This window comes from Citrobacter sp. FDAARGOS_156 (assembly GCF_001559235.2).
GTDB classification, from domain to species: Bacteria; Pseudomonadota; Gammaproteobacteria; order Enterobacterales; family Enterobacteriaceae; genus Citrobacter; species Citrobacter youngae.
The window spans coordinates 1,786,680-2,248,052 of the sequence record NZ_CP014030.2; the positions used below are offsets into that span (position 1 = coordinate 1,786,680).

Below are 461,373 nucleotides of genomic sequence, written 5' to 3' on the forward strand. Positions count from 1 at the left end.
ACTTACAGTGATGATTTAAGCGAAACGGCGGGTCTCTGCAGGGAGATCGCCAAACCTCAGGGCGTCGGTCAATGCTTGCCGCTTCGCTTCCAGTTGAGATAGTTACATTGTGGTGTTAATTATAAGTAAAATTAAAATGAATGATTTGTATTAAATAATGATTACAGGACTTGCTAAACAAAAAACTGTGAGCTACCCAGCAATAGTGACTCTTTATCTGTCCATAATTTTGTCCCCCAGACTGGTTAAAAGATCGTGTAGATTTAAATAAATATCCTATCATTTGTAGTAACGGCAATTACTCATTGAAAAACATATCGTTAACATGGTGTTCACTAGTCACGCTAGCGATAAACACTATTAACATTTAAATTGAAAATTGATTTAAATCAATGTTTAAAACTTGGTAAACATCACCAAATGAGGTTAAATTGCTGCAGATCAAATTGGTCTGAAAGTGATAAATTAGCTATAAATTGATCACTATCGAAAAATGCAAATTTACCTCGATAAAAACCTGTTTATTGTAAGGATTTTACGGCGTAATATAATTGCGGGATCAATTTGAGTGTTTTATTAACATGTTTGTAACCTTTCATCATTGTCCTTTCTTCAAATGAGAAGAAAGAGCAGCGGGGGAAGGAAGCAAATAAATTTGTATTGGGGCATGCGTGTGACCCTTTCTAACGGGGTTCACTCTCGGAGTCTTCATGCGATGAGCAAGGAGTCATGATGTTAGATATAGTCGAACTGTCGCGCTTACAGTTTGCCTTGACCGCGATGTACCACTTCCTGTTTGTGCCACTGACGCTCGGTATGGCGTTCTTGTTGGCCATCATGGAAACGGTCTACGTCCTTTCCGGCAAACAGATTTATAAAGATATGACCAAGTTCTGGGGCAAGTTGTTTGGTATCAACTTCGCTCTGGGTGTGGCAACCGGTCTGACCATGGAGTTCCAGTTCGGGACTAACTGGTCTTACTATTCCCACTATGTAGGGGATATTTTCGGTGCGCCGCTGGCGATTGAAGGTTTGATGGCCTTCTTCCTCGAATCCACCTTTGTAGGTCTGTTCTTCTTCGGCTGGGACCGTTTGGGTAAAGTCCAGCATATGTGCGTCACCTGGCTGGTGGCCTTAGGTTCAAACCTGTCCGCACTGTGGATTCTGGTTGCGAACGGCTGGATGCAAAACCCAATCGCTGCGGATTTCAACTTTGAAACCATGCGTATGGAGATGCTGAGCTTCTCTGAACTGGTGCTCAACCCGGTAGCACAGGTGAAATTTGTTCACACTGTGGCATCTGGTTATGTTTGTGGCGCGATGTTCGTTCTGGGTATCAGCTCCTACTATATGCTGCGCGGCCGTGACTTCGCGTTTGCTAAACGTTCTTTTGCTATCGCTGCCAGCTTTGGTATGGCTGCCATTCTGTCTGTTATCGTTCTGGGTGATGAATCCGGTTACGAAATGGGCGACGTGCAGAAAACCAAACTTGCTGCTATTGAAGCCGAGTGGGAAACCCAACCTGCACCGGCATCCTTTACGCTGTTCGGTATTCCGGACCAGGATGCGCAGGAAAACCATTTTGCGATTCAAATTCCTTATGCCCTGGGCATCATCGCTACCCGCTCCGTTGATACACCGGTCATTGGTCTGAAAGATCTGATGGTGCAGCACGAAGAGCGTATCCGTAACGGGATGAAAGCGTATCAACTGCTGGAAGAACTGCGTGCAGGTTCTACCGATCAGGCTGTTCGCGACCAGTTCAACAGCATGAAGAAAGATCTGGGCTATGGTCTGCTGCTGAAACGCTACACGGACAACGTCACCGACGCGACCGAAGCGCAAATTCAGCAAGCCACGAAAGACTCTATCCCTCGTGTTGCACCGCTGTACTTCGCATTCCGTATTATGGTGGCGTGCGGCATCCTGATGCTGGCTATCATTGCTGTGTCCTTCTGGACCGTGATTCGTAATCGTATCGGCGAGAAAAAATGGCTGCTGCGCACCGCGCTGTATGCGATTCCGCTGCCGTGGATTGCTATTGAATCCGGTTGGTTTGTCGCAGAGTACGGTCGTCAACCGTGGGCGATTGGTGAAGTGTTACCAACAGCCGTAGCGAACTCTTCGCTGACCGCTGGCGACCTCATCTTCTCGATGCTGTTGATTTGCGGCCTGTATACCCTGTTCCTGGTGGCTGAACTGTATCTGATGTTCAAGTTCGCACGCCTTGGGCCGAGTAGCCTGAAAACCGGTCGTTATCACTACGAGCAGTCCACTGTGACTTCTCAGCCGGCACGCTAAGACAGGAGTCGTCAAATGATCGATTATGAAGTATTGCGTTTTATCTGGTGGCTGCTGGTTGGCATTCTGCTGATTGGTTTTGCGGTCACTGATGGCTTCGACATGGGGGTGGGCATGCTCACCCGTTTCCTCGGTCGTAATGATACCGAGCGTCGAATTATGATTAACTCCATCGCCCCGCACTGGGACGGTAACCAGGTTTGGCTCATCACCGCGGGTGGCGCACTGTTCGCTGCCTGGCCGATGGTGTATGCCGCTGCGTTCTCCGGTTTCTATGTGGCGATGATCCTGGTACTGGCGTCTTTGTTCTTCCGTCCGGTCGGTTTTGATTACCGCTCCAAGATCGAAGACATGCGCTGGCGCAACATGTGGGACTGGGGCATCTTCATCGGTAGCTTCGTGCCGCCGCTGGTTATCGGTGTTGCGTTTGGCAACCTGCTGCAAGGTGTTCCGTTCCACATGGATGAGTACATGCGCTTGTACTACACCGGTAACTTCTTCCAGTTGCTGAATCCGTTTGGTCTGCTGGCAGGGGTTGTGAGCGTAGGGATGATCATCACTCAGGGCGCAACCTATCTGCAGATGCGTACCGTAGGCGAACTACACCTGCGTGCACGTACCACCTCACAGGTTGCGGCGCTGGTGACTCTGGTTTGCTTCGCACTGGCCGGCGTTTGGGTTATTTACGGTATTGATGGTTATGTTGTGACTTCCGCACTGGATCACCACGCCGCCTCTAACCCGATGACCAAAGAAGTGGCGCGTGAAGCGGGCGCATGGATGGTGAACTTTAACAATGCACCTATTCTGTGGCTGGTTCCGGCGTTGGGCGTGGTTCTGCCGCTGCTGACTATTCTGACTTCCCGTATGGAGAAAGGGGCCTGGGCGTTCATCTTCTCCTCACTGACGTTAGCCTGCATCATCCTGACTGCCGGTATCGCGATGTTCCCGTTTGTGATGCCATCCAGCACCATGATGAATGCGAGTCTGACCATGTGGGATGCAACGTCCAGTCAGCTGACGCTGAATCTGATGACGTATGTAGCTTGTGTGTTCGTACCGATCATTCTGCTGTACACCGGCTGGTGTTACTGGAAGATGTTTGGTCGCATCACCAAAGAAGATATTGAAAGCAACACCCACTCTCTGTACTAAGTAAGGAGCTTAAAATGTGGTATTTCGCATGGATTTTGGGAACGCTTCTTGCCTGTGCATTTGGGATAATCACAGCGCTGGCGCTTGAGCACGTTGAATCAGGCAAGGCCGGACAAGAAGACAGTTGATGATCAACATTATCGCGATGGTATACAACGCGATGGACAAGCGCCCCTTGCGGGCGCTTTCCTTTGTGCTGGCAATCGTGTTGGCCGGCTGCATATTCTGGGATCCGTCACGTTTCGCGGCCAAAACCAGTACGCTTGAAATCTGGCATGGTTTTCTGCTGATGTGGGCGGTCTGCGCAGGCATCATTCACGGCGTTGGCTTTCGTCCTCGCGCCGTACACTGGCAGGGCATCTTCTGTCCGCTGATCGCAGATATCGTCCTCGTTGTTGGTCTGATTTTCTTCTTCTTTTGAATAAGAAACATCCTTAAATATTTATGGGCTTGCATAAGCCCATAATTTTTTACTCTCCGTTTACTTTCCCCCATTCCAAAGCACCATTCCCGCGCGTATAGTAGCGAAGTTTGAAAGCACTAACCTAATTGCATTACCGGGATGTAAAGTGAAGACAGCGCGATATACAACGACATTCTTGATGCATCGCGGCGGCAAGAACGCGAGTCACCAGGCGCTTACAACGTTAAGCGACCGGTGTGAGTGGGCGAAGCCAACAAAGAGGCAGTAAGAATGAATAAGTATATTTTTCGATGGCCGGTTCGTGTCTATTATGAAGACACCGATGCCGGTGGGGTGGTTTATCACGCCAGCTACGTCGCTTTTTATGAAAGAGCACGCACAGAGATGCTGCGTCATCATCACTTTAGTCAGCAGGTTCTGTTGGCCGAACGTGTAGCCTTTGTGGTGCGCAAGATGACCCTGGAGTATTTTGCGCCTGCCCGGCTTGACGATATGCTCGAAGTCCAAACTGAAATTACGTCAATGCGTGGCACCTCATTGGTTTTCACGCAACGCATTGTCAACGCAGAGAACGTCGTGCTGAATGAAGCCGAAGTTCTGATTGTTTGCGTTGATCCACTCAAAATGAAGCCTCGTGCGCTTCCCAAGTCTATTGTCGCGGAGTTTAAGCAGTGACTGACATGAATATCCTTGATTTGTTCCTGAAGGCAAGCCTTCTGGTTAAACTTATCATGTTGATTTTGATTGGTTTCTCAATCGCATCCTGGGCCATTATTATCCAGCGGACCCGTATTCTTAATGCTGCTTCACGTGAAGCCGAAGCATTTGAAGACAAGTTCTGGTCCGGCATTGAATTGTCGCGCCTGTACCAGGAAAGCCAGGGGCGTCGTGATAATTTGGCTGGCTCAGAACAAATTTTCTACAGCGGATTCAAAGAATTTGCGCGTCTGCATAGGGCGAATAGTCATGCGCCGGAAGCGGTCGTTGAGGGGGCATCCCGTGCGATGCGTATCTCGATGAACCGTGAACTGGAAACGCTGGAAACGCATATTCCATTCCTCGGTACTGTCGGCTCCATCAGCCCGTATATCGGTCTGTTTGGTACCGTTTGGGGGATCATGCACGCATTTATCGCGCTGGGCGCGGTAAAACAGGCGACGCTGCAAATGGTTGCACCGGGTATCGCGGAAGCGTTGATTGCAACGGCCATCGGCCTGTTTGCGGCAATCCCGGCGGTTATGGCTTACAACCGACTGAATCAGCGCGTGAACAAGCTGGAACTGAATTACGACAACTTTATGGAAGAGTTCACCGCGATTCTGCACCGCCAGGCGTTTACCGTTAGCGAGAGCAACAAGGGGTAAACCATGGCCAGAACGCGTGGACGAGGTCGTCGCGAACTTAAGTCTGAAATCAATATTGTACCGTTGCTCGACGTACTGCTGGTGCTGTTGCTGATCTTTATGGCAACCGCGCCGATCATTACGCAGAGTGTGGAAGTCGACCTGCCGGATGCGACCGAATCGCAAGCCGTCAGCAGTAACGACGAGCCACCGGTCATTATTGAAGTTTCCGGTGTTGGGCAATACAGCGTGGTGGTTGAAAAAGACAGGATGGATCAGCTGCCGCCGGAGCAGGTTATCGCGGAAGCGAAGAGCCGCCTGCAGACCAATCCGAAAACGGTATTTTTAATCGGTGGTGCGAAAGACGTGCCTTATGATGAAATAATTAAAGCGCTGAACTTGTTACACAGTGCAGGCGTTAAATCGGTTGGCTTGATGACGCAGCCAATCTGATGACTGCGTATTGCTGGCTTGAAAGATAGCGCGTAACAGGCGAACAGTTTTTTGGGAACCGAGAGTGTCAAAGGCAACCGAACAAAACGACAAGCTCAAAAGGGCGATAATTATTTCAGCGGTGCTGCATGTCATTTTATTTGCAGCGCTGATCTGGAGTTCGTTCGATGAGCACATTGATGCTTCAGCCGGCGGCGGTGGCGGTTCGTCCATCGACGCCGTTATGGTCGATCCTGGTGCTGTTGTTCAACAGTACGACAGGCAGCAGCAACAGCAGGCAAGTGCGAAACGTGCAGAAGAACAGCGTGAGAAACAGGCGCAGCAGCAGGCCGAGGAGCTTCGTGAGAAGCAGGCGGCAGAGCAAGAGCGTCTGAAACAGCTGGAAAAAGAACGTTTAGCGGCGCAGGAAAAAGTACGCGAGCAGGCGGAACAGCAGAAACAGGCTGAAGCCGCTGCGGCGAAAGCACAGGAGCAACAAAAGCAGGCTGAAGAGGCTGCGGCGAAGGCTGCTGCAGATGCGAAAGCTAAAGCAGATGCTCAGGCGAAACAAGCGGCAGATGCCGCGAAGAAAGCCGCTGCTGATGCCCAGAAGAAAGCTGAGGCGGAAGCTGCAAAAGCGGCTGCCGATGCTAAGAAGGTTGCCGAAGCACAAGCTGCTAAGGCAGCCGCGGACGCTGCGAAGAAAGCTCAAGCTGAAGCCGCTAAGCAAGCAGCAGCCGAGAAAGCTGCCGCTGAGAAAGCAGAAAAAGCCGCCGCCGCGAAAGCTGCCGCTGCTGAAAAGGCTGCCGCTGACAAGAAAGCTGCTGCTGAAAAAGCTGCAGCAGATAAAAAGGCTGCAGCCGAGAAAGCTGCTGCCGATAAGAAAGCTGCGGCAGATAAAGCCGCTGCTGCGAAAAAAGCCGCTGCCGAAAAAGCCGCTGCCGCTTCGGGTGTTGACGACTTATTAGGTGACTTAAGCTCCGGTAAGAATGCACCGAAATCGGGCGGTGGAGCGAAAGGAAACGGCCAACCGGCGAAAGATAGTGGTACAAGTGGTGCAAATGGCGGTGCATCTGGCGCTGATATCAGTGCTTACGCATCTCAAATTCGTAATGCGATTCAGAGTCGTCTGTATGGCGCCGATTTGTATGCGGGTAAATCCTGCGTATTACATATCAAGTTAGCGCCTGATGGTCTGCTACTGGATGTGACCGAAGAGGGCGGGGATCCGGCATTGTGCCAGGCTGCGCTGACGGCTGCGAAAACAGCCAGAATTCCTAAGCCGCCTAGCCAGGCTGTTTATGAAAAAGTAAAAGATGCCAAACTGGACTTTAAACTGTAATAACGACCCCTGAGGAATCGGGGGAAACAGTCTAAGGTTGAGACAGAGTTCTGGTAGTTTTGTGTATTTGAGTTTGTTAACATTCTGCTAAATTATCGTGGGCGTTCCGTCCAGATAAGGGAGATATGATGAAGCAGGCATTACGAGTAGCATTTGGTTTTCTGATGCTGTGGGCAGCAGTGCTGCATGCAGAAGTACGTATCGAGATCACCCAAGGGGTGGACTCGGCACGCCCGATTGGTGTTGTCCCGTTCCAGTGGGCAGGGCCGGGCGCCGCACCTGAAGATATCGGTGGTATCGTAGGTGCTGACCTGCGTAACAGCGGTAAATTTAACCCATTAGACCGTTCTCGCCTGCCGCAGCAGCCGGGGACTGCGGCTGAAGTTCAGCCTGCTGCATGGTCTGCCCTGGGTATTGATGCCGTAGTGGTTGGCCAGGTTACGCCAAACCCGGATGGTTCCTATAGCGTTGCATATCAACTGGTTGATACCGGTGGCGCACCAGGTACCGTACTGGCACAGAACACATATAAAGTGAACAAGCAGTGGCTGCGTTATGCGGGCCATACCGCAAGTGACGAAGTTTTTGAAAAACTGACTGGTATTAAGGGCGCATTCCGTACTCGTATCGCGTATGTTGTTCAGACGAACGGTGGTCAGTTCCCGTACGAATTACGTGTGTCTGACTACGATGGTTACAACCAGTTTGTCGTTCACCGCTCTCCGCAGCCGTTGATGTCTCCGGCGTGGTCTCCGGACGGTTCTAAACTGGCCTACGTTACCTTCGAAAGCGGTCGTTCAGCGCTGGTTATTCAGACGCTGTCCAACGGCGCAGTGCGTCAGGTTGCCTCGTTCCCGCGTCACAACGGTGCACCTGCGTTTTCTCCGGATGGCAGCAAACTGGCGTTTGCCCTGTCTAAAACCGGTAGCCTGAATCTGTACGTTATGGACATCGGTTCCGGTCAGATCCGTCAGGTCACTGATGGTCGTAGCAACAACACGGAACCTACCTGGTTCCCGGACAGCCAAAACCTGGCCTTTACGTCTGACCAGGCCGGTCGTCCGCAGGTGTATAAAGTTAACGTCAACGGCGGTGCTCCGCAGCGTATTACCTGGGAAGGTTCACAAAACCAGGATGCTGATGTCAGCAGCGACGGTAAGTTTATGGTAATGGTAAGCTCGGCTAATGGTCAGCAGCACATTGCCAAACAAGATCTGGTAGCGGGTGGCGTACAAGTTCTGTCGTCAACGTTCCTGGACGAAACGCCAAGTCTGGCACCTAACGGCACTATGGTAATCTACAGCTCTTCTCAGGGGATGGGATCCGTGCTGAATTTGGTTTCTACAGATGGGCGTTTCAAAGCGCGTCTTCCGGCAACTGATGGTCAGGTTAAATTCCCTGCCTGGTCGCCGTATCTGTGATAATAAATAATTGATTAATAAAGGAATCATTGAAATGCAACTGAACAAAGTGCTGAAAGGGCTGATGATTGCTCTGCCTGTTATGGCTATTGCGGCATGTTCTTCTAACAAGAACGCCAGCAATGACGGCAGCGAAGGCATGCTGGGTGCCGGCACTGGTATGGATGCAAACGGTAGCGGCAACATGTCCTCCGAAGAGCAAGCGCGTCTGCAGATGCAACAGCTGCAGCAGAACAACATCGTTTATTTCGATCTGGATAAGTACGATATCCGTTCTGACTTCGCTGCAATGCTGGATGCGCACGCTAACTTCCTGCGTAGCAACCCGTCTTACAAAGTCACCGTAGAAGGTCATGCGGACGAACGTGGTACGCCTGAGTACAACATCTCCCTGGGTGAACGTCGTGCTAACGCCGTTAAGATGTACCTGCAGGGTAAAGGCGTTTCTGCTGACCAGATCTCCATCGTTTCTTACGGTAAAGAAAAACCTGCAGTACTGGGTCATGACGAAGCGGCTTACGCCAAAAACCGTCGCGCCGTACTGGTTTACTAAGAGAATTGCATGAGCAGTAACTTCAGACATCACCTGTTGAGTCTGTCGTTACTGGTTGGCATAGCGGCCCCCTGGGCCGCTTTTGCTCAGGCGCCAATCAGTAGTGTCGGCTCTGGCTCGGTCGAAGACCGCGTCACTCAACTCGAGCGTATTTCTAACGCTCACAGTCAGCTTTTAACCCAACTCCAGCAACAACTCTCCGATAATCAGTCCGATATTGATGCCCTGCGTGGTCAAATTCAGGAAAGTCAGTATCAGCTGAATCAGGTTGTTGAACGCCAAAAACAGATATTGCTGCAGATGAATAATCTTGGCAGCGGTAGCGCGCCTGCGGCGCAATCTGCGGCTGGCGATCAGAGTGGGGCGGCAACCCCGGCACCCGATGCGGGTGCTGCAGCTTCGTCAGGCGCACCGGCGCAAACTGGCGATGCGAATACTGATTACAATGCGGCAATCGCCCTGGTGCAGGATAAATCCCGTCAGGATGATGCGATCGTTGCATTTCAGAACTTCATCAAAAAGTACCCGGATTCTACTTACCTGCCCAATGCGAATTACTGGCTTGGTCAGTTGAATTACAACAAGGGTAAAAAAGATGATGCAGCGTTCTATTTTGCATCCGTAGTTAAAAACTTCCCGAAATCACCGAAGGCTGCAGACGCGATGTACAAAGTCGGCGTCATCATGCAGGACAAGGGTGACACAGCAAAAGCGAAAGCGGTTTATCAGCAGGTTATCACTAAATACCCTGGTACTGATGGCGCGAAACAAGCGCAAAAACGCCTTGGCGCGATGTAATGCACACCATGCGACCAGAAATCGTGTTATTTCTGGTCGCGTCGTGTGATTCCTAAGCAGTTGAGTAATTTACATCGAAATTTTTGTTGCGCTAAAATCTGAAATCAGTAATATATGCCGCCGTTGCCAAGGGATATCAAACAAACCAAAAGCAGCGCAAAAGTGGGTCGTTAGCTCAGTTGGTAGAGCAGTTGACTTTTAATCAATTGGTCGCAGGTTCGAATCCTGCACGACCCACCAATCGCTAAGGTGGAACGCGATTGTAAAACGTGAAGGATAACGTTGCGTAAGCAACGGCCCGTAGGGCGAGACGAAGTCGAGTCATCCTGCACGACCCACCACTAACTCAGTTAGTAAGTAGTATCCAGCGTAGTATCGGGTGATTAGCTCAGCTGGGAGAGCACCTCCCTTACAAGGAGGGGGTCGGCGGTTCGATCCCGTCATCACCCACCACTCGGGGCGTTAGCTCAGTTGGTAGAGCAGTTGACTTTTAATCAATTGGTCGCAGGTTCGAATCCTGCACGCCCCACCACTATTTTGGTGGTTCCGAGTAAAAAATTTTCAGGCAACACCCAAATGGGGCGTTAGCTCAGTTGGTAGAGCAGTTGACTTTTAATCAATTGGTCGCAGGTTCGAATCCTGCACGCCCCACCAATATTGTGGTGGGTTCCTGAAAAGAGTAAAGCAGTAAACCCCATATGGGGGCGTTAGCTCAGTTGGTAGAGCAGTTGACTTTTAATCAATTGGTCGCAGGTTCGAATCCTGCACGCCCCACCAGTGTAAAAAGGCGCCCTAAAGGCGCCTTTTTGCTATGCGCAGGATTTTTGATTCGAACCTGCTTGCCGGATGTGTTTCGCTTATCAGCCCTACAGACGACACGACTCATGTAGGCCGGATAAGACGTCAGTCGCCATTCGGCATGCATCACACGCAATTCTTGTGACTTTTCTACACCAATCCGCTATCTTGTTTAGCATACAAAACAATTCTAACCGAATATGGCGTGCGTCACGCTTTTAATCGGTTATTTCGTTAAGCCAGTAAAACGAGAAAGCAAGATGAGCGTGATGTTTGATCCAGAAGCAGCAATTTCTCCGTTTCCGCCGAAGCCAGCGCTGCTGAGTGCGGATGAAAAGCAATTTTATCGAGAGAAAATTAAACGTCTGCTGAAAGAGCGTGATGCCGTCATGGTCGCGCACTATTACACCGACCCTGAAATTCAGCAGTTGGCCGAAGAGACCGGTGGCTGTATCTCAGATTCGCTGGAGATGGCGCGGTTTGGTGCAAAACATTCTGCCTCTACGCTGCTGGTTGCGGGCGTAAGGTTTATGGGAGAAACCGCCAAAATTCTCAGTCCGGAAAAGACTATCCTGATGCCGACCTTACAGGCGGAATGTTCATTAGATCTGGGCTGTCCGATTGATGCGTTCAGCGCATTTTGCGACGCGCATCCGGACCGCACCGTGGTGGTTTACGCCAATACCTCCGCTGCCGTTAAAGCGCGAGCGGACTGGGTTGTCACGTCCAGTATCGCGGTAGAACTTATTGAGCACCTTGATAGTTTAGGTGAAAAAATCATCTGGGCTCCGGACAGACATCTGGGCAACTACGTGCAAAAACAGACCGGTGCAGACGTTCTTTGTTGGCAGGGGGCCTGTATCGTCCACGACGAATTTAAAACTCAGGCTTTAACACGCATGAAGGGGCTTTACCCTGATGCTGCGGTGTTGGTGCACCCGGAGTCCCCTCAGTCTATCGTTGATATGGCCGATGCGGTTGGCTCAACCAGCCAGCTCATCACTGCAGCTAAATCGTTACCGCATAAGCAGCTGATTGTGGCGACTGACCGGGGCATTTTTTACAAAATGCAGCAGGCCGTTCCGGATAAAGAATTGCTTGAAGCGCCGACGGCTGGCGAGGGGGCAACCTGTCGCAGCTGTGCGCATTGTCCGTGGATGGCGATGAACGGCCTCAAGGCGATTGCTGAGGGCCTGGAACAAGGCGGAGCGGATCATGAGATACATGTTGATGCTGCGCTGCGAGAAGGGGCGTTGTTGCCGTTAAACCGCATGTTGGAATTTGCGGCTACACTTCGAGCTTAATTATTTATTTTTGCTCTGGGGGAAAAGATGGACTTTTTTAGCACACAGAACATCCTGGTACATATTCCGATTGGCGCTGGCGGTTACGATCTGTCGTGGATCGAAGCTGTGGGGACGATCGCCGGGTTGCTGTGTATTGGCCTGGCGAGCCTTGAGAAAATAAGCAATTACTTCTTCGGCCTGATAAACGTCACGCTGTTTGCGATTATCTTCTTTCAGATCCAGCTTTATGCCAGCCTGTTGCTGCAAGTCTTTTTCTTTGCCGCCAACATCTACGGCTGGTACGCCTGGTCCCGGCAAACCAGCCAGCATGAAGCGGAACTTAAAATTCGCTGGCTACCGTTACCAAAAGCGCTGGGCTGGCTGGCGGCCTGCGTGGTAGCGATCGGCCTGATGTCGGTCTATATCGATCCGGTGTTTGCGTTCCTGACTCGCATTGCGGTCAACATAATGCAGGCATTGGGGTTACAGGTTGCTGTGCCTGAACTGCAACCCGATGCGTTCCCGTTCTGGGATTCCTGCATGATGGTGCTATCGATTGTGGCGATGATCCTGATGACGCGCAAATACGTTGAAAACTGGCTGCTGTGGGTAATCATCAACGTAATCAGCGTGGTGATCTTTGCCCTGCAAGGGGTGTATGCCATGTCGCTGGAATACATGATCCTGACGGTTATCGCCCTCAACGGGAGCAGGATGTGGATTAACAGCGCGCGTGAACGAGGTTCCCACGCGCTGTCTCATTAATGGTGATGATGTGAATGGCCGGACACGCCCTGATACAGGTGGCAGTCCGGCCCATTGCATGGCTGATACTCCATCTGGATCGTCGCGTGTTCAATCTGGTAGTGATGGATAAGGAAATGCTGAATACGTTCCAGCAGGGCATCATGATCGTACGGCGGGATCACCTGCACATGCAGCGTCATGACCGGCTTTTCACCCACCATCCAGACGTGGACATGGTGCACATTGCGAACTTCGGGAATATCCCGGCTGAGATGTCGCTGTAGGGCGGCGATATCCAGCGCATGAGGTGCGCCCTCCAGCAATTCATTGACGCTATCTTTTAACAATCGCCAGGCACTGCGCAGCACCAGTACGGAAACCAGAATAGAGAGAATAGGATCCGCAGGGGTCCAGCCCGTCCAGATAATAATCAGCGCAGCGATGATCGCCCCGACCGAGCCGAGTAAATCCCCCATTACATGCAACGCTGCGGCGCGGACGTTGAGGTTTTTCTCTTCACTGCCGCGATGTAAAACCCAAAAAGCAAGCACATTGGCCAGTAAACCCGCGACAGCAATAACCATCATCATGCCGCCCGCCACGGGACGAGGTGTCTGGAAGCGCTCAATCGCCTCCCAGACGATTAAAATGGTGATAACGACCAATGCGATGGCATTAACGAATGCAGCCAGCGTCGTGAGCCTCAGCCAGCCGAAAGTGTGGCGTATTGTAGGCGGGCGACGGGAAAACTGGACGGCCAGCAGCGCGAAAAGCAGTGCTGCCGCATCCGTAAGCATATGCCCGGCGTCAGCCAGCAAGGCCAGCGAGCCGGAGAGTATCCCTCCCACCACTTCAACCAGCATGAACCCCGCTGTAATGCAGAAGGCGAACAGCAGTCGACGGGCGTTATTATCCTTTGGCTGGTCAGGGGAAGTATGAGTATGTGAGTGCGCCATTGTGCCATCCCTTTGTTATTCTCACCTTTACTGTATGACATCATACCGTTTTTGGGGGGATAAAATTAAAAAGGAGAGCTTCTATTCTCCCGTTATCAGCCACGTAAATATTGGGCATTGCCTTACAGTACAGTGGGTAAAAATCCACAATGTGCATCGATAGCCAGCACAGAATTTTGAAAATAATAATAAAATCCGCAATTACAGTTGGAATTTGCGGTTTGGATCTCATTATTCGCTACATTCTTGCGTTTTTTTGCGTAATCCCAGGATAACACGGTTCGTACTGTAAAACCCCGTTTACACTTTATGACTGAAGATATAGATTGGAGGGATTGCATTCATTTATATAAGTATGGCAACGCTGGAATAATCATGAATTATCAGAACGACGATTTACGCATCAAAGAGATCAACGAGTTATTACCGCCAGTCGCACTGCTGGAAAAATTCCCCGCTACTGAAAATGCCGCAAACACGGTGGCTCATGCCCGTAAGGCGATTCATAAAATTCTGAAAGGGAGCGACGATCGCCTGTTAGTGGTGATTGGGCCGTGCTCTATTCATGATCCGGCAGCCGCCAAAGAGTACGCCGCTCGCCTGCTGGCGCTGCGCGAAGAGTTAAAAGGCGAGCTTGAAATCGTCATGCGCGTCTATTTTGAAAAGCCGCGTACCACCGTCGGCTGGAAGGGGCTGATCAACGATCCGCACATGGACAACAGCTTCCAGATCAACGATGGGCTGCGCATTGCACGTAAATTGCTACTGGATATCAACGACAGCGGATTGCCGGCTGCGGGTGAATTCCTCGACATGATCACGCCGCAATACCTCGCCGACCTGATGAGTTGGGGCGCGATCGGGGCGCGTACCACTGAGTCCCAGGTACACCGCGAGCTGGCATCGGGTCTGTCTTGCCCGGTTGGTTTTAAAAACGGTACCGATGGCACGATCAAAGTCGCGATTGATGCAATCAACGCCGCAGGAGCGCCACACTGCTTCCTGTCCGTGACCAAATGGGGTCATTCGGCGATCGTGAATACCAGCGGTAATGGCGATTGCCATATTATTCTGCGCGGCGGCAAAGAGCCAAACTACAGCGCTCAGCACGTCGCAGACGTAAAAGAAGGTCTGATTAAAGCAGGACTCTCTGCGCAAGTGATGATCGACTTTAGCCATGCCAACTCCAGCAAGCAGTTCAAAAAGCAGATGGATGTTGCGAAAGACGTTTGTGGACAAGTCGCTGGCGGCGAAAAAGCGATTATTGGCGTGATGATCGAAAGCCATCTGGTCGAGGGTAATCAGAACCCGGATAGCGGTGAGCCGCTGACCTACGGCAAAAGCATTACTGATGCCTGCATTGGTTGGGAAGACACCGATGCAGTGCTGCGCCAGCTGGCGGATGCGGTCAACGCGCGTCGCGGTTAAAGTTATCTTCCTCCCTTATTAAAACCGGCGAATCAGGCCGGTTTTTTTAATTAATATTAATAAGTTCATTTTATTTATATACTCATTATATTTCTAAGGTGAATATAAATATATTCCTAATTTTATCATTCCTGTAATAAATATATTAAATTCAGGGTTATCATATTCCCAGGATTTAATATAAATATAAAGGGATGAATATGAATAAAAGCTTTAACATCGTCTGGAATACCGCGCGTAATATGTATGTCGTGGCTTCTGAATTTGCACAGGGTGACAGTCAGATAAAAAACCAAGCCAGGGCGGCAGGCATCGCCACGCTGCTGGGGTTACTCTCTGGTCCGGCGATGGCGGATTATACCCCGACTGTTGTGGCCGGTGAGTCCGTTAGTGGAGAGACCCTGAATGCCACAAATGACCATCAGATGGTCTACGGCAGCGCCTTCAATACGACGATAGAAGGCGGGCGGCAGTATGTCATGGACGGTGGACTGTCTCAGGATGCGCAGGTAACGGGAGGCACTCTCCAGATTCAGGAGAATGGCACCTCCGTGAATGCCGTGCTGAGCGGAAAAGGTAAACAGTTAGTCGAGGGTAGAGCAGAACACACTACCATCAATTCGGGAGCAAGAAACTATGTGTACGGAACCGCAGTGGATTCCGTCATCAATGCTGGCGGAACGGAACACGTTTTTGGGTTATCCAGCGGCGCGACCATCAATAACAAGGGTGTGCAGGAAGTCTATGGTATCGTTAAAAACACGACTGTAAATCAGGGGGGAGCGCTGGTACTTAGAACACACGAGGACGGCAGAGAAAGAGCCAGTTTCGCCAGCAACACTACCGTCAACAGCGGCGGCTCACTCTGGCTGGAATCAGATTATGCCATCCTTGAAGGTACTACCCTGATTAAAACCGGTGCCACCGTTAATGCCGTAACCGGTGTTATCACCAACAGTGGGATCCTGGATTATGACCTCGACGCGGGAGCCTCCCGTACCGAGAGCAACAGCATTCAGGGCATTGGGTCCCTGCAAAAAACCGGGCAGGGTACGTTGCTGCTTACCGGTAACAACACTTACGCTGGTGACACGCTTGTCGACGAAGGCACCCTCTGGCTCGCTGATTCTGCCGTTATCGGCGCCCCCACAGTATCTGGCTCATCTTCGCAGTTAATGGCCTACCTACCTTCCGGCTCTGTCAGCGTCGCTGCAGGGGCAACCCTCGGTGGTACCGGCGTTATCAATGATGATGTCTCGAATGCTGGCAACATCGCCATCAGTCAGAGCAATGAGACCGGTCACACCCTCACAATTAACGGCAATTACACCGGTAATAATGGCACGCTCTCCCTTAATACACAGCTGGGGGATGATGCCTCCCCGACGGATAAGCTCCTCATTTCCGGCGATACCGCAGGCACGACCACTGTCTTTGTTACTAATACTGGCGGGGACGGAGCCCTCACCACGCAGGGGATCGAGGTGATAGATGTCGGCGGTCAGTCTGACGGCGTCTTCACCCAGGGCAACCAGGTTCAGGTCGGATTGTATGAATACCGCTTGTATCAGGACGGTGGTGACTGGTATTTGCGCTCGCAGACCGTTACCCCGGTTAATCCTGACGATGGTGGCGATGTCACTCCGGTTAATCCGGATGACGGTGGCAATGCCGTCCCTGTGGACCCTCAGTATCGCGCTGATATCGGCGCCTATCTCGGCAACCAGTGGATGGCGCGTAATCTGCAAATGCAGACCCTTTATGACCGCGAAGGCAGCCAGTTACGTACCGATGACGGCAGTATGTGGATGCGCTTTAAAGCAGGTGATGCATCGTCACAGGCTGCAAACGGTCATGTGGATATTGACAACAACTATTCTCAGCTCCAGATTGGCGGCGATATACTGAGCTGGGATGATAGCGTGCAGAGCCTGAAAGCAGGGCTGATGGTGAGCTATATCAACGCCGATACGGACAGCACCGGTAACCGAGGGGCGGATGGGAGCCAGTTTTCTGCCAGTGGTAACGTAGCCGGTTACAATCTTGGGGCTTATGCCACCTGGTTTGCGGATGCGAAGGACCATAGCGGGCTGTATGTGGATAGCTGGTACCAGTACGGCCTCTACAATAACAGCGTAAATAACGGCGACGTGGGTTCAAAGGATTATGATTCGACAGCCAGCGCTGTTTCTCTGGAAACGGGCTATCGGTATGACATCGGACTTGAAAACCTGAACACTGTCAGCCTGACGCCACAGGCTCAGGTGACATGGCAACAATATAAAGCGGACGCGGTTGTGCAGAATGGAACGCGTATTGACGGACAAAACGGTGACAGCTGGACCACGCGCCTCGGACTGCGGGTAGATGGCAAGCTGCACAAGAATACCACATCGGTTATCCAGCCGTTTGCGGAGGTAAACTGGTTACACACCAGCGATGATGTTGCCGTTTCGTTTGATGGCGTGCAGGTGAAGCAGGATCTTCCGGCAGATCGCGCCGAGGTGAAAGTAGGTATTCAGGCGAATCTGAATAGCCAGTGGAGCATCACGGGTCAGGTTGCTGGGCAAAAGGGACGTAATGATTATGGCGATCTCAACGGTAGCCTGGACGTCCGTTACAGCTGGTAAAGTGGCATAAAAAACAGAGTAATCAGGCCTACAAGTAAGCTTGTAGGCCTGATGAAATTACTTCGCTTTACCCTGGTTGGCTACCGCTGCAGCTTTTGCTGCGATCTCGTCAGCGTTACCCAGATAGTAATGTTTGATCGGCTTGAAGTTTTCGTCGAACTCATACACCAGCGGTACACCGGTCGGGATGTTCAGTTCGAGGATCTCATCTTCGCCCATGTTATCCAGGTATTTCACCAGCGCACGCAGGGAGTTACCGTGAGCGGCAATAATGACGCGCTCACCGCTTTTCATGCGCGGCAGAATGGTTTCATTCCAGTAAGGGATAACGCGATCGATAGTCAGTGCCAGGCTTTCGGTGACCGGAAGTTCTTTGTCGGTTAGTTTGGCATAACGCGGATCGTGACCCGGATAGCGCTCGTCATCTTTAGTCAGTTCCGGTGGGGTGACCGCAAAGCCACGACGCCATTGCTTAACCTGCTCGTCACCGTATTTTTCAGCAGTTTCGGCTTTGTTCAGCCCCTGCAGTGCGCCGTAATGACGTTCGTTTAGTTTCCAGGATTTCTCAACCGGCAGCCAGGCCTGATCCAGTTCGTCCAGGACATTCCACAGGGTGTGGATGGCACGTTTCAGCACAGAGGTATAAGCAAAATCGAAGCTGTAGCCTTCCTCTTTCAGCAGTTTACCTGCCGCTTTTGCTTCGCCCACGCCTTTTTCAGACAGGTCAACATCATACCAACCGGTAAAGCGGTTTTCGTTGTTCCACTGACTTTCACCATGACGTACCAGAACCAGCTTAGTTATAGCCATACACTCACTCCTATAAATCATATTTAATGATAATAATTCTCATTATATTGCCGTAAAGTGTCAGCGGCAATGCTTACGCATAACCATAGCGAAAATAGCGGCACAGTGTAAGGTTCTTGTGAACTCAAGGTTGCGATTTTGTCTTTGAGTGGTGTGGTTTTGAGCGGATCTCGCGTGGGGATAAATGACGAGCCGGGTATCGGCTCGTCACGGTTAACTATCAGGCAGGAATAAACCGGTATTCCGTCACGCTGGCGTATTCTTCGCCCGGTCGCAGGAAGCAGTCTGGCTGCGGCCATTCCGGATGATTTGGGCTGTCAGGCAGAAACTCACTTTCCAGCGCCAGTCCTTGCCAGTCTTCGTAGGCGTCAGGCCCACGGGATGGCGTACCACCGAGGAAGTTACCGGAATAGAACTGCAATGCCGGGGCAGAGGTGTAGACCTCCATTTGCAGTTTTTCATCCTGGGACCAGACCATGGCGACCGGTTTGCGGGCATCGCCTTGCGTCTGTAACAAGAAAGCGTGATCGTAACCTTTCACCTTGCGCTGATCGTCATCGGTCAGAAACTCGCTGTCGATGCGTTTAGGTGCACGGAAATCGAACGAGGTGCCCGCCACGGGTTTCAGTCCGTCATGCGGGATACCCATTTCATCAACCGGCAGGTACGTATCGGCCAGAATCTGCAGCTTGTGCTGGCGGACATCCGTTTTGTCGCCGTCGAGGTTGAAATAAACGTGATTCGTCAGATTCACCGGACAGGGCTTATCCACTGTCGCACGGTAGGTAATCGAAATACGGTTATCATCGGTCAGGCGATATTGCGCGGTGGCGCAGAGGTGACCCGGAAAGCCCTGATCGCCATCGTCAGACGTTAAGGCGAACAGCACCTGACGGTCATTCTGATTGACTATCTGCCAGCGACGTTTGTCGAAACCGTCCGGCCCGCCGTGCAGCTGGTTGTCGCCCTGGCTTGGTATTAATTCAACTGTTTCGCCGGCAAAAGTATAGCGGCTGTTGGCGATACGGTTAGCGTAGCGGCCAATCGAGGCCCCCAAAAATGCGGCCTGTTGTGGGTATTGTTCCGGGCTGGCGCAACCGAGTAATGCTTCGCGCACGCTACCATCGCTGAGCGGAATACGGGCAGACAGCAGGGTTGCGCCCCAGTCCATCAGCGTGACCACCATCCCAGCGTCATTGCGCAGGGTGAGCAGGCGAAACGGCTGACCGTCCGGAGCCTGCACGGGGATTTCGTTTAACATTGTCCGGCTCCTTGTGAGGGTTTGCAGACGTAGAATGTTTCTTTGATACCGGTTTTTGCTTCGTACTGCCCGGCGACAGCCTGCTTCACGGCAGGCACCAAATCTTGTGGGATCAGCGCCACGATGCAGCCGCCGAAGCCGCCACCGGTCATGCGTACACCGCCTTTATCGCCGATGGTCGCTTTGACAATCTCTACCAGCGTATCAATTTGCGGCACGGTAATTTCAAAGTCATCGCGCATTGAAGCGTGAGATTCCGCCATCAGTTGGCCCATGCGTAGCAGATCGCCTTTTTCCAGCGCCTGTGCTGCTTCAACGGTACGCGCATTTTCTGTGATGACGTGGCGGACGCGTTTGGCGACAATCGGATCCAGCTCATGGGCGACGGCGTTAAACGCTTCAAGGCTGACATCACGCAGCGCTGGCTGCTGGAAGAAACGCGCGCCGGTTTCACACTGTTCGCGACGGGTGTTGTACTCACTGCCAACCAGCGTACGTTTAAAGTTACTGTTGATGATCACCACCGCCACACCTTCCGGCATGGAAACGGCTTTGGTGCCCAGCGTACGGCAATCGATCAGCAGCGCATGATCTTTCTTGCCCAGCGCGGAGATGAGCTGGTCCATAATGCCGCAGTTACAGCCGACAAACTGGTTTTCCGCTTCCTGGCCGTTCAGGGCGATCTGCGCGCCGTCGAGCGGCAGGTGATAGAGCTGCTGGAACACGGTGCCCACAGCCACTTCCAGCGAGGCGGAAGAGCTTAAGCCCGCGCCTTGCGGGACATTACCGCTGATCACCAGATCCGCGCCGCCAAAGGCATTACTGCGTTTTTGTAGATGCTTCACCACGCCACGCACGTAGTTCGACCATTGCTGGCTATCGTGGGCGATAATCGGCGCATCGAGGGAGAACTCATCAATCTGATTGTCGTAATCAGCGGCGATCACGCGAACTTTTCGATCGTTGCGCGGCGCACAACTGATGACGGTTTGATAGTCGATGGCGCAGGGCAGAACGAAGCCGTCGTTATAATCGGTGTGTTCGCCGATCAGGTTTACGCGACCCGGAGCCTGAATGGTATGGGTGGCAGGGTAGCCAAACGTTTCTGCAAACAGAGATTGTGTTTTTTCTTTCAGACTCATTATTTAAACTCCGGATTCGCGAAAATGGATGTCGCTGACCGCACGCAGTCGCTCAGCCGCTTGCTCTGCCGTCAGGTCGCGCTGGGTTTCAGCCAGCATTTCGTAACCAACCATAAACTTACGTACGGTCGCGGAACGCAGCAGCGGCGGGTAAAAGTGTGCGTGCAACTGCCAGTGACCATTCTCTTCGCCGTTAAACGGCGCGCCGTGCCAGCCCATAGAGTAGGGGAAAGAGCACTGGAACAGGTTGTCATAACGACTGGTCAGTTTTTTCAACGCCAGCGCCAGGTCAGCACGCTGTTCGTCGGTCAAATCAGTAATACGCAGGACATGCGCTTTCGGCAGCAGCAGCGTTTCGAACGGCCATGCAGCCCAGTAAGGGACAACCGCCAGCCAGTGCTCGGTTTCTACGACCGTACGGCTGCCGTCCGCCAGTTCGCGCTGGACGTAATCAACGAGCATTGGCGTGCCCTGTTCAGTGAAGTACGCTTTCTGTAGGCGATCTTCACGTTCGGCTTCGTTGGGCAGGAAACTGTTGGCCCAAATTTGTCCGTGGGGGTGCGGGTTCGAGCAGCCCATCGCCGCGCCTTTATTCTCAAATACCTGCACCCAGGGATAGGTTTTGCCTAACTCTGCGGTTTGTTCCTGCCACGTCTGTACAATTTCTGTTAGCGCAGGGACGCTGAGCTCTGGCAGCGTTTTACTGTGATCGGGCGAGAAGCAGATCACGCGGCTGGTACCGCGTGCGCTCTGGCAACGCATCAACGGATCGTGACTGTCCGGCGCGTCCGGGGTATCAGACATCAGCGCGGCAAAGTCATTAGTGAAGACATAGGTCCCGGTGTAATCCGGGTTTTTGTCACCGGTAACGCGCGTATTGCCCGCGCACAGGAAGCAGTCCGGATCATGCGCGGGCAGTACCTGCTTAGACGGAGTTTCCTGCGCCCCCTGCCAGGGGCGTTTGGCGCGATGCGGTGAAACGAGGATCCACTGCCCGGTGAGCGGGTTAAAACGGCGATGTGGATGATCGACAGGATTGAATTGCGTCATGATTGGTCCTTAATCCGAATATCCCTGTGGATGGCGTGATTGCCAGTGCCAGGTATCTTGTGCCATTTCATCCAGTGTACGCGTCACGCGCCAGTTAAGTTCGCGGTCTGCTTTGCTGGCATCGGCCCAGTAGGCAGGCAGATCGCCGTCGCGGCGCGGAGCAAAATGGTAGTTCACTGGCTTACCGCAGGCTTTGCTGAAGGCGTTGACCACATCCAGTACACTACTACCAACGCCAGCGCCAAGGTTGTAAATATGCACACCCTGTTTGCCCGCCAGTTTTTCCATTGCGACAACGTGCCCGTCGGCAAGATCCATTACGTGGATGTAATCGCGAACGCCGGTACCGTCTTCGGTCGGGTAGTCATTACCAAATATGGCCAGAGACTCACGGCGGCCCACGGCAACCTGCGCGATGTAAGGCATCAGATTGTTAGGGATGCCCTGCGGGTCTTCGCCCATGTCTCCTGACGGATGTGCGCCAACCGGATTGAAATAGCGTAACAACGCGATGCTCCACTCAGGTTGTGCTTTTTGCAGATCGGTCAGGATCTGTTCCACCATCAGCTTACTTTTGCCGTACGGACTTTGTGGTGTACCGGTCGGGAAGCTTTCAACGTAAGGAATTTGCGGCTGATCGCCATAGACTGTGGCGGAGGAGCTGAATATGAAGTTTTTCACGTTGGCGGCGCGCATCGCATTGACCAGACGCAGAGTGCCGTTGACGTTGTTGTCATAGTACTCCAGCGGTTTAGCAACGGATTCGCCGACGGCCTTCAGACCGGCAAAGTGGATGACCGTATCGATGGCATGATCGTGCAGGATTTCGGTGATCAGCGCTTCGTTACGGATATCACCTTCGACGAAGGTCGGATGTTTTCCACCTAAACGCTCAATAACGGGCAGTACGCTGCGCTTACTGTTGCAGAGGTTATCAAGGATCACGACGTCGTGGCCATTCTTAAGCAACTGCACACAAGTGTGGCTTCCAATGTAACCGCTACCACCTGTAACCAATACTCTCATAATTCGCTCCGTTATGCCTATATCATGTAATGAAGATAGCATAACAAAGTTGTGAAAAGTGTGACATGGAATAAATTAGTGGAATCGTTTACACGCTAACATTTTCACATATTGGTAGTGGTTATTTTATTTTAAATCATTACGTTAGGTTGTTATCTCAGCGTTTGTCTGAAAAAAAAGCAGAAAAAAGGGCGTGTTCAAACGCCCAGGCATGAAAATTAACGCAGTGATGTTTGTTGATAGGTGTAGATATCGCCTTCGGGCACAAACTCCAGTCGGTGAGTAATGCAGGCGGGTGCATCTTCAGCATGGTGAGAAACAAACAGCAGTTGGGTTTCACCTTCACCGATCAGAACATCAACGAAGCGGCGGATCAACTGGCGGTTTAGCGGGTCCAGGCCTTGCAAGGGTTCATCAAGGATCAATAGCGTAGGGTGTTTAACCAGCGCGCGCACAATCAGCGCCAGCCGCTGTTGTCCCCAGGAAAGGCTGTGGAAAGGGGCGTCTGCAGTGCGTTTATCCATTCCCAGAATATCCAGCCACTGTTGTACCAGCTTGTGTTGTCTGTCTGATACGGCCTGATAAATACCGATGGAATCGAAGTAGCCTGAGAGAATGACGTTACGCACCGTAGTGCTTACCCGGTAATCCAGATGCAGGCTGCTGCTGACGTAACCGATGTGTTTTTTGATATCCCAGATAGTTTCACCGCTACCCCGACGACGGCCAAACAGCGTCAAATCATTACTATAGCCCTGCGGATGATCGCCGGTGATTAAACTGAGCAGCGTTGATTTTCCCGCACCGTTTGGACCGACAATCTGCCAGTGTTCCCCTGGGTTTACCCGCCAGCTCAGATGATGAAGAATCGGGCGATCATTATAGGAAACGACCCCGTCGTTGAGCATAATCCGCGGTTCGTTCTCAGACAATATGCGACGTACGGAAGGCTCATCCGGTTCGGGCAGGGTAATACCATCAAGTCGTTCACTATGGGCAAGTTGGGCGATTAACGCTTGTTGCAGAAGACCCGTTTTTTCACCAGTTTCTGTCAATGTGCAATCGGCGAGTACGCCGGCAAACTGCACGAACTCGGGAATTTCATCGAAGCGGTTTAACACCAGCACTAACGTAAAACCGGCCTGATGTAACGCTGCGAGCAGCTCTGCCAACTGGCAACGTGAAGCCACATCCAGTCCGTCAAACGGTTCATCAAGGATCAGCAAATCGGGTTCAGACATCAGTGCCTGACAGAGCAGAGTTTTCCGCGTTTCGCCGGTGGAAAGGTATTTGAAACGTCTGCTGAGCAGTGAGGTAATACCAAACTGCTGTGCCAGGGCGGCACAGCGAGCAGGATCGCTGACCTCATCCTGAATAATTTCCGCAGTAGTACGCCCGGTATCGTCTTCGCCTGGGCTCAGAAGATCGGTGTTGTTACGCTGCCATTCGTCGCTGACCAGCTTTTGTAGTTGCTCAAAGGAGAGACGGGTTATACGCGTGAACTGGCTGTGGCGTTCGCCTTTTAGTAACGGTAATTCTCCGGCGAGCGCACGCGCCAGTGCGGATTTTCCGCTGCCGTTAGACCCCACAAACGCCCAGCTATCACCCGCGTTTAACGTCAACGAATTCAACTGAAGCGTTTTGGTATCACTCAGACGAAACGTGCCTTGCGAAATTTGCAACGATGACATTTTGTATCCCATTATCTGCAGCGATTAATAACAGGGATACGTGTTCTTCAGGCCGATGTCAATCACTCAGCACAGCGTTGCGATAATCACTCTGTCTGCGTTGAAATAGGCCGTGACATTCGCGCCTTCGTGCAGCGTCGCGGTATTTTCTGTCGGAATGGTCGCACACAGCGTCTGACCGTCTGGTAGCGTCATCAATACCTCGCACTGTTCCGAGCCGCGTTCGATATGGCTGATCGTGCCCTGCAGCTGGTTGTCGGCAGCCTGAGCGATAGCGTCATCCTGGGTAATTCCGACCCACGGCGCTTTCAACAGGATCAAGACTTCTTTGCCTTCATCAAGCCCCAGACGTTCACCGCTCTGCGCGGTAATCGCGACTTTCAGCCGGGTTGCGCCATCAGCCAGCAGGACGTCAACATGTTGCTGAACCTGGTCGTGGTCGCGCGCGGTTATTGTGCCAAACCACTGGTTACGAGCGCTGGTTTGCAGTGAAAAACGAGAGATGGCCGCCAGCAGACTATTAAGTGGAACCGCATCGTCATCGCTGAGGACATCGAAGGCTTTTTGCTGAATTTGCGCCAGCAGGTCGTACAACTGAATCAGGCGCTGGCCGTAGCGGGTTAACACTGCACCGCCGCCGCCTTTGCCTCCAGTGGCGCGCTCTACCAGCGTCTGCTCACTAAGCTGGTTCATTTCGTTAATCGCGTCCCAGGCGCTTTTATAACTGATACCTGCATCCTTCGCGCCCTGACTGATGGAGCCAGAAAGCGCAATGTGCTTAAGCAGAGAAATGCGGCGGGGATCGGCAAACAGTTTTTGCTGAAGTTTCAGTGTAAGTAGGATTTCGGCCTGCATAACAAGCTCCTGGCAAAAAAGGGTATTGTGACGGAAAACCGCGCCTGAGCAAAGCCGACCGCACAAAAGGGGAGTGCTTTTCTGTGTTATGTGGTTAGAATACAGCTAAGGACTATATCTGGAGTTGACCATGTTAGAGTTATTGAAAAGTCTGGTATTCGCCGTAATCATGGTACCTGTGGTAATGGCCATCATTCTGGGACTGATTTACGGACTGGGTGAAGTGTTCAACATTTTTTCCGGTATCGGTCAGAAAGACCAATCCAGACAGAACCATTGATTCCCCGAACGCCCGCTTAGCCGGGCGTTTTTTATTGTTCATTATCCAACTGCGTTAGTTCCTCAAGATCCTGCTTTCCCTGCCGATATTTTCTTTGTGTAACCTCTAATTGGTAGTAATAACCGCTGGGAAAATCCTGATTTACTCGTTATATTTGCGCCTACATAACGAAACTCAAAGGAGTTACAGATGGCACGTACATGGTTACGCTTGTTTGCAGGGGCAACACTTTCTCTTTCTGTTGCCGGACATGCACTGGCGGATGAAGGTAAAATCACAGTGTTTGCAGCGGCGTCGTTAACGAACGCGATGCAGGATATTGCCGCAGAATATAAAAAAGAGAAGAACGTTGATGTCGTTTCTTCTTTTGCTTCTTCTTCCACGCTGGCGCGCCAGATTGAAGCAGGCGCACCGGCAGATCTGTTTATTTCTGCCGATCAAAAGTGGATGGATTACGCGGTAGACAAAAAGTCTATCGATACCGCAACGCGCAAAACGCTGCTCGGTAACAGCCTGGTCGTTGTCGCGCCGAAAGCCAGTGCACAGAAAGACTTCACTATCGACAGCAAAACCAACTGGACCAGTTTGTTGAACGGTGGACGTCTGGCCGTTGGCGATCCGGAGCATGTTCCGGCGGGCATTTATGCCAAAGAGGCGCTGCAAAAACTGGGAGCATGGGATACCCTGGCACCGAAACTGGCTCCGGCTGAAGATGTTCGTGGCGCATTGGCGCTGGTTGAACGCAACGAAGCCCCGCTGGGCATTGTCTATGGTTCTGATGCCGTCGCCAGCAAAGGCGTAAAAGTTGTGGCGACCTTCCCGGAAGACTCACATAAAAAAGTGGAATACCCTATCGCGGTTGTTGATGGCCACTCCAACGCAACGGTCAGCGCGTTCTATGATTACCTGAAAGGACCGCAGGCTTCTGAAATCTTCAAACGTTATGGATTTACGACCAAGTAATGATACTGACCGATCCTGAATGGCAGGCCGTCTTACTGAGCCTGAAAGTTTCTTCCCTGGCCGTGTTGTTTAGCCTGCCGTTTGGGATCTTCTTTGCCTGGCTACTGGTACGCTGTAAGTTCCCGGGCAAAGCGTTGCTCGACAGCGTACTGCACTTGCCGCTGGTACTGCCACCGGTTGTGGTGGGGTACCTGTTGCTGGTGGCTATGGGGCGGCGCGGATTCATTGGCGAATGGCTGTATGACTGGTTTGGCATCACCTTTGCCTTTAGCTGGCGCGGTGCGGTACTGGCCGCGGCGGTGATGTCTTTTCCTCTTATGGTGCGGGCTATTCGTCTGGCGCTGGAAGGTGTTGACGTCAAGCTGGAGCAGGCGGCCCGCACTCTGGGAGCCGGGCGTTGGCGCGTATTCATGACCATTACCTTACCGCTGATGCTGCCCGGTATTATTGTCGGTACGGTGCTGGCGTTCGCGCGTTCACTCGGGGAGTTCGGCGCAACAATTACCTTTGTCTCCAATATTCCTGGCGAAACCCGCACTATCCCTTCGGCGATGTATACCTTGATCCAGACCCCCGGCGGCGAAAGCGCGGCGGCAAGGTTATGTATTATTTCTATTGTGTTAGCGCTGATTTCACTGCTGATCTCTGAATGGCTGGCGCGTATTAGCCGTGAACGGACGGGGCGATAACCATGCTGGAACTTAATTTCTCTCAGACGCTGGGAACGCATTGCCTGACGCTCAACGAAACGCTGCCAGCCAGCGGTATTACCGCTATTTTTGGTGTCTCTGGCGCGGGCAAAACGTCGCTGATTAATGCTATCAGTGGTCTGACCCAACCACAATCCGGGCGTATTGTGCTCAACGGTCGGGTACTGAATGACGTTGAAAACGGTATCTGCCTTACGCCTGAAAAACGCCGGGTGGGCTATGTTTTTCAGGATGCGCGTCTGTTCCCGCATTATAAAGTACGCGGCAATCTGCGTTACGGTATGGCGAAAAGCATGGCCGGACAGTTTGATAAGCTGGTGGCGCTGTTGGGTATTGAGCCTTTGCTCGACCGTCTACCCGGCGGCCTTTCTGGTGGTGAAAAGCAGCGTGTCGCCATCGGTCGGGCGCTGCTTACCGCGCCGGAGTTGTTGTTGCTTGATGAGCCGCTCGCCTCGCTGGACATTCCGCGTAAGCGCGAACTGCTGCCTTACCTGCAACGCCTGGCGCGTGAAATTAATATTCCGATGCTGTATGTCAGTCACTCGCTCGATGAAATTTTGCACCTGGCGGACAAAGTGATGGTGCTGGAAAACGGGCAGGTGAAAGCGTTTGGTTCGCTGGAGGACGTCTGGGGCAGCAGCGTGATGCACCCCTGGCTGCCGAAGGAACAGCAAAGCAGCATTCTGAAAGTCAGCGTACTGGAACATCATCCACACTATGCGATGACCGCGCTGGCGCTCGGCGATCAGCATCTGTGGGTCAATAAGCTGGATCAACCACTGCAAACCGCGCTGCGTATTCGTATTCAGGCATCAGATGTTTCACTGGTGCTCCAACCGCCGCAGCAAACCAGTATTCGTAACGTGCTGCGGGCGAAAGTCGCGCAGTGCTATGACGATAACGGTCAGGTGGAAGTACAGCTTGAGGTCGGCGGGAAAACGCTGTGGGCGAGAATTAGCCCATGGGCCAGGGATGAACTGGGTATCAAGCCTGGCCTGTGGCTGTATGCGCAAATTAAGAGCGTGTCGATTACTGCCTGATTACAACAGGTGGGAATAGATAAATTTCGCGATGCTGTCGGTGGTGTTGTCACCAATCACGATGTTGGCGCGGGCTTTGACTGCATCATCGGCATTGCCCATCGCCACGCCGGTACCTGCGGCTTCCAGCATACTGATATCGTTGAAGTTATCACCAAAGGCGATCACGTTTTCCATTGATCCGCCCTGGGCTTCAATCCACTGGGCAAGGCGTCGTCCTTTGCTGTTGCCTTTACGGGCCACGTCAACCTGATCATGCCAGGACCACTCACACTCCAGCCCCAGTTGCTGTTCAACATGTTTACCAAACTGCTGCAGCTTTGGAATATCTTCGTCAGTCAGGGCAAATTTCCACACGGCGTTGACGTCATGCGCCGCCTGCGCCAGTGAAGGTACCTGGGTGAAGGTCGGGCGCTGTTCCGGCGGCAGGGTTTGCGCCCAGTTAGCGGTACGCACCACATGCCCGGTTGGGCGCTCATACAGCATGGCTTCATCCACATACATCAGCCCGTGGATCTGATGTTCATTCAGCATATCGATCAGTTGCAACGCCTGGTTAACCGGGAGGGGATCGGATTCCAGCACCTTTTTCGCCTGATAATCATACAAGTAGGTACCGTTGCAGCAAATTGCAGGTGTATCCAGCGCCAGTGCCTGATAAAAAGGATGAATAGCAACGTGATGGCGACCCGTGACAATGATAAGTTGGTAGCCTGCTTCTCTGGCGCGCGAGAGCGCTTCGAGAGAGGAGGGCAGCAAGGTTTTTTTCGGGGTCAACAGGGTACCGTCTAAATCCAGGGCAATCACGCGTGCGGTCATAGGTTTTTCCAGATTAAGGTTGAGAATTTTGTCTGCTGGAATGGTACACCGAGACGGGAGCCGGACAAAATTCTGAGCCTTAATTAAGCATTCACCGTTAAAAGCGTCTACCTTAGGCGTGTGTCAGGCAATTGCAGCCACCTGCCAAAAGCAAAGGAGTTTTCATGAAGCAAACCGTTTATACCGCCAGCCCTGAAAGTCAGCAAATTCACGTCTGGAGCCTGAATCACGAGGGGTCTCTGACGCTGACGCAGGTGGTTGATGTGCCGGGTCAGGTACAGCCGATGGTCGTCAGCCCGGATAAGCGCTACCTCTATGTTGGCGTGCGCCCGGAGTTTCGCGTGCTGGCTTACCGTATTGCGCCTGATGACGGTGCGCTGACCTTCGCGGCAGAGTCTGCGCTGCCGGGGAGCCCGACGCATATTTCTACCGATCATCAGGGGCGTTTTGTGTTTGTTGGCTCTTATAACGCGGGCAGCGTGAGCGTTACCCGTCTGGATGATGGTCTGCCGGTAGAGCTGGTAGACGTGGTTGAAGGTCTGGACGGCTGCCACTCGGCCAACATCTCACCGGATAACCGTACCCTATGGGTTCCGGCGTTGAAACAGGATCGTATCTGCCTGTTCACCGTCAGCGATGATGGTCATCTGGTCGCGCAGGAGCCGGCGGAAGTGACTACCGTTGAAGGCGCAGGCCCGCGCCATATGGCATTCCATCCGAATCAGCAATATGCCTACTGCGTGAATGAGTTGAACAGCTCCGTTGACGTCTGGGAACTGAAAGATCCGTACGGCAAGATTGAGTGCGTACAGACGCTGGATATGATGCCTGCTGATTTCTCTGATACCCGCTGGGCGGCAGATATCCATATTACGCCAGATGGTCGTCATCTGTATGCCTGTGACCGTACCGCCAGCCTGATTACGGTGTTTAGCGTCTCAGAAGATGGGAGTGTGCTGACGAAAGAAGGCTTCCAGCCGACCGAAATCCAGCCGCGCGGTTTTAATATCGACCACAGTGGGAAATACCTGATCGCCGCCGGGCAAAAATCGCACCATATCGCGGTGTATGAGATTTCAGGCGAACAAGGCCTGTTGACGGAGAAAGGTCGCTACGCGGTAGGGCAAGGTCCGATGTGGGTGGTGATTAACGCGTACTAACAATAGCGACGCCCGTTAGCGGGCGTCGCTATCTGTAAGATTGATTGCGAATGCTTTTGCTGTTTCTGTCTGTTTGATCCCCTTCTATAGTCAGTTGTACTCGCGTTTCTGCTGACGGCCTGTACCTCTTTTTCTTCAGCGCTGAATACCAGCGCCTGCTTTCGAAAAAAATGCTTTTCTACCAAAAATTGGAGCATTTTTTATAATCTTTTAATGTGCTTTTATAGTATTAATAACCCCGCAGAGTTATTTTTACATTAATTTCGCGAATGTAATTATTATTTGTTTTTATAATATTAGCGGTGTTAATTATTAATTCTCTCAATGTGAAAAATATTTTCTTTCCTATATGGGGTATATATATGTCTGATTTAAGTTTCAGTGCTGCAAGTAGATCTATTTGTGATAAATTAGCAGATAAAAACATTGTAAAAAAAAGACCGCCAGTGGAGAGAAGGAGGCATCTTGCTGATAATCTCCAGTCAGTAAAACAGTCAGATAAAAAGATAAATGTATCTGATGGGATCTGCAAAATTAATAACTCCCATGAATTAGATAAAGCGAATGTCCATCACAAACATCATCATAAATCGATTCAGGTTCAACGTCATCAAAGTAACAAAGGAAAAATTGAACATGCAAAATTAGAAAATAAAACTAACAAAGAATTTATTAATGAAATTAAAAATAATAATGGAGTTATAAACACTCGTGGTAATCGCATTCTTCCGTTATACGCTGGATGCGAGGTACAAATGTCTGTTAATGGCCAAAATGTAATAGTTAAGCCCTCTTTTGATTCAATTGGTCAGGTTGAGTTTTGCATAGCTAAACGAGGCAAGGAAGACGTTATAGCCAGAACATTGACGAAAAAAGAGATTATCACTATTCTTTCAGAAGCAAAGTATAAAAAAGACACTTATACAGTAGATGTTAACGGAATTACATTCCCCTCTTCTCCAAAAGGTGAGAAGAAATTTATTCCATGGAACCATATTCTGGCTACTACCCCTGAAAAATCCACTAATGCCAATAAGTATGAGGGAACAATGGCTAAGGGTGGTGAGATTATTTTATTTATCGATGAGAGTCAGGGGGGGCGTGGAAATCTAGCGGAGGTAAAACAGGAAACGATAATACCACTCAATGATATTATTGGTCGGCGAACGCTGAATACCGATCGTGATTTCCCTACGAATATTGATAAATACAATAGATTTGACAGTAGAAATATGAATTCACTTTCTTTAAATGACATTGAAAATAGGTTAAACAAAAGAAAGGAAAGTGCTGATCATGCTGCCCATAACCTTCAGAAGGCCGAAAAAATGGCAGTCAAGGCTGAAGGTGCGGCTAAAAAGAGTGATGCTACTGACAAAGAAAAGGCCTATGCAATAAAGGCAAGAAAAGACGCAGATAAAGCCCAGAGTAAAAATGATGCCGCTCAAGCCGCTTTTCGCAGTGTACGGGAGGACATTATTACTATTTATTCTGAAACGGAAAGACAATACGGCTTGGATGCCGTAAGAACGCTACGAGATAGTATCGTTCATATACTGGCAGATAAAGATGTCAACAATATGGTCCATATTGATCGCAAAGGGAATATGAATGATGAAGCCAGGATGTATTTTTTAAACTCTGGATGGACAAATAATGAGGGTCGTTACATAGAAGGTGGTGTTGCCAAAAGGCATCTCATACCTTTATTGCACCCTGAGTTGACGTTCGTAAAAATTCGCTCGGAGGACAAAACAAGAGGATCTTTACGTAAACTTAGAAATTTGTATGGGCGGCATGCAAAGCATGCTTTGCAAGCGCTATCCACATCTGAGCAGGCTGAAATAACGGTTATTATTCAGTGCGTAAAGGATGGTGTGAGCCTCAGGCGTTTCTCGCCAACGATGTTACGTAAATATCTCCCCATTATTGAAGAAATAGCAAAAGATCGCAAAAATATACTTTCAATGGAAAATCAGAAAAATAAAATATTTACCACTAATGACCCTCTTGGACACAAGGCAGGTGAGGAATTATCTTCACTGCTGCGCATTATTAGAGAGAATAAAACAGATGTAGCCAAATGCGAAGATATGATAACCAATTGCCTTTTTAAGGTTGGTCCAGGAAATGAAAATGAAATTATAAATCACTATGCTGATTTATTAAGCCATAACCCATTGATTTTAGAAGTGGAAAAAACGCATTCATACGCAAAAGACCTCGAGCAAGTAAAACAGGAAATTAATGGCTTACTGTCTAATAAAATAAAGCTTGAGGCTGCCGGGAAGTCATCAATGCGTAAAGAGATAAAGGATATTCGGCATAAATTAAAAGAGTTATCCAGGAAAAGAGAGAGTTTAGAGATTGCCGTTAGTCATTGCAATAGAGGAAGTGAAGCTACTATCCGATTTATTGGCATAAATGAAAACGTTAATAATGTTAGTACTATTCGCAGCTATTTCGATAATTTATCTGTGTATCAAGGTAAAAAAATAAGAGATACTATGGTAAAACAATATCGCGAAAGTATCGGTCAGATGATAGCCCGTAGCAGCGCACAAGATAAAATGTTTTACTTTAGCTATTATATTGAGCTATTCAGCCTTATGTCCAAGGCTCGTCAGGACAAGATCAAATCTGGAACCGCTTCGGATAATGATAAATTCCTGGCTAAACTTTATTCCTATGAAGCTAAAAAAATGACCAGTCAGTTCAGTTATTATCTTTCGCATTTAGAAAAAGTAGGGATAAATAAACTGGAAAGTAATTTACGTCCTGTAACGCAGAATGCGTTAAACATGATAATACCAAAACGACCGGAAGAAATTAAAGAAAAATTTGTAGCGGTAAGGGGTCATGCTGAACAACCGAGTAGGCAAAAGAATGTGCTTTCAGCTATGCAGATTGCACAGGAACTGGCAATCCAAATAAAAACAGTGGTGAATTGGCTTAAAGAAGACAATATACCGAATGCTCTATCGATGACCCAGTCTTTGGCTGAACAATTAAACATGGTGGTAAATAACCTCGAAACGGGTGAGCAACGTCCACAGGATGTTGGGACAGAACCTGAGCGGGTGATTGCACAAGCCCGGGAACGGTTAGCACAAATTAACAATAGTGATAGTGGAAATAAATCAAAATTATTGAATTATGCTCAGACATTAGCAACGCAACTTAATGAATTGGTAGGGCAATTAAATACGCTGGTAAATAACCTCGAAACGGATGAGCAACGTCCACAGGATGTTGGGAAAGAATCTGAGCGGGTGATTGTACAAGCCCAGGAACGGTTAGCACAAATTAACAATAGTGATAGTGGAAATAAATCACAATTATTGAATCATGCTCAGACATTAGCAACGCAATTTAATGAATTGGTAGAGCAGTTAAAGAAATTAATGAGTGCAAATACGGCCCCAGAAGCCGCTTTTTTGCGTACCAGTGCAATCGCTAATCAGGATGAAAGCGGCCCTTCTTACGCCCGGTTGGATCACAAAGATGTGGCGTTACTTCGGGAATCTTATAGACACAGAAATAACGGTAAGGCGTACGAAAAACATTGGGAGAAAATTAAAAAAATTTATATTGATGCGGGCGCAAATAAAGGGTTGTATGATATTACAGCCAACGATACGGGACTGGGACTAAGCCTTGCTTATAAAAAAGAAGGTAAGGATGTCATTATTCAGTATGACCTGAATGGAGATATTCAGCCTGTGATTGATATGTCTACCTGGCGAGTTGTACCTTCAGAAAAAAACAAGGATGATCAATATAAATCCAATAACATATTGTTTGTTGAAAAAATGATTGATCATGCTACGAGAGCTATCATCACTCCAGATATAAAAGATGAAGTGACTATACAGGCTCTTAAATTCTATGTGAAAGGTGCTTTTGGCCAGGATATTAATATCCTGGATGTTAAAAACTTTAATGTTAATCCCAAAGCTATCAACATCATCATGCATAGTGATGGTTCGGCTCAACTGGTCACTAGAAAAAATGGAGTAAATGAAATACATAGAAAAGAAATTGATATTTTTAATGTTATTAGTCATGAGTTACATGTGAAAGGCGGTAAAAAACGAGAAATAGAACAAGGTTCTATTTCTTCAGAATTCATCAAAGATAAAGCAGAGGGTATGCTTTTTTCTCGAGATCTAGCAACTATTGTAAATCAAGTAGATGTCAGAAGGCCAATTGATGAAAACAGTTCTGAGTATAAGGAGTACTTAAACAAGAAGCAAAGTCTGGATGCCTTAAAAGAAAAAATAATAAACCTGGGGCATTTGAATAAAGTTATTTTGCGCATACCTGAAGGGACCGCCTTTCGCATGACTAAGGATGGTTTTTTGCAAACGGCTGTTATTAATGGCGATAATGCGATTGTTTCGAAAGTTTACAGCCATAGCGAAGGACGAATTGAAAATGGGGAGTATATTCCTCAGGTTATGGCTTCAGATTCTATATCCACTGGTGTAGCGCAAGATGCCGATTTACTCAATCTAATGTTGGATTTGGATGATACCCCTAATCCAAATGTACCGAAAAAGCAAGAGGCACCTGATCTGGATGCTATATTAAGGGAGTTGTCCGCAACACTGCCATCAACGGAAAGTTCTGCTAATAAATTGCAAACTGCTTCTAAAGTAGAAAAAAATATTAAGCCTGATATCGCATTAATGTCTTCAGATAAAGGTAATAATGAAAATAGTATCACTGATGTGGCTCAGGAGGCGGCGACTCAAAAAAATGAACGTGTAGTAGTAAGTGATCGAGATACTGTAAATATTGAATCTCAAAATAGAACTTTGACCTCAGCAGATACTGTTAACCAACCTCAGCAAGTTAAAGATGTTGTAGATATTACAAGTGAAATGTCAGATTTAAAGACGAAAATTCTCGATGCGATTGATTTCAAGAAATTCCATTCACAAATTGATGGCGAAATAGCTGTTTTAGCTCTTTATTCATATTTGGCAAGTCAAGGCATTCGTCTCCATGTTTTGAACGATGGACATGGTAATGGACTTCTTGGTCGTGTTAACTTTAACTCGGGATTTGTAAGTAGAGGATTAAATATTGGGTCAGAGTTGGAAACTAACAAGGATATTTACGTATTTTTAAAAAACGGACATTATGATGGCTTTAGCCCATCATCAATGAAACCTGTTCAGGTAAACGGTGATGGTAACTGTCTTTTTCATTCTGCGGCGGCGATGTTAAATCGAATTGCAATGAATGATGATGCTGCAATGAAGGGTGACGATCTCAATGCCATGACAAAAGTACATCTGGAAGACAATTTCGATAGGTTTGTTACGGCATTTTTTAATGCTCATGATGAAGTTGAAATTAAACAGATGCAGAATGGAGACCTTAAAACGCATTCTGAAAAACTGTTCAGTCTTGTGAAAGAATATAAAGAATCCAGAACAAAAACAAAAGAAACTGTCGCTGTACAGCCCGCAGATGATTTACCTCAAAGCAAGACTTCAGAACGCGGACTCAGCAGAAAAGAACTCAACCGCCTTTACAGCAACCGGGCAGTGTTGGTGCAATAAGTAGATAGGCATGTTCAGGGATGGCGGTAAGCCATCCCTTTTCGCTGTTACTGCTTCGGTTCTGCGACCACTTTGCTACCGATACCGCGGTTGTTGTATTCCCACATGCGGTTGAAGTTGGTGTCGTTCAGGTTGCGCTGAATTTCACCTTTGTCATCTTCCGCACCGGTGTTCCCGGCAAACGGACGTTTTGCGATAACGCTGTCAGCCCAGGGTTTCGCCATGTTGAAGCCTTCGTTAATCACGCTGTCGCGGATAACCACCTGACCGTTAGTGTTCGAATCGACATCCAGCGAGCGACCCAACTGCGCTACGCCATCGCCTGCTGCAGTAAAGCGGCTATTAGTGGCGAGGAAACCGTAGTAGATGTTGGACAGGGTAGCCGGTGCAAACACGTACGCTTCCTGCTGGGTGCGGGAGTTTACTACGCGGAAATCGGTGTTATCGAATACCACCGCGCCGCGACCAGAAACAATATCCACATCGCCTTCAATGTAGCTGTTGGTTACCAGCGTACGCGGTTGACGATCGCTTTCCAGACGGTTTTGTACGCCGCTGTTGGTCACGAAGAAGGTGTTCTGACGTCCCAGAATGTTAACCTTGTCGATCTGCACTTTATCGCCATCGGTACGCAGCGCAACGGCCGGGTGATTACCCGCATCAACGCTGTCACCGAGGTTATTTTCGATGGTCAGGTTCTGCAATTGCAGGCCGTTATTCTGCGACCAGACGACAGCAGAACACATCACGCCGATGTTGGTGCCGCGCTTGTTCTGGCAATTATCATACATATACCACGCAGGTTTACCCGGCATATATTTACCGCCTGGGTTCACCGTACGACGCCAGTCCGCGGTGCTCATTTCGCCATCAATAGCCTGGCCAATTTTCACATCCAGCGGTTTTTCGCCCATACCGTACAGCGTCAGGCTTCCCGTTGCTGCCGGGATGTAGACCGTGCCCTGATACTCACCTGGCATAATCGCGATGTACTGACGTTTGTTGGTACGTTTAATGATTGCCGCATCAACCGCGGCCTGAATGCTGGTATGCGTCACGCCCTGGGTGCCTGCCGGGCCAACGACGAAGTCAGGCTGCGCGGGCAAAGTAATAGAAGAGGGGCTCCACGGCGCAGTGTTTGGCGTCAGTGCGGAAAAATAGTGCGCAGCGACGAAATTTTTCGCTTCATTGGCCGACAGAATCGGGCGCATAGACGTTCCTGGCGCGGTCTGATCGGAAGGAATTTGATCGGGCGGTGTAGAGCTACAGGCGGTCAGCGTCACGCCAAAAGCCATAGCCAGCGCCAGACGGGAAACTGATGAAATGTTCACAGGTTGCTCCGGGCTTTGAAAGTTATCCATTGAAGCCTGCTTTTTTATACTAAGTTGAGCGAAACGGGAAGGCGAAAAGGTAAAAAGTTGTTTTTTATAGCAGCAATCTCGGGTGTAGAGAGTCCTTATATCACAATTAGATAACAATTTTGGTCCTTCAGGTTGACAACATCCACAGGATGCAAAATAAATGTCTATACAACCTATGACAAGTGGTGAGTCGAATGCAGCAATTTTTCCCTGATGATGCTATCTGGCGTAATGTCCGCCTGGCGACCATGGATCCTGAACGTGATACCCCGTATGGGCTGGTGGATGGTCATGCGCTGATCGTCCGCCAGGGCAAGATTCGCGATATCGTCCCGGAATCATCGTTATATCTCACACATGACAATACTTTTGATATGCAGGGCAGGCTGATTACGCCTGGCCTGATTGATTGCCATACGCATCTTGTCTTTGGCGGAAACCGCGCAGGTGAATGGGAGCAGCGGCTAAATGGTGTCTCCTACCAGCAGATAAGCGCTCAGGGTGGGGGGATTAATGCCACCGTGTCGGCGACGCGCAGCGCCTCCGATGAACAACTCTTACAGGTAGCCCATCAGCGGATGGAACAGCTGATCAAAGAAGGTGTTACGCTGCTGGAAATAAAATCCGGCTACGGTCTGGATTTGCCGACAGAAGAGAAAATTTTACGCGTCGTGGCTGCGCTGGCGGCAGAAAATACCGTCGAAATAAGCCCAACGCTGTTAGCTGCACATGCCACACCGGCGCAGTATCGCGATGATCCCGATAGCTACATTACGCTGGTTTGCGAGACTATTTTGCCGCAGTTGTGGGAACAGGGTTTATTTGAAACCGTTGACCTGTTCTGTGAAACCGTGGGCTTTACGCTGGCGCAGAGCGAACGCGTCTTTCAGGCCGCGCAGGCGTTGGGTATCCCGGTTAAAGGTCATGTCGAACAACTGTCATTACTGGGCGGGGCGCAGTTGGTAAGCCGCTATCACGGCTTATCCGCCGATCACATTGAATATCTGGATGAAGCGGGCGTGGCGGCGATGAGCCAAAGCGGTACGGTCGGTGTGCTATTGCCCGGCGCTTTTTATTTCCTCAAAGAGAAACAGCATCCGCCAGTCGAGTTATTACGTCAGTATCAGGTTCCGATGGCGGTGGCGACCGACTACAACCCCGGCACCAGCCCGTTTATTAGCCTGCACTGGGCGATGAATATGGCCTGTGTACAGTTTGGCTTAACGCCGGAAGAGGCATGGGCGGGGGTAACCCGTCATGCTGCCCGCGCGCTGGGGCGTCATGCCACTCACGGTCAACTGAAAGCGGGGTTTGTGGCCGACTTTGTGGTGTGGGATGCCGAACTCCCGGTCGAAATTCTCTATGAACCTGGTCGCAACCCAATCTATCAACGTGTATTTAAAGGGCAACCATTATGACCAACTGGCAACCCGCTTCTCCTGCGCTGTGGCAGGGACGTGATGACCGGGCCGAATCGCCGAATGCGCTGCGCCTGTTTCAGACTATCACCCAGAGCCCGACGTTTAGCCCAGAAATGTATCGCGAGCAGATAGCGTTGCTCGGGTTTGCCTGCGACGAAGGTGTTAAACGTAATCAGGGGCGCACGGGAGCTGCCGGAGCGCCGGACGCGCTGCGTAAAGCACTGGCCAATTTAGCCAGTCACGCGGGTCATCAACGGTTGGTCGATTTGGGAAACATTGTGGCCCAGGCTCCCGACCTTGAAGGTGCTCAGCAGGCGCTGCGTACAGCGGTGCAGCGTTGCCTGCAGGCGGAGATGCGCACCTTCGTGTTGGGCGGGGGACATGAAACGGCATTTGCGCATGGTGCAGGGGTGTTGGATGCCTTCCCGCAGGCAAAAGTGGGGATTGTTAACCTCGATGCGCACCTGGACCTACGCTACGCCGAACAACCCACTTCCGGTACGCCGTTTCGTCAACTGGCGCACCTCTGTGAGCAACAGCAGCGTGAATTTCATTACGCCTGCGTTGGCGTCAGTCGGGCAGCGAATACCCAGGCGCTGTGGGATGAGGCCCAGCGGCTCGGTGTGACCGTAGTGGAGGATCTGCATTGTGATACGGCGCAGGCGCAGCTGGCGCAATTTGTTGCAAACATGGATGTCATCTATCTGACAATCGACCTCGACGTGCTGCCGGTGTGGGAAATGCCCGCCGTATCCGCGCCTGCCGCGTTGGGTGTCCCGCTGGCGACGTTGTTGGGGCTGATTGAACCTCTTTGTCGCAGCGGTAAACTCCAGGCGGTAGATATGGTTGAGTTTAACCCGCGTTTTGATGATGATGGCAGGGCTGCGCGGGTTGCGGCGCGATTAGGCTGGCAAATCGCCCACTGGTGGCACTGACATACCTGATGGCGTAGCGCTTATCAGGTTCGGGTAATGCCTGTAAACTGTACCCACTCACATTTTCAGCTTAAGGAAGGCTCACGCATGCTCCCATCCCGTTCTGCTCCGGCTCCTTTTTACGAAAAGGTCAAACAGGAGATCAGCGAAAAAATTGCCAGCGGTATCTGGCAACCTCACGATCGCATTCCGTCTGAGGCAGAGCTGGTGGCGCAGTATGGTTTCAGCCGCATGACCATCAACCGGGCGCTGCGTGAGTTAACGGATGAAGGTTTACTGGTGCGTTTGCAGGGCGTGGGGACGTTTGTCGCCGAGCCAAAAGGTCAGTCTGCGCTGTTTGAAATTCGCAGCATCGCGGATGAAATCAACGCCCGTCAGCATCTGCACCGGTGCGAAGTGCTGACGCTGGAAAGAACCCGGGCAAACGCGCAGCAGGCTTTGGTATTAAACGTCAAAGAAGGCACCTCTATTTTTCACTCTGTCATGGTGCACTACGAGAACGATCTGCCGGTACAGATTGAAGATCGCTGCGTGAATGCCGAAATTGTGCCGGAGTATCTGGCGCAGGATTACAGCCAGACTACGCCACACGCTTACCTGTCGCTGATAGCCCCTTTAACGGAAGGTGAGCATATTGTTGAAGCGGTACGTGCCAGCGCTGAAGAGTGCGCGCTGCTGAATATCAAAGAACACGATCCCTGCCTGCTGATCCGCCGCAAGACCTGGTCTGCGTCTTCTATTGTCTCTCATGCCCGTTTGCTGTTCCCGGGTTCCCGCTATCGCCTGCAAGGGCGGTTTATGTCCTGATACAGGACATGAAAACCGTGATTGCTGACGCAATATAATAAAAATGTATCTTAATTGTTAAAATCATCCTTGCGGTGACTTGTATAGACAAGTATATGTTACTTATCTATCCGACGTTCGCGAGGAGTTTTCTGTCATGTCCCATAGCAAATATCGTCAGCAGGATATTCGTGCCCCACGCGGCACCACCTTAACGGCCAAAAGCTGGCTGACCGAAGCGCCGCTGCGCATGTTAATGAATAATCTGGATCCCGATGTGGCGGAAAATCCGCATGAGCTGGTGGTGTACGGCGGGATTGGCCGCGCCGCGCGGGACTGGGAGTGCTATGACGCCATCGTCAAGGCACTGACCGAACTTGAATCTGATGAAACCCTGCTGGTCCAGTCCGGCAAACCGGTAGGCGTATTTAAAACTCACGACAACGCACCGCGCGTGCTGATTGCCAACTCCAACCTGGTGCCACATTGGGCTACCTGGGAACACTTTAATGAACTGGATGCCAAAGGGCTGGCGATGTACGGCCAGATGACCGCCGGGAGCTGGATCTACATCGGCAGCCAGGGCATCGTACAGGGCACTTATGAAACCTTCGTTGAGGCCGGGCGTCAGCATTATCAGGGTAACCTGAGCGGACGCTGGGTTCTGACCGCCGGGCTGGGCGGCATGGGTGGTGCGCAACCGTTAGCCGCTACGCTTGCGGGGGCGTGTTCGCTGAACATTGAATGCCAGCAAAGCCGAATCGATTTCCGTCTGCGTACCCGTTACGTCGACGAGCAGGCGACATCGCTTGACGATGCGCTGGCGCGTATCGACAAATACACCCGCGAGGGTAAAGCGGTCTCCATTGCGCTGTGTGCTAACGCCGCCGACGTTGTGCCGGAACTGGTGAAGCGCGGTGTGCGCCCGGATATGGTCACCGACCAGACCAGCGCCCACGATCCGCTGCACGGTTATCTGCCGTCCGGCTGGAGCTGGGATGAGTATCAGGCAAAAGCGGTGTCCGATCCGCAGGGCACGGTGCAGGCGGCGAAACGCTCCATGGCAACGCACGTTGAGGCGATGCTGGCGTTTAGCAAAATGGGCGTGCCGACGTTTGATTACGGCAATAACATTCGCCAGATGGCCAAAGAGATGGGCGTGGAAAACGCTTTTGATTTCCCCGGCTTCGTACCTGCTTACATTCGACCGTTGTTCTGTCGCGGCATAGGCCCGTTCCGTTGGGTGGCGCTTTCCGGCGATCCGCAGGATATTTATAAAACCGATGCCAAAGTGAAAGAGATCGTGGCTGATGATAAGCATCTGCACCACTGGCTGGATATGGCGCGTGAGCGGATTAATTTCCAGGGTTTACCGGCGCGTATCTGCTGGGTCGGTCTGGAATGGCGGCAAAAACTGGGGCTGGCGTTTAATGAAATGGTGCGCAGCGGTGAAGTATCCGCGCCGATTGTTATTGGCCGTGACCATCTGGACTCTGGCTCCGTTGCCAGCCCGAACCGCGAAACCGAGGCCATGCGCGACGGTTCTGACGCCGTATCCGACTGGCCGCTGCTGAATGCGCTGCTTAATACCGCCAGCGGCGCGACCTGGGTGTCACTGCACCACGGTGGCGGGGTAGGAATGGGCTTCTCCCAGCATGCCGGGATGGTGATTGTTTGCGATGGCACCGATGAAGCCGCTGCGCGTATCGCCCGGGTCTTACACAACGATCCGGCGACCGGGGTGATGCGTCACGCCGACGCCGGATATGACATTGCGGTGGAATGCGCCGTCGAAGAAGGGCTGAATTTGCCGATGATTGCTGCGACGCAGGAGAAACGCTGATATGAACACCATGACATTAACACCGGGTCATCTGAGCTTTGCGCAACTACGCGACATCTGGCAGCAGCCGGTCAAATTGAGCCTCGATGCTGCCGCGATTGATGCTATCAACGCCAGCGTCGCCTGCGTCAATAACATTGTCGCTGAAGGCCGTACGGCGTATGGCATTAATACTGGCTTTGGCCTGCTGGCCCAGACCCGTATCGCCACGGAAGATTTGCAAAATTTGCAGCGCTCGCTGGTGCTTTCCCATGCGGCAGGTGTCGGCGAGGCGCTGGACGACGCGATGGTGCGTCTGATTATGGTGCTGAAAATCAACAGCCTGGCGCGCGGTTTTTCCGGTATTCGCCTGAGCGTGATTGAAGCGCTGATTGCGCTGGTGAATGCCGAGGTGTACCCGCTCATTCCGGCGAAAGGCTCAGTGGGGGCATCGGGTGACCTGGCGCCGCTGGCGCATATGTCTTTGACGCTGCTCGGAGAAGGCAAAGCGCGCTGGCAGGGGGAATGGCTCCCGGCGACCGAAGCGCTGAAAAAGGCCGGGCTGGAGTCGATTACGCTGGAGGCGAAAGAAGGGCTGGCGCTGCTCAACGGAACTCAGGCGTCCACCGCCTTTGCGCTGCGCGGATTAATTGAAGCTCAGGAGCTGTTCGCGTCTGCAACGGTGTGCGGGGCGCTGACCACCGAAGCCGTGCTGGGCTCTCGTCGTCCGTTTGATGCCCGTATTCATGCCGCACGAGGACAGCGTGGGCAGATTGATGCCGCGACGCTGTATCGTCACGTATTAACTGACACCAGCGCGCTTTCGCAGTCGCATCATAACTGTGAGAAAGTGCAGGATCCGTATTCTCTGCGCTGCCAGCCGCAGGTGATGGGGGCGTGTCTGACGCAAATGCGCCAGGCAATGGATGTTCTGTTGGTCGAAGCCAACGCGGTTTCCGACAACCCGCTGGTATTTGCCGAAGAGGGGGATGTCATTTCTGGCGGTAACTTCCATGCTGAACCGGTGGCGATGGCGGCAGATAATCTGGCGCTGGCGATTGCCGAAATCGGCTCGTTATCGGAGCGACGTATTGCGCTGATGATGGATAAACACATGTCGCAACTGCCGCCGTTCCTGGTAAAAAACGGCGGGGTGAACTCCGGCTTTATGATTGCCCAGGTCACCGCGGCCGCACTGGCGAGCGAGAACAAAGCGCTGGCGCATCCGCATAGCGTGGACAGCCTGCCAACCTCCGCCAACCAGGAAGATCATGTCTCAATGGCGCCAGCGGCGGGCCGCAGACTGTGGGAGATGGCAGCAAATACGCGCGGCGTGATTGCCGTAGAGTGGCTGGCGGCGTGTCAGGGGATTGACCTGCGTGAAGGGTTAACCTCAAGCCCGCTGCTGGAGCAGGCGCGCCAGACGCTACGTGAGCAGGTTGCCCACTATACACAGGACCGTTTTTTTGCCCCGGATATCGAGTGCGCGACCGAACTGTTAGCGCAGGGCGCGTTGCTGCATTTAGTTCCGGAGTTTCTGTAAAAATGCCGGATGGCGCTGGCGCTTATCCGGCCTACAAACCAGCTCGTAGGCCGGATAAAACGCGTTAGCGTTGCCATCCGGCACGGAGGTTAGCTAAACATCGCCGTAATTGAGGCGCTGGCGAGCGAGTGGAAATGGACGTTAAATCCAACCATCGCGCCGCTGGCGTCCTCATCGACATCAAGACGATCCACATCCAGCGCATGAACCGTAAAGATATAGCGGTGGGTTTCCCCCTTCGGCGGCGCAGCGCCACCATAACCTGCTTTACCAAAATCCGTGCGTGTTTGCAGCACGCCTTCCGGCAACGCAACCAGCCCCGAGCCGTAACCTTGTGGTAAAACCCGGGTATCTGCAGGCAGATTTACCACCACCCAGTGCCACCAGCCGGAGCCGGTTGGCGCATCAGGATCGTAACAGGTCACGACAAAGCTTTTAGTCCCGGCGGGCACATCATCCCATGCCAGATGCGGGGAAATATTATCCCCGTCATATCCCATGCCGTTAAAGACGTGGCGATGAGGAAGCTTTTCGCCATCGCGCAGATCGTTACTGATTAGTTTCATGCTGACTCCTCTCGTTAGCCAAAAAGTGTAGCCAGAAACCGTAGAGCTTACCGCTGGTTAATCGCTAAAAAATGTTGCATTGCGCACAGCCTCGTTGACGGCCTGGGTCAGACGACACAGTTGTTCGGGCTTGATGATGTACGGCGGCATCAAATAAATGAGCTTACCAAACGGTCTTACCCACACGCCCTGTTCGACAAAGAACTTCTGTAACGCGGCCATATTCACCGGATGCGTGGTTTCGATGACGCCGATGGCACCAAGCACGCGCACGTCGGCGACCCAACGGGAATCTGCCGCCGGGGCGAGCTCTGCCCGCAGTTGCGCTTCTATGTTCGCTACCTGCGAGCGCCACTCGCCGGTTTCGAGTAACGACAGGCTGGCGGAGGCGACGGCGCAGGCCAGTGGATTGCCCATGAAAGTCGGGCCGTGCATAAAACATCCGGCTTCACCGTTGCTGATGGTTTCCGCGACCTGGCGGGTGGTCAGAGTGGCGGAAAGGGTCATTGTCCCGCCGGTTAACGCTTTGCCAAGGCACAAAATATCCGGGGTGATATCGGCGTGTTCACAGGCAAACATTTTGCCGGTGCGACCAAATCCGGTGGCGATTTCATCGGCAATCAACAGGATACCTTCACGGTCACACATCTTACGGATGCGCTTTAACCACTCAGGATGGTACATGCGCATGCCGCCAGCGCCCTGCACAATCGGCTCAAGGATCACTGCCGCAATTTCGTGGCGATGCGCGGCCATCAGGCGGGCGAACGGTACCATATCCAGTTCGTCCCACTCGCCGCCCATGCGGCTTTGCGGGGCGGGCGCAAACAGGTTCTCCGGCAGATAACCCTTCCACAGACTGTGCATCGAGTTGTCGGGATCGCAGACCGACATTGCGCCGAAAGTATCGCCGTGATAACCGTTACGAAACGTCAGGAAACGCTGACGGGATTCACCTTTGGCCTGCCAGTATTGCAGCGCCATTTTCATCGCAACTTCCACGGCGACCGAACCAGAATCCGCGAGAAAAACGCACTCCAGCGCCTCGGGCGTCATCGCCACCAACTGGCGACACAGCGCAATAGCCGGGGCATGGGTAATGCCGCCAAACATCACGTGCGACATGGCATCAATCTGCGTTTTCATCGCGGCGTTCAGCTGCGGGTGATTGTAACCGTGGATCGCCGCCCACCAGGACGACATACCGTCAATCAGCCGCTCACCGTTGGCTAATATCAGTTCACAACCTTCGGCACTGGCCACCGGATAAACCGGTAGCGGGGAGGTCATGGAGGTGTAAGGGTGCCAGATATGGCGTTGGTCAAACGCAAGATCGTCCGTTGTCATAATCGACTTGTAAACCAAATTAAAAAGATTTAGGTTTACGAGTCTACACCAAACTAACAACGAAACGTATACCAATATGGCTCATTCTTCTCGCTGGACAATGTCGCAAGTCACCGAATTATTTGAAAAACCGCTATTGGATCTGTTGTTTGAAGCGCAGCAGGTTCATCGTCAGCATTTCGATCCGCGGCAGGTTCAGGTCAGTACGCTGCTGTCGATTAAGACCGGTGCTTGCCCGGAAGACTGCAAATACTGCCCGCAAAGTTCCCGCTATAAAACCGGTCTGGAAACCGAGCGTCTGATGGAAGTTGAGCAGGTTCTGGATTCCGCGCGTAAGGCGAAGCAGGCAGGTTCAACACGGTTTTGCATGGGGGCGGCGTGGAAGAATCCGCATGAGCGCGACATGCCTTATCTGGAACAGATGGTCCAAGGTGTAAAAGCGCTGGGGCTGGAAGCCTGTATGACGCTGGGCACGTTGGACGAAACCCAGGCTCAGCGCCTGGCCAGCGCGGGTCTGGACTACTACAACCATAACCTCGATACCTCGCCGGAATTTTACGGCAATATCATTACCACCCGTTCGTACCAGGAGCGACTTGATACGCTGGATAAAGTGCGTGAGGCGGGGATTAAAGTCTGCTCTGGCGGTATCGTGGGGTTAGGGGAAACGGTTACCGATCGTGCCGGTTTATTGCTGCAACTGGCGAACCTACCCACACCGCCGGAAAGCGTCCCCATTAACATGCTGGTGAAAGTAAAGGGCACGCCGCTGGCCGATAACGACGATGTGGATGCGTTTGATTTTATTCGTACTATCGCTGTCGCGCGCATCATGATGCCGACCTCGTACGTGCGTCTTTCTGCCGGGCGCGAGCAGATGAACGAACAGACCCAGGCAATGTGTTTTATGGCCGGGGCCAACTCGATTTTCTACGGCTGCAAACTGCTCACTACACCCAACCCGAACGAAGACAAAGATCTGCTTTTATTCCGCAAACTCGGTCTGAATCCGCAGCAAACGGCGGTACTGGCGGGTGATAACGAACAGCAGCAACGTCTGGAGCAGGCGTTGCGCACCCCGGATACCGACGACTACTACAACGCGGCAACCGTATGACCTGGCAGCAAAAAATTGACGATGCGCTCACTTTGCGTCGTTCTGCTGATGCTCTGCGTCGCCGCTATGCGGTGACACAGGGGGCAGGGCGCTGGTTGTTGGCCGAGGGGCGTCAGTATCTGAATTTTTCCAGTAACGATTATCTGGGGTTGAGTCACCATCCGCAGATAGTCTGTGCCTGGCAGCAGGGGGCTGAACGTTTTGGCGTCGGCAGCGGGGGTTCAGGCCATGTTAGCGGCTATTCCATCGCCCATCAGGCGCTGGAAGACGAACTGGCGCAATGGCTGGGTTATTCACGAGCATTGCTGTTCATTTCCGGTTTCGCCGCCAACCAGGCGGTGATCACAGCGTTGATGGGAAAAGATGACCGGATTGTCGCCGACCGCCTCAGCCATGCGTCGTTGCTGGAAGCGGCCAGTCTGAGTCCCGCCGTGTTACGCCGTTTTACCCATAACGACCCGCAACATTTGGCTCGTCTACTGTCTGCCCCCTGTCCGGGGCAGCAGTTGGTGGTGACCGAAGGCGTGTTCAGCATGGATGGCGACAGCGCACCGCTGGCGGAAATTCACGCTGAGGCGCAGCACCAGAATGCGTGGTTGCTGGTGGATGATGCCCACGGTATAGGCGTTAGCGGTGAGGAAGGGCGTGGCTCATGCTTCCGACAGCAGGTGAAACCAGAGCTGTTAGTGGTGACCTTCGGGAAAGGATTTGGCGTCAGCGGCGCGGCAATCCTGTGTTCAGACAGCGTGGCCGATTATCTGCTGCAGTTTGCCCGTCATCTGATTTACAGCACCAGCATGCCGCCTGCTCAGGCGCAGGCATTGCGTGCCGCGCTGGCAGTGATCCGCAGTCGTGAGGGCGATGAACGCCGGGAAAAACTGGCCATGTTGATCCAACGTTTTCGTGCTGGCCTGGATATTGCGGATTTCACGCTGGCAAACTCAGACAGTGCCATCCAGCCATTGATCGTGGGCGATAACCATAAAGCACTGCAACTGGCGGAGGTTTTACGCGCCCAAGGTTGTTGGGTGACCGCCATCCGGCCTCCTACGGTACCGGTCGGCACCGCCAGATTACGGCTGACGCTGACGCAGGCGCATGAATGCCAGGATATCGACCGCTTGCTGGAGGTGCTGCATGGCGCAGGTCAATAAGCAGGCCATTGCTGCTGCATTTGGACGCGCCGCTTCCCACTATGAACAACATGCCGGGCTACAGTGCCAAAGCGCCGACGCCTTGCTGGCGCTGCTTGGTGAACGGAATTATGCACGGGTACTGGATGCGGGGTGCGGCCCAGGGCGCATGAGTCGCTACTGGCGTGAGCAGGGAAGCGAAGTCAGCGCACTGGATCTTTCTGAACAAATGCTGGCAGAGGCACAGCGGCAAAATGCCGCCCACCACTATCTGCTGGCGGATATTGAAGCCATCCCTCAAAACTCTGCCACTTTTGACCTGGCCTGGAGCAATCTGGCGGTGCAGTGGTGCAGCGATTTACACGGCGCGTTAAGTGAGCTTTGCCGGGTTGTGCGCCCCGGAGGCACGGTGGCGTTTAGTACCCTGGCACACGGCTCGATGCCGGAATTACGCCGGGCGTGGCAAGCGGTAGATGACCGGGAGCACACCAACCGTTTCTTGCCCGTGGAGCAACTTGAAAAGGCTCTGCATGGCTGGGACGTCGAGTATCAGCTTCATCCGGTGACACTGTGGTTTGACGATGCGTTGAGCGCCATGCGCTCGCTCAAAGGGATCGGTGCGACGCATCTCCATGATGGACGCGAACAGCGCGTACTGACCCGTTCACAGCTGCAGCAGTTACAGTTAGCCTGGCCCTCTGTACAGGGAAAATACCCGCTGACGTATCAACTTTTTTTAGGAGTAATTCAACGTGACCAGAACGTATTTTGTCACCGGGACGGACACTGAGGTTGGTAAAACAATTGCCAGCTGTGCGCTCCTGCAGGCCGCGGGGCAATTGGGTTATCGAACGGTCGGCTATAAGCCCGTGGCGTCCGGTAGTGAAATAACGGCTGAGGGTCTGCGTAATAGCGATGCTCTGGCATTACAGCGCAACAGCGCTGTGGCAGTGCACTATACGGCAATCAATCCCTATACCTTTGCCGAACCCACGTCACCGCATATCATCAGCGCTGACGAAGGTCGCCCTATTCAGGCCTCAGTGATGTCTGCGGGGTTACGTAAGCTGGAAGAGCAGGCTGACTGGGTGCTGGTGGAAGGCGCTGGCGGTTGGTTTACGCCGCTTTCACCCACGCTGAGTTTTTCTGACTGGGTACAAACAGAACAACTGCCGGTGATTATGGTGGTTGGCGTCAAGCTTGGCTGCATCAACCATGCCATTCTGACTGCGCAAGCGGTACAACAGGCTGGGTTGACGCTGGCGGGGTGGGTCGCCAATGATGTGACTCCGCCAGGGAAACGCCATGCTGAATATATGGCAACGCTGAAACGCGCGATTCCGGCTCCGCTGCTGGGGGAAATCCCATGGCTGGAGGACGAGCCAGAACGCGCAACGACAGGGCACTATCTCGACCTTAGCGTTTTGCCTCTGGCGCCATCCAGTCGTTAAGAAACGGGTCGCTGAGCTGCGCCAGTTGCCCCTGGGCCACATTGCGTCCGCGATGTAACAGGCAATAGCAATCAGCGACCCGACGAATAAACGGCAGGCTTTGCTCTGCGAGCATTATGGCGATGCCCAACTCCTGGCTTAGCCTCACAATCAGGTTCCCCAGCTTGTGGATATACGCCTGGCCCGTTCCTCGCGTAGGCTCATCGAGGATTAGCAGGCGTGGGCGTGTAACCAGCGCGCTGGCGAGTGCGAGCTGGTGCTGATTATCCTCTGATAAGGCAACCCCTTTGGTCTGACGCAGACTGTACAACTGTGGGAAGAGGCGGTATATATCGCTGCTGTTCATTGTTTCGCTTTCTTCAACCGCCTGGCGCGCAATATGCAGATTTTCCTCGACCGTCAGTTGCGAAAAAATCCGTCTCTGTTGTGAAACGGAGTTAATACCCAGCGCAATGCGATTTGCCGCCGGGATCGGACTCAGATCGCGCGGTGGCGCGCCTGCCTGATGCCAGACCATCGTACCGCTTTCGATAGGCAAATTGCCGATGATGCAATTGGCCAGCGTCGTTTTCCCCATCCCCGGAAGTCCCAGCACACCAGTACACTTGCCGGGCTGCAGGTCGAGATCCACATCCCATAGCGTGTGCTGGTTACCGTAATAGTGATTCACTGCGCGAAGACTCAACATAGGTTTTCTCCATCATGAAGTTATCCGCCCGACAGGCCGGGGAGCAGAAGAAAATTGCAAATCTCTTGCCACAAATGGGAAATGCGCGAAAAACAGCGGGATAGCGTGATCCATCGGCAGCGATGTCTGGTTTTTAACGATCCGGGTTAATTTTGCGCACATTGCCAGTGCCTGGTCGCGTCGGGATGGTGCAGGCAGGTAAATGGTGAAAATGCGAGCAAGATCTCGACAGCCTCCAGGGCTCCGTTGGCTGATAAATATAAAAAAATGGCGATAATTTTTTTTTATCCCACCCGAAAAGAGCAAGTCGGTGTTTTTGCCAGGCGGCAGTCAGCACGGGCTGGAGGCAGTTATCCACTATTCCTGTGGATAACCTTGTGTATTAGAGTTAGAAAACACAATGTAAGCGAGAGAAGACGCGGCCTGCGACTAAATTGATGCGAAAGACGGCTCGAGAGAATAGTTATTGAAATACAGAATGTTAGATAAAAGCAATGGCTGTCGCGGAAGTGTCATGCGTTGCCATAAAACTTTCATCTGCCGTCTTGACAAATGTTAAAAAAGTCATTGGTTTGGGGATAACACATTTTTACTGGTGTTTTATCTCGCCAGCGCCAAAATTTTAGCCTGCTCTGACGGGCATTCTGATGGCGTAACAGAAATATTCTGGTGCGTTACTGTTTTTTCATCCAGTATATTTTACTGGCAAAATATACTGCTGCGAGTAAAATTACACACCTGCCCGCCCATTGCTTCAGGTAGCTGCTCATGAGTAAACCGTTCAAACTGAATTCCGCTTTTAAACCCTCTGGCGATCAGCCTGAGGCGATTCGTCGCCTGGAAGAAGGGCTGGAGGATGGTCTGGCGCATCAGACGCTGCTCGGGGTGACGGGGTCGGGGAAGACATTCACTATTGCCAACGTGATTGCGGATTTACAGCGTCCGACGATGGTGCTGGCCCCTAACAAAACCCTCGCAGCCCAGTTGTACGGCGAGATGAAAGAGTTCTTCCCGGATAACGCAGTGGAATATTTCGTCTCCTACTACGACTATTATCAGCCGGAGGCTTATGTCCCGAGCTCTGATACTTTTATCGAGAAAGATGCGTCGGTAAACGAACACATTGAACAGATGCGTTTGTCGGCGACCAAAGCCCTGCTTGAACGGCGGGATGTGGTGGTGGTGGCCTCTGTTTCCGCGATCTATGGTCTGGGCGATCCGGATCTGTATCTGAAGATGATGTTGCATCTGACGGTGGGGATGATTATCGACCAGCGCGCGATCCTGCGCCGGCTTGCTGAACTGCAATACACGCGTAACGATCAGGCATTCCAGCGCGGGACGTTCCGCGTGCGTGGTGAGGTGATCGACATCTTTCCGGCCGAATCTGACGATATCGCGCTGCGTGTTGAACTGTTTGATGAAGAAGTTGAGCGCTTGTCGCTTTTCGACCCGCTAACCGGGCAGGTTGAATCCACTATTTCGCGCTTCACCATTTACCCGAAAACCCACTACGTGACGCCGCGCGAACGTATCGTGCAGGCAATGGAAGAAATTAAAGTCGAGCTGGCGGAGCGCCGCAAAATCCTGCTGGCGAACAACAAACTGGTAGAAGAACAGCGTTTAAGCCAGCGTACGCAGTTCGATCTGGAAATGATGAACGAGCTGGGTTACTGCTCGGGGATTGAAAACTATTCACGCTATCTGTCCGGACGCGGTCCGGGCGAGCCGCCGCCGACGCTGTTTGATTACCTGCCTGCCGATGGCCTGTTGGTGGTGGATGAATCTCACGTTACGATTCCGCAAATTGGTGGCATGTACCGTGGCGACCGGGCACGTAAAGAGACCCTGGTCGAATACGGATTCCGTCTGCCGTCGGCGCTGGATAACCGCCCGCTCAAATTTGAAGAATTTGAGGCGTTGGCCCCACAAACCATCTACGTCTCAGCGACGCCGGGCAACTATGAGCTGGAGAAATCCGGTGATGAAGTTGTCGATCAGGTGGTACGACCGACCGGCCTGCTGGATCCGGTCATTGAGGTGCGTCCGGTGGCGACACAGGTTGATGACCTGCTGTCCGAGATCCGCACCCGTGCGGCGATTAACGAACGTGTGTTGGTCACAACGCTCACCAAACGCATGGCGGAGGATCTCACCGAATACCTCGAAGAACATGGCGAGCGGGTGCGCTATCTGCACTCCGACATCGATACCGTGGAACGTATGGAAATCATTCGTGATTTGCGCCTGGGCGAGTTTGACGTGCTGGTTGGTATCAACCTGTTGCGAGAAGGCCTGGACATGCCTGAGGTCTCTCTGGTGGCGATTCTGGATGCGGACAAAGAAGGGTTCCTGCGTTCGGAACGATCGCTTATCCAGACCATAGGTCGAGCGGCGCGTAACATCAACGGTAAAGCGATTCTCTACGGCGATAAAATTACCGCATCGATGGCGAAGGCCATTGGTGAAACCGAACGTCGTCGCGAGAAACAGCAACTGTATAACGAAGAGCACGGTATTACGCCGCAGGGGCTGAACAAGAAAGTGGTCGATATTCTGGCGCTGGGTCAGAATATTGCGAAGACCAAAGCGAAAGGTAAAGGGAAGTCGCGTGCCGGGGCGAAATCCGAGGTTGTTGAGCTGGACATGACGCCGAAAGCGCTGCAGCAGAAGATTCACGAGTTAGAAGGTCAGATGATGCAGCATGCCCAGAACCTTGAGTTCGAAGAGGCCGCGACGATCCGCGACCAGTTGCATCAACTGCGCGAGCTGTTTATCGCGGCGTCTTAACGCGTAGCCGGATGGCGGGGTAAACCCTTTATCCGGCCTACAGGGTAGATCGTGTTTGTAGGCCTGATAAGCGCAGCGCATCAGGCAAATACGTTCAACCTAACGCCTGCACCGCTTTCTCCAGCGCGCTATGCAGCAGTTGACGGTCATGACGGTAGGGAATATCGCTGGCCTCCAGTTCATCCTGAATCACAATGCGGTCGGTCATGGCCGAAACATCGACTTTTGGTCCGACAATCACCGCATCAATCACCTTCTTACCAACATATTGCTCAATGATGGCCAGCTTATCGGCAAGCGTCAGGCTGGCGGCTGGCAGGCTGAGTTCGCGTCCCAGATTGCCGATATAAACCATTGGTGCCGGTGTGCGACGCAATGCCTGCGCCATTTCGTCAAGCAGCAATAGCGGCATCAGGCTGGTATAAAAACTTCCCGGTCCTATCAGGATCAGGTCCGCTTCCGCGATGGTTTCAATCGCCTCTCGCGTGGCGGGAACTTTAGGTGAGAGCATTAATTCTTGCGGCAGGGTAGTGAGCTGGTCGATATTTACTTCGCCATACACTTCATGTCCCTGATCGTCGAGCGCCATCAGGTCCACCGGTAGTTCTGACATGGGAATTAAATGTGCATCAACTTTTAGCAGGCTACGAATTAAATTGATGGCTTCCAGAGGCCGCACGCTGAGGTGATCGAGCGCCTTTAACATCAGATTTCCGAGGTTATGGCCGGAAAGTTCGCCATTACCGCCAAAACGATACTCAAACATCGCCGATGCGACGCTTGGTTGGGTAATTAACTGGTTGAGGCAGTTCCGCATGTCTCCCCAGGCAATACCGCCTTCTGAACGGCGAATTCGCCCCGTGGAACCGCCGTTATCGGTGGTCGTGACGATGCCCGTCAGGCGTGAACCTAAAGAGGAAAGTGACGACAGAACGCGTCCTAATCCATGCCCTCCGCCGAGAGCGACAACGCGATCCAGATCTGCCAGCGTACGAGTGCGCATAGTTATTCCTGATATCAATTGATCGGCGTTACAGTAACGTAAATAGCGTGTTTTCAGCAATTATCCAGTCGCCATCTGCAGAAAATAATTTTCTGCGATCTACCCCTTTCTGACGACATCCACCTGATAGCAAGATGATGTATATCAATGCAAAACGATGGTTTTTGCTTATTCTGTAGCGAAATTGCACGATCATGCCGCTATATACATATTTATACAGCGAAAGTGTACATGGCAAAAGTGTCATTTACACGCTAGTATCGGCATAACCACAATGTACTCGAAGCATGACGAGTATAAACACTCTAGCCTCTGCACCTGGGTCAAATGATACGGTGCTTTGGCCGTGACGATACGTGAATACGATTGTCACCAGGGCGCAGGAAGAAATGACTTCGCCTCCCGTATTTGGAAAGGTGTACATGGGCTCTCAACTTACCGATGCATTCGCGCGTAAGTTTTACTACTTGCGTTTGTCGATTACCGATGTGTGTAACTTTCGTTGCACTTACTGTCTGCCAGATGGCTATAAGCCAGGTGGTGTGACTAATAACGGCTTTCTGACCGTTGATGAAATTCGCCGCGTCACGCGTGCGTTCGCCAGCCTGGGAACGGAAAAAGTGCGTCTGACAGGTGGCGAACCGTCACTGCGTCGCGATTTTACCGACATTATTGCTGCCGTACGTGAAAACGACGCTATCCGTCAGATTGCGGTAACCACCAATGGTTATCGTCTGGCGCGCGATGCTGCTGCATGGCGCGATGCCGGGCTGACGGCACTCAACGTCAGCGTCGACAGCCTGGATGCCCGTCAGTTTCACGCCATTACCGGGCAGGATAAGTTTCAGCAGGTGATGGCGGGGATTGACGCCGCCTTCGATGCCGGTTTTGAAAAAGTGAAAGTTAACACCGTGCTGATGCGCGACGTAAACCATCATCAGCTGGACACCTTCCTTGCGTGGATCCAACCTCGGCCAATCCAACTGCGTTTTATTGAACTGATGGAAACGGGCGAGGGCAGCTCTCTCTTCCGTAAACACCATATCTCCGGACAGGTACTTCGCGATGAGCTACTGCGTCGCGGCTGGATCCACCAGATCCGACAGCGCAGCGACGGCCCGGCTCAGGTTTTCTGTCATCCTGATTATGTTGGTGAAATTGGTCTGATCATGCCTTATGAGAAAGACTTCTGCGCCACCTGTAATCGTCTGCGCGTTTCCTCTGTTGGCAAGCTTCATCTGTGTTTATTTGGTGAAGGCGGGGTGAACTTGCGTGATTTGCTGACCGACGACACCCAGCAGGCTGCGCTTGAAGAACGTATCTCTGCCGCGTTGCTGGAGAAAAAGCAGACCCATTTCCTGCATCAGAACAATACCGGTATTACGCAAAACTTATCTTACATTGGCGGCTGATCGCTAAAAGGAGTTTCTCATGAGTCAGGTAAGCGCTGAATTTATCCCGACACGCATTGCTATTCTTACTGTTTCCAACCGTCGTGGCGAAGAAGATGACACCTCCGGCCATTATCTGCGCGACTCGGCGCTGGAGGCGGGTCATCAGATTGTTGATAAGGCGATTGTCAAAGAGAACCGCTATGTGATTCGCGCTCAGGTTTCAGCCTGGATTGCCAGTGACGATGTGCAAGTGGTGCTCATTACCGGCGGCACTGGGTTAACCGAAGGGGACCAGGCACCGGAAGCGCTGCTGCCGCTGTTTGACAGAGAAGTCGAAGGCTTCGGCGAAGTGTTCCGTATGCTCTCCTTTGAGGAGATTGGTACCGCGACGCTGCAGTCTCGAGCGGTTGCCGGGGTGGCCAATAAAACGCTGATTTTCGCCATGCCGGGGTCGACCAAAGCGTGTCGTACCGCCTGGGAAAATATCATTGCGCCGCAGCTTGATGCCCGTACGCGTCCGTGTAATTTCCACCCACATTTGAAGAAATAAGTATGTCGCAACTGACTCATATTAACGCCGCTGGCGAAGCGCATATGGTGGATGTCTCCGCCAAAGCGGAAACCGTACGCGAGGCACGTGCTGAAGCATTCGTGACCATGCGTAGCGAAACGCTGGCGATGATTATCGATGGAAGTCATCATAAAGGTGATGTTTTCGCTACGGCCCGCATTGCGGGTATTCAGGCCGCCAAACGTACCTGGGATCTTATCCCGCTGTGCCATCCGCTGATGCTCAGTAAGGTGGAAGTCAATCTTCACGCTGAACCGGAGCACAACCGCGTACGCATTGAAACGCTGTGTCGCCTGACCGGTAAAACCGGCGTTGAAATGGAAGCGTTAACGGCGGCCTCCGTAGCGGCGTTGACCATTTACGATATGTGCAAAGCGGTGCAAAAGGATATGGTGATTGGTCCGGTGCGTCTGCTGGCAAAAAGCGGCGGCAAGTCGGGGGATTTTAAGGTGGATGCACATGATTAAGGTTCTCTTCTTTGCTCAGGTACGCGAACTGGTCAACACCGATGCGCTAGAAATGACGGCTGAATTTCCAACGGTAGAAGCGCTGCGCCAGCATCTGGCGGGCAAAGGCGATCGCTGGGCGTTGGCGCTGGAAGACGGCAAGCTGCTGGCGGCGGTAAACCAGACGCTGGTCAGTTTTGATCATCCTCTTAACGCGGGTGATGAAGTCGCTTTCTTCCCGCCGGTAACCGGAGGCTAAAATGGCTGAAACGCGAATTGTTGTTGGCCATGCGCCGTTTCGCGTCGGGGATGAGTATCCCTGGCTGGCAGAGCGCGATGAAGACGGCGCGGTAGTCACTTTCACCGGTAAAGTGCGCAATCACAATCTCGGTGACAGCGTTAAGGCGTTAACGCTGGAACACTATCCAGGGATGACTGAAAAAGCGCTGGCGGAAATCGTCGACGAAGCGCGTTCGCGCTGGCCGCTGGGCCGGGTAACGGTGATCCATCGTATTGGCGAACTGTGGCCGGGTGACGAAATCGTGTTTGTTGGCGTGACCAGTGCGCATCGCAGCAGCGCGTTTGATGCCGGGCAGTTCATTATGGATTACCTGAAAACGCGTGCGCCGTTCTGGAAACGCGAAGCCACGCCAGAAGGTGAACGTTGGGTCGACGCCCGCGACAGCGATAAGCAAGCAGCAAAACGCTGGTAGAGTACAATTGGTTTAGGCACATACTGACTCAGAAGATTGTCATGGACCGATTCCCACGATCCGATTCTATTGTGCAGGCCCGTTCCGGCCTGCAAACCTACATGGCGCAGGTCTACGGCTGGATGACTTGTGGGTTGTTACTGACGGCGTTTATTGCATGGTACGCGGCGAATACGCCTGCGGTGATGATGTTTGTCTTTTCCAGCAAAATTACCTTCTTTGGGCTGATCATTGCACAGCTGGCGCTGGTATTTGTCCTGTCCGGCATGGTGCAAAAGCTCAGTGCTGGAATGGCTCTACTCGGCGTTAACCGGTCTGACGCTATCAAGCATTTTCATTGTCTATACCTATTCGTCTATCGCCAGTACCTTTGTGGTCACCGGCGGGATGTTCGGTATCATGAGTTTGTACGGCTACACCACCAAACGCGATCTCAGCGGCTTTGGCAACATGCTGTTTATGGCGTTAATTGGTATCGTTCTTGCCTCGTTGGTTAACTTCTGGCTGAAGAGCGAAGCGCTGATGTGGGCGGTGACCTACATTGGGGTGATTGTGTTTGTCGGCCTGACCGCCTATGACACGCAAAAGCTGAAAAATATCGGTGAGCAAATTGACCTGCGCGACAGTTCCAACTTGCGTAAATACGCCATTCTTGGGGCGTTAACGCTGTATCTGGACTTCATCAACCTGTTCCTGATGCTGCTGCGTATTTTCGGTAATCGTCGTTAATTCTCTGTTGCCGGATGGCGCCACGCTTATCCGGCCTACAGTCTTGTAACGAAAGTAGGCCGGATAAGGCGTTAAGCCCCATCCGGCACTACAGTCACGGTGATTTAGCCATCGCTTCCTCGTTTTTACCCGCGCTTTTTCGTCCAACTTCGCTATCTGGTTTTTCCTCCTGCATCCTCGGTTTGAATGCGATCTTGTGTTTCGATCGCGGGTTGTGCTGGCGGCTCCACTTCAGTCAGGCGCGGAGTGTGTGCCGGTAGCCAACCGACCAGTGCCGGGAAGTGGCGTAAAAAGTGAAATGCTAATACGCTTTTGGTCAGGTTCCACCAGGTGCGTCTGGGTAACATTGATTCATCAACTCGCTGGCAGTCCTGCGCAATAATGGGAGTCAGATTGTCGCGCAGGATCTGATTGAAAGCACGGTCATGAATAATGAGATTGGCTTCCAGATTCAGCGACAGACTGAGCGGGTCAAGATTGCTGGACCCGACGGTAGCCCAGTGATCGTCCATCAGCGCCACTTTGCCATGCAGCGGCTTGCGGTGATATTCGTAGACGTGGACGCCCCCTTTGACCAGATAGTTATACAGCAGCCGGGCACCCACTTTCACAATGGGTATATCAGGCTCGCCCTGAACAATGAGTTTTACCCGTACGCCGCGTCGTGCTGCTTTACGCAGGGCATGCAACAGACGATAACCGGGGAAGAAATAGGCATTGGCAATAATCACTTCCCGCTTTGCCTGCGCGAGCATTTTCAAATAATGGCGTTCAATATCATCGCGGTGTTCCTCGTTATCACGCCAGACGAACAGCGCCTGCGCTTCACCGGGGCGATGATTTTCGACTGCCCGGTGATGCCGTCGCCACCAGCGGCGTACGGCGCTTTGTCCCGGCAGGTTTTCCAGCACGAATGTCAGAATATCAACCACAATCGGACCTTCAACACGCACAGCGTAATCTTGCTTGGCTTCCGGCCCATAGTCAGACATGTGTTCGGCGGAGTAATTAATACCGCCGACGAAGGCGATGCGATCGTCAATGACCACAATTTTGCGATGCATCCGGCGAAACAGATTGGTGCGCATCCCGAACAGGCGTGGGCGCGGATCGTAATAACGGAAAACAATACCCGCCGCGGTTAACTCTTCGACAAAGCTGTCGCTTAGATCCGGTGAGCCGTAGCCGTCCAGCAACACCTCTGCGGCGATCCCGCGGTGTGCGGCAGCGAGCAGTGCGGCATGTAGCTGTTTCCCGACCGCATCTTCAAACCAGATAAAGGTCTCCAGAATGATTTTTTGCTCCGCGTGCTCAATCGCGTGAAATACGGCGGGATAGTACTGATCGCCATTTTCCAGTAGCTGAATTTGATTGCCTTCACGCCAGCCAGTTTTCATACACGAATCTCCGCGCTCAGGGGGGCATGATCGGACAAATGTCGCCAGTGACGCAGCGCCAGCGTCGTTGGGGTACTGGCATTCGCGTTTTTTACATAGATCCTGTCCAGACGCAGCAGGGGAAACTGCACCGGAAATGTTCGCGCCGGGCGACCGTGAGCGCGGGTAAAAATCTCGTCAAGGCCGGCCTGGCTCTTCAACGGATAATTTGCCTGTTGTCGCCAGTCGTTAAAATCGCCAGCAACCACCACGGGATCCGCGTTGGGCAGGGCATTGACCCAATTTGCCAGCATGCTGAGCTGTGCCTGGCGATGGGCTTCACGCAAACCGAGGTGGACGCACATCACATGAATCGGGCGGGAAAGCATCGGCGGCATAATGCGACAGTAAAGCACACCGCGTTTTTCACTCGTGCCAACGGATACATCACGGTTTTCATAATGCTCAATGGGGTAGCGCGATAGCACGGCGTTGCCGTGATGCCCCTGTGAATACACGGCATTGCGCCCGTAGGCGAAATCGCTCCACATCGTGTCCGCCAGAAATTCGTAGTGGCTGGTATCCGGCCAGTTTTCTATCTGCAGTGAGTGTACGTCGTGAGCGCCCAGCACTTCCTGCAGGCACACAATATCTGCGCCAACTGCCCTGACGGCATCCCGCAGCTCGGGCAAAATAAAGCGTCTGTTAAAGGCGGTGAAACCCTTGTGAGTATTAATGGTGAGCACATTGAATGAAAATCGGTCTGCTGATTCGCTCATGATTCTCCCGTTGGCGTCACTTTCCTGACTCTCTCCATCATCCTTCGGGATGAGGGTTTTGACCGTATCGCGAATTCTGTGGCGAAATAAATAGTGTAGTCGCCGTCACAAAAAGATGCGGTGTTGCGGAATTTTCCGTAAAGTCCGGTACTCTGAATAATTAGTTAAAAATCCTTCAGGAGAAAAGCCATGAGGTGGCAACAACGTGTTCGTGTCGCAACGGGTCTAAGTTGCTGGCAGATTGTGTTGCATTTACTGGTAGTGGCGTTGCTGGTAATGGGCTGGATGAGCGGCAAGCTGGTGCACGTCGGCCTGGGATTATGCGTCGTGTATGGCGTAACGGTTATCTTAATGCTGGCATTGCAACGTCACCATGAACAGCGCTGGCGTGATGTGGCTGACGTGCTGGAAGAGCTGACGACCACGTGGTATTTCGGTGCGGCAATGATCGTACTGTGGTTACTGTCGCGTGTGCTGCAAAACAACGTGTTACTGGCGCTGGCGGGGCTGGCGATCCTTGCCGGACCCGCAGTGGTCTCGCTGTTGGCGAAAGACAAAAAGTTACATCACTTTGCGTCTAAACATCGCATACGCCGCTGAGCCTGTTGTGGCCGCTATCACCAATAGCGGCCACAAACTTCCCCAGACAATCTGCAGACTCGCATCTTTCAGGTAAATCTGTTTCGTGATGTCCGTAAAGTGACGGATCGGGTTTATCCATGTCAGATTCTGCAACCAGACCGGCATGTTTTCGACCGGTGAGACGTAGCCCGAGAGTAAAATCGCCGGCATCATAAACACAAACACCCCGATAAACGCCTGCTGCTGTGTCGCGCACAGTGACGAAATCAGCAAGCCAAATCCCACCAGAGACAGTCCGTAAATCACCATCGTGAAGTAGAACAGCCCCAGTGAACCGGCAAACGGGATGTGATAGGCCCAGATGCCGATTGCCAGTACGATGGTGGCCTGAAAGGTGGCAACAATCAGTGCCGGCACCGCTTTACCGATGAAAATCTGCCAGGTGGTAAGCGGGGAAACCAGCAGTTGATCCAGCGTGCCTTGCTCGCGCTCGCGAGCAACCGAGAGCGAGGTGACGATCATTACGCCGATAGTGGTGATCATGGCGATCAGCGACGGAACCACGAACCATTTGTAATCCAGATTCGGGTTGTACCAGTTACGCACGACCAGCTCGCTGTTGTTTGGTTTCGGCTTGCCGTCCATCAACTCCTGCTGATACGTCTTAACGATCTGCTGCAGATAATTTGCGGCAATCTGCGCGCTGTTGGAGTTGCGCCCATCGAGAATTAGCTGCATGGGTGCCTGCTGGAAAGTATCCAGATTACGCGAGAAGTCTGCCGGGAAGCGCACCAGTAGCAGTGCTTTTTGCGTGTCGATGGTGGGTTGGATTTCCTGGGGACTTTTTAGCAGCAGAATATGGGTAAAGGCGCTGGCGCGGGCGAAGCGTTGGGTTAATTCCACCGAATGTTTACCGTTGTCTTCGTTGTAGATAGCGATAGTGGCGTTGGTGACTTCCAGCGTTGCCGCAAACGGGAACAGGATCACCTGAATCAGTACCGGTAAAATCAGAATGGCTCGCGTTTGCGGTTCGCGTAGCAGCGATTGCAGCTCTTTACGAATTAACGTCCATAAGCGATGAAACATGCCCGTCCCCTTAATCCAGCCGACGTTTGGTTTTCAGCCACGTCAGGCCAATAAACATTACCGCCGAAGCGATTAAAAACAGCACGTTGATAATTAGCACCACTGGAATATTTCCCGCCAGAAACAGGCTTTGCAGGGTGCTGACGAAATAACGCGCCGGAATAATGTAGGTTACCGCCCGGATAATCGCGGGCATGCTGTCTATCTGGAAGATAAAACCTGACAGCATAATCGAGGGCAGGAAAGCGGCGTTCAGCGCGACCTGCGCGGCGTTAAACTGGTTGCGGGTAATAGTCGAAATCAACAGGCCCATGCCGAGCGTACTCAGCAGAAACAGGCTGGTAATGAAAAACAGGATCAGCAACGAGCCGCGATAGGGCACGCCAAGAATAAATACCGACACCAGCATACACAGCAGCATCGCCAGCATGCCCAGAAAGTAATACGGGATCAGTTTGCACAGCAGCAGCTCGACGCGGGTGACTTCGGTAGACAGCAGGGCCTCCATGGTTCCGCGTTCCCATTCGCGCGCTACCACTAATGAGGTGAGGATTGCGCCAATCACCGTCATTATGATGGTCACCGCTCCGGGAATAATAAAGTGCTGGCTGATGGCTGCCGGGTTAAACCAGTAGCGGGTCTGCACGTCGATCAAGGGCTTGAATGATTCTCCCCGGTCTTCCGCCCGCTGTTGTTGCCAGATCTGCCAGATACCTTCGACATAACCCTGTACAAAGTTGGCGGTATTCGGTTCGCTGCCGTCGGTGATCACCTGGATCGGCGCCACGTCGTTGGGTCGCGCCATCTGCTGGGCAAAATTCACCGGGATCACCACCAGCCCGCGAATGCGCCCGGCCTGCATTTTCTCAATCAATTCCTGACGGTTATCGCTGATGGTAGCGTCAATATACGGCGAGCCGGTCATGGTATGGGTAAAATCCAGCGCCTCCTCGCTTTGCTGTTCGAGCAAAATCCCTACCCGCAGCTTGCTGGAGTCGAGGTTGATCCCGTAGCCGAAGATAAACAGCAGCAGCAGCGGGATCACGACGGCAATCAGCCAACTGCTGGGATCGCGGACGATCTGGCGGGTTTCTTTCACGCACAGCGCGCGTACGCGACGCCAGGAGAGGGCGGAATTACTCATGCGCGTGCTCCTTATCCCAGTCATTGATTAGCGTGATAAACGCCTGTTCCATCGTTGGGTCCGGCGTGTCGCTATCGGCTGCTTGTGCTTTCAGGTCATCAGGCGTGCCGCTGGCAATCAGTTTGCCGCGATACACCAGCCCGATACGGTCACAGTATTCCGCCTCATCCATAAAGTGGGTGGTCACCATCACCGTGACGCCTTTTTCCACCATGCTGTTGATATGCAGCCAGAACTCCCGACGGGTGAGGGGATCGACTCCGGAAGTGGGTTCATCGAGGAACAGGATATCGGGTTCATGCATCAGCGAGCAGGCCAGTGCCAGGCGCTGCTTAAAGCCCAGCGGCAGATCGTCGGTGGCGTGAGACGCGATACTCTTCAGGCCAAATGCCTCGCTCATACGATCGATTTTCTCCTTCTGCGCCCGACCGCGCAGACCGTAGACGCCGGAGAAAAAGCGCAGGTTCTGCTCAACGGTCAGGTTGCCGTACAGGGAGAATTTCTGCGCCATATAGCCCAGATGCTGACGCGCTTTACCGGAGCTGACTTTCAGGTCCATGTCCAGCACCAGCGCTTTGCCGGAGGTGGGAACCAGCAGGCCGCACATCATTTTAAAGGTGGTGGATTTACCGGCACCGTTGGGCCCTAGCAGGCCAAAAATCTCACCACGTTGTACGGAAAAGTCTACGTGGTCGGTCGCGGCAAAATCGCCAAACTTCTTGGTCAGCGCTTTGGCTTCGATCACCGTTTCGCCAGGCGTGCCTTCAACCGTATGCAGGATAGCGCCCAGTGGCGATTCCGATGTCCCGGCTCCGCCGAGTAAATCGATAAAGGTATCCTCGAAGCGGGGAGTCGTTTCGCTGATGTTAATCTCCGGCATGCCGTCTGCCCGACGAATATCGTCCGCAGTTGCTGCTTTTTTCAGGATTAAGCGTACCGATTTCCCCTGAATCATCCCGTCGCTGACCTGCGGTAGTTTTAATGCCCGTTGCAGCAATCGACGGTTATTTTCCTGCGGACTGCTCATCAGGAAACTGCGGCCCGCCATGGTTTGCGTCAGTCGCGTCGGTTCACCCTGATACAACAGTTCGCCTTCGTTCATCAGCAGTACATCGCGGCACTGCTCTGCTTCATCCAGATACGAGGTGCTCCAGAGGATCAACATGCCATCCCCCGCCAGTTCGTGCACCATTTGCCACAGTTCACGACGGGAGATGGGGTCCACACCGACACCCGGTTCATCCAGCAACAATACTTTGGGTTCGCCGACCAGCGTACAGGCCAGCCCGAGCTTCTGTTTCATCCCACCGGAAAGTTTGCCCGCCAGTCGTCCGGTAAATGGCCCCAGCGAGGTAAATTCCAGCAGGCGGGCAAAGGTTTTTTCTCGCGCTTCGCCGGTGACGCTACGCAAATCAGCATAGAGATTGAGGTTCTCCATGACGGTTAAATCTTCATACAGGCCAAATTTCTGCGGCATATAGCCCAGTACCGCATGCAGCGCGCTGTCGTCCTTGATAGGGTCAAAGCCAATCACCGCAGCACTTCCGGCATCGGGTTTTAACAATCCCGCCAGCATGCGCATCAACGTGGTTTTCCCCGCGCCGTCCGGCCCGACAAGTCCGGTCACGTAGCCTGCATGTACGGTGCAGTCGAGCGGGGCAACGGCCGGTTTTTCCATTCCGGCAAAGTTTTTAGTCAGGCCTTTGAGCGTAATAACGGCATCATTCATGCCGTGCCTCGTCACTGAATTTGATCGTCACCGGCATTCCCTGGCGCAGCGCATCGTCCGCGTCGGTCACCACAATACGCAGGCGATAAACCAGGTCGGTGCGCAGGTCAGGGGTCTCGACCGTTTTCGGCGTAAATTCGGCGGTTGGTGACACAAAGCCGATTTTACCGTGATACGGTTTGTCCGGACGGCCATCGGTGTAGAGCAGGATCTCACGTCCCGGCTGTGCCTGGCTCAGATTCCGCTCATCTACGTAGGCGCGAACCCAAACCGGACGCGTGAGTGACAGCGTCAGTACCGTACCGCCTGCGCTTAGCATACTGCCGGGTTCGACTGCACGGGTAAGCAGCGTACCGTCAGACGGCGAGGTCAGCGTGGTGTCATGCAAATTAAGCTCTGCCTGTGCCAGCTCGGCCTGAGCTTGTTCGAGCGTGGCTTTTGCCTGCTCGATGTCCTGCACACGATTACCGCTGCGATATTGGCTGAGTTTATCCTGTGCGGATTTCAGTGAAGCTAACGCCTGATCGCGAGATGAACGCGCGTTTTCCAGATCGTTAGCGGAGATGGTGCGGCTTTTCCACAATCCGACCTGTCGATTATAAAAGTTCTGTGCGTAATCATAGGCAGCCTGTGCCTGTTTGACGGCCGCTGCCGCCTGGGCGATCTCTTCAGCGCGATACCCGGCCAGCATCAGATCGTATTGCGCCTGGGCAGCGGCAACATTGGCTTTGGCCTGCATCAATGCGTTTTCATACGGTGCGCGGTCCAGTTCGCCCAGCACCTGACCGGCGGTAATCGCATCGCCTTCATCAACCGCCAGCGAGGCCAGCCTGCCGCCAACGCGAAAACTCAGGTTGACGCTACGGATATCGACATTGCCGTACAGCGTCAGGCCATTATCTTGCCGACTTTGATACCACCACGTTCCACCGGCAATCACGGCAACGAGGGCCGCGATAACCAGCCCGAGAACGACAGGTTTTTTCATGACTCCAGACTCCTTTGCGTTAAGCCTTGCAGAATAAGATCGATGTGACAGGTGATCGTTTGATCAATCAGCGCGGTTTTATCTTCATCAAATTGTGACCAACCCGTACGCAACAGAATGGTTTCTTTCCCCAGACGAAAGGCCAGCACCTCGCCGAGGATGGCGTGGGTATGCAGAATCATTTGGGTATCGTTGGCATCGCCGCCGGTATAGGCGGCAATCAGGCGCGTTAAGTGTGTATGCAGCGGATTGATAACCTGGTCGTGCACCAGTTGATAAGCCGCGGTGGGGGAAAGCTGTTCCCGCGAAATAAATTTGCTCAGGTTTACGGTGTCGTCCTGGGTGAGCAACATGATCATATTTTTGCAGGCGCGCAGGATTAATTCGCGCATCGCGCCACGATCCGGTTCTGGCTGAGCGAATAAACGCTCGGCCTCTTCAGCGTGCGGACGAAACTGTGAGCCGATAAAATCGGCAATCCACTGGGCGCAGGCGAGATATAAATCCTCTTTTGAGCCAAAATAGTAGGTGATAGCCGCTATATTTTGCCCGGCCTGCGCGGCGATATCGCGCGTGGTGGCGTGCAGACCATACTCGCCGAATTGCGCCAATGCTGCGGCAATGAGCTGGTTCTTCGCCTGTTCACCTTTGGTTGTCATGGTGGGTGTATTCATAGCATGACCTGATCTTAATCAATCGATTGATTAAGATTATGACTGATGTGCAACCTTGTCCAGTCCGGATCGTTATTTTCCTCGCAGGGATAATTTATGCGGCACATCACAAAAACTGCTACACTCCGCCCCTTCATGACATTGTGGTTTTTGTCATCTCTATTGTATGTATCTCCCTGAAAACGACACCGGTAACGGTCAGGGCGGTTCGGAGTTGTTATGTCTTTTGATTCCCTTGGTTTAAACCCTGAAATTTTACGTGCCGTTGCCGAACAGGGTTACCGTGAACCTACCCCTATTCAGCAACAGGCGATCCCTGCCGTGCTGGAAGGCCGCGATCTGATGGCCAGCGCCCAGACCGGTACGGGGAAAACGGCAGGTTTTACCCTGCCGCTGTTGCAGCACCTGATTACCCATCAGCCGCATGGTAAAAGCCGTCGCCCGGTGCGTGCGCTGATCCTCACGCCAACCCGCGAACTGGCTGCTCAAATTGGCGAAAACGTACGTGATTACAGTAAGTATCTGAACATCCGCTCGCTAGTGGTCTTCGGCGGCGTCAGTATTAACCCGCAGATGATGAAGCTGCGCGGCGGCGTAGATGTGCTGATTGCCACGCCTGGTCGTTTGCTCGATCTGGAACACCAGAATGCGGTGAAACTGGATCAGGTTGAGATCCTGGTACTCGATGAAGCTGACCGCATGCTGGATATGGGCTTTATTCACGACATTCGTCGTGTTCTGGCGAAGCTGCCGGCAAAACGCCAGAACCTGCTGTTCTCAGCAACGTTCTCTGACGATATTAAGTCGCTGGCCGAAAAGCTGCTGCACAATCCGCTGGAAATCGAAGTGGCGCGCCGTAATACCGCCTCAGAGCAGGTGACTCAGCACGTTCATTTCGTGGATAAAAAACGTAAACGTGAGCTGTTGTCGCAGATGATTGGTCAGGGCAACTGGCAGCAGGTGCTGGTGTTTACCCGTACCAAACACGGTGCGAATCATCTGGCTGAACAGCTGAATAAAGACGGTATCCGCAGCGCGGCAATCCACGGTAACAAATCTCAGGGAGCGCGTACCCGTGCGCTGGCCGATTTTAAATCCGGTGATATACGCGTGCTGGTAGCGACCGATATTGCCGCGCGCGGGCTGGACATTGAAGAGTTACCGCACGTGGTGAACTACGAGCTGCCAAACGTCCCGGAAGATTACGTGCACCGTATTGGCCGTACCGGGCGTGCCGCCGCTACCGGCGAAGCGTTGTCGCTGGTGTGCGTCGATGAACACAAGTTGTTGCGTGACATCGAGAAGCTGCTGAAAAAAGAGATCCCGCGTATTGCGACGCCTGGCTACGAGCCAGATCCGTCCATTAAAGCTGAGCCGATCCAGAACGGTCGCCAGCAGCGTGGCGGCGGTGGTGGTCGCGGGCAGGGCGGAGCAGGGCGTGGTCAGCAGCCGCGTCGTCAGGATGGCGGTGCGCCAAAAGCGAAGCCGCGTAATGGCGAAGGCAAACCGGCAGGCGATAAGCCTCGTCCGCCGCGCCGTCCGCGCAAACCATCTTCCGCACAGTAATTGCGAGCCCGGCCGAAAGGTCGGGCTTTTCTTTTTGCGACACGTCCCAGAAAGTGCCACAATAGTGGCTGTTTATACAGTATTTCAGGTTTTCTCATGGCACTTACGGCTGCGTTAAAAGCGCAAATCGCCGCCTGGTATAAGGCGCTTCAGGAACAGATCCCCGATTTTATCCCCCGTGCGCCGCAGCGGCAGATGATTGCTGACGTCGCGAAAACGCTGGCAGGTGAAGAAGGACGGCATCTGGCGATTGAAGCGCCGACCGGAGTGGGGAAAACCCTGTCGTATCTGATTCCCGGTATTGCCATTGCGCGTGAAGAACAGAAAACGCTGGTGGTCAGTACCGCTAACGTTGCGTTGCAGGATCAGATCTACAGCAAAGACCTGCCGTTGCTGCGTAAAATCATCCCCGATCTGCGTTTTACCGCTGCTTTTGGTCGTGGTCGTTATGTCTGCCCGCGCAATTTGGCCGCGCTGGCCAGTACCGAACCCAATCAACAGGATCTGCTGGCCTTTCTCGACGATGACCTGACGCCAAATAATCAGGAAGAACAAAAGCGCTGCGCCAGGTTGAAAGGCGATCTCGACAGCTATAAATGGGACGGACTGCGCGATCACACCGATATCGCCATTGACGACGGACTCTGGCAGCGTCTGAGCACCGATAAAGCCAGCTGTCTGAATCGCAACTGTCACTACTATCGTGAATGCCCTTTTTTTGTCGCCCGCCGCGAGATTCAGGAAGCCGAAGTGGTGGTGGCTAATCATGCGCTGGTGATGGCGGCAATGGAAAGCGAAGCCGTTTTGCCGGAGCCGAAAAACCTGTTGCTGGTCCTTGATGAAGGTCACCATTTGCCGGACGTCGCCCGCGATGCGCTGGAGATGAGTGCAGAAATCAGCGCCCCATGGTATCGACTTCAGTTGGATCTGTTCTGCAAATTAGTGGCGACCTGCATGGAGCAGTTCCGCCCGAAAACCACGCCGCCGCTGGCGAATGCCGAGCGGTTGAACGGTCACTGTGAAGAGCTGTATGAACTGATTGCTTCACTTAATAACATCCTCAATTTCTATATGCCCGCTACCCAGGAAGCGGAACACCGCTTTGCAATGGGAGAACTGCCTGGTGAAGTGATGGAGATCTGCCAGCGGCTGGCGAAACTGACGGAAATGCTGCGCGGCCTGGCAGAACTGTTCCTCAACGATCTCAGTGAAAAAACCGGTACCCACGATATTGTGCGTCTGCATCGGGTTATTTTGCAGATGAACCGGGCGCTGGGCATGTTCGAGGCGCAAAGCAAACTGTGGCGGCTGGCATCGCTCGCACAGTCGTCAGGCGCGCCGGTGAGTAAATGGGCGACGCGCGAGGTGCGTGACGGGCAGATCCACGTCTGGTTTCACTGCGTGGGGATCCGCGTGAGCGATCAGCTCGAAAGACTGCTGTGGCGTAGCGTACCGCATATTATTGTCACCTCTGCCACGCTGCGTTCTCTCAATAGCTTCTCGCGTCTGCAGGAGATGAGCGGTCTGAAAGAAAAAGCGGGAGATCGCTTTGTTGCACTGGACTCACCGTTTAACCACGTTGAACAGGGCAAAATCGTCATTCCGCAGATGCGCTACGAACCGTTAATTGATAACGAAGAGCAGCATATCGCGGAAATGGCCGCCTATTTCCGCGAGCAACTGGAAAGTAAAAAGCATCAGGGCATGTTGGTGCTTTTTGCCAGCGGACGGGCGATGCAGCGTTTTCTTGAGCACGTTACCGATCTGCGCTTGCTGCTGCTGGTACAGGGTGACCAGCCGCGCTATCGTCTGGTGGAGTTACACCGAAAGCGGGTGGAAAACGGTGAACGCAGTGTACTGGTTGGACTGCAATCTTTTGCCGAAGGTCTGGATTTGAAAGGCGAATTGCTGACCCAGGTACATATTCACAAAATCGCGTTTCCGCCCATCGATAGTCCGGTAGTGGTCACTGAGGGCGAGTGGCTGAAAAGCCTGAACCGCTACCCTTTTGAGGTGCAAAGCTTACCAGCAGCGTCGTTCAATTTGATCCAGCAGGTGGGGCGACTCATTCGTAGCCATGGCTGCTGGGGTGAAGTTGTGATCTACGATAAGCGGTTGTTGACCAAAAACTATGGCAAGCGTTTACTGAATGCGTTACCCATTTTTCCGATAGAGCAGCCTGCTGTGCCAGACGTTATAGTAAAACCAAAAGAAAAAACGAAACCCACGCGCCGCCGTCGGCGTTAACGATGCGAGCAACAGGAAAGGAGTTATCGATGGATTACCGCAAAATCATCAAAGAGATTGGGCGAGGTAAAAATCACGCGCGTGACCTGGACCAGGATACTGCTCGCGGACTGTATACCCATATGCTGAATGGCGATGTACCGGATCTTGAAATGGGCGGCGTGCTGATTGCGTTGCGCATTAAAGGCGAAGGCGAAGCGGAAATGCTGGGCTTTTACGAAGCGATGCAAAACCACACCATTCGCCTGACGCCGCCGGTTGCCAAACCCATGCCCATTGTCATTCCCAGCTACAATGGCGCGCGCAAGCAGGCCAATCTGACGCCGCTGCTGGCTATCTTATTGCATAAGCTGGGCTTCCCGGTGGTGGTGCACGGCGTCAGCGAGGATCCTACCCGCGTGCTGACAGAAACTATTTTTGAGCTGATGGGGATCATGCCCACGCTGCATGCCGGCCAGGCACAGGCAAAACTGGATGGTCATGAACCGGTATTTGTTCCGGTGCGCGCGCTGTGTCCGCCTCTGGATAAGCAACTGGCGATGCGCTGGAGAATGGGGGTGCGCAACAGTGCACATACGCTGGCGAAGTTGGCCACGCCGTTTGCAGAAGATGCCGCGCTGCGTCTTGCCAGTGTTTCTCATCCTGAATATGTCTCGCGAGTGGCGAAATTTTTTGGCGACATCGGCGGCCGTGGTCTGCTGATGCACGGTACCGAAGGCGAGGTGTACGCCAACCCGCAGCGCTGTCCGCAGATAAGCCTGATAGACCCGACGGGAGTGCGCGTGCTACAGGACCGCCAGAGTGAGATGCCTGACGAGCCAGTCCCACTGCCGGTAGCAAAAGATCCGGAAACCACTGCCCGCTGGATAGAACGCTGTCTGGCCGGAAGCGAGCCGATACCGGCCTCATTGAAAATTCAGATGGCCTGCTGTCTGGTGGCCACCGGAGAATCCGCCACGCTGGCAGACGGGCTTGCTCGCGTCGATCAAAGCTTCTGACCCTTTCTTCATCCCGACGGGCCTGTCATCTGGCCCGTCAGTCGTTCCTGTCCTGCACCCTCTGCAACGTGAAATTTCTGCACGATTATTGACCTCCTGGCGACCGTAGCGCAGCATAGTTTGTTGAAAAATAAGAAACACAACAAACACGCAACACAACAGGAGATAACAATGGACAGTGGACATCGCTTTCACGCGCCAACGCTACATGCGTTTATTCAGGCCGTTTTCCGACAGATGGGGAGTGACGAGCAGGAGGCGCAGTTGGTGGCCGATCATCTGATAGCCTCAAATCTCGCCGGGCATGATTCACACGGTATCGGGATGATCCCAAGCTACATTCGCTCATTCTCGCAGGGACATCTGCAGATCAATCGTCATGCCAAAGTGGTCAAAGATGCGGGCGCAGTGGTTACGCTGGATGGGGATTGCGCATTTGGTCAGGTAGCCGCGCATGAAGCTATCGCGCTGGGGATTGAGAAAGCACAGCAGTATGGAATTGCTGCGGTAGCACTGCATAATTCTCACCACATTGGGCGCATTGGCTACTGGGCGGAGCAGTGTGCGGCGGCGGGCTTTGTCTCTATACACTTTGTGAATGTGGTGGGGATCCCGATGGTTGCCCCGTTCCATGGTCGTGATAGCCGTTTTGGCACCAACCCTTTCTGCGTTGTGTTTCCACGTAAAAATGATTTCCCGTTGCTGCTGGACTATGCGACCAGCGCCATCGCTTTTGGCAAAACGCGCGTGGCGTGGCACAAAGGTGAGCCGGTTGCGCCGGGCTGTCTGATTGATGCTCAGGGGGCTCCTACTACCGATCCTGCCGTTATGCAGGAATCGCCATTGGGCTCGCTGCTCACCTTTGCCCAGCATAAAGGCTACGCGCTGGCGGCAATGTGTGAAATCATGGGCGGTGCGCTTTCTGGCGGTAAAACGACCCACGAAGCCAGTTTGCAGAACAGCGCAGACGCCATTATTAACTGCATGACCACGATCATCATTAACCCAACACTATTCGGTGCCCCGGACTGTGACAATCAGGTTTCGGCATTTGCTGAATGGGTCAAAGCGTCGCCGCATGCTGAGGATACGCCTATCCTGTTACCGGGTGAGTGGGAAGTGAATACCCGTGAAGAGCGGCTGGCGCAGGGTATCCCGCTTGATGCCGGAAGTTGGCAAGCGATATGTGAGGCGGCACAGCAAATCGGTATGCCGGATGCGGTATTGCAGGCGTTTCGCCAACGGCTTGAACGTTAGATAAAAAAAGCCCGTCCAGTGGCGGACGGGCAAACAAAGGGTAACAAACAGGGTCAATGAGGGTTGGAGCATTGGGTCGTACAGGAATTCTGTTGGTTATTTGTAGATAACCGCGGTGCCGCTCATTTTGTCGTTGCCGACAGCGGAGGTGATGCTGTAACCACTTGCACCAGCAGCAGCTGCTTTTTCAGCCAGTTTTGCTTCCAGGCCGTCCAGCGTGGTGGCGCCATCAGCAGATACCACACCCATTTTATTCATGCTTTGCGCCTGAGTGGAGGTAACCGGCTCAGCAGCGAAAACACCAAATGACAGGGTAGACAGGGCGATAGCAGCAACAGCAAATTTAATGTTTTTCATGATTTTTCTCTCGCAGGTTTATTCGGTTAGTCGATGTTCTGTTCAGCAGACGTTGTTCTGTCGATGTGAGAAGTATCACGTTTTTTTCGGTGAGAGAAAATCGAATAGAATTGACGACATCAATCAAAAAAATTGAATGACAAATAACTTATTGAATATTAATAAATTCAGAAGAGGGATTTACAGTTCTTGTCATAGCGCTTTACAGAGAAAGTGACAACGGCACATTTTGCTACACCGCGAGTGAAAAAGCGTGCTCGTAAAGGAAATCGTATGCGCTGAAACTTTTGGTAAAGATGAGTCAACGTAGCTGGCTGTCTTTCGAACCTCTGCGATTATATCCTGAAAATGCAGAGTTATGTGAATCTTTATCCTGCTGGCAGGAGATGCACAAACGCACGCCGGGTACCGCTTCACGGCGCGCCTGCGGGATAGGATTGCCACATTCTTCACATTCATGCAGACTTTCCCCCGTCGGTAACTCACCGCGGGCGCGGGCAACAGCATCTTCAATCGTATTGTTGATCTGTTCGTTAACAGCGTCGTCATTTGCCCATCCGGATGCCATATGTACCTCCTGTTGATGTCTACAGAATAAGTATAGCGAATGTGATGGGCGAAAAACGACCACGCATCAGCGGTATCAGATTTCAGACCATTCGCGCAGCAGGTTATGGTAGAGATTGAGTAATGACAGGATCTCGCTACTTTCCCCATGACGTGTCTTCAGGGACTGAATGTTTTTATCCAGTTCAAACAGCATGGCGCGATTTTTGTCATCACGGATCATTGATTGTACCCACATAAAGGATGCCACACGAACGCCATGGGTTACTGGCGTGACGCAATGTAGGCTGCTGGAAGGGTAAAGTACCAGATCGCCAGCAGGAAGTTTCACCGCATGCTGGCCGTAGGTGTCATTGACCAGCAGCTCTCCTCCCGCATAATCGTCGGGATTACTGAGGAATAAGGTGGCGGAAAGGTCTGTGCGCATCCAGCCGTTTTCCGGGTGACTACGCACCGCGCCATCAACGTGAAAACCGTAGGTTTCGTTGTTCTGGTAGCGATTAAACAGCGGTGTGGAGAGCGTTTTCGGTAATGCTGCGGCGAAGAAAAGCGGGCTGTTATTCACCGCGGTTTGTACCGCCTGTTGCAAAATGCCGTAACGCTCACTTTGCGTATCCACCTGCTGGTTGTTTTTTACCTGCGCGCCCTGAGTGCCGGTGGTTGCGCGGCCATCAACCCAGTCGGCAGCGTCCAGTTGTTCGCGAAACCAGGCGACATCCTGCGCCGACAGAACGCCGGGAATGTGGTACATCATCAGTGTTTCTCCTGAAAGTGGGGCTTACGCCCCACGAGATGGATCAGAAATGCATATTGGCGGTGAGCAGGAAGGTTCTTGGCTCGCCCGGATGGTAACGGTATCCACTCTTGTTAATGGAGGATACATAATCGGTGTCGAACAGGTTATAGACGTTCAGCTGGAAATCGAGATTGCGGTTTACGCGATAGCCTAACTTGGCATCCGCAACCCAGTAGCCTTCAGTATAAGATGGCGTACCCACGGCGCCGTCCGAGCCGCGATGCATACTACCCACGTAACGTGCGCCCGCGCCAACGGAAATATCATCGGTAGCCTGATACTGGCTCCACAGCGTGAAGGCATGTTCCGGCGTATAGGGCAGGGAAGAAGAACCATCCTGAGCAACGTTTTTGCCGCTGTGGATCGTGGCGCGTTGCTGGGTGTATCCCCCAATAACCTGCCATGCGGGAGTGATGTTGCCAGCTACAGAGAGTTCGTAGCCTTCAACGCGTTTCTCCCCGTACTGGGAATATGTTCCGTCGTCGTTCTGCTCTACTTCATTTTCAATATCCGTACGGAAAATCGCGGCGGTTAACAGCAGGCGCTTATCCAGCACCTCCCATTTGGTGCCGATCTCGCTGGTTTTCGCTTTCTGCGGTTTAAAATCGGTCCGGTTGGCGCTGTTACCGCTTCCGCCCTGTGCAAGGGCAAAGTTACTGCCGCCCGGCGGTTGCTGAGAAACGGCATAGTTAATGTAGACATTGCCGTTATCGGTCAGGTGATACAGCGCGCCCGCTTTCCAGTTCACCAGATTGCCTGATTTGGCAGTATCCACGGTCGTAACCGGAGAACCTTTGGCGACGCCTGTCGGACATGCAACTGCACCACGGCCAGAAGCACCGCACGCGGTGGCGCTGTCATACTCGGTACGATAATTATCCAGACGAATACCACCGTTCAGTTCAATATCACGCGTAATTTGCAGAGTATCGAAGGCGTAAATACCGAAGGTATCGGTCTGGCCGTTGGCGTTGGCGCCATTACGGGATAATCCACCAATGTTCACGTTGCTGTTCGGTGAGTAAATATTGACCGGCGGCGGAGTGATCGGGACTACGCCATAGTTGGTTTGCGTTTCGCGCGTCAGCTCCACACCGGTGCTGATGTCATGACCGATGGATCCCGTGTAAAACTTTGAGGTCAGGTTGGTCTGGTTGGTGAGGATTTTGTTGCTGACATCTTTGGTATTCGCGACACGCGACCAGTTCCAGGTGTCAACGCTGCTTGTGGGTTGGGTGATGTTTGACGCACCGCCCATTACCGCCGTCATCAGATAATCCTGCTTAATACGCGACCAGCGGGTGGTGTTGCGAATCGTGGTGCTGTCGCTCAGATCATGTTCAAAACGCATCGTCGCAGTATCGGTCGTCGAATCGTCGTAATCCGAGTTTGTACCGTAGAAATTATGCGTATCCACTTTTCCTGAATGATTCAGTGCAGAAGTACCCGCGGAAGGCGCGGAGTAACCCGGCAGGCCGATGGTGGGAATGCCTCCATCCGGTGTGTTGTGTTGAGTAACGTGTAGATAGTTCAGATACAGTCGGTTCTCGGTACCTAAGCCAAAAGCGAGAGAGGGGGCCACGCCGTAACGTTCATTCTGCACGTTGTCGCGACCGGCATCATGCGTTTTTTCACCCATCAGGTTTAAGCGTACTGCGGTGGTGTCACCGATGACCTGATTGATATCCAGCGTTCCCCGGCGAAACCAGGCGCTACCGACGCTGGCTGAGGCATCAATACCTGAATCGGTGCGCGGCTGCTTGCTGATCATATTGATGGAGCCAGTGGGGGCACTGCGACCATAGTCGGTACCGGAAGGGCCTTTAATCACTTCAACCTGTTCCGTATTGAAGGTGTCACGCGTGACGCTACCAATATCACGAATACCGTCGATATAAATGCTGTTTGAGGTGTCAGCACCTCGCATATACACCGCATCGCCGGTGGTGGAGTTACCATTTTCACCCGCAAAAAATGCGCCAACACCCGGCACGTTTTTCAACGCATCAGTAAGATTGGTTGCTCCCTGATCCTTAATAACCTGCTCAGAAATGACCGTCATGGTGCGAGTGGTATCCGCCACCGGGCGGGAGAATTTAGGGTCGGCAGACTGTGTTGGGGCGTACAGCGAAGGTTTGGCCGCTTCAACGACCAACGTATCTTCTTGTTTTTTATCCTGATCGCCTGCGGCTACAGCCTGGGCTGCCGGAGACAGGCCAATGCACAGACCGGCAAAAAAAGTCAGTGAATGAAAACTACTGGACGGCAAGTTGCGATTTTTATCCATGTTAATGAATGACTTATTATTTTTGAGTAGAAGGTTTCACTCAAACGAAGGGACATCTCTGTGGACGTTATACCCTGCAGGCCTCGCCTGAATGAAATGCGTAATTGATAATAATTTTGATAAGCATTATCAATAAGTGTGACGTTTTAGCATTCATTACTTCAAAAATAAATACATTTATTTACATTGAATTCAAAATTCCAACATGGCGGTTACAGTTCATGCAGGGGATTTCAGAAAGAAAGGACAGCAAACTGCATTCAGGGCGAATGCAGTTGAGCTGAGGGAGAGTTACTTATAAATAGTTGCTGTACCGTACATCTGATTTTTACCGCCAGCGGAATTAACCACAAAACCTTTCGCGCCTTGCTCTTTGGCTTTTTCTGCCAGCTTACCTTCGAGGTCATCCAGACTTGATGCTCCGCTCACGGAAATCGTACCGGAGGCTTGTAGTGGACCGTTGGCAGGACTGACATTGGGCTGGGCAGCAAAAGTCGCAAATGTCATGCCGGTAAGTATGGTAGCGGCAAGGAATGTGAGGCATTTCTTCATGATGATATCCTCTGAGAAACAACAGATCGTGCCTGATAAGTTTAGGTCGTCATTGCAGGGCATTTGCCGCAAAAAATCGACCAACAACAGGCTGTTTTTTGAACGATGCAATTCGTATAAAAAATGAAATTTCCCTGCTGTGTATGTTTACCCCGTGGCGTTATGCGGGTATCTTACGCCGCTGTTAAAAGGAGAATGCTATGCCCCCCCAGAAACCGGGATTACATCCACGCAACCGCCACAATGGCCGTTATGATCTTGCGACGTTATGCCAGGTTACCCCCGAGCTGACGCAATTTCTCACCCTCACGCCCGGCGGCGAGCAGAGTGTTGATTTCGCAAATCCGCAGGCAGTGAAGGCGCTCAATAAAGCACTGCTGGCGCATTATTATGCGGTGGCAAACTGGGATATCCCGGAAGGTTTTCTTTGCCCACCGGTTCCGGGTCGTGCGGACTACATTCACCATCTGGCCGACCTGTTGGGTGAAACCACCGGAACCATCCCTGCAAATGCCAGCGTGCTGGATGTTGGGGTAGGGGCGAACTGCATTTATCCACTGATCGGCGTGCATGAATACGGCTGGCGATTTACCGGCAGTGAAACCAGTAGCGAAGCGTTTAACAGCGCTCAGGCGATCATAAACGGCAATCCGGGGTTAACCCGTGCTATTCGTCTGCGTCGTCAGAAAGATGCTTCGGCAATCTTCAACGGTATCATTCACAAAAATGAGCAGTATGAAGCCACATTGTGTAACCCGCCATTCCATGATTCTGCGGCCTCAGCCCGCGCAGGAAGCGAGCGCAAACGCCGCAATCTGGGCCAGGACAAAGATGATGCGCTGAACTTTGGCGGACAGCAGCAGGAGCTGTGGTGTGAAGGCGGTGAAGTGGCGTTCATCAAAAAAATGATCGCCGAAAGCCAGGCCTTTGGTCGCCAGGTAATGTGGTTCACCACGCTGGTTTCGCGCGGCGAGAATTTGCCTCCGCTGTACCACGCATTAACGGATGCGGGCGCGGTGAAAGTGGTTAAAAAAGAGATGGCCCAGGGGCAAAAGCAGAGTCGCTTTATTGCCTGGACCTTTATGGATAACGATCAGCGTCGTCGTTTTATGGCGCGTCAACGCTAAAGCGTGGGCTCGGCTGGCGGCAGCGGTTCGCTTGCCGCAGGGGTTGGGCCATGCACCGGTGCAGGCAAGACCTGATAGGTCTGTACCGGCGCGCGTACGTTGGCCAGATCGAAGTATTTTTTCACCTGGCTGTCGAGCGCAAAACGTACCGTCCACTGCTTCAGCGGCAAGGTGGTAAACGAAACCCGCAGCGTGAAGGCCGTATTGGTTAACCCCACAATCCCGGCAAACGACGGCTCGCCAATGATAAGCCCGCGGATATCTTCTTTTTCCATCACCGCAGCAACCGCGTCTTTCAATGCCTGATTCGCTTTATCCGCATCCTCATGGCGGTCTACATCGTAATTGGCGACGACCGATCCAATGCCACGCACAAAATTGGCGAAGGTCGTTATCGATGACCACGGGATGATATGGTACGCCCCGGTGTCCTGACGCACGCCCACTGAGCGGATGGACATCCGTTCTACCGTACCGGTGAGTGGACCGATGGTCACCAGATCGCCGGTGTTCATGCCATTTTCGAACTGAATAAAAATCCCGGTAATAATATCTTTTACCAGTGTTTGTGAGCCGAAAGAGATAGCCAGCCCCAGCGCCCCGGCACCAGCCAGTAAAGGGGCGATATTGACGCCAATTTCGGACAGCACAATCATGATAGTGATCGTGCTGATGATCACCGCCAGTGCGTTGCGAAACAGCGTCAGCAGGGTGCGAGTACGCGCGCTGGGTAACGGGCGACCATGAATATCGGAAGCCAGACGATTTTCAATCAGGCTGGCGAGGATCGTCCAGCCGATGGCGGAGAAGAATAAAATCAGCGCGATACGGATCAGAATATCCACCGTTTTTTCTCCTGCGCCGTAATGCAGCCAGTTCCAGAAGTCGAACAGTCCCCAGGCGTTGAGTAGCAGCATGACCGCGACGCACACTGTCAGGATCCTGGCCACGCTTAACGCCGTTGACAGCCAGCCATTTAGCCGCTTTTGTAATTCCGGATAGCTGCGCTGCGTGTGCGGCGACAGGGTAATGGTTTTGGCAATCCAGCGGGATAACATGCCGGATACAAAGGCGGCTATCCCGATGATCACCAGGCTGCGCAGCGTGGCGCCCATCATGAATTTCAGGCTGTTGCCTGGATCAAACAGCGAGAAGAAAAACAGCACAATGAAGTAGGCGCTGGCCAGCCAATGCCATACCAGCGCAAAAGCACGGATAAACAGGCTAAAGAAAGCTAAAGAGCGTGCGGCAAGATTCTGTAAGTGCTGGGTAATCTCATTCTTGTTTCTGAAAATCAGGTACAGCGCCCACAGCGTGATGCACAGCATGATGATGACATTTGCCATCGCGCCGACCTGCACATTAACCTGATTCGAAATAATGGGTACGGCAACGATAAGCCCGTAGCCAATCAGGCTGCTCAATGAACTCAAACGGCGATTCCAGTAGCGTGCGCCTGCATCCTGAATGTTAAACGGGCGCAGCTCGGCCACCTCCGGGCAAAATATCAGGCGCAAAATGGCCTTGAAGAATTCAATCAGGGCGAAGGCATTGAGAAACAGGCTTTGCTGAAAGGCGATGGTGCGACTGCCGGCGTTCATTTTGTCGCTCAGTATCTGCCCGACAAACAAGGTGAGCGCCAGTAGAAGCAAATCGATAACGAATGCGCCAACGATCATCGCCGGAAGCTGGAGCCAGTTGCTGCGCTCACGGTTTTTGCGTCGTGCCCATTGTCCCATTTTGCGATACAGCGGCAGCGCGCACAGGCGAACCAGCCAGAAAAAACCGAACACTGACACCGCCAGCATTAAAAAATGCGTCAGGGCATTGGTGAATGTTTGCGGGTTAAAGATCTTATGCGGGGCATCGGTAATATTGCGATAAAGCTGGGCAAAGCGGCTGGAGAGGGCTTCACCGTAGTGGCGGGTGACATCCGTGACGTTTTCCAGTACCGTTTTTTCTTCCGTTAACGTGGGCGGGACAATGGTCGGCACCGGCTCGGCAGGAGGGGCAGTGGCCACTTTGCGTAACTGGCCGATCAGCTCCTGACGCGAGGCGTCATTTTCCAGCACATCGGCCAGGGCGCCGTAAGCCGCCTTTTTCTGTTCAATATCCGGCTCTTTCGCCGGTGTGGTTTGCGCGTTGGTTGACGTTGGCGTGGTGACGCCAGGAATCGTCACCGCCTGGGTCGGAAGACTCAACAGACAAACAAAAATGAACAGGATCCCGCGCATGACTCCTCCCATGAGAAAATAAATGCAAAAGGATAAGTATAGATGTCAGGGCGGGAGAGAATTGAAATGAGAGGATTCTGGTGAAAAACCTCCCTTCGGGCGAAGGGAGGCAGGGCTATCAGGAAACGTGCTGCAAGAATTCCTGTAAGCGTTGGCTGGGCGGATTTTCAATCAGGGCCTGCGGATTGCCGTCCTCGGCAATACGTCCCTTATCGATGAAAATCAGGCGTGAAGCCACTTTTTCGGCAAAACCGATTTCGTGGGTCACAATCACCATGGTCATTCCTTCTTCCGCCAGGTCCTGCATAACTTTCAGAACTTCGTGGCGCAGTTCCGGGTCGAGTGCTGAGGTTGGCTCATCAAACAGCATCATTTTCGGTTTCACCGCCAGCGCACGGGCGATAGCCACACGCTGTTGTTGACCGCCGGACAGCTCAGAAGGGTAGTGATGGGCGCGCTCTGCCAGACCCACTTTCGCCAGCAGCTCTTTCGCCAGTTTCTCGGCCTGTTCTTTATTTGCCCCGCGTACGCGCTGCGGCCCAAACATGACGTTTTCCAGCGCCGTCAGATGCGGGAACAGGTAGAACTGCTGAAACACCATCCCGGCTTCCTGGCGGATTAACCGCTCGTCTACCTTCGGATCGTTCACTTTCAGGCCGTCAACAATCAGGTCACCGGAGGTAATTTCTTCCAGCTTGTTAATGCAGCGCAGCAGGGTAGATTTACCGGAGCCAGATGGCCCGATAATCACCACGACTTCACCTTGTTTAATATTCAGATCGATGTTGTGTAGCACCTGGGTTGGACCAAAGTGCTTAGAAACGTTTTTAAATTCAATCACAGGATTTTCATCCTTCTTTCCAGACGACGCAGAATGAAGCTCAGCACCAGCGTTATGATCAGATAGAACACCGCAACGGCGCTCCAGATTTCCAGTGCGCGGAAGTTACCGGCAATGATTTCCTGGCCCTGACGGGTCAGTTCAGCGACGCCAATGACGATAAACAGCGAGGTATCTTTGATGCTGATGATCCACTGGTTGCCCAGCGGTGGCAGCATACGACGCAGCGCAAGAGGTAAAATTACGTGGCGGATGGTCTCCGTGCGTGAAAGTCCAAGCGCCAGGCCAGCCTCGCTGAATCCTTTGTGGATTGAGAGTACCGCGCCACGCGTGATTTCCGCGATATAGGCGCCGGAGTTAATCATGATGGTGACAACAGCGGCGCTGAAGGGGTCAATACGCAAATCGTTAAACGCCATTGGCAGGGCGAAGTAGATAAACATCACCTGTACAACGATTGGCGTACCGCGGATGACTTCGATAAACACCAGCGCTACGTGGTTGGCTATCCAACCGCCGAAAGTACGCGCAAAACCTGCTGCAAGCCCGATAATCAGACCGCCAGCCAGACCGAGGATTGAAATCCACAGGGTCATTTTGGCGCCTTCTATCAAAAGCGGGATGGCGGGCCAGATGGCACTCCAGTCAAACTGCATATGTCGTTCCTGTTACCGTGGTGAAAAGAGTCAATTGCCCGTTTTACCGGATGTACTTATCCGGCCTACAGGTCTCAAAAATGCTGGCGTAGACCCGGCAAGCATCACGCTACCGGGCCTGTGCTGTAGATTATTATTTAGGTTCAGTACCGAACCATTTTTTGTAGATTTCGTTGTAAGTACCGTTCTCTTTCAGCGTTTTCAGCGCGCCGTTCACTTTCTCACGCAGTTCATCGCTGCCTTTCGGGAAGGCGATACCGTACTGCTGGGCTTCCAGGGAATCACCTACAGCTTTGAACTGACCGTTGCCCGCAGTCTTGATGAAATACAGAATGTTTGGTGTATCGTGCAGTACGGCGTCTGCGCGGTTGGTACCCAGTTCCATATACGCGTTATCGATGTTCGGGAACTGACGCAGGTCTTTAGTTTTGATGTTAGCTTTCGCGTAATCAACGGAACCGGTGCCGCTCTTCACTGCGACAACTTTACCATCGAGATCTTTCACGCTTTTCACGTCGTTGTTATTCGCTTTCACCATCACTAACAGGCCGCTTTTGTAGTAGCCGTCAGAGAAGTCGATGGCTTTTTTACGCTCTTCGGTAATAGTGATACCTGCCAGCGCCAAATCGACGTTTTTGGTTTGCAGAGCCGGGATGATGCCGCTGAAATCCATTGGTTTCAGTTCATAATCCAGCTTTAGTTCTTTGGCGACGGCAGCCCACAGATCCACATCAAAACCAACGTATTTGTCACCCTGTTTGAATTCAAAGGGAACAAAGGCGGTGTCGGTTGCGACAACCAGTTTCTTATCTGCGGCATGGGAGGACACCGCAAAAGCCAGGGTAAGTGCAGCCAGTGAAACTTTTAATACAGACTTCATAGGATTTCCTTTTATATCCACGGGGCGATCCCCTGCGAGAACATATGGCTTAATGAAAGAATCGTGCCAATTTTGCAACTCATTGTTTTAACAAGAGGGCGTCTCATTTTGTTGCACAATAAGTAGGGCAAAGCGGGCTGTTTGCACCGTTTCAGGGCACTCATTTGGTGCATGACGGACGCGGTGCAAACGGTATGACTATTTAGCGTAAAAATTGTTGATAAAACAATCTTTCGTTAACGATTGTGTGAGGTGATTATTACAAATAATTTACTTTGGAGTGACGAATGATCAATGTTGTGCACCATAGAAGTGCAAAACCCCCGCAAATGCGAGGGTAATATAGGTATTTCTTATATGTCTGTTATTCGATGTTCGCTTCGATAAACCACAAGAATTTGTCGAGGTCACGGGAGGCCGCAGTGAAGATATCTGCTGTATCCTCATCTTTTGCTTCACTTATCGCTTTACGTACGCTGTTAGCAACCACGGCATAACGTTCGGCCAGCTCTTTTAAGTGGTCCTGTACGTTATGGATATCCAGCGGGTAGCTTTTCAGTGGCGTTTTGCTGTTAATAACCTGCGTTGTCCCCAGTGCCACACCGCCTAACTGTACGGCACGCTCAGCCATGGTATCGAGGTGATCGGTCAGTGCTGTCCGGAAACCATCCAGCATTTCATGTACGGCAATGAAGTTTGCGCCGCGCATATTCCAGTGTGCCTGTTTGGTGATCAATGACAGGTCAATGAATTGGATCACCTGCTGATTCAGCAGTTCAACGGTCGCTTTTTTATCGCTGTCGGTTACATCGTTACGGGTATAAAGGAGGGCTGATGCTTTTGTTTTTACCAGTTTTGCAGTACTCATAATCTCATATCCTCTTGATGTTTACGTCCCAAATCTTCAACGAGGATAAGTATAGCGCTAATTTCAGTTTTATTTTTCTGGTGTTGCCTATCACTTTAATAGCGAGGCGAATGAAAATATAAAATATCGATATAAATCAATTTAATAAGTTATTTTAGTACAGCGTATTGTTATTATTGTGTTAATGCTATGCCTCAGCATAAATAGCGTGCTTCAACGGGGAGGTAGAGGGCGATAATAATAGTGGGGATAGATAACAAGATATTCTGCATGATTATGCAAACCATGCAGAATATTGGCAGGTTAATTCACGTCAATTTGCTTAATTTGCGGGTCCTTACGGATGGTGAGCGTAGAGCCCATGGACGCAGCAATAATCGCTCCCAGAGCCAGCGTCTGGATAAACGTCAGCGTTTCCCCGAGGAAAATCATTCCAGACACTGCAGCCAGTGCAGGCTCCATGCTCATCAGTGTCCCAAAGGTACGTGTAGGCAGTCGCGTTAATGCGATCATTTCCAGCGAATAGGGGAGCGCAGTAGAGAGGACTGCTACCGCTAAGCCCAACGGGAGAATAGACCAGTGCCACAGCGCATCGCCTGCCTGAATGACGCCAATCGGCACGAAAACCAGCGCTGCGATTAATGAGCCAACTGCGACCGTTGCCGGGCCATGCTCTTCGCCTGCGCGTTGCCCGGTAAGAATATAGATAGCCCAACAGGCGCCAGCACCTAATGCCAGCGCGGCACCGGTTAAATCAACGTGAGAAACATCCTGACCTAACGGTAGCAGGAACCACAGTCCGAGCACGGCCAGCGCAACCCAGATAAAATCCACCGGGCGGCGGGAGGAAAACAACGCTACCGCGAGCGGCCCGGTAAATTCCAGCGCTACGGCAATACCCAGCGGTACAGTCTGAATTGACAGGTAAAAGAGATAGTTCATCCCACCCAGAGACAAACCATAAAACAGCAGGGGAAGACGTTGCTCTTTGGCAAAACGTAAACGCCAGGGTTTAAAGAATGCGATAAGGATGAGCGTTCCCAGTGCGAGGCGCAGGGCGGTAACGCCTGGCGCACCGACGAGAGGGAACAGCGATTTCGCCAGCGATGCGCCGCTTTGAATCGAGGACATAGCTATCAGCAAAACCAAAATAGGCAACCAGACTGGCGCTTTACGTGACGACCCCGGCATCCTTTCTCCTGTCAAATGATGGTTACACACCTTGCCCCGCGGGACGCCGCAGATTTGCTGCGATGCGCGTGAGTATGTGTATAGAAAAGTAAAACAGCGAGTGTAATGGAAATACGCTCGGCTGGTTGAGTATTCGTTGAAAAAAAAATTACTGAGATCCGTACAATGGCATGAAAACGATGGATTAATAATCTGCGCGATTAGGAATCATCTGGATGAATGTGTCGTGTTGTGCGCGCAATAATGGCATAAATCATTAGAAAAGTGATGTTAATTGAAAGAGATAGCGGGTTTATGAAACGTTCTGTTACATGAAAAGCTTCGTTAGACATCGCGAATCGCAAAGAGTTTCCCATCAGTTTTTGGTATATTTAAAACTTAAGATTTACTTGAAGCACATTTGAGGTGGTTATGAAAAAAATTGCATGTCTTTCAGCACTGGCCGCTGTTCTGGCTTTCTCCGCAGGTACCGCTGTAGCTGCTACTTCTACCGTTACTGGTGGTTACGCTCAGAGCGATGCTCAGGGCGCAGCGAACAAAATGAACGGTTTCAACCTGAAGTATCGTTACGAGCAGGACAACAGCCCGCTGGGCGTGATCGGTTCCTTCACTTACACTGAAAAAGATCGTACCGACTCGTTTGGCGATTACAACAAAACCCAATACTACGGCATCACTGCAGGTCCGGCTTACCGTCTGAATGACTGGGCAAGCGTCTACGGTGTTGTAGGTGTTGGCTACGGTAAATTCCAGGATGCAGCAACGCCTGCTGACAAACACGACACCAGCGACTACGGTTTCTCTTACGGTGCCGGTGTGCAGTTCAACCCGATCGAAAACGTTGCTCTGGACTTCTCTTACGAGCAGAGCCGTATTCGTAGCGTTGACGTAGGTACCTGGATCGCGGGTGTTGGTTACCGCTTCTAATCACTTCGGTGATATAAAAAATCCGCCTCCAGGGGCGGATTTTTTTTGCCTGCAATTATGAGCTGTTAACGAGATTTGGTCTCGAAGATATCAGTGCCCAAATGGTTGTAGTCCACCTTCTGCAATTTAAAGTTGGTGATATACACTGGCCCGGCTTTTTTCTCAGAGATAAAGCGGTAGCTGTTGATAATTTCCTTCGCGCTGATCCCCGTCCACTGTGAGAAAAAACTCAGGAAATCATTGGCGGATCGACGGGCCTTAATCACCCGATGCGCTTTATCATCGCTGGACAGTACCATAAAGGGCACCTGGAAGTTCTGTTGGAACTGGTCGTCATGCGCCAGGTACTGCACCTCTTTTCCGCGCTCTTTAAAGGCGAGGCCATGATCGGAGAAATAGACCATCGAGAAGCTACTGCCGCTGTTACGCAACTGCTCGTAAAGCTGGCGCAGTAGGTCATCCGTCTGCGTCATGGTGTACAGGTAACAGGAGGTCTCCTTGGACTGGACGAAAGTCTCATATTTTCCTTGTGTACGGTCGCAGGCCTGCGGGTGAGAACCCATTAAATGCAGCACAATCAGTTGCGGCTGGGTGCGTTCGGTGGCCAGCACCTGGGCGGTCATTTTCAACAGCGCTTCGTCACGGGTGTTTTTGTCCGCTTCGAAATCACCGTTTTTCAGGAACTGAACTTCATCTGCTCGCTTCGCAATGCTGGCGATTGCCGTATCGTATTCACCGATCTGCCCCTGATTGGAAAACCACCACGTCTGGAACCCAGCGCGGTTGGCCAGCGTGACAAAGTTATCCTGGAACTGAGGCTTATTATCGACGACCCGATTTAGCGTTAAGCCGAGCGATTTTTGCGTAGAACCACTGGCGGCAATGTAATCAGCAAAAATGTAGCCATTAACGGTGCTGGAAAACGGCGTGTTATCCCAGTGACCGCCAAACGCGCCTAACGCATCACGACGGGCGCTTTCACCGATCACCACAACATAGGTGTGATACTTCGGCTTCACGGCGGTGACTGTCCAGCTGTCTTTGACGCTCGACAGCTTCGCCATACGCTCTTGCTCATCAAGCACTTCGTTGTTATTGACGATAACGTCCTTGGCAAAGCGGAAAACCGGGTAACCGGTATCTTTTAACTTGAAAACGCCGCCCCATGCCAGGTTTTGTACCGGAGTAACAAAGAATGCAACGATGCTGAACAGCAAGCACAGGCTGTCGTACTTGTTCCAGCGACGTTTCTGCTCGTCTTTTTTACGCCGTACGGCGATAACGCCGAGCGCAAAAATAAACACGCCAACCAGGTAGTTGTACCAGGGGAAGATGGTCAGGATTTCGGTTGACTCTTCCATGTTGGTCGAGTGCAGCGCTAACAACGTATTAAAGTTTGGCGAGCCGTAAGCCTGGCCAAACGGAAAATACATTGCCGCAATCAACGAACAGACGCCAATCAGTGCTTTTTGCGCGCGCGGCGCAGTACGCCACAACAGCATCAATACACAGGTAAAGGCAACGCTATAAAGAAGGCTTAGTGGGTAGCCCAGCGCGAGGTTGATCAGCAAAGACTGTAAAAAGTAAAAGCCAGTCCACGGACTAATCGCCCGGCTGCGAGCAATGATTGAATCTTTGAGGGTTAAATTCATATGCCACTGTTACAAAAACGCCATGTGCTACCCCTGGCGCAAAGGGTCATGCCTGCCTGAGAGAGCGAGAAGAGGGAATGGGTCCGCATCCGCGAGCCGCAATATATGCAGGGCTGCGAAAAGATAGAGTGTGTGCAAGAGAAGGTCAACTACTACAAAGAAATTGTTTTGAGAGGGCAACTGCAAAACAGACAAAAAGAAGGGTTATTCGGACGAAACCTATCACCGTAATCAGGTTACGGCAAAGAAATGAAGCGGCGTACCGCGACGCCGCATTATTTTGCTGAGGATTTATCCTGCTCTGGTTTGCCGTTAATCATGTCACACAGCATAGAGATCAGCATCAACCGTACTTTAAAGGGAGAGTGGCTAAACACGCGTATACACCTCTTAAATTCATTCATATAAACCTCCTGACTTCACGATCCCATCAGTCCTTGAGGGATGTCTTTATTATATACAGATATAGCACAGGCTATATTATATAGCTATTGCTAAAACGTTAATTTTTTGTGCCCACGCAACTCTGGTTTACAATGAGCGTTCTCTAATCAGATGCCGTTAACGCGTCACAGTAACGAGGAAGCAGAATGAGTCGTCGCGCAGGTATGCCAACAACAAAAAAAGTGACGCAATTGGTGAATGTCGAAGAACACGTTGAAGGATTTCGTCAGGTCCGGGAGGCGCATCGCCGTGAGCTGATTGATGACTACGTAGAGCTGATTTCCGATCTCATTATCGAGGTGGGTGAAGCACGCCAGGTAGATATGGCCGCGCGGCTTGGGGTTTCCCAGCCGACGGTTGCCAAAATGCTTAAACGCCTTGCCTCCGTTGGGTTGATTGAAATGATCCCCTGGCGGGGCGTGTTTTTAACCGCAGAAGGTGAGCGATTAGCTCAGGAGAGTCGGGAGCGTCATCAGATTGTGGAGAATTTCCTGTTGATGTTAGGTATCAGCCCGGAAATTGCCCGTCGCGATGCGGAAGGAATGGAGCATCACGTCAGTAAGGAAACACTGGAGGCTTTTAGCCGGTTTACGCAACAGCAAGGAACAGACTCTGAATGAGTTTCCCTTTGCTACGCGCCTTACAGCGCGATCGCTTTTTCCAACTGTTAATCATTGTTGGGGTTGCACTGAGCCTTTTCACGCCATTTGCGCCCCGGCTGTGGCCGGGGGCTATTGACTGGCACACGATTATTACGCTTAGCGGCCTGATGTTACTGACCAAAGGCGTGGAGCTCAGCGGCTATTTTGATGTGTTAGGGCGCAAGATGACTCGCCGCTTCAACACAGAACGCCAGTTGGCGATATTTATGGTGCTGGCGGCGGCGCTGCTGTCGACGTTTCTGACCAATGATGTGGCGCTGTTTATTGTTGTTCCGCTGACGATCACCCTGAAAAAATTGTGCGCTATTCCGGTGAATCGCCTGATTATCTTTGAAGCGCTGGCGGTTAACGCCGGATCGTTGCTCACGCCAATAGGTAACCCGCAAAACATTCTGATGTGGGGGCGGTCTGGCTTGTCATTTGCCGCATTTACCTGGCAAATGGCGCCGCTTGCGGGGGCCATGATGCTGACGCTGGTGGTGCTGTGCTGGTTCAGTTTCCCGAATAAAGCATTGCATTATCACACCGGTACGTCCGCACCTGACTGGCAACCGCGTCTGGTGTGGAGCTGTCTGGCGTTGTATATCATCTTCCTGGCGGCACTGGAGTTAAAACAAGAGCTGTGGGGCCTGGCGATCGTCGCCGCGGGGTTCATGGTGCTGGCTCGCCGTGTGATCCTCAGCGTTGACTGGACGTTGCTGTTAGTGTTTATGGCGATGTTTATTGATGTGCATTTGCTGACGCAGTTGCCGGTGTTACACGGAATAACCAGTCAGATTGGCACGCTTTCAGCACCGGGGCTGTGGTTGACGGCAATCGGCTTGTCGCAGTTTATCAGTAACGTTCCCAGCACGATTTTGTTGCTCAACTATGTTCCGCCGACGCTATTGTTGGCCTGGGCAGTTAATATCGGAGGGTTTGGCCTGTTGCCGGGGTCGCTGGCGAATCTGATTGCTTTACGCATGGCAAATGACCGACGCATCTGGTGGCGTTTTCATCTGTATTCGGTGCCGATGCTGATATGGGCGGCGCTGGTGGGATATGGCTTGCTGTTGATGATGTAATTGATGTGGTGTGCCGGATGGCGGCTGGCGCCTAATCCGGCCTACAGTGCTGGTAGGCCCGATAAGCGTAGCGCCATCGGGCATGTATAGCCGATTAGTTCAGACGAACCGGCATACCAGAACGGTTCTGTACCGCCTGCTCAACGACGGCCTGATCGACGTCAGACTGACCGGTGATGCTGGTAATGCTCTTATTCAGCGTAATTGGTACGATTTCCCCGCCTTCAAACTGTGCTTCAGTCGTAGACAGCGGGTTATGTACCTCGATGTAACGGCTGCCGTCTGGTTCGGTAGTGGCTTTTACCGGCTCATCGATAAACTGGACGCGAGTACCGACCGGCACATTTTCAAACAGGAACTTGATGTCATCGTTACGCAGACGCACGCAGCCGTGGCTGACGCGTAAGCCGACGCCGAAGTTAGCATTGGTGCCGTGGATGGCGTACAGGCGACCGATATACAGCGCGTACAGACCCATCGGGTTATCCGGACCTGCCGGAACAACTGCTGGCAGCGGTTCGCCCGCAGCGCGGTATTCCGCATGCATTTTCGCGGTTGGCGTCCAGGTTGGACCCGCTTTCTTACGTTCAACTTTGGTGGTCCAGTTGATAGGGGTGTCTTTACCTAACTGGCCGATACCGATAGGCAGAACGATGACGGTGTTAGTACCTTTCGGGTAGTAGTACAGACGCATTTCGGCGCTGTTAATCACAATACCTTCATGCACGGTATCCGGCAGGATCAACTGCTGAGGAATGTTCAGCACTGTGCCGCCTTTCGGCAGGAAGGTATCCACGCCCGGGTTAGCTTCCAGCATGTTAGACAGACCCATCTGATACTCCGCCGCAAAATATTCCAGCGGTTGGGTGTTGCCTTCAGGAATCGTGATGACCTGGTTCTGGCCAATCAAACGGCTGCCATCGGTAGGCAGCGGGTACGTGACGGCAGAAGCGGTGTTACAAAAACCAACTATTGCGAGTGCCGCCGCGAAAAGCGTTGTTAATTTCATATTCATGTTCATGTATGCGAGATTCAGTGCCAGGCAGGCTAGTGGGTTGAGATTTATGTAGTGTTGGGCAGGCATTATATGTGCATTCTGAGCAACAAGGAATTCGGATGTGTACTAAATCACATTTTTTTCCTTTTGCTTTCACTTTATCTGTGCTGCATGAACGGCGCGATCTTATTGCAGAGTTATGGCATAATAAGCGGTTTGTCACATATTTCTTTCTCTTTCAGGATACGCCAGTGTTAGTTTCCAGCAACGTCACTATGCAGTTCGGCAGTAAGCCGCTGTTTGAAAATATTTCCGTCAAATTTGGCGGCGGCAATCGTTACGGCCTGATTGGCGCGAACGGTAGCGGTAAATCCACCTTTATGAAAATTCTCGGCGGCGACCTCGAACCGACGCTGGGCAACGTTTCCCTCGATCCGAATGAGCGCATCGGTAAGCTGCGTCAGGATCAATTCGCCTTTGAAGAGTTCACTGTTCTCGACACAGTAATTATGGGGCACGCTGAACTGTGGGAAGTGAAGCAGGAGCGCGACCGTATCTACGCTCTGGCCGAGATGAGCGAAGAAGACGGCTATAAAGTGGCTGACCTTGAAGTTCAGTACGGCGAAATGGACGGCTACTCTGCGGAAGCGCGTGCGGGTGAACTGCTGCTGGGCGTCGGTATTCCGGTAGAGCAGCATTACGGCCCGATGAGCGAAGTCGCGCCCGGCTGGAAACTGCGTGTGCTTCTGGCACAGGCGCTGTTCTCTAACCCGGACATTCTGCTGCTCGACGAACCAACCAACAACCTGGATATCGACACCATCCGCTGGCTGGAGCAGACGCTGAACGAGCGTGACAGCACCATGATCATCATTTCGCACGATCGTCACTTCCTGAACATGGTCTGCACGCACATGGCGGATCTGGACTACGGCGAACTGCGTGTTTATCCGGGTAACTACGACGAATACATGACGGCGGCAACCCAGGCGCGTGAACGTCTGCTGGCCGATAACGCCAAGAAGAAAGCACAGATTGCCGATCTGCAATCCTTCGTCAGCCGCTTTAGCGCCAACGCATCTAAATCTCGTCAGGCGACCTCTCGTGCGCGCCAGATTGATAAGATCAAGCTCGATGAAGTGAAAGCCTCCAGCCGTCAGAACCCGTTCATCCGTTTCGAGCAGGATAAGAAACTGTTCCGTAACGCGCTGGAAGTGGAAGCGCTGGCGAAAGGTTTTGATGAAGGCCCGCTGTTTAAAAACTTCAACCTGCTGCTGGAAGTGGGGGAGAAGGTTGCCATCATTGGTGCCAACGGCGTGGGTAAATCCACCATGCTGAAAACGTTGGTTGGCGATTTGCAGCCGGACAACGGTACCGTTAAGTGGTCTGAAAACGCCCAGGTTGGTTACTACGCGCAGGATCACGAATACGAGTTTGAAAACGATCTGACCGTTTTCGAATGGATGAGCCAGTGGAAACAAGAAGGCGATGATGAGCAGGTTGTGCGCAGCTTCCTCGGTCGTCTGCTGTTCAGCCAGGACGATATCAAGAAGCCTGCAAAAGTGCTCTCCGGTGGTGAAAAAGGACGCATGCTGTTCGGTAAGCTGATGATGCAGAAACCGAATATTCTGGTGATGGATGAACCAACCAACCACCTGGATATGGAATCTATCGAGTCGCTGAACATGGCGCTGGAAATGTACCAGGGCACGCTGATCTTTGTTTCTCACGACCGTGAGTTCGTCAGTTCCCTGGCAACCCGCGTGATTGAAATTACGCCGGAACGCGTGATCGACTTCACCGGCAACTACGAAGATTACCTGCGGAGTAAAGGCGTCGAATAAGTCTCTCTCCCCGCACTTTTCTGAAAAAAAGTTCTACTGATTAATCTTAGCCACAATTGTGGCTAAGATACTTTCCATAACGACCTACGCAAGGAAAGAAAATGAGTCAGATGGAACCACTCTCTTTAGCCAATCTTAAATTAAACTTACTAAATTTAAACAACAGCAACGAGCATCCTTTCATTTTACGTGAAGATGGTGATGATATTGTTGCATCCTGGAATATCGAAGATGCTGAGTGGATAGATTATTTCAGTCAATACGGATTGCAAAAACAATATGAGTTAAGACTGTTTTTCAATGAAAGCAAAAAGCAAATTACTTATCGTGAAAAAACGACCGATGTGGAGTGGGATGCAGATTTGGGTGGGTTCAGATTAAGCAAATCTGTCCAAATAGGGAAACGCCTTGAGTTTTCTGCTGGGGGATCCTGGGGTAAAAAAGAAGATGGTAGCTTCGGTAAAATTGATGGCTATAAATTTGTATCAACGGAAATTACCGATCCTATTTTTGATATTGTTCGTGATGCGGGATGGCAGGTTCGTGGTCTGTTAGCAGACAAGAAGAAAAGGAAATTTGTTATTGCGGGAGCGGTGATTGCCGCACTGATTATTTTTATCGGCCTTGGCACTTTCCTTTTTTCCACGATGGGTGATTTGAAGGATGCTGCGCGAACAGAGATAGATTTGCTCCGTGATGGAAAATATATTCAGGCTTATCAGGCAAGCTCTTCTTCTTTGCAAAGAAAAATGAACAGCGAGGATTTTAAGCTTGTAACCGAGTCTGTTCATTTTGATGATATTAGTGAATACAGTTTCGATAGTTTCAATGTAGTAAATGATGTTGGTTCTTTGTCTGGAAGCGTAGAGTTTAAAAACGGAGAGTCTGGCGAGATTAACGTTACTATGCTCAAAGAAAAGGATAAATGGAAACTGGCAGCAATTTCAGTAGAATAAAAAAATACCCGGTTTTTATCATATAATGAAGAAAACCGGACTATTTTAAAAGCGATGAAAGGGGAAGGATTATTCCATCCCTAGCGCGCGTTTACCGTGGATATTCAAATCCTCCAGCGTGAAGCGTCCTTCCCAGTTCGTTTCATAATCCTCGCGCGGGAAATCACCCGGCGACGCGCCTTTTTCCAGCGCGGCTTTCACTTTGTGAGCGTAGGCCAGATTCTTTTCGCACATCGGTGCGGCAGGGATGTACATCACGTTGCCCCAACCCTGTTGATTTTCTACCGGCGCGACGGCGTGAATGACATCACAATGCCACCACACTGAGTCTCCGGCTTCCAGCTGTGGAATGCTGGTTAGCGCTTCAATCAGCAGCGGATGCCATTGCGCGGAAATCGGCAGGACTCTGCCGGGCGCGACGCCGCACAGTTCATCTTCCGGCACATCGTCAAGCAATGGGCGTAACAGCACATATGCCATCGCTTCTGGAATAGGGACCACGTGCAACAATCCCTGACCTGGCAGCATATCGGACAGTGCTGTCCAACCCTGGAAGGTACGGAACACTGAACATTTGGTGGTGTTATCCACCGTGTACTCTTCTACTTCGGTGCGATGCGCTGCCTGCCACGGATCGTAATCGTCCAGTTTACCATTGAAAACATGAGCAAATACCCGCTGATACGCAGGCAGCAGCCAGCGTTCCAGCGCGCCGGAATCCGTATGCGCGCCCAACCCTTTGGATGTGGTTCCCGGCGGACGGCGGCGTATACGGTCAGGGTAGATAACGCTGACATCCGGGTTAAACCATTGTTTACCTTCGCTTGAAAATGTCCAAAGATGATTGAGGAACGACTGTGCATTGGCCATTTCTTCACTCTGGCGGGCCTGCATCTGCGCCTGGGACCAGTAAATGGGGTAGATTTCAGGTCGCGATGCGCTCAGGGTGCCGAAGAAGTTATCGCCCGGCCCTTTGTAGACGTCATCAAAATGGTTGCGATCCAGGTAATCGAGCATCGACTGATCCCATGCCAGCGCCTGTTCGCGGGGGAAATGCCCCTTAATGACCGCGCATCCGCGACGCTTAATTTCTTCACGCTGCTCTGCACTCACGCGACCCGCTTTGATATCCGTATAGGACAACACCGGCCATACCGGGGAGCCTTGCGCTTTGAGGGCGTTGATTTCCGCCACGCGGGTGGCAATGGCATCGCTCAGCTGATTGAAGACCAACTGAACATCCCCAAGCTGTACCCGCAGTTGCTGTTTCATCTGACGGATTGCCGCTTTGTGATCGGCGGGCAATGTGTCGCTGGTAAAAGTAAAAGCCATAACCACCTCGCATAACTTTCATTTGAAACTAATCTAACTTACAAGTGCAATATAAGTTAAAAATAAGTTAATGCAAGTTTAAAAACTTGATGGTGTGCACGGAATGCAAAAACGGTGAGAACCGGAGCAGGTACTCCGGTTGGCAGGATCAGGCGTTAAAAGGCGAAGTGTTATCCAGCACCGCCTGAATCACGTTCAGCGCGCCTTGATGGTTATTATCGTCGGTCTGATAGCGGGCAATAAATTTGATGTTCTCGGCTGCATTAGCCATGGCGAAAGAGTAGTGCGCCATTTTCAACATTTCCGCGTCGTTGCCGCTGTCGCCAATGGCGACCACGTTTTGTGGTGACAGGTTCCAGCGTTTTAACAGACGGCTGATCCCGTTGGCTTTATGTAAGCCGGGAATGATCAGGTCGATAAACCCAAAGCCGCTGGTGACGGGCTTCATAATGCCGTCGAGAGCAGAATGAAGGTGATCGATAACTAATGGGATCTGTTGGTCAGGTAAATTCAGCGAGAACTTGAACAGCACATCGTCGATATCCTGGTAATCCTTTACGGGTTTCAGGCGATGGTAGTGTTTTGCCATCAACGCGACAAAGGACTCTGGGGCATTTTCGCTCACGTAGGCGCTTTGCAGTCCACAGGCCACAAAGTTGAGCTGCTTATCTTTGAGCAGTTCGCCAATGACAATGCGGGATTCGTGGCGGGTCAGCTCGCCGTGAAACAGTTGCTTACCATGTTCGAATACCAATGCTCCATTTTCGGCAACAAAGGAGATCTCATTTTTCAGCTCGGGGAAGAAGGAGATAAGCTGGTAGTACTGATTGCCGCTGGCCACGACAAATTCAATGTCTCTTTTTTTCAGTTCCTGGTACTGCGCCATAAAGCGTTCGCGATCGTATTGCTTGGCGTCGTCGAGAAACGTTCCGTCCATATCGGTGACGATAACGTTGATGGTCATATATGCTCCTGGCTTATAACTGCAACCAGAAACATTCTAATAACAATGTGACCTGTAGCACAAATTTAATTTCGAATGAAAGTAAAAGGCCGGGTGGCAGCTTCGCCTTACCCGGCTAAAGGGAGAGTATGTAGGCCCGGTAAGCACAGTGCCACCGGGCGGGAGGGGGTTACAGCATATGTTCAGTGCGCGCGATGATATCGTCCTGCGCATCCGGAGACAGCGCGGTGAAGAAGGCGGAATAACCCGCGACACGCACCACCAGGTCACGGTACTGATCCGGGTGTTTTTTGGCTTCCAGCAGCGTTTCACGAGAAACGATGTTGTACTGAATATGCCAGCCTTTGTGCTCTTCAAAGAAGGTACGCAGCAGAATCATCAGCTTCTGTTTATCAGACTCATTTTCCAGCGTAGCCGGGTTCAGCTTCTGGTTTAACAGTACGCCGCCGAGGATTGAGCCGGTAGGCAGTTTACCTACAGAGCCAATTACCGCCGTTGGACCGAGATGGTCCGTACCGGAGGCCGGGCTGGCGCCTTCTGCCAGCGGAGTATGCGCTTTACGGCCATCCGGCGTTGCCATCGTTGCCGCGCCGAATGGTACGTTTGCGGAGATAGACGAGGTCCCGGCATAGTAGTTGCCGCCAACCGGACCACGGCCGTAACGCGGGTTGTGATACTGCTTAAGTTCGTCAATGTAGGTCTGATAAGCGCGAGCCAGCAGCGCATCAACGCTATCGTCATCGTTGCCGTACTTTGGCGCGCCGTTGATCAGGCGTTGACGCAACTGCTCGTGGGTCAGACCATCAAAATCATCAGCCAGCGCGGCGGCCAGTTGTTGTTGACCGATAGCGCTCTGTTCAAAGACCAGTTTCTTCACTGCTGCCAGGCTGTTGCCGAGGTTGGCGATACCCACCTGCAGACCGGATACCCAGTCATACTTCGCGCCGCCTTGCTTAATGCTCTTCGCGCGCTCAATACAATCATCTACCAGCGCAGAGCACAGAATATCGTGTACGTTTTCTTCCAGCATGGTGTCGACGACATACTCTATTTCGATGGATTTGCGCGTGTAGTAGCGGATCTGCGTATCCCAGGCCTCCATCACTTCATCGAAATTATTAAAGTTGCCGACTGAAAGCGCTTTTTCCTGCGGCAGGAATACTTTGCCGCTGGTGGCATCGCGTCCGCCTTCCAGCGCCGCCAGCATCACGCGGGCAAAGTTAATAAAGCTCATGCCGGTGCAACGGTAGCCCCATTTCCCGCCAACAGCGGTTTCGATGCAACCAATAGCTGCGTAGTCATAGGCGTCCTGCGGTTCAATGCCCAGCTTAATGAATTCCGGAATGACGATTTCATCGTTGTTAAAGGCTGGCATCCCGAAGCCGCAGCGGATCACCTGCACGCAGGCATCCAGGAAGTCATTACTCATCCCCGCATGATAACGCACGCTGAGGTTCGGCTGGGTAGAGCGCAGTCGGCCACAGGATTCCAGAATGGCATAGGAGAGCGGGTTGACGGCATCTATCGCCTGACCGTTGACCAGGTTCTGGCCACCGATGGTCACGTTCTGATACAGCGGGCTGCCTGCTGAGGCTTTCGAGTGGGAGCCAGAGCGAATTTTGTTTACTTCCAGCAATTTCAGCCAGCAGCTGTGCAACAGCTCAATGGCGTGCTCACGATCGAGACTCTGGTTTAGTTCTACGTCACGACGGTAGAACGGATAGAGGTACTGATCCATGCGGCCAAACGATACGGAGTGACCGTTCGATTCAATTTGCAGGATCAACTGGATGAAGTAGCACAACTGCAGCGCCTGCCAGAACGTTTTTGGCGGCTCATGGGCGATGACATCGCAGTTTTCCGCCATGGTCAGCAGTTCATCACGGCGGCTGGCGCGCGTTTCTGTGGACGCCATTTTACGCGCCAGCGCGGCAAAGCGCTCAATGTGCAGGCTGACGGCCTCCAGCACGATATCAATCGCTTTCAGGAACTGATCGCCATGGAGGTCTTCCAGACAAGTCAGATTAATGCGGGAACGACGTTCATCGACTTTGTGGCGCAGACCGTCGAGACCTTTTTCCAGCAGCAGCGGGAAGTTCACCGCCAGGTGTGCGTCGCCGGAGGTCATATTACCTTCAGCTTTGATAATGCCGGTTTCCAGCAGCCCTTTTTGTTCGTCGGTAAACATGCCGTAGCAGCGGTCCTGTACGGTCTGACCGCGCCACCATGGGCACACCTCATGCAATACGCGCTTGTTCTCTTCGCTAACCGCGAAGCCTGCACCGGGCCTGTCGGCGAGATCATCGATCTCTTTTTCAATCCAGGAGACGGTGTATTCCGGGAAGATTGGCGCGGCGCGTACTTCGCTTGCCTGGTTACCGATGATCAACTCGTCATGCTTGATCCAGATAGTGCGTTCCGCCAGGTGATGAGCCAGTGCCAGCGCACGGCGTACCGGGATGGGTTTATCCAGATGCTGTTGGTACATCTCGGTATAGTGCTGGGCGCGCTCGGTACAAACCGGCGGTTTCACGATGTGGATCAGGGCCGTTTTATGCGCTTTGATACGATCGCTGAGTGTGTCCAGTTTCAGAGTAGTCATGGCGATTATCCTCGTAGGGTCGCGGTTAAACCTTTAAGGCTGGCGTACTGCTGGGCAAATTTGAGCAGCGCAGGCGCATCAAGCGGTTTATCCGGGGCGTTGTAGGGTTGATTGAGTAAGTTGTACTTGTTGATGCCTAGCGTGTGGTAGGGCAAAAAATGGATCTCTCCGACGTGGAGTTCGTCGGCGGCAAAATCGGTAATGGCCTGAATAGCTGCTTCGTCAGCGTTGAATCCCTGAATCAGCGGGACGCGGATAATTATTTTTTTACCGGCGGCGGCCAGTTTTTTCAGGTTTTCCAGCACGCGAGAGGCGCTGCCATCGGTCCACTGTTTAAACGGCGCGTCGGCGACATGCTTTAAATCGGCCAGGAACAGATCAACGTAGGGTAATGACGGCTCAATATACTTCCAGGGAACATGCAAACAGGTTTCTACTGCCGTATGAATGCCTGCTTCGTGGCTGGCCTGGAACAATTCAGCCGCCAGCTCTGGCTGCATAAACGGTTCGCCGCCGGAAAGCGTGAGTCCCCCTCCGCTGCGGTCGTAAAACGGTTTATCCCGCAATACGGTCGCCATGATTTCGTCCACGCTTTTTACCTCTCCACAGACGGTCAGCGCCTGGGTAGGGCAGCAGTGGGTCAGCGCCGTCAGAGCATCATCGGTCAGTTTTTCGCGATGAATCAGCAACCCGCTCAGTGCCCGCTCAATCACCTCCGGTGCCGCCTGAGCACAAAGATCGCAACCATCAAGGCACAGACGTGCGTCATAGAGCAGATCCCGCGTCCGGGCGCGGCTTTCCGGATTCTGGCACCACCGACAGCCCAGTGAGCATCCCTTAAGGAACACCACGGTGCGGATACCTGGACCATCATGCGTGGAATAGCGCTGGATATTGAAAATCATAAGCGGCCTCTTTTCTTTCGTATAAAGATTAAATTACTTTCGAATGAAAGTTATATTGACGTGCGTCAACTAACCGCGAGGTTTCGCCGTGCTACCTTTTATTCATGCTAATTATTCGTTTGAGGAAAGGTGATGGAACTCTATTTAGATACGTCTGATGTTGCCGCGGTAAAAGCGCTGGCGCGTGTTTTTCCGTTGGCAGGGGTGACCACTAACCCAAGCATTGTGGCGGCAGGTAAGCAGACGCTGGACGTGTTACTGCCGCAATTGCAGGACGCGATGGGTGGGCAAGGCCGCCTGTTTGCACAGGTAATGGCGACCACCGCCGAAGGGATGGTCAGCGATGCGCGTAAACTGCGGGCAATCATCGCGGATATCGTCGTGAAAGTGCCGGTCACGGCAGAGGGTCTGGCAGCAATTAAATTGCTGAAAGAAGAGGGCATCCCGACGCTGGGGACCGCGGTTTACGGTGCTGCTCAGGGGCTTTTAGCTGCGCTGGCTGGCGCCGAATATGTTGCGCCATACGTTAACCGCGTGGACGCTCAGGGGGGCGACGGCATTCAGACGGTGACCGATCTGCAGGCCTTATTGAAAATGCATGCCCCGCACGCCAAAGTGCTGGCAGCCAGTTTCAAAACGCCGCGTCAGGCGCTGGATTGCCTGCTGGTCGGCTGTGAGTCCATCACGCTGCCGCTGGATGTCGCTCAGCAGATGATTAGCTCTCCAGCCGTTGATGCTGCCGTGGCGAAGTTTGAGCACGACTGGCAGAGCGCATTTGGTCGCACGTCGATCTGATGCTGTTGCCGGGTGGCGCTAACGCTTACCCGGCCTACGTTCGAGCCGTTGTAGGTCGGGTAAGGCGAAGCCGCCACCCGACTTTTTTACCGACTACAAACCTCGCACCCCGGATTACGCATCAGCTTCATTTCGCGAAACTGGCAGGTCATGGCGTCGTACATGACGATTTTTCCAGACGCCGGTTTACCGTAGCTTGCCAGCAGCTTAATGGCTTCCATCGCCTGTAACGATCCGATCACGCCGATTAGCGGGGCCATCACGCCTGCCTCGACGCAGGTCAGGGCGTTTTCACCGAACAGACGGCTCAGGCAACGGTAGCAGGGCTCGCCTTCCTGATACGTAAAGACGGTAATTTGCCCTTCCATGCGAATTGCCGCACCGGAAACCAGCGGAACCCCGGCGGCAAAGCATCCTGCATTCAGCTGATTGCGGATGCTGACGTTATCCGTACAGTCCAGCACCAAATCGTGTTCGGCGATAAGCGAGTGAATCTCGCTCTCGTCCAGCAGCGCATTCACTGGCGTAATGGCGATATAGGGGTTGATTCGCGCCAGGGCGTCGCGGGCGGAGAGCACTTTCGGCTGTCCAACGGTCGCATCGCTGTGCAGCGTCTGGCGCTGGAGGTTCGACACGGAGACCGTGTCAAAGTCGAGCAGGGTTAAATGTCCGATGCCCGCGCCCGCCAGATACTGAGTTGCCGCGCATCCCAGCCCTCCCAGACCAACGACCAGTACCCGCGCCTCCTTGAGCGCTTCCTGACCTTCGAAATCGAAGCCGCGCAGAATGATTTGCCGGTTATAGCGCATCATCTCCTGGTCGCTGAGTTCTGCCATTACAGGCCTCCAAACAGTGCGTTAAACGGCTCGACCTCAACCCATTCTCCGGCTTCGACGTTACCACGGTCGCGTTCCAGCACGATAAAACAGTTGCCCAGGCTAAAGGAGCTAAAAATATGCGAGCCCTGATGTCCGGTAGTGGTGACTTCCAGTTCGCCTTCTGCGGTACGCTGTAATACACCGCGCTGAAAATCCAGACGGCCAGGCGTTTTCTTCAGACGTGATGCGCTGCGCACGCGCTGGCGTGGCGGCAGTCCGCAGGCGGTGTTACCGCTGAGTTTCGCCAGTAGCGGTTGGACCAGTTGATAAAAGGTGAGGGCCGCTGACACCGGGTTACCCGGCAGGCCGCAAAACCAGCTGTTGCTCAGTTTGCCAAAGGCGAACGGTTTACCGGGTTTGATGGCCAATTTCCAGAAGGCAATTTCTCCCAGTTCTTCCAGAATGGTTTTGGTGTAATCCGCTTCGCCAACAGAAACACCACCGGAACTGATAACGACGTCGGCCTGGCTGTCGGCTTCGATAAACGCGGCGCGCAGCGCGTTGGGATCGTCACGAATAATCCCTAAGTTGATCACCTCGCAGCCCAACTGCTGCAGCATCAGATGTACGGTCAGACGGTTAGTATCATAAATCTGTCCGTCGCCCAGCGGCTGACCCGGCAGTTGCAGTTCATCACCGGTGGAGAACAACGCCACGCGGACTTTGCGCACGACGGGGACATCGGCAATACCGAGCGAAGCCAGCACGGGAAGCTCGGCGGTGGTCAGGCGAGTCCCGGCGGGAAATACCACCGCGCCGTTGGCAATATCTTCACCGCGCAGACGAATATTTTGTCCGCTGCGGACGTCGGCGGTAAAACGCACACCGTCGTCAGTTTGTTCCGTTTGCTCCTGCATCACTACCGCTTCGCAACCGACAGGAACCGGGGCACCGGTCATAATACGGATGCAGGTTCCCGCAGGCCACTCGCCATGGAAAGGCTGACCGGCAAAGGCTTTACCTGCAACGGAGAGCGGCTGGCCGGATTGCAGATCGGCCAAACGCACCGCATAACCATCCATTGCAGAGTTATCGAATCCAGGGACATCAATCGGGGAGACGATGTCGGTCGCCAGAATACGACCAAAGCATTGAACCAGGGGCAGCGTTTCGACGGCGGTGAGTGGGGTAATACGCGAAAGCATCTGAGAGAGAGCCGTTTCAAGCGGCATCAGTCCGGCGGTAAATTCCATGTGAAGACTCCTGCGGGGCAAAATCGAATCCGGTTATTATGTCAGAAAATGGACGCGGACAGTATGCCACCTCAGGCTTAGGATCGGATCTGATAACGGTTTTCTGCCAGAGGATAGCGCGACAGGAAAAATGCCGTATAAACTCAATGTTTCTGCTTTTTTCCCTGGGGGCTAAATGACTCATAATATCCCGGACGCCATTCGACGCCAGGTGGATGCCGCCAGTGCGCTCATCCGCCAGATTTTCGAGGGGAATCTCGTTGCCATTCATTTGTATGGATCTGCTGTTGAAGGGGGATTAAAACCCCAAAGCGACATCGATTTACTGGTTACCATCAGGCAACCGCTGGATATGCAGCAAAGAAAAGAATTGATGCAGGATTTGCTGGCTATTTCTGCGCCTCCCGGCGTCTGCGTGCGGTATCGTGCGCTGGAAGTGACCGTTGTACTGTTCTCGCAGATTGTACCGTGGCGATTTCCACCGGCGAGAGAGATGCAGTTTGGTGAATGGTTGCGTGAAGATATCTGCGCTGGTGTGTATGAACCGGCGCAGGTGGATCCCGACCTTTCCATTCTGCTGACCCAGGCCCGGCGTGCCAGCGTACCGTTGTTCGGTGAACCCGCTGAGAGATTATTCAACGTCATCCCTTTTAGCGATATCGTACAAACATTTCGACATATCCTTGATATGTGGCAGAAACCGGCCGATTTAGAAGGGGACGAGCGGAATATTATCCTTGCTCTGGCACGCATCTGGTATAGCGTGGTTACGGGCAATATTGTCGCTAAAGATGAGGCTGCGTCCTGGCTGATACCGCAATTGCCCACTGAACATGCCGCCACGTTGCAGGCTGCGCGTGCGGAATATCTGGGGTTAACCAAAGAGAACTGGGCCGCATGTATGCCGTCTGTTGAACGCTTTGTGTTTTATGCAAAAAAACAGATTACCGATCGGTTGAATTAATTTATTCAATAACGTCGGGGAATCTCCTGTTTGTTGAACACTGCTGCATGACCTGATGCGAAGAAGTGTGAGGGGCGGGCCTTTACCTTTACATGACGTCTGCATCTTTCTATATTCAAAAATCGAATCAATAACTCACAGAAATTCTGATATTTATAACCCCGTTACCTGCCACCTTAATGGATGAAAAAAATGGGCAAAGCAGTCATTGCAATTCACGGCGGCGCTGGGGCAATAACCCGCGCTGAGCTAAGCCAGGAGCAGGAGTTGCGTTATATACAGGCGCTGTCAGATATCGTTGAAACCGGTCAACGTATGCTAGAAGCGGGCCGAAGCGCGCTGGATGTTGTCACTGAGGCTGTGCGCCTACTGGAAGAGTGCCCTCTGTTTAACGCCGGAATTGGTGCTGTGTATACCCGTGATGAAACCCATGAACTGGATGCCTGCGTCATGGATGGTAATACCCTGCAAGCGGGTGCTGTCGCCGGAGTCAGTCATCTGCGCAACCCGATCCTCGCGGCGCGCCTGGTGATGGAACACAGCCCCCACGTCATGATGATTGGTGAAGGGGCAGAAAATTTTGCCATTGCCCAGGGTATGGAGCGCGTTTCGGCGGATATTTTCTCGACGCCAGAACGCTATGCACAGCTGCTGGCGGCGCAAGCAGCGGGTGAAACGGTGCTGGATCACAGTGCGACCCCGCTGGATGAAAACAATAAAATGGGTACCGTGGGTGCGGTTGCGCTGGATATGTTTGGCAATCTGGCGGCAGCAACATCGACTGGCGGGATGACCAACAAATTACCGGGTCGGGTGGGGGATAGTCCGCTGGTCGGCGCAGGCTGTTATGCCAATAACGCAAGTGTGGCCGTCTCCTGCACCGGTACAGGTGAAGTTTTTATTCGCGCGCTGGCGGCCTATGACATTGCGGCATTGATGGATTATGGCGGCCTGAGTTTATCAGAGGCGTGTGAACGCGTGGTGATGGAAAAATTACCGGCGCTGGGCGGCAGCGGTGGATTAATTGCTATCGATCATGAAGGGAATGTGGCTTTGCCGTTTAACAGCGAAGGCATGTACCGCGCCTGGGGATACGCAGGCGACACGCCCACCACTGGTATTTATCGGGAAAAAGGAGATACCGTTGCCACACAGTGATGAGCTTGATGCCCGTGATGTGCTGTCCGTCAGCAACCTGAATATTGCCTTTGAACAGGAGCAGCAACGCGTTAGCGCTGTGCGCAATCTGTCATTTCGCCTGAAGCGTGGCGAAACGCTGGCGATTGTTGGCGAATCCGGTTCCGGAAAATCGGTAACGGCCTTGTCGCTGATGCGTCTGATTGAACAGGCGGGCGGCGAGGTAAGCTGTGATGCGATGCTGCTACGGCGGCGTAATCGGCAGGTGATTGAACTCGGCGAGCAGAGCGCAGCCCAGATGCGCCATGTGCGTGGCGCGGATATCGCGATGATCTTCCAGGAGCCTATGACATCGCTTAACCCGGTGTTTACCGTCGGCGAGCAAATTGCCGAGTCTATCCGCTTGCACCAGGGTGCCAGTCACGAAGAGGCGATGGTAGAAGCGAAGCGAATGCTCGATCAGGTGCGTATCCCCGAGGCGAAGGCGATTTTATCGCGTTATCCACACCAGCTTTCCGGCGGTATGCGCCAGCGGGTGATGATCGCCATGGCGCTGTCGTGTCGCCCTGCGGTGTTGATTGCCGATGAGCCGACCACCGCGCTGGACGTCACCATTCAGGCACAGATCCTGCAACTGATAAAAGTGCTGCAGCAAGAGATGTCGATGGGCGTTATTTTTATCACCCACGATATGGGCGTGGTGGCAGATATCGCTGACCGGGTGCTGGTGATGTACCAGGGTGAAGCGGTCGAAACGGGCAGCGTTGAGCAGATTTTTCATGCTCCGCAGCATCCTTACACTCAAGCGCTATTGGCAGCAGTGCCGCAACTTGGGGAGATGCGCGGGCATGACCTTCCGCGACGCTTCCCGCTTATTTCTCTGCACGATCCTCATCATGTTGAACCTCAAACCGAGCAGGACACGGTAGTTGAGGGAGAGCCGATTCTGCGGGTTCGCAACCTGGTGACACGTTTTCCCCTGCGTAGCGGCATCCTTAATCGCGTGACCCGCGAGGTGCATGCGGTGGAAAACGTCAGTTTTGATCTCTGGCCCGGCGAAACGCTTTCACTGGTAGGCGAGTCGGGGTGTGGTAAATCAACGACCGGGCGGGCATTGTTGCGTCTGGTGGAGTCCCAGCGCGGGGAGATTTTCTTCAAGGGACAACGCATTGATACCCTGGCCGCCAGCAAGTTGCAGCCGCTGCGTCGGGATATCCAGTTTATCTTCCAGGACCCTTATGCGTCGCTCGACCCCCGACAGACGGTGGGATATTCCATCTTAGAGCCACTGAGGGTGCACGGTTTGTTGCAAGGCGATGCGGCGACAAAACGGGTCGCATGGTTGCTCGAGCGTGTCGGGTTGCTACCTGAGCACGCCTGGCGCTATCCGCACGAATTTTCCGGTGGTCAGCGTCAGCGTATCTGTATAGCCCGGGCGTTGGCGCTCAATCCTAAAGTGATTATTGCCGATGAGTCCGTCTCGGCACTGGATGTCTCGATTCGCGGGCAAATTATTAATCTGTTGCTCGACCTACAGCGGGAAATGGGTATTGCGTACCTGTTTATTTCCCACGATATGGCGGTGGTGGAGCGTATTAGTCACCGCGTGGCGGTGATGTACCTGGGGCAGATTGTTGAGATCGGCACCCGACGGGCGGTGTTTGAAAATCCACAGCATCCCTACACGCGAAAACTTATGGCGGCAGTCCCGGTTGCCGATCCATCGCATCAAAGACCACAGCGCGTGCTGTTGTCGGATGATATCCCCAGTAATATCCGCAAACGCGGTGAAGAGATCCCCCCGGTTTCACTACAGTTAGTGGAACCGGGGCATTACGTTGCGCGTGTGCCAGCGGAAAGTGCGCTTTCGCGTTTATGACAGGCAGGCAGGGTTTAAGGAGAATAACATGACAAAAATTGTTGCTCGGAAATGGCTGGTTGCTGTGGGAGTGGCCTCTGCGCTGGCCGCATCGCCTGGCTGGGCCGCCAAAGATGTGGTGGTTGCTGTAGGGTCTAATTTCACCACGCTCGACCCCTATGACGCGAACGACACGTTGTCGCAGGCGGTAGCGAAGTCGTTTTATCAGGGGCTGTTCGGCCTTGATAAAGAGATGAAGCTGAAAAATGTGTTGGCGGAAAGCTATACCGTTTCTGATGATGGCCTGACGTACACCGTTAAACTGCGACAGGGCGTGAAGTTTCAGGATGGGACTGACTTCAATGCGGCTGCGGTAAAAGCCAACCTTGATCGCGCCAGTAATCCGGAAAATCACCTTAAACGCTATAACCTGTATAAGAATATCGATAAAACCGAGGTAGTTGATCCTGCTACAGTGAAGATTACGCTGAAGCAGCCATTCTCTGCCTTTATCAATATTCTGGCGCATCCGGCTACGGCGATGATTTCTCCCGCCGCGCTGGAGAAATATGGCAAGGAGATTGGTTTCCATCCTGTCGGCACCGGGCCATATCAGCTTGATACCTGGAATCAGACGGATTTTGTGAAGGTTAAGAAGTTCGCGGGTTACTGGCAGCAAGGGTTGCCAAAGCTGGATACGATTACCTGGCGTCCGGTAACGGACAACAACACGCGTGCGGCAATGCTGCAAACCGGGGAAGCGCAGTTTGCTTTCCCTATTCCGTACGAGCAGGCGGCGTTACTGGCGAAGAATAAAAACCTGGAACTGGTCGCCAGCCCGTCTATTATGCAGCGTTATATCAGCATGAACGTCACGCAAAAACCGTTCGATAATCCGAAGGTGCGCGAGGCGTTGAATTATGCCATCAACCGTCAGGCGCTGGTGAAAGTGGCTTTTGCCGGTTACGCCACGCCGGCAACGGGCGTTCTTCCGCCATCAATAGCCTATGCGCAAAGCTACACGCCGTGGCCTTACGATCCGGCAAAAGCACGCCAATTGCTGAAAGAAGCGGGTTATCCCAACGGCTTTACCACCACGCTGTGGTCATCCCATAACCACAGCACCGCGCAGAAAGTGCTGCAATTTACCCAGCAGCAACTGGCGCAGGTGGGCGTGAAGGCTCAGGTGACGGCGATGGATGCCGGGCAGCGGGCGGCGGAAGTCGAGGGTAAGGCGCAGAAAGAAAGCGGGGTACGGATGTTCTACACCGGCTGGTCGGCGTCTACAGGCGAAGCGGACTGGGCGTTGTCGCCGCTGTTTGCGTCACAGAACTGGCCGCCAACCTTGTTTAATACCGCGTTCTACAGCAATAAGCAGGTGGACAGTGATTTAGCGGCGGCCTTGCAAACCAACGATCCGGCGCAGAAAGCGAAGCTGTACAAGGACGCGCAGGATATCATCTGGAAAGAGTCGCCGTGGATCCCGCTGGTGGTGGAGAAACTGATCTCGGCGCACAGTACGAATTTGACCGGATTCTGGATCATGCCCGACACCGGGTTTAGTTTTGATGACGCGGATTTGAAATAAGCTATTCATTCGGCCCTGCATGGACGGGGCCGGCGAAGGGAGTCTGATGCTCAACTATGTTTTCAAGCGCCTGCTGGGGTTGATTCCGACGCTGTTAATTGTGGCGGTGCTGGTATTTTTATTTGTTCACCTGCTACCCGGCGATCCGGCGCGGCTGATTGCCGGACCGGAAGCCGACGCCGAGGTGATTGAACTGGTGCGTACGCAGTTGGGTCTGGACCAGCCGCTGCATATTCAGTTCTGGCACTACATGACCAACGTGTTGCAAGGTGACTTCGGGACCTCGATGGTTTCTCGTCGTCCGGTTTCAGAAGAGATAGCCAGTCGTTTTATGCCGTCGCTATGGCTGACGATCGCCAGTATGGCGTGGGCGGTTTTGTTTGGTATGACGGCGGGGATCATTGCCGCCGTTTGGCGCAACCGCTGGCCTGACAGGTTGAGTATGACGCTGGCAGTAACCGGGATCTCTTTCCCGGCCTTTGCGCTTGGCATGCTGCTCATGCAGATATTCTCCGTTGAGCTTGGCTGGTTGCCCACCGTTGGCGCTGACACCTGGCTGCACTATATCCTTCCGTCAATTACGCTGGGTGCGGCGGTGGCCGCGGTGTTAGCCCGGTTTACTCGCGCATCGTTCGTCGATGTGCTCAGTGAAGACTATATGCGTACCGCGCGGGCCAAAGGGGTGAGTGAAACCTGGGTGGTATTAAAACATGGCTTGCGTAATGCGATGATCCCGGTGGTCACCATGATGGGGTTGCAGTTTGGCTTTTTGTTGGGCGGTTCTATTGTGGTTGAGAAGGTGTTCAACTGGCCTGGTCTTGGGCGATTGTTGGTCGACTCAGTTGAAATGCGCGACTACCCGGTGATCCAGGCCGAGGTGCTGTTGTTTTCTCTGGAGTTTATTCTTATCAACTTAGTGGTGGATGTGCTTTACGCCGCCATTAACCCGGCTATCAGGTACAAGTAAGGATGCGATTTTTTAACTGGCGCCGACAGGCGATTTTGAATGCAATGCCCCTTGTTAAGCCAGAGCAGATACGCACGCCGTGGCATGAGTTCTGGCGTCGTTTTCGCCGCCAGCGCATGGCGATGATTGCGGGTGTATTTGTCCTGGTCCTGATCGCGGTGGCGATTTTTGCTCGCTGGTTGACGCCATTTGATGCCGAGAACTACTTCGATTATGACCGACTGAATGATGGTCCCTCGATGCTGCACTGGTTTGGCGTTGACTCGCTTGGGCGGGATATTTTTAGCCGCGTACTGGTTGGCGCACAAATTTCTCTGGCGGCCGGGGTCTTTGCCGTCTTTATTGGCGCGGCGATTGGCACGGTACTGGGTCTGCTGGCTGGATATTACGAAGGCTGGTGGGATCGGCTGATTATGCGTATCTGTGACGTACTGTTTGCCTTTCCAGGGATTTTGCTGGCAATAGCAGTGGTCGCCGTGCTGGGCAGCGGCATTGCGAACGTGATTATTGCGGTTGCGGTGTTTTCCATTCCGGCTTTTGCGCGACTGGTTCGTGGCAATACGTTGGTTCTCAAGCAACAAACATTTATTGAGTCAGCACGCAGCATTGGTGCCAGTGACGCGACCATCATTTTTAACCATATCCTGCCGGGGACGGTTTCATCGATCGTGGTCTTTTTTACCATGCGAATCGGCACGTCGATTATCTCTGCCGCGAGCCTGTCCTTCCTCGGTTTAGGGGCACAGCCGCCGACGCCAGAATGGGGGGCCATGCTAAATGAAGCGCGGGCTGATATGGTGATCGCGCCGCACGTGGCGATTTTCCCGGCGGTGGCGATATTCCTGACCGTGCTGGCGTTTAACCTGCTGGGGGATGGGTTGCGCGACGCGCTGGATCCGAAGATCAAAGGATAATACAAGGCCTGATAAGACGCGCTGGCGTCGTCATCAGGCGTTGCCGGATGCGGCGTAACGCCTTATCCGGCCTACGGTTGAGTTACGCTTATTAAACGCGAGTGCCCCACAGATCGTATTCATCTGCGTTTTCGACTTTCACGCGGAGGATATCGCCAGGCTTCACGTTGGTTTCGCCATTCAGGTACACCGCACCGTCGATTTCAGGGGCATCAGCCATACTTCGACCAATCGCGCCTTCTTCGTCAACTTCGTCCACGATGACCAGAATTTCGCGGCCCACTTTCTCCTGCAAACGTTCAGCAGAGATCTGCTGCTGCAGCTGCATAAAGCGGTTCCAGCGTTCTTCTTTTACCTCTTCCGGGATTTGATCTGGCAGATCGTTGGCTCCTGCACCTTCTACCGGGCTGTATTTAAAGCAGCCGACGCGGTCCAGACGCGCTTCTTTCAGGAAATCGAGCAGCATCTGGAAGTCTTCTTCGGTTTCGCCCGGGAAGCCAACAATAAACGTTGAACGCAGGGTCAGTTCAGGGCAGATTTCACGCCACTGTTTAATACGTGCCAGCTGTCGGTCCACAGAGCCTGGGCGTTTCATCAGTTTAAGAATTCGCGGGCTTGCATGCTGCAGTGGGATGTCCAGATACGGCAGGATTTTCCCTTCCGCCATCAGCGGGATCACATCATCAACGTGCGGGTACGGGTAGACGTAATGCAGACGGGTCCAAATCCCCAGTTTTGACAACTGTTCGCACAGGTCAACCATGCTGGTTTTAACGGGCTCGCCGTTATGAAAACCGGTACGATGCTTTACATCCACACCGTAAGCAGAAGTATCCTGGGAGATCACCAGAATCTCTTTCACGCCCGCATCGACCAGACGTTTAGCCTCGCTGAGAACATCGCCAATCGGACGGCTCACCAGATCGCCACGCATCGACGGAATAATACAGAACGTACAGCGGTGGTTACAGCCTTCAGAAATCTTCAGATAGGCATAATGGCGCGGCGTTAGCTTGACGCCCTGTTCAGGAACCAGGCTCAGGAAAGGATTATGCTTTGGTTTGGGAACATAGTGGTGAACGTGCTCCAGAACCTGTTCGTAGCTGTGCGGTCCGGTAATTTCCAGTACCTTCGGGTGGACCTCACGGATCTGATCGACTTTCGCGCCCAGACAGCCAGTGACGATCACCTTGCCGTTTTCGTTCAGCGCTTCGCCAATGGCTTCCAGTGACTCCTGAACTGCGCTGTCGATAAAGCCGCAGGTGTTAACGATGACCATATCCGCGTCGTCGTAGCTTGGTACGACATCATAGCCTTCGGTACGAAGTTCGGTCAGGATGCGCTCAGAATCGACAAGGTTTTTCGGGCAGCCGAGGGAGACAAAGCCGATTTTCGGCTGGTGGGTTACATTGCTCATAGCGTAAAAAGTGTTCAGTTATTGGAATATTCAGGGCAGGGATTCTACAGAGTTCTGAACAAAAATTGTATCGCAATCTCAAATCATCAGCGGCCTGCCGGGCGCGGAATTAAAGATTATTTGTAAATTATGTTAATTTTAAGTGATGGATTGATCCTGGACACGACTTTGTTCAAAAAATAACCATACTATTAAGTTGCACCATAGTTGGAAAGAGGAGGAACAAGGTATGGTTGTTGACAGACTGAGAACCGATCTTCTCAACAAATTGATAAACGCCCGTATCGAACTTGCCGCTTATCTGCAGTTGAGAAAAGCGAAAGGCTATATGTCAGTCAGCGAGAGCGATCGTCTGCGTGATAACTTTTTTGAACTGAATCGCGAATTGCACGATCAATCACAGCTCCACGGTATGCATCTTGATCAGGAAGAGTGGAATGCCCTTCGTCGTGCTGAAGGGGCGTTAGCCGCCACCGCTGTTTGTCTGATGAGTGGACATCATGATTGTCCGAACTTTATTGCCGTTAATGCAGAGAAACTGGAAAACTGCCTGACAACGCTGACGCTGAGTATCCAGAGTTTGCAAGCTTATTCAACGCTGGAACACATCTGAACCAGGGGGAGGGCGCTCCCCCTTTTTGTTAAGATTATGTAAAAGTGGCGGGATAATTCCCCTTGCTGGCTACGCTTTAAGCAGAGCCATTAAGGAGGTGCTATGCGTCGACTCTTTCTCTGTGTTGCCTCACTGGCGTTGCTTTCCCCCTATGCCGCTGCCGTCAAGGTGGAGATCCTGCAAACCAAACTCGACCACCCGTGGTCGCTGGCCTTTTTACCCGATAATCGCAGTATGCTGATTACGCTCAGAGGAGGGCAACTTAGGCTCTGGCAACCCGATAAGGGGCTTTCCGACCCGCTGACCGGCGTACCCAAAGTCTGGGCGAATGGTCAGGGGGGACTGCTTGATGTGGCGTTGGCACCGGATTTTGCCCAATCCCGGCGGGTGTGGCTAAGCTTCGCGGAAGCTGACAGTGAAGGGAAAGCCGGAACAGCAGTAGGCTACGGGCTGTTAAGTGACGATCGTAAACACCTGCAGGGCTTCCGGACGGTGTTCCGCCAAATGCCTAAGTTATCAACCGGGAATCATTTTGGCGGGCGTATGGTATTTGATGGCAAAGGTTATTTGTTTATAGGCCTTGGCGAGAATAACCAGCGCATAACCGCTCAGGAACTGGACAAATTACAGGGCAAAGTGGTTCGACTAACAGACGAGGGCAAAATTCCACCGGATAACCCGTTTGTGAACCAGACTGGCGCGCGGGCTGAAATATGGTCGTATGGCATCCGCAATCCGCAGGGGATGGCGATGAATCCCTGGAGCGATGCGTTGTGGCTCAATGAGCATGGCCCGCGTGGCGGAGATGAGATCAATATCCCCGGGAAAGGTAAAAACTATGGATGGCCAATCGCGACATGGGGTGTTAACTACAGTGGTTTCGACATCCCCGAAGCAAAAGGCTCAATTGTGGCGGGCACCGAGCAGCCTATCTTTTACTGGGAAAAATCACCTGCTGTCAGTGGGATGGCCTTTTATAATCACGATACGTTCCCACAGTGGAGACACAAACTGTTTATTGGTGCGCTGAAAGAACAGGGGGTGATTGTGTTAAGCGTGAAAGGTAATACTGTGACGGAAGACGGGCGTATTTTGCATGACAGAGGGCAGCGAATCCGCGATGTGCGCGTCGGACCAGACGGTTATTTGTATGTATTAACCGACGAGTCCGACGGGGAATTGCTGAAAGTGAGTCCCTGACAGGATTAGCTGACCGGGATCATCACGACTTTCTGGAATGCCGGGCGCTCGGTGAGCTGTTGATACCAACGTTCCAGGTGAGGGCGTGGCGTCCAGCTCAGGCCGACATTAAACAGGTTATAGATGAACGGTGCGACGGCGATGTCCGCAGTGCCAAATTCAGCGCCAGAAAACCACGCCCGGTCGGCCAGCGCGTTGTCGAGAATGGCAAACAGGTTATCGCAGACCTTCGCACCGGCCTCGATGGCTGCCTGATCGCGTTGATCGGCAGGGGTTCTGACCAGACCAAATAAGATAACCCGATGTGCAGGGCTCAGCGTCTGGTTAGCCCAGTCCATCCATTTTTCACCCTCGGCACGTTTCGCCGGAGCGTCAACCCACAGTCGTTTTTGCCCGTACTGGGCCGCCAGGTAGCGGACAATGGTATTGGATTCCCACAGCAATACGTCTGTTTCGTCATCGCGTAGCAGTGGAACCAGTCCGTTAGGGTTCATCGCCAGATAGTCTGCGTCATGATTTACGCCATGCTGTCCCCCAGCCAGAATTTGGCTATACGGCAGTTCCAGTTCTTCGAGTGTCCACAATACTTTTTTTACGTTGGTCGAATTATTGCGACCCCACAGTGTAATCATAGTAACCCCGCAAATTAATTGAGCAGCTTTATGGCTGCATTCTCTATCTGACTCGCTCACATGGTGGGGTAAACCTAATATTTACGCAACAAGGCGCAAAAAAATCGTGATGAGAGCAGCGCAGCGCGGCGTTATTGCATAAACTTTAAAAACTTTACCAACTTACGGTTTCTTTAAGCTCGTTAGTGCGTTATTACTCACCGCACTTATTTTACACGTCATCCATCAGAACTTTTCTGTATGGTTGGCTGAGGCAACTTGGCCGGTTTTGTGTAAACACGGTGTGGTATGACGTGGTTTTTTGGAATGGATACTCGGGTGGCATTTATGACGCAATACTTCTCTTCCCTACGCAGCCTTGCTGCAGGTTCAGCACTCTTAATCCTTTTGGCGCCGACCGTACAGGCGGCGGAACAACCAACGGCCCCGCCGAGCGTTGACGCACGTGCGTGGATCTTAATGGATTACGCCAGCGGCAAAGTGCTGGCGGAAGGTAATGCCGATGAGAAACTGGATCCCGCCAGTCTGACCAAAATTATGACCAGCTATGTGGTCGGTCAGGCGCTAAAAGCCGGGAAAATTAATCTGAATGACATGGTTACCGTCGGGAAAGATGCCTGGGCGACCGGGAATCCGGCCCTGCGCGGCTCTTCGGTGATGTTCCTCAAGCCTGGCGATCAGGTTGCGGTGTCCGATCTGAACAAAGGCGTGATCATTCAGTCTGGTAATGACGCCTGTATTGCGCTCGCTGATTATGTTGCCGGCAGCCAGGAATCGTTTATCGGTTTGATGAACGGCTATGCGCAAAAACTGGGATTGACCAACACGACTTTCCAGACAGTACATGGTCTGGATGCAGCAGGGCAGTTCAGTACCGCGCGTGATATGGCATTGTTGGGTAAAGCGTTAATCCACGATGTGCCGGAAGAGTACGCCATCCATAAAGAGAAAGAGTTTACCTTTAATAAAATTCGCCAGCCTAACCGTAACCGCCTGCTGTGGAGTACCAACCTGAATGTGGATGGTATGAAAACGGGCACCACGGCGGGAGCCGGTTATAACCTGGTTGCATCCGCGACACAGGGCGATATGCGTTTGATCTCCGTGGTGCTGGGGGCAAAAACCGATCGTATTCGCTTTAATGAATCCGAAAAGTTGCTGACATGGGGTTTCCGCTTCTTTGAAACCGTTACGCCGATTAAACCGGACGCCACCTTTGTTACCCAACGAGTCTGGTTTGGCGATAAGAGTGAAGTCAATCTGGGCGCTGGGGAAGGTGGGTCTGTGACCATTCCGCGCGGTCAGCTGAAAAACCTGAAGGCGAGCTTTACCCTGACAGAGCCACAACTGACCGCGCCACTGAAGAAGGGCCAGGTTGTGGGGACAATCGACTTCCAGTTGAACGGAAAATCTATTGAACAGCGTCCGTTGATGGTGATGGAAGCGGTGGACGAGGGGGGATTCTTTAGCCGGATGTGGGACTTTGTGATGATGAAATTCCACCAGTGGTTTGGTGGCTGGTTCTCTTAATCGCTGATGCCGGATGACGATATGAAAGCACCGTCATCCGGCACAAATTTAGTACATCAATTTGATATGCTGCGCTTTGGCATACTCGACAAACGCATCATCCGGGCGGTTATCGCTGATGATGGTATCAAAGCGTTTTAATTCGCCCATCCTCGCGGGACGCACTTTCCCAAACTTGCTGTGATCAACCACCAGAACATGGTACTGCGCCATCGACATCGCCCAGTGTTTAACCGGTAATTCCTCAAGGTTAAAACAGGTTGCGCCTTTATCGATATGCACGCCGGCTGCGGAATAAAAAGCGATATCCGGGCAGACGTTATTCAGGGTTTCCTGGAAATCGAGTGGCTTGAAAATAGCATTACTGGCATGGAATTCGCCGCCACATAAAATGACGCGGCACTGTGGTTTCTCCTGTAACACCAGAAACGTATTCAGTGAATAGCAGATTGCGGTGAACGGTAATTCATTATCGATCGCTTCAATGATCCACGGCGTTGTTGTTCCGCAGTCGAAGAAAACGGTCTGATGCGCCTGGACGAGGCTGGCTGCCTGTTGCGCTGCCCGGCGTTTTTCATCAACCAGGCGGGATTTTTGATCGCTGATTAAATAGTGGCTGGCGCTACGGGGTTCCAGAACAATATAGCCCCCAAGCAGTACGACCGGGGCCGTGTTATTATTCAGATCGCGACGAATGGTCATTTCTGATACACCCAGCAGTGTCGCGGCTTCTTTAAGGTGTAATTTATCGCTGCGTTTTAGCGCCTGCAGTAATTGACCAATACGCTCGTCGCGTCGAGTTTCCATAGTTCCCCTGGAGAGTAGAATACGTGCTCAGTTTCGCGCTTAATACTACTCTCTTTACCGTGGGTTAGTCACGTACCCAGCCTTTACGAATAGGCAGGGCAAAACAGGTGCGATAGCAGGTCTGCAAACCGTGGTACAGGGTTGTGCCGAATCGTTGCCAGATCATCTGGGCGCTCAGGCAGCCGATCAGACCTGCCAGTAACCCCCCCAGCATATCCAGCGGCCAGTGTACGCCGAGGTAAACACGCGACCAGGCAATCGCCACGGCGACGACCATCAACAGTGCTCCGGACCACAGGCGGTGCCAGAACAGGAAGGCCAACGCGAAGGTAAAGATAACCGTACCGTGGTCGCTCGGGAAGGAGTCATCTGCAGCATGGTGCAGGAAGTTGTAGCCGATATGATTGACGAATGGCCGGTCGTGAGGGAATAAATGTCCCATGATCCATGAAATGGTCAAGCCGACTGCCAGCGCAATCGCCATTTTTATGACCAACTGGCGCTGGATGGTCACGCGGTTTTGCGGCCCCCAAAGCCAGAGAATGATCGCCAGTAGCGGTACGATGCTAATCAGATCTTTGGCAATAAAAATGGCGAGCGAGATCGTCCATTGCGCAGAGTCCGGCGTGGCGTTGATCAGGTAAAAAAGCGAGTTGTTCAGATTTTCCAGCATAACATCCAGACTCAATGTAATCGTTAAAAAGGCCCATATTGGGGATCATAAAATTGCTTTCAGGCGATAAAAAGCGGTCTTGTCCTATTTGTCTGTTAACTGACTCTTTTTAAGACAATTAATGAGGCTTATTGAGCATGATAGCGGTCTCAACTTAAATTAACCTTAAAACAAAAAGCTATCGTGCAATTGAGTGTAAAAATGTGCGCATTTTGCTTTCAAATCACATAATTCACTATCACCAGTAAGGCGCATTTATTACACTTTGCGCGTTTTTTCATTTGTTAAGAGATTGCATGCAGAACCGTTTATCTTCAGGCGCCCGCTTGGGGCGTCAGGCATTACTTTTCCCTCTCTGTCTGGTGCTTTACGAATTCTCTACATATATCGGTAACGATATGATCCAACCCGGAATGTTGGCGGTGGTGGAGCAATATCAGGCCGGTTTAGATTGGGTTCCAACGTCCATGACCGCTTATCTGGCAGGCGGCATGTTTTTACAGTGGTTGTTAGGGCCGCTGTCGGACCGTGTTGGTCGTCGTCCGGTGATGTTAACCGGGGTGGTTTGGTTCATTGTGACCTGCCTCGCAACGCTGTTTGCACAAAATATTGAGCAATTTACTTTCCTGCGTTTTTTACAGGGGATTAGCCTGTGCTTTATTGGCGCGGTAGGTTACGCCGCAATTCAGGAGTCCTTTGAAGAAGCGGTGTGCATTAAAATCACTGCGCTAATGGCAAACGTAGCATTGATTGCACCGCTTTTGGGGCCGTTGGTTGGGGCCGCCTGGGTACATGTCCTTCCGTGGGAAGGCATGTTTGTCCTGTTTGCCGCGCTGGCTGCAATTGCCTTTTTTGGCCTGCAGCGCGCGATGCCGGAAACGGCTACCCGTCTGGGCGAGAAGCTTTCTATCAAAGAGTTGGGCAAAGATTATAAGCTGGTGCTAAAGAATGTGCGTTTTGTCGCAGGCGCACTGGCATTGGGCTTTGTCAGTCTGCCATTGCTGGCGTGGATTGCGCAGTCCCCGATCATTATTATCAGTGGCGAACATCTCAGCAGCTACGAATATGGCCTGCTGCAGGTGCCGATTTTTGGTGCACTGATTGCAGGTAACCTGGTGCTGGCGCGTCTGACATCCCGCCGCACGGTGCGCTCGCTGATCATCATGGGGGGCTGGCCAATCTCCGTGGGATTGATCATTGCCGCCGCGGCCACGGTTGTTTCTTCTCATGCGTATCTGTGGATGACGGCAGGTTTAAGTCTTTATGCATTTGGCATTGGCGTGGCGAATGCCGGGTTGGTGCGCCTGACGCTGTTTGCCAGTGAAATGAGCAAAGGGACAGTTTCAGCTGCAATGGGTATGCTGCAAATGCTGATATTTACCGTTGGTATTGAGCTGAGCAAACATGCTTATCTGCTGGGTGGAAACGGCTTGTTCAGTCTGTTTAATCTGGCCAGCGGTGTGCTGTGGCTGATTCTGATGGTTATCTTTCTGAAAGATAAGCGGGTAGGGAATTCCCGGGAAGGTTAAAGCCCGGTTTCCGGGCTTTGCAATCATTAGTGATGGTCATCAATCTGATGCTCAATGACCATCCCTTCACCTACGCTGGCAACATGACGCGCATACGGATGTGCGCGGTAAACAGGGGCTGGAGTGGCTGCCGGAGCAACATAAACCGTTTGCGGGGCAGTAGCGACACTGACCGCCTGCGGAACATTGACGGAAGAAGGAACAACCACTACTTTGTATCCGCTTGGTACATCAACGGTAACATTCTGTGCAAATGCTGTTCCTGCAAATCCCAGCAACACTGTTGCCATCAGTACACTTTTCTTCATAATCTGCTCACCTGAAATATTCACTGGAAGTAATAATCCAGTGGGTTAATTTGAGGCGGATTATGAATAGATCATGCCATCATTTTGTTGCCGTCTGTGCTGAGGCGTTAATGTGTAAACGGTGCTTCATTGTTTAACACGCGGTCGATAATATCCAGCACGCCCTCTTCGTTATTCGAACCCGCGCGATATTTCGCCGCCTGGATAACCGGCTCATGGGCGTTGGCCATTGCAAAACTAAATCCTGCCTGGCGCAGCATCTCGATATCATTTCCGCCATCGCCAAACACGACAACCTCATCGTTGGTAATATTCCAGCGTTGTTGCAGCAGGCGTAGGCCGTTGGCTTTATGAACACCCGGAATAATTAAATCGATACTGCCGTATCCGGTATGCACCGGTACCATAATGTCGCCAATCGCCTCATGAAGATCGGCCTGCACCTGGGGAATGCGATCGTCGGAGATATTCAGGCCAAATTTGAAGAATACATCGTTGATATTGTCGAAGTTATCGACAAATTCAAGACGGTGATAATACATGGCAGAGATGGATTTATGCTCATCGCTGTACTGCTTCAGGGTGTAGGCGCTGTTTTTACCACAGGCGATAATATCAACGTCTGCACGGGTCAGCAGATATTCTACGATGGTCTGGAAATCGTCTTTTGCCAGTTCACCGTTAAAAATATCTTCCCCTTCGCTGACCACCCAGCCACCGTTTTCCGCCACAAATGAGATTTCATTGGCCAGTTCGGGAAAAAAAGAGATCAACTGGTAATACTGATTGCCGCTGGCGACTACAAAGCGGATCCCTTGTGCTTTCATTTGACGGTACTGCGCCATAAACCGCTCGCGGTTATAGGTCTTTTGGTCACTTAAAAACGTACCGTCCATGTCTACTGCAATTAACTTGATACCCATTAGCCGTTCTCCATCACAGTGGTATTTTTGACATCCGGTTTAGCCACAGCCTTCGCTACGATGGCTGCGACAAGCACCAGCGCCAGCACAACCAACATGGCGCTGCGCAGGCCATAGTGTTCACCCAAATAGCCCAGCAGCGGCGGACCTACCAGGAATGCCAGATAGCCAGTAGTCGCAACAACGCTCACGCGGGTTGGCGCATCAGGGCCGGTATCGCTGGCGGCTGAAATGGTCAGCGGGAAGCCGAGAGAAGCCCCTAGCCCCCAAAGGATCACCGAGACACCTGCCACCCATGAGCTGTCGACAAAAATGATCAGGCTGATACCGAGCGCGCCCATCAGTGCACTGGCGCGTACTACTGCCACACGGCTGTAGCGGTCGATGAACCAGCCACCGGTGAAGCGCCCGACGGTCATACCGAGCGTAAAGCCGGCATAAATCAGCGATCCGGATGTCGGGCTAAATCCATGTCCATCAACCATCAGTAATGGAAGCCAGTCGTTGGCGGAACCTTCGGCAAATGCCATTGCGAGCACCACGACGCCAATCAGCAGCAACTGCATATCGCGATAGAATGGCAACCCTTTTTCAACGGCGTGCGAACCGTCAGTAGCATTCTTACCTGTGCCGTCGGGGATAGCCTTAATAGCGATAAAAATAGGGGTAATAGCCACCATCGCCGCCAGCAGAATATGTGCTGTCGCGGGGACGCTGACGGCGGTAAGTACCATGCCAACACCTGCGCCAGCCAGCGTTCCAAGGCTGTAGAAACCATGCATCATCGGCAGAACAGTTTTGTTCATTTCACGCTCAACCGCTGCACCTTCGACGTTGATAGCCACTTCTGCCGCGCCAAAACTGGCGCCAAACACGCACAGACCAAACGCAAACAGCCAGGCGGAATGCAACCATAATGCGAGGCTGAGAATTGTCATTCCCAGAACCGCGCATGACATGGTGGCGCGGATGACGTTGCGTGTGCCAAATCGTTTCACCAGCCAGGCCGAACAAAGAATGCCACTCATCGAACCAATTGAGAGTCCAAACAGCACCGCACCCATTTCGGCGGTAGAGATGGAGAGAATATCTCTGATGGCAGGGGTACGCGTTGCCCAGGAGGCCATTAATAATCCTGGTAAAAAGAAGAACGTGAACAGCGCCCAGGTGCGACGTCTTAAGGCTTTGCGTGATGAGATGCCAGTCATGAATTCGAGCCAAAGAAAAGAGGGAAGAAGACAACATTAGCAAGGTTGTGTACATTTGTACACAAATGCAAGAAGAGGTAAAGCAGTGCGACGCGCGAACGACCCACAACGACGGGATAAAATAGTCCAGGCCACGCTGGATGCGGTTATAATCCATGGTATTCATGGGGTTACACACCGGAAAATCGCCATGATTGCCGAGGTGCCGCTGGGCTCAATGACCTATTACTTTTCGGGAATAGATGAGCTTTTAATGGAGGCATTCGAGCGTTTTACTGACACCATGTCTGTGCAATATCAGGCATTTTTTGCCGGTGTTGAAAATGCGCCACAGGCCTGCCATGCGATTACCGATATGATCTATAGCTCTCAGGTCACAACGCCTGACAACATGGAGCTTATGTATCAGTTATATGCCTTCGCCAGCCGTAAACCGGCGCTAAAAACAGTGATGCAAAACTGGATGCTACGCAGCCAACAAACGCTGGAGCAGTGGTTCGAGCCGGTAACCGCACGAGCGCTGGATGCATTTATTGAAGGGATGACGCTGCATTTTGTCACAGATAAAAAACCGCTCTCGCGGGAAGATATTCTGGTGATGGTGGAGCGTATTGCCGGATTACCTCAGAGATGAAATCATCAAAATGGTTTGTCGAGGCGGGTAACGGCCTGACGTAAAAAATCAATGACTTTCATCGCCTCTGGCGTCAACGGCCGGGCGGCTTTTTTTACCGTCCCGACATCCATATAAGTAATAAAATCATCAATCGTTCTGTGCATGACGCGCAGACCATCCAGTGACCACGGGCGATACACCAGGTCGGATAAAATGGTTATTCCTCTGCCTTTTGCAACCAGGCTTCTTATTGCTTCAAAAGAGTTGCTGCGAAAACTGATATTGGGCGTATAGCCACGCTGCTGCCAGTAATCGATGATTACGTCAGGGTACTTATCGGTTTCCAGCAGTAAAAATGGTAGCTTTTCGACGTCTATTAAACGGATCGATGCCCGGCTCTGTAGCGGATGCCCAATAGACGTCCACAGGCGGCGCTGTGAACGAATGAATGTTTCGATCTCAAGGTCGTTATCATGGCTGATATTTGAGGTCAGAAGCAGGCAAAAATCGACCTTTTGTTCCCGTAGCGCCTGTACCAGTTCCGGTGCAGTAGCTTCATAAAATACGATCTCCAGCAAAGGGAAACGTCGTTCAAGATCGTTGAGTATATCCGGGATGAGATAGGCTGAGAGCGTTTCGGCAATGCCTATGCGCACCGTGCCGGTGAGAATTTCACTCCTGTCATGCAGAGCGTCAACAGCCGAGTGGCTACTGTTGATGATGTTGCAGGCATGTGCCAGAAAGCGCTCGCCCTCGGCGGTGAGCTTCACGCCTTTGGGGTAACGTACAAATAGCTGCACGTCTAATGATTCTTCCAGATTCCGCATGGCAATGGTCATTGATGACTGAGAAATATGGCAGCGCGCAGCAGCTTTGGAAATTTGTAATGTTTCTGCAAGTGCGATGTAAAACTCAAGTTGCCTTAGCGTGAATTTCATAGTTTTAATCTATGCACATGGATGAAAACGTTATATTAGCATTCATTCTCACGCCGCCGTAGCCTTGTGGTCATACCGTACAACTGACAATAAGGCGCAAATATGCCCTATCTTTTACTCAGTCTGGCTGCCTGTTTTTGGGGCGGCAACTATGTGGTCGGCCATATATTGGTTGCCGAAGTTAATCCCATCGTTTTATCAGCAGCACGCTGGGTATTTACCGCATTGCTATTGATGGCGCTTTATTTCCGACAGATCGCCATGCAGTGGCCAGCGATGAGAAAATCCTTTGGTACTATCGTCTTCCTCGCGCTTTGTGGTCAGGTTCTTTTCCCCTTAACGTTATATATCGGCCTGCAATATACAACCTCGCTCAATGCCGCGATTTATATGTCCACCACACCGGCACTCGTTCTGTTAATCAATAAGTTCTTTTTTAAAGAGCGGATCTCTGCGCGAAATATAGCAGGTGTGCTCCTGAGTACCGTTGGTGTTATCTGGCTGGTGTCGCAAGGCGGGTTGATGCACGCACAGGTATTGGAACATCTCAATCGGGGCGATGTCTGGACCATGGGGTCAGCGCTGAGTTGGGCTGTTTATTGTGCCTTTCTACGCGTTAAACCGTGTGAGGTGAAGGGAAACGCATTTGTTGCCGTGAGCGCGTTGTTAGGTGCGATTGTACTTATTCCGGTACTGGCTCTGGTGTTGATACGCAATGGTATGCCGGGCTGGAATAGCTATGCAAATACAGGCGTTATTACTGGGCTGGCATACCTTGTTATTTTTCCTTCCTGGCTGTCATATCTGTTATGGAACAAAGGGATTAGCGCCATTGGCGCAACGCGCGGAGAGATCTATTCACACTTGATTCCACTGAGTGGCGGATTATTTAGCGTGATGTTTATGCACGTCACTCTGCATTCATATCATCTGGTGAGCGCGTTGGTTATTATGTGCGGCATAGCATTGTGTTCCCGCACGAGTGCAAAAAAAGGCTCGCAGCAGCGCACGGCGTGAAAGAGCGGGTAAATTAGCTTACGGTTGCGCCCCCGGTAATATTTACCACCGTAGCGGTCATTGCTCCGGCATGGTCTGAAGCCAGAAAGGCTGTAACCTCAGCGATTTGCGCAAGCGTAGGCAGGCGTCCGAGCATGGTGCCTTGCGCCGCGCCCGCTAACCATTGATCGACGGTTAAACCCATTGATTGCGCTTTAGCGGTGAAAATCTCCCCGGTATAGGAACCGGCCGCTACCGCGTCCACAATCGCATGTGAGCGCACGCCGACGACTCGAACATTTGCCGGTCCCAGTTCGCTGGCGAGCGCTTTAATAAAAGCCTCTGTTCCCGCACAGCCGACGATGTGCCCCAAATGCCCAGGTATTGCCATCGGGGCCGCGGGCGCGACAACGGTGAGAATGACGCCCGCTCGATTGCCGCCCATGTGCGGCGTTACGGATTTTGCGATATTGAACTGTGCCGAGAGGAAAGGAGTGATACCGCTCATAAACTCAGAGAGGGCTAATGCCTCGATGCGCTTGCCCTGTTCATGCATAAAGCCGGTCGCGTTAACCACCACATCAATTCCACCGATTCGCTGTACCAGGCGGGTAACTTGTGTTGAGGTGTCGTGCTCGTCGAGCACATCGGTGATAAACGTATCGACAGTGCCACCCGCCATTCGCAGGCGACTGGCTGCCCAATCAAGCTTTTCCTGACGGCGTGCGCCCAGGTACACATGGGCACCTTCGCGCGCCATGGTCTGCGCAACCGCACTACCAATAGCCCCGCTGCCGCCGAAGATCACCGCGACTTTGCCTGCGAGTAACATAGCAACCCCCATCACCATTTAGCACCGAGTAAAAGTATGTGCCATAACCGGCATGCTGCAAATTTGGGGAGGAATTTCGGGGGAGGAGGGAGGGAGTTAAAATCCAGGCAACAAAAAACCCATCAACCTTGAACCAAAACGGCGGGGTTGATGGGCTCCACAAATTGGGGACATCAAAGAAAAGCAGTGGCAATAGTTATGACTGACGCCTTTAAGAAAAGTTCTGCTTACCTGCAAAAAATTTTCATTAAAAGCAAAAAACAGTTCTAACCGATGCCGGGCCAGATGATGACGATGAGTGTCCCCGCCAGCGTCAACAGAACGTTAGCAATCGCGTATGTGCCCGCATAGCCTAAAGCAGGAATGTTGCTGCGCGCGGTATCGCTGATGATTTCCATTGCTGGCGCACAGGTACGCGCCCCCATCATCGCCCCGAACAGCAGGGCCCGGTTCATGCGCAATACATAAGCTCCAAACAAGAAACAGATGATCACTGGAACCAGGCTGACAATCAGACCCGAAATCAGCATCTGGCCACCCACTGCGCCGAGGCCATTACCAATGCCGCTACCTGCGCTTAAACCGACACCAGCCATAAAGACCATCAGGCCAAACTCTTTGACCATGTTCAGCGCACCTTGAGGAATGTAGCCAAACGTTGGATGGTTAGCACGCAGGAAGCCCAGCATGATCCCGGCGAACAACAGTCCAGCCGCATTTCCAATGCCAAAGCTGAAATTACTGAACTGGAAAGTGATCATCCCGATCATCAGGCCGATGATAAAGAATGCGCAGAAAGCAAGCAGATCGGTGACCTGGCTGTGAATGGAAATAAAGCCGATACGATCGGCAATGGTTTTCACACGGCGCGCATCGCCACTGACCTGTAATACATCGCCTTTATTAAGTACGACGTTGTCGTCAATGGGCATTTCGATCTGGCTGCGGATCACGCGGTTCAGGAAGCAGCCATGGTCAGTCAGCTTCAACTGGGCCAGACGACGACCTACGGCATTGTGGTTTTTCACCACAATCTCTTCGGTGACGATACGCATATCGAGCAGATCGCGATCGAACACCTCTTTACCGTTACGGAAGCTGGGGTCGAGGCGAGCATGTGCATCCGGATAGCCCACTAAGGCAATTTCATCGCCCATTTGCAGCACTGCATCACCGTCCGGGTTGGCCAGAATACCGTTGCGGCGGATACGTTCAATATAACAACCAGTCTGGCGGTAGATGCCCAGCTCGCGCAGATTTTTCCCGTCAGCCCATGCAACCAGCTCTGGACCGACACGGTAGGCGCGGATCACCGGTAGATAAACCTTACGGTTGGCGTCAGTGTCCAGCCCGCGCTCACGCGCAATTTGTTGGGCGCTGGTTTGCAGATCCTGATGCTGCAGTTTTGGCAGATAGCGCGCACCCACAATCAGACTGACCAACCCAATTAAATAGGTGAGGGCGTAACCCAGACTCAGGTTATCAAGGGCGGTGGATAGCTGTGTACCTTCCATCCCTGAATGGCGCAACGTATCGCCCGCGCCGACCAGAACGGGCGTAGACGTCATTGAACCAGCCAACATGCCTGCCGTCAGGCCAATATCCCAGCCAAATAGCTTACCCAGTCCCAGGGCGATCAGCAGCGCGCTACCGACCATCACCAGTGCAAGCATCAGGTAATTTTTCCCATCCCGAAAAAAAATCGAAAAAAAGTTGGGACCGGCTTCCACCCCGACACAAAAAATAAACAGCATAAAGCCAAGATTTAATGCGTCAGTGTTAATACTAAAGTGCTGCTGACCTAATAATAGGGAGACCACTAAAACGCCAATGGAATTACCGAGTTGGACTGAACCCAGGCGTAATTTACCCAGACACAGGCCCAGAGCCAGGACCACAAATAATAACAGGATGTAATTCCCATTTAACAAATCTGCGACGTTTATATTCACGGAGGCTAACTTCTTGTTTACTAGTAAGCTATTGAAAGAAATGGCAATTTACGCTAATGTTTTTGCCAGAAATTAAGGGGCGACAGCATCGTACACAGCCCCAAATAATGCAGCATGACAATATATGCGGCTAGTTTAATCTCATTACGTATCAACGGCTATAAGAATCGTGTGGGTGTGTTTTTGGCATGGAATGCCGAGTAACTTTATCTGACTGGACGCCTGCGGGCGAAAAGAGTGTTCGATAGAGAAGATGTCAGGAGGAACGATTGAAACATAAGCAAAGTTGGGCGGGTGCGATCTGCTGCTTTGTGCTCTTTATTGTAGTGTGTCTTTCATTAACGCTGAATATGAAAGGCGCATTTAGAGCGGCTGGGCATCCTGAGGTCGGGTTATTGTTTTTTATACTGCCTGGCGCTGTGGCAAGCTTTTTCTCCCACCGTCGCGAGGTGCTCAAACCCCTTCTTGGTGCAATACTGGCAGCGCCGTGCTGCTTGTTACTGATGCGGTTCGTTTTTATGCCGACGCGTTCGCTGTGGCAAGAGCTGGCATGGCTGTTCAGTGCAGTGTTTTGGTGTGCGCTTGGGGCATTGTGTTTTTTATTTATCAGTAGCTTATTCAACCAGCGTCAGCGGCGGAAAAAAAACTGATTACGCCCTCCAGCGGAGGGCGTAGAAACAGCTATCAGGCGAACAGATTCATATTCTCTTTTGCCCACGCTTCAAAATCCGTGCAGCCGCCGATGTGTTGTTGATCAACGAAAATCTGCGGAACGGTCTCAACTGGCTTTCCTACCGTTTTTTCCAGATCTGCTTTAGTAATACCTTCGGCATGGATATCAATGTAGCGGAAGTTAAAATCGTCATGCTCATTGCTTAATTTTTCTGCTAATTCTTTTGCGCGCACGCAATACGGGCACCCTGGGCGACCAAAAATAACGGCAAACATCTCTATCTCCTCGAACTTATCAGGCCGGATGGCGAATGTTGTTATGATGCCGCGATTTGTGACGGATGGAAAGCAGGTTCAGCCTGTTGCTTTGATATCCTTAGTCTATGCCTTCGTTTTTCAATCCGCATTTTTGTTAAACATGGGCTGTCGGAACGTTTTACACTAAGCGCCATTTATCGGGAGGCACCTATGCGCACAGTGGGCGTGTTACCCAAAAGCGTATTGATTCTGGAAATCATCGGGATGGTTTTGTTATCGCTGGCGCTGCTGTCGCTTAACGATTATCTCACCTTACCCGCACCGCTGAACGGGCCATTGGCCTGTGTGGTAATGATATTTCTGGGTGTACTGTTAATGCTTCCCGCCGCGGTGGTGTTGATGTTGCGCATTGCGCAACTGTTGGCACCGCAGCTGATGTCGCGTGCTCCCGACGCTTCTTCCCATTCAGCCAGAGAAAAAAAAGATGACGCCAACCATTGATTTACTTCGCAGCCACCGTTCCATTCGCCATTTCACCGATGAAAGTATTTCGGACGCACAGCGTGAGGCGATCATTGCTGCCGCTCAAGGGACATCAAGTTCAAGTTTTTTGCAGTGCACGACGATAATTCGTATTACCGATCAAAGTCTGCGGGAGTCCCTGGTGACCTTATCCGGCGGACAAAAACATGTCGCACAGGCCGCCGAGTTCTGGGTTTTTTGCGCCGATTTTAATCGCCATTTGCAGATTTGCCCCGATGCGCAACTGGGGCTGGCTGAGCAACTGTTGCTTGGCGTGGTTGATACGGCGATGATGGCGCAAAATGCGCTGACAGCGGCTGAATCGCTGGGACTTGGCGGTGTGTTCATTGGCGGTCTGCGCAACAATATTGAGCCGGTAACGGAATTACTGACGCTGCCGAAGCATGTTTTGCCACTGTTTGGTCTGTGTCTCGGCTGGCCTGCGGATAACCCGGACATCAAGCCCCGGCTGCCAGCAACACTGGTGGTGCATGAAAACCATTACCAGCCGCTCGATCGGGATATTTTGTCGCAATATGATGAACAGCTTGCGCAATACTATCTGACCCGTGGTAGCAACACGCGTCGCGATACCTGGAGCGATCACATTCGCCGCACCATCATTAAAGAAAGTCGCCCCTTTATCCTGGAATATTTGCATAAACAGGGATGGGCCACGCGCTAAAGATTTTAACCCAGTGTATGATACGCCAGCTTTTACCAGGTCTTTTAGAGAGGTGCAGGGTGAAAATTGCCATTTTGTCCCGGGATGGAACGCTCTATTCTTGCAAACGCCTGCGTGAAGCAGCGATGCAACGCGGTCACCTGGTAGAAATTATCGATCCCCTTTCTTGCTATATGAACATTAGCCCGGCAGCGTCTTCTATCCATTATAAAGGCCGCCAGCTTCCCCATTTTGACGCGGTTATTCCAAGAATTGGCTCAGCCATTACCTTCTACGGTACGGCGGCATTACGTCAGTTTGAGATGCTGGGTAGCTATCCGCTGAATGAGTCAGTAGCGATTACCCGCGCACGCGATAAGCTGCGCTCGTTACAACTGTTGGCGCGACAGGGAATTGACCTGCCCATTACCGGAATAGCCCACTCGCCGGATGATACCAGCGATATGATTGATATGGTCGGCGGTGCGCCGCTGGTGGTGAAGCTGGTGGAGGGGACTCAAGGGATCGGTGTGGTATTGGCCGAAACGCGCCAGGCCGCAGAGAGCGTAGTGGATGCATTTCGTGGTCTGAATGCCCATATTCTGGTCCAGGAATATATCGAAGAGGCGAAGGGGCGAGATATTCGCTGTTTCGTTGTGGGTGATGAGGTGGTCGCGGCTATTGAGCGGCGGGCCAAAGAGGGCGATTTTCGTTCTAATTTGCATCGCGGCGGAGTTGCCACGATTGCCAATATCACGCTGCAGGAAAGGGACATTGCGCTTAAAGCCGCCCGCACGATGGGGCTTGATGTTGCTGGCGTCGATATCCTGCGTGCAGAACGCGGACCGCTGGTTATGGAGGTCAACGCCTCTCCAGGGCTGGAAGGCGTGGAGAAAACCACAGGGATAGATATTGCTGCGCGAATGATCCAGTGGATCGAGCGTCATGCTACTCCTGAATTTTGTCTTAAAATCGGCGGCTAAACGCAATATCGATAGCGATCGTGGTATGACACGGTCTTTTTGCGTAAGCTGTGCCGGTAATTTTTTCATCAATAGAGGTCGCACATTATTATGACATCACTGGTCGTTCCCACTCTGGATACGTTGCGTCAATGGCTCGACGACCTGGGCATGAGTTTTTTTGAATGTGATACCTGTCAGGCGCTGCATCTACCGCACATGCAGAACTTCGATGGCATTTTTGATGCAAAAATTGATCTGGTGGATAACGTCATTCTATTTTCCGCGATGGCGGAAGTCAGACCTTCAGCGCTGCTGCCGCTGGCCGCCGATCTATCCGCTATCAATGCCAGCTCACTGACGGTAAAAGCCTTTCTGGATATGCAGGATGATAATCTGCCAAAACTGGTGGTTTGCCAGTCTTTATCCGTGATGCCGGGTGTGACGTTTGAACAGTTTGAATGTTTTGTGCGTCAGAGCGAAGAACAGATATCGATGGTGATCCTTGAAGCCGGGGCACATCAATTGTTGTTTAATGCCGAAGAAGACGGGCAAAACGGCAATGCAGAGGTTCATTTCCTCCATTAATCGTTCCTGATTTTGGGTATTTATAGCGCAGCCGCTGCCAGAGCGGTTGCGTATTTCACGTTTTTATTCTGCATTTAACCTTTTCTTAAAGAATTATTCACTTCGGTTCCGCCCCTTCCGCATTACGTCATAGACAAAATCTGCATAAAAAATTGATAAAAGACGTTTTTTTATCTGGGCTATATTCTCGAATCCTGGCTAAAGTTATTCTTGCAAGGCTTGTAAACGCCACCGTTCAATTTGCCTATTATGAGCTATCTGTAGCTGTATGCATGTTGAATAAGTCAGCGGATATCAGCGAGCAATAGCGGCGGGGAGAGAGACCTCTCTTTCATTGATGCCGCATGAAATAATATGCACGTTTCTTGCATATCATTAGAGTGTGACTTTTTTGTTCGTTTGTTAACGAACTTTCAGAAGGAAAGAGATTATGACCGCCTTAAATAAAAAATGGTTATCAGGCCTGGTTGCAGGTGCTCTGATGGCCATCTCTGCCGGCACGCTCGCTGCTGAACAAAAAACACTGCATATTTATAACTGGTCTGACTATATTGCTCCGGACACGGTGGCTAATTTTGAGAAAGAGACCGGTATTAAAGTCATTTATGATGTATTTGACTCCAATGAGGTGCTGGAAGGTAAGCTCATGGCTGGCAGCACCGGTTTTGACCTCGTTGTCCCGTCAGCCAGTTTCCTCGAACGGCAACTGACCGCGGGCGTTTTCCAGCCCCTGGACAAGAGCAAACTGCCAGGCTGGAAAAACCTCGATCCTGAACTGCTGAAACTGGTGGGTAAACACGATCCAGACAATAAGTTTGCTATGCCGTATATGTGGGCAACCACCGGTATTGGCTACAACGTAGATAAAGTTAAAGCGGTGCTGGGTGCGGATGCACCGGTTAACAGCTGGGATTTGATCCTCAAACCGGAGAATCTGGAAAAACTCAAAAGCTGCGGTGTCTCTTTCCTCGATGCGCCTGAAGAAGTGTTTGCTACTGTGCTGAACTATTTGGGTAAAGATCCAAACAGTACCAAAGCGGATGATTACACCGGGCCGGCAACCGATTTGTTGTTGAAACTGCGTCCGAATATCCGTTATTTCCACTCCTCGCAATACATTAACGATCTGGCAAATGGAGATACCTGTGTAGCGATTGGCTGGGCAGGGGATGTATGGCAGGCGGCAAACCGTGCGAAAGAAGCGAAAAATGGCGTCAATATTTCCTTCTCGATTCCCAAAGAGGGGGCGATGGCGTTCTTTGATGTGTTCGCGATGCCTGCAGATGCGAAAAACAAAGACGAAGCCTACCAGTTCCTTAATTACCTGCTGCGCCCTGATGTGATTGCGCATATTTCCGACCACGTGTTCTACGCCAATGCGAACAAAGGAGCGACGGCTCTGGTTAGCCCGGAAGTTCGTGATAACCCGGGTATCTATCCGCCAGCGGACGTACGCGCCAAACTGTTCACACTGAAAGTACAGGATCCGAAGATCGATCGTGTACGCACCCGTGCCTGGACGAAGGTGAAAAGCGGGAAATAACCCGATGTTCGGGACATGACCCGGCGGTGCTTGTGCCTGCCGGGGATGTCGCGATCCCGAACACACAAAACCCGGCAATACGCACCAATAAGGTGCGTTATTTGCACTGTTTCTTTATTTATGCCGGAGAGCACTTGAGTGAATGATGCAACCCCACGCCCACAAGCGAAAATCCGCAAGGCGCTGACCCCGCTGCTTGAAATTCGCAACCTGACGAAGTCATTTGACGGTCAGCACGCCGTCGATGACGTCAATCTCACTATCTACAAAGGCGAAATATTTGCCCTGCTGGGTGCGTCCGGTTGTGGTAAATCAACCCTGTTGCGCATGCTGGCGGGGTTTGAACTGCCGACTACCGGGCAAATCATGCTGGACGGTGTCGATCTGGCGCACGTTCCACCTTATCTGCGCCCAATTAATATGATGTTTCAGTCCTACGCTCTGTTTCCGCATATGACTGTCGAGCAGAACATTGCCTTTGGTCTCAAGCAGGACAAACTGCCGAAAGCGGAAATCGCCAGCCGGGTGAATGAGATGCTCGGACTGGTGCACATGCAGGAGTTCGCCAAACGTAAGCCGCATCAGCTTTCAGGCGGTCAACGTCAACGCGTGGCACTGGCGCGGAGCCTGGCCAAACGCCCTAAGCTGCTGTTACTGGATGAACCGATGGGCGCTTTGGATAAAAAACTGCGCGACCGCATGCAGCTGGAAGTGGTTGATATTCTTGAGCGTGTAGGGGTGACCTGCGTGATGGTGACGCACGACCAGGAAGAAGCCATGACCATGGCGGGTCGTATAGCCATCATGAACCGCGGGAAATTTGTGCAGATTGGCGAGCCGGAAGAGATCTACGAGCACCCGACCACCCGCTACAGCGCTGAATTTATCGGTTCGGTAAACGTTTTTGAGGGGCTGCTAAAGGAGCGTCAGGAGGACGGTTTGGTGATTGATTCTCCGGGGCTGGTGCATCCGCTAAAAGTGGATGCTGATACTTCCATCGTCGATAACGTACCGGTGTATGTCGCGCTTCGTCCGGAAAAAATCATGCTCTGTGATGCCCCTCCGCCGGATGGCTATAACTTTGCGGTGGGTGAGGTGGTGCACATTGCCTACCTGGGTGATTTGTCTGTGTATCACGTGCGTTTAAAAAGCGGCCAGATGTTGAGTGCCCAGCTGCAAAACGAACATCGCTATCGCAAGGGGCTACCGACCTGGGGTGACGAGGTACGTTTGTGTTGGGATGCGGACAGCTGTGTGGTGTTGACGGTTTAAGGAGTAAAGATGAGTACACTTGAACCTCCGGCACGTGCCGAAAAAGCGAGCCGTTTCACGCTGTATATGTCGCAGTTGCAAATGAAACATGGTCGCAAGCTGGTGATCGCGTTGCCGTATGTGTGGCTGGTTCTCCTGTTTTTATTGCCGTTTCTGATTGTCTTTAAGATTAGCCTGTCAGAAATGGCACGGGCGATACCGCCGTACACTGACCTTGTGGCATGGGCCGATGGTCAGCTATCTATTACGCTCAATTTAGGTAACTTCCTGCAGTTGACGGACGACCCGCTCTATTTCGATGCTTACCTGCAGTCTTTGCAGGTAGCGGGGATTTCGACGATCTGCTGTCTGTTGTTGGGGTATCCACTAGCGTGGGCGGTGGCGCACAGCAAACCCTCGACGCGCAATATTTTGCTGTTGCTGGTGATTCTGCCTTCCTGGACCTCTTTCTTGATTCGCGTGTACGCCTGGATGGGGATCCTGAAAAATAACGGGGTGCTGAACAACTTTCTGATGTGGCTGGGCGTTATCGATCAGCCATTGACGATCCTGCATACCAACCTGGCGGTTTATATTGGCATTGTTTATGCCTATTTGCCCTTTATGGTGCTGCCGATTTATACCGCACTGACGCGCATTGACTATTCGCTGGTGGAAGCTGCGCTGGATTTAGGTGCCCGACCATTAAAAACCTTCTTTAGCGTGATCGTGCCGTTGACCAAAGGCGGGATTATCGCTGGCTCAATGCTGGTGTTTATCCCGGCGGTAGGGGAATTTGTTATTCCGGAACTGCTTGGGGGGCCGGACAGCATTATGATCGGCCGCGTACTATGGCAGGAGTTTTTCAATAACCGTGACTGGCCGGTGGCGTCTGCGGTTGCCATCATCATGTTGCTGTTACTGATTGTGCCAATCATGTGGTTCCATAAGTATCAGCAGAAAAGCGTGGGGGAACACGGATGAATAACTTACCGGTTGTCCGCTCGCCGTGGCGGATCTTTATCCTGGTCGTGGGGTTTACGTTTCTGTACGCCCCCATGCTGATGTTAGTTATCTATTCGTTTAACAGCTCCAAGCTGGTGACGGTGTGGGCGGGGTGGTCAACACGCTGGTACGGTGAACTTTTCCACGATACTGCAATGATGAGTGCCGTCGGCATGAGTTTAACGATTGCTGCCTGTGCTGCGACGATGGCGGCGATCCTCGGCACCATAGCTGCCGTGGTGATGGTGCGTTTTGGCCGTTTTCGTGGTTCGAATGGTTTTGCCTTTATGATCACCGCACCGCTGGTTATGCCGGATGTCATTACCGGTTTGTCGCTGCTGCTCCTGTTTGTGGCGCTGGCGCACGCCATTGGCTGGCCAGCGGATCGCGGTATGTTGACCATCTGGCTGGCGCACGTCACCTTCTGTACGGCGTATGTAGCGGTGGTGATTTCCTCACGTTTGCGCGAACTGGATCACTCCATTGAGGAAGCGGCGATGGATCTCGGCGCGACGCCGCTGAAGGTCTTTTTCGTCATTACGCTGCCGATGATTATGCCGGCGGTCATTTCCGGTTGGTTATTGGCCTTTACGCTATCGCTGGATGATTTGGTTATCGCCAGCTTTGTCTCTGGTCCTGGGGCCACAACGTTACCGATGTTGGTATTCTCCAGCGTACGTATGGGGGTTAACCCGGAGATCAACGCACTGGCGACGCTGATCCTTGGCGTGGTAGGAATTATCGGATTTATCGCGTGGTATCTGATGGCGCGAACAGAAAAACAACGGATACGCGATATCCAACGTGCAAGACGCGGCTGAAAAAACTAAAATCTGCCAATCTGTCTATACGGCGCAGCTGTGGTGGTTGCGCCGTTTTCATGGAAGACGACGCGTTGGGATTTTTTAAGAAATCATCCACATCACATGCCCGCTTAAACGTCCCTGCTTTGGTGCAGGTGGCGGCGCTGGCTATCATTATGATCCGCTGTCTCGATCTGTTGATGATTTTTAATACGCTTGGGTTTCGTGGAACCAGTGAGTTTATTCATCGCAGTGTGCAGACCTGGAATTTGACGCTGGTATTTCTGGGCAGTCTGGTGCTGCTGTTTATCGAAATTTTCTGCGCATTTTCGCTGGTCAAAGGACGGAGCTGGGCCCGCTGGATCTATCTGCTGACCCAGATTATCGCCAGCGTCTATCTGTGGGCAGCTTCGCTGGGCTACGGATATCCGGAACTGTTCAGTATTGCGGGGGAGTCCAGACGCGAAATCCTGCATACGCTGGTGATGCAAAAATTGCCGGATATGCTGGTGTTGCTACTGCTTTTTGTTCCTGCGTCCAGCAGGCGGTTCTTCCGCTTGCAATAACGTGTATAATTTTGGCCCCCGGTTAATTTGTAGGTTTTTGTATGCAGTGCGCACTTTATGACGCCGAACGCTGTCGCTCCTGTCAGTGGATAGCACAGCCTGTCGCCGATCAACTCTTCGCCAAAACAGCCGATTTGCAAAATCTGCTGGCCGATTATCCGGTCGGAGAATGGTGCGCGCCGGTCAGCGGCCCGGAAAGCGCTTTTCGTAATAAAGCTAAAATGGTGGTTAGCGGCAGCGTGGAGAAACCGCTGTTGGGCATGCTGCATCGTGACGGTACGCCGGAGGATTTGTGCGACTGCCCGCTTTATCCTGAGTCTTTTGCGCCCGTGTTTGCCACACTCAAACCGTTTATCGCCCGCGCGGGGCTGACGCCCTATAACGTGGCGCGTAAACGCGGGGAGCTGAAGTATCTGCTGTTAACGGAAAGCCAGTTTGATGGCAGTATAATGCTGCGTTTTGTCCTGCGTTCCGACGCGAAACTGGCACAACTGCGCGCGGCGCTACCGTGGCTGCAGGCACAGTTACCGCAGTTAAAAGTCATTAGCGTCAATATCCAGCCTGTGCATATGGCGATTATGGAAGGGGAGACAGAAATCTTCCTGACCGAACAGCAGGCACTGGCCGAACGTTTTAACGACGTACCGTTGTGGATACGCCCGCAGAGTTTCTTCCAGACCAACCCGGTAGTGGCGGGGCAGCTATATGCCACGGCGCGCGACTGGGTACGCCAGCTTCCGGTTAATCACATGTGGGATCTGTTTTGCGGCGTCGGGGGTTTTGGTCTGCATTGCGCCACGCCGCAGATGAAACTGACAGGGATTGAAATTGCGCCAGAGGCGATTACCTGCGCGAAACAGTCTGCGCAGGAGCTTGGGTTACAGAACCTGCATTTTCAGGCGCTGGACTCAACTCAGTTTGCTACCGCTCAGGGCGAAGTACCGGACCTGGTGTTGGTGAATCCACCGCGTCGGGGAATTGGCAAACCGCTGTGTGATTTTCTTTCCCACATGGCACCGCGTTTTATCATTTATTCCAGCTGTAATGCGCAAACCATGGCGAAGGATATTCGTGAGTTGCCAGGGTATCGCATTGAACGCGTCCAGCTTTTCGATATGTTTCCGCACACAGCACACTACGAAGTGTTGACGCTGCTTACTCGGCGATAAATGGCATGCCTGATGGCGCTTTGCTTATCAGGCCTACAGGTTGTTCGTCATTCGTAGGCCGGATAAGGTGCTTGCACCGCATCCGGCAAATGCAATATGCGAAAAAAAAGCCCGTACTTGCGTACGAGCTCTTTCTCGAATATGGCGGTGAGGCGGGGATTCGAACCCCGGATACGTTGCCGTATACACACTTTCCAGGCGTGCTCCTTCAGCCACTCGGACACCTCACCATATTGTATTGCTGCCTGACCACATGGGGGGCAACGGGGCGCTACTATAGGGAGTTGCGCTAAAACGGTCAAGCAGAATTTACATGTTCATATTCGTTTGGTCACGCAATGTACATATTCCCCCACCCGGACAGGCGTGGGGGAGAGGATTAGCGCTGAGAGTCCAGTTTTTCACCGTTGGTGACGACTTCCTGGGCTTTGCTGTAGCTCTCAATCAGCAACTGATATGCCGGGAATACTTTCGTGTACACTTCTGCCCACTCTGCTGCATCTTCACGGTTCCATGTTCCCTGCAGTTCAGAAGCAACGGCGGCGGTATCCATCGGAACTACGCCAGCCTGAACGACACGTGCCAGGGTGATTTCCTGCGCCATTTTGCTGTAAGTACCGGAAGCGTCGATCACTGCGAAAACTTTGTAGCCTTCCGCAACCGCGCTGATGGCTGGGAAAGCCATGCAAACACTGGTGATGGTACCGGCGATAATCAGCGTCTTACGACCTGTTGCTTTGACCGCTTTCACGAAGTCTTCGTTATCCCAGGCGTTGATTTCGCCTTTACGCGCCACGTATTGAGCATGAGGCGCATTGGCGTGGATCTCAGGGATCAACGGGCCGTTCGGTCCCTGCGGTACTGATGCGGTGGTAATCACCGGCATCTTCGCCAGGGAGGCCATTTTAGCCAGCGCGGCAGCACGTGCTCGCAGTTCTGGCATTGGCATATCGCCTACGGTTTGGAAAAGTCCGCTCTGGTGATCGATAAGCAGCATAACGGAATCATTTACATCGATGACCGGGCGTGAACCATTAAAGTTTGCAGGGCTGGACATAGTATTCTCCTTTGATTCAGATTTGGCCAAAGCGGCCGGAGTTAAAATCGCGTACGGCTTCTGCGATCTCTTGTTTCGTGTTCATGACAAACGGACCGTAACCCACAATCGGCTCATTCAACGGTTCGCCTGACAACAGCAATACGCTGGCATCGCTACTGGCTTCAATATGCAATGTTTTACCCTGCTGGCTTAACACCACCAGCTGTGCCTCGCTGACGGGCGTGGTGCCGTTTACGGTAATGTTGCCTTTCAGTACGACCAGCGCGGTGCTCCATCCTTCCGGCTGAGACAGCGTGAACTGATGATTACGCTGCAGACGCATATCCCAGACATTCAGCGGCGAAAAGGTATGTGCCGGACCTTTTGTCTCCTGATAGCTGCCCGCAATGACACGGAGAGTGCCGGCGTCATCTGGCAGCGCGACAGTAGGGATAACATCACTACTAATGCCCTGATATCCGGGTACGGCCATTTTGTCTTTCGCTGGAAGGTTGACCCAAAGTTGCACCATTTCCAGCTCGCCACCCTTCCGGGTAAATTCCGGAGAATGGAATTCTTCGTGTAAAATACCTGCACCTGCAGTCATCCATTGCACGTCGCCAGGGCCGATAATCCCACCGCGACCGGTTGAGTCACGATGTTCAACTTCACCGCTGTAAACGATGGTCACCGTTTCGAAACCACGGTGAGGGTGTTCGCCCACGCCACGTTTTTCATTACCTGGGGTGAAGGTATGTGGCCCGGCGTAATCCAGCAGCAGGAACGGACTTAATTGTTCAGCATGAGACTGGTAAGAGAACATCGAGCGAACCGGGAATCCATCGCCAACCCAGTGTGGGCGAGGTGCGGTGTAGACGCCTGTTACTTGTTTCATATGTGTCTCCTCAGTGGCGTTATCTTGATGTGAATAAGCTTATATTCATGACAGAGAACTGAGTAGTAGCTAAAATAGCCTTCACAGTCTCATAAATAGGACAATAAGATGACTAAGCCGGATCTCAATGATTTCGCGTGGTTTGTTCACGTAGTTGAAGAAGGAGGATTCGCTGCGGCCGGTCGGGCACTCGATGAACCGAAATCAAAGCTGAGCCGCCGAATTGCACAACTGGAGGAGAGGCTGGGGGTGCGATTGATTCAGCGAACCACCCGGCAGTTTAATGTTACTGAAGTTGGGCAAACGTTCTACGAACACTGTAAGGCAATGCTGGTGGAAGCGCAGGCAGCGCAGGATGCCATTGCTGCGCTACAGGTTGAACCGCGTGGAATTGTGAAGCTGACGTGCCCGGTTACGTTGCTGCACGTGCATATCGGACCCATGCTTGCCCGTTTTATGGCGCGTTACCCTGATGTATCTGTGCAACTCGAGGCCACGAACCGCCGTGTTGACGTCGTTGGAGAAGGTCTGGACGTGGCGATTCGTGTCAGGCCTCGACCATTTGAAGATAGCGACCTGGTGATGCGGGTGCTGGCGGACAGGGGGCATCGTTTGTATGCCAGTCCGCAGCTAATCGAGAAAATGGGCGCGCTACATTCTCCGGCTGAATTGACTCGCTGGCCGGGGCTGAGCCTGGCCTCGGGTAAACATGTGCATCGTTGGGAGCTATTTGGCCCGCAGGAAGCTCGTGCGGAGGTACATTTCACGCCACGAATGATCACCACCGATATGCTGGCGCTACGTGAAGCTGCCGTTGCCGGTGTGGGAGTTGTGCAACTTCCGCAGTTGATGGTAAAAGATCAATTAGCCGCAGGCGAGCTGGTGGCATTACTCGACGGTTGGGAACCAAAGCGAGAGATCATTCACGCGGTTTTTCCATCGCGTAGGGGGTTATTGCCGTCGGTTCGTGCATTGGTGGATTTCCTCACGGAAGAATATGCACGAATGATCGAGGATTAAATACGTAATATCAGTCCACAAAAAAGGCCGGTTAAACCGACCTTTTATTATCTGGACGCCATTCGGGCGTTAAAACAATCAGCGACTACGGAAGACAATGCGGCCTTTGCTCAGGTCGTACGGGGTTAGTTCAACAGTCACTTTGTCGCCCGTCAGGATGCGGATATAGTTTTTACGCATTTTACCGGAGATGTGTGCAGTAACCACGTGACCGTTTTCTAACTCTACGCGGAACATGGTATTAGGTAACGTATCGAGAACGGTACCCTGCATTTCAATATTGTCTTCTTTGGCCATCTAATCCTCTGGGGTATCACTACCGTAATTTGAACCGGCAAGATAATGCCGAAGTTCTTTTAATAAGTAAAGATTTGTGCGTTTAAAACGCAGCAAATCGGGTTTGGCGCATTACTCTAACCGCACACAACAAAGCCGCACTAAAAGCGCAACGTGTAAGGGAACGATGAGATAAACGATAGGCGTTGCCTGACGCGAACTGTTCCTTAACGGCGGCGGGGTAATGGGCTAAACCGACTCTGCGGCACCAATTATAACACCCCGACAAAAAATGTGCCGAAAACATTCACTCCTGAGGCGAAAATAACGTCCTGGGCACCCAGAAGTGGCTCGGTAGGCGCTGCTGGCGTAGCCTGCTTAAATGTTCAAGGTAGTCCCTGCGCGGAGTCTCAATGGCTCCCAGCGACGCGGTATGGGTATTTAACACCTGACAATCAATTAATTTTCCGCCCTGACGGATAAATTCAGCGCAAAAAACAAGCAGTGCGGTTTTGGAGGCATTTTCCTGGCGACTGAACATCGATTCACCGCAAAAAAGGGTACCTTGCGCAACGCCGTACATCCCGCCGACTAATTCATTTTGCCGCCATACTTCAATAGAGTGCGCATGTCCAAGTTCATGCAGCCGATGATAGGCATCCACGACATCATGCGTTATCCAGGTGCCTTCTTCCCGGTCGTTTGCACATCCTTCAATGACCTGACCAAACGCGTAATTGAGCGTCACGCGATAAGGCGAATTTTTATGAAAGCGCTTCATGCTGCGACTTATGTGAAATTTATCAGGCCAGAGAATGGCGCGTGGGTCGGGCGACCACCAGAGGATAGGGTCGCCAGGAGAAAACCACGGGAAAATACCGCGCTGGTAGGCCATTAGCAGGCGGGCAGGGCTGAGATCGCCCCCCAGCGCCAACAAACCGTTAGGCTCGCGTAAAGCGCCTTCCGGTGAGGGGAAGGCGATAGAATGGCGGGACAGTTGCACCAGGCGCATGACAGCAAAACTCCACTACGCGAGTTGGATCGTTCAATAATAGCTTACAGACGTTGCTTAAACTGGTAATAACGCCCCTGCCTGGCTAACAGATCTGCGTGATTACCTTGCTCAATTATGCGTCCGTTGTCCATCACTATTATTTGATTAAATCGCGACAGTCCGCGCAGGCGATGTGTGACCATGAGTACGGTTTTATTGCGCATCACATCGTTAATCAATTCAAGCATTTGGCTTTCCGTTGTCGCATCCAGACCTTCAGTAGGTTCATCCAGAAGCATCAGCGGCGCATCGTGCAGCAAAGCTCGCGCGATAGCCAAACGGCGTAGCTCTCCGCCTGAAAGCTGACGACCGCCTTCACCCAGCCAGGCATTGAGACCATCACCTTCAAGCAGTTTTTCCAGACCGACACGACACAGCATCCCGGATAGCGCTTCATCGCTGGCGTGTGGCGCAGCCAGCAGCAGGTTATCGCGCAATGTCGCACTGAACAGATGCACTCGCTGTGGTACGACGCTGATGCATTGGCGCAATGCGGCTTCGTTCAGCGTTGAAATCGGACGATCGTTAATCAGGATTTCGCCGTGTTGTGGATCCCATGCACGGGTCAATAATTGCAGTAACGTTGATTTCCCACAGCCTGTCCGACCCAGAATCGCAATGTGTTCACCAGGTTTAGCGAGCAAAGAAAGGGTGTCCAGAGCTTTTTGTGTTTGCCCTGGATAGCTGAAAGACACCTCACGCAATGTCAGAGTAATCTGTTGCGAAACGGTAGCTTCCGTATCCGGGAAGGTGACTTCTGGTTGTTGTTCTGTCAGTTCGGTAATACGTAGTGCTGAAGCAATTACCTGGCCGAGATGCTGAAATGCGCCGGTAACAGGGGCCAGCGCTTCGAAAGCAGCCAGCGCGCAGAACACAAACAACGCTATCAGTGCGCCTGGTTGAGTGTTTCCGCCTACGCCACCTGAAGCCATCCATAACATCATCACCACAGCCAGAGCGCCAATCAGCAGCATGACAGCCTGAGATAAGGCCGTTAATTCGGACTGACGACGCTGGGCTTCATGCCATTGCAGCTCGGTGGCTTCCATTTGAGCGCGGTAGCGTTCACTGGCGCCAAAAATGGTCAGCTCAGCCTGACCCTGTAACCAGGAGGTCAACTGCTGGCGATATTGCCCGCGCAGATGCGTCAGGTTCTGCCCGGTGCTTTTACCCGCCTGGTAAAACAACGGAGGCAAGATAAACAGAGTCAGCAGCATAATACCGCCAAGGGTGATGGCGAGCGTGAGATCGAGAACGCTCAACCCTAGCGTGACTACTACAATAACGACAAACGCGCCAACCAGCGGGGAGAGCACGCGTAAATAGAGATGATCGAGCGTGTCGACATCCGCCACAACGCGGTTGAGCAGTTCGCCCTGGCCGTATCGGGCGAGCCCGGCAGGGGAGAGCGGCAGCAATTTGCTGAAGGTGTAAATACGCAGATGCTGCAATACACGAAACGTCGCGTCGTGACTGACCAGTCGTTCGAAATAACGACCTGCGGTTCGGGTAATTGCCGCCCCGCGAACGCCAGCCGCCGGAAGCATGTAGTTAAAACTGTAAATCCCGGTGACACCGACAACGGCCGAAGCAGACAGGAACCAGCCTGAAAGCGTCAGTAAACCAATGCTTGCCAATAATGTAACGATCGCCAGAACGATCCCCAGTGTTAACATCCATTTATGACGTTTATACAGCGTCAGATAGGGTAGCAAAGCGCGCATTTAGATGTCCTCCTGACGGTGAGCCAGTAATGTCGCAAAAGCCCCGCTGGCTGCGCTAAGTTGCGCGTAGGTACCTTGTTCGACAATCTGACCGTCTTGCATGACCCAGATAGCGTCCCAGTCGGCAAGATCTTCCAACTGGTGCGTAACCATCAGCGTGGTCTGGCGGCGCGATGCCGCATGCAACGCCTGCATCACACGTTGTTCGCTGTGAGCATCAAGACTGGCTGCGGGTTCGTCGAGCAGCAGTAACTGACACGGGTTGAGTAAGGCACGGGCAACGGCAACACGCTGCGCTTGCCCGACAGAAAGTCGGCCTGCCTGGTCGCCCACAGGGGTATCCACACCCTGAGGAAGCAGCGGTAAAAACTCACTGACCCAGGCGCTATCAAGCGCGGCCTGTAGCTGTTCTTCGCTGGCGTCAGGGCATGCCAGCAGCACATTTTCGCGCAATGTAGCAGCCGGAAGCTGCGGGTTTTGCCCGACCCATGAGAGTTGTTTACGCCAGGCATCAGGCGACAAGTCACGAAGTTCAAAGCCATTAATACGCAATGAGCCCTGATACGAGAGAAAACCGGACAGAACATTCAGCAACGAGCTCTTACCGGAACCACTACGCCCAACCAGCACCGCGCGCTGGCCTGCGGGTAGGGAGAAGTTAAGCGGACCAGCCAGGACTTTGCCTTCGGGTGAGGTGATGATCAGATCTTCGGCTTCAATTGAAACCGCGTCTTTGGTTGCCAGCTCAATATCGCCACGCTCAGGATGCGCGAGCGGGGTTTCCATAAAGGTTTTCAGGCTGTCGGCAGCGCCTACCGCTTGCGCCTTGGCATGGTAAAACGTCCCCAGATCGCGCAGCGGCTGGAAAAATTCCGGTGCCAGAATCAGCGCCAGGAAACCTGCCGCCAGCGTGACGCCGGTTCCGTAGTGGCCGAAATCAAGCTCGCCGAGATAAGAAAAACCGAAGTACACGGCTACCAGGGCAATAGAGAGCGAAGTGAAAAACTCCAGCACGCCCGAAGACAGGAATGCCAGGCGAAGCACTTCCATCGTGCGCTGACGGAAATCCTGCGATGCAGCCCGGATGCTTTCCGTCTCCGCTTCGCCGCGACCAAAAATTCTCAGTGTTTCCATGCCGCGCAAGCGATCGAGGAAATGACCGCTGAGTCGGGCAAGTGCCTGAAAGTTACGCCGGTTGGCATCGGCAGCGCCCATACCGACCATTGCCATAAACAGAGGGATCAGTGGTGCGGTTCCCAGCAGGATAAGGGCTGCAACCCAGTTTGACGGGAAAACGGCAGCCACAATCAATAACGGGACGCATACCGCAAGCGCCATTTGCGGCAAATAACGCGCATAGTAGTCATGCATATCGTCAATCTGTTCCAGAATCAGCGTGGCCCAGCTTCCGGCAGGCTTCCCCTGTATCCATGCGGGCCCCGCCTGTTGCAGACGGTCCAGAACCTGGCGACGAATCTCAAAACGAATATGTTGACCCGCGTGAAACCCTATTCGCTCACGTAACCAGACAACCCACGCCCGCAGGATAAAAATCAAGACCAGCACGACGAAAGGGAACAGCAGCGCTTCACGGGGAATATTTTCCATGATCATGTGCTGCAGAATCCGAGCCATGAGCCAGGCCTGAGCGACAATTAACAGGCCACTCACGAACCCCAACAGGCGTGAAATATTCAGCCAGCGTTGAGAAATGACACTTTGCTGTTTTAACCAGCGGGTAAGCTCTTTTTGACGGGTTTTATTCATTGCACGCTTAGCAGGTGAGTTATTGGAATTTTTGGGCAGGACAATGTTACAACGGGGCAAAAATAAAGGCGACTTATAGTCGCCTTTTTTACTTTTGTTACTGATTTGTAAAACTATTTGCAGGCGTCCGCCAGACCGTCGAGATAACGTTCAGCGTCAAGGGCGGCCATACAACCTGTGCCAGCTGAGGTAATCGCCTGACGATAAATATGGTCCATCACGTCACCGGCAGCGAACACACCAGGAATGCTGGTTTGTGTCGCATTGCCGTGAATACCGGACTGAACTTTGATATAGCCGTTTTCCAGTTCAAGTTGACCATCGAAAATAGCCGTGTTCGGGCTGTGGCCGATGGCGACAAACAATCCGGCGACGTCGAGAGATTCAACGTTGTCAGTATTTTGCGTATCGCGCAGACGCAATCCGGTTACACCCATTTGGTCGCCAGTCACTTCTTCCAGTGTGCGATGCGTGTGCAGCACGATGTTGCCGTTTTCAACTTTATCCATCAAACGTTTGATGAGGATTTTCTCAGCACGGAAACTGTCGCGGCGGTGAATCAAGTGAACTTCGGAGGCGATATTCGCCAGGTATAACGCTTCTTCCACAGCGGTGTTGCCGCCGCCGATCACCGCAACTTTTTGGTTACGATAGAAGAAACCGTCGCAGGTTGCGCAGGCGGAGACGCCGCGGCCTTTAAAGGCTTCTTCTGAAGGTAAGCCCAGATAGCGTGCTGAAGCACCAGTGGCGATGATCAGTGCGTCACAGGTGTACTCGCCACTGTCTCCGGTGAGACGGAAAGGGCGGTTTTGCAGATCTACCTTGCTGATGTGATCGAAGATGATCTCCGTTTCAAATTTCGTTGCGTGCTCGTGCATGCGCTCCATCAGCAGCGGGCCAGTGAGATCGTTTGGATCGCCAGGCCAGTTCTCCACTTCTGTTGTCGTGGTCAACTGACCACCTTTTTCCATACCGGTAATCAGCACCGGCTGCAGGTTTGCACGCGCAGCGTAGACGGCGGCGGTATAGCCCGCAGGGCCTGAACCCAGAATAAGAAGTTTACTGTGTTTGGTCGTGCCCATGAGATCCCCATAGTTGTTGGTAGGCAATGGGCAGGATTGTAGGGAATTTGCAGTCGTAAAAAAAGAGTATGGCGATTTTGTTAACAATATGTGTAATAGCGGAAACCGATGATGGGCAAAATTGAGGGTAATGCGCCTCTCTAATTTATTCGAGTTGGGGGGCCCGCGTGAAGCCAACGCACAGGTGATGTGAACTATGACGGAGATATAATGATTTCTACTTAAAATCGGTCAGTTATAAGGTGATAAAATGACGATTTTCCATCACTCCCAATGAATAACTGGCATGTTGTACTAAAAATCGATGTTTTGCTTTGACAATCACCTGCTGTTTTGCGAAAACATTCAAGGAAGAAAAAAACTGTGTCATGTATATGCTGCATAATCATGCATGTAGATACCATGTTTACCGGGTTAGTGAAATCTACGCATGGTGTGGACAGATGCCATTCGTGATGTCGATAGCCGCCGACAGGCAACGGTCTTCTCACCATAAACCCAGGCATTGCGCACCGTAAATCCCTCTGGGTTGCGGTTTATTGTGATGGGTAGCGACTCTGAACAGTGATGTTAATAGAGTCAGGCAGGAGTAGGGAAGGAATACAGAGAGACAATAATAATGGTAGATAGTAAGAAGCGCCCTGGCAAAGATCTCGACCGTATCGATCGTAACATTCTTAATGAGCTGCAAAAGGATGGGCGTATTTCTAACGTCGAGCTTTCAAAACGAGTGGGACTTTCTCCAACGCCCTGCCTTGAGCGTGTGCGTCGGTTGGAAAGACAGGGTTTTATTCAGGGCTATACAGCGCTGTTAAACCCGCATTATCTGGATGCATCACTTCTGGTTTTTGTTGAGATTACTCTGAATCGTGGCGCCCCGGATGTGTTTGAGCAATTTAACTCTGCAGTACAAAAACTTGAAGAAATTCAAGAGTGTCATTTGGTTTCCGGTGATTTCGACTATCTGCTGAAAACACGCGTACCGGATATGTCGGCATACCGTAAGCTGCTGGGGGAAACCCTGCTGCGTCTGCCTGGCGTGAATGACACACGTACTTACGTGGTAATGGAAGAAGTCAAACAGAGTAATCGTCTGGTAATTAAGACGCGCTAACACGGAACAGGTGCAAAATCGACGCAGTTTGATTACACTCCTGTTAATCCATACAGCAACAGTGCCGGGGTAACCCGGTGCTGTTGTCCGTTTTAGCATCGGGCAGGAAAAGCCTGAAACCTGGAGAGCCGTTTTTGAGCCAGGAATACACTGAAGACAAAGACGTCACATTGACGAAGTTAAGCAGCGGGCGCCGACTTCTGGAAGCGTTGCTGATTCTTATTGCCCTTTTTGCCGTCTGGTTGATGGCAGCATTACTCAGCTTTAACCCTTCGGACCCCAGTTGGTCGCAAACCGCATGGCACGAGCCTATCCATAATCTGGGCGGAATACCCGGAGCATGGCTGGCGGATACGCTGTTCTTCATTTTTGGTGTCATGGCTTACACTATCCCCGTGATAATCGTCGGTGGCTGCTGGTTTGCCTGGCGACATCAGGCCAGCGACGAATACGTCGATTACTTCGCCGTATCGCTGCGTATTATTGGCGTTCTGGCGCTGATCCTCACCTCTTGCGGGCTTGCCGCAATCAATGCCGATGACATCTGGTATTTTGCCTCTGGCGGCGTTATTGGCAGCCTGCTCAGTACTACGCTGCAACCCCTGCTGCACAGCAGTGGCGGTACGCTTGCGCTGTTATGTATCTGGGCCGCGGGTTTAACGCTGTTTACTGGCTGGTCATGGGTGAGCATTGCCGAAAAACTGGGTGGCTGGTTACTGAATATTCTGACTTTTGCCAGCAATCGTACTCGTCGCGATGATACCTGGGTCGATGACGAAGAATATGAAGATGATGAAGAGTCGGTCGACGCCGTTGATGGCACCCCACATGAATCCCGACGGACACGTATTCTGCGCGGAGCGTTAGCGCGCCGTAAACGGCTGGCAGAGAAGTTTACCAATCCACTTGGGCGTCACACTGATGCCGCGCTGTTCTCCGGCAAGCGCATGGATGATGAGGACGAAATTGAATACAGCGCGCGTGGCGTTGTAGCCGATCCTGACGATGTGTTGTTCTCTGGCAATCGTGCCACATTGCCTGAATACGATGAATTCGACCCGCTATTAAACGGCCATTCAGTGACTGAGCCGGTCACCGCGGCGGCGGCCGCCACTGCCACTGCGACAACTCAGGCCTGGAGTGCGCCAGTCGACCCGCTGTTGCAACCTGCGTCAGTACCGGGAACCGTTTTAGAGCAACCCACTCCTGCTGTGGCATGGCAATCCGCACCGGCTCCGCAAACCGGTGAAGCGGTTATCGCGCCAGCGCCGGAAGGTTACCCACAGCCCGTTCAGTACGCGCAGCCGCCGGTTCAGCCTTATGAACCCTGGCAGCAACCTGCCCCGGTTGAACCGCAGATGCCATATTCTGTACCGCCAGTTGCCGAAGCTGGCTATGAACAGCCGACGATGCCGCAACCGGCAATGCCGTGGCAAGCACCTGAGCCAGTGGTGGAGCCCGCCTGGCAACCAGAACCGGTTTACCAGCAGAGTACGCCGCTTGAACCGCAGCCTGTCTATCAGCAAGACACCGTGCAGCAACAACCCGTGGTTCATCAGCAGCCCGTGGTGGAACAGCCGTCGGTCGCCGAGCCTGAGCCTGTCGTTGAAGAGGTGAAGCCAGCACGTCCACCGCTCTACTATTTTGAAGAAGTGGAAGAAAAACGCGCGCGTGAGCGTGAGCAGCTAGCTGCCTGGTATCAGCCGATTCCAGAACCCGTGCAAGAGCCTGAGCGGGTTAAACCCGCTGCACCGTCTATGCCAACAGCATCCATACCTCCCGTTGAGTCTGTTGCTGCCGTTGCGCCGCTGGCCGCAGGTGTAAAAAGTGCCGCTTTGGGAGCGGGAGCCGCTGCCGCAGCGCCTGTCTTTAGCCTTGCGGGTGGCGGTGCGCCGCGTCCGCAGGTGAAAGAGGGAATTGGCCCTCAACTGCCGCGCCCTAATCGTGTGCGTGTCCCGACACGCCGTGAGTTGGCTTCATATGGCATTAAGTTGCCGTCACAACGTATGGCGGAAGAGAAAGCGCGCGAAGAGCAGCTTGATTCGGACGCGCAATACAGTGACGATGAAATTGATGCAATGCAGCAGGATGAGCTGGCGCGTCAGTTTGCCCAGTCGCAGCAGCACCGCTATGGCGAAGAGTATCAGGATGATACCAATCACACTGATGACGAAGATTCAGCCGCAGAAGCGGAACTGGCGCGTCAGTTCGCTTCTTCCCAACAGCAACGTTATTCCGGCGTACAGCCTGCCGGGGCGAATCCATTCTCGCTTGATGATTTTGAATTCTCACCAATGAAAGCGTTAGTGGATGAGGGGCCGCATGAGCCGCTGTTTACCCCCAGCGTGATGCCGGAACCTACGCTACAGTATCAACAGCCTGTCGCACCGCAGCAGCATTACCAGCAGCCGCCGCAGCCTGTTGCACCGCAGCAGCATTATCAGCAGCCGCCGCAGCCTGTCGCACCGCAGCAGCATTATCAGCAGCCACCGCAGCCTGTCGCACCGCAGCAGCACTATCAGCAGCCGCCACAGCCTGTCACACCGCCGCCGCAGGAAAGCCTGATCCATCCGTTATTGATGCGTAATGGCGACAGCCGCCCTGTACAGCGTCCGACGACACTGCTGCCATCGCTGGATCTGCTCACCCCACCACCGGCGGAAGTTGAGCCAATAGATACATTCGCGCTGGAGCAAATGGCGCGTCTGGTGGAAGCGCGTCTGGCTGATTTCCGTATTAAAGCCGATGTGGTGAACTACTCGCCCGGACCGGTGATTACCCGTTTTGAGCTAAATCTGGCACCGGGTGTTAAAGCTGCGCGTATTTCTAACCTTTCCCGAGATCTGGCGCGCTCGCTATCAACCGCAGCAGTTCGTGTCGTGGAGGTTATTCCTGGTAAACCGTATGTCGGACTGGAGTTACCGAACAAAAAACGCCAGACCGTCTATCTGCGTGAAGTACTGGATAACGCGAAATTCCGTGATAATCCGTCACCGCTTACTGTCGTTCTCGGCAAGGACATTGCTGGTGAACCTGTGACTGCCGATTTGGCCAAGATGCCGCATCTGTTGGTGGCAGGTACCACGGGGTCGGGTAAATCTGTTGGGGTCAACGCCATGATCCTCAGCATGCTCTACAAGGCGCAGCCGGAAGATGTTCGCTTTATCATGATCGACCCGAAAATGCTCGAGCTGTCGGTTTATGAAGGTATCCCGCATCTGCTGACTGAAGTCGTTACGGATATGAAAGACGCAGCCAATGCCTTGCGCTGGAGCGTTAATGAAATGGAACGCCGCTATAAGCTGATGTCAGCGCTGGGAGTGCGTAACCTTGCGGGCTACAACGAGAAGATTGCGGAAGCAGATCGTATGGGACGTCCAATCCCGGATCCGTACTGGAAACCAGGCGATAGCATGGATGTCACCCATCCGGTGCTGAAAAAAGAGCCGTATATTGTGGTTCTGGTCGATGAATTTGCTGACCTGATGATGACTGTCGGTAAAAAAGTGGAAGAACTGATTGCCCGTCTGGCGCAAAAAGCGCGTGCGGCAGGTATCCACCTGGTGCTGGCAACCCAGCGTCCGTCGGTTGACGTTATCACTGGGCTTATCAAAGCAAATATCCCGACGCGTATAGCGTTTACTGTGTCGAGTAAGATTGACTCTCGTACCATTCTTGATCAGGGGGGGGCTGAATCCCTGCTAGGCATGGGTGATATGCTCTATTCTGCGCCAAACTCAACGATTCCAGTGCGTGTACATGGTGCTTTTGTGCGCGATGAGGAAGTTCACGCGGTCGTGCAGGACTGGAAAGCGCGTGGTCGTCCACAGTACGTGGAAGGCATCACCTCAGACACCGAGAGTGAAGGTGGTGGTGGTGGTTTTGACGGTGGGGAAGAGCTGGATCCGCTGTTCGATCAGGCGGTGAATTTTGTTACCCAGAAGCGCAAAGCCTCCATCTCAGGCGTCCAGCGCCAGTTCCGCATTGGCTATAACCGTGCGGCGCGCATCATTGAACAGATGGAAGCGCAGGGAATTGTCAGTGAGCAGGGACATAATGGCAATCGTGAAGTGCTGGCTCCACCGCCCTTTGATTGATTGCAAAGTTAAGTAATTCAGTATTTTCTACTTTCCTCATGCTGATTTTTGGCCTGAAATGGATAGCAGAAGGAGCTCCCCGTTGGGAGTGACGTATTTTGAGGAATAACGATGAAAAGAATCGCAATCACCTGTGCATTACTGTCGAGCTTTGTGGTGAGCAGCGTTTGGGCTGACGCCGCCAGCGACCTGAAAAGCCGTCTGGATAAAGTCAGCAGCTTCCACGCCAGTTTTACCCAGAAGGTAACGGATGGTAGCGGCGCAGCGGTGCAGGAAGGCCAGGGTGATTTATGGGTTAAACGTCCGAATCTGTTTAACTGGCATATGACACAGCCTGACGAAAGCATCCTGGTTTCCGATGGGAAAACGCTGTGGTTCTTTAACCCGTTTGTTGAACAGGCGACGGCGACCTGGCTGAAAGACGCCACGGGCAATACGCCGTTCATGCTGATCGCGCGTAACCAGGCCAGCGACTGGCAGCAGTACAACATTAAGCAAAACGGCGATGATTTCGTGCTGACACCTAAAACCAGCAGCGGTAACCTGAAGCAGTTTACGATCAATGTTGGGCGTGACGGGACGATCCACCAGTTTAGCGCCGTTGAACAAGACGATCAGCGCAGCAGCTATCAGCTGAAATCTCAGCAGAATGGTGCGATCGAACCTTCCAAATTCACCTTTACCCCGCCGCAAGGTGTAACGGTTGACGATCAACGTAAGTAGAGGCGTGTGAGTGAGCAATCTGTCGCTCGACTTTTCTGATAATACTTTTCAGCCACTGGCCGCGCGTATGCGGCCAGAAAATTTAGCGCAGTATATCGGCCAGCAGCATCTGCTGGCTGCGGGCAAACCTTTGCCACGTGCTATTGAGGCCGGGCACCTGCACTCCATGATTTTATGGGGGCCGCCGGGGACGGGCAAAACCACGCTTGCCGAAGTGATTGCCCGTTACGCCAACGCCGATGTTGAACGTATTTCGGCGGTTACGTCTGGTGTAAAAGAAATTCGTGAAGCGATTGAGCGTGCGCGTCAGAACCGTAACGCTGGCCGGCGTACGATCCTGTTTGTGGACGAAGTTCACCGTTTTAATAAAAGCCAACAGGATGCGTTTTTACCGCATATTGAAGACGGTACCATCACGTTTATTGGCGCGACCACTGAAAACCCCTCGTTTGAGCTGAACTCGGCGCTGCTGTCACGCGCACGCGTTTACTTACTGAAATCATTAACCACCGACGATATTGAACAGGTGCTGGACCAGGCGATGTCAGACAAAGCGCGGGGTTACGGCGGCCAGGATATCGTACTGCCGCCGGAGACGCGTCGGGCGATTGCCGAACTGGTTAATGGTGATGCGCGCCGGGCGCTGAATACGCTGGAAATGATGGCCGATATGGCCGAAGTTGATGATTCCGGCAAGCGCGTATTGAAAGCAGAGTTGCTCACTGAAATTGCTGGTGAACGCAGCGCGCGTTTCGATAATAAAGGCGATCGTTTTTACGATCTCATCTCCGCATTACACAAGTCAGTTCGCGGAAGCGCTCCGGATGCGGCGCTTTATTGGTATGCGCGTATCATCACCGCTGGCGGCGATCCGCTGTACGTTGCCCGTCGTTGTCTGGCGATTGCCTCTGAAGATGTAGGCAATGCCGATCCTCGCGCCATGCAGGTGGCGATTTCCGCATGGGATTGCTTTACCCGCGTGGGGCCAGCGGAAGGTGAACGCGCGATTGCTCAGGCGATTGTTTATCTGGCCTGTGCGCCGAAGAGTAATGCGGTTTACACCGCCTTTAAAGCCGCGCTGGCTGATGCCCGGGAACGTCCGGATTACGACGTGCCTGTCCACCTGCGTAATGCGCCGACGAAGCTGATGAAAGAGATGGGCTACGGTCAGGAATATCGTTACGCTCATGATGAGCCAAATGCCTATGCTGCCGGAGAAGAGTACTTCCCGCAGGAAATGGCGCAAACGCGCTATTATCACCCGACAAACAGAGGTCTTGAAGGCAAGATTGGCGAAAAGCTCGCCTGGCTCGCCGGACAGGATCAAAATAGCCCTATAAAACGCTACCGTTAGTGTTATCGTTGCGGTAATGTTGTCGATGTATCCCTGTGACCGCAGGCTGTGGTCACTTTCTCCTATTTTAATTCGATAAGCACAGGATAAGCATGCTCGATCCCAATCTGCTGCGTAATGAGCCAGACGCAGTCGCAGAAAAACTGGCAAGCCGGGGCTTTAAGCTGGATGTAGATAAGCTGCGCGCTCTTGAAGAGCGTCGTAAAGTTCTGCAGGTACAAACTGAAAACCTGCAGGCAGAGCGTAACTCTCGATCGAAATCCATCGGCCAGGCAAAAGCGCGCGGGGAAGATATCGAGTCTTTACGTCTGGAAGTGAACAAACTGGGCGAAGAGCTGGATGCCGCGAAAGCTGAACTTGATACCTTACAGGCCGAGATCCGCGATATTGCGCTGACCATTCCTAACCTGCCAGCGGACGAAGTTCCGGTGGGTAAAGATGAAAATGACAACGTTGAAGTCAGCCGCTGGGGTACACCGCGCGAGTTCGATTTCGAAGTGCGCGATCACGTTACCTTGGGTGAAATGCACACGGGTCTTGATTTCGCCGCTGCGGTTAAACTGACCGGCTCTCGTTTTGTTGTCATGAAAGGGCAGATCGCGCGTATGCACCGTGCGCTGTCTCAGTTTATGCTGGATCTGCACACTGAGCAGCATGGTTACAGCGAAAACTACGTCCCGTATCTGGTTAACCATGACACGCTGTACGGCACTGGCCAACTGCCGAAATTTGCTGGTGACTTGTTCCATACGCGTCCGCTGGATGAAGAAGCTGACAGCAGCAACTATGCGCTGATCCCAACGGCGGAAGTGCCGCTGACCAACCTGGTACGCGACGAAATCATCGACGAAGATGCGCTGCCGATCAAAATGACTGCGCATACGCCGTGCTTCCGTTCCGAAGCGGGTTCTTACGGTCGTGACACTCGTGGTCTGATCCGTATGCACCAGTTCGATAAAGTCGAGATGGTGCAGATTGTTCGTCCGGAAGATTCGATGGACGCGCTGGAAGAGATGACCGGCCATGCTGAGAAGGTCCTGCAACTGCTGGGGCTGCCGTATCGCAAGATCATCCTGTGCACAGGCGACATGGGCTTCGGCGCATGCAAAACCTACGATCTGGAAGTGTGGATCCCTGCACAGAATACCTATCGTGAAATTTCCTCCTGCTCCAATGTGTGGGATTTCCAGGCTCGTCGCATGCAGGCGCGTTGTCGTAGCAAATCTGACAAGAAAACACGTTTAGTGCATACACTGAACGGCTCTGGTCTGGCAGTGGGACGTACGCTGGTTGCCGTTATGGAAAACTACCAGCAAGCTGATGGCCGTATTCAGGTACCGGAAGTATTACGTCCGTACATGAATGGCCTGGAATTCATCGGTTAAGTCATTTTTCCTTGCTAAAAAAGCGCCTCAGGGCGCTTTTTTTACGCCCGTTTGATGCCGGACAATAACCCTTACTCCATTAGTGGTAATACTGCCTTCGAATGAAAGTCAGTATTTATCTCTGTCTTTGCATAAATTCGATATATAACGGTCTGTATAACGATAGCATCGATATATAAACGACTATACAACGAACATTCCCTTTTTGTTTATTGTGAGCAGCAGAGTGAGCCACTATGAAAACTAAGATCCCCGATGCCGTACTGGCAGCTGAGGTTAGTCGCCGCGGTCTGGTGAAAACGACGGCGATAGGCGGACTGGCGGTGGCCAGTAGCGCGTTTACCCTGCCATTTACCCGTATCGCAAATGCCGCAGAAGCCCTCAATCCAACACAGATTAATGAGAAAGTGATCTGGAGCGCGTGTACGGTGAACTGTGGTAGCCGCTGTCCGCTGCGTATGCATGTGGTAGACGGTGAAATAAAGTATGTCGAAACCGACAACACCGGTGATGACAACTATGACGGTCTGCACCAGGTACGCGCCTGTCTGCGTGGGCGCTCTATGCGCCGTCGCGTCTACAATCCCGATCGTCTGAAATACCCAATGAAGCGTGTCGGCAAACGCGGCGAAGGTAAATTTGAGCGCATCAGTTGGGATGAAGCCTACGATATCATCGCCAGCAATATGCAGCGTCTGATTAAAGACTACGGTAACGAGTCTATCTATCTGAACTACGGTACCGGCACGCTGGGCGGCACGATGACGCGCTCATGGCCGCCGGGTAAAACGCTGGTGGCACGTTTAATGAACTGTTGCGGCGGTTACCTGAACCACTATGGGGATTATTCTTCTGCGCAAATCGCGGCAGGACTGAACTATACCTATGGCGGATGGGCTGACGGTAACAGCCCGTCTGACATTGAAAACAGTAAGCTCGTTGTCCTGTTTGGTAATAACCCAGGCGAAACTCGTATGAGCGGTGGTGGGGTGACCTACTACCTTGAACAGGCGCGGCAGAAATCTAATGCCCGCATGATCATAATCGATCCCCGCTACACGGATACCGGTGCGGGTCGTGAAGATGAATGGATTCCCATTCGACCGGGTACAGATGCAGCGCTGGTTAACGGTATTGCCTATGTACTGATCAGCGAGAATATGGTTGATCAACCGTTCCTCGATAAGTACTGCGTGGGCTATGACGAAAAAACTCTCCCGGCGGGAGCGCCGAAGAACGGTCATTATAAGGCGTATATTCTCGGTCAGGGTAAAGACGGTATCGCGAAGACCCCGGAATGGGCCGCGCAGATAACCGGTATTCCTGCTGATCGAATTGTTAAGTTGGCGCGTGAAATTGGTAGCGCGAAACCCGCCTACATTAGCCAGGGTTGGGGGCCGCAGCGTCACGCCAACGGTGAGATTGCGACCCGTGCCATTTCGATGTTGGCCATTCTGACCGGTAACGTTGGTATTAACGGCGGCAACAGCGGTGCACGTGAGGGATCATACGATTTACCGTTTGAGCGTATGCCAACGCTGGAAAACCCCGTCGAAACCAGTATCTCAATGTTTATGTGGACGGATGCGATTGAGCGTGGTCCGGAAATGACGGCGCTGCGCGACGGTGTTCGTGGTAAGGATAAGCTCGATGTTCCGATTAAGATGATCTGGAACTATGCCGGTAACTGCCTGATTAACCAGCACTCTGATATCAACCGCACGCATGAAATCCTGCAGGATGATAAGAAGTGTGAAATGATCGTCGTTATCGATTGCCATATGACCTCCTCGGCGAAATATGCCGATATTCTGCTGCCGGACTGTACGGCCTCTGAGCAGATGGACTTCGCGCTGGATGCATCTTGCGGGAATATGTCCTACGTGATTTTCACCGATCAGGCGATCAAACCACGCTTTGAATGCAAGACTATCTACCAAATGACCAGCGAGCTGGCGAAACGCCTTGGCGTCGAGCAACAGTTCACGGAAGGCCGTACTCAGGAAGAGTGGATGCGTCATCTGTATGAACAGTCGCGCAAGGCTATACCGGAACTGCCGACATTTGAAGAGTTCCGTAAGCAGGGCATCTTTAAGCAGCGTGATCCTGAAGGACATCACGTGGCGTATAAAGCATTTCGTGAGGACCCCAAAGCCAATCCGCTTACCACGCCGTCAGGTAAGATTGAAATTTATTCTCAAGCGCTGGCAGAAATCGCTGCAACCTGGGAACTGCCGGAAGGCGATGTGATCGATCCATTACCGATTTATACACCGGGCTTTGAAAGCTTAAACGATCCACTGGTGGAAAAATTCCCTCTGCAATTAACGGGCTTCCATTATAAATCTCGCGTCCACTCGACCTATGGCAACGTTGACGTTCTGAAAGCGTCCTGTCGCCAGGAAATGTGGATTAACCCGATGGATGCACAACGACGTGGTATTAACAACGGTGACAAGGTACGTATCTTTAACGACCGTGGCGAAGTGCATATTGAGGCTAAAGTTACCCCACGTATGATGCCTGGCGTTGTAGCGCTGGGTGAGGGCGCCTGGTATGACCCGGATGTGAAACGTGTGGATCAGGGCGGTTGTATTAACGTGCTGACGACCCAGCGACCTTCTCCTCTCGCTAAGGGGAACCCATCACATACGAACCTTGTTCAGGTTGAAAAGGTGTAAGGAGTAACCGATGACAACCCAGTATGGATTTTTTATTGATTCCAGCCGTTGCACCGGTTGCAAAACTTGCGAACTGGCCTGCAAAGACTTCAAAAATTTAACGCCTGACGTCAGTTTCCGCCGTATTTACGAATACGCCGGCGGTGACTGGCAGGAAGATAACGGTGTCTGGCACCAGAACGTTTTCGCCTACTACCTCTCCATTGCGTGTAACCACTGTGAAGACCCGGCCTGTACCAAGGTGTGTCCAAGCGGCGCGATGCACAAACGTGAAGATGGTTTTGTGGTCGTGGATGAAGATGTGTGCATTGGCTGTCGCTATTGCCACATGGCCTGCCCGTATGGCGCGCCGCAATACAATGCCGCCAAAGGACACATGACCAAGTGCGATGGCTGTCATGAACGCGTTGCTGAGGGTAAGAAACCCATCTGTGTCGAATCCTGCCCGTTGCGTGCGCTGGACTTCGGCCCGATAGAGGAACTGCGTAAAAAACACGGCACCCTGGCCGCGGTTGCGCCGCTCCCTGGCGCGCACTTTACCAAACCGAGCATCGTCATCAAACCAAATGCCAATAGCCGCCCTACCGGGGATACCACGGGTTATCTGGCTAATCCGAAGGAGGTGTAAGATGGGAAGTGGATGGCATGAATGGCCGCTGATGATCTTCACTGTTTTCGGGCAGTGTGTTGTGGGTGGCTTTATCGTTCTGGCGCTGGCGCTGATGAAAGGGGACTTACGCCCTGATTCACAACAGCGTGTGATTGCCTGCATGTTTGGCCTGTGGGTATTGATGGGCATCGGTTTTATTGCTTCCATGCTTCATCTGGGCTCACCGATGCGGGCGTTTAACTCCCTCAACCGTGTCGGTTCTTCCGCGCTAAGTAACGAAATCGCCAGCGGCTCGATCTTCTTTGCCGTTGGTGGTATTGGCTGGTTACTGGCGGTGTTGAAAAAAATGTCACCAGCATTACGCAATCTGTGGTTAGTTCTCACCATGGTGCTGGGCGTAGTTTTTGTCTGGATGATGGTGCGCGTATATAACACTATTGATACGGTGCCTACCTGGTATAGTGTCTGGACGCCGATTGGGTTCTTCCTGACGTTGTTCATGGGAGGTCCGCTGCTGGGATATCTGCTATTACGCGTTGCCGGAATTGACGGCTGGGCGATGCGACTGTTGCCTGCTATTTCAGTGCTTGCGCTGGTTGTGAGCGGCATCATGTCCGTGATGCAGGGCGCCGAGCTGGCGACAATCCACAGCTCAATTCAGCAGGCATCTGCGCTGGTGCCCGATTACGGTTCGCTGATGGCATGGCGGATTGTGGCACTGGCTTTAGCGTTGTGCTGCTGGATTGTTCCGCAGGTGAAAGGTTACCAGCCGGCAATACCGCTGCTTTCCGTCGCGTTTATTCTGCTGTTAGTCGGTGAGCTGATTGGCCGCGGCGTGTTCTATGGTCTGCATATGACGGTCGGCATGGCGGTCGCCAGCTAACCTGAAAATGCCGAATGGCATCGCGCTTGTCCGGCCTACACATTACAGTACTGAACGTGTAGGTCGGATAAGGCGTTAATATGGTCATCCCACAAATAAAAGATGCCTATTATCCATGAATTTTTTCGACTGAACGTAGCGGGGCAATTTTGTTTTAGATCAATTAAAACAAATAGATGTATTTTCCCATTTTTTATCAATCCGCATTAAGAATCAGTAATACGAATCGATCCCCCTGAAAGCGCCTCAGGCCCCTGATTGCGCCGATTGACAATGTTTTTTGCAGTGGCATGATGCGCATGAAATTTGAACTTCCTCACGGTTTTTATTCATGTCCACCTATACCCGTCCCGTTATGCTATTGCTGTGCGGGCTGCTTCTGTTGACCCTGGCGATCGCCGTGTTAAACACGCTCGTCCCGCTTTGGCTCGCCCATGAAAATCTGCCAACCTGGCAGGTAGGAGTGGTCAGTTCGTCCTATTTCACCGGAAATCTGGTTGGGACGTTACTGACCGGGTACTTAATTAAACACCTCGGTTTTAACCGCAGCTATTACATAGCCTCGCTTATTTTTGCTGCGGGCTGTGTCGGACTGGGCGTCATGGTAGGTTTTTGGAGCTGGATGACCTGGCGTTTTATTGCGGGTATCGGTTGTGCCATGATCTGGGTGGTGGTGGAAAGTGCGTTGATGTGCAGCGGGACGTCGCGTAACCGTGGACGCTTACTTGCCGCCTATATGATGGTCTATTACGTAGGGACGTTTTTAGGACAATTATTGGTCAGTAAAGTCTCGACAGAATTAATGAATGTTCTGCCGTGGGTGACCGGCACTATCCTTGCCGGAGTATTACCGTTGCTCTTTACCCGCATTGTGAATCAGCAGGGTGATGAACAACAGTCAACCCCCATTGTCTCTATGCTGAAGCTTCGCCAGGCGCGTCTGGGCGTGAATGGCTGCATTATTTCCGGGATTGTGCTGGGGTCGCTGTATGGCCTGATGCCGCTGTACCTCAACCATCAGGGTGTCAGCAATGCCAGCATTGGTTTCTGGATGGCGGTACTGGTCAGTGCAGGTATTCTGGGACAATGGCCAATTGGTCGTCTGGCCGATAAGTTAGGTCGCTTGCTGGTTTTGCGCGTTCAGGTCTTTGTGGTGATCGTCGGGAGTATCGCTATGCTGAATCAGGCGGCAATGGCACCTGCATTGTTTATGCTGGGCGCGGCAGGTTTCACCCTTTATCCGGTTGCGATGGCCTGGGCCTGCGAGAAAGTAGAACATCATCAGTTGGTCGCTATGAACCAGGCATTGTTATTAAGCTATACCGTGGGTAGCCTGCTTGGGCCGTCATTTACCGCCATGCTGATGCAAAATTATTCTGACAGTTTACTGTTTATCATGATTGCCAGCGTATCGTTTATTTATTTACTGATGCTGCTGCGTAAGACAGGGCATACACCGAATTCTGTGGCGCATATCTGATTTGATTTAACAGGATAAAAACAGGTTCCCATACATGTTGTTTATGTATACTTTATGGGAGCCTGTTTTATTTAATCATCGCTATTCTTTCCTGAAAATAAAATGTGCAGAAGATTATAGTTTTACATTCTGCCATTTCCGCTTGGCCATTTTACCGCGCATAATCCCTCGCTTCATTTATTGATTATCAAAAATAGCGTCTACGAAGGATCGCCAATGGCAAGTGTGCAGGAAAAACAATTGCGGTGGTACAACATCGCATTGATGTCTTTTATTACCGTATGGGGATTCGGCAACGTTGTAAACAACTATGCTAATCAGGGATTGGTGGTTGTTTCTTCATGGATATTTATTTTCGCCCTCTATTTTATCCCTTATGCACTGATTGTCGGACAACTTGGCTCCACGTTTAAAGACGGTAAGGGTGGGGTTAGTACATGGATTAAACACACAATGGGACCGGGACTGGCTTATCTCGCAGCGTGGACCTATTGGGTGGTGCATATCCCTTATCTGGCGCAAAAGCCACAGGCTATTCTGATTGCGCTGGGGTGGGCGCTGAAAGGCGATGGTTCGCTGATTAAAGAGTATACCGTGGTGGCGTTGCAGGGGCTGACGTTAGCGCTGTTTGTCTTTTTCATGTGGGTTGCATCCCGTGGCATGAAATCGCTTAAAATCGTTGGATCGGTTGCGGGGATCGCGATGTTTGTGATGTCCATTCTGTATGTCGTAATGGCCGTCACCGCCCCGGCGATTACTGATGTGCAAATCGCCACAACCAATATCACCTGGGAATCTTTTATCCCGCACATCGATTTTACCTATATCACAACGATCTCGATGCTGGTCTTTGCGGTCGGTGGCGCGGAGAAAATCTCTCCATACGTTAACCAGACGCGTAACCCTGGCAAAGAGTTCCCGAAAGGGATGTTAGTTCTGGCGGTTATGGTGGCGGTGTGCGCGATCCTGGGTTCTCTGGCAATGGGGATGATGTTTGACTCTCAGCATATTCCTGATGACTTAATGACTAATGGCCAGTATTACGCTTTCCAGAAACTCGGGGAGTATTACGGCATGGGTAACACATTGATGGTTATTTATGCAGTTGCCAACACGTTAGGTCAAATTGCGGCTTTGGTGTTTTCTATTGATGCTCCGCTTAAAGTTTTACTGGGCGATGCTGATCGCAAATATATCCCTGAAAGCCTGTGTAAAACCAATGCCTCTGGTACACCGGTGAATGGCTATATTCTGACACTGGTGCTGGTGGCCATTTTGATTATGTTGCCAACGCTGGGTATCGGAGACATGAACAATTTGTATAAATGGCTACTGAATTTGAATTCAGTGGTGATGCCTCTGCGCTATCTGTGGGTGTTTGTGGCATTTATTGCCGTTATTCGTTTGGCGCAGAAATATAAACCGGAATATGTCTTCATTCGTAACCGCTCTCTGGCGATGACGGTGGGAATTTGGTGTTTTGCGTTTACTGCGTTTGCTTGCCTCACGGGGATCTTTCCGAAAATGGAAGCCTTTACTCCAGAGTGGACATTCCAGCTCACGTTGAACATTGTGACGCCGTTTGTGCTGGTTGGGCTGGGATTGATTTTCCCGCTGCTGGCAAGAAGAGGGCGTTAAGGGGAAATGTGGTGGGTAACAGGCTCGTTACCCACCACAAAGCTTAGTACATCACTTTGTGACCATACTGCTCAAGGATACCTTTCACGCGCTCCATGGTCTCTTTTTTCGGCGGCTTCACGCCGTCGAGTTTGTACTCTTCACCCATTGCCACCCATTTGTGTTTGCCAAGTTCGTGGTATGGCAGCAGTTCAATTTTTTCGACATTGCCCATATCACGGGTAAACTCGCCCAAACGGTGTGCTGAATCATCGTCATCGGACCAGCCAGGCACGACAACGTAGCGGATCCACACTTTGATGTCTTTGTTAGACAGGTAACGAGCGAACTCCAGCGTACGATGGTTAGATACGCCGACCAGGTTCTGGTGGATCTCGTCGTTCATCTGTTTCAGATCGAGCATCACCAGGTCGGTGACTTCCAGCAGTTCATCAATCACTGGATCGTAACGGCGAACAAAACCGTTAGTATCAAGACAGGTATGAATCCCTTCTTTTTTACAGGCACGGAACCAATCACGGACGAATTCAGCCTGGAGAATGGCCTCTCCGCCGGATGCCGTTACGCCACCACCGGATGCGTTCATAAAGTGACGATAGGTCACGACTTCTTTCATTAATTCATCGACGGTGACTTCTTTACCGCCGTGCGTATCCCATGTGTCACGGTTGTGGCAGTACAGGCAGCGCATCAGGCAGCCCTGGAAGAAGGTAATAAAACGGATGCCCGGGCCATCTACAGTGCCACAGGATTCAAAGGAGTGAATGCGACCAATAACTGACATTGCGGTGTTTCTCCAGGTGTGGCCCATCCGGGGCCAGTGTTAGTGCACAGTTATTAACTGTGTCGAGTCTGTTTTGGCTGATATCCATACTTTTCGTCTTTCAAGCTGCATCTTTGTTAGCTTCCTTCGCTCACCCCAGTCACGTACTTCTGTACGTTCCAGGGGATTCACTCCGTTGCTGCCTCAATGCAACTCGAAATCCATCGAGTATATAAGTATAGATAGCTGACAAAGCAGGCTATTAAAAAGGCCCCACTTACGTGGAGCCTTTATTGTACGCTTTTTAAAGTACGATTTCAGTCAAAACCAATTACATGGTCTGAGTGAAGGTACGAGTAATAACGTCCTGCTGCTGTTCTTTAGTCAGGGAGTTAAAACGTACTGCGTAGCCAGAAACACGGATGGTCAGCTGCGGATATTTTTCCGGATGTTCCATCGCGTCCAGCAGCATTTCACGGTTCATGACGTTCACGTTCAGGTGCTGACCACCTTCGATGGACGCTTCATGGTGGAAGTAACCATCCATCAGACCAGCCAGGTTGGTCTTACGAACTTCGTCGTCTTTACCCAGTGCGTTCGGAACGATAGAGAAGGTGTAAGAGATACCATCTTTAGCGTAAGCAAACGGCAGTTTAGCAACAGAAGTCAGAGAGGCAACGGCACCTTTCTGGTCACGACCGTGCATTGGGTTAGCACCTGGGCCGAACGGTGCGCCAGCGCGACGACCGTCTGGGGTGTTACCGGTTTTCTTACCATAAACCACGTTAGAGGTGATGGTCAGAACAGACTGAGTCGGGATAGCGTTACGATAAGTAGTCAGTTTCTGAATTTTCTTCATGAAACGTTCTACCAGGTCAACCGCCATGTCATCAACGCGCGGGTCGTTGTTACCAAACTGCGGGTATTCGCCTTCGATTTCGAAGTCGATAGCCAGACCGTCTTCGTCACGAATCGGTTTAACTTTCGCATATTTGATTGCAGACAGGGAGTCAGCAGCAACGGACAGACCAGCGATACCACACGCCATGGTGCGGATAACGTCACGGTCGTGCAGCGCCATCAGAGAGGCTTCGTAGCTGTACTTGTCGTGCATGTAGTGGATAACGTTCAGTGCGGTGACGTACTGTTTAGCCAGCCAGTCCATGAAGTGATCCATGCGGTCCATAACTTCGTCGAAGTTCAGAACGTCGCCTTTGATCGGTTCAGATTTAGGACCAACCTGCATTTTCAGTTTTTCATCAACGCCACCGTTGATTGCGTACAGCATGGTTTTCGCCAGGTTTGCACGCGCACCGAAGAACTGCATTTGTTTACCAACAACCATCGGGCTTACGCAGCAAGCGATAGCGTAGTCGTCGTTGTTGAAGTCCGGACGCATCAGGTCATCGTTCTCGTACTGCAGAGAAGAGGTGTCGATGGACACTTTAGCGGCGAATTTCTTGAAGTTCAGAGGCAGTTTTTCAGACCACAGAACGGTGATGTTCGGCTCCGGAGAAGGACCCATGGTGTACAGGGTGTTCAGGAAGCGGAAGCTGTTTTTGGTAACCAGAGTACGGCCATCAACGCCCATACCGCCGATTGATTCAGTTGCCCAAATCGGGTCACCGGAGAACAGTTCATCATATTCAGGAGTACGCAGGAAACGAACCATACGCAGTTTCATGACCAGGTGGTCAATCATTTCCTGAGCGTCTTGCTCGGTGATTTTGCCTGCTTTCAGGTCACGTTCGATGTAAGCATCCAGGAAGGTGGATACGCGACCGAAGGACATTGCTGCACCGTTCTGAGATTTAACCGCGGCCAGGTAGCCGAAGTAAGTCCACTGGATAGCTTCCTGAGCGTTGGTAGCCGGACCAGAGATATCGCAGCCATATTTAGCAGCCATTTCTTTGATCTGACCCAGAGCGCGGTGCTGTTCAGCAATTTCTTCACGCAGACGGATAGTTGCTTCCAGGTTTACGCCATTTTCCAGATCGGACTGCAGAGAGACGAACTGAGCGTATTTGTCTTTCATCAGGTAGTCGATACCGTACAGCGCAACGCGACGGTAGTCACCGATGATACGGCCACGGCCATACGCATCTGGCAGACCAGTCAGAACACCGGATTTACGGCAGTTCAGAATGTCTTTGGTATAAACATCGAATACACCCTGGTTGTGGGTTTTACGGTATTCGGTGAAGATTTTTTTCAGCATCGGGTCCAGTTCGCGATTGTACGCTTTGCAGGAACCTTCAACCATTTTGATACCGCCAAACGGGATAATTGCACGTTTCAGCGGAGCTTCAGTTTGCAGACCAACAATTTTCTCAAGCGCTTTGTTGATGTAGCCAGCGTCGTGAGAAGTGATGGTAGAAGCAACGGAGGTGTCAAAGTCAACAGGCGCGTGAGTGCGGTTTTCCTGTTTAACGCCTTCCATTACGCTGTCCCACAGTGCAGTGGTCGCTTCAGTTGCGCCAGCCAGGAAGGACTCGTCACCCTCATACGGAGTGTAGTTTTTCTGAATGAAGTCACGGACGTTTACTTCATTCTGCCAATCACCTTTGGTAAAACCTTCCCAGGCTGTGGCTAACTTTTCATTAAGCTCGGACATGTAACACCTACCTTCTTAAGTGGATTTTTTATTTACTGCGTGTAATGAGCATCAACAGATTAATGATGATCGTTACCACGCAGGTAAATGACCCAGTATGTCAACCCGACCAACAAACCGCCGCCGATAATGTTACCGATCGTAACCGGAATCAGGTTATCGGTGATGAAATTCATCACGGTCAGGTGAGAAAAATTCTCCGGAGAAGAACCGACAGCGGTCCAGAATTCCGGGGTGGCGAAATCGCGTATTACGATACCCATAGGGATCATAAACATGTTTGCGATACTGTGCTCAAAACCGCTGGCAACAAACATTGCGACCGGTAATACCATGATAAACGCTTTGTCCATCAGGCTGCGGCCAGAGTAGCTCATCCATACCGCCAGGCACACCATTAGGTTAGCCAGAATACCAAGGCTTACAGCTTCAACAAAAGTATGGTGCACTTTGTGGTCGGCAGTTTGCAGGACGTTGAGTCCCCACGCGCCGTTGGCGGTCATATACTCGCCAGAAAGCCACATGAGTAACACAAAAATCAGCGCACCAATCAGGTTACCGACATAAACGTTAAGCCAGTTCTTCGCTAACTGACCCCAGGTAATACGACCACTGGCTTTAGCGACGACAATCAGTACGGTTGAAGTGAAGAGGTCAGCGCCGCAGACAACGCAAAGGATCAGCCCCAGGGAAAAGCAGATACCACCCACCAGCTTTGCCATGCCGAAAGGCATTGTGCCGGTACCGGTTGTGGCAGTGATATAGAAAACAAAGGCAATTGAAATGAACACACCGGCAGTAATTGCCAGATAGAACGTCTTAAGCGGATGTTTCGTTGCTTTATAGACGCCTGCTTCTTCGGCAACTTTGGCCATAGCAGCAGGAAGTATAAGATCAAAAGGGTTGTCAGCTTTCACACTAACTCTCTCTTTATTAAGTCGGCGACGAGATACTAACAAAGCATTATAGATGAGAATTTGATATAGATCATATCTCGCCTGGCTTATAGGCCCGTAAGACGCATGGTTTTTATGCGATTACGGTGTAACTTGTTGATTATCCATGTAAAAATAAATTTTAAAAATTATAAAGTGAGTTGAAATTTTTCTTTATGCCTCCAGTCGGACGGTTAATTAAAATGGAGTAATTGAGATAAATAGCGATATTAATAAACCAAAAATTTTAATATCAACTACTAATATTTAACCTTGTTTTTACATTTATTTTTGAGTACACAAAAATAAAAAAACAGGGCGCTTAGAGCGCCCCGTAATATAGCCCAGACAATACGTTTAGCCTACTCAACGCGGGCTGTTTGCCACTATTTTGACCAGTGTGCTGCTTTCGCGCGTTGCAGCTTCTCATAGGCTTTCAGCAGAGACTGATGTGCCGGGAAAGCCCGCAGATCGCTATCAACCGTTTGTAATCCGTAGAATGGCGCTTCTCCGCTCATTGCTGCACTTGCTGCTTCAACTGCCTCTGCACCGTACATACGAACAAATGCGTTAAGATACTGCAGCGGCTGACGATCTTCTTCCTGAGAGAGCAGCAGCAGAGTTTGCAGGCAACGGTAATAGTTTGCGCGTTCAGCACTAAAGACGGATGCATTAAATTCCATTGTCCATTCCGTCCAGATCAGTGCCTGCTCAAGGTCACCACCCGCCAGAGCCAGCATTACTTTGAGCTCGCCAATGCGCAGGGTATACCAGCCATTATCCGCACCGGTCGCCAAACCCAGCAGCTCACGTACGCGAGTGAAGTCGTCAAATCCTTCTTCATCCAGTTGTGCGAGCAGGTTGAGGTAGTCTTCTTTTTCCCATTCGCTGCCTGGCAGAGAGAGAATGGTCTCACGCAGGTGCGCTCCCATGCTGTTGTTGGCTAACCACAAATCTTCTGCAGGGTAGATGTCAGACATGCCCGGGACGATAATGCGGCAAGCGTAAACGCTCAGATGCTCGTAGTCGGCGATGTAGACTTCCTTATCTTCCGCTTTGAAGATGGCCATCAGGGTGGCGAACTCTTCTTCCGTGGTGCCAGAGAAATTCCAGTCAACGAACGGGTAATCGGCATCTTGCTTGAACAGATCCCAGGAGATCAGACCGCTGGAATCGATGAAGTGCGTTTCGAGGTTAGTGTGCTCAGCCACTTCTTCATCGTCGAAGGTTGGGGGAGTGAAGACATCAAGATCTTTCAGGCCACGGCCCTGCAACAGTTCAGTGACGGTACGCTCCAGTGCAACACCGAAATCCGGGTGCGCGCCGAAAGAGGCAAAACAGGTACCGTTAGCCGGGTTGAACAGTACAACGCAGATAACCGGGTATTTGCCGCCCAGCGAGCCGTCGTATGCGAAGATTGGGAATCCTTCGGCTTCCAGCTTTGCAATGGATTCAACGACTGCCGGGTAACGCGCCATCACTTCGGCCGGAATTTCCGGCAGGCTGATGCTTTCCGCGATAATGCGGTTTTTCACATAGCGCTCAAAAACTTCAGACAGCCCCTGAACGCGGGCTTCATTCGGTGTGTTACCCGCAGACATACCGTTAGATACGTACAGATTACCGATAATGTTCATCGGAATGTAAACGGTCTGATTATCTGACTGACGGGTAAACGGCAGGCCGCAAACGCCGCGTTCTTCATTGCCGGATTGCAGATCGATAAGCATGCTACCGGTCAGTTCATTGTCTGGATCGTAGAATGCACGCAGACGCGCATCCAGCAAACCTTCAGGTACGTCATCATCTTCTGTCAGTGGGAACCATTTTTCGTTCGGGTAATGTACGAACGGGCCGTTAGCGATGGTGTCGCCCAGCCAGAAATCCGCAAAGAAGTAATTCGTGGACAGACGCTCAAAATATTCGCCCAGTGCGGAGGCCAGCGCCGCTTTTTTCGTCGCACCTTTACCGTTGGTAAAGCACAGCGCGCATTCTTTGTCGCGAATATGCACAGACCAGACGTTAGGAACGGGATTCAACCACGAGGCTTCTTCAATTTGAAAACCGAGGTCGAGTAATTTTTGCTGGAAGCGAGCGATGGAATCTTCCAGTGCGGCATCTTTGCCGGGGATAAATGTTTGCGTCATGAAAATCACTTTTGTCGTACGGAAAGCGCGCAATGATACGGGTTTTCAATGAATGGCGCTATCGCCGCCCGAGCCTCGGCGTAAATAAAGCATTTGATTCACACCGTAGCGTGTTCAGTCGAATGTCTGCGGACTATCTGCTGAAGGGAAGGGGGCTTCTTTCTTTATATATCTCTGCGCTATGCAAAACCAGAATGGTCGAAGGTTGGCTGGGCCAAATGCGCCTCCTGATAGCGAAAATCTCGGTTTTTATCCGTCAATCCGATAGATTCTTTTGTGTGATGCACCGCTCATTTTTGCCCTGGCCAGTTTTACCCATTGCGGCGCGTGTCACTGAATGATAAAACCGATATCCACAGGAATAACTTATACCCAATGTCTGTCACAGGAATTATCGTAAACGACAGGATGTTGATCGGATAACAACACAACGTGGTGAGGGGAAATGGCTCAGGTCTTCAATTTTAGTTCAGGTCCGGCAATGCTACCGGCAGAAGTACTTAAACTGGCTCAACAGGATCTTCGCGACTGGAACGGTCTTGGCACGTCGGTGATGGAAATTAGCCACCGTGGCAAAGAGTTCATCCAGGTCGCAGAGGAAGCGGAGCAGGATTTTCGCGATCTTCTCAGTATCCCCTCCAACTATAAAGTGTTGTTCTGTCATGGCGGTGGCCGTGGGCAGTTTGCGGGTATCCCATTAAATATTCTGGGTGACAAAACCACGGCGGATTACGTCGATGCCGGTTACTGGGCCGCCAGTGCAATTAAAGAAGCGAAAAAGTACTGCACGCCAAATGTTATCGACGCCAAAGTCACCGTTGACGGACTGCGTGCTGTTAAACCGATGAGTGAATGGCAGCTTTCTGACAATGCGGCGTATCTGCACTATTGTCCGAACGAAACCATCGACGGTATCGCGATTGATGAAACGCCGAATTTTGCCAGCAACGTGGTGGTTACGGCGGATCTGTCCTCGACCATTCTTTCCGCACCGCTTGACGTTAGTCGTTATGGCGTAATTTACGCCGGGGCGCAGAAAAACATCGGCCCGGCCGGGCTGACCATTGTCATCGTACGTGAAGATTTGCTGGGTAAGGCCCATGTGTCCTGCCCGTCAATCCTCGACTATACCGTGCTGAATGACAACGACTCCATGTTCAATACGCCACCGACCTTTGCCTGGTATCTGTCTGGCCTGGTTTTTAAATGGCTGAAAGAGCAGGGCGGTGTTAACGCGATGGATAAAATTAACCAGCAAAAAGCGGAACTGTTGTACGGCGTGATTGATAACAGCGATTTCTACCGCAACGATGTGGCGAAATCGAACCGTTCACGCATGAACGTCCCGTTCCAGTTGGCTGACAACGCGCTGGATAAACTTTTCCTGGAAGAGTCGTTTGCTGCCGGTCTGCATGCACTGAAGGGACATCGTGTAGTTGGCGGAATGCGGGCTTCAATCTATAACGCTATGCCGCTGGAAGGCGTAAAAGCACTGACCGATTTCATGGTCGATTTCGAGCGCCGCCGCGGCTAATCTGCTGTATTTTCATCCCCACAGTCAGTCTGTGGGGTTTTTATGTCTGTTTTTGAGAGTTGAGTTTCATGGAATCCCTGACGTTACAACCCATTGCGCGGGTGGATGGCACCATCAATCTGCCTGGATCCAAAAGTGTTTCTAACCGCGCTTTGCTGCTGGCTGCATTAGCAAATGGCACCACTGTCCTGACCAACCTGCTGGACAGCGATGATGTCCGCCATATGCTTAATGCTCTGAATGCGTTAGGGATTAGCTATACCCTTTCTGCCGATCGCACGCGTTGCGAGATAATCGGTAACGGCGGCGCGCTGCATGCAGAAGGCGCTGTAGAGCTGTTCCTTGGCAATGCCGGAACCGCAATGCGCCCGCTGGCCGCAGCGCTGTGCCTGGGCAGCAATGACATCGTGCTGACGGGCGAACCGCGCATGAAAGAGCGCCCGATTGGTCATCTGGTTGATGCGTTACGCCAGGGCGGAGCCAACATTGAATACCTGGAGCAGGAAAATTATCCGCCTCTACGTCTGCGCGGTGGTTTCACCGGAGGGCAAGTTGAGGTAGACGGCAGCGTATCCAGCCAGTTCCTCACTGCATTGCTGATGACTGCGCCGCTGGCGCCGCAGGACACGACGATCGCCATTAAAGGTGAGCTGGTATCCAAACCTTACATTGATATCACACTGAACCTGATGAAAACGTTTGGTGTTGAAATTGAGAATCAGAACTACCAGCGCTTTGTCGTGCAGGGCAACCAACAGTACCAGTCTCCGGGCGCCTATCTGGTAGAAGGCGACGCTTCATCGGCCTCGTATTTTCTTGCGGCTGGCGCGATCAAAGGCGGTACGGTGAAGGTTACCGGGATTGGGCGTCATAGCATGCAGGGTGATATTCGCTTTGCTGATGTGCTGGAAAAAATGGGCGCGACCGTGACATGGGGTGATGATTTTATTGCCTGTACTCGCGGTGAGTTGAACGCTGTCGATATGGACATGAACCATATTCCTGATGCGGCAATGACCATTGCGACCGCCGCGTTGTTTGCAAAGGGCACAACGACTTTACGGAACATTTACAACTGGCGCGTCAAAGAGACCGACCGTCTGTTTGCGATGGCAACGGAGTTGCGGAAAGTGGGCGCGGAAGTTGAAGAGGGGCATGATTTTATCCGTATCACTCCGCCGGTTAAGCTGCAGTTTGCGGATATTGCGACCTATAACGATCACCGTATGGCGATGTGTTTCTCGCTGGTGGCGTTGTCTGACACGCCGGTAACCATTCTGGACCCTAAATGCACCGCCAAAACCTTCCCGGATTATTTCGAACAGTTGGCCCGTATTAGTACTCCTGCCTGATCCTCACGAAACGCCGGTCCCTGGACTGGCGTTTCGATGTCCGTAACCGCACTGTTTTTACGCTTACAACTAATGCTAATTTGTTGATGATTTAACTTATTTATTTGTTTTTATTATAAATATCATCGGAAGATTAGCATGAAAAATAAATCACTCTTTTTGGCGTTGGCGGTTTCCGCTACGTTGTTGGCAGGTTGTAAAAATGGCGTAAATGGCGACCTTGTTGCCAGTTCCGGTATGGCGGCTTATAAAGCTGCGACGCTTTCCGACGCTGATGTCAAATCTCTCTCTAACAGTTCATGTAAGCAGATGGATAGCGAAAACCAGCTAGCGGGCGCAAAAAGCAAATACACTAAGCGTCTGAATAAAATTGCGAAAGCGTTGGGTAATAACATTGATGGAACGCCGGTCAACTATAAGGTTTATATGACCAGTGATATCAATGCCTGGGCAATGGCGAATGGATGCGTACGTGTTTATTCGGGTTTGATGGACCAGATGACCGACAATGAGATTGAAGGTGTGCTGGGTCATGAGTTGGGCCATGTTTCTTTAGGACACTCACGTAAAGCAATGCAGACTGCGTATGCCACACTCGCTGCGCGCGATGCTATTTCTGCGACCAGCGGCGTCGCTTCTCAGCTTTCCCAGTCTCAGTTGGGCGATCTGGCGGAAGGTGTGATTAACTCAGCGTTCTCCCGTAGCCAGGAATCGGATGCGGATGACTTTTCCTATGATTTGCTGAAAAAACGCGGTATTGACCGTCAGGGGTTAGTGACTGCGTTTGATAAGTTTGCCACGATGGACGCAGGCCATGCAAAATCACTGATGGATTCTCATCCGGCATCTGACGATCGTGCTCAGCATATGCGTGAACGTATCGCTGCAGATAAAAAGTAAAACAGTGTCATCTTCCGGGCTGGTTTCTCGCCAGCCCGCTATAATTGCGCAATTCTTCCTCATATCGTTACAGACTAATCGGGTTTTTACACTCTGTGTTAACGATTATTAGCGTTGGCGCGTATAATGCGCGGCGTTCACGTTAACGTATGCCCGTTTAAGGAGAAAAAGATGACGGCAATTGCCCCGGTTATTACCATTGATGGCCCAAGTGGTGCAGGAAAAGGCACCTTGTGCAAGGCAATGGCGGAAGCATTGCAGTGGCATCTGTTAGATTCAGGCGCGATTTACCGCGTACTGGCGCTCGCAGCGTTACATCACCATGTTGATGTCACTTCTGAAGATGCTCTGGTACCGCTTGCCTCACACCTGGATGTGCGTTTTATCTCAACGGACGGCAACCTGGAAGTCATTCTGGAAGGCGAAGATGTCAGCGGCGAAATCCGCACCCAGGAAGTGGCGAATGCCGCCTCTCAGGTCGCTGCGTTTCCTCGCGTACGCGAAGCGCTGTTACGTCGTCAACGCGCGTTTCGTGAAGCGCCCGGCCTGATTGCCGACGGACGTGATATGGGCACGGTGGTGTTCCCTGATGCGCCAGTAAAAATTTTTCTGGACGCCTCCTCGCAAGAACGTGCGCATCGACGTATGCTACAGTTGCAGGAGAAGGGCTTTAGTGTTAACTTTGAACGCCTTTTGGCCGAGATCGAAGAACGCGATTACCGCGATCGCAACCGTGCTGTAGCGCCGCTGGTTCCCGCTGCTGATGCTTTAGTTTTAGATTCAACCCGATTAAGCATTGAGCAAGTGATTGAAAAAGCGTTACAATACGCGCGCCAAAAACTGGCTCTCGCATAAGTGCGACCGAATTTGTAGTACCCCCGTTGCAATGGATTGACAGCGGGTATGTTAAACAACCCCATCCGGCATGGAGCCAGGTGGACGTTAAATATGAAACCTGAAGATTAAACATGACTGAATCTTTTGCTCAACTGTTTGAAGAATCCTTAAAAGAAATCGAAACCCGCCCGGGTTCCATCGTTCGTGGTGTTGTTGTTGCTATCGACAAAGACGTAGTACTGGTTGACGCCGGTCTGAAATCTGAGTCCGCCATTCCGGCAGAGCAGTTCAAAAACGCCCAGGGCGAGCTGGAAATCCAGGTTGGTGACGAAGTTGACGTTGCTCTGGATGCAGTAGAAGACGGCTTCGGTGAAACCCTGCTGTCCCGTGAAAAAGCTAAACGTCACGAAGCTTGGATCACGCTGGAAAAAGCTTACGAAGAAGCTGCAACCGTTACTGGTGTTATCAATGGCAAAGTCAAGGGTGGCTTCACTGTTGAGCTGAATGGTATTCGCGCGTTCCTGCCGGGTTCCCTGGTAGACGTTCGTCCGGTCCGCGACACGCTGCACCTGGAAGGCAAAGAGCTTGAATTCAAAGTAATCAAGCTGGATCAGAAGCGTAACAACGTTGTTGTTTCCCGTCGTGCCGTTATCGAATCCGAAAACAGCGCAGAACGCGATCAGCTGCTGGAAAACCTGCAGGAAGGCATGGAAGTTAAAGGTATCGTTAAGAACCTCACTGACTACGGTGCATTCGTTGATCTGGGTGGCGTTGACGGCCTGCTGCACATCACCGACATGGCATGGAAACGCGTTAAGCATCCGAGCGAAATCGTAAACGTTGGCGACGAAATCACTGTTAAAGTGTTGAAGTTCGACCGCGAGCGTACTCGTGTATCTCTGGGCCTGAAACAGCTGGGCGAAGATCCATGGGTAGCTATCGCTAAGCGTTATCCGGAAGGTACCAAACTGACTGGTCGCGTGACCAACCTGACCGACTACGGCTGCTTCGTTGAAATCGAAGAAGGCGTTGAAGGCCTGGTTCACGTTTCCGAAATGGATTGGACCAACAAAAACATCCACCCGTCCAAAGTTGTTAACGTTGGCGACGTAGTGGAAGTTATGGTTCTGGATATCGACGAAGAACGTCGTCGTATCTCCCTGGGTCTGAAGCAGTGCAAAAACAACCCATGGCAGCAGTTCGCGGAAACCCACAACAAGGGCGACCGTGTTGAAGGTAAAATCAAGTCTATTACTGACTTCGGTATCTTCATCGGCCTGGACGGCGGCATCGACGGCCTGGTTCACCTGTCTGACATCTCCTGGAACGTTGCAGGCGAAGAAGCAGTTCGTGAATACAAAAAAGGCGACGAAATCGCAGCAGTTGTTCTGCAGGTTGACGCAGAGCGTGAGCGTATCTCTCTGGGCGTTAAACAGCTCGCAGAAGATCCGTTCAACAACTGGGTTGCACTGAACAAGAAAGGCGCAATCGTAAACGGTAAAGTCACTGCAGTTGACGCTAAAGGCGCAACCGTAGAACTGGCTGACGGCGTTGAAGGTTACCTGCGCGCTTCTGAAGCTTCCCGCGACCGCGTTGAAGATGCAACTCTGGTTCTGAGCGTAGGCGACGACGTTGAAGCTAAATTCACCGGCGTTGATCGTAAGAACCGTGCAATCAGCCTGTCTGTTCGTGCTAAAGACGAAGCTGATGAGAAAGATGCAATCGCAACTGTTAACAAACAGGAAGATGCAAACTTCTCTAACAACGCAATGGCTGAAGCTTTCAAAGCAGCTAAAGGCGAGTAATATCGAGTACTCTATACCCGCACATGCAACTTGAAGTATGACGGGTATAAATCCTTTGTGCTGTTAACAGCACAAAGGGTGACGAGTAGCTTGACAGATTACAGGATTCGTCCTGTAATCAATGACAAAGGGCGGCTACGGCCGCCCTTAATCAATGCAGCAGCTAATTTTGCCTTTAAGGAACCGGAGGAATCATGACCAAGTCAGAATTGATTGAAAGACTTGCAACCCAGCAACCTCATATTCCCGCGAAAGCGGTTGAAGATGCAGTAAAAGAGATGCTGGAACATATGGCCTCGACTCTTGCGCAGGGCGAGCGTATTGAAATCCGCGGTTTCGGCAGTTTTTCTTTGCATTACCGCGCACCACGCACCGGACGTAATCCGAAGACTGGCGATAAAGTGGATCTGGAAGGAAAATATGTTCCGCACTTTAAGCCGGGTAAAGAACTGCGCGATCGCGCCAATATTTACGGTTAAGTCCTCAGCAAGACTTAGCCCCGAGAAAAGCACCTGTATGGGTGCTTTTTTCATTTTCACCTCCCTGTGCTGGAATCTCTCTCCCAACATATTTGTATGTTACATCTGCAGTTAAATAACATCGGAACGCACCTCGTTTACCGGTAAATAGTTGCCAGACATCTGCTGAGTTGTCCTGCACACTCCCTGTCACAGGGAGGTGTCATATGAAACTAACAACAATCAGTACGTGTGCGTTATGCGGCATTCTCCCGCTGACGGTATTACCCGTATTACCTGACATGCTGTGTGTCAGCTTGGTATTTGGTCTGGCGTGTCTGCTTTGTCTCATTCCTCATCGATATATGCATTACGCTGGATTAGTCCTGCTGTTTTTCCTGTGGGGAATACTGGCTGCGAAAGAGGTTATCTGGGCCGGTAATACGCTGCCTGCGAAAACCCAGCAAGCCATTGTGAGGATAACCGGAACTGACAATATGACAACGCACTACGGCCAAATCACTCACCTTCAGGGGAAACGAATCTTTCCTGCCGTTGGCGTCGTACTGTATGGACAGTACTTACCTGGCGATGTTTGCGCAGGTCAGACATGGGCGATGATGCTGAAAGTTCGCGCTGTGCATGGGCAACTGAATGAAGGTGGATTTGATAGCCAGCGCTATGCATTGGCACAGCATCAGCCGCTAACGGGGCGATTTCTGCAGGCCTCAGTGATTACACCGCAATGCAGTCTGCGTGCACGTTATCTCTCCTCGCTAAAAACCACGCTTGCCGCCTATCCCTGGCAGCAAGTCATACTGGGGCTGGGGATGGGGGAACGTTTGTCTGTATCGCAGGCGGTAAAAAATATAATGCGTGATACCGGAACAGCACATTTGATGGCCATTTCCGGGCTGCATATTGCTTTTGCCGCACTCCTCGCTGGCGGATTGATACGAGGCGGACAATTTTTTATGCCAGCACGCTGGGTCTGCTGGCAGGCTCCGCTAGTCGGGGGTGTGCTCTGCGCTGCATTTTATGCCTGGCTGACGGGGCTGCAACCACCGGCATTACGCACGGTCATCGCGCTAATGGTATGGGGGGCACTAAAACTAAGCGGCAGGCAGTGGAGTGGCTGGGCGGTCTGGATTACCTGTCTGGCAGCAATTGTGGTAGTAGATCCGGTCGCGGTGATTTCACAAAGTCTGTGGTTGTCTGCTTTCGCCGTAGCGGCGCTGCTATTCTGGTTTCAGTGGATGCCGATGCCGTGCTGGCCGCTCTCGCGTATCGGACGTGCAGTGCTGGCGCTTGCTCATCTTCAACTGGGAATTACGGTACTGCTTCTGCCTGTCCAAATCGCATTATTTCACGGTGTTAGCCTGAGCTCATTGCTGGCCAATTTATTTGCGGTACCGCTGGTCACATTTGTTTCAGTTCCTCTGATATTAGCGGGTATGGTCGTGCATTTAACCGGTCAGGTGATGATCGAGGCAGGGCTGTGGTATCTCGCTGACCGTTCTCTGGAGCTGTTATTTTGGGGTCTCAATAGCTTACCGGAAGGATGGCTCAACATTGATGCGCGTTGGCAATGGCTTGCACTGTCCCCATGGCTGATGCTTATTGCATGGCGATTAAATGCCTGGGAAACGCTACCGGTTGCCTGTTTTACCGGGCTTTTGTTATTGAGCGGACCGTTCTGGAGGACACCCCGCGCTGATTTGTGGCAGGTACATATGCTGGACGTCGGGCAGGGGCTGGCGATGGTGATTGCGCGTAATGGTAAAGCACTGCTTTATGATACTGGTCTGGCATGGCCTGAAGGTGATAGCGCGCAACAGCTGATTATTCCCTGGCTACGTTGGCACAACCTGGAACCGCAAGGGGTAATTCTAAGTCACGAGCATTTGGATCACCGTGGAGGGTTGCAATCGCTACAGCAAGCCTGGCCGTCACTGTGGATCAGAAGTCCGTTGGGCTGGAAAGGGCATCTCCCTTGTTTTCGCGGGGAGCATTGGCAATGGCAGGGATTAACATTTAGTGCACATTGGCCAGTCAGTGGAAATAAAGAGCAGGGGAATAACCATTCCTGTGTGGTAAAGGTGGATGACGGACATCAGAGTATTCTCCTGACTGGTGATATTGAATCCCCTGCTGAACAAAAAATGCTAAGTCACTACTGGCAGCATCTGCAGGCTACGTTTGTGCAGGTTCCACACCACGGGAGTAACACGTCATCCTCATTGGCGCTGATTCAACGCGTTGGCGGACAGGCCGCAATAGCCTCAGCATCCCGCTACAATGCCTGGCGTCTACCGTCATGGAAAGTCCGACAGCGTTACCGGAAACAAAATTATCAGTGGCTGGACACACCCCACCAGGGGCAAATCACGCTAGATATTTATCAAAAAAGTTGGCGCATACGCAGCTTACGGGATCAGATTTTACCCCGTTGGTATCATCAGTGGTTTGGCGTGTTGGAGGATAACGGGTAGAATATGCGGCTATTCTAACAAATGCTGGTTTTTTGAATGCATAACGATAAAGATCTCTCTACGTGGCAGACGTTTCGCCGACTATGGCCAACCATAGCGCCTTTTAAATCGGGTCTGATCGTGGCGGGTATAGCGTTAGTCCTTAACGCGGCCAGCGATACCTTCATGTTATCGCTCCTCAAGCCATTACTGGATGATGGTTTTGGTAAAACTGATCGCTCTGTGCTGCTGTGGATGCCTCTGGTGGTCATTGGGCTAATGATAGTTCGCGGTATTACGAGCTACGTCTCCAGCTACTGTATTTCATGGGTGTCAGGCAAAGTGGTCATGACCATGCGCCGCCGCCTGTTTGGTCATATGATGGGCATGCCTGTCGCCTTTTTTGATAAACAGTCTACCGGTACGCTGCTGTCTCGTATTACCTATGATTCAGAGCAGGTAGCGTCATCATCTTCTGGTGCGCTAATCACCGTAGTACGTGAAGGTGCCTCGATTATTGGCCTGTTTATCATGATGTTCTATTACAGTTGGCAGCTGTCATTGATCCTGATTGTGCTGGCGCCAATTGTGTCAGTGGCAATCCGAGTGGTTTCCAAGCGCTTTCGTAGCATCAGTAAAAACATGCAAAACACCATGGGGCAGGTTACGACAAGTGCGGAGCAGATGCTGAAAGGCCACAAAGAAGTTTTGATTTTTGGTGGCCAGGAAGTTGAAACCAAGCGTTTTGACAAAGTCAGCAACAAGATGCGTCTGCAGGGTATGAAGATGGTTTCTGCCTCTTCTATCTCCGATCCTATCATCCAGTTGATCGCTTCTCTGGCTCTGGCCTTCGTGTTATATGCGGCCAGTTTCCCAAGCGTGATGGAAAACCTGACGGCAGGGACAATCACCGTTGTCTTCTCTTCAATGATCGCCCTGATGCGTCCACTGAAGTCACTGACTAACGTCAATGCGCAGTTCCAGCGCGGTATGGCGGCATGCCAGACCTTATTTACGATACTGGATAGCGAACAAGAGAAAGATGAAGGTAAACGCGTCATTGAGCGCGCTTCTGGCGATCTGGAGTTCCGTAATGTGACCTTTACCTACCCGGGCCGTGACATTCCTGCGCTACGTAACATCAACCTGAATATTCCGGCGGGCAAAACCGTTGCCCTGGTTGGTCGTTCGGGTTCTGGTAAATCCACTATCGCCAGCCTGATCACGCGCTTCTACGATATTGATGAAGGGCAGATTCTGATGGATGGGCACGACCTGCGTGAATACACCCTGTCATCGCTGCGCGATCAGGTGGCGCTGGTATCGCAGAACGTTCACCTGTTCAATGATACGGTTGCCAACAACATCGCCTACGCGCGTACCGATATGTACAGCCGCGAGCAGATCGAAAAAGCGGCACAGATGGCCTACGCCATGGATTTCATCAACAAGATGGATGATGGTCTGGATACGGTGATTGGCGAAAACGGCGTGCTGCTTTCAGGTGGTCAGCGCCAGCGTATCGCCATCGCTCGCGCCTTGCTGCGCGACAGTCCGATCCTGATCCTCGATGAAGCTACGTCGGCGCTGGATACCGAATCCGAACGCGCGATTCAGTCTGCGCTGGATGAGCTACAGAAAAACCGTACTTCTCTGGTCATTGCTCACCGCCTTTCTACCATTGAACAGGCAGACGAGATCATCGTGGTAGAAGACGGGCTGATTGTTGAGCGTGGAACCCATAGCGAACTGCTTGAGCAGCGTGGGGTTTATGCACAATTACATAAGATGCAATTTGGTCAATGATCGCGCGAATCTGGTCGGGTGAGTCGCCACTATGGCGACTGTTACTTCCACTCTCCTGGCTGTATGGCCTGGTGAGTGGCGGGATCCGCCTATGCTACAAGCTTGGGCTTAAACGTGCATGGCGTGCGCCAGTACCGGTGGTGGTGGTTGGCAATCTTACCGCGGGCGGCAATGGTAAAACGCCGGTAGTGATTTGGCTGGTTGAGCAGCTGCAGCAACGCGGTATTCGCGTGGGCGTGGTGTCGCGTGGTTACGGCGGGAAAGCGGCTGCTTACCCGTTGTTATTGACCGCAGAGACCACTACCGCAGAAGCGGGTGATGAGCCTGTGCTTATCTTTCAACGTACCGGCGTACCCGTAGCGGTATCTCCGGTAAGATCGGATGCGGTAAAAGCGATCCTTGCTCACCATGACGTGCAGATTATTGTGACAGACGATGGGTTACAGCACTATCGTCTGGCTCGTGATGTGGAAATCGTGGTGATTGACGGTGTGCGTCGGTTTGGTAACGGCTGGTGGCTCCCTGCTGGGCCAATGCGTGAACGCGCAGGTCGCCTTAAATCGGTAGATGCCACGATCGTTAATGGCGGCGTTGCGCGACCGGGTGAAATTCCCATGCATCTTGAGCCGGGGCCGGCCGTTAATTTACGTACCGGTGAACGTCGCGATGTGGCGCAACTGCCTGATATTGTCGCCATGGCGGGTATCGGTCATCCACCCCGTTTTTTTGCCACGCTTGAGGCATGTGGCGCCAGGTTACAAAAATGTGTCGCACTGGCGGACCATCAGTCTCTGACCTACAGTGACGTCAGTGCGTTGTTAGCAGAAGGACAAACGCTGGTGATGACGGAAAAAGATGCCGTGAAATGTCGTGCATTTGCCGATGATAACTGGTGGTATTTACCCGTTGACGCACATCTGTCAGGCGAACGGCCTGATGCGTTGCTGGATAGCTTAATCTCGCTGACTCGCTGACTGATTCACGCTGCGGCAGCGAATCATTTATGAGGCCATAAATGTCGTTGCCGCGTCTTTCTCTGACGGATGCCCGTCATCTTCACCTTGCTGCCCAAGGGCTACTGAAAAAAACACGCCGCCGGGCAACGCCTGCAGATATTCTTCCCACCATTTCGCGCATGTCGTTACTGCAAATCGATACCATCAATATTGTGGCGCGCAGTCCCTATCTGGTGCTGTTTAGTCGTTTGGGTGACTATTCCCCCCAATGGCTGGATGAGTCCTTACTGCAGGGCGAATTGATGGAGTATTGGGCCCATGAAGCCTGTTTTTTACCGCGCAGCGACTTTACGCTGATACGCCATCGTATGTTGGCTCCGGAAAAAATGGGCTGGAAATACAAAGCGGCGTGGATGAAAGAACATGCCCATGAAATTGAGCAACTGTTACAGCATATCCAGCATAACGGGCCGGTACGTTCAGCCGATTTCGAGCATCCGCGTAAGGGTGCCAGCGGCTGGTGGGAATGGAAACCACAAAAGCGGCATCTGGAAGGGCTTTTTACATCCGGGAAAGTGATGGTGGTGGAGCGGCGTAATTTTCAGCGAGTGTATGATTTAACGCATCGCGTCATGCCTTATTGGAATGACGAGCGTGATCGGCTGTCGCAGGATGAAGCCGAAATTGTGATGCTGGATAATAGCGCCCGTAGTTTGGGTATTTTCCGTGAGCAGTGGTTGGCGGACTACTATCGCCTGAAGCGTCCGGCGTTAAAAAACTGGTGCGATATGCGAAGGGAACAGCGACATATAATTCCTGTTGATGTAGAAGGGCTGGGCACCTTGTGGTTGCACAGCCACCTTCAGCCGCAACTGGAACTTGCTCTGGCGGGAAAGTTGACTGCCACCCACAACGCGGTTTTATCCCCGTTTGATCCGGTGGTCTGGGATCGTAAACGGGCAGAACAGCTGTTTGATTTTAGCTACCGACTGGAATGCTATACGCCAGCGCCGAAACGTCAGTATGGTTATTTCGTCTTGCCGTTGCTGCATCGCGGGCAGTTAGTTGGGCGCATGGACGCCAAAATGCACCGTAAAACCGGCGTGCTGGAGGTTATTTCGCTGTGGTTGCAGGATGGCATCAAACCAGGGGTTACTCTGCAAAAAGGATTGTTTCAGGCGATTGATGATTTTGCCCGCTGGCAGCAGGCGACGCGAGTGACATTGGGGAATTGCCCGGACGGTTTATTTGCTGAATCTCGGCACGGTTGGGAAATAGACCCAGCCTCTTAATTGATTATGTTAATATTTACGGATTCACAATCCGGTCCATCTGGAGGAACTATGGATCATCGTCTGCTTGAAATCATTGCCTGCCCGGTATGCAATGGCAAACTCTGGTTTAACCAGGAAAAACAGGAACTGATTTGTAAACTGGATAACCTTGCTTTCCCACTGCGCGACGGCATTCCAGTTTTGCTGGAAACCGAAGCCCGTGTTCTGACTGCTGATGAGAGTAAATCATGAGTTTTGTGGTCATTATTCCTGCGCGTTATGCGTCCACACGTTTGCCGGGTAAGCCGCTGCTGGATATCAACGGCAAGCCCATGATTGTGCATGTCCTGGAACGTGCGCGTGAATCTGGCGCCGAGCGTATTATTGTTGCCACCGATCATGAAGATGTCGCTCGTGCGGTAGAAGCGGTGGGTGGCGAAGTGTGCATGACCCGTGCCGATCACCAGTCTGGCACGGAGCGACTGGCGGAAGTTGTCGAGAAATGTGGCTTTAGCGATGATACCGTTATTGTGAACGTCCAGGGTGATGAGCCGATGATCCCGGCGGTCATTATTCGTCAGGTCGCTGAGAATCTGGCGCAGCGCCAGGTTGGTATGGCGACCCTTGCAGCCCCGATTCACAGCGCAGAAGAGGCGTTTAATCCAAATGCGGTAAAAGTTGTGCTGGATGCCGAAGGTTATGCTCTCTATTTTTCCCGTGCGACGATCCCATGGGATCGCGACCGTTTTTCCAAAAGCCTCGAAACGGTGGGCGATACCTTCCTGCGTCACTTGGGCATTTACGGTTATCGCGCCGGATTTATTCGCCGTTATGTAAACTGGCAGCCGAGTCCGCTTGAGCATATTGAAATGCTGGAGCAACTGCGTGTGCTGTGGTACGGCGAGAAAATTCACGTTGCCGTCGCAAAAGAAGTCCCAGGAACCGGCGTAGACACTGCCGAAGACCTTGAGCGCGTTCGCGCTGAAATGCGTTAGTTTTTCTCATGACACTCCCCCCCGGTGATGCGATTTTTGGGAGGAGTGTCGTATCGTTACGCTTTCCCTCCACTTTTCTTTTCATCAATTGATCTCATCCGGGTGACATCTGTCTGCACGACGCTCATTATGAAAGCAGTAGCATTAATGAGGGCAATCTGAAATGGAACAGTTGCGTGCCGAACTCAGCCATCTGCTGGGTGAAAAACTCAGTCGTATTGAATGCGTAAATGAAAAAGTGGATACGGCCCTGTGGTCACTGTATGACAGCCAGGGAAATCCGATGCCACTGATGGCGAGAAGTTTCACCACACCGGGGATGGCGCAGCAGTTAGCATGGAAAACCACCATGCTGGCACGCAGCGGGACTGTGCGTATGCCAGTCATTTATGGGGTCTTAACGCACGAAGAGCATCCCGGCCCTGATGTCCTGTTGCTTGAGCGTTTACGCGGTGTGCCGGTAGAAGCGCCAGCCAGAACGCCCGAACGCTGGGAACATTTAAAGGATCAGATTGTAGAAGGTCTGCTTTCATGGCATCGACAGGATAGCCGCGGCTGTGTGGGAATGGTGGATAACACGCAAGAGAATATCTGGCCATCCTGGTATCGTCAGCGAGTTGAGGTGTTGTGGACTACGTTAAGTCAGTTCAACAATACCGGGCTGACGATGCAGGACAAACGGATCCTGTTTCGTACCCGTGAGTGTTTGCCCGCTTTATTTGAAGGATTCAATGATAACTGCGTGCTGATCCACGGTAATTTCAGCTTACGCAGCATGCTTAAAGACGCCCGTAGCGATCAGCTTCTGGCAATGGTGGGGCCGGGGTTGATGCTGTGGGCGCCCAGGGAATATGAACTGTTCCGCTTAATGGATAATGCGCTGGCGGAAAGCCTGCTATGGCAATACCTGCAGCGCGCGCCAGTGGCGGAGTCGTTCATCTGGCGGCGCTGGCTGTATGTGTTATGGGATGAGGTTGCGCAACTGGTCAATACCGGACGTTTTAATCGTTCCAACTTTGACCTGGCAACGAAATCACTGCTGCCGTGGCTCGCCTGAACCTTTTAGCCACTGCCAGATGCGCCCCAACGTTTCGTAACCAACACGATCGCTATGCATTAGCCAGACAGGCGAAGGAATTGCTCGCTCCCACGGATTGAGTGGTGAATCGATGGCCAGTTGATTAGCGGGTGCAGGCAACGGATGCAGTCCGGCCTGCTGGAAGAAAATCATCGCACGCGGTAAGTGCGATGCGGATGTCACCAGCAGGAACGGCGTATCGCCAATGGCCTGTTTTACTGCTATCGCTTCTTCTTCGGTATCTTTAGGTTTGTCCAGCGTAATGATCTCGCTGCGGGGCACGCCCAGCGACTGCGCCACGCGAGCGCCAGCTTCAGCCGTGCTGACATTATTGGTCTTTGCGGCAGCGCCGGTAAAGATAAGCTTCGAGCCCGGGTTTGCGCGCCATAAACGAATACCTTCATTCAGACGTGGAAGGCTGTTGTTGATCAGGTTTGAACTTGGCACCCACTGCGGATTCCACGTATATCCGCCACCCAACACCACAATGTACTCCACTTTTTGCGTACCCTGCCAGGTTGGATAACTATCCTCAAGCGGTTTCAGCAGACGATCGGCGACAGGTTGCAGGCTAAGCAGTAAAAGTGCGAGCCAACTCAGGCTGATACACACTTTCCCCGTTTTCTGAAAGCGGCTAAACCAGATTAACCCCAGGCCGATGCCCATCACAAGCAGCATCAACGGAAGCGGCAGCATCATACCGCCAATCACTTTCTTCAGCGTAAAAAGCATCCTTTTTGGTTCCTTTTTTAACCATATAGCAGGGGATCTGCAGCGATATTACACCAGGAAGGTTCATTCTCGGCGTGGGTGTGACAAAATAGCGGTTTTACTTAGTCGCCCTAAAGCCAGCCTGTGGAGAGCCCGATGCGGGATCGCAATTTTGATGACATTGCAGAGAAGTTTTCCCGTAACATTTACGGCACCACCAAAGGTCAATTAAGACAGGCTATTCTCTGGCAGGATTTGGATCGCTTACTGCCCACGCTCGGTGAACAGAAATTACATATTCTGGATGCGGGTGGGGGCGAAGGGCAAACGGCCATCAAAATGGCGGAGCGCGGTCACTTCGTGACATTATGTGACCTGTCCGGTGAGATGATCGCCCGTGCGCAACAGGCAGCAGAGGCAAAAGGTGTGAGCGGAAACATGCATTTCATACAATGCGCCGCTCAGGATGTTGCTGCGCATTTGGAAAGCCCGGTTGATCTGATATTGTTTCATGCTGTGCTGGAATGGGTGGCCGAACCGGTTTGCGTGCTGCAAACCCTGTGGTCGGTATTACGTCCCGGCGGCGCGTTATCGTTAATGTTCTACAATGCTAACGGTCTGCTGATGCACAACATGGTCGCAGGGAATTTCGACTATGTGCAGGTTGGGATGCCAAAACGTAAAAAACGTACGCTTTCACCAGACTATCCGCGTGAACCAGGACAGGTTTACCAGTGGCTGGAAGAGATCGGTTGGCAGATAACCGGTAAGACAGGCGTGCGCGTGTTTCATGATTATCTGCGAGATAAGCATCAACAGCGTGACGGTTATGAAATGTTACTTGAGTTAGAAACGCGCTATTGCCGCCAGGAACCGTATATCAGCCTTGGCCGCTATATTCATGTCACCGCGCGCAAACCGCAGATGCAAGGATAACCTATGAGTGAATTTTCCCAGACAGTCCCCGAACTGGTTGCCTGGGCCAGAAAAAATGACTTCTCCATCTCTCTGCCGGTAGACAGACTTTCGTTCCTGCTGGCGGTAGCCACGCTGAACGGTGAGCGACTTGACGGTGAGATGAGCGAAGGCGAGCTGGTGGATGCGTTCCGCCATGTGAGTGATGCGTTTGAGCAAACCAGCGAAACCATCGGTGTTCGCGCCAATAACGCGATTAACGACATGGTACGTCAACGTCTGCTGAACCGCTTTACCAGCGAGCAGGCGGAAGGTAACGCTATTTATCGTTTAACGCCGCTGGGGATTGGCATCACGGATTACTATATTCGTCAGCGCGAATTCTCTACATTGCGTTTGTCGATGCAGTTGTCGATTGTTGCTGGTGAGCTGAAGCGCGCGGCAGATGCCGCCGCAGAAGGTGGTGATGAATTCCACTGGCACCGCAACGTCTATGCACCATTGAAGTATTCGGTAGCGGAAATTTTCGACAGTATCGATCTGACCCAGCGCATCATGGATGAACAGCAGCAGCAGGTAAAAGACGACATCGCACAGTTGCTAAACAAAGACTGGCGGGCGGCAATTTCCAGCTGTGAAATGCTGCTGTCTGAAACGTCTGGTACGCTGCGTGAACTGCAGGATACGCTGGAAGCCGCAGGCGATAAGCTCCAGGCGAACTTGTTACGCATTCAGGACGCGACGATGGCTCATGACGATTTGCATTTCGTCGACCGGCTGGTGTTCGACCTGCAAAGCAAGCTCGACCGTATTATCAGCTGGGGTCAGCAATCCATCGATTTGTGGATCGGCTACGATCGTCACGTGCACAAGTTTATCCGTACCGCTATTGATATGGACAAAAATCGCGTCTTTGCCCAGCGTTTACGTCAGTCTGTCCAGAGCTATTTTGACGATCCGTGGGCGTTGACCTATGCCAATGCCGATCGTCTGCTGGATATGCGTGACGAAGAGATGGTGCTGCGTGATGAAGAGGTCACCGGTGAGCTCCCGGCCGATCTGGAATATGAAGAATTTAACGAGATCCGCGAACAGCTGGCGGCAATTATCGAAGAGCAGTTGGCTATCTATAAATCCAGACAAACGCCACTGGATCTCGGATTGGTCGTGCGCGAGTATCTGGCGCAATATCCACGTGCGCGTCACTTCGACGTTGCGCGTATTGTTATCGATCAGGCGGTACGTCTTGGCGTAGCGCAAGCAGACTTCACCGGACTGCCAGCCAAATGGCAGCCGATTAATGATTACGGAGCCAAGGTACAGGCGCATGTCATTGACAAATATTGAACAAGTGATGTCGGTCAAGCTGGCGCAGGCGCTGGCGAATCCGTTATTTCCGGCGCTGGATAGCGCGTTACGTTCGGGTCGTCATATCGGCCTGGATGAACTGGATAATCATGCCTTCCTGATGGATTTTCAGGAATATTTTGAAGAGTTTTACAGCCGCTATAACGTGGAATTGATCCGTGCGCCGGAAGGGTTCTTCTACCTTCGTCCGCGTTCAACGACGCTCATTCCCCGTTCGGTCCTGTCTGAACTGGACATGATGGTCGGTAAAATTCTTTGCTATCTCTATCTCAGCCCGGAACGTCTGGCGAACGAAGGAATTTTTACTCAGCAAGAGCTGTACGACGAGCTGCTAACGCTGGCGGATGAAGCCAAACTGCTGAAGCTGGTGAACAACCGTTCGACCGGTTCGGACGTTGATCGCCAGAAACTCCAGGAAAAAGTGCGTTCTTCACTTAACCGCCTGCGTCGTTTAGGCATGGTGTGGTTTATGGGTCACGACAGTAGCAAATTCCGTATTACGGAATCAGTCTTCCGCTTTGGCGCGGACGTGCGCAGCGGTGACGATCCGCGCGAAGCGCAGCGTCGCTTAATTCGTGATGGCGAAGCGATGCCGGTCGAGAACCGCCTGCAGCTCAACGATGAGCCTGAAGAGAATCAGCCGGACAGTGGAGAAGAAGAATAATGATTGAACGCGGTAAATTTCGCTCACTTACGCTGATTAACTGGAATGGTTTTTTTGCCCGTACGTTTGACCTTGATGAGCTGGTTACCACGCTGTCGGGCGGGAACGGGGCGGGTAAATCCACCACCATGGCGGCATTCGTTACAGCGCTTATCCCGGACTTAACCTTGCTGCATTTTCGTAATACCACCGAAGCCGGTGCAACCAGCGGCTCACGCGATAAAGGTCTGCACGGAAAGCTGAAAGCAGGTGTCTGTTACTCGATGCTTGACGTGCTCAACTCGCGCCATCAGCGTGTGGTCGTTGGCGTGCGTCTGCAGCAGGTTGCCGGGCGCGATCGTAAAGTGGACATCAAGCCATTTGCGATTCAGGGGTTACCGATGTCGGTGCAGCCAACCCAACTGGTCACGGAAACGTTGAACGAACGGCAGGCTCGCGTGCTGTCTCTTGCTGAGCTAAAAGAGAAGCTTGATGAGATGGAAGGCGTGCAGTTTAAGCAGTTCAACTCGATAACCGATTATCACTCGTTGATGTTCGATTTGGGCATCATTGCCCGTCGTCTGCGCTCTGCCTCCGACCGTAGTAAATTCTACCGTCTGATTGAAGCCTCGCTGTACGGCGGTATCTCCAGCGCCATTACTCGCTCACTGCGCGATTACCTGCTGCCAGAAAACAGCGGCGTGCGTAAAGCGTTCCAGGATATGGAAGCGGCGCTGCGTGAAAACCGCATGACGCTGGAAGCGATTCGCGTCACCCAGTCAGATCGTGACCTGTTTAAGCATTTGATTAGCGAAGCGACTAACTATGTGGCGGCAGATTATATGCGCCACGCTAATGAACGTCGTATTCACCTCGACAAAGCGCTGGAATATCGTCGTGAACTGTATACCTCGCGCCAGCAGCTGGCCGCAGAGCAGTATAAGCATGTGGATATGGCGCGTGAACTGGGCGAGCATAACGGCGCGGAAGGCGATCTGGAAGCGGATTATCAGGCCGCGAGCGATCACCTGAATCTGGTGCAAACCGCGTTGCGTCAGCAGGAAAAAATTGAACGCTACGAAGCGGATCTCGAAGAGTTGCAGATCCGCCTCGAAGAACAAAATGAAGTCGTGGCAGAAGCTGTCGATCGTCAGGATGAGAATGAAGCCCGTGCGGAAGCCGCCGAGCTGGAAGTGGATGAGCTGAAAAGCCAGCTTGCCGATTACCAGCAGGCGCTGGACGTCCAGCAAACGCGCGCCATCCAGTACACTCAGGCGATTCAGGCACTGAGCCGAGCCAAAGAGCTTTGCCACTTACCGGATCTGACCGCCGATAGCGCCGCTGAATGGCTGGAAACCTTCCAGGCCAAAGAGCAGGAAGCGACCGAGAAGTTGCTGACGCTGGAACAAAAAATGAGCGTGGCGCAAACTGCGCACAGCCAGTTCGAACAGGCTTACCAACTGGTGGCGGCTATCAACGGCCCGCTGGCGCGTGGTGAAGCCTGGAGCGTGGCGCGTGAGCTGCTGCGCGAAGGCGTTGAACAGCGGCACCTGGCGGAACAGGTTCAGCCATTGCGCATGCGTTTGAGCGAGCTGGAACAGCGTCTGCGCGAACAGCAGGAAGCCGAGCGTCTGCTGGCTGAATTCTGCAAGCGTCAGGGTAAACAGTTCGATATCGATGAGCTGGAAGCGCTGCACCAGGAACTGGAAGCGCGTATCGCCGCCTTGTCGGACAGCGTCTCGTCTGCCAGCGAACAGCGTATGACGCTGCGTCAGGAGCAGGAGCAGCTGCAATCGCGTATCCAGCATCTGATGAAACGCGCGCCTGTCTGGCTGGCCGCGCAAAATAGCCTGAACCAGCTTAGCGAACAGTGTGGTGAAGAATTTACCTCCAGCCAGGATGTGACCGAGTATCTGCAACAATTGCTGGAGCGCGAGCGTGAAGCCATTGTTGAGCGGGATGAAGTCGGCGCGCGCAAAAATGCGGTTGATGAAGAGATTGAACGTTTAAGTCAGCCGGGCGGGGCGGAAGATCAGCGCCTCAATGCGCTGGCGGAACGCTTCGGCGGCGTGCTGCTGTCTGAAATCTATGACGATGTTAGCCTTGAAGATGCGCCGTACTTCTCTGCGCTGTACGGTCCTTCGCGCCATGCCATCGTGGTGCCGGATCTATCACTGATTACTGAGCAACTTGATGGACTGACGGATTGCCCGGAAGACCTCTACTTCATCGAAGGGGATCCGCAGTCGTTTGATGACAGCGTTTTCAGCGTCGATGAACTTGAAAAAGCGGTGGTGGTGAAAACCGCCGAGCGTCAGTGGCGTTATTCCCGCTTCCCGACGGTGCCGATTTTTGGTCGTGCTGCGCGCGAAAGCCGTATCGAAACCCTGCATGCCGAGCGTGAAGGGCTGTCTGAACGTTTTGCAACGCTCTCCTTTGACGTCCAGAAAACCCAACGTCTGCACCAGGCGTTTAGCCGCTTTATTGGCAGCCATCTGTCGGTGGCATTTGAAGCCGATCCGGAAGCGGAAATTCGCCAACTGAACAGCCGTCGCGTTGAACTCGAACGTGCGCTGACCAATCATGAAAATGATAATCAGCAAAGCCGTATGCAGTTTGAACAGGCGAAAGAGGGGGTTTCTGCTCTTAACCGCCTGCTGCCGCGTTTGAATTTGCTGGCAGATGACACGCTGGCCGATCGTGTGGACGAAATTCGTGAGCGTCTGGATGAAGCCCAGGAAGCGGCGCGTTTTGTGCAGCAGCACGGCAACCAGTTAGCCAAACTGGAACCGATGGTTTCGGTTCTGCAAAATGACCCGGAGCAGTTTGAACAGCTGAAAGAAGACTACGCGTATTCTCAGCAGATGCAGCGTGATGCGCGTCAGCAAGCTTTTGCCCTGACCGAAGTGGTACAGCGCCGGGCGCACTTTAGCTATTCCGACTCCGCCGAAATGCTCAGCGGTAACAGCGATCTGAATGAGAAACTGCGTGAGCGTCTGGAACAGGCGGAAGCTGAACGTACCCGCGCCCGTGAAGCGTTGCGCAGCCATGCCGCGCAGTTGAGCCAGTACAATCAGGTTATGGCCTCGCTGAAAAGCTCTTATGACACCAAGAAAGAGCTGCTTAACGATTTACAACGTGAACTGCAGGATATTGGCGTTCGTGCGGACAGCGGTGCCGAAGAGCGCGCGCGTATCCGTCGTGACGAACTGCATGCGCAGCTCAGCAATAACCGCGCTCGTCGCAACCAACTGGAAAAAGCGCTAACCTTCTGCGAAGCGGAGATGGAAAACCTGACCCGCAAGCTGCGCAAGCTTGAGCGCGATTACCATGAAATGCGTGAGCAGGTGGTGACCGCGAAAGCCGGCTGGTGTGCGGTGATGCGGATGGTGAAAGATAACGGTGTGGAACGTCGTCTGCACCGTCGCGAGTTGGCCTATCTTTCCGGTGACGAACTGCGTTCGATGTCGGATAAGGCGCTCGGTGCGCTACGTCTGGCGGTTGCGGATAACGAACATCTGCGCGATGTGTTGCGCATGTCTGAAGATCCAAAACGTCCAGAACGTAAAATTCAGTTCTTTGTTGCGGTTTACCAGCATCTGCGTGAACGTATTCGCCAGGATATTATCCGTACCGACGATCCGGTTGAAGCCATCGAGCAGATGGAGATTGAATTGAGCCGTCTGACGGAAGAGTTAACCTCCCGTGAACAGAAGCTGGCCATCAGCTCTCGCAGCGTGGCAAATATTATTCGTAAGACAATTCAGCGCGAACAGAACCGTATTCGTATGTTGAACCAGGGTCTGCAAAGCGTGTCGTTTGGCCAGGTAAACAGCGTTCGTCTGAACGTCAACGTACGCGAGACGCATGCCACCTTGCTGGACGTACTCTCCGAGCAGCATGAGCAGCACCAGGATCTGTTTAACAGCAATCGTCTGACCTTCTCTGAAGCGCTGGCGAAGCTGTATCAGCGTCTGAATCCGCAGATTGACATGGGACAGCGTACGCCGCAAACCATTGGTGAAGAACTGCTCGACTACCGCAACTACCTGGAAATGGAAGTTGAGGTTAACCGTGGTTCTGACGGTTGGCTGCGTGCCGAATCGGGCGCCCTGTCCACAGGGGAAGCGATCGGTACCGGGATGTCAATCCTCGTGATGGTTGTTCAAAGCTGGGAAGATGAAGGGCGTAGACTGCGTGGGAAAGATATCTCGCCATGCCGCCTGTTGTTCCTTGATGAAGCCGCACGACTTGATGCCCGCTCCATCGCAACCCTGTTTGAACTGTGCGAGCGTTTGCAGATGCAGCTGATTATTGCTGCGCCGGAAAATATCAGCCCGGAGAAAGGCACAACCTACAAACTGGTGCGTAAAGTCTTCCAGAACACCGAACACGTTCATGTGGTGGGTCTGCGTGGTTTTGCCCCTCAGTTACCTGAGCCCTTACCTGGGATAGAAGATGCCTCTTCGCAGGCAAGCTAAGTAAAAAGGCGGCGCTAAAGCCGCCTTTTTCTTTTCCGATATGCACATGATACCTGGTGTAATTTCTTTAGACTTCTTTACATTAGGTTAGGCAAAAATGATTTGATGTTTATATACTGAAGGTAAGCCTAACGCGTCACCGGGCTTGCTCGTCATACTTCAGAATGTATTGGCGTTTTACAGGCCCGCTCCCTTGAGAGTAATGGGGAATACAGGCGGTCTGGCTACTCAAAGTATGATAAAGAAAACAGGGGGCAAGGGATGTTGCTTAATAAAATGTGTGGTCGTCGGCTGTCGGCAATCAGTTTGTGCCTGGCCGTAACATTCGCTCCACTGTTCAACGCGCAGGCTGATGAGCCTGAAATGATTCCTGGCGACAGCTCTGCGGCCGTCAGCGAACAGCCTACAGCGTTATCGCAACCGCAGGTACAATCTTACGCGACAGGTGTGATGGCGGGAATTCAGTCTCTGCCCAATGGCACATCTGTGGACAAAGCCCGCGCTGAATTGCAATCTCAGCTACCAGCAGGCTATACGCCGGTTTATATGAGCCAGCTGGAATTACTGTATGCCGCACGCGAAATGAAACCGATGTGGGAAAATCGTGATGCGGTAAAAGCCTTTCAACAACAGTTAGCCGAGGTGGCGATTGCCGGGTTTCAGCCGCAGTTTAACGCCTGGGTTGCGTTACTGACTGACCCGGCAGTTACAGGCCTGGCACGTGATACTGTGCTTTCTGATGCGATGATGGGCTATCTGCACTTTATTGCCAATATCCCCGTCAAAGGTAGCCGCTGGCTCTACAGCGATAAGCCTTATGCACTGGCAACGCCACCGCTCTCCGTTGTTAACCAATGGCAGGTAGCGCTGGACAACGGTCAGCTAACTTCATTTATCACCAGCCTTACACCTCAGCATCCACAGTATGCTGCGATGCATGAGTCGTTGCTGAAGCTGGTGGGGGATTCGCGACCCTGGCCACGGTTAACCAGCACCACGACGTTACGTCCCGGTGAATGGAGTAATGATATCCCGGCGCTGCGCGAAATTCTGCGTCGTACCGGAATGCTGAACGTCGGTGTCAGCACTTCTGCCAAAGAAGGGCGTAGCGTCTACGATCGCGAACTTGTTGACGCGGTGAAACGTTTTCAGACATGGCAGGGGCTGGGGGCCGATGGCACGATTGGCCCTGCGACGCGTGACTGGCTGAACGTGACGCCTGCTCAACGCGCGGGCGTACTGGCGTTAAATATTCAGCGTTTGCGCCTGCTGCCGAGCGATCTGTCTACCGGCATCATGGTAAACATCCCAGCCTACTCGCTGGTTTATTATCAGAACGGAAATCAGGTGCTGGCTTCCCGTGTTATTGTCGGACGTCCCGATCGTAAAACGCCGATGATGAGCAGCGCGTTGAATAATGTGGTTGTAAATCCACCGTGGAACGTGCCGCCGACGCTGGCCCGAAAAGATATTCTGCCTAAATTGTGGAACGATCCGGGGTACCTTGAGCGTCACGGGTATACTGTAATGCGCGGCTGGAACAGCAAAGAGACGATAGATCCGTGGCAGGTTGACTGGGCTACAATCACCGCCTCAAATCTGCCGTTCCGCTTCCAGCAGGCACCGGGCGCGCGTAATTCGCTGGGTCGCTATAAATTCAATATGCCGAGTTCGGACGCCATTTATCTGCACGATACGCCAAACCATAATTTGTTCCAGAAGGATACTCGGGCGCTAAGTTCTGGCTGTGTGCGCGTGAATAAGGCCTCGGAACTGGCGAATATGCTGCTGCAGGATGCTGGCTGGAATGATACGCGCATCTCGGATGCCCTGAAGCAAGGGGATACGCGGTATGTAAATATCCGCCAGAATATTCCGGTCAACCTGTACTATCTGACTGCCTTTGTGGGAAGCGATGGACGTACGCAGTATCGAACAGATATTTACAATTACGATCAGACAGCGCGATCCAGCGCACAAATCATGTCGAAAGCTGAGCAATTAATCAGATAAATGAAGCAGTTCGAGGAAAATGATTGTCGTAAGTTATGACGAAAACGGGGCAGGATGGCTGCAAGCCCCGTATTTCCTGGGTTTGGGAGCCTTGACGTGGACTACTTAGCCAGATAAGGTTTCCCGCGTGCGCTAGAGCATACATACGATAACATTGACCTGTAGACCTTAATACCATGGACAAATTTGACGCTAATCGCCGCAAACTGCTGGCGCTTGGTGGCATTGCCCTCGGCGCTGCCATCCTGCCTACGCCTGCGTTTGCTACACTCTCCACCCCACGTCCGCGTATATTGACTCTGAATAACCTGCATACCGGTGAGTCAATAAAAGCAGAGTTTTTTGATGGCAGGGGCTATATTCAGGACGAATTAGCAAAACTTAATCACTTTTTCCGTGACTTTCGGGCGAATAAAGTGAAATCCATCGACCCGGGATTGTTTGATCAACTCTTCCGTCTGCAGGGATTGCTGGGTACGCGTAAACCCGTACAACTGATCTCCGGCTATCGTTCCATCGATACCAATAACGAACTCCGTGCACGCAGTCGTGGTGTGGCAAAGAAAAGCTACCACACGAAAGGCCAGGCCATGGATTTCCACATTGAAGGCATCGCATTAAGCAATATTCGCAAAGCTGCGTTATCTATGCGCGCAGGTGGTGTAGGATACTACCCCAGCAGTAACTTTGTGCATATCGACACCGGGCCTGCACGGCACTGGTGATCCGTAAGCTTAATGAAACAGGAGCTGTATGAACTATCGTATTATTCCGGTCACTGCATTCGCCCAGAACTGCTCGCTAATCTGGTGTGAGCAGACGCGTCTGGCCGCACTGGTCGATCCCGGCGGTGATGCCGAGAAAATCAAACAGGAAGTCGATGCCAGCGGTTTGACGCTCATGCAGATCCTGCTTACCCATGGACATCTTGACCATGTAGGGGCAGCGGCTGAACTGGCACAGCATTATGGTGTTCCGGTTATTGGTCCGGAAAAAGAAGATGAGTTCTGGTTACAGGGGCTCCCTGCTCAGAGCCGCATGTTTGGCTTGGGCGATTGTGAGCCGTTGACGCCCGATCGCTGGCTAAACGAAGGCGATCGGATTAGCGTCGGCAACGTAACCTTACAGGTGCTGCATTGCCCGGGTCACACGCCAGGGCATGTTGTCTTCTTTGATGAACAATCAAAGTTACTGATTTCAGGCGACGTGATTTTCAAAGGTGGCGTAGGGCGCAGTGATTTCCCGCGTGGGGATCACAGCCAATTGATTGATTCGATTAAACGTAAACTCTTGCCATTGGGTGATGACGTGACGTTTATCCCGGGTCACGGCCCACTTTCTACGCTGGGTAACGAACGGCTACATAACCCGTTCCTGCAGGATGAAATGCCAGTCTGGTAACACCGCAGATAAATAAAAAGGCCGCGATTGCGGCCTTTTTATGCGCAATAAATTACAGCACTGCGACAATCGCTTCGCACAGCGGTGCCATGTTATCTGGCGTCATTCCTGCGACGTTTACACGTCCGGAAGCGACGGCATAGACACCAAACTCTTCACGCAGACGCAGAACCTGTTCTTTTGTCAGGCCGCTGAAAGAGAACATACCGTTCTGTTTGATGATAAAGCTGAAGTCGCGGTTTGCACCTTTCTCCTGCAGCGTATTGACAAACAGTAAACGCATGCGCTGAATGCGTTGGCGCATGTCAGTCAGTTCCTGTTCCCAGATGGCACGCAGTGCATCGTTGCTCAGAATTGTGGCGACTACGGATGCACCGTGGGCTGGCGGGTTGGAGTAGTTCGCACGAATTACCGATTTCATCTGGCTAAAGGCACGGTCAACGGTTTCAGCATCAGCTGCAACCAGTGTACAGGCACCTACGCGCTCATTGTACAGACCAAAGTTTTTGGAATAGGAGCTGGCGACAATCAGCTCTTTATGCAGCGCGGCGAATGCACGCAGACCCTCTGCATCTTCTTCCAGACCACGCGCGAAGCCCTGGTAGGCGAAGTCGAACAGTGGTAACCAACCTTTTTCGACTGACAGCTGAGCCAGCGTTTGCCACTGCTCCAGCGTCGGATCGATACCGGTCGGATTGTGGCAGCATCCGTGGAATAATACGACGTCGCCAGCTTGTGCTTCAGCCAGGCTTGCCAGCAATGCATCAAAGTCCAGTGAATGGTTTGCAGCATCGTAATAGTTATATTCACGCACTTCCAGACCAGCAGAATTAAATACGCTCTTATGGTTCGGCCAGCTTGGGTTGCTGACCCACACGCGTTTTGCGCTGGTGTTTTTTGCCAGGAAATCAGCGGCCACACGCAGGGCGCCCGTACCACCAGGGGTCTGTGCGGTACGCGCGCGTTTTTCATTAATCAGAGCACTTTCTTTACCAAACAGTAATTCCTGAGTGCAGCGACCAAACTCTGGAATACCGTCAATGCCAAGATAGTTTTTGGTGGTTTCATTTTCCAGGATATATTGCTCGGCTTTTTTAACGCTGGTCAGTACCGGCGTTTTGCCTGTCTCATCTTTATATACACCGATTCCGAGGTTTATTTTCCCCGGGCGGTCATCGGCACGAAACAAATCAGCCAGGCCCAAAATGGGGTCGGCAGGAGCGGCGGTAATGTTCTCAAACATGACGAGGTTCCATTGTGGTTACAGAAGGGAAGTCCGCTATCAGGTTAACGGTAGATTTACAAAATGCCAACCGTTAGTGACGAAAAGCAGGGGTGTTTTTTGAAGACGCAAGAATCCGCTGGCGGATATAAAAAAACAGGACCGAAGTCCTGTTTTTTAGGCATTTAGCAAAGAGGTCTGCTATTAGAACTGGTAAACGATACCCACTGCAACGGTGTCGTCAGAGCCTACGCCCAGTTTGTTGTCAGAATCGATCTGGTTGATGATGTAATCAACATAGGTGGACATGTTTTTGTTGAAGTAGTAAGTCGCGCCCACTTCGAAGTAGTTCACCAGATCTACGTCACCGATACCTTCGATATCCTTACCTTTAGATTTGGTATAGGCGAGGGACGGACGCAGGCCGAAGTCGAACTGGTACTGAGCAACTAACAGTACGTCTTCAGTTTTGTTCGCATAACCGTTAGAAATGCGGGTTGCGTTGCGGGTTTCGCTGTAGTTCGCTGCCAGGTAGATGTTGTTAGCATCGTATTTCACGCCGGTAGCCCACTGCTCAGCTTTGTCGCCATGGCCGCGCAGAAGCGGGTTTTGCTGGGCATCGGTACGGTCAGCCGCGCCGTATGCACCGACGATACCGAAGCCTTCGTATTCGTAGCTTACAGAACCGCCAACGCCGTCACCATTAGAGCGACGAACGTCATCACGCTCGTTTTTACCCAGGTACTGAACAGCGAAGTTCAGGCCTTCAACCAGACCGAAGAAGTTGGAGTTACGGTAAGTCGCGAGGCCACCGTTACGCTGAGAGAAGAACTGGTCGGAAGCCGCAGTATCGCCACCGAATTCTGGCAGCATATCGGTGTAACCCAGTGCATCGTATACGACGCCGTAGTTACGACCGTAATCGAAGGAACCTGCGTCACCGAATTTCAGACCAGCAAACGCCAGACGGGTTTTGTTCCCATTCTGAGAGTCGTCACCGCCTTCGGAGTTATTGCCGCTGAACTGGTATTCCCACTGGCCGTAACCGGTCAGCTGGTCGTTAATCTGAGTTTCCCCTTTGAAACCAAGACGGGCGTAAGTCTGATCGCCATTAGGTGCGTAGGCGTTGTCACCGTTGTGCTTGGAAAAATAGTGCAGACCTACAGCTTTACCGTAGATGTCTACTTTATTGCCATCTTTGTTATAAACTTCTGCAGCGTTAGCTGCCCCGGCTACCAGCAGAGCAGGGATAACCACTGCAAGAATATTGCGCTTCATCATTATTTATTACCCTCATCGGTTTTTATATGACACCTGCCACTGCCGCCAATAAATTCCGTCAATAAAAATTTACGGAACTATTGATGAGAGTTTGGTGTCTTTATGTGTCTGCAGGCATCTTTCCATTCAAACTACCGTTTCGCTACTCTCAAAGTGCTACAAATATAAAGATTTGGTTTCAAAAAGAAAAAATGTGTAACAAAATGTTATTTTTATGCAACTTTGTGAACGACTTCAAATTTCAGGTGTCCCTGCGATTGAATTTTGCTCAGTTTTATCTATTTATATGATTTTCTTATACTTAATTTTGCTAACGACATTTTTATCTAGCCCCGCAAAAAAGAACCATTTTTACAAATGCATATTTTGGCCGTCCAGAATGCCGTGCGAATGGGTAATAAATGCTCTATTTGATCATGAAGTGCTAATCCACAATAAAAATAGTGATTATTTTTTGTTCTCAAATGTTGCAGTGAAACATTGCGTAACAGGAAGGGGGAATTTACGGGTTGAGTTTAGTGCGGGATGAGAGTCCATCTAAGGCGACAAATACAGCAATGCGCTGAACGAAAAAAGGCCAGCAGTGCTGGCCTTTATGATTAAAGCGACAACGTTAGAAGCTGGCGTTACGCGGTGTACGCGGGAACGGAATAACATCGCGGACGTTCTGTACGCCGGTGACATAAGCGATCAGACGCTCAAAGCCCAAACCAAAACCGGAATGCGGAACGGTACCGTAGCGACGCAGATCGCGATACCACCAGTAATCTTCTTTGTTCAGACCCATCTCCAGCATACGGGCATCCAGCACGTCCAGACGCTCTTCACGCTGAGAACCACCGATGATTTCACCGATTCCCGGTGCCAGCACGTCCATTGCCGCAACGGTTTTACCGTCGTCGTTAAGGCGCATATAAAACGCCTTAATATCTTTCGGATAGTTTTTAACAACCACAGGCGCTTTAAAGTGTTCTTCGGCAAGATAGCGTTCATGCTCAGAAGACAGATCGACACCCCAGTAAACCGGGTTTTCGAACTGTTTGCCGCATTTTTCCAGGATGCTTACCGCATCGGTGTAATCCACCTGCGCGAAGTCAGCATCAATAAAACGTTCCAGGCGTGATACCGCGTCTTTGTCGACACGTTCGGCGAAGAACTTCATATCATCCGCACGTTCTTCCAGTACGGCTTTGAACGCGTATTTCAGCATTGCTTCAGCCAGACCTGCAACATCGTTCAGATCGGCAAAAGCGACTTCCGGCTCAAGCATCCAAAACTCTGCGAGGTGACGGCTGGTGTTGGAGTTTTCCGCACGGAAAGTCGGTCCAAAGGTATAAATTTTGGACAGGGCGCAGGCGTAAGTTTCACCGTTCAACTGACCGGAAACGGTCAGGAACGCTTCCTTACCAAAGAAGTCTTTATCGAAATCGACTTTACCCTGATCGTTACGCGGCAGGTTTTCCAGATCCAGCGTAGAAACACGGAACATTTCACCCGCACCTTCCGTATCGGAAGCGGTGATCAGCGGAGTAGATACCCAAAAGAAACCCTGCTCGTGGAAGAAGCGATGCAGCGCTTGCGCCAGCGTATGACGTACGCGCGCTACCGCACCAATCATATTGGTGCGCGGACGCATATGCGCCACTTCACGCAGATACTCAATGCTGTGACGCTTAGCCGCCATTGGGTAGGTATCAGGATCTTCAACCCAGCCCGCGACTTCAACTTCAGTGGCCTGAATTTCAAAGCTCTGTCCTTGTCCAGGTGATGCAACGACTTTACCCGTTACGATAACTGAACAACCCGTCGTCAGGCGCAGCACGTCCTGATTGTAATTGGGCAGAGAATTATTGATGACGGCCTGTACAGGATCAAAGCAGGAACCGTCATAAACGGCGAGGAAGGAGATGCCAGCTTTTGAATCTCGGCGGGTACGCACCCATCCGCGCACGGTGACTTCGCTGTCAACGGCTACGCGGCCCTGGAGTACGTCGGCTACAGGCACAACGCTCATAATATTCTCTCTGTTAATAGTCGGATATATAAACACATGTCCACCCGTAATGGGGGGATACCTATGTTACCTGGCATCTGCAATCAGACAAGCAGAATTCGTAGCTGGAGTGAAAGATTTCGGAAATAAACGTGAAAAGGGAGCCAAAGTGGCTCCCTGGAAGGACTAGCTGGCTTTTTTAATATGCGGGAGATCGAAGGCTTTGCGCAGCGCGCGCACAAACGCTTTATCATGGCAGATGGTTTTACCCGGGCTGTCAGATAACTTCGCCACCGGTTTGCCGTTACATTCGACCAGCTTGATAACGATATTCAGCGGCTTAACCTGGGGGATGTTACACGTCAGGCGTGTCCCGATACCAAAGCTCAACTGCACGCGAGAAGAGAAGTGGCGGTAGAGTTCAATCGCTTTATTCAGATCGAGGTTATCGGAGAACACCAGCGTTTTGCTTTGCGGGTCAATGCCCAGTTTTTCATAATGGGCGATGGCTTTCTCACCCCATTCCACCGGATCGCCAGAGTCGTGGCGCAAACCCTGGTAGCGGGTGGCAAACTCAACGCCAAAGTCGCGCAAAAACGCGTCCATGGTGATGCAATCGGTCAGGGCGATGCCGAGCTGGTCGGGATATTCGTTCAGCCAGGCGGCCAGGGCAACGCGCTGGCTGGTGGCAAGCTCAGGGCTGATTTGCTGGTGTGCCTGGAACCATTCATGCGCCTGGGTTCCCATCGGCGTTAATGACAAACGACGGGCAAGATCGTAGTTGCTGGTGCCAACAAACCACGGCTCTTGCTGCAGGCGTTTAACGATAGCCTGCTGGACTTCACGTGAAAAACGACGACGCGTACCGAAATCCATCAGATGGAAGCGGGACATATCGACATCTTTCGTTAAAGCAGAGAATTCTGCTAATTTGTTTTCCAGCTCAGCCAGCGCCTGTGGGACGCCTGGTTCGGGCGAGCGATAACGGTGTACCAGCTCGCTTATCACCGCTAACAGCGGAACTTCCCACATGATCACTTCGCGCCATGGCCCGGTTAAGCGAATGTTCAACTTACCGTTGTCATTGGTGACGCAAACCTGTTCCGGGTTATAGCGGAAATCACGTAACCAGGTGAGGTAATCAGCTTTGAAAAAAGGCAGGCCGGAGAGCCACTGGTACTCGTCCTCCTGCAGTCGCAGGTGCTGCATAGCATTCACCTGTTCGCGAATAGAATCGGCATAAATACCGAGCAGGTCATCGCCACGGCAACGAAATTCAGCCGCTACTTGTACATCATAGTAGTGGTGAAAAACGGCTTGCTGCATATGCAACTTATAAGCGTCTGTATCCAGCAGCGAGTGCAGAACAGGAGAAGCGAATTGTGTCATAGGTGCGCAGTAGCATCCTCTCACGGGAGCGTTTAGTACAATAAACAACTAAGAAAACCGCTGGAGTATACCCTGTTTAGCGATTTATTGAACCCCGATCACACCATAAGCTGTCTTTCTGGTCGAGGGCAATTCGTGCCGCGTGTTATAAAAATGTAGCAAAAAGGGCGTTTGTGCCTGAAAAGATGAACATTCTGCGTAGCGTGATTTACGCAACAGGAATAGACTGAAGCCGAGACTCTACCAAAGATGCTAAAGGTTTTTTTATGACACAACAGCCACAAGCCAAATACCGCCACGACTACCGTGCGCCGGATTACCAGATTACTGATATTGACTTGACCTTTGACCTGGATGCTGAAAAAACCGTGGTCACCGCAGTGAGCCAGGCTGTCCGTCATGGCACGTCCGATGCGCCCCTGCGCCTGAATGGCGAAGATCTGACCCTGATGTCAATCCACGTGAATGACGAACCGTGGACAGCATATAAAGAAGAAGAGGGCGCTCTGGTCATCAATCAACTGCCGGAACGTTTTACGCTGCGTATCGTGAATGAAATTAGCCCAGCGGCGAATACCGCGCTGGAAGGGCTTTACAAGTCAGGTGACGCGCTGTGTACCCAGTGCGAAGCGGAAGGCTTTCGCCATATTACCTGGTATCTCGACAGGCCGGACGTGCTGGCGCGTTTTACGACCAAAATTATTGCCGATAAAACCAGATATCCATTCCTGCTTTCCAACGGTAACCGTGTTGCGCAGGGCGAACTGGAAAACGGTCGCCACTGGGTACAGTGGCAGGATCCATTCCCGAAACCGTGCTATTTGTTTGCGCTGGTAGCGGGTGATTTCGACGTGCTGCGCGACACCTTTACCACCCGCTCCGGGCGTGAAGTGGCGCTGGAACTGTATGTCGATCGTGGGAACCTGGACCGCGCGCCGTGGGCGATGACCTCGCTGAAAAACTCCATGAAATGGGATGAAGAGCGCTTTGGCCTCGAATATGATCTCGACATCTATATGATTGTCGCCGTGGATTTCTTCAACATGGGCGCGATGGAGAATAAAGGTCTGAACATCTTTAACTCCAAATACGTGCTGGCGCGTACCGATACCGCCACCGACAAAGACTATCTCGATATTGAGCGCGTCATCGGTCACGAATACTTCCATAACTGGACCGGCAACCGCGTAACCTGTCGCGACTGGTTCCAGTTGAGCCTGAAAGAAGGGTTAACCGTGTTCCGCGATCAGGAATTCAGTTCCGATCTCGGCTCACGTGCGGTAAACCGCATCAGCAATGTGCGTACCATGCGCGGCCTGCAGTTTGCTGAGGACGCCAGCCCGATGGCGCATCCTATCCGCCCGGATATGGTCATCGAAATGAACAACTTCTATACCCTGACCGTGTACGAGAAGGGTGCGGAAGTGATTCGTATGATCCACACCCTGCTGGGTGAGGCTAACTTCCAGAAAGGGATGCAGCTGTACTTTGAGCGTCACGACGGTAGCGCTGCAACCTGTGATGATTTTGTGCAGGCGATGGAAGATGCGTCTAACGTTGATCTCTCCCATTTCCGCCGCTGGTACAGTCAGTCCGGTACGCCGATTCTGACCGTACGTGATGACTATAACCCATCAACTGAACAGTACACGCTGACCATTAGCCAGCGCACGCCGGCCACGCCGGATCAGGCTGAAAAGCAGCCCTTGCATATTCCTTTTGCCCTTGAGTTGTATGACAACGAAGGGAAAGTGATCCCGCTACAAAAAGGCGGGCACCCGGTGAATTCCGTACTCAACGTGACCCAGGCAGAGCAGACGTTTGTCTTTGATAACGTCTACTTCCAGCCGGTTCCGGCGCTGCTGTGCGAATTCTCCGCGCCGGTGAAACTGGAATATAAATGGAGCGATCAGCAACTGACCTTCCTGATGCGCCATGCGCGTAACGATTTCTCTCGTTGGGATGCGGCGCAAAGCCTGCTGGCGACCTATATTAAGCTCAACGTTGCCCGTCATCAGCAGGGACAACCGCTGTCGCTGCCGGTCCACGTGGCCGATGCATTCCGCGCGATTCTGCTCGATGAGAAAATCGATCCGGCACTGGCGGCAGAGATCCTGACGCTGCCTTCAGTAAATGAAATTGCCGAACTGTTCGACATCATTGATCCGGTGGCGATCGCCGAGGTACGCGAAGCGTTAACCCGCACGCTGGCGGCCGAGCTGGCGGATGAATTCCTCGCCATCTATAACGCTAATCATCTTGATGAGTATCGCGTTGAGCATGGCGATATTGGCAAACGTACGCTGCGCAACGCCTGCCTGCGATTCCTGGCCTTTGGCGAAACCCATCTGGCTGACACGCTGGTAAGCAAGCAGTACCGTGAAGCGAACAATATGACCGATGCGCTGGCGGCGCTGTCTGCGGCGGTCGCAGCACAGTTGCCGTGTCGTGACGCGCTGATGCAGGAATACGACGACAAATGGCACCATGACGGTCTGGTGATGGATAAATGGTTTATCCTGCAATCCACCAGCCCGGCTAGAAACGTGCTGGAAACGGTACGCGGCCTGTTGAAGCATCGCTCTTTTAGCATGAGTAACCCAAACCGCATCCGTTCGCTGATCGGTGCCTTCGCGGGCAGCAACCCGGCTGCATTCCATGCGGAAGATGGTAGCGGTTATCAGTTCCTGGTTGACATGCTGACTGAGCTCAACAGCCGTAACCCGCAGGTGGCGTCACGCCTGATTGAGCCGCTGATTCGCTTAAAACGTTATGATGCAAAACGTCAGGCGAAGATGCGTGCGGCGCTGGAACAGCTGAAAGGGCTGGAGAATCTGTCAGGCGATCTGTTCGAGAAAATTACTAAAGCGTTGGCCTGAGACGTTGACCTGTAGTTTTGTAGGCCGGATAAGGCGGTAACGCCGTCATCCGGCAAAATGCCCGGTGGCGCTCATGCTTACCGGGCCTACAACGTCCTGAATGTTTATCCATGCAGTCGGATTGACTGTTCTGCCTCGCCACGCTGCATCACCCGATTCAACACCTCGGCTTCCAGTTCTGCCAGACGAAGAGAGCCAATCCGGCGTGGTCGCGCAATATCCACCGTTAAATCCAGTCCGATTTTTCCATCCTCAATCAGCAAAACGCGATCGGCCATTGCCACCGCTTCACTGACGTCATGGGTGACCAACAGCACGGTAAAGCCGTGCTCTTGCCATAAAGAGACGATCAGCTCCTGCATTTCAAGGCGGGTTAAGGCATCCAGTGCGCCGAGGGGTTCATCCAGCAGAAGCAGACCGGGGCGATGAATTAATGCCCGCGCCAGAGCCACGCGCTGTTTTTGTCCGCCAGAAAGCGCTGCGGGCCACTCCTGAGCACGATTCTCCAGCCCAACTGCGGCCAGCGCATCTCGGGCTGCATTGCGCCACTGACCTTTCAGACCCAGACCCACGTTATCGATAACCGTCTTCCATGGCAGCAGACGCGCATCCTGAAACATCATTCGCGTATCATCCTGAATCTCTGCCAGCGGGGTGGTTCCGGCGAGTAATGCGCCAGAGGTGGGCGACTCCAGTCCAGCCAGCAGGCGCAGCAACGTACTTTTACCTCCGCCACTGCGGCCTACCACGGCAACGAACTGTCCGGCCGGAATATGCAAATCTAACTGATTGAGCACCGTATTGGCGGCGTATTGTTTCGTTACGGCGCTTAGCAAAAGCGGCGTGCCCTGGTTCAGGCGAGCGGTGTTCATATGGTAGCCTCCTTCACATGGTAAGCCGGGTTCCAGCGCAGCCAGATTCGCTCCAGCAGTTGGGCACTGACATCGGCTAGCTTGCCGAGCAGGGCGTAGAGAATAATGGCCACCACGACTACATCGGTTTGCAGAAATTCGCGAGCATTCATCGCCAGGTAGCCAATACCGGCATTGGCTGAAATAGTTTCCGCCACAATGAGCGTCAGCCACATCAGTCCGAGAGCAAAACGCACCCCAACCATAATCGAGGGCAGGGCACCGGGGAGGATCACATGAATAAACAGTGAAAAACCAGACAACCCATAGCTGCGCGCCATTTCAACCAGCCCGCGGTCGATATTGCGTATCCCGTGCCAGGTGTTGATGTAAATCGGGAACAGCGTGCCCAGGGCGACGAGAAAGATCTTGGCGGATTCATCAATACCGAACCACAAAATCACCAGCGGGATCAGCGCCAGATGCGGTACGTTACGCAGCATCTGCACCGAGGTATCCAGCAGGCGTTCTCCCCAACGCGAAAGACCGCTGATCAGTCCCAGCGTCAGGCCAATCGATCCACCGATAGAGAATCCGATCAGCGCGCGCCAGGCGCTGATCGCCAGATGCTGCCAAAGTTCGCCGCTGGCGGAAAGCGTCCAGAAAGCTTCGACCACGCCCTCCGGTGAGGGCAGGATGCGGTTGGACAGCCAGCCCATTGATGATGCGAGCTGCCAGAGCGCCACCAGACCTACCGGTAAAAACCAGGGCGCGAGGCGCAATAACCATCTGTTTTTCGTCGTTGCCATTAGCCGCTCCTTAGCTTTGTGCGACTTTACGCGGGATGAATTCGTTCGCCACCGCTTCGCCTTGCTGCTGCAGGCGCAGCGGTTGCGGAATTTCGGGTATCGCGACATCCAGATGCGGGAACAGCAGCTCACCAACCCTGTATGCCTCTTCCAGATGCGGATACCCGGACAGCACAAAGCTGTCGATTCCCAGCGCGGCATACTCGTTAATACGCGCTGCGACCGTAGGACCATCTCCAACCAGTGCGGTCCCTGCGCCACCGCGTACCAGTCCTACCCCTGCCCACAGGTTCGGGCTAATTTCCAGTTTGTCGCGTTTACCGTTGTGCAGTGCAGCCATTCGCTGCTGACCAACCGAATCCGTTTTTAAGAAGGCGGCCTGGGCTTTGGCGATGGTGTCGTCATCCAGATGGGCTATCAGACGATCCGCAGCCTGCCACGCCTCTTGTGTTGTCTCCCGTACGATCACATGCAGACGAATACCAAAGCGGATCTTGCGCCCGCGCGCCGCTGCTTTGGCCCGCACCTGTTCAATCTTCGCTTTCACCTGTTCAGGCGGTTCGCCCCAGGTCAGGTAGAGATCAACCTGTTCGGCGGCCAGATCTTGTGCGACGTCAGACGAGCCGCCGAAATAGAGTGGAGGATGTGGCCGCTGGATCGGCGGGAAGAACAGTTTTGCCCCGCGAACATGAATATGTTTGCCGTTGAAATCCACCGTTTCACCTTGCAGCAAGCGCCGCCAGACCTGAGTAAATTCGCCAGAGGCTTCATAGCGCTCGGTGTGATCGAGGAACACGCCGTCGCCAGCCAACTCCTGCGGATCGCTGCCGGTCACCAGGTTAAATAGCGCCCGACCATTAGAAAGCCTGTCGAGCGTTGCTGCCTGACGCGCGGCAACCGTCGGCGAGGTGACGCTTGGGCGTAGCGCGACCAAAAATTTTAACCGCTGGGTGACCGGGATCATCGAGGCGGCGACCAGCCAGGCATCTTCGCAGGAGCGACCGGTGGGGATCAGCACGCCGGTAAACCCCAGACGGTCGGCCGTTTGCGCAATTTGTTGCAGATATCCGTGATCGACCGGGCGCGAACCTTCTTCCGTTCCAAGATAATGACCGTCACCGTGGGTGGGTAAAAACCAGAACATGTTCAGACTCATAATTTTTCTCCTGCCTGCTGAGTGGGTTGCCAGATACGCTGGCGAATATCGATTTTTTTCGGCACCAGACGGTTGTCATAAAACAGATCCGCGGTTTGTTGCTGTAGCGCAGCAACAGAGTCGCTGACGGGCGTAATGGTGGTTGGCGGGCGGTGATCCAGATAAGAGGCAATTACCGGCTCAGGCAGGCCCATGGTTTTAGCCAGCAGGGCAATGCTTTGCTGGCGCTGGCTGAGGGTTAACGCATCGGCCTGGCTAAAGGTATTCAGTACGCCAAGAATAAAAGCGCCATTTTTTTCGGCATAAGGACGTGCGGCGAGATAAAACGAACCGGTTTGCTTGAGGTCTGAGCCGTCTTTCAGCACGCGTACATCACCTTGCAATAACGCGGCGGAATAGTAGGGATCCCAGATAGCCCATGCATCAACGTTTCCTTGCTGGAAGGCCGCTCGCGCATCGGCTGGCGTCAGATAAGTCGGTTGAATATCGGTAAATTTCAGCCCAGCCTGTTGCAGTGCACGGAGCAGTAAATTGTGGGCGCTGGAACCTTTCTGGAAAGCGACTTTATGTCCTTTAAGCTGCGCGACGTTCTGGATCGGGCTATTTTTCGGCACCAGAATCACTTCAGCTTTCGGTTTGGGGGGCTCAACGCCCACGTAAACCAGATCTGCCCCCGCGGCCTGGGCGAAAATGGGTGGAATGTCACCCGTACTGCCGAGATCGATACTGCCGATATTGAGCGCTTCCAGCATTTGTGGCCCGGCAGGGAACTCAACCCACGAGATTTTGGTTTGCGGGTAGCGTTTCTCCAACAATTGATGGCTTTTTGCCAACACCATGCTGACGCTCCCTTTCTGATAACCAATGCGTAGAGCATCGGGCGCAGGTTCTGCGGCGTGCGCCAGCGTTGACAGTGACAGCAGCCCAGCCAGTGTGAACCACGACGTGTGACGTTTGAGCAGATTAAGCATGGGCGGCACCTCGCAGGGCATTCAGTTGAGGGAGTTGGATATCGCGACGATGCAATGCCAGCCAGAAGGTGTCGAGCGCACTATCCATGCGCTGCTGCAGGTTGGGCGTAAACTGCGGTTTATGCTGATAATCGATGACCTGCGAATCATCGGCAAATACGCCGTGCAGGATCTCCTGGGCTTTTAACGCACTCAGTACCGGTTTCAGCGCGTAATCGACGGCCAGTAAATGCGCCACGCTGCCGCCGGTCGCCAGCGGCAACACCACTTTTCCTTCCAGCGCCCGCTCGGGGAGCAGATCGAGCAGCGTTTTCAGTGCGCCAGAGTAAGCGGCTTTGTAGACCGGCGTGGCGACAATCAGCCCGTCAGCATCTTGCAGTTGTTCAATAAATGTCTTCAACGCCGGACTGTCAAAACGGGCATAGATTAGGTCTTCCGGGGCAAAGTTATGCAGGTTCCAGTGAAAGACTTCGACATCATGACTGTTGAGTTTTTCTCGGGCATATTCCAGTAACGCGCTGGAGCGAGAGGGAAAGCGTGGGCTTCCCGCCAGAGTAATGACGCGCATAATTTCAACCTCTCCTTATAACTAATTGTTTGCTTTTAGTTAACATTGATAACAATTTATGCAGTCTGGCAGAGAGATTTTGTTTATCGAAATGATTTATACGGGATAGAAAAGTTGGAAATTGAATAAAAAGGCAGGGGCCAGGAAAACGATTGCTATTTATTGCCGCAGGTCAATTCCCTTTTTGCTCGCGATCGCACATAATACGCCCCCGGTTTGCACACCGGGAATCCAGGAGAGTTCATGTACTACCCCTTCGTTCGTAAAGCCCTTTTTCAGCTCGATCCAGAGCGCGCTCATGAATTGACATTCCAGCAGTTACGTCGCATTACCGGCACGCCGCTTGAAGCGCTTGTCCGCCAGAAGGTACCTGCAAAACCGGTTACCTGTATGGGGCTGACGTTTAAAAACCCGCTCGGTCTTGCTGCCGGACTGGATAAAGACGGGGAGTGCATTGATGCACTTGGCGCGATGGGATTCGGCTCAATTGAAATAGGTACCGTGACGCCGCGTCCTCAGCCGGGTAACGATAAACCGCGTCTGTTCCGTCTGGTCGATGCAGAAGGTTTGATAAACCGTATGGGGTTTAATAACCACGGGGTTGATAACCTGGTTGAGAACGTTAAAAAATCGCATTTTGACGGTATTCTGGGGATTAATATAGGTAAGAATAAAGATACCCCAGTAGAGAACGGCAAAGATGACTATCTGATTTGTATGGAAAAAGTCTATGCTTATGCGGGTTATATCGCGATTAATATCTCTTCACCGAATACGCCGGGATTACGTACGCTGCAATACGGCGAGGCGCTAGACGATCTCCTGACGGCAATTAAAAATAAGCAAAATGATCTGCAAGCGATCCACCATAAATATGTTCCAGTGGCGGTAAAGATCGCGCCGGATCTTTCTGTGGAAGAACTGATCCAGGTTGCTGACAGTTTAGTTCGTCATAATATTGATGGCGTAATTGCGACTAACACCACGCTCGATCGTTCTCTCGTTCAGGGAATGAAAAACTGCGATCAAATGGGTGGCCTGAGCGGGCGACCGTTACAATTAAAAAGTACAGAAATTATTCGCCAGTTGTCTCAGGAATTAAAAGGGCAGTTGCCAATTATTGGTGTTGGCGGGATCGACTCGGTGATTGCCGCGCGGGAAAAAATGGCTGCCGGCGCAAGCCTCGTACAGATTTATTCGGGCTTTATTTTTAAAGGTCCGCCGTTGATTAAAGAAATCGTCAGCAATATCTGATCTATGCCTTAATCCGACAACCAGGGCTTTATTTCTGGCCCTGGTTGTTTTATATTCCTTTACTGTTGCTTATTTAAACATTCTGAGCTTTTATTATTAAGGCAATAAACGAAGCGGCAAAAGGATACTGTCGTAATGGCGATGATTAAGGAAAGGAGAGAAACTGATGCGAATTAAACCCGACGATAACTGGCGCTGGTATTATGATGAAGAGCACGATCGTATGATGCTCGATTTAGCCAATGGCATGTTATTCCGCTCGCGTTTTGCGCGTAAAATGCTCACGCCTGATGCTTTTTCTCCATCTGGTTTTTGTGTTGATGACGCCGCGCTTTATTTCTCCTTCGAAGAAAAATGCCGTTATCTGGATTTAGCTAAAGAACAAAAAGCGGAACTGGTGCTAAATGCGCTGGTGGCTATTCGGTATCTTAAACCGCAAATGCCAAAAAGCTGGCACTTTGTTGCGCACGGTATTAACTGGTCGCCAACCGTGGGTGACGCCGCCTGTGTGGATTTAAGCGATACCGAAGAACAGGTAAATCTGTTAGTGGTAGAGCCGGGTGAAAATGCCGCACTGTGTTTGCTTGCGCAACCCGGAGTGGTCATCGCTGGTCGCACCATGCAACTTGGCGATGCGATTAAAATCATGAATGACAGACTGAAACCACAGGCAATTGTCGACAGTTTCAACCTTGAGCAGGCGGTCTAACTTTCCAGCCTGATTGCTGTCTTGGGTACACAACTGCAGCAAAGAATCGTTCCGTCATCGCCAATCGCCGATTTTTTCAGTGGGTTGACTTCGCCTTCTACCAGCCGAATCCGGCAGCATCCGCAAATTCCCGCACGACACGAGTAGGGAACACGGATCCCCTGGTTTTCCAGCTGTTCCAACAATACCTGCTGATTATTTCCGCGAAACGTTTGACCCTGCCAGTCAATCATCACTGTTGCATCGGGTTGTTGTTGCAAAGCTGTATCATCAGATTCCGCCGCGCTGTACAGCCGGGCGAGTCGGGTCGCCAGTATTTCGACTTCATCACCTACACGAATTACGCCGCTATTACGGGCGATGAGATTCTGGCCGAAATCGACATCACCGTTGTCCGCCGCCGTGCGGAAGGTTTGCAGCGTTGCCAGTGGCTCGCCAGACGGATGTTTCTGGCCTTTTTCCGGGCTGACGGTAGTGAAAATACAGCGGCTACAGGGTTTTGCCACATCAAAAATGACGTCGCCGATGCGAATCACTTTCCAGGTATCTTCTTCCCAGGCGCCAGCGCCTGAAATCACCAGATTAGGGCGAAACTGTTCCATTTTGACGCTTGCCGGACAGCGCTGTTGCAGATCGCGTAGCGATGCTTCATTGGTCAGCAGATAGGGATAACCGTCGGCGAAGGATAAGGGAACGTCATCGTGGCGCTTTACCCGGCGCGTCAGTTGCGGGCCAACCCAACGCAACTGCACATCACGGGAAAAGAAACCGCTGATCCAGCGATTGATATCCGCTGGTGCTACTCGCGCGGTAAAATGATTTCCCCATACTTCAGTTGGCGCATCCTGGGCGGCGAAGTCGGCAAATCGTACGAGCGCACTGCTGCCGTCTGGAGCCGTAAGATGCAGCCCATCGTGGAATGGGGAAGGCGTAAAACGGACCATTTGTGGGAACTGGCGGGCGGTTATGAACGTTCCGTCAGGTTCAGTGATCATAAATATGCGATCAAAGGCAAGGCCGCTGATATCTGCCAGGGCGTGCGTTAGCCCAATGCCGCGCATTGATTTAACCGGATGGATAAAAAGTCGGGTTAACGTGACCACTGTACAGCCCCTCGAATGAAAATAAGCCTTCAACTTTATGACATACAGCCCATATTAGCTATAATGCGCAGCAATTTTCTTGGAGTAAAAGTGACATTATGAATTCTCTGTTTGCCAGTACGGCCCGCGGGCTGGAAGAGCTGTTAAAAACTGAACTGGAAAACCTCGGCGCGCTGGAGTGCCAGGTCGTTCAGGGTGGGGTCCATTTTAAGGGCGACACGCGGCTTGTTTACCAGAGCCTGATGTGGAGCCGCCTGGCCTCGCGCATTATCCTGCCGATGGGAGAATGCAAGGTCTACAGCGATCTTGATCTGTACCTCGGCGTTCAGGCAATCGACTGGACAGAGATATTTAATCCTGGTGCCACCTTTGCCGTGCATTTTAGCGGCCTGAACGAGACGATTCGTAATAGTCAGTACGGTGCACTGAAAGTAAAGGATGCGATTGTCGATGCCTTTACCCGTAAAAACCTGCCGCGTCCGAACGTAGATCGTGAATCACCCGATCTGCGCATTAACGTCTGGTTGAACAAAGATACCGCCAGCATCGCCCTCGATCTGAGCGGTGACGGCCTGCATCAGCGTGGTTATCGCGATCGCGCGGGTCAGGCGCCGATTAAAGAAACGCTGGCCGCCGCTATTGTTATGCGTTCTGGCTGGCAGCCGGGAACCCCGTTACTCGATCCGATGTGTGGTTCCGGCACACTGCTGATTGAAGCGGCGATGTGGGCAACCGATCGCGCGCCGGGCCTGCACCGTGGCTACTGGGGCTTCAACGGTTGGGCGCAGCACGATGAAGTCGTCTGGCAAGAAGTCAAAGCCGAAGCACAGGTTCGTGCACGCAAAGGGTTGGCGGACTATACCTCGCACTTCTATGGATCTGACAGCGATGCGCGGGTAATTGAAAAAGCGCGCAGTAATGCCCGCCGCGCCGGTATTGCCGATCTGATGACGTTTGACGTTAAAGATGTCGCTAAACTGAGCAACCCGCTGCCGAAAGGACCGTATGGGACGGTTATCAGCAACCCGCCATACGGCGAACGTCTGGATAGCGAACCGGCGTTGATAGCTCTGCACAGCCTGCTGGGACGCACGATGAAAAACCAGTTTGGCGGCTGGAATTTGTCGCTGTTCAGCGCCTCGCCGGATCTGCTCAGCAGCCTGCAATTGCGTGCGGATAAACAGTTTAAAGCGAAAAATGGTCCGCTGGATTGCGTACAGAAGAACTATCACGTTGCAGAAACGACCGCTGACAGCAAACCTGCAACGGTGGCGGAAGATTATGCCAACCGCCTGCGCAAGAATATTAAGAAATTGGAAAAATGGGCACGTCAGGAAGGGATTGAATGCTATCGCCTGTATGACGCTGACCTGCCGGAATACAACGTTGCAGTGGACCGCTATGGTGACTGGGTCGTGGTTCAGGAATATGCGCCGCCGAAGACGGTTGATGCGCAGAAAGCACGTCAACGCCTGTTCGACATTATCGCCGCAACGCTGTCGGTACTGGAAATCGCGCCCAATAAACTGGTGCTGAAAACCCGTGAGCGCCAGAAAGGGAAGAACCAATACCAGAAAATGAACGAGAAGGGCGAGTTCATTGAGGTGAGCGAGTATAACGCGCGCCTGTGGGTAAACCTGACCGATTATCTGGATACCGGCCTGTTCCTCGATCACCGAATTGCACGCCGCATGTTGGGGCAGATGAGCAAAGGGAAAGACTTCCTTAACCTGTTCTCCTATACCGGCAGCGCCAGCGTACATGCGGGATTGGGCGGTGCGCGCAGCACCACAACGGTAGATATGTCGCGTACCTATCTGGAATGGGCAGAGCGTAACCTGCGACTGAACGGGTTAAGCGGACGTGCGCACCGCTTGATTCAGGCCGACTGCCTGGGCTGGCTGCGTGATGCCAATGAACAGTTTGATCTGATCTTCATTGATCCGCCGACGTTCTCTAACTCTAAGCGTATGGAAGACTCGTTCGATGTGCAGCGCGATCATCTGGCGCTGATGAAAGATCTGAAACGCCTGCTGCGTAAAGACGGCACGATTATGTTCTCCAACAACAAACGTGGATTCCGTATGGACCTCGACGGTCTGGCTGAACTGGGATTGAAAGCACAAGAAATTACCCAAAAAACGCTTTCCCAGGACTTTGCCCGTAACCGCCAGATCCACAACTGCTGGCTGATTACCGCAGCCTGAAAGGAAAAATAAATGTCATTGATCAGTATGCATGGCGCATGGCTGTCGTTCAGCGATTCGCCACTTCTTGATAATGCAGAATTGCATATCGAGGATAACGAACGCGTCTGTCTGGTAGGCCGTAACGGCGCGGGCAAATCGACGCTGATGAAGATCCTGAACCGTGAGCAGGGTCTTGACGATGGGCGTATTATTTATGAGCAGGATCTGGTTGTGGCGCGTCTGCAGCAGGATCCGCCGCGCAACGTGCAGGGTAGCGTCTACGATTTCGTCGCCGAAGGGATTGCAGAACAGGCGGTTTACCTCAAGCGTTATCATGATATCTCGCATCTGGTGATCACCGACCCGAGTGATAAAAACCTCCAGGAACTGGCGAAGGTTCAGGAACAGCTGGATCACCATAATCTGTGGCAGCTGGAAAACCGTATTAATGAAGTACTGGAACAGCTTGGCCTGGAAGCAGACATGGAGCTGGCATCGCTTTCCGGCGGCTGGTTACGTAAGGCGGCGCTGGGCCGTGCGTTAGTAAGTAACCCTCGCGTACTGCTGCTGGATGAACCGACGAACCACCTGGATATTGAAACCATCGACTGGCTGGAAGGGTTCCTGAAAACCTTCAATGGGACAATCATTTTCATCTCCCACGACCGTTCATTTATTCGCAATATGGCGACGCGCATTGTCGATCTCGACCGCGGCAAGCTGGTGACCTATCCGGGGAACTACGATCAGTATCTGCTGGATAAAGAAGAAGCGTTGCGCGTAGAAGAGTTACAAAACGCGGAATTTGACCGCAAACTGGCGCAGGAAGAAGTCTGGATCCGTCAAGGTATTAAGGCGCGTCGAACCCGCAATGAAGGCCGCGTGCGTGCGCTGAAAGCCATGCGTCGCGAGCGTGGCGAGCGGCGTGAAGTGATGGGCACAGCGAAGATGCAGGTCGAAGAAGCGAGCCGCTCAGGCAAGATTGTTTTCGAAATGGAGAATGTTGATTACCAGGTTGACGGGAAGCAGCTGGTGAAAGATTTCTCCGCGCAGGTGCAGCGCAGCGACAAAATTGCCTTAATTGGGCCTAACGGCTGCGGCAAAACAACGCTGCTGAAGCTGATGCTGGGACAATTACAGGCCGACAGTGGTCGCATCCGCGTCGGGACGAAACTGGAAGTTGCCTATTTCGACCAGCACCGTGCTGAACTGGATCCCGATAAAACCGTGATGGACAACCTGGCTGAAGGTAAGCAAGAGGTGATGGTGAACGGTAAGCCGCGCCATGTGCTGGGCTATCTTCAGGACTTCCTGTTCCATCCGAAACGTGCGATGACGCCAGTACGTGCTCTCTCTGGCGGGGAACGTAATCGCCTGTTATTGGCGCGTTTGTTCCTGAAACCCAGCAATCTGTTAATTCTCGATGAACCCACCAACGATCTCGACGTCGAAACGCTGGAACTGCTCGAAGAGTTGATTGACGGTTATCAGGGGACCGTATTGCTGGTGAGCCACGACCGTCAGTTTGTCGATAATACCGTGACCGAATGCTGGATCTTCGAAGGCGGCGGTAAAATTGGTCGTTATGTCGGCGGTTATCATGATGCGCGCAGTCAGCAATCGCAGTATGTGGCGTTTAAACAACCCGTTGAGAAAAAAACGGAGGAAACTGTTGCGCCTAAAGCAGAAATTGTAAAACGTGGCACCAGCAAACTAAGCTATAAACTACAGCGCGAACTGGAGCAGCTTCCTGCGCTGCTTGAAGAACTGGAAGCTAAGCTGGAAGCCTTACAGACTCAGGTTGCTGACGCCGCGTTTTTTAGTCAGCCGCACGAGCAAACGCAACAGGTGTTAGCTAATCTGAACGAAGCGGAACAAGAACTTGAGCAAGCCTTTGAGCGCTGGGAGTATCTTGAGTCTTTGAAGAATGGCGCATAATTAAAGGAGCACCTATGTGCGAACATCACCATGCCGCGAAGCATATTTTGTGCTCGCAGTGTGACATGCTGGTGGCGCTTCCTCGCCTTGAGCATGGTCAGAAAGCGGCATGTCCACGATGTGGCACTACGTTAACGGTTGAGTGGGACGCGCCACGGCAGCGTCCTACCGCCTATGTGTTAGCAGCATTGTTCATGCTGCTTTTATCAAACCTGTTTCCCTTTGTGAATATGAACGTCGCAGGGGTGAGTAGTGAAGTGACGTTGCTGCAAATTCCCAGCGTGCTCTTTTCTGAAGATTACGCCAGTCTCGGCACCTTCTTTATCTTATTCGTTCAGTTGGTTCCGGCCTTTTGTCTGCTGACGATCCTGCTACTGGTAAACCGGGTTCAGATGCCCGAGCGGCTTAAAGCATGGCTGGCGCGCATTTTGTTTCAGCTAAAAAGCTGGGGAATGGCCGAAATCTTCCTCGCGGGCGTGCTGGTGAGCTTTGTTAAACTAATGGCCTATGGCGATATCGGTGTGGGCAGTAGTTTCATCCCGTGGTGCTTCTTTTGTCTTCTCCAGTTACGAGCATTCCAGTGTGTCGATCGTCGCTGGCTGTGGGATGATATTGCGCCGATGCCGGCTATCAAACAGGTCTTAAAACCTGGCGTGCCTGGTATCCGACAAGGATTGCGTTCCTGCTCCTGTTGCACGGCTATTCTTCCGGCTGATGAGCTGGTGTGTCCGCGCTGTCAAACGAAAGGCTATGTGCGTCGTAAAAACAGTTTGCAATGGACACTGGCATTACTGTTCACGTCGATCATGCTTTATCTTCCTGCCAATATTCTGCCGATTATGATCACCGATCTGCTGGGGTCAAAACTGCCATCAACCATTCTTGAGGGCGTGGTTTTAATCTGGAGCGAAGGTTCTTATCCCGTGGCTGCAGTTATCTTTATCGCCAGTATTATGGTGCCGACCTTAAAAATGATCGCCATTGCCTGGCTATGTTGGGATGCCAAAGGGCATGGCAAACGCGACAGCGAACGTATGCACCTGATTTATGAGGTGGTGGAATTTGTCGGTCGCTGGTCAATGATCGACGTTTTTGTTATTGCGGTACTCTCTGCGCTGGTGCGCATGGGAGGGTTAATGAACATTTATCCTGCAATGGGTGCTTTGATGTTTGCTTTAGTCGTCATTATGACAATGTTTTCTGCGATGACATTTGATCCGCGTCTGTCGTGGGACCGTGAACCAGAACCAGGCCATGAGGAGTCCTGACAGCATGGAATCTAAAAGTGGGGAAGCCAAAGTGCAGAAGGTAAAAAACTGGTCGCCCGTGTGGATATTCCCGATCGTCACTGCACTCATTGGCGCATGGGTTCTGTTTTACCACTACAGCCATCAGGGGCCGGAAGTCACGTTGATTACGACCAATGCCGAAGGTATTGAAGGGGGCAAAACGACGATTAAGAGCCGCAGTGTGGACGTCGGCATCGTTGAGAGCGCAACCCTGACGGATGATCTGACCCATGTGGAGATTAAAGCGCGTCTTAATTCCGGTATGGAAAAGCTACTGCATAAAGATTCTGTTTTTTGGGTTGTGAAGCCGCAGGTGGGGCGTGAAGGTATCAGTGGCCTGGGAACGCTGTTGTCCGGGGCATATATTGAGCTGCAACCCGGTAATAAAGGCAGCAAGCTGGAAAATTACCAATTGCTCGATTCTCCACCGCTGGCGCCGCCTGATGCGAAAGGGATCCGCGTGATCCTGGACAGTAAAAAAGCCGGTCAATTGAGTCCGGGTGACCCGGTGCTGTTCCGTGGATATCGCGTGGGCTCGGTTGAGACCAGCACGTTTGATGCTCAAAAACGCACGATCAGCTACCAGCTTTTCATCAATGCGCCAAACGATCGACTGGTAACCAGTAATGTCCGTTTCTGGAAAGACAGCGGTATTGCCGTCGATCTCACTTCGGCAGGTATGCGAGTAGAAATGGGCTCGCTCACGACGCTGTTTGGCGGTGGGGTAAGCTTTGACGTACCGGAAGGGCTGGAGCAAGGCCAACCGGTTGAACAGCATTCCTCTTTTAATCTGTATGACGATCAAAAAAGTATTCAGGATTCCTTGTATACCGATCACATTGATTACCTGATGTTCTTCAAGGATTCAATTCGTGGTCTGCAGCCGGGTGCGCCGTTGGAATTCCGTGGTATACGCCTGGGTACAGTAAGTAAAGTGCCTTTCTTCGCGCCAAATATGCGCCAGGTATTTAACAATGATTACCGCATTCCTGTTCTGGTGCGTATTGAACCTGAACGGCTGAAAGCGCAGTTGGGTGAAGACACCGATGTGGGGGCTCATCTTGCTGAGTTGCTCAAACGTGGGCTGAGAGGCTCATTGAAGACGGGGAACCTGGTGACCGGCGCGCTGTATGTCGATCTCGACTTTTACCCGAAAGAGCCGCCAATTACAGGGGTACGCGAGTTTAATGGTTATCAAATTATCCCAACAGTGAGTGGCGGTCTGGCGCAGATTCAGCAACGTCTGATGGAAGCGTTGGATAAGATTAATGGCCTGCCGCTGAACCCGATGATTGAGCAGGCAACCAATACGCTGTCGGAAAGCCAGCGCACGATGAAGCATCTGCAAACTACGCTGGATAACATGAATAAGATCACGTCCAGCCAGTCGATGCAGCAGCTTCCTGCGGATATGCAGAATACGTTACGTGAACTGAATCGCAGCATGCAGGGCTTCCAGCCGGGTTCTGCGGCCTATAACAAGATGGTGGCAGATATGCAGCGTCTTGATCAGGTACTGCGTGAACTGCAGCCGGTTCTGAAAACGCTGAACGACAAGAGCAACGCGCTGGTGTTTGAAGCGAAGGACAAAAAAGATCCAGAGCCGAAGAGGGCGAAACAATGAAAAAGTGGCTAGTGGTGATGATGGCGGTCTGGCTGACGTCATGTAGCTCCAGCGGAGAGAGTAAAAGCTATTATCAGCTCCCCATTGCGCAAGGGGGGGGACAAAGTTCAGCTAATCAGGGCAATCGCCTGTTGTGGGTTGAACAGGTTGCAGTACCTGATTACCTGGCGGGGAATGGTGTGGTGTACCAGACCAGCGACGTGAAGTATGTGATAGCAAATAACAATCTCTGGGCCAGCCCACTGGATCAGCAACTGCGTAATACCCTTGTCGCAAATCTCAGTATGCAACTTCCTGGTTGGGTGGTTGCATCTCAGCCGTTGGGAAGCACTCAGGATACGCTTAACGTGACGGTGACAGGCTTTCACGGACGTTACGACGGTAAAGTGATTGTCAGCGGTGAATGGTTGCTGAATCACCAGGGGCAATTAATCAAGCGTCCGTTCCATATCGAAGTTGTACAGACGCAGGATGGCTACGATGAAATGGTGAAAGTTCTGGCCAGCGCCTGGAGTCAGGAAGCGACGGCAATCGCCCAGGAGCTGAAACGCATTCCATAAGCTTAAATAATTGTAAATTATGCCGCCTCAGGCTCATCGCCAGAGGCGGTTTTTTTTATTTTTTTAGCAGTTGAGGTAGCTGTTCTGACAGAGAATTTTTGTACAAATGATTTACCAGCTAGCTCACAAATATGACACTGGCGTGAATTTTGCGCATTGACGAGTCTAATGTTTAGGGGTATTCGTTTAGTGTGATTGCACACTTAGTAATCACTGTTTTCTTTTCCACCAGACCTAAAAATGAGGGAAACGAGGCATGAAGAGACAAAAACGAGATCGCCTGGAACGGGCACATCAACGTGGATATCAGGCCGGCATTGCCGGACGCTCAAAAGAAATGTGTCCCTATCAGACGCTGAATCAGAGGTCATACTGGCTGGGAGGCTGGCGAGAAGCCATGGGGGATAGGGTTTTAATGGCCTGATTCTGTCTCTTTAGATAAAAGAAACCTCCGCTTAGCGGAGGTTTCGCCTTTTGTAGACCGGCAAAATAACGTGCGCTGCCATTCGGCCATGTCGCACTGCCAGACCTACAGATGTCTGCGATTAGAACGCCGAGGTGTCCTGGAACAGACCCACTTTCAGATCATTTGCGGTGTAGATCAGGCGACCATCAACCAGCACTTCACCATCAGCCAGACCCATGATCAGGCGGCGGTTAACGATGCGTTTGAAGTGAATGCGGTAAGTGACTTTCTTCGCGGTCGGCAGAACCTGACCTGTGAATTTCACTTCGCCCACGCCCAGTGCACGGCCTTTACCTTCGCCGCCCAACCAGCCGAGATAGAATCCAACCAACTGCCACATGGCATCCAGACCCAGGCAACCTGGCATTACCGGATCGCCGATAAAATGGCATCCGAAGAACCACAGGTCCGGGTTGATGTCCAGTTCAGCTTCCACATAACCTTTGTCAAAGTTGCCGCCGGTTTCGGTCATCTTGATGACACGATCCATCATCAGCATGCTTGGTGCAGGCAGTTGTGGGCCTTTAGCACCAAACAGCTCACCGCGACCAGAGGCAAGAAGGTCTTCTTTTGTATAGGATTCGCGTTTATCTACCATGTTCTCTGTAAGCCTTATTTTATTGAAGCACGCAGGATAGCTAACACGTGTACGCTGAACAAGTCCGATCAGTTCGGAATAATCCAATTCAGCCAACGTAGCGGCCATGGAAAACGGTGACGGCCTTCCTGTTGCGTTGCCGCAGCAATACGCTCCTGGATAGTTTGCATCAGCGTCGTCTGACCTTCTCCATCCCACACCAAATTTAATAGCAGTGGCAGCGCATCGGTCACGTCGTCTACTGCCCAGATAGTGAATTTTTCTTCTTCAACAGCCTGCAACAGTGCGGGTGGCAGGCTCAGATGTCTGACGTTGGCTGCAGGGATAATCACACCCTGAGTCCCCGTTAATTCACGCTGCTGGCAGATGGCAAAGAAGCCTTCAATTTTCTCATTCAGACCGCCGACAGGTTGAGCACGACCAAACTGATCGACAGAACCGGTTATCGCGATGCTTTGATTGACGGGAACGTCAGCGAGGGCGCTTATTAGCGCACACAGTTCTGCCATAGAGGCGCTGTCACCGTCTACTTCACTGTATGATTGCTCAAATGTCAGAGAGGCAGAGAACGGTATTTGCTGTTCAAGCTGGAGTTCCGACATCAGGAACGCCTGCATAATCATCATACCCTTGGCATGAATATTTCCGCCCAGCTCGGCTTTACGTTCAATATCGGTAAATTCGCCATCGCCAATATGCACGACGCAACTGATTCGTGAAGGTTCACCAAATGCGCGGGGATGACCTGGAAATTCAATCACCGACAGGGCGTTTATTTGCCCAATACGCTCGCCTTCCGTTTCAATGAGGATCTGCTCTTGCAGGATCTCATCCTGCATCCGTTCAGAGAGGAATCCTTCTCGCCATTCACGCTGAGCAAGCATCAGGCTCAATTGCTCCGCAGTGCAGGTATCACTGTCGCAAAGAGGGGCCACTTCTTTGAGCTGGCGGGTGATCCATAGCGGATTAAGCGGCAGCGTATCCTGTTCGCCGGTATAGCGAACGGCTTCGCGGATGAGAACCTGCCAGGCATCGGCAGCGGGATAGGGCAGATTGTTGCGGCGGGCAGTATGCGTTACCCACTGACACCACTGTGTCATGGTTTCGGCATCCACTATCTGCAAGTTATCTTCAAATTCGCTGTAGATAGCCTGTTCTGCCAGTTCTGGTTCCATTTCCTGGAAGTCTGCCAGCGATTCACGTTCGCCGACCAACACCACTTTCAGTTTAAGCGGCATAGAAGGGACGGAGACTGGCAGGGGGCGAGACTCATCAAAGGCCACCCAGTCAAAACGTTCGTGGCTGACAATGGCTTTCAGGCGCATCCACAACAACGGCTGAGCCAGAAGTGTGCGCAATGAGATAACCAGCACACCGCCGTTGGCCTGATGGACCAGTCCCGGTTGCAGCGTAATTTCGCCATTGAACTGGCGCAGACAGCCAAACAGTTGTTCGGCCTCAACCCAGTCAGCATTAACCACCTGAGTTAACGTCGCAAAGTTGTCGTCTGCTTTCTCTGCTGCGCGGTAACGAATAGTGTGGCCGGATACATCGTAATGCCCCCCGGTTAACTTATCGGCATCCGCATGCAAGGTACGTGCAGCCGTTGCAATAAGATTGAGATACTCCAGCTCTTCGGGCGCTTTCACCAGCATAAACGAGGACGTAGCCCAGTGCTGAAGAAGTTGCTCTAGCGCGAATTGTAAACGTGGCTGAGTATCACTGAGTAAGGTGTCGGTGTCGTCAGTGACGTGCGGCTGTGCAAATATTTCCTGATAGCTATCGGTATCAGGAACCAGATCACGCCATGCAAGTTTCGTAATGGTCAAAGTTGATGTTTTTTAGTCTGTTGTAAAAAACGAGATTATACCGTAACCATCAGCACTGCACACGTGGAAAGCGCCGCTAAACGAATGTGATGACGAGCGACAGTTCACAGGCTGGATATTCTTTTCTTCAGATGCCGAAAAAGCTGATATTCTGATAAGAGTTACACGGTAACATTGAGATCGCAATGAAATATCAACAACTTGAAAATCTTGAAAGCGGATGGAAATGGAAGTACCTGGTGAAGAAGCATCGCGAGGGGGAGTTGATTACCCGCTATGTGGAAGCCAGCGCTGCCAAAGAAGCCGTTGATTTGTTGCTAACCCTCGAAAATGAACCGGTTCGGGTCAACGCCTGGATTGAAGAATACATGAACCCAGCACTGCTCAATCGTATGAAGCAAACGATCCGGGCGAGGCGTAAGCGGCACTTTAATGCAGAACATCAGCATACGCGTAAGAAATCGATCGATCTGGAGTTTATGGTCTGGCAGCGTTTAGCCGGGCTTGCGCAGCGACGTGGTAAAACGCTCTCAGAAACGATTGTGCAGTTGATTGAAGATGCGGAACATAAAGAAAAGTATGCGAACAAGATGTCGACATTGAAACAGGATCTACAGGCGTTACTGGGTAAAGAGTAGGGTACGGGTAACGTCAATATGGAGCGTGTCTGTGCTTTTGCATGATATGTAGGTGAAAAAAAACCCCGCCAGGCGGGGTTTTTTTATAAGACGATAACTTAAGCCTGAGGCTGAGTTACAACGTCTTTGATGCCTTTAACTTCGATCTCAACACGACGATCCGGAGCCAGGCAGTCGATCAGCGCAGCGCGAGCTTTCACGTTGTCACAGGTGTTGCCGGTAACCGGGTTGGATTCGCCCATACCACGTGCGGAGATTTTGTCAGAAGGAATACCTTTAGAGATCAGGTAATCAACAACAGACTGAGCACGTTTCTCAGACAGACCCTGGTTGTAAGCGTCAGAACCGATGCGGTCAGTGAAGCCCAGAACAACGACGGAACCGTCTTTCGGATCCAGGTTGCTCAGCTGGCTGTACATCTGATCCAGAGCCTGCTGGCCTTCTGGTTTCAGAGTTGCTTTGTTGAAGTTGAACAGAACGTCAGACTTCAGAGTGAAGTGTTTGGTCTGTACTTCTGGAGCCGGAGCCGGAGCCGGAGCAACTACCGGAGCTGCTTCTTCCTGCTGGCCGAAACGGTAAGAAACACCAACGCTCAACAGACCGTTGTCTGGACGACCACCAACGGTGTTCGCGTCACCGATGTTGTTGGTCCACTGGTATTCCAGACGGGTAGCGATTTCAGGAGTAATTGCATACTCTACGCCGCCAGCGAATACTGGGGATACACCAGTGTCGTGGTCTTTGAAGCCGTCGTTGTTTTTAGCATCTGCACGCCAAACCATACCACCCAGACGGGTATAAACGTCCAGATCGTCAGTGATTGGGTAACCCAGTTTAGCGGTCAGCTGAACGCCCTGAGCTTTGAATGCGCCATTTTCAGTGTTGCCTTTGTACGGCATACGACCTAACCAGTCGTAACCCATTTCAAAACCAACGTACGGGTTAACCTGGTAACCACCGAACGCACCAGCACCCAGTTGGCTTTCGTGGGTCGGTCCGTTGTTGTTGATCTGATTGTTGCCGATGTCATGGAACTGGGACCAACCCAGTTTAGCACCAGTATACCAGGTGTTATCTTTCGGAGCGGCCTGCGCCACGGTAGCGAAACCAGCCAGTGCCACTGCAATTGCGATAGCTGTCTTTTTCATTTTATGCGCCTCGTTATCATCCAAAATTCGCCATGAATATCTCCAGAGAGATAACACGGTTAAATCCTTCACCCGGGGACCAGTTCAATAGTTACTCTACCGATATCTGCGGCTTACGCCGAGCACCCCTGGCGATGTAAAGTCTACAACGTAGTTGAAAACTTACAAGTGTGAAGTCCGTCAGGCATATGAAAAAAAAAGGCTTGTATACACAATATTTAACATTTGTGGATGATTAATTGTACAGCTACTATCGCGGAAACCGCTTCACACAGGCGTTCTCACAAAAAAGGTGTTAAAGCTCAAAGCCGAATTTGAGGGTGAAAAAAAATTCCAGGATAAATCCTAATTTTACTTAATGATACAAATTCGAGTGAATTTTTAGCCCGGAATGCTGTCTCCCCGCAAGTGTCTGAGCGCGTACAGGACGCATGATAAATCCCATCGCATTGCCTTCATCTGCTGCTTTTACCAGCTCGGCATGTTCATCTTCGGTTAATTCTTCCGTCAGCCAGCCAATTACGACGCTGTAGTTACCCGTGCGTAGCGCACGAACCATAGATTCCAGCGTATTGCAGGGAGAGAGTTGGCTAATTTGCATGACTTTCGTCAATGGAAGCCCGGCCGACTGCACCCACTCCCGGCTTAGTTTTTGCTGAGGCGTCAGCCACAGCTGCCAGCGCGACTGCTGACCTAATTGCTGAAGCAGGGGAAGCAGCAGGAGCTGCGTCATCATGGGCTGGTCCTCGCGATAGACCACTTCACTGATAAGCCCAGCGGTAGTGTGCTCTGACGACACGCGCGCAATTTTGCTTGCTGTGGAAGAGAACGACGAAGAACGATTTGCATAGCCTGAAGTGTACATAATCAATCCAGCCCTGTGAGTTACTGTATGGATATACAGTAACCCTGCTATAACCAAAGATCAACCTTATTTTCTGAAACAGGTTCGCAGTTTTTGGTTGTTGTTACGGGAAAAACAAAATTCATCTTGCCCCTTGCGAATAAGTTGCCTATTTTCGTCATTAACGGATCCGCTACTGCAAATCATTTTATTACGTTATGATTTAAAAGGATTTTTATGAAAAAACTTTCTTATGCAAGGATCTATAAATCACAAGAATATCTGGCGTCATTGGGGACTATTCGTTATCGATCGCTGTTTGGGGGTTATAGCCTGACGGTTGAGGACACGGTATTCGCCATGGTCGCCAGTGGCGAGTTATATCTTCGGGCCTGTGAACAGAGTGCGCAGTACTGTGTAAAACATTCCCCTGTCTGGCTGACATTTATAAAACGTGGACGTCCGGTGGTGCTCAATTATTATCAGGTGAACGATACGCTGTGGCAAAACCAGCAACAACTGGTGTCGCTATCACGGTATTCACTGGATGCGGCGTTAAAAGAAAAGCAAAGTCGTTTTGCACAGCATCGCCTGCGTGGACTGCCGAACATGACATTCCATCTGGAAACCCTGCTGAATGAAGCAGGTATAAAAGATGAAAGCACATTACGCATGTTGGGGGCAAAAATGTGCTGGTTGAAACTGCGACAGGTTAATCCCGCCCTGACGGTGAAAATACTCTATGCCCTTGAAGGCGCAATTGGGGGAATTCATGAGGCGGCGCTCCCGGCGATTCGTCGCCAGGAGCTTGTGGAGTGGGTGAGTTCTCTTACGCCTGAACCGGTGTACTAGACGGCAATGCGGCAATTTGCTGCTGTAATCGTCTGATTTCTGGTAGTAGCGCTATCAATAGGCCAACTTGCTGTACGACCAGTGGTTCTTTACTGTCCGGGCGTGGTTCAAGATGCTGAATCCGTTGCTTCAGTCCTTCAAGCGCCTGGTATACGCGCTGCTCGTCAGCGGGTTGATGATGAAGTGCATCATCAACATAGCAAACGGCATCGTCCAGTAATGCCAGAACGTCCGGGTTGGTTAACTGTTCACGGTGTGCGCCCAGTGCCGAGATATAACTGGTAAAGGTATGGTTGAGGCACAGCAAGCGGAATGCCGTTTCGCGCGTTTGGGCAGTGACATCCGGTTCACTCGACATATTCGACACCACGGATGCCAGCTCCGCATCACGATTATGCGCATCGCGGCGCGCAATACGGTATGCCAGGCGATTGTCTCGCCCCTGATGATACTGTTCGAGAATGGCATCAAGGTAACGACAGTTTGCATCGGTCGCCCGTTCAATCACCCGTGGCAGGTTGCGAAAGCGCCAGTCTGGCCAGATGAAACTGACGGCTGCCCATGCGATGGCACAACCAATCAGCGTATCGATGACGCGCGGCAGTGCGACTTCAAACCCTTCACCAAGCAGGTTAAAGCACAGCAATACCAGCAGCGTGATAAACATTGTGGCATGTGCGTACTGAACATTGCGGAAAGCAAAAAAGAGCACGCCGGTGATCACCAGCAGTATTAATTGCCCTTCCAGCGATGGGACGAACCACAGGATGGGCAGTCCAATCGCTATCCCGACTAATGTGCCGATAATCCTTAACGCCAGACGATGTCGTGTGGCGTTGTAGTTGGGCTGGCAGACAAACAGGCTGGTCAGCAGGATCCAGTAGCCATGGTTCATGCCCGTTATCTGGATAATGGCGTACCCGACGCAGAGCACCAGAGACATGCGAACCGCGTGGCGAAACAGCGCCGACTCTGGCGTAAAATTGCGACTCAGACGCAGCCAGATATCACTGAATCCGTGCGGACTGTCATCGGCAAGCTGATTTTCTGACTCATTGCGCGAGAGTACCTGAGCCTGTTCAGACTCAATGGTGGCCAGTTGCGCATCGATAGCCCGCAGGTTCGATAGTAAGAATCCCAGCGTATTGAGCAGATCTGCAGGGGCACCGCTTGCACGCATGCGCTCAAGGGCAGCATCTATATGTGTAAAGACTCGCTCAAAGTGTGGATCGTGCTGGTAAGGGGTGCGTAGCAAAATGCAGTGAGACAGTTGCGTACAGGCTTGTCCCTGCATCGACATTAGTCGTTGGAAACGAAACATCACATCGCTGTGACGGAAATGGTCGCGTAGCGTCTGGTACTGAATATGTGAGGAACTTGCGCGTTCGTGAATATCCTGCGCGACAAAATAGTAATGCAGTGTGCGGCGGGTTCCTCGCTGTCCGCGGTCACCGCGCAGACGGGTCAGTAATGATACTTTTGTTTGGTTCAGCGTCGCCATCAGTTGCCCATTGGCCAGCGCTAACTCATACAAGGGGGCCTGACTTTCATCTTCAATGTCGGGATCAAAAAGGCGGGATTTCAGCTCCAGGTAGTGTGCCAACTGTTCGTAGCTGCGTGCCAGATTGTCCTGCAGTGGACGAATCGGGAACAGAAGGTGACCGATGAGCGTCAGAAGGTTATACCAGATGGCGCCTGCAAGCAGCAGGATCGGTTGCTGATACCACTGATCGTACAGTGATGTTCCCAGCATGGTGTAAATGGCGATCAGTAATGCACCAAAGGCGATGGTCGCATAACGCTGACCTAAGCCCCCCAGCAAAATAAAGCCGCTGGTGGAAAGCGTTAATCCAATTGCGAAAAGCCACGGCCAAGGGAAGAGCAATTCGACGGAAGCCGAAGCAATGAAAAAGCAGATCAGCGTAATAATCAAATTACGCAGACGGCCCGCGAGCCGATCGTCCAGATCGGTCAGCGCGGCAGCAACCATGCCCAGCGTGAGCGGGATGGTCAGTTTGACGTCACCCAGCCACCACGGCAGCGCCGTAGTGCCGCAGAGCGCGATAAAAATCCGCACGTAGTACAGCCAGGTGCTGTTCCAGGTATAGCGTTTAAGCAGTGGACTTAACATAAAGGCCATCAGTTCCGATTATTCAAAGCGACGACGCGCGTTGGCTTCGCGTGCGGCACGGGCAACTTCGACTGAAACCACGCGACGACCAACGGGCCAGAGTGCAATTGCGGCGATTTTAAAGTTCGCAATACCAACCGGAATACCAATAATCGTAATGCACTGGGCAATACCGGAAACAATATGCATCAGGCACAGCCACCAGCCGAAGAAAATCAGCCAGAAAATGTTGAGCAGCGTACCGCCGGTATTCAGAAGCACGTTTTTACCCGCCGGGTTGAGTTCATCAACGTGAATCGCCTCATTACCGTAGGGGAACAGCGACAAGCGTGTGATTTCCCAGCAGGAGCGGGTCAAGGGTAGTGTGAAGATAAGCACGATACTGACTAACGTCGCCAGTAACCAGGCTAAGGTGGTGGCGAATCCCCCAAGCACAAAATTTAAAATATTCAGAACAGTACGCATAAACCCTCGGTTAACTCTGGTTTTCTGTGAGTTTGGCAATTGTAACGTTTTTTTGGGCTGGAGCACGTTTTCTCTGGCGGTTACACTGATAAGCAAACCTCTTCGTGTGGATCCGCGTAAGTCTTATGGAACTGAAAGCAACTTCTCTGGGAAAACGTCTGGCGCAACACCCTTACGATCGGGCCGTTATTCTCAATGCCGGCATTAAAGTCTCTGGCGACCGTCATGAATATCTTATTCCATTCAATCAGTTACTGGCTATCCATTGTAAAAGGGGCCTGGTATGGGGTGAGCTGGAATTTGTGCTTTCTGATGATAAAGTTGTACGCCTTCACGGCACTGAATGGGCGGAAACCCAACGTTTCCACCATCATCTGAACATCCTCTGGCAGCAGTGGAGCCAGGAGATGAGCGACGTCGCTGCGGGAGTTTTACAGCAACAGCTGGATGCGATCGCGGCGCGTACCAGTGATAACAAATGGCTGACGCGCGAACAAACGTCAGGGCTGCAGCAGCAGATCCGCCGTGCCTTTGCCGCGCTCCCGCTCCCGATCAACCGACTGGAAGAATTTGATAATTGCCGTGAGGCGTTGCACCAATGCCAGGCATGGTTAAAGGACATTGAAGCCTGCCGCTTACAGCACAATCAGGCATACACCGATGCAATGCTGGAAGAGTATGCTGAGTTTTTCCAGCATATTGAATCTTCGCCGTTGAACCCTGCTCAGGCGCGTGCGGTAGTGAACGGTGAGCAATCATTGTTGGTACTTGCAGGGGCCGGAAGCGGCAAAACATCCGTATTGGTCGCCCGTGCGGGCTGGCTGCTTGCTCGAGGAGAGGCGGCGGCTGAACAGATCCTGTTGCTGGCGTTTGGACGCAAAGCAGCCCAGGAGATGGATGATCGCATTCGCGAACGGCTGCAGACGCAAGACGTCACTGCACGGACGTTCCATTCACTGGCGTTGTACATTATTTCGCAAGGTAGCAAAAAAGTTCCAACAGTGAGCAAGCTGGAAAATGATGCCGCCGCTCGCAACAAACTATTTATAACAACCTGGCGTCAGCAGTGCAATGAGAAAAAGGCTCAGGCTAAAGGCTGGCGACAATGGTTAGAAGAAGAAATGCAGTGGTCTGTGCCAGAAGGCAATTTTTGGGACGATGAAAAATTACAACGTCGTCTGGCCTCACGTCTGGATCGCTGGGTTAGCCTGATGCGTATACATGGTGGAGCACAGGCGGAGATGATCGCCAATGCGCCGGAGGCGATCCGCGACCTGTTCAGCAAACGTATAAAGCTGATGGCGCCGTTACTCAAGGCCTGGAAGAGTGCTCTGAAAGAAGAGAATGCCGTCGATTTTTCTGGATTGATCCATCAGGCGATTGTCATTCTGGAGAAGGGACGCTTTATCAGCCCCTGGAAGCATATCCTGGTTGATGAATTTCAGGATATCTCCCCACAGCGCGCCGCCCTGTTAGCCGCATTGCGCAAGCAAAACTCACAGACCATGCTATTTGCCGTAGGGGATGACTGGCAGGCCATTTACCGTTTCAGTGGTGCACAACTTTCGTTAACTACCGCCTTCCGGCAACACTTTGGTGAGGGCGATCGCTGCGATCTGGATACAACATACCGTTTTAATAGTCGTATTGGCGAAATAGCCAATCGGTTTATCCAGCAAAACCCGCATCAGCTTAAAAAACCGCTCAATAGCCTGACAGCAGGCGACAGGAAAGCCGTCACTCTGCTCGATGAAAGTCAGCTGGATGCGCTGTTGGATAAGCTATCCGGCTTTGCGAAAGCAGAAGAACGCATACTGGTGCTGGCGCGATATCACCACCTCAAACCTGCCAGTCTTGAGAAAGCAGCGACCCGCTGGCCCAAACTACAACTGGACTTTATGACTATTCATGCCAGTAAAGGACAGCAGGCGGATTATGTCATTGTCGTTGGGCTTCATGATGGCAACGATGGTTTTCCGGCCCCGGCCCGTGAGTCGATTATGGAAGAAGCATTACTGCCAATGGTCGAGGATTTTCCGGATGCAGAAGAGAGAAGGTTGCTCTACGTGGCACTTACCCGTGCCCGGCATCGGGTGTGGTTGCTGTTTAATAAAGACGCGCCATCCTGTTTTGTTGATGAACTAAAACAACTGGATGTCCCGGTAGCGAGAAAACCCTGAAGAACAGGCGGCGACGGCGGCCGCCTGTCTGGCGATTATTTGAGGCGCTCTGCCAGATAACGGGCGTAATCCGGGATCAGGATGTCCGTTGCATCGTTGAAGTTTGGCGACTGGATAATAAAATCGGCGGTAGATACGTTGGTGGCAACCGGAATATTCCAAACTGTGGCCAGGCGCAGAAGGGCTTTAACATCCGGATCATGAGGCACGGCGTTGAGTGGATCCCAGAAGAAGATCAACACATCAATTTTCCCTTCAGAGATCAGTGCGCCGACCTGCTGATCGCCGCCCATTGGACCGCTAAGCATGGCGTTGACATCCATGCCGGTCGCGCGTTGAATGAGATTTCCTGTCGTGCCTGTCGCATAGAGGACATGCTTTTCTAACAATGGCTGGTGGCGTTCCACCCAGCTCATCAGCATCTGTTTACAGTGATCATGTGCAACCAGCGCAATATGCTTACGCGCCGGTAAAGTGCGAGTCGTCAGTTCCATAGTACAGCTCCCAAGTTAACCTTATTACAGAGTACTGGAAGCGTTTGACGCTGCAAGAGAAAGACAAAAAAAATGCGTAGGTGAACATAAACGTCATGAGGGTGGCTGTTTCTCTGCCCATTGCAGAAAATTACTTCGTGTTTGCGCATCGGCCTGGCCAAACCAATATTTCAAACGCTGTTCGGTGAGTGTTTGTGACTGCGGCGGCACCCGATCCAGTTCAGAGACCCCTGAGAGCAATGCGCTGTCATCTGCCATCATAGTGGCAAATTGTGGGAGTGAAGCATGCTTAGACGATTTGTTATAGCGTTCAGTCTCGAGTTCATAATCCACGATTTTTGCCGATGAGGTAATCGACAAAATATCCAGCTTGACCGGAATGGGCATGGAATCGCCATCTAATAGTTCCACACGGGGAGCTTCATCGAAATGCGTTGCGTCACGTTCGTTGTTCAGACGGGGGAGATGAAAATTGACCTGACTAACCAACTGAGTATCAAAACTGATGACCAGCGGAGGAGAAATATACAGACGTTCTTCATGGCTGGAGAGACGAATCGTTTTCTCAACGCGAAAGACAAGCTGATGCCGACCATTCTCCAGCTCAATACTGTCGGCACCGCGCAGTAAAGAGCTGGACACCTTTTTTCCGTCCAGCACCAGCAGGTCAATATCATTAGACAGGCGCAAAGAGGTCGCACAAACGGTTACCGGCAAAAACAGAGCAATCAGGGCTGTCACAATGCCGGTTTTCATAAGGTTCTCCTGTCCAGAAGATTTCTGTATAAGATGTATCTAAATTTTTCGACAATCATGTTTACTAACATATAGACATATTTTCTAGTTTAGCTCTCATGCGCCAGTATGGGATGAATGGTTGCGACGTCAGCTTTGTCGTACACTTTGCAAAACAGCCTGGAGGAAGACGATGAAAGAGACCGATATTGCTGGCATTTTGACATCTACCCGTACGATTGCGCTGGTAGGAGCAAGCGATAAACCCGATCGCCCGAGCTATCGGGTGATGAAGTATTTACTCGATCAGGGTTATCACGTTATCCCCGTGTCTCCTAAAGTTGCCGGGAAAACGCTGCTGGGGCAGCAGGGCTATGCGACACTGGCAGACGTACCAGAGAAAGTGGATATGGTGGATGTCTTTAGAAACTCAGAAGCAGCATGGGGAGTCGCACAGGAGGCTATTGCTATTGGTGCGAAGACTTTGTGGATGCAGCTTGGCGTGATTAATGAGCAGGCTGCCGTGCTGGCGCGCGATGCGGGCCTGGCAGTAGTGATGGATCGTTGCCCGGCGATTGAAATCCCCAGACTGGGACTAGCGAAGTAAGGTTGTACTGTTGCCGGATGGCGCATTGTATATCCGGCCTACAACGGTGTTTGTCGTAGGCCGGAGAAATGTTGTCAGTTGCGCAGGCGTGGAGCCTGGAGCTGTTTACGGATTGTCCGTGCCAGTTCATCCATCGATGGTTGCTCTGGATGTTCTTCCTGTAGCTCGCTACTCAACTGTGCTTCAGCCAGATACGTATGTACTGGCAGGCCATTATCGTCTTCCATCACCACGTGATACCAGGGAGCGGCGCGAAGTTCGTCGTTAACCGCCAACTCATCAGGTGACGGGTCATCAAGCGAATATTCCGGGTCGATATCCACGACCACTCCGAGGTAACCTAACAGGGAATGGCGGACCTGCTGGCCGATACCGAATTTGCTGGCAATCATAGTCACCTCCCGGGAAATAGATACCCTCTATGTAAGGGTAATATTCCACTTTTCAAGTTACATGATGCGACAGGCAAACCCTTTCAGATACAGCCCTTCCGGGTAGGTAGCGATCACAGGATGATCGGCGGCCTGACGGAACTGCTCTATAAATTGTACATCACGCCCGGCATCTATTGCGGCATCGGCGATGATTTTCTGAAATAAATCGGTGGTCATCAATCCGGAGCAGGAGAATGTCAGCAGTACGCCACCCGGATTCAGCAACTGAATTGCCAGCATATTGATGTCTTTATAGCCACGGCAGGCGCCCATCAACTGGCTCTTGTTTTCGACAAACTTCGGCGGGTCCATCACGATAACATCAAATTTCTCACCACGATCGCGATAGGCGCGCAGCAACTTGAACACGTCATCACGCACAAACTCAGCTTTGCTCAGATCCAGCTTGTTCAGCTCTACGTTCTGGCGGGCAATATCGAGCGCTTCCTGGGAGGTGTCGACGCTGACCACCTGACGGCATCCGCCCATTAATGCTGAGACAGCAAAGCCGCCGGTATAAGAGAAACAGTTCAGGACACGTTTGTTTTCCACGTAACGACGCGTGGCCAGGCGGCTGTCACGCTGATCGAGGTAATAACCGGTTTTATGTCCGTGCTGAATATCAACCAGCAGCTTCATTCCGTGCTCTTCAATTGGCAGCAGTGCTGGCGGAAGCTCGCCCGTTACTGGCCCTTGAGTCAGCTCCATACCTTCTTTTTTACGCACCGCTACATCGCTACGGTCATAAATGGCGCAGTCAGGGAAAACAATTTGCAGAGCGCTAATCAGCGCGGCGCGTTGGTATTCAGCCCCCGCACTGAGCAACTGCAACACCAGGAAGTTGCCGAAGCGGTCAATGGTGACACCCGGCAGACCATCGGATTCTCCGGCGATCAGACGATAGCTGTCCAGACCGTCTTTTTTCGCCAGCCAGTCACGCCATGTCTGCGCCTGCTGCAGACGACGGGTGAAGAAATCAATATTGATGGACTCAGACTTGTCAAATGTCCAGACGCGTGCACGGATCTGCGACGCGGGTGAGTACGCGCCGCGTGCTAACCATTTACCCTGATGGTCAACAATATCGATGGTTTCACCGAGGTTGGCTTTACCTTCCATACGTGCGACGGCACCGGAAAATACCCACGGATGGCGGCGCAGTAATGATTTTTCGCGCCCTTTGGCTAACACTAAACGTACACTCATAATTTACTATTCTGTCAATTCAAAGAAATGGGCGCCATTGTCCTGAGTTTTACGTGTATTTGCAACGCGCGCTGTGATGATAAGGAGAACCGCAATGTCGAAAGTCTGCATAATCGCCTGGGTCTATGGCCGGGTTCAGGGGGTAGGATTTCGCTACACCACCCAGCATGAAGCACAACGGCTGGGATTGACCGGATACGCGAAGAATATGGATGACGGCAGCGTAGAGGTTGTCGCCTGCGGTGACAGCGAGCAGGTAGAACAACTGATGAAGTGGTTAAAAGCCGGGGGCCCGCGTAGCGCCAGGGTAGACAGAGTCCTCAGCGAACCGCATCGGCCTGGCGAAGAGTTAACGGGATTTAGTATCCGCTATTAAATACATTTGACCGGTTTTGGCAGACCTGCAATTTTGGTTGCCTGCTTGGCCGGACCTTTCGGGAACAGGCGGTAGAGATAACGGCTGTTGCCTTTCTCTTCGCCAAACTTATTGGCCATCGCTTTGACCAGCATACGAATAGCGGGGGAGGTATTAAACTCCAGATAAAACTCGCGCACAAAGCGCACTACTTCCCAGTGTTCAACTGACAGCGTAATTCCTTCGTTTTCAGCAATGGCAACTGCCAGCGGTTCGCTCCATTCGGTTGTGTCTTTTAAATAGCCTTCGCTATCAGTACTGATTTCTTTACCTTCAAAGATCAACATAATTCTTCACTGCGTTAGTCAAACTGGCGGCAGTTTACCAAAAAAGAAAGCCCCGCATAAGCGGGGCTGGATAATGTACGTGGTCATTTTAATCGCGGCTGGCGAAGCCCAGAATGCTAAGCAGGCTGACGAAGATGTTGTACAGCGATACATACAGGCTGACGGTTGCACGGATGTAGTTGGTTTCACCACCACGGATGATGTTGCTGGTTTCAAACAGGATGGCACCTGAAGAAATCAGGATAAACACCGCGCTAATCGCCAGATGCAGCGCTGGCAGTTGCAGGAAGATATTCGCAACCATACCAATCAGCACCACCACGATACCTGCCATCAGCATACCGCCGAGGAAGGACATGTCTTTACGCGTGGTCAGAACATACGCAGAGCAGCTGAAGAAGACCAGCGCCGTACCACCCAGTGCCATACCGATCACGTCACCCATACCTGCCGACAGGTAAGTGTTCAGAATCGGTCCCAGGATGTAACCCAGGAAACCGGTGAAAGCGAAAGCAGACAGAATACCTACTGGTTTATCTGCCGTTTTGTAGGTCAGGAACATCAGACCATACATACCAACCAGCGTCAGAATCAGACCCGGAGATGGCAGCATCAGTACTGTACTGGCAGTTGCGGTGATCGCTGAAAACGCCAGCGTCAGGCTGAGCAGGAAATAGGTATTACGCAGCACCTTATGTGTGCTGAGTAGCGATGTACGATCGCGCGAAGAACTAATAATACGATCCATGAGTCACTCTCTTATGACAGATGTAATTAATGATGGAGGATAATGAAATCAAGGGGAATGACACAGCGGTTTTACCCATCTTTACGCATTTTAACCCGCCAGGCTTAAGCATATTATTTCAACAAAAGCTCCCGAATCAGATGTTAGCACTATAAGTGCAAAAATGTCAGATCCACCTCTCCCAGGTAACTGAAAAATATTGCGTTATTTCCGAATCTCTCTGACAGTGACAGCGGTGTTTACATAAAACAGAGCAATAAGGTAAAGGGAATGACTCAACATAAATCGAAGATATTGACGTTTACGCTGTTGGCTGTCTGTTTGATGTCTATCAACGGCATGGCGAGCGCTGCGACAGTTCCCGCGGGCACAGAACTGGCAGCTCAACAAGAACTGGTCAGAAATAACGGCAGTGAGCCAGCCTCACTGGATCCGCATAAAGTTGAAAGCAACGTTGAGTTTAATTTAATCAGCGATATGTTCGATGGACTGGTGGCCGTAAACCTGGATGGCACTATTGCGCCCCGTCTTGCTGCCTCCTGGGAGAATAAAGATAACACTGTCTGGATCTTTCATTTACGTCCAGGCATAACCTGGTCAGATGGATCGGCTATTACTGCACAGGATGTCGTCTGGAGCTGGCAGCGCCTGGTTTCACCGCAAACTACCTCACCCTATGCCTCTTATCTGGGCAATATACATGTCGCAAATGCGGTTGATATTGCTCAGGGGAAAAAAGATCCCGCGACGCTTGGGGTCAAGGCACTGAATGACACCACGCTGGAAATTACCCTGACGCAGCCGACAGCGGCATTTTTAGCGATGCTGGCGCACCCATCACTGGTCCCGCTGGATAAAGTGCTGATTGGCCGCTTTGGCGATAAGTGGACTCGTCCGGAGCACTTTGTCAGCAGTGGTGCGTATAAGTTGTCGCAGTGGGTCGTCAACGAGCGGATTGTTGCCGTGCGCAACCCGCATTACTGGGACGATCAGCACACGGTCATTAATAAAGTGACGTATTTGCCCATCAGTTCAGAGGCTGCAGACGTTAACCGTTACAAAGCCGGGGAAATCGATATTGTTTTTAGTGTTCCGGTCAATCAGTTCGCTCAATTGAAAAAGACGATGGGTGATGAACTCCATGTCTCACCTCAGCTTTCAACTTATTATTATCAGTTTAATACCACGCGTGCGCCGTTTAACGACCCACGCGTGCGTCGGGCGTTGAATATGGCGCTGGATAAGGACATCATCGCACAAAAGGTGATGGGACAGGGACAGCGTGCGGCGTGGGTTATCAGCCAGCCTGAAATTGGCGGGGTAAAATTACACGCGCCGGACTACGCATCATGGCCACTCGACAAACGCATTGCCGAGGCAAAAAAACTGCTGGCGGAAGCGGGCTACGGCCCTGAGCATCCGCTTAACTTAAATCTGCTCTACAACACTTTCGAAACGCATCAGCGAATCGCGATTGCCGCCTCGTCAATGTGGAAGAAAAATCTTGGCGTTGAGGCAAAACTGCAGAACCAGGAATGGAAAACGATGCTGGATACCATGCACACCGGCAATTTTGACGTCGTACGCTATGCATGGATAGCGGATTACGACGATGCGTCGAGTTTCCTCAATATTTTCCGCACAGGTGATAGTGAAAACACCACCCGATACAGTAATCCAGCCTTTGACGAAGCGATGCACAATGCGGCGAAAGCAACTTCGCTCCAGGAGCGAGGCAAATATTACCAGCAGGCTGAAGACCTTTTAGGGGAAGATGTGCCAGCGATTCCGGTTTACCACTATGTTCGTACCCATCTGGTGAAGCCATGGGTGGGGGGATTTGCACCGGATAACCGGGGAAACTACTACACCAAAGATATGTACATCAAAAAACAGTAAACAGCAGCAGCCCGGATTTGTGCTGAATAAACGGTCAATTTGTTGTTATTTAAGTCGATTAACAACATTTTGGCTGTTTTTCAGGCAAACGAACACATTGGTGCTTTACAGGTTCGTTCGGGATGTTTATAGTGCGCCTCATTGGAAGCGTGGCCGAGCGGTTGAAGGCACCGGTCTTGAAAACCGGCGACCCGAAAGGGTTCTAGAGTTCGAATCTCTACGCTTCCGCCAAACATGAAAAGGGGTTACCGAAAGGTAACCCCTTTTTGCTTTTGAAGCATTAGAATAGACTTGCAATCTTCACCAATCCCCTTATGTAACATTCAAACACTTGCCTACCCCAATCCCAGGCTTTTCTTTTTAGTGCTATACGCTGCAATTTAACTGCACATTGAAAGTCTTTCCATATTGGCGTGGCTGAAGGCATGGCCATGATGTATTCATGACCTGTAAAAGCCTTAACTGAACCCAGGCCAGTCCAGTAGTGTTTGCCTGGGGGGCAAGTTCAGATCATCAGCAAATTGATGCGTTGCGCAGAAGGACATTGTCGGTACTAGTGAGACGGTTACCCATAAACGTTATTTCTGGCTAAAAAGCTGACGCGGATAGAGTCATTCATCCACAGTTTTTCTGAATATCTGCCGGGCAGGTACCGAGCTGGGCAATCCGTAGCCGAGAAATCGAATCTGATGAGTTTGGTTTTTTATAAAAAATACGCCCTGCTTACCTGTAGGTGCGGCTCATCGCCGCACTCTTAACATATTCACGGATGGCTAATAAATCGGGACAGGCGTTGGCGCAAAAAGCGGTTTTCCTGCCGCAGTTGCGCGTTCTCCTCGAGCAACGTCAGTGCGACGGCAATTCCTGGCCAGTCAAGCGCCAGTTCATGGCGCAGACGCAGTGCGCGTTGCACCACGGTCAGTGCATGGTCATCAAAGGTCTCATCTTCACGGGGTTCGATTACCCCTAAACCGACAATTTCATTCAGTTCTTCTGCAGAAACACCGGTATGCAGACAAAACTCGGTAATGGTAAAGGTAACGGTCACGTTAGCCATTATGCTTTCCCCCACTCTTTGCGCGGATCAAAGGACTTCTGCGCATCCGCCAGCTGTTGCCACAAGGCGGCGCTGTTGTCGTCAGGTTTCGGCGGCATCACGATTTTGATGACCGCGTACAGGTCGCCAGTCTGTTTTTTACCGACCAGACCTTTGCCTTTGATACGTAATCGCTGTCCAGCCTGGCTTCCTGCGGGGATGGTCAGCAAAATACTCTCTTTGAGTGTTGGTACAGTTACTTTTGCGCCCAATGCGGCTTCCCATGGGGCAAGCGGAACGACAACTTCCAGATCCTGATTAACAATATCAAACAGCGGATGCGGCGCGATATGAATCACCAGCCACAAATCACCGTTCGGGCCACCGTTTTCACCAGGGGTTCCCTGACCTTTCAGGCGAATGCGCTGCCCATTGCCGACACCGGCCGGGATCTTAACGTTGAGGGTTTTGGGGATTTCCCGCTCGATCATGCCAAACGCATTGTATACCGGCAGGTTGTAACTGATGGTGCGGCTATGCTCAGCAAGGGTTTCTTCGAGGAAAACGGCGACCTCGATTTCAATATCATGCCCGCGACTGGCGTGGCGCTGCCGTGACTGATGTGTGTGCTGGCCAAAAATTGAAGAGAAGATATCGTCGAAATCTTCAGCGCTGTAGCTTTGACCTTCTCCTTGCTGGAACTGACGATTAAACTGCGGGTCGTTGCGATGCTGCCACAGCTGGTCGTATTCGGCGCGGCGCTGTTCATCGCTCAGTACTTCCCAGGCTTCGGCAACTTCTTTAAAACGAGCTTCAGCGTCGGGTTCTTTGCTGACATCGGGATGGTATTTTCGCGCGAGACGACGGTAGGCGGTCTTGATTGTCTTGAGATCGTCTGTCGGCTTCACGCCCATAATGGCGTAATAATCCTTTAATTCCATAGCGTTCTCTCGTGTAAATCAACACATGAAGAAGGCAATCCCTCTCAAAAGGTATCACCGTTAAGTTTAGGGTAATCCCGATAGGCGCGAATGCCAACCATGAAAAAGGGGGCGCAGGTCATAAAAGGGTCACCGGCTAATGCGGTGAGCCTGCTTGTTTATTTACCTGTCATACTCACATTTTCCCTTTTCACCAGACTGTTCGTTGTTGAGCGAAGCATCGCATTTTATCCAGTAATAGAGTGGCTGAAATTAACATGGGAGAGATACTGAATGATCGCCGTTATTTTTGAAGCAGATGTGCATCCTCAGGCTGGAGAGCGATATCTTCAACTGGCCTCAGAGCTGAAGCTGTTGTTGGCAGAGATCCCTGGGTTTATTTCTATCGAACGATTTCAGAGCATTAATACGCCCGGGAAAATGCTGTCACTTTCATGGTGGGAGGATGAGGATGCAGTGCGCAGGTGGAAATGCAACGTCAGGCATCAGGCCGCACAACAGGAGGGTAAGCAGTTGATTTTTTCATACTACAGAATACGTGTTGCCTCTGTTTTGAAGGATTACGCCTCTGAATAAGGTTCTGCCAGCGTATATGACAGCTGACAGTCAATAATGTCTGCCTGTAGCAACAGGAGCCAGAACAGGCTCTGGCTCCTGTTGGTGGTGCGTCAGTAATATTAACGGCTTATCAAGGTCTGGAAAAAAGAAAACGAACGGTATCAGCGTAGTTCTGGACAAAAGCGTTAACGTTATCTGATTTTAATTCTTTCGGGTTAATCATATATTTACCCTTGATAAAGATAGCCGGTACACCTTTCAGGTCTACCGCTTTAGCCAACTCCTGTTGCTTCGCCGTTAATGATTTTACGGCAAAGCTATTCCATGCAGCATCATAGTCATTTGCACTGACACCAGCGCGGATAAATACATTGCGAATATCATCTGCTGTTTTAACAGTTTGTTTTTTCTGCACGGCATCAAACAGTAAAGGTTTTACTTTATCTTCCACGTTTAACAGCATAGCGACAGACCACGCGTGCGTCATCTCCGGCCCCAACGGACCTAAGAAATCAACGTGATACTCAGTAAGTTTGACATCAGTAGGTAATGCTTTTTTCACATTATCAGTGACTTCCAGAACTTCATCGTATTGGTAGCATGAAGGGCAATAAAATGAAAAGAACTTTAGCGCAGCGGGCGCTGACGCAACTGGCTTTTCAAGTGAAATATATTCCTTGCCATCGGTAAATGTTGCTGCCTGAACGCTCACAGTAAAAATCAGGCCTAGAAGAGGAAGTAAGATTTTTTTCATTTCCATATACTCTAAATAACATTTAACAAACAATTGTTTTGATGATGAACATAATGTTCATGGCGGTAAGTTATAATACAATATTTATCCGAAAATGTGCTGGCCCTTACTTTCATTTACGCAGGCATATCTACTGGCATACTTGTCATTCAATTTCATGGCAGTGGTGAAATACTTGTAGGGACGCTTTGTGAATAGTAAATAATAAACCCCGTGATATTTTTAGCTTTGTTTTATTAGCGTCATTATTTTGCAATAATGAAATTAATTAACAATATTAATTATCATTTCTGGGCAGCGCGCTGGAGCGGAATGAGAATTGACCGGCCTCTGCCGACATAACTTTACAGGGTAAAGGTTGCCAAAACCTCGCCAGTGACTAAGATAACTCGCGTCAATCAGTGAGGGTATAATGGCGAAACGTCAACGGATGGGATGGTGGTTCCTCTGCCTGGCATGTGTTGTGGTGATGGTATGCACCGCGCAGCGCATGGCGGGTCTGCACGCGTTGCAGATGAACACCACGACCACTGCTGTTGTCGCGAGCGCCCAGGCCGATACCGATGAAGCTTCGCCCGTTACGCCTTGTGAGCTAAGCGCAAAATCATTGCTGGCTGCACCGCCAGTATTGTTTGAAGGCGCGATTCTGGTGCTATGTTTGCTGCTGTCGCTGTTGGCACCCGTGCGGGCATTTCGCCTACCTTTTTTCCCTCCGCGCGCTATCTCGCCGCCCACTCTCCGGGTGCATCTCCGATTTTGTGTCTTCCGTGAATGACAGCGCAGCCGTTGCAGACTGTTAGATAATTATTCACGGAGAAAAAATATGAAGACTGTTTCCAGGCAGGCGCTGCTCTGCCTGTTATTGCTATGGCTGCCCGTATCCTGGGCGGCTGATATCGGCTGGCTGCGTTCACCCGATAACAATCACGCCAGTGTGCGGTTACGTGCCGATACAGCAGCAGACGGTGAAACCCGTCTGCTGCTCGATGTTAAACTGGAGGATGGCTGGAAAACCTACTGGCGATCGCCGGGTGAGGGCGGTGTAGCACCGTCCATCGCCTGGAAAGATAAAATGCCTGCTGTTGATTGGTACTGGCCGACTCCCGCGCGTTTTGAGGTCGCCAATATCACCACCCAGGGATATCACGATAATGTCACCTTCCCGATGGTAGTACGTGGCACCACGCCAGCCGCCCTTAACGGTGTATTGACCCTATCAACCTGCAGCAATGTCTGCCTGTTAACGGATTTTCCCTTTTCCGTGACGCCGAGCGTCCAGGACCCGTCTTTTGCTCATGACTATGCGCAAGCGATGGGGCAGATACCGCTGGCCAGCGGGCTGACCGATGCGCTTAGTGCCGGGGCGCAAGCCGGAGAGCTGGTGGTTGAGGCTCGTCGTGTGGGGGGCTGGTCTGCGCCAGGCCTGTACCTGGACACCGTTGATGATGCGGATTTTGGTATGCCGCAAATCCGCGTAGAGGGCGAAATACTACGGGCAACGGTTCCGGTTCATGACAGCTGGGGGGAAGGGGCGCCGAATCTTCGTGGTAAACAACTTACACTGGTTCTGGCTGATAACGGCGTTGCCCAGGAAAGTCGTCTTACGATTGGCGAAGCCCCGGTTATTGAAAACGCTTCACTCCCGCTGTGGCAAGTGGCGCTTATGGCGTTATTGGGCGGTTTGATTCTCAACCTGATGCCCTGCGTTTTACCGGTTCTGGGCATGAAGCTGGGCTCGATTTTACTGGTTGAGGAAAAAAGCCGTCGTCAGATCCGCCGTCAGTTTCTGGCATCGGTGGCTGGGATCCTGGTCTCTTTTATGGCTCTCGCGCTGCTGATGACGGTGCTGCGCCTGACCAATCAGGCGCTTGGTTGGGGGATCCAGTTCCAGAGTCCGTGGTTTATCGGCTTTATGATGCTGGTGATGCTGACGTTCAGCGCCAGCCTGTTTGGGCTGTTTGAATTTCGCCTTCCTTCAGCAATGACCACCATACTGGCAACTCGCGGCGGTAACGGTTTGTCAGGGCATTTCTGGCAGGGCGCGTTTGCGACGTTGCTTGCCACGCCGTGCAGTGCGCCGTTCCTGGGGACGGCGGTGGCGGTGGCGTTGACCGCCTCGCTGCCGACGCTATGGGGGCTGTTCCTCGCGCTCGGGCTGGGGATGAGTTTGCCATGGTTGCTGGTGGCACTGCGTCCGGGTCTGGCGCTGCGTCTGCCGCGTCCGGGGCGTTGGATGAATATCTTGCGGCGTCTTCTTGGCGTGATGATGCTTGGCTCGGCTATTTGGCTGGCAACATTGCTGCTCCCGCACCTGGGGTTCGCAAGCCAAAGTACAGCCAAAGAGAGTGTGAACTGGCAACCGCTGAGCGAGCAGGCCATTGAAGATGCACTGGCTCAGCATAAGCGCGTAGTTGTAGATGTGACGGCTGACTGGTGCATTACCTGTAAAGTCAATAAATTCAATGTTCTACAAAAAGAAGATGTCCAGACTGCACTGCAACAACCCGATGTGGTGGCTCTGCGGGGTGACTGGACGCTGCCCTCTGAAGCGATCACCGAATTCCTGAAAAAACGCGGCCAGGTTGCTGTGCCGTTCAACCAAATTTATGGTCCCGGTTTGCCGCAAGGTCAGGCATTGCCGACGTTGTTAACCCGCGATGTGCTGCTGAATACACTGGCCGATGCCAAAGGAGTGAACCCATGAAAATGATGATTGTCCTGCTGCTAACCCTGTTTTCTGCCGTCAGCGTGGCGAAAGAACCTGCACCGTTTACCCCGGAACAGGAAAAGCAAATTGAAGCATTAATTCAGGAAGCCCTGTTTAACGATCCCAACAGCCCGCGGATTGGCGCAAAGCAGGCAAAACTGACCCTGATAAACTTCACCGATTACAACTGCCCATACTGCAAGCAATTGGATCCGATGCTGGAAAAGATTGTACAGAAATATCCTGATGTGGCGGTGGTGATTAAACCGCTGCCGTTTAAAGGGGAGAGTTCGGTTCTGTCGGCGCGAACCGCGCTGACGACCTGGCGTGAGCATCCGCAGCAGTTTCTGGCGTTACATGAGAAACTGATGCAGAAGAAGGGCTACCACACGGCAGTGAGTATTAAACAGGCACAGGAGAAAGCCGCTGCCAGCCCTGTGACGCTGGATGCACAAAGTGAGGAGACGCTGAGCACCAACTTGCAACTGGCACGTCTGGTCGGTGTGCGAGGCACGCCTGCAACGATTATTGGCGATGAGCTGATCCCGGGTGCAGTACCGTGGGAAACACTGGAAGAGGTGGTCAAAGAAAAACTGGCGGCCGCAAATGGTCAGTAAACTGCGCCGCTGGCTGCGCGAAGGACTGATCTTACTGGTGTTATTCGCCGGGGCGATGTTGTTGATGGATGCCTGGCGAGCGCCCCAGCTTCCCGTAGCGTTTGACAGTACGCCTTTGCAGACGCTGGATGGTGAAAACGTTACGCTGGCCTCGCTCAGCAAAGAGGATCCAGTGCTGATCTATTTCTGGGCGAGCTGGTGCGGCGTGTGTCGGTTCACGACACCGGAAGTCGCCAGACTGTACTCAGAAGGCGAGAACGTGATAACCATTGCGCTGCGTTCTGGTAATGAGGCGGAGGTGACGCGCTGGCTGGCGCGTAAAGGCGTAGACTTTCCCGTCATCAACGATGCCGACGGAGCCATCTCCCGCAGCTGGGACATCAGCGTCACGCCAACGCTGGTCGTGATGTCGCACGGTCGCGTGGTGTCGACAACCAGCGGCTGGACCAGTTACTGGGGAATGAAGCTACGCCTCTGGTGGGCAAAAAACGTCTGATTCTGATGCCGGGGAAACCCGGCATTTTTTTACGATAAAAAGGTAAGAAAAACATGTTGTTCTGATATTGGATCCTGAAATTATATACTAATAGTTATATATTTTTGATTTTTTCTGTAGTTGCAAATCCACAAAGGTAATGGCATATCTGATGATGTTTTAAATATCTTATTTCTCGCAGGGATTAAAGAATAATGCGCAAGGGTAAAGTTATTGTTATATCAATGATGTTTTTTTGTATCCTTATTTTTATTGCTGCTATTGTCTGGTTTATGATGTATCAGGGGGAACTCGCTGAACCTACCGGTGAAGAGAAACATGCCGCTATTCTGCATGCTTCAGGCCTGTTGAAATCAGATGCGCAGGATAAAAAAACAATTAACAATTTGTATCAACGTTATATTTTAGCGCGTAAGGTTAATCTGGATTCCGGTGAATGGGTAGCTGATGACGTCCAGACGCAGGGATGTAAAAAACTCGCTCCGGAACATGATCCCGCGAAGATCCATCAGCGCTGTACGATTGCAGATGTATATCTTGTAAAAGATAAAAGCAATAAAATTCAACAAATTATACTCCCTGTTTTCGGTAAGGGCGCGAAGTCAATGATGTATGCCTTTCTGGCTCTTGACCCAGACGGACGTACGGTTAAAAACCTGTATTACTATCAGCAGCGGGAAACTCCTTTTTTGGGAGCCAGAGTGGAAGATGAGAGTTGGCGCAAGCAATGGCCGGGTAAAAAAGTGGTTGATAATAACTGGATGCCAGCACTAAGAATAACTCAGGAGAAACCACAGAATATCGATGAATATACAGTAGATGGTATTTCTGGTGCGACCCTGACATCGAATGGGGTTGAGAGAAGCATCAACTACTGGACAGGCGAACAGGGTTACGGCCGTTTTTTGCAACGGATTACTCGTGGCCCTGATATAATAGTTCCCTGATCGCTTTTGTTTTAAATAACGTTTATCTTCATACTCATTGCCGGCCTCATTTACGTCAGTGAGTATGGGGCAACTCAATTCCATATCACCGATAAATTCTCCTGTATTGACGGCATCATTAATAAATCCCGAATGTCTCAATTTCGTATTCATCACATTTTCATGAGATAAATTTACATAACTTGTTACCTATTGACATTTTTATGATCCAGGTCATGTACAACGCAAGCTAAAATCGATAATGATAATAATTATCATTTGTATTTTACGGGATGCGTACCGTGCGTAAGTTCTGTGTTTTCCTGCTGACCACTTTGTGTAGCTTGCTTGTAAGCCTTCATGTATGGGCCGCAACAAACTATGCTCCGTTAATTGAGGATATTGAACAACGTCTTGATAAAACAGCAGAACTTTACTCTCAGCAACAAACTGATGAAGCGCGGCGAACGGTGCAAATGGCTTACTTTGAGGTATTTGAAAACCTTGAAGGTCCTATTCGAATCAACATTTCCGCCAGCAAAAGTTATGAGATGGAAAGCGCTTTTGGTGAGATTCGTCGCATGATTGGCGAAAAAAAATCGCTCTCTGACGTGCAGTCTAAAATCGACTGGCTCAAAGCCTCGCTGCGCGAAGTTGAACCTGTGTTAGATGGCGGACATCGCCTGGTTGCCGAAGAGCAGCACAATGCGTTTTCCAGGACAGATATCGCCGTACACTGGCAAGAAAGTTTTCGCGTTATCGACGATTTGTTGGCTCAGGCAGTAAATAACTATCAGGCCGGGAATTTAAGCGTAGCCAGCCAGAACGTTCAACAAGCGCACTATCAAGGTTTTAAAAACTCAGAGATGGAAATGTCGGTCAGACAGAATCGATCGGCAAAAGACGCTGCTGCGATTAACCAGCAATTTTCTGCGTTGATTGCGCTCACCGCAGAGCCGGATCGCCTTAATGATGTCTCTTATCAGGTCACGACGTTGTTACAGGATATTGAGGATCTTCTGCCTGGTCTGCCTACTACCCGTGACGAACAGCAGGTCACGGCGGTGCAAAACACGGGGAATACGCCCACGGCACAGGATGATATAGCCCGCGCAGACTGGGCTGCCGTCTCGTTGGGTATCCATCAAAGTATTCAGAAAGCGATTGCCCGTTACCAGGAGGGCGATGCGAAGAATGCCATTCTGGATGTGCAAGACAGTTATTTTGACCGCTTTGAAGCTAGCGGTATGGAAAACAAAATCGGTTCTCGCGATTCGGCATTTAAAACCTCGCTGGAGGCTTACTTCACGCGTCTGGTTAGTCTGATGAAAGCGGGTCAGCCAGTGGAAAGACTCAACGCTGAAGCCAGCGCACTGGAGCAGGATTTACAAAAAGCAGTGGTGATGTTGGGGGAAGGAGAAGAAACCCAGTGGAGCCTGCTGCTCTACAGCCTGATGATTATCGTGCGCGAAGGACTGGAGGCCCTGCTTATTGTGGCGGCCATCGTGGCTTATATGGTGAAAAACAATCACCAGGATAAGCTTCCGTTAATTCGCCAGTCGGTGATTGTCGCGTTAATCGCAAGCGTTATTACCGCTGTGATATTCCAACTCCTGTTCACGAATTCCGGCGCCAGCCGAGAACTGCTGGAAGGCGTAACGATGCTGATTGCCGTCGTCATGCTGTTCTTCATGAGCTACTGGTTACTGTCTAAAGTCGAGGCTCGCCACTGGAAAGCATGGCTGGAAGGGAAACTGTCCCACTCACTTTCCCGTGGTTCACTGGTTGGACTGTGGCTTACCAGCTTCCTGGCGGTTTACCGCGAAGGGGCGGAGACCGTGCTGTTTTACTACGCCCTTATCGGGGATGCGAATGATATTTCTGGGCATATGGCGATTGCGGCAGGTTTTGTTATCGGCTGTGTTGTTCTGCTGGTCGCCTGGCTCATCATGCGCTACTCGGTTGTACGCCTGCCTTTGAAGCCGTTCTTTATGTTTACCGGCAGTTTTATGTACCTGATGGCCTTTGTATTTGCGGGCAAAGGGGTTCTGGAACTGGTGGAAGGTAAGCTGTTCCAGCCAACGTTGATTAACGGCTTCCCTGAAATCAGTTGGTTGGGAATTTATCCCTACGTGGAAACGTTATTACCGCAGACCATATTGCTACTTGCGGCGCTGGTGGCGCTGTGGGTGATGCGGCGGAAAAGCACTGTTCCTGGGGAAACGATAAAAACTAATCTATAGCTGTTATTTGAGACGAGAGGATATGTCTGATGACCATGAAGAAAACCCTGATTGCCAGTGCAGTGATGGCCGGTATTTTCACTGCTCCGGCAGCGTTTGCCTTTAAGGAGTATCCGGCAGGCGAGCCTGTCACCATGAATGAGATGGAACTGGCCGCTGTGTACCTGCAGCCAATCGATATGGAACCGCGTGGCATGGGATTACCGGCAGCAAAAGCCGATATTCACCTTGAGGCGGATATTCATGCCGTGGAAGGCAGTAAAAATGGTTTTGGCGCAGGCGAATGGATCCCTTATCTGACTATCAGTTACACCTTGATTAACAGTGATACGGGTGAAAAACAAGAAGGTACGTTCATGCCGATGGTTGCCAGCGATGGCCCTCATTACGGTGCGAACATCAAAATGATGGGGGTGGGTAACTATAAAGTGACCTATCACATCGAACCGCCGTCAAAAGCAGGTATGCACCGTCATACAGACAGTGAGACCGGCGTTGGTCGCTGGTGGAAACCATTTGATGTGAGTTATGAATTTAAATACGTCGGCCTGAACTAAGCGCTTTTCCATCAGGCTGCTTGATTTGCCATTTTGGACCGGGCAGTGCTCACAATCTTACGTACGAAGTGTACCCACGATTTGTTTTGCGCTGCTCATGTCTTAACTGACCGCGAACTTATCCCCCTGATGGGCAGGCTCTAAATTATCGATGTACCTGGATAGTTACATCATTCAATCCGCCGTACAGAGTCGATGTTATGAGTTATTTTTTTGTCACGACGCTACAGGTTTTTTTCTGCATTGCGCTGCTCTCCGGGGTTCTCTGGAGTCGCATCGATCCCCCTTCATTGCGCCCACTCGTCTGGACCTTATTCACAGGCTTAATCCTTGGCGTGCTGGTGGGACTTACCCTCCGCGGCTCGCAGCCAGTGCAATTGTTGCTGGTTGGCACAGAAGTGATGATTACGCTGCTGTTTGTATTGAGCTTCTGGTGGGTATCAAAGCGCATTCGCTACCTGTGGCAAGGGATTTTGGTGTTTGGCGCAGCCCGACATTGGGCTTTGGATCCCAATCTCGGCGGATTAACCAGCACCCATGTGCTAAATACCGATCTGCTGTTGAATCTGACGGCAATGCTATTGGCATTTGCGATCCTCTGCCTGGCGGGGGTACTGAGCGCCATGCTGTTGCGTCGTATTCGTGGACTCTACTGGCCGTTGACGCTGATTCTGATGGTCATGATTTGGCTGCCATTAAGCGGTAATTTGTTGCTGCTGTTAATGAAACTGCAGGTGCTACCGCTGGCGAAATCGCTATTGAGTTTCGTGGCCAAAGTGACAAACAACGCGGCGATGTATAACTGGTTGGGGGCCGCCTTATTACTTGCTCTGGCACTGTGCTGGGTACCGGCGTTGTTACGCGCGATCCGCCAGACGCGTAAAGCCGATGAGCCGATTGCTTATCGACTGGCGCTGGCGCATCGTCGAAATGCGTTTCGTCTTTGGCTGGTCACGCTAGGTTGTGCGGTGGTGGTGATCGCCGGGCAACTGTGGTGGGAAAAAGTCGCCTCTCAACCGCCGCAGTTGTCAGAAGCCATTCCGGTACAACTTGCCAGTGATGGCATGGTTCATCTGCCAATAGAACGACTCCGTGATGGCAAGCTGCACCGCTTTGTTTGGGTGGCCGATGATGGTAAAGCGGTACGTTTTTTCGTGATTAACCGCTATCCCGACAAGTTGCGTTTGGGGGTGGTTTTTGATGCCTGTCTACTGTGTGGCGATCAGGGTTACGTGATGGAAGGTAATCAGGTTATCTGCGTGGCATGCGGGGTACACATTTTCATTCCTTCGATTGGTAAACCTGGTGGTTGCAATCCGGTGCCAATTGAAAACTGGCGTAATGATGAGAAAGAGCTGGTGATCCCAGGTAAAGAGCTGGCTGCTGGCGTGAATTACTTCTCGACGGTCATGACCATCAAGGTGACCGACCCGGTTGATGGTTCCACATTGACCAATACTTCTGCTGACTACAAATACAGCTATGGTGGCAAAACCTGGTTTTTCTCGTCCGAGGCCAATTACGATCGCTTCCGTAAAACTCCGGAACAGTTCGTCCCTGCTGAATTGAGGGAGGAGTAACAAAATGCTGTGGCGAATGTTACGACAATCCTGGGGGCGTAATCTCCGACGCAAGGGGCTGGCTATTATGACCGTCTTTCTTGCGTCCAGCCTTATCTCCGCCCTGCTGGCGGTGTCGATTGATATTGGCGATAAAATGTCCAGAGAATTGAAGTCCTATGGTGCCAATATTTTGATTGAACCTGCCGGACAGGCGGCGCTGCCTGCACTTTTCAGTGAAAACAGTAATCCACTATCAGGACAGGATTTCCTTGATGAAGCGGAACTCCCCAACATTAAGGATATTTTCTGGCGCAACAACATTGTCGGCTTTGCCCCTATGCTTGGCGGTGATGTCGACGTTAACGGCAAAGAAGTACGTATTCTCGGCACCTTCTTCAGCCAACCGGTAGATATTCCAGATGAAGAAGGGTTTGAGACGGGGCAAAAAACGGTAAGCCCATTCTGGCAAGTGACAGGCCACTGGCCGCAAGAGCCTGCTGGTGATGCTCCTCAAACACTGGTAGGGCATGCGTTGGCACGACAAACGGGCTGGAAGCCAGGCGATCAACTGGTGATCCGTACCAGCAATACAACGGTGAATGTGACCGTCAGCGGCATCCTCTCCAGCGGCGGGGATGAGGATAACCAACTGGTTATGCCGTTGAGCACGGCGCAAACGTTGCTGGATTTACCCGGCAAAGTGCAGGCCATTCGTGTCTCAGCGCTGACGGTGCCGGAAAATGAGTTGTCGCGTCGGGCGCGTGAAAATCTCGATGCACTGAATGCTGAAGAGTACGACCTTTGGTACTGCACGGCCTATGTCTCGTCCATTGCTCATCAACTGGAGGAGGCTATTTCCGGTGCAGAAGTTCGCCCTGTGTGGCAGGTTGCTGCATCTGAGGGGGTTGTAATCGATAAAATTCAGTTGCTGATGGCCGTCGTGACCGTCGCAGCACTGGCAGCTTCGGCTATGGGAATCGCGTCACTGATGACCAGCACCATTATGGAGCGCGCTAAAGAGATCGGCCTGATGAAGGCGCTTGGCGCGCATCAGTGGCAAATCATGCTGTTGTTCTATCTTGAAGCCGCGTCCAGTGGACTGGCCGGTGGGGCATTGGGATGTGTTGCTGGATGGGGAATGGCGAAAGCGATTGGCCTGATGCTATTTGATGCGCCATTAAATTTTGCCTGGATTGTGGTGCCATGTGTATTGGTTATTGCGGTCCTGATTGCCCTGATTGGCACCTGGTTCCCGGCCCGCCGTATTGCCCGCCTGTATCCTGTGGAGGTGCTGTATGGCCGCTAAACGTACCATGCTCTGGTTGCTGGTATGGCGGGCGCTGCGTCTGCGTTTTCAGCGAGTTAGCGTAGTATTTGCCGCATTGATGGTCGGGGCGACCATTGTGACCGCGCTATCTGCGGTGTGGTTCGACATCAATACCAAAATGAGTGAAGAATTGCGGACCTTTGGCGCAAATTTCTACATCGGGCCAGGCCATGGCTCCAGCATGCCGCAGCAAGCGTTGCAGACTATTTTAGATCAGGCACCGCAAGGCCTGGTTCACGGAGCCAGTCCTTGGCTTTACGGTATGGCGCGTACCGAGCTGGAGAAGGTGGTGATTGTCGGCGTGTGGTTTGAATCCTTGCAAAAGCTGGTGCCGTACTGGCAGGTTCAGGGGAGTTGGATTGGTGTTAGCTTTGACGATCGCAATGCGATGATTGGCGTCAAATTGGCTGAGCGTCTTAACGTCCAACCGGGCGATAACATCATCCTGGTGGATCACAATCAGCGCAAAAACTTACAGATAAAAGGCATTGTTGAAGCCGGTGATGCGACAGATAACATGCTAATTGTGAGTCTTGATGTGGCGCAGGCGTGGTTGCATCAGCCCGATAAAATCAGCCATGGGCTGCTGAGTGTCAGTAACGATGTCGGTCAGGTGGAAAACTATGCCAGCCGATTGCAGGCTCAATACCCGGATCTGGAGATCCGTCCTATACGGAAAGTCTCCGCATCAGAAGGACAGGTACTGGATAAAATAAAAGGGTTAATGGGGCTGGTATCGGTTGTGATCCTTGCGCTGTCATCTTTGTGCGTGAATACCACGTTGATGGCCATTGTGGGTGAGCGGGCCAGGGAATTTGCGCTGCAAAAAGCGTTGGGGGCCAGCAACGGTGATATTGTCCGGCAAATTCTCCTTGAAACCTGCATTATCGCGCTGGCTGCAGTGGTTTGTGGGTGGATCTTAGGGTACATGTTGGCCCAACTACTGGGACTGACCGTATTCAATGCCGCAATAGCGCTACGCTGGCCAGTGCTGCCCATCACCCTGACATTATCTTTACTGGTCGCCATTCTGGCGGCGATTGTTCCGGTCCGTCGCGCGGTTAGCGTCGAACCCGCAAAAGTGTTGAAAGGAGAGTAACGCAATGTCCGTTGTGCAGACCCCGTCAATGGCGATTGAAACCCGCCATTTATATAAACGGTTCGGCGATGTTACCGCCTTAGATGACATTAACCTGCAAATAGTGCAGGGGGAGTTTGTCGCGATTATGGGCGCTTCTGGTTCGGGTAAAACGACACTGATGAATATTCTGACCTGCCTGGACACCGCGACAGAAGGTCAGGTGTTTTTAGATGGGATTGATGCTGCCGCACTGGATGAAGAGGGGCGTCGCCGTTTTCGTGCTGAGAAAATAGGGTTGGTATTCCAGCAGTTTCATCTGATCCCGTTTTTAACCGCGCTGGAGAATATCATGCTGGCGCAACACTACCATAGCGTGGTAGATGAAGCGGCGGCCAGAAAGGTTCTGGAACAAGTCGGTCTTGGGCATCGAGTAACACACCTGCCGAGTCAACTTTCTGGGGGAGAGCAGCAACGGGTGTGCATTGCCCGGGCGCTGGTCAATGAGCCGCCGGTGATTTTTGCCGATGAACCTACGGGTAACCTTGACGAAGAGAATGAACAGCGGGTGTTGGATCTACTCACTGACCTGCATCGGCAGGGGCGCACGATTGTGATGGTGACGCATAATCCGGCGCTTGGGTTATTTGCCGATCGTATTATCCGTTTGCAGCATGGCAAATATCAGGGTGAGGAGGCGAATCAACATGCGCTGGATTAACATATTAACTTTCTCCATTTTGGTTCTGATTAGTGGATGTAAAGAAGAGAAGTTGGTGGTTGGGCAGCAAGCCCCGGCGCTGGCAACATTCGACCTGCAGGGGGGAGAAGCAGGGCTTGAACGCTGGCGTGGAAAGGCTGTTTATCTAAACTTTTGGTCGGCGGGATGCGGTGGCTGTCTTGCCGAAATGGACGCGCTGGAAGCGCTAAGTAAAAAGTGGGGCGATAACGTTATGGTCGTGGCCGTGAATACCGATCCGGCGACGGTTAACATAGATAACTTACTGGCGAAACATCAGGTTTCTTACCCGGTACTCCGCGATCAGCTTAAGATTTCCCAGGAGCGCTATCAGGTCATCGGTACGCCAACCTCTGTGTTAATTGACAGGGACGGTCGTGTACTGGAATTACACCAGGGGATGCGGAAACCGCCTGAGTTAGATGCAACGTTTGCGCGACTGGCCGCCCGATGAACGCGATACAAAGAGAAACACTATATGGCATTCAGGTGGAATAAAGAGAGTCTGGCCGTCCTGCGTGAAAATGCAGGCGTTCTCACGACGGAGCAGATTGCGGGGATGCTTCGCACTAATATTACGGTTGTGCGCAATATGGCGTACCGACTGAAACTGAGCCTGCGGGTATCAGCCTACAATCAAAAACGTATTGAGCAGGTACAAACTCTCTATACGTCTTCTGAACCACTAAATCTGAAAGAGATTGCTGCAAAAACTGGACTGACATTCAGTACGGTGCAATACATTGTATATGTGAAATTAAAAAGTAAACCATATACCAAACGGGAATATGTTTCCTTTGAAACTGATGATGCGGTTCATTATCGGATACAACGAGAGTTCATTGATACTGAGCGTTCCCTTTTACACAACATCCCAGATAACACGTGCTTTCATCAATTGTATCTGACAGACGGAACCTTATATTGTGCACGTAATATCCGCAGCGAAGTGATTATCTGCGAATAATTGGATGGCATATTTCGTCACCCGACGAAGCAAGTATTCATAGTTGCGTTTAACCTGGCTTATCTTTTTTTGTGGGGAAATAAAGAATGGCCAATGTATACGCATTTGAACCCTCCCTGGTGATGATGATTACCGTCACGTTTGTCCTCGCCGGGATGGTGAAAGGTGTCACCGGTATGGGTTTGCCCACGGTGGCGATGGGGATCCTCGGATCGCTTATTTCTCCGGTCGCAGCGGCGGCGATGTTGCTGTTACCCTCTCTAATTAGCAATCTGTTTCAGTTTGGCGGTGGTGGTAACACTGGCCGATTGCTGCAACGATTGTGGCCTATGCTGCTGGCGGTGGTGATTGCCACTTTGCTTGCCAGTGTCTGGATCACCGGGGGCGACACAACCCGGACCCAGTTTGCGCTTGGTATGGCACTGGTTGCTTATGCTATCTGGACGCTGGCGGGAAAGAAAATTACCGTGGATCCGCAGCGTGAAAAACCCCTTTCCCTTGTCATTGGATTCGTGACCGGTTTATTGACGGGGGGAACGGGGGTATTTGTCATGCCCGCCGTGCCATGGATCCAGTCTTTGGGCTTTGAAAAGGATGAACTGGTACAGGCGCTTGGGATCTCTTTTACGTTTTCGACACTGGCGTTAGCACTGGGCTTGTGGTGGCACAACGCGCTGCCCGTACAATCCCTAAGTTTGTCGGCTTTGGCCATTGTTCCTGCACTTATTGGCCAGTGGATAGGAACCCGTGTGCGAAGAGTTATTTCTCCGCTCGTGTTTAAACGCTGTTTTCTGTTTTGTCTGATCGGGCTTGGCGTAGAGATGATGCTGCGAGCGGCGTGACCTGTGCAGTGACTTTAGGGCGCTCTCATGGCATCGTTCATTCAGCTATTTAGGGTCAAAGGGGGCGTTATGGCATCAGTGGTGTTAAATGAAGAAGAGGACGATCTGGAGTCGAGAATGGCGCTTACTGCGGCGGCAATGGCCGATAAGTCGCGCTCGCGTATGCTGTGCGCCCTGATGGATGGGCGCGCCTGGACTGCAACCGAACTTAGCGCTGTGGCGGATGTGTCTGCGTCGACCGCCAGCGCGCATCTGGCGCGTCTGTGCGAACAACGCTTTGTTGTGGCGCTTGCGCAGGGCAGGCATCGTTATTTTCGCCTTGCGAGTCCCGATATCGCCGAACTGCTGGAGCGCCTGATGGGCGTGGCGTGGAGCACATCCGTACCACGAAAAATTACTACGCCGCTAAGCTTGCGGCATGCCCGAACTTGCTACGATCATCTGGCTGGAGAGGTGGCGGTAAGGCTGTTCGATACGCTGGTTTCCCGCCAGTGGTTAACGCCGGATGGCGAAACGCTGACGTTACTTGGACAGGAAAAGCTGGCGCTGATGGGGATTGTCCTCACTGCTGGCTCATCCCGGCGGAAATTAACCTGTGGTTGTCTGGACTGGAGCGAACGACGTTATCATCCCGGCGGCGTGCTTGGCGCATCGCTGCTGCGCTGGTTGATTGAAAAGCAATGGATAAAAACGCAGACAGGCAGCCGCCACGTTACCTTTACCCCACTTGGTGTGCGCAAACTTCAGACGGAGTTTGGCATCCAAACGACACGGTAGATGCCCCATTTTTGCGAAAGCGTTCCCGGAAAAATGTCATATATCTGTCACACTCTGTGGTGATTGATAACAACAAGAGGTCGTAGGGATGAATAAATCGTTAATCGCCGCAGCCGTGGCAGGGGCTGTATTATTGTCAACCGCCGCGCAGGCGCAGACCGCGCCGGAAGGCTATCAGCTTCAACAAGTATTGATGATGAGTCGGCATAACTTACGTGCACCTTTAGCCAATAATGGCAGCGTTCTTGAACAGTCCACCCCCAAGCAATGGCCAGAATGGGATGTCCCCGGCGGACAACTCACCACCAAAGGCGGTGTGCTGGAAATCTATATGGGCCACTACATGCGAGAGTGGCTGGCAGAGCAGGGGATGGTGAAATCGGGCGAATGTCCGGCACCGGATACGGTTTATACCTATGCTAACAGCCTGCAGCGCACTGTTGCTACGGCGCAGTTCTTTGTCACCGGTGCTTTCCCTGGTTGCGATGTTCCGGTCCATCATCAGGAAAAAATGGGCACCATGGATCCCACCTTTAATCCGGTGATCACCGATGATTCCGCCGCCTTCAGCCAGCAGGCCGTACAGGCCATGGAGAAAGAGCGTAGTAAAATGCAGCTCAACGATAGCTATCAGTTGCTTGAGCAAATGACCGACTACAAAGACTCTCCATCCTGCAAAGAAAAACAGCAGTGTTCCCTGACCGATGCCAAAGATACGTTCAGCGCGAAATACCAGCAGGAGCCAGGCGTATCGGGGCCGCTAAAGGTGGGAAATTCGCTGGTTGATGCCTTCACGCTGCAATATTACGAAGGCTTCCCGATGGACAAGGTTGCCTGGGGCGAGATTAAATCGGATCAGCAGTGGAAGGTTCTGTCGAAGCTGAAAAATGGCTATCAGGACAGCCTGTTCACCTCCCCGGAAGTGGCGCAGAACGTCGCCAAACCTCTGGTGAAATATATTGATAATGCGCTGGTTACTGAACGCGCGAAAGCACCGAAAATAACCGTGCTGGTGGGACATGACTCAAACATCGCTTCGCTGCTCACCGCGCTGGATTTCAAACCATACCAGCTTCACGATCAGAACGAGCGTACGCCGATTGGCGGGAAGATTGTCTTCCAGCGCTGGCATGACAGCAACGCAAATCGTGATCTGATGAAAATCGAGTATGTGTATCAGAGCTCGCAGCAGTTGCGTAATGCAGACGTTCTGACGCTGAAATCCCCGGCGCAGCGCGTAACGCTTGAGCTGAAAGGATGTCCGATAGATGCGGATGGTTTTTGCCCGATAGATAAGTTCGACAGCGTGCTGAATGAGGCGGCGAAGTAAAAGAAAAACTCCCCCGTGTTCGCGGGGGAGTCTGAGCGCTAGACGTTTTTACGTTCGATAGTCTGTTCACCCCAAAAGAGCGAATCTTTGTCTGTTTTTTCAAAGGCTTTGATGAGTACCTCGTCGCTACCTTCTTCCCAAATTTTTTCCGCCAGTTTTTCGTCATAATTCGCGACTTCAAAAATGGCTTCGGCTATTTCCGGCGATGTATTGCGCAGACTTGCCCATTCACCAACGTGATGAGCTTTCGCTTCTTGAGTTGGCATTCGAATCCTCCTGTTGAAGATTAGCCGTTGAGTTTTACTGCCAGACCCGCGACATATTCACCCTGATAGCGGGCGATAGATAACTCTTCCTGACTTGGCTGACGAGAGCCGTCGCCTCCGGCGATGGTCGTTGCGCCGTAAGGTGTGCCTCCACGAACTTGTGAGACATCAAACAGTTCTTGCGCCGCATAACCGATGGGTACAATCACCATCCCATGGTGGGCAAGTGTTGTCCAGGTTGATGTAATGGTTTGTTCCTGACCGCCGCCAGTGCCTGTTGAGCTGAATACGCTGGCGAGTTTGCCGTAAAGGCCGCCAGAAGCCCACAGTCCGCCAGTCTGGTCGAGGAAGGTGCGCATCTGGCCGGACATATTGCCAAAGCGTGTCGGGGTACCAAAAATAATGGCGTCGTAATCAGCCAGTTCTTGCGGGGTGGCGACTGGTGCGTTTTGGGTTTTGCCGCCAGCCTTGAGGAAAATCTCAGGCTGCATGGTCTCTGGTACGCGCTTAATAATCACTTCCGCGCCATCTACCTTATTTGCGCCTTCTGCAACTGCATGGGCCATAGTTTCAATGTGTCCGTACATGGAATAATAAAGCACCAGAACTTTTGCCATTTTACACTACTCCTCGAGTTAACTGTGTCCGTAGCGATTCGCTACCTCCCTTTAAAGATATGACGTACGGCCAGGAGTGCAAATTTCACAATCACTTCTTTGATTTATAACAATTTTTATAACAACTGTTTTTGTTGCAAAATGATACATTTTTAACCGAGCGGAATTTGGTAGCCATAAGAAAGACTTATTGATTTCATGCCGCGATTATTAACATCTGGCGGCCATTCCTGTTGCAGAATATTACAGTTCGCCGGTTATCCGGTTACTCTTCACTATGCTTAATCCCACGCAGTAAAAATCAGGGCACGGCCCTTGCGCTGCGTGAGGTATCACTCCTCAGTACCTATGCAATATGATGGCTAATCAATGACGGAGGTCAGTAATGGCAAACCATCGGGGCGGTTCCGGCAACTTTGCGGAAGACCGCGAAAGAGCATCAGAAGCAGGTCGAAAAGGTGGCCAGCACAGCGGGGGCAACTTCAAGAATGACCCGCAACGCGCTTCAGAAGCAGGAAAAAAAGGGGGCAAGAATAGTCACGGCAATAACAAATCGTAATTGTCGGGCTGTCTGTTAGAGATATCGTGACGGCTGAGTGTTCAGAGACAGACGTTACGTCGCCACCGCCGCCGGGTCGTTCCGGCGGTTTTTTTTGTCTGCAAGGTTGAACTGTAACAAAACGCAACGCAGACTAATGACATTCAGATAATCGGGTGTCTCATGTCATTACTTTCTCGTTATTCCTTCTCTGTTAAACCCCAGGAGGCGATCCTCATTGTGATCACCATGTTCTGGGGCGGAACGTTTTTGGCTGTGCAATATGCTGTCACGCTGAGCGGTCCCTTTTTCTTTGTCGGCGTGCGTTTTGCCACCGCCGCGCTGGCGGTCGCGCTTTTGTCGTTACGCACATTGCATAAGCTAACGTGGCTGGAATTCAAAGCAGGCGTGGCAATCGGTATCGCCATTGCGCTGGGCTATAGTCTGCAAACCTGGGGACTACAGTTTATTCCCAGCAGTAAATCGGCGTTTATTACTGCGATGTACGTGCCACTGGTACCGCTTTTACAATGGCTGTGTCTGGGACGTATGCCCGGACTGATGCCGTGTGTCGGCATTGTGCTGGCTTTTATCGGGTTGATTTTTCTCGCCGGGCCAGGAGGCAATTTGCTGGCTTTGGGCGAAGGAGAGTGGATCACGCTCGCTGGCGCGGTGGCGATTGCGGCGGAAATTATCCTGATTAGCGCGTGGGCGGGAAAAGTGGATGTGCGGCGGGTAACGGTGGTACAACTGGCAACTGCTTCAATCGTAGCGTTTATTGCAATGGCCCCAGCCGGAGAGTCCGTACCGCCGATGTCAACCGGATTGCTGGTTGTGGCGTTGGGGCTGGGGATTTTCAGTGCGATTATCCAGGTCACCATGAACTGGGCGCAGCGCAGCGTTTCGCCGACACGCGCAACGGTAATCTATACCGGTGAGCCTGTATGGGCGGGGATTTTTGGTCGACTCGCAGGGGAACGTCTGCCGCTGCTTGCTCTGTTGGGGGCGGCATTCATTATCATTGGCGTACTGGTCAGCGAACTCAAGTTCAAAAAGAAGAAAGCCGTCCAGCAGGAGGCTCCGCCCGAGTCGCTTTAATTTAACGTTTCAGTGTGCGATTTGTTATGCTGGCGCCCTCAGAACAAGGAGAGGGTGCATGGCTCAAGGCGCAGAGAAAAAAACAGGTAAACGCTCGCAGGCCGTGAGTGCAAAACGCCAGGCTATCTTAACCGCGGCATTAAATGTCTTTTCCCAGTATGGCATTCATGGCACGCGTCTGGAGCAGATTGCGGAACTGGCGGGGGTGTCTAAAACGAATCTGCTTTATTACTACCCTTCTAAAGAAGTGCTCTATATTGCCGTATTACGCCAGATCCTCGATATCTGGCTGGCACCGCTGAAGGCCTTTCGCGAGGACTTTGCGCCACTGGCGGCGATTAAAGAGTACATCCGACTCAAACTGGAAGTGTCCCGCGATTATCCCCAGGCATCGCGACTATTTTGTATGGAAATGCTGGCAGGCGCGCCGTTGTTGATGGCTGAATTAACTGGCGATCTCAAAACGCTGATTGATGAGAAATCTGCGCTGATTGCTGGGTGGATTAAAAGCGGGAAGCTGGCGCCGGTCGATCCGCATCATCTGATTTTTATGATTTGGGCTTCAACCCAGCATTACGCCGATTTTGCCCCACAGGTAGAGGCAGTGACGGGCGCAACGCTGCGTGATGAAGCCTTTTTTAACCAAACCGTTGAGAGCGTACAGCGGATGATTATTGAAGGGATCCGCGTGCGTTAACCTGCCGGCGGTAACGGGCAGCTTAAGTCACCCTCTTCGCACTGTAAGAGCGAGGCGAGAAACGCTTCGCGTTCGTTGGTCTTATCCGTCAGGCACTGGCTGGAAATCATCGCCTGAACGCTACCGCCTTCGGTACCTGAACTGATTAACGCACAGTCCGCATCGCGCAAAGTTATCCAGGATATTTGCGCTTTTTTCAGTAAATCGCGCTGGGTTGGAGCGGCGCGCTTCAGCGCATTCTGGTACGTTTCATTAAGTTTGGCGTCGGCCGCCTTATACTGCTCTGCCGCACAGGTGTTCATCTCAATCTGCGTGTTCGCGTTGGCGCAGTCATCCGCCAGCACCTGGCCGCTCAGCAGCAGTGCGGCACAGGTCAGTACAATTCGTTTCATGCTTCCCTCTGGCTTCATAAAAAAAGGCCCCGTTACCGGAGCCTTAATTAACCACAACCTTAGCCGATTGTCATCAGGCTGGCATTCCCCCCGGCTGCGGCGGTATTGACGCTCAGGGAGCGCTCAATATACAACCTTTCCAGCAGAATATTGCTCTCGCCACGGGCAAAGCCCTGGACCGACACAATCGCCCCTTCGCGGGCTGCCACAGATTCGCACAATGCGCGAAGCTGATCGGAATCGCCGTGGAAAATAACGGCATCAAACGGCTGCGAGGTGATGTTGTCTGCTTTGGCAAACTGAATACGCCCGGAAACCGCAGTTGGCAGGCGTTTTGCCAGGTCGCGATGGAACGTATCATCTGGCCACAGGATTAAGCTACCAACGGAAGCCACCGCGGCAACCTGTACCAGTGCATCCTGTTCGTCATCGGCGATACACAGCACACGTTCGCGCGGCAACAGCGTCCAGGTATTGCGCTCGCCGGTTGGTCCTGGCAGCAGGCGTTGCGTTCCGGCCTGTGCCAGTTCGCCAAACTGCTGGCAGAGCGCATGCAGCGACGGGCGATCGATTGCCCATGCGGTGAGCGCTTCCAGCGGTTGAACGAGTGCGGCTTTAAGCTGCGCATCGACCGGGTAGTCTGCATCCTGACGCGCAAGCGTAATGCCTAACGCATTTTCCGGACGGTTAGCCAGCAGGCGGTACAGATACAGCGGTCCACCCGCTTTGGGTCCGGTGCCTGACAAGCCTTCGCCACCGAATGGCTGTACGCCGACAACGGCACCGACCATATTGCGGTTAACGTACAGGTTACCCACATGTGCCGATCCCGTGACCTGGGCGATGGTTTCATCGATGCGGGTGTGCACGCCCAGCGTCAGACCGTAGCCGGAGGCATTAATTTGCTCAATCAGGCTGCCCAGATTATTACGGGTGTAACGCACGACGTGCAGTACCGGACCAAACACCTCTTTTTGTAATTCATCGAAGCTTTCCAGCTCAATAAGCGTCGGGGCGATAAAGGTACCGGTTTGCCATTCCCGCGCATCGTCGCTATTTTCGCGCACGGCCTGGAACACCGGACGCCCTTTGGCGCGCATGGCCTGAATGTGGCGCTCAATATTGGCTTTGGCTTCTTCATCGATAACCGGTCCAATATCGGTAGTCAGGCGGCCCGGGTTGCCCATGCGGCATTCCGCCATCGCGCCGCGCAGCATTTTCAGCGTATGGTCGGCTACATCGTCCTGCAGACACAGGACGCGAAGCGCGGAGCAGCGCTGCCCGGCGCTGTCAAAGGCAGAAGCCAGGACGTCGACCACGACTTGTTCCGTCAGCGCGGAGGAGTCGACGATCATGGCGTTCATCCCGCCGGTTTCGGCGATAAGCGGGATTGGACGTCCCTGAGCATCCAGGCGGGTCGCGATATTGCGTTGCAACAGCGTGGCAACTTCCGTTGAGCCAGTAAACATGACGCCGCGTACGCGCTCATCGGAAGTGAGTTGCGCCCCGACCGTTTCGCCCTGACCAGGCAACAGTTGCACCACGCCCAGCGGTACACCCGCTTCGAGTAAAATAGCGATACCCTGGGCGGCAATCAGCGGGGTTTGTTCCGCAGGTTTCGCCAGCACGCTGTTGCCCGCCGCCAGCGCGGCGGCAATCTGTCCGGTGAATATAGCCAGCGGGAAGTTCCATGGGCTAATGCAAACTACCGGGCCTAACGGACGATGGGTTTCATTATCGAAGTCATCGCGGACCTGACCGGCATAATAGTGCAGGAAGTCGACCGCTTCGCGCACTTCCGCAATGGCGTTACTGAAGGTTTTACCTGCTTCGCGCACCAGAATGCCAATCAATTGCTGCATCTGGCCTTCCATCAGAACGGCGGCGCGATGCAAAATAGCGGCACGCTCTTGCGGCGGTGTGGCGAACCAGATCGGCGCGTTATTTACCGCGTTCTGTAATGCCTGTTCCACCTCGCTGTGAGTCGCTTCACGCACGTAACCGACTATGTCTTTCGGTTCGGCCGGGTTGACGACGGGCGTCATTTCACCGTCAGCAACCGGATGTTCGAGTATTGGCTTAGCGTGCCATTTTTGCAGCGCGCTGTTGAGCAGGGCAGAGGACAACGAGGCCAGACGATGTTCGTTAGCTAAATCCAGCCCGCCTGAGTTTTCGCGGCCTTTACCGTACAGGTCACGCGGCAGGGCAATTTTCGGATGCGGCAGCCCGGCCTGACCTTCCTGCTGAGCCAGTTTTTCAACGGCTTCAACAGGGTCGGCAACCAGTTCATCCAGCGGCAGGGTGGTGTCTGCAATACGGTTGACGAATGAGGTGTTGGCGCCGTTTTCCAGCAGACGACGTACCAGGTACGCCAGCAGCGTTTCGTGCGTGCCGACCGGCGCATAAATGCGGCATGGACGGTTCAGTTTGCCATCAGCGACTTTGCCGGTGACCTGTTCATACAGCGGTTCACCCATACCATGCAGACACTGGAACTCATACTGACCTGGATAGTAGTTTTGACCCGCTAGCTGATAAATGGCCGCCAGCGTATGGGCGTTGTGGGTGGCGAACTGTGGGTAGATCAGATTCGGTACAGCAAGCAGTTTTTTCGCACAGGCCAGATAGGAAACGTCGGTGTACACCTTACGGGTATAGACCGGATAACCTTCCAGACCGTCCATTTGCGCACGTTTGATTTCGCTATCCCAGTAGGCGCCCTTAACCAGGCGGATCATCAGGCGACGGCGGCTGCGCGTGGCGAGGTCAATCAGGTAGTCGATAACATACGGGCAGCGCTTCTGGTAGGCTTGAATAACAAAGCCGATACCGTTCCAGCCCGCCAGCTCAGGTTCAAAGCACAGTTTTTCCAGCAGATCGAGGGAGATTTCCAGTCGGTCTGCCTCTTCAGCATCGATATTGATACCGATGTCATACTGGCGTGCCAGCAGGGTCAGCGACTTCAGGCGCGGATAAAGCTCATCCATCACGCGGTCATACTGCGCGCGGCTGTAACGCGGGTGCAGCGCCGACAGCTTGATAGAAATGCCAGGCCCTTCATAGATACCGCGCCCGTTTGAGGCTTTGCCAATGGCGTGGATCGCCTGTTGGTACGACACCATATAAGCCTGGGCATCGGCGGCGGTCAGCGCGGCTTCACCCAGCATGTCATAAGAGTAGCGGAAACCTTTTTCTTCCAGTTTACGCGCGTTAGCCAGCGCTTCGGCGATAGTCTCTCCGGTGACAAACTGCTCGCCCATCAAGCGCATTGCCATGTCGACGCCTTTACGCACCAGTGGTTCACCGCTCTTGCCGATAATACGGTTGAGTGAGCGTGAAAGGCTGGCTTCATTATGCGTAGAAACCAGACGACCGGTAAACAACAGCCCCCAGGTCGCCGCGTTGACGAAAAGTGACGGACTGCGTCCAATGTGCGACTGCCAGTTGCCGTTGCTGATTTTGTCGCGGATTAACGCATCGCGGGTTGCCTTATCAGGAATACGCAGCAAGGCTTCCGCCAGACACATCAGCGCGACGCCTTCCTGTGAAGATAGGGAGAACTCCTGCAATAAACCTTGTACCATCCCGGCGCGGCCGCTGGCGGTCTTCTGGTTACGCAGTTTGTCGGCCAGGCTGTATGCCAGCTTGTGCGCTTGCTCAGCGATGGGTTGCGGCAGACGAGCCTGCTCCATCAGCATCGGCACTGCGTCGGTTTCGGCGCGGCGGTACGCGGCGGTGATTGCTGCGCGGGAAACAGACTGCGGCAGGATCTGCTCTGCAAATTCCAGGAAAGGCTGATGCGCTTCATTCTGCGGCGTGGTTGACTCCTCACCCTCATTCGCGGCACCCGCCAGCAGGGCCGGTAGTTCAGGAAGCGCGTCGTCATTTTCCAGTCTTTCGAGATAATTAAAGATGGCTTGTTTGATCAGCCAATGTGGCGTGCGATCGATTCGTGATGCTGCTGTTTTAATACGCTCGCGAGTGGCGTCATCCAGCTTAACCCCCATCGTGGTGGTTCCCATGCCATTTACTCCTGTTGTACTGAAATACGGGTCTGATAGTTACCGAGAAATATCCACTATGTTGCAACTTTGTGCAACCGTGTTAAATGTGACTTGGTTTGCAAGCTTGGAAATGAATGAAATGTTAATAAATGTGAGTTTTATGATGTGGGCTGTAAAAATTACAAAATCTTTTTCTCTGCGGTAGTTAACACTTTTAAAAGGTGCAACCGAAAAAAATGTGAGAGAGTGCAACCTACAGAAAAATGCTATCTACTCTGGATCAAATTTGATGTAAATGGTGTGTTAAATCGATTGTGAATAACCATCGCTTCCGGCAGGATACGGTCGCCCTGGTCAACATAGATATCTTTGCCACGTTCCGGCAGGGTAATAAAACGGCAAGCCACGGCATTGCTGATACATAATTTTGGAGAGTTTTGATGGCTATTAGCACACCGATGTTAGTGACATTCTGTGTCTATATTTTCGGCATGATATTGATAGGGTTTATTGCTTGGCGTTCGACCAAAAACTTTGACGATTATATTCTGGGTGGACGCAGTCTGGGTCCGTTCGTAACGGCGTTGTCCGCCGGGGCATCTGACATGAGCGGCTGGCTGCTGATGGGGCTGCCTGGCGCGATTTTCCTGTCGGGGATTTCAGAAAGTTGGATCGCTATCGGTCTGGTATTAGGGGCATGGATTAACTGGAAACTGGTGGCCGGGCGTTTACGTGTACACACCGAATACAATAACAACGCGCTAACGTTGCCGGATTATTTTACCGGCCGTTTTGAAGATAAAAGTCGTATCCTGCGAATTATCTCAGCACTGGTTATCCTGCTGTTTTTCACCATCTATTGTGCTTCAGGTATTGTGGCAGGGGCGCGTTTATTCGAAAGCACCTTTGGTATGAGCTACGAAACCGCGCTGTGGGCGGGCGCGGCCGCGACGATCATTTACACCTTTATCGGTGGTTTCCTGGCAGTAAGCTGGACCGATACCGTCCAGGCCAGCCTGATGATCTTCGCCCTGATCCTGACGCCGGTGATGGTTATTATTGGCGTGGGTGGGTTTGATGATTCGCTGGAAGTGATTAAACAAAAGAGCATTGAGAACGTGGATATGTTCAAAGGGCTTAACTTTGTTGCCATCATTTCCCTGATGGGATGGGGACTGGGCTATTTCGGTCAGCCGCATATTCTGGCGCGCTTTATGGCGGCAGATTCTCACCATAGCATTGTCCACGCACGTCGCATTAGTATGACCTGGATGATTCTGTGTCTGGCTGGCGCGGTTGCCGTTGGGTTCTTCGGCATTGCTTACTTCAATAACAACCCGTCGTTGGCGGGTGCCGTGAACCAGAATGCTGAGCGTGTGTTTATTGAACTGGCGCAGATCCTGTTCAATCCATGGATTGCCGGTATTCTGTTGTCTGCGATCCTTGCAGCGGTGATGTCGACGTTGAGCTGCCAGCTGCTGGTATGCTCCAGTGCGATTACCGAAGATTTGTACAAAGCGTTCCTGCGTAAAAATGCCAGCCAGAAAGAGCTGGTATGGATTGGGCGTATCATGGTGCTGGTCGTGGCGCTGGTGTCCATCGCGCTGGCGGCAAACCCAGAGAACCGTGTGCTCGGCCTGGTGAGCTACGCCTGGGCTGGCTTTGGTGCTGCCTTTGGTCCGGTTGTTCTGTTCTCCGTAATGTGGTCGCGTATGACCCGTAACGGCGCACTGGCAGGGATGGTCATTGGTGCAGTGACGGTTATCGTCTGGAAGCAGTTTGCCTGGTTGGGCCTGTATGAAATCATCCCGGGCTTCGTGTTCGGCAGCATCGGGATTGTGGTCTTCAGTCTGTGGGGGAAAGCGCCATCAGCAGCAATGCAGAAACGTTTTGCCGAGGCTGATGCGCATTATCATTCAGCACCGCCGTCGCGTTTGCAGGAAGAATAATCAGCCTCTGTCCTCAAGCCCGCCGTGTGCGGGCTTTTTTATTGACCCGGTCGTAAAACCGTCATAACCGTTACCTACCTAACCTTTTACATTCAGTCATCATTCTCAAAACATTCTGCTTGAGTTTTTCTTTGCTGTAATGATAATCACTATCACTGTAATTTACTTTTCTTTGCATCAGTTGACTGAGAATAACGTTAAAGGGTACTTCGCATGTTTGTTCCATTTCTAATTATGTTGCGCGAAGGGTTAGAGGCCGCGCTGATTGTCAGCCTGATTGCCAGCTACCTGAAACGGACTCAGCGTGGTCGATGGATTGGTGTGATGTGGATTGGTGTGTTGCTGGCGGCGGCGTTGTGCCTGGCGTTAGGCATTTTCATCAACGAAACCACCGGTGAATTTCCGCAAAAAGAACAGGAGCTGTTTGAAGGCATCGTGGCGCTCATTGCCGTGGTGATCCTGACCTGGATGGTCTTCTGGATGCGTAAAGTATCGCGCAACGTCAAAGTACAACTGGAACAGGCTGTCGATAACGCGTTACAGAAAGGCAATCATCATGGCTGGGCGCTGGTGATGATGGTCTTTTTTGCCGTTGCCCGTGAAGGGCTGGAGTCTGTCTTCTTCCTGCTGGCGGCATTTCAGCAGGATGTGGGTATCTGGCCACCGCTAGGTGCGATGCTGGGACTGGCTACTGCGGTGGTACTGGGTTATCTGATTTATCTCGGTGGGATTCGCCTCAATCTCGGGGCTTTCTTTAAATGGACCAGCCTGTTCATTTTGTTGGTTGCCGCAGGCCTTGCTGCGGGGGCCATTCGTGCATTCCACGAAGCCGGGTTATGGAATCATTTCCAGGACGTGGCGTTTGATATGAGCAGCGTTCTGTCAACGCATTCGCTGTTTGGCACATTGATGGAAGGGATCTTCGGTTATCAGGAAGCGCCAAGCGTCAGTGAAGTTGCTGTCTGGTTTATCTATCTGATTCCGGCATTGATTATGTTTGCACTACCGCCGCGTTCAGGCACTACGGCATCGCGTACCGCACCTTGATAAAAACGCGATGCAGAATACTTTTTAGTTACAACATACTTATTTATAGGGATAGGTTATGACGTTTAATTTTCGCCGTAGTGCGCTGCAGTTGGGTATTGCCGCGCTGTTTGCATCCGCTTTTTCTGCACAAGCCGCCGATATTCCGCAGGTGAAAGTCACGGTTAACGACAAACAGTGTGAGCCGATGACGATCACGGTTAACGCCGGGAAAACGCAGTTCATCATCCAGAACCACAGCCAGAAAGCGCTGGAGTGGGAAATTCTTAAAGGCGTTATGGTGGTTGAAGAGCGCGAAAACATTGCACCAGGCTTTAGCCAGAAAATGACGGCTAATCTGCAGCCGGGTGAATATGATATGACCTGCGGTCTGCTGACCAACCCGAAAGGCAAGCTGATCGTGAAGGGGACTGCAACGGCAGATGCCGCGCACAGCGACGCTCTGCTGAGCCTGAGTGGTGCAATTACTGAATACAAAGCCTATGTAACGGCAGAAACCGCGCAACTGGTGACAGGCACGAAAGCCTTCACGGATGCCATTAAAGCAGGCGATCTGGAGAAAGCCAAATCGCTGTATGCGCCAACCCGCCAGCATTATGAGCGTATTGAACCAATTGCCGAATTGTTCTCCGATCTCGACGGCAGCATTGATGCGCGTGAAGATGATTATGAGCAAAAAGCCGCCGATCCGAAATTCACCGGCTTCCACCGCCTGGAGAAAGCGCTGTTTGGCGACAATACCACTAAAGGTATGGACAAGTACGCCGACCAATTAAACAGTGATGTTCTTGACCTGCAAACGCGTATTAGCGAGCTTGCTTTCCCACCGTCTAAAGTGGTTGGCGGAGCAGCAGGGCTGATTGAAGAAGTTGCTGCCAGCAAAATCAGTGGGGAAGAAGATCGCTACAGCCATACCGATCTGTGGGATTTCCAGGCCAACGTCGATGGCGCGCAGAAAATTGTCGATCTCCTGCGTCCTCAATTACAAAAATCCAATGCTGAACTGCTGGCGAAGGTGGATGCGAACTTCAAAAAAGTCGATACCATTCTGAGCAAGTACCGTACCAAAGACGGTTTTGAAACCTATGACAAACTGACCGATGCCGATCGCAATGCGCTGAAAGGGCCAATCACGACGCTGGCGGAAGACTTGTCGCAATTACGCGGTGTTCTGGGTCTGGATTAAGCACTATGCAGCAAGATAATGAAAACGGCGTGAGCGAACCGTCACGCCGACGTTTACTGAAAGGGATGGGCGCCCTGGGTGGGGCGCTGGCGCTGGCGGGTGGATGCCCGGTCGCTCACGCGCAAAAAACGCAAAGCGCGCCGGGAACACTGTCACCTGATGCACGCAGTGAACAACAACCGTTTTATGGCCAGCACCAGGCCGGGATCCTGACGCCGCAGCAAGCCTCAATGATGCTGGTGGCGTTTGATGTGCTCGCCAGTGATAAGGCTGATCTTGAGCGTCTGTTTCGTTTACTAACCAGCCGGTTTGCGTTTCTAACCACCGGTGGGCCGGCACCAGAAACGCCGAATCCACGTTTACCGCCAATGGATTCCGGTATTCTTGGGGCATACATAGCGCCGGATAATCTGACGATGACGCTGTCGGTTGGATCTTCACTGTTTGATGATCGCTATGATCTGAAAGCACAGATGCCGAAAAAACTGCAAAAAATGACGCGTTTTCCGAATGACTCACTGGATGCTGCGTTATGTCATGGCGATTTGCTGTTGCAGATTTGCGCCAACACGCAGGACACCGTTATCCATGCGCTGCGCGATATCATTAAGCACACGCCTGATCTGCTCAGCGTGCGCTGGAAGCGGGAAGGGTTTATTTCCGACCACGCCGCACGCAGTAAAGGTAAAGAGACACCTGTCAATTTGCTGGGATTTAAGGATGGAACCGCGAATCCCGACGCAGCCAATGCAACGCTGATGCAAAACGTGGTGTGGGTCACTGCGGAGCAGGGGGAACCGGCATGGGCACAAGATGGTAGCTATCAGGCCGTCAGGCTCATCCAGTTCCGCGTGGAATTCTGGGACCGTACGCCGCTTAAAGAGCAGCAAACGATTTTCGGCCGCGATAAACATACCGGCGCACCGCTGGGTATGCAGCACGAGCATGATGTGCCGGATTACGCCAACGATCCCGAAGGCGAGGTAATTGCACTCGACAGCCATATCCGTCTGGCAAATCCGCGCACCAAAGAGACTGACTCCAGTTTGATGATGCGCCGTGGCTACAGCTATTCGCTCGGCGTGACCAATTCTGGTCAACTGGATATGGGACTGTTGTTTGTTTGCTATCAGCACGACCTGGAAAAAGGGTTTTTGACGGTGCAGAAACGCCTGAACGGTGAAGCGCTTGAGGAGTATGTCAAACCTATTGGTGGGGGATACTTCTTTGCCTTGCCGGGCGTCAAAACTGCAGACCATTATCTGGGACAGGCCCTGCTCGAAGCATGATGATTGTGCCCCGCAGTGCGGCGGGGCATTTCCTGACACTCTGATGAATGAAAAAATTATTTTTCATGATCGGCGGCGACTGAAATAATTCTGTCATCTCTCTGCAAGAGACTGTTGCTGGCGATAAGATGAAATTAAGTTAACAATAAGTAAAAATATTGTTGCATTAACGAAGGGTTATGATGTAATTATAAGTAATAGCGGTAGTTCCCGGCGGTGATAGTCGTTCACTATGGAGATCGCGAATGGAAAAGTCCTGTACTGGACATGTTTTTCAACGTTATTGCAGTCCCTTACGCGGACGTTTCTCTTCCGGTAGCCATCTCGTCACCGTTAAATCTCTCTCCCTTTCACTTCTTATCCTTGTAACTGACACCCTGTACGGTGCGCGTAGCCGTGTATGGCGTCTTATCCGAAGGCAGGCAATGGCTTACAAGGAAGCCAACCCTCAGATGTTCGTGCGCATAATCGTGCCGCCAACGGCGCGTGTGATGTATACCTACAACTCAAGGTGCTATCCATGGGAAGACAAAAAGCAGTGATCAAAGCTCGTCGCGAAGCAAAACGTGTGCTGAGGCGGGATTCGCGTAGCCATAAACAGCGCGAAGATGAATCGGTCACCTCGCTTGTGCAGATGGGCGGCGTAGAAGCGATTGGTATGGCGCGTGATAGCCGCGACGCCACACCGATCACGGCGCGAAATGAAGCTCAGGCGCACTACCTGAATGCTATCGAGAGCAAGCAGCTGATCTTCGCCACCGGTGAAGCCGGGTGTGGTAAAACCTGGATCAGCGCGGCGAAAGCAGCAGAAGCCCTGATCCACAAAGATGTGGACAGGATCATTGTAACCCGTCCAGTTCTGCAAGCTGATGAAGACCTCGGCTTCTTACCTGGGGATGTCTCCGAGAAGTTCGCTCCCTATTTTCGTCCGGTTTATGACGTGCTGGTAAAACGTCTGGGAGCCTCCTTTATGCAATATTGCCTGCGACCTGAGATTGGTAAGGTAGAAATCGCGCCGTTCGCGTATATGCGGGGACGTACATTTGAAAATGCTGTTGTTATTCTGGATGAGGCTCAGAATGTGACTGCTGCGCAAATGAAGATGTTTTTGACCCGCCTCGGAGAGAATGTGACGGTGATTGTGAATGGGGATATTACCCAGTGCGATCTCCCCGCTCATGTTCGTTCAGGGCTAAGCGATGCGCTGGCCCGTTTCGAAGAAGATGACATGATTGGGATCGTTCGATTCAACAAAGATGATTGCGTTCGCTCGGCACTGTGTCAGCGGACGCTCAATGCTTACAATTGATCTGTTTTGCGTCTTCAAGGCCCGGGAAACCGGGCTTTGTTTTTTGTACCCCTATGAGCACAACGGACTGATGGCGTGGCCAACATTGTTGGTGAGGTCAGGTGTTCACGTTGTATCCCGCATGGGAAAATAGCTATAAAAAAGCCGCTGGTCGCGGCTTTTTAAATAAAACTGAGGTTACTGTGGGAACCACTGGTCACTGATTTTCTGGTACGTGCCGTCCGCTTTGATGGCGGCCAGCGCACTGTTCAGTTTTTCCAGCAGTGCTTTGTTATCCGGGCGAACAGCAATGCCAAGACCCGTACCAAAGTATTGCGGATCGGTGACTTTTGCCGTTGCAGTACCTAACTGTGGATTAGTTTTCAGCCACTCATTGACGACGGCAGTGTCGCCAAATACGCCATCAATACGGCCATTTTTCAGGTCGATAATCGCATTCTGATAGCTGTCGTAGGCCACGGTTTTTACTTCAGGATGTTTGTCCTGCAGGTATTTCTGGTGCGTGGTGCCGTTTTCCATCCCAATACGTTTGCCTTTCAGATCATCAAAGCTTTTATAGGTGTCTTTCTTCGCAATTACCAGCGCTGAGTTGGCATAGTACGGCTGGGTGAAGGAAACCTGCTTGCTACGTTCAGGCGTGATGTCCATGCCGGAAATCACCGCATCATATTTCTTGAATTTCAGCGCGGGGATCAGGCTATCGAAAGCGTGATTGGTGAAAGTACAGTCTGCCTGCATTTGTTTGCACAGTGCCGTTGCCAGGTCGATGTCAAAACCGACAATTTTATTGCTGGCGTCCAGCGACTCAAATGGCGGGTAAGTCGCTGATACACCGAAATTAATTTTATCTGCAGCTGAGGCGCCAGCGGCGAAAGTAGCAAGTAATGCGGCCAGTACTAACTTTTTCATGGTGGAACTCCCGTCTGTCAATCTTATGATTATTTACCGTGTCTGCGGCGTGGATTAACAATGCCATTTAATGAATTTGTATGCAATAAAAATGATTAAATATTTTTTTGGCATAAAAAAAGACGGGCAATTGTGACACTTGCCCGTCTTGTGTTTTTCAGTTTATGCAGTTATTTGGCTTAATTACGGTGTTCAAACGCCAGCGCTTTACGTTCGATTAAGCGCATCATCAGCGTCAGCAAGCCGTTGACGATCAGGTAAATCACGCCGGCTGCGCCGAAAACCATCACGTCATAAGTGCGACCGTACAGCAACTGGCTATAGCCCATAACTTCCATCAGCGTGATGGTGTATGCCAGTGAGGTACTTTTAAACACCAGCACCACTTCGTTGGAATACGAGGAGAGGGCGCGTTTAAAGGCGTACGGCAGCAGAATGGCCAGCGTATCCTTCTTGCTCATCCCCAGCGCACCACAGGACTGCCACTGGCCTTCCGGGATTGCTCGAATCGCACCGTAAAACAGTTGCGTGGTATAGGCCGCACTGTTTAAGGACAGCGCGATTAACGCGCACAGCCACGGTTCGGACAGCAAATGCCAGAGCACCGGATATTCCTGCAGCGCAGGGAACTGGCCGGGTCCGTAGTAGATCAGGAAAATTTGCACCAGCAGCGGTGTACCGGTAAACAACGTGATATAGGCGCGAACCAGCCAGACCACAATCGGCGTCTTAAGCGTCAGGATGACAGTGAAAATCAGCGCCAACACCAGAGCAACTACGATGGAGGCGACCGTCAGCGTCAGGCTGGTATGCAGCCCTTTCAACAATTCAGGTAAATACTCAAGCATCAGCCCGGTCTCCGCTCAAAACGTGTCGCGCGCAGGTCAATGCGTTTGAGAATGTACTGACTCACCAGTGTAATCACCAGGTAAATAGCGGCCGCCACAATGTACCAGGTAAAGGGTTCCTGGGTACGGGTAGCGATGCTCTTGGTTTGCAGCATCAGATCGTTCACGCTGATAAGGCTGACCAGCGCGGTATCTTTCAGCAATACCAGCCACTGGTTACCGAGCCCCGGCAGCGCGTGACGCCACATTTGCGGCATCACCAGGCGAAAGAAAATCGCGGTTTTAGATAAACCTAATGCCTGACCTGACTCCCATTGCCCGAGTGGTACGGCCTTCAGCGCGCCACGCAGCGTTTGCGACGCGTAAGCGGCATACAGCAATGACAGCGCAATCACACCGCACAGGAACGGGCTGACGTCGAAGTTTTCGATCTGCATCTGCACCGGAATTTGTACAAATCCGAGATTGATCGTAAAGCCATCGGCCAGCGTCAGTAGCAACTGTGAGGAGCCGAAATAGATAAACAGAACCACCAGAATTTCTGGTAACCCGCGCAGAATGGTGACCAGCGCTGAACCTGCCCATGCCACTGGACGCCATTTTACGGACTCCCAGACGGCAAAAAACATGGCGAGCGCGAGGCCGATGATCAGCGCACAAACGGCAAGGCCGACGGTCATCCCGGCGGCGCTTGCTAAAGGAAAAAATTCATTCATCAAATATTACTTCTGGAACCATTTGTTGTAGATGGTCTCGTAAGTCCCATCTTTCTTCACTTTTTCCAGCGCAGCGTTAAATTTCTGCTGCAGCTCGGTATTGCCCTGGCGCACAGCAATGCCCAGACCGGTACCGAAGTAATCTTTATCCGTGACTTTGTCGCCAACCGCGGCCAGTTTCGGATTGTCTTTCAGCCATTCCGTTACTACTGCGGTATCACCAAAGACGCCGTCAATACGACCGTTTTGCAGATCGAGTTTGGCATTCTGATAACTGTCATACGGCACGGTAGTCACTTCCGGATGTTTATCCATGATGAATTTCTGGTGCGTAGTACCGTTTTGAACACCGACTTTTTTGCCTTTCAGCTGCTCAATGCTGGTGTATTTACCCTGTTGGCCAACAAACAGCGCAGAGTTGTCGTAATACGGGGTGGTGAACAGAACCTGTTTTTCACGTTCAGGCGTGATGTCCATACCGGCCATCACCGCGTCAAAACGACGGAATTTCAGGCTCGGGATCAGGCTGTCGAAGGCCTGATTGGTGAAGGTACATGTGGCGTCAATCTCTTTACATAGCGCATTCGCCAGATCAACGTCAAAGCCTACGATCTTGTTGTTAGCATCGATCGATTCAAATGGAGGATAAGACGCTTCGGTGGCGAAACGAATGGTTTGGGCTGCGGTAGCGGAAAGGCTAAAACCTGCGATTAGCGCGGCAATCAGAACTTTTTTCATTGTATTGTCCCGAATCTTAGTGAGAAAGATAGTTTTTAAACGCTTCGGTTTGCGGGTTGGCAAAGCAGCTCGCATCCCCAAACTCGACGATATGACCGTTTTCCATGTACACCACGCGACTGGCCGTTTTACGAGCAACTTCCACTTCGTGGGTGACGATCACCTGAGTAATATTGGTTTCTGCCAGCTCACGAATGATGCTGACGATTTGGGCGGTAATTTCCGGATCAAGCGCTGCGGTAGGCTCATCAAACAGCAATACCTGTGGCTCCATCATCAACGCGCGGGCAATAGCCACACGCTGTTGCTGGCCGCCGGAGAGATGCAGCGGATAGCGATCGCTGTATGGCTTCAGGCGCAGACGTTCCAGCAGTTTCTCGGCGCGCGCCATCGCCTGCTCTTTTGTCAGACCCAGTACGCGGCAGGGCGCTTCAATCAGGTTCTGCACCACCGTGAGATGCGGCCAAAGATTATATTGCTGAAAGACCATGCCCACGTTTTGACGCAGATCCCGAATGGCTTTATCTGACGGGGTTTTCGTGAAGTCGAAACGGTTACCCGCAATAGAGAGCGTGCCCGAGCGCGGCATCTCAAGCAGGTTGAGTACGCGCAGTAGCGAGCTTTTCCCGGCTCCACTTGGGCCAAGTAACACCAGTGTTTCACCCTGAGGGCAATCCAGCGTGATATCGAACAGCGCCTGATGTGCGCCGTAGAAGCAGTTAATGCCGTTTAATTGAATACTCATTGACACTCGATACTGGCAGTCTGATAGCTATTGAAGCCGCAGATACTACCTTTGACAGAATAGTTATGCAATATTTATGCGTTAAAAGTTAAATGCAAACCGCATTCTTCTCTAAACATAGCACAAAATAGCGGGGCTACCAGTGGGCAAGAATAATTGTCGGCATTCTATGCAGAATGCCAGACAATTTAAGGGGTTTATGATTTTGACGGTGAATGGGGCGGTTAGCGGTTTTCGACAGACTGGCGCAGCGTCCCGGCTGGCGCGTGTACGCTGCCGCCCAGATAACGCACATCATCGATCACCCAGCACTGGCCTTCGCGGATCATTAGCACTTCATCGCGCCAGCTCTGATCGCCTTGTTTAAGCTCTACGCGCAGCGGAATATTGCGTGCATCACTATTCGGAATGGTTGATGCGCTGGCGACGCTGGCGCTATCTGGTAATGTGGCACGACTGGAAAACGGATCGCTGTTAAACAGAGCGCGATGCGCGTTATCACGGCTGGCATCGTTCAGCAGTTTAGCCAGGTTGTCGCTGAGGTATGGACGAAGGGGGGTAAGATCGTTGTTTCGATGCTGAATACGGTAATCATAGAATTGTTGAGCCACGCTGTCTGGCCCGCCTTCTACGCATGAACCGCTACGCGTGCCGTTATCTTTATAAACCGGCGTCACGGTAGTACAGGCGCTGAGAAGGAGTGCACAGGGAACCAGCAGAGAGAGTTTCGAGTAGCGCATAATGATTTCCTTATTAGCTTTCTACTATTAGTGTTCTACGTTGATAGAATATATCCTTTCAATGATAGTGGATCGGTTCGATAATGCTTTTGAGATCGTGCTCTTAGCGCAAAAAGGAGATTAACCATGCAGTTTTCGACTACCCCAACGCTGGAAGGGCAGAGCATCGTGGAATACTGCGGTGTTGTTACTGGCGAAGCCATTTTAGGCGCGAATATCTTCCGCGATTTTTTCGCCGGCATTCGCGATATTGTCGGCGGTCGCTCCGGCGCGTATGAAAAAGAGCTGCGTAAAGCGCGTGAAATTGCTTTCCAGGAGTTGGGCGAACAGGCGAAAGCGCTGGGTGCTGACGCGGTGGTCGGTATTGATATTGATTACGAAACCGTGGGCAAAGACGGCAGTATGCTGATGGTGAGCGTCAGCGGCACGGCGGTGAAAACCCGCCGATGAAGCGTCTGTTGTGTCTGCTGGTATTTACGCTGCTGTTGGTGGGATGCGCTGGCGAAAAAGGGATTGTCGACAAAGAAGGATATCAGTTAGATACCCGCCGTCAGGCGCAGGCTGCTTACCCGCGTATTAAAGTGCTGGTTATCCATTACACGGCCGATGATTTTGATTCTTCTCTGGCTACGCTGACCGATAAAAACGTCAGCTCGCACTATCTGATCCCGGCTGTGCCGCCGCTCTACCACGGCAAACCGCGTATCTGGCAACTGGTGCCGGAAAAAGATCTGGCCTGGCATGCGGGGATTAGCTTCTGGCGTGGCGCTACGCGTATTAACGATACCTCGATTGGCATTGAGCTGGAAAACCGCGGCTGGCAAAAATCAGCGGGCAGCAAGTATTTTGCGCCGTTTGAGCCCGCGCAGATTCAGGCGCTGATCCCATTGGCGAAAGATATTATCGCCCGCTACGACATAAAACCGCAGAACGTGGTAGCCCATGCGGACATCGCGCCACAACGTAAGGACGATCCCGGACCGCTTTTCCCATGGAAAGTGCTGGCCGAACAGGGCATTGGCGCGTGGCCGGATGCTCAGCGTGTGGCGTTTTATCTTGCCGGGCGAGCGCCTCATACGCCGGTAGCAACCGAATCTTTACTCGATCTGCTGTCGCGTTACGGCTATGAGATAAAATCTGATATGACGCCGCGCGAACAGCAGCGGGTGATTATGGCCTTCCAGATGCACTTCCGCCCCACGTTGTGGAACGGCGTGGCGGACGCAGAAACTCAGGCGATTGCCGAAGCGTTACTGGAAAAATACGGGCAGGGTTAACGCAGAACACCAATGCCTGATGGCGCTTCGCTTATCAGGCCTACGGCTAATTTGGGCTGGTTTTTTGTAGGCCGGATAAGGCGCTTGCGCCGCCATCCGGCAATGGTTAACGCGGCAGCTTACCGTGGTCGCGCAGCCAGGCCGCGGTACGTTCAATCCCTGCATCCAGCGTCACAATGGGCTTATAACCCAACTCTTCCTGAGCGCGGGTAGTATCCAGCGTAAAATCAAAATTTAGCTTCGAGACGCCGTAATGCGTCAGCTTTGGCTCTTTTGCCGATTTATTGCCCAAACGCTCCATGCTGCGGGCAATCATGTCCAACATCGGGTAGGGAACTGAGCGGATCCGACAATCAATATTCAGCTCGTCGATGAGCTTCTGCACAATGCTGCGCAGAGTGCGATGCTCGCCGTTGGTAATGTTGTACGCGCGACCTGAAGGCAGCTTATCGCAGGCTTGCTGACTTGCCAGCCACATCGCGTGCACTGCATTTTCGTAGTAGGTCATATCCACCAGCGCACTTCCGCCGTGCGGCAACAGGATGCTGCCATAGTGGTACATCATATGGGCCAGGCGCGGGATAAAGACCTTATCGTGTGGCCCGAACAGGCTTTGCGGACGCAATACCGTAAAACGCGTCTGCGGGTTGGCCTGCGCCAGCAACGCGATCACGTCTTCGCCAGCTGCTTTGCTGCGGGCAAATTCATTGGCGAAGCGGTGCGGACGAAAGTCCTCTTTGATATCGCGATGGTGGTGATAATCAAAATAGAGCGACGGCGAGGAGATATGAATGAAGTTACGCACGCCCCAGGCCACGGCCCACTCGCCCAGGCGGCGAGTAGCGCGAACGTTGGCCAGATCGAAGGCTTCCTGAGTTCCCCACGGTGAGGTAAAACTGGAGCAGTGCCACAGCGTGTCGATGCCGGCAAGCATCACTTTTGCCTGCGAAGAAACCAGCTCGGTCAAATCGGCATGTACAAATTCTGCGCCCATTTTTTCCAGCAGTTTGCCCATCGCTTCGTTGCGACCGGTCGCTCTGACGCTGACGCCTCTGCTGCATAAAAACTCAACCGCGTTTCGGCCTAAGCCGCTGGTGGCTCCGGTAACCAGTACCTTCATATCAATCCACTGTGTTTAAAAAACGTCGTGCGCATTCTTCCGTGAATTACGTCTGTATGCAATGGGAAACATGAAAGAATACAGTCTCTTTTTCGCATTAGTCTGTGATTTGTTCTGCAAGTTTGGCAATACGCTTCGCCATCCCTCTGAAAATGAACAGGTGGGCGGGGATCATCAACAGCCAGTAGAAGAGGCCAGGCATGCCGTGCGGATGCCACCAGGCGCGTACATCAATGCGTCGGTGATCGCCTTTATCTTCCAGTGTGAAGCTCAGGCGACCCAAACCAGGCGCTTTCATTCCAAACAGCAGCGTCAGCTGTTTCTCGGGTTCAACAATGATAACTTTCCAGCTATCGACAGTATCGCCAACCTGTAATAGCGGGTGTTGTGGTCGGCCTTTTGCCAGCTTATGGCCGACCAGCAGATCTAACGCCGCACGCGTTTTCCACAAAATGTTGCCAAAGAAGTAGCCTTCTTTGCCGCCGAGCCGGTTCACGACCTGCCACAACGCTTTTTTGCTGGCGGAGGTTTCGACGCTAAAGCCAGCCTGTTTGGCGAAATAGCCATATTCAGGACGCCAGCGGGCAAACGCCTGCGCGTCGTAACCCCAGTCGCTGGAATTGACCAGCTTTTCTTCTTCCTTCAACGTGCTGCGCACCGCGTCATCAAAGGCAATCAGCTTTTGCGGGATCAGCGCACGTAATTCGGTATCATCGGCTAACAGGTCGTGTTTCAGGCCCTGGATCAGCGCTTTGGCCGTGGTCGGCGGCACCGACGTTATGACGTTTAAAAACCAGACCGAAATCCAGCGGGTAGGAAAGGGAATGGGGATCAGCAGGCGATGTTTACCGCTGACCGCCATAAAATGTTCGAACTGCTCCTGATAGCTCAACACCTGCGGTCCGGCGGCTTCGAGTACGCGGTTATGTTGTGTGGGATGGTCTAACAACGCCACCAGGTAGTACATCAAATTCTCCAGCGCGATGGGTGTGGTACGTGAGCGCACCCAGCGCGGAGGGGTGAGTACCGGCAGGTTGTAGACCATGTCGCGCATCACTTCAAAGGCAGCAGAACCTGCCCCCACGATAATGCCCGCACGCAATTCCGTCATCGGCACGCCTGATTCACGCAAGGTGTCAGCGGTTATTTGCCGCGCACGCAGATGATCGGATTGTTCATGCCGGGGAGCCTGTAATGAGCTCAGGAAAATAAGCTGATTGACCGGTGTATTACGCAGCGCATCGCGCACGTTCATCGCCACCTGACGTTCGTGGGCGATAAAATCACCGCCTTCACCCATGCCATGGACCAGGTAATAAACCGTATCAACGCCGGTCAGCAACGGCGTAAGGTTATCTGGCCAATTCAAATCGACCTTATGGCAACTGACGTTGGCCAGTTGCTGCTTTTCCAGTCGTTCAATGCGACGTGCCGCAGCCAACACCTGATGCCCTTGCTGACTGAGCGCCTGTACCAAATGCTGACCAATGTAGCCACTGGCGCCAAGAACCAAAATCCGTTGCGGCACGCCCATCTCCTTAGCGGGTTAAAAAAGCGCGCCAGTGGGCGACGACTTCAGCAAGTTGTTCACGTGATACGTCCAGATGCATCACCAGGCGCACAATCGGCGAGGCGTTAATCAGCACGCCTTGTGCTTTCATGTATTCGCCCAGCGCGGCAGCGTGCTCTTCGCCAACACGAACAAACAGCATGTTGGTGTCGTGGCGCATGACGTCCGCCCCTGCTTCGCGCAGTTGTTCAGCCATCCAGGCTGCGTTGTCATGGTCTTCCTGCAAACGCGCCACGTTATTTTTCAGCGCATACAATCCGGCCGCCGCCAGAATGCCCGCCTGGCGCATTCCGCCGCCGGTCATTTTGCGCCAGCGAATGGCACGCTTAATGTACTCGTGGCTGCCGACCAGCAGCGAGCCTACCGGCGTTCCCAGACCTTTGGAAAGACAAATGGTGAATGAGTCGCAGTATTGCGTGACATCTTTAAGCTCACAGCCATAGGCGACGATGGCGTTAAAAATACGCGCACCGTCGACGTGCAGGGCAAGATTGCGCTCCCGGGTGAATTCCCAGGCCTCTTTCAGATACTCGCGTGGCAGCACTTTGCCGTTATGCGTGTTTTCCAGGCTGAGCAGACGGGTGCGGGCAAAATGGATATCGTCTGCTTTGATTTTTGCTGCAACTTTGTCCAGCGGCAGGGAGCCATCCGGAGCGGCATCAATGGGTTGCGGTTGAATGCTACCAAGCACCGCTGCGCCACCCGCTTCGTAGAGATAGTTATGCGCGCCCTGACCGGCGATATACTCTTCGCCGCGCTGACAATGGCTGAGCAGGGCCACCAGGTTCGCCTGAGTGCCGGTAGGTAAGAAAATTGCGGCTTCTTTGCCAGAAAGCTCGGCTGCGTATTGCTGGAGGGCATTAACGGTAGGGTCATCACCGTAGACGTCGTCCCCGACCGGGGCGGCCATCATCTCTTCGAGCATGGCGCGACTGGGTCGGGTGACGGTATCACTGCGTAAATCAATCATGGTATCTCCTTATTACACTTCATCCTTCAAGCTGCCTCGGCGTTGGCCTCACCCTCAAACCCCAGTCACATAGTATTCCTATGCTCCTGGGGATTTTCGGGCTTGCCGCCTTGATGCATCATGAATGATTTTGTGTGTGGTTTAATAAGGATGTTTTACCTGAGCCAGTTAGTTTTCGCCAGTTCGATCACTTCATCACCGCGTCCGCTGATGATTGCGCGCAGCATATACAGGCTAAAACCTTTGGCTTGTTCGAGCTTGATCTGCGGCGGGATTGCCAGCTCTTCTTTCGCCACAACGACATCGACCAGAACCGGACCATCGATTGACATGGCGCGTTGCAGCGCCTCATCAACCTCTGAGGATTTCTCCACTCGAATGCCCGTGATGCCACAGGCCTCGGCAATCCGCGCGAAATTCGTGTCGTGCAGTTCGGTGCCGTCGGTCAGATAACCGCCAGCCTTCATCTCCATCGCCACAAATCCCAGTACGCTGTTGTTGAAGACAATAATCTTCACCGGTAACTTCATTTGTACCACCGACAGAAAATCGCCCATCAGCATGCTAAAGCCGCCGTCACCGCACATTGCGACGACCTGGCGTCCCGGTTCGGTCGCTTGTGCGCCGAGCGCCTGCGGCATGGCATTGGCCATCGACCCATGGTTAAAGGATCCAATCAGGCGGCGTTTGCCGTTCATTTTCAGATAGCGTGCCGCCCAAACCGTTGGCGTGCCCACGTCGCAGGTGAAGATGGCGTCGTCAGCGGCAAAGTGGCTGATTTGCTGTGCCAGATACTGCGGGTGAATGGCTTTATCACTGGGTTTGGCTAAATCATCCAGCCCTTTACGCGCCTCGCGATAGTGTTCCAGCGCTTTATCCAGGAACTGTCGCTCGGTTTTTTCTTCCACCAACGGCAGCAGGGCGCGGAGGGTGGATTTAATATCGCCTACCAGCGCCATATCCACTTTGCTGTGTGCGCCAATGCTTGCGGGATTGATATCAATCTGAATAATTTTGGCATCAGAGGGGTAGAACGGGCGATAGGGGAACTGGGTGCCGAGCAAAACCAGCGTGTCGGCATTCATCATGGTATGGAAGCCGGATGAAAAGCCAATTAACCCGGTCATACCCACGTCGTACGGGTTGTCGTACTCAACATGCTCTTTCCCACGCAGGGCGTGAACAATCGGGGCTTTGATTTTAGCCGCAAACTCAACCAGCTCTTTATGCGCACCGGCACAGCCGCTGCCGCACATCAGGGCGATATTGCTGGAGTAGCGCAGCAGTTGCGCCAGTTTTCTCAGCTCTTCTTCTTCCGGGGTGACTACCGGGAGCGGCGCATGATACCAGTGCGTGGTGGCGCTTTCAGGGGCGGGCTTCAGCGCCACGTCGCCGGGTAATACCACCACGGAGACGCCACGGTTGAGCACCGCTTTACGCATAGCTATAGCCAGCACCTGGGGGATCTGCTCAGGGCTGGAAACCAGCTCGCAATAGTGGCTACATTCGCGGAACAACTCCTGCGGGTGGGTCTCCTGAAAATAACCGCTGCCTATCTCACTGGAGGGAATATGCGCGGCAATCGCCAGCACCGGGACATGGTTGCGGTGGCAATCAAACAGGCCGTTGATCAGGTGCAGGTTGCCTGGCCCACACGAGCCGGCACAGACGGCCAGTTCGCCCGTCAACTGCGCTTCAGCGCCCGCGGCAAAAGCGGCAACCTCTTCATGGCGGGTTGGCATCCAGTCAATCGTGCCCATACGATTCAGACTGTCACTAAGGCCATTGAGCGAGTCTCCCGTCACACCCCAAATACGTTTAACGCCAGCTTGTTCGAGTGTTTTAGCAATAAAAGCGGCAACCGTTTGTTTCATGGTTTTCCTTCTCCTCTAATGTGATACCGGTTACAAGTTTAGATGAAGATAATCGTTATGCTTCTCATTACCCCTTATTTCCGGCAGGTTTCATTTAATCTGTATTAAGCGTAGTTTGTTAATTGCACATGGTGAAACAAGGAATAAATTCAAATGGTTATAAAACTATTAAATACAGTTAACCGGGTACTGGCTCACGAAGATTTTGGCAAGTTTTTGTTACGCCTTGCTGTCGGTGGACTGATGCTGTTTCATGGGCTGCATAAACTGTTCGCGGGTATTGATGGCATCAGCGGCATGCTGATAGCGAAAGGTTTCCCGGGCTTTATTGCGTACGGCGTTCTGCTGGGAGAGGTTGTAGCGCCGTGTCTGATTATTCTTGGGATCCTGACACGCCCGGCGGCATTAGGGCTGGCGTTTACGATGGTTGTGGCATGGCTGATGGTCGGGATGGGCGAAACCTGGACACTGGATAAAACCGGTGCATGGGCGATTGAAAGTCTGGTGTACTTTTTTGTTGGCGCGATGGCGGTGGCGTTCCTGGGCGCGGGAAAATATGCCCTGGGCGGCAATTCAGCCTGGCGGTGATAAATGACCGGATGACGGTATTAATACTCCGTCCGGCCTACAACGGTTCTTGTAGGCCGGATAAGTATGCCATCCGGCAATGACTCTTTACGCAAGTACCAGATCACCCTGCGGATGACAGGAACAAGCCAGAACGTAACCTTCCGCAATTTCCGCATCGGTCAGCGTCATGGTGCTGCTGACCGTGTAGTTACCGTCAACCACTTTGGTTTTGCAGCAGCCGCAAACGCCTGCACGGCATGCGGCAACGACCGGAACCTTGTTGCTTTCCAGTGCTTCCAGTAGCGTCGTGCCCACCGGCGCATAGAACTCTTGTGCGGGTTGCAGCTTGGTGAATTTCAGACCACTGGTGGCGGCTTCGGCAACAGGTGTGAAGAACTGCTCTTTAAAGAAGCGTGTTACGCCAAGCGCTTTCACTTCTTTTTCGACCAGATCCATATACGGTGCCGGGCCACAGGTCATCACGGTACGCGAGGTCAGATCCGGGACGTTCTTCAGCAGTTCGGTGGTCAGTCGGCCGGAAACAAAACCCTGAGTGGCATTGTTTTCAGCGACTAATGTCACCGGATATTCACGCCATTCATCGGCAAAGATGACATCTTCTGGCGAGCGAACGTTGAAAATCACCTGCACGTCGGCTTGTGGACGGTACTTCGCCAACCAGCGACGCATCGACATGATTGGCGTTACGCCACAGCCGGCAGCCAGCATCAGGAACTTGTCTTCTGCTTTATCTTCACAGGTAAATTCACCCATGGCATCGGACAGCCAGATGTAGTCGCCGCGCTTCACGTCACGGGTCAGCCACTGCGAACCTGCACCCTCGTCAATGCGGCGGATGGTCAGCGTAATGTATTCGCTAACGCCCGGCGTTGAAGAAATGGTGTAAGCACGCAGCGTGTCCGCTGAATTACGTACGCTGACCAGTGCATACTGCCCGGCGCGGTACGGATAATAGTCGTGGCACAGCAACGAAATTGTCCATACATCCGGCGTTTCCTGATGGATGTGATGAACCTGCATCCGCCATGGGCACTGATGAGTTGGCATTGTCATTCTTTACTCCTTACGCGCTCAGCAGTTGCTTCATGTCTTCTTCAACGGTGGTCACGGAACGCAGACCAAATTTCTCGTTGAGAACTGCCAGCAGATCTGGCGTGAAGAAGCCAGGCGCAGTCGGGCCAGTCACGATGTTTTTCACGCCCAGCGACAGCAGGGTCAGCAGAATAACAATCGCTTTCTGTTCGAACCATGAGAGCACCAGAGACAGCGGCAGATCGTTCACGCCACAACCCAGTTTCTCCGCCAGCGTGACCGCCAGGATAATGGCAGAGTAGGCATCGTTACACTGACCGGCATCGACCAGACGCGGCAGACCTTCGATATCGCCGAATTCCAGTTTGTTGAAACGGTATTTACCACAGGCCAGAGTCAGGATCAGGCAGTCATCCGGTACGCTGGTGGCGAAATCGGTGAAGTAGTTACGTTCACCACGTGCGCCGTCGCAGCCGCCAACCAGGAAGATGTGACGTAGTTTTTCACGGCTCACCAGGTCAATCAGGGTATCAGCTGCACCCAGCAGCGTCTGACGACCGAAACCAACGGTGATCAGATGCGGAATTTCGCTGTACGGGAAGCCAGCCATCTGCTGCGCCTGAGCAATAACCGGACCGAAGTCATCACCTTCGAGGTGGCTCACACCCGGCCAACCGACGATGCTACGGGTCCAGATGCGGTCATCATATGCGCCAACGGTTGGGTCGATGATGCAGTTAGAGGTCATGACGATTGGGCCAGGGAAGCGAGCAAATTCAACCTGCTGGTTCTGCCAGCCGCTGCCGTAGTTACCGATCAGGTGTTTGAACTTACGCAGCTCCGGGTAGCCGTGCGCCGGCAGCATTTCACCGTGGGTATAAACGTTAACACCGGTGCCTTCAGTCTGCTCAAGCAGGTTGTACAAATCTTTCAGGTCGTGACCGGAGATCAGAATGCACTTACCTTCGGTTGCTTTCACGTTGACCTGGGTTGGGGTCGGGTGACCGTATTTCGTGGTTTCACCGGCATCCAGAATGCTCATCACTTTAAAGTTCATCTGGCCGATTTCCATTGAACACTCCAGCAGAGCATTCATATCGGAAGGCCAGGTACCCAGCCACGCCATGATTTTGTGGTACTGAGCGTAGATATCGTTGTCGTACTGGCCGAGAACGTGTGCGTGCTCCATGTAAGCTGCCGCACCTTTCAGACCGTACAGACACAGCAGACGCAGGCCGAGGATATTCTCGCCGATGGTCGCTTTGTCTTTGTTCGGAGTAAATTCAGCGGCCTGACGTTGCAGGTCGCCCAGATCGTCGCTGACCAGTTGCAGGTCGGCCATCGGGTTTTCAACAGTTGCGTTAGCATCAATGTTCAGGCATTGCGCTTTCAGTGCATCGCGCATGGCGATAGCTTCACGAGCATAGCCAACAATACGCGGGGAATCGAAGTTCACGTTGGTCAGCGTGGAGAAGAATGCACGCGGCGCAAAGTTATCAACCTCATGGTCGATGATGCCGTATTCACGTGCTTTCACAGCCCATGCAGACAGACCTTGTAGGGCAGCAATCAGCAGATCCTGCAGATCGGAGGTTTCAGCCGTTTTACCGCACATACCCTGCGCGTAAGAGCAGCCGTTTCCTGCCGGAGTACGGATGGTTTGTTCACATTGCACACAAAACATGGTCACACCTTTTAAAGTTATATTTGATATACATGTTTAAGGTTATGCCTGCGCGCGAAGGGATTAAAGGGATTTCTGCTACAACTTGCAGGGAGATTGATTTAGCGCAATTTTGGCGGTAGCTGACTACCGCCAGAGAGGTATTTGTCTGTGTATCAGGCGGAGAAAAAGGCCATTAACAGTGGCACTAACAGACTCAGAATAAAGCCGTGCACAATGGCTGCGGGAACCATCTCCAGACCGCCACTGCGTTGTAACACGGGCAGCGTGAAATCCATTGACGTCGCCCCGCAAAGACCCAATGCGGTTGAACGGCTGCGGACCGCCAGTCCAGGGATCAGCATAATGGCAATCAACTCACGCGCCAGGTCGTTAAAGAAGGCGGCGCTGCCAATTACTGGACCGAATGATTCGGTCAACAGAATGCCTGACAGGGAATACCAGCCAAAACCCGATGCCATCGCCAGTGCTGTTTTCAACGGCAGGCCGAGGATCAGCGCATTGATGACGCCGCCCAGCAGAGAACTGGCCACCACGACCACGGCAACAATCATGCCCCGACGGTTCAGTACAATCTGCTTTAATGTCATACCGCTGTTTCGCAGTTGGATCCCGACCAGGAATAATAAAAAGATCAGCGTATATTCGCTGGCTTCGGTCGCGTGCTGCAGCATCGACAATCCGCTAAGACCCAACAGAAAACCCAGCACCACGACGCCGCAAAGCTGTAGCGACTCAAGCGCCATCGCGATCCGGGAGGGGAGCTTCTCTTGCTGGTGGCTGTGTCGCCAGGGGAGTGAGCGCTCCAGCCACAGCAGCGCTGCGATATTACATAGCAGAATGACCGTCACACTAACGGCAGAATAATAAAGAATGGATAACAGATTACTGGCGAGATTATCCAGAAACGCCAGACTGATCCCCATAAAAAAGAGAATAAGGTAGACGATCCAACTCAACAGCCGATTGATAAGTTTTAATGCGGCTCTGTGTCGCAGCGGAATGAGGTAACCCACAATAAGGGGTACCAGAATGATTAACAGCCCTGAGAACATGAAACCCCGATCCTTGCTGAGAAGTAAGACGAAATGCACAACTATAACCTAAATAATTCAAGTTGCAGGAAGGCGGCAAGGGAGTGAATCCCCGGGAGCGTACATAAGTACGTAACTGGGGGGAGCGAGCGCAGTCAACACATCTGCAACTTGAAGTATGACGGATATACACACTACTGAAAGCAAAGAGGGGAGTAAAGTTGCAAATAAAAGGAAATATAGCGAGGAAAAAAAGGCCTGACAATTCATCAGGCCTTGTTGTTAGCGATTAATCGCGTTTTTCCAGCAGGGTGCGGTAAATAAGACCGCCGACGATCCCGCCGATAATCGGCATAACCCAGAATAACCAAAGCTGTTGTAATGCCCAGCCACCCTGGAAGATAGCAACCGCAGTACTACGAGCCGGGTTTACGGATGTATTGGTGACCGGGATACTGATCAGGTGAATCAACGTTAATGCAAGACCGATGGCAATTGGCGCAAAACCTGCCGGAGCATGTTTATCGGTCGCACCGTGGATCACTAATAAGAAACCTGCGGTCAGGACGATTTCAATTACGATGGCAGAAAGCATGGAATACCCGCCAGGTGAATGCTCACCGTAACCGTTTGAGGCGAAGCCACTGGCTGCTGCATCAAAACCGGCTTTGCCGCTGGCAATAAGATAAAGTACTGCTGCTGCTACAATGCCGCCCACAACCTGAGCAATAACATAACCAATAACGTCTTTCGCCGGGAAGCGACCACCAGCCCATAAACCGAATGTCACTGCAGGGTTAAAATGGCCACCTGAAATATGACCCACAGCGAATGCCATGGTTAATACTGTCAGACCAAAGGCCAGGGCGACACCGGCAAACCCAATACCTAACTCCGGGAAAGCCGCGGCCAGAACGGCACTACCACACCCACCAAAAACAAGCCAAAACGTGCCGAAGAATTCGGCTGCTAATTTCCTGAACATAACCACCTCAATTAAAAGTTCCGGGTTAGTTTTTCTATCCCGGTATTTCATCGCTAAAAGGGACGATGATTAAAACGCGCTTATTCTAGAAAAAAATCTCATCCCTTCGCCACTTAAATTAATAAAAAAATTTGATTTAAGGCAATGTGATGCGAATCCTTTTTGGAGTTCAGGTGAATAAAGCATAGTTCAGTTATCAGAAGTCTGATGATTGACGTCTGAAATTATATTCAAAAGTAATTTTTAAAGAGAATATTCTTAACTCTTTCGATTTATCTGCGGATGATATCGGGTGTTCTGAGCGCCCGCTTACCGTTATACTCCTGATAACTTGAAGGAAAAAGTGAGCATTTCCGGAGGCTATATGATTCTCGAACGCGTTGAGATTGTTGGGTTTCGTGGTATTAATCGGCTGTCGTTGATGCTGGAGCAAAACAACGTGCTGATTGGGGAAAACGCGTGGGGTAAGTCCAGCCTGCTGGATGCGTTAACCCTGCTGTTGTCGCCAGAGTCGGATTTGTACCACTTTAACCGCGAAGATTTCTGGTTCCCGCCGGGTGACATCCAGGGCCGGGAACATCATCTGCATATTGTCCTGACATTTCGTGAATCTCAACCGGGTCGCCATCGTGTGCGTCGATATCGCCCGTTAGAAGCGTGCTGGTCGCCGTGCCATGATAACTATCACCGTATATTTTATCGGCTGGAAGGCGAGTGCGCTGATGACGGCAGCGTCCTGACATTACGCAGTTTTCTTGATGGCGAAGGCCACCCATTACCCATCGACAATATTAACGATCAGGCGCGTCATCTGGTGCGTTTGATGCCAGTATTACGTTTACGTGATGCGCGTTTTATGCGGCGCATCCGTAATGGAACGGTGCCGGATTCCGCGGATGTTGAAGTGACTGCGCGTCAACTGGATTTTATGGCACGTGAGTTGGCCACCCGACCGCAGAATCTGACAGATGGGCAGATTCGCCAGGGGCTTTCGGCTATGGTTCAACTGCTGGAGCACTACTTTTCAGAACAAGGTTCCGGTCAATCCCGCTATCGTCTGATGCGCCGACGCTCCAACAACGAGCAACGCAGCTGGCGTTATCTGGATATTATCAACCGTATGATCGATAAACCCGGAGGGCGCACGCACCGTGTGATTCTGCTGGGACTGTTTTCTACGCTGTTACAGGCCAAAGGGTCGCTAAGACTGGATAAAGATGCTCGTCCGTTGCTACTGGTAGAAGATCCTGAAACGCGCTTACACCCCATTATGTTGTCTGTTGCCTGGCAACTGTTGAATCTGCTTCCCCTACAGCGGGTGACGACGACCAACTCTGGTGAACTGTTATCGCTTACGCCCGTTGAACATGTGGTCCGTTTGGTTCGAGAATCTTCCCGCGTCGCGGCCTGGCGACTGGGACCGGGAGGACTCAATGCGGAAGATGGGCGGCGCATTGCCTTCCATATCCGTTTTAATCGGGCGTCTTCACTGTTTGCCCGTTGCTGGCTGTTGGTGGAGGGAGAAACAGAAACATGGGTCATTAACGAACTGGCTCGTCAGTGTGGGCATCACTTTGATGCCGAAGGGATTAAAGTCATTGAATTTGCCCAGTCAGGGCTTAAACCCCTGGTGAAGTTTGCCCGCCGGATGGGAATTGAGTGGCATGTGTTGGTCGATGGCGATGAGGCGGGGAAAAAGTATGCGGCCACGGTACGCAGCCTGCTGAACGATGACAAAGAGGAAGAGCGCGAGCATTTGACCATGTTACCTGCGCTGGATATGGAACACTTTATGTACCGCCAGGGGTTCTCGGACGTTTTTCATCGGGTGGCGCAAATACCGGAAAATGTGCCGATGAATATGCGGAAAATTATAGCGAAGGCGATCCATCGCTCGTCAAAACCGGATCTGGCGATTGAAGTGGCGATGGAAGCGGGGCGACGCGGTGTTGAAGCGGTGCCAACGTTGCTGCGGAAAATGTTCTCCCGCGTGCTGTGGTTAGCACGCGGGCGAGCGGATTAGCGGCGGAACATGACTGATAACTGCGAGTGGATACTGTCGAGTAACTGATAGCGGCGGCGATATTCCGCGCGCTTCTTACTGGCAATATCTGTTTCGCTTTTACGCGCCAGCGTACGCGGAATATGATAGTAGCCATTGCTGTCACATTCGCCGCCAACTGACTCCCAAAATGAATTGTAGTCAGAAAGAATAACCTTGTTTTTATCATGGTAACGCTGGCTGCGAAAAATATGCTGGTCATTGCTGACGGCCAGTACTTGTTCAATATTCAATTGTTCTGCAAAACGACAAATAGCTTCCATTACAATACGTTTAGGAAACAAACCATGGCATGATTTTGTCGCTTTTTGAATTTCTTCGTGCGGCATTAATCGGTTACCCCCCTGCAAGCCACCAATAAAAAGCGCGCTGCGCCCTTCATAGTTGCACAGGGTGAAGGTCATTTCTGCTAATGTCTCGCCCTCACTATTACGGACAAGAATGGTACTTTCACCTTCTTTATCCAGGGCAATAAATGATGACATTATAATGGTGTATATTGCGCTGTCTTTGCCTTCAATTTGTGCCAGTTGTAACCCATCGGCACTTAAATAATCATTAAATTCTGTCGATGAAAAAGCGTTGCGAATAACATTGTAATGAAAACGCACAGCATCGAGTTTTGTTTTACGGTCAAGGTTTACTGCGAGATACGCGCGATGCAGGCGAACCGGTATACGGGGTTGGATCGCGAGAATTTTTTCGAGATCCGGCCATTGCGCCAGCTCAGCCATCCATTCACGTGTTAATCGTGGCATCAGCAATGAGCGCCATACAAACTTACGGCGAAAGCTTCGTTGATGCCAAAATTTACCTGGCCGCCATTGTCCGGTTGTCAGACGACAAAAAAGACTAAAACTTGTGGCGGGTCTGGAAGAATGAAAAGTGCTTTCTGTTAGCTGGCTCATAATAACAATCCAATAGATACTCTGATACCAATTTCAGCACAGTGGACCTTAACGGTTCATCAATAACTCTGTTATTCTTTGCACTTTTCAACGTCTGTTAATTTATCGTTGATGGTTATCACTCCACTCTGGTAGGCGTATTGGGGGACACTGGGACATTTATGAAGCTCAAGGGAAAAATTAAAAAACGTTATTTTCTGCTCGCCATCATCATTATTGTGGCGATGATTTCACTTTGGCGAACGCTTAATGCGCCACTACCACAGTATCAAACGTTAATTGTACGTCCAGGCGATCTCCAGCAAAGTGTGCTGGCTACCGGGAAACTGGATGCGTTACGCAAAGTTGATGTTGGTGCACAAGTGAGTGGGCAGTTAAAAACGCTGTCAGTAGCCATCGGCGATAAAGTTAAAAAAGATCAGTTGCTCGGCGTTATCGATCCTGAGCAGGCGCAAAACCAAATCAAAGAAGTAGAAGCGACGCTCATGGAGCTGCGGGCTCAGCGTTTACAGGCCGAAGCTGAGTGGAAACTGGCGCGCGTAACGCTTTCTCGTCAGCAACAACTGGCGAAAACGCAGGCGGTTTCGCAGCAGGATCTCGACACGGCAGCGACCGAAATGGCGGTCAAGCAGGCACAGATTGGCACTATTGATGCACAAATTAAGCGTAATCAGGCTTCCCTTGATACGGCAAAAACGAACCTCGATTACACGCGAATCGTCGCGCCAATGGCGGGTGAAGTGACGCAAATCACCACCCTCCAGGGGCAAACCGTGATTGCCGCCCAGCAAGCACCCAACATTTTGACGTTGGCAGATATGGGCACCATGCTGGTAAAAGCGCAGGTCTCCGAGGCAGATGTTATTCACCTGCAGCCAGGCCAAAAAGCCTGGTTCACTGTGCTGGGCGATCCGCAGACACGGTATGAAGGCGTGCTCAAAGATGTCCTGCCGACGCCTGAGAAGGTGAATGACGCCATTTTCTACTACGCCCGCTTCGAAGTGCCTAACCCGAAAGGGATCCTGCGCCTTGATATGACCGCGCAGGTGCACATCCAGCTTACAGACGTTAAAAATGTACTGACGATCCCGCTGTCGGCGTTGGGCGATCCTATTGGCAACAACCGCTATAACGTCAGGCTGCTGCGCAATGGTGAAACCCGCGAGCGCGAGGTGGTCATCGGTGCCCGTAATGATACCGACGTAGAGATTGTGAAAGGGTTGGAAGAGGGTGATGAAGTTATCACCGGTGAGGGTAAAGCGGGAGTAGCACAATGACGGCATTGCTTGAGTTGAGCAATATCCGCCGTAGTTACCCGTCAGGCGAGGGACAGGTTGAGGTATTAAAGGACGTTTCCTTACGCATTCAGGCCGGTGAAATGGTGGCGATTGTCGGGGCGTCAGGCTCGGGTAAATCGACGCTGATGAACATTCTGGGATGCCTGGACAAGCCGACCAGTGGAACCTATCGGGTTGCGGGGCGGGATGTTTCTACACTGGATAGCGATGCGTTAGCGCAACTGCGGCGTGAGCATTTCGGCTTTATCTTCCAGCGTTATCATTTGCTGTCACATTTAACGGCGGCACAAAACGTAGAGGTCCCGGCGGTGTATGCCGGGACTGAACGTAAGCAGCGTCTGGCGCGTGCTCAGGAATTACTTCAGCGCCTGGGATTGGGCGACCGGGTTGATTATCAGCCTTCCCAGCTTTCCGGTGGTCAGCAGCAACGTGTCAGTATTGCGCGTGCGTTGATGAATGGTGGTCAGGTTATTCTGGCCGATGAACCCACTGGCGCGTTGGACAGCCACTCCGGCGAAGAGGTGATGGCTATTCTGCATCAGCTACGCGATCGCGGGCATACGGTAATTATCGTCACGCACGACAGCCAGGTTGCCGCCCAGGCAGAACGCGTCATTGAAATTCGTGATGGCGAGATTGTGCGTAATCCACCACCACAAAAAACCACTGCCGGACGTGATATTGATGAACCAACGGTGACGACGGCTTCTGGCTGGAGCCAGTTTGTCAGCGGTTTTCGTGAAGCATTGACCATGGCATGGCTGGCCATGGCCGCCAACAAGATGCGTACACTGCTCACAATGCTGGGTATTATCATCGGTATCGCTTCGGTGGTGTCGATTGTGGTGGTGGGCGATGCGGCAAAACAGCTGGTGCTGGCAGACATCCGGGCGATTGGTACGAATACTATCGATATCTATCCGGGCAAAGATTTCGGTGATGACGACCCACAATATCAGCAGGCGCTGAAGTATGACGATTTAGTCGCGATTCAGAAGCAACCCTGGGTCAGTTCCGTTACGCCTGCGGTATCGAAGAACCTACGCCTGCGCTATGGCAATATTGATGTCGCCGCCAGCGCAAACGGCGTTAGCGGTGATTACTTCAACGTCTATGGCATGACGTTTAGTGAAGGCGCTACCTTTAATGCAGAACAGCTGGCGGGGAGGGCGCAGGTGGTGGTGCTTGACAGCAATACCCGACGTCAGTTGTTCCCCAGCAAAGCAAAAGTGGTGGGTGAGGTTATTCTGGTGGGAAATATGCCAGCCACCGTTATTGGCGTCGCGGAAGAAAAACAATCGATGTTTGGCAGCAGCAAGATCCTGCGCGTCTGGCTGCCATACAGCACCATGTCAGGGCGGATCATGGGGCAATCGTGGTTAAACTCTATTACCGTGCGGGTAAAAGAGGGTTTTGATAGCGGCCAGGCTGAGCAGCAACTCACCCGTCTGTTATCGTTGCGTCATGGCAAAAAAGATTTCTTCACCTGGAACATGGATGGCATCTTGAAAACCGCCGAAAAAACCACACGTACATTACAGCTCTTTCTGACGCTGGTGGCGGTGATTTCGCTGGTGGTGGGCGGGATCGGTGTGATGAACATTATGCTGGTATCGGTGACAGAGCGTACGCGTGAAATCGGTATTCGGATGGCCGTGGGTGCGCGGGCCAGCGATGTGTTACAACAGTTCTTAATTGAGGCTGTGCTGGTGTGTCTGGTGGGCGGCGCGCTCGGCATCAGTTTGTCGATGTTAATTGCCTTTACGTTACAGCTGTTCCTGCCCGGGTGGGAAATTGGTTTCTCTCCTGTCGCGCTGCTAACGGCTTTCCTGTGTTCAACCGCCACCGGAATTTTGTTTGGCTGGCTTCCGGCCCGTAATGCAGCGCGTCTGGATCCCGTTGATGCTCTGGCACGAGAATAACGCGTTGTATTGCATAAGAAATAAAAATGCCAGCCTTAGGGGCTGGCATTTTGTCTGCGGGATGTACACAATGAGACAGAAGAGCTATGCGACAGCTTCTGCTTCAATGACGGGCACGATAAGACTGGCATGATTGCCTTTTGGCCCCTGGTGGACATCAAACTGGACAGACTGTCCGGCTTTTAGCGTTCTGTAACCATCCATCTGAATGGTGGAGTAATGGGCGAAGATATCTTCACCACCGCCTTCGGGGCAGATGAAACCAAACCCTTTGGCATTGTTGAACCACTTAACAGTACCCGTTTCCATACTTCGACATCCTTCGTAAATCTTATATAAGTAAGATGGAATGAACCGGTGGCGGAGTGGGGGCTGTTCAAAACCTCGCCAACTCTCGAAACTACAATTTAGAGAAATCAGGCGAGGCGTCAAGCGCCAGGCAGGTGGAATAGGGTAAAAATGCATCAAAATTTGAAGCAGTTAACGCTATTGTCGGATATGTGACAGATGTCGCGGATGGCACTGATAGATGATAGTTATCTAATACTTGAGGTAGATTGATTGTGCGCATAGGCTCTTGTCAGCGGCAAGTTATTCTGCCGGTAACCGTAACTGAAGATGACGACTGACAATGGGTAAGACGAACGACTGGCTGGATTTCGAACAGCTGGCGGAAGACAAATTGCGCGACGCGCTAAAACCGCCATCTATGTATAAAGTGATATTAGTCAATGATGATTACACTCCGATGGAGTTTGTTATTGACGTGTTACAAAAATTCTTTTCTTATGATGTAGAACGTGCAACGCAACTGATGCTTGCTGTTCACTATCAAGGTAAAGCCATCTGCGGCGTATTTACCGCCGAGGTTGCTGAAACCAAAGTGGCGATGGTGAACAAATATGCGAGGGAAAACGAGCATCCGTTGCTGTGTACGCTGGAAAAAGCCTGAATGCAGGCATAAATATTGGGGGAGGTGCCTATGCTCAATCAAGAACTGGAACTCAGTTTAAACATGGCTTTCGCCAGAGCGCGCGAGCACCGACATGAGTTTATGACCGTCGAGCACTTGTTACTGGCGTTGCTCAGTAACCCATCGGCCCGCGAAGCGCTGGAAGCGTGTTCTGTGGATCTGGTGGCGCTCCGTCAGGAACTCGAAGCCTTCATTGAACAAACCACACCCGTATTGCCTGCCAGCGAAGAAGAGCGCGACACGCAGCCGACGTTGAGTTTTCAGCGTGTTTTGCAACGCGCTGTCTTTCATGTTCAGTCCTCCGGGCGCAATGAAGTGACTGGCGCGAATGTGCTGGTCGCTATTTTCAGCGAGCAGGAGTCACAGGCGGCCTATCTGCTGCGTAAGCATGAAGTCAGTCGCCTGGACGTGGTGAATTTCATTTCTCATGGCACGCGTAAAGACGAACCGAGTCAATCTTCTGACTCAGGGAATCAGCCAAATAACGAAGAGCAAGCTGGCGGGGAGGACCGTATGGAGAACTTCACGACTAACCTTAACCAGCTTGCCCGTGTGGGCGGAATTGATCCGCTCATTGGCCGGGACAAAGAGCTGGAGCGCGCCATTCAGGTCCTGTGCCGTCGCAGAAAAAACAACCCGCTGCTGGTGGGAGAGTCTGGTGTCGGTAAAACCGCCATTGCCGAAGGTCTCGCCTGGCGTATCGTCCAGGGCGACGTGCCGGAAGTGATGGCTGATTGCACCCTTTACTCTCTGGATATCGGTTCGCTGCTGGCTGGTACCAAGTACCGCGGCGATTTTGAAAAACGCTTTAAGGCGCTGCTGAAACAACTGGAACAGGATACCAACAGCATTCTGTTTATCGATGAGATCCACACCATTATCGGTGCGGGTGCGGCATCGGGCGGTCAGGTGGATGCGGCTAATCTGATCAAGCCGCTGCTCTCCAGCGGGAAAATCCGTGTGATAGGTTCAACCACTTATCAGGAGTTCAGCAATATCTTTGAGAAAGACCGTGCGTTAGCACGTCGCTTCCAGAAAATCGATATCACTGAGCCGTCAGTGGAAGAGACCGTGCAGATCATCAACGGTCTGAAACCGAAGTACGAAGCGCACCATGATGTTCGCTACACCGCCAAAGCGGTACGTGCAGCGGTCGAACTGGCGGTGAAATACATTAACGATCGTCATCTGCCGGATAAAGCGATTGACGTGATTGATGAAGCGGGCGCACGTGCGCGTCTGATGCCGGTCAGCAAGCGCAAGAAAACCGTCAACGTGGCAGATATCGAGTCCGTCGTGGCCCGCATTGCGCGGATCCCGGAGAAGAGCGTTTCGCAGAGCGATCGTGATACGCTGAAAAATCTGGGCAACCGTCTGAAAATGCTGGTATTCGGGCAGGATAAAGCCATTGAAGCACTGACCGAAGCGATCAAAATGAGCCGTGCTGGTCTGGGACACGAGCATAAACCGGTCGGGTCGTTCCTGTTTGCCGGGCCGACTGGCGTTGGTAAGACCGAGGTCACGGTACAACTGTCCAAAGCGCTCGGCATTGAGCTGCTGCGTTTTGATATGTCCGAATATATGGAGCGCCACACCGTCAGCCGCCTGATTGGTGCGCCTCCGGGTTATGTCGGTTTTGACCAGGGTGGTTTACTGACCGATGCGGTGATTAAACATCCTCATGCGGTACTGTTGCTGGATGAAATCGAAAAAGCGCACCCGGACGTCTTCAACCTGCTGCTGCAGGTGATGGATAACGGTACGCTGACCGACAATAACGGGCGTAAAGCGGATTTCCGCAACGTGGTGCTGGTGATGACGACCAACGCCGGGGTACGTGAAACTGAGCGTAAATCGATTGGGCTTATTCATCAGGACAACAGTACTGATGCGATGGGCGAAATCAAAAAAGTGTTTACGCCGGAATTCCGTAACCGCCTCGACAACATTATCTGGTTCGATCATCTCTCTACTGAGGTGATTCATCAGGTGGTGGATAAATTTATTGTCGAGCTGCAGGTTCAACTGGATCAGAAAGGTGTCTCTCTGGAAGTGAGTCAGGAAGCACGTAACTGGCTGGCGGAAAAAGGCTACGACCGCGCAATGGGCGCACGTCCGATGACGCGAGTGGTTCAGGACAACCTGAAAAAACCATTGGCCAACGAATTGCTGTTTGGTTCGCTGGTGGATGGCGGTCAGGTTACCGTCGCACTGGACAAAGAAAAAAATGAGCTGACCTATGGTTTCCAGAGTGCGCAAAAGCACAAGCCAGAAGCTGCCCATTAATTTCTAATTACATGATAAACCGGGTGTAATGCCCGGTTTTTTTTCGCCTGAAAGTAGTGATTTGAATTGGAGGGACTCGGAGAGTTTAAACGGCAGGCAAAAAATAAGCCTGCGTAAGGGAGATTACGCAGGCTAAGGAGGTGGTTCCTGGTACAGCTAGCATTTATGGGTTATGTTTTTCAGCGGAGGGGATAATACCCTTAATGAACGAAACGGTATGTGATCGATTTCTAAGAATCTTCCGAACGCTGAAAAATAACCGTAATTAACTACTTAGCATGCGGGTTGCGCGTGGACTCACCGGCAAAATTACGCATCAACAATGCATAATTCAGATCGATATCCTGCGGTACGGGCATCCATACGGTATAACCATCACCTGGCGCAACTGGCATAGCTTCGCCTTTCGCGTTTTCCATCTGCTCAAGGGTGAAATTGACGTTACCCTGCGGCGTCATCAGCTCCAGACTGTCACCAACGGTGAATTTGTTTTTCACCAGCACAGCGGCCAGATCGCCTTTGCGTTCGCCGGTGAATTCGCCGACAAACTGCTGACGTTCGGAAACAGAAAAACCGTATTCGTAGTTCTGATAGTCGTCATGCGTATGGCGGCGCAGGAATCCTTCGGTATAACCACGGTGCGCCAGGCCTTCCAGTGTTTCCAGCAGTTGCGGATCGAACGGTTTACCGGCTGCAGCATCGTCAATGGCTTTACGATAGACCTGTGCGGTACGGGCGCAGTAATAGTAAGACTTGGTACGGCCTTCGATTTTCAGCGAATGCACGCCCATCTGGGTCAGGCGTTCAACGTGGGCAATTGCGCGTAAATCTTTTGAGTTCATGATGTAAGTACCGTGTTCGTCTTCGAACGCGGTCATGTATTCACCCGGACGCTGGGCTTCTTCAATCATAAACACTTTGTCCGTAGGCGCGCCGATCCCAAGCGTCGGTTCCACGTTTTGTACCGGTATGGGTTCATATTTGTGTACGATATTACCCACTACATCTTCTTTCCCTTCCTGCACGTTGTATTCCCAGCGGCAGGCATTGGTACAGGTACCCTGGTTAGGGTCGCGTTTGTTGATGTAGCCGGAGAGCAGGCAACGGCCGGAGTAGGCCATGCACAGCGCACCGTGCACGAAGATTTCAAGCTCCATATCCGGAACTTGGGTGCGGATCTCTTCAATTTCTTCCAGCGACAGTTCGCGAGACAGGATCACGCGGGTCAGCCCCATTTGTTTCCAGAATTTCACCGTTGCCCAGTTTACGGCGTTAGCCTGTACTGAAAGGTGAATGTCCATCTCCGGAAAGTTTTCGCGCACCAGCATGATAAGCCCTGGATCGGACATGATCAGCGCATCCGGCCCCATTTCCACAACGGGTTTCAGGTCACGAATGAAGGTTTTCAGCTTGGCGTTGTGCGGGGCAATGTTCACCACCACATAGAATTTTTTACCCAGTTCATGGGCTTCATTAATGCCGAGCTGCAGGTTTTCGTGGTTGAATTCGTTGTTGCGTACACGCAGAGAGTAACGCGGTTGGCCCGCATACACAGCATCTGCGCCATAGGCGAAAGCGTAACGCATATTTTTCAGCGTTCCCGCCGGGGAAAGGAGTTCCGGTTTAAACATAGTTTTCTCGTTCTGATGACAGGTCAGACTCGCTTCACTGAATGAAGCGGTTGGGGGAGTGCCCCCATATTAAGGGCGGGCATTGTATCGCTGCGTGACGGGTAGGTAAAGTTATTGTGCCGGGTGGGCGTTTCGCCTTACCCGGCCTTTTTGACTTCTGGCAGATTACGCAATCCGGCAGGCATCGGCTTCCCAGCGATATCCTACGCCATAGACCGCGCGGATAAACGACTGCTCTGTATCCAGCGATTCCAGTTTACGGCGCAGGTTCTTGATATGGCTGTCGATAGTGCGGTCGGTAACCACGCGGTAATCGTCGTAGAGATGATTAAGCAACTGTTCGCGGGAGAAGACTTTTCCCGGTTCATGCGACAGCGTTTTGAGTAAGCGAAATTCAGCGGGTGTTAAGTCGAGCATTTTCCCACGCCAGGACGCCTGAAAACGACCTTCATCGACAATCAGCGGGCTGTCTGCATCCATTTGTTGCAGTTCGCGCTGTGGCTTGCAACGGCGCAGGATCGTTTTCACTCGCGCGACGACTTCCCGCGGGCTGTACGGTTTACAAATGTAGTCATCGGCGCCGATCTCCAGCCCCAGCAGGCGGTCAATCTCTTCGATTTTGGCGGTCACCATCATGATGGGGACTTCCGAGAAACGACGAATCTCCCGACACAGAGTCAGACCGTCGGTACCTGGCAACATCAGATCTAACAAGATCAGATCGGGCGGCGTCTGGCGTACGTAAGGCAACACCAGATCACCGTGATTGATGAGCGTAGGGGCATAGCTTGCCGCACGCAGGTAGTCGATTAGCAGTTGCCCCAGCTTGGGTTCGTCTTCCACGATCAGAATACGCGGCGTGTTTTCATCAATGGGTAACTCAGTCATACATCTCTCTGTAAATCGCGTTCCAGCGGTAATTCTACTGTAATGCTAACCCCGCCAAAAGGCGAATGGGCGGCGCGGATCAGACCATTATGCGCTTGTACGATATTGACGCAAATCGCCAGCCCCAGTCCGGAACCTCCGCTGGCGCGGTTACGCGAGCCTTCGGTGCGATAAAATCGTTCAAACAGCTTCTGTAGCTGTTCGTCGCTAACGCCGGGGGCGGAATCGGCGAAGGTTAATAACACCATCCGCTCGCGCTGTTCGGCGCTGATATGCAGACCGCCACCGCTGTCGGTGTAGCGCAGGCTGTTTTCCAGTAGGTTGTTAAACAGTTGCATCAGGCGATCCCTGTCGCCAAAGACTGTCATGCTGTCCGGGAGTGAAAGTTGGATCGTCAGTCCACGGCTGGCAAAACGTTCACGAAACGCGCCGCTGGCCACTTCCAGCAGAGGGATCAGGTCCAGCGAGGTTTTCTGATAGGCCAGCGCACCTTCATCAGACATAGAAAGCTGATGGAGATCGTCTACCAGTTTGGTGAGCGTACCGACTTCGGCCTGCAGTGAGGCTACCGAATCCGGCGTGAACTGACGTACACCATCCTGGATTGCTTCGAGTTCGCCGCGCAAAACTGCCAGCGGCGTGCGCAGTTCATGAGAAATATCGGCCATAAAGTCACGGCGCATCTGCTGGTTTTTTTCCAGCGTACTGGCGAGCTGGTTAAAGTCCAGCGCCAGTTTACCCAGCTCATCCGTACTGGTCGGCGCAACGCGAGTGGTGAAATCACCAGCCGCAAGTTTGTGCGTGCCTTCCACCAGCCGTTTGACCGGGGCCAGCAGGCTACGCGCCAGCGTAAACGTTGCCAGCGCCGCCAGGATCGTGGAGAGCGCAACGATAAGCCAGCTGGAACGTCTTTGCTGCATGTCGAAATTGATATCGGTATTGCGCGTTAAGCGCTCCACTGGAGAGGCAATCACAGCACCCACTTCGCTACCGTTGACGCGGATGGGATGGCGCATACCGTCGCGGGGGACCGGAGCCCGCGGGCCGACCAGTACGTGGGCATTTTGATCGACAACCCAAAACTGTGTACGCCAGCCGTGCGGCGGCATACCTGGACCCGGTTTATCATCGTCGTTGTCGTGTTCAAAAGAACGTAGGATCTGAAAAACAAACCGATCGTTATTGCGCAAAAATCGCCAGTTGCCATGTTGTTCATACTGTTCGCCGAGCGCATCGCTCAACATTTGCAGCCGCTGTTCGTTACCGTGCTTAATATAGTCGATAAAACCGCGTTCGAAGCTTATGCGTACGGCCCAGTGCATGCTGATCAGCAACACAATGCAGGTGGCGAAAATCGCCAGAAACAGTTTGCCGGTGATACCGGGCCGCCAGAACTTCATCAGGTGCTCCTTTTGCGCCGTGAAATCACCGCGTTGGTCTGCGTGTCGTCCGGCACGCGGGCAAAAATGATGGCGGGCAGTGCGATAAGGAACGCAATGCACAGCCAGGTATACATAAAGACGGTATGCGTAGACGCGCTGTCGATGGCGATATGTTGCTGCCCGAACATGCCTAACAACAGACCGGCGATGGTTACCCCGATACTCATCGACAGTTGCATGATCATCGACAGCAGGCTGTTGCCGCTGCTCGCGAGGTCATCCGGCAGATCTTTTAGCGTCAGCGTGTTCATTGAGGAGAAGCGGGTAGAATTGACCATTCCCTGTAAGAACAGTATGAACGGCAGGGCGTAATACCAACCGAGTAACGCGGTGCTCATCAGCAACAAGCTGACCATCGACAGGCCAAGCGTGGTGGTGACCAGTACGCGACGGTAACCAAACCGGTTGACGACCTGCACCACGATGCGTTTCATTCCCATACTGCCCAGCACCATCGGGATCATCATCAAACCGGCATGAAATGGCGAAAAGCCCAATCCAATCTGCAGGAATACCGGGGTCATGAACGGTAACATCCCGCTACCAATCCGCCCGGCAAAGCTGCCAAACAGGCCTAACGAGAAGGTGTGTGTACGAAACAGGTGCAGGCTAAACAGTGCACGAGGGTTGTTGTGGGCGTGTTTCAGATACAGCAGGATCGCCAGTACTCCACAGATAACCAGTGCTGCCAGCGTGATGTGGGAAATGCCGGTTCCCTTACTACCATCAAGCGCTAAGGTGAGTACCGCCATGCCGACAGCCAGCATCATGAATCCAGAAAGGTCGAAACGGCGAGTTTGCATGGTGTAGTTGGGCATCAGCATTAACGTCGCTATTGCCCCGACAATGCCTACCGGAATGTTAATCAAAAAGATCCAGTGCCAGGAGGCGTACTCAACCAGAATACCGCCTAATGCCGGGCCCAGAAGTGGACCAATCTGACCGGGCAAGGTGACGAATGTCATTGCCGCCATGTATTGCTCGCGTGGGACGATTTTCATCACCGTTAACCTGCCGACCGGCACCATCATCGCGCCGCCTACACCTTGTAACACGCGAGCCATCACCAGTTCATTCAGCGTTCCGGACCAGGCGCAAAAAAGCGATCCCAGCGTAAACAGAATGATAGCGGTGAAGAATATATTGCGCACACCGATTTTATCAGCCAGCCAGCCGCTGGCGGGGAGCATTACGGCAACGGTAAGCACATACGACACAATGACCATGTGCATATGCAGTGGGCTTTCCCCGAGGCTTTTGGCCATCGAGGGAAGCGCGGTGTTGACGATGGTGGTATCCAGCGACTGCATAAAAAAGCCAAATGCCACAATCCAAAGTTGCCAGCGGGTGCTGTCGGGAAGTTCTGTCATAACTCTGCTACCGGTTTGCTGTTTTTACGCGAAAAACGCAGACGCAGACGGTCGAAAAAGAGATAGACCACAGGCGTGGTGTACAGCGTCAGGAGCTGACTGACAACCAGCCCGCCAACAATGGTTATCCCCAGTGGTTGACGCAGTTCAGAGCCGTCACCTGCGGATAATACCAGCGGCAGCGCACCAAACAGGGCCGCCAGCGTGGTCATCATTATTGGGCGAAAACGCAGCAGGCAGGCCTGGAAAATCGCTTCTTCCGGCTGCAAATTGCTATTTCTCTGCGCTTCCAGCGCAAAATCGACCATCATGATGGCGTTTTTCTTCACAATGCCAATTAATAGCATGATCCCTATCAGGGCGATTAGGCTGAACGGGGCATTGAACAGCTCCAGCGCCAGCAAAGCCCCAACGCCCGCTGAAGGTAGCGTGGAGAGAATGGTCAGCGGGTGAACATAGCTTTCATACAGCATGCCCAGCACGATGTAGACCGTGGCAATAGCGGCGATGATCAGGATCACCTGTGAGTTCATGGTGTCCTGAAATACCTGCGCCGTACCGGCAAAGCTGCCGCGAACCGTGGAGGGAACGCCGAGCTGGGTCATGGTTCGGTTGATGGCCTCTGTCGCCTCAGATAAAGAAGAACCCGTCGGCAGGTTAAACGACACGGTTGAGGCGGCAGATAATCCCTGATGGTTTACCGATAGCGGCGCATTCGCCGGTTGCCATTTGGCAAAGTACGATAACGGGATCGCCTTACCGTCATTGTTGATGACGAACATTTTGTCCAGCGCGCTAATGTCCTGGGTGTAACGCCTGTCGACCTCCATCACCACTTTGTACTGGTTCATCGGCTGATAGATGGTTGAAATTTGTCGCTGACCAAAGGCGTTATTCAGCAGGCTGTTGGCGGCTGCGACGTCGATCCCCAGACGAGACATGGTGTCGCGATCGTAGATAAGATTCATCTCCGCGCCATTGTCCTGCTGATCGGAGTTGACGTCAGCCAGTTGGGGCAGGGCGGCAAGCGCCTTACGGATTTTCGGTTCCCACTCGCGTAGTGCTGCGAGGTCATCTGATAACAGAGTGTATTGGTAGCTGGCATTAGCCTGACGACCACCGACGCGAATATCCTGCACCGCCATCAGAAACAGGTTTGCGCCGGGTTCTTTGGCAAGCGCGACACGCAGGCGGTCGATCACCTGTTGCGCCGTTTCGTGACGTTCGCCACGTGGCTTCAGGGTGATAAACATCATTCCGCTGTTGACGCGTGATCCGCCGGTAAACCCGGTAACGTTATTCACCGCAGGATCGTCGCGGATGATCTTCATAAAGTCCTGCAGTTTGCCGCGCATCGCCTGGAAAGAGATGCTCTGGTCGGCCTGGATCCCGCCCATGAGTACGCCGGTATCCTGCTCCGGGAAGAAGGTTTTGGGGATTGAAATATAGAGCCAGACGTTCAGGGCAATGGTTGCGAGTAGCACCACGCCCACCATGCGCGTGTGGCGTAGCACCCACTTCAGCGAGGTGGCGTAGCTTTGTTGTAATGCCACCAATACACGGCCAAATCCCCGCTTACGCGATTGTTCGCGTGGCGTGCTGGATTTGAGCATCCAGCCGCACATCATCGGCGTCAACGTCAGCGATACCAGCAGTGAAATGCCGATGGCAACCGACAGCGTGACGGCAAATTCGCGCAGCAGGCGTCCAGGCAACCCGCCCATTAACAGCAGAGGCAGGAAAACCGCCACCAGCGACAGGCTCATGGAGAGCACCGTGAATCCCACTTCGCGCGTACCCTGTAATGCCGCCTGGAGTGGCTTCATTCCCGCTTCCAGGTGGCGGGCAATATTTTCCAGTACCACAATGGCATCATCGACGACAAATCCCGTCGCAATGGTTAACGCCATCAACGACAGGTTGTTCAGGCTGAATCCGCACAGATACATGGCGGCAAAGGTACCAATCAGCGAGACCGGAACCGCTACTGCGGGGATTAAGGTCGCGCGCCCGGAGCGCAGGAAAACAAACACCACCAGGATAACCAACGCGACGGAGATAATCAGCGTCTGTTCGACTTCCTCCAGCGAGGCGCGAATAGTCGGCGAACGGTCCTGGGCGATTTGCAGATCGATGGCGGCCGGGACCAGCGTTTGTAATTCCGGCAATTTGGCGCGAATGCTGTCTACTGTCTGAATAATATTGGCTTCCGGCAGTTTGCGGATCATCAGCAGAATGGCCGGTTTGGCGTTGGTCATCCCCGCGTTACGAACATCCTGTACTGAGTCGGTTACAGACGCAACGTCACCCAGCCGCACCGCTGCGCCGTTGTTATAGTGGATGATAATAGGTTGATATTCGGCGGCGGTTTTCAGCTCATCGTTAGTTTGTACCTGCCAGCGATGGGTTTCATCTTCGATAGCGCCCTGTGGCTTACGCACGTTAGCGTTGTCGATCGCGCTACGCACTGCGTCCAGTGATACACCCTGGTTAAACAGCGCCTGCGGATTAAGCCCCACACGCACGGCGGGAAGAGAGCTTCCTCCGACATCCACATCACCGACGCCATTGATTTGTGCGATGGTCTGCGCCAGTTGCGTCGATGCGAAATCGTACAGTTCACCCTGTGAGTATGTGTCAGACGTGAGCGTCAGGATCATGATTGGCGCATCAGAAGGGTTGGCCTTCCGATATGTCGGGCGGCTGGGCATCCCGCTGGGCAGCAGGCTTTGCGCCGCGTTAATGGCGGCCTGTACGTCCCGTGCTGCACCGTTGATGTCGCGGTCAAATTTAAATTCGAGAATAATGCGCGTACTGCCAAGCGAACTGCTTGATGTCATCTCATTTACGCCCGCAATCCGCCCAAGTGAGCGCTCCAGCGGAGTTGCGACCGAAGATGCCATCGTTTCAGGGGAGGCACCGGGTAATGATGCGCTGACCATAATCACCGGAAAATCCACCTGCGGCAGTGGAGCGACCGGCAGCAGACGAAAGCCCAGAATGCCGCACAGCGTAATCGCCACCGAGATGAGAATGGTCGCTACCGGACGATGAATGAAAAGCGCGAAAAAGTTCATTTACGCTTCCTCTTCCTGACGTGGGAAGCGGCTTTTCACGTACAGCGACAGTCGATCAAACAGCAGATAAATCACCGGCGTGGTAAACAGAGTTAATACCTGACTTACCAACAGACCGCCAACCATGCCAATCCCTAACGGACGGCGTAACTCCGCGCCCACACCGGTACTTAACATCAGCGGCAACGCGCCGAGCAGCGCTGCCAGCGTAGTCATCAGGATCGGGCGAAAACGCAGTAAACACGCCTGGAAAATGGCGTCACGTGGCGCCATACCCTGTTCGCGTTCAGCGGCAAGGGCAAAGTCGATCATCATGATGGCGTTTTTCTTGACGATACCGATGAGCAAAATAATGCCGATAATCGCGATGACGTCCAGTTCGCTGCCGGCAATCATGAGCGCCAGCAGCGCTCCGACACCCGCGGTGGGAAGTGTAGAGAGAATCGTAATCGGATGAATAAAGCTTTCGTACAATACGCCGAGCACGATATACATCGCGACCACTGCCGCCACAATCAGCCAGATGGTATTGCCCAGGGCAGCCTGGAAGGCCAGCGTACTGCCCTGGAACTGAGTGGTAATGTTAGCAGGCAGGTTAAGCGTTTTTTCAGTATCCAGAATCGCCTGTACTGCATCGCCCAATGACTGATTATCTGGCACATTGAACGAGATAGTCGTCACCGGGAACTGATCAAGATGGTTAATTGATAGCGGTGCAAAGCGCTGCTCAATGCTGGCGATCGCGCTGAGCGGTACGATCCCGCCATCGCTACTGGTCAGACGAATGGTATCCAGCGCAGCAATCCCAGGGGTATTGTTGGTGTCATGTTCTAACACCACGCGATACTGGTTGGCCTGGGTGTAAATGGTTGAAATCAGCCGCTGACCGAAGGCGTTGTACAGGGCGTTATCGACATCCGCCATGCTGATGCCTAAACGGCTGGCGCTGTCGCGATTGACGTTCACATACGCCACCAGACCTTGATCCTGCCAGTCGCTGCTGACATCGGATAGTTGCGGTAGCTGCTGTAGTTTTGCTAACAGCTGCGGAACCCAGGTGCTGAGGGCATCCAGGGAAGTTGCTTGCAGCGTGAACTGATATTGCGTCCGGCTGACCTGGGTATCAATTGTCAGGTCCTGGGTCGGCTGAAGGTAGAGGTCAACGCCGGGGACTCTGTCAACCGCGTCCTGTAACCGGGAGATCACTTTCTGCACGCGATCGTCACGTTCATCCAGCGGTTTAAGGTTGATTTGCAAACGCGCGCTGTTTAATGCCGGATTCGTACCATCTACGCCAACAAACGCGGTCAGGCTCTCTACCGCCGGATCTTTAAGGATGACATCTGAAACCTGACGCTGGCGCTCGGACATGCTGGCAAATGAACTGGATTGTGGAGCCTGCAGCGTGCCCTGAATAATGCCGTTGTCCTGAATTGGGAAGAAACCTTTGGGGATGAAAACCCACAGCATGACGCTCAATACCAGCGTGCCGAGCGCCACGCTCAGCGTCAGCCACGGATGGTTAAGCACTTTTGCCAGCCAGTGACCGTACCCGGCAATCACACGATCGAACATGCGCTCCGAGGCGCGGGAGAAGCGGTTTTGCTTACGCAACGAGGCCTGACTAAGCATACGCGCGCACATCATCGGCGTAAGGGTAAGTGAAACGACGGCGGAAATCAGAATCGCCACGGCCAGCGTAACGGCGAATTCACGGAACAAGCGCCCGACGATATCGCCCATGAATAGCAGTGGGATCAATACCGCAATCAATGAAAACGTCAGGGAGATGATGGTAAAACCAATCTCGCCTGCGCCTTTCAGGGCGGCAGTCAGCGGTTTTTCCCCTTTTTCGATATAGCGCGAAATATTCTCGATAACCACGATAGCGTCATCCACCACAAAGCCCGTTGCGATGGTGAGCGCCATTAAGGTCAGGTTGTTGATGGAGAAATCAAGAAATACCATCATCGCGAAAGTGCCGACTAGCGATAGCGGTACGGCGACGGCGGGAATAATTGTCGCCGGAACATTGCGCAGAAACAGGTAGATAATCATCACCACCAGCGCTATCGCCAGCATCAGCTCGAACTGGGTGTCTGCCACAGAGGCACGAATATTGGTTGTACGATCCGAAAGCACGCTGACCTTAACTGATTTGGGCAGGCTTTCGGTGAGCTGCGGCAGCATCTGACGGATACTGTCAGCTGTGGAGATGATGTTTGCCCCAGGCTGGCGCTGCACATTCATCACAATGGCTGGTTGCTTATTTGCCCATGCACCCAGCCAGCTGTTTTCTGCCCCTTGTTCGACGGTAGCGACATCGCCCAGACGAACCGGCGCACCGTTTTTATAGGCAATAATGAGCTGACGATATTCATCTGCGGACTGCATCTGGTCGTTAGCTGAAAGCGTAACGGCACGCGTAGGCCCATCAAGACTCCCTTTTGCTGAATTGACGTTGGCACCGGTGATGGCCGCTCGGATGGTTTCGCTGGTCAGACTGAGTGCGGCAATGGCCTGTGCGTTCAGCTTCACGCGGACCGCCGGACGTTGTCCACCGGAAAGGGTTACCAGACCGACGCCGGAAACCTGAGAGATTTTCTGCGCGACGCGGGTTTCGACCATATCTTCCACCTGCGTCATCGGCATGGCGGTCGAGGTGACGGCCAGCGTCATGATTGGCGGATCGGCGGGATTAACTTTGCTGTAGACCGGTGGGTTAGGTAGGTCACTCGGCAATAAATTGGTAGCAGCATTGATGGCGGCCTGAACTTCCTGCTCGGCAACATCCAGTGGCAGGGTCAGTTGAAACTGCAACGTGACGACCGATGCGCCACCGGAGCTTTGCGAGGACATCTGTTTTAAGCCAGACATCTGGCCGAACTGACGTTCAAGCGGCGCGGTAACCGCAGACGTCATGACATCCGGGCTGGCTCCGGGATAGAGCGTTATGACCTGAATGGTGGGGTAATCCACTTCCGGCAATGCCGCAATGGGCAGGAAACGATAGCCGATGATACCCGCAAGCAGAATCGCGACCATCAGCAACGTGGTGGCGACGGGGCGCAGAATAAACAGGCGGGACGGGCCGCCTGTATTGCCGGGAGGTAACACCTGCATCAGGAGCTCGCTCCTTTTTTGCCATAGCCGCGCGGTGTGGCTTTGTCGTCGCTAGTGGTGGCGGCGTGAGCCTCTACGACCTCGACTTTAGCTCCTTCCGTCAGACGATCAATCCCGTCGGTGACGACGCGATCGCCCGCGGACAACCCTGCGGCGATCACCACTTTTTGGCTGTCCTGAATACCCGGTTTAACCAGATGTTTGCTGACTTTGTTGTCGCTGTTCAGCACCCAGACAAAGTGGCCTTCGTTGCCCATCTGCAGGGCGGCTGTTGGGATCACAACGGCATTTTGCTGCGTGTCGACCAGCATGCGAGCGTTAACAAACTGATTCGGGAACAAGGCATCGTCCTGGTTGTTAAAGCGGGCCTTTGCTTTGATGGTGCCGGTGGTGGCGTCAATCTGGTTATCGAGGCTCAGCAGCACGCCTTCGCTCAGTTTTTGTGAGTTGGTACGGTCCCAGGCCTCAACTTTCAGTGGCGTCCCCGATTTCTGTGCCTGTACTACGGTCGCGATATCGTTCTCTGGCAAAGTGAAAACCAGATCAATAGGATGGGTTTGTGTAATGACGACAATCCCGGTGGTATCGCTGCTGGATATCTGGTTACCCACATCCACAAGCTTCAGGCCTACCCGGCCATCAACAGGAGCTGTTACCCGGCTCCAGTCGAGTTGCAATTGCGCGCTGGCGACGCTGGCTTCATCGGCTTTTATCGTCCCTTGTGTTTCGTTGACCAGCGCCTGTTGCGCATCCAATTCCTGACGAGAGACCAGATTGGTTTTAACCAACTGCTGATAGCGGGCGAGGTCGCGACGAGCATTGGCCAGCGTGGCTTTATCTTTTGCCAGTTGCCCCTGCGCCTGCGCCAGTGCGACTTTGAACTGACTGGGGTCTATCTCAGCCAGCAGATCGCCGGCTTTCACCTGTTGCCCTTCCTGAAAGTGTATGGCGATGAGTTGGCCGTCCACGCGACTGCGTACCGTCGCGGTGTTCGCGGCAGTAATGGTACCCAGCCCGGTCAGATAGCGTGGAACCGCTTGTTCGACTGCCGTGGCCGCCTGAACCGGAGCCAACGGACCGGAACGCATTCCTCGCCGTCCCGCTGTCGGAGCAGGCTGCGTCTGACGGGTTGCGCCGGGGGCTGTTCCCTGGGGCTCGCTGCGACTTTGCCAGAACCAGAAGGCGGCGATGGCGGCCACGACGATCACGATTACTATCACCCAGCGGGATTTGTTACGGCCTTTCATTGTTATGAGTTTCTCATCCTGAAACGTTTCGCGGAATGATACTAGTTTAGCCAGTGAACAAGGGAGAAAAATGGAGGAATTATGAAACACTGTCGGGATTCGTCTGAATGACGGCGCGGCTTTGCGAGGCATTACGCAACAATTTGCGGCGAAAATAGCGAATGCGTCATTGTGCGTTAGAGTGCGGTCAAGGCAAAAGGAGGTAAGCCAAAGATTTCAGCGGGATGCTGGAACGGGAAAGCCCCTCCCGAGGAAGGGGCCAAAATAAGGAAAGGGTTATGATGAAGTACGTCATCATACTGGTGGTACTCTTAGTCATTAGCTTACCGGCTTACTAAGACACCAGGGGGAGGGGAAACCTTCCCTAACCCTCACTCCTGAAAATAAGCCACAGTAACGATGATGTCAATACGCGCACCTTTGAGCCTGCGAGCCGCTTAGCGGAAAACAACGTCAGCCCAGCGGGCCAGTCCGGCGGTGACAGAGCCGAAATCATCGCCACCGGCGATAGGGATCCCCGGAAGCTGTTCAGCAAGGGCTTTTTTAATCAGCGGTGAACGGGCGCTACCGCCGGTCAGATAAATGACATCCGGTTTTTCCTGCACGTTATCCAGCGCTAAGTGAACCTGCTCAAGAATACGTGCCAGCGGTTGATTTAACGCCATTTCCAGTCCTTGCTGGCTGATAGCGGTGGCCAGCGCTTCGCTGATAAACGGCAGTGCCGCGGTAATGTTTGTCTGATCAGAAAGCGCAATTTTGCTCTCTTCTGCGCTGCGTACCAGGCGATAACTCAGGCGTTCACGCCAGACTTTAAGCAGCAGCGCCACTTTGTCTGCTTCACGCGCGTCGCGGACAAGATCGTTGAGTAAACGTCCATTGGCGGTACTGTAGAAATCACTTTGCGCGGGAACATCGTTGATCGCGACCGCGTTCCACCAGGGTAAAATCGGCAATGCGATGCCTTTTTCCGTTTCGCCGCCCATGCCCAGCAGTGGCATCAGATGTTTAAAGGCTAACGCAATATCCAGATCGTTACCGCCCACGCGGCAGCCGCTGTGTCCCAGCAGGCTGTTTTCGCGATCGGCGCGCTGATGCCATTGCGGCCCCATCAGCAGTAGCGAACAGTCAGTGGTGCCACCGCCGATGTCCACCACCAGTACGCGTTTTTCTTCCTGCAAGGTTGCTTCAAAATCCAGACCCGCGGCTACCGGCTCGTACTGGAAGACGACATCCTGAAAACCGGCGCGTTTGGCCGCACGTTCCAGAATACCCTGCGCCTGGGCGTTGGCGTCATCACCGCCTAACCCCTGGAAGTTGATCGGGCGACCGATAACGGCCTGGGTGATCGCTTCCGGCAGCTGGTTTTGCGCCTGATTGCGAATATGCAGCATCATCGCGCAGACCAGATCCTCAAACAGCGCAACCTGCTGCGGCTTCAGACCGCTGGCACCCAGGAATGATTTTGGCGATTTAACAAAGTACACCTCTTCCGGGTCGTCAATGTATTGCGCCAGTGACGCCAGACCAAACTGCACGCTATTGGCGCTAACATCGATGTCTTCATCGCGGTTATAGCGCATTGCACGACTCAGTAGCGCCTGTGTTTCGGCATCCGTCGTGGGGACATCATGATGGCGATACAACCATTCGCTCACCGCTTCGCGCGTAGGCGCACAAAGCATTGAGGGCAGTAACGTGCTGTTGTTTTCCATTTTGAGCAAGTGTGGCTGCCCGTCACGCATTACGGCTACTGAACAGTTTGCCGTACCGTAGTCAAAACCAATAAACACCGTAGAAATCCCCATGCCAGTGAAGAAGGGGCGTGACTTTAGCGAAATGTCGCCGCCCCGACAACTGGAATATGAAAGCAAGGCGTATCGATTGAATACTGTTTATGCTGTAGGTTTAACTAAAAAGGACACCTGAATGTTAACACTGAGCTGGCAGCCGCCCTATGACTGGCCCTGGATGCTAGGGTTTCTTGCCGCCCGTGCGGTGGATGGCGTCGAAACCGTCGGGGAGCTGTATTACACCAGAAGCCTGGTTATCGGTGAATATCGTGGACTGGTGAGCGTAGTGCCTGACCTGAAGACACACCAGCTGCAGGTCAGGCTAAGTCCGGGGTTACAGCCCGTTGCGCCAGAATGCCTCGCCAAAATTGAGCGGTTATTCGATCTTCGCTGTTGCCCACAGCATATTGCTAACGCGCTGGGCAGCCTGGGCGCAGCGCGTCCTGGACTGCGGCTGCCTGGCTCTGTCGATGCCTTTGAACAAGGTGTGAGGGCGATATTAGGCCAGTTAGTTAGCGTTGCAATGGCGGCAAAACTGACCGCGAAAGTTGTACGCGCCTACGGTGACAGGCTTGATGACGCGCCTGAGTATGTTTGTTTTCCCACACCACAAGCGCTGGCTGCAGCTGAGCCTTTGCATCTGAAAGCCTTAGGGATGCCGCTCAAACGCGCTGAAGCGCTCATTCATCTGGCACGAGCAATGCTCACCGGAAGGCTTGCATCGGTTGCACCAGTTGATATTGAGCAAGGCGTAAAGCACTTACAAACGTTTCCCGGTATAGGGCGCTGGACTGCCAATTATTTCGCGCTACGCGGTTGGCAGGCGAAAGATGTTTTTCTTCCTGACGATTATTTGATCAAACAACGCTTTCCGGGCATGACACCAGCCCAGATCCGGCGCTATGCCGAGCGCTGGAAGCCGTGGCGCTCCTATGCGTTATTACATATCTGGTATACAGAAGGGTGGCAGCCGTCAGTTGATAGCGAAGTTGCTGGTATTGAGTAGCAGATCCAACGGCTGAGCATCAGCAATGATGTCGCCGTAGATCATATCAATACCGATACCAGAAAGTGCGTCCATAATAAGCGGCATTTGCACGGGGCCGGCGATCGTTTTGATATCCAGTCGCTGTGCATGACCCTGGATAATAGAAACCCACATTTCATCCATCAGGTTGCCGTGAACACTGGCGCTGATCTCGCTGTCGAGTAACAGGTAATCGACGGTGTGAAACTTCAGGTTTTCAACAATCTCTAAGTCGCGTCCGACCTGGCTTAAAATAATCCGACAACCCGCGTGACGAAGTCGCTGAATGGCCGATAGGCTCTGAGCTGGATGCGATTTCATCACTCCGGCTGGAATGGTCAGGTGTAATAAGCGTGGTGGTAGCGGACTATGCTGCAACTGCGCCAGAAGTTCATCCACAAGTTCGGTACTCAACAGTCCGGCGGCAGAAAGGGGCAGGGCAATACTGAGCCCCTTACTGGCAATCGCCGTCGCTGCATGCTGGAAAAATTCGTTAAAAACCCGGCGGTCAAGCGCATGATTAAGCGTGGGGTCAACGAGTCCGGTACGGAAAATATGCTCTTCGATAACATCACCGTCCTCTGTTCCCAGGCGCAGTGAGAGTAGCCAGAAGCTGAATGTCTCAGGAATGCGTGGAGAGGCCACTCCCCGGGCGATCATGAGCATCGGGTTGTGCGCAATAATGTGCTTCTGTTCATCAAACGACAGCAGTTCCCGTGAGGCGTGCGTCTGACTTTGCTGGGGTTCATACACGCAGACCCGGCCACGCCCACTATTTTTGGCGGCATAACAGGCGATATCTGCCTGAGACATGACCTCAGTCGCGACATGATTTTTCTCATCGATCAGCGTAATACCCGCACTGGCGCCTATGCGGTGCAGACGGCCTTCCCACCTGAACTGATACTCGTTGATGGCGCTGATAATACGGCCTGAGATAAAGCGAGCGCTTTCGATGTTGCAATCCGGCAGCAACAGGCCGAATTCATCGCCACCGAGACGAGCCAGTACATCGCTGGTACGCAGCATGCTGAGCATCAGAGAAGCCAGTTCGCGCAGCAGGGCATCGCCTGCAGCATGGCCCGCGCTATCGTTCACGGCTTTAAACCTATCCAGATCGATAAAGACCAGAACATGGCGCTGATGCGTATTGTGTACGGCTTGTAGCAATTGTTTCAGATGGTTCTCGAAGCTGACCCGGTTAGCAAGATGGGTGAGGTCATCATGCGACGCGCTGTAGCTCAGTTGGCGTAACATCTTACGCGACTCGGTGACATCCTGAATGACCAGTACGGAGCCAATGCTACCACCGTCAAGGGTACTGAGTGGCGTAATGCTGTACTGAATGTCGTAACTGCTGCCGTTACGGCAATGCAGAACCACCTCCTGCTCTATGGCAGTACGCGACATATCGGCACTGTAGATGTTTTCCATCAATGGGCCGTTATCGCCAAAGGTAATTCGCAGCACTGTCAGTAACGGAATACCTATCGCGTCGTCCTGCTGCCAGCCGCTCATCTTCTCGGCAACCGGGTTCATGAAGGTCACGTTCATGTCGACATCGATGCAAATCACCGCTTCGCCGATTGAGTCCAGCGTGATGTGCAGGCGCTCTTTTTCCTGGTACAGCGCTTCGTTAAGCTGCTTCACTTCGGTCATATCCAAATTGATACCGAGTAAGCGTTCAACTTCTCCGTCTTTATTCAGTACCCGGTTAGCCAACGAGCGGATATGGCGTACGCCGTCACGTACTGCAATACGAAATTCGAGCTTAAAGGGAATTCGTGCGGCCAGAGAGTCGCGAATCACATTTTCAGCATGCTCGCGATCTTCCGGTACGACGCACTCGTACCAGACTTGCCAACTGGGTTTGATATGTAGCGGGACTTCATAGAGATCGAACATGCGCTTATCCCAACTGATCACGTCGGGTTGCAGTTCCCACTCCCAGATACCGATACCGCCCGCTTCGTTGGCGAGGGTAATGCGTTCCATCAGCCGCTTATTCATCCACTCGGTGTGCTTCAGGTCGTTTATGTCTTCAACCTGTGCAATAAAGTAGAGCGGGGTGTTGTCGCTGTGGCGTACCAGCGAAACGGCCAGCAATGCCCAGACAACGTCGCCCGCGCGCGTGTAATAGCGCTTTTCCATGGAGTAACTGTTGATTTCACCACGGACCAACATGCCGAGTTGTTCGAGGTCGTTATTCAGATCTTCCGGCCAGGTGAGCTGCTGGAAGGTCAGCGCTCTCAGCTCTTCCTGACTGTAGCCAAGAAACTGACACAACGCTTTGTTTGCCTGTAACCACTGCCCTTCGGTACCGACCAGCGCCATGCCAATCGCAGAATATTCCATAGCATTACGAAAACGCGATTCGCTTTCCGAGATGTGTTTTCGCTCGGCCCGAAATGCGTACATCACCATAGTCATCATGTTGGCTGGCAACAGAATCATCAAAAACGGCAGCCACGGAATACTTGTCATCACATTCGCTTTCGGGGTGTAGAGCAGCGATGGGTTGGCAGCCAGCATCAGAGAGACCATCAGGATGGTGCTGAGGAAAATTAAAAATGCTTCCATACGCGGCAAACGGACGGCGCTCCACATCAGCAACACAATGACGCAGGTAAACGGCCACGGCACGTACATCATGGAGAGCCAACTGAACGTTAAGGTGACGAGCAGCGTGATGAGGGTCTCAAGCAGTAAACGTGGATCGCGGTGGCGCAGCAGATAATGAGGCTTGAATAACAGACCTAATGGCACCAGCGCCAGCGCGCCGATGGATTCGGAAAGCACCCAAATGAGAAACGTATTTAACGAGGTTCCCTCCGGGAGCAGTAGCCACATCAGCACACCACCTAACAGCGGAGGGATGACGGCGCTACCCAAGGCCAAACGCGCCCAGTCATTCAGATTCTGTAAAGGGTTATACCATGGGAGCAGTTTGCGCAATAACATCGCGCCGGCGACCGCTTCAATAATATTGATGGTCGTATAAGTATAGTTAAGCGAACCTCCAGGAAAAAACAGCAAAGACGCGCCGATGCTGCCGAATGAGCAAGCCAGCGCTATCCCGGGCCACATTTTTCCTGCATGGCGGTAAAACGCCACCATCATGATTGAGGTTGGAAACCAAAGCGGTGCCAGTTGGGTACCGAAGCGCGACAGCTCCAGCGAAAATAGCGTAAAGATAAATGCTACCAGACCTAAACTGGCCAGGCGCAGCAGAGGATGGGGTAGGGTAACTAAAACATGTTGGAATTGTTTACTCATTACCACTTTACCCAAATAGCCGATGTCGGCCAGCAGAGTTACCGGCCGCATCACGTTTAATCTTCGTTTATGCTAGTACAAATAATTTACAATTTATACGCCAGTTGCTCATAAATTAACACGCCCAAGCCATTAATTCCTAAGGCGGGTGAATAAAATTTGAGCCTGCTTTAAAATTAACCGTTTTAATTTGCGACAGGGAAAGCATTGGTGCAGCCTGGGCTGGCATCGCGCTGCTGAAATCCCTATAATTGCCGCGTTTGGCGTTTCGACGCCGCCCTTCCTTACATCCAGGTTAATCAGGTCGCTAAATTTATGACTGATCAGTCCCATCAGTGCGTCATTATCGGCATTGCCGGCGCATCGGCTTCCGGCAAGAGTCTTATTGCCAGTACCCTTTATCGCGAATTGCGTGAACAAGTCGGTGACGAACATATTGGCGTTATTCCCGAAGACAGCTATTACAAGGATCAAAGCCATCTGTCGATGGAAGAACGCGTAAAAACGAACTACGACCATCCGAACGCGATGGATCACAGTTTGCTGTTTCAGCATCTGCAAACACTTAAACGTGGTTCCGCCATTGAATTGCCCGTTTATAGCTATGTTGAACACACGCGCACACAAGAAACTATTCATATTGAACCCAAGAAAGTCATTATTCTGGAAGGCATTTTGTTGCTGACGGATGCACGTTTGCGTGATGAAATGAACTTCTCTATTTTTGTTGATACGCCGTTGGATATTTGCCTGATGCGCCGTATCAAACGGGATGTGAATGAACGTGGTCGTTCAATGGATTCGGTGATGGCGCAATACCAAAAAACCGTACGTCCGATGTTCCTGCAATTTATTGAGCCTTCAAAACAATACGCCGATATCATCGTGCCTCGCGGGGGTAAAAACCGCATTGCTATCGATATTCTGAAGGCGAAAATCAGTCAGTTCTTTGAATAAGTTCAGCGAATTGTGTACCGTTCAGTGATAACCTGGTTCACCCTTAACGCGCCTGGCATTAAGGGTTTGAAGCACGAAAGGAGAAAGTGCCATGCGTTTATGTGACCGAGATATTGAAGCCTGGTTGGATGAAGGTCGTCTGTCGATCAATCCACGTCCTCCTGTCGAGCGTATCAATGGCGCAACGGTAGATGTGCGTCTTGGTAACAAATTTCGTACGTTCCGCGGTCATACGGCGGCGTATATCGATTTGAGCGGACCGAAGGATGAGGTCAGTGCTGCGCTTGACCGCGTAATGAGTGATGAAATTGTCCTCAAAGACGGTGAGGCGTTTTTCCTGCATCCGGGTGAATTAGCGCTGGCGGTAACTTTCGAATCCGTTACGCTGCCTTCCGACCTTGTTGGCTGGTTAGACGGCCGTTCTTCGCTGGCACGTCTGGGCCTGATGGTACACGTTACGGCACACCGTATTGATCCGGGCTGGTCGGGGTGCATCGTCCTGGAATTTTACAACTCAGGAAAATTACCGTTGGCTCTGCGCCCCGGTATGCCGATAGGGGCACTGAGCTTCGAACCGCTTTCCGGTCCGGCAGCGCGACCTTACAACCGTCGCCAGGATGCGAAGTATCGCGATCAGCAGGGCGCGGTAGCCAGCCGGATCGATAAAGACTGAGTGTTTTCAGTCCATTGGGGATAGCATGAGACGATTTCTGACGACGCTGATGATTCTTCTGGTCGTGCTGGTGGCCGGTTTCTCTGCGTTAGTATTGTTGGTTAATCCGAATGATTTCCGCGCATACATGGTGAAGCAAGTTGCGGCGCGTAGCGGATATCAACTGCAGTTGGATGGTCCTCTGCGCTGGCACGTATGGCCCCAGTTGAGCATTCTCTCCGGGCGCATGGTGCTAACGGCCGAAGGTGCCAGCGAACCTCTGGTTCGTGCCGACAATATGCGTCTGGACGTCGCCTTGTGGCCGTTGTTGAGTCACCAACTCAGCGTAAAGCAAGTCATGCTCAAAGGCGCGGTGATTCAACTCATACCTGAAACCGAGGCTGTGCGCGGAGTCGATGCCCCTGTTGCGCCAAAAGATAATACACTGCCGGATCTGGCAGAGGATCGTGGATGGTCGTTTGATATCGCTCGCCTGCGCGTGGCTGACAGCGTTCTGGTATTCCAGCATGAAGACGATGAACAGATAACGGTTCGTGATATTCACCTGAATATGGAACAGGATGCCCAGCATCGTGGAACGTTCGATTTCACCGGCCGCGTTAACCGTGACCAGCGCGACCTGACGTTGTCCATCAGTGGCGCTGTCGATGCGTCTGACTATCCGCATGATTTAGTCGCCAATATTGAGCAGCTGAGCTGGCAGTTACAGGGCGCTGACTTGCCGCCGCAGGGGATCCGCGGCCAGGGTCAGCTTCAGGCTCGGTGGCAGGAAGAGAAAAAACAGCTCAACTTTACGCAGATTAACTTAACTGCTAATGACAGTTCACTCGCCGGGCAAGCTCAGGTGACGCTGGCGGAGAAACCCGCATGGGACGTCAATCTGAAATTCGGCCAGCTCAATCTGGATAATCTGATTGTACAGCATGATGCTCTGGCGGCGACAGATACCGGGGCACAGCAGAGTCAGAGCCAGTCGACGCTGGCGCGACCAGTTATTTCCTCGCAGGTTGATGCCGTCTCTTATCAGGGGCTGCAAGGATTTTCCGCCAACATTGCACTACAGGCGGATAAAGTTCTCTGGCGGAAAATGGCATTTGATCATGTTTCTGCAAAAATCGTCAACCAGGCTGGCTTGTTGAATATCAATGAGTTGCAGGGGAAAAGTGACGGTGGATTGATCTCACTTCCAGGTTCGCTGGATGCCAGAAAAGGCTCACCACGGGCAGTCTTTCACCCACGGCTGGAAGGCGTAGAAATCGGCACTATCCTGAAAGCTTTTGACTATCCGATAGCCCTTACTGGCAAGCTGTCACTGGCTGGCGATTTTTCGGGCTCTGACATTGATGCGCAGGCATTTCGCCACAGCTGGCAAGGACAGGCCAATGTTGAGATGAGCGGCACGCGTATGGAAGGCATGAACTTCCAGCAACTGGTGCAACAGGCGGTTGAACGTAGCGGCGGTAATGCAGGCTCACAACAGGATTTGGATAATGCGACGCGGCTGGATCGCTTTGTGACCGATCTGACGCTGGATAACGGCAAGGTTACGCTGGATAACATGGAAGGGCAGTCTGCCATGTTGGCGCTTTCGGGTAAGGGCACGTTAGATCTGGTTGAGCAAAATTGTGATACTCAGTTTAACGTGCGCGTGCTGGGCGGATGGAATGGGGAAAGTAAATTGATCGATTTCCTCAAAGCGACCCCAGTTCCGCTCAGGGTCTATGGTAAGTGGCAGTCGTTGAACTATAACCTGCAGGTGGACCAACTCTTGCGTAAGCATATGCAGGATGAAGCGAAACGCCGATTGAACGACTGGGCCGATCGCAACAAAGACTCTCGCAACGGCAAAGACGTTAAAAAGCTGCTGGATAAACTTTGAACCCTGGTGCCGGATGGCGGCTTCAGCCCCATCCGGCATGTCGCTTATACCTCGTAATCCATCTCTTCTTCACTGCGCAGTGGTATCAACTGGACTTTCTGCACTCGATGGTTTTCTACTTGCAAGGTTTTCAGCAAATAGTCGCCAACCTGTACTTCCTCTCCGGTTTTCGGGATGCGCTGCAGATACTCCATTAACAGCCCGGCAATGGTGTGGTACTCACGTTTCTCATCTAATGGGATCGGGACATACTGCACCAGGTCTTCAAGCGGCATATGGCCGTTTGCCGTCCACGACCCATCGGCATTTTTCTGAATATCATGACGAGCGTCGATCTCTTCGACTTCATTTGGCAAGTTACCCGCGATGGTTTCCATCACGTCGCTGAGCGTCACAATTCCTTCCACCGAACCAAACTCATCAGCCACAAAAGCGAAGTGTGTACGGGCATTACGGAACTGCTCCAGCGCAGGAAGAAGCGGCAGGGTTTCCGGGAATACCAACGGCTGGCGAAGTAAGACGCGCAAATCGAGCGGTTCGCCACGCAGCGACTGTTGCAGAAGGTCAATTACATGCACCACACCGAGCAGTTCTTCCTGTTCATCTTCTCCGGTTACGACCAGGCGCGTATGCTGGTTTTTCTCCAGTAGTGTGCGAATTTCTGCTTCCGGAGCATTGAGATCAATATGCTCGATATCATGGCGTGACGTCATGATACTGCTGACGGTTCGCTGATTAAGGTTCAGTACGCGCTCAATCATCCGCCGTTCTTGTGGTGCAAAAATCTGGCCTTCATGATGATCCGCCAACATAGCGGCAGTTTCGGCATCCAGCTCGGCATCTTCTTTTTGACCGCTTATCAGACGCATCACCGCCTCGGCGGTACGCTGGCGTAACGTGTGGTTAGCCGACAGGAAGCGACGACGGTTAAAAATAGCCAACTGGTTCAGGGCTTCTATCATGACCGAGAAGCCGATAGCCGCGTACAGATAGCCTTTCGGTATGCGAAAACCAAAGCCTTCCGCGACCAGGCTGAAACCAATCATCAACAGGAAGCTCAGGCACAGAATAACAATAGTTGGGTGGCTGTTAACAAAGCGGGTCAACGATTTACTGGCCAGCATCATCAGGCTGATGGCAATGATCACCGCCGCCATCATGACCGCCAGATGATCAACCATACCAACAGCGGTGATCACCGAGTCCAGTGAGAAAATGGCATCAAGTACCACAATTTGCGCGACCACGCCCCAAAATTTCGCACCCCGACGTTGGGTGGGATTGTCGCTGTCTTTCCCTTCCAGCCGTTCGTTGAGCTCCATCGTCGCTTTAAACAGCAGGAAGAAACCGCCGAACAGCATGATCAGGTCGCGGGCGCTGAAGCTGAAGTCCCGAATGCTGAACAGAGGTGTGGTCAGCGTCACCAGCCATGATATTGATGCCAGCAGCAGCAGGCGCATAACCATCGCCAGCAGTAGCCCGGTAATACGCGCCTTATCCCGCTGGGATGGCGGGAGTTTCTCCGCGAGGATGGCAATAAAAACAAGATTATCAATGCCAAGAACGAGTTCTATCACGATTAGCGTGACGAGTCCGGCCCAGATTGACGGATCGGCAATCCATTCCATAGTAAATGCTATACCCATAGTTATATGACAATTGTCACAATTCGATCATGGGTAAAACCGACGAAAAATGCAATGGCGAGAAGGGATTTCTCTGCCCTTTATATCAGGACAGAGGCGAGATAATAGTCGGAAGGTAACTGCAAGAAATGGCTTTATTTATGCAGTTATATTTAGGAAATATCGCAGGCTGGATATTTATATATTAACATTGTCAACATCAATAAAATCCTAAAAATATACATACCTTATGCTTAATATTAATCTTAAAAGGCTACGTTTCAGGGCTTGTTATCTTGCCTGCTATTCGGTTAGCTGCAACAATTCTTCCCGTAATAATCAAAAGAGAAATATGTTGCCAGTATCGCACCATGCTATTACTGATGGGCAGGCGCTATGAATATGATGACGACAGCGAGGATGGTAAAAATATAAATTAATCAGTGCATTGGTAGCCAATAAAGCCAGGGGCGGTAGCGTGCCTGGTCGCCTGATGATAAACCTAAATTATTCTGTCAAGAGACTGCAGATGGATTCATTTTTTTTAGGACTGATGCCAGTTAAATTTCTATTCAATTAACGGCAAGGTGAATGCAAACAGGCGTAATCGCTATTTAAAACGCACGTGATAATGACTCTGCCAAAGTGATAAATAATCAATGATGAAATCCAAACTTAAATTGATGCCAGTATTGGTGTCGGTAATATTGATCAACGGTTGTACCGTGTTTCCGGGCAGCAATATGTCTACCATGGGCAAAGATGTGATTAAGCAGCAGGATGCCGATTTTGATATCAACCGGATGGTGAATGTTTATCCGCTTACCCCTCGACTGGTTGAACAATTGCGTCCGCGACCGAATGTTGCTCAACCTAATATGTCGCTGGATCAGGAGATCTCCGGGTATCAGTACCGGGTCGGACCCGGCGATGTCCTGAATGTCACCGTCTGGGATCATCCCGAACTCACCACGCCTGCGGGACAGTATCGTAGCTCAAGCGATACAGGAAACTGGGTGCAACCTGATGGCACCATGTTTTATCCCTACATTGGCAAAGTTAGCGTGGTGGGAAAAACGTTGGCAGAAATTCGTAGTGATATTACCGGGCGCTTAGCGAAGTACATCGCAGACCCGCAGGTGGACGTTAATATCGCCGCATTCCGCTCGCAAAAGGCATATGTCTCCGGGCAGGTGAATAAATCCGGTCAGCAGGCCATCACCAACGTACCTCTTACTATCCTTGATGCTATTAATGCCGCAGGCGGCCTCACAGAAGCGGCCGACTGGCGCAACGTTGTGCTGACTCACAAAGGGCAGGAGCAACGCATTTCACTGCAAGCGCTAATGCAAAATGGCGATCTGAGCCAGAACCGTCTGCTCTATCCTGGCGATATTCTGTTTGTCCCACGAAATGACGACCTGAAAGTGTTCGTGATGGGTGAGGTGAAAAAACAGAGCACCCTCAAGATGGACTTCAGCGGTATGACACTCACCGAAGCGCTGGGTAATGCGGAGGGCATCGACCTGACCACCTCCAATGCCAGTGGCATCTTTGTTATTCGTCCATTAAAAGGCAAGGGTGGACATAACGGCAAGATAGCCAATATCTACCAGCTTGATATGTCTGACGCGACATCGTTGGTGATGGCGACCTCTTTCCGACTCCAGCCTTACGATGTGGTGTATGTCACGACCGCGCCGGTTGCTCGCTGGAACCGTTTGATCAATCAGTTGCTGCCGACCATTAGCGGTGTTCGTTATATGACGGATACGGCCAGCGACCTTCACAACTGGTAATCGCCATGTTTAACAAAATCTTAGTTGTCTGTGTGGGGAACATTTGCCGTTCTCCGACGGCAGAGCGCTTGTTAAGGCAATTTCATCCGGCGTTGACGGTGTCTTCCGCTGGTCTCGGCGCGCTGGTAGGCAAGGGCGCCGATCCGTGCGCTATCAGTGTAGCGCAGACACATAACTTGTCGCTGGAAAATCATTGTGCACGGCAAATCTCGGGACGGATGTGTCGGGAGTATGACCTGATCCTGACCATGGAAAAACGCCATATTACGGCGTTGTGTGAAATGGTGCCGGAGATGCGCGGCAAAGTAATGCTGTTTGGCCATTGGGACAGCGAACGCGAAATACCTGACCCGTATCGTAAAAGCCGTGATGCGTTTGATGCGGTGTATGCACTACTTGAGCGGTCTGCCCAGCAATGGGCCCAGGCACTGAATGCGGAGCAGGGAAAACAATGACAGAAAAAGAAAAACAGTCTGCCACGTCGGCAACAGGCAACGATGAAATCGATATCGGACGTCTGGTGGGGACCGTAGTCGAAGCACGCTGGTGGGTACTGGGCATAACCGCCGCATTTGCGCTATGTGCGGCGCTCTACACCCTGTTTGCCACGCCGATCTACAGTGCCGATGCGCTGGTACAAATAGAGCAAAACACCGGCAGCTCGTTAGTTCAGGATATTGGCTCGGCGTTATCCAACAAGCCACCTGCTTCTGAAGCGGAAATTCAGCTTATTCAGTCACGGCGGGTATTGGGCAAAACGGTAGACGATCTTAATCTGGATATTTCCGTCACTAAAGATTCATTTCCTCTTTTTGGTGCCGGCTGGGACCGTCTGATGGGCCGCCAGAATGAAACGGTCAATGTAACGACTTTCGCCTTGCCAACGTCAATGAATGAACAGACCTTCACGTTGAACGTACTGAACGACAAAAGTTATCAACTGGTGAGTGACGGCGGCTTTAGCGCTCGTGGCCAGGTTGGGCAGTTACTGAACCATGACGGTGTAACGATGCTGGTTGAGGCGATTCATGCCAGTCCGGGTAGCGAATTTACCGTCAGTAAGTTCTCCACGCTTGGCACGATCAACAATCTGCAAAATAACCTGATGGTGACGGAAACAGGTAAAGATACCGGGGTGTTGAGTCTGACCTTCACGGGGGAAGATCGTGAACAAATCCGCCAGATCCTTGACAGTATTACCCGCAACTATCTGCAACAGAACGTGGAGCGTAAATCTGAAGAGGCCGCTAAAAGCCTGGCATTTCTGGCAAAACAATTACCGGAGGTGCGCAACCGTCTGGACGTTGCCGAAAACAAACTGAATGCATTTCGTCAGGATAAAGACTCCGTCGATTTACCGCTGGAGGCCAAAGCGGTGCTGGACTCGATGGTAAATATTGATGCTCAGTTAAATGAACTGACCTTTAAAGAAGCTGAAATCTCCAAACTGTTCACCAAAGCGCACCCGGCGTATCGCACGTTGCTGGAAAAACGCCAGGCGCTGGAAGATGAAAAAAACAAGCTTAACGGGCGCGTGACGGCGATGCCGAAAACGCAGCAGGAAATTGTCCGCCTGACGCGTGATGTGGAGTCCGGCCAGCAGGTCTATATGCAACTGCTGAATAAACAGCAGGAGCTGAAGATCACGGAGGCCAGTACGGTTGGCGATGTGCGCATTGTCGATCCTGCCATTGCCCAGCCAGGTGTCCTGAAACCGAAAACGGCGCTGATTATTCTCGGCAGTATCCTACTTGGTTTGATGCTTTCAGTGGTTGGCGTGCTGCTACGGTCGCTGTTCAATCGCGGTATTGAAAGCCCGCAGGTGCTTGAAGAGCACGGCATCAGCGTGTATGCCAGCATTCCCCTGTCAGAATGGCAAAAAGCGCGTGATAACGTTCAGACCATCAAAGGTGTGAAACGCTACAAGCAAAGTCAGTTACTGGCTGTGGGGAATCCGACCGATCTCGCGATAGAAGCGGTGCGCAGCCTGCGTACCAGCCTGCACTTCGCCATGATGCAATCACGTAATAATGTGCTGATGCTTACCGGGGTCAGCCCGTCGATCGGCAAAACATTTGTCTGTGCCAACCTGGCTGCGGTTATCAGTCAGACCGACAAGCGCGTACTGCTGATCGACTGTGATATGCGTAAAGGCTATACCCATGAGCTGCTCGGGACCAATAACGTCAACGGTCTGTCTGAGATCCTTAGCGGCAAGGGTGACATTCCCTCCTGCGCAAAACCAACTTCAATTGCACATTTTGACCTGGTCCCTCGCGGGCAGGTTCCCCCTAATCCTTCAGAACTGCTGATGAGCGAGCGCTTTGGCGAGTTGATGACCTGGGCCAGTGCGAACTATGACCTGGTGCTGATCGATACGCCGCCAATACTGGCCGTGACCGATGCGGCTATCGTTGGTCGCCACGTCGGAACCACGCTGATGGTGGCGCGTTACGCGGTCAATACGCTGAAAGAGGTGGAAACCAGTCTGAGTCGTTTCGGGCAAAACGGAATTCAGGTGAAAGGGGTGATCCTCAACTCCATTTTCCGGCGCGCCAGCGGGTATCAGGATTACGGTTACTACGAATACGAATACACGTCGGATTCGAAATAGATAACTAACAGCAACGCATATCGAATGTAGGCCTGATAAGCGTAGCGCCATCTGGCAACTTTATCTGGGACAAAAAAATGACGACAGACAACCCGCTAATTTCTATTTATATGCCCACCTGGAACCGCCAGCAGTTGGCTATCCGGGCGATTAAATCGGTGCTGCGCCAGGACTATAGTCACTGGGAAATGATCATTGTCGATGATTGCTCTGCCGAGTATGAGCAGCTGCAACAGTTTGTTGAGGCGTTAAACGATCCACGCGTGAACTATACGCATAACGAGATGAACTCCGGCGCGTGCGCAGTACGCAATCAGGCCATCATGCAGGCCAGTGGGCAGTACATTACGGGGATTGATGATGACGATGAGTGGACGCCGAATCGCCTGAGCTCATTCCTTCAGTCTCGTCATCAACTGGTAACGCATGCTTTTCTATACGCTGATGATTATGTCTGTGAAGGTGAGGTTTATTCACAGCCAGCCAGTCTGCCGCTGTATCCAAAATCGATGTACTCACGTCGCCGATTTTATAAACGCAATATCATTGGTAATCAGGTCTTTAGCTGGGCCTGGCGTTTCAAAGCATGCCTGTTTGATACGACGTTAAAAGCCGCGCAGGATTACGACATTTTTCTGCGCATGGTCGTGGCCTACGGTAAACCCTGGAAGGTAAAAGAGGCGACGCAGATCCTGCATGTGAATCACGGCGAGATGCGTATTACCTCATCCCCACATAAGTTCTCCGGTTACTTCCAGTTCTATCGCAAACACAAAGGTAAATTTGACCGGGCGAGTAAAAAATATCAGCTGTTTACTCTTTATCAGATCCGTAACAAGCGGATGAACTGGCGCACATTGCTGACGTTGCTTTCCATCCGTAACGGCAAACGCCTGGCTGACGGTCTGCGAGGACGTTAAGTATGCTGAGTCAACATGTGAGAGCAAAGGTAATGCAATGAATATTCTGCAATTTAATGTTCGGCTTGCCGAAGGCGGGGCGGCCGGGGTCGCGCTGGATTTACACCTGCGCGCGCTGGAAAAAGGGTGGGTGTCGCGGTTTGTATACGGTTATGGCAAAGGAGGCAAGAGAAGCGCCAGTCACGGAAATTATCCGCACGTGATTAAACATGCGCCGCGTTTGACGTCGGCGGCGAATATTGCCCTGTTTCGCCTCGCAAACCGCGATCTGTTTGGCAACCTCGACAGTATGTATCGCACAATCATCCGCACCGCGGGCCCGCTGGTTCTGCATTTCCATGTGCTGCACAGTTACTGGCTGAACCTCGAAGAGGTAGTGGCGTTTTGCCAAAAGGTGAAGGCACATAAGCCCGATATCACCTTTGTGTGGACGCTGCACGATCACTGGAGTGTTACCGGACGCTGCGCCTTTACCGATGGCTGCGAAGGCTGGAAAACGGGCTGCCAGAAATGTCCAACGTTAAGCAACTATCCCCCGGTTAACGTTGATAAAGCGCATCAGCAACTGCCCGGGAAACGTCAAATGTTTCGTACGATGCTGGCGCTTGGCTGCCAGTTTATCTCGCCCAGTCAACATGTGGCGGAAGCATTTAACAGCCTGTACGGTGCCGGGTGTTGTCACATCATCAATAACGGTATCGATGTGGCGACGGAAGCGATTCTTGCTGACTTGCCGGTTCAGCATGAGCCGCTGGGCAGACCGAAAATTGCCGTGGTGGCCCATGATTTGCGCTATGACGGCAAAACCAGCCAGCAACTGGTCCAGGCGCTTATCGCGCTCGGTGACAAAATAGAGCTGCATACCTTCGGTAAGTTTTCCCCGTTTGCCGGAGCAAACGTCATCAACCATGGGTTTGAAAGTGACAAACGAACCTTGATGGGGGCGCTAAATCAGATGGATGGGCTGGTGTTCAGTTCGCGGGTTGATAACTATCCGCTAATCTTGTGCGAAGCGCTTTCTATCGGTGTACCGGTTATCGCCACGCACAGTGAGGCGGCACAGGAAGTGCTGGCAAAATCAGGCGGCAAAACATTCAGTGAAGCGGATGTTTTGCATCTGGTACAACTGAAAAAATCAGAAATTGCACAGGCGGTATTTGACACCTCGCTGGCTACCTTTAGCCAGCAGAGCCGGACAGCATACAGCGGACAACAGATGCTGGAGGAATATGTCTCGTACTATCAGGGTCTGTAGCTATCTGGTGTTGCCGCTGCTTTATCTGCTGGTTAACGTCAAGCTTGCGCAACTGGGTGAAAGTTTCCCTGTCACCGTTGTCACTTTCTTACCACTGTTGCTACTGCTGTTTGTTGACCGTATCAATATTAAAAAGCTGTTGATTGCGTTGGGAGTGGGTGGGGGGCTGGCGGTGTTTAACTACCTGTTTGGCCAATCGCTGGATGCCAGCAAGTATGTAACATCTGCCATGTTGTTTATCTATACCGTGATCATTATTGGCATGGTGTGGAGTATTCGCTTTAAAACCATTTCGCCACATAACTATCCTAAAATTTTGCGTTTATTCTGGCTGGTGGTGGGGTTAGTGGTCGGTGTGGCTGCCATTGAAATGGCACAGATCATTCTCAGCGGTGGCAGCAGTATAATGGAAGCTATTTCGAAATATCTTATTTACAGCAATAGCTATGTGCTGAACTTTATTAAATTTGGTGGGAAGCGTACCACCGCACTCTATTTTGAGCCTGCATTTTTCGCTCTGGCGTTAATCTCAATTTGGCTCAGCATCAAACAGTTTGGTATCAAAACGCCCAAGACCGATGCTATGATTCTGGCAGGGGTGATATTGTCAGGATCGTTTTCAGGGGTGATGACATTTATTTTGTTTTACCTGCTGGAGTGGGCGTTTCAGTATCTGAATAAGGATGCGATAAAAAAGAAGTTACCCTTGGCAATTATTTCGCTGAGTGTGTTTATGGTGGGCGTGATATTTGCCTTCCCCTACATCACGACGCGTCTTGGTGATTTAGGTACTGAAGGCTCTTCATCTTATTATCGCATAGTAGGACCGTTGGTCATGGTTGGCTATTCATTACTGAATGTCGACGGTGTAGTGAGATTTGGCTCACTTTATGAATATGTTGCATCATTCGGAATCTTTAACGGTGCAGATGTAGGTAAAACGATAGACAATGGTTTGTATTTGTTAATTATCTATTTTTCGTGGTTCGCCGTAATATTATCCCTGTGGTACATGGGAAAAGTAACGAAAATGATGATGAATGCGTTTGGTGATAATCAGAATTATCGGGTGCAGCTTTATCTTTTTACACCGTTGTCGCTGTTTTTCACCGGTTCAGTATTTAGTCCGGAATATGCATTTTTAATTGTATGTCCGTTTATTTTGCGCAAGGCGCTGAATATCGCGAGGTAATTTACATGCTGCTGAGTATTATCACCGTCGCTTTTCGCAATCTGGACGGGATCGTCAAAACCCATGCGTCACTGGCGCATCTTGTGCAGGCGAGCGATATCAGCTTTGAGTGGATTGTTATCGATGGGGGGTCAACAGACGGTACACCGGCGTTCCTGGAAAATCTCAATGGAGAGCACCAGTTACGTTTTGTCAGCGAGCCTGATAACGGTCTCTACGATGCAATGAACAAAGGTATCGCTATGGCGCGCGGGCGCTTTGCACTCTTTCTCAACTCTGGAGATATTCTGCATGCCGATTCTGCACATTTTATCCGCCAGTTAAAAACGCAGAGTGATAAAGCGATGGTGATTGGCGATGCTTTGCTGGATTTTGGTAATGGTAAAAAAATGACGCGCCGGGCTAAACCGGGTTGGTATATCTACCACAGTTTGCCAGCCAGTCATCAGGCAATATTTTTTCCGCTGACGGGGCTGCAAACCTGGCATTATGATTTGCAATATAAAATATCATCGGATTATGCGCTGGCAGCAAAATTATACAAGTCCGGGTTCGCGTTTAAAAAACTGACTGGTTTAGTGTCGGAGTTTTCCATGGGCGGCGTATCGACTACGAATAATCTGGAATTGTGTCGGGATGCCAAAAGAGTCCAACGTCAAATATTGCGCATGCCCGGTTTTTGGGCTGAATTTTCTGAATACATACGTCTGCGTACAACCGGTAAGACAAAACACTTATATGGTAAAACGTAAGGTCACACTATGCAGGATTTAAACGGCTTCGCGGTGCCGAAAGGTTTTCGCGGCGGTGGTGCAATTAAAGTGCAATTATGGTGGGCGGTACAAGCAACATTATTTCACTGGTCACCACAGGTGATGTACCGCTGGCGTGTTTTTTTATTAAGGATATTTGGCGCAAAAATAGGAAAAAACGTAGTTATTCGGCCTTCAGTAAAAATTACTTATCCGTGGAAATTAACACTGGGTGATTACGCCTGGGTAGGGGATGACGCGGTTTTATATACGCTGGGTAATATTACGATTGGGGCTCATACGGTTATTTCGCAGAAAAGCTATTTATGCACCGGAAGTCATGATTATGCCAGCCAACACTTTGATATTAGCGCCACGCCAATTGTGATTGGCGAGAAATGCTGGCTGGCGACAGATGTTTTTGTCGCGCCTGGCGTGACGATAGGCGACGGCACCGTCGTGGGTGCACGTAGCAGCGTTTTTAAATCGTTGCCGGCCAATGCCATATGTCGGGGTAACCCCGCAGTAGTTACGCGTAAACGCGTCGAGAACGTTACTCCCTGAAGGGAAATTTTAAGAGGTAATAACATGTCAAAAGTCGCTCTCATTACTGGCGTAACCGGGCAGGATGGTTCTTACCTGGCAGAGTTTCTGCTGGAAAAAGGTTATGAAGTTCATGGTATTAAGCGCCGGGCCTCGTCATTTAATACCGAACGGGTAGACCATATTTACCAGGATCCACATGCGGGTAATCCCAAATTCCATCTGCATTATGGTGATTTGACGGACTCCTCTAATCTGACCCGCATTTTGCAAGAGGTTCAACCGGATGAAGTCTATAACCTGGGCGCAATGAGCCACGTGGCGGTGTCGTTTGATTCGCCAGAATATACTGCTGATGTTGATGGGATCGGCACGCTGCGTTTGCTGGAAGCGATTCGCTTCCTGGGTCTGGAAAAGAAAACCCGTTTCTATCAGGCCTCCACCTCTGAACTGTACGGTCTGGTTCAGGAGATCCCACAGAAAGAAACGACGCCGTTCTATCCGCGATCGCCCTATGCTGTCGCCAAACTGTATGCCTACTGGATCACCGTCAATTACCGTGAATCTTATGGCATATATGCCTGTAACGGCATTCTGTTTAACCATGAATCTCCGCGTCGTGGCGAAACCTTCGTCACACGCAAAATTACCCGTGCAATTGCCAACATCGCCCAGGGGCTGGAGTCCTGTCTGTACCTCGGCAATATGGATTCGTTGCGTGACTGGGGACATGCCAAAGACTACGTCAGGATGCAGTGGATGATGCTGCAGCAGGAGCAGCCGGAAGATTTCGTGATCGCCACTGGCGTGCAGTATTCCGTCCGTCAGTTTGTGGAAATGGCTGCTGCCCAACTCGGTATTAAGCTGCGCTTTGAAGGTGAGGGCGTGAATGAAAAAGGCATTGTGGTTTCGGTGACTGGGCATGATGCGCCAGGGGTGAAACCGGGGGATGTGATGATCGCCGTCGACCCGCGCTATTTCCGTCCTGCAGAGGTTGAAACGCTGTTGGGCGATCCGACAAAGGCACACGAAAAACTGGGCTGGAAACCGGAGATCACATTGCGCCAGATGGTTTCTGAAATGGTTGCTCACGATCTGGAAGCAGCGAAGAAACATTCACTGCTGAAGTCCCATGGTTACGATGTTGTTATTGCACTGGAGAGCTAATGATGATGAAGAAGAAACGTGTTTATATTGCGGGACATCGGGGAATGGTGGGCTCTGCTATTTACCGACAACTTGCACAACGTGAAGATGTCGAGTTAATCATCCGTAACCGTGAACAGCTCAATTTATTAGACACAACGGCGGTTAATGATTTTTTTACCAGTGAAAATATTGACCAGGTTTATCTTGCCGCGGCAAAAGTTGGCGGGATTATGGCTAATAATAATTATCCATCTGATTTCATTTATGAAAACATGATGATGGAAAGTAATATCCTTCATGCGGCTCATAATTCAAATGTCGGGAAGTTATTATTTTTAGGCTCATCATGTATTTATCCTAAGTTTGCGCAGCAACCAATCAAAGAGAGCGAGTTGTTGCAGGGATCACTGGAGCCGACAAATGAGCCCTATGCCATCGCTAAAATTGCAGGAATAAAACTGTGTGAGTCCTATAACCGGCAGCATCGCCGGGATTACCGTTCAGTGATGCCGACGAACCTGTATGGACCTAACGACAATTTCCATAAAGATAATTCCCATGTGATCCCTGCGCTATTGCGTCGTTTTCATGAAGCCACCCAACGGGATGACAAGTATGTTGAGGTTTGGGGCAGTGGGAAACCCATGCGTGAATTTTTGCATGTCGATGATATGGCGGCAGCAAGCATCCATGTGATGGAGTTAGACAATGAAGTTTGGCAGGAAAATACAGAGCCAATGCTTTCTCATGTCAATGTAGGCACGGGTGAAGATTGCACTATTCGTGAACTATCCGACGCCATTGCAAAAGTTGTTGGTTTTCGCGGTGATATTATTTTTGATGCTTCTAAACCTGATGGGACACCACGAAAACTGCTTGATGTCAGTCGCCTGAGAAGACTCGGTTGGCATCATGAAATAGGACTTGAACAGGGGTTGATTAATACTTATCGCTGGTTCCTTGATAATCAGCAGCGGTATCGGGGTGAGTAATGTTTCTCAATAATGAAGACTTCGCTAATGCGGTGCGCACGACGCCGTTGATCTCTCTGGATTTTATCATTGAGAATGAGTTTGGGGAGTTTTTAGTTGGGAAAAGAACTAACAGGCCTGCTCAAGGATATTGGTTTGTGCCCGGCGGCAGAGTATTAAAAGATGAAACGCTGGAACAAGCATTTATGCGTTTGACGGAAGAAGAATTAGGTCAGCAGTTTCCCATAACACACGGTCAGTTTTTTGGTGTCTGGCAGCACTTTTATGAGGATAATTTTTCTGGTTCTTCATTTTCAACGCATTATGTGGTACTGGGTTTTCGACTGAAGATTAATACCAGTACATCAATGTTGCCGTCAAAACAGCATGATACCTGGCGTTGGGCTAAAACAGATGAGCTGATTGCCGATGGGAATGTGCATAAGAATACGCAGGCATATTTCAACCCAGCGACGAAAGATCGGGTGCCCGGGATATGAGAATTCTGGTTTATGGCATCAATTACTCTCCCGAATTGACCGGAATTGGTAAATACACGGGAGAGATGGTGGAGTGGATGGCGAGCCAGGGGCATGAGGTTCGGGTGGTCACGGCACCTCCTTATTATCCGCAGTGGCAAGTCGGCGAACCTTATTCTTCCTGGCGCTATCGTCGGGAAGTTGGTGTCACCACTGTCTGGCGCTGTCCATTATATGTACCAACTCAACCTTCAACGTTAAAGCGGTTGTTACATTTGGGCAGTTTTGCCCTGAGCAGTCTTTTTCCCCTATTGGCTCAGTATCGGTGGAAGCCTGAATACATTATCGGCGTGGTACCCACGCTATTCTGTACACCAGGGATGCGTTTGCTGGCAAAACTGTCTGGCTCTCGCACCGTGCTGCATATTCAGGATTATGAAGTTGATGCGATGTTGGGGCTGGGATTGGCGGCAACCGGAAATTCCACAATGATTGCGCGAGTAGCCAAAGCATTTGAGCGTAGCAGTTTGTTGAATGTGGATAATGTTTCCACGATCTCCCGCTCTATGATGCAAAAAGCGCAGGAGAAAGGCGTTTCTGCAGAAAAGCTTATCTTTTTCCCGAACTGGTCCGAAGTGGAAAGATTTAGCAAGGTGGATAGTGCTGATATAGAGCAAATTCGTCAGCAGTTTGATTTGCCAACCGATAAAAAAATTATTCTGTATTCCGGCAATATTGGTGAGAAACAAGGCGTTGAAAATATCGTTGAGGCTGCAAGCCAGACTCAGGATAAACCATGGATATACGTTATTGTGGGTCAGGGAGGGGGGAAATCCAGGATGGAGCAAATGGTCAAGGAACTAGCCCTAACGAATGTTAAGTTCTATCCCTTGCAACCATACGAAATGTTGCCAGCGTTATTAAGGTTGGCAGATTGCCATTTAGTCATCCAAAGACGTGGCGCTGCAGATGCGGTCCTTCCTTCTAAGTTAACGAACATATTGGCGGTCGGGGGAAATGCCGTGATTACAGCAGAGATCCATACCGAACTGGGGCAGCTTTGTCAGAAACATCCCGGTATTGCTATCTGTATTGAGCCAGAATCAGTTGAGATGCTTGTGGCCGGAATTACTGATGCAATCACTATGCCTGAATACAATATGATTGCACGTTCCTATGCAGAGTCTGCACTTGAAAAAGATAATGTCTTAAATCAATTTATTAATCATTTGAAGGGTTGACTTATGAGTCAGAATAACATTCATCCGGTAATTATTGCAGGTGGGTCCGGTAGCCGTTTGTGGCCATTATCCAGAACATTATATCCAAAGCAGTTCTTGTGTCTGGATGGGAAAAATACAATGTTGCAATCGACAATTTGTCGCCTTGATGGATTGGATTGTTCACCACCGCTGGTAATATGTAATGAAAAGCATCGATTTATTGTTGCTGAACAATTGCAAGAAATCGATAAACTAACGGGGAATATTATTCTTGAGCCACAAGCCAGGAATACCGCACCAGCAATCGCGCTGGCAGCAATCGCAGCATGTAACAATAATTCCGATCATAACCCGTTGTTGCTGGTCCTGGCAGCTGATCATATTATCGAAGAAAATAAATTCTTCCACGATGCAGTGACCTCAGCTATTCCGTTAGCCGAAAATGGCAAGCTGGTAACATTTGGTATCGTCCCGGATGCACCGGAAACAGGGTACGGTTATATTCGACGCGGTGAAGTCAGTAGTACCCAGATTCAAGTTGATTCTGTTGCTTTCAATGTTGATGCTTTTGTGGAAAAACCTGACCTTGAAACAGCCGAAAAATATATTTCTGCTGGTGAATATTACTGGAATAGCGGTATGTTTTTATTCCAGGCCCGACGCTATCTTGAAGAGCTTGAAAAATATCGCCCGGATATTCTACAGGCCTGCTTGTTAGCGATGGATAACGCTGAACTGGACAATGATTTTATCCGTGTCAGTCGGGACGATTTCCTGGCTTGCCCAGAGGAATCGATCGACTATGCCGTGATGGAGAAAACCACGGATGCCGTAGTCCTGCCGATGAACGTTGGCTGGAGCGATGTGGGGTCATGGTCATCACTTTGGGAAATCAGCGATCGTAACGACGAGGGCAATGTTTATCATGGCGATGTCATTGACCATAATACAGAGAACAGTTATGTCTACGCCGAGTCGGGATTGGTAGCAACCGTCGGCGTAAAAGATCTGATTGTCGTCCAAACTAAAGATGCAGTATTAATCGCAAATAAAACGGATGTACAAGATGTAAAAAAAATCGTTGCGCAAATTCAGGCGGATGGTCGCTCGGAACATCATATTCACCGTGAGGTTTTTAGACCCTGGGGAAAATATGATTCTATTGATGAAGGTGATCGTTATCAGGTTAAAAGGATAACCGTAAAACCCGGGCAGGGCTTTGCATTACGTATGCACCATCATCGCGCTGAACACTGGATTATTGTTGCGGGAACGGCAAAGGTCACGATCTGTGATGAGGTCCAATTATTAAGTGAAAATCAATCAGTGTATATTCCTCAGGGTACTATTCATTGTCTTGAAAACCCAGGAAAGGTTCCGCTGGAGATGATTGAAGTTCGTTCCGGAGTCTACCTTGAAGAAGATGATATTGTAAGATTTGGCACACATCATGAACATATATAGAAATCTATTATTCATTTCTGTTAACTGACTCTCTGCGATCTTTTATGAAATAAAAATAACAGAATCTGGACTTTGTTACTTATTTATTTAGGCAATCAGGCCCGGGCTAACTGTTGCCTGAAGAAGGAGATAACATGAGCCAAATAATCCGCGTTACCACTTGTGATATTTGTTACGGGTCAGTTGGTGATGTACGCCTGAACGTGCGAACGCGCACTCTCCTGGTATTGCTAAATCAGTAATGCTGGTATTTCCCTTGCCCGATAAGGGCAAGTGGTGACTAACAGGAACCACGATGACACATCTAAAAAAGCGCGAACGAGCCAAAACCAATGCGTCGTTAATATCGATGGTGCAACGCTTTTCAGATATCACCATCATGTTTGGTGGATTATGGATAGTCTGCGAACTGAGCGGTTTGCCTTTCCTGTATATGCACCTGCTGGTCGCGTTAATCACGCTGGTCGTTTTTCAGATGCTGGGCGGGATAACGGATTTTTACCGCTCCTGGCGCGGGGTAAAAATTTCAACTGAGTTGGTGCTGCTGCTGCAAAACTGGACGCTGAGTCTGATTTTTTGCGCGGGTCTGATTACCTTTAATAACGATTTTGATAACCGGTTTGCTCTATGGCTGGCATGGTATCTGCTTTCAAGCATTGGCCTGGTGCTATGCCGTGCGTTTATTCGCTACGGGGCGGGATGGTTGCGAAATCGTGGTTATAACACGCGTCGGGTAGCGGTAGCAGGGGACCTTCCTGCCGGACAGGTGCTGCTGGACAGCTTTCGCCATGAGCCGTGGTTGGGGTTTGAGGTCGCGGGTGTTTATCACGACCCCATACCGGGGAAAAACGCCCGGGATTGGGCGGGAAATCTGCAGCAACTTGTGGATGATGCCAAAGCTTCACGCATTCATAACGTCTATATCGCTATGTCGATGAGCGATGGGGCGCGGGTAAAAAAACTGGTACGCGAACTGGCTGATACCACCTGTTCAGTGCTCCTGATTCCTGATGTCTTTACCTTCAATATTCTGCACTCGCGGATTGAAGAAATGAACGGTGTTCCTGTGGTACCGCTGTATGACACACCGCTTTCAGGCATTAATCGTCTGCTGAAGCGCGCGGAGGATATTGTGCTGGCATCGCTAATCTTGCTGCTTATTTCTCCTGTGCTATGCGCCATTGCGCTGATGGTGAAGCTGACCTCAAAGGGGCCGGTAATTTTTCGTCAGACCCGCTATGGGATGGACGGGAAACCGATCAAAGTCTGGAAGTTTCGTTCCATGAAGGTAATGGAAAACGATACGGTGGTTACCCAGGCCACGCAGAACGATCCGCGAGTGACCCGCGTGGGTAACTTCCTGCGGCGGACGTCTCTGGATGAATTACCACAGTTTATAAATGTGCTGACAGGCGGGATGTCTATTGTCGGGCCGCGTCCACATGCGGTGGCGCATAACGAACAGTATCGTCAGCTGATAGAAGGGTACATGTTGCGCCATAAGGTGAAGCCAGGCATTACCGGCTGGGCGCAAATCAACGGCTGGCGTGGTGAAACCGATACGCTGGAAAAAATGGAAAAACGCGTAGAGTTTGACCTCGAATACATTCGCGAATGGAGCGTGTGGTTCGATATTAAAATCGTTTTTCTGACGGTGTTTAAAGGCTTCGTCAATAAAGCGGCATATTAATATGAGTTTACGAGAAAAAACCCTCAACGGTGCCAAATGGTCAGCCATTGCTACGGTAATCATCATCGGTCTGGGGCTCATTCAGATGACGGTTATGGCACGGATTATTGATAATCATCAGTTCGGGTTATTAACCGTGTCGCTGGTGATTATAGCGCTGGCCGATACGCTGTCTGATTTTGGCATCGCCAACTCGATTATTCAGCGCAAAGAGATAGGTTATCTTGAACTAACCACCTTGTACTGGTTAAACGTTGGGCTGGGGATAGTCGTATGTATTGCTATGTTTGCGCTCAGCGAAACCATTGCCAATGCGCTTAATAACCCTGAGCTGGTGCCACTGATTAAAACCTTAGCGCTGGCGTTTGTGGTGATCCCGCATGGGCAGCAGTTCCGTGCGCTGATGCAAAAAGAACTGGCCTTCAACAAAATTGGCATGATTGAAACCAGTTCAGTACTGGCCGGTTTTACTTTTACCGTGGTTAGCGCGCATTTTTGGCCGATCGCTATGACTGCCATTGTTGGGTATCTGGTGAATAGTACGCTACGTACACTGCTATTTGGCTATTTTGGTCGCAAAATATATCGACCAGGGCTATGTTTTTCACTTTCATCCGTGTCGCAAAATCTGCGCTTTGGGGCGTGGCTGACGGCGGACAGCATTATCAATTATGTGAACACCAACCTTTCGACGCTGGTGCTGGCCAGAACCCTGGGTGCTGGCGTGGCGGGAGGCTTCAATCTTGCCTGGAACGTGGCAGTTGTACCGCCAATCAAACTGAATCCGATAATTACCCGAGTACTGTTTCCTGCGTTTGCCAAAATTCAGGACGATACCGAAAAACTACGGGTCAATTTTTACAAGCTGCTATCTGTTGTCGGCATTATCAATTTCCCGGCTCTACTGGGACTGATGGTGGTATCAAATAACGTCGTACCGCTGGTGTTTGGCGAAAAGTGGAACAGTATTGTTCCTGTGCTGCAACTGCTGTGCATTGTGGGTCTGCTGCGCTCAGTCGGTAATCCGATAGGCTCACTGCTGATGGCCAAAGCACGGGTTGATATCAGCTTCAAATTCAATATTTTCAAAACCTTTTTGTTTATCCCCGCCATCCTGGTTGGCGGAAATATGGCGGGTGTGATTGGCGTCACGCTGGGCTTTTTACTGGTACAGGTCATAAACACCATCCTGAGCTATTTCGTGATGATCAAACCGGTACTGGGACCGAGCTATCGGCAGTACATGCTCAGCCTGTGGCTACCGTTCTATCTCTCTTTACCCACGCTGGTGGTGAGCTACGCGCTGGGAATGACATTGCAAAATAAATTGCCGTTAAGTGCGTTGCTGAGCCTACAGATAACCGCTGGCGCGCTGGTGTTTGTCGTGATGATTGTGCTGTCGCGTCATCCGCTGGTGGTGGAAATCAAACGCCAGTTCTGCCGTGGTGAAAAAATGAAAGCCTTGTTCCGCGCAGAGTGAATTGCGTTTGTTGTCGTCCGGAGACGGGAAAACCGTCATCCGCACTGATTTTAAGAGGTCATGATGAAATTACTGATTCTGGGCAACCACACCTGCGGTAATCGCGGGGACAGCGCCATTTTGCGCGGTTTGCTGGATGCCATTCATACGCTCCAGCCAGAGACTGAAGTGGATGTGATGAGCCGCTACCCGGTGAGTTCCTCCTGGTTACTAAACCGACCGGTGATGGGCGATCCACTGTATTCACAGATGAAGCAGCATAACAATGCTGCAGGCGTCATGGGCCGCGTAAAGAAAGTGCTGCGTCGTCGCTATCAGCATCAGGTGCTGCTCTCGCGCGTCACCGATTCCGGGAATCTGCGCAATATCGCTATCGCTCAGGGGTTTACTGACTTTGTCCGCTTGTTGTCGCGTTATGACGCCATTATCCAGGTCGGCGGATCGTTTTTTGTCGATCTGTATGGCGTGACGCAGTTTGAACATGCCTTGTGTTCGTTTATGGCTAAAAAACCGCTGTACATGATTGGTCACAGCGTAGGGCCATTTCAGGATGCACAGTTCAATCAGTTGGCGAACTACGTTTTTGGGCACTGCAATGCGTTAATTTTACGCGAATCGGTCAGCCTGGAACTGATGAAACGCAGTGAAATAACGACAGAGAAAGTCGAGTCGGGTGTGGATACCGCCTGGCTGGTAGACAACCATCACGATGACTTTGACCCGGGTTATGCCGTACAGCACTGGCTACAAACGGCTGCAAAGCAGAAGACTGTCGCCATTACATTACGTGAACTGGCGCCGTTTGATAAGCGTCTTGGAACCACACAACAGGCCTATGAGCAAGCCTTTGCCGGCGTGGTTAATCGGATCCTTGATGAAGGTTACCAGGTGATGGCGCTCTCAACCTGTACCGGTATTGATAGTTACAACAAAGATGATCGCATGGTTGCACTGAACCTGCGTCAGTACGTTAATGATCCGGCCCGTTATCACGTGGTCATGGATGAACTAAACGATCTCGAAATGGGAAAAATATTAGGCGCATGTGACCTGACGGTGGGCACACGCCTGCACTCTGCCATTATCTCGATGAACTTTATGACGCCGGCGATAGCCATTAATTATGAGCACAAATCGGCGGGAATTATGCAGCAACTGGGGTTAGCGGAAATGGCGGTTGATATCCGCCATCTGCTGGATGGTAGTCTTGAAGGCAAGGTTGCCGATAACCTGGGACGGCTCGCTGAACTTAACGTCAGGGTGGCGGAGGCGGTTAAGCGTGAACGTGAACACGGTAGGCGTATGGTGCAATCGGTATTAACGCGTATTCAGGAGGGGAAATGAAAGTCAGCTTTTTCCTGCTTAAATTTCCGCTGTCCTCTGAAACCTTTGTGCTGAATCAGATCACCGCGTTTATCGATATGGGGCATGATGTTGAAATTATCGCGTTATATCAGGGCGATCTTGATAACACCCATGCATCCTATATGGACTACCGCCTGGGCGAAAAAACACGATGGTTATTGAAAGAACCGGCTGGCAGGTTGGCAAAGCTGAAATATCGCACTACGACGATTTTACAAGGCATCACCCGGACAGCGACTTGGAAAGCGCTCAATGTTCCACGCTATGGCGATGAGGCGCGTAATCTGATTTTAGCGTCCATCTGTGCGCTAACCCCACGAGCATTCCAGGCCGATGTCTTTATTGCGCACTTTGGACCCGCTGGCGTAACGGCGGCTAAACTACGTGAACTCGGCGTGCTCCGCGGCAAAATAGCCACTGTCTTCCATGGTATTGATGTTTCACATCGGGACATCCTTTCCCGCTATACCCCCGAATATCAGAAGCTGTTTCAGCGCGGTGATTTGATGTTGCCCATCAGCAATCTCTGGGCCGGACGTTTGCGGAATATGGGATGCCCACCGCATAAAATAGCGGTATCGCGTATGGGGATTGATATGACGCGTTTTACACCCCGTGAGGTGAAAGCGCCGGGCACGCCGCTAGAAATTCTCTCCGTTGCACGGTTAACCGAGAAAAAAGGGCTGCATGTCGCTATCGAAGCGTGCCGCCAGTTGAAAGAGCGGGGTATCTCATTTCGTTATCGCATTCTGGGAATTGGCCCTTGGGAGCGTCGATTACGTACGCTTATCGAGCAATATCAACTGGATGACGTGATTGAAATGTCAGGATTTAAACCCAGCCATCAGGTCAAAGAGATGCTTGAGCAGGCGGATGTCTTCCTGTTGCCCTCCGTCACGGGAATTGATGGTGACATGGAAGGGATCCCGGTGGCGTTGATGGAGGCCATGGCCGTAGGGATACCGGTCGTCTCTACTGTGCACAGTGGGATCCCTGAGCTGGTGGAATCTGGAAGGTCCGGTTGGCTGGCACCAGAGAATGATGCTCAGGCCCTGGCGGAGCGATTAGCGACGGTCAGCGTGCTAGACAGTGAGCAAGTGAAGCCGGTGGTGGCGTGCGCCCGCGAAAAAATAGCCGCTGAATTTAACCAGCTTGCGATCAACAAACAGCTAGCCAGTCTGCTGCAAACGATGTAAATCGAGGTTGTATGCCAGAGAAAAAACTCTCCCGACGTACTTTTCTGACGGCAGGCTCTGCGCTTGTCGTACTGCATTCTCCCGTTGCCCGGGCGCTTGAATCACCGGGCAGCGTCAACATTCAGGATTACAATCCACAGGATTGGGTGGCTTCCTTCAGGCAGGCGTTTTCAGAGGCGCAAACCGTTGTCGTGCCTGCTGGTCTGGAGTGCAGGAATATCAATACCGCGATCGGGATCCCGCCTGGTAAAACGTTGCATCTGCAAGGCGGGGTCAGTAGCAGCAGTCGTGGGCGCTTTATTCTGCAGGATGGCTGTCGCGTGACAGGGGAGCAGGGTGGGCGCTTGCGAAATATTACCCTTGATGTTCGGGGATCCGACTGTGTGATAAAAGGCATAGCCATGAGCGGTTTCGCCCCTGTGGCACAAATTTATATCGGGGGGAAAACGCCGCGAGCGATGCGTAACCTCACCATTGACGACATTACCGTCACTGATGCGAATTACGGGATCCTGCGACAGGGGTTTCATAACCAGATGGATGGGGTACGGATAACCAACAGCCGCTTTAGTGATTTACAGGGTGACGCCATCGAGTGGAATGTCGCGATAAACGACAGTGACATCGTGATTTCAGACCATGTTATAGAACGCATCAATTGTACGAACGGAAATGTTAACTGGGGTATCGGTATTGGGCTGGCAGGTAGTACATACGACAACACCTATCCAGACGAACTGGCGGTGAAAAGATTTGTGGTAGCCAATATAACGGGCTCGGATTGTCGGCAGTTAGTCCATGTCGAGAACGGCAAACATTTTATCATTCGTAATATTACCGCGCGAAATATCACCCCGAATTTCAGCAAGAAAGCGGGTATCGACAATGCTACAGTCGCTATTTATGGATGTGATAATTTCGTTATCGATAATATCAATATGAAAAATAGCGCAGGGATGTTGATTGGGTACGGTGTGATCAAAGGACGATATTTGTCCATCCCACAAAACTTTAAGTTAAATAATATTCAACTGGATAACACACATCTCGATTATAAATTACGTGGTATTCAGATTTCCTCAGGTAATGCAACTTCATTTGTGGCCATTACCAACGTGGAGATGAAGCGCGCGACGCTGGAGCTGCACAACAAACCTCAGCATCTTTTCTTGCGAAATATCAAGGTGATGCAGCAATCTACCATCGGGCCAGCGCTGAAAATGCACTTTGATCTGCGCAAAGATGTACGCGGTAAGTTTATGGCCAAACAGGAGACCTTGCTCTCGCTGAACAACATTCATGCAGTTAATGAAGCTGGGCAAAGCTCGGTTGATATTGACAACGTAAACCACCAGGTTGTGAATGTCACGGCAGTGAATTTTCGACTACCGGGCCGGTAATTTTACGACCATTCCTGGCTAAAAACCTACCCGGCTAAGATTATGATTACTGCATTCTGCCGATAAGCGGCGTAACATGCGTCCTGACTGAGCAATGTAATTCATACTGGCTAAAACAAGCTAAAAAGCTATAATTCAGCAACTATTGAATAGGTGAATGACTTAATGATTAATTTGAAAGCAGTTATTCCGGTAGCGGGCCTCGGGATGCACATGTTGCCTGCCACAAAGGCTATCCCAAAAGAAATGCTACCGATCGTTGATAAGCCGATGATTCAATACATTGTCGACGAGATTGTAGCTGCAGGTATCAAAGAAATCGTTCTGGTAACACATGCGTCTAAGAACGCGGTTGAGAACCACTTCGACACCTCTTATGAACTTGAATCGCTGCTTGAACAGCGTGTTAAACGCCAGTTACTGGCCGAAGTGCAGTCCATCTGCCCTCCCGGTGTGACTATCATGAACGTCCGTCAGGCACAATTACTCGGCCTGGGCCACTCTATTCTTTGTGCACGCCCGATAATAGGGGACAACCCTTTTGTGGTGGTGTTACCTGACGTCGTTCTGGATACGGCGAGTGCGGATCCGCTGCGCTACAACCTGGCCGCAATGGTGGCCCGCTTTAATGAGACCGGGCGTAGTCAGGTGCTGGCAAAACGTATGGCTGGCGATCTTTCCGAGTATTCCGTTATTCAGACCAAAGAGCCTTTGGACAACGAAGGTAAGGTCAGCCGCATCGTTGAATTCATTGAAAAACCCGACCAGCCGCAAACCCTTGATTCGGACCTGATGGCCGTAGGGCGCTATGTGCTTTCTGCTGATATTTGGGCAGAAATTGAGCGTACGCAACCTGGTGCGTGGGGGCGTATTCAGCTTACGGATGCTATCGCTGAACTGGCGAAAAAACAGTCTGTTGATGCCATGTTGATGACCGGCGATAGCTACGATTGTGGTAAGAAAATGGGCTACATGCAGGCATTTGTGAAGTACGGACTGCGCAACCTGAAAGAAGGGCCGAAGTTCAGGGATCAAATTTTAAAACTGCTGAGCTAGTGCCATTGCTACCCTCGTTGCCTGCGATTTGAACCGAGTATCGTAGCAGTATATGTAAAGAGTCATGATTTGTCTGATACCCGCAGAATGCTGCTATAAATGTTTTTTTATAAATTTCAAATACTAAAAAAGGTAGATCGGTAAGAAATTACCGGTCCGCCGTAGGACATTTTTCTTGTCTACACAGTGAATAAATAAGAGAATATTCGGTTGAGATATCCCTTATTCGTTGAGGGTTATCAGCAATTTGTTTGCCCAACATAAAATGAGCAGTGCCCTGGTAGCTGTAGAGCCAGTGCGGTAGCGTGCCCATTTGTCATTGAGCGACGATGAAACTTTTTCGTTGGTTTAGTATAACGCATTGATATTTAAGGACCCAAGATGTTACTTCCTGTGATAATGGCCGGTGGTACCGGTAGTCGTTTATGGCCGATGTCGCGCGAGCTCTACCCAAAACAGTTTCTTCGTTTGTATGGACAGCGTTCAATGCTGCAAGAAACAGTGCTCCGTCTGGATGATGTCGATGCACGGGAACCGGTAGTCATTTGCAATCAGGAACACAGATTTCTTGTTGCTGAGCAACTAAGACAAATTAACAAGCTCTCGCATAATATCATTCTTGAACCCGTTGGCCGCAATACTGCGCCAGCAATAGCGCTGGCAGCATTAAGCGCAATAGAGAATGGCGATGACCCAATTCTTCTGGTATTAGCCGCAGATCACATCATTAACAATAAACCAGCATTTCACCAGGCGGTAAAGTCAGCATTTAAATTTGCCATGCAGGGGCGCCTTGTCACATTTGGGATTGTACCAACTGGTGCAGAAACAGGTTATGGCTATATTCACCGCGGTAAGGAAGAAGTTCTTGGTGAGAATATCGCTTACCAGGTTAGCCGTTTCGTGGAGAAACCGAACAAAGAAACCGCGGAAAGTTATTTAGCGTCTGGTGAATATTACTGGAACAGCGGAATGTTCATGTTCCGGGCCAAGAAATATCTTGAAGAACTGGAAAAATTCAGACCCGATATTCTTGAGTCCTGCAAGGCGGCAATCCGCGGTTGCAAAGATAGCGATGAGTTTATCAAGATTGATCGCGATCTGTTTATCGCTTGTCCGGATGAGTCTGTTGACTACGCGGTCATGGAGAAAACGACAGACGCTGTCGTCGTTGGGCTTGATGCAGACTGGAGTGACGTGGGTTCCTGGTCGGCACTATGGGAAGTGAGCCCTAAAGATAAAAAAGGTAATGTCCTGACGGGTGATACCTTCATGCACAACGCAAATAACTGCTATATCAACACTGATGAAAAATTGGTTGCCGCTATCGGTGTCGATAATCTGGTGATCATTAATACAAAAGATGCCGTACTGGTCGTTGATAAAGATCAGGTGCAGGATGTTAAGAAAGTTGTTGAGTATCTTAAAGCTAATCATCGCAGTGAATATAAGCGTCACCGGGAAATATACCGTCCGTGGGGGCGATGCGATGTGGTGGTACAGACCGAGCGTTTTAATGTAAATCGGATCACCGTTAAACCGGGTGCAGCATTTTCGATGCAGATGCATCATCACCGGACCGAACACTGGGTTGTGCTTTCAGGCACGGGTGAAGTAACGATTAAAGATCAAAAATTCCTGCTGACTGAAAACCAATCAACTTTTATTCCCATCGGAGCACAACATCGACTGGAAAACCCAGGCAAGATTCCATTGGAACTGCTTGAGATCCAATCCGGCTCCTATTTAGGGGATGATGACATTATTCGTATTAAAGACCAGTATGGTCGTTGCTAATTTTGAAGGTATAAAGATCTATGTCTAAGCTGACTTGTTTTAAAGCCTATGATATTCGTGGAAAATTAGGCGAAGAATTAAATGAAGATATTGCGTATCGCATTGGTCGCGCATACGGTGAATTCCTCAAGCCTAAAACAATCGTGGTGGGCGGTGACGTACGCTTAACCAGCGAGAGCCTGAAACTGGCATTAGCGAATGGCCTAATGGATGCGGGTACCGATATCCTCGATATTGGTTTAAGCGGGACAGAAGAGATCTATTTTGCAACCTTCCATCTTGGTGTAGATGGCGGCATCGAAGTTACCGCCAGTCATAATCCGATGGATTATAACGGAATGAAACTGGTTCGCGAAAATGCGAAACCTATCAGTGGTGACACAGGACTACGCGATGTGCAGCGTTTAGCCGAAGAAAATAATTTCGCGCCTGTTGATGCCCAACTGCGCGGAAGCTACAAGAAGATTTCTATCCTTGATGCTTATGTCGATCACTTAATGGGCTACATTGATTTCGCGAACTTCACTCGTCCAATGAAGCTTGTGGTTAACTCTGGCAATGGTGCCGCTGGTCACGTCATTGATGCGATTGAAAAACGTTTCGTTGCTGCTAGTGTCCCCGTTTCATTTATTAAAGTTCATCACCAGCCGGATGGCACTTTCCCTAATGGGATCCCTAATCCTCTGTTACCAGAATGTCGCAAAGATACTGCCGATGCTGTTAAAGAACATGGCGCAGATTTAGGGATCGCATTTGACGGCGATTTTGACCGTTGCTTCCTGTTTGATGGGGAAGGGCAGTTTATCGAAGGTTATTACATTGTAGGTCTGTTAGCCGAAGCATTCTTACAAAAAGAACCAGGCGCGAAGATCATCCATGACCCGCGACTGACCTGGAATACCATCGATATTGTGACTAAAGCTGGCGGCATTCCTGTGATGTCTAAAACGGGCCACGCCTTCATCAAAGAGCGTATGCGTAAGGAAGATGCGATCTACGGCGGAGAGATGAGTGCTCATCACTACTTCCGTGATTTTGCATATTGCGATAGTGGGATGATTCCGTGGCTTCTGGTGGCAGAGTTGTTATGCAAAAAAAATACTGACTTAATGGCTATGGTATCTGAGCGAATAAAAAAATATGCTTGTAGTGGTGAGATTAATTTTAGCGTGAATAATATTAATAATATTCTAACGAAACTGCAATTAGAATATAAAGATACAGTGTTACATATTGAAACCATAGATGGAATTAGTTTTGAGTTTGATGATTGGAGAATGAATGTTAGAGCATCTAATACTGAACCTTTGCTTCGTATAAATATTGAGAGTAATAAGTCACCACAAATAGTTGAACAGCATCTTGATGAAGTGTCTAAGCTTGTAAAAGGGGTGATAAATGATTAATAAAATAGAGGCAATTTATCACTATAAAGATTTTATATTTAATAGTATTAAACGAGAATTTAAAAGTCGATACCAAACAAGTATGTTGGGTGCAGTATGGCTAGTGTTACAGCCATTAGCGATGATTATTGTTTACACGGTTATATTTTCAGAGGTAATGAAGGCTAGAATGCCTGATAATACAGGGGCATTTGCTTACAGCATATATCTATGTTCAGGTCTGTTGACTTGGGGATTTTTCTCAGAAATAGTTATTCGATTAATCAATATATTCATTGAAAACGGTAATTATCTTAAAAAAATTAATTTTCCACGAATTTGTTTGCCGATAATCGCTGTTGGAATTTCATTTGTTAATTTTTTGATAATATTTTCATTATATTTAATATTCCTCATCATTTCTGGAAATTTCCCAGGAGTAGAATTTTTTGCAATCATACCATTGCTTATTTTGCAGGTGTTGTTTGCAATGGGGCTTGGTCTAACATTAGGCGTTCTAAATGTTTTCTTTAGAGATGTCGGTCAATTTATGGCAATTGTCATGCAGTTTTGGTTTTGGTTTACGCCAATTATATATCTTGTAAGTATAATCCCTCTCTGGGCTAGAGAATGGTTAATGTTGAATCCAATGTCAGGTGTGATATTAGGTTATCAAAATATATTTCTCTACCATAAATTTCCTGTTTGGTCAGATCTAATTATTGTTTCAGTACTCGCAATTTTATTTAATGTACTAGCCTATTTTTTGTATAAGAAACATGCTGGTGAAATGGTGGATGAGTTATAATGAACATTATTTCAGTACAAAAAATCACAAAGTTTTATAAGACTTATGCTAAAAACAACCATAGATTATTAGAATGGATGTCATTCGGAAATAAAAAATATTCGAATAGAATAAATATTTTGAATGATATCTCTTTTAACGTCGGGGTCGGTGAGTCTGTTGGTATTTTAGGTATGAATGGTGCGGGGAAAAGTACCCTACTTAAAATTATAACAGGTACAACAATGCCATCAAGCGGTAGCGTGTCAGTCCGGGGGCGTGTGGCTGCTTTGCTAGAGTTAGGTATGGGATTCCATCCTGATTTCTCAGGCAGAGATAATGTCTATATGTCAGGACAGCTATTAGGATTAAATACAGAGCAAATTAAGGAGTTAATGCCTAGCATTGAGGAATTCTCTGAAATAGGGAAATATATTGATCAACCTGTACGGACCTATTCTAGTGGGATGCAGGTAAGATTAGCTTTTGCTGTTGCAACAGCTGTAAGACCTGAGTTATTAATTATTGATGAAGCATTGTCAGTTGGCGATGCATATTTTCAAGCTAAGAGTTTCAATAAAATTAGAGAATTTAAAGCCCAAGGTACAACACTTCTAATTGTCTCTCACGATCAGGCAGCTATTGCTAATATTTGTACAAGAGCAATACTGTTGGATAAAGGTAGTATAGTTGCAGATGGATTGCCGACGGATGTTTTAAATTTATATAATGCGAAACTATCAAAAACAGCAGACGAGAGCGAGATAATTGTTAACGACGGAAAATCGGAGTCAGGAAATAAAAAAGCTATAATAAATAGTTTCTACATTGAATCAGAAACTGGGGAAAAGATTGACACATTGGTTACTGGTGATAAATGTTCAATATGCTTTAAGATATTTAATAAACATGTCACCAAGGGGCTAACATTAGGTTTTCATATTCGTGATCGTCTGGGTAATATTGTTTTTGGTACAAATACATTAGCACATAAAATTGAAATGGATGACTATGGGGAAAAGCTAATTAAATTCACGCTCCAAATGAATATAGGTGTTGGGGAGTATAGTGTATCCGCAGCACTTCATAAAGAACATAATCATTATGAAGAATGTTATCATTGGAAGGATGGGCTTGGAACATTTACTGTTATTGCACCCGGGAAAATATTTGTTGGTAGCGCATGGTTAGATAATCAATGTGTCATTGAGGAATTATAATATGTTTAATTTGTTTAGTAACATAAATTTGAAAATACAGAATATTGTTGATGCTATCAATGAAAACAGTAATAAGCTAAATTCCCGCGTGGATATGATTTATGAAAATAATGAAAGATTAAAATCTCGCATTGATGAACTCGATATAAGTATTGCACATCACTTTGAAAACGAAAATAAAACCAACACTCAGTTGATTGAAATGGAAAATAAAAGGGATCTGCTCAGTCAAGATATAAAAACTATTCTTTATCAACACATGGAAAGGTTGGAGTTTATTCGTGAAGAGTTAATGTTTGAACTAAGAGTGAAAACGGATACTCTTAAGGATAGAAATAATACAAAAATAGAGAGTTTAGTATTAAATAATGAAAAATATGAAAATCAAAATTTAAGACGAATAAATGTTGGATGCGGGCATGTTCAACCAGAAGGATATATTAATGTAGATGCAAGGCAATTGCCAGGTATTGATGTTATTTGTGATGCTGGAAACTTGTTTTTTGACGACCAAAGTTTAGACGAAATATATAGTGCACATTTAATTGAACATTTTACAGAGGTTGAACTTAGTAGAGTAATACTCCCTAACTGGTATTCTAAATTGAAGACAGGTGGTATTTTAAGAATAGTGACCCCAGACGCAAATAGCATGATAAATGACTATGTGCAAGGAATAATGAGTTTTGAAGATTTACGTAAAGTCACATATGGGGCTCAAGATTACGAAGGGGATTTTCATTATAATATGTTTTCTGTAGATTATCTTATCGATATATTATCTAATGTTGGATTTACAAATGTAGAATTGATTGAAGACAATCGACGTAATGGGCTGTGTCGAGAAATGGAGCTTATTGCTGTGCGATAAGAATGAAGAATGCATCAAGATAAATTAAATCAAATTAATAAAGATATTGAAGCATATCTTGAAAAAGAAAGATGTAATAGAAAAATCCTATTAGAAGAAAATAATATATTTCTTTCTAAGAAATTAAGTTTTCTGTATGGTGCTACAAGCTTTGAAGTTAATGAATTGTTGAACTTGTGCCAAGGTGACTATATTAATGACATGGCTATTTTAATCACGAAAAAGAATGCAAATAGTGTTTTTCTCTTAAACGTTATGACCAAACTATTTAGTAGACCTCTCTTAATAGTAATTTTTCTTGCTTATCATCCGTCATCAAAAGTAAAACTACATGGTGTATTTAAGTATGTATTTGTAAGGCTTTTGAAAAATAATCCATTCCTGCTCAGTTTTGCAAGGAAAATTTATTACAGATGGAGAGGGTGAGTAAATGTATTCGCATTTTAGAGGTAGATTTATCCAGGTTATTGAGTCTCTAGATATATATGATGCATGTTCTAATCATGTAGTTAACATCGATAAATATGTAAAAGATGTTTATGGGCTGAAAACTGAAATATATGCAAAGCACTATCACCATAATAGAAGTGATATTGTTACAAATATTGAGCATCTAAATAGCCATGATGAGGATATTATTTTTCTTCATTTCTCAGCTTACTCAGAAGTTTGCGTAGATAAAGTATTAGCCTCAAAAGGCATGAAAATATTGCATTACCACAATATTACACCACACACATTCTTTTCTGAAAATTCGTTTTTATATAATCTTTGCAAAAAAGGTCGTGAACAGCTACTTGAGATAAAGGATAAATTTAATTTTATTACTGGTGATAGTTTATACAATCTTGATGAGATTATTAAACTAGGCTTTCCTGAAGATAAAACAGCAAAGTTACCAATCATAATAAATAAAGATGCTGTTTTTAGAGGTGGGAATGTTAAGAGTAGAAACTTATTATTTGTTGGACGTATATGTGAGAATAAAGCTCAACATAAATTGATATGTTTCTATGAAAATCTTCTCGCTAAAAAATATGAATTGGGATATTTATATCTCGTCGGGAAATATGATGTCGGCTCTGATTACTACAATAAGATCAAGAATATAATTGAAAAATTACAGCTTAGTGAGCGAGTGATTTTGACAGGGGCTGTCACAGAGGAAGAATTATCATCTTACTATAGTGATTCATCATGTTTTATTTCTTTCAGTGAGCATGAAGGATTTGGTGTCCCTTTGCTCGAAGCAGCACAATATCAATTACCAGTTTTGGCATTAAATCATGCTGCAACAGCTGAGACACTAAATAATTCTGAAGGTGTCTGCAATACAACACTTGAGCTGGAAGATAAATTATTTAAAGTATTTACTGACTCAAGTTTTTATGAGCGCATGATTGATTCTCAAAATACGGCTTTACAAGAGTATTCAGTAGAAGCTTGGGGTAAATATGCCGATAATCTATTTGAGAAAATTCTGGTGCCACAGAACTATTATACAACTGTATCTTTGGTTGTGTGTACTTACAACCGGGCAGAATATCTTGAAAGATGCTTAGACTATCTATCAAAAAACTACAGTGACAGTTTTGAAGTTATTGTGGTTAATGGGCCATCTACAGATAATACAAATGAAGTATTATCAAAATGGCATGATAAGTTAAAAATATATAATAATCCAATAAGAAACTTATCTGTATCAAGAAACATAGGAATAAATGCCGCTTCAGGCCAAATAGTTGCTTTCATTGATGACGACGCCATACCTTTTTTAGATTGGTTTTATGCAATTTTAGAGTATTTCAATAGTTGTCATAGATTTGTGGCTGGAGCTGGAGGACCAACTTACCTTGCCGGGAGTCTAGATTTCCAAGCCAAAGATATTTTTGTTGACCGTTTTGGTTCGGGTATCATTAATCCTACGGATAAAATTAAGAATAACGCACAATATCGAAGAACCGTTTTAGGTACTAACTCATTTTTTGTCAGAGATTACCTCATTTCATGTGGTGGATTTGATGAAGAGTATGATTATTATCTTGATGAAACAGATTTATGTAGTCGGCTGATTGATAATAATTTCTTGATAAATAGTTGTCCTGATGCCTTTTTGAGGCATGAGTTTTCAAAAAGTGAAAATAGGTTAAATAAATATAACTATAATTGGTATTCGATAGTTAAAAATACTGTTTATTATTCTTGTAAATTTAATGGTTCTGATAAGGATACAATAAATTTAGTCAAAGATGTTATAATTAAGGATCGAGTTGAGTATATTCAGACTGGCTTAAAAAATGGTGAAATAAATAAAGATGAATATAATTCGTTAGTTGATTCTTTATGGGATGGATTTCAAGCAGGAATCAAGGCTGCATCCTTTGAAAGAAAGTTAATCAAGGTTGAACCAATAAGGCCTAAATTATTTAAAAAATTCAATTCATCTGAAATACCATTCAATAGATTGCATATAGTAATTGTAAGTAAAGAGTTTCCTCCTCTGACGAGATCTGGAGGAATCGGTACGCTTTATTATAATCTTGCTAGTGAATTATTATTGGCAGGGCATTTTGTCAGCGTGATTTACAGATCAGATAGCTATGATGTCAAAGAACGAGGAAGATTGAAGTTAATTTCATTGAACAAGAAAAAAAAATCAATTGGTTTTGTAGATGATTCAAATATTGCTAATGAGATTTTGAATTGGTCCACTAGTGTGGCAATTGAAATCGAAAAGTTAAATGAAATCCATCCGATTAGTGTTGTCGATTCCTGTCTTTGGGATTCTGAAGTATATTCATTCTCACTTATTAAAAATAAATTAAATATTCCATTGGTGCTTCGATTGGTGACACCATTAAAGGTCGCTAATGACATGAATAAGTGGAACATGAATGAGAACGATTTAGACTATCTTACGCACTTCGAGTACAAAGTTGTCGAATCTGCTGATGCGGTTGTTCCAATTAGTGACTCCATAAAAAATACTTATATTTCTTTGTACAAACCTTCGGATAGCATTATTTATACTAAAATACAGGCCGGTATAGCTTATTGGCCAACTTTTGACATCACACATGGTTATGGCGAACTGAAAACTAACTTAGACCTATGTAAAAGAATCGAAGGAAAAAAAATAATATTATTTTTGGGAAGGATTGAGCTAAGAAAAGGTATTGATATATTCTCTGATGCTATAGATATTTGTAATTTAGATAGTAAAATATGCAATGATGTAATTTTCTTAGTTGCAGGTGAATGTCAAACAAGTATCAACAGGTATCTCAAATCTGTGAATACCCCTGGCTCTAATATAATGTATATTGGTGAAATTGATAACTATGAACGTGAGAAGATCTATGCAATAAGCGATGTTGTTGTTTTTCCTTCGAGATACGAGTCTTTTGGTCTTGTGCCATTAGAAGCTTTTGTTCATGGAAAGCCAATTATCGCGAGCAATGCTGGCGCAATTCCTGAAGTCGTAATTGACAATGAATGTGGACTTATTTTCGAAGATGGCAATGCGGAGGATTTAGCATCAAAAATAAAAAGCATTATGGCTGACGATGTTTTACGTGAGAACCTAGGTAAAGGTGCTTATAAACGAGTTAGAGAATTATCCTCATATAATTCTGCAAATAAAACAATTCATCTTTATAATAACTTAATTCGAGATATGGTATGAAAATCGCAATTGTTACTGGAATCACTGGACAAGATGGGGCTTACTTAGCCGAGTTACTACTTCAAAAAAATTATAAGGTATACGGAACTTATCGCCGTACAAGTTCTGTCAACTTCTGGCGTATCGAGGAATTAGGCATTAAAGATAACGCTAACCTTCACTTAGTTGAATACGATCTCACTGACCTGTCTGCTAGTATCCGCTTGCTGCAGCAAACTGAAGCTACTGAGGTTTATAACTTAGCTGCGCAGAGCTTCGTCGGCGTATCTTTCGAACAACCGATTACTACAGCAGAAATCACCGGTCTCGGCCCTGTAAATCTTCTGGAAGCTATTCGTATTGTTAATCCTAAAATTCGCTTTTACCAGGCATCAACGTCAGAAATGTTTGGTCTGGTCCAGGCCGTTCCGCAGAAAGAAGATACTCCATTCTATCCGCGCAGCCCATATGGCGTAGCTAAACTGTATGCTCACTGGATGACCGTGAACTACCGTGAGAGCTATAATATTTTTGCATCAAGTGGAATTCTGTTTAACCACGAATCACCATTACGTGGTCAGGAATTTGTAACGCGTAAAATCACTGATTCTGTTGCAAAAATTAAGCTTGGAAAACTTGACGTTCTTGAACTCGGTAACATGGACGCCAAGCGTGATTGGGGTTATGCCAAAGAGTATGTAGAAGGGATGTGGCGTATTCTGCAGGCAGAAAAACCAGATACCTTCGTACTGGCAACTAACCGTACAGAGACTGTGCGCGACTTCGTCAGCATGGCTTTCAAAGCTGCTGGATTTACACTGCGTTTTGAGGGTAAGGACGAGGAAGAAGTGGGTATTGACACAGCAACTGGGAAGACGTTGGTTCGTGTAAATCCAAAATTCTTCCGTCCTGCTGAAGTCGATCTACTAATCGGTAATCCAGCTCGTGCCAAAGAAATTCTGGGGTGGGAACCAAAAACCTCGCTGGAGCAGTTGTGCCAGTTGATGGTTGAGGCTGATTTACGTCGTAACCAGCAAGGGTTTTCATTCTGATGTTCGGCGCCGGCAAACATGCTCTGGTGACAGGGATTAATGGTTTTACCGGCCGCTATGTGGCAGCGGAATTATCCGCTGCCGGATATCGGGTATTTGGTATTGGCGCAATGCCTTTTGATGGGCCTGATTATTACCAGGTTGATCTAATGGATACTGCGAGATTGCGGGAGGTTATTCAGCTCATACAACCAAACGTTGTTATACATTTGGCCGCTATCGCTTATGTTGGGCATGGTGATGCAGATGCTTTCTATAACGTCAATTTACTTGGAACGCGCAATTTATTGCAGGCTTTGAGTACCTGCAGCACCATCCTGGATGGTGTGCTTCTCGCCAGTAGTGCAAATATTTATGGAAATGGTACCGCAGGGCAACTGAATGAATCTGCGACAGCAAATCCAGCGAACGATTATGCCGTCAGCAAGTTGGCCATGGAATATATGTCTCGATTGTGGATGGATAAACTACCCGTATTCATTACGAGACCATTTAACTATACAGGTGTTGGTCAGGCGGAAAACTTCCTTCTGCCAAAGATAGTTAAACACTTTAAATCAAAATCACCGACGATCGAGTTAGGAAATATTGATGTTTGGCGTGATTTTACAGATGTTCGTGCACTAAGCTATGCTTATGTCAAGTTATTACAGGCAAAACCAGTTGGCGAAGTTATTAACATCTGCTCTGGCCGCACATATTCACTGAGAAAAGTTATTGAACTTTGTGAAAAAATAACCGGACACCATCTGACCATCCAGATTAATCCAGAATTTGTCCGGGCAAATGAAGTTAAGACACTTAGTGGGGATCCATCTAAATTACAATCATTTATTCCAGATTGGAATGTCCCACCACTCGAAGATACTCTGCGCTGGATGTTGGAAAACGAGTAATGAAAGTCATATTTGGAACTGATGCAATAAAATACCCATTAACAGGTATCGGTCGCTATGCATTTGAGTTGGCTAAATGTTTATCTGATGATCCAGACATATCCGAATTACTTTTTTTAAATGGGCATCGACTTACTCAGCAAATGCCCGTGCCTAAAGAAAATAGCTCTTCAACAGAGGGGCTTAAAAGTTTAATAAAAAAGAGTCGACTGGCTTCGGAAGTATATAGGCTCACAGCTCCGTGGTTGAAAACTAATGTCTTGAAAAATCATAAGGATGCGATTTATCATGGGCCTAATTTTTATCTGCCACCTAAGGTAGAGCGCTGTGTTGTCACGTTTCATGATCTTTCTGTTTTTACTTTACCGCAATGCCATCCTCCTGAGAGAGTTAGGTATATGCGTAAAGAGCTTTTACAAACGGTAAAGCGAGCATCAGTATTTATTACAGACTCTGATTTTACCAGATTGGAACTGATTAATTATTTTAATATTTCGGAAAGTAGGGTGTTTACTGCAAAGTTAGCATGCAGTGGTGAATTTAAGCCCCGCCGTGAAGAAGATATAACTCCTGTTCTCGGAAAATACGAACTTACCTTTAAAAAATATTCCCTATTTACTGGCTCGATTGAGCCGAGAAAGAATATTGCGACTTTGCTTGATGCCTACGAACGCCTGCCACTGTCACTGAGAAAGCAGACTCCTCTCGTTATTAGCGGATTCAAAGGCTGGAACAGTGATACTTTACATCGTCGATTTGAACAAGGTAAACGGGAAGGGTGGCTGCGCTACCTGGGGTTTACACCGTCAAGCGATTTACCTGTACTCTATGCAGGTGCTGTTAGTTTTTTATTTCCATCAGTCTATGAGGGATTTGGGCTACCAGTATTGGAGGCAATGGCATCTGGGACTCCGGTTGTTTGTTCAAACAGCTCTTCACTTCCTGAGGTTGCAGGTAGCAGCACTTTAATGTGTGATGCTATGGATGTTGAGACACTTACGTCTTTAATTATGAAGAGCCTTACTGATACGGAATGGCAGGATAGTGCCACTAAAAGTGGATTATCACATGTTAACCAATTTTCATGGAAACGATGTGCAACTGAAACGGTTGCTGCATATAAACAGGTGAAGTAAGATTAATGTTGAAAGTACTGCATTTTTATAAGACATACTATCCAGATACTTTTGGTGGCATCGAACAAGTTATCTACCAGCTAAGTGAATCTGGGGCTGAATATGGTGTTGAATCAACAGTACTTTCTCTAAGCAAACGGGGGGATATTAATAATCAGAAAATTGGTGAACAGCGTGTATTCTACGCAAAAACTAATTTTGAGGTAGCGTCAACACCATTCTCTCTATCTTGTATTAAAAAATTTAAAGAATTAGCAAGTCAAGCAGATATCATTCATTACCATTATCCCTTTCCTTTTATGGATATGCTGCATTTTTTGTGCCGAATAAACAAACCAACAGTTGTTAGTTATCATTCTGACATTGTAAAACAAAAATTTATTTTTCGTCTGTATTCGCCCTTGATGAATCGTTTTCTTAGTTCAGTTGATTGTATTGTTGCTGCTTCGCCAAATTATGCGCAGAGTAGTCGTGTATTACAGAAATTTGAAAAAAAAGTTAAGATTGTTCCTTATGGGCTGGATGAAAAATCGTATCCGCAGACCAAAATCGAAAGAGTAGATTACTGGAAAGAACGTGTGGGAGACAAATTTTTTCTTTTTATTGGTACGTTACGATATTACAAAGGGTTAGATATCTTATTGGATGCGGCTCACGCGACGTCTCTGCCTGTTGTAATTATAGGTAATGGAGGAGAAGAAACAGCTCTGAAATTGAAGTCAGAAAAATTGGGGTTATCAAACGTTCATTTTGTTGGCGCTCTATCTGATGAGGATAAAACAGTATTGTTGGAACTTTGTTATTCAGTGGTTTTTCCATCAAATCTTCGTTCAGAGGCCTTTGGCATAACTTTGCTGGAGGGGGCTATGTACAGGAAATCATTAATTTCATGTGAGATTGGCACTGGAACATCATATATTAACATTAATAATATAACAGGTTTGGTTGTTGAACCTGGCAATGTAAATTCATTGAGAGATGCCATGCTCTATCTCTGGAATAATCCCCGGTTAGCACTTTTATATGGTGAAAATGCTAGGGCTAGATTTGAGGCGAAATTCATGGCAGATAAAATGGTTGCGGAGTACTCTAATATTTATAGAGGTATTTTTAGGAAGAAGAAGTCTCTGTAATGTTTCTAAAGTCATAAAAATTGGATTTTCATTATGTTTAAAAATAAGATACGTAAAGTTGTAAGGAAGTTTGCACAGTTTCCTGTATTAGGTAAAATCATTAGAGTATCTGTGGCCATTTTTAGATCGCCATTATATAGAGCTGAAAGTATTGAACTACGGCATAGAGTTGATTTCCTTGAAGAGCAAATTCGGAATTTACAGGGCAGTATGAACTTTAACAATGTAGAGCTAATAAAATTAAGACAAGAGAGTGATAATTTTTTCAAATCCATACCATTTGAGGTAAGACGCTTAAGGCGCGAGGTAAATAACTTAGAAAAAAATAAAGTAATGTAATTATTACTCAGGTCGTATTTGAGGCTATACACTCTTAAAGTATATAATTGTTATTGACAAGGTTTGGATTTGGAATGAAAAAAGTATCAGTTATTATCAATACCTATAATCGTGCTGATTTGTTATTAAGGACTCTTGAATCATTCAAATACATTGATTATCCATTGTTTGAAATTATTGTAATTAATGGTCCTTCTACTGATCACACCGAGGAGGTACTTGATAAGTTTAGAGAATTGATAAAGATAGGTCACTGTGCAGAAGCCAATTTATCAAAATCTCGGAATATAGGGATATCTTATGCTAGTGGCGATATCGTGGCATTCATTGATGATGATGCCATACCTGAGCCTGAGTGGTTAACACAAATCGTAGAGGCCTTTGATTCCTGCGAAGTTGGTGCTGTAGGTGGAAAAGTATTCGATCACACTGGTTATAAGTATCAATATCAATATGCAAATGCTGATAGACTAGGGCATGGTAAATGGCAGATGGAAGAACCATCGCCTAATTATTGTTTCCCAAGGGCATATGAATTTCCATATTTACAAGGAACGAATACGGCCTTTAGACGAGATGTTCTGATTGAGATAGGTGGATTCGATGAAGAATTCATATACTATCTTGATGAGACAGATGTATGCTTACGGATGATTGATAATGGGTATTTTATAAAGCAACTTGCGAATGCATATGTTCACCATAAATATGCCCCATCTCATATTCGTACTAAATCAGCTGCAGTGTATAGATATCCAGTACTTAAATCCAAAGTCTATTTTTCGAATAGACATGGTTATTTGTATCATACTCAAGATTTTATTGATTCTGACAATATGAGGTTTATTCAAAATCATCGCAGCGATATCGAATCTTGTATTTCTTCTGGTAAATTACCTGAAGAAGCACTAGTTTCATTTGAAGAACATGCAATATTAGCAATGAAACTAGGAAGAGAAGAGTCAAGACAAAAGCCCAAACTTATTTCATCCCATTTGTTAGAACGTAATGATTGTGCTTTCAAGAAATTTTATTCTATCCATGCCGATGTTGGAAAACGATTAACAATCGTATTATTATGCGAAGATTATCCGCCAAACCTCTTGGGTGGCATTGCTCGTTTTACGCAGGATAAGGCTACTGCACTAGCGCAGTTAGGACATAAGGTTCATGTCATTGCTCGTGGTGATGATCATTCCACAGTAGATTTTGAAAATGGCGTTTGGGTTCATCGTATAGTCGTACAATCCCATGTGAAACCATGCGAAATTGAGCATTTAAATATCCTGCAGTCTCATTGGGATCAATCAAAATCTTTTCTTGACGAAATAGATAGAATATCAACTCATCGTAGCATCGATATTGTGGAAGCTCCAATATGGAACGTTGTAGGCATTGCACCATTATTATCTGATCGTTACCGTGTAATTACTAGCTTGATGACTACTCTTAAATTATCTCTCTCATCTCGCCCTGATCTCACTGCTAATAAAGAACTTATGGCTTCATTCGTTAATCCGTTAATTGAAATGGAGAGATATATGATCTTGAATAGTGATTCCTTACTTGCCATCAGTAAAGGAATTCTTAATGAGGTTCAGAAGGCATATTCATTAGAAATAGATGAGAATAGATTGTTTGTATCGCATCTTGGCATGCCGGATTGGCGTGAGAAAACCGACATGCGAGAGGTTTCTAATGATAATGAGATTAATATACTCTTCGTCGGTCGATTAGAGAAAAGAAAAGGTATAGATCTCCTGCTTAGTATTATTCCTGATATAGTTGCTGCTTATCCTAATGTATCCTTTGATATCGTTGGAGATGATAGTATCCCTGTTGATAGTGATGTTACATATAGAACGAAGTTCGAAAGTGAATCTGATGTATTACTAAATGAAAAGATAAAATTTCATGGAAAGGTTGATGAAGTTGCATTGAGAAAACACTATTCTAAGTGCGATATATTTGTAGCTCCATCTAGATTTGAATCTTTTGGACTTATTTATGTAGAAGCTATGATGTACGGAAAACCTGTTATTGGTTGTAATGTCGGAGGAATTCCGGAGGTAGTTGAACATAATGTTAATGGGATTCTGATTTCTCCCGGTAATGCTAATGAACTTTATGAAGCATTGTCTTTATTAATTAAAAATCCGTCGCTGCGAAAAAAATTGGGAAAAGAAGGGCGTATGAGATATGAAAATTTATTTTCTGATGTTCAGATGGCGAAATCATCAGTTAACATGTATAAAAAAATAATCGCTATAAATATGCGGGATGCAAGATATGGGGCATAAAGAAAAATTTTTTGTAACTGGCCGAATTGCTGTTTTAGATCAACTGCGAGCCATAGCAGTTATTTGTGTATTGATTTCACATTTTTCGATTGCAATCAATTCAAAATTTATAGCAATTCAGAATAATTCAATTAATATTGGATTGATCGGTGTTTTGATATTTTTCTGCGTGAGTGGTTATGTCATACCATGGTCGATGAATACGCGAGATGGCTTAACCTCGATATTTGGTTTTTGGATTCGAAGAGTTTTTCGTCTCTACCCTATTTATATCGTAATGTCAATCCTTGGGTGGTTTTTCTTATCAGATAATTGGTATGTATCAAAAATCTATTCGGAAATGATGTCAGGCCCCATTGTTTATTGGGGGGGGGCACTGAGCATGATGAGTCATTTTTTGGGGCAAAATACCGTATTTCAGGGGCTAGAGTGGACTTTAGCCTATGAGATGTTGTTTTATTTGGCATGTACGGTTTTTTTGTTACTTCGACGCTGGCTAGCAAATGTTATTTCTTTGTTTGTTTTGGTTTTAACTGTTTCATTTATAAGCATTGGGTTTGATCTTTATGATGCTAATAGCAATATCCAGAAAATATTATATTTTTACTTATTCTTTCTTTCTGGTTTAACTTGTTTTTTATTTAAAAGGAATGTATTGTCCCACAGGTTCTTTACGCTATTAAGCTTTGTTCTTATAGCGACAATGTTCTGTAGAGTTCTTATTTGGTACAAATACTGGGGGGTTAGTTATCTTACTTTTTCATTCATACCTGCCATCTTTATTTTTTATTCCTTCATTTTAGAGCGGATTATAGTTAGCTCAAAGCTAATGCCTTTAATTGGGGTCGTAAGTTATTCTATATATTTAATGCATATTTTTGTTCCGCACAGCATCCCATTAACTGACTTCCCGCCAGTTATAAGATTTTTAGTATGGACTATTATAACTGTTGCTATTGCATCTATTTCATATAAATTGATAGAGCTCCCTGCTATCAAAATGAGCCGTAGGATAGTTTACAAAAAATATTGAACATAACTAATGTACATTATTTTTGCATAGTTCTTCAGTATGGTTACAAATTGTTGTTCGATCATCACCTGACAGGAGTACATAATGTCTAAGCAACAAATCGGCGTCGTTGGTATGGCTGTGATGGGGCGCAACCTGGCGCTCAACATCGAAAGCCGTGGTTACACCGTGTCCGTTTTCAACCGCTCACGTGAAAAAACGGAAGAGGTTATCGCCGAGAATCCGGGGAAAAAACTGGTTCCTTACTATACGGTAAAAGAGTTTGTTGAATCCCTTGAAACACCTCGTCGTATCCTGTTAATGGTGAAAGCGGGTGCTGGCACTGATGCTGCTATCGACTCCCTGAAACCTTATCTGGATAAAGGTGACATCATCATTGATGGCGGTAATACGTTCTTCCAGGACACTATCCGTCGTAACCGTGAGCTCTCCGCTGAAGGTTTTAACTTCATCGGAACCGGCGTCTCTGGTGGTGAAGAAGGTGCGCTGAAAGGCCCATCCATCATGCCGGGTGGCCAGAAAGAAGCTTATGAACTGGTAGCGCCAATCCTGACTAAAATCGCAGCGGTTGCTGAAGATGGTGAGCCGTGTGTGACGTATATTGGTGCCGACGGTGCAGGCCACTATGTGAAGATGGTGCACAACGGCATTGAATACGGTGACATGCAGCTGATTGCCGAAGCTTATTCATTGTTGAAAGGGGGTCTGAACCTGAGCAACGAAGAACTGGCCAGCACCTTTACCGAGTGGAATAACGGTGAACTGAGCAGCTATCTGATCGACATCACCAAAGATATCTTCACCAAAAAAGATGAAGATGGTAAATATCTGGTGGATTTCATTCTGGATGAAGCGGCGAACAAAGGTACCGGTAAATGGACCAGCCAAAGTTCTCTGGATCTTGGTGAACCGCTGTCTCTGATCACTGAATCTGTGTTTGCACGCTATATCTCTTCGCTGAAAGATCAGCGTGTCGCTGCCTCTAAAGTCCTGTCTGGACCTAAAGCTCAGCTTGCGGGTGATAAGGCAGAATTTATTGAGAAAGTACGTCGTGCACTGTACCTCGGTAAGATCGTTTCTTATGCTCAGGGCTTCTCACAGCTGCGTGCCGCATCCGACGAGCATAACTGGGATCTGAATTACGGCGAGATTGCAAAAATCTTCCGTGCGGGCTGTATTATTCGCGCGCAGTTCCTGCAGAAAATCACCGATGCCTACGCTAAAAATCCGGGTATCGCGAACCTGTTGCTCGACCCGTACTTCAAGAACATTGCCGATGAATATCAACAGGCACTGCGTGATGTTGTAGCGTATGCCGTGCAGAATGGTATCCCGGTACCGACATTCTCTGCTGCTGTCGCTTATTACGACAGTTATCGTGCAGAAGTATTGCCCGCTAACCTGATTCAGGCCCAGCGTGATTATTTCGGTGCGCATACCTACAAACGTACTGATAAAGAAGGTGTTTTCCATACCGAATGGATGGAATAAGTCTTCTGATAGTCACTGGCCCGGTTCTCTAACCGGGCTTTTTTTATCTTAAATCTGATTGATTTGCGTTGATTGCTTAATCTTTACTTAATATTTCTGGCGTACCCTGATAAAGAAAATCTGAATTGTTTTAACCTTCGTTGACACAATATTCAACAAAACGTTAAAACATTATTCTCTTATCAGGATGTCCAACATCATGATTAAATATTAAGTTAATACTGAGAGCATGAAATGAAAATTACCATTTCTGGTACCGGATATGTTGGCCTGTCAAATGGTCTTCTTATCGCCCAACATCATCAGGTCATTGCTCTGGACATTGTCCCTTCACGTGTCGAGATGCTAAATAATCGGATGTCTCCGATAGTCGATAAAGAAATTGAACAGTATCTACAATCAAGCGATATAAATTTTAAAGCCACGCTGGACAAGTACGACGCCTACCAGAATGCAGATTTTGTTATTATTGCAACGCCTACAGATTACGACCCGAAAACAAACTATTTTGATACCTCCAGCGTTGAATCAGTTATCAGAGATGTGATTGCAATAAATCCTGATGCACTCATGGTGATTAAATCAACAGTACCTGTTGGTTTTACGCAGACTATGCGACAGAAATTTAACTCGGATAATATTATCTTTTCTCCTGAGTTCCTGCGCGAAGGGAAGGCACTGTATGATAACTTATACCCTTCACGAATTGTCATCGGCGAACGATCTGCTCGTGCTGAGCGTTTTGCTGCCTTATTACAGGAAGGGGCGATAAAGCAGGATATCCCGGTGCTGTTCACTGATTCTACTGAAGCTGAAGCCATTAAGCTTTTTGCAAATACCTATCTGGCAATGCGTGTTGCTTATTTTAACGAACTTGATAGCTATGCAGAAAGCCTGGGGCTTAATGCACGACAGATCATCGAAGGGGTTTGTCTGGACCCGCGTATTGGTAACCATTACAACAATCCTTCATTCGGTTATGGTGGATATTGTCTGCCAAAAGACACAAAGCAATTACTTGCCAACTATCAATCTGTACCTAATAATATTATTTCAGCCATCGTTGATGCTAACCGCACACGAAAAGATTTTATTGCTGATGCCATTCTTTCGCGTAAACCCAAAGTTGTCGGTATCTATCGCCTGATTATGAAAAGCGGCTCGGATAATTTCAGGGCATCGTCTATTCAGGGCATCATGAAACGCATTAAAGCGAAAGGTATCCCGGTCATAATTTATGAACCGGTAATAGCAGAAGAGAGTTTCTTCCATTCACGGGTTGAGCGTGATCTGGCTAAATTTAAACGTGAGGCCGATGTGATTATCTCTAACCGCATGGCAGAAGAACTGCAGGATGTCGCTGATAAAGTGTATACCCGCGATTTATTCGGTAACGATTAAACGCTCGGCGAAATAATTGATACCGGCATCATGCCGGTATCAGTCTATTACTGATGGCGCTTGCGTAAATTCTCAATCACTGTCGTCAGATCGAGATCCTGGTCCTGCAGCAGAACCAGCAGGTGATACATCAGATCCGATGCCTCATTGGTCAACTCGAAACGGTCATGCACGGTCGCGGCCAGTGCTGTCTCAACACCTTCCTCTCCAACTTTCTGGGCAATTCGCTTCGTACCGCTGGCGTACAATTTTGCGGTATAGGAGCTGGCGGGATCTGCCGTTTTACGCTCAGCCAGGAGTTGCTCCAGTTGATACAGGAACAACCATTGGTGGCTGGACTCACCAAAACAACTGCTGGTGCCTTTGTGACAGGTTGGCCCAATAGGGTTAACCAGCGCCAGCAGGGTGTCGTTGTCGCAATCAGCGGAAATGCTGACGACATTAAGAAAGTTGCCAGAGGTTTCACCTTTGGTCCACAGGCGTTGTTTAGTACGCGAGAAAAAGGTCACTTTGCCGCTTTCGATCGTTTTATCCAGCGCTTCCGGGTTCATATACCCGAGCATCAGCACCTCACCGGAAACTGCATGCTGCACGACGACCGGCATCATCCCATCGGTTTTTTCCCAGTCCAGCTCGCGGCATTGTTGCTTCGTTAACATATCCTGATCTCCACGCCCTGTGTTGCCAGGTACGCTTTTAATTCGCCAATATTGATAATTTGCTTGTGGAAGACCGAGGCGGCAAGCGCGCCATCGACATCCGCATCCCTGAAGGCTTCGAGAAAGTGCTCCATCGTTCCGGCACCGCCTGAGGCGATCAGCGGAACGTGGCAAACTTCGCGCACTTTTTTCAACTGCTCGAGATCGTAGCCGTTACGCACGCCGTCCTGGTTCATCATATTAAGAACGATTTCACCGGCGCCCAGTTTTTGCACCTCTGTTACCCAGTCGATCGTTTCCCACTGCGTGACGCGGGTACGGCTTTCATCCCCGGTATATTGGTTAACGTGATATTTGCCGGTTTCTGCGTCATACCACGTATCAATGCCCACCACGATACACTGCACGCCAAAGCGATCCGCCAGGCGGGTGATCAACGTTGGGTCAGCCAGAGCCGGGGAGTTGATAGAAATTTTATCTGCGCCGAAAGACAGTATCTTTGCGGCATCCTCTGGTGATTTAATCCCACCGGCGACACAGAACGGAATGTCGATCACTTCTGCCACGCGTGATACCCAGCTTTTGTCCACCACGCGACCATCGCTCGATGCGGTGATATCGTAAAAAACCAGCTCATCTGCGCCTTCATCGGCATAGCGTTTCGCCAGCGGAACGATATCGCCAATAATCTCGTGATTGCGGAATTGAACACCTTTGACAACCTGTCCGTCACGAACATCAAGGCAAGGGATTATGCGTTTTGCCAGCATTGGATGGCCTCCTCAACGGTGAATTTACCTTCCAGCAAAGCACGACCCACAATGACGCCGCCAACGCCGGTTCCGCGCAGGGCTGCGACATCTTCAATCCCACCAATCCCGCCGGATGACTGAAATGCCACCTGCGGATATTTGGCGCACACTTCTTCGTACAGTGCAACGTTTGAACCCGCCAGCGTGCCGTCGCGGGAGATATCGGTGCATAGCACGTGCTTCAGACCGACGGGTAAATAGGTCTCAACCAGTTCTTCCAGTGAAACCCCGGAATCTTCCTGCCAGCCGCTAACTGCAACCTGTTTATTCCCGTGCTCGTCAATCCGCACATCCAGAGCCAGAACCAGCGCGTCGGCACCAAAACGGGCAAACCAGTTCTTGACGACTTCGGGAGATTTTACCGCAGTCGAACCCACCACTACGCGGGCGACGCCAGCGTTAAGCAGCGCTTCAATATCTGCTTCGGTACGTACGCCACCCCCTACCTGCACCGGTACGTTTACGCCAGCAACCAGTGTTTTAATCAGCGGTATTTGCCGTTTCTGCGGATCTTTTGCCCCGGTCAGATCCACCAGGTGCAACACCTTTGCGCCTTGTGCGGCATAGCTTTGTAAACGGGTCAGGGGATCGTTACCGTAATCACGCTGCGTTGCGTAATCGCCCTGATGAAGACGCACAACCGTGCCGTCGATTAAATCTAATGCCGGAATAATCATTACATCTCCAGAAAGTTTTTCAGCAACTTCGCGCCAGCGGCACCTGAACGCTCCGGGTGGAACTGCACGCCAAAGAAATTATCTTTTTGTACCGCTGCGGTGAAGGGCTCACCGTAGTTGCATTGCGCAATAGTCCATGGGTTCACCGGCATGGCGTAGCTGTGTACAAAATAGAAATACGCCCCATCCTCAATGCCCTGGAAAAGGCGGTTTCCGGCCTGTGGATAGACACGGTTCCAGCCCATATGCGGCAACGGCAGACCAAAATCGGTCATTTTGGGTACGTCTTGATCAACAATCCCCAGCAGGGAGACACCGTTACTTTCTTCACTGCGTCGACCAAGCAGCTGCATACCTAAGCAAATCCCCAGTACAGGCTGTGTGCAGGCTTTGATCAGTTCAATCAGCTCACGCTCGTGTAGCTGATCCATTGCCGCCTGGGCGGTACCGACACCCGGCAGAAACAGTTTATCGGCGCGCAGCACAACATCCGCATCGCGGCTAACTACCGGATCGTAGCCGTGGCGTGCGACGGCGGATTTCACCGAGTTCAGGTTGGCACAGCCGGTGTCGAGGATCACCACGTTCATCACAGCACCCCTTTTGAAGAAGGAAGCGTGTCGCCTTCTACACGAATAGCCTGGCGCAGCGTGCGGCCAAAGGCTTTGAACAGACTTTCCACGCGGTGGTGGTCATTTTTACCTTTGGTTTTAAGGTGTAACGTGACGCCCATGGTGTAAGAGAGCGAACGGAAGAAGTGTTCGATCATCTCCGTACTCAGATCGCCGACGCGCTGGTAGGTAAACTCAGCCCGGTACTCCAGGTGTGGACGCCCGGAGATATCCAGGGCGCAGCGTGCCAGGCACTCGTCCATCGGCAGCACAAAACCAAAACGGTTGATGCCGCGTTTATCGCCCAACGCCAGTTTTAAGGCTTCGCCCAGAGCCAGCCCTGTATCCTCAACGGTGTGGTGATCGTCAATATACAGATCGCCTTTGACGGCTATTTCCATACGAAAACCACCGTGGGTCGAGATTTGATCCAGCATGTGGTCAAAGAAGCCGACGCCGGTATTAATTTTGCTGCGGCCTTCGCGGTCCAGCCAGACTTTAACGTCAATCTGCGTTTCTTTGGTATTACGCTCAACGTGGGCGTAACGATCTCGTTTGGTTAGTTGCTCACCGATCATTGCCCAGTTCAGCGTATCGCGGTGATAGCGTAACCCGGTGATGCCCATGTTTTCCGCCAGTTGAATATCGGTTACGCGATCGCCGATCACGTAGCTGTTCTCGGTATCCAGCGCCTGTTCAATCAGGTATTGCTCGACCAGCTTCACTTTGGGTTTACGACAATCACACGCGTCTGCCGGCAGGTGCGGACAGATCAGTACTTCATCAAATATGACGCCCTGCGAGGTGAAAACTTGCATCATCAGGTTGTGTGGACCGTCAAAATCTGCCTGCGGGAAGCTCTGTGTTCCCAGTCCATCCTGGTTGGTGATCATCACCAGCTTAAAACCAGCTTTTTGTAGTTTTAGCAAGACCGGGACAACCTCCGGCTCAAAGGCAAGTTTGTCGAAGCAATCAACCTGAAAGTCACTGGGCGGCTCGGAAATCAGGGTTCCATCACGGTCAATAAAAAGATACTTCTGGCTCATACTTGCTCCGCACGTAAGGCGTCAATGACGCGCTGGCTCTCTTCGCGGGTTCCGACAGTAATACGCAGGCAGCCGCTCAATGAAGGTTGTTTGTTCTGGTCTCGTAAGATAATGCCCTGATCCCACAAAGATTTAAATACGCTGCTTGATGCTGTGAAGCGCGCCAGAACATAGTTGGTTTCAGAATCGAAAACCTGTTCTACGCAGCGGATGGTTTTCAGGCTATCAACCAGGTACTGACGCTCTTGCAGAATCTGTGCCACGCGCTCACGCATGGCGGAAATGCCTTGCGGCGTTAGTGCCTGAGCGGCGATATCTGCCACAGGTGTAGAGAGCGGGTAAGGCGCGATCACTTTCAACAACAGGTTGATGACATCTTCATTAGCTAGCGTAAATCCGCAGCGCAAACCGGCAAGGGCAAACGCCTTAGACAGGGTGCGCAGTACCACCAGGTTTGGGTATTCCGACAGCCAACCCGCCAGTGTGGCCTGCGGGCAAAACTCGATATACGCTTCATCGGCGACCACGATGGCTTTGCCCTGCGTCATGTCGAGCAGTGAACGCAGATCCTGCGGGTTAATTAACTGGCCCGTCGGGTTATTGGGGCTGCAAACGTAAACCACTTTCACGCCATCAAGCTTGTCAGCGATGCCCTGTAAATCCAGTTGCCAGTCGGCAAGAGTCGGCACGGTGCGACATTCAACGCCAATGGTTTCCGCACTGACGCTATACATACCATAGGTCGGCGGGCAGTAGAGAATCGCATCTTTACCCGGCTCGCAAAAAGCACGTACCAGCAACTCGATACCTTCATCAGCACCGCGGCTGACCAGTACCTGCTCTGGCTTAACGCCCGCATACTGTGCGTAGTTCTCGATCACCGCCTTCGGCTGGCACTCCGGATAACGGTTCAGTGTTTGCTGAGTTAGCTGGAATTCAACGGCGGTGGGGAACTCATTGGCATTGAGCCAGACGTCGCCATTTCCGCCCAGACGGCGGGCAGACTGATACGGTGTTAGCTCACGGACATTTTTACGGGCTAAATCAGTAACGCTGAGAATGTTGTCAGTGCTCATGCTTGCTCCTTCAGGGCGTTAACGCGCAGGGTAACGGCATTTTTGTGGGCTGTCAGTCGTTCTGCTGCGGCCAGCGTTTCGATGGTTGCGGCCAGGGCAGAGAAACCTTGCGGCGATAATTCCTGTACGGTCATCCGCTTCTGGAAATCGGCCAGTCCAAGACTTGAGCTGGTTGCGGTATAGCCGTAGGTAGGCAGCACGTGGTTAGTCCCGGAGGCATAGTCACCGGCAGATTCCGGTGACCAGTCACCGAGAAAGACAGAGCCCGCACTGGTGATGTCATCGACAAGTTCGCGAGCATTGCGGGTCTGAATGATCAGGTGCTCCGGGCCGTACGCATTAGAAATTGCTACGCATTGCGCAAGGGAGCGGGTGACAATCAGACGACTGGCGCTTAACGCCTGCCGCGCGGTTTCAGCGCGTGGCAGCGCGGCAAGCTGGCGTTCTACTGCTTCAGCAACCCGGCTGGCCATACCGGCATCCGGCGTCAGCAGGATCACTTGGGAATCGGGGCCGTGTTCGGCCTGCGAGAGTAAGTCAGAGGCAACGAAATCCGGCGTGGCGCCGCTGTCGGCAATCACCAGCACTTCAGACGGACCTGCTGGCATATCGATGGCGGCACCGTCCAGACGCTGACTCACCTGACGTTTGGCTTCGGTCACAAAGGCATTACCGGGGCCAAAAATTTTGTCCACTTTCGGCACGGATTCACTCCCAAATGCCAGCGCGGCAATAGCTTGTGCGCCCCCAACGTTAAACACCTCCTGTACGCCGCAGAGTTGTGCGGCATACAGAATTTCATCGGCGATGGGTGGGGGAGAGCACAACACCACTTTTTTACAGCCTGCAATGCGGGCCGGGGTGGCGAGCATTAACACTGTTGAGAAGAGTGGCGCGGAGCCCCCGGGAATGTACAGTCCAACAGAATTTACCGGGCGGGTAACCTGCTGGCAGCGTACACCGGGCTGCGTTTCAATATCGACTACCGGCAGTTGTTGCGCGTTATGAAACGTTTCGATGTTTTTCACGGCGACTGCCATGGCCTGTTTCAGGTCATTGCCAAGACGTGCGCCGGCGGCGGCAATCTCTTCAGCGCTGACTTTCAGCGCACTCACGTTAGTTTTATCAAACTTTGCGCTGTATTCACGTAGCGCTGCGTCACCGCGCGACTTTACGTTATGCAGAATTTCGCTCACGGTACGGGTGATGCTATCTGACGCCGAGATTGCCGGGCGCATCAGTAATTCACTTTGCTGCTCTTCAGTACAGCTATTCCAGTCGATGATGGTATTAAAGCTCATAATCGTCTTCCTTTTTTTGCCGGATGGCACGTTGTTTATCCGGCCTACGGGTCTTGTAGGCCCGGCTAGCGAAGCGCTACCGGGCAGCATAAGTGGAATTACTCCATCATCTTCTCAATAGGCAGCACCAGGATGGAGCTGGCGCCAAGCGCTTTCAGTTTTTCCATCGTTTCCCAGAACAGGGTTTCGCTGCTAACCATGTGCATTGCCACGCGCTGCTGATCGCCGGCCAGTGGCAAAATCGTTGGGCGTTCAGCGCCTGGCAGCAAGGCGATAACGTCGTCCAGACGTTCACTTGGCGCGTGCATCATGATGTATTTAGATTCGCGCGCCTGAATAACCCCCTGAATACGGGTCAGCAGCTTATCGATCAGTTGTTGCTTAGCATCGGCCATTTCTCCGTCACGCTGAATCAGACAGGCTTTGGAGCGGTAAATGACTTCCACTTCACGCAGGCCGTTGGCTTCAAGCGTTGCACCGGTAGAGACCAGATCGCAGATTGCATCAGCAAGTCCTGCACGGGGAGCAACTTCGACAGAGCCGTTTAACAAACAGGATTTGAACGACACTCCTTTCTGGTCGAGATAGCGTTTGAGCAGGTGCGGATAAGAGGTGGCGATGCGTTTGCCGTTCAGTGCCGACGGACCGTCCCAGGCTTCGTCTACTGGGGTCGCCAGCGAAAGACGACAGCCGCCGAAGTCCAGACGACGTAACGTAAAGTAACGAGGATCTTCACCCTGTGCGCGGCGGTTGAGCAGTTCTTCTTCCAGCACGTTTTCACCGATGATGCCGAGATCAACGACGCCATCCATGACCAGACCCGGGATATCGTCATCGCGTACGCGCAGAATATCAATTGGCATATTTTCTGCCATCGCAATCAGGCGCTGGGTGTGAAGATTAATTTTAATACCACAGCGGGCCAGCAATTCGCGTGAGTCATCGCTTAAACGGCCTGATTTCTGCATAGCTATGCGTAAGCGGGTGTTGTCTAACATTCTCTATTCCTCGTTATCCTGTCTGAATCGGTTTGGGTCACGCACAAAAAAAAGCCCCCGGAAGAAATCTTCCGGGGGCTTTCTCATACGCTCATGCACCACTGGAAGATTTAAATGTCTCCCAGCACACATCGCCTGAAAGACTAGTCAGGATGATGGTAATGATGGTGATTAAATTGAGCGCGTGTCATAAATTTTCTCGATGAATGCTTATTCATTTGATGTCTTTTAACCTAAACCACTTTAGCCACGGAAAGCAAGGGCTTTTTTTGATCATTAATTCATTTCATATTGATACTATGAATTGTCAGCCACCGTGGGCTGGCGTAGCCTTGGGTTATAGGCCAAAAGTCAGGAGAAAAGGCATGAAAAAGGTCGCAATTGTCGGATTAGGTTGGTTAGGCATGCCATTAGCCATGTCTCTGGCGGCCAGGGGCTGGCAGGTTACCGGCAGCAAAACCACATTGGATGGGGTGGAAGCGGCCCGAATGAGCGGTATTGAAAGCTACTCGTTGCGCCTGGAGCCTGAACTGGTCTGTGAACCTGACGATCTCGATGCGCTAATGGATGCGGATGCGCTGGTCATCACCCTGCCTGCACGCCGTAGTGGCCCGGGTGAGTCGTTTTACTTGCAGGCAATGCAGGAACTGGTCGACAGTGCGCTGGCGTATCGTATTCCACGGATTATTTTTACCAGCTCTACCTCAGTTTATGGTGATGTGCAGGGGACAGTAAAAGAGGGCACACCACGCAATCCGGTCACGGCGAGCGGTCGTGCCCTGAAAGAACTTGAAGACTGGCTGCACAATCTGCCGGGAACGTCGGTGGATATTCTGCGCCTGGCGGGCCTTGTGGGACCGGGCAGACATCCCGGTCGCTTTTTTGCGGGTAAAACAGCACCTGATGGACAGCATGGCGTCAATCTGGTGCATTTGGATGACGTGGTTTCTGCTATCACGTTGCTGCTACAAGCGCCTAAAGGGGGACACATCTATAATATATGTGCGCCTATGCATCCGGCACGCAATGTGTTCTACCCCCAGATGGCTCGCCTGTTGGGGATGGAACCACCGGATTTCCGGGACGGAGTGGATAACGGTAAAGGTAAAGTCATTGATGGCAACCGAATTTGCAATGAGCTTGGGTTTGAGTACCAGTATCCCGATCCGCTGGTGATGCCGATGGAGTGACAGATCAGCAGAGTGTCGCTGTATACCGCCAGGGGGCGAGTATGAAACCACTGCTGGATGTTCTGATCATTCTTGATGCGTTAGAGAAAGAGGGGAGTTTCGCGGCGGCGTCCGCAAAATTGTTTAAGACGCCGTCAGCGCTGAGTTATACCGTCCACAAACTGGAAAGCGATCTCAATATTCAGTTGTTGGATCGCAGTGGACACCGGGCCAAATTTACCCGTACCGGACAGATGCTGCTGGAAAAGGGACGCGAGGTATTACATACCGTGCGCGAACTCGAAAAGCAGGCCATCAAACTGCATGAAGGATGGGAGAATGAACTGGTTATCGGCGTAGACGATACCTTTCCCTTTTCGCTTCTTGCCCCGCTTATCGAATCTTTCTATCAACACCACAGCGTGACGCGTCTTAAATTTATCAATGGCGTATTGGGCGGCTCCTGGGATGCCCTGATTCAGGGCCGGGCCGATATCATTGTGGGTGCCATGCGTGACCCACCCACAGCGAGTGACTTTGGTTTTGCGCGTCTGGGTGTGCTTGAACAGGTTTTTGTTGTTGCCCCCCATCATCCACTGGCGCAGGAACCGGAACCGTTGAGTCGTAGAACGATCAAACGTTTTCGCGCCATTGTGGTCGGCGATAATGTGCATCCCGCGAACGTATCGGCTTCTCAGCTACTTGACGATCAGGAAGCCATCACCGTTTTTGACTTCAAAACCAAACTGGAACTGCAGATAAGTGGTTTGGGGTGTGGTTATATTCCGCGCTATCTGGCACAACGATTTCTGGACAGCGGGGCCCTGATTGAGAAGAAAGTTGTCGCGCAGATTCTGTTTGAACCCGTGTGGATTGGCTGGAACGAGCAGACCGCGGGATTAGCCAGTGCATGGTGGCGGGATGAAATTTTAGCAAATAGTGCTATCGCGGGTGTCTATGTAAAAACGGTTGTCGATAAATCAATCGGTTAGAAAAAAATATTTTTTGACAAGGCTCTCATTCTCTTGTCATTTCGCCCTAATTTAGTGCACAATGCGCCGCTTGCAAAAAATGAGATTAACCGACGTTTTAATACGCGTCGGTTATTTTTTTGCATCAAACCAATCATTCATAAAAGAGGCCGGGCTTCGTACCGGATAGATACTTACTTAAAAATCGACAGTTGTTGTCGCTGAGGATTAACAAAAAATGGGGCAATTTTTTGCTTACGCGACGGTTTCCGCCGTAATGGAGGATAACCATGTCGCATAACGCTACTCCAAACACCTCTCGCGTGGAATTACGTAAAACGCTTACGCTGGTTCCGGTTGTCATGATGGGCCTTGCCTATATGCAGCCGATGACGCTGTTCGATACATTCGGTATCGTATCAGGAATGACCGATGGTCACGTCCCGACAGCTTACGCCTTTGCACTGATCGCCATCCTTTTTACCGCACTGAGCTACGGTAAACTGGTGCGTCGCTATCCGTCTGCAGGCTCTGCCTACACTTACGCCCAGAAATCCATTAGCCCGACCGTTGGCTTTATGGTGGGTTGGTCATCACTGCTGGACTACCTGTTCGCACCGATGATCAACATTCTGTTGGCGAAAATCTATTTTGAAGCTCTGGTGCCGTCGATACCGTCATGGATTTTCGTGGTAGCACTGGTGGCCTTTATGACCGCTTTTAACCTGCGCAGCCTCAAATCTGTCGCGAACTTCAACACCGTGATAGTGCTGTTGCAGGTCGTGTTGATTGCGGTGATCCTCGGCATGGTCGTTTATGGCGTGTTCGAAGGGGAAGGGGCGGGTACGCTGGTGAGCAGCCGTCCGTTCTGGTCAGGTGACGCACACGTGATTCCAATGATCACAGGGGCTACTATCCTGTGCTTCTCGTTCACTGGTTTCGACGGTATCAGCAACCTCTCTGAAGAGACCAAGGATGCTGAGCGCGTGATCCCGCGTGCAATTTTCCTGACCGCACTGATTGGTGGCCTGATCTTTATTGTCTCCACTTATCTGTTGCAGCTGTATTTCCCGGATATCTCTCGCTTCAAGGACCCGGATGCTTCACAGCCTGAAATCATGCTGTACGTAGCCGGTAAGTTCTTCCAGGTCGGTGCGCTGATTTTCTCCACCATTACCGTATTGGCATCCGGGATGGCGGCGCATGCTGGCGTAGCGCGTCTGATGTACGTGATGGGGCGTGACGGTGTATTCCCGAAAAGTTTCTTCGGTTATGTACACCCGAAATGGCGTACTCCGTCCATGAACATCATCCTGGTTGGCGCGATTGCCCTGCTGGCAATCAACTTCGACCTGGTGATGGCGACGGCGCTGATTAACTTTGGTGCGCTGGTGGCGTTTACCTTCGTTAACCTGTCGGTAATCTCCCAGTTCTGGATCCGTGAGAAGCGTAACAAGACGCTGAAAGACCACTTCCAGTATCTGTTCCTGCCGATGTGCGGTGCGCTGACCGTGGGGGCGCTGTGGGTGAACCTGGAAGAGAGCTCTATGGTTCTGGGGCTGATCTGGGCTGGTATTGGTCTGATCTACCTGGCTTGTGTGACCAAGAGTTTCCGCAACCCGGTACCGCAGTACGATGAAGATATCGCGTAATAACCTAATCTGACATCGAAAAACCGGAGACATGTTCTCCGGTTTTTTTATTCCACTGCTTTATTTCCAGCCAATATTAATAACCGTTAGTTCTAAATTAGAGAATTTGGTTATTGGTTCTGAACCCGTTAGTCATTAATAATTTCCTGACTAATATACTTCTGGCTAATTAATTTATGTTTTCAATGATCTTAAGCGGGCTCATCTGTGGCGCGCTGCTTGGCTTTGTCATGCAACGTGGACGATTCTGTCTGACGGGCGGCTTTCGCGATATGTATATTGCGAAAAACAATCGTATGTTCTATGCGCTACTGATAGCCATCTCTGTGCAAAGCGTGGGTGTCTTTGCGCTGATTCAGGCGGGTGTACTCAGCTATGATGCCGGCCCCTTCCCATGGCTGGGAACCGTTGTTGGTGGTTATGTCTTTGGTATCGGAATTGTTTATGCGGGCGGGTGTGCTACCGGAACCTGGTATCGTGCAGGAGAAGGGCTTATCGGTAGCTGGATTGCGCTGTTTACCTATATGGTGATGAGTGCGGTGATGCGCTCTACGCATGCGAGTGGGCTGAATCAGGCGCTGAAAACCTACAGTACTGAGCATAACTCCATTGCTGATACGTTGAACCTGTCCGTATGGCCACTGATCGCTATTCTGCTGGCGGTTACAGTGTGGGTGGTAGCGAAAGAGCTGAGAAAACCAAAATTGAAAGTCGCTACGCTACCACCACGTCGTACCGGCCTTGCGCATATTTTGTTTGAGAAGCGCTGGCATCCATTTGTTACTGCGGTTCTGATTGGGCTGATTGCGCTGTTGGCATGGCCGCTGAGCGAAGCAACCGGACGAATGTTTGGCCTGGGTATCACGTCACCAACCGCCAATATTTTGCAATTTCTTGTCGCAGGCGACAGTAAGTTTATTAACTGGGGAGTGTTCCTGGTGCTGGGCATTTTTATCGGCTCATTTATTGCAGCGAAAGCCAGTCGCGAATTTCGCGTTCGCGCAGCCGACGCACCCACCACGCTGCGTAGCGGTTTTGGTGGTCTGTTAATGGGCTTTGGTGCCAGCATCGCGGGTGGCTGTTCGATTGGCAACGGTCTGGTTATGACGGCGATGATGACCTGGCAGGGATGGGTTGGCCTGGTCTTTATGATTTTCGGTGTCTGGACCGCGTCATGGATTGTGTATATCAGACCGCAGCGTAAGGCAAAACTAGTCGCTGCTGCGGCAAATTAAGCGTAAGGATTTGATGATGGCAATTAAAAGACTGGATGTGGTCACACAGGTTTGTCCGTTTCCACTGATTGAAGCAAAAGCGGCACTGGCTGAAATGGCAAGTGGTGATGAACTGGTGATCGAATTTGACTGTACCCAGGCAACTGAGGCAATCCCGCAATGGGCCGCCGAAGAGGGGCACGTGATTACTGATTATCAACAGGTGGGTGACGCCGCCTGGAGCATTACGGTGCAGAAAGCGTAACCAGGATCCCTCCGCCGTCTGGCGGAGGGCATTTCATCTTCAGACTATCTCTTGCGCATACTGCCAGAGTGATTTCAGTAGCACCAGCTTCTCTTTATTGTCAGCATATTGCTGACTCAACATCTGCAATTCATTCGCGTAATTTTGCAAAAACTCCGGTGTGAATACCTGACGACGATGATCCAGCCAGCGTTGCTGCTCCCCCTCATCCAGTGTTCCGGGGAAATTGCGTGCGCGATAATTAAACAGCAGTTTTTCAATGCGCTTGTCGACAAAAGTGATGTCCAGTGCGGGTAAATTTCGAGGTTCGGTTTCCAGAACGATCTTCATTGCGGCGCGGTCGGCATCGCTGAAAAAACCGTTGTATAACTGCGCATCTACGTTATCCGATGGCGCAAAGGGTTCTGCTTCGGCAAAAATAGCCACCACTTTATCGCGCACCTGCGGGTTTTCACGCAGGACTTTAAGATTATCCAGGCAATGCTGGCGGTTAATTCCGAGACGATCGGCATCTTCCGGACGTAACGTATTAGCCTGTGCCAGAACCGGGCATTTGTTGATATGCACCAGTTTAACCGGCACCGCTGCGTTATCCCCCAGATCGGCTTTGGCGGTGTAAAGACGTGCGCGCAGGGTGTCGCTATCCATTTCAAGCAAGGGAGAAATATCACCCGCTAAGTCGACCATAATAACCGCATTACGATTATCCGGATGCCAGGCAAGCGGGGCAACCCAACTGGTGTTACCTCGCCATGCACCGAACATTCCAGATACATGCACTAAGGGCTTCATTTGCGGGACATCAATCAACGCAGCCAGCTTGTGTTTATTGCGGTGACTGTAGAGATAGTCAAACAGACGCGGCTGACGTGACTTTACGAGTTGCGCCATTGCAATGGTGGCATACACGTCTGCCATCGCATCGTGGGCATTAGCATGCTCAATACCGTTGGCGCGGGTCAGGTGCTCAAGGCGGAAACTGGGTAGACCATCGTCGTTTTCTGGCCAGTTGATCCCTTCCGGTCGTAGCGCATAGCAGGCGCGCATTACATCCAGCAAATCCCAGCGAGAATTGTCGTTCTGCCAGCTCCAGGCGTAGGGATCATAAAAATTGCGATACAGGATATTACGTGTCACTTCATCATCGAAGCGCACATTGTTATAGCCGAGGATACACGTTTTCGGCACGGTAAACAGCGCATGGATACGGGCAGCAAAAGCGGCTTCGTTCTCACCCTTTTCACGTGCTTCTTGCGGCGTAATACCGGTTATCAGTACCGCTTCGGGTTGTGGCAGATAGTCGTCGGCGGGCTTGCAGTAAAAGACTTCGGGATCGCCAATGATATTGAAATCGCTATCTGTGCGGATGGCCGCAAACTGTGCGGGCCTGTCCAGTGCCGGATGGGTACCAAAGGTCTCGTAATCGTGGAAGAGAAAACCAGGTTGCTGCTTGCCGTCATTCATTGTTCAGTTATGTCCGGGATCAATTTAGCGCTTATCTAAGAATACCAAAAAATAGCGCGGTAATCAGCAACGGGATTATCAATGCCCGGCGGTGGCCGCAATAAAATTGCGGTAAACGTGATTAAAATAAAATGAATTAATAGATTTGGGGTTTTAAGGATATTTCATGAAATAAGATAACGTTATTTTGTGAGTGCATAAATAAGCTAATTGAGAACTATTATTGTTATTTTTACGTTTGGTGGTGTGTTCTGGAAACTTTAAAACTCTTTTATAAACAATGAGTTTTATTCTTGCCAGTTAACGGAATTTCATTGTAATGAAATGTGAGTAAGGTTAAAAATTAATAATTTAAAGGCCATATAATCATTGGATATATCTAATAACAGGAGGTTATATGAGCATTAGTCGGCGTAATTTTTTGCGGGGTGTGGGTATTGGCTGCTCGGCCTGTGCAATAGGCAGTTTCCCCCCTGGCGCACTGGCGCGAAATTCACCAGAGAGTATTAAAGGGAAAACATCCCTGACGCCGAGTCTGTGTGAAATGTGTTCCTTTCGCTGTCCAATTCAGGCTCAGGTGATTAATAATAAAACAGTTTTTATCCAGGGAAACCCTAATGCCCCTCAGCAAGGCACGCGCGTTTGTGCTCGCGGGGGCAGCGGTGTTAGCCTGATAAACGACCCGCACCGGATTGTTAAACCAATGAAACGCACCGGGCCGCGTGGCAGTGGTGAATGGCAGGTCATTAGCTGGCAACAGGCGTATAAAGAAATTGCCGAAAAGATGGCGGCAATAAAAAATCAATATGGGCCGCAGGGCGTTGTATTCTCCTCTAAATCTGGTTCGCTTTCCGGCCATTTATTTCATTTGGCGACGGCTTTTGGCTCACCAAATACCTTTACGCACGCTTCAACTTGTCCAGCAGGTAAAGCCATTGCCGCCAAAGTGATGATGGGTGGGGATTTAGCAATGGATATCGCCAATACCCGCTATATGGTCTCTTTTGGACATAACCTCTATGAAGGGATTGAGGTTGCTGATACTCATGAACTGATGACCGCACAAGAGAAGGGCGCGAAGATGGTCAGCTTCGACCCCCGGCTGTCGGTATTTTCCAGTAAGGCGGATGAATGGCATGCGATTAAACCGGGGGGCGACTTACCGGTGCTGATGGCGATGTGCCACGTCATGATTACTGAAAAATTGTATGACGCGGGATTCGTTGAACGCTACACAACAGGTTTTGACCAACTGGCAGAGGCAGTACAAGAGGCCACGCCGGAATGGGCACAAAAGTTGGCCGACGTGCCTGCGGATGTCATTACCCGGGTGACTCGAGAAATGGCGGCCTGCGCCCCCCATGCGATTGTCAGCCCTGGTCACCGTGCGACTTTTTCGCAGGAAGAGATCGACATGCGGCGCATGATTTTCACCCTCAACGTGCTGCTGGGAAATATTGAGCGCGAAGGCGGCATGTACCAGAAAAAAGCCGCTGCAACCTACAATAAGCTGGCAGGAGAGAAGGTGGCTCCGGTGCTGGCGAAACCGGATGCCAAACTCCCTAAGCCAACGGCGCAGCGTATTGACCTGGTCGCGCCGCAATTCAAATACATCGCTGCGGGCGGTGGGGTGGTGCAGAGCATTATCGATGCTGTGTTAAACCAGACGCCTTATCCGGTGAAAGGATGGATTATGTCCCGGCATAACCCTTTTCAAACCGTGACCTGTCGGCCGGATCTGGTCAAAACCGTTGAGCAGTTGGATCTGGTGGTGAGCTGCGATGTCTATTTAAGCGAAAGCGCGGCCTATGCCGATTACCTGTTACCTGAATGCACCTATCTCGAACGCGATGAAGAAGTCTCTGATATGTCGGGGCTGAATCCGGCCTATGCGCTGCGCCAGCAGGTCGTTGAGCCTATCGGTGATGCGCGCCCAAGCTGGCAAATCTGGAAAGAGCTGGGTGAGCAATTGGGTCTTGGGCAGTACTATCCGTGGCAAGATATGCAAGTACGCCAGTTGTATCAGCTCAATGGTGACCATGCGTTATCTGCTGAACTGCGCCAGAAAGGGTATCGGGAGTGGGGCGTTCCACTGTTACTCCGTGAGCCTGAATCGGTACGCCAGTTTACTGCGCAGTATCCGGGAGCAGTGGCCGTTGACAATGACGGTACGTATGGCGAACAACTGCGCTTCAAATCCCCATCCGGAAAGATCGAACTTTATTCCGAAGAACTGGAAACTCTCCTGCCGGGCTATGGTATTCCGCGTGCACGCAATTTTGCGCTCAAGGCCGACAATGAACTCTATTTCATTCAAGGCAAAGTCGCAGTTCACACCAATGGCGCGACGCAATATGTCCCATTACTCAGCGAACTGATGTGGGATAACGCGGTGTGGATCCACCCGAAAACGGCTGGAGAAAAAGGGATTAAAAGCGGCGATGACATCTGGCTTGAAAATGCGACGGGTAAGGAGAAAGGCAAAGCGCTGGTCACTGCCGGTATTCGACCCGACACGCTGTTCGTCTATATGGGATTCGGCGCCAAGGCTGGCGCGAAAACCGCAGCGACAACGCATGGGATCCACTGTGGCAACCTGCTTCCGCATGTAACCAGTCCGGTATCCGGCACAGTGGTCCATACCGCTGGCGTTACGCTTCGTCGGGCATGAGAAAGGAGAACATCATGAATCAGTCAACAAATCCGTATGTCATGCTGCATGACGAGAAACGCTGTATTGGTTGTCAGGCGTGCACAGTTGCCTGCAAAGTTCTGAATGATGTGCCAGAAGGTTTTAGCCGGCTGCAGGTGCAGATCCGCTCACCGGAAAACGAACCTGAGGTGCTGTCTCACTTTCAGTTTGTCCGCGTCTCCTGCCAGCACTGCGAAGATGCGCCTTGTGTCAGCGTCTGTCCGACTGGCGCTTCGTTTCGGGACGAAAACGGCATTGTGCAGGTGGACAAGTCCCGCTGTATTGGCTGTGATTATTGCGTAGCTGCCTGTCCGTTCCATGTGCGCTACCTGAACCCACAAACAGGAATTGCAGATAAATGTAACTTTTGCGCAGACACCCGTCTGGACGCTGGACAATCGCCTGCCTGTGTTTCCGTATGCCCTACGGATGCGCTGAAGTTTGGTCGCCGTGATGACCCTGAAATTCAGCACTGGATTCTTCAAAAAGAGGTTTACCGTCAGCAGGATACGCGTAGCGGTGCGGTGAGTATTTTTCGGCGTAAAGAGATTCATCAGGAGGGAAAAGTATGAATTCTATCTGGGGAGCAGAGCTTAACTATGCGCCAGACTACTGGCCGCTGTGGCTCATTTATGCCGGCGTAGTCATTCTGTTGATGATTGCCGGTCTGGTGATGCATGCACTGCTGCGTCGAATGCTGGCACCCAAAACGGCAGCCGGAGAAGAGCACCGTGACTATCTCTACTCATTGGCTGTCCGCCGTTGGCACTGGGGAAATGCGCTGCTTTTTATCCTGCTTCTGCTCAGCGGTTTGTTCGGCCATTTTTCTATCGGACCGGTAGCGCTGATGGTGCAGGTGCACACCTGGTGTGGATTCGCATTACTGGCTTTCTGGATTGGCTTCGTCATGATCAATGCCACAAGCGGCAACGGTAGTCACTATCGTGTGCAATTCAGCGGGTTGATAACGCGTTGCCTGCTGCAAACGCGTTTTTATCTGTATGGGATAATGAAAGGTGAGGCACATCCGTTTGCGGCAACAGCGGAGAATAAATTTAACCCCCTGCAACAGTTAGCCTATCTGGCCATCATGTATGCGTTGGTTCCGCTGTTAATCATTACCGGGTTGCTCTGTCTTTACCCGCAGATTATAGGCGCCGGGCCGGTGGTGCTGGTGCTGCATATGGTGTTGGCGATTGTTGGCATTCTGTTCATTTGTGCACATATTTACCTGTGCACATTGGGTGACACACCGGGGCAAATCTTTCGCAGCATGATTGACGGCTATCACCGTCATCGCAGCCATCATGCAGAAACAGCATCACATAAAGGCTAATCCTGCGCGTATTTTGCAGGGGAAGTCCGTCTGACTTTTTTCTTTAACAGCAAGAAAATGTGCCTTATGTCACATTTTCTTGCAATTTATCCATGTTTGTTCGGCAGAACTTCCGTAAAAAGAACGGCTATTTCTCCTGGTTATGAGGACATGCTGTTGAAACGCCGTTTGTTTATTGCCGCTTCGCTATTCGCGATAAGTTTTTCGTCCGCTTATGCGACTGATGTCGCCAGTTTTGCACCTCGGCCTCCCGCCATCAATGCTGGCGCGTGGGTGCTTATGGATTACACCACGGGCCAAACCCTGACCGCCGGTAATGAACACCAGCAACGCAACCCCGCCAGCCTGACCAAGTTAATGACCGGCTATGTTGTCGATCGCGCGATTGATAGCCATCGCATTAGCCCAACGGATATCGTCACTGTCGGACGTGACGCATGGGCGAAAGATAATCCGGTGTTTGTAGGCTCATCATTAATGTTCCTGAAAGAAGGCGATCGCGTGTCAGTACGCGATTTAAGTCGCGGCTTAATTGTTGATTCCGGCAATGACGCATGCGTCGCGCTGGCGGATTACATCGCGGGTGGACAGCCACAGTTTGTCGCGATGATGAACAGTTACGTTGAGAAGCTGAAGCTTAAAGATACACATTTCGAAACGGTGCATGGGCTGGACGCGCCAGGCCAGCATAGCTCGGCCTACGATCTGGCCGTGTTGTCCCGGGCGATTATTCACGGGGAACCTGAGTTCTACCACATGTACAGTGAGAAGAGTCTTACCTGGAATGGTATCACGCAGCAAAACCGTAACGGGCTGCTGTGGGATAAAACGATGAACATCGATGGCCTGAAGACCGGGCACACTTCCGGGGCAGGATTTAATCTGATCGCCTCCGCAGTTGATGGACAACGTCGCTTGATTGCCGTGGTCATGGGAGCCGAGAGCGCGAAAGGGCGCGAGGATCAGGCACGCAAACTGCTGCAGTGGGGGCAACAAAATTTTGATACGGTGCAGGTTTTGCGTAGCGGTAAGCAAGTCGGCGTCGAACGAATCTGGTATGGCGATAAAGAAAAAATTAGCCTCGGTACCGAGCAGGATTTCTGGATGGCGCTTCCTAAGGCTGAAGTCCAGAATATCAAAGCAAAATATGTTCTTGATAAGAAAGAATTGGTAGCGCCTATTGCCGCGCATCAACGCGTGGGGGAAATTGAACTCTATGACAGGGATAAGCTGGTGGCGCATTGGCCACTGGTCACCCTGGAATCGGTCAGTAAAGGCGGCGTATTTTCGCGTCTGAGCGATTACTTCCACCATAAGGTGTAATTTTTCACCCATGCTACTGACTGGCAAGAGTGCGAAACTGCTCACATAATAATCACTATTTCCTTGTGGCCGTAATATACAATAATTACACTGTATATAAATACAGTGTAATGACGGAGGTTATATGGAGTACGAGATAAAGCAGGTCGATAAACGCAGGATTGCTGGTTTCCATATGGTTGGACCGTGGGAGCAAACGGTAAAGCAGGGTTTTGAGCAGTTAGTCATGTGGGTGGATGACAAGCAGATAGTGCCGCTGGAATGGATCGCCGTTTATTACGACAACCCGGATGTTGTGCCTGCTGACAAACTGCGCTGCGATACTGTGGTTTCCGTCGCAGAGAATTTCGAGATCCCAGAGAACAGCGAAGGTGTGATACTGACTGAACTGGCCGGTGGTGAGTATGCTATTGCTGTTGCTCGTGTTGAAAATCATGACTTTGCGACGCCATGGTATCAATTTTTTAATCTTCTGCTGCAGGACGCAACATACCAGATAGCCGCCAAACCCTGTTTTGAGATTTATATGAATAATGGCATGGAAGACGGTTACTGGGACATCGAAATGTATGTGCCGGTACAGCCGAAGTAGCTGTTTTTTGTGTAAATCAGGATGAAAGTCCTGGTGATAACGATGATGTTTTCACTAAAAAAGCAGGTACAATTCTGTTCTTTGCTATTCCCTGACGGAGTGGATGAGTGCGTGCCGATAAGTCGCTGAGTCCTTTTGAAATTCGTTTGTATCGTCATTATCGTGTAGTGCACGGTATTCGCATTGCGCTGGCGTTTCTTCTTACTTTTCTGTTGGTTCGCCTGCTGGATATTCCTGAAGGTACGTGGCCTCTGATCACGCTGGTGGTGATTATGGGGCCAATTTCATTCTGGGGTAATGTCGTCCCAAGAGCTCTTGAACGCATTGGCGGGACGATTCTGGGCTCAGTACTTGGGCTGGTTGCTCTGCGTCTCGAACTCCTGTCACTTCCGCTTATGCTGATATGGTGCGCAGTAGCGATGTTTCTCTGCGGCTGGCTGGCCTTAGGTAAAAAACCCTATCAGGCGTTGCTGATTGGTATAACGCTTGCCGTCGTCGTCGGGGCTCCCGCGGGTGACATGAATACAGCGTTGTGGCGCGGTGGCGACGTGATTCTGGGATCGTTACTGGCGATGCTGTTTACCGGCATCTGGCCGCAGCGGGCATTTATTCACTGGCGTATTCAACTGGCGCATTGTGTAACGGGGTACAATCGGGTGTATCAGGCCGCGCTCTCCCCCAATCTGCTCGAGCAGCCCCGACTGGAGAAGCATTTACAACAACTACTGAGTGACGTTGTCAAAATGCGTGGACTCATCGTTCCTGCCAGTAAAGAGACCCACATCCAAAAATCCATCTTTGAAGCTATTCAGACGGTTAACCGCAACCTGGTGTGCATGCTTGAGCTGCAAATCAACGCGCTGTGGGCGACACGTACCAGTCACTTTGTGATGCTGAACGCGCATACCTTGCGTGAAACTCAGCTCAGAACGCAACAAGCGCTACTGACGATCACTCATGCGCTATATGAAGGTAATCCGCAGCCGATACTTGTCAATACGGAAAAGCTCAATGACACCGTGGCGGAGTTGCGCCAACTCATCGCTGAGCATAAAGGCGATAATGTTGCTGAAACACCTATTCATGGCTATGTCTGGTTGAATATGGAGATGGCACGGCAACTGGAATTGCTCTCACATTTGATTTGTCGCGCGCTGCGCAAATAAAGAGCAGATAAGGGGATTGGTTCTACTGCTGCTTCGATTCAGCAAAGATTAAGGGTATGATACTGAAAAAGGCTAAAACCATTGGTAACTACAATGGCTTTACCCTCGATAATTCAGGTTTCAGCCATGCATTATCAATGCAGATGCAACTTGAAGTATGGCGGGCATGAAAGTAATGTTGACCCACTTTAGCCGTTGTTTTAACGAATCCGAATCTCACATTATCAGGGGTGTAAAAATGGAAACTACCAAGCCTTCTTTCCAGGACGTGCTGGAATTTGTTCGTCTGTTCCGTCGTAAAAACAAACTGCAACGTGAAATCCAGGACGTTGAGAAAAAGATCCGTGACAACCAGAAACGCGTCCTGCTGCTGGACAACCTGAGCGACTACATCAAGCCGGGCATGAGCGTTGATGCTATCCAGGGTATCATCGCCAGCATGAAAAGCGACTATGAAGATCGTGTAGATGATTACATCATCAAGAATGCAGAGATCTCTAAAGAGCGTCGTGATATCTCTAAAAAGCTGAAAGCCATGGGTGAAGTGAAAAACGGCGAAGCGAAAGCAGAGTAACGTTTTATGGCAGTAGGGGGCGCTGCTAAGCGGCGACCCCTACTGTAGTTTTACCCCGCCAGTTACCATCCGCAATAAATGCTGCTCAGGCCAGTGAGTTGTCAGTTTTTTCTGTGCCAGCATCCATTTGATGTAATCAACATCATGACGTTTTCTGTCCAGCATCAGACCCACCACGCTGCCGCTGTGCGCAACATTCACCCCGTATAAATCGCACTCTTCTACCAGCGCCAATATCGAATCGAAATCCGGTTTTGGCAACAACATTTGGCTGGCGATTGCGCTAAGCGTGGCGGCCTCCCCCATCCGATAGGGATTTTGGCTAATACAGGCTTCCTGTACTTTTTCCCATGCGCGTTTAAGCGCGGGAGCACCGGCCTGTAACCCGGGCTGGCGCGGAATGCGGTGATAATCTGCGGTACGTAATGTTTCCGGGCTTTCCAGAACCAACAGGTCAAGCTGGGGCTGCGCTTCACAGGGAATTTGCGTAGAGGCGTCGTTATGATCGAAAAGGGTTAACTGGTGGAAAACGGTGCTGTCGGTAGGTTCAAGAGAAACGCAAAGCTGTGCCAGTGTAGGTTCATCAAGCTGATGACCCAGAAAATGAGCGGTGGCAAGCGCGGTGGCGGCAATATCTGCGGTGCTACTGGCCATTCCTTTCGCAATGGGAATCGTTGACTGGATATCTATACGAATATCCTGACTGATATGCGCCGGGTAGTGCCAGTGCTGCAATAACCGGTCAACCATCGCTCGCGAGAGTGGGCGTTCATCCACTTGTGGTGAACCCGAACTGACCTCAACGGTGCTATACCATTCAACCGGGCAGGAGACCAGCTTCTCACTGCCCAGAATCCAGCCCTGGATAAGTTCCCCGCACGATGCAGGACATTGCGCAATAGCCACGTCTTCACCTTTGTGATCAGCAATCCTCGGCGCATAGTGTCATGGCGATCGCGCTATTACCATGATTTGCCGCAATTTGCGGTGCGGCAGAATTAAGCAGGAATGCCCAATGTCACAGTTTCTGATATCGCTATACGCATAACATCCTGCGCGATCATCAACTCTTCATTGGTATTTATAACGGCCACTTTGACCAGCGCAGTTTCAGTTTGAATGAAGGTTGCGTTGCGCTGATTTTTTTCATCATCAACAGCCAGACCTAAGAAATTCAGATTGTGGCAAATCGCAGCGCGTGCTCGGGCTGAGTTTTCACCAATTCCACCCGTAAATACCAAAGCATCCAGACCGCCCATCTGCATAATATAACTGCCTATTGTGGCACGAATTCGCTCTGCAAACAGCGTAAGTGCGAGTGCAGCCTGTGAGTCGCCTTCGTCTGCGGCGCGTTCAACGTCACGATAGTCTGATGAGATACCGGAAACCCCAAGTAATCCCGATTCATTGTTGAGGAGCTGGTTAAGTTGCTGCGGTGTTTTGCCTTCGCGCAGGGCAATCCACGGTAAAATTGACGGGTCAATATCTCCGCTGCGCGTACCCATCATCACGCCAGACTGTGGCGTAAAGCCCATTGAGGTATTCACCGATTTTCCGCCCTTGATAGCACAGATGCTGCTGCCATTACCAAGATGACAACATACGACGCGCAGTGCGCTGAGCGGGACGCCCAGCTTTTCAGCCAACGCGGTACTGACGTATTTGTGGCTGGTACCATGAAAACCGTAACGCCGAATTCCCAGCTCTGAGTAATAGCGCCAGGGTAGAGGATAAATAAAAGAAGGCTCAGCCAGCGTCTGATGAAAAGCAGTGTCAAAAACTGCGACGGCAGGTGCTTCGGGTAATAACTGACGAAAAACTGCGATCCCCAGCGCATTAACCGGGTTATGTAGCGGTGCCAGTTCTGCAAGACGCTCGATTTCGGCCAGTGTTTCATCATTGACGAGGGCTGAGTCTTTAAAGGACTCACCACCATGTGCGACGCGATGACCGACGCCATCGATCTCTTCCAGACTTTTGATGATGTTCAGGCTAAGCAGTTTTTCCAGTAACAGAGTTACTGCTTCACGGTGATCGGCAACGGGTAACGTCTGCCGCCATTTCTGTACGGGTGTTTTAAGCGTGACCTGCGCGTCAGACATCCCGATACGTTCAATCAGCCCCTGGCAGATCATTTCACCCTGCGGCATCGCCAGTAACTGAAACTTAAGCGAGGAGCTCCCCGCGTTAATGGCCATTATTTTGTGAGACATGACGGTTCCTTTGCATTCAGAAAAATGAACATCTCATCGACCCCGGTATTCTCCAGCGCGCTGGTGACAAACACGTTCTGCGCCCCAGCCTGCACCAACCAGCTTTCTATGAGTGAAATCTTCTGAGGGTTAGCTAAATCGGCTTTGGTGACGAGGCCGATAACAGGTCTGTTCATTGGACCCGTAAAACCTGGAGAAAAAGGTGACCATGGGGCGTCGGCATTCAGTACCAGAGCGATAATGTCGGCTTCACAAGCGCTGGCCAGTAACGCACTGTACAGGCAGCGGTTCTCAAGATATTCACCCGGTGTGTCTATTGTCGTTGGCGACCAGACAATCGCCTGAGTTTTCTGGTAATGAAGTGCTTCTCCACGCAAACATTGTGTGAGCGATGTTTTACCGCACTGGCTGGGGCCAATTAGCATGATGCGTTTCATGTGGTTACGTCCGGGTAATAGGGCATGCAGTAAAACGCATCATTTCGCCAAGCGTTCTGGTTACCTGTTTCAGCGCGTACTCAACGGCGGAAACATCGCCCGTCAGTACTACTGCACCGGTAAAACGATCGAGAAAACCAATCTCTACCGCCCCGGACTTTGTGGCGATATCACAGGCGATAATTGAGGCTTCACTGGGCGTAATGGTTAAAATACCAATGGCCGAGACTGAATCCTGCAACCCCAGTTTTTTGAATAAATCCTTACCTGGATTAGCAATAAGGTGCGCCAGTGTGACCTGCTTGCCGGGTACGTATTCCTGGATCATGCGATCCGTCGGCGGTTGTCTGTCCATTATCCTTCCACCATTTGTCGCCACATGCTTTCATGTGGGCGAGGGATGACCGAGCGATAAACCAGCAGACCTTTTTCACCCGCGCTTTCGCTGGCAACCGTCACGGCGTTATTCACATCAGACACGTCGCCTGCGACAACCATGTAGCACTTGCCGCCTATACCAAATGCCATATGGACGCGTACCAGCGTGACGTTGGAGGCTTTAACCGCACGGTCGGCGGCGCAGATGCAGGCCGCAACGCTCCATGTTTCAACAATGCCTACGGCCTGGCGCTGATCCACGCTGTTTAATCCACTAATCGCAGGAAGTACGCTGGCGTGAATGTTAGGCAGTACCAGACTGTCAACGAGCATATCGCCAGCAAGAGAGGTGCCGGTGGCGATCGCCTGCTGAACTGCACCTACGTCACCGCCGAGCATGAGCAGAAATTTTCCCGGGCAGATGGTTTTGCTTACCAGCAAATTCACATTCGCGCTTTTTAACATGGCATCACCAGCTTCCATTCCTTTGGCAATGCTGGTGAGTTCTAAAATCCCTATAGCCTGAGACATGATTAACCTCTTATTACCGTGATGGATTGTTCAGTAATTTCGCTGACAATACCGTCAATACTGGCGTGGACAGGTGCGCCTAATGCTCCGGACGGCACATCGGCGACGCATTGACCGCGAACAACGCGTTCGCCTTGCTGTACGCATGGAATGGCGCTGGCACCAATATGCTGGCGTAGCAACAGCGTCGTTTTATCTGTGGGATAATCAGTCTCAGCCAGTGGCGCGTCGTGATACCAGTCGTTAAGACCCAGTTTGGTGATAAGGCGCTTAACCGGGATCAGCCGGTACTTGGCCATTTCATCCTCAGGATTTAGCGGCCCTTCATATCGATGGTTGAGCGCCCGCAGCTCGCGTTTAAGCATGCGGTTGATGCGCATCGGTGAAATCCCTACCGGACAAGCCACACTTTCACAGACATTGCATTCTGAACAGGTCAGGGCCGTGAGCAGCAACTGCGGCGTGGCTGCCTGCTGATAATTAACCGCGCGAACCAGCAGGTGCGGTGATAACTCGTGGCCAATCAAGTGCCTTGGGCATAAGTCCGTACACAAACGGCACTGTTCGCAAACGGTTTTCGCGACGGAAAGCACAGTACGTTCATCCTGCATCCGCCGCTGAATCAACGCATGAGACTTAGGCAAAACCAGCAGGCCTCCGGTGGTCTTGCTCACAGGGGTATCCAGAGAGGTAATCAGGCCGCCCATCATCGGACCACCGTTAATAAAGCCGGGGTCATCAACGGTTGCGCCTCCGGCCAGTGCCAAAACGTCGCGTAAAGACATGCCGACAGGGACGGTGAGGGTGATTGGTCTGGCGACCGCACCGTTGACGGTCAGAGTACGACGGGTAACGGGGTACTGTTGTTCTACCGCTCTGGCGATGTTGAGCACGGTCTGGACGTTATTGACCACCACGCCGACGCTGACTGGCAGCGCAGCAGGTGGAACTCTCCGGCCTGTTGCCATCCAGATGGTCAGCACCTCATCACCAGCCGGATAAACATCGGGTAAAATATGTAAGCGGATGCCGGCAGGCAGAAGGGGCGTTAACGCACTGATAGCCTTCTGGTATTTCTCTTTGAGCGCAATAATACCGTCACTGGCGCCGGTAGCCGTCATGGCATATTGAACGCCGCGGATAAGTCGCTCAGCCTGGACGGCCATCAATTGCTGGTCAACTTTCAGCATTGGCTCGCATTCTGCGGCGTTTACCAGAAACGTATCAACCTGCGCCTGGAGTTTAACGTGTGCAGGAAATCCCGCACCACCGGCCCCAACCACGCCTGCTGCACGCACGCGATCGCGTATCGTTTGTGCGTCATAAAGAACATGTTCTGCCGTCATGGCTGTCTTCATAATAATTCCTCAAGCAGTTCCTGAATGGCACTGGCATCGGCTACGCGGGGATTGGTTTGCAACGTGACATCAGCCAGCGCGGCCTGAACCATCGACGGTATACGTTGCGACCAGGTATGCTTCTCGTCTTTCAGTGCATCAATAAATGCAGGCAATGCGCACTGTTTTTTGAGTAGTTCGATATGATAAATCAGCGCATTCAGAGCCGTCGTATCGTTCGCGTTATCCGGGCATAAGTGGCAGGCTTTAGCGAAACGGGCATAGCGCTTTGCGGCCCGGGGATCGCGGGCATTAAAATGAATGACATGGGTCAGCAGCAGCGCATTGGCGAGTCCGTGGGGCAGATGAAACTGGCCGCCCAACTGATGGGCAATCGCATGATTGATACCCAGTCCAGCCTGACTAAATGCCATTCCGGCGAGCGTTGACGCGTTGTGCATTTTTCCTCTGGTTGCCAGGCAGTCGCCTTTACTGACGGCGACAGGCAGGTACTGGAAGACGATTTGTGCCGCTTTCTCAGCCAGTGCGTCGGTAAAGTCGCTGGCCTTCGTAGACACGTAAGCTTCCAGCGCGTGCGTTAACACATCCATGCCGGTATTCGCAGTGATGGCTGGCGGTACGCTGACGACCAGCGTCGGATCGAGGATGGCCATGTCCGGGTAAAGCGCATTATTGAATAATGGATACTTAATGCCTTTGTCCGGATCGCTAATCACGCAGGCGCTGGTCACCTCCGATCCCGTACCGCTGGTGGTAGGGATCGCGACACAGGTTTCAATTTCGATACCGAACTGTCGGCTAAACCAGACGATGGCTTTTGCGGCGTCAAGTGCGGAGCCACCGCCGAAACCAATCACCACATCCGGTTGCAGGGATTGCATTTGTGCAATCCCTTGAACTACCGTACCAATGGTTGGATCGGGTGTGATATCACTGAAAATGCTGATGCGATTATCCGCGGGCAGCGTATTTCGCAGCTTTTCAATCAAGGGAGAACGCGCGAGAAAACCATCGCAGATAACCCAGATGTGCTTATTTTTGAAGCGCTTGAGCACATCCAGACTTCCCAGGCCGCTGAACAATCGAGTTTGCAGTGAAAAGCTTTTCATAACGGCCCCATTAGCGAATAGAAAAACCGTTGGTGAGCACACAACGACGAGAGCGTGCGAAAGTTCGCGCTGACGTTGTGCCTTCACCGGTTGGAGTAGCGATAGTAAAGGTGGTAAAGCCTTCACCGCCGACACCAATACCGGCGTAAGAGGGGCCATTTTTCACAAAGATTGAGGTCTGAAGGGTGCGGGCGGCAAGATTCAGACGTGACACGTTTTGTGAATGCATGATGGCAGTGTGATGCAGTCCCTCTTCAACTTTCAGTGCCAACGCCAGTGCACTGTCAAAATCCTTTACGCTCACGATGGGCAGCATTGGCATCAACTGTTCGCTGGTGACCCATGGATCGTCAGCATTGACGATGCCAATCAACAGGCGAGGTGTTTTTGCCGGAACCGGTATGTCCGCAGCTTCAAGCAGGGCTGCTGGACTCTTTCCAACCAATTTTTTATTGGCTATGCCTTCAGGCAGACAGGCGGCGCGCAGTTTGTTGATGTCTTCGTTGTGCAGAAGTAACGCGCCAAAAGACTGCATTTGTTGGACCAGTCGTTCAGCAACAGCATCGACAACAATCAGGCTTTTCTCAGCAATACAGGGCAGGTTGTAATCAAAGGATGCGCCGTTGATGATATCTTCCGCCGCCTTAACCAGGTCGGCAGTTTCATCAACAATACAGGGCGGATTTCCTGCACCTGCGCCAATGACTTTTTTCCCGCTTTTCATACCCATAGCAACAATGCCAGGGCCGCCGGTAATCGCCAGAACTGCGATTTTAGGGTGTGCCATCATCTGCTGGGTAGCCTCAAAAGTGGGTTCTGTGACCGTGACGACAAGATTCCGGATCCCGCAGCAGCGGAAGGCTATATCTTCAATCATGGCAATCAGTTTCAGTGATACTGCTTTTGCGCCAGGGTGCGGGCTAAAATAAACGCTGTTTCCCGCGGCCAACATACTGATGCTGTTATTGATGATGGTTTCCGTCGGGTTGGTACTTGGCGCAACGGAGCCAATCACCCCAAATGGAGAGTACTCAAACAACACCATGCCACCGTCACCGGTTAGCGCCGTGGTAGTGAGGTCTTCGATTCCCGGGGTGTTGTCCAGCGCGGCTTTGTTTTTGAGGAATTTATCCTCTTTGTTGCCCATTCCGGTTTCGGCAGCGCTCTCGGCGGCCAGTGAAGCCAGGTGAGGCGCCAGTTCTTCTCGCAGGGCATTGATGATGGCGCTGCGGGTTTTCAATGGACATTGCTGATAACGCAGAAAAGCCTGATACGCGGCATCAATTGCTTCGTTAACGGAAGGAAAAATTCCATTACCCTTAACTTCTGCTTTTGCCGGGGCGAGTTGTTCACTCAAAATGTTACGAATAAGCGTTTCAAGTTCTGAAGTATTCATTGATGTGTTCTCACGTTAATCGCCGCAATGGCCGTTTCTGCAATGTCCATATCCTGCTCAACGCTTCCCCCGCTGATGCCAAGACCCCCAAGGAGTAAACCCTCTCGCCATAATGCGTACCCGCCACCGAAGGTGACGACTTTTCCCTGCATATGGCTTTCCAGACCGTAAAGCGCGGCCCCTGGTTGCACCGCTGATGTCAGCTCGTGCGTGGCGGTTTTCATCGCCACGGCGGTCCAGGCTTTTTTCGGTGCCAGTTCGCTACTGACGAGCAATGCGTCAGGCATGCGCCAGGTCACCGTTTGAGTTCCGTTCGCATCAACAATGCAAATGACGACCGGAACCTGAATTTCTTCTGCTCTCGCCACCGCCGCGCGAGTCAGTTGGTGGAGCTCCTGAAAAGACAGTGACATAGTCGGCTCCTGGGTGGCTGATGTGCGGATGGCTGCGAGATAGCGCTCCGTCACTTTCTGAATAATGTGGCTTTGATGGGCGTCATGATCTTCTGCTCGTGCAAGCGCATATAAGCAGTCGGACAGGCGATTGATGTAACGCATCAATACATGTCTGACGGAGATCTCAGTGGAGAGTTCGACCAGCCGCCGCTCTGCGCGGCGAGCCAGCGTGCGGGCAAAGTGCAGACGACTGGCGGCTTCGCTGCGGCCTGGTAAAATAAAGCTGCGTAGGGGCGGTACTCTCCCCATCGCGGTATCGATGGCGGCTTCCAGTGCAGCAATTTCTTCTGAGCTGATGTAGCGCTGTTCTGGCGTTGGCTGTTCGCTTTCGCTTGCCAGTTCGGCGCTGAACCAAAAAAGCTGCAGCTGAATACTTTCAAGCAACTGGCGGTGCTGCGGGTTTTTCGCCGCGCAAACGCACAGGCTAAGCGCTGCATTAAGCTCATCCAGCGTACCGTAAGCCTCGACGCGCGGATGCGTTTTACTCACGCGTTGTCCGGTAAAGAGAGCTGTTGTACCGGCATCGCCCGTTCGGGTATAAATCGCCATAGTTCCTCCTAGCGAGAAAGCGTGTCGACAATGCCGACGATAGCCAGGTCGATGGCCTCATTCGGGCCGGAAAAAACGTGTCTGGCGCTGGATCCGCTGCTGAGTAACACCAGTTCGCCCGTTCCTGCACCGACTGAGTCAACCGCGACTTCATCTCCGGTAGCGGGGGAGGCGGGGAGCTCTCCGTCAGCACTCACCCGACGTACCAGCAAGAGTTTTTTTCCCACCAGTGATGGGGATTTTTGCGTGGAAACCACAACGCCTGTAACCCGGGCCAAATGCATAGCTCACTCCTGCTTAATTAGTTGGACATTTCGCGTACCGACAGCTTCCTGAGCCAGAGCCGTCACGACACATCGACGGCGTAGTACCAGTACACCATCCTTCAATTGGGCGACGTCGGCGTAGCTGAGAAGCGTTTCAGGATGCAGCACGATGATTCGTCCCAACTCGTCACTGAACTCCAGCGGCAGACGCGCGAGCTTTTTCACGGGGAGTGCCGGTAGCAGCCGATGCTGTAGAGAGATTTTTACGCGAAGCCCGCATGCCAGCGCCTCGTGGATTGTTACCACTGCGACACTGGACGGACTGCAATCTGCAATTTTTTCCAGTAAAGGCAGGTCTGCCTGAAGGAGGTGCAGTGACGAGTACTGACAACATAATGTCCGGGAATCAATTTCCCGTAACTGTGCGACGCTCAGCGTGATGGTACTTTCCGCGCGTTTTTTTAATCGGGAAACAACCTCCTCGATAATGCGTTGCAGCAGTTCGTTGTTCATCGTGAGGTCACCAGTGTGGCAAATGCATGCGGATTATCAGCGCCTGCTGCATTGGCTTCGTCTGTATCGATATGCATCTCAAGGCGCATATCCGGCGAAACACGTACGGCGATGTTATCGAAAATCAGTCGGCGTTCATCGCCATTGATTGCCACGGAGACTTTATCTCCATGAGAGACACGCAGTATCAGCGCATCCAGCGGCGACATATGGATATGTCGCTGGGCAACAATAACCCCGGAGGGTAACTCCAGTTCAGCAAAGGGGCTGATAAGACGAATGCCAGGCGTGCCCTGAATATTGCCGGACATGCGCAGCGGCGCAGCGATACCTAATGTGCGGGCGTCGGTACGAGATATCTCCACCTGGCTAGTACTACGCAGTGGACCAAGCAGACGCACATTCTTTAACTGACCTTTCGGTCCGACCAGCGTGACGGTCTGATCTGCGGCATATTGTCCGGGCTGCAACAGACCCTTTTTCTCGCTAATCGGCTGATTAGGAAACAGGCGAGTGTAGTCCTCGGCGCAAAGGTGGATGTGGCGATTCGAAATCCCGAGAGGGATAGGGCGTTCACGCATTTCATCCAGTATTTTACTGACCGTTGTTTCCAGTTGCTGTTTATCCATTACGCTTCACCTCGTTTACCAGAGTGCAGACAAAGAGTGCGCGGCTCGCCCTTTTGACGGGGACAGGCAGGGTCAAGACACAGATTGCAGCTAATCAACTCTGCCTGTTGCGCGGCTTCAGGTAATGCAATTTCTGTAGCCATCTCTTCTTGCTCTTGCGATAGATAAGGTATCGGTTCTGGCGCTGGTGCTGGCTCTGGCTGCACGGGCACACTGTGGGAAAGAATGCCTTCTCCGGGCCTGGAAATGACCCTGTGCGCGACCAGTCCATTTCGCAATTCTGCTAAATTAGCACCGGTGGATATAGCCGCCTGAACGGAGGCCACATCCCCGATTATCTTGATCACCGTCCAGCCTGAGCCGTTGGTTTTTTCGAGGCCCACCAGCGTGATGGAGGCGGCTTTCGCCATGACGTCCGCGCAACTGATGGCTAATGCCAGACCACTAACTTCAAGTAATCCCAGTGATTGCTTCACGCTGTGCTCCTTGTTTGCAACGACTTATGCAGATTTAGGTAAAATGGCTTCAACGTCGCTATGCGGACGCGGGATAACGTGGCAGGATTTCACCTCGCCAACGGCGCTTGCTGCTGCGCTTCCTGCATCTACCGCTGCTTTTACGGCGCCGACATCCCCGCGGACCATCACGGTGATCAGGCCTGAACCAATTTTTTCGTAACCAACCAACTGCACGTTTGCGGATTTCACCATGGCATCAGCGGCTTCGATAGCGCCGACAAGCCCTTTTGTTTCAACCAGTCCCAGTGCGTTATTCATACTGCTTTTCTCCTGTGGATTATGAGTGGCATTCGCGGAACGGAATGCCTTTAACCAGCCGCGCAGCGTTATTGCCAATGCTGCGGCGATCATGGCTATTTTGTTGATACGTCAGCGTAAAAAGTGGCGCTGATGTAGGTAAGTTTTTGTAGTGCACGACCAGTTTTTCATGACTGCAGCCAATGCCAACCAGCAATGGTGATTGGCAGGCAGCCAGCCATGCATTGTGGATAACGTCAGTTGAATGGCTCTCCTGAATCACAAAGGGGATCCCTTCTTCCTCAATACCCAGCAGCACGTCATTCCAGACTTCAGCGCAGCCGGTAGTAGTGAAGATAACAATGGCTGGCGTGGTGAGATTACTTTCCATGAGCGAATGCCTTGTACCAGGAGAGAATCAACCCTGTGGCAACCGCATTGCGCGGACCTTCGGTGCCACGAATGTTGCCGCGCCCGGCAACGAGGCGATAATGAGCCAGTGCATCGGTGACCAGTTGCGGAACTTCGAAGTCCAGCGAGGAACCGCCAACCAGCACGACAAAAGGAATGTCCCGAATATTCCCGGTCGGACTTACCTGACGTAGCGCTCTGAGCGCGTTGGTGACGAAAACGCGCTCCTTGGCGCTGCGGCGAATGGCGCGAACTTTCTCCAGCGCCAGTTCGCCCGGCAGTGGCACCAGTTCATCGGGTTTCACCACGCACACGCGGGCAAATACCGTTGGCGGGAGCGGAGTGGGGAAGAACTGGACGCTGCCGTCTTCGTGGCGAAGATGGAACAAGCTTTCAACTTTCGCCAGCGGGTATTTTTTAATCTCTTCAGCGAGATAACGATCATCCATCCCCAGTTCTCGGGCAATGATCATTGTGACCATATCGCCGGCCCCTGCCAGATGCGTGGCAATAATTTCGCCTTTCGGGTTGATGATAGAGGCGTCAGTAGATCCGGCCCCAAGATCCAGAATAGCCAGTGGACGTGTAGTACCCGGTGTGGTTAAGGCACCCAGAATAGCGGCTTCGGCTTCAGCACCACCAACCTGCACATCAATGTTGAGTTTTTGCGTTATTTCCTGGGCAATCATCGCCATTTGCAGGCGATCTGATTTCACCATAGAAGCAATACCAACGGCCTGTTCCAACGAAAACTCGCCGGCAAGTCCCCCGGTCACGCTGACTGGGACTGAAGTATCAACTGCCAACAGATCCTGAATAAAGATTTCATGACTGGGTTTGTTGGTTAATTCAGCCATTGTCTGGCGTACGTGCTCCAGCATGCCGCCAATATTGGTTCCCGCCTCTCCGGTGACGTTATCCAGTTTCGGGCATTCGCCAACCGCTTTCATAATCGCGTCGGCACCTGCCGCGACGTCGACGCGTACTGTTCGTCCTTGCGATTGCAGTTCCAGGTTTCCGGCAGGTATTGCACGAGCTTTCACATCACCTGACGGCGTTTTCACCACTACCGCAGAGCGGTTGCCAATCAGTGCGCGGGCCATGGGGACAATGTTCTTGGTCTCCTCTGCGCTAAGGCTAAAGACAGTCGCGATTCCGTACGGGTTGGAAAGGGTTTCGATAACCTTGCCTGGAACCGCGACCTCAATAGCGGCCAGCATACCCAATGGGATGCGGTCGATATGAAGTACTTCATCGACGATGGGCAGGGGATGAGTCAGACGATTGCTGACCAACACGCCATCGTCCTGCTGCAAAATAACGCCAGTTAACTGGTACCCGGCGCGGACGGAAGCATTTATCATCGTGGCGACATCGGCGAAATCAAATGCAGATGACACTACCAGAATATAGGGCGTATCCGCCGGACGACTAAGCAGGTCTTCCGGCGTAATCGTGATGCCGACGCCTAACCCGACGCCGCCTGGCGTTTTAGGGTTATGACCGATCATAGTGGACTCAGTGATGATGGTTTCGGTGATCGTTTCCATCGCCACGTCGCCAATGACCGGAGTGGCTTCGTTAATACGGATGAGCGCAATATCGCTGACATTGATTCCGGCGTTTTTAGCCGCCAGCGTAAGCGCCTCCTGAATGCCAAACACATTACGCAATGTGCCCTTAATCCCGGTGGTTTCCGCCAGCGCACTGCTGGTGATGCTCAGTGCGCCAGACTCATCCAGGGTAGCCAGAGCGACTTCCGTGGATGAGTTGCCTATGTCAATGCCAGCTATATATCGCATGATCCTGTCCCTGAGTTAGTCGTCGCCTTTGAGTTTTTTACGCTCAACGTACAGCGCTGCCGCTTCACGAACGAAAGCTGCGCAGATCTTTGCCTGATAACGATTTTCGAGATCGTCGGCGATGGCCATCAGCTCGTCTTTCGTTGAGCGGTACGGGCGCAGCGCGTTGTAGATCTCAAGAATACGGTCGTCAGGTACGGCGGTTAGCTCAGCGGCGCGCTCGAAGTTCATCGCCAGCCTGTCACGTCCGGCATCCTTGGCGATTTCCGCCTGGAGGCGCAGCGTTTCAGGGGTGATGCGCATGTCTTGCGCCGTCACTTTGTTGCTCAGAACATTTTCGAGCGTGAAGTCATCCAGGGTTTTGTTGGTTGCGGTTTTTACCCACTCAGGATGTTTATTCGCGAGAGGGTAGTCCGAGACTTTCGCGGTATGAGCTGATGAACTCGCCGTGGTCGGAGTTGCGGACTCTCCCTGCAGGCTGTTCATCCGGCTCAGCACATCCCGAACCATCGATTCAATTGCGTCGGTATTCATGGAGTTATCCTTTATCAAAGCGCCACGCGCAGTTCCTGCGGGTTTTTGCCCGTCACGACGTATTTGGTCTCTTTAATGTGCAGAATGGCTGATTTCGCCTGGTACTTAGGACGAGCCATCTGGTCATTCAGCGTAGGGACCGGTTGCGGAGATTCACGCTTGGCATAACGCGCGGCGTTTTTACCGATCTGACGGTAGGTTTCCAGCGTCAGAAGCGGTGCCTGAGGGAACAGCTCCAGGTTAGAAAGCGGCGGTAATCCCTGCTGATGAATAACCGTGGTGCCTTTTGACTGGATGCCGATAGAGATCCCGGAGCCACTCAGGCGGTTACCTTCCACGGCAACAAACGCCACATCAGAGGATTTAAAGCAGCGGATAACGCGCGCTTTAATGCCTTCTTCTTCAATACCGGCAATCACTTCGCGTAAGATATTTTTGTGCGGTATACCGACGATATTGACGGTTTGCGACAGACCAAACGCTGGCCCTACGGCAATAATCACTTCATCCTGCTGCTGGCCCTGTTTGGCTTCGCCAATCTCAGTCAGAAAACTGTCGCCTTGTACCGCTGCAGCCTGTGGTGCGCTAGCCGCTGTCGTTGAGCGGAATGAGACAGGTTTGTCGCTGGTTTGCATTTCAGACAGTACGTCTTCAATTATCTGGCGCAGCAGCTTTTCATTGATTTCCATTTTTCACCCCTTAGCCAAGTTCGTTGGGATCTAGTGCGCCAGGGATGTTTTTGATCTCTTCCCAGCGTTCGCCTTGCAGGCGATAACCTGTTGCCGGACCGGCATAGTCATTGACGTCATTTACTGCGGACAGCACCTGTCCGTCGCCAACGATAATGGCGGAGGTATGCAGATAATCCCCGGTTAACTTGGCTTTCTGGATGTTGAGCATGTCCTGAGCGACATCGGTAAACCCGCCCTGAGCAAGAGCTTTCACCACTTCCAGACCGTTACGGTTTTTATTGATGATCTCTTGCGCAAATTTGATGTCTTCAACGATGTTACGCTCTGGCATATCTTTTGAACCGTGGGCGTAGGTCGCGGCCTCGACTTCTTCGTCGGTGATTGGCGGTAATCCCATCCCGGCGAATACGGCCTGCAGTGCGCGAGCTGCTTTATTGCGAATGGCGATAACGTCTTCTTCTCGCACCGGACGCAGACCACCGTCGACTTTCAGATCGCGCTGGATGACGTTGTAATCGTCAAAATCTTCGGCATCCTCGTTGGAACCGGCGAACATGTTGTCGTAGTTCGGAACAGCGGAATAACCAGATGAAATGAAATCTGTACCCGGCAAGAATTGCATCAGCAGACGAGCAGTACGACGCATATCGGAGTGGGTAAAGGTCTGGTCATTACTGGAGGCACACTCCAGATCCAGTGACGAGCAGATCAGGTTTTCTGCCAGCACCGCGCGAATACCCGATGGCACGGCTGAAGGTACGCCAATGCAACTTACTGAACCGTTTTGCAAACCCTGAACGCCAGCTGCCTTGGTGATGTAAATGCAGCGCGCTTCCAGATAAAGCATCGATTTGCCTTCGGCGTAGCCCATCTGAACTTCTGAACCGGAGCCAGACGTGAAGCGCATTTTCAGGCCGCGTGAAGCGTAAGAAGAGGCCAGAAAACCTTTTGACCATGGCGTATCGTCGCCGTCGGTAAAGACGGGTTCAGTACCGTAGACGGAGATCGTTTCCGCATAACAGGTATGACCTAACATACCGAGTTTCAGCTCGGTGGCTTCTTCCAGAGAACACTGAGTTAACACACCTGGGCGTCCAACCTGCGAACCTACCAGCAGTGCAATCGCGTTAAACGGCGCGTAACGTGCAACAGCAACGGTCGTTTCCTGCTCATCAAAGCCACGCCAGGCACCCTCTGCAGCATCGGCGGCAATCTGTACCGGGTTATCTTTGACGTTAGTCACGTGCGCTTGTTGAGATGGGGTACGGCGGGCACGCATTTTCTGCATGGCCATCATCATCTCAACGACGTTCATGTGCGAAACCACTTCCACAATTTTCGCTGGCGTCATTGCCGTGGTCAGAGGAACAATGTCCATACGCTTGACGTTGGGGTCGCAAAGCATATTGGCGAGTTTAACCGAGTCCATCGCCATCACCTCTTCAGCGCGAGCCAGGTTAATGCCGTAGCGCGCGATGAAGTGGTCAATCAGATCAAATTCACTGGCGGATTTGCCGTCCAGTTCAGTGACCATCCCGTTGACGATTTTAATCGACGGCTTAGGGTCGTTCGGGCTTTCCATCGCAATGAAGCCTTCTTCGATCCACTCCTTAACGAAGCCGTCCTGATTCACAGGGCGTTTCGCCAGTGCTTCAAATCTTTTCGATCTCATGAATCAGCCTCACTGATATCAGATATAGGACGGACGGTCGTTTTTGGGTTCTGAGCCGAGGGTCGCCAGCACGGTTTTACCGATTTCACGGGCTGAGATAACAGCCTGACGCACGGCCCCTGAGTCACCGGAAATGACCAAAATGGCTTCGTTGCTGAAACTGGTGCCATGGGCGGGGGAGCTGTAGGCCACCACTTCAACATTGGCGGATTTCAGCGCCGTATCGGCCATCAGGACACCTACGGATGCGGGTGCGCCGACGATGACGCCACAGGCACGACCAATCGGTGCGCCAAAGGCTTTTTCCAGCGCGTAGCTGGCGCGTGCGGTGTATTGCATCTCGATGTGACCGGCTTCGTTGGCATAAACGTCGCCAAAGGTGCGATCCAGCTCTTTCAGCGCAACTTCAATCCCGCGCTTCACGTCAGAAACGTCGTTACCGCCGAGAATTATTAGCGAACCATGACCAGCGCCGCCTTTGGTATCACGCGGCAACTCGATGCTGACGACTTCAGTATTTGTGGCTTTCACCGCTTCATCAGCAGCCATGATGTGTGGACCCGCACCAGTACGTGCGCCAAGGATGCCAATGGAGCGATAACGCTTTTCAAGTTTCATCGCGTCCAGTAAGGCGCTATCTACGTTGGCGATCACCAGGCCGACGGTGTCGCCAATCGCAGTACCGACAAATTCCGTTAAACTGCAGCTCTTCTCTGCCATAGCCGTTTCTCGTGTTGGAGGATTATTTTCAGGGATAGCCTGCTGTTCCGGCGTCGCCACGCGAGCAATCACCTGCGCCATGATCTGTTCAACCAGCTCATTGCTGCTCATTAGCTAATTCCCTTCGGTAAGATTTTTTCGACATCGGTATGAGGACGTGGAATGACGTGTACGGCTTTCACTTCTCCCACGTTACGGGCCGCGGCGGCACCGGCATCTGTTGCTGCTTTAACCGCGCCGACATCACCGCGGACAATGACTGTTACCAGTCCCGAACCAATTTTTTCGTAGCCGACCAGCATTACATTGGCTGACTTCACCATTGCATCTGCGGCCTCTATGGCTGCAGTTAAGCCTTTGGTTTCTACCATTCCTAACGCTTCTTGTTGCATAAAGACCTCGCCTGGGTTGTCCCGATTTTCATGACTATAAAAAGAAGCGAGGAAAAAGAATGGCTGACTTGAATGTATGAGAGAAAAAATAGTGAGGAACTGGTGATATAAAATTGCTGTTAATTATTTTATTATGTTGATTTTATTGATTATTTTTAGATTTGTTGATGTGATTATTTGGTTATGTTAATTCCATATTTACACTTTTGAACGTGACAGGTGAAATATCATTTGCTATGCGGGGAAAATGAATTTGTGACGGTTATCTGAAAACAAGATTATGCTATTGGCAATATTTTATTATTTCTAAAATGTACAAATAATAGAGAAATTCCCCGTCATCTGGCTTTGTTTAATAAAAGTGATGGCAAGAATTTGCTATCGCAACACGATTTTTAAAGTCATACCGCCCGCAGATTGCCAACAATTTGCCGACATGGCTTTTTATAGTAAGCCTCGAAGTATTCTACTTGCCAGCAAGGAGTCCGCTGGTAAAGACACGAACTCTGCTTAGAAGGTGTCACAATGAACGATTCACTAAAAGCGCAATGCATTGCCGAGTTTTTGGGTACCGGGTTGTTTTTGTTTTTTGGCATTGGATGCCTGAGCGCCCTGAAAGTAGCCGGTGCCAGTTTAGGGTTATGGGAGATCTGCATTATATGGGGACTGGGGATCTCTCTGGCAGTTTATCTGACAGCAGGGATCTCAGGTGCACATCTCAATCCCGCTATCACCATCGCACTGTGGTTGTTTGCTTGTTTTCCAGGTCGTAAAGTGTTGCCGTACTCCATTGCTCAGGTGGCTGGTGCCTTTGGTGGCGCTCTGCTCGCCTATTTGTTGTATGGCAGTTTGTTTATCGAGTATGAAACCGCCCACCACATGGTGCGGGGTAGCCTCGAAAGTTTGCAGCTTGCCAGCATATTTAGCACTTATCCTGCCGCTGCACTCAGCGTCTGGCAGGCTGCACTGGTGGAAGTTGTGATTACCTCCATTCTGATGGGGATGATCATGGCGCTCACCGATGATGGCAATGGGATTCCCCGGGGGCCGTTGGCACCACTACTGATCGGTATTCTGGTTGCCGTTCTTGGGGCATCGACCGGACCGCTTACCGGATTTGCCATGAATCCGGCTCGTGATTTTGGGCCAAAATTGTTCGCATGGATGGCGGGCTGGGGGGATGTCGCGATGACTGGGGGGCGTGATATTCCTTACTTTATTGTCCCGATCGTGGCACCTATCATTGGCGCTTGTGCGGGGGCAGCAATTTATCGTTACTTTATTGGCAAAAACTTACCGTGTAATAGCTGTAAGCTGGAGGAAAATGAGCGTTAGCTTCACGGAAAATGTTTATTTTTGAAATGTAATAACTGTTTTCGTGATCAGGTTTCCTGAACCGCTTAAAAAGTCTCCCAAGAATGGGAGACTTTTGTTATGTTCGAATACGCCTTTTATCATTGCTCTGGATAGCGAGATGAAAAGCAGATGTAAATAATGTGTTTTATTTATAACAATAAATTAACTGAGAGGTTTTATCATGATTTCTGCGAGTGCCCTGAACTCAGAACTCATTAATAAAATCGCACAGGATTTTGCGCAGGCCACCAGTCTGGCTGTTGTGGTTGTCAATATTCACGGTGATGAAATTTCTGAGCTTTTTAATTTCACTCCTTTTTGCCAGTTGATGCGCCAGCATCCTCAGCATAGTACACGATGTCGTATGAGCGATCGCTGTGGGGGACTGGAAGCTTCAAAATCCGATCAACCCTGCATTTATCGCTGCCATGCCGGACTTACCGACTTCTCCATTCCGCTGGTCATTGCGGGACATCTGGTCGGGTTTGTCTTATGTGGCCAGGTGCGCCTAAGCAATGACGTGGGGCTGGTGGATATTCTGAACGTGGACGACCGTTGGCAAGCCGATCCCGAACTGGTGAGTGAATTTCGTAATGTACCGGAAATGGACTATTCGCGGGTTATTGCTTCCGCGGATTTGCTAAAGCTCATTGTAGAAAACTGTCTTAAAAAACAACTGAATTTCGTCGTAATCAAAGACAATCCGCAGCAGTCAGAACCGGTACGCGCTAACCGCAGTACCAATCCGCATGACAGTAAAATGAAGAAAGCCTTGCGCTATATTGATGCGCATTTATCAGACGAGCTGCGTCTGGAAGATGTTGCCTCTCACGTTTATCTCAGTCCTTACTATTTCAGCAAATTGTTCAAAAAATATCAGGGGATAGGGTTTAACGCATGGGTAAATCAACAGCGAATGGCGAGTGCCAAAGAGTTGCTTTGTCATAGCGACTGGAGCATCGCCAGTATTGCGCGAAATTTAGGCTTTTCACAAACCAGTTATTTTTGCAAAGTATTCCGTCAAACGTACCAGGTTACGCCGCAGGCTTTCCGTCAGCAAATAAATGTCACCTCATCTGAAGAGACAGCTTAAATAGCAATAATTTGCTATTGCCGATTTTTGATATCGTACGCTATGTCAGTCATTATAAAATGAAAAATAACTACAGCAGTCAATAAATTGTCATAGCGCAACAAAATAATAGTATTTGAGGGATAAACTGCACCAGTTTTTATTTTTGTGATGAGATACAGTGTCTGTGTGAAAGACTTTCTTTATTCTTTAATGACGCTTTCATTCAAAAAATGAACATATGAATAAACGGGTTGAGGCCATAACATTGGTTGAATGTACCCGGCAAGATATTAAATTGAATTATTGTCATGAGGTCGTGAATTTGCCTCAAGACACAGAGCCAAATTAAATCGGCTCTTGAACTGACAGGTTTGCCACATTTGTGGTAGGGAAGGGGGTGAGAATCCCCCGCAGCCCCCGCTGCTGTGATGCTGACGACCCCGTATAGACCACTGATCGCAAGATTGGGAAGGACGGGCGAGGACGACGCTAAGCCAGAAGACCTGCCTGTCGGTGACTACCAACAACTTCGGTGGGAAGTGGGTTGCGCAGATGCATACAGTCGAGAGACTGGGTATCTATACACCCCTACCACCCTGAACAGGATCAGGGTATGGCGGCCAGTTTTCACGCATTTGTTCTTGCAGGTACCGGTAGCGGCTGTGGCAAAACCACGGTGACGCTGGGCCTGTTGAGCCTGATGAAAAAGCGCGGTTTACGCGTCCAGCCATGCAAAGTCGGTCCTGATTACCTTGATACTGGCTGGCACACCGCGGTGTGCGGCACGGCTTCCCGTAATCTTGATAGCTTCATGCTACCCACCTCTACACTGAATGCCTTATTTTGCGAGCAGATGCAGCACGCGGATATTGCCGTTATCGAAGGCGTTATGGGGTTATATGACGGCTATGGTACAGACCCTGATTACTGCAGTACTGCGGCGATGGCGAAACAGTTAGGTTGCCCGGTCATCTTGCTGGTTGATGGTAAGGCGGTTTCCACTTCGATAGCCGCCACGGTGATGGGATTCCAGCATTTTGATCCCAGTCTGAACATTGCAGGCGTGATTGTTAATCGGGTCAACAGCGAAACACATTACCAGCTACTCAAAGTTGCCATTGAGCGTTACTGCTCCGTGCCTGTATTAGGCTACGTTCCCCGCATGGAGGGCGTCGCGCTTCCTGAACGTCATCTGGGTTTAGTTACCGCTCGTGAGTCAGTTATCAACCAGCAGCCGTGGCAGGATTTTGCCGCGACGCTGGAACAGACGCTGGATATCGACGCGTTGTTGGCATTAAGCCAGTTAAACACCCTTCCTGTTGGCGAATGGCCCGCGCTACCGGCAGCAGACGCAGGGGTAGGGCTAACGCTGGCCATTGCTGATGACGAGGCGTTCAACTTTTATTATCCGGATAACATTACATTACTGGCGCGTACGGGCCTCAATATTGTTCGTTTTAGCCCGCTGCATGATACCTGTTTACCAGACTGTCAGATGATTTGGTTAGGCGGCGGATATCCGGAACTGCATGCTGCGGCCCTGGCCCGTAATGTCACCATGCTGGAGCAACTGCGAGCGGCGCATCAGCGTGGCGTCGCTATTTATGCAGAGTGCGGAGGGTTGATGTATCTCGGTAGCTCGCTGGAGGACAGCAACGGCGATTGCTGGCTAATGGCGGATATCATTCCTGGGCACAGCAAAATGGGCAAACGGCTGACCCGGTTTGGCTACTGCGAGGCACAAGCCACACAGCAAACATTGCTGGCAACGGCCGGTGAAGTCCTGCGCGGGCATGAATTCCACTATTCCGACTTTACCCCTGAAACCCCGGCGGTGATGAATTGCCGCAAGGTGCGTGATGGCAAAACGCTGCAAGCCTGGTCCGGCGGCTGGCAGGTCGGAAACACCTTCGCCAGTTATCTGCACGTTCATTTTGCTCAACGTCCGCAGATGCTTAGCCACTGGCTGACAGCCGCGAGGAGCGCGCTATGACGATCCTTGCGTGGTGCGTTGCCTGGCTGCTGGATTTTATCATTGGTGATCCGCAGAACTGGCCGCATCCGGTGCGCTGGATCGGCAACCTTATCTCCGCAATCCAGCGCGTCATTCGGCGTTATTGCCATAGTGATAGCACGCTGAGAATCGGCGGTGCCGTGATGTGGCTCGTGGTGGTTGGTGTGACATGGGGCGTTTCCTGGGGGGTGTTGACACTGGCGAATTCCATTCACCCGTGGCTGGGATGGGGCGTAGAGGTGTGGATGATCTTTACCGTGCTGGCGGGGCGTTGTCTGGCAAATGCTGCGCTGGATGTAGAGCGTCCATTGCGTGCCAATAATCTTGCCGAAAGCCGGGAAAAACTCTCCTGGATTGTGGGACGTGATACCTCACAGCTGCAACCAAAACAGATCAACCGCGCCGTGGTGGAAACCGTGGCGGAAAACACCGTTGACGGCATCATCGCGCCGTTGTTCTTCCTCTTACTGGGCGGTGCGCCGCTGGCGATGGCCTACAAAGCGGTGAATACCCTCGATTCAATGGTGGGGTACAAACATGAAAAGTACCGTGCTATCGGCATGGTCAGCGCCCGTCTGGACGATGTCGCTAACTTTATTCCGGCAAGACTGAGCTGGCTGTTGCTGGGTGTGGCGGCGTTTTTATGCCGCCAGGACGGCGTACGCGCTTTGCAGCTTGGCTGGCGTGATCGCTACAACCATAGCAGTCCAAACTGCGCATGGTCGGAAGCTGCTGTGGCCGGCGCATTAGGTATTCGCCTGGGAGGGCCCAATGACTACTTCGGCGAGCGCGTTGAAAAACCGTGGATTGGCGATCAACAACGAGACATTTCTGTAGACGACATTTCCCAAACGATTCGATTGATGTGGGTAGCATCGACCCTGGCACTGGCGCTTTTTATTGCGCTGCGCTGGCTGTGGCTCGGTGTCGCCTGAGGACAACAAAATGCACTATATCCAGCAGCCTCAAGCAATTGAGGCCAAAAGTTTCGACATCATTGGCGAGATTATCAGTGAAACCCGCCCGGACTATCAGTTTGCCAGTCCGTTGCATGAAGCCATCATCAAGCGGGTGATCCACACCACCGCGGATTTCGACTGGCTGGACATTCTGTGGTTTTCCAGCGATGTGCTGGAACAGTTTTGCGCTGCATTGAGTCGTCCGAGCGTGATTTATACCGATACCACGATGGCGCTTTCCGGGATCAACAAAAACCTGCTGGCAAAATTCGGTGGCGAATGCCGCTGTTACATCAGCGACCCACGTGTGGTGCGGGCAGCAAAAGAACAGGGGATCACTCGTTCAATGGCTGCAGTCGACATTGCCGTGAAGGAAGAGGGCGAAAAACTGTTTGTCTTTGGCAATGCGCCAACCGCGTTGTTCCGACTGCTGGAACATGATGCACCTGTCAGCGGTGTGGTTGGCGTACCGGTAGGATTTGTTGGCGCGGCGGAGTCGAAGGACGCACTGACACAAAGTCATCTGCCCGCCATTGTCGCATTAGGTCGCAAAGGTGGCAGTAACGTCGCCGCCGCTATCGTCAACGCCATGCTTTATCACATGCAGGGGGTGCGATGAGCGACCAGTCCTTCGACACGCCAGTGTGGCACAACGGTAAAGCGCTGCGTAAAGGATACACCACGGGATCGTGTGCGACGGCGGCGGCAAAAGTCGCTGCGTTGATGGTGCTGCGCCAGCATCTGATCCATCAGGTTTCCATTGTGACGCCTTCCGGGGTGACGTTATGCCTGAACGTGGAGTCACCGCATATCGAAGGGCAGCAGGCGATTGCCGCCATCCGCAAAGATGGTGGCGATGATGTGGACGCCACGCATGGGATGCTGATCTTTGCCCGCGTGACGTTAGACGATAGCAAAGAGATCGTCTTACAGGGCGGTGAAGGTGTCGGTACGGTGACCCGTAAAGGGATTGGTTTGCCGGTGGGCAGTTCGGCGATTAACCGGACACCTCGTCAGACCATTGAGTCCGCAGTACGTGAAGCGATTGGACCAAATCGCGGGGCAAAAATTGAGATTTTTGCGCCTGAAGGTGAAGAACGGGCGCAAAAAACCTACAACTCGCGGCTGGGGATTCTGGGCGGTATTTCGATCATTGGTACCACGGGCATTGTTACGCCGATGTCAGAAGAGAGCTGGAAACGTTCGCTATCGCTGGAGCTGGAGATCAAACGCGCGGCAGGGCTGGATCGCGTAGTACTGGTACCGGGTAATCACGGCGAACGTTTTGTGCGTGAGCAAATGGGGATCGACACACAGGTTGTGGTCACTATGAGCAACTTTGTCGGTTACATGATTGAAGAAGCGGTACGCCTGGGATTCCGCCAGATCGTGCTGGTCGGCCACCCCGGCAAACTTATCAAAATCGCGGCAGGGATCTTCCATACCCACAGTCATATCGCTGATGCCCGCATGGAAACGCTGGTGGCTCACCTCGCATTACTTGGCGCGCCGTTGGAACTACTGACGCTGGTCAGCGACTGCGATACCACCGAGGCGGCGATGGAACACATCGAAGCGTATGGTTTCCAGCACATTTATGACCATCTGGCCAGGCGCATCTGTATGCGCGTCCTGCAAACGTTGCGTTTTACCAAAAATCCCCCGACCTGCGACGCCATCATGTTCTCTTTTGATAACCAGGTGCTGGGGAGCAATCGCCCGATCGCCGAGATCGCTGAGGAGATGCAATGTTAACCGTTGTAGGGATGGGGCCCGCAGGGTTGCATTTGATGACGCCGGTGGCGCGCGATGCGGTTGCAATGGCCGATGTGCTGATCGGTGGCAAGCGACATCTGCAGCAGTTCCCGGATTTTGCCGGTGAGCGGTTTGCTCTTGGCGCCAATATTCCGGAGCTATTGAACTGGATAGGCGAACATCAGGCGCAAAACGTGGTGGTGCTGGCATCCGGCGACCCGCTGTTCTACGGCATTGGCACGCGGATGGTGGCGCATTTTGGTATTGAAAATGTGCGCATTATTCCCGGCATTAGCGCGGTGCAGTATCTGTGTGCGCAAGCTGGTATTGATATGAACGACATGTGGCTCACCAGTAGCCATGGTCGCAGTGTCTGTTTTGATGAACTGGCGCGACATAACAAGGTTGCGATGGTGACCGACGCGCTGTGTGGTCCGCGTGAAATTGCACAGCAGTTGGTTGCCAGAGGCAAAGGACATCGCTGGATGGTGATTGGCGAAAACCTGGCGATGGACAATGAGCGTATCCACTGCCTGCCTGTGAGCAAAATTACAGCCGACTATGACATGAATGCAGTGGTGATACTCGATGAAAGATGAGCTTTTTCTACGTGGAGAGAAAGTGCCGATGACCAAAGAAGCGGTACGCGCACTTGCCCTCTCAAAACTTGAATTACACCGCGCCAGTCACCTGATTGATATTGGTGCCGGAACCGGCAGCGTGTCGATAGAAGCCGCGCTGCAATACCCAGGATTACGCGTGACGGCAATTGAGCGTAATCCGGATGCGCTCAGGCTGCTGGACGAAAACCGTCAGCATTTTGCCTGCGCAAATATCGACATTTTTCCAGGTATCGCGCCGATGACTATCGCGGAAAAAGCCGATGCCATTTTTATGGGCGGCAGCGGCGGCCATCTGACCGAACTGATTGACTGGTCAATGCGTCAATTGCATCCCGCAGGGCGGTTGGTGATGACATTTATCCTTCAGGAAAACCTCAACACCGCGCTGGCTCATCTGGACCGTCCTGGCGTACAGGGTGTGGATTGCCTGCAACTGCAGGTTTCCTCACTTACCACGCTGGGTAGTGGTCACTATTTCAAACCGAATAACCCCGTATTTGTTATCGCCTGTCAGAAGGAAGGAACCCATGTCTGAGATTTTTGATCCCCGTAGTGTGTGGTTTGTTGGCGCAGGTCCTGGCGATCGCGAGCTGATTACCCTCAAAGGGTACCGGTTGCTCCAGCAGGCACAGGTAGTTATCTATGCCGGATCGCTGATTAACACTGAATTACTGGAATATTGCCCGGCCGGAGCGGAATGTCATGACAGCGCCGAACTGCATCTGGAGCAGATCCTTGATCTGATGGAAGCGGGTGTGAAAGCCGGTAAAACCGTCGTGCGTTTGCAAACCGGTGATGTTTCCTTATATGGCTCCGTGCGTGAGCAAGGCGAAGAGTTGACTAAACGCGGGATCGACTGGCAGGTGGTGCCTGGCGTTAGCGCATTCCTGGGCGCGGCTGCGGAGTTGGGCGTCGAGTATACCGTACCGGAAGTTTCGCAGAGTTTGATCATTACCCGTCTGGAAGGTCGCACGCCGGTACCGGAACGTGAACAACTGGAGTCGTTTGCCAGTCACCAGACATCGATGGCGATTTATCTTTCCGTCCAACGTATCCACCGGGTTGCTGAGCGTCTGATTGAAGGCGGTTACCCGGCGGCCACGCCAGTGGCGGTGATCTACAAGGCAACCTGGCCGGAAAGTCAGACCGTGCGCGGTACCCTGGCAGATATTGGCGACAAAGTTCGCGACGCAGGGATCCGTAAAACGGCGCTCATTCTGGTCGGTAATTTCCTGGGCTCGGAGTATCACTACTCCAAACTCTATGCGGCGGATTTTAGCCATGAATACCGTAAAGCCTGAATCACTTGCGCTATTTTGCCTGACCCCCGGCGGCGTTGTGCTTGCTAAACGTCTGGCGGCGATGCTGCCGGTAACCTGTTTTACCAGTGAAAAGCTGCTGGAGGAGGGGTTTATTCCCTTCGAAAACGGCTTTGCTAATACCGCCCGCGAAGCGTTTGCGAATTACTCGGCGCTGATTTTTATCGGGGCGACCGGCATTGCGGTGCGCGTGCTGGCCCCGCTGGTCAACGACAAATTTTGCGATCCGGCAGTGGTGGTCATTGATGAACGTGCCCAGCATGTCATTAGCCTGCTCTCCGGTCATGCGGGAGGAGCTAATGCTCTGGCGCGTTATCTGGCGGGGATGCTGGGGGCCGACCCGGTCATTACCACCGCGACGGATGTTAACGATATGGCGGCGCTGGACACGCTGGCGTTTCAGTTAAATGCCCGTATGAATGATTTCCGCTCGGCGGTCAAAATTGTTAACCAGATGCTGGTCAGCAACAAACGGGTTGGTCTGTGGTGGGACGACGAACTGGCACAGGACGTCAGCCATTGCGACCGCCGTGGATTTATCACGGTGACCGACCTCAATCAGCTTCCTGAACTGGATGCGCTGATTTGTATTACCTTGCGCAACAATCTGCCTGAGCTGCCAGTTGTGCACTGGAAGCTGGTACCGCAGCGAGTGGTTGCCGGAATTGGCTGTCGTCGGGATACGCCGTTTCCACTGTTAGCAGCGCTACTGGCACGTCAACTCGAAGCACAGCGCTTCGACCCGCTGGCGTTAAAAGCCATTGGCAGCATCACGCTGAAAAAAGACGAACAAGGGCTTATCCAGTTGGCCTCCTGTTGCCGCGTGCCTTTCGAAACCTTTACCGCTGACGCGCTGCGTGAGCATGAACACCGTTTTCCGGCCTCATCGTTTGTTCGCAAAACGGTGGGTACAGGAAGCGTTTCCGGTCCTGCAGCCTGGCTGCTGAGCCACGGACAACTGTTAGGCGAGACCCTGCGAGAACAGGGCGTCACGATCACTTTGGGAGTTTCACACTGATGTTAAGCGTAATTGGAATTGGCCCTGGCTCGCAGGCAATGATGACCATGGAAGCCGTTGAAGCATTGCAGGCAGCGGAAATCATCGTGGGTTATAAAACCTACACCCATCTGGTAAAAGCGTTCACAGGCGACAAGCAGGTGATCAAAACCGGGATGTGCAAAGAGATTGAACGCTGTCAGGCAGCGATCGAACTGGCGCAGGCGGGTCACAACGTGGCGTTGATCAGCAGCGGTGACGCTGGGATTTACGGTATGGCCGGGCTGGTGCTCGAACTGGTCAGCAAGCAAAAGCTGGACGTTGAGGTCCGGTTGATACCTGGCATGACCGCAAGTATTGCCGCCGCTTCTTTGCTGGGTGCGCCGCTAATGCACGACTTCTGCCACATCAGCTTAAGCGATCTGTTAACGCCATGGCCGGTTATCGAAAAACGCATTATTGCTGCCGGTGAAGCTGACTTCGTTATCTGTTTCTACAACCCACGCAGCCGGGGTCGCGAAGGACATCTGGCGCGCGCATTTGAGCTGTTATCTGCCAGCAAGAGCGCACAAACGCCGGTTGGTATTGTGAAGTCAGCCGGACGTAAAAAGCAGGAAAAATGGCTGACCACGCTCGGTGATATGGATTTTGAACCGGTGGATATGACCAGTCTGGTGATCGTGGGCAATAAAACAACCTATGTACAGGACGGCCTGATGATCACGCCACGAGGTTATGTGCTGTGAATTATGGTGATGTGCTGGTCATGGGCGGCACCAGCGACGCGCGCATGCTGTGCCAGCAACTGGATGCGGCAAACGTGGCCTACACCCTGTCAGTTGCGACCCCGACGGGAAAGCAGCTGGCGGGAGACATCAAAGGTCAGGTGCGCTGCGGGCGTCTGGAACGTGAGCAAATGATTGCCTGGCTTCAGGAAAATCGGACGCGCTGGGTGATCGATGCCTCGCATCCTTACGCCGAGGTAGTGAGCCGCAACATCATGAATGCCTGCGAAGCGGCGGGCGTACTGCTGAGTCGCTATCAGCGCCCTGAACAGTTAAGCGGTTTAACCCACCCGCACCTGTATACCGTACAGAGCATTCAGCAAGCCAGCGAGGTTGCGCGGCGCTTCGGTGACCGCGTGCTGCTGACGACCGGCAGTAAAGATCTGGCCACCTGGCGCGAAGAGTTGCCTGAAAAAACGTTGCTGGCGCGCGTCCTGCCTGTACCCGAAGTCATTCAGCAATGCGCGGACCTGGGATTTGGCGTCGGTGAGATCTTTGCGCTGTGCGGACCGTTTAGCGCCGAGTTCAACGCTGCGTTTTATCGCCAGTGTCAGGCTGATGTGGTGATCACTAAGGCATCAGGCGCGGAAGGGGGTTATCAGGAAAAAGTGCAACCCTGTCTGGATGCCGGTATCCCCTGCATCGTGATTACACGCCCGGCACCGTTGGTGACGGGAGAAGAATTACTGGGAAGTCAGGCTGCCTTTGCGGCGCGTTTAACGCGCTGGCTGGCCGCGGCTTAAGGAGTTAGAGATGAAAAAGGCGCTTCTGGTGGTCAGCTTTGGCACCAGCTATCACGACACCTGCGAGAAGAATATTGTGGCCTGTGAGCGCGATCTTGCAGCCAGTTGCCCTGACCGCGACCTGTTCCGGGCGTTTACCTCAGGGATGATTATCCGCAAGCTCAAGCAGCGTGACGGCATTGAAATCGACACGCCGCTGCAGGCGCTGCAAAAGCTGGCGGAGCAGGGGTATCAGGATGTCGCGATTCAGTCGCTGCACATCATCAACGGCGACGAATACGAAAAAATTGTCCGCGAAGTACAAAGTATGCGCCCGCTGTTTTCTCGCCTGACGCTGGGTGTACCACTACTGAGCAGCGTTGAAGATTACGCACAGCTGATGCTGGCGCTGCAACAGCAGATGCCGGCGCTTGGCGAAAATGAAAAAGTGGTCTTTATGGGGCACGGGGCCAGCCATCACGCCTTTGCTGCCTATGCCTGTCTTGACCACATGATGACGGCGCAGCGCTTCCCGGCTCGCGTAGGTGCAGTGGAAAGCTACCCGGAAGTTGAGGTGCTGATCGAAAGCTTAGGTCAGGAAGGCGTGACGGCGGTTCATCTAATGCCGCTAATGCTGGTTGCAGGCGACCACGCTATCAATGATATGGCCTCCGATGAAGAGGATTCGTGGAAAACGTTGTTTAACGCAGCAGGCATTCCAGCTACGCCATGGCTCAGCGGTCTGGGTGAGAATCCGGCGGTTCGTGCCATGTTCGTCGCCCATTTACAGCAAGCGCTGAACGTAGCGTTGGAGGAAGCAGCATGAGTGGCAAATTGTATGCACTGAGCACCGGGCCTGGTGCTGCCGATCTGATAACCGTGCGCGCAGCACGCACGCTTGGGGCGCTGGATATTCTTTATGCGCCAGCCGGGCGTAAAGGTGGCGATAGTCTGGCGTTGTCGATTGTGCGGGAGTATATCGGTGAGCAGACCGAGGTTCGCTGCTGCCATTTCCCGATGAGTGCCGACAGTGCTGAAAAAGAGGCCGTCTGGGATGAGGTCGCTGCTGCGTTGGTACAGGAAGTGGAAGCGGGTAAACAGGTAGGTTTTATTACCCTCGGCGACGCCATGCTGTTCAGCACCTGGGTCTTTTTACTGCAGCGTATTGGTTCGCCTGACTGGTTAGAAATCGTCCCGGGCGTGACCTCTTTCGCTGCGATTGCCGCGCGTTCGAAAACTCCGCTCGCCATGGAGCAACAATCGCTGGCAGTGGTCTCCTGTACCGCGCCGGAAGCTGAAATTCAGCAGGCGTTAAAGCAGCATGACAGCCTGGTGCTGATGAAAGTGTACGGTCGTTTTGCGCGCATCAAAGCGCTGCTGCAACAAGAAGGCTTGTTGGACTGTGCACTGATGATGTCTGAAGCCACGCTGCCGGGCGAGCAGTGCTGGCGCCATCTCGACGAGGTGAGCGACGATCAGCCGCTGCCTTATTTCTCGACCATTCTGGTCAACAAACAGTGGGAGTATGCACAATGAAGCTTGAACAACAGCTAAAACAGCTGTCTTTCAGCGGGTTGGCAGCGGCGCTATTACTGATGATTGTTCCTGAGCAAGCGTTCGCGATGCACATTATGGAAGGCTTTTTGCCACCGATGTGGGCGCTGGCATGGTGGCTGCTGTTTTTACCCTGCCTGTGGTACGGGCTGGTGCGCCTGCGCCAAATCGTGCAGGAAGATAATCACCAGAAAGTTTTACTGGCACTGTGCGGCGCCTTTATTTTTGTGCTGTCGGCGCTGAAAATTCCTTCCGTTACCGGAAGTTGTTCACACCCTACCGGCGTAGGCCTGGCGGTTATCCTGTTTGGACCAGGCGTAGTGGCCATCCTCGGGGCAATCGTTTTGCTGTTCCAGGCTCTGCTGCTGGCGCACGGTGGTTTGACGACGCTTGGCGCTAACGGTATGTCGATGGCGGTAATCGGCCCGGTTGTTGGGTATATGGTGTGGAAGTTGGCCTGTCGCGCGGGGTTCCGCCGTGATGTTTGCGTCTTCTTGTGCGCGATGCTGGCGGATCTTGTTACCTATTTCGTCACCTCAGTGCAACTGGGCGTGGCGTTCCCGGATCCGTCTGCTGGCGCTACCGGTTCAATCATTAAGTTCATGGGAATTTTCTGTCTGACGCAGATCCCCATCGCGATTGCGGAAGGGTTACTCACCGTGCTGATTTACGATCAGCTAACCAAACGCCAGTTAATAACCGCACAAGGACATTAACGATGAAAAAGACGCTGATTATATTGGGCATGGTAGTGGCGCTGGTGATCCTGCCGTTCTTTATCAATCACGGTGGTGAATACGGCGGCTCGGACGGTGAGGCGGAGAGTCAGATTCAGGCTATTGCCCCGCATTATGAGCCGTGGTTCCAGCCGTTATATGAACCGGCAAGCGGTGAGATTGAAAGCCTGCTGTTTACGCTCCAGGGATCGCTGGGCGCAGCCGTAATTTTCTACATATTGGGTTATACCAAGGGCAGGCAACGTCGTGATGACCGGGCTTGACAGGCTTAGCTATCAAAGCCGCTGGTTTCATGTCTCACCGGTGCGGAAATTTCTGCTCTGGCTAATGATGATGATTCTGGCCTTTACTCTGCCCCCGCTGGGGCAGGGTATCGAGATGTTGCTGATAGCGGCGCTCAGTTGCTGGCTGCTGCGGGTTTCTTTCTGGCGCTGGTGTCGCTGGATGGCGTTACCGTTTGGATTTCTGACGATCGGCGTGGTGACCATCCTGTTTAGTTTTAGCCGCGATCCGCAGACTTTGCTGGCCAGCATTCCCGTTGGCAGCTACTGGTTGGGCGTTAGCGCCCCAGGACTTGTCACCGCAAATGAAACCTTCTGGCGCAGCCTGGCTGCACTGGCGGCAACGTTCTGGCTGGTGCTGAATTTACCGTTTCCGCAGTTAATTATCCTGCTCAAACGTGCACATGTCCCACGACTGATGACCGAGCTGATTCTGCTGACCTGGCGCTTTATTTTTATCCTGTTAGACGAGGCACTCGCCATTCATCGCGCACAAACGCTGCGTTTTGGTTATCGTAGCTTGCCATTAGGCTATCGCTCCCTGGCGATGCTGGTGGGATTATTGTTTACCCGCGTGTTGATCCGTTATCAGCAAATGACCACCACACTGGATATCAAACTGTATCAGGGTGATTTTCACCTGTAAGGAAAAGTATGCTTGCCACCTCAGCGCTTTGGTTTCGCTACCAGGATGACCCGATTCTCAAAGGGCTAACGCTGGACTTTTCTCAACATGCCGTCACCGGACTGGTGGGGGCCAATGGCTGTGGGAAGTCCACGCTGTTTATGAACCTGAGCGGTTTACTGCGCCCACAACAGGGGGCGGTGATGTGGCAAGGAAAACCACTGGATTACAGCAAGCGCGGCCTGCTGGCGCTACGTCAGCAGGTGGCAACGGTATTTCAGGACCCCGATCAGCAAATCTTTTATACCGACATCGACAGTGACATCGCGTTTAGCCTACGTAATCTTGGCGTGGACGAGGCTGAAATTGCCCGTCGGGTGGACGATGCCTTGACGCTGGTCGACGCCCAGCATTTTCGCCATCAGCCGATTCAGTGCTTAAGTCACGGGCAAAAAAAACGCGTGGCGATTGCCGGGGCGCTGGTGCTGCAAGCGCAGTATCTGTTACTGGATGAACCCACAGCCGGTCTCGACCCATCAGGGCGTACGCAGATGATCGAGATTATCAAACGCATTGTGGCGCAAGGAAATCATGTGGTTATTTCCAGCCATGATATTGATCTCATCTATGAAGTCAGCGATGCGGTGTATGTTTTACGTCGCGGAGAAGTGCTGACGCACGGTACGCCGGGTGACGTGTTCGCCCGTACCGATCTTATTGAACAAGCCGGGTTAACTCAGCCATGGCTGGTGAAATTGCACACCGAGCTGGGCTTCCCGCTGTGTAAAACAGAGGCTGAATTTTTTAGTTGTATGCGAGAGAACGCACTGAAGGAGGCGTCATGACGCAGGCGATAATGTTGCAGGGAACGGCATCTGATGTGGGTAAAAGCGTGTTGGTCGCCGGGCTGTGTCGAATTTTTTATCAGGATGGGCTGCGTACCGCGCCGTTCAAATCGCAAAACATGGCGCTGAACTCTGGTATTACGCCAGAGGGCAAAGAGATGGGCCGCGCGCAAATTTTTCAGGCTGAGGCCGCCGGCATTACGCCAGATGTGCGTATGAATCCGGTGCTGCTTAAACCGACCAGCGACCGTAAAGCGCAGGTTGTGCTGATGGGCAAAGTGGCAACCGATATGGATGCGGTCAGTTACCACGAGTACAAACCGCGTCTGCGGGATCAAATCCTGTCAGTTTATAACAGTCTGGCGCAAGAGTTCGATGTGCTGGTGCTGGAGGGGGCGGGAAGCCCGGCCGAGATTAACCTGCGCGATCGCGATATCGTCAATATGGGCATGGCTGAAATGGCGCAATGTCCTGTGATTTTGGTGGCGGATATCGACCGTGGCGGGGTGTTTGCCTCCATTTACGGCACGCTGGCGCTATTGCACGATCATGAACGCGCCAGGGTCAAAGGGGTGATCATCAATAAATTTCGCGGCGATGTGGCGCTGCTGTATTCCGGTATTGAGCAAATTGAAGCGCTGACCGGGGTGCCGGTACTGGGCGTCATGCCATGGCTGGATGTGGATCTGGAAGATGAAGATGGCGTTGCGCTGCAAAAGGGCAAATATTTGCGCACTGATAAACGCGACATCGACATCGCCGTTGTGCAAATCCCGCACATTTCTAACTTTACTGATTTCAATGCGCTTGCTGCACAGCCGGATGTGCGCGTGCGCTATGTGCGCCAGCCTGAAGAACTGGCGGGGGCCGATCTGGTGATTCTGCCCGGCAGCAAAAATACGCTGGGCGATCTTGTGTGGCTGCGTGAGAGTGGAATGGCGCACGGCGTCGTGCAATTGCATCGTAATAACGTGCCGGTGGTGGGGATTTGCGGCGGCTATCAAATGCTCGGCGATACGATCATCGATGAAGTGGAGTCAGGGCTTGGCACGCTGCCGGGTCTGGGCTTGCTCAATACCGTCACCCATTTTGCCCAGCACAAAACCACCACTCTGGTTGAGGGAAAAATGTCCTCCTCGCTGCCTGACTGGCTGGCGGGCGCGGCGGGGTTATCCGTTCGTGGTTACGAAATCCATATGGGCGAAACGACGTTAACCGAAGAATGCCGGTCGGTGATGACGCTGCGCAAAGACGGAGGCAATGTGGCTGACGGCGCGGTTACGCCGGATGGCCTGGCGTTTGGTACTTATCTTCACGGTCTGTTCGACAGCGATGAATTTACCCGGGCGCTGGTTAATGGCCTGCGCGTACGTAAAGGGTTAGCACCGCTGGATTCCACCTTCCATTACGCGCAATATAAATCGCAGCAGTTTGATCTGCTGGCGGATGCGATGCGGCAACACATCGATATTGAGAAAATTTATACCATCATGCAGCAACACCGGGAGCCCGTATGATGATTCTGGTTACCGGCGGTGCGCGTAGCGGCAAGAGTCGACATGCGGAAGCGCTGATCGCGGATTCTCCAAACGTTTTGTATATCGCGACTTCGCAGATCTTTGATAAGGAGATGGCGGCGCGAATTCAGCATCATCGCGATGGACGCCCTGCGCACTGGCGTACAGCTGAACGCTGGCAACATCTCGATGAACTGATAACGGCAGAAAACGATCCGCAGGAAGCCATTTTGCTGGAGTGCATTACCACGATGGTGACCAATCTGCTGTTTGCACTGGGCGGTGACAGTGACCCGGATAGCTGGGATTACGCGGCGATGGAGCAGTCGATCGAGGATGAGATCCGTTCGCTGATTGCTGCCTGTCAGCGCTGCCCGGCAAAGGTTGTGCTGGTGACCAACGAAGTGGGAATGGGGATTGTTCCGGAGAACCGTCTGGCACGGCATTTTCGCGATATTGCAGGACGCGTGAATCAGCGACTGGCGGCAGCAGCCGATGAGGTCTGGCTGGTGGTATCAGGAATTGGAGTCAAAATTAAATGAGTAAGTTGTTCTGGGCAATGCTCTCTTTTATCAGTCGCTTGCCCGTTCCTGCTCGCTGGTCGCAAGGACTGGATTTCGAGCACTATTCACGTGGCATTGTGATGTTCCCGCTGATTGGCGTGGTGCTGGGCGGGCTTACGGGGCTGGTCTTTATGGCGCTACAGGCCTGGTGCGGTATCCCACTGGCGGCGCTGTTTGCAGTGTTGACCCTGGCGCTGCTGACCGGCGGTTTTCATCTTGATGGCCTGGCGGATACCTGTGACGGTATTTTCTCTGCCCGTCGACGCGAACGGATGCTGGAGATCATGCGCGACAGCCGGCTGGGAACCCACGGCGGACTGGCGCTAATTTTCGTGTTGCTGGCAAAAGTGCTGGTAGTGAGCGAACTGGCTTTGCGTGGCACACCGATGTTGGCGGCGCTTGCTGCGGCTTGTGTCGCCGGGCGGGGCTGTGCTGTTTTGCTGATGTATCGACATCGTTACGCGCGCGAAGAAGGGCTGGGCAATGTCTTTATCGGCAAAGTCTCCGGGCGTCAAACCTGCGTCACGTTGGGATTTGCGGCGATCCTTGCCGCCGTACTACTTCCCGGTATGCGTGGTGTGGCAGCACTGGTCGTTACGTTGGTGGCGATCTTCATTCTTGGGCAGTTATTAAAACGCACGTTAGGTGGGCAAACCGGCGATACGCTGGGTGCGGCCATTGAACTTGGCGAGTTGGTTTTCCTGCTGGCTCTGCTTTGAGTCAGTCAACATACTGGAACCCTTATGCAGACTTTATCCTCTTTACTTCACGCGATCCCTTCTCCCGATAGCGCTGCAATGTTGCGCGCGCAGCAACATATTGATGGCCTGCTTAAGCCGCCGGGAAGTCTTGGGCGACTCGAATCTCTCGCTGTGCAACTGGCCGGTATGCCAGGCCTGAAGGGTGTGCCGCATGTGAATGGCAAAGCGATGCTGGTGATGTGTGCCGATCATGGCGTGTGGGATGAAGGGGTTGCCGTTTCGCCTAAAATCGTCACGGCTATTCAGGCTGCTAATATGACGCGTGGGACGACCGGCGTTTGCGTGCTGGCTGCTCAGGCGGGGGCAAAGGTACATGTGATTGATGTCGGCATCGATGCTGAACTCATTCCCGGCGTGGTGAATATGCGCGTGGCGCGCGGCTGCGGTAATATTGCTCAAGGCCCGGCAATGCGCCGTTCTCAGGCCGAGGAACTGCTGCTGGAAGTTATTCGTTATACCCATGAGCTGGCCAGGGATGGCGTAACGCTGTTTGGCGTCGGTGAACTTGGTATGGCCAATACGACTCCCGCGGCGGCAATCGTCAGCGTATTGACCGGCAGCGATGCCGAGGATGTGGTCGGTATCGGCGCTAACCTGCCGCTCTCGAGGGTAGGCAATAAGGTTGATGTTGTACGGCGAGCCATTGCCGTCAATCAGCCGGATCGCAATGACGGTATTGATGTGCTGGCAAAGGTGGGTGGTTTTGATCTTGTCGGTATGGCGGGGGTGATGTTAGGTGCGGCGTCTTGCGGTCTGCCGGTCATCCTGGATGGTTTCCTGTCTTATTCGGCGGCACTGGCTGCCTGTAAGATAGCGCCGGAGATTAAACCTTATCTGATCCCGTCGCATTTCTCCGCCGAGAAGGGCGCTCGTACTGCACTGGCGCACCTGGAACTGGAGCCGTATCTCAACATGGGAATGCGTTTAGGCGAAGGCAGTGGTGCCGCGCTGGCGATGCCCATTGTTGAAGCGGCCTGCGCGATGTATAGCAATATGGGGCAGTTAGCTGCCAGTAATATTGTATTACCGGATGGCAAGGAAGCGTAGCCGCTAACGACCCCGCTTTATGGCGGGGGTTTTTATGTGCATTCTCGTCGTAACCCCCTAAAACAGATAAAAAAGCTATACTTAACGGATATCTGCTGCGACGAAGGAAAGGAAAAAGATGCGTCGTGTAAAACTGCTGTGTGCTCTTGTTATGCTGCTCGCGAGTCAGGGATCGCAGGCGGTGAGCTACCCATTGCCTCCTGAGGGCAGCCGTCTGGTAGGAAGCCCTTTGACGATAACGATTCCCGCTGGTAATACTCAGCCCCTGGAGGCTTTTGCCGCACAGTATGGACAGGGATTGAGCAATATGCTCGAAGCCAATCCTGGTGTGGACGTATTTCTGCCAAAGTCGGGTTCCACACTGGTGGTGCCACAACAGTTGATATTGCCTGATACCGTACGTGAAGGCATCGTCATCAACGTCGCAGAAATGCGGCTCTACTATTACCCTGAGGGTGCTAATACGGTAGAGGTATTACCTATTGGTATTGGGCAGGCCGGGAGGGAAACTCCGCGCAACTGGGTCACAGCGGTCGAACGTAAACAGGAAGCACCAAGCTGGACGCCCACGGCAAATACCCGGCGGGAGTATGCTGCTCGTGGGGAAAGCTTACCGGCGTTTGTGCCTGCCGGGCCTGACAATCCGATGGGACTGTACGCTATCTATATCGGCAGGTTGTACGCCATCCATGGTACTAATGCCAACTTCGGTATTGGGCTACGCGTGAGCCAGGGCTGCATCCGTCTGCGTAATGACGACATCAAATACCTGTTTGATACTGTGCCAGTTGGCACGCGTGTTCAGATTATTGACCGACCGGTAAAATTCAGCACCGAGCCAGACGGTAGCCATTGGGTTGAGGTTCATGAACCGCTGTCCCGCAATCGCTCCGAATATGAATCTGACAGAAAGGTTCCGCTGCCCATCACCCCCGTTTTGCGTACTTTTATCAGCGGGAATGACGTGGATGTGAATCGTGGGAATCAGGCGCTGGAACGCCGTTCCGGGATGCCGGTGAATATCAGTCTGGTGCAGACACATTAGCGATGCCACTACGCGGCTCTTTCTTAGCCCTGACTATGGTGGGCCGCTTTTTTAAGCTGATACTGACCCATTTTCACAAAACCGATATGGTCCGCCATCAACTGAGCTTCGTGCTCGCTGTGGGTAACCAGCAGCGCGGTCTGGCCTGCGGCGCGTAAAATATCCCGAACCTCATTACCAAGGCGCTCGCGTGTGCGCTTATCCAGGCTGGAGAAGGGCTCATCCAGCAGTAAAATTTCTGGGTGTGGCGCCAGCGCGCGGGCTAACGCGATGCGCTGCTGCTGCCCGCCAGAAAGTTCATGAGGGTAATGGTTAGCATGACTGTGCAATTCCACCATTTTCAACAGCTCCGTCACTCTGGCCTGTTGCGCTTCACGTGGCATACGCCGTAAACCGAAGGCGACGTTTTGTTGTGCGGTCAGATGGGGAAATAAGGCGTATTCCTGAAAGACCATGCCGACATGACGTTTTTCCGGGGGCAAATGAACGCCGGGGCCAGCGATACGCCGCTCTGAGACATAGATCTCTCCACACTGCAGTCGTTCAAAACCGGCAACTGCACGCAACACCGTTGTTTTCCCACAGCCTGAAGCGCCAAGCAGACAGGCAATTTCTCCTTTGCGTACCGACATTGAGAATCCGCTCAGGACCGGTTGCTGGCTGTTGCCGTAGGCAACGTGCACGTCCTGGAGTCGTAATGCGATTTCTGACATTGTTGCTCTCTTAACCACGGCGAGTCATCTGGTGACGCACCAACAATATAACGGGCAGTGTACCTGTTAAAACAATCATTAGCGCGGCGATAGCACCTTCTTCATAGGTCCCGCGGGCCGCTTCTGCATACAGCAGAGTGGCCAGCGTTTCGAAATTTACCGGGCGCAACAGCAGCGTTGTTGGCAGTTCTTTCATCGCATCGGCAAAAACCAGCAATGCGCTGCTCACTAATGCCGGACGCAGTAACGGAAAATGAACGCGGGCAAATGTTCCGGCACCGTTTTCGCCGAGCAATCGTGAAGCCTGTTCGAGTGACGGCGGGATGCGGCCCAGACCGGAGTCCAGCGCGCCGATGGCAATTGCCTGGAAACGCATCGCGCAGCAAATGACCAACAAAATACCGGCAGACATCAGCGGTAACCCGCGAATATCCAGTAAGTCGGCCAGCCAACGATCGACAGCCATCGCTGGGGGCAAAAAACCAATCGCCAGAATCGTTCCGGGCACCGCATAACCGAGGGAGGCCAGACGCATCACGCCACGACGAAAGCCAGGCATCGCGTTGTCTGCTGCGCTATGGCGTGCGCTCCAGGCCACCAGCAAGCTGACGCAAATCACCACCAGCGTGGTGCCTGCTGCCAGCAAGAGCGTATTTTGTAATGCTGAAAGCAACGAGGCGGAAAGGGGGCTCGTGTCCCCTAAGCGTTTGGCACTTTCCCACATCAAAAAGAGAACCGGGGCCACAAAGCCCAATATAACCGGTAGCGAAATGACCGCGCCGAGTAGCCAGCCACGCCAGCCGGGCACGCGAGTGGGTTGGATTTCCCGCAGGCTGCGGCTGCTGAATCCTTGCTTTCTGCGTCCGTAAAATTCCAGCGTCAGAATGAAGAAGATAAACATCAGCATCATGCAGGCGATTTGTGCGGCGGCGGATAAATCAGAGCGAGAGATCCACGTGGTGTAGACGGTAACGGTTAACGTTTGTACGCCGAGGAACTCCGATGCACCAATATCGTTGAGCGTTTCCAGAAGTGCCAGGCTGATGCCGACAGCCAGTGCCGGGCGCGCCATTGGCAGGGCGACCCGGAAGAACGTCCCGGCAGCGCTGCATCCCAGCGTACGGGCAGCCTCAAGTAAATGGGCCGGTTGACTGATAAAGGTGGCGCGGGTCGTCAGGTAGACGTAAGGATAGAGCACTAAACCGAGCAAAATAATCGCGCCGGAAAGCGAACGCAAATCCGGTAGCCGGAACTGCCGTGGACTGTCAAAGCCCAGCAGGAAGCGGATAAAGGTTTGCAGAGGGCCAATCGGATGCAGTAGATCGAGCCAGGCAAAGGCGACGATGTAGGTTGGCATCGCCAGCGGCAGCAGCAACGCCCAACTGAGGATCTTACGTCCAGGAAAGTCCCATGCTGTGATGGCCCAGGCGCTGCCTACGCCAATCACGCCAACCAGCACTGCCACACCGGCTAACAGCAGTACGGTATTTTTTAATGCTGCAGGCAGCACAAACGTAATGAGATTGTCCCAGTGCGATAAATCCGACTGGGTAGCTTGCCAGATAAGCGCAATGATGGGAGTCAGGACGCCAAGCGCAATGCAAAGCGCCCCAAGGTGCAACGGCGTTAATAATGACTGCGGCCCGGAAACCAGGCCGCGTAACGTCGGAAACTGTAGAAGTTTATTGATCGAATCCAACTTTATCTACCAGCAGACTTGCTTGTTTACGGTATTTCACAATTTCGGTTAACGGAATTTTATCGACATCGATCTCACCAATTGTGGCGTTGATCACCGGATCGAGAGTGACACCTTTCAGTACCGGGTATTCGAAGTTCGCTTTTGCGTACTGCTGCTGGGCAGGTGCGGAAACCAGATATTCCATCAACTTAACGGCATCGGCTTTATTGGGGGCATAGCGTGCTACTGCCGCGCCGCTGATATTGACGTGCGTGCCGCCATTTTCAAAGGTTGGCTTAACGACTTTAATTGCATCGCCCCACTGACGTGCATCGCTGCCTTCTTTGGCGTTTTTCATATGGCCGACGTAATAGGAGTTCGCCAGGCCAATATCGCAAATACCCCCGAGGATATCGCGGGCAACGTCACGGTCGCCGCCAGTCGCTTTACGTGCCAGATTCGCTTTCACGCCACGCAGCCATTCTTCCGTTTTTGCTTCGCCGTGATGGGCAATCATCGCGGCGATCAGCGCCGTATTGTACGGATGCTGACCGGAACGAATACAAACCTTACCTTTGTACTCGGGGCTGGCGAGCTGTTCGTAATGCCAGTTATCGATTGGCATTGACTTCTCGGCGTACAACACTCGCGCACGCATTGACAGCGCAAACCACTGATTATCCGCACCGCGGAGATTGGCCGGAATAGCCGCTTTCAGTGCTTCTGACTCCACGGGTTGTGTCACACCCGCTTCGACTAAATCGATAAGGTTCCCGGCGTCAACGGTCATCAGCAGGTCGGCAGGGGAGTTTTTACCTTCCGCTTTAACACGCTCAAGCATGCCGTCCTTGATATAGACCGTGCTGACTTTTATACCGCTGGTTTTCGTCCAGCTATCAAGCAGGGGCTGAATCAGGCCCGGTTCACGGGTGGTATACAGCGTTAACGCATCCTGGGCGAAAGCCGGCAGGCTGACAGAGAGGACGAGAGCAGAAGCAAGCGTGATACGGCGCAGTCCAGTGCGAGGCAGAGCATTCATCGTTTATATCCCAGCGTAATTGGAACGTACAGTGACCCGGGCAGGGGCTCATTTTTTGCCTGCGTACAATAAATGATAATCACTAGCAATTACAATCATTGCAAAGTGTAAATAATTTACATTTACATAACTTTAATCAACGGTGTGAAGTGGCCTGTCCCTGTTATGGATAAGATATTTAGCATCCATGAATACACTGGGTCGCCGGCTGCCTGGCGTTACCAGACGTAATCACTTAAGCCCGCGTAATAAACGAGACAAAGTGATTAAGTACCCGGCTGACTTCGCGGCTTTTTAGCCATATCATCATGGTGTTCACTTTACCTATCTGTGGCGTAATCATATGACTGCGGACAGGGAAGTTATTCTCATACTGTCTGACAACATTTTCTGGCAACAGCGCAATCCCCATCCCGGCACTCACACAGCCAAGGATCGCCTGAAAAGAGCCAAATTCCAGAGGATCGGCGTAATCGATCCCCTGTAGGCGCAGCCATTCTCCCAGGCGGGAGCGATAGTTGCACCCTTTAACAAAAACCAGCGGCCTTGTCACCTGGAGGTCAGCGCCAGTAATGACATTCTGGTGCTCTGCCGCTGTTACCAGTACCAGCGTTTCCTGACATAACACGTGTGATTGCAGGGGCGAATTTTCCATATGCAGTCCCTGATGATCGGCAACGAATGCGATTTCCAGTTCATTGTTCAGAATGTGTTGCACCAGCGCCTCAGTAGGGGAGGTTTTCAGGTTTAACTCAATGGAAGGCATTTCGCGGTGGAAATTCGCCAGTATCGAAGGGAGACGTACCGCTGCGGTCGTTTCCATTGCACCAATTCGCAATGGCCCCGCCACTTTTGTTCCCAGCATCGACAATTCTGCTTCCTCTAACAACGCCAAAATTTTGTTGGCGTAACGCAGAAGCAGTTCGCCCTCAGGGGTAATGTAGAGTCGATTTTTCTCGCGCACAAACAGAGAGACATCAAGGCTGGCTTCCAGCTGTTTAAGGCGGGTTGTGACATTCGAAGAAACGCAGTTCAGACTACGTGCAGCAGCGGATATGGAGCCCGTTTCCGCCACCGTTTTAAACAAGTTCAGAGAGGTACTGTTCATAGAAGCATCACTCAAAGTGAATGTTTTCGTTATTTTTATTAACTTTTTATTATCATTTCCTTGTGTAAGATAACAATCAAACTTAATTCGTCTTTTGAGGCCAAAATATGGATCTCGATCACAGTGCTGTTGGCCTCCGTCAGTTGAGTACTGCTGTATTTGGTATGATCGTCTTGACCTTAGGAATGGGCATTGGGCGCTTTTTATATACGCCTATGCTCCCGCTTATGCTTCATGAAGGACTGTTTACCTTTTCACAATTATCCATAATTGCCAGCGCCAACTACGCAGGTTACCTTGTGGGCAGCCTCCTTTTCTCTTTTGGTATTTTTAGCGCTGTCAATAAGTTAAGAGTGTTGTTACTGGTCTCAGCACTACTTACCGTCGTGCTGATTTTTTTGATGGCAAAAGTGACCCAGCCAGAAATTATTTTGTTAATCAGGTTCCTCGCAGGTGTGGCAAGCGCGGGAATGATGATATTTGGTTCAATGCTGGTCCTTCAGCATACTCATAACCCTTTTGTTATCGCCTCTTTGTTTTCGGGCGTAGGAATGGGCATTTTTATCGGCAATGAATATGTCATTGCTGGTGTATCCTACGCCTTAAATTCACATGTGTTGTGGATTGGCGCAGCCATAATTTCAGCGATACTTTTCGTCATACTGACGATGCTATTGCCGAAAGATAAGTATATGATCTCCTCAGTAAAAGCTGCCGCAGGTGCGGAGTCGGATATCCAGTGGTGGAATTTAGCCTTACTGTATGGCCTGGCGGGGTTCGGTTATATCATTGTCGCCACGTATTTGCCGTTAATGGCCAGGGGGGGTGGCAACACTTTTTTAGCCGACCATATCTGGTCTATTGTCGGCCTTGCTGTTATTCCTGGCTGCTATGGCTGGCTCTGGGCTGCTCGCAAATGGAATATATTATCCTGCCTGAGCGTTAACTTAATTGTGCAAGCGAGTTGCGTAGTCATGGCCATATTTATTAACTCGCCACTGCTGTTAACCATTAGTTGTATTGGATTTGGCGGCACATTTATGGGTACAAGCTCTTTGGTCATGCCGCTGGCTAGAAAAATAAGCGCACCCCAGAAGATTAATCTCCTCGGTCTTGTTACGCTGACATATGGGATAGGGCAAATTCTAGGCCCATTAGTTGTCAGTGTCTTTCAGAGTAATAAAAATGGGATGACCTACTCCATATTGCTGGGGGCAGCCTCTTTATTTATCGCAGCAGCAATTAGTTATTGGCAATACAACAAAGTTAAATATTCTGGAAAATAATGATAATAGTTATATTTCAGCTAATAACCTTAATAGTTCTTGCGGCAGAACTAGTTTTCAAAAGCAGTATGACTCTGTTCTGCTGTTTAACGGGTTTGCGCTCTTCTCTCTGTGCGCATTTCCCATAATTATCTGGTTTACAGGAGTTTTTATGCCCTATGTAAATATTAAGATCACCAATGAAGGTGTTACCGATAAACAAAAGAAACAGCTGATGGAAGGTGTTACTCAGCTACTGGTGGATGTGCTTAACAAAAATCCTGACACCACTATTGTGGTTATTGACGAAGTCGATACTGATAACTGGGGAATTGGTGGCGTACCGGTGACCGAATTGCGTGAAAAAGCCAGCAAAGAGTGAATCTGATGGCGGGGGGGGGCTCCTCGCCTGATATCAGTTTGTGATAGAACAATTGACCTGGAGAGGGCGTCGATGAGAGTGTTGGCAGGTATTATCCTCTGTTTTCTCGTTGGGCAGGGATTCACGTTCTGTAATGTTCCACTGGGTATGATGTTTGGTGCCCTCTTTACCGTGATTATACTTAAGCGGGTTGGGATCTCCGTAACCTCAATGCCGGGGAGTATAACGGTCATCCAGCTTTCTCTCGGTATCTCAATCGGGATGATGTTTAGGGATTTTTCATATGGTGAACATCGCCAGTTCAGTCTTTTTTTTGCTCTGTTATTACTTTGCTTATCTTTGCAATTTACCTTGAGCTACTTCTGGTGTGTGCGGCGGTTGGGCTGGAGTAAAGAAGAGGCGCTTTTGGGTGCGGTGCCCGGAGCGATGGCGGCGGTGCTGGCGCTAGCCTCCCATATTAAGACTCCGCCACAAAAAATTGTTATCTCGCATTCTCTGCGTCTCATTACCCTGACGTTTCTGGCTGGCTATTTACAGCCCGACTGGAAGCCATTCTGGCCTGATGTTTTAGTCGCAATGCCATAATAACAAAAAGCCCGCTCAAGTTTCCTTAAGCGGGCTTCTTAAATATGGCTCCTCTGACTGGACTCGAACCAGTGACATACGGATTAACAGTCCGCCGTTCTACCGACTGAACTACAGAGGAATCGTTGTGGAGGCTTATCATAGCGGCGAAAAAACTTTTGTCAAACCCCAATTCCTACATTGGGGATCAATTGGTGCTTCTCTCGACAGTTTGTTGCATTTACAGACATTTTAAATGGAAAAAACTTTGCAGCTTTTTTGATTCTCCCTCATCATTTGAAATGAGGTTTCAACTTTCTTCATTAAGGTCCACTTTGAACGTCTCCGCAGCCTTACGCCAGGTCGCATCCCGCACGCCCTGGTATGCTAAACGCAAGCGTTATAAAGTTCTCTTTTGGCGCGAAATTACCCCGCTTGCTGTCCCCATTTTTCTGGAAAACACCTGTGTACTCTTGATGGGAGTACTGAGCACCTTCCTGGTGAGCTGGTTGGGTAAAGAAGCTATGGCAGGCGTCGGACTCGCCGACAGCTTCAACATGGTCATCATGGCATTTTTCGCCGCCATCGACCTTGGCACGACGGTGGTGGTTGCTTTTAGTCTCGGAAAGCGCGATCGCCGACGCGCCAGAGCCGCAGCCAGACAATCACTGGTTATCATGACGATATTTGCTGTCGTACTGGCGGCGGTGATTCACTATTTCGGTGAGCAGATTATTGATGTCGTTGCAGGAGAAGCCACCCCTGATGTAAAAGCACTGGCACTTACCTATCTGGAATTAACAGTGCTCAGCTACCCTGCTGCGGCAATTGCGTTAATTGGCAGCGGCGCACTGCGCGGTGCCGGAAATACCAAAATACCGTTATTGATTAACGGTGGTATGAATATCCTGAACATTATTATCAGTAGCATCCTGATCTACGGCATTTTTTCCTGGCAAGGGCTGGGATTCGTCGGCGCAGGTCTGGGGTTGACGATTTCACGTTACATTGGTGCCATCGCCATTATATGGGTGCTGATGATTGGATTTAACCCAGCGCTGCGCATTCCCCTGAAGAGCTATTTTAAACCGCTGAATCTTGCCATCATCTGGGAAGTCATGGGGATTGGTATTCCTGCCAGTATAGAGTCAGTCCTGTTTAACGGTGGCAAGTTACTTACGCAGATGTTTGTTTCGGGTATGGGTACCAGCGTAATTGCCGGTAACTTCATTGCCTTTTCGATAGCGGCACTGATCAACCTGCCGGGAAACGCTTTAGGTTCCGCGTCTACTATCATTACCGGCAGACGTCTGGGAAATGGACAGATTGCTCAGGCGGAAATCCAGTTGCGGCATGTATTCTGGCTCTCCACAATCGGATTAACCGCCATCGCCTGGCTAACCGCCCCGTTTGCTGGCGTGATGGCTTCGTTTTACACCCACGATCAGGATGTAAAAGAGGTCATTGTCATCCTAATTTGGCTGAACGCGGCATTTATGCCGATATGGGCAGCATCATGGGTTCTTCCTGCTGGATTTAAAGGTGCACGTGACGCCCGTTTCGCTATGTGGGTCTCCATGTTGGGGATGTGGGGCTGTCGTGTTGTCGCCGGCTACACCCTCGGGATCGTATTAGGATGGGGTGTCGTTGGCGTCTGGATGGGGATGTTCTTCGACTGGGCAGTACGGGCCGCGTTATTTTACTGGCGAATGGTCACAGGCCGTTGGCTGTGGAAATACCCACGTTCTGAACGTGAAAAGTGTATAAAACAACCGTCTACGTCTGAATAAACGACGAAATGAAGAATATTTCAGCAAACGATCGCGAATATCCATTCAGGCTTTGACAACGCAGACAGGCATCGCTAATATTCGCCCCGTTCACACGATTCCTCTGTAGTTCAGTCGGTAGAACGGCGGACTGTTAATCCGTATGTCACTGGTTCGAGTCCAGTCAGAGGAGCCATATTTAAGAAGCCTGCTTAAGGAAACTTGAGCAGGCTCTTTGCTTTTTAGCTTTTCAGTAAATCCACCCGACATGCAGGTGGATACTTTACAGACTGGGTATTATCAGAACTGGTAGCTGGCAGTGAGGCTGACGTTACGCGGCTCACCATAGACGATAGAGCCTTCGACATTGGTATCGTAGGTTTTATCGAACAGGTTATTGATATTGCCCTGGAGGGCGAAATTCTTCGTTACCTGGTAGCGAGTGAATAAATCCACCAACGCGTAGCTTCCCTGTTCTGCACGGAACGTGCCGTATGGCGTCACGGTATCGCTATACACTCGATTCTGCCAGTTAACTCCGCCCCCCACGGTCAGTGCCGGCAGGGCAGGCAGGTTATAACGGGTGAACAGTTTTACTGTAGTACGCGGCAGGTTCGGATTGACGGCATTGCCGTCGTTGTCATCCGCAACGTACCGCGTTGCGCCGAAAGTCATCTGCCAGTTATCCGTGATCGCACCGTTCACTTCGAATTCAACGCCTTTGCTGACCGTTCCATCCATCGCTTTAAAGGCCGTATCCCCATTGCTACCGGCGATTGGTACGCCGGTTGATTGCGCCACGTTATCCTGCTCAATGCGGAATACGGCGAGGGTGGTGGTTAAACGGCTGTTCATCCAGTCTGATTTCAGACCAACCTCGTAGTTGTTGCCGGTAATAGGGGAGAGATATTTACCGGAACTGTCGCGTTTGTTCTGCGGCTGGAAGATAGAGGTATAGCTGGCGTAAGTGGACCAGTTATCATCGATGTCATAAACCAGACCCGCATAGGGCGTGGTGTGGTTTTGTTCCATGCTGTAGGTCAAGGTGTCGATACGCCAGTTGGTATAGCGCGCGCCGACGATCAAATGCAATGGGTCGGCCAGAGAAATGCGTGTCGCGGCGTACAGCGATTTCATGTGCGTGGTATCGTCCTGGGCCAGCGATTGCGGATTCCAGTTGGTTTCCGGGAAGTTACCGTCGTAGGTATAGAAGCTGCCGATTTCGTTGGGGAAAACGTTCGCCCACGAGCTCTCATAACGGTTATTTTGCTTGCTGTAACTGCCGCCCAGCATCAGGTTATGCTGACGACCAAACAGGTCGTAGCCACCATCGGCAAAGAGATCGACGGCATCGACTTTACGCTTGCCGCTGTTCCAGCCTGTTCCACCCACGTAATCATAGCCCGGTCCATAGTTGCCATAGGGACCGATCAGTGTGCCGTCAGCTTTATTAACGTAAGCGTCGACGTACATCATCTTGCTGTCGAACTTGACCTCGGAATGTGTGGCATTCAGGGTTGTTTGCCAGGTATCCGCGAAACGCTGTTTGAGTGACACGAAGACTTTGTTGATGTCTTTGTCATTGTAAGTCCAGTCCGGCGCGGTGCTGCGCGAGCGGTCGTAGCTGTTTTTGCTGCCATCGGTATTCCAGCGCGGCAAGCCGCCCCAGGTTGGACTGTTGATATCAATACGCTGGTATTCGTAACCTGCTGACAGGCTGGTGGTGTCGCCCAGATCGGCATCGACAATCCCCGAGAAAAACATTTTTTCATTGTTGTAACGGTCAAGCCAGGAATCGTTATTTTGATAACCCGCCACGATGCGGGCACGCACGTTGCCGTCTGCCGTCAATGGGCTTTGCAAATCCGTCACATAGCGTTGCTTATTCCAACTGCCGTATTCCGCGGAGACATTCCCCGTGAACTCGCGGCTGGTTGCATGTTTACGGATCATGTTAATTGATGCCGAAGGATTCCCCGTGCCGGTCATTAACCCGTTTGCACCACGAACCACCTCTATACGTTCAAACAAGGCCGTGTCAGAAAGGGCATCGCCGAGGTTCCAGCGGGATTCAAAATAGGTCGGGATCCCATCGACCATGTAGTTATCGATCTGGAATCCGCGAGAGAAATAGCTGCTGCGATCAGAGTCCGCCTGGCTTTTACTGATCCCCAGGGTGTTATCCATCACATCGCCCAGTGTCTGGAGTTGCTGATCTTCCATACGCTGTTGGCTGACGATGCTGACAGATTGCGGGATATCTCGCTGTGTCATCTGCATTTTTGTGCCTGCGGATGTCGATTTAACGCTGTAATCCTGCTCATCACTGGATGTGGCGGAGGCTGAACCATCAACGATCACGGTCTCTTCTGCGGAGGCGGCGAGGCTGGTACAAGGCAATAACGCAGCCGTAATACAGGCTGCCAGGAGGGATGGGACAATGGCAGAACGATGCTGTTCGTCCCTGTAGTGTGTTGTGAAAGACATCGGAAAGTCCTTGATAATTATTAATATTAAGTTCGAATCACGTGACTGCGTAATGAACCCTTTGGCTGTTAATTATTTTTCTTGCATGAGAATGCAAATGCGAAATATACGCATTCATATTCAATGTGTAAACAAATGCTACGCATAAATGAAATATTGTTTCAGTACTATGTCAGAGCGATAGCGCCGGGAAATGGTTATAAGAACAGCGCTGGCAGGGCTTTTTGCTTAAAAAATCGAGGGTTAAAGTTGAAAGAGCGTGAGTAACTCGCTCATACTCTATACTCGCAGAGTCACCCGGCGTAGCATGGCACAACGCATGGGCTCTTAATGAAAAAGGAAAACGTCGTGGCAGAAGAAACTATATTCAGCAAAATTATTCGTCGTGAAATTCCGTCGGACATCGTATACCAGGATGAACTGGTCACTGCGTTTCGTGATATTTCACCTCAGGCACCAACGCATATTCTGATCATCCCGAACGTTTTAATCCCAACCGTCAACGATGTGACGGCAGAGCATGAGCAGGCGCTGGGACGAATGATCACAGTGGCGGCGAAAATCGCTGAGCAGGAAGGCATTGCCGAAGATGGATACCGTTTGATTATGAATACCAACCGTCACGGCGGTCAGGAGGTGTATCACATTCATATGCATCTGCTGGGTGGACGTGCGCTTGGTCCAATGCTCGCGCATAAAGGTCTTTAAAAATGACCAGAGGATGCATTGCGCTTACGTTGGGTCTGCTGTTGCTGGCTGGCTGCCGTTCACACCCGGAAATTCCGGTCAGTGATGAACAGTCTCTGGTGATGGAATCAACAGTACTGGCGGCGGGTATCACCGCAGAGCCGCCTGAATTAACAACGTCTGATATTCAGGCCTCAGCATCCTCACGACTCTATAACGAAAGACAAGAACCCGTTACCGTTCATTATCGGTTTTACTGGTATGACGCCAGAGGGCTGGAGATGCACCCTCTGGAAGCGCCACGCAGCATGACTATCCCGGCTCGTTCGTCGGTAACGCTGTACGGCAGCGCCAATTATCTGGGGGCGCACAAGGTTAGGCTTTATCTTTATTTGTAAGGGGTGAATCTTGAAGATCAAAATGAATCGCTACGCATTGATTGCCGCGCTGGCGATGTTTCTCTCTGGTTGTGTGGCTCAACGTGAGCCCGCGCCGGTAGAGGAAGTGAAGCCAGTACCGGAACAACCCGTGCAGCCGCAACAGCCAGTTCCGGTTGTACCAACGGTGCCAACCATACCGCAGCAGCCGGGTCCGATTGAACACGAGGACCAAACGGCGCAGCCAACCCCACGTCAGCGTCATTATGACTGGAACGGGGCAATGCAGCCGATGGTCGGCAAAATGCTGCAAGCTGAGGGTGTGAAAGCAGGGGGCGTTCTGCTGGTTGATAGCGTAAATAACCGTACCAACGGCTCGTTAAACGCGGGTGAAGCCACCGAGACTTTGCGAAATGCGCTGGCGAATAATGGTAAATTTACCCTGGTTTCTGCGCAGCAGTTGGCAGTAGCCAAGCAGCAGTTAGGTCTGTCGCCTAACGACAGCCTGGGAACACGCAGCAAAGCGATTGGTATTGCCCGTAACGTTGGCGCGCAGTATGTGCTCTATTCCAGCGCTTCCGGTAACGTCAATTCACCTGCGCTGCAAATGCAATTAATGCTGGTACAAACTGGCGAGATAATCTGGTCAGGTAAAGGTGCCGTTCAGCAACAATAACAAACTGACGCGCGATGAAGTTCTGTCGCGCTATTTCCCGCAGTATCATCCCGTCGCAGCCAGCCAGAGCGGCCTAAGCGGCGGGAGCTGCATCATCGAACATCAAGCCCACCGTTTAGTGCTGCGCTGTCATCACGATCCTTACGCGCCAGAATCGCATTTCTTACGCCACTATCATGCGTTAAAGCATTTGCCAGAAAGTCTTGCGCCGCGTCCTCGCTTTTATACGCGCGGATGGATGGTCGTCGACTTTTTTCACGGTAAGGTAGAATCCAGATTACCGGACGCCGACGAACTCGCTGGCTTATTGTATCATCTGCACCAGCAGCCCCGATTCGGCTGGCGAATCAGCCTGCTGCCGCTACTCGAGCAGTACTGGCAGTGTAGCGATCCAGCACGTCGTACGCCATGCTGGTTGCGCGCCCTGAAGCGGCTAAGAAAAAGCGGTGAGCCTCGACCTTTGCGCCTGGGGCCGCTGCATATGGATGTCCACGGCGACAACATCGTACGTACAGACTCAGGGCTGCGGCTGATTGACTGGGAATATGCCGGCGACGGTGATATCGCGCTGGAACTGGCGGCGGTATGGGTCAGCGATGAGTCCCAGCACCAACGGCTGGTTAGCGCCTACGCCAAACGAGCGCATATTGAGCAAGATGCGCTCTGGCGACAGGTCAGGCGATGGCAAATCTGGATAATGATGCTGAAGGCGGGGTGGTTTGAGTATCGCTGGCAACAAACCGGCGATCGACAATTTATCAGGCTGGCCGATGAAACCTGGCGGCAGCTAACAATGAAAGGATAAGGAGAGCAGTGTGGGCCCAGTAATGTTGGATGTCGAAGGGTATGAGCTGGACGCTGAAGAGCGTGAGATTCTGGCGCATCCGCTGGTAGGTGGGTTGATCCTCTTTACCCGAAATTATCATGACCCGGAACAGTTGCGTGAATTAGTGCGCCAGATCCGCGCGGCATCGCGTAATCATCTGGTGGTGGCAGTGGATCAGGAAGGGGGGCGCGTCCAGCGCTTTCGTGAAGGTTTTACCCGTCTGCCCGCGGCGCAATCTTTTGCTGCATTGCATGGGCTGGAAGAGGGGGGCAAACTGGCTCAGGAAGCTGGATGGCTGATGGCCAGTGAAATGATCGCGATGGATATTGATATTAGCTTCGCGCCCGTTCTGGATGTGGGGCATATCAGCGCAGCAATCGGCGAGCGCTCTTACCATGCCGATCCGCAAAAAGCGTTAGCGATGGCAACCCGCTTTATTGATGGCATGCATGCGGCCGGAATGAAAACGACCGGTAAACACTTCCCCGGACATGGTGCAGTGACGGCGGATTCGCATAAAGAAACGCCAACCGATCCTCGCTCAGAAGCCGAGATCCGCGCGAAAGATATGTCGGTATTCCAGACGTTAATCACTGAAAACAAACTGGATGCCATTATGCCTGCGCACGTCATCTACAGTGATGTGGACCCGCGCCCGGCGAGCGGCTCGCCACACTGGTTAAAAACGGTACTGCGTCAGGAGCTGGGTTTTGACGGCGTGATTTTCTCCGACGATTTGTCGATGGAAGGTGCGGCGATTATGGGGAGCTACGCAGAGCGCGGGCAGGCATCGCTGGATGCAGGTTGCGATATGATCCTGGTCTGCAATAATCGTAAGGGAGCGGTCAGTGTGTTAGATAATCTGTCGCCGATCAATGCAGAACGTGTTACACGTTTGTATCATAACGGTTCATTTTCACGTCAGGAACTGATGGACTCGGCACGCTGGAAGACGGTAAGCGCTCAGCTCAACCAGCTTCATGAGCGCTGGCAGGAAGAGAAAGCAGGTCATTAACGCACGTTTGGCGAGGATGCGATGATTATCTATTTACACGGTTTTGACTCTAACAGTCCGGGCAACCACGAGAAAGTATTGCAACTGCAATTTATTGACCCGGATGTCAGGCTGATTAGCTACAGTACGCGGCATCCTAAACATGATATGCAGCATCTGCTGAAAGAAGTGGACAAAATGCTGCAGCTTAATGTCGACGACCGACCGCTGATTTGTGGCGTCGGGCTCGGGGGATATTGGGCAGAACGAATTGGTTTCCTGTGTGATATTCGTCAGGTGGTGTTTAACCCTAACCTGTTCCCGTATGAGAATATGGAAGGGAAAATCGACAGGCCGGAAGAGTATGCTGATATCGCCACAAAATGTGTGACCAACTTCCGCGAGAAAAATCGCGATCGCTGCCTGGTTATTCTGTCACGCCATGATGAAGCCTTGAACAGCCAGCGTTCATCGGAGGAGCTGCATCATTACTATGAAATTGTATGGGATGAAGAACAAACCCATAAATTCAAAAACATCTCCCCGCATTTGCAGCGAATCAAAGCGTTCAAGACGTTAGGTTAATCTTTACTGAGCGTTTAAAAAACCAGCCTTCGGGCTGGTTTTTTTGTCCTAAAAGTCTGGGTTGTCTATCTTTTCAGCATCAAAACTTGATGCACATCAATTTTGGTATGACCAATGCACCGTTCGTGTTATTCTCAGTCTCGAGGAACATTTTCAATATCGTAACTTGTTGTTAATTAAAGGCTATATACATAACTTTTAATTAACAATTGGTTAATAAATTTGAGGGGGTCACGTTGACTACACCATTGAAAAGGATCGTGATTGTCGGCGGCGGTGCTGGCGGACTGGAAATGGCGACGCAGTTGGGTAAAAAACTGGGTCGTAAGAAAAAGGCAAAAATCACGCTGGTAGACAGAAACCACAGCCACCTGTGGAAACCGTTGCTGCACGAAGTGGCAACAGGATCGCTGGATGAAGGTGTTGATGCGCTGAGCTATCTGGCGCATGCCCGTAACCATGGGTTCCAGTTCCAGCTGGGTTCGGTGATGGATATCGATCGTGAAGCGAAAACCATCACGATTGCTGAGCTGCGAGACGAGAAAGGCGATCTGCTGGTCCCTGAGCGTAAAGTGCCATATGACACGCTGGTGATGGCACTGGGCAGTACGTCCAACGATTTCAACACGCCGGGCGTCAAAGAGAACTGTATTTTCCTCGATAACCCGCACCAGGCGCGTCGCTTCCACCAGGAAATGCTGAATCTGTTCCTGAAATATTCTGCAAACCTGGGCGCGAACGGCAAAGTGAATATCGCTATCGTCGGCGGTGGTGCAACGGGGGTAGAACTCTCCGCTGAGCTGCACAATGCGGTAAAACAGTTGCACAGCTATGGTTATAAAGGGCTGACCAATGAAGCGCTGAACGTCACACTGGTGGAAGCCGGTGAACGTATTTTGCCAGCGTTGCCGCCGCGTATTTCCAGCGCCGCGCATAACGAGTTAACCAAGCTGGGCGTACGTGTACTGACTCAGACGATGGTCACCAGCGCTGACGAAGGTGGGTTGCATACCAAAGATGGCGAGTACATCAAAGCTGATCTGATGGTGTGGGCAGCAGGTATCAAAGCGCCAGACTTTATGAAAGAAATTGGTGGTCTGGAAACCAACCGTATCAACCAGCTGGTGGTTGAACCAACCCTGCAGACGTCGCGTGATCCGGACATCTATGCGATTGGTGACTGTGCTTCCTGCGCGCGTCCGGAAGGGGGTTTTGTGCCGCCGCGTGCCCAGGCTGCGCACCAGATGGCATCCTGCGCGATGAACAACATTCTGGCGCAGATGAACGGTAAACCGCTAAAAGCGTATCAGTATAAAGATCACGGTTCTCTGGTTTCTCTCTCCAACTTCTCTACCGTGGGCAGTCTGATGGGCAACCTGACGCGTGGCTCAATGATGGTGGAAGGGCGTATTGCACGCTTTGTCTACATTTCACTGTACCGTATGCACCAGATTGCGCTGCATGGTTACTTCAAAACCGGCCTGATGATGTTGGTTGGCAGCATTAACCGGGTGATTCGTCCGCGTCTTAAACTGCACTAATACTGGCTTATAATGCCGGATGGAATGCTTCATCCGGCACTTTCTTTCAGAGTTCTCTGAATCATGCTGCTTTACCCCCTTTCTCCGCGATTTTCATCCGTAATCTGATTGGCATTATTTACCTTCTGTTGCAAAGTTGTTGCTAATAGCAAAAAAGGAGGAAGTCCCGTGAATAAATCAATGTTGGCGGGTATAGGGATTGGCGTAGCTGCTGCGCTGGGTGTTGCAGCGGTGGCCAGTCTAAACGTTTTTGAGCGTGGCCCACAGTTTGCACAAGTCGTCTCTGCAACACCGATTAAAGAAACGGTAAAAACACCGCGCCAGGAATGTCGTAACGTAACGGTTACTCACCGTAAACCTGTACAGGATGAAAACCGTATTGCCGGTTCCGTGCTGGGCGCGGTTGCCGGGGGCGTAATTGGTCATCAGTTTGGTGGTGGCCGCGGCAAAGACATTGCGACCGTTGCCGGTGCGTTAGGTGGTGGTTATGCAGGTAACCAGATTCAGGGGTCAATGCAGGAAAACGATACGTACACAACCACACAACAACGTTGTAAAACAGTGTATGACAAATCAGAAAAAATGCTGGGCTACGACGTAACGTATAAAATTGGCGATCAGCAGGGCAAAATCCGCATGGATAAAGATCCCGGTACGCAAATTCCGCTGGATAACAACGGCCAGTTGGTTCTGAATAACAAGGCGTAAAATAGCGTTATCATGAATATTAGCCCCCCATCGCTCAGGCTGGGGGGCTTTTTTTATCAGAAGGTTAAGGCATAGTTCAAACCAAAGGTGCGACCCCGACCTTTGTATTCATACAAGGATGGACTGCCATAAGTCGGGCTGTAGAGTAACGGTGCACGCTGTCCCCAGAGGGTGGTGTACTCTTCATTCAGCAGATTCTCAACGCTAAAGGTCAGTTTACCCAGCGGGAGCTGATAGCTGCCGATAAAGTCCATCGTATTGTACCCATCCAGCTTGTTGCCACTGGCGTCGCTCAGGTCAAATGTCTGCTGGCTCTGTACTCGCAGAGACCACGGTTCTGGCGCCCAGCCAACCCATGCGGTTGCTTTAGATGGCGAAGCCAGAGTGACATCCCATTTTTGCCATTTACCGTTTTGCTTCACTTCCGATTTAATGATGTTGAAGTTACTTCCCAGACTCCAGTCTGTATCAGCAATGAAATAATCCACCGCGCCTTCAAGGCCATAAATCCGGCGATCGTCGGGTTGTACGTTAATGGTCATATCGTTGCGGTTAACGACGATCGATTTATCAGACGTGGAATAGTAAGCGGCGAGCTGTGTACGCAGGTTATCGCCGGTGTAGCGCCACCCCAGTTCGTAAGAGTTAACTTTAATGCCTTCCAGACGTGAATCCGCTACGTTAACACTGCGCTGGAGCTGATAATGATCGCCAACCAGCGAGTAGGTACCGTTGCCGTAGTATTTTCCGGGGTCGGGAAGTTCCACACCTTGAGAGAAGTTGAACCAGGTCTGCTGGCGATCGGTCAGGTGTGCGAGGATGCCCGCATTAAACAGGAAGTTATCATAGTCTGCTTTGCCACCCGGGATACTATCAGCAGAGTTCGCCAGACCCGTTGCGATGCCTTGTTGTTGCGTATAGCCGACAAAATCATCAACGCGGTTTTCAGTCCACTGGTAGCGGATACCACCGCTGAGCGTAAAGATGTCATTAATGTCGTAGCTGTTTTGCAGGAAAGGCGCGAAGTTGGTGATGCTGTAACCGGGATAGCGCCCGGTGGTGTAGGCCGTTCGGTTATCCATACCGCCAGAGGGGAGGGAATAAGCCAGATCGAAGAATTCTTGATTGGAATCGAATGTTTCGTGATCGGCGTCGATACCCCATGTCAGTTCCCAGTTTTCCATCAGCTGGCTGTTGAGGGTGATTTTGGCACCAAACTGGTCAGTATCCTGCTGTGATGCGGAGAAACTGGTGACCTTACCTTTGCTCAGCGTAGGGAAGGGATAGAATTTAAGTGATTCGTCACGGTAATAGATCTGGCTGACCAGATTCTGGCCGAAGAAATTGGCATCGGAATATTGCAGACTGATCAGATGTCGTTCCGTGCCGGGGATACGGTCGGAATTGAGACCGCTGCTGGTATGAGCATTGCCGGTTCCCGTCACGGCAGACATGTTCTTGCCGAGATCCAGTCCGTAGTCGTCATCTCCCTGGCTTTTGTAGTACTGCGTAACCAGCTGCAGCTGGCGGTTGTCATCAAGCTCAATCGTCCCGGTACCCATCAGATCCAGGCGATCGGAATGCTGCAGACCGGTTTGGGTATTATCGAGCATTAAGGCGTCGTGGTTGGCATCATACCACCCCCCAAACCGTTGATAAGCGACAGACATGCGTCCGGATGCGCGGTCGGTTCCTCCGCTCACTGCGGCGGCAACACGCTCGTCATGATCGTTACTGTTGTTGAAACCGCTTTTGCTGCCCAGTTCGAGTTCAACTTCACGCTCAGACTGACCTTTTTTGGTGACGATGTTGATCAAACCACCGGTACTTCCGCCGCCATACAGTGATGTTGCCCCGGAGATAACTTCAATGTGTGCAATATTAAACGGATCAATGGAGTCGAGCTGGCGGCTGTCGGTGCGGGAAGAGTTGAGACGAACACCGTCAATAAGCACAACGATGGCGCGACCACGCATGTTCATCCCGTAGTTGGTCCGTCCCTGGCTGCTAACGTCGATTCCGGGGATCAACTGAGCCAGAACATCTTTAAACTCTTTCCCCCCCTGAACCTGCTGTTCAATCTCTCTGCCTTCGATAACCCATGTCGTTTGCGCCATTTCTGCCACGGTGCGTTGGCTCCGGTTGGCGCTGACGATGAGATCTTCTTCTTCTGCCGCCATTGCCGGTAGGGTTAAAGACAGTAACAGAGGATTGAGCACCCAGAGATGCTTATTCATTTGTATTCCTTATAAAATTTGTTGGCCTGTTTTTATTTTTACGGCATGGAAACCGATCGTTACATTATGAAACGGGTATTAAAACAAATGCGAATATTGCTGATAATGATTGACATTATCAATGTATTTTACAAAATAAATGCATTAACCCAATGAAAACAATAAAGAATGTAGGGGTTAAAATGTGCCGTTTCCACCAGGAGCAGCGTAAGCTCCCGGTGATGACATTAAGACGTGGGTAGTGTGGGGATGGTTAATCTTTAATCAGTTCAGGCCACAATCGTAATGTGGTGTGCGCGATCTGCATCAGTTTTTCGAACGAGGCTCCTTCGCGGGCGCTGATCGACATACCCTGCAAAATACAGTTCAGATATTCAGCCAACTTTTGTACATCGCAGTGTGCTGGTATTTCACCCTTTTCCTGTCGTTGATGCAGAAACTGAGCCAGCGTCTGTTCCTGCATGGCGTGACGGGATTTAACCGTGTGCGCAATGTCCCGGGAGGAGGCGGCCAGCGTAGCGGATGTGTTAATCATGAAACATCCCGCAGGCGTGTCTTTACTGGTGAAGCAGGTCGCTATGGCGGTGAAATAGTCCTCAAGTGCAGATTCGAGGCTTTTTTCTTCACAAAACAGTTGGGCTTCGTGTTTTGCCGCGAAGCGACTGATATAGCGGTCCAGCACGGCACGAAACAGTCCTTCCTTATTGGTAAATTCTGCATACAGCGTAGGCGCTTTTGCCCCGGTTGCTTCTACGAGATCGGCGAGCGATGTCGCTTCATATCCGTGCTGCCAGAAGAGTGTCATGGCCTTATCAAGCGCGGCTTCCCTGTCGAACACTTTTGGTCGGCCACGGCTTTTTTTTGCACAACCTGTCGTTTCAGTTGTCATGGTGCCGTTGTACCTGGTTGGGTTTATTGAATAACCATTATAAAAATAATCGCGCAGACACTCCAGTGCATTCAAGATAAAAATAATTCAATGCTATTGATATGAAAAATAAGACCTTTGTACTTTAAATAACAATCGTTATAAAAAAATGTTGACGTGTGACCTGGATCACATCTATGATTTATCTATCGATCGTTAAGTTAATCGCTTACGGCACACATTCATCTGCTAAAGGTCACTATCATGAAAAACGTAAAAACTCTTTTTGTCGCTGCTGTCCTGAGCTCACTTTCATTTGCAAGCTTTGCCGCTGTTGAAGTTCAGGCTACACCTGCAGGCCAACAGAAAGTCGGTATTATCTCCGCCAACGCCGGGACTAATTTAGGTTCTCTGGAAGATCAACTGGCACAGAAAGCAGATGAAATGGGGGCGAAGTCATTCCGTATTACTTCTGTTACCGGTCCTAACACCCTTCACGGGACTGCAGTTATCTATAAATAAGTTGTAAGCCCTCGCAATGCCACTGCGAATTCAATAAAAAACCCCGCGGGAACAAACCGGCGGGGTTTTTTTATAACCTGAATTTACAGCGTTTGTGCAGGAGCATCGTGATGGCGTGTCACGTCTACAGGCATGCCTGAACGTAGCTCCATTGCATGCTCCATCACAGCTGCGTCTGTTTGTGCCGCATTTTTAAAGTTCTGCATTGATGAATTCAACACGATTGGCAGTAACTGCGGGTCGTCATTAATCTTTTCTGACAGCGGTTGGTGTACTTCAACCAGGCGCATACCGTTAGGTTCAACGGAGGCTTTAATCGGCGTGTTGATGATGTTCACTTTGGTTCCCGGCGTAACCTGACGGAATAAGGTTTCAATATCACCGTCACGCAGGCGAATACACCCGGAACTAACACGCATACCGATGCCAAAATCCGCGTTGGTTCCATGCAGCAAATACACACCGCCGTAAGCCGCTAAGCGGATTGCATGATGGCCCATCGGGTTATCCGGCCCGGCAGGTACTACGGCAGGGAGGTCGATACCATTGGCTTTATACCGTGCTCGGATATTCGCTGTTGGTGTCCAGGTGGGGTTGGCGCGTTTATCCGAAATGGTGGTTACCATTGTCGGGGTTAGCGTGTCACCGCCTAACTGGCCAATGCCAATGGGATACACGGTCACCGATTTTGTCCCTGGCTGGTAATAGTAAAGACGCAGTTCGGCGAGGTTAATGACAATCCCTTCGCGTGGGGCATCCGGTAGCAGAGTTTGCAATGGGATGGTTAAAACACTGCCCGGGCGAGGTACGTATGGATCGACGCCGGGGTTAGCCTGCAGCAGCGCTAAAAAGCCGACGTTGTATTTTTTCGCAATGGCTTCCAGCGATCCGCCGTTGTTTTCGACAACGTGAGTGGCATTTTCGCCCACCAGTTTGCTGCCCGGCGGCGGGAGCGGCCAGGTATTCGCTTGAGCCGGGAGCGCTAATGCGACGGTCGCCGCGAGCGTAAAAAGCGTTAGCCAGCGAGAGAGTCGTTTATTGTTTAACATCACCTAAATCCATTGTTTTTACGTGGTTTTTATTATGTAAAAGTAAACAGGAATTATGGCGGTTTGCTGTGTCGGGAAGTGCAGGGAAGTGCAAAGAGTTTGTAAATTCATCGGCCGGGCAAGCACCGTGCTCACCCGGCCGGAACGCTATGCTATGGCGTTTTCTTCCAGTTGACGCATAAACTGACGTACCCAGTCGATACGGGTTTTACGCTCAGCTAAATCTTGCATGAACTTCAGCCTGGTTGGGCCATCCAGACGGAAGTGTTGCGGTTGCTTTTGCAGTAAGCCAATCAGCCACACCGGGTTGACGTGGTTCTTCTCGGCAAACTCAATCGTCCCGCCTTTTTCATTGCCTTCTAGCTTTCTGATACCAAGTTTTTGCGCTTGCTGGCGCAAACGGGCAATATCCAGCAACGTACGGGCCGGGTCAGGCAACAAACCAAAACGGTCTATCAGCTCGACCTTAATTTCTTCCAGCTCGTTTTCGCCTTTCGCACTGGCAATGCGCTTGTAGAACGACAGTCGCGTATTCACATCGGGGATGTAGTCATCTGGCAATAGTGACGGCATCCGCAACTCGACTTCAGTTTGCTGGTTGGTGAGATCTTCGAGTGACGGTTCGCGTCCCTCTTTTAGCGCGTCAACCGCGTTCTCCAGCAGTTCCATGTATAGTGAGAAGCCGATGGTTTCCATCGAACCGCTCTGATCTTCGCCCAGCAGTTCCCCCGCGCCGCGAATTTCGAGGTCGTGAGTGGCTAGCGCAAAACCTGCACCCAAATCTTCCAGTGATGCAATTGCCTCAAGGCGTTTTTGTGCATCGGTGGTCATCGCTTTTGGATGCGGCGTCAACAGCCAGGCATAGGCCTGATGGTGTGAACGTCCCACGCGGCCGCGTAGCTGGTGCAATTGTGCCAACCCGAAATGGTCAGCGCGCTCGATAATAATGGTGTTAGCGGTTGGAATGTCGATCCCGGTTTCGATGATGGTGGTACACACCAGCACGTTGAAGCGCTGATGGTGGAAATCGTTCATCACGCGTTCCAGCTCGCGTTCGCGCATTTGTCCGTGTCCAATCCCGATTCGCGCTTCCGGTACCAGCTCTGCCAGCCTGTCAGCGGTTTTCTGGATGTTTTCAACATCGTTGAACAGATAGTAGACCTGCCCGCCGCGCAGCACTTCACGCAGGATAGCTTCGCGTACCACCAGGCTGTCGTATTCGCGCACGAAGGTTTTGACCGCCAGACGACGAGCGGGCGGTGTGGCGATGATCGACAGATCGCGCATGCCGCTCATCGCCATATTGAGCGTACGCGGGATCGGGGTTGCGGTCAGCGTCAGAATATCGACATCGGCGCGCATTGCTTTAATACGCTCTTTGTGACGGACACCGAAGCGGTGCTCTTCATCGACAATCAGCAGACCCAAATCTTTGAGTTTCACATCGCTTTGCAGCAGTTTGTGCGTGCCGATGAGAATATCGATTTTACCTTCGGCAACCTGCTCCAGAATCTGCGCTTGCTCTTTGGCGCTACGAAAACGGGACAGCATCTCAATGCGCACGGGCCAGTTGGCAAAACGATCGCGGAAGTTGTCGAAGTGCTGCTGGGCGAGCAGGGTGGTCGGCACCAGCACGGCAACCTGCTTGTGATTCTCTACGGCGAGGAAGGCGGCGCGCATCGCCACTTCGGTTTTACCGAAGCCGACATCGCCACACACCAGGCGGTCCATGGCCAGCGGCTGACACATATCGCTGAGTACCGCGTTGATGGCCTGCGCCTGATCGGGTGTGGTTTCAAATGGGAAGCTGTCACAAAACAGCTGATACTGCTCGCGGTCGTGTTTAAAGGCAAAACCTTCTTTTGCCGCACGCTGGGCGTAAATATCCAGCAACTCCGCCGCGACGTCACGTACCTTCTCGGCGGCTTTCTGCCGGGCGCGCGACCAGGCATCTCCGCCAAGTTTATGCAGCGGGGCATTCTCTTCCGCGCCTCCGGCATAGCGGCTTATCAAATGCAACGATGACACCGGTACATACAATTTGGCGTCGTTGGCGTAGGTGAGCATCAGGTATTCGCCGGTAATGCCGCCCGCTTCCAGCGTGGTCATACCGGCATAGCGACCCACGCCGTGCTCCAGATGCACCACCGGCTGACCTGGATGCAGCTCTGCAAGGTTACGAATTAACGTATCCGGGTTGATGGTACGACGAGAATCCTGGCGGCGGCGCGCCACGCGTTCACCCAGCAGATCGCTTTCACAAATCAGCGCCAGATTGCGTTTGCTATCGATGAAGCCATGCTCGGCTGCACCAATCATCAAATAACGACCATTGTCTGCGGCTTCATCAAGACGCAATATCCGCTTCGGCGCAACTTTGATGCGAGCCAGAAGTTCGCCAAGCGCTTCCCGGCGACCTTCACTTTCCACTGAGAAAATTACCGGACCGGTAAAGCTCTCAAGGAATTTACGTAACGCATCTAACGGTGATTTTTGCTGCGCCTGCACGGCGATATCCGGCAGCTTCTGGAACCCGAGGTTAGTATTCGCAGCTTTGTTCGCCAGACTCTCGGTTTTTAGCTGAACGCGCGGCCAGCGTTTCAGTTCAGAAAACAGCTCATCCACCCGCAGCCACAGTGATTCAGGTGGCAGAAGCGGGCGCATCGGATCAACGCCGCGATTCTCAAAACGTGACAGGGTATCGGCCTGGAAGCGCTCAGCGCTGGTCTCGATATCGCCGGTATTCACCAGCAGCGTATTGGCCGGGAAGTAGCTGAACAACGGCGGCAACGGCTCGTTGAAAAATAGCGGCTGCCAGTATTCAATACCCGCAGGTAACGTGCCTTTGCTGACCTGCTGATAAATATGTTCGGCGTCGCGTTTCACCTCAAAGGTGTCGCGCCACTGACTGCGGAACAGCTCGATGGCCGTTTTGTCAGTCGGGAATTCGTGCGCGGGAAGCAAATTAATGGCATCGACTTCTTCCAGCGTGCGCTGGGTGTCGGTATCAAACAGACGCAGGCTGTCGATTTCGTCATCAAAGAAATCAAGGCGATAAGGCAGCTCGCTGCCCATCGGGAACAGATCCAACAACGCGCCGCGCGTGGCGTATTCGCCGTGTTCCATGACCTGATCAACATGGCGATAGCCGGCGCTGTCCAGCTGCTCACGCAGGGCATCACGCGACAGGCGCTGACCCTTTTTCATCACCAGTGCATGACCGTGTAGATAGCTGTGCGGGCAGACGCGCTGCATCAACGTGTTGACCGGTACGATCAGCACACCGCGTTGCATCGCAGGCAGTTGATACAACGTGGATAGTCGCGAGGAGATAATTTCCTGATGTGGGGAAAAACTGTCATAGGGCAGTGTTTCCCAGTCAGCCAGATTCATCACCATCTGGTCGGTAAACTGACGAATTTCATCATGCAAACGCAGTGCATTTTGCATGTCCGGCGCGATCAGCACCACTGGCCCCGCGTGATGTTCAGCGATTTCGGCGACCAGCGTCGCGCAGGCGGCATCGGTAAGTTCACCCAACTGGCGCTGATCGCCAGCTTTTGCTGGAAGCGTGTAACGATGTTGTTCAGGCATTCGGTTGTCAGGATCTCGTTTGGATATACGTCTGATAAGCAATGTTTCTTTATTATCCGTGATCGTTTCTCATAAGCAAATTGATTCGCCCCCGAAGGGGGGCAAAAACGCGTTGAAGTTAGCGCGAGGCGGTCGATAAAGAAGGCGGGGAAAATAGCAGGTCGGCCACTGTTTTTTGTGAAATTTTACGCACCAACAGGCCAAACAAGGTGCACAGCAGCAGGCAGGCGAACGGATACACCAGCAGCAGGGCCAGCTCTGCATATGCAGGCCAGGCGGCATGATTGATTTTGGGGATTAGCGTTAAGCTGAACAGCTCAACCAGAATACGGTGGGTGGTGTAGATGGCGATGGTATTGGCGCCAATCACGCTTAACGGGCCGGACTCACGCATACCAAAGCGCAGCTCAAATTGATAAAACAGCTTCATGATCAGCACAATGGAAAGAAGAGAAAGTAATAGTGAAACATTTGCCAGCCATGCAACGGCGGCGACGATTGTACTAACCAGAAAAAGCACAGAATGGCGGCGCAGGGGAACCTCTTTGATCCATGCCATCAGCGTTGCACCAAACCACGCGCCGAGGCTGTAGTATGGCAGGTTACGAATGACGCTGTTCATTCCCCACCACGGTGTCGGGACATAATTGATCGCCACGCTCAACACGACAAATAACGCCAACAATGGCGCCGCCCAGCGGCTGAAAAGCTTACACAAAACAAAATAAACAATCAGTGCGTACAGATACCACAAGCTGGTGCTGGCGGTGAGCATCCCGTGGGTAAAATCACTGATCGAATCGGCATAGGCGGCGTTGGCGGTATGGTTCAGATCGCGCTGCGGGGCCAGCCAGTTATTGAGCGCGACTAACGCCAGCCATTGTACCACCCCCCAAAGCACCAACACCCAGGCGATGCTCCAGATTCGTTTATCCAGGCAGGTGGTCCACGTGACGCTATCGATATAGCGACGGATCAGATACCCCGAAATAAAGAAAAACACCGGCATGCGAAACGGCGCAAGGTACAAGTTCAGGTAAATCCAGCATTTGCTCAGTATCTCTGAAAGCGGATGCTGAAAAGTAGTGAGGTGCGGGTAAAACGTGATTACCGAGTGATAAATTACCACCAGACAAATACATAACCCTTTGATCTGGTTAATCCATAGTTCTTTTTTAATCATCGAGACGGCGTATCCATATTGATTGCTATAGCCTGCCATCCTGCGCAACTCGCGGTGGGCTGTAATGCGTAACTGTCTGCATTTTGTTTTTTTAAGATAAAGATCAGGGATCTGGACTTAAGAAAAGAGGGACAACTTTAGCGGATTGATTTATTTATACTTTTAGGACAAGTGCTGACGAACACTTACGGTTCAGTCATTTACCCATTCCGCTTTCGCTTATATACTCGTGACTTTGCTAACAGCAACCAGACGGATTTCATGTACCAACCTGTCGCTCTATTCATTGGCCTGCGTTATATGCGTGGGCGTGCAGCAGATCGCTTCGGTCGCTTCGTTTCCTGGCTCTCCACCATTGGCATTACCCTCGGGGTAATGGCGCTGGTCACGGTGTTGTCGGTGATGAACGGTTTCGAGCGCGAGCTGCAAAACAATATCCTTGGCCTGATGCCTCAGGCCGTTCTCTCGTCTGAACAGGGTTCTCTGAACCCGCAGCAACTGCCGGAAAAAGCGGTGGTGTTGAACGGCGTCAACCGCGTCGCACCGATAACTACGGGGGATGTGGTGCTGCAAAGTGCGCGTAGCGTGGCGGTCGGCGTGATGCTGGGCATCGACCCGGCGCAAAAAGATCCTCTCACACCGTATCTGGTCAATGTGAAGCAAACAGATCTGCAGCCGGGTAAGTATAATGTCATCCTCGGTGAGCAGCTTGCCGGGCAGTTGGGCGTCAATCGCGGCGATCAAATTCGCGTGATGGTGCCTTCGGCCAGCCAGTTTACGCCGATGGGGCGTTTGCCGAGCCAGCGTCTGTTTACGGTGATTGGCACCTTCGCCGCCAACAGTGAAGTCGACGGTTACCAGATGCTGACCAACATTCAGGATGCGTCACGTCTGATGCGTTATCCGGCAGGCAATATCACCGGCTGGCGTTTGTGGCTGAACGAACCGCTAAAAGTTGACACGCTGAGCCAGCAAACGCTGCCGCAGGGCACCAAATGGCAGGACTGGCGCGAGCGCAAAGGGGAACTGTTCCAGGCCGTGCGCATGGAGAAAAACATGATGGGGCTGCTGCTTAGCCTGATCGTGGCAGTTGCGGCTTTTAATATTATTACCTCGTTGGGTCTGATGGTAATGGAGAAGCAAGGGGAAGTGGCGATTCTACAAACGCAGGGGCTAACGCCGCGGCAAATCATGATGGTGTTTATGGTTCAGGGGGCCAGTGCCGGAATTATCGGCGCGCTGCTGGGCGCGGTGCTGGGCGCATTGCTTGCCAGCCAACTGAACAACCTGATGCCGATTATCGGCGTGCTGCTGGACGGTGCCGCGTTGCCGGTTGCTATTGAGCCGCTGCAGGTGATCGTCATTGCGCTGGTGGCGATGGCCATCGCGCTGCTGTCTACGCTTTATCCTTCCTGGCGCGCTGCCGCCACTCAACCCGCTGAGGCTTTACGTTATGAATAAGATCCTGTTGCAATGCGACAACCTGTGCAAACGCTATCAGGAAGGCACGGTGCAGACTGATGTTCTGCACGATGTCAGTTTTAGCGTCGGCGAGGGTGAGATGATGGCGATTGTCGGCAGCTCAGGCTCCGGCAAAAGTACACTGCTTCATCTGCTCGGCGGGCTGGATACACCGACTTCCGGCGACGTCATTTTTAGCGGTCAGCCGATGAGCAAACTCTCGTCAGCGGCGAAAGCGGAACTGCGTAATCAGAAGCTCGGATTTATTTACCAGTTCCACCATTTGTTGCCAGACTTTACCTCGCTGGAAAACGTGGCGATGCCGCTACTGATTGGCAAGAAGAAGCCGGCTGAAATTACCGAGCGCGCACGTGACATGCTGAAAGCGGTTGGGCTGGATCACCGTGCCAGTCATCGCCCGTCTGAACTGTCGGGCGGCGAACGCCAGCGCGTAGCCATCGCCCGTGCGCTGGTGAATAACCCGCGCCTGGTACTGGCAGACGAGCCAACGGGTAACCTTGATGCGCGAAACGCGGACAGCATTTTCGAACTGCTGGGTGAGCTGAACCGCTCTCAGGGCACGGCATTTCTGGTGGTGACGCACGATCTGCAACTGGCGAAGCGCATGAGCCGCCAGCTTGAAATGCGCGATGGTCGCCTGACGGCTGAACTGAGCCTGATGGGGGCTGAGTAATGGCATCGCCTTTATCATTATTGATTGGTCTGCGCTTTAGCCGCGGTCGGCGACGCGGTGGCATGGTGTCGCTGATTTCCGTGATTTCTACCGTCGGTATTGCGTTGGGCGTGGCGGTGTTGATCGTCGGTCTAAGCGCCATGAACGGATTTGAGCGAGAGTTGAACAACCGTATTCTGGCCGTGGTTCCGCACGGTGAGATTGAAGCGGTAAATCAGCCGTGGAACAACTGGCAGGAAGCACTCGACAAAGTTCAGAAAGTGCCGGGTATTGTCGCTGCGGCGCCTTATATCAATTTCACCGGGCTGGTGGAGAGTGGGGCGAACTTGCGCGCCGTACAGGTAAAAGGTGTTGATCCGCAGCAGGAACAGCGTTTAAGCGCACTGCCATCCTTCGTGCAAAACCACGCCTGGGATAATTTTAAAGCCGGTGAACAACAAATCATCATTGGTAAGGGTATTGCCGATGCGCTGAAGGTGAAGCAGGGCGACTGGGTGTCGATTATGATCCCTAACGCCAGCGCGGATCATAAGTTACAGCAGCCTAAACGCGTGCGTTTGCACGTTACCGGTATTCTGCAACTGAGCGGTCAGCTCGATCACAGCTTTGCCATGATCCCAATGGAAGACGCGCAGCAGTACCTGGATATGGGTTCCAGCGTTTCCGGGATTGCCCTGAAGGTCAACGATGTCTTTAACGCCAATAAGTTGGTGCGAGATGCGGGCGAAGTGACCAATAACTATGTTTATATTAAGAGCTGGATCGGTACTTATGGCTATATGTATCGCGATATCCAGATGATCCGCGCCATTATGTATCTGGCGATGGTGCTGGTGATTGGCGTAGCCTGCTTTAATATCGTTTCCACGTTAGTGATGGCGGTAAAAGACAAAAGCGGCGATATTGCGGTATTAAGAACGCTGGGGGCGAAAGACGGACTGATCCGCGCCATCTTCGTCTGGTATGGACTGCTGGCGGGTCTGTTCGGTAGCCTGATAGGTGTGGTTATTGGTGTTGTTGTTTCTCTACAGCTCACACCGATTATCAATGGTATTGAGGCGCTTATCGGCCATCAGTTCCTCTCCGGCGATATCTATTTCATTGACTTCCTGCCATCGGAATTACACTGGCTGGATGTGATTTACGTGCTGGTGACAGCATTAGTGCTGAGTCTTTTGGCGAGTTGGTATCCGGCGCGTCGCGCCAGCAATATTGATCCTGCGAGAGTACTTAGCGGCCAATAACAATATATACACTAAAGCATTCATGCTGCATCAAGGAGCGGTGATGTATTACGGATTTGACATCGGTGGGACTAAAATTGCGTTAGGCGTATTCGATAATCAACGTCGTTTGCAATGGGAAACGCGCGTCCCTACGCCGCGTGACAGTTATGACGCTTTCCTTGATGCGGTGTGCAATTTGGTGCAGGAAGCAGACCAGCGGTTTGGCATTAAAGGTTCGGTTGGCATCGGCATTCCTGGTATGCCGGAAACGGAGGACGGTACGCTGTATGCAGCCAACGTTCCTGCTGCCAGTGGCAAACCGCTGCGGGCCGATCTCAGCGCACGACTGGATCGTGATGTGCGTCTGGATAATGACGCCAACTGTTTTGCACTCTCCGAAGCCTGGGACGATGAGTTCACCCAGTATCCGTTAGTGATGGGCTTAATCCTCGGCACCGGTGTCGGTGGTGGCCTGGTGCTTAACGGAAAGTCTATCACTGGACGTAGCTATATTACCGGCGAGTTCGGTCATATCCGTTTGCCTGTTGATGCGTTGACGTTGATGGGATTTGATTTCCCGCTGCGTCGTTGCGGATGTGGTCAACTGGGGTGCATCGAAAGTTATCTTTCCGGTGGCGGATTTGCGTGGTTGTACCAGCATTACTACCATCAACCTCTGGATGCCCGTGAAATTATCACCCTCTGGGAGCAAGGCGATGAGCACGCGCATGCGCATGTAGAGCGTTATCTGGATTTGCTGGCCGTTTGCCTGGGGAATATCCTGACTATCGTCGATCCAGATTTAGTGGTGATTGGCGGTGGCTTGTCGAACTTTACCGCTATTACGACGCAACTGGCGGGCAGGCTGCCACGTCATTTGCTGCCCGTTGCCCGTGTGCCGCGTATTGAGCAGGCACGACACGGTGATGCGGGTGGGATGCGCGGAGCCGCTTTCCTACATCTTACCGATTAATACAAAGAGGTTGTTATGCTGTCGCGTCGGGGTCATCGATTAAGCCGTTTTCGTAAAAATAAACGCCATTTGCGCGATCGCCTGCGTCAACGGATCTTTTTCAGAGACAGAGTGGTGCCTGAACTGGTGGAAAAACCAAGGGTGTTAGTCCTGACTGGCGCGGGAATTTCCGCTGAATCAGGGATTCGTACCTTCCGTGCTGCGGATGGTCTTTGGGAAGAACATCGGGTTGAGGATGTGGCAACGCCGGAAGGATTTAGCCGTAATCCTGGACTGGTTCAGTCGTTTTATAACGCCCGTCGTCACCAGTTGCAACAGCCCGAAATTCAGCCAAACGCGGCGCATATTGCGTTGGCAAAACTCGAAGCCGAGCTGGGTGATCGCTTTCTACTGGTAACGCAAAATATTGATAATCTGCACGAACGTGCGGGAAGTCAGAACGTTATCCACATGCACGGCGAGCTTCTTAAGGTTCGCTGTTCGCAAAGCGGGCAGATTTTAGACTGGACAGGGGACGTCACGCCAGAAGACAAATGCCATTGCTGCCAGTTCCCTGCGCCCCTGCGACCGCACGTTGTCTGGTTTGGCGAAATGCCGCTGGGGATGGATGAAATTTATATGGCGCTGGCGATGGCAGATGTTTTCATTGCCATTGGCACGTCAGGGCATGTTTATCCGGCTGCGGGTTTTGTCCACGAAGCGCGTCTGCATGGGGCGCATACGGTGGAGTTAAATCTGGAGCCAAGCCAGGTGGGTAGCGAGTTCGAAGAGAAGTATTACGGCCCGGCAAGCCAGGTGGTGCCCGAGTTTGTAGAGAAGTTATTGAAGGGATTGTGATCACGGATGGCGTAGGCCCGATAAGCGCAGCGCCATCGGGCAGTGATGATGCGCCGGATGCGACGCTGGCGCGTCTTATCCGGCCTACGAGGAGGGCAATTAGCGTCCTGCTTTCAGCTTCTGATAATACTCTTCATAGATGGCGCTGGCGGAACCAACATCGTTCTGCCATTCCCCTTTGTTGATGGTTTCTGCATCCGGGTACAGGGTTTTATCATTCGCGACTTCCGGACTTAGCAGCTTGCGTGCCGCCAGGTTTGGCGTTGGATAACCAATAGTTTCCGCCACTTCTTTCGCCACGTCCGGGCGTAGCAGGAAGTTAATCAGCTTCAGCGCACCTTCTTTGTTTTTAGCATTTGCCGGAATAGACAGGCTGTCCATCCAGAAAATCCCACCTTCTTTCGGCCAGACGACTTCCAGCGGTGTACCTGCCTGACGCGCAACATATGCGGAGCCGTTCCACACCATCCCCAGATTGACTTCACCTTCCATATACGGGTTGGCCGGGTTGTCAGAGTTAAACGCCGCAACGTTAGGCATTAGCTTCTTCAGCTCGTTATACGCAGCTTCAATCTCTTTCGGGTCGGTGGTATTCCCGGAGTATCCCAGCTTGCGCAGCGCCACCTGGAAGACTTCGCGGGCATCATCCGTTAACAGCAGGCTGCCTTTGTATTCCGGTTTCCACAGGTCAGCCCAGCTGGTCACGGTTTTGGGATCAATGGCATCACTGTTAATACCAATGGCCGTTGCACCCCAGATATACGGGATTGAGTAGTCGTTGTTCGGGTCAAACGGCTTATTGAGCATTTCCGGATCGAGGTTGTGGAAGTTGGTTAACGTCGACTTGTCGATCTTCTGGATCATGCCTTCTTTACGCATTTTGTCGACGTAATAGGTGGAGGGCACCACCAGATCGTACGCACCGTCTTTATAGGTTTTGAGCTTGGCGTACATGGTTTCGTTCGACTCGTAGGTCGAATAGATTACCTTAATGCCGGTCTCTTTGGTGAACTGTTCCAGTAATCCTGGCGGAACGTATTCGGTCCAGTTGTAGAAATAAAGCGTGTTGTTGTCATTCGCGTGAGCGGCGCTCATGCCCAGTGCCAGAGCACCCGCCGCGAGCAGGTGGCGTGACCATTTTTTCATCATTTAACGTCCCCTGAATTAAGGGCCTTAACGGCCCTTGGTTTTATCACGTGCAATAAGCTGGCTGGCAATCACCATAACCAGCGACAGAACCAACAAAATGGTTGCCAGTGCATTCACCTCTGGTGATACACCGACTTTAACCATTGAGTAGATTTTTAATGGCAAAATTTCATAGCCGGGTCCGGTGACGAAGGACGAAACCACGACATCATCCATCGACAGCGTAAAACTTAGCAACCAACCTGCAGCTACCGCCGGCATGGCCAGTGGCAGAATGATCTTGCGCAGAATGGTCACTTCACTGGCACCCAGGTCTTTAGCTGCTTCAAGCATACGTACGTCAAAGCCTTTCAAACGTGAGTAGACCGTTACGACCACAAAAGGCAGGCAGAACGTGATATGTGAAAACAGCAGCGACCAGAAGCCCAGTTGAATGCCAATCAGCATAAACAGCACCAGCAGCGAAATTGCCATCACGATATCCGGCGACATCATCACCACAAACAACATGCCGCTGACAAATGGTTTGCCACGAAAACGGTAGCGATATAAAGCGACCGCAGTCAGTGAACCGATCAGGGTGGCAAAGGTCGCGGAGAGCACGGCCATCGTCAGTGAGTGCTGTGCCGCCTGCAACAGGCTGTCGTTATTCATCAGCAGGCCGTACCATTTGGTGGTAAAACCCTGCCAGTTAATGCCGAAGCGCGAGCTGTTAAAGGAGTTCACAATCAAAATGATGATTGGAATATACAGATACGCGTAGATAGCGGTCATGAAACCGCCTCTGAGCAGCCGACCGATCATTCGAGTTCCACCTTCTTGTTCAGCAAGCGCGAGGCGCGCCAGTAGATCAGCAGCATCAGCCCCATCACAATGGTCAGCGTAATGCTGGTGGCGGCACCAAACGGCCAGTCGCGGATGTTCAGGAACTGCACTTTAATCACATTACCAATCAGCAGGTTTTTCGCCCCGCCCATTAAGTCGGATACGTAAAACAGCCCCATGGCTGGCAGCATAACCAACAGACATCCGGCGATAATTCCCGGCATCGTCAACGGAATAATGATGCGGGTGAAGGTCTGAAGTTTACTGGCACCCAAATCACGCGCGGCTTCCAGTAGCGGTTTATCGAGTTTTTCAATGCTGGAATAGAGCGGCATCACCATAAACGGCAGCAGGATGTACACCAGGCCGATAATCACCGCGCTGGGGGTAAACATGATACGAATAGGAGTATCGATAACGCCGAGCCACAACAGAAATTCGTTGAGATAGCCTTTGGTACTGAGGAAAATTTTGAGTCCGTAGATGCGGATAAGTGAATTGGTCCAGAACGGAACAATCAGCAGGAACAGCAGCAGCGGGCGCACTTTTTCCGGCAGTTTCACCAAAAACCAGGCAAACGGGTAGCCGAGTACCAGGCAGGCGAGCGTGGCAATCAGCGCCATATTGAGGGAATGAACCAGCACCTCAAAATAGAGCGGATCGAGCAGGCGTGTATAGTTTTCCAGCGTAAAGACCATTTTGACGAAATTGGCGTCGTCGCGGGTCAAAAAACTGGTACCGATGATCATCAGGTTGGGCAGAAAGACAAACAACACAAGCCAACCGACAATGGTGACGATCACCACACTCTGGAATTTACTTGTGTTCTTCATCAGCCAGTACGACCTCCCAGCTTTCTACCCAGTTAATCGCCATTTTCTGGTCGAGCGAGTGGTCAAAGTCAGGATCGTCTTCGTTGAAGAATTCACTGACCATCACCATCTTGCCATTTTCCAGTTCCACAACCGACTCCAGCGTCATGCCTTTGTAGTTGCGTTCACGCACGTAGCCGATAAGACCCTCGATATGATTATCGTCGTTGATTTCATCCACGCGCAGATCTTCCGGGCGTAACAGAACGTGCAGTTTCTGTCCGGGAACCACCGCGAAGTTGACGTAAATATTGCACTCGCGGCCTTCAACGTTAGCACGAACACGCTGCTCGTCCAGACGTTCTATCACCGTGGCGTTAAACATATTGATCTCGCCGATAAATCCGGCAACGAACAAATTTTTCGGCTCTTCGTAGATCTCGCGCGGTGTACCGTCCTGCTCAATCTTGCCGTCACGCATCACCACGATACGGTCTGACATAGTCAGCGCTTCTTCCTGATCGTGAGTGACAAAGACGAAAGTGATACCCAGCTTACGCTGTAACGCTTTCAGTTCGTTCTGCATCTGCTTGCGCAGTTTGTAGTCCAGCGCAGAGAGAGATTCATCTAACAGGAGTAAACGCGGTTTATTGACCACCGCACGGGCAATCGCCACGCGCTGCTGTTGGCCACCGGAGAGTTGATGCGGTTTTCGCTGAGCGAACTCTTCCAGTTGCACCATGCGCAGGGCTTCAGTAACGCGAGGAGGAATATCGGCTGCGGGGGTTTTCTGCATGCGTAAACCAAAGGCCACATTCTCATACACGGTCATGTGGGGGAATAACGCATAGCTTTGGAAGACGGTGTTCACGTAGCGGTTTTCCGCAGGAACGTGAGTGATGTCCTGGTTGTCCAACATAATATGACCGGAATCAACCGTTTCCAGACCGGCAATCAGGCGAAGAACGGTTGTTTTACCGCAGCCAGAGGGGCCGAGCAGCGTGAGAAATTCGCCATTGTTGATGGTCAAATCCAGGCTGGAAATCACCTCTTTGCCATCGAAACTTTTGCGAATTCCCGCTAATTGCACCAGTGGAGAAAGCGAACGCGGTTGTTTATTCAATTTTTTACTCTGTCCCATGTAAACGCAACGGATGGCTGACCGATGCGGGGTTTGTGGTTAACCACCTTGATGACTCTTAATGAGGGCGGTTATTCTACGGCAAACCATTGTAATCGCCAATCCTTGTTGCGAATTACTGACTTAACCCTATAGTCAGAGGGGATGTCAGGGAGAAATATTCTCACTTGCGGGGATAAAAGTGACCTGACGCAATATTTGTCTTTTGTTGCTTATTGATAATGTTGTCACAAAAAGTGAGGGTGACTGCATGGATAAACTACTTGAGCGTTTTTTACACTACGTGTCGCTGGACACCCAATCAAAATCGGGCGTGCGGCAGGTACCCAGCACTGAAGGACAGTGGAAGTTATTGCAGTTGCTTAAGCAGCAACTCGAAGAGATGGGACTGGTCAATATTACCTTGAGCGACAAGGGGACGTTGATGGCAACGTTGCCCGCTAACGTTGCAGGCAATATTCCCGCGATCGGTTTTATTTCCCATGTGGATACCTCACCGGATTTCAGCGGTAAAAACGTTAATCCGCAAATTGTCGAAAACTATCGCGGCGGCGATATTGCGCTCGGTATTGGCGATGAGGTTTTGTCGCCGGTGATGTTCCCGGTGCTGCATCAACTTCTGGGTCAGACGTTGATCACCACAGATGGCAAAACGCTGCTGGGTGCGGATGATAAAGCCGGTATCGCCGAAATCATGACCGCACTGGCTGTGTTGATACAAAAAGATATTCCGCATGGCGATATCCGCGTGGCCTTTACGCCAGATGAAGAGGTCGGTAAAGGCGCGAAGCATTTCGACGTTGCAGCATTTGATGCGCAGTGGGCCTATACCGTCGACGGTGGCGGCGTGGGCGAACTGGAGTTTGAAAACTTCAACGCCGCGTCGGTCAATATCAAGATCGTCGGTAACAATGTGCATCCGGGTACGGCAAAAGGGGTGATGGTGAACGCGCTGTCGCTGGCGGCTCGCATCCATGCCGAAGTTCCCGCCGATGAAAGCCCGGAAGCGACGGAAGGCTATGAAGGTTTTTACCATCTGGCAAGCATGAAAGGGACGGTTGATCGGGCTGATATGCACTACATTATCCGCGATTTTGACCGTAAGCAGTTTGAAGCGCGTAAACGCAAAATCATGGATATTGCCAAAAAGGTCGGTAAAGGGTTACATCCGGACTGCTATATCGAGCTGGTGATTGAAGACAGCTACTACAATATGCGTGAAAAAGTGATCGAGCATCCGCATGTGCTGGATATCGCCCAGCAGGCAATGCGCGATTGTGACATTGAGCCGGATCTTAAACCCATTCGTGGTGGTACCGACGGCGCGCAACTGTCGTTCATGGGATTACCTTGCCCGAATCTGTTCACCGGTGGCTATAACTATCATGGTAAGCATGAGTTTGTGACACTGGAAGGCATGGAAAAAGCCGTGCAGGTGATTGTGCGAATTGCGGAATTGACGGCGAAACAGTAGCCGCTTTTGCCGGTAGATGCCGGATGGCGCTTCGCTTATCCGGCCTACAAATAGCGTATCCCGTAGGGCGGATAAGCGAAGCGCCATCCGGCGCACTCTCAATAGGTTACCCTTCGAAGAACCAGTATCCGCTATTCACTAGTGCGGCAAGCATGGCGAGGAAAGACGGATCTTCCAGTGCATCCTCAAAGTTTTCCGCTGTCAGAACAATATGGCTGGCGAGCGCATCCAGCGCCGGACGGTGAGGGGAGTCAATTTTCTCACCATTTACATAAACGTCATCGCCAATGCGCAGTACACGCAATCCGCCCAGACGAACCAGGACATCGCCTTGCTTCAGGGCATCATAGATTTCGTCAGGCTGATAAGGCGGCTCAGGCGGGGCAACGTCCAGTTCATGACGCGACTGAGAGATAAACTCGCCAAACCACTGTTTAAAATGCTCCGGCTGGTTAATGAGCCCCAGCATCATTTCGCGCAGCTTGTCCATTTCCTGTGGCAGCACGTCTGCTGGATGGTCGCGCGGCGGTAGATCTGGATCGCTGTAGTACGTGCTACCCAGTTCGCGTTGCAGAACGTAATCCGCAAATCCGCTGATCAGCTCCCGGGTATTCGGTGCGCGGAAACCTACCGAGTAATTCATCGCGTTTTCTAACGCGTAGCCTTCGTGCGGGAATCCAGGTGGAATATACAGAATATCGCCTGGCTCCAGCTCTTCATCAATGATGGCTTCAAACGGATCAACCTGGAGCAGGTCAGGGTGCGGGCAATGCTGCTTCAACTGCAGTTTTTCACCCACACGCCAGCGACGGCGACCGGTTCCCTGGATGATGAACACATCATATTGATCCAGATGCGGGCCAACACCACCGCCGGGTACAGAAAATGAGATCATCAAATCGTCAATGCGCCAGTCCGGCAATTCACGGAATGGCCGCATCAGCGCGGCAGTTGGTTCATGCCAGTGGTTTACGGCCTGGACCAGCAGTGACCAGTTGCTTTCACCAAGATGGTCATAGCTCTCGAAAGGACCGTGGCTAACCTGCCATTTGCCATCCTGGTGGCTGACCAACCGGCTGTCGACTTCGCTTTCCATTGCCAGCCCAGCCAGTTCGTCAGGGGAGAGTGGATCAATAAAGTTGTTAAAGCCGCGTTTTAAGACCACCGGGCGTTTTTGCCAGTGACGTTCAAGAAAATCGGGCCAGTTAAGAGTGAGTTGGTATTCCATAATGAGCATCCCGCAGGCTGGTATCTGCAACCGATTATAACGGATACTTAACCTCAAGCGTGAAGTCAGTACATATTTATTACATGTAAAGATTACTCGTCTTTTTGTCCCGGATGTTGGCGGCCGAAAATAACTTCCATGCGCGCTCCGCCCAGCAGACTGTCGCCAGCGATAATCTGCCCGTCATATTGCTCGGTGATCTCACGTGCGACAGCCAAACCCACGCCTTGCCCGGGGCGTAAGGTATCCACGCGCTGACCACGGTCGAACACCACTTCACGTTTACTGTGTGGAATACCGGGGCCGTCATCTTCTACCACAATGTGCAGATGATCTTCCGTTAATTGCGCTGAGATCTCGACAAATTCCAGGCAATATTTACAGGCGTTATCCAGGACGTTGCCCAGCACTTCGACGAAATCGTTCTGTTCACCCACAAAGCTTGTCTCAGGCGAAATGTCGAGATTAATGTTAACCCCTTTACGCTGGTACACCTTGTTTAATGCAGAGGTCAGTTTATCCAGCAACGGTGCAACCGGATGCAATTCCCGGCTGAGAAGGGCGCTACTGCCGCGCATGCTGGCACGATGCAGATAATAGCCAATTTGCTGTGAAATACGGCTAATTTGCTCCAGCATGACGGGTTCAGCATCGCTCACGCTCATTTTCTCATTACGCATCGAGCGTAGCGTGCTTTGCAATACGGCCAACGGTGTTTTCAGGCTGTGGGTGAGGTCAGTTAACGTGGTACGGTATTTATCGTAGCGCTCACGTTCGCTCTTTAATAAGCGGTTGAGGTTACGCACCAGACTGGTGAGTTCACGCGTGGTGGCAGGATTAAGCATCTCGCGATGATGCTCTTCAAGCTCACGGACTTCGCGCGCCAGTGATTCGATAGGTCGCAGGCTCCACCAGGCTGCAACCCACAGCAACGGGATAACCAACAGTAAATTGGCAACCAGCACATAAATAAACCAGCTCCAGACCATATATGAGCGTTTGAGCTCAATAGGAATGGTATCAACAACCACAATGGTCAGTTGTGGCATTCTGGCGGTGGCAGGGTA

Annotated in this window: 411 protein-coding genes, 9 tRNA genes, 2 pseudogenes, 2 riboswitches and 1 other annotated feature (1 of these 425 cut by a window edge); of the genes and pseudogenes, 254 read left to right on the top strand and 168 right to left on the bottom strand. The window is 51.4% G+C overall.

Going from position 1 to position 461,373, the window contains the following annotated elements; translation table 11 throughout:
- Positions 1–732: 732 nt before the first annotated feature.
- The 18 genes from cydA to pnuC all read left to right on the top strand — a co-directional run bounded on the left by cydA (position 733) and on the right by pnuC (position 12,618).
- The gene (gene cydA, locus AL515_RS08655) at positions 733–2,301 is read left to right on the top strand and encodes a cytochrome ubiquinol oxidase subunit I (RefSeq protein WP_005125442.1); all 1,569 of its coding nucleotides are present in this window, start codon (positions 733–735) and stop codon (positions 2,299–2,301) included.
- Between the two features lie 15 nt (positions 2,302–2,316).
- Entirely contained in the window at positions 2,317–3,456 is a 1,140-nt protein-coding gene (gene cydB, locus AL515_RS08660) for a cytochrome d ubiquinol oxidase subunit II (RefSeq protein WP_005125441.1), read from the top strand.
- A 14-nt stretch (positions 3,457–3,470) separates the two neighbouring features.
- Positions 3,471–3,584, top strand: a complete 114-nt coding sequence (gene cydX, locus AL515_RS08665) for a cytochrome bd-I oxidase subunit CydX (protein ID WP_003022970.1) — start codon at positions 3,471–3,473, stop codon at positions 3,582–3,584.
- Positions 3,584–3,877: a cyd operon protein YbgE gene (gene ybgE / locus AL515_RS08670; protein ID WP_048212241.1), complete on the top strand. Its 294-nt coding sequence runs from the start codon at positions 3,584–3,586 to the stop codon at positions 3,875–3,877. Before cydX ends, ybgE begins: the two co-directional genes overlap by 1 nt.
- A 273-nt stretch (positions 3,878–4,150) precedes the next feature.
- Positions 4,151–4,555, top strand: coding sequence for a tol-pal system-associated acyl-CoA thioesterase (ybgC, locus tag AL515_RS08680; protein WP_005125439.1), 405 nt, complete (start codon positions 4,151–4,153; stop codon positions 4,553–4,555).
- A complete protein-coding gene (tolQ, locus tag AL515_RS08685) occupies positions 4,552–5,244 on the top strand; it encodes a Tol-Pal system protein TolQ (protein WP_003022976.1) in 693 nt (230 codons plus the stop codon). Before ybgC ends, tolQ begins: the two co-directional genes overlap by 4 nt.
- A 3-nt stretch (positions 5,245–5,247) precedes the next feature.
- A complete protein-coding gene (gene tolR, locus AL515_RS08690; protein WP_005125437.1) occupies positions 5,248–5,676 on the top strand; it encodes a colicin uptake protein TolR in 429 nt (142 codons plus the stop codon).
- Positions 5,677–5,740: 64 nt separating this feature from the next.
- The gene (gene tolA, locus AL515_RS08695; RefSeq protein WP_003022980.1) at positions 5,741–6,997 is read left to right on the top strand and encodes a cell envelope integrity protein TolA; all 1,257 of its coding nucleotides are present in this window, start codon (positions 5,741–5,743) and stop codon (positions 6,995–6,997) included.
- A 128-nt stretch (positions 6,998–7,125) separates the two neighbouring features.
- Positions 7,126–8,418: a Tol-Pal system beta propeller repeat protein TolB gene (gene tolB, locus AL515_RS08700; RefSeq protein WP_038638949.1), complete on the top strand. Its 1,293-nt coding sequence runs from the start codon at positions 7,126–7,128 to the stop codon at positions 8,416–8,418.
- Between the two features lie 34 nt (positions 8,419–8,452).
- The gene (gene pal, locus AL515_RS08705; protein ID WP_003022983.1) at positions 8,453–8,971 is read left to right on the top strand and encodes a peptidoglycan-associated lipoprotein Pal; all 519 of its coding nucleotides are present in this window, start codon (positions 8,453–8,455) and stop codon (positions 8,969–8,971) included.
- 9 nt (positions 8,972–8,980) lie between these two features.
- Positions 8,981–9,769: a cell division protein CpoB gene (gene cpoB, locus AL515_RS08710; protein WP_048212240.1), complete on the top strand. Its 789-nt coding sequence runs from the start codon at positions 8,981–8,983 to the stop codon at positions 9,767–9,769.
- A 164-nt stretch (positions 9,770–9,933) separates the two neighbouring features.
- Positions 9,934–10,009: transfer RNA gene (locus AL515_RS08715), tRNA-Lys, on the top strand.
- A gap of 137 nt (positions 10,010–10,146) precedes the next feature.
- Positions 10,147–10,222 (top strand) — tRNA-Val (locus tag AL515_RS08720).
- 3 nt (positions 10,223–10,225) lie between these two features.
- A tRNA-Lys gene (locus AL515_RS08725) sits at positions 10,226–10,301 on the top strand.
- A gap of 46 nt (positions 10,302–10,347) precedes the next feature.
- Positions 10,348–10,423: transfer RNA gene (locus tag AL515_RS08730), tRNA-Lys, on the top strand.
- Between the two features lie 47 nt (positions 10,424–10,470).
- Positions 10,471–10,546 (top strand) — tRNA-Lys (locus AL515_RS08735).
- A gap of 281 nt (positions 10,547–10,827) precedes the next feature.
- On the top strand, positions 10,828–11,871 hold the full coding sequence (nadA, locus tag AL515_RS08740; protein WP_061067546.1) for a quinolinate synthase NadA: 1,044 nt from the start codon (positions 10,828–10,830) through the stop codon (positions 11,869–11,871).
- A gap of 27 nt (positions 11,872–11,898) precedes the next feature.
- Positions 11,899–12,618, top strand: a complete 720-nt coding sequence (pnuC, locus tag AL515_RS08745; RefSeq protein ID WP_061067547.1) for a nicotinamide riboside transporter PnuC — start codon at positions 11,899–11,901, stop codon at positions 12,616–12,618.
- On the opposite strand, the gene zitB is transcribed toward pnuC, so the two are convergent.
- The gene (gene zitB / locus AL515_RS08750) at positions 12,615–13,556 is read right to left on the bottom strand and encodes a CDF family zinc transporter ZitB (protein WP_061067548.1); all 942 of its coding nucleotides are present in this window, start codon (positions 13,554–13,556) and stop codon (positions 12,615–12,617) included. The genes pnuC and zitB overlap by 4 nt on opposite strands.
- 375 nt (positions 13,557–13,931) lie before the next feature.
- Here zitB and aroG point away from each other — a divergent pair, with 375 nt between their 5' ends.
- Both aroG and AL515_RS08765 read left to right on the top strand, forming a co-directional pair.
- Positions 13,932–14,984, top strand: a complete 1,053-nt coding sequence (gene aroG / locus AL515_RS08760; RefSeq protein ID WP_005125429.1) for a 3-deoxy-7-phosphoheptulonate synthase AroG — start codon at positions 13,932–13,934, stop codon at positions 14,982–14,984.
- Between the two features lie 200 nt (positions 14,985–15,184).
- Positions 15,185–17,614, top strand: coding sequence for an autotransporter outer membrane beta-barrel domain-containing protein (locus AL515_RS08765; RefSeq protein WP_061067549.1), 2,430 nt, complete (start codon positions 15,185–15,187; stop codon positions 17,612–17,614).
- A gap of 57 nt (positions 17,615–17,671) precedes the next feature.
- Here AL515_RS08765 and gpmA read toward each other — a convergent pair whose 3' ends face one another.
- The 7 genes from gpmA to modE all read right to left on the bottom strand — a co-directional run bounded on the left by gpmA (position 17,672) and on the right by modE (position 25,449).
- The gene (gpmA, locus tag AL515_RS08770; RefSeq protein ID WP_061067550.1) at positions 17,672–18,424 is read right to left on the bottom strand and encodes a 2,3-diphosphoglycerate-dependent phosphoglycerate mutase; all 753 of its coding nucleotides are present in this window, start codon (positions 18,422–18,424) and stop codon (positions 17,672–17,674) included.
- Positions 18,425–18,644: 220 nt separating this feature from the next.
- Positions 18,645–19,685: a galactose-1-epimerase gene (gene galM / locus AL515_RS08780; protein WP_048212233.1), complete on the bottom strand. Its 1,041-nt coding sequence runs from the start codon at positions 19,683–19,685 to the stop codon at positions 18,645–18,647.
- A complete protein-coding gene (galK, locus tag AL515_RS08785) occupies positions 19,679–20,827 on the bottom strand; it encodes a galactokinase (protein ID WP_061067551.1) in 1,149 nt (382 codons plus the stop codon). Before galK ends, galM begins: the two co-directional genes overlap by 7 nt.
- A gap of 3 nt (positions 20,828–20,830) precedes the next feature.
- On the bottom strand, positions 20,831–21,877 hold the full coding sequence (galT, locus tag AL515_RS08790; RefSeq protein ID WP_048212231.1) for a galactose-1-phosphate uridylyltransferase: 1,047 nt from the start codon (positions 21,875–21,877) through the stop codon (positions 20,831–20,833).
- 9 nt (positions 21,878–21,886) lie between these two features.
- A complete protein-coding gene (gene galE / locus AL515_RS08795; protein WP_040232497.1) occupies positions 21,887–22,903 on the bottom strand; it encodes a UDP-glucose 4-epimerase GalE in 1,017 nt (338 codons plus the stop codon).
- Between the two features lie 218 nt (positions 22,904–23,121).
- Complete coding sequence (modF, locus tag AL515_RS08800; protein ID WP_061067552.1) at positions 23,122–24,594, bottom strand: molybdate ABC transporter ATP-binding protein ModF; 1,473 nt, start codon at positions 24,592–24,594, stop codon at positions 23,122–23,124.
- Between the two features lie 66 nt (positions 24,595–24,660).
- Positions 24,661–25,449 (bottom strand): molybdenum-dependent transcriptional regulator, encoded by a 789-nt coding sequence (gene modE, locus AL515_RS08805; RefSeq protein ID WP_061067553.1) that lies wholly within the window; start codon positions 25,447–25,449, stop codon positions 24,661–24,663.
- Positions 25,450–25,579: 130 nt separating this feature from the next.
- On the opposite strand from modE, the gene AL515_RS08810 reads away from it, so the two are divergent.
- From AL515_RS08810 to modC, 4 genes are all read left to right on the top strand, one after another.
- Complete coding sequence (locus tag AL515_RS08810) at positions 25,580–25,729, top strand: AcrZ family multidrug efflux pump-associated protein (protein WP_003023026.1); 150 nt, start codon at positions 25,580–25,582, stop codon at positions 25,727–25,729.
- A 189-nt stretch (positions 25,730–25,918) separates the two neighbouring features.
- Positions 25,919–26,692: a molybdate ABC transporter substrate-binding protein gene (gene modA / locus AL515_RS08820; RefSeq protein ID WP_048212228.1), complete on the top strand. Its 774-nt coding sequence runs from the start codon at positions 25,919–25,921 to the stop codon at positions 26,690–26,692.
- Positions 26,692–27,381 (top strand): molybdate ABC transporter permease subunit, encoded by a 690-nt coding sequence (modB, locus tag AL515_RS08825; RefSeq protein ID WP_005125418.1) that lies wholly within the window; start codon positions 26,692–26,694, stop codon positions 27,379–27,381. The genes modA and modB overlap by 1 nt, the downstream gene beginning before the upstream one ends.
- A 2-nt stretch (positions 27,382–27,383) precedes the next feature.
- On the top strand, positions 27,384–28,442 hold the full coding sequence (modC, locus tag AL515_RS08830) for a molybdenum ABC transporter ATP-binding protein ModC (protein WP_040232493.1): 1,059 nt from the start codon (positions 27,384–27,386) through the stop codon (positions 28,440–28,442).
- Here modC and AL515_RS08835 read toward each other — a convergent pair whose 3' ends face one another.
- Complete coding sequence (locus AL515_RS08835; protein WP_061067554.1) at positions 28,443–29,261, bottom strand: pyridoxal phosphatase; 819 nt, start codon at positions 29,259–29,261, stop codon at positions 28,443–28,445.
- A 164-nt stretch (positions 29,262–29,425) separates the two neighbouring features.
- Here AL515_RS08835 and pgl point away from each other — a divergent pair, with 164 nt between their 5' ends.
- Complete coding sequence (gene pgl / locus AL515_RS08840; RefSeq protein ID WP_061067555.1) at positions 29,426–30,421, top strand: 6-phosphogluconolactonase; 996 nt, start codon at positions 29,426–29,428, stop codon at positions 30,419–30,421.
- Positions 30,422–30,783: 362 nt separating this feature from the next.
- Complete coding sequence (locus AL515_RS08845) at positions 30,784–35,994, top strand: hypothetical protein (protein ID WP_061067556.1); 5,211 nt, start codon at positions 30,784–30,786, stop codon at positions 35,992–35,994.
- Between the two features lie 47 nt (positions 35,995–36,041).
- Here the strand turns inward: AL515_RS08845 and AL515_RS08850 are convergent, their stop codons facing one another.
- On the bottom strand, positions 36,042–37,325 hold the full coding sequence (locus AL515_RS08850; protein ID WP_061068809.1) for a putative acyl-CoA thioester hydrolase: 1,284 nt from the start codon (positions 37,323–37,325) through the stop codon (positions 36,042–36,044).
- A 224-nt stretch (positions 37,326–37,549) separates the two neighbouring features.
- Between AL515_RS08850 and hutI the strand changes: the two genes are divergently transcribed.
- The 5 genes from hutI to hutH all read left to right on the top strand — a co-directional run bounded on the left by hutI (position 37,550) and on the right by hutH (position 43,862).
- Positions 37,550–38,773, top strand: a complete 1,224-nt coding sequence (gene hutI, locus AL515_RS08855; protein WP_061067557.1) for an imidazolonepropionase — start codon at positions 37,550–37,552, stop codon at positions 38,771–38,773.
- Entirely contained in the window at positions 38,770–39,711 is a 942-nt protein-coding gene (gene hutG, locus AL515_RS08860; protein WP_048212224.1) for a formimidoylglutamase, read from the top strand. The genes hutI and hutG overlap by 4 nt, the downstream gene beginning before the upstream one ends.
- 87 nt (positions 39,712–39,798) lie before the next feature.
- On the top strand, positions 39,799–40,518 hold the full coding sequence (locus tag AL515_RS08865; RefSeq protein ID WP_061067558.1) for a histidine utilization repressor: 720 nt from the start codon (positions 39,799–39,801) through the stop codon (positions 40,516–40,518).
- A gap of 136 nt (positions 40,519–40,654) precedes the next feature.
- Complete coding sequence (gene hutU, locus AL515_RS08870; protein ID WP_061067559.1) at positions 40,655–42,340, top strand: urocanate hydratase; 1,686 nt, start codon at positions 40,655–40,657, stop codon at positions 42,338–42,340.
- Between the two features lies 1 nt (position 42,341).
- A complete protein-coding gene (gene hutH, locus AL515_RS08875; RefSeq protein ID WP_061067560.1) occupies positions 42,342–43,862 on the top strand; it encodes a histidine ammonia-lyase in 1,521 nt (506 codons plus the stop codon).
- Positions 43,863–43,951: 89 nt separating this feature from the next.
- Here hutH and AL515_RS08880 read toward each other — a convergent pair whose 3' ends face one another.
- Both AL515_RS08880 and bioA read right to left on the bottom strand, forming a co-directional pair.
- Positions 43,952–44,428 carry a kinase inhibitor gene (locus AL515_RS08880; RefSeq protein ID WP_061067561.1) on the bottom strand — a complete coding sequence of 159 codons (477 nt, stop codon included), beginning with the start codon at positions 44,426–44,428 and terminating at the stop codon, positions 43,952–43,954.
- A gap of 57 nt (positions 44,429–44,485) precedes the next feature.
- A complete protein-coding gene (gene bioA / locus AL515_RS08885) occupies positions 44,486–45,775 on the bottom strand; it encodes an adenosylmethionine--8-amino-7-oxononanoate transaminase (protein ID WP_061067562.1) in 1,290 nt (429 codons plus the stop codon).
- 76 nt (positions 45,776–45,851) lie between these two features.
- Between bioA and bioB the strand changes: the two genes are divergently transcribed.
- Genes bioB through bioD form a run of 4 tightly spaced genes read left to right on the top strand, consistent with a single transcriptional unit; the run spans position 45,852 to position 49,476 of the window.
- Positions 45,852–46,892, top strand: coding sequence for a biotin synthase BioB (gene bioB, locus AL515_RS08890; protein WP_061067563.1), 1,041 nt, complete (start codon positions 45,852–45,854; stop codon positions 46,890–46,892).
- Positions 46,889–48,046: an 8-amino-7-oxononanoate synthase gene (gene bioF / locus AL515_RS08895; RefSeq protein ID WP_061067564.1), complete on the top strand. Its 1,158-nt coding sequence runs from the start codon at positions 46,889–46,891 to the stop codon at positions 48,044–48,046. The genes bioB and bioF overlap by 4 nt, the downstream gene beginning before the upstream one ends.
- Positions 48,030–48,815 (top strand): malonyl-ACP O-methyltransferase BioC, encoded by a 786-nt coding sequence (gene bioC / locus AL515_RS08900; RefSeq protein WP_061067565.1) that lies wholly within the window; start codon positions 48,030–48,032, stop codon positions 48,813–48,815. The genes bioF and bioC overlap by 17 nt, the downstream gene beginning before the upstream one ends.
- A complete protein-coding gene (gene bioD / locus AL515_RS08905; protein ID WP_061067566.1) occupies positions 48,778–49,476 on the top strand; it encodes a dethiobiotin synthase in 699 nt (232 codons plus the stop codon). The genes bioC and bioD overlap by 38 nt, the downstream gene beginning before the upstream one ends.
- On the opposite strand, the gene AL515_RS08910 is transcribed toward bioD, so the two are convergent.
- The gene (locus AL515_RS08910; RefSeq protein WP_061067567.1) at positions 49,442–50,164 is read right to left on the bottom strand and encodes an ABC transporter ATP-binding protein; all 723 of its coding nucleotides are present in this window, start codon (positions 50,162–50,164) and stop codon (positions 49,442–49,444) included. The genes bioD and AL515_RS08910 overlap by 35 nt on opposite strands.
- A gap of 768 nt (positions 50,165–50,932) precedes the next feature.
- Here AL515_RS08910 and uvrB point away from each other — a divergent pair.
- A complete protein-coding gene (gene uvrB, locus AL515_RS08925; RefSeq protein ID WP_061067568.1) occupies positions 50,933–52,954 on the top strand; it encodes an excinuclease ABC subunit UvrB in 2,022 nt (673 codons plus the stop codon).
- A gap of 94 nt (positions 52,955–53,048) precedes the next feature.
- Here the strand turns inward: uvrB and yvcK are convergent, their stop codons facing one another.
- On the bottom strand, positions 53,049–53,957 hold the full coding sequence (gene yvcK, locus AL515_RS08930) for a uridine diphosphate-N-acetylglucosamine-binding protein YvcK (protein ID WP_061067569.1): 909 nt from the start codon (positions 53,955–53,957) through the stop codon (positions 53,049–53,051).
- A gap of 289 nt (positions 53,958–54,246) precedes the next feature.
- Positions 54,247–54,392, top strand: a riboswitch (molybdenum cofactor riboswitch).
- On the opposite strand from yvcK, the gene moaA reads away from it, so the two are divergent.
- From moaA to AL515_RS08965, 6 genes and pseudogenes are all read left to right on the top strand, one after another.
- Complete coding sequence (gene moaA, locus AL515_RS08940; protein WP_061067570.1) at positions 54,380–55,369, top strand: GTP 3',8-cyclase MoaA; 990 nt, start codon at positions 54,380–54,382, stop codon at positions 55,367–55,369. (Overlaps the previous riboswitch by 13 nt.)
- 19 nt (positions 55,370–55,388) lie before the next feature.
- Positions 55,389–55,901: a molybdenum cofactor biosynthesis protein B gene (gene moaB, locus AL515_RS08945; protein WP_061067571.1), complete on the top strand. Its 513-nt coding sequence runs from the start codon at positions 55,389–55,391 to the stop codon at positions 55,899–55,901.
- A gap of 2 nt (positions 55,902–55,903) precedes the next feature.
- Entirely contained in the window at positions 55,904–56,389 is a 486-nt protein-coding gene (gene moaC, locus AL515_RS08950) for a cyclic pyranopterin monophosphate synthase MoaC (RefSeq protein ID WP_003035188.1), read from the top strand.
- Complete coding sequence (moaD, locus tag AL515_RS08955) at positions 56,382–56,627, top strand: molybdopterin synthase sulfur carrier subunit (RefSeq protein WP_048212212.1); 246 nt, start codon at positions 56,382–56,384, stop codon at positions 56,625–56,627. Before moaC ends, moaD begins: the two co-directional genes overlap by 8 nt.
- A 1-nt stretch (position 56,628) precedes the next feature.
- Positions 56,629–57,081, top strand: coding sequence for a molybdopterin synthase catalytic subunit MoaE (gene moaE, locus AL515_RS08960; RefSeq protein ID WP_061067572.1), 453 nt, complete (start codon positions 56,629–56,631; stop codon positions 57,079–57,081).
- 41 nt (positions 57,082–57,122) lie between these two features.
- Positions 57,123–57,810, top strand: a pseudogene (locus tag AL515_RS08965) (Bax inhibitor-1/YccA family protein).
- Positions 57,811–57,962: 152 nt separating this feature from the next.
- On the opposite strand, the gene clsB reads toward AL515_RS08965, so the two are convergent.
- Complete coding sequence (clsB, locus tag AL515_RS08970; protein WP_061067573.1) at positions 57,963–59,207, bottom strand: cardiolipin synthase ClsB; 1,245 nt, start codon at positions 59,205–59,207, stop codon at positions 57,963–57,965.
- Positions 59,204–59,965, bottom strand: a complete 762-nt coding sequence (locus AL515_RS08975) for an endonuclease/exonuclease/phosphatase family protein (RefSeq protein WP_061067574.1) — start codon at positions 59,963–59,965, stop codon at positions 59,204–59,206. Before AL515_RS08975 ends, clsB begins: the two co-directional genes overlap by 4 nt.
- 189 nt (positions 59,966–60,154) lie before the next feature.
- On the opposite strand from AL515_RS08975, the gene AL515_RS08980 reads away from it, so the two are divergent.
- Positions 60,155–60,565 (top strand): YbhQ family protein, encoded by a 411-nt coding sequence (locus AL515_RS08980; protein WP_048212208.1) that lies wholly within the window; start codon positions 60,155–60,157, stop codon positions 60,563–60,565.
- Here the strand turns inward: AL515_RS08980 and AL515_RS08985 are convergent.
- Genes AL515_RS08985 through cecR form a run of 5 tightly spaced genes read right to left on the bottom strand, consistent with a single transcriptional unit; the run spans position 60,527 to position 66,168 of the window.
- Complete coding sequence (locus AL515_RS08985) at positions 60,527–61,633, bottom strand: ABC transporter permease (protein ID WP_061067575.1); 1,107 nt, start codon at positions 61,631–61,633, stop codon at positions 60,527–60,529. The two genes, AL515_RS08980 and AL515_RS08985, sit on opposite strands and share 39 nt — an antisense overlap.
- A 10-nt stretch (positions 61,634–61,643) precedes the next feature.
- A complete protein-coding gene (locus AL515_RS08990) occupies positions 61,644–62,777 on the bottom strand; it encodes an ABC transporter permease (RefSeq protein ID WP_061067576.1) in 1,134 nt (377 codons plus the stop codon).
- A complete protein-coding gene (locus AL515_RS08995; protein WP_061067577.1) occupies positions 62,770–64,506 on the bottom strand; it encodes an ATP-binding cassette domain-containing protein in 1,737 nt (578 codons plus the stop codon). Before AL515_RS08995 ends, AL515_RS08990 begins: the two co-directional genes overlap by 8 nt.
- Positions 64,499–65,494 carry a secretion protein HlyD gene (gene hlyD, locus AL515_RS09000; protein ID WP_048212204.1) on the bottom strand — a complete coding sequence of 332 codons (996 nt, stop codon included), beginning with the start codon at positions 65,492–65,494 and terminating at the stop codon, positions 64,499–64,501. Before hlyD ends, AL515_RS08995 begins: the two co-directional genes overlap by 8 nt.
- Positions 65,491–66,168, bottom strand: coding sequence for a transcriptional regulator CecR (gene cecR, locus AL515_RS09005; protein ID WP_003035216.1), 678 nt, complete (start codon positions 66,166–66,168; stop codon positions 65,491–65,493). Before cecR ends, hlyD begins: the two co-directional genes overlap by 4 nt.
- 219 nt (positions 66,169–66,387) lie before the next feature.
- Here cecR and rhlE point away from each other — a divergent pair, with 219 nt between their 5' ends.
- From rhlE to AL515_RS09025, 4 genes are all read left to right on the top strand, one after another.
- Positions 66,388–67,734, top strand: coding sequence for an ATP-dependent RNA helicase RhlE (gene rhlE / locus AL515_RS09010; protein WP_061067578.1), 1,347 nt, complete (start codon positions 66,388–66,390; stop codon positions 67,732–67,734).
- A gap of 96 nt (positions 67,735–67,830) precedes the next feature.
- Positions 67,831–69,981 (top strand): ATP-dependent DNA helicase DinG, encoded by a 2,151-nt coding sequence (dinG, locus tag AL515_RS09015; RefSeq protein WP_061067579.1) that lies wholly within the window; start codon positions 67,831–67,833, stop codon positions 69,979–69,981.
- Positions 69,982–70,010: 29 nt separating this feature from the next.
- Positions 70,011–70,979: a DNA-binding protein YbiB gene (gene ybiB, locus AL515_RS09020; protein WP_061067580.1), complete on the top strand. Its 969-nt coding sequence runs from the start codon at positions 70,011–70,013 to the stop codon at positions 70,977–70,979.
- Positions 70,980–71,150: 171 nt separating this feature from the next.
- Positions 71,151–72,236: a malate/lactate/ureidoglycolate dehydrogenase gene (locus tag AL515_RS09025; RefSeq protein WP_061067581.1), complete on the top strand. Its 1,086-nt coding sequence runs from the start codon at positions 71,151–71,153 to the stop codon at positions 72,234–72,236.
- 96 nt (positions 72,237–72,332) lie between these two features.
- Here AL515_RS09025 and ybiJ read toward each other — a convergent pair whose 3' ends face one another.
- The 5 genes from ybiJ to mcbA all read right to left on the bottom strand — a co-directional run bounded on the left by ybiJ (position 72,333) and on the right by mcbA (position 76,795).
- A complete protein-coding gene (ybiJ, locus tag AL515_RS09030) occupies positions 72,333–72,593 on the bottom strand; it encodes a DUF1471 family protein YbiJ (RefSeq protein ID WP_048212199.1) in 261 nt (86 codons plus the stop codon).
- Positions 72,594–72,894: 301 nt separating this feature from the next.
- On the bottom strand, positions 72,895–73,161 hold the full coding sequence (locus tag AL515_RS09035) for a DksA/TraR family C4-type zinc finger protein (RefSeq protein ID WP_048212198.1): 267 nt from the start codon (positions 73,159–73,161) through the stop codon (positions 72,895–72,897).
- A 75-nt stretch (positions 73,162–73,236) separates the two neighbouring features.
- Positions 73,237–73,914 carry a PKHD-type hydroxylase YbiX gene (ybiX, locus tag AL515_RS09040; RefSeq protein ID WP_061067582.1) on the bottom strand — a complete coding sequence of 226 codons (678 nt, stop codon included), beginning with the start codon at positions 73,912–73,914 and terminating at the stop codon, positions 73,237–73,239.
- Positions 73,915–73,957: 43 nt separating this feature from the next.
- On the bottom strand, positions 73,958–76,243 hold the full coding sequence (locus tag AL515_RS09045) for a catecholate siderophore receptor Fiu (protein ID WP_061067583.1): 2,286 nt from the start codon (positions 76,241–76,243) through the stop codon (positions 73,958–73,960).
- A gap of 291 nt (positions 76,244–76,534) precedes the next feature.
- Positions 76,535–76,795, bottom strand: a complete 261-nt coding sequence (mcbA, locus tag AL515_RS09050) for a DUF1471 family periplasmic protein McbA (RefSeq protein WP_061067584.1) — start codon at positions 76,793–76,795, stop codon at positions 76,535–76,537.
- 200 nt (positions 76,796–76,995) lie between these two features.
- Here mcbA and rlmF point away from each other — a divergent pair, with 200 nt between their 5' ends.
- Positions 76,996–77,922, top strand: coding sequence for a 23S rRNA (adenine(1618)-N(6))-methyltransferase RlmF (gene rlmF, locus AL515_RS09055; RefSeq protein WP_061067585.1), 927 nt, complete (start codon positions 76,996–76,998; stop codon positions 77,920–77,922).
- Here rlmF and ybiO read toward each other — a convergent pair.
- From ybiO to rhtA, 6 genes are all read right to left on the bottom strand, one after another.
- Positions 77,919–80,156 (bottom strand): mechanosensitive channel protein, encoded by a 2,238-nt coding sequence (ybiO, locus tag AL515_RS09060; RefSeq protein ID WP_061067586.1) that lies wholly within the window; start codon positions 80,154–80,156, stop codon positions 77,919–77,921. The genes rlmF and ybiO overlap by 4 nt on opposite strands.
- A gap of 118 nt (positions 80,157–80,274) precedes the next feature.
- Positions 80,275–80,997, bottom strand: coding sequence for a glutamine ABC transporter ATP-binding protein GlnQ (gene glnQ, locus AL515_RS09065; protein WP_042309588.1), 723 nt, complete (start codon positions 80,995–80,997; stop codon positions 80,275–80,277).
- Positions 80,994–81,653 carry a glutamine ABC transporter permease GlnP gene (glnP, locus tag AL515_RS09070; RefSeq protein ID WP_005123684.1) on the bottom strand — a complete coding sequence of 220 codons (660 nt, stop codon included), beginning with the start codon at positions 81,651–81,653 and terminating at the stop codon, positions 80,994–80,996. The genes glnQ and glnP overlap by 4 nt, the downstream gene beginning before the upstream one ends.
- 133 nt (positions 81,654–81,786) lie before the next feature.
- Positions 81,787–82,533 (bottom strand): glutamine ABC transporter substrate-binding protein GlnH, encoded by a 747-nt coding sequence (gene glnH, locus AL515_RS09075; protein ID WP_061067587.1) that lies wholly within the window; start codon positions 82,531–82,533, stop codon positions 81,787–81,789.
- A 364-nt stretch (positions 82,534–82,897) separates the two neighbouring features.
- Positions 82,898–83,401, bottom strand: a complete 504-nt coding sequence (gene dps, locus AL515_RS09080; RefSeq protein ID WP_005123679.1) for a DNA starvation/stationary phase protection protein Dps — start codon at positions 83,399–83,401, stop codon at positions 82,898–82,900.
- Positions 83,402–83,704: 303 nt separating this feature from the next.
- Positions 83,705–84,592, bottom strand: a complete 888-nt coding sequence (rhtA, locus tag AL515_RS09085; protein ID WP_048212191.1) for a threonine/homoserine exporter RhtA — start codon at positions 84,590–84,592, stop codon at positions 83,705–83,707.
- A gap of 411 nt (positions 84,593–85,003) precedes the next feature.
- Here rhtA and ompX point away from each other — a divergent pair, with 411 nt between their 5' ends.
- On the top strand, positions 85,004–85,519 hold the full coding sequence (ompX, locus tag AL515_RS09090; RefSeq protein ID WP_048212190.1) for an outer membrane protein OmpX: 516 nt from the start codon (positions 85,004–85,006) through the stop codon (positions 85,517–85,519).
- Between the two features lie 65 nt (positions 85,520–85,584).
- Here ompX and AL515_RS09095 read toward each other — a convergent pair whose 3' ends face one another.
- Both AL515_RS09095 and mntS read right to left on the bottom strand, forming a co-directional pair.
- Entirely contained in the window at positions 85,585–87,171 is a 1,587-nt protein-coding gene (locus tag AL515_RS09095; protein WP_061067588.1) for a phosphoethanolamine transferase, read from the bottom strand.
- 275 nt (positions 87,172–87,446) lie between these two features.
- Positions 87,447–87,575 (bottom strand): manganase accumulation protein MntS, encoded by a 129-nt coding sequence (gene mntS, locus AL515_RS09100; protein ID WP_061067589.1) that lies wholly within the window; start codon positions 87,573–87,575, stop codon positions 87,447–87,449.
- Positions 87,576–87,761: 186 nt separating this feature from the next.
- Between mntS and mntR the strand changes: the two genes are divergently transcribed.
- Together mntR and AL515_RS09110 are read left to right on the top strand one after the other, a co-directional pair.
- Entirely contained in the window at positions 87,762–88,235 is a 474-nt protein-coding gene (gene mntR, locus AL515_RS09105; RefSeq protein ID WP_061067590.1) for a manganese-binding transcriptional regulator MntR, read from the top strand.
- Positions 88,232–89,341 (top strand): anion transporter, encoded by a 1,110-nt coding sequence (locus tag AL515_RS09110; RefSeq protein WP_105242159.1) that lies wholly within the window; start codon positions 88,232–88,234, stop codon positions 89,339–89,341. Before mntR ends, AL515_RS09110 begins: the two co-directional genes overlap by 4 nt.
- Before the next feature lie 94 nt (positions 89,342–89,435).
- Here the strand turns inward: AL515_RS09110 and ldtB are convergent, their stop codons facing one another.
- Positions 89,436–90,356 (bottom strand): L,D-transpeptidase, encoded by a 921-nt coding sequence (ldtB, locus tag AL515_RS09115; RefSeq protein WP_003035268.1) that lies wholly within the window; start codon positions 90,354–90,356, stop codon positions 89,436–89,438.
- 233 nt (positions 90,357–90,589) lie between these two features.
- Between ldtB and AL515_RS09120 the strand changes: the two genes are divergently transcribed.
- Together AL515_RS09120 and AL515_RS09125 are read left to right on the top strand one after the other, a co-directional pair.
- Positions 90,590–92,182 (top strand): ABC-F family ATPase, encoded by a 1,593-nt coding sequence (locus AL515_RS09120; RefSeq protein WP_008784214.1) that lies wholly within the window; start codon positions 90,590–90,592, stop codon positions 92,180–92,182.
- Positions 92,183–92,283: 101 nt separating this feature from the next.
- Positions 92,284–93,138, top strand: a complete 855-nt coding sequence (locus AL515_RS09125) for a hypothetical protein (RefSeq protein ID WP_061067591.1) — start codon at positions 92,284–92,286, stop codon at positions 93,136–93,138.
- 69 nt (positions 93,139–93,207) lie between these two features.
- Here the strand turns inward: AL515_RS09125 and AL515_RS09130 are convergent, their stop codons facing one another.
- The 4 genes from AL515_RS09130 to AL515_RS09145 all read right to left on the bottom strand — a co-directional run bounded on the left by AL515_RS09130 (position 93,208) and on the right by AL515_RS09145 (position 98,941).
- Positions 93,208–94,470, bottom strand: coding sequence for a DUF1479 domain-containing protein (locus AL515_RS09130; protein WP_061067592.1), 1,263 nt, complete (start codon positions 94,468–94,470; stop codon positions 93,208–93,210).
- 148 nt (positions 94,471–94,618) lie between these two features.
- Positions 94,619–95,434, bottom strand: coding sequence for a Cof-type HAD-IIB family hydrolase (locus AL515_RS09135; RefSeq protein ID WP_048212185.1), 816 nt, complete (start codon positions 95,432–95,434; stop codon positions 94,619–94,621).
- A gap of 169 nt (positions 95,435–95,603) precedes the next feature.
- Positions 95,604–98,036 (bottom strand): glycyl radical protein, encoded by a 2,433-nt coding sequence (locus AL515_RS09140; protein WP_061067593.1) that lies wholly within the window; start codon positions 98,034–98,036, stop codon positions 95,604–95,606.
- A 5-nt stretch (positions 98,037–98,041) separates the two neighbouring features.
- Entirely contained in the window at positions 98,042–98,941 is a 900-nt protein-coding gene (locus tag AL515_RS09145; RefSeq protein ID WP_061067594.1) for a glycyl-radical enzyme activating protein, read from the bottom strand.
- Positions 98,942–99,073: 132 nt separating this feature from the next.
- On the opposite strand from AL515_RS09145, the gene fsa reads away from it, so the two are divergent.
- Positions 99,074–99,736 carry a fructose-6-phosphate aldolase gene (gene fsa, locus AL515_RS09150; protein WP_048212182.1) on the top strand — a complete coding sequence of 221 codons (663 nt, stop codon included), beginning with the start codon at positions 99,074–99,076 and terminating at the stop codon, positions 99,734–99,736.
- Between the two features lie 86 nt (positions 99,737–99,822).
- On the opposite strand, the gene moeB is transcribed toward fsa, so the two are convergent.
- Together moeB and moeA are read right to left on the bottom strand one after the other, a co-directional pair.
- Positions 99,823–100,572, bottom strand: a complete 750-nt coding sequence (gene moeB / locus AL515_RS09155; protein WP_061067595.1) for a molybdopterin-synthase adenylyltransferase MoeB — start codon at positions 100,570–100,572, stop codon at positions 99,823–99,825.
- A complete protein-coding gene (gene moeA / locus AL515_RS09160; protein WP_061067596.1) occupies positions 100,572–101,807 on the bottom strand; it encodes a molybdopterin molybdotransferase MoeA in 1,236 nt (411 codons plus the stop codon). The genes moeB and moeA overlap by 1 nt, the downstream gene beginning before the upstream one ends.
- 175 nt (positions 101,808–101,982) lie before the next feature.
- Between moeA and AL515_RS09165 the strand changes: the two genes are divergently transcribed.
- The 6 genes from AL515_RS09165 to gsiD all read left to right on the top strand — a co-directional run bounded on the left by AL515_RS09165 (position 101,983) and on the right by gsiD (position 109,235).
- Positions 101,983–102,771: an aminoglycoside adenylyltransferase family protein gene (locus AL515_RS09165; RefSeq protein WP_061067597.1), complete on the top strand. Its 789-nt coding sequence runs from the start codon at positions 101,983–101,985 to the stop codon at positions 102,769–102,771.
- 192 nt (positions 102,772–102,963) lie between these two features.
- Complete coding sequence (iaaA, locus tag AL515_RS09170) at positions 102,964–103,929, top strand: beta-aspartyl-peptidase (RefSeq protein WP_061067598.1); 966 nt, start codon at positions 102,964–102,966, stop codon at positions 103,927–103,929.
- Positions 103,916–105,787 carry a glutathione ABC transporter ATP-binding protein GsiA gene (gene gsiA, locus AL515_RS09175; RefSeq protein ID WP_048212177.1) on the top strand — a complete coding sequence of 624 codons (1,872 nt, stop codon included), beginning with the start codon at positions 103,916–103,918 and terminating at the stop codon, positions 105,785–105,787. The genes iaaA and gsiA overlap by 14 nt, the downstream gene beginning before the upstream one ends.
- Before the next feature lie 28 nt (positions 105,788–105,815).
- Positions 105,816–107,354: a glutathione ABC transporter substrate-binding protein GsiB gene (gsiB, locus tag AL515_RS09180; protein ID WP_048212176.1), complete on the top strand. Its 1,539-nt coding sequence runs from the start codon at positions 105,816–105,818 to the stop codon at positions 107,352–107,354.
- A gap of 46 nt (positions 107,355–107,400) precedes the next feature.
- Positions 107,401–108,321 (top strand): glutathione ABC transporter permease GsiC, encoded by a 921-nt coding sequence (gene gsiC / locus AL515_RS09185; protein ID WP_048212175.1) that lies wholly within the window; start codon positions 107,401–107,403, stop codon positions 108,319–108,321.
- Positions 108,322–108,323: 2 nt separating this feature from the next.
- Positions 108,324–109,235: a glutathione ABC transporter permease GsiD gene (gsiD, locus tag AL515_RS09190; RefSeq protein WP_048212174.1), complete on the top strand. Its 912-nt coding sequence runs from the start codon at positions 108,324–108,326 to the stop codon at positions 109,233–109,235.
- Positions 109,236–109,326: 91 nt separating this feature from the next.
- Here gsiD and rimO read toward each other — a convergent pair whose 3' ends face one another.
- Positions 109,327–110,652 (bottom strand): 30S ribosomal protein S12 methylthiotransferase RimO, encoded by a 1,326-nt coding sequence (gene rimO, locus AL515_RS09195; protein WP_048212173.1) that lies wholly within the window; start codon positions 110,650–110,652, stop codon positions 109,327–109,329.
- Positions 110,653–110,881: 229 nt separating this feature from the next.
- On the opposite strand from rimO, the gene bssR reads away from it, so the two are divergent.
- On the top strand, positions 110,882–111,265 hold the full coding sequence (gene bssR, locus AL515_RS09200) for a biofilm formation regulator BssR (RefSeq protein WP_048212172.1): 384 nt from the start codon (positions 110,882–110,884) through the stop codon (positions 111,263–111,265).
- A 102-nt stretch (positions 111,266–111,367) separates the two neighbouring features.
- On the top strand, positions 111,368–112,465 hold the full coding sequence (locus tag AL515_RS09205) for a PQQ-dependent sugar dehydrogenase (protein WP_061067599.1): 1,098 nt from the start codon (positions 111,368–111,370) through the stop codon (positions 112,463–112,465).
- Between the two features lie 5 nt (positions 112,466–112,470).
- Here the strand turns inward: AL515_RS09205 and AL515_RS09210 are convergent, their stop codons facing one another.
- Positions 112,471–113,097, bottom strand: coding sequence for a glutathione S-transferase family protein (locus tag AL515_RS09210; RefSeq protein ID WP_048212170.1), 627 nt, complete (start codon positions 113,095–113,097; stop codon positions 112,471–112,473).
- A gap of 327 nt (positions 113,098–113,424) precedes the next feature.
- On the opposite strand from AL515_RS09210, the gene dacC reads away from it, so the two are divergent.
- Positions 113,425–114,627: a serine-type D-Ala-D-Ala carboxypeptidase gene (dacC, locus tag AL515_RS09215; protein WP_048212608.1), complete on the top strand. Its 1,203-nt coding sequence runs from the start codon at positions 113,425–113,427 to the stop codon at positions 114,625–114,627.
- A gap of 48 nt (positions 114,628–114,675) precedes the next feature.
- Here dacC and deoR read toward each other — a convergent pair whose 3' ends face one another.
- Positions 114,676–115,434 carry a DNA-binding transcriptional repressor DeoR gene (gene deoR / locus AL515_RS09220; protein ID WP_048212169.1) on the bottom strand — a complete coding sequence of 253 codons (759 nt, stop codon included), beginning with the start codon at positions 115,432–115,434 and terminating at the stop codon, positions 114,676–114,678.
- A gap of 64 nt (positions 115,435–115,498) precedes the next feature.
- Complete coding sequence (gene ybjG / locus AL515_RS09225; RefSeq protein WP_048212168.1) at positions 115,499–116,107, bottom strand: undecaprenyl-diphosphate phosphatase; 609 nt, start codon at positions 116,105–116,107, stop codon at positions 115,499–115,501.
- A 296-nt stretch (positions 116,108–116,403) separates the two neighbouring features.
- Between ybjG and AL515_RS09230 the strand changes: the two genes are divergently transcribed.
- Positions 116,404–117,636: an MFS transporter gene (locus tag AL515_RS09230; protein WP_048212167.1), complete on the top strand. Its 1,233-nt coding sequence runs from the start codon at positions 116,404–116,406 to the stop codon at positions 117,634–117,636.
- 26 nt (positions 117,637–117,662) lie between these two features.
- Here AL515_RS09230 and AL515_RS09235 read toward each other — a convergent pair whose 3' ends face one another.
- From AL515_RS09235 to AL515_RS09245, 3 genes are all read right to left on the bottom strand, one after another.
- Positions 117,663–117,944, bottom strand: coding sequence for a hypothetical protein (locus AL515_RS09235; protein ID WP_048212166.1), 282 nt, complete (start codon positions 117,942–117,944; stop codon positions 117,663–117,665).
- 107 nt (positions 117,945–118,051) lie between these two features.
- On the bottom strand, positions 118,052–118,867 hold the full coding sequence (locus AL515_RS09240; RefSeq protein WP_048212165.1) for a Cof-type HAD-IIB family hydrolase: 816 nt from the start codon (positions 118,865–118,867) through the stop codon (positions 118,052–118,054).
- Complete coding sequence (locus AL515_RS09245) at positions 118,867–120,075, bottom strand: MFS transporter (protein WP_048212164.1); 1,209 nt, start codon at positions 120,073–120,075, stop codon at positions 118,867–118,869. Before AL515_RS09245 ends, AL515_RS09240 begins: the two co-directional genes overlap by 1 nt.
- A gap of 85 nt (positions 120,076–120,160) precedes the next feature.
- Between AL515_RS09245 and AL515_RS09250 the strand changes: the two genes are divergently transcribed.
- The gene (locus tag AL515_RS09250) at positions 120,161–120,709 is read left to right on the top strand and encodes a TetR/AcrR family transcriptional regulator (RefSeq protein WP_061067600.1); all 549 of its coding nucleotides are present in this window, start codon (positions 120,161–120,163) and stop codon (positions 120,707–120,709) included.
- Positions 120,710–120,714: 5 nt separating this feature from the next.
- On the opposite strand, the gene AL515_RS09255 is transcribed toward AL515_RS09250, so the two are convergent.
- Positions 120,715–121,629, bottom strand: coding sequence for a LysR family transcriptional regulator (locus AL515_RS09255; RefSeq protein WP_061067601.1), 915 nt, complete (start codon positions 121,627–121,629; stop codon positions 120,715–120,717).
- A 102-nt stretch (positions 121,630–121,731) separates the two neighbouring features.
- Here AL515_RS09255 and AL515_RS09260 point away from each other — a divergent pair, with 102 nt between their 5' ends.
- Positions 121,732–122,646, top strand: coding sequence for a DMT family transporter (locus AL515_RS09260; RefSeq protein ID WP_061067602.1), 915 nt, complete (start codon positions 121,732–121,734; stop codon positions 122,644–122,646).
- A gap of 13 nt (positions 122,647–122,659) precedes the next feature.
- Here the strand turns inward: AL515_RS09260 and AL515_RS09265 are convergent, their stop codons facing one another.
- Positions 122,660–123,457, bottom strand: a complete 798-nt coding sequence (locus AL515_RS09265; RefSeq protein ID WP_061067603.1) for an SDR family NAD(P)-dependent oxidoreductase — start codon at positions 123,455–123,457, stop codon at positions 122,660–122,662.
- A 266-nt stretch (positions 123,458–123,723) separates the two neighbouring features.
- Entirely contained in the window at positions 123,724–125,409 is a 1,686-nt protein-coding gene (locus AL515_RS09270; RefSeq protein WP_040233921.1) for an aspartate:alanine antiporter, read from the bottom strand.
- A gap of 269 nt (positions 125,410–125,678) precedes the next feature.
- Between AL515_RS09270 and AL515_RS09275 the strand changes: the two genes are divergently transcribed.
- Positions 125,679–126,059, top strand: a complete 381-nt coding sequence (locus tag AL515_RS09275) for an inner membrane protein YbjM (RefSeq protein ID WP_040233923.1) — start codon at positions 125,679–125,681, stop codon at positions 126,057–126,059.
- Between the two features lie 34 nt (positions 126,060–126,093).
- On the opposite strand, the gene AL515_RS09280 is transcribed toward AL515_RS09275, so the two are convergent.
- Positions 126,094–126,357 carry a GrxA family glutaredoxin gene (locus AL515_RS09280; RefSeq protein ID WP_005123606.1) on the bottom strand — a complete coding sequence of 88 codons (264 nt, stop codon included), beginning with the start codon at positions 126,355–126,357 and terminating at the stop codon, positions 126,094–126,096.
- A 192-nt stretch (positions 126,358–126,549) separates the two neighbouring features.
- Between AL515_RS09280 and AL515_RS09285 the strand changes: the two genes are divergently transcribed.
- The 10 genes from AL515_RS09285 to rlmC all read left to right on the top strand — a co-directional run bounded on the left by AL515_RS09285 (position 126,550) and on the right by rlmC (position 135,412).
- A complete protein-coding gene (locus AL515_RS09285; RefSeq protein ID WP_048212159.1) occupies positions 126,550–126,840 on the top strand; it encodes a YbjC family protein in 291 nt (96 codons plus the stop codon).
- Positions 126,824–127,546 (top strand): nitroreductase NfsA, encoded by a 723-nt coding sequence (gene nfsA, locus AL515_RS09290; RefSeq protein WP_061067604.1) that lies wholly within the window; start codon positions 126,824–126,826, stop codon positions 127,544–127,546. The genes AL515_RS09285 and nfsA overlap by 17 nt, the downstream gene beginning before the upstream one ends.
- Positions 127,547–127,605: 59 nt before the next feature.
- Positions 127,606–128,508 carry a 30S ribosomal protein S6--L-glutamate ligase gene (gene rimK / locus AL515_RS09295; RefSeq protein WP_048212157.1) on the top strand — a complete coding sequence of 301 codons (903 nt, stop codon included), beginning with the start codon at positions 127,606–127,608 and terminating at the stop codon, positions 128,506–128,508.
- 90 nt (positions 128,509–128,598) lie between these two features.
- Positions 128,599–129,075 carry a YbjN domain-containing protein gene (locus AL515_RS09300; RefSeq protein WP_005123602.1) on the top strand — a complete coding sequence of 159 codons (477 nt, stop codon included), beginning with the start codon at positions 128,599–128,601 and terminating at the stop codon, positions 129,073–129,075.
- Positions 129,076–129,505: 430 nt separating this feature from the next.
- On the top strand, positions 129,506–130,618 hold the full coding sequence (potF, locus tag AL515_RS09305) for a spermidine/putrescine ABC transporter substrate-binding protein PotF (protein ID WP_061067605.1): 1,113 nt from the start codon (positions 129,506–129,508) through the stop codon (positions 130,616–130,618).
- A gap of 138 nt (positions 130,619–130,756) precedes the next feature.
- On the top strand, positions 130,757–131,890 hold the full coding sequence (potG, locus tag AL515_RS09310; RefSeq protein ID WP_061067606.1) for a putrescine ABC transporter ATP-binding subunit PotG: 1,134 nt from the start codon (positions 130,757–130,759) through the stop codon (positions 131,888–131,890).
- A 9-nt stretch (positions 131,891–131,899) separates the two neighbouring features.
- Entirely contained in the window at positions 131,900–132,853 is a 954-nt protein-coding gene (gene potH, locus AL515_RS09315; protein WP_005123598.1) for a putrescine ABC transporter permease PotH, read from the top strand.
- Positions 132,850–133,695 (top strand): putrescine ABC transporter permease PotI, encoded by an 846-nt coding sequence (gene potI, locus AL515_RS09320; protein WP_048212155.1) that lies wholly within the window; start codon positions 132,850–132,852, stop codon positions 133,693–133,695. Before potH ends, potI begins: the two co-directional genes overlap by 4 nt.
- Positions 133,696–133,754: 59 nt before the next feature.
- Positions 133,755–134,243, top strand: coding sequence for a YbjO family protein (locus tag AL515_RS09325; protein ID WP_048212154.1), 489 nt, complete (start codon positions 133,755–133,757; stop codon positions 134,241–134,243).
- A gap of 41 nt (positions 134,244–134,284) precedes the next feature.
- Entirely contained in the window at positions 134,285–135,412 is a 1,128-nt protein-coding gene (gene rlmC / locus AL515_RS09330) for a 23S rRNA (uracil(747)-C(5))-methyltransferase RlmC (RefSeq protein WP_061067607.1), read from the top strand.
- 142 nt (positions 135,413–135,554) lie between these two features.
- Here the strand turns inward: rlmC and AL515_RS09335 are convergent.
- The 3 genes from AL515_RS09335 to AL515_RS09345 form a co-directional block, all read right to left on the bottom strand.
- Positions 135,555–135,642: transfer RNA gene (locus tag AL515_RS09335), tRNA-Ser, on the bottom strand.
- Between the two features lie 149 nt (positions 135,643–135,791).
- Positions 135,792–136,469, bottom strand: coding sequence for an isochorismatase family protein (locus AL515_RS09340; RefSeq protein WP_061067608.1), 678 nt, complete (start codon positions 136,467–136,469; stop codon positions 135,792–135,794).
- Between the two features lie 16 nt (positions 136,470–136,485).
- Positions 136,486–137,346: a pirin family protein gene (locus tag AL515_RS09345; protein ID WP_061067609.1), complete on the bottom strand. Its 861-nt coding sequence runs from the start codon at positions 137,344–137,346 to the stop codon at positions 136,486–136,488.
- Between the two features lie 108 nt (positions 137,347–137,454).
- Here AL515_RS09345 and AL515_RS09350 point away from each other — a divergent pair, with 108 nt between their 5' ends.
- On the top strand, positions 137,455–138,366 hold the full coding sequence (locus AL515_RS09350) for a LysR family transcriptional regulator (RefSeq protein ID WP_048212151.1): 912 nt from the start codon (positions 137,455–137,457) through the stop codon (positions 138,364–138,366).
- Between the two features lie 78 nt (positions 138,367–138,444).
- On the opposite strand, the gene infA is transcribed toward AL515_RS09350, so the two are convergent.
- The 5 genes from infA to trxB form a co-directional block, all read right to left on the bottom strand.
- Positions 138,445–138,663, bottom strand: coding sequence for a translation initiation factor IF-1 (gene infA, locus AL515_RS09355; protein ID WP_002211347.1), 219 nt, complete (start codon positions 138,661–138,663; stop codon positions 138,445–138,447).
- 286 nt (positions 138,664–138,949) lie between these two features.
- Positions 138,950–139,654, bottom strand: coding sequence for a leucyl/phenylalanyl-tRNA--protein transferase (gene aat / locus AL515_RS09365; RefSeq protein WP_048212150.1), 705 nt, complete (start codon positions 139,652–139,654; stop codon positions 138,950–138,952).
- A 44-nt stretch (positions 139,655–139,698) separates the two neighbouring features.
- Complete coding sequence (gene cydC / locus AL515_RS09370) at positions 139,699–141,420, bottom strand: heme ABC transporter ATP-binding protein/permease CydC (RefSeq protein ID WP_061067610.1); 1,722 nt, start codon at positions 141,418–141,420, stop codon at positions 139,699–139,701.
- Positions 141,421–143,187 carry a heme ABC transporter permease/ATP-binding protein CydD gene (gene cydD / locus AL515_RS09375; protein WP_061067611.1) on the bottom strand — a complete coding sequence of 589 codons (1,767 nt, stop codon included), beginning with the start codon at positions 143,185–143,187 and terminating at the stop codon, positions 141,421–141,423.
- 113 nt (positions 143,188–143,300) lie between these two features.
- Entirely contained in the window at positions 143,301–144,269 is a 969-nt protein-coding gene (trxB, locus tag AL515_RS09380; protein WP_005123580.1) for a thioredoxin-disulfide reductase, read from the bottom strand.
- A gap of 619 nt (positions 144,270–144,888) precedes the next feature.
- On the opposite strand from trxB, the gene lrp reads away from it, so the two are divergent.
- The 10 genes from lrp (at position 144,889) to AL515_RS09435 (ending at position 160,234) form a co-directional block, all read left to right on the top strand.
- Positions 144,889–145,383: a leucine-responsive transcriptional regulator Lrp gene (lrp, locus tag AL515_RS09390; RefSeq protein WP_002439523.1), complete on the top strand. Its 495-nt coding sequence runs from the start codon at positions 144,889–144,891 to the stop codon at positions 145,381–145,383.
- Between the two features lie 134 nt (positions 145,384–145,517).
- The gene (ftsK, locus tag AL515_RS09395; RefSeq protein WP_061067612.1) at positions 145,518–149,480 is read left to right on the top strand and encodes a DNA translocase FtsK; all 3,963 of its coding nucleotides are present in this window, start codon (positions 145,518–145,520) and stop codon (positions 149,478–149,480) included.
- A gap of 111 nt (positions 149,481–149,591) precedes the next feature.
- Positions 149,592–150,203 carry an outer membrane lipoprotein chaperone LolA gene (gene lolA / locus AL515_RS09400; protein WP_003831898.1) on the top strand — a complete coding sequence of 204 codons (612 nt, stop codon included), beginning with the start codon at positions 149,592–149,594 and terminating at the stop codon, positions 150,201–150,203.
- A 10-nt stretch (positions 150,204–150,213) separates the two neighbouring features.
- Positions 150,214–151,557, top strand: coding sequence for a replication-associated recombination protein RarA (rarA, locus tag AL515_RS09405; RefSeq protein ID WP_048212145.1), 1,344 nt, complete (start codon positions 150,214–150,216; stop codon positions 151,555–151,557).
- A 92-nt stretch (positions 151,558–151,649) separates the two neighbouring features.
- Positions 151,650–152,942: a serine--tRNA ligase gene (gene serS, locus AL515_RS09410; RefSeq protein ID WP_003836908.1), complete on the top strand. Its 1,293-nt coding sequence runs from the start codon at positions 151,650–151,652 to the stop codon at positions 152,940–152,942.
- A 236-nt stretch (positions 152,943–153,178) separates the two neighbouring features.
- On the top strand, positions 153,179–155,623 hold the full coding sequence (dmsA, locus tag AL515_RS09415; protein ID WP_061067613.1) for a dimethylsulfoxide reductase subunit A: 2,445 nt from the start codon (positions 153,179–153,181) through the stop codon (positions 155,621–155,623).
- Positions 155,624–155,633: 10 nt separating this feature from the next.
- The gene (locus AL515_RS09420; RefSeq protein WP_005123570.1) at positions 155,634–156,251 is read left to right on the top strand and encodes a DMSO/selenate family reductase complex B subunit; all 618 of its coding nucleotides are present in this window, start codon (positions 155,634–155,636) and stop codon (positions 156,249–156,251) included.
- Between the two features lies 1 nt (position 156,252).
- Positions 156,253–157,116 (top strand): dimethyl sulfoxide reductase anchor subunit family protein, encoded by an 864-nt coding sequence (locus AL515_RS09425; RefSeq protein WP_005123569.1) that lies wholly within the window; start codon positions 156,253–156,255, stop codon positions 157,114–157,116.
- Positions 157,117–157,447: 331 nt separating this feature from the next.
- Complete coding sequence (locus tag AL515_RS09430; RefSeq protein ID WP_005123568.1) at positions 157,448–158,596, top strand: MFS transporter; 1,149 nt, start codon at positions 157,448–157,450, stop codon at positions 158,594–158,596.
- Positions 158,597–158,812: 216 nt separating this feature from the next.
- Entirely contained in the window at positions 158,813–160,234 is a 1,422-nt protein-coding gene (locus tag AL515_RS09435) for an amino acid permease (protein WP_005123567.1), read from the top strand.
- 43 nt (positions 160,235–160,277) lie between these two features.
- Here AL515_RS09435 and pflA read toward each other — a convergent pair whose 3' ends face one another.
- The 4 genes from pflA to ycaO all read right to left on the bottom strand — a co-directional run bounded on the left by pflA (position 160,278) and on the right by ycaO (position 166,693).
- The gene (pflA, locus tag AL515_RS09440) at positions 160,278–161,018 is read right to left on the bottom strand and encodes a pyruvate formate lyase 1-activating protein (protein ID WP_003035751.1); all 741 of its coding nucleotides are present in this window, start codon (positions 161,016–161,018) and stop codon (positions 160,278–160,280) included.
- Between the two features lie 310 nt (positions 161,019–161,328).
- Positions 161,329–163,611: a formate C-acetyltransferase gene (gene pflB / locus AL515_RS09445; RefSeq protein ID WP_061067614.1), complete on the bottom strand. Its 2,283-nt coding sequence runs from the start codon at positions 163,609–163,611 to the stop codon at positions 161,329–161,331.
- Between the two features lie 59 nt (positions 163,612–163,670).
- Complete coding sequence (gene focA / locus AL515_RS09450; protein ID WP_003831909.1) at positions 163,671–164,528, bottom strand: formate transporter FocA; 858 nt, start codon at positions 164,526–164,528, stop codon at positions 163,671–163,673.
- 404 nt (positions 164,529–164,932) lie between these two features.
- Positions 164,933–166,693, bottom strand: a complete 1,761-nt coding sequence (gene ycaO / locus AL515_RS09455; protein WP_061067615.1) for a 30S ribosomal protein S12 methylthiotransferase accessory factor YcaO — start codon at positions 166,691–166,693, stop codon at positions 164,933–164,935.
- 445 nt (positions 166,694–167,138) lie between these two features.
- Here ycaO and serC point away from each other — a divergent pair, with 445 nt between their 5' ends.
- The 13 genes from serC (at position 167,139) to AL515_RS09530 (ending at position 182,138) form a co-directional block, all read left to right on the top strand.
- The gene (gene serC / locus AL515_RS09465; protein WP_048212142.1) at positions 167,139–168,227 is read left to right on the top strand and encodes a 3-phosphoserine/phosphohydroxythreonine transaminase; all 1,089 of its coding nucleotides are present in this window, start codon (positions 167,139–167,141) and stop codon (positions 168,225–168,227) included.
- Between the two features lie 68 nt (positions 168,228–168,295).
- On the top strand, positions 168,296–169,579 hold the full coding sequence (gene aroA, locus AL515_RS09470) for a 3-phosphoshikimate 1-carboxyvinyltransferase (protein WP_061067616.1): 1,284 nt from the start codon (positions 168,296–168,298) through the stop codon (positions 169,577–169,579).
- Positions 169,580–169,717: 138 nt separating this feature from the next.
- Entirely contained in the window at positions 169,718–170,479 is a 762-nt protein-coding gene (locus AL515_RS09475; RefSeq protein ID WP_048212141.1) for a M48 family metallopeptidase, read from the top strand.
- A gap of 171 nt (positions 170,480–170,650) precedes the next feature.
- Positions 170,651–171,334: a (d)CMP kinase gene (cmk, locus tag AL515_RS09485; RefSeq protein ID WP_005123561.1), complete on the top strand. Its 684-nt coding sequence runs from the start codon at positions 170,651–170,653 to the stop codon at positions 171,332–171,334.
- A gap of 113 nt (positions 171,335–171,447) precedes the next feature.
- Positions 171,448–173,121: a 30S ribosomal protein S1 gene (rpsA, locus tag AL515_RS09490; protein WP_003035776.1), complete on the top strand. Its 1,674-nt coding sequence runs from the start codon at positions 171,448–171,450 to the stop codon at positions 173,119–173,121.
- Positions 173,122–173,315: 194 nt separating this feature from the next.
- A complete protein-coding gene (ihfB, locus tag AL515_RS09495; RefSeq protein ID WP_003035780.1) occupies positions 173,316–173,600 on the top strand; it encodes an integration host factor subunit beta in 285 nt (94 codons plus the stop codon).
- Positions 173,601–173,806: 206 nt separating this feature from the next.
- A complete protein-coding gene (locus AL515_RS09500) occupies positions 173,807–176,071 on the top strand; it encodes a ComEC family protein (RefSeq protein ID WP_061067617.1) in 2,265 nt (754 codons plus the stop codon).
- Positions 176,072–176,107: 36 nt separating this feature from the next.
- Positions 176,108–177,856, top strand: coding sequence for a lipid A ABC transporter ATP-binding protein/permease MsbA (gene msbA, locus AL515_RS09505; protein WP_048212139.1), 1,749 nt, complete (start codon positions 176,108–176,110; stop codon positions 177,854–177,856).
- A complete protein-coding gene (gene lpxK / locus AL515_RS09510) occupies positions 177,853–178,830 on the top strand; it encodes a tetraacyldisaccharide 4'-kinase (RefSeq protein WP_061067618.1) in 978 nt (325 codons plus the stop codon). The genes msbA and lpxK overlap by 4 nt, the downstream gene beginning before the upstream one ends.
- Positions 178,831–178,871: 41 nt before the next feature.
- On the top strand, positions 178,872–180,104 hold the full coding sequence (locus tag AL515_RS09515) for a winged helix-turn-helix domain-containing protein (protein ID WP_061067619.1): 1,233 nt from the start codon (positions 178,872–178,874) through the stop codon (positions 180,102–180,104).
- A 51-nt stretch (positions 180,105–180,155) separates the two neighbouring features.
- Entirely contained in the window at positions 180,156–180,338 is a 183-nt protein-coding gene (gene ycaR / locus AL515_RS09520) for a protein YcaR (RefSeq protein ID WP_003035793.1), read from the top strand.
- Positions 180,335–181,081, top strand: coding sequence for a 3-deoxy-manno-octulosonate cytidylyltransferase (gene kdsB, locus AL515_RS09525; protein WP_048212136.1), 747 nt, complete (start codon positions 180,335–180,337; stop codon positions 181,079–181,081). Before ycaR ends, kdsB begins: the two co-directional genes overlap by 4 nt.
- Positions 181,082–181,244: 163 nt before the next feature.
- Positions 181,245–182,138, top strand: coding sequence for a YcbJ family phosphotransferase (locus AL515_RS09530; RefSeq protein ID WP_005123553.1), 894 nt, complete (start codon positions 181,245–181,247; stop codon positions 182,136–182,138).
- Here the strand turns inward: AL515_RS09530 and elyC are convergent.
- Positions 182,115–182,891 carry an envelope biogenesis factor ElyC gene (gene elyC, locus AL515_RS09535; protein WP_061067620.1) on the bottom strand — a complete coding sequence of 259 codons (777 nt, stop codon included), beginning with the start codon at positions 182,889–182,891 and terminating at the stop codon, positions 182,115–182,117. The two genes, AL515_RS09530 and elyC, sit on opposite strands and share 24 nt — an antisense overlap.
- 135 nt (positions 182,892–183,026) lie before the next feature.
- On the opposite strand from elyC, the gene cmoM reads away from it, so the two are divergent.
- The 7 genes from cmoM (at position 183,027) to AL515_RS09575 (ending at position 193,691) form a co-directional block, all read left to right on the top strand.
- Positions 183,027–183,806 (top strand): tRNA uridine 5-oxyacetic acid(34) methyltransferase CmoM, encoded by a 780-nt coding sequence (cmoM, locus tag AL515_RS09540; protein WP_040231810.1) that lies wholly within the window; start codon positions 183,027–183,029, stop codon positions 183,804–183,806.
- Between the two features lie 3 nt (positions 183,807–183,809).
- Positions 183,810–185,132, top strand: a complete 1,323-nt coding sequence (gene mukF, locus AL515_RS09545) for a chromosome partition protein MukF (protein WP_048212134.1) — start codon at positions 183,810–183,812, stop codon at positions 185,130–185,132.
- A complete protein-coding gene (gene mukE / locus AL515_RS09550) occupies positions 185,113–185,817 on the top strand; it encodes a chromosome partition protein MukE (protein ID WP_061067621.1) in 705 nt (234 codons plus the stop codon). Before mukF ends, mukE begins: the two co-directional genes overlap by 20 nt.
- Entirely contained in the window at positions 185,817–190,277 is a 4,461-nt protein-coding gene (gene mukB, locus AL515_RS09555; RefSeq protein ID WP_061067622.1) for a chromosome partition protein MukB, read from the top strand. The genes mukE and mukB overlap by 1 nt, the downstream gene beginning before the upstream one ends.
- A 261-nt stretch (positions 190,278–190,538) precedes the next feature.
- A complete protein-coding gene (gene ldtD / locus AL515_RS09560; RefSeq protein WP_061067623.1) occupies positions 190,539–192,290 on the top strand; it encodes a L,D-transpeptidase in 1,752 nt (583 codons plus the stop codon).
- A 176-nt stretch (positions 192,291–192,466) separates the two neighbouring features.
- Positions 192,467–193,015: a YcbK family protein gene (locus AL515_RS09570; RefSeq protein WP_003831948.1), complete on the top strand. Its 549-nt coding sequence runs from the start codon at positions 192,467–192,469 to the stop codon at positions 193,013–193,015.
- A gap of 28 nt (positions 193,016–193,043) precedes the next feature.
- Positions 193,044–193,691, top strand: a complete 648-nt coding sequence (locus tag AL515_RS09575; RefSeq protein WP_003831949.1) for an MBL fold metallo-hydrolase — start codon at positions 193,044–193,046, stop codon at positions 193,689–193,691.
- 52 nt (positions 193,692–193,743) lie between these two features.
- Here AL515_RS09575 and aspC read toward each other — a convergent pair whose 3' ends face one another.
- The 4 genes from aspC to pncB form a co-directional block, all read right to left on the bottom strand.
- Positions 193,744–194,934 (bottom strand): aspartate transaminase, encoded by a 1,191-nt coding sequence (gene aspC / locus AL515_RS09580; protein ID WP_061067624.1) that lies wholly within the window; start codon positions 194,932–194,934, stop codon positions 193,744–193,746.
- Positions 194,935–195,117: 183 nt separating this feature from the next.
- Positions 195,118–196,194, bottom strand: coding sequence for a porin OmpF (gene ompF, locus AL515_RS09585; RefSeq protein WP_061067625.1), 1,077 nt, complete (start codon positions 196,192–196,194; stop codon positions 195,118–195,120).
- 613 nt (positions 196,195–196,807) lie between these two features.
- Entirely contained in the window at positions 196,808–198,208 is a 1,401-nt protein-coding gene (gene asnS / locus AL515_RS09595) for an asparagine--tRNA ligase (protein WP_048212128.1), read from the bottom strand.
- Positions 198,209–198,373: 165 nt separating this feature from the next.
- The gene (pncB, locus tag AL515_RS09600) at positions 198,374–199,576 is read right to left on the bottom strand and encodes a nicotinate phosphoribosyltransferase (RefSeq protein ID WP_061067627.1); all 1,203 of its coding nucleotides are present in this window, start codon (positions 199,574–199,576) and stop codon (positions 198,374–198,376) included.
- Positions 199,577–199,842: 266 nt separating this feature from the next.
- Here pncB and pepN point away from each other — a divergent pair, with 266 nt between their 5' ends.
- Positions 199,843–202,455: an aminopeptidase N gene (gene pepN, locus AL515_RS09605; protein WP_061067628.1), complete on the top strand. Its 2,613-nt coding sequence runs from the start codon at positions 199,843–199,845 to the stop codon at positions 202,453–202,455.
- A 104-nt stretch (positions 202,456–202,559) separates the two neighbouring features.
- Here the strand turns inward: pepN and ssuB are convergent, their stop codons facing one another.
- The 5 genes from ssuB to ssuE are packed head-to-tail and all read right to left on the bottom strand — an operon-like array spanning position 202,560 to position 206,810.
- Positions 202,560–203,327, bottom strand: a complete 768-nt coding sequence (gene ssuB, locus AL515_RS09610) for an aliphatic sulfonates ABC transporter ATP-binding protein (RefSeq protein ID WP_061067629.1) — start codon at positions 203,325–203,327, stop codon at positions 202,560–202,562.
- Entirely contained in the window at positions 203,324–204,115 is a 792-nt protein-coding gene (gene ssuC / locus AL515_RS09615; RefSeq protein WP_061067630.1) for an aliphatic sulfonate ABC transporter permease SsuC, read from the bottom strand. Before ssuC ends, ssuB begins: the two co-directional genes overlap by 4 nt.
- Positions 204,116–204,125: 10 nt before the next feature.
- Positions 204,126–205,271, bottom strand: coding sequence for an FMNH2-dependent alkanesulfonate monooxygenase (ssuD, locus tag AL515_RS09620; RefSeq protein WP_061067631.1), 1,146 nt, complete (start codon positions 205,269–205,271; stop codon positions 204,126–204,128).
- Positions 205,268–206,242, bottom strand: a complete 975-nt coding sequence (locus tag AL515_RS09625; protein ID WP_061067632.1) for a sulfonate ABC transporter substrate-binding protein — start codon at positions 206,240–206,242, stop codon at positions 205,268–205,270. Before AL515_RS09625 ends, ssuD begins: the two co-directional genes overlap by 4 nt.
- On the bottom strand, positions 206,235–206,810 hold the full coding sequence (gene ssuE, locus AL515_RS09630) for an NADPH-dependent FMN reductase (RefSeq protein WP_061067633.1): 576 nt from the start codon (positions 206,808–206,810) through the stop codon (positions 206,235–206,237). Before ssuE ends, AL515_RS09625 begins: the two co-directional genes overlap by 8 nt.
- 243 nt (positions 206,811–207,053) lie before the next feature.
- On the opposite strand from ssuE, the gene pyrD reads away from it, so the two are divergent.
- Entirely contained in the window at positions 207,054–208,064 is a 1,011-nt protein-coding gene (gene pyrD / locus AL515_RS09635; RefSeq protein ID WP_061067634.1) for a quinone-dependent dihydroorotate dehydrogenase, read from the top strand.
- 166 nt (positions 208,065–208,230) lie between these two features.
- Positions 208,231–208,773 (top strand): cell division protein ZapC, encoded by a 543-nt coding sequence (gene zapC / locus AL515_RS09640; RefSeq protein WP_061067635.1) that lies wholly within the window; start codon positions 208,231–208,233, stop codon positions 208,771–208,773.
- On the opposite strand, the gene AL515_RS09645 is transcribed toward zapC, so the two are convergent.
- A complete protein-coding gene (locus AL515_RS09645; protein ID WP_061067636.1) occupies positions 208,770–209,876 on the bottom strand; it encodes a YcbX family protein in 1,107 nt (368 codons plus the stop codon). The genes zapC and AL515_RS09645 overlap by 4 nt on opposite strands.
- Before the next feature lie 98 nt (positions 209,877–209,974).
- Here AL515_RS09645 and rlmKL point away from each other — a divergent pair, with 98 nt between their 5' ends.
- The 6 genes from rlmKL to rmf all read left to right on the top strand — a co-directional run bounded on the left by rlmKL (position 209,975) and on the right by rmf (position 217,900).
- Positions 209,975–212,083 (top strand): bifunctional 23S rRNA (guanine(2069)-N(7))-methyltransferase RlmK/23S rRNA (guanine(2445)-N(2))-methyltransferase RlmL, encoded by a 2,109-nt coding sequence (gene rlmKL / locus AL515_RS09650; RefSeq protein ID WP_061067637.1) that lies wholly within the window; start codon positions 209,975–209,977, stop codon positions 212,081–212,083.
- 12 nt (positions 212,084–212,095) lie between these two features.
- Positions 212,096–214,003: an ABC transporter ATP-binding protein gene (locus AL515_RS09655; RefSeq protein ID WP_061067638.1), complete on the top strand. Its 1,908-nt coding sequence runs from the start codon at positions 212,096–212,098 to the stop codon at positions 214,001–214,003.
- Positions 214,004–214,017: 14 nt separating this feature from the next.
- Positions 214,018–215,271 (top strand): membrane integrity-associated transporter subunit PqiA, encoded by a 1,254-nt coding sequence (pqiA, locus tag AL515_RS09660; RefSeq protein WP_048212115.1) that lies wholly within the window; start codon positions 214,018–214,020, stop codon positions 215,269–215,271.
- Positions 215,272–215,275: 4 nt separating this feature from the next.
- Positions 215,276–216,916 (top strand): intermembrane transport protein PqiB, encoded by a 1,641-nt coding sequence (gene pqiB, locus AL515_RS09665; RefSeq protein ID WP_048212114.1) that lies wholly within the window; start codon positions 215,276–215,278, stop codon positions 216,914–216,916.
- Entirely contained in the window at positions 216,913–217,476 is a 564-nt protein-coding gene (pqiC, locus tag AL515_RS09670; protein WP_048212113.1) for a membrane integrity-associated transporter subunit PqiC, read from the top strand. The genes pqiB and pqiC overlap by 4 nt, the downstream gene beginning before the upstream one ends.
- Before the next feature lie 256 nt (positions 217,477–217,732).
- On the top strand, positions 217,733–217,900 hold the full coding sequence (rmf, locus tag AL515_RS09675; protein WP_003035871.1) for a ribosome modulation factor: 168 nt from the start codon (positions 217,733–217,735) through the stop codon (positions 217,898–217,900).
- Between the two features lie 121 nt (positions 217,901–218,021).
- Here the strand turns inward: rmf and fabA are convergent, their stop codons facing one another.
- Positions 218,022–218,540: a bifunctional 3-hydroxydecanoyl-ACP dehydratase/trans-2-decenoyl-ACP isomerase gene (gene fabA, locus AL515_RS09680; protein ID WP_003035875.1), complete on the bottom strand. Its 519-nt coding sequence runs from the start codon at positions 218,538–218,540 to the stop codon at positions 218,022–218,024.
- Positions 218,541–218,608: 68 nt separating this feature from the next.
- Positions 218,609–220,369 (bottom strand): AAA family ATPase, encoded by a 1,761-nt coding sequence (locus AL515_RS09685; RefSeq protein WP_048212112.1) that lies wholly within the window; start codon positions 220,367–220,369, stop codon positions 218,609–218,611.
- Positions 220,370–220,554: 185 nt separating this feature from the next.
- Between AL515_RS09685 and matP the strand changes: the two genes are divergently transcribed.
- The gene (gene matP, locus AL515_RS09690; protein WP_005123520.1) at positions 220,555–221,007 is read left to right on the top strand and encodes a macrodomain Ter protein MatP; all 453 of its coding nucleotides are present in this window, start codon (positions 220,555–220,557) and stop codon (positions 221,005–221,007) included.
- A 98-nt stretch (positions 221,008–221,105) separates the two neighbouring features.
- Here the strand turns inward: matP and ompA are convergent, their stop codons facing one another.
- Together ompA and sulA are read right to left on the bottom strand one after the other, a co-directional pair.
- Positions 221,106–222,155 carry a porin OmpA gene (gene ompA, locus AL515_RS09695; RefSeq protein WP_048212110.1) on the bottom strand — a complete coding sequence of 350 codons (1,050 nt, stop codon included), beginning with the start codon at positions 222,153–222,155 and terminating at the stop codon, positions 221,106–221,108.
- A 355-nt stretch (positions 222,156–222,510) separates the two neighbouring features.
- Positions 222,511–223,020 (bottom strand): SOS-induced cell division inhibitor SulA, encoded by a 510-nt coding sequence (sulA, locus tag AL515_RS09700; RefSeq protein WP_040231828.1) that lies wholly within the window; start codon positions 223,018–223,020, stop codon positions 222,511–222,513.
- Between the two features lie 216 nt (positions 223,021–223,236).
- On the opposite strand from sulA, the gene AL515_RS09705 reads away from it, so the two are divergent.
- Positions 223,237–223,851 carry a TfoX/Sxy family DNA transformation protein gene (locus AL515_RS09705; protein ID WP_048212109.1) on the top strand — a complete coding sequence of 205 codons (615 nt, stop codon included), beginning with the start codon at positions 223,237–223,239 and terminating at the stop codon, positions 223,849–223,851.
- Here the strand turns inward: AL515_RS09705 and yccS are convergent.
- On the bottom strand, positions 223,829–225,982 hold the full coding sequence (yccS, locus tag AL515_RS09710; protein ID WP_048212108.1) for a YccS family putative transporter: 2,154 nt from the start codon (positions 225,980–225,982) through the stop codon (positions 223,829–223,831). The genes AL515_RS09705 and yccS overlap by 23 nt on opposite strands.
- A gap of 18 nt (positions 225,983–226,000) precedes the next feature.
- Positions 226,001–226,447, bottom strand: coding sequence for a YccF domain-containing protein (locus AL515_RS09715; RefSeq protein WP_005123514.1), 447 nt, complete (start codon positions 226,445–226,447; stop codon positions 226,001–226,003).
- Between the two features lie 125 nt (positions 226,448–226,572).
- Between AL515_RS09715 and helD the strand changes: the two genes are divergently transcribed.
- Positions 226,573–228,627, top strand: a complete 2,055-nt coding sequence (helD, locus tag AL515_RS09720) for a DNA helicase IV (protein ID WP_061067639.1) — start codon at positions 226,573–226,575, stop codon at positions 228,625–228,627.
- Positions 228,628–228,662: 35 nt separating this feature from the next.
- Here helD and mgsA read toward each other — a convergent pair whose 3' ends face one another.
- Complete coding sequence (mgsA, locus tag AL515_RS09725; RefSeq protein WP_048212106.1) at positions 228,663–229,121, bottom strand: methylglyoxal synthase; 459 nt, start codon at positions 229,119–229,121, stop codon at positions 228,663–228,665.
- 93 nt (positions 229,122–229,214) lie between these two features.
- On the bottom strand, positions 229,215–229,877 hold the full coding sequence (gene csgI, locus AL515_RS09730; protein WP_048212105.1) for a curli synthesis inhibitor: 663 nt from the start codon (positions 229,875–229,877) through the stop codon (positions 229,215–229,217).
- A 172-nt stretch (positions 229,878–230,049) separates the two neighbouring features.
- Between csgI and AL515_RS09735 the strand changes: the two genes are divergently transcribed.
- Positions 230,050–230,463 carry a CoA-binding protein gene (locus AL515_RS09735; protein WP_006685217.1) on the top strand — a complete coding sequence of 138 codons (414 nt, stop codon included), beginning with the start codon at positions 230,050–230,052 and terminating at the stop codon, positions 230,461–230,463.
- A gap of 74 nt (positions 230,464–230,537) precedes the next feature.
- Here the strand turns inward: AL515_RS09735 and hspQ are convergent, their stop codons facing one another.
- Both hspQ and rlmI read right to left on the bottom strand, forming a co-directional pair.
- Entirely contained in the window at positions 230,538–230,855 is a 318-nt protein-coding gene (hspQ, locus tag AL515_RS09740) for a heat shock protein HspQ (protein WP_005123508.1), read from the bottom strand.
- 57 nt (positions 230,856–230,912) lie between these two features.
- A complete protein-coding gene (gene rlmI, locus AL515_RS09745; protein ID WP_048212104.1) occupies positions 230,913–232,103 on the bottom strand; it encodes a 23S rRNA (cytosine(1962)-C(5))-methyltransferase RlmI in 1,191 nt (396 codons plus the stop codon).
- Between the two features lie 94 nt (positions 232,104–232,197).
- Between rlmI and yccX the strand changes: the two genes are divergently transcribed.
- Positions 232,198–232,479: an acylphosphatase gene (gene yccX / locus AL515_RS09750; RefSeq protein WP_048212103.1), complete on the top strand. Its 282-nt coding sequence runs from the start codon at positions 232,198–232,200 to the stop codon at positions 232,477–232,479.
- Here yccX and tusE read toward each other — a convergent pair.
- Together tusE and yccA are read right to left on the bottom strand one after the other, a co-directional pair.
- A complete protein-coding gene (gene tusE, locus AL515_RS09755) occupies positions 232,476–232,805 on the bottom strand; it encodes a sulfurtransferase TusE (RefSeq protein ID WP_048212102.1) in 330 nt (109 codons plus the stop codon). The two genes, yccX and tusE, sit on opposite strands and share 4 nt — an antisense overlap.
- An 88-nt stretch (positions 232,806–232,893) precedes the next feature.
- Positions 232,894–233,553 carry an FtsH protease modulator YccA gene (gene yccA, locus AL515_RS09760; protein ID WP_003035917.1) on the bottom strand — a complete coding sequence of 220 codons (660 nt, stop codon included), beginning with the start codon at positions 233,551–233,553 and terminating at the stop codon, positions 232,894–232,896.
- A gap of 270 nt (positions 233,554–233,823) precedes the next feature.
- Between yccA and AL515_RS09765 the strand changes: the two genes are divergently transcribed.
- Both AL515_RS09765 and AL515_RS09770 read left to right on the top strand, forming a co-directional pair.
- Positions 233,824–235,452: an ABC transporter substrate-binding protein gene (locus AL515_RS09765; RefSeq protein WP_061067640.1), complete on the top strand. Its 1,629-nt coding sequence runs from the start codon at positions 233,824–233,826 to the stop codon at positions 235,450–235,452.
- 143 nt (positions 235,453–235,595) lie between these two features.
- A tRNA-Ser gene (locus AL515_RS09770) sits at positions 235,596–235,683 on the top strand.
- 532 nt (positions 235,684–236,215) lie between these two features.
- On the opposite strand, the gene cbpM is transcribed toward AL515_RS09770, so the two are convergent.
- Both cbpM and cbpA read right to left on the bottom strand, forming a co-directional pair.
- Entirely contained in the window at positions 236,216–236,509 is a 294-nt protein-coding gene (gene cbpM, locus AL515_RS09775; RefSeq protein ID WP_048212100.1) for a chaperone modulator CbpM, read from the bottom strand.
- Positions 236,509–237,429, bottom strand: a complete 921-nt coding sequence (cbpA, locus tag AL515_RS09780; protein ID WP_061067641.1) for a curved DNA-binding protein — start codon at positions 237,427–237,429, stop codon at positions 236,509–236,511. The genes cbpM and cbpA overlap by 1 nt, the downstream gene beginning before the upstream one ends.
- A 273-nt stretch (positions 237,430–237,702) precedes the next feature.
- Between cbpA and AL515_RS09785 the strand changes: the two genes are divergently transcribed.
- Positions 237,703–238,005, top strand: coding sequence for an antibiotic biosynthesis monooxygenase family protein (locus tag AL515_RS09785; RefSeq protein ID WP_061067642.1), 303 nt, complete (start codon positions 237,703–237,705; stop codon positions 238,003–238,005).
- 112 nt (positions 238,006–238,117) lie between these two features.
- Here the strand turns inward: AL515_RS09785 and dsbA are convergent, their stop codons facing one another.
- Positions 238,118–238,741 (bottom strand): thiol:disulfide interchange protein DsbA, encoded by a 624-nt coding sequence (gene dsbA / locus AL515_RS09790; RefSeq protein WP_061067643.1) that lies wholly within the window; start codon positions 238,739–238,741, stop codon positions 238,118–238,120.
- A 412-nt stretch (positions 238,742–239,153) separates the two neighbouring features.
- On the opposite strand from dsbA, the gene AL515_RS09795 reads away from it, so the two are divergent.
- From AL515_RS09795 to agp, 16 genes are all read left to right on the top strand, one after another.
- Positions 239,154–239,516: a hypothetical protein gene (locus tag AL515_RS09795; RefSeq protein ID WP_048212096.1), complete on the top strand. Its 363-nt coding sequence runs from the start codon at positions 239,154–239,156 to the stop codon at positions 239,514–239,516.
- A 48-nt stretch (positions 239,517–239,564) separates the two neighbouring features.
- Positions 239,565–241,445, top strand: a complete 1,881-nt coding sequence (locus AL515_RS09800; protein ID WP_061067644.1) for a protein-disulfide reductase DsbD family protein — start codon at positions 239,565–239,567, stop codon at positions 241,443–241,445.
- The gene (locus AL515_RS09805; RefSeq protein ID WP_061067645.1) at positions 241,442–242,065 is read left to right on the top strand and encodes a DsbA family protein; all 624 of its coding nucleotides are present in this window, start codon (positions 241,442–241,444) and stop codon (positions 242,063–242,065) included. The genes AL515_RS09800 and AL515_RS09805 overlap by 4 nt, the downstream gene beginning before the upstream one ends.
- Positions 242,055–242,561 (top strand): protein disulfide oxidoreductase, encoded by a 507-nt coding sequence (locus AL515_RS09810; protein ID WP_061067646.1) that lies wholly within the window; start codon positions 242,055–242,057, stop codon positions 242,559–242,561. The genes AL515_RS09805 and AL515_RS09810 overlap by 11 nt, the downstream gene beginning before the upstream one ends.
- A gap of 194 nt (positions 242,562–242,755) precedes the next feature.
- Positions 242,756–243,508: an NADH:ubiquinone reductase (Na(+)-transporting) subunit C gene (gene nqrC / locus AL515_RS09815; protein WP_048212092.1), complete on the top strand. Its 753-nt coding sequence runs from the start codon at positions 242,756–242,758 to the stop codon at positions 243,506–243,508.
- Between the two features lie 272 nt (positions 243,509–243,780).
- Positions 243,781–245,730: an FTR1 family iron permease gene (locus tag AL515_RS09820; protein ID WP_061067647.1), complete on the top strand. Its 1,950-nt coding sequence runs from the start codon at positions 243,781–243,783 to the stop codon at positions 245,728–245,730.
- Positions 245,731–245,759: 29 nt separating this feature from the next.
- The gene (locus tag AL515_RS09825; RefSeq protein ID WP_003035987.1) at positions 245,760–246,287 is read left to right on the top strand and encodes an iron transporter; all 528 of its coding nucleotides are present in this window, start codon (positions 245,760–245,762) and stop codon (positions 246,285–246,287) included.
- Positions 246,288–246,487: 200 nt separating this feature from the next.
- The gene (locus tag AL515_RS09830) at positions 246,488–247,867 is read left to right on the top strand and encodes a Fe-S-containing protein (RefSeq protein ID WP_061067648.1); all 1,380 of its coding nucleotides are present in this window, start codon (positions 246,488–246,490) and stop codon (positions 247,865–247,867) included.
- A 4-nt stretch (positions 247,868–247,871) separates the two neighbouring features.
- Positions 247,872–249,155 (top strand): ABC transporter permease, encoded by a 1,284-nt coding sequence (locus tag AL515_RS09835; protein ID WP_061067649.1) that lies wholly within the window; start codon positions 247,872–247,874, stop codon positions 249,153–249,155.
- Positions 249,145–250,275: an ABC transporter permease gene (locus tag AL515_RS09840; RefSeq protein ID WP_061067650.1), complete on the top strand. Its 1,131-nt coding sequence runs from the start codon at positions 249,145–249,147 to the stop codon at positions 250,273–250,275. The genes AL515_RS09835 and AL515_RS09840 overlap by 11 nt, the downstream gene beginning before the upstream one ends.
- 4 nt (positions 250,276–250,279) lie before the next feature.
- On the top strand, positions 250,280–250,975 hold the full coding sequence (locus AL515_RS09845; protein ID WP_048212087.1) for an ABC transporter ATP-binding protein: 696 nt from the start codon (positions 250,280–250,282) through the stop codon (positions 250,973–250,975).
- Positions 250,962–251,447: a TlpA family protein disulfide reductase gene (locus AL515_RS09850; protein ID WP_061067651.1), complete on the top strand. Its 486-nt coding sequence runs from the start codon at positions 250,962–250,964 to the stop codon at positions 251,445–251,447. The genes AL515_RS09845 and AL515_RS09850 overlap by 14 nt, the downstream gene beginning before the upstream one ends.
- A gap of 24 nt (positions 251,448–251,471) precedes the next feature.
- A complete protein-coding gene (locus AL515_RS09855) occupies positions 251,472–251,960 on the top strand; it encodes a hypothetical protein (protein WP_061067652.1) in 489 nt (162 codons plus the stop codon).
- Positions 251,961–252,046: 86 nt separating this feature from the next.
- Entirely contained in the window at positions 252,047–252,802 is a 756-nt protein-coding gene (locus tag AL515_RS09860; protein WP_105242161.1) for a sulfite exporter TauE/SafE family protein, read from the top strand.
- Positions 252,803–252,871: 69 nt separating this feature from the next.
- Complete coding sequence (locus tag AL515_RS09865) at positions 252,872–253,579, top strand: ArsR/SmtB family transcription factor (RefSeq protein WP_048212084.1); 708 nt, start codon at positions 252,872–252,874, stop codon at positions 253,577–253,579.
- An 88-nt stretch (positions 253,580–253,667) separates the two neighbouring features.
- Positions 253,668–254,909: a bifunctional glucose-1-phosphatase/inositol phosphatase gene (gene agp / locus AL515_RS09870; RefSeq protein ID WP_061067653.1), complete on the top strand. Its 1,242-nt coding sequence runs from the start codon at positions 253,668–253,670 to the stop codon at positions 254,907–254,909.
- A 38-nt stretch (positions 254,910–254,947) separates the two neighbouring features.
- On the opposite strand, the gene AL515_RS09875 is transcribed toward agp, so the two are convergent.
- Together AL515_RS09875 and wrbA are read right to left on the bottom strand one after the other, a co-directional pair.
- Positions 254,948–255,175 carry a YccJ family protein gene (locus AL515_RS09875; RefSeq protein ID WP_061067654.1) on the bottom strand — a complete coding sequence of 76 codons (228 nt, stop codon included), beginning with the start codon at positions 255,173–255,175 and terminating at the stop codon, positions 254,948–254,950.
- Positions 255,176–255,195: 20 nt separating this feature from the next.
- Positions 255,196–255,792 (bottom strand): NAD(P)H:quinone oxidoreductase, encoded by a 597-nt coding sequence (gene wrbA, locus AL515_RS09880; protein ID WP_003832057.1) that lies wholly within the window; start codon positions 255,790–255,792, stop codon positions 255,196–255,198.
- Positions 255,793–256,177: 385 nt separating this feature from the next.
- On the opposite strand from wrbA, the gene AL515_RS09890 reads away from it, so the two are divergent.
- The 3 genes from AL515_RS09890 (at position 256,178) to rutR (ending at position 258,125) form a co-directional block, all read left to right on the top strand.
- A complete protein-coding gene (locus tag AL515_RS09890) occupies positions 256,178–256,351 on the top strand; it encodes a general stress protein (RefSeq protein ID WP_003036022.1) in 174 nt (57 codons plus the stop codon).
- Between the two features lie 162 nt (positions 256,352–256,513).
- On the top strand, positions 256,514–257,428 hold the full coding sequence (locus AL515_RS09895; RefSeq protein WP_061067655.1) for a DMT family transporter: 915 nt from the start codon (positions 256,514–256,516) through the stop codon (positions 257,426–257,428).
- A gap of 58 nt (positions 257,429–257,486) precedes the next feature.
- On the top strand, positions 257,487–258,125 hold the full coding sequence (rutR, locus tag AL515_RS09900) for an HTH-type transcriptional regulator RutR (RefSeq protein ID WP_048212080.1): 639 nt from the start codon (positions 257,487–257,489) through the stop codon (positions 258,123–258,125).
- Here rutR and AL515_RS09905 read toward each other — a convergent pair.
- Both AL515_RS09905 and putA read right to left on the bottom strand, forming a co-directional pair.
- Positions 258,122–258,517: a lysozyme inhibitor LprI family protein gene (locus tag AL515_RS09905; RefSeq protein WP_061067656.1), complete on the bottom strand. Its 396-nt coding sequence runs from the start codon at positions 258,515–258,517 to the stop codon at positions 258,122–258,124. The two genes, rutR and AL515_RS09905, sit on opposite strands and share 4 nt — an antisense overlap.
- Positions 258,518–258,576: 59 nt before the next feature.
- Positions 258,577–262,539, bottom strand: a complete 3,963-nt coding sequence (gene putA / locus AL515_RS09910) for a trifunctional transcriptional regulator/proline dehydrogenase/L-glutamate gamma-semialdehyde dehydrogenase (RefSeq protein ID WP_061067657.1) — start codon at positions 262,537–262,539, stop codon at positions 258,577–258,579.
- 422 nt (positions 262,540–262,961) lie between these two features.
- On the opposite strand from putA, the gene putP reads away from it, so the two are divergent.
- The 5 genes from putP (at position 262,962) to phoH (ending at position 269,301) form a co-directional block, all read left to right on the top strand.
- A complete protein-coding gene (putP, locus tag AL515_RS09920) occupies positions 262,962–264,470 on the top strand; it encodes a sodium/proline symporter PutP (protein ID WP_048212078.1) in 1,509 nt (502 codons plus the stop codon).
- A 213-nt stretch (positions 264,471–264,683) separates the two neighbouring features.
- The gene (efeU, locus tag AL515_RS09925; protein WP_061067658.1) at positions 264,684–265,517 is read left to right on the top strand and encodes an iron uptake transporter permease EfeU; all 834 of its coding nucleotides are present in this window, start codon (positions 264,684–264,686) and stop codon (positions 265,515–265,517) included.
- A 58-nt stretch (positions 265,518–265,575) separates the two neighbouring features.
- Positions 265,576–266,703, top strand: coding sequence for an iron uptake system protein EfeO (gene efeO / locus AL515_RS09930; RefSeq protein ID WP_048212076.1), 1,128 nt, complete (start codon positions 265,576–265,578; stop codon positions 266,701–266,703).
- A 5-nt stretch (positions 266,704–266,708) separates the two neighbouring features.
- Positions 266,709–267,992, top strand: coding sequence for an iron uptake transporter deferrochelatase/peroxidase subunit (gene efeB / locus AL515_RS09935; protein WP_061067659.1), 1,284 nt, complete (start codon positions 266,709–266,711; stop codon positions 267,990–267,992).
- Between the two features lie 520 nt (positions 267,993–268,512).
- Positions 268,513–269,301, top strand: a complete 789-nt coding sequence (gene phoH, locus AL515_RS09940) for a phosphate starvation-inducible protein PhoH (protein WP_005122110.1) — start codon at positions 268,513–268,515, stop codon at positions 269,299–269,301.
- A 177-nt stretch (positions 269,302–269,478) separates the two neighbouring features.
- Here the strand turns inward: phoH and artJ are convergent, their stop codons facing one another.
- From artJ to AL515_RS09970, 6 genes are all read right to left on the bottom strand, one after another.
- A complete protein-coding gene (gene artJ / locus AL515_RS09945; protein ID WP_048212074.1) occupies positions 269,479–270,210 on the bottom strand; it encodes an arginine ABC transporter substrate-binding protein ArtJ in 732 nt (243 codons plus the stop codon).
- 179 nt (positions 270,211–270,389) lie between these two features.
- Positions 270,390–271,058, bottom strand: a complete 669-nt coding sequence (gene artM / locus AL515_RS09950) for an arginine ABC transporter permease ArtM (RefSeq protein ID WP_061067660.1) — start codon at positions 271,056–271,058, stop codon at positions 270,390–270,392.
- Positions 271,058–271,774 carry an arginine ABC transporter permease ArtQ gene (gene artQ / locus AL515_RS09955; protein WP_040231854.1) on the bottom strand — a complete coding sequence of 239 codons (717 nt, stop codon included), beginning with the start codon at positions 271,772–271,774 and terminating at the stop codon, positions 271,058–271,060. Before artQ ends, artM begins: the two co-directional genes overlap by 1 nt.
- A 6-nt stretch (positions 271,775–271,780) precedes the next feature.
- Positions 271,781–272,512: an arginine ABC transporter substrate-binding protein ArtI gene (gene artI, locus AL515_RS09960; RefSeq protein WP_048212071.1), complete on the bottom strand. Its 732-nt coding sequence runs from the start codon at positions 272,510–272,512 to the stop codon at positions 271,781–271,783.
- Between the two features lie 16 nt (positions 272,513–272,528).
- Positions 272,529–273,257: an arginine ABC transporter ATP-binding protein ArtP gene (gene artP, locus AL515_RS09965; protein ID WP_003027295.1), complete on the bottom strand. Its 729-nt coding sequence runs from the start codon at positions 273,255–273,257 to the stop codon at positions 272,529–272,531.
- A gap of 224 nt (positions 273,258–273,481) precedes the next feature.
- Complete coding sequence (locus AL515_RS09970; protein WP_061067661.1) at positions 273,482–273,997, bottom strand: lipoprotein; 516 nt, start codon at positions 273,995–273,997, stop codon at positions 273,482–273,484.
- 126 nt (positions 273,998–274,123) lie between these two features.
- On the opposite strand from AL515_RS09970, the gene AL515_RS09975 reads away from it, so the two are divergent.
- Positions 274,124–274,447 carry a heavy metal-binding domain-containing protein gene (locus AL515_RS09975; RefSeq protein ID WP_001160725.1) on the top strand — a complete coding sequence of 108 codons (324 nt, stop codon included), beginning with the start codon at positions 274,124–274,126 and terminating at the stop codon, positions 274,445–274,447.
- The gene (locus AL515_RS09980; RefSeq protein WP_061067662.1) at positions 274,444–275,274 is read left to right on the top strand and encodes an N-acetylmuramoyl-L-alanine amidase; all 831 of its coding nucleotides are present in this window, start codon (positions 274,444–274,446) and stop codon (positions 275,272–275,274) included. Before AL515_RS09975 ends, AL515_RS09980 begins: the two co-directional genes overlap by 4 nt.
- A 106-nt stretch (positions 275,275–275,380) precedes the next feature.
- Here the strand turns inward: AL515_RS09980 and AL515_RS09985 are convergent, their stop codons facing one another.
- The 4 genes from AL515_RS09985 to poxB all read right to left on the bottom strand — a co-directional run bounded on the left by AL515_RS09985 (position 275,381) and on the right by poxB (position 280,808).
- On the bottom strand, positions 275,381–276,394 hold the full coding sequence (locus AL515_RS09985; protein WP_061067663.1) for an NAD-dependent epimerase/dehydratase family protein: 1,014 nt from the start codon (positions 276,392–276,394) through the stop codon (positions 275,381–275,383).
- 97 nt (positions 276,395–276,491) lie between these two features.
- Entirely contained in the window at positions 276,492–277,922 is a 1,431-nt protein-coding gene (locus AL515_RS09990; RefSeq protein WP_061068810.1) for an SDR family oxidoreductase, read from the bottom strand.
- A 10-nt stretch (positions 277,923–277,932) separates the two neighbouring features.
- Positions 277,933–278,934 (bottom strand): low-specificity L-threonine aldolase, encoded by a 1,002-nt coding sequence (ltaE, locus tag AL515_RS09995; RefSeq protein ID WP_061067664.1) that lies wholly within the window; start codon positions 278,932–278,934, stop codon positions 277,933–277,935.
- 155 nt (positions 278,935–279,089) lie between these two features.
- Positions 279,090–280,808 carry a ubiquinone-dependent pyruvate dehydrogenase gene (poxB, locus tag AL515_RS10000; RefSeq protein WP_048212066.1) on the bottom strand — a complete coding sequence of 573 codons (1,719 nt, stop codon included), beginning with the start codon at positions 280,806–280,808 and terminating at the stop codon, positions 279,090–279,092.
- Positions 280,809–280,961: 153 nt separating this feature from the next.
- Between poxB and AL515_RS10005 the strand changes: the two genes are divergently transcribed.
- On the top strand, positions 280,962–281,396 hold the full coding sequence (locus tag AL515_RS10005; protein WP_048212065.1) for a DoxX family protein: 435 nt from the start codon (positions 280,962–280,964) through the stop codon (positions 281,394–281,396).
- 87 nt (positions 281,397–281,483) lie between these two features.
- Here the strand turns inward: AL515_RS10005 and hcr are convergent, their stop codons facing one another.
- From hcr to aqpZ, 4 genes are all read right to left on the bottom strand, one after another.
- Positions 281,484–282,452 (bottom strand): NADH oxidoreductase, encoded by a 969-nt coding sequence (gene hcr, locus AL515_RS10010; RefSeq protein WP_048212064.1) that lies wholly within the window; start codon positions 282,450–282,452, stop codon positions 281,484–281,486.
- A gap of 10 nt (positions 282,453–282,462) precedes the next feature.
- Positions 282,463–284,115 (bottom strand): hydroxylamine reductase, encoded by a 1,653-nt coding sequence (hcp, locus tag AL515_RS10015; RefSeq protein ID WP_048212063.1) that lies wholly within the window; start codon positions 284,113–284,115, stop codon positions 282,463–282,465.
- A gap of 155 nt (positions 284,116–284,270) precedes the next feature.
- Positions 284,271–285,170 carry a lysine exporter LysO family protein gene (locus tag AL515_RS10020; RefSeq protein WP_048212062.1) on the bottom strand — a complete coding sequence of 300 codons (900 nt, stop codon included), beginning with the start codon at positions 285,168–285,170 and terminating at the stop codon, positions 284,271–284,273.
- A 268-nt stretch (positions 285,171–285,438) separates the two neighbouring features.
- Positions 285,439–286,134 (bottom strand): aquaporin Z, encoded by a 696-nt coding sequence (gene aqpZ, locus AL515_RS10025; protein ID WP_048212061.1) that lies wholly within the window; start codon positions 286,132–286,134, stop codon positions 285,439–285,441.
- Positions 286,135–286,498: 364 nt separating this feature from the next.
- Between aqpZ and AL515_RS10030 the strand changes: the two genes are divergently transcribed.
- Positions 286,499–288,157: an ATP-dependent endonuclease gene (locus AL515_RS10030; RefSeq protein WP_048212060.1), complete on the top strand. Its 1,659-nt coding sequence runs from the start codon at positions 286,499–286,501 to the stop codon at positions 288,155–288,157.
- Here AL515_RS10030 and AL515_RS10035 read toward each other — a convergent pair.
- Positions 288,154–289,104, bottom strand: a complete 951-nt coding sequence (locus AL515_RS10035; protein WP_048212059.1) for a VirK/YbjX family protein — start codon at positions 289,102–289,104, stop codon at positions 288,154–288,156. The two genes, AL515_RS10030 and AL515_RS10035, sit on opposite strands and share 4 nt — an antisense overlap.
- Positions 289,105–289,265: 161 nt before the next feature.
- Here AL515_RS10035 and macA point away from each other — a divergent pair, with 161 nt between their 5' ends.
- Positions 289,266–290,381, top strand: coding sequence for a macrolide transporter subunit MacA (macA, locus tag AL515_RS10040; RefSeq protein WP_048212058.1), 1,116 nt, complete (start codon positions 289,266–289,268; stop codon positions 290,379–290,381).
- Positions 290,378–292,324 carry a macrolide ABC transporter ATP-binding protein/permease MacB gene (macB, locus tag AL515_RS10045; protein ID WP_061067665.1) on the top strand — a complete coding sequence of 649 codons (1,947 nt, stop codon included), beginning with the start codon at positions 290,378–290,380 and terminating at the stop codon, positions 292,322–292,324. The genes macA and macB overlap by 4 nt, the downstream gene beginning before the upstream one ends.
- Before the next feature lie 84 nt (positions 292,325–292,408).
- Here the strand turns inward: macB and cspD are convergent, their stop codons facing one another.
- Positions 292,409–292,633: a cold shock-like protein CspD gene (gene cspD / locus AL515_RS10050; RefSeq protein ID WP_005128369.1), complete on the bottom strand. Its 225-nt coding sequence runs from the start codon at positions 292,631–292,633 to the stop codon at positions 292,409–292,411.
- Between the two features lie 322 nt (positions 292,634–292,955).
- Between cspD and clpS the strand changes: the two genes are divergently transcribed.
- Both clpS and clpA read left to right on the top strand, forming a co-directional pair.
- A complete protein-coding gene (clpS, locus tag AL515_RS10055) occupies positions 292,956–293,276 on the top strand; it encodes an ATP-dependent Clp protease adapter ClpS (protein WP_005128368.1) in 321 nt (106 codons plus the stop codon).
- A gap of 30 nt (positions 293,277–293,306) precedes the next feature.
- Complete coding sequence (gene clpA, locus AL515_RS10060) at positions 293,307–295,583, top strand: ATP-dependent Clp protease ATP-binding subunit ClpA (protein ID WP_048212056.1); 2,277 nt, start codon at positions 293,307–293,309, stop codon at positions 295,581–295,583.
- 269 nt (positions 295,584–295,852) lie between these two features.
- Here clpA and trhP read toward each other — a convergent pair whose 3' ends face one another.
- The 7 genes from trhP to AL515_RS10095 all read right to left on the bottom strand — a co-directional run bounded on the left by trhP (position 295,853) and on the right by AL515_RS10095 (position 308,361).
- Positions 295,853–297,214: a prephenate-dependent tRNA uridine(34) hydroxylase TrhP gene (trhP, locus tag AL515_RS10065; protein ID WP_048212055.1), complete on the bottom strand. Its 1,362-nt coding sequence runs from the start codon at positions 297,212–297,214 to the stop codon at positions 295,853–295,855.
- A 165-nt stretch (positions 297,215–297,379) separates the two neighbouring features.
- Positions 297,380–298,102 (bottom strand): two-component system response regulator BaeR, encoded by a 723-nt coding sequence (baeR, locus tag AL515_RS10070; protein ID WP_008785214.1) that lies wholly within the window; start codon positions 298,100–298,102, stop codon positions 297,380–297,382.
- Positions 298,099–299,502 carry a two-component system sensor histidine kinase BaeS gene (gene baeS / locus AL515_RS10075; RefSeq protein ID WP_048212054.1) on the bottom strand — a complete coding sequence of 468 codons (1,404 nt, stop codon included), beginning with the start codon at positions 299,500–299,502 and terminating at the stop codon, positions 298,099–298,101. Before baeS ends, baeR begins: the two co-directional genes overlap by 4 nt.
- A complete protein-coding gene (locus tag AL515_RS10080; protein ID WP_048212053.1) occupies positions 299,502–300,914 on the bottom strand; it encodes an MFS transporter in 1,413 nt (470 codons plus the stop codon). Before AL515_RS10080 ends, baeS begins: the two co-directional genes overlap by 1 nt.
- Positions 300,911–303,991: a multidrug efflux RND transporter permease subunit MdtC gene (mdtC, locus tag AL515_RS10085; protein ID WP_061067666.1), complete on the bottom strand. Its 3,081-nt coding sequence runs from the start codon at positions 303,989–303,991 to the stop codon at positions 300,911–300,913. Before mdtC ends, AL515_RS10080 begins: the two co-directional genes overlap by 4 nt.
- Positions 303,992–307,114, bottom strand: coding sequence for an MdtB/MuxB family multidrug efflux RND transporter permease subunit (locus AL515_RS10090; RefSeq protein ID WP_061067667.1), 3,123 nt, complete (start codon positions 307,112–307,114; stop codon positions 303,992–303,994).
- Positions 307,114–308,361: an MdtA/MuxA family multidrug efflux RND transporter periplasmic adaptor subunit gene (locus AL515_RS10095; protein WP_061067668.1), complete on the bottom strand. Its 1,248-nt coding sequence runs from the start codon at positions 308,359–308,361 to the stop codon at positions 307,114–307,116. Before AL515_RS10095 ends, AL515_RS10090 begins: the two co-directional genes overlap by 1 nt.
- Before the next feature lie 281 nt (positions 308,362–308,642).
- On the opposite strand from AL515_RS10095, the gene AL515_RS24090 reads away from it, so the two are divergent.
- A complete protein-coding gene (locus AL515_RS24090; RefSeq protein ID WP_225807939.1) occupies positions 308,643–308,699 on the top strand; it encodes a type I toxin-antitoxin system Ibs family toxin in 57 nt (18 codons plus the stop codon).
- A gap of 99 nt (positions 308,700–308,798) precedes the next feature.
- On the opposite strand, the gene yegD is transcribed toward AL515_RS24090, so the two are convergent.
- Entirely contained in the window at positions 308,799–310,151 is a 1,353-nt protein-coding gene (yegD, locus tag AL515_RS10100) for a molecular chaperone (RefSeq protein WP_061067669.1), read from the bottom strand.
- Positions 310,152–310,287: 136 nt separating this feature from the next.
- Between yegD and alkA the strand changes: the two genes are divergently transcribed.
- On the top strand, positions 310,288–311,157 hold the full coding sequence (gene alkA, locus AL515_RS10110) for a DNA-3-methyladenine glycosylase 2 (protein ID WP_048212048.1): 870 nt from the start codon (positions 310,288–310,290) through the stop codon (positions 311,155–311,157).
- Here the strand turns inward: alkA and AL515_RS10115 are convergent.
- Complete coding sequence (locus tag AL515_RS10115; RefSeq protein ID WP_061068811.1) at positions 311,125–314,454, bottom strand: diguanylate cyclase; 3,330 nt, start codon at positions 314,452–314,454, stop codon at positions 311,125–311,127. The genes alkA and AL515_RS10115 overlap by 33 nt on opposite strands.
- Before the next feature lie 315 nt (positions 314,455–314,769).
- On the opposite strand from AL515_RS10115, the gene udk reads away from it, so the two are divergent.
- From udk to asmA, 3 genes are all read left to right on the top strand, one after another.
- On the top strand, positions 314,770–315,411 hold the full coding sequence (gene udk, locus AL515_RS10125; protein WP_005128328.1) for a uridine kinase: 642 nt from the start codon (positions 314,770–314,772) through the stop codon (positions 315,409–315,411).
- A 91-nt stretch (positions 315,412–315,502) separates the two neighbouring features.
- Complete coding sequence (dcd, locus tag AL515_RS10130; RefSeq protein ID WP_003036774.1) at positions 315,503–316,084, top strand: dCTP deaminase; 582 nt, start codon at positions 315,503–315,505, stop codon at positions 316,082–316,084.
- Positions 316,085–316,109: 25 nt separating this feature from the next.
- Positions 316,110–317,963 carry an outer membrane assembly protein AsmA gene (gene asmA, locus AL515_RS10135; RefSeq protein WP_061067670.1) on the top strand — a complete coding sequence of 618 codons (1,854 nt, stop codon included), beginning with the start codon at positions 316,110–316,112 and terminating at the stop codon, positions 317,961–317,963.
- A 44-nt stretch (positions 317,964–318,007) separates the two neighbouring features.
- Here asmA and AL515_RS10140 read toward each other — a convergent pair whose 3' ends face one another.
- A complete protein-coding gene (locus AL515_RS10140) occupies positions 318,008–319,591 on the bottom strand; it encodes a TerC family protein (protein WP_048212046.1) in 1,584 nt (527 codons plus the stop codon).
- A 656-nt stretch (positions 319,592–320,247) separates the two neighbouring features.
- Between AL515_RS10140 and AL515_RS10145 the strand changes: the two genes are divergently transcribed.
- The 35 genes from AL515_RS10145 to ugd all read left to right on the top strand — a co-directional run bounded on the left by AL515_RS10145 (position 320,248) and on the right by ugd (position 362,641).
- Complete coding sequence (locus AL515_RS10145) at positions 320,248–321,387, top strand: polysaccharide export protein (protein ID WP_061067671.1); 1,140 nt, start codon at positions 320,248–320,250, stop codon at positions 321,385–321,387.
- A 5-nt stretch (positions 321,388–321,392) separates the two neighbouring features.
- On the top strand, positions 321,393–321,842 hold the full coding sequence (gene wzb, locus AL515_RS10150) for a low molecular weight protein-tyrosine-phosphatase Wzb (protein WP_061067672.1): 450 nt from the start codon (positions 321,393–321,395) through the stop codon (positions 321,840–321,842).
- Complete coding sequence (gene wzc, locus AL515_RS10155; RefSeq protein ID WP_061067673.1) at positions 321,839–324,001, top strand: tyrosine-protein kinase Wzc; 2,163 nt, start codon at positions 321,839–321,841, stop codon at positions 323,999–324,001. The genes wzb and wzc overlap by 4 nt, the downstream gene beginning before the upstream one ends.
- A gap of 77 nt (positions 324,002–324,078) precedes the next feature.
- A complete protein-coding gene (gene wcaA, locus AL515_RS10160) occupies positions 324,079–324,921 on the top strand; it encodes a colanic acid biosynthesis glycosyltransferase WcaA (RefSeq protein WP_061067674.1) in 843 nt (280 codons plus the stop codon).
- A gap of 37 nt (positions 324,922–324,958) precedes the next feature.
- Complete coding sequence (gene wcaC / locus AL515_RS10165; protein ID WP_048212042.1) at positions 324,959–326,176, top strand: colanic acid biosynthesis glycosyltransferase WcaC; 1,218 nt, start codon at positions 324,959–324,961, stop codon at positions 326,174–326,176.
- The gene (wcaD, locus tag AL515_RS10170) at positions 326,151–327,368 is read left to right on the top strand and encodes a colanic acid polymerase WcaD (RefSeq protein ID WP_061067675.1); all 1,218 of its coding nucleotides are present in this window, start codon (positions 326,151–326,153) and stop codon (positions 327,366–327,368) included. Before wcaC ends, wcaD begins: the two co-directional genes overlap by 26 nt.
- Positions 327,369–327,373: 5 nt before the next feature.
- Entirely contained in the window at positions 327,374–328,120 is a 747-nt protein-coding gene (wcaE, locus tag AL515_RS10175) for a colanic acid biosynthesis glycosyltransferase WcaE (protein WP_061068812.1), read from the top strand.
- A gap of 9 nt (positions 328,121–328,129) precedes the next feature.
- Positions 328,130–328,684, top strand: coding sequence for a colanic acid biosynthesis acetyltransferase WcaF (gene wcaF, locus AL515_RS10180; RefSeq protein ID WP_061067676.1), 555 nt, complete (start codon positions 328,130–328,132; stop codon positions 328,682–328,684).
- Positions 328,685–328,708: 24 nt separating this feature from the next.
- Entirely contained in the window at positions 328,709–329,830 is a 1,122-nt protein-coding gene (gene gmd / locus AL515_RS10185) for a GDP-mannose 4,6-dehydratase (protein WP_061067677.1), read from the top strand.
- A 5-nt stretch (positions 329,831–329,835) separates the two neighbouring features.
- The gene (fcl, locus tag AL515_RS10190; RefSeq protein WP_061068813.1) at positions 329,836–330,804 is read left to right on the top strand and encodes a GDP-L-fucose synthase; all 969 of its coding nucleotides are present in this window, start codon (positions 329,836–329,838) and stop codon (positions 330,802–330,804) included.
- Positions 330,804–331,283: a GDP-mannose mannosyl hydrolase gene (locus AL515_RS10195; protein WP_061067678.1), complete on the top strand. Its 480-nt coding sequence runs from the start codon at positions 330,804–330,806 to the stop codon at positions 331,281–331,283. The genes fcl and AL515_RS10195 overlap by 1 nt, the downstream gene beginning before the upstream one ends.
- Complete coding sequence (locus AL515_RS10200) at positions 331,280–332,503, top strand: WcaI family glycosyltransferase (protein WP_061067679.1); 1,224 nt, start codon at positions 331,280–331,282, stop codon at positions 332,501–332,503. Before AL515_RS10195 ends, AL515_RS10200 begins: the two co-directional genes overlap by 4 nt.
- A gap of 3 nt (positions 332,504–332,506) precedes the next feature.
- The gene (cpsB, locus tag AL515_RS10205) at positions 332,507–333,949 is read left to right on the top strand and encodes a mannose-1-phosphate guanyltransferase (protein ID WP_061067680.1); all 1,443 of its coding nucleotides are present in this window, start codon (positions 332,507–332,509) and stop codon (positions 333,947–333,949) included.
- Positions 333,950–334,244: 295 nt separating this feature from the next.
- Positions 334,245–335,639, top strand: a complete 1,395-nt coding sequence (gene wcaJ, locus AL515_RS10210; protein WP_061067681.1) for an undecaprenyl-phosphate glucose phosphotransferase — start codon at positions 334,245–334,247, stop codon at positions 335,637–335,639.
- A gap of 1 nt (position 335,640) precedes the next feature.
- Positions 335,641–337,119 (top strand): MOP flippase family protein, encoded by a 1,479-nt coding sequence (locus AL515_RS10215; protein WP_061067682.1) that lies wholly within the window; start codon positions 335,641–335,643, stop codon positions 337,117–337,119.
- Between the two features lie 63 nt (positions 337,120–337,182).
- Positions 337,183–338,463: a colanic acid biosynthesis pyruvyl transferase WcaK gene (gene wcaK / locus AL515_RS10220; RefSeq protein WP_048212030.1), complete on the top strand. Its 1,281-nt coding sequence runs from the start codon at positions 337,183–337,185 to the stop codon at positions 338,461–338,463.
- A complete protein-coding gene (gene wcaL, locus AL515_RS10225) occupies positions 338,460–339,680 on the top strand; it encodes a colanic acid biosynthesis glycosyltransferase WcaL (protein WP_061067683.1) in 1,221 nt (406 codons plus the stop codon). Before wcaK ends, wcaL begins: the two co-directional genes overlap by 4 nt.
- Before the next feature lie 11 nt (positions 339,681–339,691).
- Positions 339,692–341,080, top strand: a complete 1,389-nt coding sequence (gene wcaM / locus AL515_RS10230) for a colanic acid biosynthesis protein WcaM (protein WP_061067684.1) — start codon at positions 339,692–339,694, stop codon at positions 341,078–341,080.
- A 165-nt stretch (positions 341,081–341,245) separates the two neighbouring features.
- Entirely contained in the window at positions 341,246–342,136 is an 891-nt protein-coding gene (gene galF / locus AL515_RS10235; protein ID WP_061067685.1) for a GalU regulator GalF, read from the top strand.
- Between the two features lie 381 nt (positions 342,137–342,517).
- Positions 342,518–343,933: a mannose-1-phosphate guanylyltransferase/mannose-6-phosphate isomerase gene (locus AL515_RS10240; protein WP_061067686.1), complete on the top strand. Its 1,416-nt coding sequence runs from the start codon at positions 342,518–342,520 to the stop codon at positions 343,931–343,933.
- Between the two features lie 20 nt (positions 343,934–343,953).
- The gene (gene cpsG, locus AL515_RS10245; RefSeq protein ID WP_061067687.1) at positions 343,954–345,339 is read left to right on the top strand and encodes a phosphomannomutase CpsG; all 1,386 of its coding nucleotides are present in this window, start codon (positions 343,954–343,956) and stop codon (positions 345,337–345,339) included.
- Positions 345,332–346,126 (top strand): ABC transporter permease, encoded by a 795-nt coding sequence (locus AL515_RS10250; RefSeq protein ID WP_061067688.1) that lies wholly within the window; start codon positions 345,332–345,334, stop codon positions 346,124–346,126. The genes cpsG and AL515_RS10250 overlap by 8 nt, the downstream gene beginning before the upstream one ends.
- Entirely contained in the window at positions 346,126–347,325 is a 1,200-nt protein-coding gene (locus tag AL515_RS10255; RefSeq protein ID WP_105242162.1) for an ABC transporter ATP-binding protein, read from the top strand. Before AL515_RS10250 ends, AL515_RS10255 begins: the two co-directional genes overlap by 1 nt.
- A 1-nt stretch (position 347,326) precedes the next feature.
- Complete coding sequence (locus AL515_RS10260; protein WP_105242163.1) at positions 347,327–348,196, top strand: class I SAM-dependent methyltransferase; 870 nt, start codon at positions 347,327–347,329, stop codon at positions 348,194–348,196.
- A 9-nt stretch (positions 348,197–348,205) separates the two neighbouring features.
- A complete protein-coding gene (locus AL515_RS10265; RefSeq protein WP_061067689.1) occupies positions 348,206–348,622 on the top strand; it encodes a hypothetical protein in 417 nt (138 codons plus the stop codon).
- A 4-nt stretch (positions 348,623–348,626) separates the two neighbouring features.
- Entirely contained in the window at positions 348,627–351,881 is a 3,255-nt protein-coding gene (locus AL515_RS10270) for a glycosyltransferase (protein ID WP_061067690.1), read from the top strand.
- Entirely contained in the window at positions 351,878–352,912 is a 1,035-nt protein-coding gene (gene gmd / locus AL515_RS10275; RefSeq protein WP_061067691.1) for a GDP-mannose 4,6-dehydratase, read from the top strand. Before AL515_RS10270 ends, gmd (AL515_RS10275) begins: the two co-directional genes overlap by 4 nt.
- Positions 352,912–353,808 (top strand): GDP-mannose 4,6-dehydratase, encoded by an 897-nt coding sequence (locus AL515_RS10280; protein ID WP_061067692.1) that lies wholly within the window; start codon positions 352,912–352,914, stop codon positions 353,806–353,808. Before gmd (AL515_RS10275) ends, AL515_RS10280 begins: the two co-directional genes overlap by 1 nt.
- Positions 353,808–354,944 (top strand): glycosyltransferase family 4 protein, encoded by a 1,137-nt coding sequence (locus tag AL515_RS10285; protein WP_061067693.1) that lies wholly within the window; start codon positions 353,808–353,810, stop codon positions 354,942–354,944. Before AL515_RS10280 ends, AL515_RS10285 begins: the two co-directional genes overlap by 1 nt.
- Positions 354,945–354,949: 5 nt before the next feature.
- Positions 354,950–356,077, top strand: a complete 1,128-nt coding sequence (locus tag AL515_RS10290; RefSeq protein WP_061067694.1) for a glycosyltransferase family 4 protein — start codon at positions 354,950–354,952, stop codon at positions 356,075–356,077.
- 33 nt (positions 356,078–356,110) lie between these two features.
- On the top strand, positions 356,111–356,416 hold the full coding sequence (locus AL515_RS10295; protein WP_061067695.1) for a hypothetical protein: 306 nt from the start codon (positions 356,111–356,113) through the stop codon (positions 356,414–356,416).
- 74 nt (positions 356,417–356,490) lie between these two features.
- Complete coding sequence (locus AL515_RS10300; protein WP_061067696.1) at positions 356,491–358,716, top strand: glycosyltransferase; 2,226 nt, start codon at positions 356,491–356,493, stop codon at positions 358,714–358,716.
- Complete coding sequence (locus AL515_RS10305; protein WP_061067697.1) at positions 358,706–359,749, top strand: acyltransferase family protein; 1,044 nt, start codon at positions 358,706–358,708, stop codon at positions 359,747–359,749. The genes AL515_RS10300 and AL515_RS10305 overlap by 11 nt, the downstream gene beginning before the upstream one ends.
- 84 nt (positions 359,750–359,833) lie before the next feature.
- Entirely contained in the window at positions 359,834–361,240 is a 1,407-nt protein-coding gene (gene gndA, locus AL515_RS10310; protein WP_040231903.1) for an NADP-dependent phosphogluconate dehydrogenase, read from the top strand.
- A 234-nt stretch (positions 361,241–361,474) separates the two neighbouring features.
- Positions 361,475–362,641: a UDP-glucose 6-dehydrogenase gene (gene ugd / locus AL515_RS10315; protein WP_048212024.1), complete on the top strand. Its 1,167-nt coding sequence runs from the start codon at positions 361,475–361,477 to the stop codon at positions 362,639–362,641.
- A gap of 47 nt (positions 362,642–362,688) precedes the next feature.
- Here the strand turns inward: ugd and hisIE are convergent, their stop codons facing one another.
- The 9 genes from hisIE to hisL all read right to left on the bottom strand — a co-directional run bounded on the left by hisIE (position 362,689) and on the right by hisL (position 370,039).
- A complete protein-coding gene (gene hisIE, locus AL515_RS10320; protein ID WP_048212023.1) occupies positions 362,689–363,300 on the bottom strand; it encodes a bifunctional phosphoribosyl-AMP cyclohydrolase/phosphoribosyl-ATP diphosphatase HisIE in 612 nt (203 codons plus the stop codon).
- Positions 363,294–364,070 carry an imidazole glycerol phosphate synthase subunit HisF gene (hisF, locus tag AL515_RS10325; RefSeq protein WP_048212022.1) on the bottom strand — a complete coding sequence of 259 codons (777 nt, stop codon included), beginning with the start codon at positions 364,068–364,070 and terminating at the stop codon, positions 363,294–363,296. Before hisF ends, hisIE begins: the two co-directional genes overlap by 7 nt.
- A complete protein-coding gene (hisA, locus tag AL515_RS10330; RefSeq protein WP_061067698.1) occupies positions 364,052–364,789 on the bottom strand; it encodes a 1-(5-phosphoribosyl)-5-[(5-phosphoribosylamino)methylideneamino]imidazole-4-carboxamide isomerase in 738 nt (245 codons plus the stop codon). Before hisA ends, hisF begins: the two co-directional genes overlap by 19 nt.
- Positions 364,789–365,379 carry an imidazole glycerol phosphate synthase subunit HisH gene (hisH, locus tag AL515_RS10335; protein ID WP_048212020.1) on the bottom strand — a complete coding sequence of 197 codons (591 nt, stop codon included), beginning with the start codon at positions 365,377–365,379 and terminating at the stop codon, positions 364,789–364,791. The genes hisA and hisH overlap by 1 nt, the downstream gene beginning before the upstream one ends.
- Positions 365,379–366,446, bottom strand: coding sequence for a bifunctional histidinol-phosphatase/imidazoleglycerol-phosphate dehydratase HisB (gene hisB, locus AL515_RS10340; protein WP_061067699.1), 1,068 nt, complete (start codon positions 366,444–366,446; stop codon positions 365,379–365,381). The genes hisH and hisB overlap by 1 nt, the downstream gene beginning before the upstream one ends.
- Complete coding sequence (hisC, locus tag AL515_RS10345; RefSeq protein ID WP_061067700.1) at positions 366,443–367,522, bottom strand: histidinol-phosphate transaminase; 1,080 nt, start codon at positions 367,520–367,522, stop codon at positions 366,443–366,445. Before hisC ends, hisB begins: the two co-directional genes overlap by 4 nt.
- Positions 367,519–368,823 carry a histidinol dehydrogenase gene (gene hisD, locus AL515_RS10350; RefSeq protein ID WP_048212017.1) on the bottom strand — a complete coding sequence of 435 codons (1,305 nt, stop codon included), beginning with the start codon at positions 368,821–368,823 and terminating at the stop codon, positions 367,519–367,521. The genes hisC and hisD overlap by 4 nt, the downstream gene beginning before the upstream one ends.
- Before the next feature lie 98 nt (positions 368,824–368,921).
- A complete protein-coding gene (gene hisG / locus AL515_RS10355; RefSeq protein WP_005128078.1) occupies positions 368,922–369,821 on the bottom strand; it encodes an ATP phosphoribosyltransferase in 900 nt (299 codons plus the stop codon).
- Between the two features lie 45 nt (positions 369,822–369,866).
- Positions 369,867–369,989: a sequence feature (His leader region), on the bottom strand.
- Positions 369,965–370,039, bottom strand: coding sequence for a his operon leader peptide (gene hisL, locus AL515_RS23995; RefSeq protein WP_335621944.1), 75 nt, complete (start codon positions 370,037–370,039; stop codon positions 369,965–369,967). Its footprint overlaps the feature before it by 25 nt.
- A gap of 147 nt (positions 370,040–370,186) precedes the next feature.
- Here hisL and AL515_RS10360 point away from each other — a divergent pair, with 147 nt between their 5' ends.
- From AL515_RS10360 to tsuB, 6 genes and pseudogenes are all read left to right on the top strand, one after another.
- Positions 370,187–371,011: an SDR family oxidoreductase gene (locus AL515_RS10360; protein ID WP_048212016.1), complete on the top strand. Its 825-nt coding sequence runs from the start codon at positions 370,187–370,189 to the stop codon at positions 371,009–371,011.
- Between the two features lie 41 nt (positions 371,012–371,052).
- Positions 371,053–372,037 (top strand): annotated as a pseudogene (locus AL515_RS10365) (LysR substrate-binding domain-containing protein).
- A 162-nt stretch (positions 372,038–372,199) separates the two neighbouring features.
- On the top strand, positions 372,200–372,262 hold the full coding sequence (gene yoeI, locus AL515_RS24095) for a membrane protein YoeI (RefSeq protein WP_101741514.1): 63 nt from the start codon (positions 372,200–372,202) through the stop codon (positions 372,260–372,262).
- Positions 372,252–373,613: a putrescine/proton symporter PlaP gene (plaP, locus tag AL515_RS10375; protein WP_040231916.1), complete on the top strand. Its 1,362-nt coding sequence runs from the start codon at positions 372,252–372,254 to the stop codon at positions 373,611–373,613. Before yoeI ends, plaP begins: the two co-directional genes overlap by 11 nt.
- A gap of 176 nt (positions 373,614–373,789) precedes the next feature.
- Positions 373,790–374,848, top strand: a complete 1,059-nt coding sequence (gene tsuA, locus AL515_RS10380; RefSeq protein ID WP_105242164.1) for a thiosulfate utilization transporter TsuA/YeeE — start codon at positions 373,790–373,792, stop codon at positions 374,846–374,848.
- Positions 374,849–374,864: 16 nt separating this feature from the next.
- Positions 374,865–375,092, top strand: coding sequence for a thiosulfate utilization sulfurtransferase TsuB/YeeD (tsuB, locus tag AL515_RS10385; RefSeq protein ID WP_048212013.1), 228 nt, complete (start codon positions 374,865–374,867; stop codon positions 375,090–375,092).
- A gap of 39 nt (positions 375,093–375,131) precedes the next feature.
- Here the strand turns inward: tsuB and sbcB are convergent, their stop codons facing one another.
- Positions 375,132–376,556 carry an exodeoxyribonuclease I gene (gene sbcB / locus AL515_RS10390; RefSeq protein ID WP_061067702.1) on the bottom strand — a complete coding sequence of 475 codons (1,425 nt, stop codon included), beginning with the start codon at positions 376,554–376,556 and terminating at the stop codon, positions 375,132–375,134.
- Between the two features lie 397 nt (positions 376,557–376,953).
- On the opposite strand from sbcB, the gene phsA reads away from it, so the two are divergent.
- The 7 genes from phsA (at position 376,954) to AL515_RS10425 (ending at position 384,239) form a co-directional block, all read left to right on the top strand.
- Positions 376,954–379,227 (top strand): thiosulfate reductase PhsA, encoded by a 2,274-nt coding sequence (gene phsA / locus AL515_RS10395; protein WP_061067703.1) that lies wholly within the window; start codon positions 376,954–376,956, stop codon positions 379,225–379,227.
- Positions 379,228–379,241: 14 nt separating this feature from the next.
- On the top strand, positions 379,242–379,820 hold the full coding sequence (gene phsB / locus AL515_RS10400; protein ID WP_005128061.1) for a thiosulfate reductase electron transport protein PhsB: 579 nt from the start codon (positions 379,242–379,244) through the stop codon (positions 379,818–379,820).
- On the top strand, positions 379,817–380,584 hold the full coding sequence (gene phsC, locus AL515_RS10405; RefSeq protein WP_005128058.1) for a thiosulfate reductase cytochrome B subunit: 768 nt from the start codon (positions 379,817–379,819) through the stop codon (positions 380,582–380,584). Before phsB ends, phsC begins: the two co-directional genes overlap by 4 nt.
- 150 nt (positions 380,585–380,734) lie before the next feature.
- Positions 380,735–381,907: a serine-type D-Ala-D-Ala carboxypeptidase DacD gene (dacD, locus tag AL515_RS10410; RefSeq protein ID WP_105242165.1), complete on the top strand. Its 1,173-nt coding sequence runs from the start codon at positions 380,735–380,737 to the stop codon at positions 381,905–381,907.
- Between the two features lie 124 nt (positions 381,908–382,031).
- Complete coding sequence (gene sbmC / locus AL515_RS10415; protein WP_005128054.1) at positions 382,032–382,499, top strand: DNA gyrase inhibitor SbmC; 468 nt, start codon at positions 382,032–382,034, stop codon at positions 382,497–382,499.
- Positions 382,500–382,606: 107 nt separating this feature from the next.
- Positions 382,607–383,665, top strand: a complete 1,059-nt coding sequence (locus tag AL515_RS10420; protein WP_048212010.1) for an FUSC family protein — start codon at positions 382,607–382,609, stop codon at positions 383,663–383,665.
- 238 nt (positions 383,666–383,903) lie between these two features.
- On the top strand, positions 383,904–384,239 hold the full coding sequence (locus AL515_RS10425; RefSeq protein ID WP_005128046.1) for a DUF496 family protein: 336 nt from the start codon (positions 383,904–383,906) through the stop codon (positions 384,237–384,239).
- 39 nt (positions 384,240–384,278) lie between these two features.
- Here the strand turns inward: AL515_RS10425 and AL515_RS10430 are convergent, their stop codons facing one another.
- The 21 genes from AL515_RS10430 to pduA all read right to left on the bottom strand — a co-directional run bounded on the left by AL515_RS10430 (position 384,279) and on the right by pduA (position 401,051).
- A complete protein-coding gene (locus tag AL515_RS10430) occupies positions 384,279–385,145 on the bottom strand; it encodes a GHMP family kinase ATP-binding protein (protein ID WP_048212009.1) in 867 nt (288 codons plus the stop codon).
- A 92-nt stretch (positions 385,146–385,237) separates the two neighbouring features.
- Entirely contained in the window at positions 385,238–386,452 is a 1,215-nt protein-coding gene (locus AL515_RS10435; RefSeq protein ID WP_061067704.1) for an acetate/propionate family kinase, read from the bottom strand.
- Positions 386,437–386,889, bottom strand: a complete 453-nt coding sequence (gene pduV, locus AL515_RS10440) for a propanediol utilization protein PduV (protein WP_061067705.1) — start codon at positions 386,887–386,889, stop codon at positions 386,437–386,439. Before pduV ends, AL515_RS10435 begins: the two co-directional genes overlap by 16 nt.
- Positions 386,890–386,893: 4 nt before the next feature.
- The gene (pduU, locus tag AL515_RS10445) at positions 386,894–387,244 is read right to left on the bottom strand and encodes a propanediol utilization microcompartment protein PduU (RefSeq protein ID WP_048212006.1); all 351 of its coding nucleotides are present in this window, start codon (positions 387,242–387,244) and stop codon (positions 386,894–386,896) included.
- On the bottom strand, positions 387,244–387,798 hold the full coding sequence (gene pduT / locus AL515_RS10450; protein ID WP_048212005.1) for a propanediol utilization microcompartment protein PduT: 555 nt from the start codon (positions 387,796–387,798) through the stop codon (positions 387,244–387,246). The genes pduU and pduT overlap by 1 nt, the downstream gene beginning before the upstream one ends.
- Positions 387,799–387,800: 2 nt before the next feature.
- A complete protein-coding gene (gene pduS, locus AL515_RS10455; RefSeq protein ID WP_061067706.1) occupies positions 387,801–389,156 on the bottom strand; it encodes a cobalamin reductase PduS in 1,356 nt (451 codons plus the stop codon).
- Entirely contained in the window at positions 389,153–390,265 is a 1,113-nt protein-coding gene (locus tag AL515_RS10460; RefSeq protein WP_061067707.1) for a 1-propanol dehydrogenase PduQ, read from the bottom strand. Before AL515_RS10460 ends, pduS begins: the two co-directional genes overlap by 4 nt.
- Positions 390,266–390,275: 10 nt before the next feature.
- On the bottom strand, positions 390,276–391,661 hold the full coding sequence (gene pduP / locus AL515_RS10465) for a CoA-acylating propionaldehyde dehydrogenase PduP (RefSeq protein WP_061067708.1): 1,386 nt from the start codon (positions 391,659–391,661) through the stop codon (positions 390,276–390,278).
- Positions 391,658–392,665, bottom strand: coding sequence for a two-domain cob(I)yrinic acid a,c-diamide adenosyltransferase PduO (pduO, locus tag AL515_RS10470; protein WP_061067709.1), 1,008 nt, complete (start codon positions 392,663–392,665; stop codon positions 391,658–391,660). Before pduO ends, pduP begins: the two co-directional genes overlap by 4 nt.
- An 8-nt stretch (positions 392,666–392,673) precedes the next feature.
- Complete coding sequence (locus AL515_RS10475) at positions 392,674–392,949, bottom strand: EutN/CcmL family microcompartment protein (RefSeq protein WP_048212000.1); 276 nt, start codon at positions 392,947–392,949, stop codon at positions 392,674–392,676.
- Between the two features lie 3 nt (positions 392,950–392,952).
- Positions 392,953–393,444, bottom strand: a complete 492-nt coding sequence (gene pduM / locus AL515_RS10480; RefSeq protein WP_061067710.1) for a microcompartment protein PduM — start codon at positions 393,442–393,444, stop codon at positions 392,953–392,955.
- A complete protein-coding gene (locus tag AL515_RS10485) occupies positions 393,441–394,073 on the bottom strand; it encodes a phosphate propanoyltransferase (protein ID WP_061067711.1) in 633 nt (210 codons plus the stop codon). Before AL515_RS10485 ends, pduM begins: the two co-directional genes overlap by 4 nt.
- Entirely contained in the window at positions 394,073–394,549 is a 477-nt protein-coding gene (locus AL515_RS10490; RefSeq protein ID WP_061067712.1) for a BMC domain-containing protein, read from the bottom strand. Before AL515_RS10490 ends, AL515_RS10485 begins: the two co-directional genes overlap by 1 nt.
- A 24-nt stretch (positions 394,550–394,573) precedes the next feature.
- On the bottom strand, positions 394,574–394,849 hold the full coding sequence (pduJ, locus tag AL515_RS10495; protein WP_001057752.1) for a propanediol utilization microcompartment protein PduJ: 276 nt from the start codon (positions 394,847–394,849) through the stop codon (positions 394,574–394,576).
- A 19-nt stretch (positions 394,850–394,868) separates the two neighbouring features.
- Entirely contained in the window at positions 394,869–395,219 is a 351-nt protein-coding gene (locus AL515_RS10500) for a glycerol dehydratase reactivase beta/small subunit family protein (RefSeq protein ID WP_048211996.1), read from the bottom strand.
- Positions 395,209–397,041: a diol dehydratase reactivase subunit alpha gene (locus tag AL515_RS10505; protein WP_061067713.1), complete on the bottom strand. Its 1,833-nt coding sequence runs from the start codon at positions 397,039–397,041 to the stop codon at positions 395,209–395,211. Before AL515_RS10505 ends, AL515_RS10500 begins: the two co-directional genes overlap by 11 nt.
- A gap of 15 nt (positions 397,042–397,056) precedes the next feature.
- Positions 397,057–397,575 carry a propanediol dehydratase small subunit PduE gene (gene pduE, locus AL515_RS10510; protein WP_048211994.1) on the bottom strand — a complete coding sequence of 173 codons (519 nt, stop codon included), beginning with the start codon at positions 397,573–397,575 and terminating at the stop codon, positions 397,057–397,059.
- 14 nt (positions 397,576–397,589) lie between these two features.
- Complete coding sequence (gene pduD, locus AL515_RS10515; protein ID WP_005128021.1) at positions 397,590–398,264, bottom strand: propanediol dehydratase medium subunit PduD; 675 nt, start codon at positions 398,262–398,264, stop codon at positions 397,590–397,592.
- 10 nt (positions 398,265–398,274) lie between these two features.
- The gene (gene pduC, locus AL515_RS10520) at positions 398,275–399,939 is read right to left on the bottom strand and encodes a propanediol dehydratase large subunit PduC (protein ID WP_005128020.1); all 1,665 of its coding nucleotides are present in this window, start codon (positions 399,937–399,939) and stop codon (positions 398,275–398,277) included.
- Positions 399,940–399,957: 18 nt separating this feature from the next.
- A complete protein-coding gene (pduB, locus tag AL515_RS10525; protein WP_005128019.1) occupies positions 399,958–400,770 on the bottom strand; it encodes a propanediol utilization microcompartment protein PduB in 813 nt (270 codons plus the stop codon).
- A complete protein-coding gene (pduA, locus tag AL515_RS10530) occupies positions 400,770–401,051 on the bottom strand; it encodes a propanediol utilization microcompartment protein PduA (protein WP_003030255.1) in 282 nt (93 codons plus the stop codon). Before pduA ends, pduB begins: the two co-directional genes overlap by 1 nt.
- A 525-nt stretch (positions 401,052–401,576) precedes the next feature.
- Here pduA and pduF point away from each other — a divergent pair.
- The 23 genes from pduF to ldtA all read left to right on the top strand — a co-directional run bounded on the left by pduF (position 401,577) and on the right by ldtA (position 421,631).
- Positions 401,577–402,386: a propanediol diffusion facilitator PduF gene (pduF, locus tag AL515_RS10535; RefSeq protein ID WP_048211992.1), complete on the top strand. Its 810-nt coding sequence runs from the start codon at positions 401,577–401,579 to the stop codon at positions 402,384–402,386.
- A 202-nt stretch (positions 402,387–402,588) separates the two neighbouring features.
- Positions 402,589–403,500, top strand: a complete 912-nt coding sequence (gene pocR / locus AL515_RS10540; protein WP_048211991.1) for a transcriptional regulator PocR — start codon at positions 402,589–402,591, stop codon at positions 403,498–403,500.
- Positions 403,501–403,832: 332 nt separating this feature from the next.
- Positions 403,833–404,007, top strand: a riboswitch (cobalamin riboswitch).
- 88 nt (positions 404,008–404,095) lie between these two features.
- Positions 404,096–405,475 (top strand): cobyrinate a,c-diamide synthase, encoded by a 1,380-nt coding sequence (locus tag AL515_RS10545; RefSeq protein ID WP_061067714.1) that lies wholly within the window; start codon positions 404,096–404,098, stop codon positions 405,473–405,475.
- A complete protein-coding gene (gene cbiB, locus AL515_RS10550; RefSeq protein WP_061067715.1) occupies positions 405,472–406,431 on the top strand; it encodes an adenosylcobinamide-phosphate synthase CbiB in 960 nt (319 codons plus the stop codon). Before AL515_RS10545 ends, cbiB begins: the two co-directional genes overlap by 4 nt.
- 10 nt (positions 406,432–406,441) lie before the next feature.
- The gene (locus tag AL515_RS10555; protein WP_061067716.1) at positions 406,442–407,074 is read left to right on the top strand and encodes a cobalt-precorrin-8 methylmutase; all 633 of its coding nucleotides are present in this window, start codon (positions 406,442–406,444) and stop codon (positions 407,072–407,074) included.
- On the top strand, positions 407,071–408,210 hold the full coding sequence (gene cbiD / locus AL515_RS10560; RefSeq protein ID WP_048211987.1) for a cobalt-precorrin-5B (C(1))-methyltransferase CbiD: 1,140 nt from the start codon (positions 407,071–407,073) through the stop codon (positions 408,208–408,210). The genes AL515_RS10555 and cbiD overlap by 4 nt, the downstream gene beginning before the upstream one ends.
- Positions 408,204–408,809, top strand: a complete 606-nt coding sequence (locus AL515_RS10565) for a cobalt-precorrin-7 (C(5))-methyltransferase (RefSeq protein ID WP_048211986.1) — start codon at positions 408,204–408,206, stop codon at positions 408,807–408,809. The genes cbiD and AL515_RS10565 overlap by 7 nt, the downstream gene beginning before the upstream one ends.
- Complete coding sequence (locus AL515_RS10570; protein WP_048211985.1) at positions 408,799–409,368, top strand: decarboxylating cobalt-precorrin-6B (C(15))-methyltransferase; 570 nt, start codon at positions 408,799–408,801, stop codon at positions 409,366–409,368. Before AL515_RS10565 ends, AL515_RS10570 begins: the two co-directional genes overlap by 11 nt.
- Positions 409,361–410,134 carry a cobalt-precorrin-4 methyltransferase gene (locus AL515_RS10575; protein ID WP_005123046.1) on the top strand — a complete coding sequence of 258 codons (774 nt, stop codon included), beginning with the start codon at positions 409,361–409,363 and terminating at the stop codon, positions 410,132–410,134. Before AL515_RS10570 ends, AL515_RS10575 begins: the two co-directional genes overlap by 8 nt.
- Positions 410,115–411,170, top strand: a complete 1,056-nt coding sequence (cbiG, locus tag AL515_RS10580) for a cobalt-precorrin 5A hydrolase (RefSeq protein WP_061067717.1) — start codon at positions 410,115–410,117, stop codon at positions 411,168–411,170. Before AL515_RS10575 ends, cbiG begins: the two co-directional genes overlap by 20 nt.
- Entirely contained in the window at positions 411,170–411,895 is a 726-nt protein-coding gene (locus AL515_RS10585) for a precorrin-3B C(17)-methyltransferase (RefSeq protein ID WP_048211983.1), read from the top strand. Before cbiG ends, AL515_RS10585 begins: the two co-directional genes overlap by 1 nt.
- On the top strand, positions 411,892–412,677 hold the full coding sequence (locus tag AL515_RS10590) for a cobalt-precorrin-6A reductase (protein WP_061067718.1): 786 nt from the start codon (positions 411,892–411,894) through the stop codon (positions 412,675–412,677). The genes AL515_RS10585 and AL515_RS10590 overlap by 4 nt, the downstream gene beginning before the upstream one ends.
- A 10-nt stretch (positions 412,678–412,687) precedes the next feature.
- Entirely contained in the window at positions 412,688–413,482 is a 795-nt protein-coding gene (gene cbiK, locus AL515_RS10595; protein WP_048211981.1) for a sirohydrochlorin cobaltochelatase, read from the top strand.
- On the top strand, positions 413,479–414,192 hold the full coding sequence (locus AL515_RS10600; RefSeq protein ID WP_005123035.1) for a cobalt-factor II C(20)-methyltransferase: 714 nt from the start codon (positions 413,479–413,481) through the stop codon (positions 414,190–414,192). Before cbiK ends, AL515_RS10600 begins: the two co-directional genes overlap by 4 nt.
- A complete protein-coding gene (cbiM, locus tag AL515_RS10605; RefSeq protein ID WP_048211980.1) occupies positions 414,189–414,926 on the top strand; it encodes a cobalt ECF transporter S component CbiM in 738 nt (245 codons plus the stop codon). Before AL515_RS10600 ends, cbiM begins: the two co-directional genes overlap by 4 nt.
- Before the next feature lie 2 nt (positions 414,927–414,928).
- Positions 414,929–415,210, top strand: a complete 282-nt coding sequence (locus tag AL515_RS10610; protein ID WP_003030289.1) for an energy-coupling factor ABC transporter substrate-binding protein — start codon at positions 414,929–414,931, stop codon at positions 415,208–415,210.
- Positions 415,197–415,874, top strand: a complete 678-nt coding sequence (locus AL515_RS10615; RefSeq protein ID WP_061067719.1) for an energy-coupling factor ABC transporter transmembrane protein — start codon at positions 415,197–415,199, stop codon at positions 415,872–415,874. Before AL515_RS10610 ends, AL515_RS10615 begins: the two co-directional genes overlap by 14 nt.
- Before the next feature lie 8 nt (positions 415,875–415,882).
- Positions 415,883–416,698, top strand: coding sequence for an energy-coupling factor ABC transporter ATP-binding protein (locus AL515_RS10620; protein ID WP_061067720.1), 816 nt, complete (start codon positions 415,883–415,885; stop codon positions 416,696–416,698).
- A complete protein-coding gene (locus tag AL515_RS10625; protein ID WP_061067721.1) occupies positions 416,695–418,215 on the top strand; it encodes a cobyric acid synthase in 1,521 nt (506 codons plus the stop codon). The genes AL515_RS10620 and AL515_RS10625 overlap by 4 nt, the downstream gene beginning before the upstream one ends.
- Positions 418,212–418,757 carry a bifunctional adenosylcobinamide kinase/adenosylcobinamide-phosphate guanylyltransferase gene (gene cobU, locus AL515_RS10630; protein WP_048211976.1) on the top strand — a complete coding sequence of 182 codons (546 nt, stop codon included), beginning with the start codon at positions 418,212–418,214 and terminating at the stop codon, positions 418,755–418,757. Before AL515_RS10625 ends, cobU begins: the two co-directional genes overlap by 4 nt.
- Positions 418,754–419,497, top strand: a complete 744-nt coding sequence (cobS, locus tag AL515_RS10635; RefSeq protein WP_061067722.1) for an adenosylcobinamide-GDP ribazoletransferase — start codon at positions 418,754–418,756, stop codon at positions 419,495–419,497. Before cobU ends, cobS begins: the two co-directional genes overlap by 4 nt.
- Positions 419,498–419,521: 24 nt before the next feature.
- A complete protein-coding gene (cobT, locus tag AL515_RS10640) occupies positions 419,522–420,586 on the top strand; it encodes a nicotinate-nucleotide--dimethylbenzimidazole phosphoribosyltransferase (RefSeq protein ID WP_061067723.1) in 1,065 nt (354 codons plus the stop codon).
- A gap of 118 nt (positions 420,587–420,704) precedes the next feature.
- Positions 420,705–421,631, top strand: coding sequence for a L,D-transpeptidase (ldtA, locus tag AL515_RS10645; RefSeq protein ID WP_048211973.1), 927 nt, complete (start codon positions 420,705–420,707; stop codon positions 421,629–421,631).
- Between the two features lie 23 nt (positions 421,632–421,654).
- Here the strand turns inward: ldtA and AL515_RS10650 are convergent, their stop codons facing one another.
- The 4 genes from AL515_RS10650 to AL515_RS10665 all read right to left on the bottom strand — a co-directional run bounded on the left by AL515_RS10650 (position 421,655) and on the right by AL515_RS10665 (position 426,172).
- Positions 421,655–422,344, bottom strand: coding sequence for an ABC transporter ATP-binding protein (locus AL515_RS10650; protein WP_061067724.1), 690 nt, complete (start codon positions 422,342–422,344; stop codon positions 421,655–421,657).
- A 10-nt stretch (positions 422,345–422,354) separates the two neighbouring features.
- A complete protein-coding gene (locus tag AL515_RS10655; RefSeq protein ID WP_061067725.1) occupies positions 422,355–424,043 on the bottom strand; it encodes an ABC transporter permease in 1,689 nt (562 codons plus the stop codon).
- Positions 424,027–425,064 carry an extracellular solute-binding protein gene (locus AL515_RS10660; protein ID WP_048211970.1) on the bottom strand — a complete coding sequence of 346 codons (1,038 nt, stop codon included), beginning with the start codon at positions 425,062–425,064 and terminating at the stop codon, positions 424,027–424,029. The genes AL515_RS10655 and AL515_RS10660 overlap by 17 nt, the downstream gene beginning before the upstream one ends.
- 235 nt (positions 425,065–425,299) lie before the next feature.
- Positions 425,300–426,172 carry a LysR family transcriptional regulator gene (locus tag AL515_RS10665; RefSeq protein ID WP_061067726.1) on the bottom strand — a complete coding sequence of 291 codons (873 nt, stop codon included), beginning with the start codon at positions 426,170–426,172 and terminating at the stop codon, positions 425,300–425,302.
- Positions 426,173–426,279: 107 nt separating this feature from the next.
- Here AL515_RS10665 and AL515_RS10670 point away from each other — a divergent pair, with 107 nt between their 5' ends.
- From AL515_RS10670 to AL515_RS10680, 3 genes are all read left to right on the top strand, one after another.
- Positions 426,280–427,458, top strand: a complete 1,179-nt coding sequence (locus tag AL515_RS10670; RefSeq protein WP_061067727.1) for an MFS transporter — start codon at positions 426,280–426,282, stop codon at positions 427,456–427,458.
- 151 nt (positions 427,459–427,609) lie between these two features.
- Positions 427,610–427,819, top strand: a complete 210-nt coding sequence (locus tag AL515_RS10675) for a tautomerase family protein (protein ID WP_061067728.1) — start codon at positions 427,610–427,612, stop codon at positions 427,817–427,819.
- A 72-nt stretch (positions 427,820–427,891) separates the two neighbouring features.
- A complete protein-coding gene (locus AL515_RS10680; protein ID WP_082193760.1) occupies positions 427,892–428,404 on the top strand; it encodes an AbrB family transcriptional regulator in 513 nt (170 codons plus the stop codon).
- Positions 428,405–428,449: 45 nt separating this feature from the next.
- Here the strand turns inward: AL515_RS10680 and AL515_RS10685 are convergent.
- Positions 428,450–428,525: transfer RNA gene (locus AL515_RS10685), tRNA-Asn, on the bottom strand.
- A gap of 6 nt (positions 428,526–428,531) precedes the next feature.
- On the opposite strand from AL515_RS10685, the gene AL515_RS24100 reads away from it, so the two are divergent.
- From AL515_RS24100 to AL515_RS10695, 3 genes are all read left to right on the top strand, one after another.
- Positions 428,532–428,639, top strand: coding sequence for a DUF5951 family protein (locus AL515_RS24100; RefSeq protein ID WP_225807935.1), 108 nt, complete (start codon positions 428,532–428,534; stop codon positions 428,637–428,639).
- Positions 428,640–428,685: 46 nt separating this feature from the next.
- Positions 428,686–430,173: an EmmdR/YeeO family multidrug/toxin efflux MATE transporter gene (locus AL515_RS10690; RefSeq protein ID WP_225807936.1), complete on the top strand. Its 1,488-nt coding sequence runs from the start codon at positions 428,686–428,688 to the stop codon at positions 430,171–430,173.
- A gap of 99 nt (positions 430,174–430,272) precedes the next feature.
- Positions 430,273–430,348, top strand: a tRNA-Asn gene (locus tag AL515_RS10695).
- 104 nt (positions 430,349–430,452) lie between these two features.
- On the opposite strand, the gene fhuE is transcribed toward AL515_RS10695, so the two are convergent.
- A complete protein-coding gene (gene fhuE, locus AL515_RS10700) occupies positions 430,453–432,639 on the bottom strand; it encodes a ferric-rhodotorulic acid/ferric-coprogen receptor FhuE (RefSeq protein WP_061067730.1) in 2,187 nt (728 codons plus the stop codon).
- A 348-nt stretch (positions 432,640–432,987) separates the two neighbouring features.
- Between fhuE and hinT the strand changes: the two genes are divergently transcribed.
- The 8 genes from hinT (at position 432,988) to AL515_RS10740 (ending at position 439,033) form a co-directional block, all read left to right on the top strand.
- A complete protein-coding gene (hinT, locus tag AL515_RS10705) occupies positions 432,988–433,347 on the top strand; it encodes a purine nucleoside phosphoramidase (protein WP_005121105.1) in 360 nt (119 codons plus the stop codon).
- A 2-nt stretch (positions 433,348–433,349) separates the two neighbouring features.
- Positions 433,350–433,724, top strand: coding sequence for a YcfL family protein (locus AL515_RS10710; protein ID WP_048211964.1), 375 nt, complete (start codon positions 433,350–433,352; stop codon positions 433,722–433,724).
- Between the two features lie 22 nt (positions 433,725–433,746).
- Complete coding sequence (gene lpoB / locus AL515_RS10715; RefSeq protein WP_048212601.1) at positions 433,747–434,379, top strand: penicillin-binding protein activator LpoB; 633 nt, start codon at positions 433,747–433,749, stop codon at positions 434,377–434,379.
- Positions 434,360–435,184 (top strand): thiamine kinase, encoded by an 825-nt coding sequence (gene thiK / locus AL515_RS10720; RefSeq protein WP_061067731.1) that lies wholly within the window; start codon positions 434,360–434,362, stop codon positions 435,182–435,184. Before lpoB ends, thiK begins: the two co-directional genes overlap by 20 nt.
- 10 nt (positions 435,185–435,194) lie before the next feature.
- Positions 435,195–436,220, top strand: coding sequence for a beta-N-acetylhexosaminidase (gene nagZ / locus AL515_RS10725; RefSeq protein ID WP_061067732.1), 1,026 nt, complete (start codon positions 435,195–435,197; stop codon positions 436,218–436,220).
- 21 nt (positions 436,221–436,241) lie between these two features.
- Positions 436,242–436,784 (top strand): alpha/beta hydrolase YcfP, encoded by a 543-nt coding sequence (ycfP, locus tag AL515_RS10730; protein WP_061067733.1) that lies wholly within the window; start codon positions 436,242–436,244, stop codon positions 436,782–436,784.
- A 236-nt stretch (positions 436,785–437,020) separates the two neighbouring features.
- Entirely contained in the window at positions 437,021–438,325 is a 1,305-nt protein-coding gene (ndh, locus tag AL515_RS10735) for an NADH-quinone dehydrogenase (protein ID WP_048211961.1), read from the top strand.
- A 168-nt stretch (positions 438,326–438,493) separates the two neighbouring features.
- Positions 438,494–439,033, top strand: a complete 540-nt coding sequence (locus tag AL515_RS10740) for a glycine zipper 2TM domain-containing protein (RefSeq protein WP_048211960.1) — start codon at positions 438,494–438,496, stop codon at positions 439,031–439,033.
- Positions 439,034–439,089: 56 nt separating this feature from the next.
- Here the strand turns inward: AL515_RS10740 and AL515_RS10745 are convergent, their stop codons facing one another.
- Positions 439,090–441,270 (bottom strand): TonB-dependent siderophore receptor, encoded by a 2,181-nt coding sequence (locus tag AL515_RS10745; protein WP_061067734.1) that lies wholly within the window; start codon positions 441,268–441,270, stop codon positions 439,090–439,092.
- Positions 441,271–441,523: 253 nt separating this feature from the next.
- The gene (gene comR, locus AL515_RS10750; RefSeq protein WP_061067735.1) at positions 441,524–442,159 is read right to left on the bottom strand and encodes a TetR family copper-responsive transcriptional repressor ComR; all 636 of its coding nucleotides are present in this window, start codon (positions 442,157–442,159) and stop codon (positions 441,524–441,526) included.
- Between the two features lie 243 nt (positions 442,160–442,402).
- On the opposite strand from comR, the gene bhsA reads away from it, so the two are divergent.
- Entirely contained in the window at positions 442,403–442,660 is a 258-nt protein-coding gene (gene bhsA / locus AL515_RS10755; protein ID WP_040231961.1) for a multiple stress resistance protein BhsA, read from the top strand.
- Positions 442,661–442,743: 83 nt separating this feature from the next.
- Here the strand turns inward: bhsA and ldtC are convergent, their stop codons facing one another.
- The 3 genes from ldtC to AL515_RS10770 form a co-directional block, all read right to left on the bottom strand.
- Positions 442,744–443,709, bottom strand: a complete 966-nt coding sequence (gene ldtC / locus AL515_RS10760) for a L,D-transpeptidase LdtC (RefSeq protein WP_061067736.1) — start codon at positions 443,707–443,709, stop codon at positions 442,744–442,746.
- A 147-nt stretch (positions 443,710–443,856) separates the two neighbouring features.
- Positions 443,857–447,303, bottom strand: coding sequence for a transcription-repair coupling factor (mfd, locus tag AL515_RS10765; RefSeq protein WP_061067737.1), 3,447 nt, complete (start codon positions 447,301–447,303; stop codon positions 443,857–443,859).
- 118 nt (positions 447,304–447,421) lie between these two features.
- Positions 447,422–448,486, bottom strand: coding sequence for an acyltransferase family protein (locus AL515_RS10770; RefSeq protein WP_061067738.1), 1,065 nt, complete (start codon positions 448,484–448,486; stop codon positions 447,422–447,424).
- Positions 448,487–448,747: 261 nt separating this feature from the next.
- Between AL515_RS10770 and lolC the strand changes: the two genes are divergently transcribed.
- The 5 genes from lolC to cobB are packed head-to-tail and all read left to right on the top strand — an operon-like array spanning position 448,748 to position 453,677.
- Positions 448,748–449,947, top strand: a complete 1,200-nt coding sequence (gene lolC, locus AL515_RS10775; protein WP_061067739.1) for a lipoprotein-releasing ABC transporter permease subunit LolC — start codon at positions 448,748–448,750, stop codon at positions 449,945–449,947.
- A complete protein-coding gene (gene lolD / locus AL515_RS10780) occupies positions 449,940–450,641 on the top strand; it encodes a lipoprotein-releasing ABC transporter ATP-binding protein LolD (RefSeq protein WP_061067740.1) in 702 nt (233 codons plus the stop codon). Before lolC ends, lolD begins: the two co-directional genes overlap by 8 nt.
- Positions 450,641–451,885 carry a lipoprotein-releasing ABC transporter permease subunit LolE gene (lolE, locus tag AL515_RS10785; protein WP_061067741.1) on the top strand — a complete coding sequence of 415 codons (1,245 nt, stop codon included), beginning with the start codon at positions 450,641–450,643 and terminating at the stop codon, positions 451,883–451,885. The genes lolD and lolE overlap by 1 nt, the downstream gene beginning before the upstream one ends.
- Positions 451,886–451,928: 43 nt before the next feature.
- On the top strand, positions 451,929–452,840 hold the full coding sequence (gene nagK / locus AL515_RS10790; protein ID WP_048211952.1) for an N-acetylglucosamine kinase: 912 nt from the start codon (positions 451,929–451,931) through the stop codon (positions 452,838–452,840).
- A gap of 15 nt (positions 452,841–452,855) precedes the next feature.
- The gene (gene cobB / locus AL515_RS10795) at positions 452,856–453,677 is read left to right on the top strand and encodes a Sir2 family NAD+-dependent deacetylase (protein WP_040231971.1); all 822 of its coding nucleotides are present in this window, start codon (positions 452,856–452,858) and stop codon (positions 453,675–453,677) included.
- A 99-nt stretch (positions 453,678–453,776) separates the two neighbouring features.
- Here the strand turns inward: cobB and potD are convergent, their stop codons facing one another.
- The 4 genes from potD to potA are packed head-to-tail and all read right to left on the bottom strand — an operon-like array spanning position 453,777 to position 457,604.
- Positions 453,777–454,823: a spermidine/putrescine ABC transporter substrate-binding protein PotD gene (potD, locus tag AL515_RS10800; RefSeq protein ID WP_061068816.1), complete on the bottom strand. Its 1,047-nt coding sequence runs from the start codon at positions 454,821–454,823 to the stop codon at positions 453,777–453,779.
- A gap of 27 nt (positions 454,824–454,850) precedes the next feature.
- Complete coding sequence (gene potC, locus AL515_RS10805; protein WP_003030794.1) at positions 454,851–455,630, bottom strand: spermidine/putrescine ABC transporter permease PotC; 780 nt, start codon at positions 455,628–455,630, stop codon at positions 454,851–454,853.
- A complete protein-coding gene (gene potB, locus AL515_RS10810) occupies positions 455,627–456,484 on the bottom strand; it encodes a spermidine/putrescine ABC transporter permease PotB (protein ID WP_003030793.1) in 858 nt (285 codons plus the stop codon). The genes potC and potB overlap by 4 nt, the downstream gene beginning before the upstream one ends.
- A complete protein-coding gene (potA, locus tag AL515_RS10815) occupies positions 456,468–457,604 on the bottom strand; it encodes a spermidine/putrescine ABC transporter ATP-binding protein PotA (protein ID WP_048211951.1) in 1,137 nt (378 codons plus the stop codon). Before potA ends, potB begins: the two co-directional genes overlap by 17 nt.
- 250 nt (positions 457,605–457,854) lie before the next feature.
- Here potA and pepT point away from each other — a divergent pair, with 250 nt between their 5' ends.
- Positions 457,855–459,078, top strand: a complete 1,224-nt coding sequence (pepT, locus tag AL515_RS10820) for a peptidase T (RefSeq protein ID WP_005121077.1) — start codon at positions 457,855–457,857, stop codon at positions 459,076–459,078.
- 106 nt (positions 459,079–459,184) lie between these two features.
- On the opposite strand, the gene roxA is transcribed toward pepT, so the two are convergent.
- Together roxA and phoQ are read right to left on the bottom strand one after the other, a co-directional pair.
- The gene (gene roxA, locus AL515_RS10825; protein WP_061067742.1) at positions 459,185–460,306 is read right to left on the bottom strand and encodes a [50S ribosomal protein L16]-arginine 3-hydroxylase; all 1,122 of its coding nucleotides are present in this window, start codon (positions 460,304–460,306) and stop codon (positions 459,185–459,187) included.
- 92 nt (positions 460,307–460,398) lie between these two features.
- Positions 460,399–461,373 carry the 3' portion of a two-component system sensor histidine kinase PhoQ gene (gene phoQ / locus AL515_RS10830; protein ID WP_048211949.1) on the bottom strand. 489 nt of this gene lie beyond the right edge of the window, so only the last 975 of its 1,464 coding nucleotides appear in the window; its start codon lies off the right edge, out of view; it ends in the stop codon at positions 460,399–460,401.

What these genes read in the sequence shown, in the direction of transcription:
- cbiM (WP_048211980.1), top strand. Translation starts at nt 414,189, where the DNA reads ATGAAGCTTGAACAACAGCTAAAACAGCTGTCTTTCAGCGGGTTGGCA.
- moaC (WP_003035188.1), top strand. Translation starts at nt 55,904, where the DNA reads ATGTCGCAACTGACTCATATTAACGCCGCTGGCGAAGCGCATATGGTG.
- hcp (WP_048212063.1), bottom strand. Translation starts at nt 284,115, where the DNA reads ATGTTTTGTGTGCAATGTGAACAAACCATCCGTACTCCGGCAGGAAAC.
- infA (WP_002211347.1), bottom strand. Translation starts at nt 138,663, where the DNA reads ATGGCCAAAGAAGACAATATTGAAATGCAGGGTACCGTTCTCGATACG.
- moaB (WP_061067571.1), top strand. Translation starts at nt 55,389, where the DNA reads ATGAGTCAGGTAAGCGCTGAATTTATCCCGACACGCATTGCTATTCTT.
- AL515_RS10095 (WP_061067668.1), bottom strand. Translation starts at nt 308,361, where the DNA reads ATGAAAGGCCGTAACAAATCCCGCTGGGTGATAGTAATCGTGATCGTC.
- elyC (WP_061067620.1), bottom strand. Translation starts at nt 182,891, where the DNA reads ATGCTTTTTACGCTGAAGAAAGTGATTGGCGGTATGATGCTGCCGCTT.
- AL515_RS08990 (WP_061067576.1), bottom strand. Translation starts at nt 62,777, where the DNA reads ATGAGTAATTCCGCCCTCTCCTGGCGTCGCGTACGCGCGCTGTGCGTG.
- modA (WP_048212228.1), top strand. Translation starts at nt 25,919, where the DNA reads ATGGCACGTACATGGTTACGCTTGTTTGCAGGGGCAACACTTTCTCTT.
- serS (WP_003836908.1), top strand. Translation starts at nt 151,650, where the DNA reads ATGCTCGATCCCAATCTGCTGCGTAATGAGCCAGACGCAGTCGCAGAA.
- AL515_RS10575 (WP_005123046.1), top strand. Translation starts at nt 409,361, where the DNA reads ATGTCTGAGATTTTTGATCCCCGTAGTGTGTGGTTTGTTGGCGCAGGT.
- moeA (WP_061067596.1), bottom strand. Translation starts at nt 101,807, where the DNA reads ATGGAATTTACCGCCGGACTGATGCCGCTTGAAACGGCTCTCTCTCAG.
- AL515_RS09350 (WP_048212151.1), top strand. Translation starts at nt 137,455, where the DNA reads ATGACTAAGCCGGATCTCAATGATTTCGCGTGGTTTGTTCACGTAGTT.
- wcaL (WP_061067683.1), top strand. Translation starts at nt 338,460, where the DNA reads ATGAAAGTCAGCTTTTTCCTGCTTAAATTTCCGCTGTCCTCTGAAACC.
- AL515_RS09530 (WP_005123553.1), top strand. Translation starts at nt 181,245, where the DNA reads ATGGAACAGTTGCGTGCCGAACTCAGCCATCTGCTGGGTGAAAAACTC.
- sulA (WP_040231828.1), bottom strand. Translation starts at nt 223,020, where the DNA reads ATGTACACTTCAGGCTATGCAAATCGTTCTTCGTCGTTCTCTTCCACA.
- ugd (WP_048212024.1), top strand. Translation starts at nt 361,475, where the DNA reads ATGAAAATTACCATTTCTGGTACCGGATATGTTGGCCTGTCAAATGGT.
- hisD (WP_048212017.1), bottom strand. Translation starts at nt 368,823, where the DNA reads ATGAGCTTTAATACCATCATCGACTGGAATAGCTGTACTGAAGAGCAG.
- AL515_RS10240 (WP_061067686.1), top strand. Translation starts at nt 342,518, where the DNA reads ATGTTACTTCCTGTGATAATGGCCGGTGGTACCGGTAGTCGTTTATGG.
- mcbA (WP_061067584.1), bottom strand. Translation starts at nt 76,795, where the DNA reads ATGAAGAAATGCCTCACATTCCTTGCCGCTACCATACTTACCGGCATG.
- AL515_RS10460 (WP_061067707.1), bottom strand. Translation starts at nt 390,265, where the DNA reads ATGAAAAGCTTTTCACTGCAAACTCGATTGTTCAGCGGCCTGGGAAGT.
- hisH (WP_048212020.1), bottom strand. Translation starts at nt 365,379, where the DNA reads ATGAACGTGGTGATCCTCGACACCGGCTGTGCCAACCTGAACTCGGTG.
- pyrD (WP_061067634.1), top strand. Translation starts at nt 207,054, where the DNA reads ATGTACTACCCCTTCGTTCGTAAAGCCCTTTTTCAGCTCGATCCAGAG.
- AL515_RS08810 (WP_003023026.1), top strand. Translation starts at nt 25,580, where the DNA reads ATGTTAGAGTTATTGAAAAGTCTGGTATTCGCCGTAATCATGGTACCT.
- AL515_RS10615 (WP_061067719.1), top strand. Translation starts at nt 415,197, where the DNA reads ATGACCGGGCTTGACAGGCTTAGCTATCAAAGCCGCTGGTTTCATGTC.
- pduE (WP_048211994.1), bottom strand. Translation starts at nt 397,575, where the DNA reads ATGAATACCGACGCAATTGAATCGATGGTTCGGGATGTGCTGAGCCGG.
- fcl (WP_061068813.1), top strand. Translation starts at nt 329,836, where the DNA reads ATGAAGAAGAAACGTGTTTATATTGCGGGACATCGGGGAATGGTGGGC.
- AL515_RS09835 (WP_061067649.1), top strand. Translation starts at nt 247,872, where the DNA reads ATGCTGTGGCGAATGTTACGACAATCCTGGGGGCGTAATCTCCGACGC.
- mukF (WP_048212134.1), top strand. Translation starts at nt 183,810, where the DNA reads ATGAGTGAATTTTCCCAGACAGTCCCCGAACTGGTTGCCTGGGCCAGA.
- cydC (WP_061067610.1), bottom strand. Translation starts at nt 141,420, where the DNA reads ATGCGCGCTTTGCTACCCTATCTGACGCTGTATAAACGTCATAAATGG.
- ycaO (WP_061067615.1), bottom strand. Translation starts at nt 166,693, where the DNA reads ATGACGCAAACATTTATCCCCGGCAAAGATGCCGCACTGGAAGATTCC.
- ompA (WP_048212110.1), bottom strand. Translation starts at nt 222,155, where the DNA reads ATGAAAAAGACAGCTATCGCAATTGCAGTGGCACTGGCTGGTTTCGCT.
- AL515_RS10585 (WP_048211983.1), top strand. Translation starts at nt 411,170, where the DNA reads ATGTTAAGCGTAATTGGAATTGGCCCTGGCTCGCAGGCAATGATGACC.
- pduP (WP_061067708.1), bottom strand. Translation starts at nt 391,661, where the DNA reads ATGAATACTTCAGAACTTGAAACGCTTATTCGTAACATTTTGAGTGAA.
- gsiB (WP_048212176.1), top strand. Translation starts at nt 105,816, where the DNA reads ATGACAAAAATTGTTGCTCGGAAATGGCTGGTTGCTGTGGGAGTGGCC.
- hisC (WP_061067700.1), bottom strand. Translation starts at nt 367,522, where the DNA reads ATGAGCACTGACAACATTCTCAGCGTTACTGATTTAGCCCGTAAAAAT.
- AL515_RS09825 (WP_003035987.1), top strand. Translation starts at nt 245,760, where the DNA reads ATGACCATGAAGAAAACCCTGATTGCCAGTGCAGTGATGGCCGGTATT.
- AL515_RS09475 (WP_048212141.1), top strand. Translation starts at nt 169,718, where the DNA reads ATGAAAAATAAATCACTCTTTTTGGCGTTGGCGGTTTCCGCTACGTTG.
- cbpM (WP_048212100.1), bottom strand. Translation starts at nt 236,509, where the DNA reads ATGGCTAACGTGACCGTTACCTTTACCATTACCGAGTTTTGTCTGCAT.
- AL515_RS08985 (WP_061067575.1), bottom strand. Translation starts at nt 61,633, where the DNA reads ATGTTTCATCGCTTATGGACGTTAATTCGTAAAGAGCTGCAATCGCTG.
- comR (WP_061067735.1), bottom strand. Translation starts at nt 442,159, where the DNA reads ATGACAACTGAAACGACAGGTTGTGCAAAAAAAAGCCGTGGCCGACCA.
- rpsA (WP_003035776.1), top strand. Translation starts at nt 171,448, where the DNA reads ATGACTGAATCTTTTGCTCAACTGTTTGAAGAATCCTTAAAAGAAATC.
- artM (WP_061067660.1), bottom strand. Translation starts at nt 271,058, where the DNA reads ATGCTTGAGTATTTACCTGAATTGTTGAAAGGGCTGCATACCAGCCTG.
- AL515_RS09845 (WP_048212087.1), top strand. Translation starts at nt 250,280, where the DNA reads ATGTCCGTTGTGCAGACCCCGTCAATGGCGATTGAAACCCGCCATTTA.
- rhtA (WP_048212191.1), bottom strand. Translation starts at nt 84,592, where the DNA reads ATGCCGGGGTCGTCACGTAAAGCGCCAGTCTGGTTGCCTATTTTGGTT.
- modE (WP_061067553.1), bottom strand. Translation starts at nt 25,449, where the DNA reads ATGCAGGCCGAAATCCTACTTACACTGAAACTTCAGCAAAAACTGTTT.
- dsbA (WP_061067643.1), bottom strand. Translation starts at nt 238,741, where the DNA reads ATGAAAAAAATCTTACTTCCTCTTCTAGGCCTGATTTTTACTGTGAGC.
- phoH (WP_005122110.1), top strand. Translation starts at nt 268,513, where the DNA reads ATGGGAAGACAAAAAGCAGTGATCAAAGCTCGTCGCGAAGCAAAACGT.
- hcr (WP_048212064.1), bottom strand. Translation starts at nt 282,452, where the DNA reads ATGACAATGCCAACTCATCAGTGCCCATGGCGGATGCAGGTTCATCAC.
- pduT (WP_048212005.1), bottom strand. Translation starts at nt 387,798, where the DNA reads ATGTCTCAGGCTATAGGGATTTTAGAACTCACCAGCATTGCCAAAGGA.
- udk (WP_005128328.1), top strand. Translation starts at nt 314,770, where the DNA reads ATGACTGATCAGTCCCATCAGTGCGTCATTATCGGCATTGCCGGCGCA.
- AL515_RS09095 (WP_061067588.1), bottom strand. Translation starts at nt 87,171, where the DNA reads ATGAATTTAACCCTCAAAGATTCAATCATTGCTCGCAGCCGGGCGATT.
- AL515_RS09820 (WP_061067647.1), top strand. Translation starts at nt 243,781, where the DNA reads ATGCGTACCGTGCGTAAGTTCTGTGTTTTCCTGCTGACCACTTTGTGT.
- AL515_RS09430 (WP_005123568.1), top strand. Translation starts at nt 157,448, where the DNA reads ATGTCCACCTATACCCGTCCCGTTATGCTATTGCTGTGCGGGCTGCTT.
- AL515_RS10035 (WP_048212059.1), bottom strand. Translation starts at nt 289,104, where the DNA reads ATGAGCCAGCTAACAGAAAGCACTTTTCATTCTTCCAGACCCGCCACA.
- AL515_RS09165 (WP_061067597.1), top strand. Translation starts at nt 101,983, where the DNA reads ATGACTCATAATATCCCGGACGCCATTCGACGCCAGGTGGATGCCGCC.
- cydA (WP_005125442.1), top strand. Translation starts at nt 733, where the DNA reads ATGTTAGATATAGTCGAACTGTCGCGCTTACAGTTTGCCTTGACCGCG.
- rlmI (WP_048212104.1), bottom strand. Translation starts at nt 232,103, where the DNA reads ATGAGTGTACGTTTAGTGTTAGCCAAAGGGCGCGAAAAATCATTACTG.
- AL515_RS10425 (WP_005128046.1), top strand. Translation starts at nt 383,904, where the DNA reads ATGGAAACTACCAAGCCTTCTTTCCAGGACGTGCTGGAATTTGTTCGT.
- AL515_RS10300 (WP_061067696.1), top strand. Translation starts at nt 356,491, where the DNA reads ATGAAAAAAGTATCAGTTATTATCAATACCTATAATCGTGCTGATTTG.
- nqrC (WP_048212092.1), top strand. Translation starts at nt 242,756, where the DNA reads ATGCGCAAGGGTAAAGTTATTGTTATATCAATGATGTTTTTTTGTATC.
- cspD (WP_005128369.1), bottom strand. Translation starts at nt 292,633, where the DNA reads ATGGAAACGGGTACTGTTAAGTGGTTCAACAATGCCAAAGGGTTTGGT.
- yccA (WP_003035917.1), bottom strand. Translation starts at nt 233,553, where the DNA reads ATGGATCGTATTATTAGTTCTTCGCGCGATCGTACATCGCTACTCAGC.
- gndA (WP_040231903.1), top strand. Translation starts at nt 359,834, where the DNA reads ATGTCTAAGCAACAAATCGGCGTCGTTGGTATGGCTGTGATGGGGCGC.
- pqiC (WP_048212113.1), top strand. Translation starts at nt 216,913, where the DNA reads ATGAAAAAGTGGCTAGTGGTGATGATGGCGGTCTGGCTGACGTCATGT.
- cydB (WP_005125441.1), top strand. Translation starts at nt 2,317, where the DNA reads ATGATCGATTATGAAGTATTGCGTTTTATCTGGTGGCTGCTGGTTGGC.
- galM (WP_048212233.1), bottom strand. Translation starts at nt 19,685, where the DNA reads ATGTTAAACGAAATCCCCGTGCAGGCTCCGGACGGTCAGCCGTTTCGC.
- AL515_RS09255 (WP_061067601.1), bottom strand. Translation starts at nt 121,629, where the DNA reads ATGAAATTCACGCTAAGGCAACTTGAGTTTTACATCGCACTTGCAGAA.
- uvrB (WP_061067568.1), top strand. Translation starts at nt 50,933, where the DNA reads ATGAGTAAACCGTTCAAACTGAATTCCGCTTTTAAACCCTCTGGCGAT.
- rlmKL (WP_061067637.1), top strand. Translation starts at nt 209,975, where the DNA reads ATGAATTCTCTGTTTGCCAGTACGGCCCGCGGGCTGGAAGAGCTGTTA.
- AL515_RS10200 (WP_061067679.1), top strand. Translation starts at nt 331,280, where the DNA reads ATGAGAATTCTGGTTTATGGCATCAATTACTCTCCCGAATTGACCGGA.
- hisB (WP_061067699.1), bottom strand. Translation starts at nt 366,446, where the DNA reads ATGAGCCAGAAGTATCTTTTTATTGACCGTGATGGAACCCTGATTTCC.
- wcaF (WP_061067676.1), top strand. Translation starts at nt 328,130, where the DNA reads ATGCAGGATTTAAACGGCTTCGCGGTGCCGAAAGGTTTTCGCGGCGGT.
- AL515_RS10545 (WP_061067714.1), top strand. Translation starts at nt 404,096, where the DNA reads ATGGCGGCCAGTTTTCACGCATTTGTTCTTGCAGGTACCGGTAGCGGC.
- asnS (WP_048212128.1), bottom strand. Translation starts at nt 198,208, where the DNA reads ATGAGCGTTGTGCCTGTAGCCGACGTACTCCAGGGCCGCGTAGCCGTT.
- AL515_RS09980 (WP_061067662.1), top strand. Translation starts at nt 274,444, where the DNA reads ATGAAGCGTCTGTTGTGTCTGCTGGTATTTACGCTGCTGTTGGTGGGA.
- AL515_RS09500 (WP_061067617.1), top strand. Translation starts at nt 173,807, where the DNA reads ATGAAACTAACAACAATCAGTACGTGTGCGTTATGCGGCATTCTCCCG.
- gpmA (WP_061067550.1), bottom strand. Translation starts at nt 18,424, where the DNA reads ATGGCTATAACTAAGCTGGTTCTGGTACGTCATGGTGAAAGTCAGTGG.
- phsA (WP_061067703.1), top strand. Translation starts at nt 376,954, where the DNA reads ATGAGCATTAGTCGGCGTAATTTTTTGCGGGGTGTGGGTATTGGCTGC.
- artI (WP_048212071.1), bottom strand. Translation starts at nt 272,512, where the DNA reads ATGAAAAAAGTTCTGATTGCCGCGCTAATCGCAGGTTTTAGCCTTTCC.
- rlmC (WP_061067607.1), top strand. Translation starts at nt 134,285, where the DNA reads ATGCAGTGCGCACTTTATGACGCCGAACGCTGTCGCTCCTGTCAGTGG.
- zapC (WP_061067635.1), top strand. Translation starts at nt 208,231, where the DNA reads ATGCGAATTAAACCCGACGATAACTGGCGCTGGTATTATGATGAAGAG.
- glnP (WP_005123684.1), bottom strand. Translation starts at nt 81,653, where the DNA reads ATGCAGTTTGACTGGAGTGCCATCTGGCCCGCCATCCCGCTTTTGATA.
- dmsA (WP_061067613.1), top strand. Translation starts at nt 153,179, where the DNA reads ATGAAAACTAAGATCCCCGATGCCGTACTGGCAGCTGAGGTTAGTCGC.
- AL515_RS10625 (WP_061067721.1), top strand. Translation starts at nt 416,695, where the DNA reads ATGACGCAGGCGATAATGTTGCAGGGAACGGCATCTGATGTGGGTAAA.
- sbcB (WP_061067702.1), bottom strand. Translation starts at nt 376,556, where the DNA reads ATGAATGACGGCAAGCAGCAACCTGGTTTTCTCTTCCACGATTACGAG.
- AL515_RS09765 (WP_061067640.1), top strand. Translation starts at nt 233,824, where the DNA reads ATGACTCAACATAAATCGAAGATATTGACGTTTACGCTGTTGGCTGTC.
- AL515_RS09235 (WP_048212166.1), bottom strand. Translation starts at nt 117,944, where the DNA reads ATGAAGAAAAGTGTACTGATGGCAACAGTGTTGCTGGGATTTGCAGGA.
- baeR (WP_008785214.1), bottom strand. Translation starts at nt 298,102, where the DNA reads ATGACTGAGTTACCCATTGATGAAAACACGCCGCGTATTCTGATCGTG.
- clpA (WP_048212056.1), top strand. Translation starts at nt 293,307, where the DNA reads ATGCTCAATCAAGAACTGGAACTCAGTTTAAACATGGCTTTCGCCAGA.
- pduO (WP_061067709.1), bottom strand. Translation starts at nt 392,665, where the DNA reads ATGGCGATTTATACCCGAACGGGCGATGCCGGTACAACAGCTCTCTTT.
- mukE (WP_061067621.1), top strand. Translation starts at nt 185,113, where the DNA reads ATGTCATTGACAAATATTGAACAAGTGATGTCGGTCAAGCTGGCGCAG.
- moaD (WP_048212212.1), top strand. Translation starts at nt 56,382, where the DNA reads ATGATTAAGGTTCTCTTCTTTGCTCAGGTACGCGAACTGGTCAACACC.
- pduV (WP_061067705.1), bottom strand. Translation starts at nt 386,889, where the DNA reads ATGAAACGCATCATGCTAATTGGCCCCAGCCAGTGCGGTAAAACATCG.
- lpxK (WP_061067618.1), top strand. Translation starts at nt 177,853, where the DNA reads ATGATCGCGCGAATCTGGTCGGGTGAGTCGCCACTATGGCGACTGTTA.
- nfsA (WP_061067604.1), top strand. Translation starts at nt 126,824, where the DNA reads ATGACGCCAACCATTGATTTACTTCGCAGCCACCGTTCCATTCGCCAT.
- mntR (WP_061067590.1), top strand. Translation starts at nt 87,762, where the DNA reads ATGAGTCGTCGCGCAGGTATGCCAACAACAAAAAAAGTGACGCAATTG.
- hisA (WP_061067698.1), bottom strand. Translation starts at nt 364,789, where the DNA reads ATGATTATTCCGGCATTAGATTTAATCGACGGCACGGTTGTGCGTCTT.
- plaP (WP_040231916.1), top strand. Translation starts at nt 372,252, where the DNA reads ATGTCGCATAACGCTACTCCAAACACCTCTCGCGTGGAATTACGTAAA.
- lolC (WP_061067739.1), top strand. Translation starts at nt 448,748, where the DNA reads ATGTACCAACCTGTCGCTCTATTCATTGGCCTGCGTTATATGCGTGGG.
- deoR (WP_048212169.1), bottom strand. Translation starts at nt 115,434, where the DNA reads ATGGAAACTCGACGCGACGAGCGTATTGGTCAATTACTGCAGGCGCTA.
- pnuC (WP_061067547.1), top strand. Translation starts at nt 11,899, where the DNA reads ATGGACTTTTTTAGCACACAGAACATCCTGGTACATATTCCGATTGGC.
- phsC (WP_005128058.1), top strand. Translation starts at nt 379,817, where the DNA reads ATGAATTCTATCTGGGGAGCAGAGCTTAACTATGCGCCAGACTACTGG.
- AL515_RS10500 (WP_048211996.1), bottom strand. Translation starts at nt 395,219, where the DNA reads ATGGAAAGTAATCTCACCACGCCAGCCATTGTTATCTTCACTACTACC.
- AL515_RS10250 (WP_061067688.1), top strand. Translation starts at nt 345,332, where the DNA reads ATGATTAATAAAATAGAGGCAATTTATCACTATAAAGATTTTATATTT.
- AL515_RS09265 (WP_061067603.1), bottom strand. Translation starts at nt 123,457, where the DNA reads ATGTTACTCGCAGGCAAAGTCGCGGTGATCTTCGGCGGCAGCGGGGCT.
- hutH (WP_061067560.1), top strand. Translation starts at nt 42,342, where the DNA reads ATGAACACCATGACATTAACACCGGGTCATCTGAGCTTTGCGCAACTA.
- yccX (WP_048212103.1), top strand. Translation starts at nt 232,198, where the DNA reads ATGTCGAAAGTCTGCATAATCGCCTGGGTCTATGGCCGGGTTCAGGGG.
- wcaJ (WP_061067681.1), top strand. Translation starts at nt 334,245, where the DNA reads ATGACACATCTAAAAAAGCGCGAACGAGCCAAAACCAATGCGTCGTTA.
- tolR (WP_005125437.1), top strand. Translation starts at nt 5,248, where the DNA reads ATGGCCAGAACGCGTGGACGAGGTCGTCGCGAACTTAAGTCTGAAATC.
- ompF (WP_061067625.1), bottom strand. Translation starts at nt 196,194, where the DNA reads ATGATGAAGCGCAATATTCTTGCAGTGGTTATCCCTGCTCTGCTGGTA.
- potC (WP_003030794.1), bottom strand. Translation starts at nt 455,630, where the DNA reads ATGATCGGTCGGCTGCTCAGAGGCGGTTTCATGACCGCTATCTACGCG.
- ssuC (WP_061067630.1), bottom strand. Translation starts at nt 204,115, where the DNA reads ATGGCAACGACGAAAAACAGATGGTTATTGCGCCTCGCGCCCTGGTTT.
- AL515_RS10680 (WP_082193760.1), top strand. Translation starts at nt 427,892, where the DNA reads ATGAGAGTGTTGGCAGGTATTATCCTCTGTTTTCTCGTTGGGCAGGGA.
- pocR (WP_048211991.1), top strand. Translation starts at nt 402,589, where the DNA reads ATGATTTCTGCGAGTGCCCTGAACTCAGAACTCATTAATAAAATCGCA.
- AL515_RS09785 (WP_061067642.1), top strand. Translation starts at nt 237,703, where the DNA reads ATGATCGCCGTTATTTTTGAAGCAGATGTGCATCCTCAGGCTGGAGAG.
- AL515_RS09905 (WP_061067656.1), bottom strand. Translation starts at nt 258,517, where the DNA reads ATGAAACGAATTGTACTGACCTGTGCCGCACTGCTGCTGAGCGGCCAG.
- AL515_RS10295 (WP_061067695.1), top strand. Translation starts at nt 356,111, where the DNA reads ATGTTTAAAAATAAGATACGTAAAGTTGTAAGGAAGTTTGCACAGTTT.
- hutG (WP_048212224.1), top strand. Translation starts at nt 38,770, where the DNA reads ATGACCAACTGGCAACCCGCTTCTCCTGCGCTGTGGCAGGGACGTGAT.
- kdsB (WP_048212136.1), top strand. Translation starts at nt 180,335, where the DNA reads ATGAGTTTTGTGGTCATTATTCCTGCGCGTTATGCGTCCACACGTTTG.
- wrbA (WP_003832057.1), bottom strand. Translation starts at nt 255,792, where the DNA reads ATGGCAAAAGTTCTGGTGCTTTATTATTCCATGTACGGACACATTGAA.
- csgI (WP_048212105.1), bottom strand. Translation starts at nt 229,877, where the DNA reads ATGAAAACCGGCATTGTGACAGCCCTGATTGCTCTGTTTTTGCCGGTA.
- cydD (WP_061067611.1), bottom strand. Translation starts at nt 143,187, where the DNA reads ATGAATAAAACCCGTCAAAAAGAGCTTACCCGCTGGTTAAAACAGCAA.
- hlyD (WP_048212204.1), bottom strand. Translation starts at nt 65,494, where the DNA reads ATGAAAAAACCTGTCGTTCTCGGGCTGGTTATCGCGGCCCTCGTTGCC.
- AL515_RS09135 (WP_048212185.1), bottom strand. Translation starts at nt 95,434, where the DNA reads ATGACCATCAACGTTATCGTCACCGATATGGACGGAACGTTTCTCGAC.
- AL515_RS09210 (WP_048212170.1), bottom strand. Translation starts at nt 113,097, where the DNA reads ATGATTACACTGTGGGGTCGCAATAATTCGACCAACGTAAAAAAAGTA.
- pduF (WP_048211992.1), top strand. Translation starts at nt 401,577, where the DNA reads ATGAACGATTCACTAAAAGCGCAATGCATTGCCGAGTTTTTGGGTACC.
- AL515_RS10140 (WP_048212046.1), bottom strand. Translation starts at nt 319,591, where the DNA reads ATGGAATGGATTGCCGATCCGTCAATCTGGGCCGGACTCGTCACGCTA.
- cbiK (WP_048211981.1), top strand. Translation starts at nt 412,688, where the DNA reads ATGAAAAAGGCGCTTCTGGTGGTCAGCTTTGGCACCAGCTATCACGAC.
- msbA (WP_048212139.1), top strand. Translation starts at nt 176,108, where the DNA reads ATGCATAACGATAAAGATCTCTCTACGTGGCAGACGTTTCGCCGACTA.
- mntS (WP_061067589.1), bottom strand. Translation starts at nt 87,575, where the DNA reads ATGAATGAATTTAAGAGGTGTATACGCGTGTTTAGCCACTCTCCCTTT.
- dinG (WP_061067579.1), top strand. Translation starts at nt 67,831, where the DNA reads ATGGCACTTACGGCTGCGTTAAAAGCGCAAATCGCCGCCTGGTATAAG.
- modF (WP_061067552.1), bottom strand. Translation starts at nt 24,594, where the DNA reads ATGTCATCGTTGCAAATTTCGCAAGGCACGTTTCGTCTGAGTGATACC.
- AL515_RS09705 (WP_048212109.1), top strand. Translation starts at nt 223,237, where the DNA reads ATGAAAAAACTTTCTTATGCAAGGATCTATAAATCACAAGAATATCTG.
- cobB (WP_040231971.1), top strand. Translation starts at nt 452,856, where the DNA reads ATGCTGTCGCGTCGGGGTCATCGATTAAGCCGTTTTCGTAAAAATAAA.
- aroA (WP_061067616.1), top strand. Translation starts at nt 168,296, where the DNA reads ATGGAATCCCTGACGTTACAACCCATTGCGCGGGTGGATGGCACCATC.
- AL515_RS09300 (WP_005123602.1), top strand. Translation starts at nt 128,599, where the DNA reads ATGACATCACTGGTCGTTCCCACTCTGGATACGTTGCGTCAATGGCTC.
- tolB (WP_038638949.1), top strand. Translation starts at nt 7,126, where the DNA reads ATGAAGCAGGCATTACGAGTAGCATTTGGTTTTCTGATGCTGTGGGCA.
- AL515_RS09805 (WP_061067645.1), top strand. Translation starts at nt 241,442, where the DNA reads ATGAAAATGATGATTGTCCTGCTGCTAACCCTGTTTTCTGCCGTCAGC.
- AL515_RS10565 (WP_048211986.1), top strand. Translation starts at nt 408,204, where the DNA reads ATGTTAACCGTTGTAGGGATGGGGCCCGCAGGGTTGCATTTGATGACG.
- aqpZ (WP_048212061.1), bottom strand. Translation starts at nt 286,134, where the DNA reads ATGTTCAGGAAATTAGCAGCCGAATTCTTCGGCACGTTTTGGCTTGTT.
- phsB (WP_005128061.1), top strand. Translation starts at nt 379,242, where the DNA reads ATGAATCAGTCAACAAATCCGTATGTCATGCTGCATGACGAGAAACGC.
- wzb (WP_061067672.1), top strand. Translation starts at nt 321,393, where the DNA reads ATGTTTAACAAAATCTTAGTTGTCTGTGTGGGGAACATTTGCCGTTCT.
- AL515_RS10020 (WP_048212062.1), bottom strand. Translation starts at nt 285,170, where the DNA reads ATGTTCTCAGGGCTGTTAATCATTCTGGTACCCCTTATTGTGGGTTAC.
- sbmC (WP_005128054.1), top strand. Translation starts at nt 382,032, where the DNA reads ATGGAGTACGAGATAAAGCAGGTCGATAAACGCAGGATTGCTGGTTTC.
- ybiO (WP_061067586.1), bottom strand. Translation starts at nt 80,156, where the DNA reads ATGCGCGGGATCCTGTTCATTTTTGTTTGTCTGTTGAGTCTTCCGACC.
- AL515_RS09205 (WP_061067599.1), top strand. Translation starts at nt 111,368, where the DNA reads ATGCGTCGACTCTTTCTCTGTGTTGCCTCACTGGCGTTGCTTTCCCCC.
- AL515_RS08865 (WP_061067558.1), top strand. Translation starts at nt 39,799, where the DNA reads ATGCTCCCATCCCGTTCTGCTCCGGCTCCTTTTTACGAAAAGGTCAAA.
- wcaK (WP_048212030.1), top strand. Translation starts at nt 337,183, where the DNA reads ATGAAATTACTGATTCTGGGCAACCACACCTGCGGTAATCGCGGGGAC.
- poxB (WP_048212066.1), bottom strand. Translation starts at nt 280,808, where the DNA reads ATGAAACAAACGGTTGCCGCTTTTATTGCTAAAACACTCGAACAAGCT.
- AL515_RS09890 (WP_003036022.1), top strand. Translation starts at nt 256,178, where the DNA reads ATGGCAAACCATCGGGGCGGTTCCGGCAACTTTGCGGAAGACCGCGAA.
- hutU (WP_061067559.1), top strand. Translation starts at nt 40,655, where the DNA reads ATGTCCCATAGCAAATATCGTCAGCAGGATATTCGTGCCCCACGCGGC.
- bhsA (WP_040231961.1), top strand. Translation starts at nt 442,403, where the DNA reads ATGAAAAACGTAAAAACTCTTTTTGTCGCTGCTGTCCTGAGCTCACTT.
- pncB (WP_061067627.1), bottom strand. Translation starts at nt 199,576, where the DNA reads ATGACACAATTCGCTTCTCCTGTTCTGCACTCGCTGCTGGATACAGAC.
- AL515_RS09840 (WP_061067650.1), top strand. Translation starts at nt 249,145, where the DNA reads ATGGCCGCTAAACGTACCATGCTCTGGTTGCTGGTATGGCGGGCGCTG.
- ompX (WP_048212190.1), top strand. Translation starts at nt 85,004, where the DNA reads ATGAAAAAAATTGCATGTCTTTCAGCACTGGCCGCTGTTCTGGCTTTC.
- AL515_RS10665 (WP_061067726.1), bottom strand. Translation starts at nt 426,172, where the DNA reads ATGAACAGTACCTCTCTGAACTTGTTTAAAACGGTGGCGGAAACGGGC.
- potI (WP_048212155.1), top strand. Translation starts at nt 132,850, where the DNA reads ATGAATAACTTACCGGTTGTCCGCTCGCCGTGGCGGATCTTTATCCTG.
- AL515_RS08995 (WP_061067577.1), bottom strand. Translation starts at nt 64,506, where the DNA reads ATGAATGATGCCGTTATTACGCTCAAAGGCCTGACTAAAAACTTTGCC.
- AL515_RS10360 (WP_048212016.1), top strand. Translation starts at nt 370,187, where the DNA reads ATGAAAAAGGTCGCAATTGTCGGATTAGGTTGGTTAGGCATGCCATTA.
- AL515_RS10255 (WP_105242162.1), top strand. Translation starts at nt 346,126, where the DNA reads ATGAACATTATTTCAGTACAAAAAATCACAAAGTTTTATAAGACTTAT.
- dcd (WP_003036774.1), top strand. Translation starts at nt 315,503, where the DNA reads ATGCGTTTATGTGACCGAGATATTGAAGCCTGGTTGGATGAAGGTCGT.
- pduB (WP_005128019.1), bottom strand. Translation starts at nt 400,770, where the DNA reads ATGAGCAGCAATGAGCTGGTTGAACAGATCATGGCGCAGGTGATTGCT.
- artQ (WP_040231854.1), bottom strand. Translation starts at nt 271,774, where the DNA reads ATGAATGAATTTTTTCCTTTAGCAAGCGCCGCCGGGATGACCGTCGGC.
- cbiD (WP_048211987.1), top strand. Translation starts at nt 407,071, where the DNA reads ATGAGCGACCAGTCCTTCGACACGCCAGTGTGGCACAACGGTAAAGCG.
- moeB (WP_061067595.1), bottom strand. Translation starts at nt 100,572, where the DNA reads ATGGCAGAACTCAGCGACCAGGAGATGATGCGCTATAACCGGCAAATC.
- ybiB (WP_061067580.1), top strand. Translation starts at nt 70,011, where the DNA reads ATGGATTACCGCAAAATCATCAAAGAGATTGGGCGAGGTAAAAATCAC.
- AL515_RS09855 (WP_061067652.1), top strand. Translation starts at nt 251,472, where the DNA reads ATGGCATTCAGGTGGAATAAAGAGAGTCTGGCCGTCCTGCGTGAAAAT.
- cpoB (WP_048212240.1), top strand. Translation starts at nt 8,981, where the DNA reads ATGAGCAGTAACTTCAGACATCACCTGTTGAGTCTGTCGTTACTGGTT.
- iaaA (WP_061067598.1), top strand. Translation starts at nt 102,964, where the DNA reads ATGGGCAAAGCAGTCATTGCAATTCACGGCGGCGCTGGGGCAATAACC.
- AL515_RS09850 (WP_061067651.1), top strand. Translation starts at nt 250,962, where the DNA reads ATGCGCTGGATTAACATATTAACTTTCTCCATTTTGGTTCTGATTAGT.
- fsa (WP_048212182.1), top strand. Translation starts at nt 99,074, where the DNA reads ATGGAACTCTATTTAGATACGTCTGATGTTGCCGCGGTAAAAGCGCTG.
- aspC (WP_061067624.1), bottom strand. Translation starts at nt 194,934, where the DNA reads ATGTTTGAGAACATTACCGCCGCTCCTGCCGACCCCATTTTGGGCCTG.
- baeS (WP_048212054.1), bottom strand. Translation starts at nt 299,502, where the DNA reads ATGAAGTTCTGGCGGCCCGGTATCACCGGCAAACTGTTTCTGGCGATT.
- AL515_RS10650 (WP_061067724.1), bottom strand. Translation starts at nt 422,344, where the DNA reads ATGTCAGAAATCGCATTACGACTCCAGGACGTGCACGTTGCCTACGGC.
- galE (WP_040232497.1), bottom strand. Translation starts at nt 22,903, where the DNA reads ATGAGAGTATTGGTTACAGGTGGTAGCGGTTACATTGGAAGCCACACT.
- hisIE (WP_048212023.1), bottom strand. Translation starts at nt 363,300, where the DNA reads ATGTTAACGAAGCAACAATGCCGCGAGCTGGACTGGGAAAAAACCGAT.
- AL515_RS09325 (WP_048212154.1), top strand. Translation starts at nt 133,755, where the DNA reads ATGGAAGACGACGCGTTGGGATTTTTTAAGAAATCATCCACATCACAT.
- clpS (WP_005128368.1), top strand. Translation starts at nt 292,956, where the DNA reads ATGGGTAAGACGAACGACTGGCTGGATTTCGAACAGCTGGCGGAAGAC.
- dacC (WP_048212608.1), top strand. Translation starts at nt 113,425, where the DNA reads ATGACGCAATACTTCTCTTCCCTACGCAGCCTTGCTGCAGGTTCAGCA.
- artP (WP_003027295.1), bottom strand. Translation starts at nt 273,257, where the DNA reads ATGAGTATTCAATTAAACGGCATTAACTGCTTCTACGGCGCACATCAG.
- AL515_RS10670 (WP_061067727.1), top strand. Translation starts at nt 426,280, where the DNA reads ATGGATCTCGATCACAGTGCTGTTGGCCTCCGTCAGTTGAGTACTGCT.
- AL515_RS10090 (WP_061067667.1), bottom strand. Translation starts at nt 307,114, where the DNA reads ATGCAGGTGTTACCTCCCGGCAATACAGGCGGCCCGTCCCGCCTGTTT.
- AL515_RS10195 (WP_061067678.1), top strand. Translation starts at nt 330,804, where the DNA reads ATGTTTCTCAATAATGAAGACTTCGCTAATGCGGTGCGCACGACGCCG.
- pqiB (WP_048212114.1), top strand. Translation starts at nt 215,276, where the DNA reads ATGGAATCTAAAAGTGGGGAAGCCAAAGTGCAGAAGGTAAAAAACTGG.
- AL515_RS10475 (WP_048212000.1), bottom strand. Translation starts at nt 392,949, where the DNA reads ATGCATTTGGCCCGGGTTACAGGCGTTGTGGTTTCCACGCAAAAATCC.
- nagK (WP_048211952.1), top strand. Translation starts at nt 451,929, where the DNA reads ATGTATTACGGATTTGACATCGGTGGGACTAAAATTGCGTTAGGCGTA.
- rimO (WP_048212173.1), bottom strand. Translation starts at nt 110,652, where the DNA reads ATGAGCAATGTAACCCACCAGCCGAAAATCGGCTTTGTCTCCCTCGGC.
- hutI (WP_061067557.1), top strand. Translation starts at nt 37,550, where the DNA reads ATGCAGCAATTTTTCCCTGATGATGCTATCTGGCGTAATGTCCGCCTG.
- AL515_RS09515 (WP_061067619.1), top strand. Translation starts at nt 178,872, where the DNA reads ATGTCGTTGCCGCGTCTTTCTCTGACGGATGCCCGTCATCTTCACCTT.
- AL515_RS09970 (WP_061067661.1), bottom strand. Translation starts at nt 273,997, where the DNA reads ATGCGCTACTCGAAACTCTCTCTGCTGGTTCCCTGTGCACTCCTTCTC.
- glnH (WP_061067587.1), bottom strand. Translation starts at nt 82,533, where the DNA reads ATGAAGTCTGTATTAAAAGTTTCACTGGCTGCACTTACCCTGGCTTTT.
- zitB (WP_061067548.1), bottom strand. Translation starts at nt 13,556, where the DNA reads ATGGCGCACTCACATACTCATACTTCCCCTGACCAGCCAAAGGATAAT.
- AL515_RS09045 (WP_061067583.1), bottom strand. Translation starts at nt 76,243, where the DNA reads ATGGATAAAAATCGCAACTTGCCGTCCAGTAGTTTTCATTCACTGACT.
- AL515_RS10690 (WP_225807936.1), top strand. Translation starts at nt 428,686, where the DNA reads ATGAGGTTTCAACTTTCTTCATTAAGGTCCACTTTGAACGTCTCCGCA.
- ycaR (WP_003035793.1), top strand. Translation starts at nt 180,156, where the DNA reads ATGGATCATCGTCTGCTTGAAATCATTGCCTGCCCGGTATGCAATGGC.
- AL515_RS10030 (WP_048212060.1), top strand. Translation starts at nt 286,499, where the DNA reads ATGATTCTCGAACGCGTTGAGATTGTTGGGTTTCGTGGTATTAATCGG.
- wcaD (WP_061067675.1), top strand. Translation starts at nt 326,151, where the DNA reads ATGTCTCGTACTATCAGGGTCTGTAGCTATCTGGTGTTGCCGCTGCTT.
- AL515_RS09715 (WP_005123514.1), bottom strand. Translation starts at nt 226,447, where the DNA reads ATGCGTACTGTTCTGAATATTTTAAATTTTGTGCTTGGGGGATTCGCC.
- AL515_RS09110 (WP_105242159.1), top strand. Translation starts at nt 88,232, where the DNA reads ATGAGTTTCCCTTTGCTACGCGCCTTACAGCGCGATCGCTTTTTCCAA.
- wcaE (WP_061068812.1), top strand. Translation starts at nt 327,374, where the DNA reads ATGCTGCTGAGTATTATCACCGTCGCTTTTCGCAATCTGGACGGGATC.
- rmf (WP_003035871.1), top strand. Translation starts at nt 217,733, where the DNA reads ATGAAGAGACAAAAACGAGATCGCCTGGAACGGGCACATCAACGTGGA.
- AL515_RS10620 (WP_061067720.1), top strand. Translation starts at nt 415,883, where the DNA reads ATGCTTGCCACCTCAGCGCTTTGGTTTCGCTACCAGGATGACCCGATT.
- AL515_RS09145 (WP_061067594.1), bottom strand. Translation starts at nt 98,941, where the DNA reads ATGATTTTCAATATCCAGCGCTATTCCACGCATGATGGTCCAGGTATC.
- AL515_RS09655 (WP_061067638.1), top strand. Translation starts at nt 212,096, where the DNA reads ATGTCATTGATCAGTATGCATGGCGCATGGCTGTCGTTCAGCGATTCG.
- cmoM (WP_040231810.1), top strand. Translation starts at nt 183,027, where the DNA reads ATGCGGGATCGCAATTTTGATGACATTGCAGAGAAGTTTTCCCGTAAC.
- AL515_RS10660 (WP_048211970.1), bottom strand. Translation starts at nt 425,064, where the DNA reads ATGAATGCTCTGCCTCGCACTGGACTGCGCCGTATCACGCTTGCTTCT.
- pal (WP_003022983.1), top strand. Translation starts at nt 8,453, where the DNA reads ATGCAACTGAACAAAGTGCTGAAAGGGCTGATGATTGCTCTGCCTGTT.
- ybiJ (WP_048212199.1), bottom strand. Translation starts at nt 72,593, where the DNA reads ATGAAAAACATTAAATTTGCTGTTGCTGCTATCGCCCTGTCTACCCTG.
- gsiD (WP_048212174.1), top strand. Translation starts at nt 108,324, where the DNA reads ATGCGATTTTTTAACTGGCGCCGACAGGCGATTTTGAATGCAATGCCC.
- mgsA (WP_048212106.1), bottom strand. Translation starts at nt 229,121, where the DNA reads ATGGAACTGACGACTCGCACTTTACCGGCGCGTAAGCATATTGCGCTG.
- AL515_RS10005 (WP_048212065.1), top strand. Translation starts at nt 280,962, where the DNA reads ATGGTTATAAAACTATTAAATACAGTTAACCGGGTACTGGCTCACGAA.
- AL515_RS10745 (WP_061067734.1), bottom strand. Translation starts at nt 441,270, where the DNA reads ATGAATAAGCATCTCTGGGTGCTCAATCCTCTGTTACTGTCTTTAACC.
- AL515_RS10485 (WP_061067711.1), bottom strand. Translation starts at nt 394,073, where the DNA reads ATGGATAAACAGCAACTGGAAACAACGGTCAGTAAAATACTGGATGAA.
- ssuE (WP_061067633.1), bottom strand. Translation starts at nt 206,810, where the DNA reads ATGCGCGTCATTACTCTGGCGGGAAGCCCACGCTTTCCCTCTCGCTCC.
- cbpA (WP_061067641.1), bottom strand. Translation starts at nt 237,429, where the DNA reads ATGGAATTAAAGGATTATTACGCCATTATGGGCGTGAAGCCGACAGAC.
- tusE (WP_048212102.1), bottom strand. Translation starts at nt 232,805, where the DNA reads ATGTTGATCTTTGAAGGTAAAGAAATCAGTACTGATAGCGAAGGCTAT.
- AL515_RS09425 (WP_005123569.1), top strand. Translation starts at nt 156,253, where the DNA reads ATGGGAAGTGGATGGCATGAATGGCCGCTGATGATCTTCACTGTTTTC.
- AL515_RS09285 (WP_048212159.1), top strand. Translation starts at nt 126,550, where the DNA reads ATGCGCACAGTGGGCGTGTTACCCAAAAGCGTATTGATTCTGGAAATC.
- aat (WP_048212150.1), bottom strand. Translation starts at nt 139,654, where the DNA reads ATGCGCCTGGTGCAACTGTCCCGCCATTCTATCGCCTTCCCCTCACCG.
- hspQ (WP_005123508.1), bottom strand. Translation starts at nt 230,855, where the DNA reads ATGATTGCCAGCAAATTCGGTATCGGCCAGCAGGTCCGCCATTCCCTG.
- efeB (WP_061067659.1), top strand. Translation starts at nt 266,709, where the DNA reads ATGCAGCAAGATAATGAAAACGGCGTGAGCGAACCGTCACGCCGACGT.
- potH (WP_005123598.1), top strand. Translation starts at nt 131,900, where the DNA reads ATGAGTACACTTGAACCTCCGGCACGTGCCGAAAAAGCGAGCCGTTTC.
- AL515_RS09975 (WP_001160725.1), top strand. Translation starts at nt 274,124, where the DNA reads ATGCAGTTTTCGACTACCCCAACGCTGGAAGGGCAGAGCATCGTGGAA.
- AL515_RS09570 (WP_003831948.1), top strand. Translation starts at nt 192,467, where the DNA reads ATGGACAAATTTGACGCTAATCGCCGCAAACTGCTGGCGCTTGGTGGC.
- AL515_RS10145 (WP_061067671.1), top strand. Translation starts at nt 320,248, where the DNA reads ATGATGAAATCCAAACTTAAATTGATGCCAGTATTGGTGTCGGTAATA.
- pduA (WP_003030255.1), bottom strand. Translation starts at nt 401,051, where the DNA reads ATGCAACAAGAAGCGTTAGGAATGGTAGAAACCAAAGGCTTAACTGCA.
- cecR (WP_003035216.1), bottom strand. Translation starts at nt 66,168, where the DNA reads ATGAATACACCCACCATGACAACCAAAGGTGAACAGGCGAAGAACCAG.
- wzc (WP_061067673.1), top strand. Translation starts at nt 321,839, where the DNA reads ATGACAGAAAAAGAAAAACAGTCTGCCACGTCGGCAACAGGCAACGAT.
- AL515_RS10570 (WP_048211985.1), top strand. Translation starts at nt 408,799, where the DNA reads ATGAAAGATGAGCTTTTTCTACGTGGAGAGAAAGTGCCGATGACCAAA.
- tsuB (WP_048212013.1), top strand. Translation starts at nt 374,865, where the DNA reads ATGGCAATTAAAAGACTGGATGTGGTCACACAGGTTTGTCCGTTTCCA.
- pqiA (WP_048212115.1), top strand. Translation starts at nt 214,018, where the DNA reads ATGTGCGAACATCACCATGCCGCGAAGCATATTTTGTGCTCGCAGTGT.
- pduS (WP_061067706.1), bottom strand. Translation starts at nt 389,156, where the DNA reads ATGAAGACAGCCATGACGGCAGAACATGTTCTTTATGACGCACAAACG.
- AL515_RS09800 (WP_061067644.1), top strand. Translation starts at nt 239,565, where the DNA reads ATGAAGACTGTTTCCAGGCAGGCGCTGCTCTGCCTGTTATTGCTATGG.
- AL515_RS09575 (WP_003831949.1), top strand. Translation starts at nt 193,044, where the DNA reads ATGAACTATCGTATTATTCCGGTCACTGCATTCGCCCAGAACTGCTCG.
- ycfP (WP_061067733.1), top strand. Translation starts at nt 436,242, where the DNA reads ATGATTATCTATTTACACGGTTTTGACTCTAACAGTCCGGGCAACCAC.
- mukB (WP_061067622.1), top strand. Translation starts at nt 185,817, where the DNA reads ATGATTGAACGCGGTAAATTTCGCTCACTTACGCTGATTAACTGGAAT.
- AL515_RS09025 (WP_061067581.1), top strand. Translation starts at nt 71,151, where the DNA reads ATGGACAGTGGACATCGCTTTCACGCGCCAACGCTACATGCGTTTATT.
- ldtB (WP_003035268.1), bottom strand. Translation starts at nt 90,356, where the DNA reads ATGAATATGAAATTAACAACGCTTTTCGCGGCGGCACTCGCAATAGTT.
- bioC (WP_061067565.1), top strand. Translation starts at nt 48,030, where the DNA reads ATGGCGCAGGTCAATAAGCAGGCCATTGCTGCTGCATTTGGACGCGCC.
- modB (WP_005125418.1), top strand. Translation starts at nt 26,692, where the DNA reads ATGATACTGACCGATCCTGAATGGCAGGCCGTCTTACTGAGCCTGAAA.
- AL515_RS10265 (WP_061067689.1), top strand. Translation starts at nt 348,206, where the DNA reads ATGCATCAAGATAAATTAAATCAAATTAATAAAGATATTGAAGCATAT.
- AL515_RS09795 (WP_048212096.1), top strand. Translation starts at nt 239,154, where the DNA reads ATGGCGAAACGTCAACGGATGGGATGGTGGTTCCTCTGCCTGGCATGT.
- helD (WP_061067639.1), top strand. Translation starts at nt 226,573, where the DNA reads ATGGAACTGAAAGCAACTTCTCTGGGAAAACGTCTGGCGCAACACCCT.
- cobT (WP_061067723.1), top strand. Translation starts at nt 419,522, where the DNA reads ATGCAGACTTTATCCTCTTTACTTCACGCGATCCCTTCTCCCGATAGC.
- yccS (WP_048212108.1), bottom strand. Translation starts at nt 225,982, where the DNA reads ATGTTAAGTCCACTGCTTAAACGCTATACCTGGAACAGCACCTGGCTG.
- cpsB (WP_061067680.1), top strand. Translation starts at nt 332,507, where the DNA reads ATGAGTCAGAATAACATTCATCCGGTAATTATTGCAGGTGGGTCCGGT.
- AL515_RS09260 (WP_061067602.1), top strand. Translation starts at nt 121,732, where the DNA reads ATGCCCTATCTTTTACTCAGTCTGGCTGCCTGTTTTTGGGGCGGCAAC.
- pduM (WP_061067710.1), bottom strand. Translation starts at nt 393,444, where the DNA reads ATGAACAACGAACTGCTGCAACGCATTATCGAGGAGGTTGTTTCCCGA.
- moaA (WP_061067570.1), top strand. Translation starts at nt 54,380, where the DNA reads ATGGGCTCTCAACTTACCGATGCATTCGCGCGTAAGTTTTACTACTTG.
- cobU (WP_048211976.1), top strand. Translation starts at nt 418,212, where the DNA reads ATGATGATTCTGGTTACCGGCGGTGCGCGTAGCGGCAAGAGTCGACAT.
- nadA (WP_061067546.1), top strand. Translation starts at nt 10,828, where the DNA reads ATGAGCGTGATGTTTGATCCAGAAGCAGCAATTTCTCCGTTTCCGCCG.
- AL515_RS10305 (WP_061067697.1), top strand. Translation starts at nt 358,706, where the DNA reads ATGGGGCATAAAGAAAAATTTTTTGTAACTGGCCGAATTGCTGTTTTA.
- AL515_RS09435 (WP_005123567.1), top strand. Translation starts at nt 158,813, where the DNA reads ATGGCAAGTGTGCAGGAAAAACAATTGCGGTGGTACAACATCGCATTG.
- gmd (WP_061067677.1), top strand. Translation starts at nt 328,709, where the DNA reads ATGTCAAAAGTCGCTCTCATTACTGGCGTAACCGGGCAGGATGGTTCT.
- hisG (WP_005128078.1), bottom strand. Translation starts at nt 369,821, where the DNA reads ATGTTAGACAACACCCGCTTACGCATAGCTATGCAGAAATCAGGCCGT.
- AL515_RS09245 (WP_048212164.1), bottom strand. Translation starts at nt 120,075, where the DNA reads ATGACTGGCATCTCATCACGCAAAGCCTTAAGACGTCGCACCTGGGCG.
- potA (WP_048211951.1), bottom strand. Translation starts at nt 457,604, where the DNA reads ATGGGACAGAGTAAAAAATTGAATAAACAACCGCGTTCGCTTTCTCCA.
- asmA (WP_061067670.1), top strand. Translation starts at nt 316,110, where the DNA reads ATGAGACGATTTCTGACGACGCTGATGATTCTTCTGGTCGTGCTGGTG.
- artJ (WP_048212074.1), bottom strand. Translation starts at nt 270,210, where the DNA reads ATGAAAAAGTTAGTACTGGCCGCATTACTTGCTACTTTCGCCGCTGGC.
- AL515_RS08880 (WP_061067561.1), bottom strand. Translation starts at nt 44,428, where the DNA reads ATGAAACTAATCAGTAACGATCTGCGCGATGGCGAAAAGCTTCCTCAT.
- lrp (WP_002439523.1), top strand. Translation starts at nt 144,889, where the DNA reads ATGGTAGATAGTAAGAAGCGCCCTGGCAAAGATCTCGACCGTATCGAT.
- trhP (WP_048212055.1), bottom strand. Translation starts at nt 297,214, where the DNA reads ATGTTTAAACCGGAACTCCTTTCCCCGGCGGGAACGCTGAAAAATATG.
- AL515_RS08765 (WP_061067549.1), top strand. Translation starts at nt 15,185, where the DNA reads ATGAATAAAAGCTTTAACATCGTCTGGAATACCGCGCGTAATATGTAT.
- ldtC (WP_061067736.1), bottom strand. Translation starts at nt 443,709, where the DNA reads ATGTTAAACAATAAACGACTCTCTCGCTGGCTAACGCTTTTTACGCTC.
- ybgE (WP_048212241.1), top strand. Translation starts at nt 3,584, where the DNA reads ATGATCAACATTATCGCGATGGTATACAACGCGATGGACAAGCGCCCC.
- ssuD (WP_061067631.1), bottom strand. Translation starts at nt 205,271, where the DNA reads ATGAGTCTGAACATGTTCTGGTTTTTACCCACCCACGGTGACGGTCAT.
- galK (WP_061067551.1), bottom strand. Translation starts at nt 20,827, where the DNA reads ATGAGTCTGAAAGAAAAAACACAATCTCTGTTTGCAGAAACGTTTGGC.
- pepT (WP_005121077.1), top strand. Translation starts at nt 457,855, where the DNA reads ATGGATAAACTACTTGAGCGTTTTTTACACTACGTGTCGCTGGACACC.
- AL515_RS09865 (WP_048212084.1), top strand. Translation starts at nt 252,872, where the DNA reads ATGGCATCAGTGGTGTTAAATGAAGAAGAGGACGATCTGGAGTCGAGA.
- fabA (WP_003035875.1), bottom strand. Translation starts at nt 218,540, where the DNA reads ATGGTAGATAAACGCGAATCCTATACAAAAGAAGACCTTCTTGCCTCT.
- AL515_RS10555 (WP_061067716.1), top strand. Translation starts at nt 406,442, where the DNA reads ATGCACTATATCCAGCAGCCTCAAGCAATTGAGGCCAAAAGTTTCGAC.
- cobS (WP_061067722.1), top strand. Translation starts at nt 418,754, where the DNA reads ATGAGTAAGTTGTTCTGGGCAATGCTCTCTTTTATCAGTCGCTTGCCC.
- wcaA (WP_061067674.1), top strand. Translation starts at nt 324,079, where the DNA reads ATGACGACAGACAACCCGCTAATTTCTATTTATATGCCCACCTGGAAC.
- AL515_RS10675 (WP_061067728.1), top strand. Translation starts at nt 427,610, where the DNA reads ATGCCCTATGTAAATATTAAGATCACCAATGAAGGTGTTACCGATAAA.
- lpoB (WP_048212601.1), top strand. Translation starts at nt 433,747, where the DNA reads ATGAATCGCTACGCATTGATTGCCGCGCTGGCGATGTTTCTCTCTGGT.
- AL515_RS09735 (WP_006685217.1), top strand. Translation starts at nt 230,050, where the DNA reads ATGAAAGAGACCGATATTGCTGGCATTTTGACATCTACCCGTACGATT.
- ybjG (WP_048212168.1), bottom strand. Translation starts at nt 116,107, where the DNA reads ATGCTGGAAAATCTGAACAACTCGCTTTTTTACCTGATCAACGCCACG.
- gsiC (WP_048212175.1), top strand. Translation starts at nt 107,401, where the DNA reads ATGCTCAACTATGTTTTCAAGCGCCTGCTGGGGTTGATTCCGACGCTG.
- bioB (WP_061067563.1), top strand. Translation starts at nt 45,852, where the DNA reads ATGGCTCATTCTTCTCGCTGGACAATGTCGCAAGTCACCGAATTATTT.
- AL515_RS09340 (WP_061067608.1), bottom strand. Translation starts at nt 136,469, where the DNA reads ATGTCCAGCCCTGCAAACTTTAATGGTTCACGCCCGGTCATCGATGTA.
- ybgC (WP_005125439.1), top strand. Translation starts at nt 4,151, where the DNA reads ATGAATAAGTATATTTTTCGATGGCCGGTTCGTGTCTATTATGAAGAC.
- yvcK (WP_061067569.1), bottom strand. Translation starts at nt 53,957, where the DNA reads ATGCGCACTCGTACGCTGGCAGATCTGGATCGCGTTGTCGCTCTCGGC.
- agp (WP_061067653.1), top strand. Translation starts at nt 253,668, where the DNA reads ATGAATAAATCGTTAATCGCCGCAGCCGTGGCAGGGGCTGTATTATTG.
- AL515_RS10610 (WP_003030289.1), top strand. Translation starts at nt 414,929, where the DNA reads ATGAAAAAGACGCTGATTATATTGGGCATGGTAGTGGCGCTGGTGATC.
- AL515_RS10770 (WP_061067738.1), bottom strand. Translation starts at nt 448,486, where the DNA reads ATGATTAAAAAAGAACTATGGATTAACCAGATCAAAGGGTTATGTATT.
- AL515_RS08835 (WP_061067554.1), bottom strand. Translation starts at nt 29,261, where the DNA reads ATGACCGCACGCGTGATTGCCCTGGATTTAGACGGTACCCTGTTGACC.
- AL515_RS10435 (WP_061067704.1), bottom strand. Translation starts at nt 386,452, where the DNA reads ATGTCTCACAAAATAATGGCCATTAACGCGGGGAGCTCCTCGCTTAAG.
- roxA (WP_061067742.1), bottom strand. Translation starts at nt 460,306, where the DNA reads ATGGAATACCAACTCACTCTTAACTGGCCCGATTTTCTTGAACGTCAC.
- gmd (WP_061067691.1), top strand. Translation starts at nt 351,878, where the DNA reads ATGAAAATCGCAATTGTTACTGGAATCACTGGACAAGATGGGGCTTAC.
- AL515_RS09035 (WP_048212198.1), bottom strand. Translation starts at nt 73,161, where the DNA reads ATGGCATCCGGATGGGCAAATGACGACGCTGTTAACGAACAGATCAAC.
- AL515_RS09860 (WP_105242161.1), top strand. Translation starts at nt 252,047, where the DNA reads ATGGCCAATGTATACGCATTTGAACCCTCCCTGGTGATGATGATTACC.
- cpsG (WP_061067687.1), top strand. Translation starts at nt 343,954, where the DNA reads ATGTCTAAGCTGACTTGTTTTAAAGCCTATGATATTCGTGGAAAATTA.
- mdtC (WP_061067666.1), bottom strand. Translation starts at nt 303,991, where the DNA reads ATGAACTTTTTCGCGCTTTTCATTCATCGTCCGGTAGCGACCATTCTC.
- clsB (WP_061067573.1), bottom strand. Translation starts at nt 59,207, where the DNA reads ATGAAAACTGGCTGGCGTGAAGGCAATCAAATTCAGCTACTGGAAAAT.
- ybiX (WP_061067582.1), bottom strand. Translation starts at nt 73,914, where the DNA reads ATGATGTACCACATTCCCGGCGTTCTGTCGGCGCAGGATGTCGCCTGG.
- AL515_RS09810 (WP_061067646.1), top strand. Translation starts at nt 242,055, where the DNA reads ATGGTCAGTAAACTGCGCCGCTGGCTGCGCGAAGGACTGATCTTACTG.
- efeU (WP_061067658.1), top strand. Translation starts at nt 264,684, where the DNA reads ATGTTTGTTCCATTTCTAATTATGTTGCGCGAAGGGTTAGAGGCCGCG.
- AL515_RS08980 (WP_048212208.1), top strand. Translation starts at nt 60,155, where the DNA reads ATGAGGTGGCAACAACGTGTTCGTGTCGCAACGGGTCTAAGTTGCTGG.
- AL515_RS10270 (WP_061067690.1), top strand. Translation starts at nt 348,627, where the DNA reads ATGTATTCGCATTTTAGAGGTAGATTTATCCAGGTTATTGAGTCTCTA.
- AL515_RS10505 (WP_061067713.1), bottom strand. Translation starts at nt 397,041, where the DNA reads ATGCGATATATAGCTGGCATTGACATAGGCAACTCATCCACGGAAGTC.
- AL515_RS10115 (WP_061068811.1), bottom strand. Translation starts at nt 314,454, where the DNA reads ATGAGTAAACAATTCCAACATGTTTTAGTTACCCTACCCCATCCTCTG.
- rlmF (WP_061067585.1), top strand. Translation starts at nt 76,996, where the DNA reads ATGCCCCCCCAGAAACCGGGATTACATCCACGCAACCGCCACAATGGC.
- fhuE (WP_061067730.1), bottom strand. Translation starts at nt 432,639, where the DNA reads ATGTCTTTCACAACACACTACAGGGACGAACAGCATCGTTCTGCCATT.
- AL515_RS09895 (WP_061067655.1), top strand. Translation starts at nt 256,514, where the DNA reads ATGTCATTACTTTCTCGTTATTCCTTCTCTGTTAAACCCCAGGAGGCG.
- potD (WP_061068816.1), bottom strand. Translation starts at nt 454,823, where the DNA reads ATGAAAAAATGGTCACGCCACCTGCTCGCGGCGGGTGCTCTGGCACTG.
- AL515_RS10260 (WP_105242163.1), top strand. Translation starts at nt 347,327, where the DNA reads ATGTTTAATTTGTTTAGTAACATAAATTTGAAAATACAGAATATTGTT.
- AL515_RS09140 (WP_061067593.1), bottom strand. Translation starts at nt 98,036, where the DNA reads ATGACTACTCTGAAACTGGACACACTCAGCGATCGTATCAAAGCGCAT.
- AL515_RS09280 (WP_005123606.1), bottom strand. Translation starts at nt 126,357, where the DNA reads ATGTTTGCCGTTATTTTTGGTCGCCCAGGGTGCCCGTATTGCGTGCGC.
- trxB (WP_005123580.1), bottom strand. Translation starts at nt 144,269, where the DNA reads ATGGGCACGACCAAACACAGTAAACTTCTTATTCTGGGTTCAGGCCCT.
- efeO (WP_048212076.1), top strand. Translation starts at nt 265,576, where the DNA reads ATGACGTTTAATTTTCGCCGTAGTGCGCTGCAGTTGGGTATTGCCGCG.
- pduJ (WP_001057752.1), bottom strand. Translation starts at nt 394,849, where the DNA reads ATGAATAACGCACTGGGACTGGTTGAAACAAAAGGGCTTGTCGGCGCT.
- AL515_RS09875 (WP_061067654.1), bottom strand. Translation starts at nt 255,175, where the DNA reads ATGCCAACTCAAGAAGCGAAAGCTCATCACGTTGGTGAATGGGCAAGT.
- serC (WP_048212142.1), top strand. Translation starts at nt 167,139, where the DNA reads ATGGCTCAGGTCTTCAATTTTAGTTCAGGTCCGGCAATGCTACCGGCA.
- wcaM (WP_061067684.1), top strand. Translation starts at nt 339,692, where the DNA reads ATGCCAGAGAAAAAACTCTCCCGACGTACTTTTCTGACGGCAGGCTCT.
- rutR (WP_048212080.1), top strand. Translation starts at nt 257,487, where the DNA reads ATGGCTCAAGGCGCAGAGAAAAAAACAGGTAAACGCTCGCAGGCCGTG.
- lolA (WP_003831898.1), top strand. Translation starts at nt 149,592, where the DNA reads ATGAAAAGAATCGCAATCACCTGTGCATTACTGTCGAGCTTTGTGGTG.
- AL515_RS09240 (WP_048212165.1), bottom strand. Translation starts at nt 118,867, where the DNA reads ATGGGTATCAAGTTAATTGCAGTAGACATGGACGGTACGTTTTTAAGT.
- mfd (WP_061067737.1), bottom strand. Translation starts at nt 447,303, where the DNA reads ATGCCTGAACAACATCGTTACACGCTTCCAGCAAAAGCTGGCGATCAG.
- moaE (WP_061067572.1), top strand. Translation starts at nt 56,629, where the DNA reads ATGGCTGAAACGCGAATTGTTGTTGGCCATGCGCCGTTTCGCGTCGGG.
- ltaE (WP_061067664.1), bottom strand. Translation starts at nt 278,934, where the DNA reads ATGATTGATTTACGCAGTGATACCGTCACCCGACCCAGTCGCGCCATG.
- AL515_RS09985 (WP_061067663.1), bottom strand. Translation starts at nt 276,394, where the DNA reads ATGAAGGTACTGGTTACCGGAGCCACCAGCGGCTTAGGCCGAAACGCG.
- pepN (WP_061067628.1), top strand. Translation starts at nt 199,843, where the DNA reads ATGACACAACAGCCACAAGCCAAATACCGCCACGACTACCGTGCGCCG.
- AL515_RS10280 (WP_061067692.1), top strand. Translation starts at nt 352,912, where the DNA reads ATGTTCGGCGCCGGCAAACATGCTCTGGTGACAGGGATTAATGGTTTT.
- AL515_RS08910 (WP_061067567.1), bottom strand. Translation starts at nt 50,164, where the DNA reads ATGTTGAGTCTTCGCGCAGTGAATCACTATTACGGTAACCAGCACACG.
- putA (WP_061067657.1), bottom strand. Translation starts at nt 262,539, where the DNA reads ATGGGAACCACCACGATGGGGGTTAAGCTGGATGACGCCACTCGCGAG.
- hisF (WP_048212022.1), bottom strand. Translation starts at nt 364,070, where the DNA reads ATGCTGGCAAAACGCATAATCCCTTGCCTTGATGTTCGTGACGGACAG.
- rhlE (WP_061067578.1), top strand. Translation starts at nt 66,388, where the DNA reads ATGTCTTTTGATTCCCTTGGTTTAAACCCTGAAATTTTACGTGCCGTT.
- bioA (WP_061067562.1), bottom strand. Translation starts at nt 45,775, where the DNA reads ATGACAACGGACGATCTTGCGTTTGACCAACGCCATATCTGGCACCCT.
- galF (WP_061067685.1), top strand. Translation starts at nt 341,246, where the DNA reads ATGATTAATTTGAAAGCAGTTATTCCGGTAGCGGGCCTCGGGATGCAC.
- AL515_RS09625 (WP_061067632.1), bottom strand. Translation starts at nt 206,242, where the DNA reads ATGCTTAATCTGCTCAAACGTCACACGTCGTGGTTCACACTGGCTGGG.
- AL515_RS09830 (WP_061067648.1), top strand. Translation starts at nt 246,488, where the DNA reads ATGAGTTATTTTTTTGTCACGACGCTACAGGTTTTTTTCTGCATTGCG.
- pduU (WP_048212006.1), bottom strand. Translation starts at nt 387,244, where the DNA reads ATGGACAGACAACCGCCGACGGATCGCATGATCCAGGAATACGTACCC.
- cydX (WP_003022970.1), top strand. Translation starts at nt 3,471, where the DNA reads ATGTGGTATTTCGCATGGATTTTGGGAACGCTTCTTGCCTGTGCATTT.
- matP (WP_005123520.1), top strand. Translation starts at nt 220,555, where the DNA reads ATGAAATATCAACAACTTGAAAATCTTGAAAGCGGATGGAAATGGAAG.
- ldtA (WP_048211973.1), top strand. Translation starts at nt 420,705, where the DNA reads ATGCGTCGTGTAAAACTGCTGTGTGCTCTTGTTATGCTGCTCGCGAGT.
- AL515_RS09125 (WP_061067591.1), top strand. Translation starts at nt 92,284, where the DNA reads ATGAGTCAGATGGAACCACTCTCTTTAGCCAATCTTAAATTAAACTTA.
- potB (WP_003030793.1), bottom strand. Translation starts at nt 456,484, where the DNA reads ATGAAGAACACAAGTAAATTCCAGAGTGTGGTGATCGTCACCATTGTC.
- AL515_RS09420 (WP_005123570.1), top strand. Translation starts at nt 155,634, where the DNA reads ATGACAACCCAGTATGGATTTTTTATTGATTCCAGCCGTTGCACCGGT.
- aroG (WP_005125429.1), top strand. Translation starts at nt 13,932, where the DNA reads ATGAATTATCAGAACGACGATTTACGCATCAAAGAGATCAACGAGTTA.
- AL515_RS10215 (WP_061067682.1), top strand. Translation starts at nt 335,641, where the DNA reads ATGAGTTTACGAGAAAAAACCCTCAACGGTGCCAAATGGTCAGCCATT.
- pduC (WP_005128020.1), bottom strand. Translation starts at nt 399,939, where the DNA reads ATGAGATCGAAAAGATTTGAAGCACTGGCGAAACGCCCTGTGAATCAG.
- AL515_RS08975 (WP_061067574.1), bottom strand. Translation starts at nt 59,965, where the DNA reads ATGAGCGAATCAGCAGACCGATTTTCATTCAATGTGCTCACCATTAAT.
- AL515_RS09130 (WP_061067592.1), bottom strand. Translation starts at nt 94,470, where the DNA reads ATGGCTTTTACTTTTACCAGCGACACATTGCCCGCCGATCACAAAGCG.
- cmk (WP_005123561.1), top strand. Translation starts at nt 170,651, where the DNA reads ATGACGGCAATTGCCCCGGTTATTACCATTGATGGCCCAAGTGGTGCA.
- pflB (WP_061067614.1), bottom strand. Translation starts at nt 163,611, where the DNA reads ATGTCCGAGCTTAATGAAAAGTTAGCCACAGCCTGGGAAGGTTTTACC.
- ihfB (WP_003035780.1), top strand. Translation starts at nt 173,316, where the DNA reads ATGACCAAGTCAGAATTGATTGAAAGACTTGCAACCCAGCAACCTCAT.
- AL515_RS10285 (WP_061067693.1), top strand. Translation starts at nt 353,808, where the DNA reads ATGAAAGTCATATTTGGAACTGATGCAATAAAATACCCATTAACAGGT.
- AL515_RS09230 (WP_048212167.1), top strand. Translation starts at nt 116,404, where the DNA reads ATGCAGAACCGTTTATCTTCAGGCGCCCGCTTGGGGCGTCAGGCATTA.
- AL515_RS10710 (WP_048211964.1), top strand. Translation starts at nt 433,350, where the DNA reads ATGACCAGAGGATGCATTGCGCTTACGTTGGGTCTGCTGTTGCTGGCT.
- dps (WP_005123679.1), bottom strand. Translation starts at nt 83,401, where the DNA reads ATGAGTACTGCAAAACTGGTAAAAACAAAAGCATCAGCCCTCCTTTAT.
- putP (WP_048212078.1), top strand. Translation starts at nt 262,962, where the DNA reads ATGGCTATTAGCACACCGATGTTAGTGACATTCTGTGTCTATATTTTC.
- pgl (WP_061067555.1), top strand. Translation starts at nt 29,426, where the DNA reads ATGAAGCAAACCGTTTATACCGCCAGCCCTGAAAGTCAGCAAATTCAC.
- cbiB (WP_061067715.1), top strand. Translation starts at nt 405,472, where the DNA reads ATGACGATCCTTGCGTGGTGCGTTGCCTGGCTGCTGGATTTTATCATT.
- tsuA (WP_105242164.1), top strand. Translation starts at nt 373,790, where the DNA reads ATGTTTTCAATGATCTTAAGCGGGCTCATCTGTGGCGCGCTGCTTGGC.
- ldtD (WP_061067623.1), top strand. Translation starts at nt 190,539, where the DNA reads ATGTTGCTTAATAAAATGTGTGGTCGTCGGCTGTCGGCAATCAGTTTG.
- galT (WP_048212231.1), bottom strand. Translation starts at nt 21,877, where the DNA reads ATGACGCAATTCAATCCTGTCGATCATCCACATCGCCGTTTTAACCCG.
- pduD (WP_005128021.1), bottom strand. Translation starts at nt 398,264, where the DNA reads ATGGAAATCAATGAAAAGCTGCTGCGCCAGATAATTGAAGACGTACTG.
- AL515_RS10080 (WP_048212053.1), bottom strand. Translation starts at nt 300,914, where the DNA reads ATGACAGAACTTCCCGACAGCACCCGCTGGCAACTTTGGATTGTGGCA.
- alkA (WP_048212048.1), top strand. Translation starts at nt 310,288, where the DNA reads ATGTTAACACTGAGCTGGCAGCCGCCCTATGACTGGCCCTGGATGCTA.
- pflA (WP_003035751.1), bottom strand. Translation starts at nt 161,018, where the DNA reads ATGTCAGTTATTGGTCGCATTCACTCCTTTGAATCCTGTGGCACTGTA.
- ssuB (WP_061067629.1), bottom strand. Translation starts at nt 203,327, where the DNA reads ATGAACACCGCTCGCCTGAACCAGGGCACGCCGCTTTTGCTAAGCGCC.
- macB (WP_061067665.1), top strand. Translation starts at nt 290,378, where the DNA reads ATGACGGCATTGCTTGAGTTGAGCAATATCCGCCGTAGTTACCCGTCA.
- AL515_RS10290 (WP_061067694.1), top strand. Translation starts at nt 354,950, where the DNA reads ATGTTGAAAGTACTGCATTTTTATAAGACATACTATCCAGATACTTTT.
- cbiG (WP_061067717.1), top strand. Translation starts at nt 410,115, where the DNA reads ATGAATACCGTAAAGCCTGAATCACTTGCGCTATTTTGCCTGACCCCC.
- AL515_RS08845 (WP_061067556.1), top strand. Translation starts at nt 30,784, where the DNA reads ATGTCTGATTTAAGTTTCAGTGCTGCAAGTAGATCTATTTGTGATAAA.
- modC (WP_040232493.1), top strand. Translation starts at nt 27,384, where the DNA reads ATGCTGGAACTTAATTTCTCTCAGACGCTGGGAACGCATTGCCTGACG.
- bssR (WP_048212172.1), top strand. Translation starts at nt 110,882, where the DNA reads ATGGTTGTTGACAGACTGAGAACCGATCTTCTCAACAAATTGATAAAC.
- bioF (WP_061067564.1), top strand. Translation starts at nt 46,889, where the DNA reads ATGACCTGGCAGCAAAAAATTGACGATGCGCTCACTTTGCGTCGTTCT.
- macA (WP_048212058.1), top strand. Translation starts at nt 289,266, where the DNA reads ATGAAGCTCAAGGGAAAAATTAAAAAACGTTATTTTCTGCTCGCCATC.
- dacD (WP_105242165.1), top strand. Translation starts at nt 380,735, where the DNA reads ATGCTGTTGAAACGCCGTTTGTTTATTGCCGCTTCGCTATTCGCGATA.
- lolD (WP_061067740.1), top strand. Translation starts at nt 449,940, where the DNA reads ATGAATAAGATCCTGTTGCAATGCGACAACCTGTGCAAACGCTATCAG.
- AL515_RS10600 (WP_005123035.1), top strand. Translation starts at nt 413,479, where the DNA reads ATGAGTGGCAAATTGTATGCACTGAGCACCGGGCCTGGTGCTGCCGAT.
- wcaC (WP_048212042.1), top strand. Translation starts at nt 324,959, where the DNA reads ATGAATATTCTGCAATTTAATGTTCGGCTTGCCGAAGGCGGGGCGGCC.
- potF (WP_061067605.1), top strand. Translation starts at nt 129,506, where the DNA reads ATGACCGCCTTAAATAAAAAATGGTTATCAGGCCTGGTTGCAGGTGCT.
- AL515_RS09345 (WP_061067609.1), bottom strand. Translation starts at nt 137,346, where the DNA reads ATGAAACAAGTAACAGGCGTCTACACCGCACCTCGCCCACACTGGGTT.
- lolE (WP_061067741.1), top strand. Translation starts at nt 450,641, where the DNA reads ATGGCATCGCCTTTATCATTATTGATTGGTCTGCGCTTTAGCCGCGGT.